This window comes from Rhizobium sp. K33, from assembly GCF_056501445.1.
In genome coordinates, this window is the sequence record NZ_CP096478.1 from 784047 (window position 1) to 1234694 (window position 450648).

Consider the following 450648-nt stretch of genomic DNA (forward strand, 5'->3'; position numbering starts at 1 on the left):
ATGCGGCCGTCGTCGCCAAGGGGTCGGAGGCCTCCGGCGCCATCTTCGTGCGCCAGCGATTCCGTGACGGCCTGGAGACGCTCTTCGGTCCGGCACCGCAGGCGATGATCGGGGAGGGGGAGCGCGATGACAGGATCTTTGAAGCGCGCCTCACACGCGCCGAGCCGGAGGCCGTTGAAGCCTTAATCGCGCGCGAGCAGAAATTCGACAGCGATCTCTGGCTGGTCGAGATCGAGGTCGACGATCTCGGCACCTATCTCAGCCTGACAGATCAGAAGGGTTGACGGCAGGATAAGTCATAGCTGCCACTCTCCCCTTGAGGGGGGAGGGTCGGCGCAAAGCGCCGTGGTGGGGTGACCACCGCGCCGACAGCGGCCAAGGTCGACCACCATCGCTCAAATGCCCAAAGCCTAAGCCTTACCGCTTGCGTGCCCGCAGCACCTGCCGCCCGTGCTCGTCGCCGACCGGCTGGCGTTTCGCCGATCCCTGGTTCGCGGCCTTGAGGCTTGTCGCTCCCGTGGCAGGGACCTCGCGCGGTTCGGTTTCGCGGGCCACCACCGGCAAATCCTCCCCGGCGAAGGTGTAGCGATCGGCGCGGATCCAGCTGTCGATGCGCGCTTCCGCCTGGTCCGGATCCATGCCGAAGAGCAGGGTCTCTGCCCGGCTCGCGCCGTTCTCGCGCCGCGCGAGATGCGGGTAGATGTGCTCGAGGATGAAGACCGCGTCACGATCTTCCATCGCAACGCCTGCCAGCGTCGTGGCCAGCTGCCGGCCGGAAATGTCGAGCAGGATGCGCTCGGCAAGCCACCGGCTGGAGGACAGCATGTCGGCCAGGGTCGTTGCGAAGAAGCCGCCGTCATGGGCACGTGCGAACCGCACCAGAAGCGCCGTCTGCACCGGCGTTGCCTGCCGGCGACCGAGCCGATCCTCGCGGGGCGGCCGCTGCTGATAGGCCATGCGCTTGATGGTCTGGCGCAGCGCCTCTTCCCGCGCCACAGGCTCTGGCACGATCTTTTGCGGTGCAACCGCGCCAGACAGATCGCTCATCTCGAGATCCGCCATCACCTTGTCGAAGCTCGACGGGGCGGTCTTTTGCGGTGGCTCGACCTTGGTTTCTTCCACCTTCGCCTTATCGGGGCGCGGCGGCAGCGCGTGGCGCAGGGAAACCAGCGCGTCGATCACGGTGGGCGACAGCCGCTCGCGCTTGACGATGGCGCGGGCATGGTCGGCCCCTTGGGTGCGGGCAATCATGATCAGCATGTCGTCGGAAAGGGCCGGGGACGACGCGAGGAAGGGTGCCGCAATCGAGATCGGCTGGCTGGCAATGAAGGCCGCGACCGACAGGGGCAGGTTCGGGCTTCTTGACAAGGCCGCCACCGCCTCGCGGCGGGCTTCCATGGATGACCCTGCAAACAGCGGCTGGAACAGTTCGGCAAATTGTCGGAGTTCGGATTTGCCGGGGAAGGAGAGCGCCTGGAAACTCGTGACCGTGGCCATCAGAACGACATCCTTGTTCCGCGCGCCGGCCGGCTTCTCAAGCTCCCTGAACTGTTCGCTCACCACAAACCACTCCAACGCAATACAGATGTGATCGAGATTAGAACAAATTTGTTAGCAAGCTGTTAACTAAGCTATGGCTTCCTGTGGACAGGTGGATGGTCAAGGCAGGCGATTCACCGCATGTTTCCGATATTAGGCATATGCGTACCCCGTTTCGTGGGGTGAACCGCGACACAGGGGAACGCGTCGGAGAAAGGCGCAGATGACCCCGGTGCGTGTAAGACATTCCGCAACATGAACCGGATTGTGCCGGCCCTCGTAATGGGAGGGCAGGGCGAGATGACCCTCTCGACCCTCTCGATCTTTCTTCTCGAAAGGAGACGAGCATGGCGGACATCATCAGGATTTCGGATCGGCTGAACCCTTCGCGCCGCTCTCCCCGCACGGGTGAGCATAAGGCAGAGATCCTTTTCTTCACCGGCATTCGCTACGAGCGGCTGGACCCCAATGCCATATGGCCGCGGGTGGAACTGCCGACCTTGCCGGCCTTGCCCGCGCCTCAAGGCCCTGCCTTCGGCCCCGGACGCCGCCCCTACTGATCTGTCTCTGAGCCGATGCACGCGCTAACGCTTGCCTTGCGCGGCATAATCCAGCGTCGTCACGACCGGCAGCACCGCGTTGAGGGAAGGACGTGTGCCGCTCCGCGATCACAACTTCGTGCAACCCGTCGACAACTGTGACGCGCGTTACTGGTTTCATTACTTTTACAATATAATATAAAATTAGAAATCGCGGTATATTGCTGCAATGCCTGCAGGTGTGACGTCCTCGCCTGCAAAAAGCGGAGACCTGGTGCCAATTCATGCTGGTGAAGATTGCCAAGGACCGTATCCGCAAAGGCATGTTCGTCGAAAGCGTTGCCTGCCCCAGTCGGGAATTCGCCCGACGCCGTTTCCTGGTCAAGAGCGATGCCGAACTGGCCGCCATCCGCGCAACATCGGCCCAGGAAGTCTCCATCAACATCCAGCTCGGCCTTGATGCCGAGGGTCGCGCGCCGCAGGCAGACAAGGGCCGGCAAGCCCTCGACCGCGCGCAGATCGCTGCAGTGCGCAGTGACGTCTCGCAGTCGGCCAAGGCCCTACGCACCAGCCTGAACGGCCTCGTCGAAGGCGGCGCGCTGGATATGGACAATCTCTCCCAGGCGGCCGATGAAAACGCCTCTCGCTGGTCCGACAGCACGGTCGTCGCGCTGGAAGTGACCCGGTTGAAGAGCAAGGACGAGACGACCTACGTGCATTCTCTTGCCGTGAGCGGCATGATGACGCTTCTCGCCCGCTCGCTTGAGATGGAAGAGGATACAGTGCGCATCCTCGGCGTCGCCGGCATGCTGCACGACATCGGCAAGCTGCTCATACCCAACGAAATCCTGACCAAGCCCGGCAAGCTCACGGATGAGGAGCGCCATGTCATCCGCAACCATCCCGAGGGTGGTTACCGCCTGCTGCAGACCTATCCGGAATTGCCGCAGGTCGTGCTCGATATCTGCCGCCTGCATCACGAAGCGCTGGATGGCTCCGGCTATCCGCTGGGCCTGAAGCAGAAGGAGCTGAGCCTGCCGGTGCGGCTTAGCACCGTCTGTGACGTCTTCGAAGCATTGACCTCCGTCCGGCCCTACAAGCGCCCCTGGACCTCGACCCAGGCACTCGACTGGATGTTTGCAAGGCCGCAATTCTTCGATCGCAAGCTGGTCATCCGGCTCGGCAGCGTGCTGGCCGACGCGCCGCAGCCCTGATCGGATCTCAGCGCCCGGTAAACGGCAGGCATTCGGCGTTGGCAAGGAAGGCCCGGGCCTCCGGTTCATAACTTGCCTGCGGGGCAAGCACGCGCAACACCACATAGCCTTCGGTGCCCGGATGTTCGACGAGGATCGTCTCGGCGAGTGCTGCGATCGGCGTCTTTCTGAGCTGCGCCACCTGCACCGGCGTTGCCACCAGCACATCGAGATCGCCGGCCACCGAAGTGCGGTCATTCATCGAAAAGACTTCGTTTGCGTCGCGGTCGTAGAGCGCGACCGACCAAAAATCCACGCCTTCCCCCAAAGCAACGAGCGAGAGCGGCTGGCGCTCGATGTCGAAATGGCAGACCGCGACCCTGAGATAAGGATCAAGGCTCGCGAGCCCCACAGCATCGGGCCGTGCCGAAAGCGGGTGGAAGACGAAGGGCGCCCCTTCCGAGGTCACGCGCGTATAGGCGTCGCGACCCGTGAAATGCGGCACGCCCAGGATGATGATGATGTGCAGGAGAGCGGCACCGATGATACCGGTGATGATGGCGTAGAGAAACTTGCTCATTGGCCGCATCCGATCTGCTCGATGACCGGCATGGAGAGACCCGATAGGCCGGTGGAGGCGGCCGCCGGTGTGTCGAGCAGCGTCAGCACCAGCTGAAATGCGCCCGTATCGGGAATGGCGAGCCAGTTGCCGGATTTCGCCGTACGCGAAATAACAATGTCGAAGGACCCGTCGCGGCGCCTGAGCACGGTTTGGGAATTCTTCGCCGTCGGGCGCTCCGCGCCGGCATCCAGCGGATTGCCGTCGGCATCGGCGGCATAAAGCGTCCAGAGCCGCGTCGTCGGCGTGCGTCCGCTCATCCGGTAGGAGCAGGTTCCGGTCAGCGTCAGCCCATCCTTGTCGCGCGCGGCGGTAAACTGCAGCCCCTCCGCCGACCCGTAGAGCAAGCGCCCGCCCTTGGCCCGATGCGCCTTGGCATAGGGATCGGCAGAGGCCGTCTGCGCCGTCGGAAAGGCCCGCCATCCGGCCACCTCGATCGCCCCGAAACCGACGGAGGCATTCAGCATCGAAAGCGCCGACAGGATCCCGCCGGCAAAGGCGATGATCAGCGCAGTGGCGACAATGAAGGGAACACGAAACACGGGCGGGTTGAGACCTCGAGGCAACGGCGGCAAGGCCGCTCTGGCAGTGCCCGAGGCGTATCACTGATTCGGGGGTGAGGGAAGTTTGGGAAGAGGAGGATGCTCGCAAGGCTCTCGCCGACTACCCGGCTTTGCGTGGCCGACCGCCTTTGGCACCGTTCGCGCGCGCAGCCGCAGCTTTAGCCTCCGACTTTGCCTGCCCGGCTAGGCGAGCAAACTCCCGCGTCATCCAGGCCTTTGTCCCGAACACCCCAGCAATCAGAGCCGGCACGAACAAATCGACATCCAGCTCAGGCCAATGAAGGTTGAAGCCGAGCCCGTCGATTTCAACAGCGGCCAGGGCTTCGGGCGAGGCCGACTGCAGATCCTGAACCAGGGCCGTGGGAAACGCATAGACGCATCCGTTGGCCAAATCGATCACAAGGCGGCCGGTCTTTTTGTCGTATCGCGCGGCAACGGCGCGGGGCTCTGTGTTAAACATCGCGCGGCCTTGCGCTTCTGCAGCGTCAAGTTGCTTTTCGTCCAGATCAGCCATGAATCCGCTCCCATTCTTTCAACAACCGACCCTGCACGGCGGCAACTTCGGTCATGATACGTCTAAGGTCCGCGCGCGTGATACCGATGCTATAAATCAGTTCCGGCTTGCCATTTTCGCCACGAAGATTGATTTTTGCCTGTCCTGGCCCGGTGACGTGAATATGTGCGGGTTCGTGATCCTGCGTGTAGATCACGAAGCGAAAACCGAACGCGCGATGGACGACGACCATACCCTAGAATAACCCATCCGTTGGGTTCGTCAAGAATGGTGGAGGCTACCGTAAGACCCCCGCCGCCAAGGCCCGCTGAATGCCGCGCACATCCGTGCCCTTCTTCAAGGTCTTCGTCACCGGCTCATGGGCACCCGACACCCAGATCTTCAGCTCGCTGTCGAGATCGAAGGTGCCGGCCGTCTCGACCGAGAAGTGGGTAATCGCCCGGTACGGCACGGACATGTAGTCGACCTTCGAGCCGGTAATCCCCTGCACGTCGATCAGGATCAGCCGCTTGTCGGTGAAGACGAAGACATCGCGGATGACCTTGAAGGCTAGCGAGACCTGCTCGCCGTCGATCAGCACGCCGTCCAGGCGCTTGGCAAGATCTGAGGGGTCGACGCTCGATCCGTGGCCCAGCAATCCGTCGAACAGTCCCATGGTGATCCTCCTGCGATGTTAAAAAGGGAGATGGGGAGGGGGCGCGAAGCCGTCAAGACCGGTTCGGCCCCATGACCATCACAGCTTTTCGCAAAAGGCGATGCGGTTGCTGAACGGATCGGTCACCGTCATCTGCAGGCCCCAGGGCGCATTCTCCAGGCCCGGCTTCAGATAGCGGTAGTCTTTCGTGGTCAGTTCGGCGTGAAAGGTCTTGATGCCGCGCATCCAGGAGAAGGCCTTGGCGCCGGGCGAGGCGTCGCCGGCATGTTCGGAGAGATGCAAGACGCAAGTCCCGCGCGACACCTGGCAGTATAGCGGAAAATTCTCGCCGAAGCGGTGCTCGAAATCGACGGAGAAGCCCAGGAAGTCACGGTAGAACTCCATCGCCTTGTCGACATCGAAGATGCGGAAGATCGGAATCGGGGCTTCGATTGCGATATCGGCTTGCGGGTGCTCATTGGCCGCGATTCGGGCCGCGAGAATGTTCCAATGCTCGAAGCCCATTTGCCTGGCCACCAGTTCCAGTGCCCGGGAATGAGTAATCTCAAGATTGGCTTTGGCCAGTTCCGCCTTCAGCGTCCTTGCCATCAGTTTGGCATCGCGAAAATCGCGCATGGTCTTTCCTTCCTCGGTGGCAACAGGTCACATCAGTGTCCGCGTTTGCTGATCCGTCGCCATCTTCCGGAGAGGGAAAGGATGAGGAGGTGTTCTTTGATGCATTCACCATCGCGTTCCAAGGAACGCCGCGGAGCGGCAGGCTGCATCGGCCTGCCAGAGAGGCTAGCAGACCCCTTCGCCAAGGCAAGATGGGTAAGGCGCCTTTCTGCGTTCCTGTCGCTTCCGACGGCCCCGTCTCACCCCACCTTTTCGTAAAACGCCTCGATCGTCGCCACTTCCAGGCCGAGCTTGGTGAGCGATGCATGCACGCTCATGTGCCGCTCGTCATGCAGGATGAACCAGTCGTCGAAGCCGAAACGCGTCTTCGAGCCGTCGGCATCCGGCACGTCGCGGGAATACTGCCAGCGGAAGGAGCAGCCGGCCTGTTCGCCGTCCGCCGTGCCATCGATCAGCGTTTCCCGGCCCTCGTAGCGGTTTTCGCCGCGCTTCAGGATCGTCCAGGACAGCGTGTCGGAATGGCCGTCGTCGAAGAAATAGTCTTCCGTCAGCGAGAGCACGTTGGCCGAGGCGTCGAAGCGTCCGCGGGCATCGATCGTGAACCGGTTCTGGAAGCCGCCGAGCCGACCGATCGTCATGCCGTAGCCACGCAGGGTGCCGGAGAAGAATTCCTCCAGGATGAACTTTGGCTCTCTGTCTGCAAAATCCTGAAGCTTCACGGCGTCTCTCCTGGGTTGCCGGTGGGACCGGAGAAACACGGGGAGGGCGGCCCGGGTTCCCTGAGCCGTCAACGGGCCTTTGCCCCCTTACTCTTTTGCCGATGCCGCGCTATCTGGTGATCCGACAACCCAATCCCAAGAGGAGGATCACCATGGGCAAGAGGATCGTGTTTACCGGCGGCAGCGGCAAGGCGGGGCGCCATGTCGTGCCCTATCTTCTGGACCAGGGCCACAAGGTGCTGAATGTCGACCGCGCCGTGCTCGATCATCCCGGCGTGCACACCCTTCTGACGGATGTCACCAATGCCGGTGAGGTCTTCAACGCGCTGTCCTGCCATTTCGGCTATGACGGTTACGAAGAAGAGGGCGGCCCGAAGCCGGTCGATGCGGTCGTGCATTTCGCAGCCGTGCCCCGCATCCTGATGCATCCCGACAACAAGACCTTCGCGGAAAACACCGTCTCGACCTACAACATCCTCGAATCCGCCGCCAAGCTCGGCATCAAGAAGGTCATCATCGCCTCTTCAGAAACCACCTATGGCGTCTGCTTTGCCGAGGGCGACAAGGACTACAAGGAGTTCCCCCTGACGGAGGACTATGACACCGACCCGATGGACAGCTACGGCCTGTCCAAGGTGGTCAACGAAAAGACCGCCCGCGCCTTTGCCATGCGCTTCGGCATCGATGTCTATGCGCTGCGCATCGGCAATGTAATCTCGCCCGAAGACTACGCTGCCTTCCCGGGCTATCTGGCCGATCCGCCGGTGCGCAAGCGCAATGCCTGGTCCTATATCGATGCCCGCGATCTCGGCCAGATCGTCGATCTCTGCGTGAAGAAGGACGGTCTCGGCTTCCAGGTCTTCAATGCCGTCAACGACACGATCACGGCGACCATCCCGACGCGGGAATTCCTCGCCAAATATGCGCCGAATACGCCGATCACCCGCGAGATCGAGGGCTTCGAAGCGCCGCTGTCCAACCGCAAGATCCGCGAAGTTTTAGGCTTCAAGGAAGCGCATGACTGGCGCAAATATGTGAAGGTCTGAGCGGACTTTCCGAAGTCGATCCACCCGCCCGGACAGTGTTTCGGGCGGCGTGACCGGCTAACAACCTGCGCTTTAGCGGGCGAAGCACCAATCCCTGCAATTTTGCTGGGCATAATCCCAAAAAGACACACCAAACCCGGCTCTCCTCGTATATGAGAAAAGTAGAAACCCCTACAATGGCGGGGTCGGGAAGGTGGAGCCTTGACCGAAAAGCGCATCGCGATTGCCAACCTCGCGCAAAGCGAGATCAAGGGACGCAATTTCGTCACCTTCGACGTGGCGATGAACGGCCATGTCATCGCGACCGTGGACGCACCGCTGATGTCGGGCCGCATCCTGTGGACCCATGCGGCCTTTCACGGCTTCAGCGATTTCAATTCCGGCGAAAAGGTCCTGCTCGAAGCCGAGGTCGACCGGGCGCTTTCGCCACCCGCAACCGAGGGGCAGACGTCCTCCTGGCGTCATCATTGATCGTGGCGCCGTCAGCCGTTCCAGCGCGGCAACTGCGTCGCGAGCACAAAGGCGATGGAAAGCGATAGGATCATCGCGAGCACGAAGGCGAGCAGGAAGAGCCCGAAGGCTTTGACGAGCCCGAGCCCCAGATCCTGCATGAACCAGCGGATCTGCGCCTGCCCGTACCACAGGAGGGCGGCGGCGAAGATCAGCATGGCCGCCATGATCCCGCCTCTGCCCGGCACCGCGATGAAGTCCACCGAAAGTCCGATCAGCATGACGAAGGGCGCGGCCACATAGCACTGGCTGAAGAAGGGCGGCCGAAGGGTCGAGCGGGTGAGCGCCATACGCTTGAGCTTGATGAGGGTGACGGCCATGGCCATCGGAAAGATCCCGAAAATCACGCCGCGCGCGATCAAGAGGTTGGAGGTCGATCGGGTCAGAGCCTCGATGTCGGCAGCACTCGCCCCGAGTGGCGTCGGAAAGGCGGCGGACAGTGCCTGTGACAGAAGAAGTGTGATCAGGAGAAAGAGCGGCGGGCTCACCGTATCGTCATACTGGTCCTCGGGCCGATCGCTGAGCTCGATATCGGCATATTCCATCATGCTGAGCGGCCGCGTCAGCGCCCGCCAGAAGGTGAGGGGATAAAAGACCAGCCAGGATACCAGCTCGTAAAGCAGCTCCTCCAGCGACTTCAGCAACCTCATGAAATCCATGGCCAACTCCACCCGACCGAATGCGGCCCAACCCTCTTCGCCGGCCACACCCGACGATGCCAGTAGGGAGGAGAGGGCGCAAGGGAGGCATGACAAAGCCGCCGCGGCTCCACCCACCTCCCCCTTGAGGGGGGAGGTCGCCGCGAAGCGGCGGGTGGGGGTGTGACCACATCTGCGGTATGCTCAAAGTTCACCCCACCCCGGAGCTCCGCTCCGACCCTCCCCCTCAAGGGGAGGGTGGATGCCCGCCGCCGCCAGTCAGCCCTTGTCCCGAGGCACAGGTCATCCCAACCCACCTCCCCCTTGAGGGGGGAGGTCGCCGCGAAGCGGCGGGTGGGGGTGACCACATCTGCGGCAGGCTCAAGGTTCACCCCACCCCGGAGCTCCGCTCCGACCCTCCCCTCAAGGGGAGGGTGGATGCCCGCCGCCGCCAGTCAGCCCTTGTCCCGAGGCACAGGTCATCCCAACCCACCTCCCCCTTGAGGGGGGAGGTCGCCGCGAAGCGGCGGGTGGGGGTGACCACGTCTCCGGCAGCCTCAAGGTTCACCCCACTCCGGAGCCTCTCGCCAGCCCTTCTCCTCAGGGGACGGGCCGATAGCCCTTGAGAATCGCCCCACCCCCTGCCAGTGTCGCGGCCATTGTCAGCACCGGAGATGGAATGCTCGTACTCTTCCGCAAGACGCCGATCCTCGGCGCGCTTCTGGCCCAGGTCGTGGCCCTGCCGGTGGTGGCGGCCGTCACGGCGCCGCTTGCCAGCTCGGTCGAGCGGCTGCCGCTGATTGCGATCGCACTCCTTCTTCAAGGGGCGCTTGCGGCGCTGATCTGCGGCCTTCTCAAGCTGCCGCGCTGGTGGCTGCTGATTGCCTTTCTCTTCCCGCTTGCCATGGGCTCGGCGCTGCTGGTCGGCAATCTGCCCGCCTGGCCCTTCGGGCTGGCCTTCCTCGTGCTGGCGCTCGTCTTTTCGAACACCACCCGCGGCCGCGTGCCGCTTTATCTCACCAATGCCGAGACCGCCTCGGTGCTCAAGGATCTGATGCGCGATCGAAGCGCCACGCGGGTGCTTGATCTCGGCTGCGGGCTTGGCGGCGTCGTGCGCGCCCTCGATGGCGAAGGCCGGAAGGCAAGCGGCGTGGAAAACGCCCCCGCCGTCTATCTCGCCGCCCGGTTCCTGTCGGCCGTCACCGGCCGAGGCGAAATCCGCCGCGGCGATCTCTGGAAGACGGATGTATCCCAGGAAGACGTGGTCTACGCCTTCCTCTCACCCGCCCCGATGGCCGCGCTCTGGCAAAAACTCTCCACCGAAATGAAACCCGGCAGCCTCTTCGTCTCCAACAGTTTTGCCGTGCCGGATGTCGACCCCGACGAGATCTGGGAGCTGTCGGACAGCCGCAAGACGCGGTTGTTTTTGTATCCGATCGGGAAGGCGGAGTGAGGCGTTATCTTCTCCCACGCGTGCGGCAAAACGGTGCACAACGGCCGATGGCCCGCAAGGACCGTCGCGTGCCACAACCGCACGGGCAAGCGGTGCGACGGTGTGGGATCCATCTCCAGGCTACTTTCGGGGCCGCAGGTGGCGACAGCTTTGCGCCATGAGCGGACATTCGCTTCGATCAAGGCACGGTTAGCCCAAGGTCACGAGGCTGACGCTGAAATGAGTGAGCAGACATTGAGCGCCACACTGCGGCTGCCCGACACTAGGAAATCCCCCTGCTTTGGGACCTCCAAGAATAGTAAAAATTTCTGATACGCAATATTACGCTGAGAAGGAATACGGATGCCAGTACAAGGCCTATAAAGTCCTTTGCGAACACATAATTGTAAGAAACAAGCCAGATAGAGTTTGAGCACTTCCGATCAGAGCAAGCAAAGCCCCGGTCGCCTATCAATGCTACACTCATCGTCACGAGAAAACTGATCACGATAAGTGCAAATAGAATTTTCAGGCCATCCGCTTTGGGTAGGGGAAAAGGCTCCGAGTGCGAGCCGCTAAACAAAATGACTGGCAAACTGGCAAGAACGAAGCTGGCCACCGTACTTATCCCCACCGACGCTGCGCCAGATGAATAAGTTGCCCAAGTATCATGATTGAGCCACTGCAGAATCGTAGCTACAAAATAAGAGGGAATAACCGTTGAAGTAAACCAAATGGTCTCGGAAAATGGACGGCCGTCCCTCAATTGCTTGGCGTACAAGGCCAACCCGACTAGAAACGCAAACAGAGCTAAAAACACAGTAAATCCCTAATGAATCCAGTATTCTAAGCAGATAGGTGTGCGCCGAGAGCATCCATGACGTATCCTTTTGTTTAGCATTGCTGGCTTTGCGTGCGTGGTCAATGTCGGTGGGATGGGGAGTACTGGCAATGAAATGTCCGCTTCGGGCCGAATCCGGACAAGCGCTCGAAGCGGCAGGCTTCACCTCGCTCCCACACCCTCACGCCACGCCGCGCTCGGTCTCTTCGTTGAGGCTGACCCGCCAGCTGTTGCGGCCGTCGGCCTTCGCGGCGTAGAGCGCGCGGTCGGCGAGGTCGAGCAGGCGGTCGAAATCGCCTTCGTGCTGGATCGTGCCGCAGGCGGCGCCGACGCTGATTGTCACATGCTGGTTGCGGTCGCCGGTATGGGCATGCGCGATGCCGAGCTGGCGCACGGCGCGCCGCAGGCTTTCGGCAAGCGCTGCTGCCATGTCCTGATCCGCATCCGCCAGGATCGCGACGAATTCCTCGCCGCCATGGCGGGCGAGATGCGCCTCGATCGGCAGCGCCCGGCGCATGGCACGCGCCACGCGTTTCAGGCAGTCGTCGCCGGCACCATGGCCATAGGCATCGTTATAGGCCTTGAAGTGATCGACATCGGCGACAAGAAGCACGACGCGCGAGGCCGCATCCGGGCTTTCGCCCGTCAGCCTTGAAAGCTCCATCTCCGTGCCCCGGCGATTGGAGAGGCGGGTGAGCGGATCGGTGACGGAGAGACGGGCGAGATCCTTGTTCTGACGCGACAATTCCCGCTTCAGCGCCTCGTTTTCCTCCATCTGCAGATGGCTGGTGAGCGCCTCGACCTCGAGCTGGTAGGAGACGAGCAAGGTCATGATCACGGTCGGCATGTAGACCGCCAGATGCTGGATCACATAAGACGGCGTGACGCCTTCCAGGAACCAGATCGCCGAATAGTTCAGACAGAAGGTGAAGATGCTGGCGCGCAGCGCCGGGCGGAAGGGGGAGGCGGCCGCAATAGTGATCGCCATCTGGAAGCTGGTCGCCGCATAGAAATAGGTCAGAACCCCCGGGCTCGAACTCGACACCAGGATGATGCACCAGCAGACATTGGCGAGAAGCGCCACGAGGATCGCGGCGATCTCCTTCTTTTCGATCGGGTGGTTGCCGGCGATATAGGCGAAGAGGCCGATGGTGATCGGCACGATCACGGCAAAGCGCAAAACGGCGGAAAGCACCGTGACATCGCCCAGCAACCAGAGATCGAAGAGAAAGCAGCTGAGATAGAAGGTGAGGACGCAGAACACGGCGGCTCGGAGCATGCGGCTGCGGAGAGGAGCCCGGTATTCCAGAAAGGCCGCATATTGCTCCGCTGAAAGCCGCGGTCGTGCGGGAAGTCCGAGCCATCTCATCATGGATGTCCAATCACCGATTGAAAAACTGGTCCTTAGAAAACGAGAGGAAGCTAGGGCAGGCCCCCTTAATTTGGGGTGAAGCTTGTGTCCCAATACGAGAAATCAGGGATGAACAAAGAGGCTATGGTAAAGGAAGAGTCAATGCGATTAAGGCAGATTGGTGCTCCATGCACAACCCTGTTTCAATTCAGGATGGTATCGGCCGGCAGGTCGTGGGATCGATCGTAGACAGACTGCAGTTTGGCCGAATCAGGCCGGCGGATGTCGCGCGGGAAAGACGGCATCGTAACCGCGCCGTAAACCTGCAATTGTCTTAACGTGTGGTTGCGCCGGTCGTTTCCGGCTCGATGGCCGCCTGGGCCGTGCCGGTGGCGGGCGTTGCAAGCGCCTGCGCGGCCTTCAGGCGCGCGGCGAGATCGCGGATCAACCGAGTCGACTGCGCCGAGAGCGAGCGCGGGCGTAACATCGGCGGTAGTGCATCCGGATTGGCGGCATCCGCGACCTGAGGCTTTTCTTCCCGCTCCGGCATGGGCTGGTCGATGCCGAAGATCGGCTTCAGGTCGATGCCCTGGTGGGCATAATCCATCAGCTTCTTGAAGGTCATCGCCGGCAGCGAGCCGCCGGTCATGTTGTTGGTCGAGGTATAGTCGTCATTGCCGAACCAGACGGCGGCCGTGTAGTTGCCGGTGTAACCAACGAACCAGGCGTCGCGATAGGCCTGGGTCGTGCCGGTCTTGCCGCCGGTCAAGACCCCGTCGACGGCGGCGCGCCGCGCCGTGCCGATATAGGGGATCTTGGTCATCATCTCGTTCATGTAGATCGCGGCCTGCTCGGTCAGGATCTGGGCCGGTGCCGGGGCATCGCGCTCGAAATCATAGAGCACGTCGCCGGCATAATTGCTGATCTGGGCAATGCCATGCCGGCGCGAGGCCTTGCCGCCGGCCGGCAAGACGGCATAGGCGGTCGCCTGGTCCATGACGGTCACTTCGGCGGTACCCAGCGGGATGGTCACATCCTTTTTGATCGGCGTCTCCACACCCATGGCCTTGGTGGTCTGGATGATCGCGTCGATGCCGAACTTTTCCTTGGCAAGACGCACGGGAACCGTGTTGATCGATTTCGCCAGCGCCGTTTCCATGGTCACCCGGCCGGCATAGCTGCGGCCGTAATTCTGCGGGCTCCAATTGCCCCAGGAGACGGGACCGTCGGTCACCACGGTCTGCGGCGTGTAGCCGTTTTCCATGGCGAGCGCATAGGTGTACATCTTGAAGGACGAACCCGGCTGACGCAGCGCCCGCGTTGCGCGGTTGAACTGGCTTTCGCCATAGTCGCGCCCGCCGACCATGGCGCGCACGGCGCCGCCATTCTCGATCATGACAAGCGCGCCCTGGCGCACATTGTAGCTCTCGCCATATTCGCGCAGCGACGAGGCGACCGCTTCCTCCGCCGCCTGCTGCAGGCCGAGATCGATGGTCGTGCGCACGACGAGCGTGTGATCCTTGAACTTGGCGGCGATCCTCTGCACTTCCTCGAATGCCCAGTCGAGGAAGAAGTCGGGTGCATCCTTCTCGTCGCGATCGATGACGGAAGCCGGGTTGCGCCGTGCCGCCACGACCTGACCCTCGGTCATCAACCCGCTCTGCACCATGTTGGTCAAGACGTCATTGGCGCGCGCACGCGCCGCCGGCAGGTTCACATGCGGGGCATATTTCGCCGGCGCCTTGAAGAGGCCGGCCAGCATCGCCGCTTCCGCCAGCGTCACCTCGGTGATGTTCTTGCCGAAATAAAATTGCGAAGCCGCTGCCGCCCCGAAGGTGCCGCCGCCCATATAGGCGCGGTCGAGATAGAGCGAGAGGATCTCTTTCTTCGAGAGGTTCGCCTCGAGCCAGAGGGCCAGATAGGCTTCCTTGATCTTGCGCTCGATCGAGCGTTCATTGGTGAGGAAGAGGTTTTTCGCCAGCTGCTGCGTCAGCGTCGAGCCGCCCTGCACCACGGTGCCGGCCTTGGCGTTTTCGGTCATGGCGCGGGCGAGGCCCATGAAGTCGATGCCGAAATGCTCGAAGAAGCGCCGGTCTTCGGTCGCCAGCACCGCCTTCACCAGATGGTCGGGCAGCTCGTCCACCGGTACGGAATTCTCGTGAATGATGCCGCGATGACCGATCGTGTTGCCGTAACGGTCGAGGAAGGTGACGGCGAAATTGTCGTGGTTGCGCCAGTCTTTCTTCGTTTCCTCGAAGGCCGGTTGGGCAAGCGCCAGAAGCACCACGGAACCGGCGGTGCCAAGCGTCATCGCCTCGCCGGCAAGCTCGAAGCCGAGCTTCTTCAATCGGCGCACCCGAAAGCGGCGGAAGAAGATGGTGATCTCTTCCCAGGCCTCGGTGAGTTCGTAGCCGGCATTCCACAGGGTGGAATCGAGCCAGCTGTCGATCTTCAGAAAGATGTGGCGCTTCAGTCGTGGCGGTTTCCCGGGCCTGCCTTCGGTCGGGCCGGAGGCCAGTCGATCGTCCGCACCGGCAGCGTCCACACGCTCCATCGGCTCCAGATCGTCAGGCTTGTCCTTGTCGGCCACCGTGGCTTTTCCCGAAAACTTGTTGTCTGCGCCCTTGACGCGCCCGCCGATAAGGATCAGGACCCGGAGGAACCGTAAAGCAGGCCGTCGTCCTCGAAGTGATGGGCGATTTGCCGACAAAGGACAAGCGCTTTCGCTGACCATGGTGAACCCGGCCGCGGCGGATGCGTGCTTTTGCCGATGAGCGTTGCACCCCTGCACCGGACGAGGCTGTCGACCATCAGCCAGGCGCCGATGACCGCGATGCCTTGCACAGCAAGAGCCAGTTGAACGAGACCATGACCGACCAACCCTTCTGGAAAACCAAGACGCTCGCCGAGATGAGCAATGCGGAGTGGGAAAGCCTCTGCGATGGCTGCGGCCTCTGTTGTCTCAACAAGCTCGAGGACTGGGACACCGGCGAGGTGGTCTTCACCTCGGTCGCCTGCAAGCTGCTCGACGGCGACAGCTGTCGCTGCTCCGACTACGAGAACCGCCAGCAGACCGTGCCCGACTGCATCCAGCTGACGCTTCAGGGCCTGCGCGAAATCAAATGGCTGCCGCCGACCTGCGGCTATCGCCTGATCGACGAGGGACACGACCTCTACTGGTGGCACCATCTGGTCTCCGGCGACCCCGAAACCGTCCACGAAGCCGGCGTCTCGGCCCGCGGCCGCACGATCTCGGAAGAGGGGTTGGATGTCGAAGACCTTGAGGACTACGTCGTCGACTGGCCGCTGAAGGTGGGCGCGGAACGGGGGTAGGGGCTCGCGAGGGGGCTGCGTTGATGCTATTCTGCGGTTCAAGGAGATTGTCGCGATGCTCGCCATTTCGCTGCCCCAAGACCTGGAAGACCGTTTGGATGCCCTTGCGCGTACGACCGGCCAGAGCAAGGCCGCGCTTGTTGAAGAGGCGATTGCAGCGCAGATCGAAGATCTGGAGCATGCCGCGCGAGATAGGATGTCGCTCGAGGACTGGCTGAAGACCGCTGGCGTTGAAGCCTATGATCGCCTCAAGGCTGATCCGGACAGAGCGCTGAGCTTGCAGGAGGTGCAGGCACGGCTGAGCGAGCGGCGCGCGGAGCGTTCCCCGCGTTGAGCCACGATCCGCGCTTCACCCCCGAAGCCCTGGATCAACTGCAAGCGCTTGAAGAATACATTGCCGAGGCATCATCCGCTCGCCGCGCAACTGACTATGTCGAAGCGATTCTCGATTTCTGTGGGCGGCTCCGGACCTATCCTTTGCGTGGAACAATCCGAGACGATTTGCGAGCGGGACTGCGGACCATCGGTTTCCGCCGACGTGTGACAATCCTCTTCGATGTCACCGATAACATCGTCACCATCATCGGGATTTACTACGGTGGTCGGCAAGTCGAGCTCCCATCGCAGAATGAAGATCAAGGCGGCGATCTGTGATGCGGATTGCCGCCGCCCATATGGTCACCCCACCCCGGAGCTGCGCTCCGACCCTCCCCCTCGAGGGGAGGGCGTTTTGCGAGTGATTGTTGTCGTCATTCAACTGAAGTACAGTGGCGTCAGGAGACCGCCATGACCAACGCCCTTGTCCAGACACGTATCGATCCCGAAATCCGCGACCGAGCGGCCGCCGTGCTGGAGGGCATGGGGCTGACCGTGTCGGATGCCGTGCGCATTTTGCTGACCCGCACCGCCAATGAAGGCGCTTTGCCGATCGAGCTCCTGTCGGACCCTGCCGTTCACGATGCCTGGTTTCGCGCCAAGGTGCGAGAGGCGCTGGAGGATGCGCGCGACGATGTCGAGGATAATGCTGTGGCGGAGATCTTTGCGCAACGCAGAGCGGCAGCCGTCGCCAAGGAGACGGGGCGGTGAGGCTTACCTGGTCAGCACTGGCAACTGCTGACCGTTTGGCGATCTTCGACTTCATCGAGCAAGAAAATCCGGCCGCTGCCGTTCGCATCGACACGAAAATTGAGCTGGGTATCCGTCAACTTTTCCAGTTTCCCGAGAGCGGACGCACTGGGCGGGTAACGGGGACGCGGGAACTGGTGATCACCGGAACGCCCTACATTGCCGCCTATGCCGTCCTTCCAGATCGCATTCGCGTTCTGCGTATCCTGCACGGGGCGCAGGTCTGGCCGGACGCGCTTTAGTCGCGTCCTTCCAAGAAATCCTCACGCCACCCCTTGACCCTCCCATGATGGGAAGGTCCATGTATCATGGCGGAGGTGACCGCTATGAACATGCAGTCCAGGCCTGATGGGGCCAAGAAGACATTGGAACCGATCCTTCTGCCCGTCGAGGGCATGACCTGCGCCTCCTGTGTGCGCCGGGTCGAAAAGGCCGTGGCCGCCGTGCCGGGCGTGGAAGAGAGTGCTGTGAATTTCGCGACCGAGACGCTGTCGGTGACGCCGGGTGCGGGCTTCTCCGCCGAGGCCTTGCTCGAAGCGATCGACAAGGCCGGTTATGAGGCGAGGGCCGAGACGCTGGTGCTCGAGGTCGAGGACATGACCTGCGCCTCCTGTGTTTCGCGGGTCGAAAAGGCGCTGAAGACGGTGCCGGCGGTCGAGACGGCCAGCGTCAATCTGGCGACCGGCGAGGCGGTGGTGAAGGTGCTGGGCGGGGTCTCGGCCCTGCCGGCACTTGCCGCAGCCGTGGCCAAGGCGGGTTATGCCGTCAGGCTGTCCGGTGGTGACGGCGGTGCGCAGGCGAGCGGGCAGGGGGGCGGTGGCCATGCCGGAGCCGATGACGTGACGTCTACGCATTCGACGTCCTCCGCAGGCCAGGCTGTCGATGGTCGCGAGATCCGGCGCGAGAAAGAGATCTCGGCTCTGAAGCGGGATTTCCTCGTCGCGCTGGTGCTGACCCTGCCGCTCTTCGTGATGGAAATGGGCGGGCATCTCTATCCGCCGCTGCATCATCAACTGATGCAGGTTTTCCCTGGCAACACGCTGTATTATCTGCAGTTTGCACTGGCGACTGCGGTGCTGGCTGGTCCCGGAAGGCGCTTCTATCTGAAGGGCATCCCGGCACTCGTGCGGCTCGCGCCCGACATGAACGCGCTGGTCGCGATCGGCACCGGTGCCGCCTATCTCTATTCCGTCGTGACGACCTTTGCACCCGGTCTGCTGCCGGAGACCGCGCGCCATGTCTATTACGAAGCTGCGACCGTCATCGTCTCGCTGATCCTGCTCGGACGGCTGCTCGAAGCCCGGGCCAAGGGCCGGACGGGAGCGGCGATCCGCAAGCTTGCGGGCCTGCAGGCGAAGACCGCGCGCGTCGAGCGCGACGGGCAGACGCGCGACGTGCCGCTCTCCGAGGTAAAGCTCGGCGATGTCGTCGTGGTGCGTCCGGGCGAGCGCATTCCGGTCGATGGCCGGGTGATCGATGGGGCGAGTGCCGTCGACGAGGCGATGATCTCGGGCGAGCCGATCCCGGTTGAAAAGGGCGTTGGCGCCACCGTCATCGGCGGCACGGTCAACGGCTCCGGCTCCTTCCGCTTCGAGGCGACCGGTGTTGGGTCAGACATGATGCTCTCACGCATCATTCGCATGGTGCAGGAGGCACAAGGGGCGAAGCTGCCGATCCAGAAGCTCGTGGATGAGGTGACCGCCTGGTTTGTGCCCGCGGTCATCGGCGTCGCCGTCTTCACCTTCCTGGTCTGGCTGATCTTCGGGCCGGAGCCGGCCTATACCCATGGCCTGGTGGCGGCGGTCGCCGTTTTGATCATCGCCTGCCCCTGCGCCATGGGGCTGGCCACGCCGACCTCGATCATGGTCGGCACGGGAAGGGCGGCCGAACTCGGCGTGCTCTTCCGCAAGGGCGAGGCCCTGCAGAGCCTGAGCCAGATCGACTGGGTGGTGATGGACAAGACCGGCACGATCACCGCCGGCCGTCCGGACGTGACGGAGATCGTGACCGCTAAAGGTTTCGACGAGGCGGAGGTGCTGCGTCTGACCGCAAGCCTCGAGGCGCGCTCGGAGCATCCGCTGGCGGATGCGATCGTGCGGGCGGCCGAGGCGCGGGGCATCACGTTGGCGTCGGTGGATCAGGTCGAGGCGGTGGCAGGCTTTGGCGTGACCGGCATGGTGGATGGCAGGCGGGTGGCCGCTGGTGCGGATCGGTTCATGGTAAAACTTGGCGTCATGCAAGAACCCCTCCCCAACCCCTCCCCACTGGGGGGAGGGGCTTTCTCCGCCGACGCTCGGCCACACGGTCTCTCCCCCCTTGTGGGGGAGATGCCCGGCAGGGCAGAGGGGGACTTGTCTTTCTCCAACCTCACCGCTGCCGTGACCCGTCTTGCCGATGAAGGGGCAAGCCCGCTTTACGTGGCCATTGATGGCAAACTGGCAGCCGCGATTGCGGTGGCGGATCCGATCAAGGAGACGAGTGCGGCGGCCATCGCGGCGCTCAAAACCCGCGGGCTGAAGCTGATGATGGTGACCGGCGACAACAGGCGCACGGCCGAGGCTGTGGCGAAGAATGCCGGCATCGATGCCGTGGTGGCGGAAGTGCTGCCCGAGGGAAAGGTGAGCGCGATCAAGGCGCTGCAGGCGAAAGGTGAGACGGTTGCCTTTGTCGGCGACGGCATCAATGATGCGCCGGCGCTGGCCACGGCAGACGCCGGGATCGCGATCGGCACCGGCACGGATGTGGCGATCGAGAGCGCCGATGTGGTGCTGGTCGGCGGCGACCTGATGGGCGCACTGCATGCCATCGAACTCTCGGACCGTGTCATCGGCAATATCCGCCAGAACCTCTTCTGGGCCTTCGGCTACAATGTCGCGCTGATCCCGGTGGCGGCGGGGCTGCTCTATCCGTTCTTTGGGCTGACCTTCTCGCCGATGCTGGGGGCGGCTGCGATGGGGCTGTCGAGCGTGTTTGTGTTGACCAATGCGCTCAGGCTGCGGACGGCGAAGGTGACGGGTTAATGACCTCCCCTTGTGGGGGAGGTCGCGCGGAACGCGCGGGTGGGGTTATGTTGGTCTGCGCCGCCTGTTCACCCCACCCCGGAGCTTCGCTCCGACCCTCCCCCTCAAGGGGTGGGTGGAGTGCGCGGAGCCCGGTGTTTCCGCCTCTCCCCTTGTGGGAGAGGATACAAAATCGAAGCTTTAGGCGAGCGCAAGCCGCCTAAACTTCAGATTTTGTTGGTGAGGGGACAGGTGTTGCGGGCATGCCGGAACGCACACCCTCACTCGATTTTGCTTTCGCCCCCAAGGCGGAGACTGTCTCGCAACAGAGGGGTAAGGTGCGGACATATCCGATCCCCTCACCAACAAAATCTGAGGTTTAGCCCTGATCGGGCTAAGCCCTCGATTTTGTAACCTCTCCCACAAGGGGAGAGGCGACGATAGGAGAAACGACATGACGATGAACATCGGGGAAGCCTCGTCCGCCTCGGGCGTGTCGGCGAAGATGATCCGCTATTACGAGGAGATCGGGCTGATTGCGCCGGCGGGGCGCACGGCTTCGAATTATCGGTTTTATGATGCCGACAGCGTCAACCGGCTGCGCTTCGTGCGGCGGGCGCGAAGCCTCGGCTTCTCGCTCGAGGAAACCGAGCGGCTTTTGAAACTCTGGGACGACAAGGCACGGGCGAGCGCCGAGGTGAAGGCGCTGGCGTTGTCCCATGTCGAGGAGCTCGACCGCAAGATCGCCGAGATGCAGGCGATGCGCGACACGCTCTCCCATCTTGCCGAGCGCTGCCACGGCGACGACAGGCCGAACTGCCCGATCCTGGCCGATCTCGAAGGCCGGCCGCTGCGGCAAAAGACCGCCGCGAAAGAGGCCGGTGGAGGCTGTTGCGGGGATTGACCTTGCCCCCGTGGGAAGGTGCAGAAAGGAAGCCGAAGCTGCGGCTGACGGCCGCCGGCAATACGGAAGGATAACACCATGATCGGACAGACGGTTTTCAAGATCGAGGACATGACCTGCGGCCATTGCGAAAAGACCGTGGTCAAGGCGCTTGCCGAGGTTCTGCCGGGCAAGGCGGTCACCATCGATCTCGCCGCCCGCAAGGCCTTCGTCGAGGGCGATGCGGCTCTCGCCGAACAGGCGATCCGCGAGGCGGGGTACACGCCGGTGCGGGAAGTGTGAGGGAGTAGGCAGTAGCCAATAGCCAATAGCCAGTAGGGAGTAGGGTTGGTCCGCAGCAGAATCCAAGCACTGCGCGGGGTTGCCACGTGCCTCCGGAACCATTCCAATCTCTCTGCCTACTGCCTACTGCCTACTGCCTACTGCCTACTGCCTACTGCCTACTGCCTACGGCCTACTGCCTCTGCCAGCCTTGCAATCCCCGCGAGCCTCAATATATATGAAGTATCGTATATATTTTTTGGAGGCAGAGCCGTGAGCAAGGACTACATCGCCATCACCAAGGAAATCTCAAGCGGAATCAAGATCCTGCGCAAGGACATTCCGGACGTGATGCAGGGTTTCTCCGCCATGGCGGGGGCGGCGACCAAGGACGGCGCGTTGTCGAAGAAGGTGAAGGAACTGGTGGCGCTCGGCATTGCCATCTCCACCCGCTGCGACGGCTGCATCGGGTTTCACACCGAAGCCCTGATCAAGCTCGGAACCACCAAGGCGGAATTCGAGGAGACGCTCGGGCTTGCCGTCTATATGGGCGGTGGCCCCTCGTTGATGTATGCCGGCCATGCCATGGCAGCCTGGGAGCAGTTCGGCGGGCCGGACGCCTGACAAGGACATAGAGCGGTGCTGCCCTGACGCCCGCCCCCGGGGCCTCCGGTCGGCGCCGCCGGCCCTGCGATTTGCCCCTTAAAATGTGCTGACTATGCGCATTTGCGCGACCTAAATTAGCGAAATATTTGTAAGCCTGACCGATGATTGTTCCCTAAAGCTGCTGTGGGGGCGGCCGGACAGGGAATGACAGGAATTGAGTAACGCGGATGTGGGCGCCGGACCCTCGGGGGCAAGGGGCCGGATGAACTGGCTGTTGCGCATGCCGCCCGAGGTGGAGCGCGCCGAGGAGCGGGATTTCGGCGCCGAGCGCGTCCGGCATTTGCGCCATGCCATCATCGTCGGCCTGATCGTCTACAATATCTACAATCTGACCAGCCTGCACCTGATGGCGGATATCCAGCCCTTCACGGTGGCGATGCGCCTGCTCGTGCTGGTACCGGGCTCGCTGGCGATCTTCTATCTCGTGCCGCGCGTGCCGCCGGCCTTGCGCGAACTGCTTTTGCTCGGCGGCATGTTCGTCGCAAGTCTGCTGCCGCTCTACCTCCTCTACATCTCGCAATCGGCCTATGCGAGCTATACGCTGGGCGAGCTGCCGCTCGTGCTTCTCTTCGGCAACATGTTGCTTGTATTGCGTTTTCGCCTTGCGCTGATCTTCACCAGCGTCACCTCTCTCGCCGCCCTCTGGGTGATCCACTACAAGCCGGATTTCGACCCGAACCTCGTCTTTCCCCTGACCGTGCAGGTGGTGACCGGCCTCTTCTTCACGCTCTACGGCAACTGGCATGTCGAGAGACAGCGCTGTCTCACCTATCTCGCCCGTTATGATGCGCAAAACCGCGCCGACCGGGCCGAACGCCGGGGCGACGCGCTGCGCGACCTGACGCTGACCGACATGCTGACCGGCATCCCCAACCGCCGGCATCTCGATGAGACGCTGCATGCCTGGCTGGAGAGGGACGGCGAGGTTCTGCTGATGATGGTCGATGTCGACCACTTCAAGGCCTTCAACGACCGTTTCGGCCATGTTGCGGGCGACGATTGCCTGCGCCGGATCGCCGAAGCCCTCTCGACCTTCGCCGCCCGCCATGACGGCTTTGCCGCCCGCTACGGCGGCGAGGAATTCACGCTTCTGTTCGGAAGCGAAGCCGCCGCCGGCGGCCCCTTCATCGCCGACCGGCTGGTGCGCAGCATCCGCGATCTCGCCATCCCCCATCCCGCCCGTAACGACGGCCTGACCCATGTCACCGTCTCCGCCGGCTACGCCGCCACGGGCGAGGGCGGCGTGCGGGAGGCGCGCGATCTGGTGACCCGGGCGGATCTCGCGCTGTATGAGGCGAAGAGTGCTGGGCGGAACAGGTCGAAGGCGGGGTGAGGTCTTTGGGTGGCCTCGCAAATACCTCTTTACGTACTTTTCAATAATCGGCGAAACTGTGTCAGTGATGTCGGGTACATTCCAAGGGCAAAGCGTCTGGATTTTGAAGGGACGAGTGGTTCAAATTGACACAAGTTGATGTGCGCCCAGTGCCCGAGGAGATTATGCCGCATTTGTTCTCGTGCGTAGGTATGATTATCGTAAGTTGGACGTTCCTCGAAAACACCATCGATGCGATAGTCGCCATTGCGTTCCACGATCATGGTGGCGACGCTGTCTCAACAAAACTGCCCAAGCAGTTTTCGACAAAAACTGCATTCTTGAAAAGATGCTGCGAGGAGCTGCAAAGCCTATCAGAGTTCAAACCTGAGATACTCTATTTGGTTGAAAAGGCTGAGGAACTAGCACGAACTAGACATTACGTTGCACATGGCGTTCTCACCGAATTCGACCCTGCCGATGCTTCATTCGTTTTCCTTAAAATCGACACTACCGCGGACAAAAGGCAACACTTCATCGGCCATATGCGCATATTGGGGACTGCGCTGGTTAAGGCTGGAACAGATGTCAAAGACCTTGCAAAGCAAGGGCAAAGCCTCACTCAACGTTTGCTCGGCGAAAAGGCATAGCAACGAAATTCTCTAGTTGAAGAATTAAGATAGGAAAATAATCCTTGACACCGCGACGGTCATTCGCTAGGGTTTTGACATGATCGGAAAGCTGTGGCCGCAAGGGCTGAGGTGCTTCCGGTGAAGGTTTGGAGAGGGTCCGCTGTGCGGGCCCTTCTTTCGTTTCGGAGGGCGGCATGCTGGGCGAGGATCGACAGGGGGATCTGGACGAGGCGCTGCCTGATGTGATCGAGGTGAAGGCGGCCGGTGCTGGCGATCTGGAGCGGTTGCTGCAGGAATTCACCGCCGAGATGCGCGCCCAGTTCGACCTGTTTCGCCGCTTGCGGGCCGGTGCCGAGAGCCTGATCGACGGGGCCGACGAGGGGCTGGCGAAACTGGCACGCGCTGACATCAAGGCGGCAACCGATGCGATTGCGCTGATCGTGCGCACGCTGGAAAAGATCGATGCACTCTTGCGCCAGCTGGAGCGCGACCGCCTGGACGCCGAAGAGCGGCTGATGGAGACGCGCGATCCGGAGGTCTTGCGCGGCGAGGTCGAGGCCCTGATTGCGGCGCGGGTCGAGGCGGAACTGGCCGGACGGCTGGAGGCGGCGGTGGCCGTGCGCCTGGCGGAGGTTTCCGGATTGGCCGAGGGAAGGGGGCCGCCACCATCCCCTTGAGGGGGAGGGTCGGAGCGCAGCTCCGGGGTGGGGTGTTGGGGGCAGATTTGCCCCTGTTTGAGGGGAAGGACTCGCAGCCCGGGTCACCCCCACCCGCCGCTTCGCGGCGACCTCCCCCCTCAAGGGGGAGGTGGAATCCGCGGTTAGGGCATCGTCCCCTGCATCGTCCCCTGTCCCCTTTGTGGCATGGGCTTCCGGGGATAGATGCGATGAGGGGGAATCTGAGTTGATCGTTTCTCGCTAGATTTTGTTGATGGATTGCCAACTGAACGGATCCCCTCACTTGCGAAATCTGAAGTTTAGGCGGCTTGCGCTCGCCTAAGCCTTCGATTTCGCTTTCTCCCCCACAATGGGGGGAGAGGGAGCGCGGGGCTGGCGGCATCGTCCCCTCTCCCCTTGTGGGAGAGGTTACAAAATCGAGGGCTTAGCCCGATCAGGGCTAAACCTCAGATTTTGTTGGTGAGGGGATCGGTTACACAGGCACCGGACCAAACGGATGCTTACAGGCCCGTTCGCGCTGGCACCTCAGCATGAGGGCGGAGTGAGACCTTACGTTGTTTTGCATGACCGCCCAAGGAGACTGCCGATGACGCCGAAATCCCTGGGCGGCGGATGAGGGATCGGGTGGCCGAGACGGAACGGGCTGCGGCCGTGGTGATCGGCGAGACGGCGGTGGAAGCCGAGGCGCTGGCCGGGAATGGCAGGAGGACTACGGCCGCTTTCGAGACTGTTTCCACGACGATCGCGCCCGAAACCTGGGCGGCGGCGGGGCTTGATGCTCCGGATGCTGAGAGACGGCATCGGGCGCGGGATATGAGGATGGCGGCAGGGGCGGTTGGGGATGGGGCAGGGGTCGCCGTCCGCCCAGATGGACCGCTCGACCTCGCAACGCTCACCCCCGCCGATCTCGCCTTTCTCGCCCGCGACTGGAAGCTTCTGGCGCGGCCCGAGCAATGGCCGCCGGAGGGAGACTGGCGAAGCTGGCTGATCCTCGGCGGGCGCGGATCGGGCAAGACGCGGGCCGGTGCGGAATGGGTGCAGGCGCAGGTGCTGGCGGCGGGCAAAAGGACGGATCTGCGCATTGCGCTGGTGGCGGAGACGCTCGGCGATGCGCGCGAGGTGATGATCGACGGGGCCTCGGGGCTTTCGCGGATTGCACGGCGCATGCGGCCGGAAGTGGAGATTTCGCGGCGGCGGCTGGTCTGGCCGAACGGGGCGATCGCGCAGATCTTTTCGTCCGAGGATCCGGAAAGCCTGCGCGGGCCGCAGTTTCATCTCGCCTGGTGCGACGAGCTGGCGAAATGGAAGCACGCCGAGGAGACCTTCGACATGCTGCAGTTTGCACTGCGTCTGGGCGAGGATCCGCGCCAGGTGGTGACGACGACGCCAAGGCCGGTGCCGCTGTTGAAGCGGCTGATGGCGGATGAGGCGACGCGGCTGACGCGGATGGCAACGGCGGCCAACGCGGCGCATCTGGCGCCGGGGTTTCTGGACGCGCTCGCCGCCCGCTATGGCGGGACAAGGCTCGGGCGGCAGGAGCTCGACGGCGAGCTGATCGAGGACCGGCCGGGCGCTTTGTGGAAGCGCGCGCGGCTCGATGAGATCGTGGTGAAGCTGGCCGAACCCTTGCGGCGCATCGTCGTGGCGGTCGATCCGCCGGCGGGTGGGGTGAGCGCCTGCTGCGGCATCGTCGTTGCCGGGCTGAAGGAGAATGGCCAGGCGGTGGTTCTGGCGGATTGTTCGGTTGAGGGAATGGCCCCGGCCGGCTGGGCCCGGGCGGTGGTTTCCGCCTACAGGCGGTTCGAGGCCGACCGGGTGGTGGCCGAGGTCAATCAGGGCGGCGACATGGTGCGCGCGGTGCTGGAAGGCATCGAGGCGCGGCTGCCGGTGACGACGGTCCGGGCGACACGCGGCAAGTTTTTACGCGCCGAGCCGGTCGCGGCCTTGTACGAGCAGGGGCGCGTTCTGCATGCGGGGCGGTTTGTCGAGCTGGAGGACCAGATGTGTGATTTCGGGCCGGAGGGGCTCACGAACGGGCGCTCGCCGGACCGGCTCGATGCGCTGGTCTGGGCGCTGACGGCGCTGATGCTGGAGGGCGGCGGCGAGCCAAGGATCCGGGGGGTGTGAGACCCCTCATGCTGAGGTGTTCGCACGCAGTGCGGACCTCGAAGCATCCGGCCCGCGTGAGGTTGGCCTCGACCCTTCGAGTCCCTCGCAGAGCGAGGGCTCCTCAGGGTGAGGGGCGAAAGAGCATGCGGCCTTCGCCCCTCATCCCCCTGCCGGGACCTTCTCCCCGTGAACGGGGAGAAGGCGGATCCGGCCGCCGGCTGCGCCTCCTTCTCCCCGCTTGCGGGGAGAAGGTGCCCGAAGGGCGGATGAGGGGCATTGGCCAGCAAACAAAAACCGGCGCCCTCTCAGGCGCCGGTTGATCATGCGATGCGGTGGATCGGTTTACTTGACCGACGGGGTCGGCTGGGATGGCTGGCGGACCTGGCGCCATTCGTTTTCGAGGCGCTGCAGGACATGGGCCGGGATCGTGGCCGGGGCGGCGGTCTTGGGCGAAGTGGTGGTCGTCGTCTGCATGTCTTCCCTCCTCATGCTGGAAGTGTCGGCTTCCAGAACGTCTGCGTGGGCGGAAAGTTCCACACTGTTAAAGCTTTGTAAATGTGAACGGAACGCGCTCTAAACGATTGAAATTTCTTCAATCGTTTTAGTTTTCAACTTTTTTTCCTGGAAGCTCTCCAGTGCCTGGCGGCCAAGGGCGGCCACCGTCTCCAAACGAGGATCTGATCATGCGGATCGACCGGCGAATCGTCTTCGCGGGGCTGCGCCATGCCGTCTTCGGCGGGCGGTTGACCCAGGGGCAGGTGGAGGGGATCGAGGCGGTGCTGACGCGCTTTTGCGCCCGCGGCTGGGCCGATCCGCGCTGGCTGGCCTATATGCTGGCAACCGCACATCACGAGACGGCCGGCACCATGCAGGCGGTGCGCGAGACGCTGGCTGCGACCGACGAGGAGGCCGTGAACCGGCTGGAGCGGGCCTGGCGCGGTGGCAAGCTGCCGACGGTGAAGACACCCTATTGGCGGCGGGATGCCAAGGGGCAGAGCTATTATGGGCGCGGCCTGGTGCAGATCACCCATCGCGAGAATTACGCCAAGATGAGCCGGGTGACCGGGCTCGACCTCGTGGCCGAGCCGGATCTGGCGCTGAGGTTGGACGTCTCCGCAACCATTCTGGTGGTCGGCATGACCGAGGGGCTGTTTTCGGGCGCAAAGCTCTCCGATTACTTTTCGGGCATAAAAGCCGATTGGACAGGCGCGCGAAAAATCGTCAACGGCACCGATCGGGCAAAGAAGATCGCTGTCACGGCGAGGAGCTTCGACGCGGCCATCCGCGCCGGGCTGGTGGTGTGAGCGGGCGCATTGAGCGGTGGCGCCGGCGGTGCTATCGGCTGGTGCGCTGCAACAGCTCTTGAAGGTGCCCCATGATCCGCCACATCGTCTTCTTCACCGTGAAGCCGGAGAATCTCGAGGCTGTCCGGGCGGGGCTGTCGATCCTGACGGAGATCCCGAGTGCTGCGCGGCTGGAGATTGGCACCAATGTGAAGACCGACGGCTTTCACCGCAGCATCGACCTCGTGGTTTACGGCGAATTCGAGGATGAGAGAGCCCTTGCCGCCTACAAGGCGCATCCGCTCTATGAGGAGAGCATCCGCCGGGTGAAGCCGCTGCGCGAGGAGCGGTTTGCGGCGGATTATGTGGTGGAGGATGCGGTGCGAGGGCGGGTGTGAGGCCTCAGCGGCTCTGGCGTCGACGCAGCAGCAGGTAAAGTCCGGCGAGGATCGAGACGCCGAGCAGGAACAGGCCGGCCTGGTTGAAGAAACCGTTGGTGGCGGTGATGTCCATCATGACGCTTCCTCAAGATCCGCGAGAAATGTTCATGCCGGTAAGTGCGCGGCGCAGTTTTGCACGGGAACCGTCTGCTGACAAACGGTCCCGCTGCGGCACGCGAGATGAACCGCAGCGGGACCACCACTCTTAAGCTTGCTTCAGCGCGACCTCACCGAGATCCGAAGCATGGGCCTCAAGGGCCGCCATTGCTTCCGGCCAGCTGGCCGCGTCGATGGCAAGCGCGGTTCTCAGCCAGGCAAGGGTCATGCGTTGGGTGACGGCCAGGCGTTCGGGATCTTCGTCGTCGGTTTCCCTGGCGTCGTAACCGGCGATGCCGCCGAGGCCGTGTTTGCCTCTGAAGAGGGTCAGCAGCGCTTCGGCGCCCGGGGCGTGGCGATAGGGATCGACATGCCAGTCAGCGCCGCGGGGTGTCAGATGCGGATTGTCGTCGGCATCACCGGCAACAACCAGGGTGCGGGTCGTGAGCGTCGAGAAATCCGGGTTGAGCGTGGTGTAGTTCTGGCGGGCGTGATCGCTGAGGCTGTCGCCGCCGAGGCCGGGGGCGGCGAGAAGCACGCCGGCCTTGATGCGCGGTTCCGGGCGGCGAACACGGGTCACGGCCGGGTCGGCGGTGTCGGTTAGGCCGGCGCCGAGCAGCATGCCGACGGTCTGGCCGCCGAGGGAATGGCCGATCGCCGCGATGCGGTCATGATCGAGCCGGCCAGCGAGGATGGGCGATACTTCTTCGATGGCGGCTAAACTGTCGAGGATCAACCTCATGTCGTCGAGCCGCGACTGCCAGAAGAAGGGGTAGCCGGGCGCAGTCTGGCCAAGGCCCGCGACCTTGGAATTGGCATGGGTCGGCTGGATGACGACGAAGCCATGAGCGGCGTAGAAATCGACGAGCGGGCCATAGCCATCCTTCGAAGGGATATAGAGCGAGGGGCCGTGTCCATGCGAGAGCAGGATGATCGGGAGATCGTTTCCGCTCATGGGGGCGGTGACGCGCAGCTCCAGGGGGCGGCCGCGGTCTGGCGCGGGCAGGGTGATCGGGTTGATGGTGAGGGTGGTTTGCGGCGCGGGCGTGGAAATGGCGCGGGCCTTGGCGACGAGATCGTTCATGGGAAGCCTCCGGGGCTGGATTTAAGCGTGCGATCGGGCTAGGGATTAATCGGAACGACGTTCCGAATGCTGGATGGATATACGGAACAGCGTTCCGTTTAGCAAGGGCTGCGCGAATTTTTGGCGTGCGGCAGGAGAATGCGCATGAGTGATGAGGCCGAAAACCACGAGGAAGGCGAACAGCAGGCGGTTCTGCCGCGGGTGCGCGCCGATGCGCGGCGCAACGAGGATGCGCTGCTGGAGGCGGCCAAGGCGATCTTTTCGGAAAGCGGCGTCGATGCTCCGGCGCGCGAGATTGCAAGCCGCGCCGGCGTCGGCGTCGGCACGCTCTATCGCCGCTTCCCGAGCCGCGCGGATCTGGTGATCGCGGTGTTCAAGCGCGAGGTCGACACTTGCACGGCGGAGGCGGCCGCGCTGGCCGAAAACCACCCAGCCGGCGAGGCGCTCACCCTGTGGCTGCGCCGCTATACGAAGTTCATTGCGACGAAGCGCGGGCTGGCCCAGGCTCTGCATTCCGGCGATCCGGCCTTTCAGGGTCTGCCCGACTATTTCCGTCAGAATTTCGAGCCGGCACTGACACGGCTTCTGGACGCCGCCGTTGAGGCGGGTGTGGTTCGGCCCGGAATCGAGCCGTATGAACTGCTGCGCGCCATCGGCAACCTGGCCTCGATCAAGACTGCGGCCCCGGACGGGGAGACGCCCGTGATGGTCGAGCTTCTGATCGACGGTTTACGGTCTGGCGCTGGCAAGGACATGGCTGGCTGAAGCAGCCAGATGAAACTGAGAATGTGCGCAGACGAGGCCCGGGCCGACCTCTGAAGGTCGTCTGATCCGTTTCTTTTCCTGTCGAGGACATCCCCATGAAACTTCCCTTCCGTCTGCCCTGGGCTGAAGCCCGGGATCGAACCGCCATGCCTGAGGAGAAGGCGCTCACTCCCCGCCCCGGGACGGCGCTGGCGCTGATTGCGGGGGAGGGCGAGGCGCGGTGGACGGGCAGATCCTATGCGGCGCTGGCGCGCGAGGGCTTCATGAAGAACCCGGTGGCGCATCGCTGCGTGCGGCTGGTGTCGGAGGCGGCCGCGAGTATCGCCTTCCTTGCTTATCAGCGGGAGACGGAGCGGCCGGAGCATCCGGCGCTGACGCTTCTCGCCAGGCCGAACGGAGCGATGACGGGGGCGGATTTTCTGGAAACGCTCTACGGGCAGCTGCTGCTTTCGGGCAATGCCTATGTGGAGGCAGTGGCGGCCGGTGGGCGCGGTTCGGAGCGGGCGGCGGAGCTGCATCTGCTGCGGCCGGATCGGGTGAGCGTGGTGACAGGCGCCGATGGCTGGCCGTCGGCCTATGACTATCGCGCCGGCACCAGGGCCAGGCGGATTGCGCTCGACAGGCTCTTGCATCTCAAACTCTTTCACCCGCTCGACGACCACGAGGGGTTCGCGCCGCTCGCGGCAGCGCAAGTGGCGCTCGATCTGCACAATGCGGCAGGGCGCTGGAACAAGGCGCTCTTGGACAATTCGGCAAGACCTTCCGGCGCGCTGGTCTATCAGCCGAAGGAGGGCGGCAATCTCTCCGCCGACCAGTATCAGCGGCTGAAGACCGAGCTCGACGAGGGCTATTCCGGCCCGATGCGGGCGGGGCGGCCGCTTTTGCTCGAGGGCGGGCTCGACTGGAAGTCGATGGGGCTGTCGCCCAAGGACATGGATTTCGTCGAGGCTAAGAATGGGGCAGCGCGCGACATTGCGCTCGCCTTCGGCGTGCCGCCCATGCTGCTCGGCATTCCCGGCGACAACACCTATGCCAATTACCAGGAGGCGAACCGCGCCTTCTATCGGCTGACCGTGCTGCCGCTGGTGACGCGCACCGGGGCGTCGCTTTCGGTGTTCCTGGGCGATCTGACCGGCGAGGCGCTGCGCCTGGTGCCGGATCTTGATACGGTGGCGGGGTTGGCGACGGAGCGGGATGCGCTCTGGACGCGGGTCGGGGCGGCGGCGTTCTTGACGGACGAGGAAAAGCGGGAGGCGGTTGGGTATTGAGGGGCTCTTTACCTCTCCCCCCCTGTGGGAGAGGTTACAAAATCGAGGGCTTGAGAGCGATCAGGGCTAAACTTCAGATTTTGTTGGTGAGGGGACCGGTGAAGATGGCACCTGGGTTGGGGCGCGCGCGCCACTCTGCTGGACGGAAGGGTGGGGTGTCACGGGCGCAGTGGCAACTGAACGGATCCCCTCACCAACAAAATCTGAAGTTTAGGCGGCTTGCGCTCGCCTAAGCCTTCGATTTCGCTTTCTCCCCCACCATGGGGGGAGAGGGAGCGGGCCGCACAGCACTGCGCCTATTGCTGCTTAACGAGTTTAGATCCTTCAGCCCTTGTCGTTTTCGCCCGTTGACGGCGCCGGCGAGAGCAACAGTGGCGCGACAGAAAGCCGGCGGCTGATCATAGCGATCACGGTACGACGCAGGGCATGCAGGCGGTGGCCGAGCGCGGTCATCTCGGCTTCGAGCTTGATGTCGCAGGCTTGAGCACCCTTGCGGCCGTAGAAGACATAGGCGAGCGCGATGGACAGCATGGCCATGAGGCCGGCGGCGATCAGCACGTCGGAGAGGAAATGCGCGCCGAAAGCAATGCGGTTGAGGGCGGTCAAGGCGGCGAACAGGCTGAGCAGCACGAAGACGCAGCGGCGCCAAACAACAGGCACAAAGAAGGCGAGCGGGATGAGGCAGACGACGACGGCGGCCTCGCCGGAGACGAAGGAACGGTCGTCGAAGAAATCGCCGCCGAAGGCCCAGGCATGCACGAAGAGATCGTCACCGCCGAATTCAGTGGTGCTGCGCGGGCGCGGACGGTCGAAGATCGGCTTGAAGATGCCGTTTACCAGAAGCGCGGGGCCAAGCAGGAAGAGGCTGGCGAAATAGAGCGTGAAGCGTGGCGGGAAAAGCGACGGCCGCGAGGGATAGATGAGTTTCAGCACCAGGCCGAAGACGAGCACGATGGTGAGCGTCAGCGGGAAATACTGGCCGAAGGCGCGGAAGGTGTTGAGCGCGGTCGTCTTGCTCGCCGGAAAGCCACGGCCTTCGACATAGAACAACCGGCTGACAGCGATGTCGATCTGCGGGAAGGTGACGAAGATTGCCGACAAGGTCAGCGTGACGAGCAGCGCGATGAGAAGCGGTTTTTCCTGGAAGGTGCCGCGCGGCGCGCGCACATCCTGCGTGACATAGACCATGACCATCCCCCGATGTCCTTGAACCCATGCCTTTGATCGCCCGGCAGGATGAAAGCCGTATGACGATTGCATTGTGGTTTTGTGGCAAAGGGCGGGACGACCGGCCACTTCCAGTTCTGCTTGAAGGGGCTGAATCGGTCTGTGAAGGCCCGGCGCCAAGCGATTCAAGCGACTCGACAATCGGGTGACGCGGGCAGGGCCTCGCAGACGACGGACGATGGGAAAAGAGACGCCGGCCGCAGCCTTTTCGGGCGGGATCGTACCGGCCGGCGCCGATCCAGAAGCTAACCGCGAAAGATGAACAAATGACTGATCTCGGCCATGACGGCGGAGTGACTTCCGCACGTCTGATCGGTGCTGTCGCGGGCTCCGCGATTTCGCTGGTCTACCTGCTTCCCAAGCATCGCCGCGAGGCGGCGGTGCGCTTCCTGACCGGGGTCGCCTGCGGGCTGATCTTTGGCGGCCCGACGGGTGTCTGGGGCGCGACGCGGCTTGGTCTGGAGGGTCGGCTGTCGCCTTCGGAGGTGATGCTGGCAGGCGCCACGCTTGCCTCCTTCACCGCCTGGTGGGGGCTGGGTCTTCTGGTGCGGCTGACCGGCCGGGCGGGGGAGAAGGTGCGATGACATGGGCGGCTTCCGTATGGAGAACAGCCCCTCATCCGGCTGCCGCCACCTTCTCCCCGCAGGCGGGGAGAAGGGCATCGGGGCCGGCGTCTTGCCTCCTTCTCCCCGTTCACGGGGAGAAGGTCCCGGCAGGGGGATGAGGGGCAATCCCAGGGGCATCTTTCTTCCAAACGGGATCACCCCCACCCGCCGCGTTGCGGCGACCTCCCCCCTCAAGGGGGAGGTGGGTGCCAGCACAATCAACATCACGAGGAGACGGGCCCATGCAGGCTTTGGAAACGGAGGGTAGGCCGCGGTTTTGTTATGCCGGGCTGACGCTGAAGGGCGTGGCAGGCGACGGGCGGTTTTCGGGCTATGCGAGCCTGTTCGGCGAGGTGGATCTCGGCCGTGATGCGATCGAGCCGGGCGCCTTTGCAGCCTCGCTTGCAAAGCGCGGGGCAGGCGGCGTGCGCATGCTCTACCAGCATGATCCGGCCGAGGTGATCGGCCGCTGGACTGATATCCGCGAGGATGAGCGGGGGCTTTATGTCGAGGGCAAGCTTGCCACCGATGTGGCCCGGGCCCGCGAGGTGCATGCGCTGATGAAGGCGGGTGCGCTCGATGGTCTCTCGATCGGCTTTCGGGCGGTCAAGACGAGGAGCGACCGCAAGACCGGGGTGCGGCGCATCCTGGAGGCCGATCTTTGGGAGATCTCGGTGGTGACCTTTCCCATGCTGCCGACGGCGAGGGTCTCCAACGTCAAGCACAGGCGGTTTTACCGCGACAGGGAAACCGAGCTCGTTCGGCTGATGCGCCGGGCGGCTCGCGCGATGGCAAAAAATCACTTCACGAAAGGATGAGCGACATGGAAGAGGCGATGACGGCAGGCGAAGGCATGATGGGAGCGGCGGGCAAAGACGCCGCCGCTGCGGGCGGGGCAGGCGGCAGGCGCGGCAAAGGCGGACCGGCCAGCCTGGCACCGGAGGTCAAGGCGGCGCCCGATACGGTGACGGCGGCCTTTGCCGAATTCATGACGGCCTTCGAGGCGTTCAAGGAGGCCAATGACGAGCGGCTGGGCGAGATCGAGGAGAAGCTGTCGAGCGATGTCGTGACCCGCGACAAGGTCGACCGCATCAACAAGGCGATCGATGAACAAAGCCGGCTGCTCGACGAACTGGTGCTGAAGAAACGCCGTCCGGCGCTGGAGCGGCCCGGCCGCGACGAGGCGGGGCTTGCCGAACACAAGGCGGCCTTCGAGACCTATGTGCGGCGTGGCGACGACCAGGCGCTGCGCGATCTCGACCAGAAGGCGCTGTCGGCAGGGGTTTCCGGCGATGGCGGCTATCTGGTGCCGCCGCAGGTGGACGAGGAGATTGGCCGGAGGCTGAGGGTGATCTCGCCGATCAGGTCGCTCGCGACCGTGCGGCAGGTCTCGGGTTCCGTGCTGAAGAAGCCGTTTGCGGCAAGCGGCTTTGCGAGCGGCTGGGTGGCCGAGACGGCGGCGCGCACGCAGACCGGCACGCCGGAACTCTCCGAGCTCGCCTTCCCGACCATGGAGCTCTATGCCATGCCGGCGGCAACGCAGGCGCTGCTCGACGATGCCGCCGTCGACATCGAGGCCTGGATTGCCGCCGAAGTCGACATTGCCTTTGCCGAACAGGAGGGCGAGGCCTTCGTCTCGGGCGACGGTGTGCTGAAGCCGAAGGGGTTCCTCGCCTATGACCAGGTCGACGACGCCGCCTGGGAATGGGGCAAGATCGGCACGGTTGCGACCGGCGCGGCCGGGGCCTTTGCGGCAAGCGGAGCCTCCGACGTTTTGATCAACGTGGTCTATGCGCTGAAGGCGGGGCATCGTCAGAACGGCAGCTTCGTGATGAGCCGCAGGACGCAAGGGGCGGTGCGCAAGCTGAAGGATGCCGATGGCAACTATCTCTGGGCACCGCCGGCGCGCGCCGGTGACCCCGCCTCGCTGATGGGCTTCCCGGTGGCGGAATCCGAGGACATGCCTGATATCGCGGCCAATGCGACGGCAATCGCCTTCGGTGATTTCCGGGCGGGGTATCTCGTGGTGGATCGGGTGGGGGTGCGGGTGTTGCGCGATCCCTATTCGGCCAAGCCCTATGTGCTTTTCTACACGACAAAACGTGTCGGTGGCGGCGTGCAGAACTTCGAGGCGATCAAGCTGGTGAAGTTTGGGCTGTGAGCGTTTGACCCTCCCCTCGAGGGGGAGGGTCGGAGCGTAGCTCCGGGGTGGGGTGAAACCGCGCCGGACTGGGGCCCGGTCACCCCCACCCGCCGCTTTGCGGCGACCTCCCCCCTCAAGGGGGAGGTGAGGTGGTGGCCGCCCTTGCTTTGCCATGTCGCCCCTCATCCGCCTGCCGGCACCTTCTCCCCGCAGGCGGGGAGAAGAGCGAATGCGGCTGGCGGCGGCGCCTCCTTCTCCCCGTTCACGGGGAGAAGGTGCCCGAAGGGCGGATGAGGGGCAGTCACCTAGGACATCAGCGCATTCTCAAACTGTAGGACACCCTCATGACCATCATCGAACTCACCCCTCCGACTGCCGAGCCGCTGACGCTTGTCGAGATCAGGGCGCATCTGAGGCTCGAGACGGAGGAGGAGGACGCGCTGCTTGCAGCACTCGCCATCGTCGCGCGCGAGCATATGGAGCGCGAGACCGGGCTGGTTCTGGCGGCGCGGGATTTCAGGCTGTGTCTCGACGACTGGCCGGCGGACGGGATCGTGACGATCCCGCGTGGGCCGGTGCGGACGGTCGCTTCGGTGACGGTTTACGATGGCGACGGTGAGCCGCAGGCGGTGGATCTCGACGGGCATCTGCTCGATGGCGAGGCCCGTCCGGCAAGGCTTTGGCTGCGCGCGGTGCCGGAGCCGGGACGGGCGATGAACGGGATCGAGATCGAGTTTTCCGCCGGCTTCGGCGAGAGCGGGGCGGATGTGCCGGAGACGCTGAAGCGGGCGATGTTGCTGCATGTCGCGGCGATGTTTGCGACCCGCGGCGTGGTTGCGGCCGAGGCCCAGCCGGCGGTGGTGCCGCCGGGCTATGACCGGCTGATTGCGCCCTTCTGCCGAAGGAGACTCTGACCATGGCGCTTCTGGATATCGATGCCGGCCGGCTGACGGCGCGGCTGGTGCTGGAACGGCCGGAGGCGGTCGAGGACGGCCAGGGCGGGGCGGTGGCGGGGTTCGTTGAAGTCGCTCGCGTTTGGGCGCTCGTCGAGCCGAAGGTCTTTGGCGAGGCGGAGAAGGGGCCGGGGCTCGTGTCGGAGGTGACGCATCATGTGACGATCAGGGCACGGAGCGATCTCGTCGCCGGCCAGCGGTTCCGCAAGGGCGCGCGTCTGTTCGACATCCTGGCCATGCGCGATCCGGATGAGACGGGGCGGTTTCAGGTCGCGCTCTGCCGCGAGGTGACCGGATGACCGGGGCGCGGGAGAGGACGGCGCTGGAGGAGACGGGGATGCGGCTCGGCGACTTGCTGCGACGCGCGCTGCGGAAGCGGCTGGCGCGACGGCCGGAGCAGGGTGGGGCCGCGGAAAACCGTCTACCGTCTGTTGAACGGGACCCCACAGGGCGCGGTGATGCAGAGAGCGGACAAGTTGTTTCGGATCGCTGAGCGACGGTGCAGGCAACGGGGCTTTGTCACTCTGTGCGGCCCCTGAAGCGCGGGCAGTAGAACGCCATTCAAGACGGGAAGTGTGAAACATGACCAATGCAGTCAATGCCTTGCTGGCGGCGCTTCAACAGGCGGTGAAGGCGGATGCGGCGCTGATGGCGGCGCTGGGACCGCAGGGGATCAGTGACCGCACGGTTCGGCCGCAGCGCTTTCCGGCCGTCATTGTCGGCTTGGTCGAGGCGCGGGATTTTTCCACCGGCGAGGCGGACGGGGCGGAGATCCTGCTGACGCTCGAGGCCTGGAGCGCGGTGTCGCGCCGCGAGGCCGAAGCGCTGGTTGCTGACGTCAGGCGGGTGGCGCACGGTTTGCCGGAGACGATGGACGGGTTCCGGCTGGTCACCTTTCGCCACCGGCGCACGGTCAGTCGACGCGAGGTGAAGGCCGGACTGTTCGTCGCGGAGGCAAGCTTTCGGGCGGTGGTGGAGTGAGGGCTCCACGCGTCGACACCTCATCCTGAGGTGCCCGCGCAGCGCGCGGGCCTCGAAGGATCCTGTCGTGGTTTCTCAGTGGCCTTGATCCTTCGAGGCCGGACTACGCCCGGCACCTCAGGATGAGGGACCGATGATGGTCGAGCCGGCGCCTTCCACCCGCCCCCTTTTTGCAATCACCGCCAGCGCCAGGATCGCCGCGAAACCCGTGGCGGCAAGCAGAGTGGCGAGGACGAGGCCGGCATGGATGCCGGCGCGGTCGATGACGGCGGTCATCAGCACGGGGGCGGTGGCGTTGGCGAGGTTTTGCGGAAGGGAGAGGCGGGCCGACTGGCGGGCGAAGCGGCTGGCCGAGAAGAAGGCGAGCGGCATCGTGGCCCGTGCCAGCGCGCTGACGCCGGAGCCGAATCCGTAGAGCGCGGTGAAGATCAAAAGGCTCGACGGCGTGCCGGAAAAGAAGATCAGCAGGAGCGTCGAGGCGGTCAGCATGGCGCCGCCGGCAAGCCCGGTGGTGACGGGCGAAGAGCGCTTGCCGAGCACCAGATCGAAGGCGCGGGCGGAAATGCCGAAGACGGCGCGCAGCGACCCCAGCTGGAGCGCGAGCGCCGGCGTGGCGCCGGAGAGTTCGAGGATATGCAGGAGCTGTGGCGAGAGCCCGAAGGTCATCAGGCTGGAGAGCGAGCTCGACAGGGCGATCAGCAGGAAGGCGGCAAGCGCCATGCGGTGGCTCAGGGCGAGCGGCTCGATCGCATCGGCGGCGCGGTCTTCCTCCGAGCGGGTGATGGCGATGCGTCCGACGGCGAGATGCACGGGCAATGCGATGAAGACCTGCGCGGCGGCGGCGGCGAGAAGTGCACCGCGCCAGCCGAAAGCTTCGCCCGCGAGCGTCAGCAGCGGCCAGCAGACGGCCGAGGAAAGGCCGGTGAAGATCATTAGGATGCCGATCGCGCGGCGGGCCCCGTGACCTTCGCGTTCGACGACGGCGGCGAAGGCCGGCACGGTGAGCGCGAAGGAGCCGCCGGCCCCGAGGATGAGCCAGGCGATGGCATAGGTGACGAGGCCAGTGGAGAGCGAAAGGGCGATGAGGCCCGCGGCCATCAGGACGGACCCCATGGCGAGCACGCGGGACGCCCCGTGGCGGCCGATCATCCGGCCGGTCCAGGGCCCGAGAAAGGCCATGGTCAGCATCATCACGGTGAGCCCGGCAAAGGCCATCTCATTGGCGAGCCCGAGCTCGGCGGCCATGGCACGCCCGAAGACCGCCGGCATTTCATAGGTCGTGCCCCAGCCGAGGATCTGCGAGACCGCGAGCGCGGCGACAAGGAGAGTACGGGAGAGGTTCATGCGGAGACTCGAGACGGGGAGAGGCGAAGCGGCGGGTGGCTTCTTCTAGGCCGGTTGCCGGGTGGGCGATAGGGCGAAATCTTGTGGGGGCAGCACCTCTGCCTGGACCTCATGCTGAGGTGCCCGCGTGAAGCGCGGGCCTCGAAGCATCCATCTGTTTTAATGCACTGGTGGCCTCGACCCTTCGAGGCCCGCTTCTGCGGGCACCTCAGGGTGAGGGGATATGCAGGCAATTGCCTCGACCCTTCCCCTCAAGGGGGAGGTGGGTGGCGGCCCCGAGCGTCTCGTCCCAGCAGCAGTCAACATTCACATCATCAAGGAGAGACGCCATGGGCGCGCAGAAGGGCAAGGATCTCTTGCTGAAGGTCGAGGATGGGGCAGGCTTCGTGACGGTGGCGGGATTGCGGGCGAGGCGGCTCGCGTTCAATGCGCAATCCGTCGATGTGACCGACAGCGAAAGTGTCGGGCGCTGGCGGGAGCTGTTGGAAGGAGCCGGTGTCCGGCGGGCGGGGCTGACCGGGTCCGGTCTGTTCAAGGACGAGGCGTCCGATGCGCTTATCCGGGCGGCCTTCTTTGGCGGGTCGATCCTGACCTACCAGGTGTTGATCCCGGATTTTGGCACGGTGACGGCGCCGTTCCAGGTGACCGCGCTCGACTATGCCGGCAATCACGACGGCGAGGTGACCTTCGAGATCGCGCTGGAATCGGCCGGTGCCGTTTCCTTCGCGGCGCTGTGAGGCGGTCATGCGGGGATATGGCGCAGAGGAACGGGCGGAGCCGATGACGGTGAGCCGCGCCAACCGCCATCGCGGCGAGGTCGAGGCGGTAATCGATGGCGAGCGGCGGATCCTGTGCCTGACGCTCGGCGCACTGGCCGAGCTGGAAACGGCCTTCGGGGCGGAGAGCCTGACCGATCTTGCCGCACGCTTTGCCGGCGGCAGGCTAAGAAGCGCGGATCTCACGCGCATTCTGGCCTGCGGCTTGCGTGGCGGCGGAAACCGGCTGTCGGATGCCGATGTGGCCGAGATGGCGGTCGAGGGCGGGGTGGCGGGTGCGGCCAAGGTGGTCGGCGAGTTGCTCGCGGTCACCTTCGGCGCGCCGTTGGTCGAGGCCGGCCTGGACACGTCGAGACCGGGCGAGGGCCGCACCTCCCCTTGAGGGCCGCAGGCGGGCAAGAGATCAGGCACGACGTGCGGCCCTTCCCTTGGGACATGGCCATGACGCTCGGGCTCTCCCGCCTGCGGCTTTCACCCGAAGTGTTCTGGCGCCTGAGCCTGCCCGAATTGGCGGCGATGGCGGGGGCGTTTGCTGACCAGAGCGGGTTGACGCGGCGCGAGGTCGAGACGTTGATGCGGAGGTTTCCGGATTGAACGTGGGCGTGGGTAACGTCAGGAATGAACCTTGGCGCCCCTGTTGGACCGGCGGCTCACGGCGATGGTTCAACCCACCCGCGCGTTTCGCGCGACCTCCCCCTCAAGGGGGAGGTGGGTGGCACGAGCACCGGGGTCGCCTCGGGGTTAGGAGGACTGAGCGGCGAGCAGATCGTGCAATGCAGTCAGTCGTTGAACGAAGGCCGGATAGGCACGCTGGAGCCGCTGCACGTTGTCGACGACCTTCTCGGGCTTGAGGTCGAAGCCGTATTTGTGACGGACGAGGTGACGAAAGCCCTTGAGCTCGGTCAGATCGATATGCAGATCTGGCGGCAACAGCGCTGGCCTGCGGCCTGAAATCTCCGAGGCCATCTGGTCGAGGACATCCTGGTGAACTGTCGGCCCTGAGGGGGCAGATCCGTCGAGATCACGGGCAAGGCTCATGAGGATGTCCTCGATCCCGTTATAGACATTGTGCACGCCGAGCGAAGCCGCCGAGACGGCACCCCAATCCCCATCATCAACATCCTGGCGGTGGCGATCGAAGAAGTCTGCGAGCTGACCGAGTTCGCGTTCGCATCGCTCGAGCCTCGGCGACAGCCTGGAGAATTCAGCCAGCGTGAACGGCGTCATGCAGGAGCTCTTCTACCCGGGCAGGGTCAAGATCGGTTTCGAAGATGAGGTCATAGTCGATGTCGGCTCCCCGCAAATGGGATGCGACGAGCTGTTCGGCGCGCAGACGGCGCACAGGGTCGAGCCTTCCACGCACCAAGAGGTCCACATCCGAATGGAGCCGGAATTCGCCGCGCGCGAGGGACCCGACGGGGGTGATCTCGAAGTCTTGCCTAGCTGCGTCGAGCACAATCTCGTTGACCAGACGCTGCGCAAGCGCGCGTCGAGGTTCGAGCCTTTCGGCAATCAGCCTTTGCATGCGGTTCATCGGTCGTTCTCCTAGCATCACCCTAGCGCAAGCAAGACCGTGCCGGAAGTCGCCTTCGTTTCTCCAGTCTCCTCGATGCTGGAGAGCCGCCTTCCACCTTCATGAAAGGAAGATCCCATGACCGATGACGACACGCTCGACCTGTCTGTCGATCTCGATGCGGGCGCGGCGCTGGCCGTGCTGGAGGACCTCGAAAGCCGGTCCGCGAGTTTTGGCCGGACGCTGACGTCCGCCTTGCGCGGGGCGACCACGGGCGGCAAGGGGCTGGAGGAGGTCTTGCGCCGCGTCGGCATGCGGCTGACCGATATTGCCCTCTCGGCGGGTTTGAAGCCGCTGGAAGGGCTGTTGGGTGACGCCGCCGAAAGCGTGATCGGTAGCCTGAGTGCCGGTTTCGACCGGATGTCGGGCGCCGGCGTGACGGCCTATGCGGCGGGCGGCGTGCCGGGGCGGGTCATGGCTTTTGCCGCTGGCGGCGTGGTTGCGGCGCCGACCTATTTTCCGATGTCGGGCGGAATGGGCCTGATGGGCGAGGCAGGCGCCGAGGCGATCCTGCCTCTGAAGCGGGGTGCCGACGGGGCACTCGGCGTGGCGGCGGAAGGCGGCAGTGGGACCACGGTTATCCATTTCCAGGTGATGGCGAGCGATGCCGCGAGTTTTGCGAGAAGCGAAGGCCAGATTACCGCCATGCTGGCGCGCTCGGTCGGGCGCGGGCGGCGGGGACTTTGAGGTTGGCGGTAGGTGGTAGGCAGTAGGCTGTAGGGAGTAGGGAAGGGGCAGCTAATCCTCCGAGGCCCGCGCGGGGCGCGGGCGCCTCAGGATGAGGGCAGTTACGGCGGATGGGTGGTCACAGGTGTTCGGTCCTGGACCCGGCAAGGTAACCAGCCAACTTATGAGACGACCTGTCTCAGGCGACGACCTCCAGATCCGTCTGACAAAACTCGTCGGCTGTGGCGAGGATCGGGACACCGTGAAATTTGGCGCAGGCATAATGCAGGCAGTCGCCGAGGTTCAGGCCATGCCGGCCGCTGCGGTAGCGATCGGCGGCCAGCAGAGCGAGCCTCGTCGTCTCGGCGGCGGGTGGCAGATCACGGACGTCGATGCCGCGTGCATCGAGAAACTCGCGCACCAGATTTTCAACGGTCGGGATCGGCAGGTTGAACTTGTCAGGGCGGGCGAGGCCGAGCACGGTTTCAAGAACGGCCACCGGTGAGGTGAAGGGATCACTGGCTCCGGCCAGCGCCTGTGATACGCGGTCGGCTTCCGGCTCGTTCGACAGAAGCCCAATGATGGCGCATGCATCGACGAACATCAGCCATTATCCCACAGGGTATTGAAGGCCTGGCGGGGAAGCGGCTTCTGTGCTTGCTCGTCGAGCACCACCTGATGCTTGGCGCGGAGGCGGGCAGCCGTCTCGAGCGGCGTTTCGGCAAGGCTGCGCCGCTCGATCGCTTCGCGCATGGCGATGACGATGGCGTCGGTGATGCCGACGCCGGCCATCTGCGCGAACTGCCGTGTCAGCGCATCGGCCTCCGGATTGTTGACGTTGATGGCCATTTTGAGCTCCATGTAGATTTTCTCGTCTCACAATGTAGATCAGGCTGGCCGTTTTTCCAAGGTTGTCCCGCCGGACGCTCGCGGGTTCCGGCGCCTATGCAGGCGGTTCTCCGACAAAATCCATCAAATGGAGGAAGGCATGGCCTTTCATGAACAGCGTTTTCCGCTGCGCCTGTCGCTGACATCGAGCGGCGGGCCGGGGCGGCAGACGGATATTGTGTCGCTGTCGAACGGGCGCGAGGCGCGCAATCGGCGCTGGCGGTTTTCGAGGCGTCGCTACGATGTCGGGACGGCGGTGCGGTCGGTGGCCGATCTCTATGCTGTCTTGGAATTCTTCGAGGCGCGCGGCGGGCAGCTGCATGGCTTTCGGTTCCGCGATCCCGTGGACGGTTCCTCCGCGCGGCCGGGCGAGGCGGTGACGGCGCTCGACCAGTGGATCGGCACGGGCGACGGCGAGACCTCGGTCTTTCAGCTGGTGAAGGCCTATGGCGATGGCGCGGCGGTGGAGCGGCGGCCGGTGGTGAAGCCGGTGGCGGGATCGGTGCGGATCGCGCTCGATGGCGTTGAACTGACCGAGGGGTTCACCTGCGATGCGGCGACCGGGATCCTGACATTCGCGGCCGGGCATGTGCCGGCGGTGGGCACGGAGATCCGGGCGGGCTTCGACTATGACGTGCCGGTGCGGTTCGATACCGACCGGATCGAGATCGATCTCGAGGCCTTTCGGGCCGGGCGCATTCCCTCCATTCCGCTGATCGAGGTGATCCCATGAAGCGACTTCCGCAAGCGCTGGCCGCGCATGTGGCGACGGGCGAAACGACGCTGTGTCGTGCCTGGAGGGTGACCTGCCGCGATGGCTTCAGGCTGGGCTTGACCGAGCACGACCAGCGGCTTGTCTTTGACGGCACGGTGTTCGAGCCGGGCACGGGGTTTGCCGCGACCGAGGCAAGCAGCGCCAGCGGGCTCGCCGCTCCCGGCGCCGAGGTGCGCGGCGGGTTTTCGAGCGAGTCGATCACGGAAGCCGATCTGGCGGCCGGACGTTATGACGGGGCGCGGGTCGAGCTTTTTCTCGTCAACTGGCAGGCGCCGGAGGACCAGCATGTGCTGGTTACGGTGCAGGAGATCGGCGAGGTGAGCCGGGCGGGGCCGGGCTTTTCGGCGGAGCTCCGGAGTTATGCCCATCGCCTGCAGCAGCCGGAGGGGCGGATCTACAACCGGCGTTGTGACGCCGATCTCGGCGATAGCAGATGCCGGGTGAACATGGCGGTCGCGAACCGCCGCGTTTCGTCTGTGGTTGCGCAAGTGCTCGCGGCAGACCACGTGGCGGTGTCGGGGCTGCCGGATCTGGTCGAGGGGCATTTCCGGCTGGGCCATCTCCGCTTCGATGCCGGCCTGCTTGCCGGGCGGCGGGTGGCGATCGAGGAGAGCGGGGCGGCGGAAGGCGGGCTGGTGTTGCTGAGGTTGTGGCTGCCACTGGAGGCGCGACCGGCAGCCGGCGATGCCGTGACGCTGACCGTTGGCTGCGACAAGAGTTTTGCAACCTGTCGAGAGAAGTTCGGCAACCAGCTGAATTTTCGCGGGTTTCCGCATATGCCCGGCAGCGACTTTGCCTATTCCTATGTCGGCGGCGACAGCACCCATGATGGCGGTGTGCTTTATCGGTGACTGCCTAAAAACCCTCCCCTTGAGGGGGAGGGTCGGACCGGAGGTCCGGGGTGGGGTGAGCCTGGCTTGCTCCTCTTCGGGTAACCCCCACCCGCTGCTTTGCGTCGACCTCCCCCCTCAAGGGGGAGATACGGGCGCTGGCGCCCGGCCCATCTTCCCCCAGCATGAAAGGACTGCATCATGAAGATCATCTGCCCCGACGGAGACGGTTACGCCTACTATGTCCAGGCGGTCGACGAGACCCGGTATGCGCGGGTGAACGGCGTCGAGACGTTTCTGGTGAAGGCCGGCGACTACTGGAACGGGCCTGACGGCAGCGACGCGCAGAACTATCGCGAGCGCTGCGAGGCACGGGTGACGACGGAGGATGCGGTCGGCTCCACTTGGCGCTATGCCTTTCACCTGAAGATCCCGGAGGACTATCCGGAATTCAGCCCGAAGCAGACGCTCGGGCAATGGCATAACGGCTCCTATGACAGCGTCTTCAACCGTTACGAGGAAGGTGTCTTCACCATCTGCCTCAACAACAAGGAGACGGGCGTGTTCGACGAGACCGAGGTCACCGTCACCAAGGGTGTCTGGAACACCTTCAGCTATACCTTCACCTGGCACTCGACGGCCGGTGCCGTGGCAGCGTCGGTCAACGGGCGTACCGTGTTGCGGCGAAGCGGGTTTGCGCTTCTGCCGGCGGCGACGACCTCGGTCTATTTCAAGTATGGCATCTATCGCAACATGACCGCGGGGCTCACTGGGCCGGATCAGCAGGTGAGTTATCGCCGGGTAAGCCGGGCGGCGGTGTGAGGGGGTAGTGACTTGGTAACACCCTCCCCTCGAGGGGGAGGGTCGGACCGGAGGTCCGGGGTGGGGTGACGACCGCCTGCTCCTCAAGTTCACCCCCACCCGCCGCTTCGCGGCGACCTCCCCCCTCAAGGGGGAGGTGGGTGGCTGCAGGCGGTCCGCCCTCATCCTGAGCTGCCCCGCGCGAGCAGGGGCCTCGAAGGACCCTGTTATGGGCCTCGACCCTTCGAGGCCCTCGCGCAGCGAGGGCACCTCAGGGTGAGGGGAAATCTTGGCGAGTGTCGGGGCAATGCCGCGCTTCGCCTCAATCTTATGGATCTGCGTCCATCGGCAGATCCGGAGGCCGCATGCGGCCGTGGCGGATCGTCACGAGGATGATCCGGTCTGCCTCGATCCTGTAGTCGATCAGATAGTCGCCGGTCACCAAGGTGCGGGCACCTGGGACGGGGAGGCTGCGGGCAACCGGGCCGGCCTCGGGATGGGCCGTGAGAAGAAGCTTCGCATCAGAGATCCGCGTGGCGAAAGCTTTCGCTGCCGCTGGATTGCGTTGCTGCAGATAGTGCATTTCCGTCCGAAGCCAGCGCGCCGCCGATTTCGAAAGGATGACGCGCATCAGGCGACCTTATCGGATGCGATGCGCTTCAGGTCCTTGAGGACCTCGTCCAAATCTTCCACGTCGCCTGCTGCGACCTCGGCGAGGCCCTGTTGATAGGCAAGAATATCTGCGCCTTCCTGTTGAAGATAGGCTTTCAGTGCCCGGACCATGACCCAGCTGCGTGAGCGTTCGGTCGCCCGTGCGATTGTCTCGATATCGGCGAGCACGTCCGCGGGTATGCGGAGCGTAATCGGATCAGACAGTGTGGGCTTGGTCATCGGAGCCTCCATGGCGATGGTAATACATTGTAATACGGCGCTCTGGAGAGGTGAAGCGCTATCAGGAGGGAATTGAACTCTGCTTCTCCTGCACCATCGCCAGCTTCCGGAGATGCTTCTCAATCTCAATGAGAATCGCCAGGAAGCCGCAGATGATGGCTGCTAGGACTGTACCGCCGATCAGGCCAAGCACCGCCATGGGGACATTCTCGCCGCGCCCCATCGGCGACAGAAAGCCGGCCAAGGTACAGCCGATGATGATGATGAAGGCCAGCAGATTGTTGATGGTATCGAGTGCGCCAATCAAAGTTCTGTTCATGTCTTACCCCTCTTTTTTGCGTAAACTCAATCAGAAGTAGGCATTTTTGTCTGCTGCGCTCTTGTTTTGGTCTCGGCCAAAATTGGGCGGTACATCGCTTCAGTGACGTACTTGCCCCTATTATACTTCCAAAACTCCGGAGCCTCCCATGTCCATCAATGCACAAGTCCTGGCGGTGGCCGGGACGTGGATCGGCACGCCCTATCGGCATCAGGGGGCGGTGAAGGGGGTGGGGTGTGATTGTCTGGGGCTTATTCGCGGGATCTGGCGGGAGCTTTATGGGCAAGAGCCGGAAGCGGTGCCGGCCTATGCGCCCGACTGGGCAGAGCGGGGCGGCGAGGAGCGGCTGATGGCGGCGGCGGCGCGGCATTTTTTGAGCGTGCCGTCCTTTGCGGAGAGCCGGCCGGGAGATCTGGTGCTGTTTCGCTTTCGACCCCATCTGGCGGCGAAACATGCGGGGATTTTGGCGCGGCTGCCAGACGAGTGTAGCGGCACGGACGGCGCTGCCTGCCTTGAGAGAGCCGGCGCCGTGCCCATCCTCGATGCCTTCATCCACGCTTACGAGCAATCGGCGGTGACGCTGTCGGCGCTGGTGCCGGGGTGGCGGCGCAAGATTGCCGGCATCTATCGCTTTCCTGAGAGGATCTGACGATGGCGACCATTCTTCTGCAGGCGGCGGGGGCGGCCCTTGGTTCGGTTTTCGGCCCTGTCGGTGCGATCATCGGGCGGGCGGCGGGGGCGCTGGCGGGCAGCGTGATCGATCGCAGCCTGCTGGGCGGAACGCGGGAGGTGAATGGCGCGCGGCTCTCGTCGGCAAGGCTCGCCGGCGCGAGCGAGGGAACGGCGATCCCGCGGCTCTATGGCACGGCAAGGCTTGGCGGCACGCTGATCTGGGCGACGCGCTTCGAGGAGGAGACGGTGACCGAGCGGACCGGCGGCAAGTCCTCCGGAGGCACGCGCACGACGACCTATCGCTACTATGCCAATCTGGCGCTCGGGCTTTGTGAGGGACCGATCGCCGGCGTGCGGCGGGTCTGGGCAGACGGGGGCGAACTCGATACGACCGAGATCGAGATGCGGGTCTATCGCGGCACGGAAAGCCAGCCGGCCGATCCGCTGATTGCGGCCAAGCAGGGCAGCGGCCGGGCGCCAGCCTATCGCGGGCTGGCATACGTTGTCTTCGAGCGGCTGCCGCTGGATGATTTCGGCAATCGCATTCCGCTTCTTCAGTTCGAGGTGATCCGGCCCGTGGGGACGCTGGAGGAGAAGATCAAGGCAGTCACGATCATTCCCGGTGCGACCGAGCATGGTTATGCGACCTCACGGGTTTCGGATGCGCCGCGCGAGGGCGAGAAACGCTGGCTGAACCGCAACACGCTGGTTGCGTCGACCGACTGGCAGGCCTCGCTGGATGAGTTGCAGGCGCTTTGCCCCAGTCTCGAAAGTGTGGCCTTGGTGGTCGCCTGGTTCGGCACGGATCTGCGCGCCGGGAACTGCCGGGTGCTGCCGGGTGTCGAGGTCGGCTATCGCCGCGAGGAGAGCCGGGCCTGGAGCGTGGCGGGTTTGTCGCGCGATGAGGCTTACGTGGTGTCGCGCCATGCCGGTGGCCCCGCCTATGGCGGCTCGCCGAGCGATGAGAGCCTCATCGAAGCAATCCGTGACCTGAAGGCGCGCGGCTTGAAGGTGACGCTCTATCCATTTGTTTTGATGGACATTCCCGCAGGAAACGGTCTGCCCGATCCCTATGGCGGAACCGAGCAGGCGGCCTATCCCTGGCGGGGGCGGATCACGGCCTATCCGGCGAGCGCCGACAAGACGGCGGCGGCGCGGGCACAGGTTTCGACATTCGTGACACGCAGCGAGGGCTACCGGCGGTTCGTGCGGCACTATGCGACGCTCGCGGCCTCGGCCGGCGGGGTGGATGGGTTTCTGCTGGGCTCGGAACTGAAGGGGCTGACGACGCTGCGCGATGAGGCAAATGCCTTTCCGTTTGTCGAGGCGTTGGTGTCGCTGGCCGGCGAGGTGCGCGGCATTCTGGGTGGGGCGACAGCGATTTCCTATGGGGCGGACTGGAGCGAATATTTCGGTCATCAGCCGGCGGACGGGTCGGGCGACGTCTTCTTCCATCTCGATCCGCTCTGGGCGAGCCCCGATGTGTCGGCTGTCGGCATCGACAACTACATGCCGGTGGCCGACTGGCGCGATGACGATCTGGAAGAGGCGAGCCCGGACGGTTTTGCGGGCGCTGAGGATGCGGAGGCTTTCGCCCGCATGCTGACGGCCGGCGAGGGCTATGACTGGTTCTATGCCAGCGCGGCGGACCGGCAGGCGCGGGTGAGGACGCCGATCAGTGATGGTGCCTATGGCAAGCCGTGGGTGTTCAGGTTCAAGGATCTCGAAAGCTGGTGGGGCAACCGCCATCATAACCGGATCGGCGGGGTGGAGCAGGCAAGCCCAACGGCGTGGATGCCTGAGATGAAACCCTTCTGGTTCACCGAACTCGGCTGCGGCGCGGTGGACAAGGGGGCGAACCAGCCGAATGTCTTTGTCGACGCGAAATCGGTGGAGAGCGGCAGGCCGTATTTCTCCGCAGGTCAGCGCAGCGACAGCCAGCAGCGGCGGTTTCTGGAGGCCCATCTCGACCACTGGCAAGGCAGCGTCGCGCCGGAGGGTCTGGTCGATCCCGAGGGCATCTATGTCTGGACCTGGGATGCACGGCCTTTTCCCGCCTTTCCGCAGAATAGCGGGCTTTGGGCCGACGGGTTGAACTGGCGCACTGGGCATTGGCTAAACGGGCGGTTGGGCACGGCGACGCTTGCCGACACCATTGCTGCGATTCTCAGGGATCACGGCTTTGATGATTTCGACGTGTCGGAAGTGGCGGGCGATCTCGGTGGTTACGTGAAGGGGGATCTCACTTCGGCGCGCGATCTGATCGAGCCGTTGATCGAGCTCTTCCAGATCGACGTGATCGAAGAGGGCGGGCGCTTGAAGTTTCGCACGCGGCCGACGGCGAGCCTGCCAGCGCGGGAGATCACCGTGCTGGCCGACCTTGCCGACCAGCCACTCTGGAGCGAGACGCGCGGTCATGACAGCGACTTTGCCTCGGAAGCGCTGGTGACCTTCTACGATCCGGCGGCCGATTATGCTGAGGCGAGCATGCGCTCGCGCAAGGTGGAGGCGGCGACCGAGCGACAGCTTGTCCGCGACCTGCCGGCGGCGATCCCCGAAGAAACGGCGCTCGCCGCTGCCGAAGGCTGGCTGCGCGACAACCGGCTGGCGCGGCGGACGCTGCAACTGACGCTGGGGCCGGGGGAGGTGGCGGTCGAGCCGGGGGATGTGCTGCGCTTGCCCGACGGCCCCGAGGGACGTTTCCTAGTTCAGACGATCGAGGACGGTTTCGAACGGCGGCTGACGCTGAGGGCCTTTGCGGGAAAGGTGTCTGCACCGGTTGCCGTTGTGGATCCTGATCGTTTGCCGGATGGTGGCGGTGCGCTGGGTTTTGCGCCGGTGGTGGCATTCCTCGATCTGCCGAGGCTGGAGAGCGCAAGCCATGCCGGCGATGCCAGCGTCGCGGCTTTCGCGCGCCCCTGGCGACGGCTTGCTGTGTCGAGTTCGCCAGAGGCGGAGGCATACCGGCTGAGGCTGACGCTGGATCGTCCGGCAACGATCGGGCGGTTGGTCGAGGCGTTGGGGCCGGGGCCCGTCGGACGCTTCGACCCGGGAAATGCAGTCCTTGTCGATCTCGTCAGCGGGGCCTTTGCCTCGGCGAGCCGCTTGGCTGTGCTTTCGGGCGCGAACCGGCTGGCGGTCCGCGCGGCACCTGGTGGCCGGGAGGTCTTGGGCTTTGCCGAGGCCGAGGAGGTGGCGACGGGTCGCTTCCGGTTGACGGGTTTGCTGCGCGGGCTGGGCGGCACGGAGGATGCGACCGCTGCCGGGGCGGGGGTCGGAGCCGAGGTCGTGCTGCTCGACGAGGCGGTGCGATCGCTGGGGCTTGTGAATGCCGAACGCGGCGCGGCGCAGAACTGGATCCTGGAGCCGATGGGGCTGGTGACGGAGCTGTCGGGACCCTTTGTCTTCGACGGCGGCCTGCGGGCCGAGACGCCACTGTCGCCGGTGCATGCGCGGGTGGTGCGGCTGGTGTCGGGCGATCTGCATGTCTCCTGGATCCGTCGCAGCCGCATTGAGGCCGATGCCTGGGCTGAAGGGGAGGTGCCGCTCGACGAGGCGGAGGAGCGCTACCGGCTGGACATCATAAATGGCAGCGCCGTGGTCCGCACTGTGGAGGTCGGCGAGTCGGAGTTCAGCTATGCGGCTGCCGATGAGCTGGCCGATTTCGGAATGCCGCAGACGGTGCTTGGCTTGCGCCTGCGCCAGCTGGGGCGGCTTTCCGCCGGTCTGCCGCTGGAGGCGGTGGTCGCAGTTCGATGATGATCAACGAAGAGGAGAAGGACATGCTGGAGATGAAACCCTGGTATCAGTCGAAGACCGTCTGGGGCGCCTTGATCGCGATGGCGGCGCCATTGTTCGGTCGCGCCGGGCTCGAGGTGGGCGGCGCCGAGCAGGCGGAAATCGCCGACGCGCTGACCACACTCGCCGGCACGCTTGGTGGGCTTCTGGCGCTTTACGGGCGGCTGACAGCGACGAAGGGCGTGGGCGGTTGAGTTGGATTCTGCCCGCTTCACCCACAAGATTACGAGGCATTCATTTGCCATTCAGACGCCTTGCGGTACATAATTTGCCGAAGTGGACGTCATCCAAGAAGTAGCAGCAATGGCATCTTTCATGAAATACACGGGCCTGGCACTGGCCTTGACCGTGGCGGCTTTGCCGGCGGGCGGGAGCGATGCCGTGGCGGCGGACTGCAGGGCGGCGGCGGCGCGCGTCGTGGCAGAAGTGGGCGGACAGTTGCTTTCCGTGCGCGAATCGGGCGGTGAATGCGTGATTGTCGTGCTCGTTCCGGGCAGTGGCAGCGAGCGGCCGCGTAAGGTCACCATGCGTGTCGCACAGTGACCGTGGCCGCGTGACTGTGCCGAAAGCCTGACTCTCCGCCGATCAAGGGGTGAACCGCATGCGCATTCTCGTCGTCGAAGACGATGTCAACCTGAACCGCCAGCTCGTCGAAGCCCTGCAGGAAGCAGGCTATGTGGTCGACAAGGCATTCGATGGCGAGGAAGGTCATTTCCTCGGCGACACAGAACCCTATGACGCCGTTATCCTCGATATTGGCCTGCCGGAAATGGACGGCATTACCGTTCTGGAGAAGTGGCGTGCGGCAAGCCGGGTCATGCCGGTCCTGATCCTGACGGCGCGTGACCGCTGGTCGGACAAGGTGGCCGGCATCGACGCCGGGGCCGACGACTATGTGACCAAGCCCTTCCATGTCGAGGAAGTGCTCGCCCGCATCCGGGCGCTGATCCGCCGCGCGGCGGGACATGCCTCCTCGGAAATCGTCTGCGGCCCCGTCCGGCTCGACACCAAGAGCTCCAAGGCGAGCGTCGAGGGCGTGACGCTGAAGCTCACCTCGCATGAATATCGCCTGCTCTCCTATCTCATGCATCACATGGGCGAGGTCGTCTCGCGCACCGAACTGGTCGAGCATCTCTACGACCAGGATTTTGACCGGGATTCCAATACGATCGAGGTCTTTGTCGGCCGTCTGCGCAAGAAGCTCGGCGTCGACATGATCGAGACCGTCCGCGGCCTGGGCTACCGCATCCAAGCGCCGGCGAAATGAAGATCCGCTCGCTCACCGCGCGCGTCCTGCTGCTTGCCACCCTCTGGTCGGCACTCGGTCTGGTGACGATCGCGGTGGCGATATCGGCCCTTTATCGCCAGGGCGTCGAACGCGGCTTCAACAATCTGCTGCGCGCCCAGCTCTACAATGTCGTCAATTCCGTTTCGATCGGGGACGGCGAGAGCCTGACCGGCTCTCCGGCGCTGGGCGATCTTCGCTTTTCCCAGCCTGCCACGGGGTGGTATTGGCTCGTCGAGCCGCTCGGCAATTATGCGACGGCGCCGCTCGCCTCTGCCTCGCTTGGGGTTGCCAATCTGGCGGTGCCCGATGTGGAGGTGACGCCCTTCGACCAGAATTACGAGCGCTTCTACGAAATGACCGACGAAGCCGGAAACGCGATCCGCGTCGCCGAGACCGAGGTCGTGCTCGATGACCAGGGACGGGCGGCGCGCTTCCGCGTCTCCGGCAATCTGCAGGTCATCGAGGACGAGATCGCCTTCTTCACCAGCAGGCTTTATGCCGCGCTTGCCGTCGTCGGCATCGGCGGCTTGATCGTCAATGGTCTCGCCATTCTCTACGGCCTGAAGCCGCTCGACCGGGCCCGTCGGGCGCTGGAGCGCATCCGCCGGGGCGAGGCCGAGAGGATCGAAGGGGACTTCCCGAGCGAAGTCCAGCCACTCGCCAACGAGATCAACGCGCTGATCGACAGCAACCGGCGCATCGTCGAGCGCGCCCGCATGCAGGTCGGCAATCTTGCGCATTCGCTGAAGACGCCGATTGCCGTTCTCGTCAACGAGGCCCGAACCCTCGAAAGGCAGCAGGCCGAGGTGATCTCCACCCAGGCCGAAGCCATGCAGGCGCAGGTGACGACCTATCTGAACCGCGCCCGCATCGCCGCCCAGCGCGACAGCGTTCTGGCGCGAACGGAAGCCCAGCCCGTGCTGGAGCGGCTTGTTAGGGTGATGCGCAAGCTGAACACGGAGGTTTCCTTCGAGCTCGACATGGCGCCGGATCTGACCTTCGCCATGGAGCAGCAGGATGTGGAGGAAGTGGTCGGCAATCTCCTGGAGAACGCCTCGCGCTTCGCCCGCTCCAGGGTGGTCACGCGCATGACGGTGACGACCCGCGATGACGACGTGACCGATGGCCGGCGGGGATGGATCGAAGTGCTGGTCGAGGACGACGGTCCCGGACTCGCGCCGGAGCAGATCGGCGAAGCGCTGAAACGCGGCCGCAGGCTCGACGAGAGCAAGCCGGGCACCGGCCTTGGCCTCTCCATCGTCAAGGAGATTTCCGGGGAATATCAAGGCGCCTTCGGACTTTCGCGGGCCGCGATCGGCGGTCTTCGCGCACAGTTGATCCTACCGGCTGTGACAAAGGACACTGCGTGATTGATTTTCCTGTGAAATTACATAGGTGTATAGGACCGGTTCCGGCGGGCTGACCTTCGTCTCCTCCGAATACGGGACATTCGCCTTCGGGCAGCAACGATCGACGGGATTTGGAACGGCCTGATGGGTGTGAAGCGCTTCGGAATTCTGACAGCCACCGTTCTGGTGTCTCTCGCGCTTGCGGGCTGCACGACCTCGGGCGGCGGACGCACTGTCGCTGCCAATTCCGCAGTCTATATCGCAGCCCTTCAGGGCGGCATCGTTGCCAGCACCGGCGTGAAGCTCTCTCGCAGCGAAACCCAGCGGGCGCTCGAAGCCGAATATCGCGCACTGGAAGCCGCCCCCGGCGGCCAGCCCGTCACCTGGGCCGGCGGCGATGTGCGCGGCGAGGTCGTCGCGGCCGCACCCTATCAGGTCGGTCAGCAGAATTGCCGCCAGTTCACCCACAAGGTGGTCAGCGGCGGTCGCGAACTGCAGGCGCGCGGCGCGGCCTGCCGCAACCCGAACGGCACCTGGACGCCGCTGAGCTGAGGCTAAGGCCCGATTTTTTTCGATAAAGCTGACATGTTGAGCTGTCACGCCCACTTGACTTAGGTCAAGGCTGGGCGGGTTATGACAGCTTAACGAATTCTTGCGGCCAAACGCCTCAACTTTGCGTCAAGGGAGGTTTGGCTGTTGGAATGCACCCGTCCTTGCCGTAATTGAGTTTCATGTTGTTCTGGATCATCTCCGCCCTGCTGACGGTCGTTGTTGCCGTCCTTTTGTTGTCCCCGCTGATGCGGGCTTCGGCCCGCGCGACGCGTTATGACGAAGGGGAGGCGGCCGTCTATCGCGATCAGCTGCGGGAGCTGGAACGGGACAAGGCCGAAGGTCTGATTTCGGCCGAGGATGCCGATTATGCCCGCGCCGAAATCGGCCGGCGCCTGCTTGCCATCGCGGGTCGCGAGAAGGCCGGTGAGGAGGGGGCCGAGGTCGCTGCCGAAGCGCCCGCGCCACGCCGCCGCTATACGCTGTCCCAGGCCTTCATCCTGCTCTGTCTTCCTGTCATCGGGCTCGCGGGCTATCTCGAAATCGGGAGCCCGGGAACGCCGGATGCGCCGCTTGAGGCGCGCATCGAAAATCCCGGCGAAGATGTCGATCTGCTCGTTGCCAAGGTCGAGCGGCATCTGGCGACCAGCCCGGACGACGGTACCGGCTGGAATGTGCTGGCGCCCGTCTATTTCCGCATCGGGCGCTATGCCGATGCCGAGCTCGCTTATAGAAACGCGATCCGTATTCTCGGACCTGATGCCGAGCGCATGAACGGACTGGGCGAGACACTTGTGCTGCGCAATGACGGGATCGTCACCGACGATGCCCAGATGGCCTTCCAGGCGGCGCTGAAGCTTGAGCCGAACAATCCGCGCGCCGATTTCTATCTGGCGCTGGCCCTCGAACAGTCCGGCCGCCGCGCCGAGGCGCTCGCCGCCTTCCAGGATATCGCCAAGGCCTCACCCCCGACAGCGCCCTGGATGCCGCTGGTCAACCAGCACATCGCAGCCAATAGCGCGGGGATGCCGCTCGCGAACCCGCCGGCTGAGACGGCCGCCGCCGGCACCACGCCGGCCAATCCCGCAGCACCCGGCAATCCCTCGGCAGAAGACATTGCCAATGCTCAAGCCATGTCGGAGGCCGATCGCGGCGAGATGATCCGTGGCATGGTGGCAAGCCTTGATGCGCGGCTGAAGGAAGATCCCAACAATTTCGAAGGCTGGATGCGGCTTGTCCGCTCCTATGCCATGCTGAAAGACAAGGAAAAGGCGGAAGCCGCGCTGCAGGATGGCCTGAAGGCCTTCCCGGCCGCAGGCGCCGAGGGCCAGCAATTGCTCGCGATGGCGAGGGAGCTTGGCCTTGATGTCGAGGAGGTGAGCCAGTGACTCGCAAACAGAAACGTCTGGCCGTGATTGCAGGCGGCATGGGCTTCATCCTGACCGCCGTGCTCCTGGTGATGTTCGCCTTCGGCCAGTCGATCGCCTATTTCTACGTGCCCAATGATCTCGCGCAATCCGATGTCCAGCCAGGCACCCGGATCCGCCTCGGCGGACTGGTCGAGGCAGGCTCCGTGGTGCGCGGCGAAGGCTCGACCGTGACCTTCACCGTGACCGACACGCTGAGCCAGCTGCCGGTGACCTATACCGGCATCCTGCCGGATCTCTTCCGCGAGGGGCAGGGCGTTGTGGCCGAGGGCCGTTTCGAGGGCATGGACAAGGTCTTCGTGGCCGATACCGTGCTCGCCAAGCATGACGAGACTTACATGCCAAAGGACGTGGCCGACCGTCTGAAGGCGCAAGGGGTGGAACTCAGCGGCAAGGAAGAGATCCAATGATCATCGAGCTTGGCCATTATGCCCTGGTGCTGGCGCTTGCGACCAGTCTGATCATCTCCGTCCTGCCGGTGATCGGCGCAAGGCGGGGCGACGCCGCGATGATGGCGGTGGGGACGACCGGCACCTATGCGCTCTTCCTGCTCGTCGCCTTTTCCTTCGCCGTGCTCACCTATGGCTATGTCGTCTCCGACTTCTCGGTCCAGAACGTCTACCAGAACTCCCACTCCTTGAAGCCGATGATCTACAAGATCTCCGGCGTCTGGGGGAACCATGAGGGTTCTATGCTGCTCTGGGTGCTGATCCTTGCCTTCTTCAGCGCCATGGTCGCCTTTTTCGGCACCAACCTGCCGGACCGGTTGCGGGCGAATGTTCTGGCCGTTCAGGCCTGGATCACGACGGCCTTCACGCTCTTCATTCTCCTGACCTCGAACCCCTTCATCCGTCTCTCGCCGATCCCGGCGGAGGGCCAGGATCTCAATCCGGTCCTTCAGGACATCGGTCTCGCGATCCATCCGCCGCTGCTCTATCTCGGCTATGTCGGCTTTTCCGTGTGCTTCTCCTTTGCGATTGCCGCCCTGATGGACGGCCGCATCGATGCGGCCTGGGCCCGCTGGGTGCGGCCCTGGACGCTGGCCGCCTGGGTGTTCCTCACCGCCGGCATCTCCATGGGCTCCTACTGGGCCTATTACGAGCTCGGCTGGGGTGGCTGGTGGTTCTGGGACCCGGTCGAAAACGCCTCCTTCATGCCCTGGCTTGCCGGCACGGCGCTGCTGCATTCGGCGCTTGTCATGGAAAAGCGCGATGCCCTCAAGATCTGGACCGTGCTGCTCGCGATCATCGCCTTTTCGCTGTCGCTGCTCGGCACCTTCCTGGTCCGCTCGGGCGTGCTGACCTCCGTACATGCCTTCGCGACCGACCCGACGCGCGGTGTCTTCATTCTCGGCATTCTCGTCATCTTCATCGGCGGGGCCTTCACACTCTTTGCGCTGCGCGCGCCGATGCTGAAGGCCGGTGGTCTTTTCCAGCCGATTTCGCGCGAGGGTGCGCTTGTCCTCAACAATCTGGTCCTCACCGTCTCGACCGCCTCTGTCCTGATCGGCACGCTCTACCCGCTGCTCCTGGAAACGCTGACGGGTGAGAAGATCTCGGTCGGTCCGCCCTTCTTCAACATCACCTTCGGATTGCTGATGATCCCCCTGCTGGTGGCGGTGCCTTTCGGGCCGTTCCTCGCCTGGAAGCGTGGCGATCTGCTGGGCGCGCTGCAGCGGCTTTATGTGGCAGCCGCACTCTCGCTCGTGCTGGGCCTTGGCCTCTGGTATGTACAAAATGGCGGTCCTGTCATGGCCGTTGCCGGCCTGGCGCTCGCCTTCTTCGTCATGGGCGGGGCGATTGCCGATCTCTGGTATCGCGCCGGTTTTGGCAAACATCCGCTCTCGACCGCCTGGAGCCGCTTCAACGGCCTGCCGCGCTCGGCCTTCGGCACGGCGCTGGCGCATTTCGGCCTCGGCGTGACCGTGCTCGGCGTCGTCGCCGTCACCACCTTCGAGACGGAAACCGTCGTGGAGATGAAGCCGGGAATGACGGCGGAGGCCGGAGGCTATGTCGTGACCTTCGACGGCATCCGCGCCGCGACCGGTCCGAACTACACCGAGGACCAGGGGCACTTCACCATCCGCGAAAGTGGCGTTGAAGTGGCAGACGTCTGGTCGTCGAAGCGGCTCTATACGGCGCGGCAGATGCCGACTACGGAAGCCGGCATTGTGACCTTCGGTTTGAGCCAGCTCTATGTGTCGCTGGGAGATCCGATGGCCGATGGCGGCATTGTCGTGCGCATCTGGTGGAAGCCGTGGATCCTCTGCATCTGGTACGGCACGCTTGTCATGATGGCGGGCGGGATCGTCTCGCTGTCGGATCGCCGACTGCGCGTCGGCGCGCCGAAGCGGGCCAGGGTGGCGGCAAAGCCGACCCTGGAGGCTGCGGAGTGAATAAGATGAAGAACCCCTCCCCAACCCCTCCCCACAAGGGGGAGGGGCTTTGGCGCCGCGTGCTGCCTTTGGCGGCGAAACCAGCGGCGTCCGCACCTATTCTCCCCCCTTGTGGGGGAGATGGCCGGCAGGCCAGAGGGGGAATTCGGGCCGCGTTTCTGATGCTGGTCCTTCTTTTCACCCCCATTCATGCCTTCGCCGTGAACCCCGACGAGGTGCTTGCCGATCCCGCGCTCGAACAGCGGGCGCGGGCGCTGTCGGCGGAATTGCGCTGCATGGTCTGCCAGAACCAGTCGATCGACGATTCGAACGCCGAGCTGGCCCGCGATCTTCGCATCGTGGTGCGCGAGCGGCTGGTGGATGGCGATACCGACGAGCAGGTGCTCGACTATGTCGTGTCGCGCTATGGGGAATTCGTGCTCTTGAAGCCGCGGCTCAGCGTCCGCACGATCGCGCTCTGGGGCGCGCCGGCAGCGCTCGCGATCATCGGGCTGATCGTGGCTGTGGTCTATACCCGCAGGCGCGCCGTGCAGCCTGTGGCAAAGCTTTCGCCGGAGGAAGAGGCGCGGTTGCGAAGAGTGCTGGACGCGGAGTGATGGCGCTAGTCTTGAGCGCTCATAGAGCCACGATGAAGCGATCCAGGTGCGTCAGGAAGGCGGCTTCCGTAGTCTCTCGCCTGATGATTCTTGTCATCTCCTCCCCGATGAGTTGGTTCGCCTCGATGGACGGAAGCACTATGTCGTAGCCATTGATGTTCAGGAACATCACGCCTGAAAGCCATGCGGTGCGCTTGTTTCCCTGTATTAAAGCGTGGGCGCGGCTAAGGGCTACGATAAGCCTGCAGGCGAGAACACTGACGTCGTCTTCGCTCTCGTACCTGAAAAAAGGTTTCGCGGGCTCATGACAGCGCTTTCGAGCGCGCCCGGATTAATCAGCAAGTGCTGCTCTCGGGTGATGATGACGGCGCCCTTGTTCAAGGCAATGACCTCGGACAGTTCGATCCATCCGGGTTCAGTCATCACTTGGCGAGCAGATCCATCAGGTGTTTGTGGCGTTCATGTTCAAGCCTGACGACGTCGTCACTTTTCGGTCTCGGCTTGCCGACGTGAGCGGGCTTCCGCGCAGGACGCTTCACCGGCGAAGATGTTGTGGCTTCCGACAGAGTTGTTTCTGTGCTTGGTTTGTCCATCACGTCACATCAACAGCAATATAGCCTCGGAAGAGTGTCTATTCCAGAGACGCTTCCAAGTCTCTGGAGAGGCTTGTATTTTCGGCAGAAATTCGCATTTGCAGTGAGTCCAGATATCCCCTTCAGGGCGTCTTGCAGACGGCGACCATCAAAGATTACGAAGAATTCATCTGCCGTACAGTTCGTCGTAACGTGACCCTCTCTATATCTCACCTCATCCACCGCTTCCCAACCGCCGGGTTGTCCGGCGGCTCCAGTCAGAAGAACAGATGAAGGTAGATTCCATGTCTGAACATAACGATCGCTCCCTCAAGACGATCCTGAAGACCTCCACCGCTGCCGGCCTTGCTGCCGTCATGCTGGTGACGGCCGCTCCCTTCGCCGCAGTTCCGGCGCTTGCTGCCCCCGTCGAAGTCGATGCACCGCAGGTTCCGAGCTTCGGCGACGTCGTCGAGGCCGTCCTCCCGGCCGTTGTATCCGTTCGCGTCCAGTCGAACGTCCAGCCGGCGTCCAGCGACGAAAGCAACTTCTCCTTCAATTTCGGTGGCCGCAGCTTCGAAGACCTGCCGGATGACCACCCGCTGAAGCGCTTCTTCCGCGAATTCGGTGGCCCGGGCATGGAAGGCCCGCGTGACCGTGGTCCGCGTGCGGAGCGTGGCCCCGGCCGCCTGCGTCCGACCGCCCAGGGCTCCGGCTTCTTCATCTCCGAAGACGGCTATATCGTCACCAACAACCACGTCATCGATGACGGCCAGGCCTTCACCATCGTGATGAACGACGGCAAGGAATATGACGCCAAGCTCGTCGGCAAGGACAGCCGCACCGACCTCGCGCTGCTGAAGGTCGACTCGCCCAATACCAAGTTCACCTATGTGAAGTTCGCCGACGACGAGAAGGTTCGCGTCGGTGACTGGGTCGTGGCCGTCGGCAACCCCTTCGGTCTCGGCGGTACGGTGACGGCCGGGATCATCTCGGCCCGCGGCCGCAACATCGGCTCCGGCCCTTACGACGACTACCTGCAGATCGATGCCGCTGTGAACCGCGGTAACTCCGGTGGCCCCGGCTTCAACCTGAACGGCGAAGTCGTCGGCATCAACACCGCGATCTTCTCGCCTTCGGGCGGCAACGTGGGTATCGCGTTTGCCATCCCGGCCTCGGTTGCGACCGACGTCATCGCCAAGCTCAAGGAAACCGGCACGGTTTCGCGCGGCTGGCTCGGCGTCCAGATCCAGCCGGTGACGGAAGACATCGCCGACAGCCTTGGTCTCGCAGAAGACTCTGGTGCGCTCGTCGTGGCACCGCAGGCAGGCTCTCCGGGTGAAGAGGCCGGCATCCGTCAGGGTGACGTCGTGACCGCCGTCAATGGCGATCCGGTCAAGGATCCGCGGGACCTCGCCCGCCGTATCGCAGCCTTTGCGCCGGACACCACGGTCGATGTGACCCTGTGGCGTGATGGCAAGGCGACTGAAGTGAAGGTCAAGCTCGGCGAACTGCCGGCCGACCAGGCTGCAAGCGCCGAAACCGAGAACAATGCCGCCCCGGCTCCGGAAGCCGAGCAGGAACTCTCGGGCCTTGGTCTCTCGGTTCGCCCCGCGGATGGTGGCAAGGGTCTCGCGATCGTCGACGTCGATCCCGAAAGCGAAGCCGCCGACAAGGGGCTGAAGTCCGGCGAGACGATCACCTCGGTGAACAACCAGGAAGTCTCGTCCACATCCGACGTCCAGAAGGTTCTGGACCAGGCGAAGAAGGACGGCCGCACCCGGGCGCTCTTCCAGGTCGAATCGGAAAACGGCAGCCGCTTCGTGGCTCTCCCGATCAGCCAGGGCTGATTGTGATCTGACAAGGGGCGCCGGCGGTCTTGGACCGGCGGCGCCCTTTGTCGTTTCTGGCGGTCGGTGACCGTCACAAGTCAGGAAAGGACGAAGCATGGGGATCGCGGAACACGGACAGCCGAAGTCCGGCGAAACCGGCTATACGGTGGCGGAAGCCGACGCTAATGTCGCCCGTATGAAGATACTTGTCATCGAAGACGACCTGGAAGCCGCAGCTTACATGACCAAGGCCTTCCGTGAGGCCGGAATTGTCGCCGATCACGCAAGCGATGGTGAAAGCGGCCTCTTCATGGGCACCGAAAACACCTATGACGTCATGGTGGTCGACCGCATGCTGCCGCGCCGGGATGGCATCTCCGTCATCAGCGAGCTGCGCAAGCGCGGTATCGACACGCCCGTCCTGATCCTCTCGGCACTCGGCCAGGTGGACGACCGCGTGACCGGCCTGCGCGCCGGCGGCGACGACTATCTGCCGAAGCCCTACGCCTTTTCCGAATTGCTCGCCCGCGTCGAGGTGCTTGGCCGCCGCAAGGGCAAGCCCGAACAGGACATGGTCTATCGTGTCGGCGATCTCGAGCTCGACCGGCTCTCCCACGAGGTGAAGCGCGCGGGCAAGGAAATCCTGCTGCAACCGCGTGAGTTCCGTCTGCTCGAATATCTGATGAAGAATGCCGGCCAGGTTGTGACGCGCACCATGCTGCTCGAAAACGTCTGGGATTATCACTTCGACCCGCAGACCAATGTCATCGACGTGCATGTCTCGCGGCTGCGGTCGAAGATCGAGAAGGATTTCGACCGGCCGCTTCTGAAGACCGTGCGTGGCGCAGGCTACATGATCAAGGACGAAGGCTGACATGCGGCTGAAGTCCCGTCTCGGGGTGCTGGCCAAGTCCACGGCCGTCCGGCTCTCCGCTCTCTACATCCTGCTATTCGCGCTGTGCGCGGCCTTCCTCGTATTCTACGTCACCGGTCTCGCCGAGCGTATCCTGAGCAACCAGACGCGCGAGTCGCTGAAGCAGGAGGTGACCGAGATCCAGGGCGCCTTCGAGCGCGGCGGGATCAACCAGCTGCTGCGCACCATGGAGCGCCGTGCCCGCCAGCCGGGGGCCAACCTCTATGTGATCGCAAGCCCGAATGGTGAGATCCTCGCAGGCAATGTCGCCTCCCTGCAGCCCGGCGTCTTCGATGAGGAGGGCTGGACCAATTTCCCCTTCCGCTACCAGCGTTATACCGACAGCGGCGGCGTCAAGCGTCACCTGGCCACTGGCCATGTCTTCGTTCTGGAGAACGGGATCCGCGTGCTTGTCGGCCGTGACCTCGGTGAGCCAGGCAAACTGCGACAACTGGTGCGCCAGGCCCTGATGGTGGCGCTGCTGATCATGGGTGTCGGCGCCGTGGTCATCTGGTTTGCCATCGGCCGCAATGCCTTGAAGCGCATCGACCGCGTCTCGGCCGCCAGCCAGAAGATCATTTCCGGCGACCTTTCGCAGCGACTGCCGGTCTCCGGCTCGGGTGACGAATTCGATCGCCTCTCGTCTTCACTGAACGGCATGCTGGGGCGGATCGAGCAGTTGAACGAGGGCCTGAAACAGGTCTCCGACAACATCGCCCACGACCTCAAGACGCCGCTGACGCGTCTGCGCAACAAGGCCGCCGATGCGCTGAACGAAGACGATGCGCTGGCGAAGAGGGCAGCGCTCGAGACCATCATCGCCGAATCCGACCAGCTGATCCGCACCTTCAACGCGCTTCTGATGATCTCCCGCGTCGAAGCCGGTTCGATTGCCGCCGAACTCTCGGAGATCGATGTTTCCGCGATCGCCGCCGACAGCGCCGAACTCTACGAGCCGGTGGCGGAAGAGGCAGGGCAGGTGATGATCTGCGAGATTGCGCCGGGCCTCTCGGTCCGCGGCAATCGCGAACTGGTGGGACAGGCGATCTCCAACCTGATCGACAACGCCATCAAATATGGCAGCCAGGGCGAGACCGGCTCCGAGATCCGGGTGCGAGTATCCAGCGGCCCGCAAGGCGTCGAGATCGCGGTCTCCGACCAGGGCCCTGGCGTGCCGGAGGACAAGCGCGCCGAGGTGGTGAAGCGCTTCGTTCGTCTCGACAAGAGCCGCTCGAAGCCTGGTACGGGCCTCGGCCTGTCACTGGTCGAAGCGATCATGGCGCTGCATGGCGGACGGTTGGTTCTGTCCGATACGCGATCGGATCCGGACAACCCCGGTCTGACGGTGACCATGGTGTTCCCAGGCATGAAGCCTTGAGCGGAACCACGCTCATTCGGCGGCATGCGTTCTCATCGCAGATCTTTGGTGTAACCTGACCCGGTTTGAGATTCGCAAGAAATCTCGACCGGGAGAGGAGACACTGATGGGGAACGGCAGGACGAGCAGATTGTCCGAGGTGGCCGACGGCGTGATCCGTCCGCTGAACCAGACGGAGCTGAAGGCGGCAACCGCGCTCCTCAAGGACCTCGTCAAGCAGGAGCCGGGCCTTGCGGACCATCTGGCTGCCGATGGGCCGCTGCGCAGCTTCATTCTATCAGCGTTCACGCTCTCACCCTATCTGCGCGACATTGCCAATCTGAAGCCCTCACTTCTGCTGGACGCCGTGGCCTTGCCGCTGGAGCCGCAGATCCTCGATGCGGTCGAAGATGCCCGCCGGGCCTGGATGCCGGATGAAGCCGGTGCCGTGCCCGGGGAGGCCGAGGTGATGACCCGGCTGAGACACGCCAAGCGCAAGGTGGCCTTTCTGACGGCACTTGCCGATCTCGCCCGCGTCTTCATGGCGCGCGACACGACGGCCTGGCTGACGGCGGTTGCCGACGCGGCGGTGGCGGCCGCAATCGATCATCTGCTGCTCGCCGGCCACGAGAGCGGCAAGCTGACGCTGAAGAACCGCGAGAACCCGGCAGAAGGCAGCGGACTCGTCGTCCTCGGCATGGGCAAACACGGCGCCCGCGAGCTCAATTACTCCTCCGATATCGACCTCGTCATCTTCTACGACCCCGACACCGGCATCCTGAAGGAGCCGGACGATGCCATGGAAACCTATGGCCGCATGATGCGCCGTCTGGTGCGCATCCTGCAGGAGCGGACGGCCGATGGCTATGTCTTCCGCACCGACCTGCGTCTCAGACCCGATCCAGGCTCGACGCCGCTCGCGGTACCAGTCGAGGCGGCACTGATCTATTATGAGGGTAGAGGGCAGAACTGGGAGCGCGCCGCCTTCATCAAGGCGCGGCCGGTGGCCGGCGACCTGAAGGCAGGCGAGGGCTTTCTGCGCGAACTCGTGCCCTTCGTCTTCCGCAAATATCTCGACTATGCGGCGATTGCCGACATCCATTCGATCAAGCGCCAGATCCATGCGCACAAGGGCCATGGCGCCATTGCGGTGAAGGGCCATAACGTGAAGCTCGGCCGCGGCGGCATCCGCGAGATCGAGTTCTTCGCCCAGACGCAGCAGCTGATCGCCGGTGGCCGCATGCCGGACCTGCGCTGCCGTCCGACGGAGGAGGCGCTGAAGGCGCTGGCCGCGGCGCGGTGGATCGACGAGCAGACGGCCGATGAGCTGATCGATTGCTACTGGTTCCTGCGCGATATCGAGCACCGTATCCAGATGGTGCATGACGAGCAGACCCATGTGTTGCCTGAAACAGAGGCAGAGCTGAAGCGCATCGCCTTCATGCTGGGCTTCATCGACACGACGGCCTTCTCCCGTGCGCTTGAGACAACGCTGCGAACGGTGGAGAGACGATATGCCCGCCTCTTCGAGAAGGAAGAGGGCCTGTCGAGCGCCACGGGCAATCTCGTCTTCACCGGTCAGCAGGACGATCCGGATACGCTAAAGACGCTGAAGGCTCTCGGCTTCGAGCGGCCCGAAGCGATCTCTGGCGTGATCCGCACCTGGCATTATGGCCGCTACCGCGCCACCCAATCCGTCGAGGCGCGCGAGCGGCTGACGGCGATGACGCCGGATCTCTTGAAGGCCTTCGGCGAGAGCCGGCGGGCCGACGACGCGCTGCTGCGCTTCGACAACTTTCTCTCAGGACTGCCGGCGGGCATCCAGCTCTTTTCGCTGCTCGGCAACAATCCCGCCCTTCTCGACCTGATGGTCAACATCATGGCGGCCGCCCCACGGCTTGCCGAGATCATCGCCGAACGTCCGCATGTCTTCGACGGCATGCTGGACCCGAGCCTGCTGGTCGAGCTTCCCACGCGTGACTATCTCGGCAAGCGGCTGAAAAGTTTCCTGTCCAGCGCAAGACATTACGAGGAAATCCTCGACCGTCTGCGCATCTTTGCCGCCGAACAGCGCTTCCTGATCGGCATTCGCCTACTGACCGGTTCGATCGGCGGCGCCCAGGCGGGACATGCCTTCACCGATCTCGCCGGCCTCGTCATCGACGAGGCGCTGAAAGCGGTGATCGCCGAAATGGAAGCGGCCCATGGCAGGATCCCCGGCGGCCGCGTGGCGCTGGCCGGCATGGGCAAGCTCGGCTCCTACGAGCTGACGGCAGGGTCGGATGTCGACCTCATCCTGCTTTACGAGCATGACGACGACGCGTCGGAATCCGATGGCACAAAGCCGCTCGATCCCGTGCGCTATTTCACCCGGCTTACCCAGCGACTGATGGCGGCCCTTTCGGCGCCGACGGCCGAAGGCGTGCTCTACGAAGTCGACATGCGGCTTCGCCCCTCCGGCAACAAGGGACCGGTGGCCACCCGGCTGCGCTCGTTTGCCCGCTATCAGCGTGAGGAGGCCTGGACCTGGGAGCATATGGCGCTCTCAAGAGCGCGCATGATTTCAGGTGATCAAAGCCTGATCGAAGAGGCCGAGCGCATCATCGAAGAGGTGCTGGCTGCCCCGCGGGATCAGGCGAAGACTGTCAAGGACGTGGCCGAGATGCGCGCGCTGATCGAAAAGGAGAAGCCGCCGAAGGACATCTGGGACCTGAAGCTCATCCCCGGCGGCCTGATCGACATTGAATTCATCGCGCAGTATCTCGCCCTTATCGCCCCCGGCAAGGGGCATCGGGTCCGCACGAACGAGCTCTCCACCGCCGATGCGCTGAAGGCACTGGGCGCGCTCATCGATCCGAACGACCTCGACACCTGCCTGATAGCGCTGAAGCTTTACACCGATCTCTCGCAGGTCATCCGCCTTTGCATCGACGGTCCCTTCGAGCCGGGCAATGTCCCGGCAGGTCTGACCGACCGGGTGGCGCGCGCCGCCGAAAGCCCTGATTTGAAAACCGCTGAGGCCGAGGTGAAGCGGCTGTCGAAGGCGGTGCGCAAGGTGTTTTCAAGGGTGATGGCGCGGTCTTGAGGGACGCAGCTGCCGGCAAGGTCAGGCCGGGCGGTTGGCGATCAATCTCAAGGGCTTCATCGCAAAACCGACCAGCAGGTTGAAGGTCGGGCGGTCGAGGAGGAAGACCAGGAGCGCCACGATCGGCCAGACGGCGCAGGCGAGGATGAAGGCGGTGAGCCAGTCGTCGACGGTCAGATGCGCCAAGGTTGCCGCGGCAAGCAGCGCGAAGGGCAGGGCAAGCGGTCCGGCGACGCGTCGCAGGATGCCGCTCAGCGTCAGGTGACCGCCGAAATCGAAGAGCGAGCGCAGGGCTGCCGCGCAGGCCGCGCCGACAATGCCGAACTGCATGGTGAGCAGCACGAGCACGCCGGCGAAGGGCAAGAGCAGCCCCAGATGCAGCTTGGCGATGAGGTCAGGCCGGTGCTGGCTGTGGATCAGCCAATAGGGCGCAAAGATCAGCGAATTGAGCCAGATCGAGGTGACGAGGATCGTCGCGGGCAGACGCGCCCGCTCGGCAAAGGCCTCGCCGAGCCAGAGCGTCAAGAGCGGATCCATCAGCAGGATCGTCGAGGCGCAGATGCCGCCATAGAGCAGGGCGGTGACGATCAGCACGCGCGCGGTCAGGGCCTTCGCCTCTTCCGATTCCGAACTCGCAAGCCGCGGGAAGATGGCCCGGGAAATGGCACCGGGAATGATCTGGCTGCGCGAGATGAGGTTCAGCGGCACTGCATAATAGGTCACGGCGGCCACACCGAAGAAGCGGCCGATCATCAACTGGTCGAGCGAGCCGAGGATCGGCGTGAGCACCGAGGAAATCGTGACCCAGCCGCCATAGGAGAGAAGCCGGCGGGCCCGGTCCCGGTCGAAATCGCGGAAACGCAGCGGCCCTTCGATGTGGTTGATGGCGATGAAGATCGCGAGCATCAAGAGCACGCGGGCGAGCACGGCACCTGGAATGACCGTGCCCAGATCCGGAGAGACGAAGACGGCAAAGGCGAGCGGCAGGATCTGGGCGAAGATCGCGCCGGAGACCTGCAGCACATTGGCGAGCGCGAAATTCTCCCGCGCCTCGATCGCGTCGATCCCGGCGCCGTTCAGGATGACGAGCGGCAGAAGGAGTGCGATCCACGGCATGGCCGCCTTGACCTCGCCTTCGATCTCGGCAGGCACCTGCACCACGCCGCCGACGATATAGGAGCCTAGCAGATAAAGCAGGAATGCGCCGAAACAGGTCATCGACGCGTTGATGGTGAAGGAGGTGACGATGACCCGCGCGCGTTCTCGCTGATCGGAACGGTCGAGGCGGGCGAGCGCATTGATCGTGGCGGGCGCCAGACCAAGCTCGAGAAAGCCGAGATAGGCGATCATCACCCAGATCAGCGAAATCACGCCGTAGCGGGCATCGCCGACATAATCGATGTAGACGGGAACCGTCAGGATCATCACCGGAATCGGCAAGAGGGCGCCGATCAGGTTGATGATGAAATTGACGTAAAGCCGATTGCGCGGCTTGCCTTCGCTGGCCATTGCGGTCCCTGTCTGTCCCTCCGGTTTCCACCGGATTGTCCCGACCCTGTCATGGACCGGGGACCCTTACGGATGGGTAAGTCCTGCCGCGCAATCGGCAGGAAGGGTTAAGGGCGGGTAAATGGGGAAAAAGTCACGCGCTGCGCTTCAGGCCCTGGGCGACGACGACATCCGGGATGCGCAGCGATACGACGGTGCCCTGGCCTTCGCGGGAGCGGATCTTCAGCGAGCCGCCATGAAGGGCGACGAGGGAGCGGGAGATGGCGAGGCCCAGGCCGGAGCCGCCCTTGGACTTGGCATACTGGCTCTGTACCTGTTCGAAGGGATTGCCGATCTTGCCGAGCGCGCTCTTCGGGATGCCGATGCCGGTATCGACGATGGACACGAGGACGGCGCCTTCGACCTTGCGGGCGCGGAGCGCAATCCGTCCGCCCTCATCGGTGAACTTCACCGCATTCGAGAGAATGTTGAGCAGGATCTGCTTGATCGCGCGGCGGTCGGCGACGAGCGAGAGGCCGCAATCGACGCGTTGCTCGACGGTGATGTTCTTTTCTTCGGCCGGGATCGCGGTGAGACGCATGCTCTCCTCGATCAGCGGGCAGAGGTCGATGGTCTCGCAGCGGATCTTCATCTGGCCAGCCTCGATCTTCGACATGTCCAGGATGTCGTTGATGACATTCAGCAGATGTTTGCCGCTCTCGTGGATGTCCTTGGCATATTCCTCGTATTTCGGTGAACCGACAGGGCCGAACATGCGGGCCAGCAGGATCTCCGAGAAGCCGAGAATGGCGTTGAGCGGGGTCCGGAGCTCGTGGCTCATATTGGCGAGGAATTCCGATTTGGCCTTGTTGGCAGCTTCGGCGCGCTGCTTCTCGGCCAAGTACTTTTCATTGGCGTCGGAGAGTTCGGTCTTCTGGCGCTCGAGGATCTTCTGCGAGGCGGAGAGATCGCCGATGGTGGCCATCAGGCGGCGTTCCTGCTCACGCAGCCGCTCCTGGTGGCGCTTCAGAAGCGTGATGTCGGTGCCGACCGAGACGAGACCGCCGTCACGGGTGCGGCGCTCGTTAATCTGCAGCCAGCGCTCATCCGCAAGCTGCACTTCCGAGGTGCGGGAATTGGTGCCGTCATCGGCATCGGCGATGCGGCGCTGGATGATCGGCTTGCCGGCGGCCGCGAGCACCAGGGAGCGTTCCTTGCCGGGCACGAGCACGTCGTCAGGCAGGCCATAGACTTTCTGGAAGTGGCCGTTCCAGGCGACGAGCTTGTCGTTCTTGTCCCAGAGCACGAAGGCTTCCGAGGTGCATTCGATGGCGTCGGCGAGACGCTGGTCGGCTTCGGCATAGCGCTGGGCGAGGCGATGCTGCTCGGTCACGTCCATGGCAATGCCGATGACATGCAGGTCGCCGTTGCTGGAGGAAATGATCTGGGCGCGGGCGCGCATCCAGACATAGTGGCCCTGGGCATGGCGCATGCGGAAGATCTGGTCGATATGGCGGGAGCTGCCACGACCGACGGAGCGGGCGAGCGCGTAGAGATTGCCGTCGTCGGGATGCATCAGGCGGGCGGCATCAGCGAAGGCGAGCGGCTCGGTCGAGGGGGCAAGGCCCAGCATCTCGTACATCGAGCGCGACCAGACGAGCTTGCGGCTTTCGAGATCGAAGTCCCAGAGACCGCAGCGGCCGCGCGCCAGAGCGGTTTCGACACGCAGATTGGATTCGAGGAAGGTGTCATCCGCTTCGCGGGCCCGCTTCACTTGGTAGAAATAGGCGTAGAGGATGACGAAGAGAATGACGGTGATGCAGGTGAAGAGGGTGACATTGAGCGACAATTCGCGACGCCAGAAATCTTCCACCGCCTGCAGCGAATGAGCCGCGACGATCATCGCGCCGTCGGTGCCAACCGGGGTGAAGATCGCGTGATGCGGGATGCCGTTGAGATCCGTTTCGATCGCGCCGGTCCGGTTGCCGGATTTGCGTATGGTCATCACTTCCGGCAGGAGGCTCGACAGCATCAGGCCGACCTGGGCGGCGGCCTCGGGCGAGGAGCCGAAGACGCGGCCGGCCGGATCGACCAGCAGAACGAAGGCGCCATTGGCGAAGTGCTCGCGGTCGAGGAAGGTCGAAAGCCGCTTCTCGGCTTCGGCGCGGTTGCGGGTTTCGAAGAGAGCCTGGTGCTCGCCAAGGGCCGCATTGACGGTGGCGGCGATCAGCGCCGTCGACTGGCGAACCGCACTTTCCATGCGCTGATGTTCGCTCATGATCCCGATCGTGCGGGCAAGCGCCACGACGGCGAGAAATGCGAGAATGAGGATCGGGATGGCGCGCCGCAAGGCCGTCTCGATGCGCCTTGAGCGGGCCGTGGCCTGGCTCTGTCCCGAATGAGACGCTCCGAACAGGGACCGTCCCAGCCTTGCGAAGAATTCACCCATGTCCGAAAATTTGATGCGCAGCCGCTCATCGGCTGCGGTGACCCGCCGCGCGTCCAACATCGTCCCTGCCTCTGTCCCTCGTGTGATTCGCAGCGCCGCTTGCCCGAATCTGACGCCAAGGAATCATGACCGATTCGCCTTGTCCAGACCGGGTGCGTAAAGAAAATATTAACCCATTGCTCCGACTCCGCTTTTTTATTGGCGTATCGGCAAGAGGCTGAATCTGATGGAGAATCCGGGCGTGGTCAGAGGCTGATACTGGTCCGCAGAACGAAAGAAGGCGCCGATTTGACCGGCGCCTTTTCGTCTGATTTGCGGCTTCGTCAGCCCTTGAGAATGCGCTCGACGATGTCGCGGACGTCGGTCGACAGCGAGGCCGAAGCTTCGATGGTTGCAAGGGCAGCACGGGCCTTGTCGGCGCGCCCGGATTCGAGCAGGCGCCAGGAGCGCATCGCGGTCAGAAGTCGGGCGGCAAGCTGCGGATTGCGCGGGTCGATCGCGAGGATCTGTTCGGCAAAGAACTGGTAGGCCGCACCATCCGCACGGTTGAAGCCGGTCGCATTGCCGAAGGCGAAGGTGCCGACGAGCGAGCGGACGCGGTTCGGATTGGTCGGCTGGAAATGCGGGCTCGTCATCAGCGCCTTGACTCGTTCGAGGCTGGCAGCCCCCGGGATCGTGGCCTGGATGGTGAACCACTTGTCGAGCACCAGCGCATTGGAGGCGAAGCGGGCTTCGAAGGCGGCGAGTGCCTCCTTCGTTTCCGCCGCATCCGGGAAGCGGTGGGCGAGAATGGTGAGCGCCTGCGACAGATCCGTCATGTTGTCGGCGCGGCCGAAGGCGTCAGCGGCCAGTGCCGGCGCGTTTTCGGCGATGGACAGGAAGGAGAGGGCGATGTTCTTCAGCGCCCGCTTGCCGGCACCTGCGGCATCCGGGGAGAAGGGGCCGGAGGCCGAGTGGGCGGCGTGCAGCTTGCGGAAGACCTCCGCACCCGCCGTCGCGATCGCCGAGAGCACGGCCTGCCGGCCGGCATGGATGGCATCCGGATCGTTGTTGCCGCCGAGTTCGCGTGCGATGTCGGCTTCGCTTGGAAGTGTCAGTGCCTGGGCGCGGAAGGCCGGTTCCAGTGCCTCATCGGCAGCGACCGCGAGCAGGACGTCGACGAAGGCGGAGTTTGCGGCGACGGAACCGCCGTCACGCGTGGTCTTGGCCGCGTCCGTCAGGACCGGCAGCGCGAGATCGGTGATCGCCTGCCAGCGCGCGAAGAGATCGCTGTCGTGCCGGGCGATGTGGCCGAGATCCTCGGCGCTCTGGGCGAAATGCAGGGTGACCGGGGCCGAGAAGCCGCGGTTGAGCGACACGACCGGGCGGCTGCCGATACCGGAGAAGGAGAAGGTCTGGGCGCGCTGAGTGAGATGCAGCACGTCGCCGGTGACATCACCGCCCGCAATGGCGGAAGCCGAGGCTTCCGAGCCGTTTTCGGAAATGAGCGCGAAGCGCAGCGGAATGTGCATCGGCTCCTTGCTGCTCTGGCCGGGGGTGGCCGGGATCATCTGCTCCAGTGACAGCGTCAGCGTCTTGGCGCTCGCGTCATAGGTGGACGAGACGGTGATCTGCGGCGTACCGGCCTGATGGTACCAGAGCGAGAACTGGGTCAGATCCTTACCGCTTGCGTCTTCGAAGCACTTGACGAAGTCTTCGACGGTCGCGGCATCGCCATCATGGCGCTCGAAATAGAGATCCATGCCCTTCTTGAAATCGTCGCGGCCGAGAATGGTCGCGATCATCCGGGTGACTTCCGAGCCCTTCTCGTAGACGGTCGTGGTGTAGAAGTTGTTGATCTCGCGATACTTGGTCGGGCGCACCGGATGGGCGAGGGGGCCCGCATCTTCCGGGAACTGCTCCGAGCGCAGATGGCGGACTTCCGCGATGCGCTTCACCGAGCGCGAGCGCATATCGGCCGAGAATTCGTGGTCGCGATAAACGGTGAGGCCTTCTTTCAGGCAGAGCTGGAACCAGTCGCGGCAGGTGATGCGGTTGCCGGTCCAGTTGTGGAAGTATTCATGCGCGATGATCGCTTCGATATTCGCATAGTCCTGATCGGTCGCGGTCTCGGGATCGGCCAGGACATACTTGTCGTTGAAGATGTTGAGGCCCTTGTTCTCCATGGCGCCCATGTTGAAGTCGGAAACGGCGACGATCATGAAGATGTCGAGATCATATTCCCGGCCAAAGACCTCTTCGTCCCATTTCATCGAGCGCTTCAGCGCGTCCATCGCATAGGCCGCGCGCGGCTCCTTGCCGTGCTCGACATAGATCTTCAGTGCGACTTCGCGGCCGGACATGGTGGTGAAGGTGTCTTCGACCACGCCAAGGTCGCCCGCGACGAGCGCGAAGAGATAGGACGGCTTCGGATGCGGGTCGAACCAGGCAGCGAAATGCTTGTCCGGGCCGAAGCCGGCGCCACCGAGGAAGTTGCCGTTGGAGAGCAGGAGCGGGTTGGCAGCTTTGTCGGCGATGATGTTGATCGTGTAGACGGCGAGCACATCCGGACGATCGGGGAAATAGGTGATGCGGCGGAAGCCTTCCGCCTCGCACTGGGTGCAGTAGATGCCGTTCGAACGGTAGAGGCCCATCAGCTGGGTGTTGGCCTCAGGGTTGATCATCGTCACGACCGTGATCTCGAAGGGCGTGGATTCCGGCAGATCGCGGATCGTGAGGCTCTCGGGCGTCGCGGTGTAGCGCGCCGGATCCATCTCGATCTGGTCGAAGAGCAGGCTCGTCATGGTGAGGTCGTCACCATCGAGCACTAGCGGCGCAGTCGCATCGACACCTTCGCGGCGATGGAAGATCAGGCGAGCTTCCACCTTGGTCTCGGTCGGATCCAGTTCGAAGGTCAGATCAACCCGTTCCAGAACGAAGTCGGTGGGGCGGTAGTCTGCCAGATGAACGATCCGGCCCGTATCTGTGCGCATAATATGTCCTGGTCGCTGCGGGGTTGGCCACCACGGCGCAGGCTTGAAGATGCCTGTAGCCGAATGGGGTCAAGTTGCGGGCGATGATTGCAGCAATTTCTGAACGATTGTTAAAACACGAGTTATTTTTACGATGCTCTGGTCGCAAGAAGCGGATTTCATCGCTCGAACTGCGTCAATCGCGCGCGAAGTCCAAGAATAGTCGGACAATTGATCTTGCGAAATCTCTTGCGCGGCTGTGACGCGGCTCACTTCAGCCGCAGCTGCTGTCGCAACTCGTCGTCGCTGTCCATGCCCTGGATGATCACGCCCGACCAGCCGAGGCCGTCGTAATCCTCATATCCGAGCGTCTTGGCGAAGGCGACGATGGCGCCGCTCTGATCATAATAGCTGCCCTTGGCAAGCTGCTGCGGATTGTTGAGCGCGAAATGGGTGTAGATCCGCTCCGGACGCGATGAAGCAATCACCATGTTGCTGCCGTCGAGCAGCAGAACCTCTGTCTTCTCTGCAACTTGTGGCGGCAGGTTGGCTTCCTTCTCGACGATTGCCTGACCCTGAGCCTGCCAGTCGAAATAGACGCCGAGCGTGCCGAGAAGCGCGCCATCGCTGCGGCCGCCCGCGCGAATGCCGGTGGCATAGACGAGGACGTAGCGATTGTCGTGCAGTGGGCTGCGCTTGACGGTGTCGACGATGTAGTCGTCGCCGCTCTGGCAGCCGCGCGCAGCTTGGAACCAGGCGTCGCTCGAGAGGTCCCGGTCCTTCAGGCTGCGGTGGTAGCGGGGATTGGCGGAAGCGATGACCTTGCCCTTCGTGTCCGTCATCACGAGATCCAGATAGACGGTGTAGAAGCGGTTGATCACGCCGAGGCGGGCGGCGGCATGCTGGGCGCGGTCGGCGGACGGCTGTTCAAGAGCTTCCCACAGCGCGCTGTCGGTCGCCCACCAGCGCACATCGGCCGTGCGCTCGAAAAGATTGCGCACGATGAACTGGACGAGCGTCTGCGCGAGATCGATGAGCCGGACGCCCTCCATCTGCTCGACGAGATCGTCTGCCATGCTGCGGCTCTGCCGGATGCGCCCAAGCACGTTCTGCTGGAACCGTACTGCCGTCTCGTTGGCACCCTGCGCGAGGCGCTGGACCTCGTTGGCGACCACAGCGAAACCCTTGCCGGCCTCACCGGCGCGCGCGGCCTCGATCAGGGCGTTGATGGCCAGGAGCCGGATCTGCCGGACGATATGGGCGTTGTCGGCGCTGAAGACTTCGAGGTCGGATCCGATGCTCTCCGTGACGAGGCGCATGGACCGGGGCGTGGCAAGAATCTCTGAAATCGGATTGGTCTGATAATCGGCCTGCGGCATGGCGCCAAACCCCGGTTTGAAAAAGACGAACCTGAAAAGTCGGCAGCACGCTGCCGGATAAATATGACTTATTAAGAGGAAATATATTTTCCCGCATTGAACGAGCCGTTAACGCTTCATGGCGGGAATCCCGGGGTTTTCAGGCCATTTCTGGGGCCAATACCGCGAAAATCCGCACTTGCACCCACCGGGCACCCATGCAACCTAGGTCCGGTCGATTCAGATGCTTCGACCTCATCCCGAGGCGCTTGTCCGCGCCGGCCCGCATTCAAGACAGTCGTGACCATGGCCTTTGCCGATCCCAATCCCTTGCGCGGCATCGTGCTGAAAGTCTGTTCGGTCACGGTCTTCGTTGCCATGCAGACCTGCATCAAGCTTGCCGGCAACGGTATCCCGCCGGGCCAGATCAGCTTTCACCGGTCCGCTTTCGCGATCCTGCCGATCGTTGCCTATCTCGCCTGGCGTGGGGAGCTCAGGGTCGCTATGCAGACCGACAACCCGTTCGGGCACGTGAAGCGCGGCCTGCTTGGGGTCTGCGCCATGGGGGCGGGCTTCTACGGTCTTGTGCACCTGCCGCTGCCGGACGCGATCGCCATCGGCTATGCCATGCCGCTGATTGCCGTCGTTTTCGCCGCGATCTTCCTGAAGGAGACGGTGCGGCTCTATCGCTGGACGGCCGTTGTCATCGGGCTCGTCGGTGTATTGATCATCTCGCTGCCGAAGCTGACCCTGTTCGGGGAAGACGGCATGGGCTCGGAAGCTGCCATCGGGGCGGTCGCAGTGCTGATCTCGGCAACGCTTGGGGCGGGCGCCATGCTGCAGGTCCGCCAGCTCGTGCGGGAGGAAAAGACCGCGACCATCGTCCTGTTCTTTTCCCTGACGGCAGCCTTGCTGTCCGCGCTGAGCTGGTTCTTCGGCTGGGCGGATCTGTCCTGGCAGGCGCTGGGCCTTCTGGCACTCGCCGGCTTCTTCGGCGGGCTCGGGCAGATCTTCCTGACGGAAAGCTATCGCTTCGCCGACGTCTCGACGATTGCGCCCTTCGAATACTGTTCGATCATCCTGGGCTCGATTGCCGCCTATGCGCTGTTTTCAGAAGTGCCCACCGCAACGACCCTGATCGGCGCGGCCATTGTCGTTTCTGCCGGCATCTTCATCATCTACCGCGAACACCAGCTCGGCCTCGAACGGCGGGCGGCCCGCAAGGCGTCGACGCCGCAGGGCTGACGCTCAGCGACCGGGCTCGATTCCAAGCTCCAGCTGCTCTTCCGGATCGGGCTCAGGCTCGGGGAGGGGGGAGGCGTTGTCCGCACCCTGCATCGGCAGGATGGTGGCCTGGAAGTCGGCCTTTTCCTCCGGCGTGACAGCGTCGGGACGCCGCGTGATGCGATAGGCCGCATAGCCGGCGTAAAGGGCGAAGGCCAGTCCGAGGAAACCGATCAGCGCATTCGGCCCAAGCCACTCCATCAGCGTGCCGGCCATGATCGGGCCCGTCACCGTGCCCATGCCGTAGAGGATCATGATGGCACTAGAGAGGGTGACATATTCATGAGGCTCGGCCAGATCGTTCGCATGGGCGACGTTCAGCGAATAGACCGGGTAAAGCACCGTGCCGACGAAGAAGCCGGCGACATAGAGCGCTGTCGGTTCTTCGGCGCCAAAGCCGATCATCAAGCCGCAGGCGCCGACGCCGAAAAGGCCGGAGGCGATCATCACGAGGCGGCGGTCCATGCGGTCGGAGATGCGTCCGATCGGCACCTGGGAAAGTGCGCCGCCGGCAAGGAAGGCGGCAAGCAGAGTGGCACCCTGCGCGGTGGTCATGCCGATCGTCTGCGAATAGACGCCGCCGAGGCTGCCCCAGGTGCCGGAGAGCGCACCCGACAGAAGCGAGCCGAAGAAGGCGATCGGCGAGCGGCGATAGAGACGCTTCAGATCGAAGCGCGCTTCGGCGATCGGGCTGGGGGATTGGGCGGTGGACAGTGCCACCGGGAATAGAGCGAGCGAGAAGATCAGCGCGCAGATCATGAAGAGTTCCGGCCCGTTCACATCGCCCAGCGGCACGATGTATTGCCCGCCGATCGAGCCCACCAGGCAGGTGACCATATAGACGGAGAAGAGCGCGCCGCGATTGTCGTTGGTGACGCGCTCGTTGAGCCAGCTTTCGATCAACAGATAGGCGCCGGCAATCGCAAAGCCGGACAGGCCGCGGAAGATCATCCAGGCCCACCACTCGACGACCAGCGCGCAGAGCAGGATCGAGACGGTGAGGATCGTGATGAGGGCGCCGAAGACGCGCACATGCCCCACCCGACGCACGAGGATGGGCGTGACGACGCAGGAGACCGTAAAGCCGAAGGTGTAGCCCGTGGCGATGACCGAGATGATGAAGGTCGACCAGCCCTCGTTCAGCGACCGGATCGGCAGCATGTAGCCCATTAGGCCGAAGCCGGCCATCATCATCAGGGTCGACAGCATCAGGGTGGCGATCGAGGCGAGACTGGACAGCATTGGGCCTCCCGGAAGCAGTCTGGACAAGAATAGTGCCAGCATCGCCAGCCGTTTGAAATGTCGAATACGACGCGACGGGGCGCAATGCGAATGCAATCTGCGACTTGAGCAGGGGTAGCGTAATAAATTATTGAAACATCGCGAGGAATTCGTTTACCTTGACAACTGTCACAAGATGAGAGGCCTCGGACGAAGGGACGGGGTCCGCCAAAGGGATCGAATGGAGCCGACACGGGCGACGACACGGCAGACCGCTTGCAGGCCAGAGCGCCTGCGCGTGCCGTTTGTTTCCGCCGTCGCAGATAGCGCAATCAAGTCCGGGAGCGTGTCATGACGCTGTCTGTCTCGGAGATCGTCGGCCATCCCCAATTCGTTCCGGCCCTGCGCGCCTATGCGGCCAAGCTGCGCGGCCAGTTCGACCAGAGCCCGCGCCTGTCGCGCATGCTGGCTTCGCATCAACGTTGGCTTCTGAGCCAGGCGGCCTTTGCCTTGCAGCTCGAATACGACCCCTCGCAGCCGGGAAGCGGGCTCACCACCACCAATCTCCGCGAGATCATCACCTCCAACAATGCGGCCAGCCGCAACACGGTGCTGAACTTTCTCGATCAGCTGCTGAGCTACAAATTCGTGCGCATCGTGGGCGATCCCAATCGGCGTCCAAAGCGCTACGAGGCGACGGAGCTGCCGACCCAGGCCATGTATCAGTGGCTGATGACCAATTTCGAGCTTCTCGATCACCTCGATGGCGGCGACCGGGCCGCCACGCTTGCCGCGCAGCCGGAGCTGTTCAAGCTGATCCAGCCGCATGTTGCCCGGCGCGCCTGCCTCAATCCAAGCTGGCTGGAACCGCCGCCGCGGGTCGCGCTGTTTCTCTGGACGGAAGCCGGCGGTCTTGTCATGGACGAACTGGTGCGCCGGGCCATGGAGCTCTCTCCGGATGGCGAGGGCTACAATATCGGCCGCATCGATGCGCGCGTGATGGCCGAGCATTTCATGATCTCGCGCACCCATCTGCAGCGTCTCTTCCGCCGTGCGGTGGAAACGGGCTGTCTGCATTGGCCGGACGGCGACCGCAATCACTGCATCCTGCGGCGGGATTTCCTCGACGAATATTGCAAGTGGCAGGCGATCAAGTTCTCGATCATCGATTTTGCCCATGAGAAGATCTGCGGGCCTGTCCGCCTGGGAAAGCATGATCCGCGCCTCGGCGTGGCACGGGAAGCCTGAACCTCGAAGAGGGGCGAGGTAGGCGAGCTTCCGTTGTCTTCCAGCGCCATCAAAAAAAACGAAAAGGCCCGCAGCGATGCGGGCCTTTTCGTATCTGACAGGTGTCGGGGGGATCAGAAGCCGAGCGGCTGCAAAGCCCGCTGCTCGCCGCGATCCTGCGCCTGCTGGCGCTTGCGGGCTGCCTGGGAGAGTTCGGCCGATGCGTTGACCGCTTCGCCGATGTGATGCACGGCCTGACGCAGGCTGCGGACGGGATGAAATGAAATCATGGTCGTGTCCTCTGCTTTTGACGCATGGCAAATTCGATGACCGTATTAGTTCATCAATGAACCGATGTTGCAATGCACAATGCGGAAGGGCTGCTATGCAGGCGAAGCAGAACGGCGCGCAGATTGCTCCGCGCAGGCCGGATCAGAGGCGGCCTTCGGTAAAGCTGGCGGCCGGGCGGGCGATGCGGCCGGCATGACCTGCGAATCGGGCGCTGAGCTGCTCGACAGCAACGGAGGGGCTGGAGCGATTATAGGGCGTGCCGGTACGGCCATGATCGCCAGCGAGACGCAGGGTCTCGAACTTGCAGTGGATGGGGCGGGTCCGAAGGCTCACGACGGTATTCCTTGTAAAGTGTACCTCCCACTTTGCCCCTCGAATATCGCAGTGCAGCATAGATTCGGCAAGCAGCCCGACTGCGGGCCTGCCATGCGTCAATCGCATGGCAGATTTCATAATTCGTTTACATTGCCTGAAATTTAGCCGTTGGGCGGTGTCTGGAGCCGCTCGGAGAAGGCGAGCAGGTCCATCCAGGCGAGCGCCTTGCTGGCCGGTGCGGCGAGCAGTTCCTGGGGGTGCAGGGTCGCGAGTGCCGGAACCGTATGGCCGCCCGCGCCGATGTCGCGCCATTTGCCACGCAAGGCGTGAATGGTGCCTGTCTCTCCGAAGAAGAAGCGGGCGGCGAAATTGCCGAGCACGAGCACGAGGCGTGGCTCCACCAGTGCAATCTGCCGCTCGATGAAGGGTCGGCAGATGGCGGTCTCCGGCCCTGATGGCATGCGGTCGCCCGGCGGACGCCAGGGGATGACGGTGGAGATCACCACGCTCTCACGCGTTTGGCCGATCGCCGACAGCATGCGATCGAGCAGCAGACCGGCGCGTCCGGAAAAGGCCATGCCTTCGCGGTCGTCGTCTGCGTTCGGCATGGGGCCGATCACCATGATGCCGGACGTGCCTGCGCCCTGGGCGGTGATCGTGGACCGGGCCGACGTCTTCAGGTTACAGCTCGTGAAGCCTTCGATGGCGGTCTTGAGTTCGGCGAGCGATCGCGCGCTTTCGGCCGCGAACCGCGCCTCGGCAATCGCGTTCTCGTCCGGGATGGCCGGCAGGGCGGAGCCTTGTGCGGGCTGGGCACGCGCCGGCTGGCGTTCGCTCTGCGGCGCGCCGCGTGCGGCAAGCGTGCGGGCCGGGAGATTGCCCGAGGACGCGTCGGCCGCCGGCCGTGCCACCTGGCGGGCAGCCTTTTCCGCCGCAAAGGCTGCAATGCGATCGACCGGATCGTCCTCCACGAGCCAATCGACACCCGCTTCCGCATGAAATGCGAGAAGCGCGGCGAGCTCTGCTGGCGTCATGTCGCGGGCCTGGATCATGAGGCTGTTCTAGTGTGTTTGGCCCGGTCAAGGCAAATGGAAAGCGGGGAGGTGCACTGCCGTTTAGCCCCTCGTGTTCACGCGACGCTGGCCGCCCCTCATCCGCCCTTCGGGCACCTTCTCCCCGCGAGCGGGGAGAAGGCCATGACGGCCACCGCTGGCGCTCCCTCTCCGCGCTTGCGGGGAGAGGGCAGGGTGAGGGGCCGTGGCAGGACCGACGGGGCGGTGATCATCTACGGCGCCCTCAACAAGGCGAGTTCACGCCACCCACTGCTCGATGTCGTCGCGCTCGCCGATCAGGGACAGGCCGTGGGCGATCGAGACCAGTTCGCCGCCGGTTTCGATGCGGCTTGAGTCGAAGCGGCGGTGGAAGATGTCGCGCACGGCCGGCACGAAGGAGGTGCCGCCGGTAAGGAAGACCTTGTCGATGCTGTCGGCTTGGGTGTTGCTCGTCGTCAATACCTCGTCCAGCGCCTGTTCCATGCGCGTGAGATCGTCCGCGATCCAGCTTTCGAAATCGCGCCGTGTCACCCGCTTTTCGCCGGCCTTGCCGAGCGGGGAAAAGCGGAACTCGGCCTCCTCTGCGGAGGAGAGCGCCATCTTGGTCGCGGAGACGGCCTGATACAGCGGATAGCCTTCGTCATGGTCGATGAGGTCGATGAAGAGCTCGAGCTTTTCCGGCTCTTCCGCCTGACGCACCAGGGACTTGAGATCGGTGAATTCCTTCATCGTCTTGAACACCGACAACTGGTTCCAGCGCGAGAAGGCGAGATAGTAGTTGCTCGGCACGTCGAGGAGCTTGCCGAAGCTCTTGAACTGGCTGCCCTTGCCGATCTCGGGCGCCACCAGCTGGTCGATGATGCGGGCATCGAACTGGTCGCCGGCGATGCCGACACCGGAATGGCCGATTGGGGTGGCGCTGAGCTTGCCGCCTTCGGTGGAAAAGCGGATCAGCGAGAAGTCGGTCGTGCCGCCGCCGAAGTCGGCAACCAGAACGGTCGCATCGCGCTTCAGCGTGCGGGCAAAATAGAAGGCCGCCGCGACCGGCTCATAGACATAGTGGATTTCCGGAAAGCCGAGACGGGTCAGCGCCTCGTTGTAGCGCGTGACGGCGAGTTGAGGATCGGGGCTTGCGCCGGCAAAATGCACCGGCCGACCGACCACCAGCCGTTTCGTCTCGTCAGGCCAGCCATCGCCGGCATAGGCCTGCAGGCGCTTCAGGAAGACTTCCATCAGATCCTCGAACTGGAAGCGCCGCGCATGCACCAGCGTGCCCTGGAACAGGGCCGAGGCCGCAAAGGTCTTGATCGACTGCAGGAAGCGGCAATCGCCGGGATTGTCGATGAAGGCACGAATGGCGGCCTGGCCCGCCTCGACCTTCAGGGCACCGGCGCCAAGCTGCGGATCCTTGAGGAAGGAGAGCGCCGTGCGCATGCTGTCGGTGGTGCCGGCGGGAGAGGTGAAGGAGACGGACCGGGTGTCGTCTCCGCTTTCCGCGACGGCGATCACGGTATTGGTCGTGCCGAAATCGAGCCCCAGCGCCTGAGCCATGGCCATCGCTCCTTTGATCTGAATGATTGTCTGTGGGAACCGGGATGCCGGCTGTCGTCGGCGTAGCCGAGAACGAAAGAGGGCGCCTGATGCCACAGGGACCGGGCAAGGGCAAGCGACCATTTTGTGACATATGCGGAGGATGGCGCTCCGCTGCGTTCTGTCATCCCGCGCGGCCGCACCCTCTGCCCGGCTTGATGCGGGCACCATCAGGCGGTAGGGGGATGGTGCAAAGCGATCACCGGAGCCGGAAAGATGTCACGCACCGACTATCAGACGGCAGTAGGCCAGCTCGGCATCATTGAAACCCTTGCGGCCTATGATCCGCACATTGCCGGTACCCCGCCGCTCGGCATCCACACCGAAACGAGCGACATCGATATTCTCTGCCATGCGCCGGACCAGGCGACGTTCGTAGCAGACATCTGGCGCGCCTATGCACAGATGCCAGGCTTCCGCCTCTGGCAGTGGAGGGCAAAAGACCGGCCGGTCATCGCGACATTCCATGCCTTCGACTGGGAGTTCGAGCTCTTCGCGAGCCCCAGGCCCGTGGCCCGGCAATCCGGATGGCGCCACTTCACGGTCGAAAGACGGCTGCTGTCCCTCGGTGGCGATGGCTTCAAGCGCGCCATCCAGCTTTTGCGGCAGCAAGGCCTGAAGACCGAGCCGGCATTCTGGTCAGCGCTGAAGCAAGAGGGCGATGGCTATCTTGGACTGCTGTCTATCGAGCAAGCGACAGACGCGGAACTCTGCGTTCTCCTGGACGCTGCGGGGTTCGGCCAAAGCCGGTCCGGGTGAGCTGCTGCGTGTAGGCGAGCATCAGACGTCGAGATAGGGCCGAGCCGCGAGGATCGGCGTATCGGGCGTATCGAACTCGTCGTCATAGGATTCGAGCTTGGTCAGGAAGTGATCGATGATCCGACCATAGCTTGCGTGGCGAGAGCGCGGAACACGCACGCGCTCTTCGACGATGGTCTGTTCGGTTTCGGTCGCGAAAGCGGCAGGGTCGAGCGCCTGCAGCATCCGGTCTTCATGTCCGGCATCGGTCATCACGGGAACTCTCATCTCCCAGGTTTCTCGCTTTGGAGTAAACGCAAGAGATTTCCAAGCCGTTCAGCCGATTACTCTCATTTTAGGCAATGCGAATTTGAGGGCGGATCTCAGCCCCCTCAGATCGATTTTGCCGCCCCGCCATCGACCCTCAGCATCGTGCCGGTGATGTAGCTCGCAGGCTCCGAGCAGAGAAAGGCCGCGGCGGCTGCGAATTCCTCGACGCGTCCGAGCCGCTGCGCGGGGATCGACTTGACCGACGCCGCGCGCACCTCGTCGATTGATTTGCCCTGCTTCTTGGCATTGGCGCCGTCGAGTTCGTCGATGCGGTCGGTATGGATGCGGCCCGGCAGGATCATGTTGGCCGTGACGCCATAGGAGGCAAGCTCGGCCGACAGCGTCTTGTTCCAGCCGACCAGCGCGCCACGCAAGGTGTTGGAAAGCGCGAGATTGGGGATCGGCTCGAAGACGCCCGAGGAGGCGACGGTCAGGATACGGCCGAACCCTTGGGTCTTCATCAGCGGCGCGAGCGCATTGGTGAGCGTGATGACGCGCACCACCATCGACTGGAAGAAGGTGTAGAGCTTCTCCGCATCCATCTCCTCGGCCGTCCCCGGCGTCGGGCCGCCGGTGTTGTTGACGAGAATGTCGATGCCGCCGAGCTTGTCATGCACGGCATGCAGCATCTGATCGACGAAATGCGCATCCGCGAGGTCGGCCACCACGTAATCGGCCTTGCCGCCCGCTGCCTGAATCGCTTCGACATTGGCCTTCAGCTTTTCCTCGGTGCGGCCGCAGATCAGCACGTGAACACCTTCTGCGGCAAGCGCCTTAGCGATGCCGAGGCCGAGGCCGCGAGAGGCGGCGAGCACGAGCGCGCGTTTGCCGGAAATGCCGAGATCCATGGGATGTCCTTTCGTGATGCGATATGAGCGCGTCAACCTATCAATGCATCCCGGCAAGGGGAAGCTTGGAAGATCGAAGGTCGTCGGTGTGGAGTTCAGCGAGAGCGCAAGATGCGCTCGGGCAGGCGGCCACTTTTCAGAGGCGCGGCCTTTCCATGCAGCCAGCCTTGGAAACGCTGCGCGCCGGCAATCCTGGCGCATTCCTGCTGCGTCTGCGTTTCAACGCCTTCCGCGACCATCACGATATCGAGCGATTTCGCAATCTCACCCACAGCGGAGACGAAGACCTGAGCAATCCTGTCGTTCTCCAAACGCTGGATGAAGCTCTTGTCGATCTTGACGATGTCGATCGGCAAATCGCGCAGGAGGGTGAAGGAGCTGTTACCGGTGCCGAAATCATCGAGTGCGATCCTAAAGCCGAGTGCCCGCAGATCGCCCAACAGGCGGAAGACCTTCTGGTCGGCGTTGATCAGAACCGTTTCGGTCAATTCAAGAATGAAGCTGGAGGCGCTGCGGTTGGTTTCCCGCAGTACCCGAACGAGCATGGGAAGCAGACCGTCGTGACGGAGCTGAGCGCCTGAGATGTTCACCGAGATCAGATCAACGTCGAGGAGGTCGAGATCCTCGCAGGCCTTGCGGAAGACCCATTCGCCGAGGCGGTCGATGAGCTCCGATCTCTCTGCAACCTGGATGAAGGTATCAGGCGGTATCGAACGGCCTGTCTGGTCGGTCCACCGCAACAGTGCCTCCACTGCCACTCCACGTCTGTCGACGTCGACGATCGGCTGATAGTGAAGGTCAAGTTGGTTGAGGATGATCGCAGCATGCAAGTCGCGGGAGATCTGGCGATCCGCGGCTTGCTTCCGCTGCATGTCGCCATGATAAAATGTGACTTGTCCGCGCCCGGAGCGCTTGCCGACATAAAGTGCCATGTCGGCCTTCTTCAGCAGGTCTGACCCTTGATCCGCGTCGGCGGGTGCCGAGGCGACCCCGATCGAGATGCCGTGAAAAGCGCGCGTCTCGCTGTTGGCGTGCAACTCCTCCCCGAGACGCTCGAGGAAACGCCGCGCGTCATGGGCGATCGCCCGGTGGTCGTTTCCGGGGACGATGACTGCGAATTCATCGCCTCCGAGTCGCCCGACGACCCAGTCGGCTTCCTGTTGGGCGCGCCGACCGAGCGTTTCTAGCACGGCGTCGCCGGCGTGATGACCAAAGCCGTCGTTCAACAGCTTGAAATGGTCGACATCCAGCAGCATCAGGGTGAAGTCGTCATAGGGCAGGCCGTTAATCTGCCGACGGCGTATTTCCGCCAGCCTGCCATTGAGCACCTCCAGAAATCGGCGCCGCGTCAGGCAGCCGGTCAGGTCGTCGCGGGAGTAGTCCTCGCTGACCCGTTCTGTTGTAAGTGCACCGGCTTCGACAGCCGTGCGCATCCGCGGGCGGCTTGCCATAAGGGTGAAGGCGATAAGGCTGCAGCCGACTGCGACCGTGGAGAAAAGAGAGGGCAACGGGGCGGTGCCGGGGAATGTGGCTGCCGCGAAGGCGCTCCCGGACGCGACACAACAGACCGCAAGGCACATCGCCTCCGATTGAGCGAGATCTCTCAATCTCTTCAAGGGGCCGACCTTCATCACAAATTCGTCGCTCTAGGAGAGATGATGCGCCGCATGACGACAGGTTTCCCGCTCGATCAAGATTGCACCCAGTTTTGGCACATAGCGATTGAAGGTCGGTTAATTCTGATCAGAACGGCACCTTACCGGGGTTGAAAATCCTCTCAGGGTCGAGCAGGTTCTTGATCTCTCGGGCGAGTGCCTGCTTCACCGGGTCGACATGGGAGAGATAGGCCGAGCGCTTGTCGAGGCCGACGCCGTGTTCGGCGGAGAAGCTTCCACCGGATGCCAGGATGCCGGCATAGACGGCGTCTTCAACCTGTGCCTTCAGATCCGGGGGCAGGGTGCCGGGGGCGGCAAGCGCGATATGCAGGTTCCCGTCGGCGATATGGCCGTAGACATAGGCCTCGTAGCCGTCGCCGATGGCCGATAGGCGCTCGGTCAGATCTGCGACATAGCGATCGAGCAGGGAAGGCGGCATGGAGACATCGAAGGAGGGCGCGTCGGGAAAGGCTGTGAAATAGAAGCCGGAATCCTCGCGCAGATCCCAAAAGCGGCGCGCCTGGTCCGACGACTGCGCAACGAGCCCGCCCTTCAGATCGGCCTCTTCCCAGATGTCCGCGAGCGCTTCCTCGAGATGCGTGACGGCCGCTTCGGCGCTCTGACCGGAGACCTCGACCAGCAGCATCGCGCTCTCGCCTTCGAGCCAGGAGAGGTCGAAGCCCTTGAGCACTGCATGATCGCGCACGTAGCGCGGCCACATCATCTCGGCGGCTTCGAGCATGAGGGCAGGATGGCGACGCAGCCGCGCGGCAACGAGAAGCGCCCGGGCGGCATCCGCGACGCCGAGGAGGGCAACGGCGCGGTGCTGCCGGATCGACTCGAGTTTCATCACCACACGCGTGACGAAGCCGAAGGCGCCTTCACCGCCGATCAGAAGCTGCTTTAGGTCCGGCCCGGCGGAGACCTTTACCACCCGGGTCATGTCAGAGAATATTTCGCCCGAAGGCAGCACGGCTTCAAGCCCGAGGATCTGGTGGCGCATCACCCCATTGCGGAAGGCGAGGATGCCGCCGGCATTGGTCGAGACCATCCCGCCAATGGTCGCCGAGCCGCGCGAACCGAGATCGATGCCGGTGGTGAGACCATGCGGTGCAAGTGCCGACTGCAGTGCCTCGAGCGTGACGCCCGCTTCGACCTCGACGGTTTCTTCGTCGGCATGGATGGCCAGAATGCGATTGAGCCGGTTGCTGGACAACAGGACCTGGCCTGCAAGGCTCGTGCCGCCGCCGACAAGACCGCTCAAGCCACCCTGCGGCACAATGGCGACATGGTTTGCCCGGCACCAGGAGATCAGCGCCGCGGCCGCCTCCGTCGAAGCAGGCTGCACCATGACACCAGCGTTGAGGTTCGCTGGGTCTTCACCGGGATGCCGGCCGGCAAGGGCCTCCGGGCCGAGGATGCGGAGCTCCGGATGCAGCCCTTCGAGCGCACGGGCAAGGTCATGGGGCGAAAAGGTCGGGTGCGAAGACATGGGGGCGCCTGATCTGTTTGCCGCTTCTTCGCCGGAAACGCCGGTCGCTGCAAGCCGCCCGGCAGCCTTTCCCGCCCTGTCGGCTCGCCTCAAAGTTCGGCGGGGAAGCCGGGCGCTCTGAGATCCGTGCCGACAGCGTCTTCCAGCAGCTTCACCACCTGCGACGACCAGGCGTCGCCGCCATAGGCCGACCGGGCGCGAATGAAGGTCTGCATTGCATGGGAGGCCAGGTCGAGCGGTACGCCGAATTCGCGACCGAAACCGAGCGCAAAGCCGAGATCCTTCACCGCGAGATCCATGGTGAAGTTGATGTTGTAGCTGCCGTTCAGGATCACCTGGCCCTCGGTCTCGTGCACGAAGCTGTTGCCCGAGGAGGCCTTGATGATGTTGAAGGCGTCGGTGAGGTCGATGCCGCCCTTCTTTGCCAGCATCAGCGCCTCGCCGGTGGCGATCAGGTGGATGAAGGCGAGCATGTTGGTGATGACCTTGATCACAGCCGCCTTGCCGAGCGGCCCGGCGCGGAAGATCTGCTTGCCCATGGCCTGGAAGGCCGGAAGGTGCAGGTCGTAGAGATCGCTGTCGCCGCCGATGATCACGGTGATCTCGCCGGAGGCGGCCAGATGCACGCCGCCGGTCACAGGCGATTCCAGCATGCGGATGCCGGCAGCGGCTGCGATCTTGCCGAGCCGCAGGACTTCCTGCTCGTCGAGCGTGCTCATCTCGATCCAGGTGCTCCCCGGTTTCAGCCCCTTGAGGATGCCGCGTTCGCCGGTCAGAACCCGTTCACTGACCTTGGGCGAGGGCAGGCAGGTGATGACGGCATCGGCGGCTTCGGCCACGGCCTGCGGATCGGCGGCGAATGTGGCGCCGGCGGCAATAAGGTCTTCCGCATTGTTCGGATCGAGGTCGTTGACGACGACGGTAAAGCCTGCCCTGACCAGACTGCCGGCGAGGTGGCGGCCAAGATGACCGAGCCCGATGAAACCATATGTGAGTGCCATGTCGCGTTCCCCTGCTGGCGTTTTGGCAGAGACTGCGACAAAGCGGGAAAGGGTTCAAAGACAGATTTTGGCCTGCGACGGGTTTTGGCGCAGGCGGAACAGGACGCGGCGATTTTCGTTGCGGGTGAGGATGCGCGGCCCTCGAGAGAAGCCATTGCAACAGCGAATTCGTCGCATTGACCCTTACGTTCACGTAAGATATTCTCGCGCTTCACACCGCCCTGCCGGAATTTGCGCCTCTGCGCGTCGCGCTTCGGCTCGACAATCCGGTTGGGTTTTGTCAAGGAGGATGGCGGAAAGCACCGCCTGGCGAGGAATGATTGATGAGCACCGAGATGGAACTGCCTGAACGCGAAAGCATGGAATTCGACGTCGTGATCGTGGGCGCTGGTCCCGCAGGTCTCTCGGCGGCGATCCGGCTGAAACAGGTCAATCCCGATCTCACCGTCGTCGTGCTCGAAAAGGGTGCGGAAGTCGGCGCGCATATTCTGTCCGGTGCCGTGGTCGATCCGATCGGCATTGACCGGCTGATCCCGGGCTGGCGCGAAGAGGCCGATCATCCCTTCAAGACCCCCGTCACCGACGACCAGTTCCTCTTCCTCGGCCCTGCCGGCTCGGTTCGCCTGCCGAACGCCCTGATGCCGCCGCTGATGAACAATCACGGCAACTACATCGTCTCGCTCGGCAATGTCTGTCGCTGGCTGGGCGCCCATGCCGAAGCGCTCGGCGTCGAGATCTATCCGGGCTTTGCCGCTTCCGAAGTGCTCTACAATGACGAGGGTGCTGTCGTCGGCGTGGCGACCGGCGACATGGGCATCGAGAAGAACGGCGAGCCCGGCCCGAACTACACCCGCGGCATGGCGCTGCTCGGCAAATATGTGCTGATCTCGGAAGGTGTTCGTGGCTCGCTCGCCAAGCAGCTGATCGCCAAGTTCGATCTCTCCCGCGAAAGCGATGTGCAGAAATACGGCATCGGCCTCAAGGAACTCTGGCAGGTCAAGCCCGAGCATCACAAGCCGGGCCTGGTGCAGCACTCCTTCGGCTGGCCGCTCGGCATGAAGACCGGTGGCGGCTCCTTCCTCTACCATCTCGAAGACAACATGGTCGCCGTCGGCTTCGTCGTGCACCTGAACTACAAGAACCCCTATCTCTATCCCTTCGAGGAGTTCCAGCGCTTCAAGACCCATCCGGCGATCGCCCAGACCTTCGAAGGCGGCAAGCGTTTGTCCTACGGTGCCCGCGCCATCACCGAAGGTGGCTACCAGTCGGTACCGAAGCTCTCCTTCCCCGGCGGCGCGCTGATCGGCTGTTCCGCCGGTCTCGTCAACGTTCCCCGTATCAAGGGCTCTCACAACGCCGTGCTCTCCGGCATGCTGGCGGCCGAGAAGATTGCCGACGCGATCGCGGCCGGCCGCGCCAATGACGAGCCGATCGAGATCGAGAACGAATGGCGCAAGACCGATATCGGCAAGGATCTGAAGCGCGTGCGCAACGTCAAGCCGCTCTGGTCCAAGCTCGGCACGGCGCTCGGTGTTGGCCTCGGCGGCATCGACATGTGGATGAACCAGCTGCTCGGCTTCTCCTTCTTCGGCACGCTGAAGCACGGCAAGACGGATGCAGAATCCCTGGAGCCGGCGGCACAGCACAAGCCGATCGCCTATCCGAAGCCCGATGGCGTCCTGACCTTCGACCGTCTCTCCTCGGTGTTTCTCTCGAACACCAACCACGAGGAAGACCAGCCGGTCCATCTCAAGGTCAAGGATATGGACCTGCAAAAACGCTCCGAACTCGGCGTCTATGCCGGTCCGTCGACCCGCTACTGTCCGGCCGGTGTCTATGAATGGGTGGAAAAGGACGGCGAGGAAACCTTCGTCATCAACGCCCAGAACTGCGTGCACTGCAAGACCTGCGACATCAAGGACCCGAACCAGAACATCACCTGGGTGCCGCCGCAGGGCGGCGAGGGGCCGGTCTATCCGAACATGTAAATGTATGGGAGGCAGGCCCGCACGGACCGCCGTCGGGAACTTGGCGGCGAGGGGCCAGTCTATCCGACATGGGATTTTCTTGAAGGGCGGCCGCAAGGCCGCTCTTTTTGCATCTGATGCCTGGAGCGAGCATGGCTGCCGGCTGCCCCATCTTCGCCATCTCTCTTAACGCGCACCCTGAGATTTAACCCGCCATTAACCATAAATTCCTAGGCTCCTGGGCAACGAATCGTATCCCAAGGACCTCTGAATCATGACCATTTCCCGCCGCGGTCTCCTGTTCGGTCTGCCGCTTTTCCTGGCCGGCTGCCAGTCCGTTCCCAATCAGCAGGCGATGTATGGCGACGTGCCGGACGAGCCGCATCCGCTGAAGAAGGTGCCGCTGGAAAAGATCAAGCCGGAACTGCGCCGTCAGGAAGTGGCCTATGAAACGAAGCATCCGGCCGGCACCATCGTGGTCGATACGCCCGAGCGCCGGCTCTATTACGTCATGGGCGGCGGACGCGCTATGCGCTACGGCATCGGCGTCGGCCGTGCCGGTCTTGCGCTTTCCGGCAATGCCTATGTCGGCCGCAAGGCGGAATGGCCGACCTGGACGCCGACACCGAACATGATCCGCCGTGATCCGGAAAAGAACCTGAAATATGCCGGCGGTCTCCCGGGCGGCCCGAACAACCCGCTCGGCGCCCGCGCCATGTATCTCTACCGTGGCGGCAATGACACCATGTTCCGCATCCACGGCACCAACCAGCCCTGGTCGATCGGTCAGGCCATGTCGTCCGGCTGCGTGCGCATGATGAACCATGACGTGATCGATCTCTATGCCCGCGTTGATGTCGGCAGCAAGGTCGTGGTCATCCAGGCCTAGAGGTCTCCTTCTCCTGGATATTAAGGGCGCTGGTCTGTCGACCGGCGCTTTTGCGTTTGGTCGTGCCTGTGGGCAGACAGTCACGCGCGGTCACGACTGCGAAATCGGTCTTTCCGCCTCGCGACTTCGCCCCAATCTTCAACCAGTGAAACTTTACGCCGTGCTTCGGCGTCCTATGACCTGTTGACGATGTGTCGACCAATGCCGACCGCTTTGAGCCTTTCCGCTCAAGCCGGTCAGGACTAAGTGGGAACGGATTTCCGGCCTTCGGGCCGCATCGATGATTCGAGAAGGGAGATTGAATGACACAGGACACCAAGGCGGCAATGTCGGATCTCGGCGGTTGCCAGATCGAGGCGACCCTTCAGCTTCTCGACGGCAAATGGAAGGGCGTCATCCTCCATCACCTTCTGAAGGACGAGGTTCTCCGCTTCAACGAGATCGTCAAGCGGCTGCCGTCGATCACGCACCGCATGTTGTCGAAGCAATTGAGAGAGATGGAAGTGGCCGGCCTTGTCGCGCGCACCGTCTATCCCGTCGTCCCGCCGCGGGTCGACTATTCGCTGACGCCACTCGGACGCAGCCTTGAGCCGGTGATCCAGGCCCTGGGCCGCTGGGGACAGGAAAACCTCGTGGCCGTGGAAGGTGCTGCCCTGAAGCCGAGCGAGAGCCCGACCGGCAGCGCCGCCATCATGCGCTCCGCGGCGTAGTCCAAGGTATTTCAGGAAACGACCTGCCGGCGGGAGAGCAGTCCCGTCGACAAAAGCACGCCGAGCCCCGTGACGAGAGCCGCAGCAAGCGTCGAGACACCCAGAGGCTCTGCGAGCAAGACAGCGCCACCGATGGCCGCGGCCACAGGCGTGATCGCCGTATAGGCGGCAGCCTGGGTTCCGCCGAGAGCCCGAACCGCCGTTCCGTAGAGCAATGTGGCAACGAGGCCGGACAGAAGCCCCTGCGTGACGGATTGCAACGCGATCTCTCGCCATGGTGCCGTCGGGAACTGTGTGCCGACGAACGGCAGGGCGCCGATATTGAGGATCGTCGACCAGACGCAGATCAGCGCGGCACCTTCGAAGGCATCGAGGCCGCTGCGGCGGAAGGCATGGGTGTAGACTGCCCAGAGCGTGGCGCCGATCGGCAGGATGGTGAAGCTGATCCAGCTCAAGCCCTCGTCTCCCAGATTGCCGAACAGCAGCACCGCGCCACCTGCCAGGATCGCCAGCATCCCGAGCTTGCGCCACCTGTCGGGCCGCTCCCCGAGAAAAACCATGCCGATGACGGCGACGGCGAGCGGCATCAGACCCGGAAGCAGGACACCGGCTGCCGAGGCCGGCGTGTGGCGCATGCCGAAGGCCACTATCTGGAAGAAGGGCGCGCCGGAGCCGAGAACCATCATCGCGAGCGGGCCCATGGCACCCTTGGGAAAAAGGCCGGTTCGCCACCAGACGGGTGCGAGCACGAGCGCGGGGATCCCGTAGCGCAGAAGGCTGAGGTCGAGCGGCCCGAGCCCGGCGCCGACGCTTTGGCGAGTGGAGACCAGCCACGAGGCCCAGATCAGCACGACCGACAGGGCCGACAAGGCGCCGAGAGCCGATCGGCCGGAGCCGGGAAGGGGGGTGGTGCCGATGGCGGACATGGGAGCTCCGGGATAATCTGTTCGGGCGCTATCTTAAGGCCACCGCTCCGATGTGTCCTTGCGAAGTTTGCGTCGCAAGACTACGAATTTGGCAGAATCTGCCAATTCGAGCCATCTGAGTGAGACATGCTGCCAAAACTCGACAAGTTCGATCACGCGATCCTGAAGATCCTCCAGGATGATGCTCGCACCACCAATGTCGAGATCGCCGACAAGGTCGGCCTGTCGCAATCGCCCTGCCTCAGGCGTATTCGCCTGATGGAGGAGAGCGGCGTCATCCGTGGTTACCGTGCCGATCTCGATCGACGCATGCTGGGGCTGGAGCTCACCGTCTTCGTTGCTTTCAAGGTTGCGCGCCACACGCGCGAGAATGCCGATGCGCTGCACGAAGCCCTTCTCGACATTCCCGAGGTGGTTGCCTGCTACATGATTTCGGGTGAGTCCGATTTCCTCGCCGAGGTCGTGGTCGAAAACCTCTCCGCCTATGAGACGCTGCTGACGGAGAAGCTGCTGGTCCTGCCGAACGTCACCGACATCCGGTCGAATTTCGCGATCAGGAGCGTCAAGACCGGCGCGCCGCTGAAGCTTCCGGTCAGACTCTGACGGATGACGTTTCGGCCGCTGCGAGGCAGCGGCCGACGGTCAACGGCCAGCACTCACCGGCTCAGCCCGGAAAGCCTTCCAGCACGATCTTGCCACGCGCCCGGTTGCTCTCGATGATCCGATGAGCTTCCCGCAGGTTCGTCGCCGTGATCGGGCCGAGCACGGTGTCGAGCGTCGTGCGGATCTTGCCGGCGTCGATGAGTTCGGCGACATGCGTCAAGAGCTTGTGCTGCTCGATCAGGTCGGGCGTCTGGAAGAGGGGTCGCGAGAACATGAACTCCCAGTGCAGCGACACCACCTTCTGCTTGAAGGCGAGGATGTCGAAGCCTTCCGGGAAGTCGTCGATCAGGCAGATCCGCCCCATCGGCGCGATGATCTCGGCCATGGCGAGACGATGCTGGCTGCTATGCGTCACCGAGAAGATGAAGCCGGGAGCGCCAATGCCGAGCGCAGCGTATTCTTCGGCAAGCGGCTTGCTGTGGTCGATCACGTAGTCGGCGCCAAGCGATTTTGCCCACTCGGCCGTCTCCGGGCGGGAGGCGGTCGCGATGACGGTGAGATCGGTGAGCTGCTTCGCGAGCTGGATGGCAATGGAGCCCACGCCGCCGGCACCGCCGGTGATCAGGATCGCATTCTCTGCGCCGAGCACGGCGTCCTTCACCTTCAGCCGGTCGAAGAGTGCTTCGTAAGCGGTGATCGCCGTCAGCGGCAGGGCGGCAGCCTCTGCAAACGAGAGGGTCGCTGGCTTGCGGCCGACGATGCGCTCGTCGACGAGATGATATTCGGCATTGGTACCCGGCCGGTTGATGGCGCCGGCATAATAGACCTCGTCTCCCGGCTGGAAGAGGGTTACCTCAGGGCCGACGGCCTTGACCACGCCGGCCGCGTCGTAGCCGAGGATGCGCGCCTCGCCGGCGGCCGGCGTGAAGTTGCGGCGGACCTTGGTGTCGACGGGATTGACCGAGATCGCCTTGATCTCGACCAGCAGGTCGTGGCCTTCCGCCGTCGGCGTGGGCAGATCGAGATCGACCAGCGCCGTCTCCGAGGTGATGGGCTGGGGGTGATGGAAACCGATGGCTCGCATGGAAAAACTCCTGTCTTGCGTTTGCACGCCGCCCATTAAGAACATAGATTGCCCGGGCGCAAGAATGCACATTTTGTGTTTGTAGGCACAAAATCAGACCTCGGTACACAAAAGGATACTGTCGATGTCGCGACCCCGCGCCAAGATGACCAACAACTTCCCCGGCTGCCCGGTGGAGACCACCTTGAGCTTTCTCGACGGCAAGTGGAAAGGGGTCATCCTCTATCACCTGCTCGTCGACGGCACACTGCGCTTCAGCGAACTGCGCAGACGCCTGCAGGCGGTGACGCAACGCATGCTGACGAAACAGCTGCGCGAACTGGAAGAGCAGGGGCTGGTCGTGCGAACCGTTTATCCGGTTGTACCGCCGCGCGTCGATTACGCGCTGACCCCGCTTGGCCAGAGCCTGCGGCCGGTCATCATGGTCCTCGAGCAATGGGGCAGCCGTCACGTCCGCTGTGAGGATGGCCAGCGGCTCCTCGTCACGCCGGACGCGATCGAAAACGAGGCCTCAGCCGCGTGACGGCTTCTTTTCGAGCGCGATGGAGATGAGGAAGATCACGAGGCCGAGCGCCGAGAGGACGGAGCCGACATAGCCGGTGGCGCCGTAGCCATAGCCGGCCGCGATCACGAGGCCGCCAAGCCAGGCGCCGATGGCATTGGCAATGTTGAAGGCGGAGTGGTTGGTCGCAGCCGCAAGCGTCTGGGCATCGGCGGCGACATCCATGAGCCGGGTCTGCACGGCCGGGCAGGCGGCAAAGCCACAGCCGGTCAGGAAGACGCAGATGCAGAGCATGACCGGGTTATGCGCGGTCAGCGAGAACACGGCCATCAGCGCGATGTTGAAGGCGAGCATGCCGCCGATCGTGCCCTTCAGCGAATAATCGGCCATCCGGCTGCCGACGATATTGCCGACATTCATGCCGATGCCGAAAAGCGCCAGCACGACCGCGACCATGCTGGCCGGCAGTGTCCGTCACCGTCTTGGCGATATAGCTGAAGATGGCGAACATGCCGCCGAAGCCGACGGCTGCGACACCGAAGGAAAGCCAGACCTGCAGCCGTGTGAAGGCCGACAGTTCGCGGCGGATGCTCGCACCTTCCGCCACTTCATCTTTCGGCAGGTAGAGCGCGATGAGCGCAACCGTGATCGCCCCGATCGCGGCCACCATCAGGAAGGCAGCGCGCCAGCTCATCAACTGACCGAGGAAGGTGGCGATCGGCGTACCAACCAGGGTTGCTATGGTGAGGCCCAGCATCACACGCCCGACCGCGCGCACGCGCCGGTTCGGCGGCGCCATGGAGGCGGCGACCAGGGCCGCAACGCCGAAATAGGCGCCATGCGGCAGACCGGTGACGAAGCGAAGGGCCGTGAATGCGGAAAACTGGGTGGCAAGGGCGCTGGCGAAATTGCCAAGTGCAAACAGGCCCATGAGCAGCAGAAGCAGCGTCTTGCGCGGAAGTTTTGCGGCAAGCGCCGCAATGATCGGTGCGCCGATGACGACGCCCAGTGCATAGGCACTGATGACATGGCCCGCCTGGGGCACGGTCACGCCATAGGTCTGCGCGACTTCCGGCAAAAGACCCATGATCACGAACTCGCCGGTGCCGATGCCGAAGCCGCCGGCCGCGAGTGCCACCTCGATGAGACGGATGGTGCTGGGCGTGAGGGACGGTACGTCCCGGACGTCGGCATCAAGCGAGGGCGTGAGGCTCGGGCAATCGGTCATGAAATCACCATGGGCCCGCACGAGGCTGTGGGGCGCAAATACGCTTCCGGGGAAGCCGGGATGAGAAAGAAAAGCCCTCAGGCCGCTTGGAAAGGAGAATTGTTGTTTATCATATCCGTGTGCACTGCGGCAAAGGCTTTTGCTCGCCATCTTGAAATTTGCCCGCGCACTCTCGATCTGCAGGCGCGTGTCGAAACTTTTGAAGCATCAGCACGTTGTGCGGTTTGGCCTTCCCAAGGCCGCAAGAGGGCGAAATGAAAATCAAGGCTGTACTCAATCGTGACGGTGGCACCTTCAAGACCACCGACATGCAGACCTACTGCGAAAGCGCGACCCGTGCCTTTGCCGCAAAGGGACACGAGCTTGTCTGCGATGTGGTGCCCGGCGCAGAGATTGTCGAGGCGCTGGAATCCGCAAGCGGTGAGGCCGGTCTCGACGCGCTTCTGGCGGGCGGCGGTGACGGCACGATCTCCACGGCCGCCGGCATCGCCTGGAAGGCAGGCCTGCCCCTCGGCGTCATTCCCGCCGGTACGATGAACCTCTTTGCCCGTTCGCTGAAGCTGCCGCTCGACATCTGGAAGGTGCTCGATCTGCTCGCAGGCGCCAAGGTGGCGAACGTGGACATCGCGACTGCCAACGGACGCCCCTTCGTCCACCAGTTTTCCGCAGGCCTCCATGCGCGCATGGTGCGCATGCGCAACCAGATGGACTTCGCCTCGCGCATCGGCAAGATCCGGGCGAGCACCAGCGCCGCCTTCGGCGTCATGCTCGATCCGCCGCGCTTCGAGGTCGTCTTCGACATCGACGGCGATGGCCGCAGCGACGAGCGACCGATCTCGGCGATTTCAGTGTCGAACAATCCGCTGGGCAACAATTCGCTGTTCTTCGCCGACCGGGTCGACACCGGCAAGCTCGGCGTCTATCTCGCCGAACCCCTCGAGCCGACGGGTGTCGGCAAGCTCGCCTTCGATATTTTGCGCGGCAAGTTCAAGGAAAACGAGGCTGTCACGGCCTCCACGGCCGAGCGGGTGCACCTGCATTTCCCGAAATACCGCAAGGGGGCGGCCTGTGTGCTCGACGGCGAGCTCTTGCGCATGCCGCCCGATGTCGAGATCAAGATCCATGCCGGCGAGCTCAAGGTGCTCGTGGCGCCCGAACAGCCGACAGCCTGACAAGGAAACGCCCGGCTGAAGACCGGGCGTTTTGGATTTTAGTGGCTGAAGGCCGCCGCGATCAGGTCGCGGGTATAGGCCTCCTGCGGATGGTCGAAGATCGCCTCCGTCTCGCCCTGCTCGACGATCTTGCCGTTCTTCATCACCACCACATGGTCTGACATGGCGCGGATGACCGAGAGGTCATGGCTGATGAAGACATAAGACAGGCCGTGTTTGTCCTGCAGATCTCTCAAAAGCTCGATGACCTGACGCTGGACGGAACGGTCGAGCGCGGACGTCGGCTCGTCAAGGATGACCACCTTCGGCTTCAGGATCATCGAGCGGGCAATCGCAATACGCTGGCGCTGGCCGCCCGAGAACTCGTGCGGATAACGGTTGCGCGCGGCCGGGTCGAGGCCGACCTCCTTGAGTGCCGCAATCGCCCGGGCGTCCCGCTCGGCCCGGCTGAGCTGCGGCTCGTGCACGTAGAGGCCTTCCGTGATGATCTCGCCGACCGTCTGGCGCGGCGAGAGCGATCCATAGGGATCCTGGAAGACAAGCTGCAGCTGGCGGCGGAAGGGCCGCATGCCGGCCCGGTCGAGGCTCGAAATGTCCGCCGTCTCGAAGCGGAAGGCACCATCCGCCTGCAGGAGCTTCAGAAGCGCCCGGCCGAGGGTGGACTTGCCCGAGCCGGACTCGCCAACGACGCCGATCGTCTGACCCTGCTTCAGCCGGATGGAGACCTGGTCCACCGCCCGGAAGGTACGGTTCGGACGCAGGAAACCACCGCTGCCGATGTCGAAATCGACGGTGACATTGCGGCCTTCCAGAACGACAGGCGCATCGTCTGCCGGTGGCGGCTTGGTGCCCGTCGGTTCGGCGGCGAGCAGCATCTTCGTGTAGTCGTGCTGAGCATTGCCGAAGATCGCGTCGCGGCTGCCCGTTTCGACGATCTCGCCCTTGCGCATGACCGCGACGCGGTCGGCGACATGTTTGACGACGCCGAGGTCATGGGTGATCAACACGATCGCCATGCCGAAGCGCTTCTGCAGATCCGCAAGAAGCGTCAGGATCTGCGCCTGGATGGTGACGTCCAGCGCGGTGGTCGGCTCGTCGGCGATCAGCACGTCAGGCTCGTTGGCCAAGGCCATCGCGATCATCACGCGCTGGCGCTGGCCGCCGGACATTTCGTGCGGATAGCTGTCGATACGCCGCTCGGGGTCGGGGATGCCGACCAGCTTCAAGAGTTCCAGCACGCGGGCGCGTGCCGCACTCTTGCTCAGGCCTCGGTGGTGAATGAGTGGTTCGGCAATCTGCTTGCCGATCCTGTAAAGCGGGTCGAGCGAGGTCATCGGCTCCTGGAAGATCATGGTGATCTTTGCGCCGCGCACCTTGTTCAATTCGCCGACCGGCAGGCCGACGATGTTTCGTCCGCCATAGACGGCCTCGCCGGTGACATCGCCGTTCTTCGCCAGCAGGCCCATGATGCCCATCATGGTCTGGCTCTTACCCGAGCCGCTTTCGCCGACGATGGCCAGCGTTTCGCCTTTTTTCACCGAGAAGCTGATGCCCTTCACCGCTTCCACTGGGCCGTCGGGTGTTGCGAAGGTCACCTTCAGGTTGGAAACGTCGAGCACGGTTTCGTTGTGTGTCTTGTCGTCCATGCTCATCGGTCCTTCGGATCCAGTGCATCCCGCAGGCCGTCGCCCACGAAATTCAGCGAAAACAGGGTCGTCACGAAGAAGATCGCCGGGAAGATCAGAAGCCATGGGGCATTCTGCATGCTGGCCGCACCTTCCGAGATCAGCGTTCCCCAGCTGGCAAGCGGCGCCTGGACGCCAAGGCCGAGGAAGGAAAGGAAGCTCTCGAGCAGGATGACCTTCGGCACGATGACGGTGACGAAGACGATGACCGGGCCGATCGTGTTCGGGATGATGTGACGGCGGATGATCTGCCAGTCGGTCAGGCCCAGCGCTTCTGCGGCTCCGACGAATTCGCGGCGCTTGAGCGACAGCGTCTGGCCGCGCACGATACGGGCCATTTCCAGCCACTCCACCGCACCGATGACCAGGAAGATCAGCACCACTGATCGCCCGAAGAAGACGACGAGCACGACGACGAGGAAGACGAAGGGCAGCGAATAGAGGATCTCGACGAGACGCATCATGACGTTGTCGACGCGGCCACCGAGATAGCCCGATGTGGCGCCATAGACGACGCCGATGCCGAGCGAGACCAGGCTGGCCGCCAGGCCGACCGCAAGTGAGATCTGCCCGCCGAGCATGACGCGGACGAGCAGGTCACGGCCGTTCGAATCCGTGCCGAAGGGGAAGGTGACCTGATCCACGGTTCCGGACACGGTAAGGCTCCGACCGTCCGCGGCCTGTTCCACGACTTCCGAATTCTTGAATTCGTTGTTGCGGTCGAAATAGCGGATCGTCCGGGGATCGATTTCCTCATCCGAGCTGACCACGGCCGTAAAGCGGCCACTCTCGACCGTGAAGCTGTCGAGGGTCACTCTTGCCCGCTGGGCGACACTTTCGGCGACTTCCTGGAGTGTCTCAGGATCAGGCCGTGGCGAGAGGCTCGGCGGCACGCTGACATAGGAGGAGAAGACCTGGTCGTAGCTGTGGGCCACGAAGAAGGGACCCGCAAAGGAAAACAGCGTGATGAAGACGAGGAGCACGCAGCCGGTAATCGCGGCCTTGTTGCGCCGGAAGCGCATCATGGCGAGCTGTGCCAGGCTGCGTCCGGCGATCTCGGGCTGAGGGAGAAGGGTGGTATCAGTCATTGCGAACCCTCGGATCGAGCAGGCCATAGGCGATGTCGACCAACAGGTTGAAGACGATCACGAACACGGCGACGAGGATGACAGTGCCCATGACGAGGGGATAGTCGCGGTTGAGCGCGCCGAGCACGAAGTAGCGACCGACACCGGGGATGGTGAAGATCGTCTCCACCACGGCAGAGCCGGTCAGCAGGGCGGCAGCGCAAGGTGCGAGATAGGAGACGATCGGCAGCATCGCGCCGCGCATCGCATGCGTGACGACGACCACGCGCGATGGCAGGCCGTAGGCGCGTGCCGTGCGAATATGGTCGGTATGCAGGGCCTCGATCATCGCGCCGCGGGTGAGACGGGCGAATACGGCAAGTTGAGGCAGGGCAAGTGCCGTCACCGGCAGGATCAGGTAACGCAGCGATCCATCACCCCAGCTGCCCGCGGGCAGCCAGTTGAGGATCACGGCAAACAGGAGCGTGAGCACTGGACCCACGACGAAATTGGGGATCGTCACGCCGATTGTCGCAAAGGACATGACGGCGAAATCGATCGTGCTGTTTTGCCTGAGTGCTGCGACCGTGCCGAGCAGGACGCCGCCGATAAGCGCGACAAGGATCGCAATCCCGCCAAGCTGGATCGAATAGGGCAGGGCCTTGCCGATCAGTTCGGAGACGGTGTTGTCCTTGTAGATGAAGCTCGGACCGAGATCGCCGGTGACGGCATTGCCGATATAGCTCAGATACTGGCTGATCAGCGGCTGGTCGAGTTTGTAGGTGGCCATGATGTTGGCCATCGTCTGAGGCGGAAGCGGGCGCTCGAGATTGAAGGGGCCGCCCGGCGCAAACCGCATCAGAAAGAATGAGATGGTGACGACAATGAAGATCGTCGGGACGGCGCTCATCAGCCGCCGCAGCACGAAGGATGTCATGTCCTGCTCCTGAGTGGACGACGCGCGGCTTGAACCGTGCGTCGTCCGGTCACGTGACGAGATTATTCAGCGACGCGAAGGAAGCGGCTGAGATGCTCGTTGGCAGCATTGTCCTGCCAGCCGCTGACGCGGTCGGAGACCAGCCACAGGTTCGCCGTGCTCATCAGCGGAGCGATCGGCTGATCACGCATCAGGATGACTTCGGCATCATGCAGAATCTTCTTGCGGGCGTCGGCATCGCCTTCGGTGTAGGACTTTGCCATCAGCGCGTCGAACTCCGGATTGTTGTACCTGCCGTAGTTGAACGAGGTGTTGGTCGAAACGTTCAGCGCCAGGAAGTTTTCCGCATCGGCGTAGTCGGCAACCCAGCCGGCACGTGCGACGTTGAAGGCGCCGCCTTCCTGCAGGTAGGCATAGTGCGAGGCCACGTCGAGGTTGGTCATGGTAACATTCGCGCCGAAGGTGTTCTTCCACATGTCGGCAACAGCCGTCGCCACGCGCTCGTGGTTCGGGTTGGTGTTGTAGCGGATCTCGATGTTGAGCGGCTTGCCGCCTTCACCGTACCCGGCTTCCTTCATCAGTTCGATTGCCTTGTCTTCGCGGTCGAGCTGCGACATCTCGGCGAAGTCGGCCTTGGCTGCAGCATAGCCACCGAGACCATCTGGAACGAGGGAGTAGGTCGGCAGCTGTGCACCGGAGTAGATCTCCTCGGCCAGGAAGTCGCGATCGACGGCCATAGACAGGGCCTGGCGGACGCGCACGTCGCTATAGGGCTCCTGACGGGTGTCGAAGACGTAGTAATAGGTCGAAGCCGACGGCGAAACGCGGACCTGTTCGCCATAGCTTTCCTTCAGGCGGTCGATCTGGTCGGCCGAGAAGTTGTAGACGAGGTCCATTTCCTTGGCTTCGAAACGACGGACCGAAGCGGCCTGATCGTCGATCGGGTAGAAGACGACCTTGTCGATCTGGGTGTTGGCGGCATCCCAGTGGTTCTCGTTCTTCACGACGACGAGGTTGTCGTTCGGTACATGGCTTTCGAGTTTGTAGGCGCCGTTCGAGACCATCACGCCGGGCTTCACGAAGTCCTTGCCGTTCTTTTCGACGCTTGTCTTGGAGACGGGAAGGGCGGTCTGGTGGGCCAGCAGTTCGAGGAAGAAGGGGGTCGGGCGCTCAAGCGTGATCTCGAGCGTCTTGGCGTCAACGGCTTTCGCGCCGATTTCTTCCAGCTTCGCTTCACCCTTGTTGGCCTTTTCGGCGTTCTTGATCGGGTAAAGGATGTTGGCGTATTTGGCAGCGGTTTCCGGGTTCTGGACGCGCTGGATCGAGTAGACGAAGTCTTCAGCCGTTACCGGCGAGCCGTCTGACCACTTGGCGTTTTCGCGGATCTTGAAGGTGTAGACCGTGCCGTCGTCAGAAATGGTCCAGCTTTCGGCCGCACCCGGGACAATCTCGCCCTTGGCATCATAGATGGTCAGACCCTCGTAGAGATCCTTCAGAATGAAGGCCTCGATATCAATCGAGGTATTGGCCTGATCGAGCGTCTGCGGCTCGCCGGAATTGCCGCGATGAAGCACGACTTCAGCCAGCGCCTGGCTCGCGCCAAACATCAAGGAGGTGAGGAGAAGAGAGGTGCCGAGCAGCCGGCGCGTCTGGATAGACATTCGTTTGGAACTCCCAGTTCACGTTAACGGAAGGGACAGAAGAGTATTCCTGATGGCGTGACAACCCGCATTTTTTACGGCTACCCCATTTTTGAGGTGGAAATTTGGGGGCTGGCCTGTGACTTGGCACGAAGATTTCGCATGACCGTTTTATGACGAAATAAAATTATCGCGCCCAATTCTGTGCAAAATGCGACAGGGACGGCTGAAGCGCCGTCCCTGCAGGGGCTCTCGTCATAACGGGGTCCAGAAGCGGCGTCAGATCCGCGGCAGATAGGTCTGGTAATCGAAGCTCGACACGGTACGCAGATAGGCCATGGCCTCCTTGCGCTTGGTGTCCCCATAGATCCGCTGATACTCAGCCCCGAAGATGTCCTTGATGAAAGCCGAGGCGCGGAAGCGCTCGACGGCGGTCAGGAAGTCGTAGGTCAGCATGTCAGGGTTTTCAGGCGCGCTGTCCGGCGTCGTCACCGGACCTGGATCGAGATCCTCGTCGAGGCCAAGCAGGATGCCCCCGAGGATGGCGGCGAGCAGCAGATGCGGATTGGCGTCCGCACCGGCCACACGGTGTTCGATACGGGCGGCGGGGCCGTCCTTGTCGGGGATACGGACAGCCGTACCACGATTGCCGAAACCCCAATCGATCTTGTCGGGCGCAAAGGAGCCCGGCTGGAAACGGCGATAGGAATTGGCAAAGGGCGCGAAGATCAGCTGCGCATCCTGCATGCTCTTCAGCATGCCGGCAGTGATCGACTTCAGCTTTACCGGATCGCCGCCCTTGGCGTCGAGGATGTTCTTCCCGTCCTTGTCGATGATCGAGGCATGCACATGAAGCCCGGAACCGGCGTGGTCGCCATAGGGCTTGGCCATGCAGGTCGCCTTGAAGCCGTGGCGGCGGGCAGCGAAATCAACGACGCGCTTCAGATAGATGCAGTCGTCGGCAGCGGCCATCGCATCCGGCTTGTGCAGCAGGTTGACCTCGAACTGGCCGGGGCCGAATTCGGCGGTCGTCGCATCCGCCGGCAGACCCATGTGGTCGCAGTATTCGCGGACGGTCGCGAGGAAGTCTTCCATCGCAGCCGTCGCGCGCATGTCGTAGAGCTGGTAGCCCTCGACCTCGCCGTTCATGACCAGCGCCTTCGGCGGCATCGGCACGCCGGTGTCGCGGAAATCCGGCTCCATCACGTAGAATTCGAGCTCGGTCGCCACGACAGGCGTCAGGCCCTTTTCTTCGAAGCGCTTCATCACACGGGCGAGGATGGCCCGCGGGCAGACGTAATGCGGCTCTCCATCAAGCGTATGCATGGTGGCAAGCACCTGCTTGGAGCCGGCAGGTCCCCAAGGAAGCGTCGTCAGCGAATTCTTGTCCGGCGTGCAGATGCCATCGGGATCGCCCAGCGTCAGCGAGATCTTCGTGATGTCGTCATTGTCATCGCCCCAGATGTCGAGAGACTGGGTCGAGGCCGGCAGACGCACCGTGTTCTTCCAGACCTTGTCCTCGGCTTTCAGCGGGATCATCTTCCCGCGCAGGTCGCCATTCATGCCGACAAGCAGCACCTCGATGCGTGCGGAAGGGTCGGCTGCGGTCTGATCGGCGGCCTCGGTCGATGCTGTCATGGAGAAACTCTCGTTGGCTTTCAGGGCGGATTTGGCCGGAGGAACGCGGCAATCGGTGCCTTGCCAAACGCGTTTTGGACGGTCATGTTCGTAGCCGATAATGTTCCGCCTTTCAATGCGGGGCAAGACCGTCACACGGACCATGTTTGGCCGTGAAACCAACGGCTTCCGCCCCGATCGAGGATCCGACCCATGAACAAGCCAGTAACCGCCGTCTCCAACCTCGGTGCCATCGACGCTGCCCATCATCTTCACCCCTTCTCGGACATGAAGAAGCTGAACGCGGCCGGCACCAAGATCATCACCCGGGCGGAAGGCGTGCATATCTGGGATGCGACGGGCAAGCAGTATCTCGATGCTTTTGCGGGACTCTGGTGCGTCAATGTCGGCTATGGCCGTAAATCGATTGCCGATGTCGTGCATGCCCAGATGCTGGAACTGCCCTATTACAACACCTTCTTCGGCACCACGACGCCGCCGACCACGCTGCTTGCCCAGAAGATCGCCGAAAAGACCGGGCCGAAGCTCAACCGCGTCTTCTTCTCCAATTCCGGCTCGGAAGCCTCAGACACCTGGTTCCGCATGGCGCGCGTCTATTGGAAGGCGCTGGGTCACGAGACCAAGACGCAGGTGATCGCCCGCAAGAACGCCTATCATGGCTCCACCGTCGCCGGCGCCTCGCTCGGTGGCATGAAATGGATGCATGAGCAGGGCAACCTGCCGATCGAAGGCATTCACCACATCAACCAGCCCTACTGGTATGCCGAGGGCGGCGATCTCTCGCCGGAGGATTTCGGCATCAAGGTCGCTCGAGAACTCGAGGAGAAGATCCTCGAACTCGGCGAGGAAAATGTCGCAGCCTTCGTCGCGGAGCCGATCCAGGGGGCAGGCGGCGTGATCGTGCCGCCGTCCACCTACTGGCCGGAAATCAAGCGCATCTGCGCCAAGTACCAGATCCTGCTCGTTGCCGACGAGGTGATTTCCGGCTTCGGCCGTCTCGGCTCGTGGTTCGGCCATCAGCACTACGATTTCGAGCCGGATCTCGCGCCGATCGCCAAGGGGCTGTCGTCCGGCTACCTGCCGATCGGCGGCGTGCTGGTGTCTGACCGGGTGGCCGAGGTCATGGTCAACGAGCTCGGCGACTTCTACCACGGCTACACCTATTCCGGTCACCCGGTGGCAGCCGCCGCTGCACTCGAGAACATCCGCATCATCGAGGAAGAAGGCCTGGTCGAGCGCGTCCGCGATGACACCGGTCCCTATCTCGCCCAGGCACTGGCCTCGCTCAGCGATCATGAGCTTGTCGGCGAAGCCGTCAGCGTCGGTCTGATGGGCGCCGTCCAGATCACCGCCGACAAGGCGACCCGCCGCCGCTTCAAGAAGCCTGACGATACCGGCACTGCCGTGCGCAACCAGTGTGTCAACGCCGGCGTGGTGCTGCGCGCCACCGGCGACCGTATGCTCTTCTCCCCGCCGCTGATCATCGAACGGTCGCAGATCGACCAGGCGGTGGATACACTGCGCAATGGCCTGGACTGGCTGAAGGACAATCGCGGCGAGGGTTGAGGGCATGTCTGGTGCCCTCCACCGTATGGTGATATATACGCGTGATATCACTCGGAGGATGGCATGCGCACATTGGTGAACATCCCAGATGCTGACATTGAAGCCTTGGACAGGATCGCTGCCGAAAAGCAGGTATCGCGTGCTTCATTAATCAGGGAAGCCGTGGGTGACCTGCTGGACCGACACAAGGACGATGTTGTCCTGAACGGTTTCGGACTGTGGGCTGGATCTGAGGCCAAAGACGGCTTGGTCATTCAGCGTAAACTTCGTGCCGAATGGTGAAGGTGCTTTTCGACACGAATATCGTGATCGACATGCTGAAGGGCGTTCCAGCCGCACGGGACGTGCTGAGCAATTATCCACAGCGGGCAGTCAGCATCATCACCTGGATGGAAGTCATGGTCGGCACGCCCGCCGCCCTCACTAACGCTACCCAAGATTTTCTGAAAGGATTTGAACTCATCGGCCTTGACGAAAACGTTGCCGAGCAGGCCGTTGTCATACGGAAGGCCCATAGACTCAAATTACCTGACGCGGTGGTCTGGGCTACCGCTAAGGTGAACGGCCTTAGCTTGCTGACGCGCGACACCAAAGGCTTTCCGCGTCAGCATCCCGATATCATCGTACCTTATGTACTTTGATACGCCGCCGGCCCAAAGCCCTCACGGCATGAACTGCCCACCATTCACGTCGATCGTCTGGCCGGTGATGTAGCCCGACAGCATGGGCGAGGCGAGGAAAAGGTATGCGCCGACGCAATCGGCTGGCGTGCCTGTACGCTTCAGCGGCACGCTGCCGGCAACCTGATCGAGCTGGCCGGGGAGCGCATATTTGTCCTGGAACGGCGTGGTGATGACGCCGGGCGCCACCGCATTGACGCGGATGTTGTGCTTGCCGAATTCCAGCGCCATGCCCTTGGTCACCGCGCCGACAAAGGCCTTCGATGAGCCATAGACGCCCGAACCCGCCGTGCCGCCCGTCCGGGCGGCAACGGACGTCGTGTTGATGATGAAGCCGCCTTGCGCTTTCAGATGCGCGACTGCCGCCTGGCTGGTGGCAAGCACGGAGCGGGCGTTCACATCCATCACCTTGTCATAATGGGCATCGGTCATCTCTTCGTAGAGGACGCGCGCGATCATGCTGCCGGCATTGTTGATGACGCCATCGAGGCGCCCGAAGGTCTTGGCCATATGGTTGACCGCCTCGGCCATCGCCTCTGACGATGTGGCATCGGCCTTGACCAGAACAACGCTGCCGCCCGCCGCCTCGATATCGCGGGCGATCGCGTGAGCGGCTTCGGCGTTGGAATTGTAGTGCAGACCGACAAGCGCACCCTGGGCTGCGAAGGCCCGGGCGAGTGCCTCGCCAATGCCGCTTGATGCGCCGGTGATCAGCACGGCCTTTCCGGCAAGATCGGGGATGGTGAGTGTTGTCATGGCCTGGTCCTCCTGTTGTCAGACAAGCTTAGAGCGGCCTTAGCGGCATTTGGCAAGGCCGCTCCTGGCCTGTGAGATCTAACTGGGGCCGATCAGGCCGATTTCCAGTCGAAGGGAAGCGGGGCCTCGCGGAAGGCAAAGCGGTCGAGATGGCTCGAAACCACGCCCTTCATCCGCTCCAGCACCTCGTCTGACTGAGCCTCGATTTCGACGGTGAGGGCATGGCCCTCCGAGGTCATCACGGCCGTCGCCTCGGCGAATTTCACGACGCCCTTCTGGTCGGTGAGTTCCACCTCAAGCTTGTGCGCCCAATGCTTGCAGAGCTGCTGCAGATATTTCCAGCCGCTGTCGGTCGGGACGACCGCGATTGTTTTTGCCATGGTCAGAGCCTTTCGATCTTGCCGACCGCTTCGTCGAGGATGCGGGCGACTTCCAGTTGGGTCTCGCGGGTGGCACCCTCGCGGGACAGACAGTCGTGCAGTGCCTGCTTCAGGTTGCCCATGGCGCGGCGGACCGGCGCTGCGTCCGTGCGTTCGCTGACCTTGGCAAGAGCCGTCAGGCGGCCGACCGCGATGGCGACCTCGTCGGCGCGCTCGGCCAGATGCTGGCGCCCGGCTTCGGTGATCGACATCAGCTTGCGCGGACCTGCGCTATCGACCTCTTCCGCGAGCCCCATGTCGAGCAGCAGCGTCATGGTCGGATAGACCACACCGGGCGAGGGGGCATAGGCCCCACCCGAAAGGCTCTCGATCTCGCGGATGAGGTCATAGCCGTGCCGCGGCTGGTCCTCGATGAGCTTCAGCAGCACGAGCCGCAGCTCGCCGCCTTCGAACATGCGCCGGCGCTCGCCGCGGCGTCCGCGCGGGCCGCCCTGCATCGGCCCGCCAAAGGCGCCGCGGTGGCGCATGGCATGCATGGCTTCACGAAAGGCGAAGAAGGGATTGCCGCGCTCGCCGCGGCTCTGATGGCAGTGTCTCATGGAAATGATCTCCGTTGGAATTGCATCTAAGATATATCGTAGAATTATCATCGCAAGAGCCGGATCGGAAAAATTCGCAGGTCGACGCGCTTTGCGCCTTCGTGTCGGCCACCTATGATAATGGCGGATTCGTCAGGATGAGGGGCAGCGCCGATGGGCGAGAAGCGGCATGAATACCGGGTGACCGTCACATGGCAGGGAAATGCCGGAACAGGGACCTCTGGCTACCGCGATTACGGCCGCGACCACATCATATCGGCCGACGGCAAGCCGGACATTCTCGCGTCTTCCGATCCGGCCTTTCGCGGCGACCCGGCGCGCTGGAACCCGGAAGACCTCTTCCTTGCGTCCCTCTCGGCCTGTCACAAGCTCTGGTACCTGCATTTCTGTGCCGTCTCCGGCGTCATCGTGACGGCCTACGAGGATCACGCGGAGGGCGTCATGGAGATGGACGCAGACGGCACGGGCCGCTTCATCGACGTGCTGCTGAAGCCCCGTGTCACGATCAAGCGCGGAACCTTCCCGGAGCTCGCTCTCGAACTGCATGGCGACGCGCATGAAAAATGCTTCATCGCCAATTCCGTGAATTTCCCAGTGCGCTGCCAGGCGGAGATTGTCGAGGCCTGATCCTCAGGTCATCGCTTGATCAGGATGTAGTGGAAGGGCGGTGCCTGCTTGTCCGGGTGTCCCAGAAAAGGCAGCGTAATCTCTTTCGTCGGCGCAGTGGAGACGTCAGCGCCGACAGTAGATCTCGCCCAATCCACCAGAACCTGGGGCGGCGACCCTGATTGGCCGCGCCAGATCAGCGCCACTGGATTTGCCGCGGATAGATCGTTCGAGCTTTGCAGATTGAGAAACTGGGTGGAAATCACGACGGCATCCGGCCAACGCATCTTCAGATTTCCGGCTGCAGTCCAATCCGGCGTGGCGATCACGGCAGGCGCGACTTGCTCTCGCTCGAGGAAGGCATCGTGGAAGGCGCCGTATGGCTGCTGGTAATGGGAGGTCGATCGCGACCCGGCGATGAACGTTGCGATAGGCAAAAGAACGATGATGCCAAGTGCCACCGGCATCAACCGCCGGAGCGCGGCATCTGGGTCAAGTCCTTGGGCTTCGAGCTTGAGGACGAGATAGAGCGGGAGCAACTGCAGCAGCGGCAGCATCCAGCGATCGCGGATGGTGGTGAAGGTGACTGCCACGATTAGAAGGATGAGTATCCCCAGGACTGCCAGCAGAAAGCTGCCGATGAACCGGCTTTCGACGGTGCCAGTCTTCCACGACCGTGGGGCAGTCCTGCCGAAGGCTAGACCCAGAGCCGCGACCGCCGGCAGGGCGATGACGACTGTGATGGCTGCAAGATTGCCAAGACCGATGAGGATCTCGCCGACCCGGCTGGTGCTGCCTGCTTCCTCGCCCATGCGTGCAATGGTGACGGAAGACGCGACCTTGAGGTTATCGATGAACCAGAGGGCATGCGGCAGGATGATCATTGCAGCTACGACCGCGGCCGCGAGAAGACGCCAGTCGAATATGCGGGCGCGCCCCTCCGGATGAAGCAGTACAGCGACGCCAAGAGCGGGGAGAAAGAGCGCGAAATTGTACTTGGTCAACATCCCGAGACCAATGGCCGCCCCGAGCAGCAGGTAGTTTCGCAAGCTGGGCGACTTCAAGACGAGGATGGCCGCAATCATCATCAGGTTTAGCACCAGCATGGTCGCGGTCGTATGCGTCAGGTCACGCTGCGCCTGCCAGAACATTTGTGGAATGAGAAACAAGCCCAGCGTCGCGAGAGCCGCGGAGGATTCCTTCTTCGCCAGCAACCGGCCAAGAAAGTAATAGGTTGTGAGGATCGCGAACAGCACAACGGACTTCAATACGGCAAGTCCGACCAGATAATTTCCGACCAATAAGAAAGTCAGTTGCTGGATCCAATTGTAGAGGGGTGGCTGCGCGTCATAGCCCGCCGCCAGCCATTGCGACAGGAAGACCTGCTGGGCTTCGTCGATACGCAGGCCATCCGGCAGGACGAGCCGGACGATGAACTGGGCAATGTAATAAATGGCGAAGATCCCGAGGATGGAAGATCCCAGCCGCAGTCCGCGCTCAATCCAACCCGTCAGCATTACACTGCTTTCCGAAACACCGTCCGCACGATGTAGTTGGGCTGGGCATCATCGCGGTAATAGGTCCGAGCGATCATCTCGGCGAGGATGCCGGTGGTGATCAGCTGGACGGACGACAGGAAGAGCATGAAGCCGAGGATCAGCAGCGGTCGGCCGCCGATGTCCTCGCCGAAGATGACCTTTTCGATGAAGAGCCAGGCGAGGATCAGCGCGCTCAAGAAGCCGGTGCCGAGGCCGAGAGAGCCGAAGAAGTGCCCCGGCCGCGCCTTGTAGCGCATGAAGAACATGACCGAGAGCAGATCGAGGATCACGCGGAATGTGCGGGAGATGCCATATTTCGATGTCCCGTGCTGGCGGGCATGATGGGTCACTTCCATCTCGCCGATGCGTGAGCTTGGCACGACGCTCGCGACCCAGGCGGGGATGAAGCGGTGCATCTCGCCCATCAGCTTGACCTGCTTGATGACCGAGGCGCGGTAGATCTTCAGGCTGCAGCCATAGTCGTGCAGTTTGACGCCCGTGATGCGGCCGATCAGATAGTTGGCACACCAGGACGGGACCTTGCGCAGGACGAGACCGTCCTTGCGGTTCTTGCGCCAGCCGACGAGCAGGTCGAGCTCGCGCTCTTCCAGCGCCTGGACCATTGTCGGGATGTCCTTCGGGTCGTTCTGCAGATCGCCGTCGAGTGTGGCGATCAAGCGGCCGCGAGCCGTGTCGATGCCCGCCTGCATGGCAGCCGTCTGGCCGAAATTCCGCTGCAGTTCGACGATCTTGAGATCGAGGCCCGGGCGGCTGAGATAGCCGCGAGCGGTCAGAAGGGTCCGGTCGGCGCTACCGTCATCCACCAGTACCAGTTCCCAGGCGCCAGGATAGGCCGCCATGGCGTCCATGACCCGCTCGATCAGCGGGCCGACGCTTTCTTCTTCATTGAAGATCGGCACCACGAGGGAGAGCTCTGGAGCTTCTATCCCTGGGACGGTTTCCAGGCCCGTTTCGATCACAGCACTCACGCATAAACTCCATGTCGACCCGATGGTCCCGCCTTGGCAATTCGTGCTAAGGCGGCCGGGACCAAGTGTGGGTGCACGACTATATGAAATCGAATCAGGATGCCAGCCAGGAGCGGTGGTTCCACCGCAATCGCATGTGGCTCGTGACCGCCGCGACACTGATCGCCTATGTGGCCTTTCTTCAGATCGCCTTCGGCATGCGCGCCCTGGCCTCCGAGCTGTCTGCGATCGGGATCGCGCCGCTCTTGACTGCCCTGATCCTGCTGGTCGCGACCTATGTCGTTCGCTGCTGGCGCGTCGCGGATTATTTTCCGCGCGAAACTGAAGGCCAGTTCCGTCGCCTGCTGAGGCTGACGCTCGTTCACAACCTTCTCAACATCATGCTGCCGCTGCGCTCGGGCGAGGCCAGCTTTCCGCTTCTGATGCGCTCGGAATTCGGCATGCCGCTTGCGCGCGCAACGGCGGCCCTGCTGGTCATGCGCCTACTGGACCTGCATGCGCTGCTGGCCGCCGCCGGCATCGGTCTCGTCATCGGCAAAGACTGGGCCCTCCCAGCGCTCCTTCTCTGGCTCGCCTTCCTGCTGGCGCCGATCCCGCTTTTCGCGCTGAAAACTCCGATCCTGAAGCTCTCGAGCCGCCTGCCAAAACGTCTGCAGACCATGGTCGATGAAATCGAAAACGGACTGCCGGCAAGCCCTGTCGCCTTCCTGCGTGCCTGGGGCGCGACGCTTCTCAACTGGGGTGTGAAAGTCGTGGTGCTGGCCTGGGTGCTGCGCCTGATGGACGTGGCGCCGATCGCCGCAAGCTTCGGTGGGGCGCTCGGCGGCGAACTCTCTTCCGTGCTGCCGGTGCATGCGCCGGGCGGCGTGGGCACCTATCCCGCCGGCATTGTCGCCGGGGCCCTGTCCTTCGGCGCCGATGCTTCTTCTGCGACCCTGGCTCAGATCGGCAAGGCGGCCGTCAACGCCCACCTTCTGATCCTGATATCGGCCTTCGTGGGGACCGGGCTCGCGGTCCTGATTGCGCCGTCGAAAAAGTTATGACCGTGAATTCCAAGTTGTAACCTCGCATTCGAGTACGCTTCGTGTTCTCGATCACTCTCGCAATGCCGATATCAGCGCGCGCAGCGCCGGCGGAGATTGGCGTCGGCTGGGGTGGTAAAGATGGAGACCTGGAAAGGGCACGCACCATCGATCCAGCACCTGGATCAGGCGACCATCGGCGATCTCCTCAACGACTTCCTCTTCCATCATATAGCCGAGTGCCGCACCGGCGCGGACGGCCGCGGCCATCAGAGAACCGTCATTGGCGACGAACTGGACGGTCGGTCGGATCTGAAATTCGCGGCCGGCTTCCTCCAGATCCCAGGGCATAATGGCGCCGGATTTCAACCGAAAACCAACGCAGACATGATCATGCAGATCTGACGGCACGCGCGGCTGCGGGTACCGGTCGAAATAACTCGGCGTGCCCACGATGACAGCTCTCAAGGCGGGGCCGACGGGGATGGCGATCATGTCCTTATCGACTGACATGTGAAATCTGATGCCCGCATCGAAGCCCGCCGCCACGATGTCGGTGAGACCGTCTTCGACATTTATCTCGACATGCACATCCGGATGAGCCAGCAGGAATGCCGGAAGCTTGCGGAGTAGGATCGTCTGCGCCGCATAGGTGGAGGCGGTGATCTTCACCTTTCCGGAGACACGTTCGCGCCAATGCGCGAGAGCCGCCAGGCCCTCATCGATCTGGGCGATCGCAGGAGAGACCGTATCCAGTAATCGCGCACCGGCTTCGGTGGGCGCGACGCTGCGCGTGGTCCGGGCCAGCAGTCGCACATCGAGGCGCGCCTCGAGATTGCGCATGGCGTGGCTGAGCGCGGAGGCCGAAATGCCGAGCTTCGCAGCGGCGCGCGTGAAGCTGCGTTCCTGGGCCACCGTGGCGAAGGCGAGCAGATCGTTGAGGTCGTTGCGTTCCATTCCTGAACTTTGCTCACAAGCCCGTACGGTCGGCAAGCGGTAATCCTCACGGGGATGCCGGTTTATCTCTTGGTGAACGCAAACCATGGAGCTTCAACATGAACCTTAGAGATTATCGCACGCTGGGTCGTTCGGGCCTGATCGTTAGTCCGCTGGCACTGGGGACCATGACCTTCGGCGCCGAGCGTTGGGGTGCAGGGGAGAAGGTATCGAGAGAGCTGTTCGATACCTATGTCGCGGCCGGAGGTAATTTTCTCGATACAGCCGACATCTATTCCGGAGGGCAGAGCGAAGAAATGCTGGGTCGGTTCGTTGCCGACAGCGGTCTGCGCGACCGTCTGGTCATTGCAACCAAATCCGGGTTTCCCCGTGGCCAGGGCACGCCGCTCTGGGGCGGCAACGGAGCCAAAAATATCCGGCTGGGCATCGAGGGCTCGTTGTCACGGCTCCAGACCGATTACATCGACATGTACTGGATGCATGTCTGGGATCAGGTGACGCCGGCGGAAGACGTTCTGGAAACGCTCACCCGGGCCGTGCGCGCCGGCAAGATCCTGCATTATGGCTTCTCCAACACGCCGGCCTGGTATGTCGCGAAGGTGGCGACGCTCGCGGCCGCCCATGGACTACCGGTCCCGATCGGTCTGCAATACGGCCATTCGCTGATCGAGCGCGGCGTCGACTTGGAAATCTTGCCGGCGGCAGCCGAATTCGGCATGGGCCTCGTGCCTTGGAGCCCCCTGGCTTTCGGTCTGCTTACCGGCAAATACGACCGCCGTATGCTGGAGCACGCAAACCGGCCAACAGAACTGCCCGACAGCGGTGCGAAGAGCGCCGAGAGCGAAAGTGACGGCCGGCTGAACGGGGATAATCCCTATGGCGGCATGCTGTTCACCGAGCGCAATTTCGCGATCGTTGATGTCGTGAAGGAGGTGGCCGCTGAACTCGGCCGGTCTCCGGCAGAAGTCGCGCTTGCCTGGGTCACCGGACGCAAGGGGGTCTCATCGGTACTTGTGGGTGCCAGCCGCGTCGAGCAATTGACCCAGAACATGGCCGCGCTCGACATCACCTTCAACGAGGATCAACTGCGCAGGCTCGATGAGGTGAGCGCGCTGCCGCTGCTCAATCCCTACTTCATCTTCAAGATGCCCTCCGAAGCTCGCTTCGGTGGTACAAGCGTGTCGGCCTGGCAAAGAGCCTGAACGAAAGCGGGCGGCTTGTGAGCCGCCCGCTTGATCTTGTCACTGAAACGCCGTCTCGAAGAAGCTTCGAAGCTTGCGCGAATGCAGCGCCTCGGTCGGCATGGCGCCGAGCTTTTCCAGCGCCCGGATGCCGATCTGCAGATGCTGGCTGACCTGGGTTTTGTAGAAGGCCGTCGCCATGCCGGGCAGCTTCAATTCGCCATGCAGCGGCTTGTCGGAGACGCAGAGCAGAGTTCCGTAGGGCACACGGAAGCGGAAGCCGTTGGCGGCGATCGTGGCCGATTCCATGTCGAGTGCGATGGCGCGGGCCTGGGAAAGCCGCTTCACCGGGCCGCGCTGGTCGCGCAGTTCCCAGTTGCGGTTGTCGATGGTCGCGACCGTGCCGGTGCGCATAATGCGCTTGAGCTCGAAGCCCTCGTAACCGGTGATTTCCTCGACCGCGTCTTCAAGCGCCAGCTGCACTTCCGAGAGCGCCGGGATCGGCACCCAGACGGGCAGGTCGTCATCGAGAACATGGTCTTCGCGCATATAGGCGTGTGCGAGCACGTAATCGCCGAGTCGCTGGCTGTTTCGCAGCCCGGCGCAATGGCCGAGCATCAGCCAGGCATGCGGGCGCAGCACCGCGATGTGGTCGGTAATTGTCTTGGCATTTGACGGTCCGACGCCGATATTGACCATGGTGATGCCGCCATGGCCCTTCTTCTTCAGATGATAGGCCGGCATTTGCGGCAGGCGCCCGAGCGCCACGCCTTCGGTCGGTTCCGAATGGCCCGACGGTGTCAGGATATTGCCGGGCTCGACGAAGGCCGTGTAGTCGCTGCCGCCTTCGGCCATCAGCTTGCGGGCATAGGCGCAGAACTCGTCGACGTAGAACTGGTAGTTCGTGAACAGCACGAAGTTCTGGAAATGATTGGCGCCCGTTGCCGTGTAGTGCGACAGGCGCGCCAGCGAATAGTCGATGCGCTGCGCCGTGAACGGGGCGAGCGGATGCGGTTCGCCGGGCAGGGGCTCGTATTCGCCATTGGCAATCTCGTCATCCGTGACCGTGAGGTCAGGCGTATCGAAGATGTCGCGCAGCTGCATGTCGACGAGGCCGCCGGCCGAGGCTTCCACATGGGCGCCTTCCCCGAAGGCGAAATGCAGCGGGATCGGGGTCGAGGATTCGGAAACCGTGATCGGCACCTGGTGATTGCGCATCAGAAGCGCGAGCTGTTCCTTCAGATAATGGCGGAAGAGCTGCGGCCGGGTGATCGTCGTGGTGTAGATGCCGGGCGAGGTGACGTGGCCGTAGGAGAGGCGGCTGTCGACGTGACCGAAGCTCGTCGTTTCGATGCTCACCTGCGGATAGAAGGCGCGGTACCGCCCTTCGATCGCACCGCCCTTGGCGAGCGCCGAAAAGGCGTCGATCAGGAAAGTGGTGTTGCGATCATAAAGCTCGGTCAGAGCGTCAACCGCGGCTGTGGCGTCGGTAAACACCTGAGGCTGGAAAGGCTCGGGGCTGATGGAGTTCTGCGGTGCTGGGGACAAGATTCGTGTGTTCATGACGCATTATAGGAAACGAAACTTGACAAGCAAACGACGTCGGCGGTCGAGCGACAAGATTTCTCGAGGGGTCCTATAGGCTGCCCTGCGTCAGCGGAAACTCAGAAGGTCGGACGGCAGCTGTTGAGGCCGGTTGGCGCGCAGCTCGCAACGAGGCCCGAAGAGAGGTGCCGGACGGTTGGCTGGTTGTTGACGACGAGTTGGGCAAACATGAAGGCAAAGAGCGCCATGCTCAGGGAGATGATGGTGAAACGCCGTGCCAGCTTGGCCATGTCCTTGCTCCTTTCCAGTCCGATGAAAGGGTTTTAGCGCGGCGGCGCTGAACGTGATCTGAGACCTCAGTTCATCTGGCATTCAGAAGGGTTAACCGCTGCGAGCCAAACCCACGCCTCTCCTTGTTTCTTCGAGCGGGGTCGGGATAAGATCTCCTTGGCGGGCACCGTCTCGCCAGTCTTTCCCGCCGGGCTTATTCGCGACTGCTGCACCGTCAGCGTCGGAAGGGCAGTGCCGGCGACTGGTGTTTTCCCATGACTGATACAAATGAAGTTCGGCTCCGGTTTGGCGCGTATCGCGGCGACCTTGCCGGTGAAGGATATCGAACGCGCCAAGGCGTTCTACGTGGATCTGCTCGGTTTCAAACCGGTGTTCGAAAACGGCGATCCCGTCGGCTTCGTCATTCTGGAGCGCGACTCGGCCGAACTTCACCTGACGCTTCAAAAGAACCACAAGGCGGCCGACTTCAACATCGCCCACATGATGGTCGAGGGCATCGACCAGCTTCATGCGCTCGTGCAACAGCGCGGCCTAAAGGTCGTCAAGCGCTTGCAGGACAAGGACTACGGTCTGCGCGCCTTCGTGTTCGAGGATTCGGACGGCAATCGCATCGACGTCGGTCAGCGTCTTTGATCGCAGCTTCGAAACAAAAAGGGGGCGCCGGTGTCAGCCGGCGCCCCTTCCTGTCTTGATGTCTCGCGGTCTTAGAGGCGCGTCCAGGTCTGGCTCTTGCAGAGCACGGCCATGACGCAGCCCTTCATCTTCAGCGAATTGCCGGAAACGGAGCCGGAGCCGGCATAGGTCTTGTCAGTTTCCGGATCGGTGATCTCGCCCTTGTAGCTGTCGCCCGAGCCGGACATCTTGCCGATCTGCTTGCCATTGTGCTTGCCGCTCTTCAGCGTCACGCAGAAGGCGCCGCCGCAGGGAGCGATCTGGGCCGTGGCGCCGGACGCGGTCTTCCAGTTGCCTTCGATGGGCTCGGCGGCCTGGGCCGTCATGGCCGAAAGTGCAAGCGCTGCCGCAATGATGATGGAACGCATGGTCTGATCTCTCCTCCCGAGATGATGGTTCGCTCCCGTGGCCGGAGACGGTCCTCTCCGCAGCCGGTCCAACGGTTAAGAATTATCTTACGCACACGTAAAGGTAAAAAGCAATGCGCCCCGAAAACGGAGGCGTGGAAAGCTGCCATTCGCTGGAAATCCAGCACTTTTCCAAAATCGCTTCGGAAAACGTGGTGAGGATTCCGTTAATTTGCCAGCGTGAAGCTTTCGTAAATTTTGAGCGGAATGCCTTGGGTTGCAGGGGATGTGATACTTAACGGAATCCGAAGTTTACGAAGCTTTTGTACTTTGTTTTCAGCAAATTAAGGATGCATTTTAAGCGACTTTCAAAAGCCCTTTGGCATAGTGGACCCATCAAACGAGCAGGGAAAAACCCCGCCAAACCCGACCCAAGCGAGAATGACCGGACAAAGAGCCGGCGCCGCTTCGGAAGGGCCCGCAAGGGAAAACAGGGACGACCGAGAAACTAGGCAAACAGGGACAAAACCAATGGCACGCTTTGAAATGCACAATTCCGAAAATGCCACGATGGGTGGCGAAACCCGGGCTGACGTCTTCCGCGACATGGGCCTGATGTATGCAACCGGCCGCGGTTGCCCGGTCGATCTCGTCTCGGCCCACAAATGGCTGAACATCGCTGCGATCAAGGGCTGTGACCGCGCTGCCGAACTGCGCGCCGATCTCGCCCAGACCATGAGCAAGGTGCAACTCGCCGAGGCGCTTCGTGCCGCCCGCGAATGGATGACCATGCACTAATCAATTCCGGCCGCGACCGCGGCAGGAGCCTTCAACAAGAATAACCCGAGTGGGGAACGTGGCGGGGACCTTTGGACGGGGCCAGGGCCAACACTTCATCAAGACCGCGACCGGCAGGAACAAGGCCGGCGCGGTCTTTTTCATTGTGCCACGGTCAGCCGATCGCCTTCAGCACCTTCGGCAGCGCCTCTTCGAAGAGGTCGAGATCCGCGGGCAGACCGGTGGAGACGCGGATGCAACGGTTGAGCGGAGCGACGCCCGGCATGCGGATGAAGACGCCATGCTCCATCAGACCGTCGACGATCGCACGGGCATAGACGCCGTCTCGCCCGGCATCGATGGCGACGAAATTGGTGGCCGAGGGCAGGGGTGTGAGCCCGTTTGCCTTGGCGATGCCCGCAATCCGCTCGCGCGCAGCCTTGATCCGCCCGACGACCTCCACGAGGTAGGCCTGATCGGCAAGCGCAGCCAATGCCGCTTCGGTGGACAGGCGGGGCATGCCGAAATGGTTGCGGATCTTGTCGAAGGCCGAAACGGTCCCGGGCGTGCCGATTCCATAGCCGACACGCGCACCGGCCAGGCCATAGGCCTTGGAAAAGGTCCGGGTGCGGATCACGTTCGGCAGATCGATCAACGCATCGGCAGCGGGGATCGAACCTTTAGGTGCCGTTTCGCTATAGGCTTCGTCAAGGACGAGAAGCGTGGTCGGGGGCAGGGCGCGGGCGAAGGCGATGACGTCTTGCGCATCCCACCAGCTGCCCATCGGATTGTCGGGATTGGCGAAATAGACGAGTGGCGCGTCCTCCTGCTTTACGAGCTTGAGAAGCGCATCCAGATCCTCCCGGTCGTCCCGATACGGTGCCGTGACGAGGCGTCCACCGAAACCGTTCACATGGAAGTTGAAGGTCGGATAGGCGCCCAGCGAGGTGACGACCGGCATGCCCGGCTCGATGACGAGGCGGACGATCAGGCCGAGCAGATCGTCGATGCCTTCGCCGATGACAAAGTTCGAAGGCTGCAGCCCGAGATGCGCGGCAAGCGCCACCTTCAGGGCATGATTTTCGGGATCATTGTATTTCCAGATCTCACCGGCCTTTTCGGCGATCGCAACGAGCACGGCGGGCGAGGGTCCGAAGCCGCTCTCATTGGCGCCGATGCGGGCGCTGACGGCAAGAGCGCGCTGCCTTTCAATGGCTTCTGGCCCTACGAAGGGGACGGTGGCGGGCAGGGAGGCGGCAAGCGGCGTGAAACGGGAAAAAGCGGTCATTGCGAGGCGGCATCCGACATATCGATCAAGATCCGCTCACAATAGGTGGCCTTGGCTCCGGCGCAAGGCCGGATCCGCCGCGAACAGATCGGTGATGATCGATTGTCTCAGCGGCCGAGCCGGGCCCCGTTACCGTTCTGGAAGGGCCTGATCGGTGCCTTGATCTCATCGCCCAGGAGGAAGTCGGCGCGAACGATCCTGTGCAGCATGTGTTCGGAGATCGGCGCGATGAATTTCACACCGACGCGATTGCCGTTGCGATAGGCCTCCGCACAGCCGATCCTGTCGGCCAGACCGACGATCTGCAGATAATAATGGGAGGAAAGGCCGATTGCGGTCGTCAATTCGAGCGCCGCACCGCCTTGCGAGATGTCGACCACTTCGCAGCTGCGTATCGTGATGCCCGTCAGGCCGGGCCTGACCGACATGACCTTGGCCGGCCGGCGGACATAGAAGCGTTCCCACTTCCGTTCGTACATCTCCGAACGAACCCCGGCCAGATGCGTCGCATTTTCCATCGCCATGTCCGTCACCCCCACTTCCTGTTAGTCGCACTGTGGAGGTGATTATTTGCATTAGCATCAAGAACTTCGATCAAGTTTTAACGATGCCGAATATTACGTTTCAATCTGATGGCTGTGCGGGGGAAGGGCTGACGCGCACGCGGCTGCGACGGAAAGAGTGGTCCAAGGCCGGCGCTCTCGGTCGGCGCGATGCCCTCAGTGGCTGGTCTCGAAGGACAGCCGGACGACATGATGGAGAAACTCGGGGTCGATCAGCATGTTGAAGCCGATCGTGAGCTTCTCGGCTTCGCGCCGGATGAGGGTGCAGCCGATGTGATCGCGGATCCCGAGGATTTCCAGGAAGAAATTTGCGGGAACGATGACATGCGGCGAGACTTCGAGTTCGGCGCCATAAAGCGAGATGGTGCGGATCAGGCAGCGCTGGGTTTTCGCCATGCTGAGATGATGGCCGACAAAGACGATCTTGCCGGGGCGATCGATCTTGAATTTCTCGAACATCTGATCCCGAGGGATGTCCGATCTTGCGTCCGGTATTCTTTGCAAGGGCATGTCACCCTCCCACCGTGTCACATTGTAAGAAGAGGTTACGGCAAGGTCGTTACCGGATGGTGCAGAAAGTGGCTCGATTGCAAGCGATGTGAAATTTTCCCCATGGAGACAAACGCTTCCCGACTTTGCCGCTGTCTCATTTCGACAAGTGATGAGGAGCCTGGGCGGGAAAGCAGGCTGAGTGCCGCGGGTCCTGAAGGCGCGTCTGTTCCACTTTGTCCCAGCGGGCCAAACTTGACCGAAAATCGCCACAAGGCTAGGCCTTCCTGCATGGCATCGCCGCCGGTCCGGCCGACGCGATTCTAAATGGTGGCATTCGGGAGTGCGGCGCGTGACGGGACGACTGGTGATTGTCGGGGCAGGGCAGGCAGGTTTTGCGCTTGCTGCAAAGCTGAGAGCTCTGAAAGACGACAGACCGATCACCATCCTCGGCAGCGAGCCGGTGCTGCCCTATCAACGCCCGCCGCTATCGAAAAAGTATCTGCTCGGCGAAATGAGCTTCGACCGGCTGCTGTTTCGGCCGGAAGCCTGGTACGGCGAGAACGACGTCGAAATCCGCCTCTCCACACCTGTCGAGGCGATCGACCGTCCTAACCATCTGGTGCGTCTCTTCGATGGCAGCGAAATTGCCTATGAGACGCTCGTGATCGCAACCGGCGCAACCCCGCGAAAACTGCCGGCAGCGATCGGCGGTGCGCTCGATGGCGTCTTCACCGTGCGGGACAAGGCCGATGCCGATCGGCTGGCGACCGAGATGAAGCCCGGGCACCGGCTGCTCATTGTCGGCGGCGGTTATATCGGGCTTGAGGCTGCCGCGGTGGCGCGCAAGCTGGGACTTGAGGTCACGCTGATCGAAATGGCAGACCGGATCCTCGCCCGCGTTGCCGCCCATGAAACCGCCGATGCGATCCGGAAAATTCATGAAGGCGAGGGTGTCGTGATCCTCGAGGGGACAGGGCTCACCCGTCTGATTGGCGACGAGGGCCGGGTGAAGGCCGCAGAACTTTCTAACGGTCGTGTGATCGACGCGGACATGGTGATTGTCGGGATCGGCGTCACGCCGAACGACCAGCTCGCCGCCGATGCCGGGCTTGAGGTTCAAAACGGCATCGTCGTGGATGGTTTCGGCCGCACAACTGATCCACAGATCTATGCTGCCGGCGATTGTGTCGTGCAGGATTGGAAGGGCCAGTCCGTCAGGCTTGAATCCGTGCAGAATGCCGTGGATCAGGCAGAGGCGATTGCGGCCGTATTGGCCGGCGGGTCCGCACCCTATGATCCGAAACCCTGGTTCTGGTCGGATCAGTATGACGTGAAGCTCCAGATCGCGGGCTTCAATCTGGGTTACGACCGGACCGTCGTTCGCCCGGGCGCCCGCGAGGGAAGCCTCTCCATCTGGTATTTTAAGGGAAGCGACTTCATCGCGGTCGACGCGATCAACGATGCCAAGGCCTATGTGACCGGCAAGAAGCTGCTGGAGCTCGGCAAGCCCGTCGATCCCGATCTGATTTCCGATCCGGAACTGGATCTGAAAAGCCTTCTGGCCTGACAGAGCCCATTTGCCGATCTCGCGGCGGGGCAGGGGAGCATTCGCGGAAAAGGAAAGGGCCGGTCAAAGCCGGCCCTTGAGACTGAAAACTGGTGCGTCACTCAAACGGTGGCAGCGCGCTCCAGGATGGGAACGCACATGTCGAGATCATGTGACGCCAGATGCGCATAGCGCATGGTCATGGTCAGGGTCTGGTGACCGAGCCACATCTGCACGCGACGGATATCGATCCCGCCCTGCACGAGACGCGATGCGCAGGTGTGGCGCAGCACGTGAGGCACCACATCCTTGTCATCGGCAAAGCCGACGGCATCCTTGGCATTGTGCCAGGCAATGCGGAAACGCTGTTGGTCGATTTCCGCGAACGGGCCGGAGTAACGCCTATCCGAGGCTTCGATGGCCGCGAAGGCTCGCTGCGTGAGCGGAACCGAACGCGACCGGCCCGATTTCGTCACCCAGAAGGTCACGCGATCCTTGTGTATGTCGCCCCAACGCAGGTTCAGACCTTCGCTGAGACGCGCGCCGCTATCCACCAGGAAGAGGCAGAACCGGTAGTAAAGTTCAGAATGCGCCCGGATTTCGGAAAACAGGAGGTCTTCCTCATCCCTGTCGAGAAAGCGGATTCGCCCTGCCTTCTCTTTCTGACGCTTGAATTCCGGCAGACTGTGAACGTCTCCCATCTTGTACGCCTTTCGCAGCAGTTTGCTTAAGGCCGCCATCTTTCGATTGATGGTGGCGTTGCTGTTACCGCGTTTGCGCAATTTGCCGATCAATTGGTCGAGCATCTCCTGGGAAAAAGTCGAGAAACTCGGAAAATCAAGGAGATCGTGAAGCTCTCCGATAAAATTGGTTACGTTATATTTGTGGCTGCCATTCATCCACAACAGGTCGCCATATTTGCCGAACAGTTCGCGTAAATTGGTATCGCGCACCTCGTGCAGGATCGTTCCCTGACTGTACTGATAATGAACCGAATAATCGGGCACGCCTTTAAAGACGTCAAAACCCTTCACGGCCGGCATTTCCACCTGCATGTATCCCCCAAATTTCCCTTTGGCGAGCACGCGGACGAGCTCACCGCCCGTCCCCACGGGCGTACATATCGTTATATCTTATAAAAAGTATAGTGCAGAACGGCACAAACTTTTTCGGAGTGGCTCGCTTCGAGCCGTCTGAATGCTGTCGATTAATGTCCTTTCGTTCAGATCTTGCGGGCAGACGCCCGGCTCAAGCCATTGAATTTCCGACAGAAGACGAATTGATCTCCGGATGGCCGAAAGGGGTCCGGCCTTTGACAAGCCGAACCCCACACTTTTTCGTTAATCCGCTGTGGATTAGAACGAACGGGTCAGGCGAACGAAGCCATCCCAGTTGCTGTCGCCGTCTTCGAGGTCGCGATAACGAACATCGGCCGAAGCAGTCAGGCCAGCAGCCATCTTGTATTCGACGAAGAGGTCAGCGCCCCAGGCATCAGAACCGGTGAAGTCATAGTCACCCCAGTAAACAACCTGCGGCGTGATGAAGAACTTCTCGGTAGCCTGGAAGGTGTAAGCAGCGCCAACCGTCCACTCGGACGTGAAGTCGTAGCCAACCGACTGACCAGAAGCCCAAGCAGCGGCAAGAGCGAACGTGCCCGGACCGACGTCAGCAGCGAGAACGCCAGCGATTGCGCCCTCTTCGGAACCGAAGTCATAAACGCCGTTGACCGTTACAGTTGCCATGCCGAGCGAAGCCGAAACAACGCCTTCCAGACCAACTTCATTGTCGGCGAACTCGTCCGACAGATCGTCTACGCCGAGACCGACCGTGAAGGCGTCAGAAGAGTAGGTGTAGGTAGCAGTGTTGAACTTGGCATTGCCGAAGAACGAGTCAGACTCGCCGGCGAGACCCCAGTCATCAGCCCAGGTCAGAGAACGACCGACCTTGAAACCACCAACAGTGATGTAGGCCTGATCAAGCGTAACGCCGACGTCTGTCGTAGAAGCGCCCTGGCTGTCAGCCTGAATGCGGATATAGGAGCCGATCGTGCCGATTTCGGAGTCGTTCTTGGCTTCGAAGGCGAGACGAGCGCGAACTGCGCTGTCGAAGTCGTCATTTGCAGGCGTGCCGAACGGCGCGTTGTTCTCGTTAGCCGAGAGGGTCACGCGAACTTCGCCGCCGATCTTGAGGCAGGTTTCGGTGCCGGGGATGTAGAAGTAGCCGGTGCCAAAGGCGTCGCAAACGCGAACGTATTCCATGGGCTCGGGCTCAGCAGCGACGATTGCGTCAGCAGCCTGAGCGCCGGAAACTACTGCGAGAGCAGCAGCGGAGCCGAGAAGAAGGCTCTTGATGTTCATTATTGACCTCCAGTCAAGTTTCGTATGGGTCTGGGTTATTTGGCTGAAGGACAGCATTCCCTGCCCCATCCCCGTCGGTTTCAGAAGACGGACGATCCACCGCCTCGCTTCCGAGGTTGAAAATACAAAACCCCGTCGGTCATGCAATCACCAAAGAGTGGAATGGTGGAAAAGCTGCCACCCTTCCGGCTGCGCTGTTGCTCAAACGCCACAAAGTCACCCACGCACCCCTCCATTCATTTAGGTTTCGTTAAGAAAAGCCAGCCAAAACCGGCGCTTATCGAGGGTTTTCGACGGCCGTTCGTAGTGGCGGCCCTACGCTCGCTTTCCCGTTTTGAGACAGAATTCGGCGAAAAGTTGCACTTAAAACCATCATCGCTCGCGCCAGGGTCGCAGCCGCGATCGCTCCTTTATAACGTGATGACACACAAAATCGGCTGAAGCAGGTCTGCGCGGCGGCAGAATCATGTCGCGAGTCACGGACGATTCGTCTTGCCGAGCAAAAACGCGCGGTCGCATCGCCTTCGCTAAAATGTTGAGAGCGGAGAAAAGGCCTTGCAATCGCTGATTCAAGCAAATAATCAGGCGGCACCGGAGAGGTGGCCGAGTGGTCGAAGGCGCTCCCCTGCTAAGGGAGTATACGTCAAAAGCGTATCGAGGGTTCGAATCCCTTCCTCTCCGCCATCAGATCTTTTCCCTCACAAAATCTCCCTGAGCCTCGCACGCGGCTGCCGCGTGCCTTGTTCCGGCAGCTTGCCTGAGCGCCAGGAGCTGCGCTGACGGGCGTTTAATCAGCACCAGTTCTGTACCCAACGGCCGGCTCGCTGCGAGCGGTGCCTCGCTGGAAACAACCAAGCCATTGAAAAAAAGGTGATTATTCCTTCAGGGCGGCGCCTTCGCCGCTATAATTGACTGGAGGTCAATAATGAACATCAAGAGCCTTCTTCTCGGCTCCGCTGCTGCTCTCGCAGTAGTTTCCGGCGCTCAGGCTGCTGACGCAATCGTCGCTGCTGAGCCCGAGCCCATGGAATACGTTCGCGTTTGCGACGCCTTCGGCACCGGCTACTTCTACATCCCCGGCACCGAAACCTGCCTCAAGATCTCTGGCGAAGTTCGCGTCGGCGTAAGCTTCAGCGATAACCAGAACGACGAAGGCGACGACTGGGAATCTGGCGTCCGTGCACGCGTTGCATTCGAAGCCAAGAACGACTCGGAAATCGGCACCATCGGTTCCTACATCCGCTTCGAAGGCTACGGCGAAGACGACTCGGACAACACCGCAGGTAACGCAGCTCTCGACTCTGCCTACATCACCGTTGGCGGCTTCAAGGTCGGTTACTTCTACACCTATCTTGATGACGTAGGCCTTGCTGGCGAAACCGATGGCTTCATTTCGAACGCCAAGTTCAATGCTGCCAGCTACACCTACTCGTCCGACGCGTTCACCGTCGGCCTCGGTATCGATGACCTCAGCTCGGCTGACGTCAACGAAGCGGTCACAGGCGTAGCGCGTGCCGGCGTTGGCATTCAGGGTTACGCTTCTGCCACGCTCGGCGTAGCAACCCTCTCGATGTGGGCTGCCTACGATTTCGAAGCTGAAGAAGGACTCGTCGTCGGCGAAGTCTCGGCCGACATCGGTCCGGGCACCTTCGAGCTGTATGCCGGTTACGCTTCTGATGCTTCGACCTACGCTGCTGTTGCTGAATGGACCGTTGGCGCTGCTTACGGCTTCAACGCAACCGACAAGCTGAAGATTACTCCTTCGGTTTCCTACTGGAGCGACGTTGACTTCGTCGATGGCAACGAAGCTTGGGGTGCTGGCCTGCTTGCTGAATACAAGCTTGCAAGCGGTCTCACTGCATCTGCCACGGTTGACTATTACGACGAAGACGCAGCTGCTGACGGCGAATGGTCTGGCTTCGTTCGCCTGACCCGTTCGTTCTAATTCGATCTCCAGATCGGATAAGGGAAGCCCGGCGCTGTGCCGGGCTTTTCTTTTTCAATAAGCGACAGCACTTCCAGACGCTCCTATCCGCTCGGCTGCCGCGCCTCACCGCGCCAGAAACGCTGCGATCATCTCCGCCAGTCCATCCAGATGCAACATCGGCGCATGGCCCTGGCCTCCGGCCTCGACGGCGACGAGCCCTGGGTGGCGGCGCCGCATTTCCTCCACTGTCTCGCGCGACAGCAGCCGCGAGAACGCGCCCCGAACCACCATCACGCGCTTGTCGACAAGCAAGCCGAATTGCGGCCAGAGGTCCGGCAGCCCCTGGGCGAGATCGGCGGCGCGGAACTGCTCGGCAATCGGGGGGTCGAAATCTGCCACCAATTTGCCCTCGATCTCTCGATAGAGCGCTCGCGCCATGCCGGCCCAGTCTTCGGCGCCGAGCGCTGGAAACTCCGCGCCATGCGTCGCTTGCAAGATCTCCGCGGCCTCGCTGAAGGTAGTCGGAGCCCGCCGGCTGCCGAGATAGCCCTGGATCTGCTTTAAACCCTCTACCTCCAGCACCGGACCGATATCGTTCAGCACGATGCGCTCGATCCGCTCGAGATGTGCCATCGCCAGCACATGCAGGATGAGGCCGCCGCGGGAGGTGCCGATAAAGTCTGCCGTTTCAATGCCCAACTGGTCGAGCACGCTGATCACATCGCCGGCCTCGACCGGGATCGTATAGTGCTCCGGCTGCGGGTCCCGGTCCGACAAGCCGCGGCCGCGGGATGCGATAGCGATCACCCTGCGATGATAGGGCGCTGCCGCCAGAATTCGGGCGAGATCCTCGAAATCGAGCACATTGCGGGTTAGGCCCGGCAGGCAGGCGACCGGTATGCCGCCATTGCCCTCGCCATGGATGCGCACATGCAGCCTGAGGCCGTCGGGAACGGTTACGAAGTGGTCGATGCTCTCGCTCATGGGCTCTCCCCGCATAAAGAAACTGACGGGAGCCTAGCGGAGGTAATGCCTCCGGTCATCCACCAATCAGGGGAGGCGGGGGCGCTATCGCCCGAAGCGCAGGTCGTGCACGATGTCGGTCTTCTGGCCGAGCCGGCTCTTGTATACCTGGTAATTCTCCATGACCCGCATGACGTAGTTGCGCGTCTCCGGGAAGGGGATGCGCTCGATCCAGTCGACGACCTCGTCGATCGACTTGCCGCGCGGATCGCCATAGCGGTCGATCCATTCCGGCACTTTGCGCGGACCGGCATTATAGGCGATGAAGGTCAGGATATAGGAGCCGCCGAAGGCGTCGATCTGCTCGCCGAGATAATGCGCGCCAAGCGTGGCGTTGAAGCCGGCATCCCGCGTCAGCTTTTCCGGGGCATAGGCAATGCCATGCCGCGCCGCCACCCCCTTGGCCGTCGAGGGCAGAAGCTGCAACAGTCCGCGCGCATCGGCCGGGGAGACGGCGGCCGGGTTGAAGGCGCTTTCCTGGCGGGCGATGGCGTAAGCCAGCGCCTTGCCGGAACCTGCAATATTGGCCGACGACGGGATGACGCCGACGGGGAAGGCGAGGGCCGGCACATTGATCCCCCGTGCATAGGCCGTCTTGCCGATCTGCAGCGACAATTGATGCCCACCCTCGGATTTCTCGGCGCGTGCGCTCAAGAGGGCCAGTTCTCCGGGGCTGTCCAGCTGATCGGCGAGCGCCCGGTAGAGGCTCTGCGCCCGCCAGCCATGGCCGGCGGCCTCGTAGCGGGCGATGGCCTGGATCGCTTCGCGGCCCTCGAAGCGGGCGCGGTCGGCGCTGCTCGGGCGCGGATAGGGGATCTCAATTCCACCGCGATCGATGCGGGCGGCGGCGAGCTGACCGTAAAACGTGCTGGAATGCTGTGCGGCGCGGGCGAAATAGTCGCGCGCCTTGCCGTCCTTGGCAACTTCCGACGCGCGGCCCAGCCAATACCAGGCGCGGCTTGCCGAAAGCGGCCGGTTGGAGACCTCGAGGATGCGGCCGAAATGCCGGCTTGCGGTCTTCGGATCGTTCAGCGCCCGCAGCGCATACCAGCCGGCGTGGAATTCGGCGTCCGCCACGTCAGTCGCCTCGGTCGCCACGTGGCGTGAGACGATCCGGTAGGCCTCGCGATATTGGCCGAGATCGGCAAGCCCGCGGGCGACGATGCGCTGCTCGTCCCACCAGGCGCCGCCATTGATCAGCACCTTGGGGTCGCGCGGCATCTGCTCGATCAGCTTGGCGGCGGCTTCGAATTCCTGTTTGCGCCGCAGGTTTTCAAGCCGGATGAAGAGATAGGCCGGGTCCTTCGCCCAGGACTTGTCGACCGCGGAGATCAGTGCATCGACATTGCGGGCGCGTGCAATCAGCCCGGCCCAGGCCTTGTAGAGCGACTGCGCCTCGCCGAGCGTCGAGAACCGTTTCGCCTGGCTCGCCCGCTCGCGATACATCAGATAATCCATGCGCGCGCGGTGGTCTGCGGTCGTCAGCAGACCGGAAAACTCGGCCATGATCTTGTCTTCCGCCGCTTCATCCAGCGCTTCCGTGCGCCAGAGATTGCGGATCAGGCTTAGGGCCTTGGCCTTGTCACCCTCTGCGAGGTGGGCGCGGGCAAGCAGTATCGTGCCTTCGGTCGTCTCGGGCGCCGTGTCTCCAAACGCGGCCAGAACGGCGGAAGGTGCTGGGTTTTCGCGGAAGAGGGCCTTTTCGGAATTGGCGCGGAAGGCTTTCAAGCCCGGCCAGCCGGTAAGCTGCCGCTGGGCGGCGGCGATTTCCACCGCCGGCACGTCGCGCAGGCCAGACATCGCGATCGACCAGGTCAGCATCTGCCGGTCGAGGCTGTTGGGCATGCGGTTGCGAATGGCGATCGCCTCTGCGCCGTCGCGGTCGGAAAGCGCGTCAAGACCGGCTTTCAGCTGCGGATTGACGGCGGCAAGCCGCTCTCCGCGCGGAATGGCGCCTGTGGTCTCGAAGGAAGGGGGTGTCGCCCTGGTCGGTGCAAAGCCGAGCGGCTTGACAGCGGGCACGGGCACGGAAGCGGGTTGCTGGCCATGCGCCGGCAGCGACGACACGGCAAGGCCGAGGCCGAGAACGGAAGCTCTGAGAAAGGTCGTTTTCATCCACACACCGCAATCATAGCACCACGCGGGAAGTAGGCCGAGAACGGGGTTAACAAAGCCTTGACGTGATCGATCACATTCTCTCGAACGAAGCCCCGGAAAACCGTCACAAATCTCCCTTGCATGCGCTTGTCGCACCCGAAGGTGCGAAGTAATGTGCCCCCGATTTAGTTTCAGAATGCGGCCGAAGCGTGAATCTCGGCCCCGGGGAGTTCATTGCATGTATCAGGGATCCATTCCCGCACTCGTCACGCCCTTCACGAGCGAGGGCGCGGTCGACGAGCAAGCCTTTGCCGCCCATGTGGAATGGCAGATTTCCGAGGGATCCTCCGGTCTCGTGCCGGTCGGCACCACGGGGGAATCGCCGACGCTCTCCCATGACGAGCACAAGCGGGTGGTCGAGCTCTGCGTGGAAGTCGCCGCCAAGCGCGTGCCGGTCATTGCCGGCGCCGGCTCCAACAACACGGTGGAAGCGATCGAGCTTGCCCAGCATGCCGAAGCCGTCGGCGCCGATGCGCTGCTGGTCGTCACCCCCTATTACAACAAGCCGACCCAGAAGGGCCTGATCGCCCATTACAAGGCGATCGCCGAAGCCGTCTCGCTGCCGATCATCATCTACAACATTCCCGGCCGCTCGGTCATCGACATGTCGCCGGAGACGATGGGGGCGCTCGCCAAGGCGCACAAGAACATCGTCGGCGTAAAGGATGCGACCGGCAAGATCGAGCGCGTCTCCGAACAGCGCATCACCTGTGGCCCGGATTTCGTCCAGCTCTCGGGCGAGGACGCCACGGCCCTCGGCTTCAACGCCCATGGCGGCGTCGGCTGCATTTCCGTCACCGCCAATGTAGCCCCGCGCCTCTGTGCCGAATTCCAGGCAGCAACGCTGGCTGGCGATTATGCCAAGGCACTCACCTATCAGGACCGCCTGATGCCGCTGCACAAGGCGATCTTCCTCGAGCCCGGCCTCTGCGGCGCGAAATATGCGCTGAACCGCACCCGCGGCATGAACCGCACCGTCCGCCTGCCGCTGATGGCAACGCTGGAGGCCTCGACGGAAGGGGCGATCGATGCGGCACTGAAGCATGCAGGGCTGATGAACTGAGCAAATGACCTCAAGGCCGGCGGAGACGCCGGCCTTTTAGTTTCAAGGGCCTGCCGTCGTCGCGATCCCCGGCCGAGGCGCCCTCTTGATTTTCACGAAGCGCTTGGGCGAGCCGCGCTTCCGATCCAGCACAAACGGGCCGTCCGCCAGAAAACATGTTCCCTGATGGGAACGACACGGCCCCCGCAGGCGTATAGCCGGGCGGGCTTTGCGCCGTGGCGGGTTTTTTTCCGCCGTCGCGAAGCCCAGCGGACGAGACATCGAAGAGGAGTGCCAGATGACTGTCGTGCTTGCCACCGTGTGCAAAGATGGCGTGGTGCTGGGATCGGATTCCCAGATCACCGACAAGGGGCGGGGCATGACCTATCCGGCCGAAAAGCTGCATCCGCTCGGCAAGGATGCCGCCTGGGGCGGCAGCGGCGCGCGCTCGGTGCTGACCGATGTCGCCCGGCTCTTCACCGAAAACAGCGCCGCGATCCTGGAAGCCCCCGATATCGGCCGCGCCCTGCAGGCTCAGGTCCTGCCGATTCTGCGCCACCACTACGAGACCTTCATTCCCGATGTGCCGGGCGAGGAGGGCGACGGCACGCCCTCGGCCTATGTCATGGCCGCCGGCTGGCGGGATGGCGAGCCCTGGATCATCGAGATCACGCCGTCGGGCATGATCGGCCACTATGCCGATATCGGTTTCCACGCGATCGGCAGCGGCGCGCCCATGGCCCAGCAGGCAGGCGCGCTTCTCTCCCACTTCCATCTGACGGAACGCTCCACCCGCTTCGGCTGCGCCGCCGTCCTGCGCGTGCTGCAGGCGCTCGACCTCACCTCGGCCAGCGTCGGCAAACCCTTCAGCCTCTGCCGCATCGACGCCGACGGCGCCCATCATCTGAGCGACAAGGAGATCGAGGAGGTCGCGACCCTCGTGCGCAAATGGGAAAAGGCCGAGCAGAAGGTGATCGGGGATGTGTTTGATTGAGGGGGGGGCGGATAATGTGCCGCTGGTCTGCCGCTGATGGCGACGCTGGAGGCCGAGCCGGAGCGTGCAGGGCTGATGAACTGACTGAATTACTCAAGGCAGGCGGAGACGCCGGCATTTGATTGAGGGGCAAGTTCTACGGCTGACAATGCGTTAAGGTGCAGTCTGTGCCGTTACAACTTCAAGATTCAAAGCGAGTAATCGCATCACGGTCAGTCAAAGTAGCTATTGCTTTGAGCACGTAACTCTCGCGCGCAAGCTTACCGTGGCGGAGCACTCGCTTTACGGCCAGTCGAGCCGTTGCTTCAACTCCGACAAGTTCCCTATTCCATGTGACTAGGTCAGTCGCTGTCCAATTCGGGTCGATTTTTCCCTTTAGAGGGTCTCCGCCTTCAGTGCGGAACTCGAACTGATGCGCACTTGGAAGGACGCCGGCTAGCTGCCCCTGTACGTATTTCTCGTCTTCCTCGATCAATGTTCCACTCGCGCGCTCAAACCCACGTGCGACCGCCTCGGACCCGAACTGGAATTCGTTTTCTCCTGCTACCATTCGAAGTGTAGCCCCGTGCTGACGCATCAGATCGAAGAAGTCGCGCGCTGTTCCAAGGATTCGCTGATCTACTTCAACAACAGTGGTCTGAAAACGCTCTTCGTCGGCTGCGCCGAAGACATCCAGTAGTTTCGTAGCCTCTTCGACTGCATTCTTGAGGCTGGTGTCAATCAACTGGGCCTGGTCTTGAACTTCCTCCAAAAGAAATCCGAACGAACCCCGCACAATGTTGGTGATATGCATGGAGGCGGCAGACTTGTTGGCGATCGGCCCCTTTATTCCCAATCCGGAAGTGTTTTTAGCTAGGACCTTAGATACGAGGTCTTGGAAGGTCGCGACGGCGCCTGTTCCGAATTCTGCTTCGATACCGCGAGAACCAATTACAGGACGACCGCCAAAAAAGAGCGCTGCGGATGCGTTCGTTTCCTCGGGCTCAAGATCTTGCGCCTCAATTTGAGTGTTGAGCTCCGCAAGCCTAGCTTCAAGACCAAGTCGCGTTAACGGATCAGAGTCCCTCATGCGATTAAGCAAACCCAATACGGCCGCCCGATCCGCCTTTGCATAATCCCGTTCAAGCTTCCTAATTGAGCTCATGGTGTCACAGCTCCTCCAACTGACGGGGCGGCTCCCAGAATCGCCAATGCCTCTGCGTCATCCTGTGCATTCTCTAACCGAACGTTTAACATGCCCTTCCACAGATCGTCGCCTCTGCGGTGAGAGAACAATCCCATGTAATATCTAGTCACGTCCACGATGGTCTCGGGGTGACCATGTAGATCGATGAACAGATTATCCAGGCGAAATTGTTGCCTTAGCGACCCTCGATCGAAAAGAGAAAAGTTTCCGTGGATGAAGGCATTCCAATCCTCTAATTGGACGGCGATCGCTGGGCGATAAATGAAAGACACTGTGTCCAGATCATTCGGCTCCTTTTGCTCTAAGAAGCTACCGTCAAGCCATTGAAAGCCTTCTGTAATGCCCGCATCGCGCAGCTGACTTCGGTAGTTGAGCCATTTTCGGAGAATATCACGACGGTTCTCGGTGTTTCCAAGCGTGATGACAACTTCGACCGCTGAAACTTCGTATGGACTGAGATCCTCAAATGAGCCGCCCGGCCCATTTGGGCCAACATAAGGCGGCAGCACCCCGTCGATTGTAAACGAAGGTATCGGCATCGTTCCCCCCCCCCCCCATGAAGCTAGACCTTTATGACTTCATGCACATTGCTCATGATGTCGGACGCAAAAAAAGGTCCCAGTTGCTTCCATCGTGCAATTTATCCGGTTTAGAGATGTGGCCTTCAACTTTAAGAAAATATTCCGACAGTTCAACTGCACGCTGGGGCTAAATGCGGGGCTTCCATTCGCGAGCCCCACTCCCCACCTTTATTTCCCCCCCATCCTCCATTACATACCTGTCATACCCGCCACGCCCCGCCCGGGCGCTAGGCGGCACACGACAAAATCACGGGCGAAACGGAAGATCAGGCCATGGCCCCCAAAGGCTCACAGCGCGTCGTCAACAAGATCGTTGCGGAAAACCGCAAGGCGCGCTTCAATTATGAGATCGTCGACACCTACGAGGCCGGTCTGGTTCTGACCGGCACGGAGGTCAAGTCGCTGCGCGAGGGCAAGGCCAATATTGCCGAATCCTATGCCTCCGACGAGGGCGAGGAGATCTGGCTGATCAATTCCCATCTGCCGGAATATCTGCAGGCGAACCGCTTCAATCACGAGCCGCGTCGTCGTCGCAAACTGCTGCTCTCCAAGCGCGAGATCAACCGCCTGCGCGCCTCGATCAATCGCGAGGGCATGACGCTGGTGCCGCTCAAGATCTATTTCAACGAAAAGGGCAGGGCGAAGCTGGAGCTCGCGCTCGCCAAGGGCAAGAAGCTGCACGACAAGCGCGAGACCGAGAAGGAACGCGACTGGAACCGCCAGAAATCCCGCCTGTTGAAGACGGGCTGATCATGGCGCTCTCGCATCTGAAGGTCACCGTCGGCCCCTTCGTCTTCGAGGCGAGGCTCGAGCGCGAGAAGGCGCCCGAGACCTGCCGCATCTTCGAAAGCTTCCTGCCGTTCCGCAACCAGGCGATCCATTCCCGCTGGTCAGGCGAGGCGGTCTGGGTGCCGCTCGGTGATTTCCAGTTCGGTGCCGGTTTCGAAAACCACACGGCCCACCCCTCCCGCGGCGACATCCTGCTTTATCCCGGCGGTTTCAGCGAAACCGAACTGCTCTTCGCCTATGGCTCCTCGCAGTTTGCGAGCAAGATGGGCGTGCTGGCGGGCAATCATTTCCTGACGGTGACGAAGGGTCAGGAGCAGCTGGAGGCCATGGGCAGACAAGTGCTCTGGCAGGGCGCGCAGGATATTGCCTTCGAGGCGATGTGAGTTTTTCTCGAGAGGTTTGAAGAAAGTCCCCTCCCAAACTCTCCCCACAAGGGGGAGGGCTTAACCTGGTCGCGCGCTCCCCACCTCCCCTCGAGGGGGAGGTCGCCGCAAAGCGGCGGGTGGGGTGATCCCTGCTTCGAGTTCGGCGTTTTCACGATCTCTGTAAACTTTGGGCCGTCACCCCACCCCGGAGCTTCGCTCCGACCCTCCCCCTCAAGGGGAGGGTGTGGCCGCATCGCAGCCACGCCCCACTCTCCCCCCTTGTGGGGGAGATGTCACGAAGTGACAGAGGGGGGTAACGTGCGGCTAAGCAATAATCGTGGGGCAGGGTGCCCCAAAATCCCTCAGTGCTCGTCTTCGCTCGCCGTGGCCGGCTCCGGTGCCCGGGGCATGCCGCGTTCGGAGGGATCGCGGCCGATTTCGGCTTTCAGCGTCATCAGGTCGATGAAGTGGTCCGACTGGCGGCGGAGATCGTCGGCGATCATTGGCGGTTGCGTCGCCATGGTGGAGACGACCGAGACCTTGCGACCCTTGCGCTGCAACGCTTCGACCAGCGTGGTGAAGTCGCCGTCGCCGGAGAAAAGCACGAGATGGTCGACGGTTTCCGACTGTTCCATCGCGTCGATGGCTAGCTCGATATCCATGTTGCCCTTGACCTTGCGGCGGCCCATGGAGTCGGTGAATTCCTTTGCCGGCTTGGTCACGACCTTGTAGCCGTTATAATCCAGCCAGTCGATCAGCGGGCGGATCGAGGAATATTCCTGGTCCTCGATGAGGGCGGTGTAGTAGTAGGCGCGCAGCAGATAGCCGCGCTTCTGAAAAGCCTTCAGAAGCTTGCGATAATCGATATCGAAGCCGAGGCTCTTGGAGGCAGCATAGAGATTGGCGCCGTCGATAAAGAGTGCAATTTTCTCGCGGGGGTCGAACATCTCGATATCCTTACGTCAAAAAATGATCAGTCTCGGCAATTGGCAATCAAAACAATACCTTGCCCCTCCACATATGACCACAGCTTTACATTATGAAATGATCATATAAAAATCTATCTAGGGCATCGCATGGCGCAATCCAAGCAGCTTGCGGTTGAAATGTGGTGTAAAGAGGGTCTTTTCCGGCCTTCATTTTTGGGCTTGGCGGGGCGACGGCACGAAAAACTTGAATTTGCCGTCCATTGCCTGTATCGCACCGGTCAATCCCACGCATTCAAGATCGCAAAGGACAGGCAATGGCCCGTGTCACCGTTGAAGATTGCATCGACAAAGTCGAAAACCGCTTCGAGCTCGTTCTGCTCGCGAGCCACCGCGCCCGCCAGATCTCCCAGGGCGCGCCGATCACCATCGATCGCGACAAGGACAAGAACCCGGTTGTGGCGCTGCGCGAAATCGCCGACGAGACGCTTTCGCCCGACGACCTGAAGGAAGATCTGATTCATTCGCTGCAGAAGCACGTCGAAGTCGACGAGCCGGAGCAGGAGCCGAGCTCGATGCTCGCCAACACCGGCACCGCCGGCAAGGGCGAGGAAGAGGACGAGCTGCCGGAAACGCTCACCTTCGACCAGATGTCGGAAGAAGAGCTGCTTGCCGGTATCGAAGGTCTGGTTCCGCCGGAAAAGAGCGACGATTACTAATCGTCAACCTGTCGGAAATTAGTCTGCTTCGGACTGTAGGATAAGCGTGCGCCAGTCGTCTCGACTGGCGCGCTTTTTCGTTTCTAGGAGACGCGTGGAATGATGCGGCAATACGAGCTCGTGGAGCGGGTGCAGAAATACAAGCCCGATGCCAACGAAGCTCTGCTCAACAAGGCCTATGTCTATGCCATGCAGAAGCACGGCAAGCAGACACGCGCCAGCGGGGACCCCTATATCTCTCACCCGCTCGAAGTTGCCGCCATCCTAACCGACATGCATCTCGACGAATCGACGATTGCAGTCGCGCTCCTGCACGACACCATCGAGGACACGTCCGCCACCCGCGCAGAGATCGATGAACTCTTCGGTGAGGATATCGGCCGCCTCGTCGAGGGCCTGACCAAGATCAAGAAGCTCGACCTCGTTACCAAGAAGGCCAAGCAGGCTGAAAACCTGCGCAAGCTCCTGCTCGCCATTTCCGACGATGTGCGCGTGCTGCTCGTCAAGCTCGCCGACCGCCTGCACAACATGCGCACGCTCGAGCACATGCGCGACGACAAGCGCGCCCGCATTTCCGAAGAGACGATGGAAATCTATGCGCCGCTCGCCGGCCGCATGGGTATGCAGGACATGCGCGACGAGCTGGAGGACTTGTCCTTCCGCTACATGAACCCGGAAGCCTATGAGACGGTCACCAACCGTCTCGCCGAACTCTCGACCCGCAACGAGGGCCTGATCACCAAGATCGAGGACGAGCTGCGCGAGCTTCTGGTGGCAAACGGCCTGTTGAACACGTCCGTCAAAGGCCGCCAGAAGAAGCCTTACTCCGTCTTCCGCAAGATGCAGTCGAAGTCGCTCTCCTTCGAGCAGCTTTCCGACGTCTATGGCTTCCGCATCCTGGTCGACGACATTCCCGGCTGCTACCGCGCGCTCGGCATCGTGCACACCCGCTGGCGTGTCGTGCCCGGCCGCTTCAAGGACTATATCTCGACGCCCAAGCAGAACGATTACCGCTCGATCCACACCACCATCGTCGGCCCGTCGCGCCAGCGTATCGAGCTGCAGATCCGCACGCGGCGCATGCATGACATCGCCGAATTCGGCATCGCGGCCCACAGCCTCTACAAGGATGGCGAAAACGGCGATGCGAGCGAGCCGCTGCAGCGCGAAAGCAATGCCTATTCCTGGCTGCGCCACACGATCGAGGCTTTGGCCGAAGGCGACAATCCGGAAGAGTTCCTGGAGCATACCAAGCTCGAACTCTTCCAGGACCAGGTCTTCTGCTTCACGCCGAAGGGCAAGCTGATCGCGCTGCCGCGGGGTGCCACCCCGATCGACTTTGCCTACGCCGTCCACACCAATGTCGGCGATACCTGTGTCGGCGCCAAGATCAACGGCTCGATCATGCCGCTCGTCACGCGCCTGTCGAATGGCGATGAAGTCGAGATCATCCGCTCCGGCGTCCAGGTGCCGCCGGCGGCCTGGGAAGAAATCGTCGTCACCGGCAAGGCGCGCGCTGCCATCCGCCGTGCAACCCGTATGGCCATCCGCAAGCAATATGCGGGTCTCGGCCAGCGCATCCTCGAGCGCACCTTCGAGCGCGCCGGCAAGGTCTTTTCCAAGGACACCCTGCGTCCGGCGCTGCATCGTCTCGGCCAGCGCGACGTGGAAGACGCGATCGCCTCCGTCGGCCGCGGCGAGACCTCCTCGCTCGACGTGCTTCGCGCCGTCTTCCCGGACTATCAGGACGAACGCGTCACCGTAAAACCATCCTCCGACGAGGGCTGGTTCGCGATGAACAGCGCCAATGGCATGGTCTTCAAGATCCCGGGTCCGGCCCATCCCAAGGGCGATGTGCCGACAGCCGGCGATGGCCCGGATCCGCTGCCGATTCGCGGTCTGTCGGGCAATGCCGAGGTGCATTTCTCGCCTGCCGGAGCCGTTCCCGGCGACCGCATTGTCGGCATTATGGAAGACGACAAGGGCATCACGATCTACCCGATCCAGGCATCCGCCCTGCAGCGTTTCGAAAACGAACCGGAGCGCTGGATCGATGTGCGCTGGGATCTCGATGAGGCCAACAAGTCGCGCTTTGTTGCCCGCATCCTGATCAATGCTCTGAACGAGCCGGGGACCTTGGCAACAGTCGCGCAATGCGTCGCGCGCCTCGACGTCAACATCCGGGTGCTCAACATGATCCGCATCGCCACCGACTTTACCGAGATGGCGATCGATCTCGAGGTCTGGGATCTGCGCCAGCTGAGCCAGCTGCTCGGCGAGCTGAAGGAGCTCGACTGCATCTCGACCGTCAAGCGGGTCTACGACTGACGCGAGAGCACGCGGCTTACAGAAGGGGCGGGTGGTGATCACCCGCCGCTCGCCTGCTTATCAGCCGTTTGCCTCCGATTTCATCACAATCCTGCCCAATTGGTAAACCTCAAAGGCTCCGCCATGCATCTGGTGCATGGCTGTCTTCAATTCTTGTCTCTGGTGCTTTGTGCGCCGCAACATTATCTTCGGGACAACAAATGAAGAGAACGAACCGAGGATAAAACGATGTTTACTCCGATCCGCAAAATCGCCCGCGCCCTTCGCGTCCCGACTGCTGCTGAGCGCGAAATGAACTACCTGAACGGCGCCCGTGACCTGGTCGACCTGGAATACCGCCAGCGCGAAATCGACCGTGGCATGTTCCGCCGCGGCTGATTGCCTTCGGCCTGACACAAAGCCGATCTAAGCCTTGCTGTGACGCCGGTTTCCGCCGGCGTCTTTTGCTTTTTGGTCACGGTGTCAGCCGCTTTTCCTTGCCGAGACCGTCGAGGATCAACTACATATCCCGCATGCTGTTTCGACGCCGGCAACCGATCTCAAGACTGACAAAGCTGCGTGAGCTTTTCTGGCCGCGTCGAGGCTTCATCCGGTCGTTTCACTATCTCACCAAGCGCGTCTTGCGCCTGTCGGCCACGCCGCATGCCATCGCCGCCGGCGTGGTAGCGGGGGTTGCATCCTCCTGGACGCCGTTCATCGGCCTGCATTTCGTGCTCGCCTTTGCCATCGCCTACCTGATTGCAGGCAACATGGTCGCCGCCGCGATCGGCACGGCCTTCGGCAACCCCCTGACTTTTCCCTTCATCTGGGCGGCAACCTGGGAGGTCGGGCACCGGCTGATCGGCAAGGGCAATCCGGCTGCGCAAAGTGTCGATCTGGAAAAGCGCTTCTCCCTGTCCGCGATCGAGAGCATGTGGCAGCCGATCCTGAAGCCGATGTTGATCGGGGCGATCCCCCTTGCGATCGTCAGCGGCATCATCATCTATTGCATCATCTATTTCACCGTGGCGAAGTTCCAGGCGCGGCGCCGGGAGCGGCTTGCCGAACGGGCGCGCGCCCGCCTTGCGGAAGCCCTCCAGGGATCGAGCATCTGACATGATCATCGGCATTGGCAGCGACCTCGTTGATATCAGGAGGATCGAGAAGTCGATCACCCGCTTCGGCGAAAAATTCACCGCCCGCTGCTTCACCGAGGAAGAGCAGGCGCGTGCCAACGGCCGCAAGGACAGTGCCGCATCCTATGCCAAGCGCTTTGCCGCCAAGGAGGCCATGGCCAAGGCCCTGGGCACGGGCATTGCCGAAGGTGTCTTCTGGAAAGAGATGGGCGTCGTCAATCTTCCGAACGGCAAGCCCGGTCTCGAACTGACCGGCGGTGCGGCCAGATGCCTCGAACGTCTTCTGCCGCCGGGCCATGTCGCCCAGATCCACCTGACCATCACCGACGAATTTCCCTATGCCCAGGCATTCGTCATCGTTGAAGCCCTGCCGGAAAGTCGCTGAGTTATCTGGTCGCGCTGATCGACAGGGCTTCGCGGTTGCCGCGCTCGCCCGAACCGACTAGAGAGAGCAGGATTTTCGCAAGAAGGAACCGACCCGCGTGAGCGAAGAAAAGAAGCAAAGTGCCCTCTGGGAAAACGTCAAGGTCATCATCCAGGCCTTGCTCCTGGCCATGGTGATCCGGACCGTGTTCTTTCAGCCCTTCACGATCCCGTCCGGCTCGATGATGCCGACGCTGCTCGTCGGCGACTACATCTTCGTCAACAAGTTCTCCTACGGCTATTCGAAATACTCGCTGCCCTTCTCGCCCGACCTCTTCGAAGGCCGCATCTTTGCGAGCGAACCGGAGCGCGGCGATATCGCCGTCTTCCGTTTCCCGCCGAACCCGAGCATCGACTACATCAAGCGCGTCGTCGGCCTGCCGGGCGACCGGATCCAGGTCATCGGTGGTGTTCTGAACGTCAACGGCACGCCGGTTCCCAAGGTTGAAGATGGCGTCTTTACCTCCGACTACCGCCTCGATCCCGGCACCGACGTGCCGGTCTTCCGCGAAACGCTTGATAACGGCGTGAGCTATGACACGCTCGACCAGGCCCAGGGCACCCGTGGTGACGACACCCGCGAATTCATCGTGCCGGAAGGCCATTACTTCATGATGGGCGACAACCGCGACAACTCGCTGGACAGCCGCTTTGACGTCGGCTTCGTGCCGGCCGAGAACCTGATCGGCAAGGCGTCGCTGATCTTCTTCTCGCTCGGCAACGACACCTCGTTCCGCGAAGTCTGGAAGTGGCCGGCCAACATGCGTTGGGATCGCCTGTTCAAGGTGGTCGAATGACGGACAAGAAAGTGGTCGGCGAAAAGGATTGGGAGCAGCTTCAAGCTGCGATCGGCCACAAGTTCGCCGACCGCCACCGCCTGATGCGGGCGCTGACGCATGCCAGCGCTCAGGTCTCGCGGGGGAAGAAGGGCGACTACGAGCGGCTGGAATTTCTCGGCGACCGTGTTCTCGGCCTGTGTGTCGCCGAATTGCTTTTCAAGACCTTCAGGGAAGCCACCGAAGGCGAGCTTTCGGTGCGCTTCAACCAGTTGGTCAGCGCCGAAGCCTGCGCCTCGGTTGCAGACGAGATGGAGCTGCACCGCTTCATCCGCACCGGCTCCGACGTGAAGAAGATCACGGCGAAGAACATGCTGAATGTCCGCGCCGACGTGGTGGAAAGCCTGATTGCGGCCATCTACCTTGAGGCAGGATTGGAGGCCGCCCGCGGCTTCATCCTGAAATACTGGACCAGTCGTGCTGCCCGCGCCGATGGCGCCCGCCGCGACGCCAAGACCGAATTGCAGGAATGGACGCATGCCAAGTTTGGCAAGCCGCCCATCTACAAGGTTGCCGATCGCTCCGGACCGGATCATGATCCCCGCTTCACGGTGATCGTCGAAATCCCGGGCCTGAAGTCCGAGGTCGGCATCGAACGATCCAAGCGCGCCGCCGAGCAGGTGGCCGCAACGAAGATTCTCGAACGCGAAGGCGTCTGGGCGAAGGCCTCCGACGCGAACTGATTGGAAGATATGAGCGAGACCGAACCCCATGACGGTGGCGAAGCCACCGGCAACACCCCGACCCGATCCGGCTTCGTCGCCCTGATCGGCCCCACCAATGCCGGCAAGTCGACGCTGGTCAACCGCTTCGTCGGCGCCAAGGTGTCGATCGTCAGCCACAAGGTGCAGACGACGCGCGCCGTGATGCGCGGCATCGCGATCCACAAGAACGCGCAGATCGTCTTCATGGACACGCCCGGCATCTTCAAGCCGCGGCGCAAGCTCGACCGCGCCATGGTGACCTCGGCCTGGGGCGGCGCCAAGGATGCCGACCTGATCCTGCTGCTGATCGACAGCGAGCGCGGCCTCCGTGGCGACGCCGAGGCAATCCTCGAGGCGCTGAAGGATGTGCCGCAGCCGAAGATCCTCGTCTTGAACAAGATCGACCGCGTTCGCCACGAAGATCTCTTCAAGCTTGCCGAGACTGCCAACGAGGCCGTCAAGTTCGACCGCACCTTCATGATCTCGGCCACGACCGGCTCCGGCTGCGACGATGTCATGGACTACCTCGCGGAAACCTTCCCGGAAGGCCCGTGGTATTACCCCGAGGACCAGATCTCCGATCTGCCGATGCGCCAGCTCGCCGCCGAGATCACCCGCGAAAAGCTCTTCCTGCGCCTGCATCAGGAGCTTCCCTATTCCTCGCATGTCGAGACGGAAAAGTGGGAAGAGCGCAAGGATGGCTCGGTTCGCATCGAGCAGGTGATCTATGTCGAGCGCGACAGCCAGAAGAAGATCGTGCTCGGCAAGAACGGCGACGCCATCAAGTCGATCTCGACCGCATCCCGCAAGGAACTCTCCGAGATCCTCGAGCAGCCGGTGCACCTCTTCCTGTTCGTCAAGGTGCGCGAAAACTGGGGCAACGATCCCGAGCGCTTCCGCGAAATGGGCCTGGAATTCCCGCGTGACTAGTTGAGACGAAGCGAAGGGCTGTCAGCCCTTCGCCACCCGCCTGGCGACAAAGTCCGAGATTGGCGGTCCGATCAGGATGATCAGGATCAGCCGCATAGTCTGCAGCGCCATGATGAAGGACATGTCGACCGGCGTGGTCGCGGCGATGATCGCAATCGAATCGAGCCCGCCGGGGCTCGTCGCGAGATAGGCGGTCAGCGGGTCGATGTCATGCAGCGACCAGAGCAGGAAGGCCATTCCGCCGCAAAAGGCCATCAAGACCAGGATGGATCCGACGATCTGGGGCAGGGCGCCTGCGGCGTGCCGCAATATGCGGCGCGTGAAGGACAAGCCGATTCGCCAGCCGATCACGCCATATCCGAGGGCGAGCAACCATTCCGGCAGCTGCAGCGTGATGTAGCCCATCACATGCAGGGTCGTGGTGACGATGAGCGGCAGAAGCATCGTGCCGGCCGGGATGCGGAAACGGGCGGCGACGGACGCGGCCGCAAGCGCTGCCGCCAGTGTCAAAGCGAGATCCCGCCAGTCTGTTTCGGGAAACCAGATGACGGCCTTGGTCGCACCGCCTTCGGCGTTGAAGACGAAAGCGGCGACCAGCGATGCCCCGGTCGCAACGAAGGCGACGCGCAGATACTGCATGAATGCGACCAGCCGCGGATCACCCCCATGCGCCTCCGCCATCAGCACCATGGCAGAGGCCGCCCCGGCAGAGGTTCCCCAGATGGCGGTCGTGCCGGGCAGCACATCGGCTTTGGCCATCAGATAACCGAACAGGCTGCTTGCCCCGATGATCGACAGCACGATCGCCAGGAAGATCACCCAGTCGTCTGCGACCGTCGCAAGCGTGCCGAGATCGATCGAGCGGGCGATGATGCAGCCGATCAGCGAATGGGCGAAGATGTAAGGGTAGCGATGCACCGAAAGCCGCGCGCCATTGGTGGCAACCAGGATTGCCGCGACCATGGGCCCGAGCAGCAGGGCGCCTGGGATATGGGCGAAGAACAGACCGCCCGCGATGGTAAAGGACAAGATGAAGAGGATGACCCAGCGCAGGAAGACCGGAAGCGGCGTGAGCAGGCCGGGTGCTGGCAGTGCGCTCGCGCCGGCTTCGGAAACCGTTGCGGCGTCCGCGCCCTTCGCCTCGGGCTGCGGTCGATCCTCGTTGTTGCTGTCCGAAGGCATGGCCATCTCCGTCCTTCGTCTGAGGCCTCATCCCGGGAAAGGGCTGGACGAAAGCGCAATTTCATAAAATAAATGAGGCGTACCTCACAAACGAGTTTTATGAGAATGACCTCGCAAAAGTCAAGTTCGGCGACGACAGAGGCCGCACAGCAGGCGCCCTCTATGCCGACGGCGAAGGAGCCCAAGCGTAAGCGGGGGATCGCACGTGTCGCGAAACTCCTGGACGCCGGTGCCGCCGTCTTCGCCGAGCAGGGCTACAAGGCCGCCACCATGACGGAGATTGCCGCCCGTGCCGGCGCGCCGATCGGGTCACTTTATCAGTTCTTTCCCAACAAGGATGTGCTCGCCGACGCTCTGGTCGCGCGCTATGCCGAGCATGTCGAGGCGGCGCTCGACCGGATCAGGGCGCAGGTCGCCGATCTCGACGGCACCCAGCTCGCCGATCGGCTGCTCGATGTTCTCGTGGCCCATGCCGCGGAACGGAGCCTGGCGCTCAGCCTGCTCGATGCCCGCTGGGAGCAACCCGGCGTGCGACCCGGTGTCTTGCGGGAAAGCTTGCGCCGGCGGATCGCGGAGATCCTCACGCTCTGGCGTCCCGAGCTCGCCGAGGATCAGGCGCAGGCCATGTCGGTGGTCCTCTTCCAAGCCATGAAGTCACTCGTGCAACTGCATGAAGAGAAACGCTATCCCGGCAAGTCCGAAGCGATCGCGCATTGGCGCGGCTGGGTCCAGCGCTACCTCGCTGAAATCTGAACACGCCGTCGAAAAGCCTCGCTCCGGATGCCGCTCTGCGGTAAAACCCGATCATGCAATGGACAGATGAGGCGATCCTTCTCGGGGTGCGGCGGCATGGCGAAACGAGCGTCATTGCCGAGATGATGACGCGCAGCCGCGGTCGGCATCTGGGCATGGTGCGTTCCGGTCGTTCGCGGGCCATGCAGCCCGTGCTTCAGCCGGGCAATCGTCTGGAAGTGACCTGGCGGGCCCGCCTGGACGAACATCTCGGCGAATACCGCATCGAGCCGCTGGTCCTGCGGGCCGGGCGGCTGATGGAGAGCGCAACAGCGGTTTATGGTGTCCAGGCTTTGGCGGCCTTGCTCAGGCTCCTGCCGGAGCGCGATCCGCATCCGCATCTCTTCGAGGCGCTCGATGTCATTCTCGATCATCTGGAGGAGCCGGCAACGGCGGGCGAACTCTTCGTCCGCTTTGAGCTTGCGCTGCTCAATGATCTCGGTTTTGGCCTGGATCTCGAAGAATGTGCGGCGACCGGCGCCCGTTTCGACCTCGCCTATGTCTCGCCGAAGTCGGGCAGGGCGGTCAGTCGCGAAGCGGGTGCGCCCTGGGCCGACAAGATGCTGACACTACCGGATTTCCTGACACCCGGCACAAACCGGGCGGCAGATCCCGACAGTCTGGCAGCAGCCTTTCGGCTCACGTCCTATTTTCTGGATCGACACGTCTACGTGCCGCGCGGGTTGGAGCCGGGCGCGGCACGCGAGGGTTTCTGTCAGGCCGCGTTGAAGACCTTGCGCTCGCTCGATGCCACGGGCGCATTGGCCGCGCCCAAGAACACGGCCTGATCTTCCGGCGCGGATTTGGCCATGTGCTCGTGAATGGCGGCCTGCAATTCGCTGATATTGCGATAGCTACCGCCGTCGAGGTCGATGACCGGATATTTGACGGCGATGAACTTGACCCTATCGCCGTCGGGAATGGTGATGCCAACCGGGATCCCGGCATATTCGATGACTTGCTTCTTCATAACGAAATTCCCCGCTCGTGCACTGAAGGCACGGCGCTGTTTCAATAGTCGTTTGTGGATGTCAGGCTTAGGTCTGCGTCACATTCGACAGGAGCAGGCGTGATGACGTTCCACCATCACGAGGCACGGGGTCGTCTGCCAGGATCGGATGGCACCATGAAACACAACTTGCATTTCGCTGACCTCCTTACTTTGGCTGCGGCCTCCAATGCGGAGGCCAAGCATGGTTCGTCGTCAGTGTCCGAACCAGCAGGCACAAGGTAGGTGCTGGCTCGGAATCCGTCAACGGCAGGCCCGCAAAAAATAAAATAATTTTCTGTGACAGTCGCTGTCAGCTGAAAACACAGGAATTTTGATCCGGCATGCAGGAAATGCCGAAAAATGATCTCACTTTGGGCGAAATTATGCCATGCCAAGCGCGGGCCGCTCGACAGCCTTTTCGCGGATCGGCCAATGCACCACAGCCGCGAAGATGCCGAGGCCCACACCCAACCACCAGACCTGGTCATAAGTTCCGAAGTGGTCGTAAAGATAACCGCCCATCCAAACGCCGAGGAACGAGCCGATCTGGTGGGACAGGAAGACCAGGCCACCGAGCAGGCCCAGATGACGCGTGCCGAACATGATGGCGACCAGGCCATTGGTCGGCGGCACGGTGGAAAGCCAGAGAAGCCCCATGACGGCGGCGAAGATCACCACCGAGAGCGGCGTCTGCGGCAGAAGCAGGAAGAGCGTCACCGTGATCGACCGGCCGATATAGATGAAGGCGAGGAAATACGGCTTCGAATAACGCTGCCCGATCCAGCCGGCGGCGAGCGACCCGATGATGTTGAAGAAGCCGATAAGCGCCATGGCGATGACCGCATAGCTGGCCTCGATGCCGATATCGCCGAGATAGGCCGGAAAATGCGCGGTGATGAAGGCCACCTGGAAGCCGCAGACGAAGAAGCCGGTGGTCAGCAGCAGATAGCTCTTATGCGCAAAGGCCTCCTTCAGCGCTTCGGCGATCGTCTGTTGATACTGGTTGCCGGATTGCGTGCCCGATTGCGCATTGCCGCGGAGTGGGAAGGCGAGGAGCGGCACGACCAGCATCATGACGGCGATGATGACGAGACTGTCCGACCAGCCGAAGGCCGAGATGAAGCCCTGGCTCAGCGGCGCAAACAGGAACATGCCGGCAGACCCCGCTGCCGTGCCGATGCCAAACGCCATCGACCGCTGCTCAGGCGTCACGTTGCGGGCAAAGGCCGAAAGGATGACGCTGAAGGAGCCAGCGCCGATCGCAAGCCCGATCAGCACGCCGCCGCCGATATGCAGCCAGATGGGTGCTGTGGCATTGGCCATCATCACGAGGCCTGCGGCATAGAGCACGCCGGAGGAAATCAGCACGCGGCCGGTGCCGTATTTGTCGGCAAGCGCCCCGAAGAAGGGCTGGCTGATGCCCCAGAACAGGTTCTGGAAGGCCATGGCAAGGCCGAAGGTGGAGCGGTCCCAGCCCCGATCGGCGAGCATCGGCAACTGGAAGAACCCCATGGCCGATCGCGGCCCGAAGGTCATCACCGCGATCAGCGATCCGGCGAGAATGATGAGCCAGGGCATGGCGGGTCGGCTTGCAGTGTTCATGCGGATACTCCTCTGTCGATCACACATTAGTGCAGTCGATTGATGAGCAGAAACGCCTTTTGATGAACTGGCCATCAGGGGATTTGATGGATGTCAGGTGGGCGAGGGCGATGCGTACCACCTCTCCCCTTGTGGGAGAGGTTGCAAAAATCGAAGGCTTAGGCCAGCGCAAGCGGCCTAAACTTCAGATTTTGCTGGTGAGGGGATTGGTTATGTGGGCGCAGACTGACGGACCCCCTCACTTGCGATTTCAGATGTTTAGCCGTGGCTTGCGCCACGACTAACTCATCGAAATCGCTTTCTCCCCCACCAAGGGGGAGATGGGCGCCGCACGCTCTGCTGACGCCGTAACCTCACCGCTGCTTGATCGCCCAAGCCTCACGGCTGCCGAGCACAGTCACCGCATCGCCAACCCGCACCACTCCCTCGCCGCGTGGTACGGCGTTCCAGCCGAACAGGACCCCGGGCACGCGGCGGTCGGCGGACATGCGGATGCGGCCCATGGCGGGCATCGGGTTGGCGCCGTTGCGTGAGCCGGTCGCCTGGTCCTGGGTGGTCATGATGCAGCGCGGGCAGGGTTTGACGAAATCGAAGCGGAGGCCGCCGATCTCGATCCCAGTCCATGTGTCCTCGGCCCAGGGCTCATCGCAGTCGACCACGATGTTCGGGCGGAAGCGGTCCATGTCGACCGAGCCTTCGCCATGGCGCGCCATGTCTTCATTGAGTGCCCTGAGCGAACCCGTTGTGGTGACGAGGATCTGGTAGCCATCGGCAAAGCCCATCGGCGAGCCTTCGCCCGCCCATTCCGGACTGGCGTCGCGGCGGCTATCGCCATCGATGAAGACCAGTTTCACTGGCCGGCCGAACAGGTCGGAGAGCTTGTCGTTGACGCTGTCATGGGCGACGGCGGCGCTGACGATCGAGCGCCAGATCGCCACATCCATGCGATTGTCCGGCTGCGGCGGGGCGACCATCATCTCGGGCCCGTCATCGAAGCGAAGAGTGAGATAGGCCGCGCCGGGAAGGGCCGAAAGCCGCGCCAGCTCCGGCAGTTCACGCTGGGTGATGAAATGCCCCGAAGGATCGACCAGCATCATCCGCCGGTCGCCGGCAAGGCCCATAGCCTCGATCCGCGCCTGAGGCAGCGCAATGCCGCGAGCACTCTTGAAGGGATAGATGAAAAGCCCGGAGATCTGCATAGTGCTGTTGCCTTAGATTTCGTCGCGGAAGAGGGTGAGGAAAAGCGTCAGCCGCTCATGCCGCTCCTTGGCGAGCTTGGCGCCCGTCGCGGTCTGGAAGCCCTCGGAGAGTTTCAGGAGCTTTGCCGGGAAATGATCGATCGCATAGGAACGGTCGTCGAGCGGGCGATGCTCGGCTCCGGGGTCGGCGGGATGGTAGAGACCGGACCCCATGCGTCCGGCAATATAGAAGCAGCGCGCGACGCCGACCATGCCGATCGCATCCAGCCGGTCGGCATCCTGCAGCATCTTGGCTTCGAGCGTTTCCGGCGGGATATTGGCGGAAAAGCTGTGGGTCAGGATCGCATGCGCGACCGCTGCGATCTTGGCTTCAGACCAGCCGAACCCTGCCAGAATGCCGCTCGCCTTTTCCGCCGCCAGGCGCGAGGCCTGCGAGCGGAGCGGCGAGCTCTTCTCGACGGCCACGCAATCATGCAGCAGCACGGCGGCCGCGAGAATGTCCGCATCGCCACCTTCGCCGACCTGGATCTTCATCGCATTCTTGAAGACGCGGTGGATATGGGCAAGATCATGCGAACCATCGTCGCCCTCTGTCGCATGGGCGAGGAGCTGGGCGGCGAGGGCCTCGTGCGGATGAAAATCGGCGGCGGTGAGAAGGGCGGTCAAGCGATGGGTTCCCGTTTCAGCTGGCCGCATCTAGCCTTGCGGACGCTCCGTGTTCAACCGCCCATGATCAGATCCCTGTCGGTGCCTCGTCCTCGTCCATCGCGGCCGGCCGGGCGGTCTTGCCGGTCAGGATCTTCTGATAGAAGAGCCCGATGCCGATCAGGACGAAGCCGAGACCGATGAAGGACAAGGCGCGAAGCACGCCCTCGAGGTTCGCCATGTCGATCAGGAAGACCTTGGCGACGGTCAGGATGACGATGACGGCCGAGGCGATGCGCAGGCTTCTGGCATCGAAGCGCGAGCCGAGCGCCAGGAGCCCGACACCGATCGCCAGCCAGGCGACGGAATAGGTGTAGGTCTCCGCCTGCTCGAACCCTTTCCAGTAGGGAATGAACTCGCCCTGCCAAAAGCGGCGGACGGAGAGCGTCACCCAGGCAAAGCCGAGCACGGCGCCCGAGAGCGCCAGCAGGATGACATAGGGCAGGGGCCGCTTGTCACGGGCGTAATAGGCAAGGCCCGCATAGCCGAGGCCCGGCAGAAGGTAGCCGATCAGAAGCAGGTTGATCAGCGGCCAGCTGCCGGTGCTCTCGCCGGTGAAATAGGGATTGAGCGCGCCAAGATGCAGGCTCACCGTCTGGAAAATGGCAATGCCGCCGGCCAGCATGGAGCCGTAACGGAAGACGGGACTCGGCGATTTCAGATCGAGCGTCATGAGGATGCCCGAAAGGCCAACGACCAGCAGCGTGTAGATCGATTGCTCGCCAAGCGTCGGCACGCTGGAATCCAGGACACCGCCATTCATGGCATGGCGCACCAGAATGGCGATGGTGAGCAGGCCGAGAAGGCTCGCAAGCCCCTGAAGGGCATTGCGAACCCTTGCGCCCGGCCAGTTGCGCAGTTCATAGGCCGAGAGCAGGGCCAGCAGCGCCGGGATGCCATAACCCGGTAGCAACTGGTTGAGGAAGGGAGTCCGCGACAGCGCCTCAGCCCCAACGAGCGTCGGGTCCCAGGCGATGCGGACCAGCACGCAGGCGAGGGCTGCGACCATCACCCAGGGCAGACCGCTCCAGCGCCGCTTGCAGGTCGCCATCAGATAGGCAAAGCCGAGAAGCGCGAGCAGGATGGTGGTGATGATGCCATCGGTCAGAGCATGAAGCGCCAGCGCAAAGGCGGCGAAACTGCCGACCAGCAGCAGATCTATCCCGCGGCGGAAGACGGGCAAGGCTCCCTGACGAGAGAGGAGTTCTGCGCCGGCGATCAGCACCGCGCCGAGGGCAATGGCGAAGAGGGCATGGCTCCAGTCCCGCGCGTAGACGCCGTAGAACACGAAGCTGATGGTCGCGAGCAGGACCGGCAGGATCGCCACGATCACTGCCCAGACGGTTGAGAACAAGGGATCCTGGGCAAAGCGGCGGCGGATCTGGGCCAGTCCGAGCAGGACGAAGATGGCGGCAAGCCCGAGCAGGATGAGCATGACCGGTCCGCCAAGGGCCGTGACGGCGGTCTCGTCCCATCCGAAGCCGAAGAGCAGAATCTGGGCCTGCAGGATGAGGCCTGACTTCACGACTGCGCCCAGCAGGGCGCCGACGGACGCAAGGATCGTCGGCCAGAAAGCGCCATGCCGGGCGCTGCCGGCCGCGGCCAGTGCTGCGATAAGCGCGGCAAAGCCGAAGAGCGGCAGCGAAACGGTCGGTCCGCGGTCGAGCATGACAAGGGCGGGCAGCAGCACGGCGAGCGACAGCGTGATGTCGAGCCCGAGCGGGCCGGAGGCCATGCGGCGCCCGAGAGCGTCCAGAGAGAGTGGCGAAGCCGCAACCGCCGGGTCATCCTTCGTGGCGCCAGGCCAAATCAGCAACCAGGCGGCAATCATGGCGATCAGGGACAGGGGGATCGGCGTGATGTCGGTCATGTCGATGAGCGCGACCAAAGCCCAGAGGCCGAGCAGCGCCTGCGCGATGGCCGGCACGACAAGCCAGCCCTTGAGCCGTGCGGCAAACGACGTCGCAACCTGCGCAACCGTCAGGTAGATGAAAAGCGTCCAGAGGTTCGGCGCCGTCGTGGAGATCAGGAGCGGCGTCAGCATGGAGCCTGCAAGACCCAAGCCGGCAAGTGCCTGACCATGCAGCAAGGAGAGGCCGAGCACGCCGAAAGCGGTCAGCGCCAACAGGATGAAGGCGAGCGTCGGGCCGATGAATTCGTAGATCCCATGGGCGGCGTAAATGGCGCCGAACAGGGAGACGGCACCGGCTGCCGTCAGGATGCCGGGCACCATGGCATTGGCATAAAGCGCGTCTGCCTTGGGCAGCGCCTTGCGGCGGACCAGCTCGCCCGCAGCGATCAGGACGAGGCCGAACAGGGCGGCAAGCGTCAACCGCACGCTGGGGCCGAGCAGCCCGCTCTCGATGGAGTAGCGGACGAGGAAGACGCCACCGAGAGCCAGGGCAAGGCCGCCGGCCCAGACCGCCCAACGGGCGCCAAGCAGGTTTTCGAGGCTGTCAGCCGGAGCGGCCGGCGCAGGCGGGGTGCGTGCTGCGACGGGCATGGTGTCGTCATCCGTCAGCGATGCGGGCTCGCTCTGTTGGGGTGCAGGGGCTGGGGCCGGGGATGGCTCTTCCGCCTCGGGTGCCGTCGCGACGTGCTCGGAAATCTCTGTCCGCTCTTCTCCCTCGGGCTGAGCGATAACTGTTTCCGCGTCCGCGCTGCCCGTCGTGTTCAGTCGAAGCAGCCGTTCGCGGACATCGCCCAGTTCCTTTTCCAGCCGGTCGATCCGTTTGGTCGCGCCCCGGTTGATGACAAAGAGAACGCCGATCAGGATCAGCGGCAGCAGTTCGAACATTTGGCCTCGCAGCACTTGCGGTCTGAGGCCTCAAACTAATCCATTTCCCGGGAAGGGAAAGCGTAGTGTGTCACGTGGCGATCCCGAGGTTCGCGGCATGACTGTCCTTCGATGTGCAGCCCTTGCAATCCCGCCCGAAACTTTCTAAATCGGCACTACCGGCGATCGCCGGTTTTCTTTGGTGTCAATTATGCTCAAGATGAGCATAAATAATGCAGGAGATGGTCATGGAAGCGAGAAACCTGTCGCACGCCAACCGCACGCCCCGCACGGCCGCAGAACGTTTCGGCGTCTGGGAGCGTCCGGACCTGACCTATTCGCCTGCTGTCGCCAAGGAAACGGAGCATCTCTACGAGCGCGTGCGCGATTTCATCCCCGCGATCGAATGGCCGGTCTTTGCGCCCTATATCCATGCCATCAACCGGCTGAAGAAGGAGCGCGGCGCCGTCATCCTGGCGCACAATTACCAGACGCCGGAGATCTTCCACTGCGTCGCCGACATCAAGGGCGATTCGCTGCAGCTCGCCCGCGATGCCGTCAGCGTCGATGCCGAAATCATCGTCCAATGCGGCGTGCATTTCATGGCCGAGACCTCGAAGCTGCTCAATCCGGAAAAGACGGTGCTGATCCCCGATGGTCGCGCCGGCTGCTCGCTGTCGGAATCGATCACCGGCGCCGATGTCCGCCTGCTGCGCGAGCGCTATCCCGGCGTGCCCGTCGTCACCTATGTCAACACGTCTGCCGACGTGAAGGCCGAGACCGACATCTGCTGCACCTCGGCGAACGCCGTCGACGTGGTCAACAGCTTCGACAGTGACACCGTGCTCTGCATCCCGGACGAATATCTGGCGATGAATGTGGCCAACCAGACGACAAAGAAGATCCTCACCTGGAAGGGCCATTGCGAAGTGCATGAGCGCTTCACGGCGGACGAACTCCTGGAATACAAGAAGGCCGATCCGCGCATCGAGATCGTCGCCCATCCGGAATGCCATCCGAGCGTGCTCGCGGTCTCCGATTTTGCCGGCTCGACCAAGGGCATGATCGACTACGTCAAGAACAAGCGCCCCGCCCGCGTGCTGCTCGTCACCGAATGCTCGATGGCCTCCAATATCCAGGCCGAGGTCCGCGATGTCGATTTCGTCAAGCCGTGCAATCTCTGTCCGCACATGAAGCGCATCACCCTGCCGAAGATCCTCGACAGCCTGCTCTTCATGACGGAGGAAGTGACGGTCGATCCGACTATCGCGGGGCGCGCCAAGCTTGCCGTCGAGCGGATGATCAATCTGAAGAACTGACATACCGGCCGGCCGGGGAGGGCTGAATGCCAACCAATCTAGACTCCATGCGGCCACAATCCTGGCAGGGCATCGACGATATCGTCATCGTCGGTGGCGGCCTGGCCGGGCTCTTCTGTGCGCTGAAGCTCGCACCACGTCCCGTCACGATCCTGGCCGCCGCCCCGATCGGGCAGGGCGCGTCTTCGGCTTGGGCACAAGGCGGCATTGCCGCCGCCATGAGCCCCGGCGACAGTTTCGACAAGCATCTGGCCGACACGGTTGTGGCCGGTGCCGGGCTGGTCGAGGAGAAGATGGCGCGGCTGATGATCTCCGAAGGGCCGGACCGCGTGGATGACCTGCTCGCCTATGGCGTGCCCTTCGACCGCGATCTCGAGGGCCATCTCCTGCTGTCGCGCGAGGCCGCCCATTCCGAACGCCGCATTGTGCGTGTCGCTGGCGACCGTGCCGGTGGTGCGATCATGGAGGCGCTGATCTCGGCTGTGCGCCGCACCCCCTCGATCCGAGTGATGGAAGGCTATGTCGTCGAGGAACTGATCGCCGAGGGCCGCTTCGTCTCCGGCGTCGTGGCAAGGCCCGATGCCGGCCAGTCGAAGAAACGCGTCGCCTTTCCGGCCCGCGCTGTCGTGCTCTGCTCCGGCGGCGTCGGCCATCTCTATCAGGTGACCACCAACCCGACGGAAGCGCGCGGGACCGGTGTCGGCATGGCCGCCAAGGCCGGTGCCATGATTGCCGACCCGGAATTCGTCCAGTTTCATCCGACGGCGATCGACATCGGCCAGGATCCGGCGCCGCTTGCGACCGAGGCCCTGCGTGGCGATGGTGCCGTGCTCGTCAACCGCGCCGGCCACCGCTTCATGACCGACCTGCATGTCGATGCGGAACTGGCCCCGCGCGATATCGTCGCCCGCGGCGTCTTCGCCGAAGTGGCCGCAGGCCGCGGCGCCTTCCTTGATTGCACGAGCGCGATCGGCAAGGATTTCGCCAAGCGCTTCCCGACGGTCCACGCCTCCTGCATTGCAGCCGGCATCGATCCCGTCACGCAAGCCATCCCGGTCGTGCCGGCGGTGCATTACCACATGGGCGGCGTGCTCGTGGATGCCGATGGCCGGACCTCGCTCGACGGTCTCTGGGCTGCCGGCGAGGTGACCTCCAGTGGCGTGCACGGCGCAAACCGTCTGGCCTCCAACTCGCTGCTCGAAGCCGTCGTCTTTGCCGGGCGTATTGCCGATTCGATCAAGGGTATGCTGCCGGAATCGGCCCTTTACGAATGGCCGCAGACCGCCGGGGAAAACGATGACCTCGTGACCGTGGAGGATAGCCCCGAACTGAAGGATCTCCGCGCCCTGATGAGCCGCCATGCCGGCGTGATCCGCGAGGAGGCGGGCCTGAAAATGCTGATCCGCGAATTGGTGGAATTGGAGCGCAAGCGCCCCCGCGTCCGCTTCTCCAATATCGTTTCCACCGCCAAGCTGATTGCTGTCGGCGCCTATCTGCGCACGGAAAGCCGCGGCGCCCATATGCGCGCGGATCACCCCGGACCGCAGGAGGCGCTGCGCCAGCGTACCTATCTGACGCTCAAGGATGCAAACCGCATCGCCGCTGAACTGGCTGGATGAGGAGAACACGCCAATGACCCCGAGCCTGCGCCCGCAGCTTTCGCCTCTGATGATCGAGGATCTTGTCCGCAATGCTCTGCTGGAGGATCTGGGCCGAGCCGGCGATATCACCACCTATGCTACGATCGGTCCGGAAAAGACCGCGACGGCGGGCCTCAACAGTCGGGAGGCAGGTGTCGTCGCGGGGTTGCCATTGGCGGAGAGCGCCTTTCGCCTGATCGATCCCTCGGTTCGCTTCGAGGCGCTGGTCGCGGATGGAGATCGGGTCACGCCAGGTCAGCCGATCGCCCGCGTCTCAGGCCCGGCGCGGTCGGTCCTGTCGGCCGAGCGGGTGGCCCTGAACTTCCTGATGCATCTTTCGGGCGTCGCCAGCTACACCGCCCGTTTCGCCGCCGAGATCGCCCATACATCGGCGCGCGTCACCTGCACCCGCAAGACGCTGCCGGGCTTGAGAGCTGTCGGGAAATACGCCGTGCGCCTCGGTGGCGGCTCCAACCACCGATTCGGCCTCGACGATGCGATCCTCATCAAGGACAACCACATCGCGGTGGCGGGCGGCGTGGCATCGGCCATCACCGCTGCTCGCGCCTATGCCGGCCATCTGGTCAAGATCGAAGTGGAGGTCGATGGGCTCGACCAGATGCGGGAGGCGCTGACGGCGCGGCCTGATGTGATCCTGCTCGACAACATGGGGCCGGATCTCTTGCGTCAGGCAGTCGCGATCAACCGCGAGCATCATGGTCTGAGCGCCGAGGCCTATGCCGCCGACGTCCGCCGCGTTGTCCTGGAGGCATCCGGCAACGTCAACATCGACACGATCCGGGCCATCGGCGAAACCGGCGTCGACTACATCTCGACATCCAAGATCACCATGGCGGCGCCGACCCTTGATATCGGGCTGGACATCGTCCTCACCTGAATTCACGACAAAGTTTGCGTGCAATTTTGCGATGCGGCAGACGCATCTCACCAATCCATTCGGAAAAAGCGATAAGCTTCAACGCCTTGCTGATATATCAGCAAATGCTTCGCTAGTTCTCACCCGTGATTCCTGGTTTTTGACCCCCGAAATAGAATCTCCTAGCCCTCAAGCATGCATGCAAATTGTATTGCGGGCTGGGATACAGACGGAGTTACCTCTGTAACGTGTGGGGCAAAGTATGACGACGACTATCGTGAGGCCTGATAGCGCTACCGCAGGCACAGTGATCCGAAACAATGCTTCGGACATGGCGTCTTCTACTGCAATTGAGCTGCTGGTCGGTCAAGCAGAGCAACGGCTGGCCGAGCCGCTGTCCAGCGCGCATGCTTCGGGAAGCGTGCTTCCAGAGGCAAACACCGGAATGACCGAAGACGATACTGTCAGCGTTCTTGAAGTCCTGGCCGAGATGCAGCGCATCATCGACAGACATATCGAGAAAACGGAAAAGCAGCAGGGCGATCGCTGATCTCCCTGCTACTCTTTAAGCTTTGCGATCCTGAGCCTCGGCCGTGGCGGCGGTTGTCGCTCAGGCTTCCTTCGACCGGGCGTCGACGAAGCGCTCTGGCAGTGCGACCACTTGCGGCGAGCCGTGATAGGTCACCTGCGGGAACGGGATGGAAATTCCGTTCTCGTCGAAGGACTTCTTCACTTTCTTGATCATCTCACGCGACGTCGGCCAGAAGTCCGAGGCAGCCGTCCAATACCAGAGCGTAATGACAACGGCGCTGTCGCCCAACTGATCGACATGGGTCGAAATGGCAGGATCCTTCAGCACGCGTGAGTCCGCCTCGGCATGTTCCCGCATGATCTTTTCGGCGAGATCGATATCGTCGTTGTAGTCGATCCCGACCTTCAGCTCGAAACGGCGCGTCGGCAGGCGGCTGAAATTGGTGATCGGCACGTTCCACAGCGTCGAGTTCGGCGCCAGCCGGTACAGGCCATCCGGCGTCTTCAACTCCGTTGCGAAGAGACCGATCTCGACGATGATGCCGGAAATGGATCCGGTGTCGATATATTCACCGACCCGGAAGGGGCGCAGCACCAGAAGCATGATGCCGGCCGCGATGTTCTGCAACGTGCCCTGCAAGGCAAGACCGATGGCAAGACCGGCGGCACCGAGAGCCGCGATGATTGAGGCGGTCTGCACGCCGAACTGGCCGAGCACGGTGACGAAGACGAGGATGAGGGCGCCATAGCGCACGACATTGGCAAAGAAGCGGGCGAGCGTCTCGTCGATGCCTCGCACCTGCAAAAGGCCCGCATGGGTCCAGCGGCTGAGCAGCGATGACAGCCACCAGCCGATGAAAAGCAGAAGCAGGGCCCCGACGATCGAGAAGGAATACTCGACAGCCAGCCGGCTCGCCTGAGCCAATGCCGCCTGTGTCGCGAGAAGTGCTTCGTTGGCCTGTGTTTCCATGCGGTCATGCTCCCTGGCTGTTGCTGTCCAAGGGGCTAGATGGTGCAGGGGATAGCGAGGTCAACCATTTGCTCGGGAACCGAGTTTCAGCCCAGGTGCCGGCCGCTCCTCCAGAACCTGGCGACGGAAGCGGAAAAGGGCAGCCGGCCGGCCACCCGTGGCGGCTTCGGTGGAGCCCGTCGGCTCGACCAGTTCGGCGCCTTCCACGAGGCGGCGGAAGTTCTGCTTGTGCACATGATGCCCGGCAATCGCCTCGACCGTGCCCTGCAGATCGGTGAGCGTGAATTCCGGCGGCATCAGTTCGAAGATGACAGGCCGGTACTTGATCTTGCTCCTGAGCCTCGCAAGCGCCGTGGCCGCAATCCGCCGGTGATCGTGCCGCATGGCTCGTCCAAGCGAAGTGCCGACCCGACGCTGCTCGATCCGCCCGTCCTGTACGGCCTCTTCCATGAGCCCGGCCTCGTAGAGCAGTTCATAGCGCTCGAGCACGCGCTCTTCATCGAAGGGGAAATCATCAAGGCCGAAGGCAAGCTTCAGCCGGGATCGTCTCGACGACGGAGCCGCTTCTTCCGCCCAGGCTGTGAGGGCTGGCAGGATGACGCTGTCGAGCACGACCGGCCGTCCCTGCCGCCAATCTTCCCAAGGCAGATAGCCATACCAGTCCCGCCATTGAGCGCCGGAAAGTTCAAGGCGTGCGTCCCGGTCGATGTCGAGCCGGGTCAAGGCGAGATAGCCGACGGACACGACATGCGGACCCTGATCGCCGGGCATCTTGTGACGGCCGCGATCCCCGAAGGTGTAGAGTTGCTCGATATAGCCGAGCTCCAGCGCCGTCTGCGCCTCGACGGTATGCCGCAGCGACATTTCCATCGTCCGGTGCCGGTTGGGATCGAAGGGACCGAAGGGCAGGGAATCGAGCCTCTCGCCGTCCTCTCCGACCACCAGCAGGCGAGGGGTGCGAGCGCTGATCGCGACGATCGCGGCGTTGAGGCCGATCTCGATCTCCGCCGGTGCCGTCATGGGAGAGCAGGCTCGCGGAACGGCAAGGGCAGGGTGAAGGGCGTGTTGCCGTCGGCATCCGCACCGCGTCCGATGGCCTTCACTGCCTTGACGAACCGTCCACCGCGCCCCAGCAGGGCATCGCCGATCTCGACCAAACGCATGTTCGGCGTGGCAAAGGGCGAGGCTTCGCGCAGCCGCCGCGCCAGGGCATCTTCATCGTCATCCGGTGCGACCGCAAGGCTTGCGATCATCGCAGCTGCGGGCGAGCGCGAAACCCCCATCCAGCAATGCACCACCAGCGGCGAGGCCTGGTCCCATGCCCGGGCGAAGGTGATGATCTCGGCCACATGCATTTCCTGCGGCGCGATCAGGTCGCCGGTCCCGGCGAAGCTGATGTCGTTCATCGAAAGCTTCAGATGTCGCGCGGCCTGGATGACCGCCGGTCTGTGAAAATCCTGGTTGGCGGCGAGCAGGCTGATCATCTCGCGCGCCTTGTGGCGGACGGCCATTTCCGCGATGCGTGAAAGCGGGGAAACGACGATCAGGCTCATGCTCTGGCCCAGGTGGTCGATTGCCGGTCGGCCTCGATTTCCTCGAAACGCTCGAGAAACTTCGCCTGCGCCTGATAGGCGGGCAGGGGATCGATCAGGATCGTATCGCGGGTGAAGCCCTTGGGCTGGCCGAAGAACTTGCGTGCCTCGGCCTCGGCAAAACCGGCAAGAACCGTCGCCTCGAAGAAGGCGGAGATCATGTCGGCCTTCTTGATCAGGTCCTTGAGTGCGGCCTTGGGATGGGCGGGCAAGCCGAAGCGGAGATGGATCGCGGCCTCGAGCCGTTTCTCCACCACCTTGTAACCGCCCCCGACGACGGCCTTGAACGGCGAGATCATGTCTCCGATCACGTATTCAGGCGCATCATGCAGCAGCGCGACCATCAGATCGTCGGCCGTCGCCTTCGGATTCGAGCGACGAAAGATGTCTTCGACGATGAGACTGTGCTGCGCCACAGAGAAGGCGTGGTCGCCGGAGGTCTGACCGTTCCATCGCGCCACGCGTGCGAGGCCATGGGCGATGTCGGTAATCTCGACGTCGAGCGGCGAGGGGTCCAGCAGGTCGAGCCGACGCCCGGAGAGCATGCGCTGCCAGGCGCGGCTGGAGGGGAGAGGAACGGCCGAGCCCATGTCAGATCTCCTCCGCAGCAGACGGGAAGGTGAGCCCGCTCCAGCCCGGAAGGGTAACGGTGACGGGTACGTCGCCTGCAAGGATAGGCTCCCTGGCCGCCATGGCCTCACCGGCCTTGTCGATGCGGATGATGGCAAGCGCCCGTTCGCCAGCGACGGTGCCGAGCGTGCCGATCGTCTTGCCGCCGATGGTCAGATCGGTCCCCGCAACAGGAAGGGACGCGTCCGCCGAGACGATGACCGCGCGTCGTCGCGCCGTCGAGCGGTGCTGCATGCGCGACACCACCTCCTGTCCGACATAGCAGCCCTTGCGGAAGGAGACGCCTCCGGATTTGTCGAACAGGACGTCATGCGGAAAGGCATCCTGCAGCGCGTAGTCGGCACCCGATTCGGGAACGCCATGCAGGATGCGCAGCGCATCATAGCCATCGCGTCCAACGGCTTCGCCATGCTGACCAGGCTTGCGGCGAACCTCGGTGCCGGCCAGTGCGAACCGATGGTCCGCCACGCCGTCACCGGCTTCACCCCAGGTCACCGTTGCACCCGTCTCCGGCAGCGTCTCGATCGTCACGGCTGCCCTGAGCTTGTACATGGTCATGCGCTTGACGAAGGCTTCCAGCTGGTCTGCTCTGATGTCGATCCGGAAGCCGTCACCGTCCCGCGAGATGAGGAAGTCGAACAGGATCTTGCCCTGCGGTGTCAGCAGCGCGCCGGGCCGTGCTTCCTCTGCCCCGAACCCACCGAGATCGGTGGTGATGAGGTTCTGCAGGAAGTGTTCCGCATCCGCCCCCGTGATTCGGACAAAGGCGCGATCGGGCAGGAAGGCTGAAGGCATGGAGATCACCGGACTGTTGCTTTGCCATTGAGTTAGGCGCTGCCAGTCTAGACGACAAGAAGCCCGGATCACAGCCCACAGATAGGATGGCGATCAGTCGCCGACGTTCAGGAATTTCCAGCGGCCGTCCGGCGTAATGCCAACGCGGAAGAAATTGTAGTTGCCGTATTCCTGCATCTCCGCGACGTCGCCTGCGGTGACTATGCGCAGCAGTTCGACCTTCTCCTGTGGTGTCAGCAGCGCGAGCGACTTTCCGGCGAAATAGGGCCAGACATAGGCCTCGTCGGCCGTTCCCTTGTCGAGCTGGACGAACCCCGTCGAAAAGATATCGAGAAGAATTGCCAAAACCTCGATCCCGTCGCTGTCACCGGAGATCGCCTTCAGTGCCTCGATGGGATCCTGATCGGGCGTCTGCAGCGGCACCACGGTCTGGTCGGGACCCGGGTTCATCAGCGGTCGGAGCTTCGAGATGTCGCCGGTCGTGGCGGCACCGATGATCAGCTGCCGCATACGGCGAACCGGTTCTGGTGCCTTCTCGACGTCGTAAATGACTTTCGCCGCCGGTTCGGGCGGCTCGACGGTCTCCACCGCCTCCGGTTCGTCCCGCTTGATGAGCGGATCCGGATCCGGAATGACGGGGATCGAATCTTCGATGACGTCCTCTTCGTCGCTCGCCAGAGGCTGGGCCTCGTCAGATGACGTGTCAGCTGCAGGCGGCGTGATGTCCTTGATGTCGGACAGGGCAAGGGCCGGCAGCGTCGGTGCCGTAGAAGCAAGCATGAGCGTCAGCGCGCTCGTCAAGCGAAACAGCCTGACCCGCGACGAGATCATCGTTCTGTTCCTCGATTTGTAACTTACTGGAGCTGGCGCTCGGGCGAGAATTCGCCGGCGAGCAGCCGGGTCTTCAGTGCGTCGAGGATCGCCTCGGCACCGTGTTCGCCATGAATGCGGATGGTCTCGCGCATGGCAAGCGCGAAGGCAGCATCCGCGATGATCTCGGGCTCGATGCCGTCTGCCATGCCGTCGGCCCAGGCTTCGTTCTGGTATTCCAGCGCAGCCTGCATCTTTTCATGAACGATCATGTCGTCGATTTCGTTGCGGCGCGGTTCCATGGGCATTCCTCGAAGCACTTACTCAGTCCTTAACGACCCTATCAGCCTTTTGCCAAAACGACACGGGGGCAGACCAAAAGAGGTGAATTAATCGTTAATTTCCGAAACGTGCGGTAATTTCTGTGGCGAGTGTTGCGCCTTCGTTACGGTAATTCTGCTCTGCACGAACTGCGGCCGCTGTGCAAGAGGTATAGACTGAGGCGAAGGACCGATAGCCCCGGTTGTAGGCGGCTGTCAGGCGCGCGCGGCGCTTCGGCTCCGTCCTCGTTTCCGCATCCAGCAGCGCCTGCAGCGACTGGCGCCATTCCGGTTCGCCATCGGCGCTGCAGAGATTGCGCAGATAATGCACGGCGCCGATGATCTCCGAGAGACGCGCGAGGCGGTCGTCGTAAGGCGTTGCCTTCTCCGTCTCCACCGGCGGCGGGAGCGTGATCACGTTGCTCTCCTGTGCGCGGGCCGGCTGATGGAGCATGGAAACGGCAAGCAGTGCGGCCGCGCCGCTGATCATCCTGATCCCGGTCATGCGGCACCTCCTGCGCAAAGGCCGGGCGTGAGGCGCATCACGCAGGCCAGGACGCTTTCAGGCGTCGGAAGATGGAGAATTTCTTCGGGCAGGAACCACCCGGCCTCCAATGCATCGCTCTGGGCGATGGCCGGTGCCGTCTCATCCGCATCCACCTGAAAAACGGAAAGCATGAAATGGCTGCCGCTGACGCCCGCCTCTGGCAGAAGCTCCACCGTTTCGAACAGGCGCGGATTGCGCCCGACCAGCCCCGTCTCCTCGAAGAGCTCCCGCAGCGCCGTTTCTTCCGGCGTTTCACCCGGTTCGGAGCGGCCGCCGGGAAAGGCATAGAGATCGGCAGCCGGCGGATTGCCACGGCGAACGAGGAGAAAGCGCCCGGCCCGTTCAACGATGGCGGAAGAGGCGAGGCGGGGCATGCTCATGGAAAGAAGAACTCCGGTCGAAGACGGCCCCGCTTCGGCGAAGCAGCGCATCGGGATTATCGCGGGCTTTGCGCGAGCCTGCAAGCAGCCCGTCACCTTGACCGGTGACAGGCGGACTGCCATCTGTGGGGGATGTGTGGACGTTTTGCCCTGACTGCCAGCCCGGAAGAGGTTGCCGAGCTCCTGAACGTGATGGAGCTCGAAGGCTTTCCGCCGCGCTACAACATCGCGCCGACGCAGCCGATTCTGGTGGCCGTCGCGTCACCACCCGCCGATCCCGGCTCCAACCGGCCGGACCGCATGGCCGTGCTCGTCCGCTGGGGCCTCATTCCCTCCTGGGTCAAGGATCCAAAGGAATTCACCCTCCTGATCAATGCCCGCTCCGAGACGGCGATCGAGAAAGCGTCGTTTCGCGCAGCCATGCGCCACAGGCGCATTCTCGTGCCCGCATCCGGTTTCTACGAATGGCACCGGCCGCCGAAAGAAAGTGGCGAGAAGCTTCAAGCTTACTGGATCCGCCCGAAGAAGGGCGGCATCGTCTGCTTCGGCGGCCTGATGGAAACCTACATGTCGAAGGATGGCTCCGAGCTCGATACCGGCTGCATCCTGACCGTCGGTGCCAACAACACGATCGGCAAGATCCATGACCGGATGCCGGTCGTGATCGAGCCGCAGGATTTCAGCCGCTGGCTGGACTGCCGCCAGGGCGAGCCCCGCGATATCGTCGACCTGATGCGGCAGGCCGATGAAGATTACTTCGAGGCGATCCCGGTTTCCGATCTTGTCAACAAGGTCGCCAATGTCGGCCCTGAGTTGCAGGTCCCCGTGACCCCGCAGCCCAGAAAGCAAAAACCCGCCGCAGACAAGGCTGACGACGGGCAGATGAATCTCTTCTAGATCGGGGCTCTCAGGCCACCTTGGCAGCCGGCTTCGGCTTCAGCATCAGGGCTGCGGCCAGCACGGCCTTGAGGCCGAGCGGGCGGTACTTGGAATCCAGGTTCTCGTTTGCCGGCTTCTGCTGCTCGGCTTCAGTCTGCGTCGTCATCGTCATGTTCCTCGGGAGTGTTTCCTGACCGGTGTTTTTGTTCGCGGCTCTCTCTGCGGAGATCATGACAAAAGCGTGACCGAGGCTGTGACTCAAATCAAATTTGAAGAAAAAGAGTAGAAATGGAGAGCCCCGCGCAGGCTTTCGGGTCTGGCGGGGCTCAAAACTGCGAAATCTTGGAGATAAATCGGCTCAAACGCCGCGATCCATCTCCGAAAGTCCCTTTTCGGCTGATTCTTCGCCGATGGTCAGCGTCCCGTAGCGGCGATGCCAGTTGCGTGCGCCGAAGGGCAGGGAGCAGAGATAAAGCAGCACGGTCACGACAAGCACTTCCCAGGTGAAGCTCATCAGCAGTGCGACGTAAAGCACGACGCCGAGAATCATCGGCAGCACCAGATCCCGGCGCACATGGCTCGTCTCCGACTTGCCGGACCAGACCGGCAGGCGGCTGACGAGCAGGTAGGCGATGACAATCGTATAGGCGGTGCTCGCATAGGCGAAGATGCCGACAGGCGCCACGCCGAGGAAACCGAGATAGACAGGCAGCAGGACGAGTGCAGCACCCGCGGGTGCAGGAACGCCAACAAAGAATTCCGACTGCCAGGGTGCCTTGGTCTCGCGTTCGTCCATGACGTTGAAGCGCGCAAGCCTGAGACCGGCGGCGATCGCGTAGATCAAGGCCGCAATCCAGCCCAGCGAACGGGCCTGGTCGAGCACGAAGACATAAAGGACGAGGGCAGGGGCGACGCCGAAATTGATGATGTCGGCAAGCGAATCCATCTGTGCGCCGAACTTCGAGGTCGCCTTCATCATCCGCGCGATGCGACCATCGATGCCGTCGAGGAAGGCGGCCGCGAGCACCATGGCAACGGCCAGCTCATAACGGTTCTCGAAGGCGAGACGAATGCCCGTCAGGCCTGCGCAGATCGCGAGCACGGTGATCAGGTTCGGAATGATCAGCCGCAGCGGTATTTCCCGCAGCCGGGGCCCGCGAGCCCCGCCATCTGCGGCGCCTGCGGTTCGCACGTCGTTCGAAGGCGTCTGATCGTCCATCGGAAACCTCCTCAGCTGCGGCGGCTGATCACCGGACCCTTGGCCGAGCCGAACTCGGCAATCACGGTCTCGCCGGCAATGGCGGTCTGGCCAAGCGAGACGCGCGGTTCGGCACCCGCCGGCAGGAAGACGTCGAGGCGCGAACCGAAGCGGATGAGGCCGAAGCGTTCACCGGCATCGAGCGGCTCGTTGGGATTGGTCCAGCAGATGATGCGGCGGGCAACGAGGCCCGCGATCTGAACCACGCCCACCTGGCCATGCTTGCTTTCGATCACAAGGCCATTGCGTTCGTTGTCGGTCGAGGCCTTGTCGAGCTCGGCATTGAGGAACTGGCCTTCCTTGTAGGCGATCGTCGTCACCCGGCCGCGTACCGGTGCACGGTTCACATGGCAGTTGAAGACATTCATGAAGATGGTGATGCGCAGCATCGGCTCGTGACCGAGATTGAGTTCTTCCGGGGGAACGGACATCTGCACCGACGAGACGCGGCCATCGGCCGGGCTGATCACCAGATCATCGTCCTGCGGCGTCACGCGCTCGGGATCACGGAAGAAATAGGCGCACCACAGGGTGAGGATGAGGCCGATCCAGAACAGCGGATCCCAGATCCAGCCGAGCACCAGCGACGCAACGAAGAAGGCCGCGACAAAGGGATAACCTTCCTTGTGCACGGGAACGATCGTCTTGCGGATGGTTTCGAACAGGTCCATTGGGTCCTCGGTCTTTTGAATTGTGTCGCCCGTGACTACTCTGAAAGCCGCAGATGGGCAATGCCGACGGTCAAATCAAGGCAGCTTAAAGAACCTGTGACAAACCATCGCTAGCCCAAAAAAGGATCGACTTGTTGAGACCTCGGCGAGATTTCGTAAATAACTGCACCCTAAAAAAGGGGTAGTGAAAATCATAAGAGATCCGGGCCGGCACTGCCAGAATGCCAGCTCGGGCAAGGACTGACTGTTGCAGCTCGCCAGGAAAATCGAACAGTTTCCGGATAAGTCACCGCTTGTGACCCTCTCCTGGTATTCGCCGACCGGCGCGCCTCCACCAGCCGGCATCGGATCGCTGAAACCGGCCCGCATCACCGATTATCGGGACCTGCATTATACCTCCGTATGCTTCCTGGATTGCGCCGACAGAGGGGCGAGCAGGGAGGTTACCCGTCTCCGGCAGGCCTATGGTCCGGCCCTTTACCTGGTGGCGGCGACGGAAGGTGCAGGCGCAGCGTTCCAGTCCGAACTCTTCGATACAGGCGTGGATGACATCCTGCTGCAGGACGGGCCGGAGCATCTGCTTCGTTGCCTCCTGCGCGCCAAGCGTCACCTGACGCTGCTGCAACAGCAGGAACGGCGGCTGGACGATCTGCAGGAACAGCTCGATCGCTGGCAGGACGGGCTCGACCACCTGCCGACGCCGATCTACCTGAAGGACGTCGACGGACGCTATCTCGGCTGCAACACCGCGTTCAGCCAGTTCGTCGGCACGACCCGCAGTGGCGTGATCGGCCAGACGCTCGCGGATTTCCTGCCGCAGGAGGTCGCGGATGCCCATCGGGAATCCGATCTTGAAGTGATGCGCAAGGGTGGCGTGCTCCGGGTCGAGACGGATGTCTGCGTGCCGGAGACGGGCATGCGCCACGTCATGCTGCACAAGGCGTCGATCGAGTCGGCGGACGGACATTTGCGCGGCATTGCCGGCGTCATGATCGACATCACCGAGCGCAAGGAGCTGGAAGCGCGCCTGACCGCAGCGGCCGAGCGCGATCCGCTGACCAACGCGTATAACCGGCGCAAGTTCTTCGAGGTCGCCGCCTCGGCGATCGAACACCGTCCGGACGGCGGTTCAGCCTTCGCCGTTGCCGTCATCGACATCGACCACTTCAAGTCGATCAATGATGAGCTGGGCCACGGGGAGGGGGACCTCACCCTCTGCTCGATCGTCGATACCCTACGGAGCCATGAAGACCAGGGTGTCGTGGTCGCACGCGCGGGCGGCGAAGAGTTCTTTGCCTTCTTCGCCGGCGAAAATGCCGAACGCGCCGCGGAGATCCTCGAGCAGATGCGCGGTGACGTTGCCCGATACTGCCAAGTGACGACCGTTGCCGGTGCTGCTGGCACGATCAGTATCGGTCTCGCCGCGTTCGATCCAGAACAGGAGACGGTGGATCAGGCGCTGCGCCGCGCCGATCTTGCGCTCTACCGTGCGAAGCGTGACGGCAGAAACCGCCTCTGCCTCGCACCGTGACCGGCAGAGCGCCGGTCACTCTCAATAGATCTGAGGATCAGTTGGCCGGCGGACGGCGAACGACCACGCCCAGTTCGTCGCTTTCGCGCACCTGCCGCAGCATCTCTTCGGCCTGCGTGGCCTCCCGCTGGCGGTTCCACATTGAGGCATAGAGCCCGTTCTGCGCCAAGAGTTCGGTATGGCTGCCTCGCTCGGCGATCTCGCCGCCCTTCAAGACGATGATCTCGTCGGCACTGACGACCGTCGAGAGACGGTGGGCAATGACGAGCGTCGTGCGGTTCTTGGAGACAATATCGAGGGCAGACTGGATTTCGTGTTCAGTCGTCGTGTCCAGCGCCGAGGTCGCCTCGTCCAAGATCAAGATCGGCGGTGCCTTGAGCACGGTCCGGGCAATCGCGACGCGCTGCTTTTCACCGCCGGAGAGCTTCAATCCGCGTTCGCCGACCTTGGTGTCAAAGCCTTCCGGCAGATCCTTGATGAAATGCGAGATCTGCGCGACCTCGGCCGCCTGCTGGATTTCGGCATCGGAAGCGCCGGGTCGGCCATAACGGATGTTGTAGGCGATGGTGTCGTTGAACAGCACGGTGTCCTGCGGCACCATGCCGATCGCAGCGCGCAGGGACTTCTGCGTGACGTCCCGGACATCCTGACCGTCAATGGTGATGGAGCCCTGCTGCACGTCGTAGAAGCGGTAGAGCAGGCGGGAAATCGTCGACTTGCCCGCCCCCGACGGACCGACCACGGCGACCGTCTTGCCGGCCGGAACTTCGAAAGACACGCCCTTCAGGATCGGGCGATCCGGATCGTAGTGGAAATGGACGTCCTTGAACGCGATTGCGCCCTGCGCAATGGCAAGCGGCTTCGCGCCGGGACAGTCGACAACCTCGGCCTGCACCTCGAGCAGATCGAACATCTGTTCGATATCGGTCAGGCCCTGGCGGATTTCGCGGTAAACGAAGCCGATGAAGTTGAGCGGGATCGACAGCTGCATTAGCATGGCATTGACGAAGACGAAGTCGCCGATCGTCTGTTCGCCGCGCTGAACGGCAAGCGCCGACATCACCATGATGATCGCGGTGCCGATGCCGAAGATCAGGCCCTGGCCGAAGTTCAGCCAGCCGAGCGATGTCCAGACCTGCGTCGCCGACTTTTCGTAACGTGCCATGGAGGCGTCGAAGCGCTTGGCCTCCATCTCCTCGTTGCCGAAATATTTGACGGTCTCGAAGTTGAGGAGCGAGTCGATCGCCTTGGTATTGGCATCCGTGTCGCTGTCGTTCATCGCGCGACGGATGCCGATGCGCCAGTCGGAGGCGCGGATCGTGAACCAGATATAGGCCCAGACCGTGAAGGCGGTAACGCCGAGATAGGAGAAGCCGTAGGTCCACCAGAAGATTGCGGCCGTCAGCAGGAATTCGATCAGGGTCGGCACGGAGTTGAGGATCGTGAAGCGCACGATCGTTTCGATGCCCTTTGTCCCGCGCTCGATGATGCGCGACAGACCACCGGTCTTGCGCTCCAGGTGGAAGCGCAGCGACAGCTGGTGCATGTGCACGAATGTCTTGTAGGCAAGCTGGCGCACCGCGTGCTGGCCGACGCTCGCAAACAGCGCGTCGCGCAGCTGGTTCAGGCCAACCTGGGCAATTCGGGTGACGTTGTAGAAGATCACGAGTGCGACGGCACCGAGAAGGAAGGTCGGCAGCAGGCCTGCCATATCCAGGCGGCCGTCGAGCGCATCTGTGGCCCATTTGAAGAAATAGGGCACGAGGATCAGGACGAATTTCGAGATGATCAGGAAGATCGTCGCCCAGACGACCCGCATCTTGAGGTCGAAGCGATCCGCCGGCCACATATAGGGCCAGAGGTTTACCAGGGTCTGCATCGGATTGCCGTCGTCGGCCGATACCGTCTTCTTCTGTGCCTCAGCCATCCCCGACCCTCTCTCGTGTATGCAGATCAAAAAGCGGCGATCCCTTGGGAGGATCGCCGCCGTCATTCAATTAGGTTCTCGCTTGCGCGAATACAATAACGGATCTGTGAAAGCTCAGTTCACCGCCTCGCCGCGCAGACGCTTGCGGTGGATTTCCTCCGCATTCGGCAGGGCATCGCGCGGAACCGTAAAGATCTGGCCGGGCTCGATTCGGTCCGGATTGTTGATCTGGTTCTCGTTGGCGAGATAGATCGTGGTGTAGCGCACACCCTGGCCGTAGACGCGGCGCGAGATCTGCCAGAGCGTGTCGCCACGGCGGATGATCACGCTGCTGTCACTCTGGGCAAGCGGCGCCTGCTGGATCGTCTTCGGCTCGGCGGAAGCCGTTTCAGCCGGCGCGGCCGGAGCTGCCGCATCCTGGGTCGTTGTGGCCGCAATTGCTGCCGGCGTCGGCTCGTTCAGGAGATCACGGATCAATGCCACAAGCTTCGGCAGCGTAGCGCCGAGGGCGTCGACATTGCCGTTCGGAACCGACTGCAGCAGCGCCAGCGCTTCCTTCGCCTTGGCGGCATGGGATTCGATGGCCGATGCAAAGGCCGGATCGCCGTTTGCCCCCGGACGGAAACCTGCGATCGACTGCAGGCCGATCTCGGTCGCCGAACGGGCGGCGGCCGCCTGCTCAAGTGCCGGCTTCTGGCCATTGGCATAGAGGTTTTCGAGGATCGTCATCGCCTTGGTGAGGGCGATCCGCAGCCGTTCGAAATCAGCCTCTTCCGGGCTTGCAGCCGCAGCAGATGCCGGCGCCGTCTGAGCGACGACGGAGACCTGCTCGCCGGCCGGGCGCTCGAACGGAACGGAGGCACGCACGACGACCTTGCCGGTCGCGTCGAGCAGTTCGACCTCGATGATGTGATTGCCTACCTCGAGCTTCATCTCGCCTTCGATGACGAAATTGCCGCTCGGATCGCTCTTGGCTTCACCGATCGCTGCCTTGTCGGCAAAGCCGCGCACGGTTGCGCCGGCGGGCGCCTTGCCCGCGACGAAAATGCGGTCACCCTCGATTTCGACGGCAGTCACCTGCACCTCGGTGGCGCCGGGAAGCGATGCCGGGGCGTCGCTCGACGATGCGCCGGCGGGTACGGCCGCCGTCTCGGCGCTGCCCGGCATGATCGGTGCCGAATTGGCGATTTCGTTCGAGGCAGCCGGCAGATCCGGCATCACCGCACCGCCGGCGGCTGCCGGCTCCGACGTTTGCGCTGTCGCCGCATCCGCATTCGCAGTTCCTGCAGCCTGCGAGGCGCCGGCGTCGGCGTCGGCGGTACCTGGAAGGGTGATCATGCGGCTGGCTTCGCCGGGCTTGGAGACCATCGCGAGAAGCTCGCCCTTGCCGCTTTCCGGAACGGAGATCGTTGCGACTTCTTCCGAGGTCACGACCTTGCCATCCGGCGCAGTGGCGCGGATCTGGAGCGAATGATCGCCCGGCGCAAGCGGTTCGTCGAGCACGGCGGCGAAATCCCCGGTGCCGTCGACAGTCTGCGAGGAAATGACGTCGCCGCCATTGAGGATCTCGACCTTGGCACCCGGAACGGCGTTGCCGGCAATCACGGTCGACCCGTCGGGCTCGACGCGGAGAATGTCGAAGCGTGGCGCGACATCCGTCGGGGCTTCCGCGACCGGTGCCGGGGCGACCGGATTGCCGAGCAGCGCGTCCTTGATGGCGGCGATCATGCTGGCGGCCTTGGCCGGATCGGAGGGCAGGTCCTGCACCATGGCGAGTGCCCGGGCCGCATCGGCCTGAACCGCCTTGATGCGATCCATGACCGTGGCTTCCAGGCCTTCGGGGATTTCGATTGTGGAGAGAGCCTGCAGCGCGCCCTGGGCAAGCGTCTTTGCCGCCGTATAGGCTTCGATGCTCGGCGTGCGGCCATCGGCGAACAGCGCGGAAATCCCGTCCACGGCCTTCACGGCTTCACCCTTGAGGCGATCCATCTTCTCGGCCGCTGCGGCTGCAACATCGGCAACGGCTTCCTCGGCCGTGGCCTTGGCCTCATCGGCTGCAGACTTTGCGGCGTCCGCCGCGGCGTTCACGGTCGGCAGATCGCCCGTCGGCGGATTGAGCCGCGGCATGATGACAAAGACCATCAGCAGGCTGACGATGGCAAGGACGATCAGGACCACCCACAGGGCACGGTTCTTCATTTCACAAGTCTCCCGGCGGAAAAGCCGCCATTCCCTTGGAATTGCTAGCGTCAACCCGATGAATCGACAAGCGGCGATGGATCAATCCACCCTGCTGCAGAAGGGTTTTCAGCCAATTTTGTTGACCTTAGTGAGCACAGACTGTTTTTTGCCTCGCATGAGCGAACAGAAAACCCCGATTCGATCCGTCTGCGTCTATTGCGGCTCCCAGCCCGGACGCGATCCCGCCTTCATGGAAGCGGGCCGTGCCTTCGGCCGTGCGCTGGCCGAAAACAACCTCCGCCTGGTCTATGGCGGCGGCACCAAAGGCATCATGGGGGCGGTTGCCTCAGGCGTTCTGTCTGCCGGCGGTCACGTCACGGGCATCATACCCGAATTCCTGGTCGACATGGAAGCGACGCGCCATTCGCTCGGCCAGTTGAACGAACTGATCATCACCAAGGACATGCATGAGCGCAAGCATGCGATGTTCGAGCGCTCGGATGCCTTCGTCACCTTACCCGGCGGCATCGGCACGCTGGAAGAGATCGTCGAGATCATGACCTGGGGCCAGCTCGGCCGTCATGCCAAGCCGATGGTCTTTGCCAATGTAAACGACTTCTGGAAGCCGATGCTGGAACTCGTCGACCACATGTCGGCCTCCGGCTTCATCCACACGGCGCATCTCGTGCGCCCGCTGGTCATCGACCGGATCGAGGACATCGTGCCGGCCATCCAGGCGCGTTGGGCCGAGACCGGAGCGCCCGAAGGTGACCCGGCGACCATTTCCAAGCTTTGAGCGTAATCAGCGCTGCCGAAGCATCGGCAGCGTGTAGATGACGAGCGCTGCCCAGATCAGCGGAAATGCGATGGCCTTGGCCGTGCTGAAGGGCTCGTGAAAGACGAAGACGGCGGTGATGAAGATCATCGACGGCGCGATATACTGCATGATGCCGATCGTCGACAGCCGGAGCAGCTTGGCGCCGTTGGCATAGAGGATCAGTGGCACCGCGGTCACAAGGCCGGCGGATGCAAGCAGGATCGTATCGGTCGTGTTGCCCATCAGGAAATGACCGCCGCCCTGCAGGTTGAGATAAACAAGATAGGCGAAGGCGAAGGGGGTCAGCAGTAGGACCTCCAGGAGAAAGCCCTGGTTCGGCCCGATCGGCAGCGTCTTGCGGAAGAAGGCGTAGAAGCCCCAGGAGAAGGTCAGTGCAAGCGCCACCACGGGCAGGCGCCCGGCCTCGACGGTAAGGATGACCACCGCGACGACGACGAGCGCAAGTGCTGCGATCTGCGTCCGCTTCAGCTTCTCCTTGAGGAGCACCGCACCGAGCAGGATCGAGAACAGCGGATTGATGAAATAGCCGAGTGCCGTGTCGAGCGCATGGCCCGCACCAATGGCCCAGACATAGATACCCCAGTTGACGCTGATCAGAGTCGCGGTGACGGCTGCCATGCCGAGCATGCGCGGATTGCGCATGGCCTTCTTCAATTCGTCGGTGCGCTTAAGGATGATCAGCAGCAGGCCCGCGACCGGCACCGACCAGAGAATGCGATGCGCGATCACCTCGGCCGGCGAGATATGCGCCAGCGCCTTCATGTAGAGCGGCAGGAAGCCCCACAGGAGATAGGCAGAGAGCGCGAAGAGGAAGCCGTTCAGGCTGTCCCGGTTCTCCGCGGGAGCGGTGACGTCGGCCATGGTGTTTCCTGACTTTTGTTATGCTTGGAAACGGAATTACGCCTCAAGGGTTGCAGGCGCCAATTCATTTCTGTGAAGCATCGTTCAGGCAGACCGATCATTGGCGCGTCGTTCTCACTCCGCCGCGATCTTGCCTGCCAGCTGCCGGTTCTTCATCAGCTTGTAGACGATACTGTCCATCAGGGCCTGGAAGGACGCGTCGATAATGTTTTCGGAAACGCCGACCGTCCACCAGCGCGCGCCCGATGCGTCCGTGGATTCGATCAGGACGCGGGTGATGGCTTCCGTACCGCCATTGAGGATACGGACCTTATAATCGGCCAGTTCGAGATCGAGGATCTCCGACTGGTACTTGCCGAGGTCCTTGCGCAGCGCGATGTCGAGCGCGTTGACCGGTCCATCGCCTTCCGCCACCGACATCACCATCTCGCCATCGACGAGCACCTTTACGACCGCTTCCGAGACAGTCTTCAGTTTGCCATGGCTGTCGAAGCGGCGCTCGACCATCACGCGGAAACTTTCCACCGCGAAGAAGTCCGGCACGGTGCCGAGCGTCTTCAGCGCGAGCAGTTCGAAGCTCGCATCCGCGCCTTCATAGGCATAGCCCGAGGCTTCGCGCTCCTTGACGACCGAGATCAGCGTGTCGAGCTTCGGATCGTCCTTGGCGACCGTGATGCCGCGGCGCTTCAACTCGTTCAAAAAATTCGCCTTGCCGCCCTGGTCGGAAACCATGACCTTGCGGAAATTGCCCACACTTTCCGGCTCGACATGCTCGTAGGTCTTCGGATCTTTCAGAAGCGCCGAGGCATGGATGCCGGCCTTGGTGGCAAAGGCCGAGCCGCCGACATAAGGCGACTGGTGGTTTGGAGATCGGTTGAGCAACTCATCGAAAGCGCGCGACAGGCGGGTGAGGCCGACGAGCTTTTCCCGGTCGATCGAGGTCTCGAAGCGGGACGAATACGTCTCCTTCAGACAGAGCGTCGGGATGATCGTGACGAGATCGGCATTGCCACAGCGTTCGCCGATCCCGTTCAGCGTCCCCTGGATCTGCCGCACGCCGGCTTCGACGGCGGCGAGCGAATTGGCGACCGCCTGGCCGGTATCGTTATGGGCGTGGATGCCGAGCGAGGAGCCGGGGATACCAGAGGCGATGACGGCCGAGACGATCTCGCGGATCTCCGGCGGCTGTGTGCCGCCATTGGTGTCGCAGAGCACCACCCAGCGCGCGCCGGCGTCGTAGGCTTGCCTGGCGCAGGCGATGGCATAGTCCGGGTTGGCCTTGTAGCCGTCGAAGAAGTGCTCGCAATCGACCATGGACAGCTTGCCGGCAGCCACCACGGCCTTGACGCTGTCGCGGATGCTTTCGAGGTTTTCCTCGTTGGTGCAGCCGAGCGCCACCTTCACGTGATAATCCCAGCTTTTGGCCACCAGGCAGATCGCATCCGCCTTGGCCTGCAGAAGCTGGGTCAGCCCCGGATCGTTGGAGGCGGAGACTCCCGCGCGCTTGGTCATGCCGAAGGCGACGAAACCGGCCTGTTTCGTCCGCTTCCTAGAAAAGAACGTTGTGTCCGTCGGGTTCGCCCCGGGATAGCCGCCTTCGATGAAGTCGATGCCGAATTCGTCCAGCATGGCCGCAATGGCGATCTTGTCCTCGACCGAAAAATCAATCCCCGGCGTCTGCTGGCCGTCGCGGAGCGTCGTATCGAACAGGGTGATCTTGTCGCGTGTCATGCTGTTGTCCTCAGGCAACTCGGTGATGTCAGCCCCTCATCCGCCCTTCGGGCACCTTCTCCCCGCAAGCGGGGAGAAGGCCTCGCCGCCTGCCAAGCGTTCCTCCCTCTCCCCGCCTGCGGGGAGAGGGTAGGGTGAGGGGCAATTCTCATATTCAACTCTTCCCCGCAAACCGATCCGTGGCGCGGATCAGCTGGTCGAGAATGCCAGGCTCGAGATAGGCGTGGCCCGCCCCCTCGATCAGATGGAAATCTGCCTTCGGCCAGGCCTTGTGCAAAGCCCAAGCATACTTCGCCGGGCAGGGCATGTCGTAGCGGCCATGGATGATCACGCCCGGGATATCCTTCAGCTTGTAGGCATCGCGCAACAGCTGACCTTCCTCGAGCCAGCCGGCATGGACGAAGAAGTGGTTTTCGATGCGGGCAAAGGCGAGCGCGAATTCCGGATCATAGAAGTGGTCGGAATAGTCAGGGTTCGGCAGGAGCGTGATGGTCTCGCCTTCCCAGGAACTCCAGGCCACCGCACAGCGCAGCTGCTCCTCGCGGTCGGTGCCGGTCAGACGGCGGCGATAGGCCGCCATCATTTCGTGGCGTTCGTTTTCCGGGATCGGTGCGCAAAAGCGCTCCCACTTGTCCGGGAACATCTCGGAGACGCCGAACTGGTAATACCAGTCGAGTTCGGCCTTGGTCAGCGTGTAGATGCCGCGCAGCACGAGTTCGGACACCCGCTCGGGATGCGTCTCGGCATAGGCGAGCGCCAGCGTCGAGCCCCAGGAGCCGCCGAAGACGAGCCATGTCTCGACGCCCATCAGTTCTCGCAGCCGCTCGATATCAGCGACCAGATGCCAGGTGGTGTTGGCCTCGATCGAGGCGTGCGGCGTGGATTTGCCACAACCGCGCTGGTCGAACAGGATCACGTCATAAAGTGCCGGATCGAAGAGGCGGCGATGCGACGGGCTGGTGGCACCGCCCGGGCCGCCATGCAGGAAGACGGCGGGCTTGGCGCCTTTGGCGCCGAAGCGCTCCCAATAGATCTCGTGCCCGTCGCCGACATCGAGCATGCCCGTCTCGAAGGGTTCGATTTCGGGGTAGAAGCCGCGCAATTCAGTCGTCATGTCATGTCCTTTTCGGTGGCCAGGCCACCGTATCGTGATCGGGATGCTGCCGCGAGGTAGCGGCTATCCCGGCATTTCCCTCGGGGAGGTCCGACCGGTCCGTCGGGTTTTGGGGAAGAGAAAAGAGCTTGTCGAAATAGCTGACGCGGCTTTCCACGCCGTCCTGCGAGACGGGTTCGGCGAGCTCCGGCTTGTCGAGGCTGCCGATCGTCACGCTGATATAGGGCGAACCCTTGGTGCGGAAGAAGAGCGGCGTGCCGCAGTCCTTGCAGAAGCCGCGCCCGCACGGGTCCGACGACTGAAACCAGCCCGGCTCGCCGCGCATAAGGAGAAAATCCTCCTGACGGGAGCCTGCGAGCGCTATGAAGAAGTTGCCGCTCGCCTTCTGGCACATGCGGCAGTGACAGATATGCGGATAGCCGAGCTCGCCCGCGATCTTGTAGCGGATCGCGCCGCACTGGCAGCCGCCCGAATGCACCTGACGGGTCATTGATCATCCTCCGGCGGCCACTGGGCCGTGTCGTGGTCCGGGTGCTGGAAGCTCTCGACCGAAGCGAAGAATTCTTCCATGGCCGGAGTGGTAAAGGCGGGCTTCTCGAACAGCTGATCGATCCAGGGCAGGCGCTGGTGATGGTTGACCTGGATTTGCGGCTCGAAATGCTCCGGATGGTCGAAGGCGCCGATGGCGAGTTCCACGCCGTTCGGATGCTGATAGGTCAGCGGCGTACCGCACTTGCCGCAGAAGCCGCGCTTCACCTTGGCCGAGGAGCGGAAGAGCATCGGCTGCCCGCGCGTCCAGGTCAGATGCGCCTGGTCGGCGGTGACGAAGGCGCCGAAGAAGGAACCGAACTGCTTCTGGCACATCCGGCAATGGCAGATCGATGGGCGCCCAAGCTTCGACGCCTGGAACCGGACCGCGCCACACTGGCAGCCACCGCTATGGATCTCGCTCATCTCTTATTCCTCATCGTATCGTCATGAAAATCGTCACGCCGATGATGACAACGGCAATCAGCAAGCCCTTGGCGATCAGCCCGTAAAGCAGCCATTTCGGCATCTTGGTATTGGGGTTCGGCTGCGTCACGACTTCGCCTCCGGCCACTGCTCCGTGTCCCGGTCCGGATGCTGGTAGGACACGACCTCGGTGAGGAAAGGCGCATCCTCAAGATCATCAAGCGTCGCGCGCTCTGGCAGAGTTGGGATGGCGTCGACAAAGGCGAATTTGCATTCCACCCCGAACTGGATGGTCGGCGGCAGCTGGGACGGATCATCGAAGGCGCCCGCAGCGAGCGACAGCCCGTCCGGTGCTTCATAGCTGAGCGGCGTGCCGCAATCGCCGCAGAAGCCGCGTTTCACGAAGTTCGACGAGGCAAAACGCTTCGGCGCCCCGCGTGTCCAGCTGACCGCGGCATCGCCGACGGCAACGAGCGGCGCATAGTAAGCCCCGAAGGCCTTCTGGCACATCCGGCAATGGCAGACGGAAACGTCTTTCGGCTGGCCTTCCATGCGGAACCGCACGGCGCCGCACTGGCAGCCGCCGGTGTGGGTGAGGGCGGAGGTCATGGGGTTGGCCTCCTTGGATGGTGGGTGCGGCTACCCCCCTCTGCCCTGCCGGGCATCTCCCCCACAGGGGGGGAGAGTGGGACCCCGCTGGCGTTGCCCATGACGTCAAACATCTGAGAGTTTGATTGCCGCAGCGCGTGCGTCCCCACTCTCCCCCCTTGTGGGGGAGATGTCACGAAGTGACAGAGGGGGGTAAACCGCACCGCAGCCGATACTGCCATCATCACGCCCCCTTGCCCGCAACGATCACGATATGCTGGCAGACATTGTCGATATCCCGCAGCACATCGTCGTTCCAGAAGCGCAGCACGGTCCAGCCGTCTTGCTCCAGCCGCCGCGTGCGGGCCGCATCATATGAAATGTCATCATCGTTCCCGTGCTGAGAACCATCCACTACGACAACAAGTTTATGATCGGGGCACGCAAAGTCGACAATAAAGCCGGCGATTGGCACCTGTCTTCTAAAACCAAGTCCCATCAGGCGATGGGCGCGCAGGCATCCCCAAAGCTTCCGCTCCGCATCCGTCATCTCCTGGCGCATGCGCTTCGCATGGGCGCGCCGTTGCGGTGGAACGGGTGCATGCGGCATGACGGCTTCCATCACCGGTTTTGACTGGTGGGAAGACTGCGGCTGGTTGCGTGATCTGGCAAGAGGTGTGTTTGGGGTTGCGCGTGTGTTACCCCCCTCTGCCCTGCCGGGCATCTCCCCCACAAGGGGGGAGAACGGGGCCCCGCCGGCGTTGCCCATGACGTCAAGCATCTGAGAGTTTGATTGCCGCAGTGCATGCGTACCCACTCTCCCCCCGCGTGGGGGAGATGTCACGAAGTGACAGAGGGGGGTAAACCGCACCGCAGCCGAAACCATGTTACCGCTTGACCTCCCAGGTCGTCACCCGCTCGCCCGTCTCCTTGTCCTTGCCGTCCTTGAGCTGGATGCCCTTGGCAGCGAGATCGTCGCGGATCTTGTCGGCTTCTGCGAAGTTTTTCGCCTTCAGCATCTCGAGCCGCATGTCGACGAGCGCCTGGACGGCGGCGGAGAGGTCGTCGCTCACCTCCGCCTTCTGTACCGCCACCCCAAGGAATTCCAACGAGCCCTTCAGCAAAGCAACGGCCTGTTCCATGGTCGGATTATCAGATGCTGTCTCGCCACCCCGCTCGTAGGCAATTGTTCCCTTTGCGTAATTGGCTAGCACCGACAGCCTCATCAACGCTTCGGGCGAGTTCAAATCATCAGCAAGTCGACCGAGAAATTTCTCATCGATCTGAGCCTGGATATCTCCCGCCGCATCGATAATTCTGAGCCAGCCAGCCAATCGCGCTTCTGCCTCCTCCAAGCGCTTCACCGAAAAGTCGATCGGCTCGCGGTAATGCGTCATCAGCATCGCCAGCCGCAGAACTTCGCCCGGCCACGTCCGCCTGCCGAATTTCTCCGTCGCAAGCAGCTCGTTGATCGTGACGAAATTGCCCTCCGACTTCGACATCTTGCGACCTTCGACCTGCAGGAAGCCGTTGTGCATCCAGACGGTGGCCATCAGGTCGTTGTCGAAGGCGCAGCAGGACTGGGCGATCTCGTTTTCGTGGTGCGGGAAGATCAGGTCCAGCCCGCCGCCATGGATATCGAACTGATGCGGTTTTGCCTTGGCCGCCGGGGAGAGGCGATCCTTGATCTCTTCCCAGAGATAACGGTCGGACATGGCGGAGCATTCGATATGCCAGCCGGGGCGGCCGAAGATCGCATGCGCCTTGCCCTCGAAGGTGAAATGCGCCGGCCATCCCGGCTCGGTGTCGGCGGACTGCTTCCACAGCACGAAATCGGCCGGGTTCATCTTGTGGCTTTCGACCGCCACGCGCGCACCTGCCTGCTGGTCCTCAAGCTTGCGCTTCGACAGCATGCCATAATCGGCCATCGAGGCGGTCGAAAACAGCACTTCATGCCCTTCGGAGCCGGTGGCGACATAGGCATGACCCATGTCGAGCAGCCGCTGGATGATCACGATCATCTGCGGAATGTTGTCGGTCGCGCGCGGCTCGACGGTCGGCTTGAGGCAGCCGAGGGATGCCACATCCTCGTGGAACTGGCTCTCCGTCTTGCCGGTCACGGCGCGTATGGCGTCGTTGAGGCTCATCGAGCCATCGGCGATCTGGCTGCCGAAGTCGCGCAAGGCGCGTGCGTTGATCTTGTCATCGACGTCGGTGATGTTGCGCACATAGGTCACCTTGTCGGCGCCGTAGGTGTGACGCAGCAGCCGGTAGAGCACGTCGAAGACGATGACGGGGCGCGCATTGCCGATATGGGCGAAGTCATAGACGGTCGGGCCGCAGACATACAGGCGCACATTGTCGGGGTCGATCGGCTCGAAGTCGACCTTCTCGCGTGTGAGCGTGTTGTAAAGCTTGAGGCCGCCGGCCATGTGAAACTCCCAGAATGATGTACCCGGCTGGACCGGGTCGTTTGTCATCTGGGGCTATGCAGGAGACGAAAACGGCCAGGCCAGCGCATGCGCTAGCGAATAATGATCCCGCAAATGATGCAGAGGCTCGTTTTCATGGCCGCTGTTATGGCGCGCGTCGCTGTTTTGGTCAAGGGCGCTTGCGGTGTCTTGAAGCAGGTCATCTCCGTGCCGTAGGCTGTGGATAGTCGCCCTTCGGCTTAAGTCTTTTTCAAGATAACTACCCCAAATCTAGTGTGGCTTTCCCCCGCCTACGGAGATGATCTTCGGCATGGACCAAACCCTGCATCTGCCTACCATCATGATCGTCCATGCCCTGATCACCCTGATCTCGACGATCGTGACGATTTACATGTGGCTGAGAAACCGGGACAGCCGGATCCTGCCGCTGCTGGTTGCCGCCGGACTGGCAGCCTGCGCGGCCATGCTCCTGCATTCGGCCCGCAGCACGCTGCCGCTTGTCCTGTCGTCAGGTTTGGGGCTTGGGCTGGGCGTTCTTGCGGTCGGCATCTATTGGCAGGCGGTTGTCGCCTTCGAAGGCGGAAAAGTCTCCCTCACCAAAGCTTCGCTTGGGATCGTGCTATGGGCTGCCCTCTGGCTGACGCCCGTCTTTCATCAATCCATGGCAGCGCGCACCACCATTCTCGGGCTGCTGGTTGCCGGCTATTGCTTCCTGACAGCGCGCGAGATCATGCGGCGCGCCAGGATTGAACCCTTGCCCTCCCGGTCGATCGCAGCACTCGCCAACGTCATCCGCGGCGCAATCTGGCTGGCACCGATGCCGCTGTCGATCTTCGTCGCCCCGGCCTATGCCGCAGACGGGACCACGGCACCCTGGTTTGCCTTCGTCGTTCTTGCCAATTCCATGATGATCGTGCTGTCCTTGGTCGCCCTGCTGATGCTGGGCAAGGAGCGCGACGAGCTCAGATATCGCCTTGCGTCCGAGCGCGACCCGCTGACCAATCTCGCCAACCGCCGTACCTTTGTGGCGGCTGCGAACAAGGTGCTGACGTCAGAGGAGGGCGGCGCAAGCCTGCTTCTGCTCGACATCGATAACTTCAAGGTCGTCAACGATACCCATGGCCACGCGGCCGGAGACCAGGTCCTGCTCGCCTTCTCGCGGGCCATCGAGCAGCGCATGCCGAGCGGCTGGCTGTTTGCCCGAATCGGCGGTGAAGAATTCGCCTGTCTGATGCCCCGCATGAGCGCGCAGAAGGCGGTGGCGGTAGCCGAGAACCTGCGTCTCGCCGTGGCCGACATGCTGATACCGGCGCCGTCTTTCCTGCGGGTCACCGTCAGCATCGGCGTCAGCGAAGTGAAGGGGCGGGGTGGAGACCTCGATGGACTTCTCGCCACGGCGGATGCCGCCCTCTATCGCGCCAAGGCCGATGGTCGAAACTGTGTCAGGCTGTATGAACCGGCGGTCCTGCTCGCCGAGACCGGCAATGCGCTGGCCCTTGCCGTCGAAGAGCCGCGCCGCCGGTTGACGCGCATGCGGCGCCGCGCGGGCTGATCACGCCGCCGGGCGCGGCAGCCTGAGGATCCCCAGCACCAGAGCGCATCCGAGAACAATGACGGCTCCGCCGCAAAGCTGCAGCGCCGTCAGTGGTTCGTCGAGCACGAAGGCACCGACCAGCACGGCAACCACCGTGACCACGAATTCGACGCTGATCGCAGCCGTCGCGCCGATGCTTTTGACCAGCCCGAAATAGAGGACATAGGTCAAGGCGCTCATCAAGGCGGCGAGGGCGATGAGATAGACATAATCGATGGTGGCCGGCGTTCCCGGAACGGGCACGAACCAAAGGAGCGGCAGTGTCAGGATGCCGCCCGCGATGAACGATCCGATCGTGACTTCCCACGGGCCGGTGCCGCTCAGATGTCGGCTTGCATAATTGCTGCCGAAGGCGGCGGAGAAGGTCGAGCCCACCATGGCAAGGCAGCCGAGCAGGAAGGCGCTGGTTACGGGGACGGCGGGAAAACCCACCAGCATGATGATGCCGATCGTGCCAAGCGCGAGGCCGAGCACGCGCGCCGGCGTGATCCGCTCCAGTCCCCAGAGCTGGGCGATGACCATCGAAAACAGCGGGATAGAGGCAACGAAGATGGCGGCCATGGCCGTGCCGATCAGCGGCGTGGCGTAGGAAAGGCCGATAAGCTGCCCGGCGACCGTCGTTGCGCCGACGGCCGCGAACGGCAGCCATCCGGCACTGAAATCAAGCCTGCGCCGCATGATCCGCGCGATGGCAAAGAGGAGCGCGCCTGCGATGAAGCAGCGAAAGGTCACCGCCCCGATCCAGCCGAAGGCATCGACCACATGCAGGAGCAGCAGAAAGGAAAGTCCCCACGCCAGCGACAGATAGGCATAGGCGGCAAAATCTCTGGGGGACATGAAATGGTCCTGAAAATCGCCGGTCGGCAGCTCCCTGAAGAGACGGGCGAAACTGCTATTCCGGCATCCGATAATCGACGATCTTGCCTTCGCGCAGCTGGTAGAGCTTGCCGGTTTCCGTCTGGTCCGGGCCGACCAGCGCCATCAGCTTGGCCGCCACTTCGGACGGATGCGGCACCGTCTGCGGATCTTCACCCGGCATGGCCTGGGCGCGCATGGCCGTGCGCGTCGGGCCCGGGTCGACGGACAGGACCCTCAAGGGCAGGCGTTGCGTCTCGGCAGCCCAGGTGCGGGCGAGCGCTTCTACGGCGGCCTTGGAGGCGGAATAGGGGCCCCAGAAGGGCTTGCACTTGTGAGCGGCACTCGACGACAGGATCAGCGCGCGGCCCTGATCCGACTTGACCAGCAACGGCTCCAGCGAGCGGATCAGGCGCCACGTCGCCGTCACATTGATCGTCATGACCTTGTCGAAGACCTTGGCTTCGACATGGCCGATCGGCGAGATGACCCCGAGAACGCCGGCATTCAGCACCGCGATATCGAGCTTGCCCCAGCGTTCGAAGATGTGGCCGCCGAGCTGGTCGATCGCTGCCATGTCGGAAAGGTCGAAGGGCACCAGCGTCGCCGTGCCGCCGACCGCCTTGATCGCGTCGTCGAGCTCTTCCAGCCCGCCGACGGTTCGAGCACAGGCGATGACATGCGCGCCGGCCTTTGCCAGTTCGATCGCGGTGAAATAGCCGATGCCACGCGAGGCGCCGGTGACGAGCGCGAGACGGCCCTTGAGGTCGATGGTCATGGTCTGTCCTATGTCCCTAGAGCATGTCCGGCCTAAGCTGATCACATGCTCTATCTCCTTGTTTTGACGCAGTCCGGACGCAAAACCGCTGGCGCACTTTTGCTGGACTTGCTCTGGAGCTCAGCCGTTGGCGGCGAGCATGCTTTCCTTGCGGCCCGGCTTTTCGCTCTCCTTGTCGAGGAGGCGGGTCGGGTAGTCGCCGGTGAAGTAGTGATCGGTGAACTCCGGATTGTTCGGATCGCGCGGCTTGCCGCCGACGGCCATATAGAGCCCGTCGATCGACAGGAAGGCGAGGGAGTCGGCGCCGATATATTTCGCCATATCCGCCTCATGGGCATACTGGTTCGCAAGCAGCTTGTCCCGGTCCGGCGTGTCGATGCCGTAGAAATCGGGATGGAAGATCATCGGCGATGCGACGCGGATATGCACTTCCTTGGCCCCGGCATCGCGGATCATCTGCACGATCTTCAGCGAGGTCGTGCCACGCACGATGGAATCGTCGACCAGCACGACGCGCTTGCCCTCGATCATCGCCCTGTTGGCGGAATGCTTGAGCTTGACGCCGAAGGCACGGATCTGTTGGGTCGGCTCGATGAAGGTACGCCCGACATAGTGGTTGCGGATGATGCCGTATTCGAACGGGATGCCGCTCTGCTGGGCATAGCCGAGCGCTGCCGGTGTGCCGCCATCCGGCACGGGGACGACGACATCGGCTTCAACAGGCGCTTCCTTGGCCAGATTGATCCCGGCATTCTTGCGGGTCGTGTAAACGTTACGGCCGGCGACGACGGAGTCGGGACGGGCGAAATAGACATATTCGAACATGCAGACGCGTTCCGGCTGCGGCCGGGCCGGCATGCGGGATTCGATCGTCACCGAACCATCCGCCTGGGTTTCGCAGATCACCACTTCGCCATTCTTCACGTCACGGACGAACTTGGCGCCGATGATGTCAAGCGCGCAGGTTTCCGAACAGAAGATCGGCTTGCCGTCGAGTTCGCCCATGACCAGAGGCCGGATGCCGATCGGGTCGCGCGCGGCAATCAGCTTGGTGCGGGTGAGCGCGATCATCGCATAGCCGCCTTCCATCTGGCGGATGGCGTCGATGAAGCGGTCGGTCGTCGAGGCATGACGCGAGCGGGCAATCAGATGCAGCACCACTTCGGTGTCCGAGGTCGACTGGCAGATGGCACCGGTCGCGATGATCTGGCGGCGCAGCGTCAGTCCGTTGGTGAAGTTGCCGTTATGGGCAATCGCGATGCCGCCTTCTTCGAGTTCGGCGAAGAGTGGCTGCACGTTGCGCAGCGCCACTTCGCCCGTCGTCGAGTAGCGCGTGTGGCCGATCGCCTGCGGGCCCGGCAGCTTCGCCAGCGTCGCCGGATTGGTGTAGTGGTCGCCAACGAGGCCCATATGCTTTTCGGTGTAGAACTGCCGGCCGTCGAAGGAGACGATGCCGGCCGCTTCCTGGCCGCGATGCTGAAGCGCGTGCAGGCCGAGCGCGGTCAGCGTCGCTGCATCCGGATGCCCGAGAATGCCGAAAACGCCGCATTCTTCGTGAAACTTGTCGTCATGGCTGCCGTAGACGACATGGGAGGGGCTGGACTGCTTCATGGCGAGGGCCTTTGCTCCGGGAACAGATGCGAGTGCAACGCTTTGAACAGGGAAGCCGCCGGTCTGTCCCGATCCGGCGGCGTCTGTCTTGTCTCAAGTCGCGCGGCTTTCGAGCCGCGAGAGGATCAGTTGTTCTGGGCCGGAGCCTGGTCGGCAGGGGCCTGTTCGGCCGGTGCCTGATCGGCAGGGGCCTGCTCGCCGGCTTCGGTCTCTTCGCGGCCGAGGATCCGTTCGCGGATCTGCGGTTCGATATCTTGCGGCAGAACGGCTTCGAGCTTCAGCACCAGCGAATCGAGGAAAGGCTTCGACTTGGATTCGTTGACCCAGTCCGGGCGCTGGCGAACGTCGATCAGCCAGTTCCAGAAGGCGACGGCGACGACGAGAAGCAAAAGGCCGCGAGCCGCACCGAAGAGGAAGCCCAGGGTACGATCGAGCGCTCCGATGCGGCTGTCGATGATGAAATCGGCAATGCGCGAGGTGATGAAGGAAATCACGATCAGCGCGATCAGGAATATGATGCCGGCAGAACCGGCCATCGCGATCCTGGGATCGTCGGTATAGCTCATCAGATAGGGCACGAGCAGGGGATAGAGATAGTAGGCGGCGGCGACAGAGCCCGCCCAGCTCGCGATGGACAGCACTTCGCGCGAAAACCCGCGCACCATCGCCAGCACCGCTGAAAACAGAACGACGCCGATGACGATACCGTCGAAAATTGTGATGGGCATAAATTCCAACTCCAGGGCCACCGGCAAGACCGGCATTGATGTCACCGCGATACCGCCGGAACGCGTGAAATCACGCGTCGGACCGGATCAACCGTCCTCCTGATCCCTTGGGGCCTTCAGCCGGGAACCGGCGATGCGCGCCACGAGATCGGGAAGGCTGTCCACTTCCCTCCATTTGCCCTTCGAACCCTTCGGCAGGTCCGGCGAGGCAGCCGGCAAGACCGCGGCGGAGAAACCAAGCTTTTCCGCCTCTTTCAGCCTCTGGGCAGTGTGGGCTACGGGCCTCACCGCCCCCGACAGGCTGACTTCGCCGAAATAGACGCAATCGGCCGGAAGGGCAAGACCGGCCAGCGACGAAACCAAAGCCGAAGCGATTGCCATATCGGCTGCCGGTTCGCTGATCCGGTAACCGCCGGCAACGTTCAGATAGACGTCGTGCTGACCGAGCCGCACACCGCAATGCGCTTCCAATACCGCCAAAATCATGGCGAGGCGTGAGGAATCCCATCCCACGACGGCGCGGCGTGGTGTTCCAAGCGATGTTGCCGCCACCAGCGCCTGCACTTCGACCAGCACCGGGCGCGTGCCCTCCATGCCGGCGAAGACGGCCGCACCCGGGGCTTTCTCGTTGCGTTCGCCGAGGAAAAGCTCGGAGGGGTTGGCCACTTCGCGCAGGCCCTTGTCGGACATTTCGAAGACGCCGATCTCGTCGGTCGGTCCGAAGCGGTTCTTGACCGTGCGCAGGATGCGGTAGTGATGGCCCCGGTCACCTTCGAAGTAGAGGACGGCATCCACCATATGCTCGACCACGCGCGGGCCGGCGATCTGGCCTTCCTTCGTGACATGCCCGACCAGAACCATGGTGGCCCCGGTCTGCTTGGCAAAGCGGATCATCGCCTGCACACCGGTCCTGACCTGCGTGACTGTGCCCGGTGCGCTGTCGGCGGTGTCGCTCCACAGCGTCTGGATCGAATCGATGATGACGAGGTCCGGCCGCTTGCCTTCGGAAATCGTCGCCAGAATGTCCTCGACATTGGTTTCGGCTGCGAGCAGCACATCCGTGTCGGCCGCGCCCAGACGCTGCGCACGCAGCCTGACCTGCGCGACGGCTTCTTCGCCCGAGACATAGATGATGCGATGGCCCCGCCGCGACAGGGCCGCTGCCGCCTGCATCAGGAGCGTCGACTTGCCGATGCCTGGATCGCCGCCGATCAAGACCGCCGAACCACGCACGAAGCCGCCGCCCGTTGCGCGATCGAGTTCACCCATGCCGGTCGGAATGCGCGGCGCCTCCTCGATCTCGCCGGACAGTGAGGTGAGCGTGACGGGGCGGCCCTTCTTTGGCACCTTGCCTGGTCCGGAGCCGATCCCGCCCATCGGGTCTTCTTCAACAATGGTGTTCCATTCGCCGCAGCCATCGCATTTCCCCGCCCAGCGGGAATGCACCGTGCCGCAGTTCTGGCAGACGAATTGAGTTCTGGCTTTGGCCATGAATTAAAGGTCGCTTTCGGGGAAGTCGTCGGTGGAGATGTTCTGGCGGCCGTGCACGACGCGCAGCACTGTGACCGCCTCATCAGAGATCGTGAAATAGATGCATCGGCTCTTGAAGGGAAAGGCTCTTAGTCCGGGGATGAATGAGCGAGGAGCACCAGTTATGCCCAGCTCGGCTATCCACTCCATCTTTCTGTTGATTTCGTGCAGGAGACGTTTTGCGGCGACGGGGTCGAATTCGAAGATGTAGTCATAATGCGCGCGAAGATCGCGAAGTGCCCTTCTGGTTAGCACCAGACGACGTGGTTCCATCCTCCCGTTCCTCCGCCATCCCCATGATGTAGGCTGTCAGTTCCTCTGCGCTATCGAAGCTCATGACGCGCCCTGCCTCAACGTCATCGATCCCTTCCTGAATAAGCTTGCGGAGGGTGGCGTCGTCCTGCTCACGTAGCAAAGCAAGGCTAGCCGTGATGACAGCGTCCGCGCTTTCGTAAAGCCCGGAATTGACCTGCTCCGCGACAAATTCGGCATCTTGCTTGCTCAACTGAATGTTCCGCACGATGAACTCCCATTCGGTGAGAAGAATTTGAACTTTCTGGAACAATAGCAGAACAAAGCCGCTGGCGCCAGACCTCAGTCGTCCCCTTCGAGATACATCCGCTCGCAGCGCAGTCCGAGGCCCGTCAGCATCTCGTAGCCGATCGTGCCGGCAGCGCGCGCGACCTCGTCGAGCGGCATGTAGGGGCCGAGGAGCTCGATATAGTCGCCGGCGCGCACAGCATTGTCGGGCAGATCGGTGACGTCGAAGATGGTCAGGTCCATGGTGACCCGGCCGACGACCGGCACGCGCTTGCCACCGATGACGCCCTCTGCGCCTGGAAGTCCGGTGTCGCGCAGCGGGATGCCCGAGCCGGAGAGATTGCGCAGATAGCCATCAGCGTAACCGACACTTGCCACGGCAAGCCGGCTGTCGCGTGTGAGCACCTGGGTCGCGCCATAGCTTACGCTCTCGCCGGCCTTGGCATTGCGAACCTGCAGGATACGCGCCTCGGCCTTGATCACCGGCTGCATCGGGTTTTTTGCGCCGCTGACCGCCTCGCCCCCGTAAAGCGCGATGCCGGGACGGGTGAGGTCGAAGTGATAATCGGCGCCGAGGAAGATGCCGGCTGAGGCGGAGAGACTGGAATCAACACCTTCGAAAGCGGTGCTAACCCTCTGGAATTTCTCGAGTTGCTGGCGGTTCATCGGTGACGAAGGATCATCGCCGCAGGCGAGGTGGCTCATGACCAGCACCGGATCGAGGCTTGCCGGCCGCGAGACATCGTCGACCAGCGCGATCGCCTCGTCCATGGGCAGGCCGAGCCGATTGAAGCCGGTATCGACATGCAGCGCGCAAGGATAGGGGCCGCGTTCTGTCAACACCGCCATCCAGAAGGCGAGTTGCTCTTCCGAGGCAATAACCGGGACGAGATCGTTCTCGAAGAAGATCTCCTCCTGGCCGTGCCAGATGCCCGAGAGCACGAAGATCCGGGCTTCCGGCGCGTAGGGACGGAGCGTCGCCCCCTCCGCCGGCACGGCAACGAAGAAGTCTCGGGCGCCGGCGCGGTAGAGCGTCTGTCCGACGTCCTCGATCCCCAGACCATAGGCATCCGCCTTGACGACCGCGGCGGCCCGAGCCTTGCCGGATCTGCGCGCCATTTCTCGCCAGTTATCGGCAATCGCCGAGAGATCCACGGTCAGGCGCAGCGGTGCCGACTGAAATTCTTCCGGCGCATCGATGAGGGTAAAACGGTCTGTCATGAAGGCTTCGGGTCTATTGATCGGTTCGGGGACCCTAGCACTTTTCTTCAAGACGAAAATGCGGCGGCCGGATATTATGCTGCTATGCACAGTGTTTCGCAGCAAGAGGCAGCCGAAGCCAATCCGGTGTCGCGGCAGGAGCAGACCCGCTTCTGGCGGGATGGGCGCTTCCGCGACATGGAATGCCTGTCCGCCTCCTTCATCACCCATGAATTCTCGCCGCATTCGCACGACACCTTTTCGATCGGCGCGATCGAAGTCGGCTGCCAGGTCGCAAGCATCCGCGGCATGCGCGAACACACCGGCCCTGGCACGCTCTATCTCATCAATCCCGGCGAAATCCACGACGGCCAGCCCGGTACGCCGGGAGGCTATCGCTACCGGATGATCTACCCGGAAGTAGCGCTTCTGACCGATATCATCGAGGATGTGACCGGCCGCGCCTTCAACGGCACGCCGAGCTTCGGCCAGCAACTGCTGACGGATCCGGATCTCGCCCGCGCCTTCAATCTCGCCCATCGCCGGATCGAAAGCGGGGAGGTGGCGGGACTCGAGGGCGAGGAGAGCATGTATTGCGTGCTCGCCACCATGTTTGCCCGCCACGGCAGCGACATCATCCGCGCTCCCGATCACCGGGAGCCCCTCGCCATGCGCCGCGTGCGTGATTACATCACCACCCATTTCGATGAAGAGATCGGGCTGGAGGCGCTGGCAAAGGTGGCGGGCCTCAGCCGCGCCCATATGATCCGCGCCTTCCGCAAGCAGTATTTCATCACGCCCCATGCCTTCCAGACGGACATGCGGATCCGCCATGCCCGTCATATGCTGAGATCCGGTGCCACGCCCTCCGACACGGCCTTGGCCTGTGGCTTTGCCGATCAGGCCCACATGACCCGGCAGTTCAAGGCCCGGACGGGCCTGACGCCCGCGGTCTTCCGGGCCGGCTGATCACTTTCGTTCAAGACCTCGGAGAAAAGCAGGCCTATCCCGGCCCGGTAACGCGCAAGGGAATACGCATGCCATCCAACACGACCCTCGAAATCCGACAGGGTTTCAGATCCATTCTTCCGTTGACCGTGGCCGTGGTGCCCATCGGTCTCGTCTTCGGCGCTGTTGCCGCCACGAAAGGTCTCTCGGCGCTTGATGCCGCGCTGATGAGCGCCCTGGTCTTTGCCGGCGGCTCGCAGTTCGTCGCCATGGATCTGTGGAGCCATCCCGCCAGCATCGCAGCGCTCGGCATGGCGGCCTTGCTGATCAATGTCAGGCATGTGCTGATGGGCGCCTCAATCTCGCGCCACATGGCCGCCTTCTCGAGCCGGCAGAAGATCCTATCGATGTTCTTCCTGGCAGACGAGATCTGGGCCGTTGCCGAGTTTCGCGCCCGCGATCACCGCCTCACGCCGGCCTGGTTCTTCGGTGCCGCCTTGCCCTTCTACGCGGCTTGGGTTCTCTCCGGCCTTACCGGGGCCTTGCTCGGCAGCCTCGTCGGCGATCCCTCGGTGATCGCCATGGATTTCGTCTTTCCGGCGGTCTTCGTCATCCTTATCGCCGGCTTCTGGCGCGGTGCGCGCACCGGGCTGATCCTTGTCGGAAGCGGGGCCTGCGCGCTGCTTGTCCATCACCTGGTACCGGGCGTCTGGTATATTCTCGCCGGAGCCTTGGGTGGTGTCTCGGTCGCCGCCGCACTCTCGATGCGTAAGCGGGAGGCCGGCGCATGACGATCGACCTCAACACCATGCTGGCGATCCTCGCCATGGCAGTCGCAACGATCGCTACCCGCCAGGCCGGTCTGCTGGTCGGTCGTCTGCTCCGACTGTCGCCGCAGGCTGAGGACATTCTGGCAGCCATCCCGCCGTCCGTGCTGATGGCTGTCGTTGCGCCAACGGCTTTTGCCACCGGCTGGGCCGAGACGGCGGGCTGTGCGGTTGTTGCGCTGGCAGCGACAAGGCTGCCGCTTCTCCCGGCTGCTGCAGCCGGCGTGCTCACGGTCGCGCTGCTGAGGGCTTACGGGCTCTGAGCTGCAAAAGGGAAGGGCGCCTCTCGGGCGCCCTTCGATCTCAGGGTTCTTCGTACTGGATGAAGCTCGGCTCGGCCAGATCCGCAAAGCGGGTGAATTCCGACTGGAAGGCGAGCTTGACGGTGCCGGTCGGTCCGTGACGCTGCTTGGCGATGATGACGTCGGCCGTGCCCTTGACCTTCTCCATATGCGCTTCCCATTCCGGATACTTCGGATCGGCGGGATCACGCGGCTCCAGGTTCTTCACGTAGTATTCCTCACGGAACACGAAGAGCACGACGTCGGCGTCCTGTTCGATCGAGCCCGATTCACGAAGGTCGGAAAGCTGAGGGCGCTTGTCGTCGCGGTTTTCCACCTGACGCGAGAGCTGCGACAGCGCCACGATCGGCACGTTCAGCTCCTTGCCGAGCGACTTCAGGCCCGTGGTGATCTGGGTGATTTCCTGCACGCGGTTTTCGCCCGATTTGCCGGAGCCGGTCATCAGCTGGATATAGTCGATGACCAGGAAGTCGAGGCCGCGCTGGCGCTTCAGACGGCGGGCACGGGCCGCGAGCTGCGCAATCGAGATGCCACCGGTCTGGTCGATGAACAGCGGCACCTTCTGCATGGTCTGGGAAAAGCCGACAAGCTTTTCGAATTCATGCTCGGTGATGTCACCGCGGCGGATCTTCGAGGACGAGACTTCCGTCTGCTCGGACATGATACGGGTCGCGAGCTGTTCGGCCGACATTTCGAGCGAGTAGAAGCCAACGACGCCGCCATTCTTCGCCTTGAAGGAGCCGTCCGGCAGAACTTCCGGCTCGTAGGCTGCTGCAATGTTCCAGGCGATGTTGGTGGCAAGCGAGGTCTTACCCATACCCGGACGACCGGCGAGCACGATCAAGTCGGAGCGCTGCAAGCCACCCATCTTGGCGTCGAGCGACATGATGCCGGTGGAGATACCCGACAGATTGCCGTCGCGTTCGAAGGCAGCCCCCGCCATGTCGACGGCCTGGGCAACGGCATCGGAGAAGGACTGGAAACCGCCGTCGTAGCGGCCGTTTTCGGCCAGCGCGAAGAGGCGGCGCTCGGTGTCTTCGATCTGCGCCTGGGGCGGCATGTCGAGCGGCGCGTCGTAGGCGATGTTGACGACGTCCTCGCCGATCTGGATCAGCGAGCGGCGCAGCGCGAGGTCATAGATAGCGCGACCGTAGTCCTCCGCATTGATGATGGTGACGGCTTCGGAAGCCAGACGCGCGAGATACTGCGCGACCGTCAGATCGCCGACCTTCTGGTCCGCCGGGAGGAAGGTCTTGATCGTGACGGGGTTTGCCGTCTTGCCCATGCGGATGATCTCGGAGGCGACCTCGAAGATCTTCCGGTGCAGCGGCTCATAGAGATGCTCGGGCTTCAAGAAGTCCGACACGCGATAGAAGGCGTCGTTGTTGACCAGGATCGCGCCGAGCAGCGCCTGTTCGGCTTCGATGTTGTTTGGAGCTTCCCGGTAAAGGGGCTCGGCCGGCTGGACCGGGCTCAATTTGCGCGCAGCATCATTCATTCGTTCGAATCCGTTCAGTGTGTCGGCGGTGGCTGCACCATAGCGAGAACGTGGGGCAGCGAAATGGCTCGCTCGCCAACCCACATTGATTCACAGGCGCCTCTTTGCGACTTCAGAAAAAGCCGAGGATTCCGATCTTTTCGGTTGACTGTGACATTCAACGAATCGGCCTCAGAAGCCTCAAGTCTAGCAGAGGCGAGGCGCGGATGGCGTCGAAAAAGCGATGCAGCATCCATGAGTCAGAACATCCCGCCCATGCCGACCGCGCATGGCTGCCATCGCAGGATCACGCTTGATTTGTGCCGTCCAACAATTAATTAGGAGCAATATAGATAGCAACCTAATTAATAGGAGGCGCGCCAGTGTCCCGACAAACGCAGAACGAACAGCTCTTCGACGAGATGTCGGCTTTCAACCGGAAGCTTCGCGCCTTCTTCGACGCCGCCGTGCGTGAGGAGGGGCTGACGCTGGCGCGTGCCCGGGCCCTTTTCGCGATCTCGCGCCGCGGACCGCTCACCCAGAAGGAACTGGCCGAAGAGCTGGAAATCGAGACGCCGACGCTGGTGCGCGTGCTGGACGGCATGGCGCGCCAGAACCTGATCGTCAGGACCGAGGACGAGAATGATCGCCGTGCCAAGCGCATCGCGATGACCGAAGCGGGCAGGGCCGCCTATGACAGGATGCATGTGCTTGCCACGGACCTGCGCGCACAGATCGCGGCGGAAATTTCGTCCGATGATATCGAAATCGCGCTGTCGGTCGTCCGGCGCCTCACCCGCAACCTCCAGAGCCTCGACCAGCCAAAGGTGCGGTCATGAGCGCCGTCAGCGAAACAGCAGCAACGGCTGTGTCAGATCCTGCCAAGGTGACGACGCCAGCACAGGATGGGCCGCCCGCCGCACCTGTTGCGCCGCCGGCAAAGCCCCTCTGGCTGGCTGCGATCTATGTCGTGTCCGGCCTGATGCTGTTCATCACCCAGGGCCTGGGCATGAACATCGTCAATGCCAACCTTTACCAGCTGCAGGGTGAGTTTTCGGCAACTGTGGTCGAGGCGGCCTGGCTGTCGGCGGCCTATATGGCCCCCTATGCGACGCTCTCGATCGCGCTCTTCAAGATCCGCACGCAATACGGCCTGCGCCCCTTTGCGCAGTGGAGCATCCTGATCTTCGTGCTCGCGTCCTCGCTGAACCTCCTGGTCGACGATCTGCACTCCGCGCTCGTCGTCCGCTTCATCAGCGGTTGTGCGGCGGCCCCCATTTCGTCGCTGGGCTTTCTCTATGTGCTCGAGGCCTTCCCCCTGCAGCGCAAGCTGAACCAGGGCCTGAACGTCGCGCTGCTCGGCACGCTGCTCGCAGCCCCCATCGCCCGCATGATCTCTCCGTCCCTCCTGCAGATCGACGGCTGGCACGCGCTCTACACGCTGGAAGTCGGCCTGGCCCTCATCTCGATGGTCGTCATCTTTGCGCTTCCCGTGACACCGCCGCCGCGCGCCAAGGTGATCGAGCGGCTGGATATCCTGTCCTATCTGCTGATGGCGATCGGCATCGGCTGCCTCGCCGTGTTCCTCACGCTCGGACGTCTCTACTGGTGGTTCGAGACCTGGTGGCTCGGTGCGTTGCTTGCTGCGGCAATCGCCTTCATCGCCATGACCGCGCTGATCGAATCCCATCGGCAAAATCCGATGCTCGACTTCCGCTGGATCTTTTCCCGCAGCAATCTGCACATGGCAGCCGTGCTCCTGGTCTTCCGTGCGGTGTCATCCGAACAGTCGTCGACCGCCGTCAGCTTCTTCCAGCAGATCGGCCTCCTGAACGACCAGCAATTCACCCTCTGGGCACTGGTTCTCGTCGCCTCCGTCGGTGGCGCCCTCTTGTGCATGGCCCTGATGTCCTCGCGCTATGTCGAGACGGCGCATGTGATCGCGCTCGCGCTGATTGCTGTCGGCGCCTATCTCGACAGCCAGGCAAGCAACCTGACGCGCCCCGAACAGATGTATCTGAGCCAGGGCATGATCGCCATCGGTGCCGCGATGTTCCTGCCGCCTGTTATGGCGAAGGGGTTCGCAGGCGCCCTGCAGAAGGGGCCGGCCTATATCGTCAACTTCATCGTGATCTTCCTCTTCACGCAGATCACAGGTGCCCTTTTGACGACCGCCTTCCTCGGAAGCTTCGTCACCATCCGGGAGAAGTTTCATTCGAGCATTCTGGTCGAGAACATTCTCTTGACCCGTCCTGAAGTCGCTCAGCGTGTCGGCCAGCTCTCTGCCGCCTATCGCAAGGTCATCACCGATCCGAGCATTCTCAATGCGGAAGGCCTGACGCTGCTCGCACAGCAGGTCACGCGTGAGGCCTATGTGCTCGCCTACAACGACACCTTCCTGCTGATCTCCGCCGTCGCGACCATCGCGCTCGCCACACTCCTCCTGCATCTCGCCTGGAACTGGCTCCGGACCCTCCGAGCCGCACCGGTCGATGAAGCCACCCAATCCTGATGTTTTGAAAAAGAGTCCGCCGCCATGTTGAAGAAACTGTTCACCCCCGTCACCATCCTGATCATCCTCGGTGCCCTGATCGGCACGTCGCTGGTCCTCTACGCCTGGCGCCTGCCACCATTCACCAGCTCGGTCGAGATGACCGACAATGCCTATGTCCGGGGCTATGTCACCACACTCAGCCCCCAGGTCAGCGGCTATGTGGTCGAGGTCCCGGTTCAGGATTACCAGTCCGTTGAAAAGGGCAAGCTCCTCGCCCGCATTGACGACCGCATCTATCGCCAGAAGCTCGCCCAGGCCGAGGCAGCGCTTGCCACGCAGAAGGCGGCACTCGACAATTCGCACCAGCAGGAGGTGGCCGCCCAGGCGCGGATCGCATCCAGCGAAGCCGCCGTCGATTCGGCAGCAGCCGATCTGCAGCAGGCCGAGAGCCAGTCGGAGCGGCAGAACAGCCTGACGCGCAGCGGTGTCGTCGCCACGAGCGCGCAGGAGCAGGCCCAGGCAGCGCTCGACCGTGCGCGTGCCGGCATGGCCCAGGCCAAGGCGGCCGTCGAAGTATCCCGCCAGGACCTGCAGACCATCATCGTCAACCGGGGATCGCTCGAGGCCGCCGTCGCCAATGCCGAGGCCCAGGTGGAGCTCGCCAAGATCGATTTGTCCAACACCGAGATCCGCGCCCCGCGCGACGGCAAGCTCGGCGAAGTGGGTGCCCGTGTCGGCCAGTATGTGGCCGCAGGCACGCAGCTGATGGCCGTGGTGCCGGACGATGTCTGGATCATCGCCAACTTCAAGGAAACGCAGCTTGCCGGCATGGAAGTCGGTCAGCCGGTCGAAATCACGGTCGACGCTCTGAACCGGAGCGTTCTGAAAGGAAAAGTCGAGCGCTTCTCGCCCGCGACCGGCTCGGAATTCTCGGTGATCAGGGCCGACAATGCGAGCGGCAACTTCGTCAAGATCGCCCAGCGTATGGGTGTGCGGATTGCACTCGACCAGACGCAAGGTGCAGCCTCGCTATTGACGCCCGGCATGTCGGTCGTGGTCCGCATCGACAAGAGCGCCGATCCGTCCTGACCGGCGCTACCATCGGACATGAAAAAGCCCGACCTTGCGTATGCAGGGCCGGGCTTTTTTGTAACGCTACACCCGAAGGTGCGAGCGATTAGCGGTCTTCGTCACCGTCCATGTCGGCGTCCGGATCGAAGAAGTCTTCCGGACGAAGCGCGTCTTCGTCAACGCCGTAGATGGCGTCGGCCGAGGTGAGGCTTTCGCCCTTGGCCTGACGCTCGGCTTCTTCAGCCGAACGGGCAACGTTGAGCTCAACGGTCAGTTCGACTTCCGAATGCAGGTGCAGGGTGACCTGGTGGATGCCGATAGCCTTGATCGGGGTATTCAGCTCGACCTGGTTACGGCCGATGTTGAAGCCTTCGGCAGCCAGGATTTCAACGACGTCACGAGCAGCGACAGAACCGTAGAGCTGGCCGGTTTCGCCAGCCGAGCGGACGACGATGAAGGACTTGCCACCGAGAGCGTCGGCAACCTTCTGGGCTTCGGACTTGCGCTCGAGGTTACGAGCTTCGAGCGTGGCGCGCTCGGCTTCGAAACGCTTCTTGTTGGCTTCGTTGGCGCGCAGCGCCTTGCCCTGCGGCAGCAGGAAGTTACGGGCGAAGCCGTCGCGAACCTTTACGGTTTCGCCCATCTGGCCGAGCTTGGCGATGCGTTCGAGGAGAATGACCTGCATTGTCGTGTTCCTTTCAGTGTCAATCAGTTTCGGGTGTGTCGGTGTCGGCCTTGCGGGCCGGGGTCAGGGCAACGGTCCGTCTGGTATCCGACAGGCCGATGATCAGCGGGATCATGAGCGGGAGCAGCATGATCGTGGAGAGATAGGCAAGAACGAGCGCCGGAAGGCGCCAGTCCCGGCCACGGGTCTTGAGATGCAGCCAGGCAAAGCCCGACATCAGGAAGCCGGCGCCGAAGGTGCCGCAGACGGTGGCGCCGATCATGGCCGGCACGCCGCCGATGAAGCAGGCAATGATGCCCGCAAGGAAGATGAAGACCGTGTTGCGGTTCATCCGAAGCGCCGACGGAAAGTCTTCGCGCGGACGCTTGTTGCGGCCAGACGCGGTGACGATCCGGATGGCGATGTAATACATCATGGTCAGGAGGAGCACCCAGGTGCCGCCCTGGATGATCGGCAAAAGCACGACCATGCTGCTCTTTAGCTGTTCGAGCGCGAGCGCATCGGGCGCCATGGCCGGATCCTGCGCATTCATCGCCTGGACCATGGCGTCCACCAGCTGTCCGGTGAATTCTGGGCCAAATCCGATGATGACGCCGAGCACGACGACGGCGATCGTGACGAAGCTGCAAAGCTGAAGAAGAATGTCGGACAGCGGATACCAGGCCATCAGATGGTCGGGACCACCAATCTCGGAAGCGGGACGCGCAAGGCTCGACAGATGCGCCAGCCAGCCGGCCGGTGCGAGCGTGAAGATTGCCATGCCGAAGGCAAACATCGGCGATACGCTGACTGTGCCGAGGAGAGCTGCGGTCACAATCGCCGTGATTGCGGCGGCATTGCCCCAGCCGAGACCGACGATGAGAACGGGAAGCGCGGAAGCCGCGTAGAGAATGGAGGCGAGCGTTGGCTGCGCCGCAGCACCCAGCACCAGCAGGGCGGCGGTAATGCCGGCAACAAAGCCGGTCGTCAGCGATTTCGCATCCAGGTTCTTCACTGTCGCTGTCCTGCTGTCTAGCAGTTAGGGGAGGGGCCAGAGCGATCTCGCAAGAGGCATCCCCAACATGGGATTTCCAAATGTCGCGGCAACGCGCCATCGGGTGGTGGTTCCGATCCGCGCCCAACGCGGAAGGGATGAAGCCCGCCGATCGATGATCGGCAGGCTCCGTATCAGATTACGCTACGACGTAGGGCAGCAGGCCGAGGAAACGGGCGCGCTTGATGGCCTGGGCCAGTTCGCGCTGCTTCTTCTGGGAAACTGCGGTGATACGCGAAGGAACGATCTTGCCGCGCTCGGAAATATAGCGCTGCAGGAGGCGAACGTCCTTGTAGTCGATGCGCGGAGCGTTTGCGCCCGAGAAGGGGCAGGTCTTGCGACGACGATGGAACGGGCGGCGTGCCGGAGCAGAGGATGCATCAGCCATTGTGTTTTCTCCTTGTGCTCGAAATTACGCGCGGTCTTCGCGCGGACGACGCTCGAAACCGCCTTCGCGGGGAGCGCGCGGACCACGGTCGCCGAAGTCACGGCGCGGGCCACGGTCGTCGCCGTCACGACGCGGACGGTCGTCACGGTCGCGCTTCTGCATCATGGCAGACGGGCCTTCTTCGTGGGCTTCCACAGCGATGGTCATGTAACGAAGAACGTCTTCGTTGATGCGCATCTGGCGCTCCATTTCATGGACGGCAGCTGCCGGAGCATCGATGTCCATGAGGGCGTAGTGAGCCTTGCGGTTCTTCTTGATGCGGTAGGTGAGGGACTTGAGGCCCCAGTTTTCTACGCGCCCGACCTTGCCGCCGTGAGCTTCGAGGACACCCTTGTACTGTTCGACGAGGGCATCAACCTGCTGAGCGGACATATCCTGCCGGGCAAGGAATACGTGTTCGTAAAGAGCCATGTAAGCTTTGCCTTTTCTTGCGGTTGTCGTCACCCGGATCCGGCGCTAAGCCTCACAGACTGCTCCTGAGCGGCAAATTCCGCGGCAAGAAAAGTAGTGTGTTCGAGACGGTCGAGAGCGGAGACACGGGAGGCCGGAAACCCTTAATGGTTCCTGCTGCAAGCATGATCGCCTGCCAGCCCTCCGTTCAGCCACCAGCCAGAGGACCGGGTGTTGTGAACGGCGCGCTTATACGCGGATTGGCCACAAAAGCAAGGGCCGCACGGCATTTTCTGCCGGCGGCCCGTATCTCGTGTTGATAAGAGCGGGTGGCTCAGACCTGAACCAATGCCAGGGTGTAGCCGACATAGGCGACGAGCATTGCGCCCGCCGTCAGGCGGCGAACGCCGAGATGCGCGAGAAGCAGGAAGGAGAAGCCGAGCGTAATGGCGAGCATCACGGGCACGTCGAAGCTACCGAATCGTGGATCGACCGAGATCGGCTGAAGGACGGAAGTCACGCCCAGGATGAACAGAATGTTGAAGATGTTCGATCCGACGATATTGCCGATCATGATGTCGGAATGCTTGCGCAGCGCCGACATGATGCCGGTGGCGAGTTCCGGCAGCGAGGTGCCGACGGCAACGACAGTGAGGCCGATCACGGCTTCCGAGACACCGAAATCGCGGGCGAGGTTGGTGGCACCCCGAACGAGCAATTCTGCGCCGACAAACAGCGTGGCAAGGCCGCCTGCGATGAGCAGCGCCATGAAACCCGTCCCAAGCGTCTCGTGCTTGACCTCTTCATCGGCGAGCTCTTCCATCGATTCCTTGCCCTGGACATAGGCGTAGACGATGTAGGCGATTAGGCCGACGACCATGAGGAGGCCCGCGATTCGCCCAATGGCCTCAAATTGGACGAGGCCCAGCAGCAGAACGGCTGCGGCGATCATCACATAGGTGTCGCGTTTCACGCCCTTGTCCCAATGGGTGATCGGGAAGATGAGCGCGCAGGCGCCGACAATCAGAAGAATGTTCGCGGTGTTCGAGCCGACCACATTGCCGAGCGCAATGTCGGAGGAGCCGGTGAGGGCTGCACGGACAGAGACCAGGAGTTCCGGCATTGAGGTGCCGAAGCCGACGATGACGAGTGACACGATGAGCGTCGGAATGGCGAGTTTCTGGGCAACGGCGATCGCGCCGCGCAAAAGCCATTCGGCTCCGAAGTAAAGTCCGACAAGGCCGGCGGCCACGAACAGATAATCCAAGTCAATCCCCCATGGATGAAGGGCCGAAAGCCCGTGTTTGATCGTCGCCGGAAGTGGTGATGCACTGCAGCGATGTGTAGGTCACGGCCGTTCACGTTTTTGTTGGGTGAGCGGCCGCAGTTGATGTCGGGCGTCAGATCGGCATCGGATATTGACGATGGATCTTGGCGATCTCCTGCAGCACCTCGTCGGAAAGCTTGAGATCGGCCGCGCCGATATTCACTTTCAGCTGGTCCATGGTGGTGGCGCCAATGATGACCGAGGCCATGAAGGGTCGCGTCAGGCAGAAGGCGAGCGCCATAGCCGAGGGGTCGAGGCCGTTGCCTTTTGCGAGTTCGACATAGGCGCGGGTGGCAGCCTCCTGCTGGGGCACCAGGCGGCCGCCGATGTCGCCATTGATCGAGCCGCGTGAACCGGCCGGCTTCTTCCCGTCGAGATACTTGCCCGAGAGAATGCCGCCCGCGAGCGGTGAATAGGCGAGCAGCCCGACATCCTCGTGATGCGAGAGTTCGGCGAGGTCGAGGTCATAATGCCGGTAGAGAAGATTGTATTCGTTCTGGATGGTCGCGACGCGCGGCAGCCCCTTGGCCTCTGCGAGCGTCAGATACTTCTGCGTACCCCAGGTGGTCTCGTTGGAAAGACCGATCGCTTTCAGCTTGCCGGCCTTCACGCAATCGCCGAGCGCCTCCAGGATCTCCGCGATGTCGGCAGATGCTTTCGACCGATCCTGCTTGAAAGGATTGTAGCTCCACGCACCGCGGAAGTGGAAATGGCCACGGTTCGGCCAATGGATCTGGTAGAGATCGATGTAGTCGGTCTTCAACCGCTTGAGGCTCGCATCGACGGCCTCCCTGACCACGGCGCCCGCGATCGGCTTGCCCTCGCGGATATAGGGACGGCCCGGGCCCGCAACCTTCGTTGCCAGAACCACCTTGTCGCGCTTGCCGGTCTTCTCGAACCAGTCGCCGATCAGGCGTTCGGTATCCGCATAGGTTTCCGCAGAGAGCGGCGTCGTCGGATAGAGTTCGGCCGTGTCGAAGAAGTTCACGCCATGGTCGAGCGCGTAATCCATCTGCTCATACGCTTCCTCGCGCGTGTTCTGCGAGCCCCAGGTCATGGTGCCAAGGCAGATTTCGGAAACAAGGATATCGGTTCGGCCGAGCCGGTTCATCTTCATGGGGAAGCCTCATTTGTGGAGAAGTTTGCCTTGGGAGGCGGAGGGCGGTCCGCGACAATTTAGGCAGAAATTGATGTACCGCAAGATGCCGATAGCTGTGGAACAGCCCTGTCGAAGTGGTGGTTCGAGGGGGCGGCGGGAGGGTGCAAGGCTTGACTTATAAGGCCCATCTGTGAATTGACAGGAAAAAACCAAGGGAGAAACGCCCATGTCAGTCGCATTCACCTTCCCGGGCCAGGGCAGCCAGGCCGTCGGAATGGGCAAGGACCTTGCCGACAATTTTGCCGAAGCCCGCGCGGTCTTCGAAGAAGTCGACGAAGCGCTCGGCCAGAAGCTGTCCGACATCATATGGAACGGTCCGGAAGAGACTCTGACCCTGACCGCCAACGCCCAGCCGGCGCTGATGGCCGTGTCGATGGCCGTCATCCGCGTGCTGGAAGCCAAGGGCCTGGATCTGAAGTCGAAGGTCTCCTACGTCGCCGGCCATTCGCTCGGCGAATATTCCGCACTCTGCGCAGCCGGCACATTCTCGATCGCCGACACCGCGCGTCTCCTGCGCATCCGCGGCAATGCCATGCAGGCGGCCGTCCCGGTGGGCGAGGGCGCCATGGCCGCCATCATCGGCCTTGAGCACGGCGACGTGCAGGCGATCTGCGCGGAAGCCTCCGCTGTCGGTCCCTGCCAGATCGCCAATGACAATGGCGGTGGCCAGCTCGTCATCTCCGGCGCCAAGGGCGCGGTCGAGAAGGCCGCAGCGCTCGCCTCCGAAAAGGGCGCCAAGCGCGCCATCATGTTGCCGGTTTCAGCACCCTTCCATTCAGCTCTGATGGGGCCGGCGGCCGACGCCATGCGCGAGGCCCTGTCCAAGGTCGAGAAGAAAGACCCCATCGTGCCGCTGATCGCCAATGTGCGCGCCGCTCCTGTCACGTCGGCAGCCGAGATCGCCGATCTGCTCGTCGAGCAGGTCACCGGCCAGGTCCGCTGGCGCGAGACGGTGGAGTGGTTCGGTGCCAATGGCGTCACCACACTTTATGAAGTGGGCGCCGGCAAGGTCCTGACGGGTCTTGCCCGCCGCATCGACAAGAACATCAACGGCGTGGCTGTCAATGGCCCGGCCGATATCGACGCAGTGATCGCCGCCCTCAACGGCTAAGATGAACGGCTGATCGCCTTAACGAACAACAAGGAACCCGACCATGTTCGATCTGACCGGCCGCAAGGCCCTCGTGACTGGCGCCACCGGTGGCATCGGCGAAGAAATTGCACGCCAGCTGCATGCCCAGGGCGCGATTGTCGGCCTGCACGGCACGCGCGTTGAAAAGCTGGAAGCGCTGGCCGCCGAACTCGGTGACCGCGTCAAGATCTTCCCGGCCAACCTCTCCGATCGCGACGAGGTCAAGGCGCTTGGCGAAAAGGCCGAAGCCGAACTCGAAGGCGTCGACATCCTCGTCAACAATGCCGGCATCACCAAGGACGGCCTGTTCGTGCGCATGTCGGATGCCGACTGGGATGCGGTTCTCGAGGTCAACCTGACCGCCGTCTTCCGTCTGACCCGTGAGCTGACCCATCCGATGATGCGCCGCCGTTTCGGCCGCATCATCAACATCACCTCCGTCGTCGGCGTCACCGGCAATCCGGGCCAGGCCAATTACTGCGCCTCCAAGGCCGGCATGATCGGCTTCACCAAGTCGCTCGGCCAGGAAATCGCGACCCGCAACGTGACGGTGAACTGCGTTGCTCCGGGCTTCATCGAAAGCGCCATGACCGGCAAGTTGAACGACAAGCAGAAGGAAGCGATCATGGGTGCCATTCCCATGAAGCGCATGGGCACCGGTGCCGAAGTCGCCTCTGCCGTCGTCTACCTCGCTTCCAACGAGGCGGCCTACATGACCGGGCAGACGCTGCACGTGAATGGCGGGATGGCGATGATCTGATCGAATTGCCGGAAATTGCCCCTTTGCAATAGGATGTTGACCAAGGCAAAGGGGCGAATTTCTGGCTTTGCGGCGCGCTTAAACCGTGTTAAGCGCTCCATGACTGTGAGCAGTCGCTCCGTCTCATGAGCCGAAGTTTATGCTTTTGTTTGCATAAACCGCTCTGGGTCAGGGCCGAAGGGTTTGCTGGTGGGGACGAAAGCGATCACCGGCTGAATGCAGGGTAGGGACGCCATTATGGCTCCCTCTGAATTTTAGAAGGTCGAGGATACCGACATGAGCGATATCGCAGAACGCGTGAAGAAAATTGTAGTTGATCATCTCGGCGTAGACGCTGACAAGGTCGTCGAAGGCGCGAGCTTCATCGACGATCTGGGCGCTGACTCGCTCGACACCGTCGAACTCGTCATGGCCTTCGAAGAAGAATTCGGCGTCGAGATCCCGGACGACGCAGCTGACTCGATCCTCACGGTCGGTGACGCCGTGAAGTTCATCGAGAAGGCCCAGGCCTGATCGATAAGACTGCTGCGGAAGGCGGGCGCGAGCCCGTCCTGTCCGCTTGGGCCCGCGATGAGCGGGCCTTGTTGTATCTGGACCTTTGTTTACAGTGACTTCGGTCAACGAATTTAGGGTGGGCTTCGCACGATGAGACGTGTCGTCATCACCGGTACCGGCATGGTATCGCCTCTGGGAGTGGGTACGGAACTGACCTGGCAGCGGCTTCTTGCCGGCCAGAGCGGCGCGCGTCTGGTGACGGAGTTCGAGGTCGAAGATCTCCCCGCAAAGATCGCCTGCCGTATTCCGACCGAAGGCGAGGGTGCCTGGAATCCTGATGACTGGATGGAGCCCAAGGAACAGCGCAAGGTCGACCACTTCATCATCTACGCCGTTGCTGCCGCCGACATGGCGTTGAAGGACGCCGGCTGGGAGCCGCAGACCGATGACGACCAATGCGCCACCGGCGTGCTGATCGGCTCCGGTATCGGTGGCATCGAAGGTATCGTTGAGGCAGGCCATATCCTGCGTGACAAGGGGCCGCGCCGTCTGTCGCCCTTCTTTATTCCCGGCCGTCTGATCAACCTCGCTTCCGGCCAGGTCTCGATCCGCCACAAGCTGCGCGGCCCGAACCACTCCGTAGTCACCGCCTGCTCGACCGGCGCGCATGCGATCGGTGACGCGGCCCGTCTCGTGGCACTGGGCGATGCCGATGTCATGGTGGCCGGCGGTACGGAATCTCCGATCAGCCGCATCTCGCTCGCCGGCTTTGCCGCCTGCAAGGCGCTGTCCACCGCCCGCAACGACGATCCGACTGCCGCTTCGCGCCCCTATGACAAGGATCGTGACGGCTTCGTCATGGGCGAGGGTGCCGGCATCGTGGTTCTCGAAGAGCTGGAACATGCCAAGGCCCGCGGCGCCAAGATCTATGCCGAAGTCGTCGGCTACGGTCTGTCGGGTGACGCCTTCCACATCACGGCCCCTTCGGAAGACGGTGACGGTGCCTTCCGCTGCATGACCATGGCGCTGAAGCGTGCCGGTCTGAAGCCGTCGGACATCGACTACATCAACGCCCACGGCACCTCGACCATGGCCGATACGATCGAACTCGGTGCCGTCGAACGCCTGCTCGGCGATCACGCGGCCAATGTCTCGATGTCCTCGACCAAGTCTGCGATCGGCCACCTGCTGGGTGCGGCCGGTGCGGTCGAAGCGATCTTCTCGACGCTTGCCATCCGTGACAACGTCGCACCGCCGACGCTGAACCTCGATAACCCGGATGTCGAGACCAAGATCGACCTCGTGCCGCACAAGGCTAGGCAGCGCGAGATCAATGTCGCCCTGTCGAATTCCTTCGGCTTTGGCGGCACGAATGCCTCGCTGGTGCTGAAGCGCTACGAGGCCTGATCGAGCGACGGCCGGCGGATGTCGATCAACCGGCCGTGATAGCTCTGGATGACGGCGGCGCGCTCTTGCCCGCCGCCACTTTCTGCGGATAGAAATCATCCCAACGCCCGGCGCAGCTGCGCCGGACGACGACCCGGATTTTGCCGCATTGCTGGAAGAAACAGCCGCGAGTGCGAAACAAAGAAGGATTGCCGGTGACCGACAACAGCCAGAACGGCGGTAGCCAGAACAACGGTGTCTCCTTCGGCCGCGATGCCGAGCCCCAGCAGGGCAAGGGACCCTTCATTCCGAAGTCGCCGAACGAGGCGCTGCGCCCCGAACGCGTGCCGCAGCCGCCGCGCCGGTCGCGCAAGGCCCGCAGCCAGCTTGTCATCTTCCTGAATTTCCTGATGACCATGGTGGTCTTCGTCAGCGTGGTCGCCGTGGCCGGCTTCTTCTACGTGATGGACGCCTACCAGAAGCCCGGTCCGCTCTCGGCAAACACCAATTTCGTCGTGCGCAGCGGCGCTGGCCTCGCCGAGATCGCCAACAATCTCGAGCGCAATGGCATCGTCTCTGACGCTCGCATCTACCGCTATGTCACGACCACCTATCTCCAGGACGGTCAGACCCTGAAGGCCGGCGAATATGAGATCAAGGCGGGCTCCTCGATGAAGGAGGTCACCGCACTGCTCGAATCCGGCAAGTCGATCCTCTACTCGGTGTCTCTGCCGGAAGGCCTGACGGTCAAGCAGATGTTCCAGCGGCTTGCCGCCGATCCGGTGCTCGAAGGCGATCTGCCGACCGAACTGCCGCCGGAGGGCAGCCTGCGCCCTGATACCTACAAGTTCACCCGCGGCACCAACCGCGCCGAGATCGTCACCCAGATGCGCACCGCTCAGGAGCGCCTGATCGACCAGATCTGGGAGAAGCGCGATCCGGATCTGCCGATCGAGACCAAGGAAGAGTTCGTCACGCTGGCCTCCATCGTCGAGAAGGAAACCGGCAAGGACGACGAGCGCGCGCATGTCGCCTCCGTCTTCATCAACCGCCTGAACAAGGGCATGCGCCTGCAGTCCGACCCGACGATCATCTACGGTCTCTTCGGCGGCGATGGCAAACCGGCGGATCGTCCGATTTTCCAGTCCGACATCCGCAAGGAAACGCCCTACAACACCTATGTGATCAAGGGGCTGCCGCCAGGCCCGATCGCCAACCCCGGCCGCGCCGCTCTGGAAGCCGTCGCGCATCCTTGGAAGACGGAAGACCTCTACTTCGTCGCAGACGGCTCGGGTGGCCATGCCTTTGCCGCGACGCTGGAAGAGCACAATGCCAATGTGCGCCGCTGGCGCAAGATCGAGGCCGAACGCGCCCAGACGCCGCCGGCAACGCTGGATGTCGAGCCGGAAGCGGATCCGACGGCGAACAACTGACACCGGGCTTGAGGGGCGGGGACATGACACTGCAATCCATGACGGGCTTCGCCCGGGTCGAAGGCTCGTCCGGTCGCTACCGGTGGGCCTGGGAACTGCGCTCGGTCAACGGCAAGGGGCTGGATCTTCGCACGCGTCTGCCCCAGGGGCACGAAGGTTTGGAAGCCGATATCCGCCGTCTGGCCGGCGAGCGCCTGACCCGCGGCAACATCCAGATCGGCCTCTCCGTCACTGTCAGTGAAAACAAGGTGGAAGCGGTGCTGAACCGCGACGCGCTGGCCGCGGTGCTGGCGCTGCGCGACGAACTGGGGCCGGAGGTTCTCGATCCGGCACCTTTGAAGCTCGACACGCTCCTGTCGATCCGCGGCCTCGTCGACATGCGGGAAGCCACCGATGATGCCGATGCGATCGCGGCGCGGGATGCCGATATCCTTGGCGGTCTCGAGCGTGCGATCGCGGCGCTCGCCGACATGCGCACGACGGAAGGTGCGGCACTGCGCCGGATCCTCGAAGACCACATCCTGCGCATCGAGGATCTCGCCCTGCAGATCGAGGCCGATCCCTCGCGCTCTCCGGAAGAAATCGCCCGCCGGCTGGAGGCGCAGCTTGCTGGCCTGATGGACACAACGTCAGGCCTCGACCGCGACCGCCTGCATCAGGAAATCGCGCTGATTGCCACCAAGGCCGATCTGCGTGAGGAAATCGACCGGTTGAAGGCGCATGTGACGGCGGCACGCGAACTCCTCGCAACCGGCGGTCCCGTCGGCCGCAAGCTCGATTTCCTGGCGCAGGAATTTAACAGAGAATCAAATACTATCTGTTCCAAATCCAATGCCGTCGCGGTCACCGCCGCCGGCATCGAATTGAAGGTCGTCATCGACCAGTTCCGCGAACAGGTTCAGAATCTGGAGTAGTCCATGGCCGCTGCCGCCTCAACACCCGTCAAGATCGCAAGGCGCGGCCTGATGCTGGTCATTTCTTCGCCCTCGGGTGCCGGGAAGTCCACGATCGCCAGAACCCTGATGGACCGTGACCAGCAGATCAGCCTGTCGGTGAGCGTGACCACACGCCAGCGCCGCCAGAGCGAGATCGAGGGTGTGCACTACCACTTCGTCTCCCAGCGTGAATTTGAACGCCTGCGCGACAGCGACAGCCTTCTGGAATGGGCGCAGGTTCACGGCAACTACTACGGCACGCCGCGTGAGGCCGTCGAGACCGCGATGGGAGAAGGCCGCGACATGCTTTTCGACATCGACTGGCAGGGCGCCCAGCAGCTGCAGGAAAAGATGTCGGCCGATGTCGTGTCGATCTTCATCCTGCCGCCGACCATGGCCGAGCTGCAGTCGCGCCTGCATCGCCGCGCGGAAGACACGGAAGAGGTGATCCAGACCCGTCTGAACAACTCGCGCGCCGAGATTAAGCATTGGCGGGAATATGACTATGTCATCGTCAATGACGACCTGAACTCGGCCTTTGATGCCGTCCAATCGATCGTCAAGGCAGAGCGCCTGCGCCGCGACCGCCGCCATGGGCTCTTCGACTTTGTCGAGGGCTTGATCGCCTGAGGCATCAGGACTTTGAATTGAAAAGGGCGGCGCGAATATCTCGGCCGCCCTTTTTGTTTGTCTATTCGCCGCGCGGGAAGCGCTGGCTTTCCTCGAGGATGTTCAGATCCATGTGGTTGCGCATGTAGCGCTCCGAGGCCTTCTGCAGCGGCTGGTAATCCCAGGGAAAATAGGCACCGTTGCGGAGCGCCGTATAGACGATATGCCGACGCGCCTGGCTTTCCCGAACCGCCGCATCGAAGCGGGAGAGATCCCAGCGACGGGATGCCTCTTCGCTGAGTGCAGCGAAGATGTCGGCCGCGCCGGGGTCGTCTGCGAGATTGGTGAGCTCGTAAGGATCCGCTTCGAGATCGGTCAGAAGCGGCGGATCGGCCTCGCAGAGCGTCAGCTTGTAGCGTGCGTTGCGCAGCCCCACCATCGGGCTGACGGTGCCTTCCGCGGCATATTCCATCGGCACGATGCTGCGTCCGCCGGTGCCTGTCGCGAGCGGCATCAGGTCCTCGCCGTCCGTCCAGTCGGCGATCGTCGAGATGTCGATGCCCGCGAGACCGGCAAGCGTCGGGGTGACGTCCAATGTCGAGACCGGGGTCGTGACCAGCCGTCCCTCGACACCGGGCACCGTCAGCATCATCGGAACGCGCGCAGAGCCCTCGAAGAAGTTCATCTTGAACCAGAGGCCCCGTTCGCCGAGCATGTCGCCATGGTCGGAAACGAAGAGGATCACGGTATTCTCCGCCATCCTGGTCCGCTCCAGCACATCGAGGATTTCGCCGATCTTGTCGTCCACATAGGAGATGTTGGCAAAATAGCCCTGCCGGGCCCGCGCCACGTTCTCGTCGGTGATGTCGAAGGCCTGATGGTCGCAGGCGTCCATCAGGCGTTTCGAATGCGGATCCTGCTCGTCATAGGGGATCGCCGGAACGCTGGGCTGCAGGGCATCGCAACCCTCATAAAGGTCCCAGTACTTGCGGCGCGCCACATAGGGGTCATGCGGATGCGTGAAGCTGACGGTCAGGCACCAGGGCCGCTCATCGTGGCCGCGCGAGAGATCATAGAGCCGGCGGGTGGCGTTGTAGGCCACCTCGTCATCATATTCCATCTGGTTGGTGATCTCGGCCACGCCAGCACCCGTGACGGATCCGAGATTGTGATACCACCAATCGATCCGCTCACCCGGCTTGCGATAATCGGGCGTCCAGCCAAAATCGGCGGGATAGATGTCGGTCGTCAACCGCTCTTCAAAGCCATGCAGCTGGTCAGGCCCGACGAAATGCATCTTGCCGGAGAGGCTCGTCTGGTAACCGGCCGCGCGCAGGTGATGGGCGAATGTCGGGATGTCGGAAGCGAACTCCGCGGCATTGTCGTAGACCCGCGTCCGGCTCGGCAACTGCCCCGACATGAAGGAGGCGCGTGCCGGCGCGCAGAGCGGGCTTGCGGTATAGGTGTTGGCGAAGCGCACGGAGCGCTTCGCCAGGGCTTTCAGATGTGGAGCATGCAGGAAGTCTGCGGGACCATCCGGAAAGAAGGTCCCGTTGAACTGATCCACCATCAGGATCAGGATGTTCGGACGTGAATGCACGGATTTCAAACCTCAAAGACCGAGGGCCGACTTGACCGCCGCGTCACCCGGCTGGCCATCCAGAGTCGTAACACCCTTCAGCCAGGTGTCGAGCACGGCCGGATTGGCCTTCAGCCACTCGGTTGCCGCCTCCTTGGACTCCTTGCCACCAAGGATCTCGCCCATCAGCACGTTTTCCATCGAGACGTCGAAGGTCATCTGTTTGAAGAGCATCGCGGCATTCGGGCAGCTTTCGCTCCAGCCGGTGCGTCCAAGCGTGTAGACTTCCGCACCGCCGTAGTTCGGGCCGAAATAGGCATCGCCTCCGGAAAGATAGGTGATGTCGAAGCGCTCGTTCATCGGATGCGGCGCCCAGGCGAGGAAGACGACGCCCTTGCCTTCCTTCGTAGCCCGCTCGACCTGCGCCAGCATGGCCTGCTCGCCGGATTCGACCAGTTCCCAGCCCTTGAGGCCGAATTCACCGGCATCGATCATCTTCTGGATATTGCCGTTGGCCGGCGCGCCCGGTTCGATGCCGTAGATCTTGCTTTCGAACTCGCCGGGGTTCTTGCCGAGATCGGCGAAGTCCTTGATGCCCTTTTCTGCTGTTGCCGTCGGCACCGCCAGCGTGAACTTTGCCCCTTCGAGGTTCTTCGCCAGAACCTCGATCGCCTTGGCGCTGTTGAGGTCATCGATGAAGGCCTGCTGCGCGGGCATCCAGTTGCCGAGGAAAACGTCGATCTCGCCGTTCTTCATCGACTGATAGCCGATCGGAACGGACAGGGTCTTGACGTCGGGTTCATAGCCGAGGGCGTCGAGAACGACGGAAGCAACGCCGTTGGTCGCGGTGATGTCGGTCCAGCCCGGATCCGACAGGCGAACCACCTTGCAGCTCTCCGAATCTGCGGCGGAGGCTGTCGAGGTGAGGAGCATCAGTGCAAGCGCGGCCAAACCGCCGAGCCCCGTGCGATTGTCGAGTGTCATGCGCATAGTGGTTCCCTCTTTTTGTGATATTGTATGGGCTTATTGAACGGGCGAGAGCCGCGCCTGTGAAGCGGGAGATTTTTGATGTTTCACATAAGTGAGATTTATGTCTGATCCGGTAATCGATCTGGCCTGGATGCGGCTTCTCGTCGAGGTCGGACGGAAGGGCTCTCTCTCGGCCGCTGCAGACGCGCTGGGCTTGTCGCAGCCGGCGGTCAGTTACCAGATCCGCTTGCTCGAGCAGCGCTTCGGGCTGCCTATCCTGCAAAGGCTGCACCGCGGGGTCCGCTTCACCGAGGAGGGGCAGCGCCTTCTGGCGATTGCCGAGCGCACCGTGACGGAGGTGGACGCACTCCAGCGGAGCCTACGTGCGGCCCGCCGTCGCCCGACGGTGCGGCTGGCCACGGACTACGCATTCTCAAGCCTCTGGCTAATCCCGCGCATGCATGCCTTCCGCCAAAGTCACCCGGAGATAGATCTGCAGATCGTCGCAACCCAGCGCCTCGGCCAGCACTGGCGGGAAGATGCCGATCTTGCCGTGGCATTTGGGGCACGAAGCGAGTTCGGCCCTGGCGCTACATTGTTGATGCCGGAGCGGGTTGTGCCTGTCTGCACACCTGCCTTCTCTCACCGGCTTACCGCCGCCGCTGCATCGCCCATCGAGCAGGGCCCCTTGATCCACCTGGAAGCCGAAAGTGTCTCCCCCTGGCTCGATTGGCCGACCTATCTGTCTTCGCGACAACTGTCCGGTAGCCCTCAAGGGAGCCCCGGAGACCTGCGCTTCAACACCTATGCCCTGGTCGTGCAGGCGGCCATGGCAGGACAGGGGATCGCCCTGGGTTGGCTGGGGATTATCGATCACCTGCTGGATGCCAATCTGCTCGTCATGACAGGTGAACTCGTGACGGTTGCCGAGCGCGGCTATTGGCTCGTGCCAGGAAGTACGAGCGAGGCGGTCCAACTGCTCGCGGGTTGGTTGGTCGAGGAGACTTCGACTTCAACTCTGGAGCGAATCCCAGGCTGAGCGGCGAAAGATATCGCCGGGTCGTTCAATTTGCCAAATTCAAGTATGACTAATGTTTAACCATTGTATTGCATTCTGCTCCTGACGCTATGGTTGCGGAATCTTTGGTTCCGCTAATGGACTGCTGGGGACAACTATGCGATTGACGGATGTTTCAGTGACTTGGCGACTTGCCGTGGCTCTTGCCATTCCGCTCGTTGCCATGGCCGGACTGGCCTATATGGAAGTGAACACCACCTTCACCGCTTATCAGCACGCGCGCCACCTTGGCGTGGTCAGCACCGACCTCGGAGTGATCGGCGACCTCGTGCACGCGCTGCAGGGCGAACGGGCCGAGGCGGTCGGGCTTCTCGCATCGAAAGGCAAAGAGCACCGCAACGAACTTGATGGCATGCGGGCAAAGGCAGCACCGGCTCTGAGCCAGATGGATCACGTGCTTGAAGACATGAAGGCGGAAGGCGATCCCACGCTGATGCGCCACGAAGAGGAATTGGCTGTCGTTCTGGCCAAGCTTCCGGAGATACGGGCAGCGACTGACCAGCTTTCGATCGCGCCAACCGAGGCGTTCGTCTACTACACGGATCTTGTCCACCGTCTCATGAACGTGTCGCGCGAGTTCTCGCTTGTAGCAGGTGCCAGGGGCGTCGTCGGCAAGATGATGGCTTACAGTCTGCTGATGAACGCCAAAGAAGTGGCGGGCCAGGAGCAAAACCTCGGACATACCTTCATCTCGCAGGGCAAGTTCGACGAAAATCACTATCTGGACTTCATCGGCATGTTCGGCTCGCAGACCTCTCTGATCGGTCAATATCTCGAACTCCTGCCGGATGAAGAGCGGGAGCATTATCGCCAGTCTCTGCACACGCCGGATGCGGACGCCGTCGAGGCCATTCGTGCGCAGATGATGCTGGGTGGGCTTTCCGCCGATCTGAGCGCCATCGACAGCGCCGAATGGCTTGAGCGCTCGGCTCACCGCATCGAGCGTCTGAAAGAGCTGGAGAACGAGACACTCGCGACCATCGTGGTCCAGGCGCAGGCGATGGCTGACGATGAATACCAGCACCTTTTGCGCGTGGCCGGCACCACCGGAACGGTGCTGACCTTTGCCTGCTTCTTCGCGATTTCGCTGTCCATGACCGTGGTGCGCCCGCTTCGTCGTCTGACGCGGACGATGAACGATCTCGCCAAGGGGCAGGTCGAAGGTGACGTCATCCAGTCGGACAGCAAGGACGAGATCGGTCAGATGGGCCGCGCCGTGACCGAATATGTCGAACTCGCCAAGGCGCGCATGCTGCGGGAGCGCGAAGAGCAGGAAGAGGCCGAACGCATCAAGCGGGCAGCCGAGCTGGAAGCGGAGCGTGAACGTGCCGAGCGCGCTGCAGAGATCGCCTTCGCCGTCGAGCAGCTGGCAAGCGGTCTTGATGCCTTGTCCTCAGGCGAGATCGGCTTCCGGCTGTCCGATCCCTTTGCTCCGTCGCTCGATCCGCTGCGGACGAGTTTCAACGGATCGATGGAGCGGTTGTGCGGCGTGATGTCGACCATCCGCCTCAGCACGGGCCAGCTGCATGGCGGTTCGCAGGAACTGCAGCTTGCCGCGGATGATCTTGCACGCCGCACCGAACGCCAGGCTGCCGCGCTCGAGGAAGCATCCGCATCCATCAGCCAGATCACCACGGCGATGGCCAGCTCCACCCAGCAGGCCCAGGAAGCCGGACATCTCGTCCGCGAGGCGACGGTGACGGCCCAGAAATCCGGCACGGTGGTCGCCGATACGGTCAGGGCCATGCAGCACATCGAGCAGTCGTCCGGCCAGATCAGCCAGATCATCAGCGTCATCGACGAGATCGCCTTCCAGACCAACCTTCTGGCGCTGAATGCAGGTGTCGAGGCAGCACGTGCAGGCGAGGCCGGCAAGGGCTTCGCCGTCGTGGCCCAGGAGGTTCGTGAACTTGCCCAGCGCTCTGCCAATGCCGCACGCGAAATCAAGTCCCTGATCAATCGCTCGGCCCAGGAGGTCGAAGCAGGTGTGCGTCTGGTCAACGAGACGGGCGAAACGCTGAAGGGAATCGAAGAGCACGTGATGAAGATCAACGAGCGCGTTGCAGCCATCGTCTCGGCGGCACAGGAGCAGTCCGGCGCGCTGAACGAGATCAGCCAGGCCGTGAGCCAGATGGATCAGGTGACCCAGCAGAATGCAGCGATGGTCGAGGAGGCAAGTGCTGCAACATCGAGTGTGGCGGCAGAAGCGGATCGGCTCAACGCGCAGATCGCCCTCTTCAAGCTGCCCGGCAACCAGAACCGTCAGCGCGGCCGCGAGGCCGCCTGACGCTGTTGAAAGGGATCAGAGCAGGTTGGCGATCCGGCAAAGCTCCTCTACGCTGAGCGTTTCCGCCCGGCGTTGAGGGTCGATATCTGCGCGCGCGAGAAGCGCTTCCCCGCCGATCGGCTTCAGGCTCTGTCGCAGCATCTTGCGCCGCTGCCCAAAGGCCGCATGTGTCACTTTCTCCAGCCTGTCCGGTTCGCAGGGCAGGGGCATTTCGATCGGCTCGAGATGCACGACGGTGGAGGTCACCTTGGGTGGCGGCGTGAAGGCCTGGGGCGGAATGTCGAAGGCCATATGGGCCTGGGTGCGCCAGCCGCAGAGCACGCCGAGACGCCCATAGTGATTGTCGTCCTCGCGCGCCACGATCCGCTGCCCCACTTCCTTCTGGAACATCAGTGTGAGCGACTGCCAGAACGGCGGCCAGGCGCGTGGCAGTAGCCAGTTGACCAGAAGCTGCGTTCCAACATTGTAAGGCAGGTTCGCGATGATCTTGACGGGCTCGCCTTGGGCAAGGCTCTCGAAGTCTGTCTTCAGCGCGTCACCCTCGATCACCTCCAGGCGACCGGGATAGTGATCGGCGATTTCCTGAAGCGCCGGCAGGCAACGCGGATCGCGCTCAATGGCGATGACCTTCTTGGCGCCAAGCGCGAGAATGGCGCGGGTCAGGCCACCCGGTCCGGGACCGACCTCGATCACGGTAACGCCTTCCAATGAGCCTGCGGTCCGCGCCACCTTCTGGGTGAGGTTCAGATCGAGCAGGAAGTTCTGCCCAAGCGCCTTCTTGGCATCGAGCCCGTGACGCGCAATGACATCGCGCAGCGGCGGCAATCCATCGAGCGCAGCCATCAGCGAGCCATCTCCGTCGTGGTGCTCATGCGATCGGCCATCTGCAGCGCTGCCACGAGGCTCGTCTCCTTGGCAAAACCGGAACCCGCCAGACCGAAGGCGGTGCCATGGTCGGGCGAGGTGCGAATGAAGGGCAGGCCGAGCGTGACATTGACGCTGTCGTCGAAGCCGAGCGCCTTGGCCGGTATCAGGGCCTGATCGTGATACATGCAGATTGCCACAGCATAGCGGGAGCGAGCGTCGTCGTGGAACATGGTGTCCGCCGGAAGCGGGCCAAAGGCATCGATACCCTCATCGCGCAAATGCCGGATCGCCGGATGAATGATGTCGTCATCCTCCTGTCCGATGGCACCGTTCTCGCCCGCATGCGGGTTGAGCCCGGCAACAGCCAGACGAGGGGAGGCGAGCCCGAAGCGGGCGGTGAGATCCCGCGCGACGATGCGGCAGGTGTCAACGATCAAGGCCTCGGTGAGGGCACCCGGCACGTCTTTCAGGGGAATATGGATCGTAACGGGCACAGCCTTCAGCTTGGGGCCGGCCAGCATCATGACCGGCATCACGCTGTTGCCGGTTGCCTTTGCTGCAAGATCGGCAAGGAATTCCGTGTGGCCGGGGAAACCGAAACCCGCCTCGTAGAGGACCGATTTTGCAATCGGATTGGTGACGACAGCTCTGACATCACCGGCAAGACACATCGAAACCGCAGTCTCGATGGCTCCGATCGTGGCACGCGCATTGGCGACATGTGGTTTGCCGGCGAGCACATCGGTGCCTGTCGGGATCGAGAGCACCGGAAGGGCACTGTCAAACAGCTCGGACGCCTGCTTGGCGTCCGTCTCGATGATGGCGACATCCAGCCCGAGAAGGCGTGCACGCACTTGCAGTACGGCCGGGTCCCCGAGGTAGAGGAAAGGCGGCAGACCGTATTCGCGGCGTTTGAGCCAGGCCTGCAGGGCGATATCAGGGCCTATGCCGGCCGGATCACCCTGGGTGAGCGCGAGCGGAAGCACGCCATCGGTCATGGATCGGCCTTTCGCCGCTTACTGCATTACGATCTGAGCCTTGGAGCGCAGTTCCTCGAGATACTTCTCGGAATTCGGGTTCTCGCCCTGCTGTTCCTTGCCGATATCCTCGGCGCGGAACACCACCTCAGCCGCAACGTCGTCGGAAACCTCACGCTGGTTGCAGATCGCGAGGTATTCGACGCCACGCTCCGTGACGCGCGTCCCCGTGGTGCCGCCCTTGGCCTTCTCGACCAGCGGCTTCCATTCCGGCGGCATTTCCGGTTCCAGGACGCGGCCGAGATTGCGGATCGAGACGTCGAGATAGTTCTTGGCGAATTCCATCGCCTGATCGCAGCCCGGGAAGGACGCACGCGACTTCTCGGCCTCCGCCTTCCGCTTGCCAACGATGCCCTTCTTCGACGCCGGGACGACGAAGATGACCTGCTTCAGGAAGTATTCGGTCGTCACCGGCTTCTGCTTGTTTTCCAGAAGACGCGTGACCAGGTCCTGATTGGACAAACGGCCGCGCGAGCCGGCGCCATAGCGCGCGTTGACGAGGCGAGGCCAGCTCATCGATACGGCGATGAAGGCCTTGAAATGGGCCGCGCCCACACCGGCCTGATCAAGCACGGAATTCAGCTGCGCGAGCGTCATCTTGTTGGACGAAGCGAAGCGGGCGAAAGAGGCATCGACATCCGCCGTGCTGACCGACATGCCGACGCGCGCGATTTCCTCGCGCTTCAGCGCTTCCTCGACCAGTTCCTCCTTGGCGATCTTCTGAAGATTGCCGCTGCGACGCTGCAGTCTGAGGAAAGCGGCGCGGCGAGCCACGTCGCCGCTGGTGATCGCAGTCTTGTTGACAACGGCCACCACGGAGGTCGCAGCCTGCACCGGCGCAACCATCGGAGTTGGGCTCACGCTCAGGGACAGCGCGATGACGCCGGCAAGCAGCAGACTGGTGCCCTTTTTCCCATTAGCCATCTGTCATCCTTTCTCCGGAAGATAGGTGATCGTCCAGATCTATCTCTATTTGAGGGATTTTAGAACTGCCGCACGGATTGCACAATCCGTGCGGCGAAACAATGACCTCCGCCGAAGCGGAGCGGAAATCGCTCAGAACGAGTTGTCGCTGAGATTGATCTCGCCAAGGGTGCGGAACACCAATTTGCCGCCAATCGTCCAGTCGTTCGCCGTCTCATCATTCGGGTCATACTTGTCCGAATAGGCGATCGAGAAGACCGTGCATTCGTCGGCATAGGAAATCCCGACGCTACGGCGATTGAAGGTATTCGCATCGATGTCGTAGTTGACCGAGCCGAACACCGACCAGTTCTGGTTGACCTTCACGGTCGACGAGCTCGTCAACGTCTGATTGTCGTTGGTGAACGAGTATTCCGGACGGGCATCGACCTGAGTGAAGGTCAGGCTCGTTTCGAAACGATCCTGCGCATAGGTGGCGTTGAGGTCGGTCCGGCGCACGTCGAGCGTCTTCTCGTCGAGGCGGACGCCAGCGCTCAGCGACAGACCGATCGGCAGCTCGAAGCCGGCAGAGGCGACGAAGTCCGAGACATCTGTTTCGAGACCGGAATCGGTGCCTACCGCCAGCAGGTCATCCGTTGCATAGGAGTTCAGGCCCGCCAGATGGTAGGACTGACCGACCACCGCACGCACGCCGATGCCGTTGTCGAAGCTGCCGGTATAGCGCATGCCGACATTCGCACGCGTTCCACCCTCAACGCGGTCGAAGCCCGAGAACTTGTTGCGCGAGAAGAGGTTGCTGGCGTCGAAGACCAGGCTCTGCGAATCTTCGTTCGGCAACTGCCCTGCGAAATCCTCGTCGTTGCGCGCGTAGATCTGCGCGATCGGCTCGATGATGTGGGAGCTGTTTGCCGTCGTGATCAGCCAGGGATAGCGCAGTTCGACACCGGCGGTGAACAGAGCGCGGGCTGGCGCATCATTGGACGTGTAGCCGCCGGTATAATCCGCCGGATTGTCCATCGCGAGACCAAAGACGTCACCGCGTGCGGCGAGCAGTGGGGTGATCTGGAGACCGCCCGGACCGTCGAAGGTTCGCTCCCATTCGAGTTCGCCCGACAGACGGTTCATATTGCCCTTAAGGCCACGATAGAGGTCGTCGCGCCCATCGCCGTTCGTGTCCGCCGCCTCGCTGGAGAAGCGCGACAGCGAGGTGAAGTTCAGCGTGCCCGACAGCTGGCCGCCAGCGACCAGTTCCGGCGCATAGTAGCTGTAGTCGATGACCGGCAGGACGGTCGCCTGCTTCTTCTCGGCGGTGTCGTCCAGATCTGCGTCCTGAACGTCGAAATAATAGCCGCGCATGTCGAAGAAATTACGCTCACCGACACCCGTCAGGTAGACCGTGTTGGTGTTCGTCGAACTGTTCAGTCCCTCGACGCCGTAGGTACGGGCAAAGTTGTTGTCGGTCTGGAACATGACGTCCCAGCCGAAGGACCAGCGAGGATTGATCTTGAAGTCGCCCTTCGAGGCGACGAGACCACGGAAGTCACGTTCGGCGTCGCTCGTGCCGGCCGCGAACTCGTCGGTATTCATCTGGCTGATGCCGGCCAGCCGAAGGTTCGCCTGCCCCTTCTCGAACCGCTGCCGCAGCTCTGCTTCCAGAAGCACGCCCTGGGTGCTGAAACCTGTCGTCGTGATCGTCGCATCACGATCCGGCGCGATGGCGATGTAGTAGGGGACCGAAATGCCGAAGCCGACATTTTCGCCCGAACGGAATTCGGGGAACAGGAAGCCCGTCTTTCGCTTCACGGTGTTATCAGGCACCACGATGAAGGGCAGGGTGGCGATCGAGTGACCGAAGAGCTCGAACCGGGCCTTCTCGAGGCGCACGGTCTGCTTCTTGCCATCCTGAACGACGCGCTCTGCCTTCACCTGCCAGATCGGCGGGCGACCGGGATTTTCGGCGCAGGGCAAACAGGCGGTGTAGACGCCCTTGTGCAGGATCATCTGGTTGCCGCCGACGCGCTCCGCACTTTCGGCGACCAGGCGCGTGTTGTCGGTGGTCTCGACGCGCAGCGCTCTCAGGAAGCCGTCGGAGAAATTGTCGGTAACGTCGAGCGAGTCCGCATAGATGCGGTTACCGGTCGGCTCGACCAGCTCGATATTGCCGGCCGCGGTGACGCGGCCTGTCTTCTGATCATAGACGACCTGCCGAGCGACCATCTGGTAGCCGGCATAATTGATCTGCACCGCACCGTTGGCGACAACGCGCTCTGCATCACGGTCATAAACGAGTTCATTGGCTGCAAGGAGCAGCTTCGCGTCATCAGGGAGTTCACTCGCCGCCGACGGTGAGTCGGTCAGGCTCTGCGCATGCACGAGAGGCGCGGTGAGCGGCAAAGCGCACACAGCGACACTGGTCAGCAGGGCTACTGAAAGCCTCCTGATATTCCCGCGGTCTTTTACCGCCACTAACCATCCTCCTTGTGAAGCAGAATCGTTGCCCCCAGTGCCATCGCTACGACAACTGGGACCCAGGCCGCAACATATGGCGGCATGACGCCGCTGCTTCCGAATGCTCTGACGAGCACTGTGACAACATAAAGCACGAAGCCTGACAATATTCCACCGAGAATCACCGTGCGCGATTGGTTGATACGGCTGAATTTCAGCGAAACGGTTGCCGCGATCAACGTCATGGCGATCATCAGGAATGGCAGCGACAGAAGCGAATGAAGTTGCGTCTCCAGCGCATGCGGCGCGATCCCGAATGAGCGGGCAACTTCAATTTTCTGAAAAAGATCATAAAAAGCAACGCTCTCCGGGTTTGCCAGCCTTTGCTGTACAAACTCCTCGTTGAGGTTCGTCGCAACACGCGCCTCCGCAAGACGGGTCTGGATCTCCCCGGGACGTGTCTCCAGCACGTCGGTAAGCATCCAGTAACCATCTTTCAATTTCGCTGTGCGTGCATCCTGACGCAGGATGATGCGGCCGTCGGAATCGAAATGCAGCAGAACGGCATCGACGAGTAGCGTTCCGTCCTCAAGGACCGCGCGCGCGCCAAGCGCCACATCATTCTCCCCGCTTGATTGACGGAGCCACGGGATCGGCGCGGGTTTGGCGCTGCCTGCAGCTTCGCGCCATTGTGTCTCGATTTCCGTACCCTGTCGCTTGCCCCAGGCTGCGAGCGGATTGATGACCAATGTGGTTGTAAGCCCGATCAGCACGGCACCGATCAGGAAGGGTGCCATGAACTGCCAAACGGAAATGCCGGCGGCACGCGCAACCACCAGTTCCGACTTGCGATTCAGGGCGATCAGCGTCGCCATTCCTACAAATAGCCCGATGAAGGGGACGGTCTGCTGAAGGATCAACGGCAATCTCAGCGCTGTGAGATAGAGGACCCCTGGTACCGAATAGCCAGGAAGACTGTCATATCGTCCCGACGTTTCGGTAAAGTCGATGAGATAGGTGATCGAGACGACACCGAGGAAGAACCAGAGTGTCGTCATCATGTAGCGGCGGAAGAAATAGAGGCCCAGCGTCCAGATCATGAGGCGCCCCCGGTTCCATTGCCGAGACGCTTCTCAGTCGCCGACATAGCCCTCTGCACTAGTGCTGAAAAGGCACGCGGCAGCTTCGGGCGTCGGTTGGTTGCAAGGAAGAATATGGCAGCCGCCCCGCTGCCGAGCGGGATCAGGTACTGTAAAGGAATGTAGGCGCCGGACGTCTCCGCCAGCGAAGTGACGTAATTCGAGGCCCAGAAAATCGCCAGGGACAGGAGAAGCGCCGATGCCATGGGGTGAAGATGCGCTTCACGGTGCGATCTCGCGTCGCCGCACATCATGAGGCTCACGAAAGCGAAGACCAGTGGAAAAAAGGATGCACTAACTCGGCGGTGTAACTCTGCACGATAATCGTTCGGATCCTTAAGATACCGCTCATCCAGCGGATCCGGGTCCATCAGGTAGAAGAGGTCGCGGTCCTTCGCACCGAAGCGGGCCTGGCCGCGCTCCTCCGACAGATCGGACAGGTCAAAGGCATAGCGGTCGAAGCGGATAACCGTCACATCGCCATTCGGTGCCTTTCGCTGCACTTCACCGTCCTGCATGACCAGCGACTTGCCGCTCTCGTCGACCGCGCCTTCGCGAGCGTAGTAGATGAGCTCCGAAGACGGATCACGGGAATCGGCAACCAGCAGGCCCTTCATGGCGCGGCCGGACTGGCGTTCCGAAATCTGGACGAAAAGCCCCGGCTCGATCTGCCGGAAAGTCTTCTCCTCGATCACGGAGGACAAGAGATCCGCATAGGCCGTGGCGATCATGGTCCGGACATTGACGCGCATGGCAGGCTCGATGAAGCCCATCATCACGAAGGAGAACAGGCTGAGCCCTGCTGCAAGCAAGATGAGCGGACGCTGAATGATCCCTCTCGGCGCTCCGGCCGCATCGATGACGGCGAGTTCCGAATCGTTGTTCATCGTCGTCAGCGTATGGGTGATGCCGATGACCAGCGCAAACGGCAGAACCGTCGCCACGATGGTGGGCAGGATCATGGTGGCGAGCACCATGAAGGAGCCGACCGATTGTCCGCTGTCCGTGACGAGGTTGATACGCTGCAACACCTGCGTGGTCCAGATGATCGCCAGCACCGGAAGCAGTGCTGTCGTAAACATCAGGACGACCCGCCGCAGAATGTATTGTTCGAGTATCTTCATAGGGTTCCCTTGCAGGCGCGACACGCAGACGTCGCGCCGAGGATGGGCTTTCTCTACGACGCTTGCGGCGATTTGGCGACCGCCCGAAGGTATTTTCCCCGGCTTGATGAGGCTGTTTTTTGTCCCACCGCGATAAATCGGACACGCTCCGAGGTGGCGCTCGCAATCGGGGGATTGAGACAGGAATATCCGGTCAAACTCTTGCCATCGTTTGCGAAAAGACCATGATCCAGCACGAACTCCCCGAAATGCCAACAAGGTGCCCTTCATGTCGTTGAAACTCGCTGTCTCCTTCGCTCCGACCCATTCTGCAACGGGAGGTCTCGCTATCCTGTTGACGACGTCGGGCGCAGAGATGCCGGCTGGAGCGTCCGAAGCAGATCCGGCAGGCGTTTATGCGCGCGCTGCCAAGGCTGCGAAATTCACCGGAAAGGCGCTTGCCACCCTCGACATCGTCGCGCCACATGGTTCGCCGCTCGATCGCATGGTCGTCATCGGTCTCGGCAAGGGCGATGCCTTGACCGGCCATGATTGGCTGAAGGCCGGCGGTGTTGCGACGGCGGCCCTGAAGGGCGCCGAGAAGGTTGCCATCTACATGGACGTCCCCGGCGTGGAGGTCTCGCCCAAGGCTGCCGCCGATTTCGCCCTCGGCATGCTGCTGCGCGCCTACAAGTTCGACACCTACAAGACCAAGAAGAAGGCGGAGGACGACGAGGAGAAGGGTGACAAGACGGTCAAGGTGACGATCGTCACTGCCCAGGCCGCGGCCGCCAAGAAAGCCTTCGCGGAAACCCAAGCCATTGCAGATGGCGTGACCCTTGCGCGTGATCTCGTCAATGAACCGGCCAATGTTCTCGGTCCGCTCGAATTCGCCGCCAAGGCCAAGGAACTGGAAAAGCTCGGGGTCGAGGTGGAGATCCTGACCGAGAAGGAAATGAAGAAGCTCGGAATGGGCGCGCTGCTCGGCGTGGCACAGGGATCCGTGCGTCCCCCGCGCCTTGTCGTCATGCAGTGGAAAGGCGGAAAGTCGAAGGACAAGCCGATCGCCTTTGTCGGCAAGGGCGTAGTCTTCGATACCGGCGGCATTTCCATCAAGCCTGCTGGTGGCATGGAGGACATGAAGGGTGACATGGGCGGTGCCGCCGCAGTGACCGGTCTCATGCATGTGCTTGCCGCCCGAAAGGCCAAGGTGAACGCGATCGGCATCCTCGGTCTGGTCGAGAACATGCCCGACGGCAACGCCCAGCGTCCGGGGGACATCGTCACCTCCATGTCGGGCCAGACGATCGAAGTGATCAACACCGATGCGGAAGGCCGCCTCGTTCTGTGCGATGCCCTCTGGTATTGCAACGACCGCTTCGAGCCGGCTTTCATGATCAATCTGGCGACGCTGACCGGCGCCATCACGGTCGCGCTTGGCAGCCTGCATGCCGGGCTTTTCTCCAACGACGACGATCTCTCGGAGAAGCTGCTCGCGGCCGGCCTAACAACCAATGAGCGTCTGTGGCGCATGCCGCTCGGCAAGGACTACGACAAGCTGATCGACTCGAAATTCGCCGATATGAAGAACACCGGCGGGCGTCAGGCGGGCTCGATCACAGCTGCCCAGTTCCTGAAGCGCTTCGTCAAGGACACCCCTTGGGCGCATCTAGACATCGCCGGCACCGCCATGGGTTCGCCAAATGACGAGATCAACCAGTCCTGGGGTTCGGGCTATGGTGTGCGACTTCTGGATGAACTGGTACGGGCGAACTACGAATCGTAAGTCTGGAGACGGCGCGCCCGATGGCCGAAGTCCTGTTCTACCATTTGACGGAATCGAAGCTTGAGGACGCGCTCCCGCCGCTCCTGGAAAAGAGCGTCGAACGAGGCTGGAAGGTCGCGGTGCAAACCCGCGACGCGGAGCGGCGTGACGCGCTCGACGCGCATCTGTGGACCTATCGCGAGGAGAGCTTTCTGCCGCACGGGACAGACGAGGGAGCCTCGCCAGACCGGCAGCCGGTCCTGCTCACCGTCGAGCAGGACAATCAGAACAGCGCCAGCGTGCGTTTCCTCGTCGATGGTGCCGAGCCGCCTGCGGATCTCGCTTACGACCGGATCGTCTTCGTCTTCGATGGCTATGACACCGAGCAGGTCGAGGGCGCACGCGCGCAGTGGAAGCGCCTCAAGGGCGAGGGGCACAGCCTGACCTATTGGCAGCAGACACCCGAAGGCCGGTGGGAAAAGAAAGCCTGATCCACGACGCCTACTACTGCGCTCGGGATAAAAGCGTCAGGGCGTAATGATCGTCTTGCGCAAAAAACTGTAGCCCATGGCCGTGCGCCGTGCCATCTCGGCTGAGTTGCCGGCGCCGCCATGTCCGCCCGATCCGTGTTCGTGAAACAGGGGTGTATGCCCTGCTTCTTCCAGCCGGAGCGCGAAGCGTCTGGCATGGGAGGGATGAACCCGGTCGTCATTGCTCGAGCTTTCGATGTAGATCGGCGGGTAGGCTTGCTCCGACGCCGGCTTGACTTGGTGGAGTGGCGAGTAGCTGAGCAGATAGGCGCGGTCTGCCTCATCGTCCGGATTGCCGTATTCGTCCATCCACGCTCGTCCTGCCGGAAACTTATGGAACCGCGTCATGTCGAGCACGGGCACGCGGCACCAGACGGCGCCGAAGTCGTCTGGGTAACGCGTCAGCATGACGCCGGTCAGCAAGCCGCCATTGCTGCCGCCCGTGCAGGCGATCCGCGTGGGTTTCGAATAGCCGCGTTTCACGAGGTCGCGGGCGATGGCGACGAAGTCCTCGTAGGCCTTGTGACGACCGTGTCGCTTCACCGGTGTATGCCATTGCGGCCCGAGCTCAGAGCCACCGCGGATATAGGCCTGAACATAAGCGCCACCCTGTTCGAGGAAGCGACCCGTGGTGCCGGAATAGTGCGGAGCAAGCGAGGCGGCAAAACCGCCGTACCCGTAGATCAGCACGGGCAATTCGCCCTCCGTCCAGGTTTTCGGCAGCACGAGATGGTAGGGCACCTTGGTGCCGTCTTCTGATGTGGCTTCCAGCAGAAGGCTCGTCATCCCCTCTGCATCGAAAAAGGCAGGTGAAGTGTCTTCTGCCACAAGAACGGGCGGCGTAGACACGGGCCGCCGCGCCTCGTCGGACAGCGAGAGGGTGTAGCGCGTCGGGGGCTTGAGAAAACCGGAGCCGATGACGGAGAGCGTATCGTCGCCCAGATGCAGGTCGGCATAGAGCGGCGTGAAGTAGAGTGCTTCAATCCCGTCCGGCAGGGAAATCCGCTGCGGCTCAGCGTCGGCCTTGGTCAGATCGAGCACGTAAAGCGATGGCGAAAGGCGGTCGTCCACCGAGTAGACCGCAAAATTCCGCAGGAGCGAGAAATGATGCACGGCTCGCCCCGGTGCCGGCTCCACGAGAATGCGCCGCTCGGTCCCCAGCGGTTGATCGCCGAAAGGTGTCAGCGCCTGAAGCACAAGGCTGCCGGACGGAACCTGTTCGTCTGTCTTGGCAAGCCAGAGAATATGGCTGTGATTGATGTCGAAGCCGATTTCCCGCGGCAAAGGCAGGCGGCGCGGAATGCCATCCCCATTCTCGATGTTGAGGCTGAGCTTGCCGATCTCGTGGTTCTCCATGAAGACACGGAACTGCTGCGTCTCCGGGCCCTCGTGGCCGCCGAGCGCCGGATCGATGACGAAGCCGTAGCCGGTGACATCGGTCGAGGCTGCTTCGAACAAGATGTCCGCTTTTGCCGGCTCCTCGCCGCGCCGCAGTCGCCGTCCGACCCTTGGCCAACCAGACTGGGTGGCTGAAAAGGTGTCGATGGAGCCAAAGTAGAGGATCTCGTCACGGCTGAGCCAGGACGCCTGTGCTCGCACCGCCGGCGTATCGAAGCCGCCATCGACCACCTGTTTTGCTTCCAGATCGAATTCGAGAAAGCGGGTGAGGTCGGATCCGCCGTCAGACAGGCGCAGCAGGACCCGCGTCGGCTCGAAGGGGCAGGTGACGGAGCCGCCGAAGATCCAGCGTTTTCCGTCTCGCGCACAGAAGGCGTCGAGATCGAAGACCGTCTCCCAGGGAGCATCGGGACGTGGGGTATGTGTTGCGGGCAGCCGGCGCAGAACCCCGAGCGGGTTCTCGCGCGAACGGTTGAAGTCGAACAGCCAGTTTCCGCGACGTGTCGGCACGATCAGCCTGTCCTGGCGCTCCATCATGGCCTGCAGCGCTTCGGCATCGGCCTGCATTTCGGGCGTCGCGAGGCTCTCTTCGGAAAGGCGGTTTCGCTCTGAGACAAAGGCCAGGGTGCGCGGATCGTCATCCTTTTCGAGAAAGAGATCCATGCTGCTACTCCTGTTGTGTCTTACAATTGCGATCAGGCGAGGTCGGTGCGGCTGAAATCGGTGCCCACATAGAGAAGGGCCGCCCCGGATGCCTTGGCCCCTGCATAGGAAAAGCAGTCGCCGAAATTGAGGCGAGCGGGGTGACGAACCTTGCCATAACGCGAGAAGGCATCGAGCGCGGCCAATGCGGTGTCGCGGGTGGCCGGGATGACCTCGGCGTTGAGTTCGGTGAGGAACTCCATGATGAGGCTCGTCGCCTCATCCACAGCAATCTGACGCCTGCCAGCCAATACGGTGGTCGCTTCAAAGATCACAGTCGGCGAAACGAAGAATTGTGTACCCGAATTGGACAGGCAGGCAGCGATCCGTTCGTATTCCGGTCCTTCGAGAAAATATTCGATGATAGCCGAGGCATCGAGGAACATCAGGTATCGCCCCACATCTCGTCGAGAAACGCCTCTTGATCGAAGTCGGGATCGTCGCTCCCCATGGCTTGGTAGCGCTGTTTGATCTTCTCCAGGCGCTCGGCGAGCGGGGGGCGCTGCTCGTCCGCTTCCACGACGCGCTCGAGCGCCTGGCGGATCGCATCCGTCTTGGTCGGGGCTTTCAAGATCTTCTGCGCCTGTTCGGCGAGTTGGTTCACTCGTTCATCACGCACATATGGTGGCATGGCGTCACCTCGTGAATATACGCTGTCAAGATAGTGTATATCCAGAGGTTCAACAAGGAAGGCCGGCTTCAGCCGGCCATGCCCTCTTCATATTCGGCGGAAAGCTCCAGCCACTGCTCTTCCGCAGCCGAAAGCTTGGCCGCCGCTTCGCCGCGCTGCTTGGCCTTTTCCGCCGCCTTGGCCGGCGCCTTCTCGTAGAGCGCAGGGTCGGCGAGCTCCTTATCCAGAGCCTGAATCAAAGTCTCCAGCTTCTTCGTCAAGGCCTCGACTTCATTGATCTTTTTCTTCAGCGGCGCAAGGCTCGCCCGCTTGTCGGCAGCCGCCTTGCGCTGTTCGGCCTTGTTGACGGTATCGGAGCCGCCATCGCCCTTGTCCTTCTCCGCCGGCTTCTTGCCAGAGGCAATGATGAGCGAGCGGTACTCTTCCATGTCGCCGTCAAAGCTGGTCACGGTGCCGTTGTTGACGAGCCACAGGCGGTCGACAGTCGCCTCTATCAGGTGGCGATCGTGGGAAATCAGGATGACTGCGCCTTCGTAGTCGTTCAGCGCCTCGATCAGTGCCTTGCGGCTGTCGATGTCGAGATGGTTGGTCGGCTCGTCGAGAATCAGAAGGTTCGGCGCATGGAAGGCGGCAAGCCCCATGAGCAGGCGCGCCTTCTCGCCGCCGGAGAGATCCTTCGCGGCCGTCTCCATCTTCTCCGTCGCCAGTCCCATCTGCGCGACCCGGGCGCGCACCTTGGCTTCCGGCTCCAGCGGCATCAGCCGGCGCACATGGGCGACCGGGCTCTCATTGGGGACCAGGTCATCGAGCTGGTGCTGGGCGAAAAAGCCGATCTTCAGGCTCGGCGCGGTCTTCAGCTGTCCGCCCTGCGCCTCCAGACGCCCCGAAATGAACTTGGCGAAGGTGGACTTGCCGTTGCCGTTCGAACCAAGCAGCGCGATCCGATCGTCGTTGTCGATGCGCAGGTTGAGGTTCTTCAGGATCGGCTTGCCCGGCTCATAGCCGACCACGCCACCGGAAATCGCAACGATGGGGGAGGCGGGCTGCTTCTCCGGTTTGGGGAAGGTGATCGGATGGACATGGTCCTCGATGACGGCAGCAACCGTTCCCATGCGCTCGAGCGCCTTGATGCGGCTTTGCGCCTGCTTGGCCTTGGTCGCCTTGGCGCGGAAGCGGTCGATGAAGCTCTGCAGATGTTTGCGTGCGGCGTCGTTCTTCGCCTTCGCCTTCATCTGCAATTCGTCGTTTTCGGCCTTCTGACGCTCGAAACTGTCATAGCCGCCGCGATAGAAGGTCAGCTTCTTCTGGTCGAGGTGGATGATCGAGTTGACCGCAGTGTTCAGGAGGTCGCGGTCATGGCTGATGATGATGACCGTGTGCGGATAGCGGCGCACATAGTCTTCCAGCCACAGCGTGCCTTCGAGGTCGAGATAGTTGGTCGGTTCGTCGAGCAGCAGCAGGTCCGGCTCGGCAAACAGCACCGAAGCCAGCGCCACGCGCATGCGCCAGCCGCCGGAAAAGGACGAGGCAGGGCGCAGCTGCGCCTCGTGGTCGAAACCGAGACCAGACAGGATCGTCGCCGCGCGCGCTTCCGCCGAATGCGCTCCGATGTCGGCAAGCCGCGTCTGGATTTCAGCGATGCGATGGGGATCGGTCGCCGTCTCTGCTTCCGCAAGCAGGGCTGCCCGCTCCTTGTCGGCGGCAAGCACGATCGAGATCAGCGAGTCTTCCGTTCCCGGCGCCTCCTGTGCGACCTGGCCGATGCGCGCATTCTTCGGGATCGAGACCGAGCCGCTTTCGGATCCGAGATCGCCGGTGATGATGCGAAACAGGGTGGACTTGCCCGCCCCGTTCTTGCCGACGAGGCCGGCCTTGGTGCCGGCCGGCAGCGAGACGCTGGCATGGTCGATGAGCAGGCGTCCGGCGACGCGGGCGGAGATGTCGGTGATCGTGATCATGGCACTGGCTTTTGGCCGATGTCACGACCAAAGGCAAGCGGCCGGCCGGAGGGGAAGCGCTTAGGCGACCTGTCGCGGTCCGGGCTTGTAGCCGATGATCGGCTGGCGCGGATTCTGTCGGGCGAGCATGGTTGCCGTCTTGGCGATCGCGAGCCATGCGGTGGGATCTGCCGCCTCATGCGCCATGGCATGACCGATGGCGAGCGGCAGGCCGCCGACCTCATGGGATGTCTCTGAAGCAAAGACGAGATTGTTTTCTGCCGTCGTGAACAGCCGTTCGGCGATGATATGCGCTTCGTCGGCATTGATGCCTTCGAAGACGAAGGCGAAGGTATCCGCCTCGATCCGGGCGATGACATCATTCTTCTTGATTGCCTTGCGGAAGATCCCGGCGAGCCCTTTCACGAGCTTGCTGACGGCTTCGTCACCATACTGGTGCTGCAGACCGGGCAGATCGATGATCTCGATCAGGACGAGGGCTGCCGGATGCGCGGGCGACGCTTCGGCATGCAGGTCGTCGAGCGTCTGGAAGAGACTGATGCGGTTGGGGAGCCCGGTCAGCCGATCCTTAGTCATCATCGCCTGGGCGGCACGAAGGGCGCGGTCCGCGCGTTCGAGATCCTCCAGGCCCTCCTTCACGCTTGTGGTGAGTTCGGTCTCCGAGCGCACCATGGCGCTGCCGATCGAGGCGAGCATTTCGAGCTCACCCAGCAGCTGGTCGACGCCGATGGTCATGTCGTCGCGGATGGAGCGGATGACGGCTTCGACGGAATTGGTGAAAGCACGCTTCTGGCTGAGCCCGAGGGAAAGCTGATCACTGACCCGCGACAGCGTCTTGACCGTCTCCGCCTGGAGATGCGTCGCCGTCATCCCGCAATGACCGGGGAGGCGATACCTGAGTCCGAGCTGGTCGAGTGCGGACTGTGAGGGGCGCGCACCAAGTGCAGAAAGGTCCCGGGCGAGATCCGGACTGCCGCCGGTCATGGCCTCGTACACCAGCTCGAAGTTTCGCGGCAGACCCGCGATCTGATGCTTCAGCATGAAGACCGAGATCTTCTGAAGGTCGTCACCCGCTCCCGTCTGATGTGTGTTTTGCATGCCCGATCCCGTCCCCATGGCGTTTGGCCGGCAGTCTTGCGGAGACGGTTGCAAATTTCGTTAAACTCGCCCCGAACTCCGGACGCGTGGTTAGCCGGTGGTGAACGGGCAGAGCGTTTCCGTCATAGCCATTGCTTCCCTTCGCTGCGCACGAAGTAAATCAGATCCAGGCTGAGGCTCGATTTGCCCATGCCGGTCAGCCCCGCATGAATTTGTCCGCGGTGATGGGTCTGGTGGTTGAAGAAATGGGTGAGGGCAGGCCAGAGTTTGTGGGAAACGAGCTCCGGTGACGTCACCGGTGTGTAGCTGAAGCTCGCCTCGAGCTGATCGGGCGTGAGGCTGTCGATAAAGTCGATGATCCGCGCATCTTCCTGAACGCGCGCGGCATGCAGCTCCGGCAACGTCGCGTAAGGCTTCTCGTCGAGCGTCTTCGGCTTGGGTCCTTCGCCAGTGAAGCGGTTTAGCCAGACGCGGTCGGCAACCAGGATATGGCTGAGGGTGGCGAAGACCGAGCCGAAGAAGGCGCCGGTATCGCGGTGCAACTCGTCTTCGGAGAGCTCGGTGACGGCGGCATAAAGCAGTCTGTTGGCCCAGGCATTGTAGGCGGCGAGCATCTGGTAGTTCTGCATGGCGAAGCTCCTGATGGTGGTTCCCGGCCACTCTAGCGGCCTTTGACCCCAATGTGGGTTATCGGTTCCATGAAAAATGCTGATTTGCATCTTGCGCAAGGATCGGTTTGTCTGTCGCGAACCAGGAGAAACCGATGACGATTACGCTTTATTCGCTGTGCGGCGCCGATGCGGCCCGTCCCTTTTCGCCACACTGCTGGAAAGTGGTGATGGCGCTGCATCACAAGGGGCTGGCTTTTGAAGAGCGTCCGCTGGCCTTCACGGCCATTCCAACCACCGAGAACGGCTTCTCGAAGACGGTGCCCTTCATCCGGGACGGACAGGAACTCATCTCGGACAGCTTCCGCATCGCGCAGTATCTGGACGAGCACTATCCGGACGAACCGAGCCTGTTTGGCGGGCAGGGCGGTGTTGCCGCCGCGCGTTTCGTCGAGGGCTATTCGCAGCAGGTCGTCCACGGCGTGGTATCGCGGATCGCGCTCTCCGATATCCATGCCATGCTCGCCCCGACCGATCAGGACTATTTCCGCAAGAGCCGAGAAGAAAGGCTCGGGCGCACCCTGGAGGAAGTCGCTGCCGGCCGCGATGCAGCCATCGCCGCTCTGCCTGCCGCCCTCCAGCCATTGCGCCACATGCTGGGCCACCAGCCCTTCATCGGCGGAGCCACACCGCTTTTTGCCGACTACATCGTCTTCGGCGCGCTGCAGTGGCTGAAGATCACCACAGGCTCGATCCATCTTCCGGCGGATGACCCCGTCACCCGCTGGTTCGATCGCTGCCTCGATCTCTACGAAGGCGTGGGGCGAGCAGTCGCCTGAGCCCTCGAATTCGGTCGATTGTGACGTCGTCGTGAAATTGTCGAACCCCTCTTGTCTTCGTGATTCGGGGCGGGTAGATACCGCCCACTTTCCCTGACAGACAAAAGGATGAGACTGATGGCGATTGAACGCACCTTCTCGATGATCAAGCCCGATGCCACCAAGCGCAACCTGACCGGCGCCATCACCAAGGTCTTCGAAGACAACGGCCTGCGTGTCGTCGCTTCCAAGCGCGTATGGATGTCGAAGCGCGAAGCCGAAGGCTTCTACGCCGTTCACAAGGAACGCCCCTTCTTCGGCGAACTGGTTGAAGGCATGACCTCGGGCCCGACCGTCGTTCAGGTTCTCGAAGGCGAAAACGCCATCCTCAAGAACCGCGAGATCATGGGCGCCACCAACCCGGCCAATGCCGATGAAGGCACCATCCGCAAGATGTTCGCTCTCTCGATCGGCGAAAACTCGGTTCACGGTTCGGATGCTCCGGAAACCGCTGCCCAGGAAATCAAGTACTGGTTCGCCGACACCGAGATCGTCGGCTGAATCAAGTCCTGAGGCTTCTGCCTCAAGGCGTTGAATGAGTTGAAGAACCGGAGCTGAAAGGCTCCGGTTTTTTCTTGCGATCTGCTCCGTCTGCCCGTCCGGATCAGACGCCGGGGCAGGTCTTGTCCTTCGCGTAATCCACCGCGCTATCGGTACGATAGACCTCCGGGTTCGGGGTGTAGACTGGGCCGACGACAAGCGCTTTGCCGGGCATGATCGTCTGGTCGAGGCTCGAGGTCAGCGTCGTCTCGATGGTCTGCAGGACCTTGTCGCGGCCATCGAGGATCCGGATCGAGATCGCATAAGGTCGGCCCTTCACCACGCAGTGCACCGGCGGGCTTTCGAGCGAGACCTTGTCCCAGAAGGAAAAGATCTTGCTTCGGGTCACCAGCGGCGGCCCACCGGCAGGGTTTTCGAATGTCGTCTCGACGAAGCTCGGTTCGGGCAGAGGTCCATTGCGGGCAAGCGTCACGACATAGGTCGCCTCCGCCACGCGGTAGTTGAAGATGAAGACCTTGCCCGAAAGCTTGAGCGGCTCGTCGAGATCCTCCCTTTGGCAGCCGGTCATGCCGAAAAGCCCGATAACAAGGGCAGCACCGATCGAGATCGCCTTCATGGCGAGGCCTCCTTCTTCCTGCGATGATAGTGACGGTTCGCCTTGACCCGGTTGCCGCAGACGGCCATGTCGCACCACGTACGACTGCGGTTCTTGCTGCGATCCATGAAGAGCCAGCCGCAATTGCCGCAGATCTTCATGCGCTCGGGCTGCGGTTCGCAGATCAGGCCCAGGGCGGACTTGGCCGTAGCAGCCTCCAAGCTGTCGTCGTCGGGGGCGGCTCGGAGTGCCATGGCGGTCGCCTCCAGAAGGTCCGCCAACTGTGTGCGGCTTTCTTGGCCAAGCACCCGATCTCGGAAATAGCCGTCGATCGCCTCCCGCAGATGCAGGAAGAGCGCCTCATTGCCGCGGCCAACCGGCCTCAGTGCGCCAAACCGTGTCCGCTCCGCAGACAACCGGCTCGCGGCCTCGGGAAAGGCGGCGAGTTGCTCCGGCACGGCGAACCGGTCGCGCCGCCCGTCCGGCGAGTGCCGCAGGATCACGCTGTTGGCCACATCAAGGGCCAGGGCGCCACCGGCGAAGCGGTGAGGGGTCCATGTAAAGGTCATGGCTCAATATAACTGGTAAAAAGCATTTTGACAGTTATAAATACGGTCGGAGGACGCCATGGCCTACCTGCTGCAACAGCTTCTGAACGCCCTGCCCATGGCGAGCCTCTATGCCTGCCTTGCCTTCGGCTATTCGCTGGCTTTCGGGGTGACGAAGCGCCCGGATATCACCTTCGGGGCACTGGTCGCCTTTGCCGGTCAAATCTGCCTGCTGTTCACCGATTTCGGCTGGAATGGTCTGTACCTGGTCCTGCCGGCGGCTGTCGGTCTCGGTCTCGCGGCAGGCTTCGCCTATGCCTTACTGGCGGGCTACTGGAATGCCCGAACAATCATGCTGCCCTTGCACAGGAGGTCACCGAATGCGGTGATCGTCGCCTCGCTCGGCGTTGTGCTGCTGCTTTCAGAGGGCGCGCGTCTCGCGCTCGACACGCGGAGCCTGTGGTTGCCGCCCCTGGGGCAACACTTCGTGACGATCTTGAGGATCGAAGACACAGCACTCGGCCTCACACGGCTTCAGATGCTGCATAGCGTGCTCATGCTAGCCGTTGTCGTCGTCGGCTACCTGCTTCTGACGTTCAGCCGGGCAGGGCGCTTGTGGCAGGCGGTCTGTCAGGATCCACTTGCCGCCCGCCTTGTCGGGATCAATGCCGACAAGGTCTTCGTAATCTCCCTGACCGCCGCCGCCTCGGTGGCGGCTTCTGGCGGACTGTCGGCCACGGTGCTCTACGGCACCATGGATTTCGGCGCGGGTCTGATGTTCGGATTGAAAGTGGTTCTGATCGCAGCGGTCGGCGGTTACTCGCGCCCACTTCACTCATCTCTTGGCGCCGCGGCCATCGCGTTTGCCGAGCAGCTCTGGGCTGCCTATGGCCCGATGATATGGCGTGACGCTGTGATCATCTCGGTGCTGGTCTGGCTCCTTGTCGTGAGCCGCCGCGAACGCATCATTCCGTGAGCCAGCGATCCCGCGCGCTGTCGTCGGCGTCCTTGGCCGCGACCCAGTCTCCGGTTTCTCCATCCTGCCCATGCTCCTTCTTCCAGAAGGGGGCTGATGTTTTCAGGAAGTCCATGACGAAATTGGCACCGTCGAAGGCGGCCTGGCGGTGTGGTGCGGCGGCAATGACGAGCACGATCTGTTCGCCGGCCTCGATGCGCCCGAAGCGGTGGATGGCGGTCAGGCCGAGCAGGGAAAAACGGTTGATCGCGAGATCGCAGATCCGCTGCATCTCGGTCTCGGCCATGCCGGGATAGTGCTCGAGCTCAAGTGCCGAAAGCGTTCCGGCTTCGTCACGGCAGAGGCCGACGAAGGAAACAAGCGCGCCGATATCCTTGCGCCCTTCGGTCAGGCGACGGGCTTCTGAGGCCGCATCGAAATCCTCGCGCTGGACGCGGATGATGGCAGATGGCGTTTCCGTCACGGTTTCAACTCCGGCGGGAGGCACTCAGCCTCCGGTCATCGGCGGAAAGATGCCGATCTCGCGGGCACCTGCGATCGATTCGTGGTGCTCGACATGCTCCTGATTGACGGCAACGCGGATCGCCTTGGGAAAGCGCAGGGCCTCCTCATAGCCGTCTCCAAGCGTCGCGAGCCAGGTCACCAGTTCGCCGGCTGTCTGGACGCCAGCTGGGATCTCGAGCTCTTCTTCACCCTTGCCGATGCGCTCGCGCACCCAGGCAAAATAGACCAGCTTCACCATCTCAATCCACCATATGCTTTGCGCCGGCGCGGAAGTAGTCGTAACCGGTATAGATGGTCAGGATCGCCGCGATCCAGAGCAGGGTGATGCCGGCTTCGGTCGTGTAGGGCAGAACCTTGTCGCCGGCAGGGCCGGCCAGCAGGAAGGCCAGCGCAAACATCTGCGCCGTCGTCTTCCATTTGGCGATCCGCGTAACCGGCACCGAAACCTTGAGCGCCGCGAGATATTCGCGCAGGCCGGAGACAAGGATCTCGCGGCAGAGAATGGTAATCGCCGCCCAGAGCGACCAGCCGGCAATGGTGCCGTCCGCTGCCATCAGAAGCAGCACCGAGGCGATTAGGAGCTTGTCGGCGATCGGGTCGAGCATTTTTCCGATATTGGAGGTCTGGTTCCAGATCCGCGCCAGATAGCCGTCGAGATAGTCGGTGATCGAGGCGGCGATGAACAGCGCCAGAGCCGACCAGCGTGCGAAATCGGAACTCTGCAGACGACCTTCGAGGAAGAAGCACAGGACGATGAGCGGCACGGCGAGGATGCGGGCGTAGGTCAGGAGATTGGGGATATTGTATGCGCGCGAAGCCATGATGCCCTGTCTTTGAATACTGCTAGGTGATGTGATGTGATGGTTTTCGGTCGGGGCCGTCAACACAAGAATTCTGAATGGTCCTTATCGTCCTCTTGTCCCCGGATGCGTCGTTTCCGTGTCAATCACCGCTGTTTTCGTGAAAATGGTTGTAGATCAGCCGCGCCACGGCCTCCGAAATGCCCTCGACCGCCATCAGATCGCTGACGGCAGCGCGTGACACGGCTTTGGCCGTGCCGAAATGCTGCAACAGCGCCCGCTTGCGGGTCGGGCCGATGCCGGAGATCTCGTCGAGCGGGTTCTTGACCATCTCCTTCTTGCGGCGGGCCCGGTGTGAGCCGATCGCGAAACGGTGCGCTTCGTCGCGCATGCGCTGGATGAAGTAGAGCACCGGATCGCGAGGCGGGAGCGTGAAGTCCGGCTTGCCCTGGACGAAGAAGCGTTCGCGGCCGGCATCGCGGTCGACACCCTTGGCGACCCCGATCGCGATTACGCTGTCGGTGATGTCGAGTTCGTCGAGAATCTTGCGCACTGCCGTCATCTGGCCCTGACCGCCATCGATCAGGATGACATCGGGCCAGGCGGGGAAAGCCGCATCGCCGCTGTCATCGGGCGCGGCACTGCGATCCGGCTTGCCTTCTTCCTTGAGCAGCCGCGAGAAGCGCCGGGTCATCACCTCGCGCATCATGCCGAAGTCGTCGCCGGGCGTGATCTCGGTCGATTTGATGTTGAACTTGCGATACTGGCCCTTCACGAAGCCTTCCGGCCCCGCGACCACCATGCCGCCGACGGCATTGGTGCCCATGATGTGCGAGTTGTCGTAGATCTCGATGCGCCGCGGCACGTAGGGCAGCTGGAAAGTCTCGGCGAGACCAGCCAAGAGCCGCGACTGCGACGCGGTTTCGGCAAGCTTGCGGCCGTGGGCCTCGCGGGCATTGGCGCTCACATGGCCAACGAGATCCTTCTTTTCACCCCGCTGCGGCACGCTGATCGAAACCTTGTGGCCCGCCTTTTCGGAAAGTGCTGTCGCCAGGAGGTCCTGCTCCTCGACCTCTTCGGAAAGAAGGATCAGCCGCGGCACAGGCTTGTCGTCATAGAACTGCGCGAGGAAGGAATTGAGGACCTCGGCTGCGCTGAGCTGAGGATCCGCCTTCGGGAAATAGGCCTGATTTCCCCAGTTCTGGCTGGCACGGAAGAAGAAGACCTGGAGGCAGGACAGCCCCCCCTCGTGGTGGATGGCGAAGACGTCAGCCTCTTCTACCCCGGCCGGGTTAATGCCCTGATGGCTCTGGACATGGGACAGGCCGGCTAGACGATCGCGGAACACGGCGGCACGCTCGAAGTCGAGGTCTTCCGCTGCCTCGTTCATGGCGCGCGCCATGGCTTCCTTGACGTTCTGGCTCTTGCCCGAGAGGAAGTCCTTCGCTTCGCGCACGAGACCGGCATAATCCGGATCGCTGATCTCGTGGGTACAGGGACCCGAACAGCGCTTGATTTGATAGAGCAGGCAAGGCCGGGTGCGGCTTTCGAAGACGCTGTCGGTGCAGGTGCGCAGGAGAAAGGCGCGCTGCAGGGAATTGATCGTGCGGCCGACGGCGCTGGCGGAGGCAAACGGGCCGAAATAGTCACCCTTGCGGGCGCGCGCACCACGATGCTTGTAGATGGCGGGCGAACGGCTGTCGCCGGTGATCAGGATATAGGGAAAGCTCTTGTCGTCGCGCAGCAGGACATTATAGCGCGGCCGCAGGCGCTTGATCAGGTTTGCTTCGAGGAGCAGCGCCTCGACCTCGGTGCGGGTCGTGACAAATTCCATGTGTACGGTCTCGCGCACCATGCGCGACAGGCGGTTCGAATGGACCCGGCCTTGGGCATAATTGCTGACGCGCTTCTTCAGGCTCTTCGCCTTGCCGACATACATGACGTCGCCGTCCTTGTTCAGCATGCGGTAGACGCCGGGCGCATTAGGAAGCCGCTTGACGAATTCGCCGATCAGATCGGCACCGGTCAGGCCGGTCTCGTCCAGCCCGTCGACATGCCAGTCGATCTCGATGCCGGCGCGCGTCGTCTCGGGCTCGACCACGACGTCATCGTCATCTTCTTCCGTGCCATCATAGAGAACGCCGCCATCGGGCAGCTTTCCTCCATTCATTCATTGATCTCCGTGCCGTGCCAAATCAGATGCTGGCCCCCATCCAAGGCGATCATTTGGCCGGTGATCGACGGCGTGTCAAAAAGAAAGCGGATTGTTTGTCCGAATTCCGTGAGCGACGGGCCGCGCTTGAGCGGCAGACTGTCGACCTGCGCCTGAAAATCCTCGGGCCGCTGCCGCTCTGAAATCAGGGTGGGACCCGGGCCGATCGCGTTCACCCGCACCCGGGGGGCGAAGGCCTGGGCCATGGTGCGGGTCGCCGTCCACAGGGTGGACTTGGAAAGCGTGTAGGAAAAGAAGGTCGGCTTCAGGGCCAGCACCCGCTGGTCGATGATGTTGACGATCAGGCCGGAGCAATCCTCCGGCAGCGCCTTGACCATGGCACCGCTTAAGATCGACGGCGCGCGGACATGCAGATTGAAATGCCGGTCGAACGTCTCCGGATCGAAATCGGCAGCGGTATCGTCTTCGAAGATCGAGGCATTGTTGACGAGAAGGCCGACCGGCCCGAATTCGGCTTGCGTGCGCGCAATGAGGGACGAGGTCGCGGAAATGTTACCGAGATCGGCTTGAAGCGCGATCGCTTGTTTGCCGCTCTCCCTGAGCGCCGCGGCGACTGCCTCGGCTTCCGCCAGCGAGCCGTTTGCATGCAAAGCCACGGCAAACCCGTTCTGTGCCAAGTCTTCCGCAATGGCCCGGCCAAGTCTTTTGGCCGAGCCTGTGACCAATGCCACCTTCGAGATGCCGTTTTGCATCGCTTTTACCTTGTTCTGGATCTTTGGTTGCGCTGCATATATGGCGCCAACGCGATATTTAAACAGCCGCAAACCGATTTCATCCGGCAATTGATCTTCGGACGCCGTCAGTACAATTGCAGTATATATTTATGTAAATCGCCGACTGCGGCGTAAACTATTTGTTATGGTTAACGAATCGTTTGTGTCTTTTAAGCAACGTCCCGATTTGGTCACTGCTGTGCCACAATGAATTCACATTTCGGCTCTTTCAATTCCTCAATTGCCATCCATTTCTACAGTCGGAACGGGCAGGGAATACCCATTAACGTTCAGGCCGCCGTTGGTTCTTAGTGAAGTGCGGCTCGGAACTGAAAGGAGACTAACATGCGTACCCTCAAGATCATGCTTCTGGCTTCGGCCACCACCGTCGTCGCTTTCGCCGCCCAGGCAGCTGACGCCATCTATCAGGCTCCGGAAGCTCCGGCCGCAACCGAATCCTACTCCGAGCCGGCCGGCAACTGGTCGGGCGCTTATGTCGGTGGTGGCATCACCTATGACATGGGCAAGTTCACCGGCTCGAACGACGGTCGTGATGCTGATGGCATCGGCGGCACCGTCTACGGCGGTTACAACATGCAGAGCGGCTCGATCGTCTACGGTGCAGAAGCTGACCTCAGCTACGCCGGTGAAGATGGTTCGGCTGGCACGGATGCTGGCGTGCCCGGCAACCTCAAGGGCACCCAGGGCGTCAACGGCTCGGTTCGTGGCCGCGTCGGTTACGACCTCAACCCCTTCCTCGTTTATGGTACGGCTGGTGTGGCTGTTGCCAACCACGAGCTTGAAGGCGGTGGCAACAACGACGAGAAGCTGGCAGCCGGTTACACGGTCGGTGCCGGTGTTGAAACCTTCGTCACCGACAACATCACCGCTCGCGTCGAATATCGCTACAGCGACTACCAGAAGCGCGACTTCGATCTCGGTGGCACCACCGTATCGCGCGGCTTCGACGACCACTCGGTCAAGGTCGGCATGGGCGTGAAGTTCTGATCCACGCGATCCGCGAACACAGAAAAAGCCGGGCATCGTCCCGGCTTTTTTGTTGCGCAATCGGATGTCAGGAGCTCAGGCCTTCGGGCGAAGCGCAGGATAAGGCTCGAAATGCTTGGCGAATTTCGACGGCCATTCCGTCAGGGCGGCGCGGCCATTCTCCCACTCGCCGGGAAAGCGCAGCATGAGATAGCCGAGCGTCGCCGCCAGCGCGAAGTGGCCCCCATGCAGCTTCTTCGCCGTCTTCGGCAGATGCTTGTCGAGATAGTCCAGGCTGCGATTGATCTTGGCCCACTGGCGGTCGATCGCGTCCTGGCTGACCAGTTCGGGTGACCGGTAGCGCTTCTCGTAGACGATGGCGAGCAGGCAGTCGCTGATGCCGTCGGCCAGCGCTTCCAGCACCTCGGCCTCGGTCCGCTTCTCGTCCTTCTTCGGATAGAGCCGCTTGTCGCCGATCCGGTGCAGGTAGTGCATGATGGCGCGGCTGTCGAAGATCGCCGTGCCGTCGTCGGTGATCAGCGTCGGGATCTTTCCGAGCGGATTGGTGTCGACGAGTTCAGGCGGGTTTTCCGCCGTGTTCACGCGCTCTTCCTCAAGCTCTATGCCGAGATGACGGGCGGCCATGCGGACCTTGGAGGAGTAGGGCGAGGCGGGCGCGAAGAGCAGCTTCATGACGGGTTCCTGTGGCTCTCGTGGCGGGTTCAGCGCAGGGGCGGAATGGTGATGTCGGATCGGCGGCAGGATCGGCTGTCGACCTCCGGGCATGCACGGAAGCCAAGCGACCGGTCGAGGCAGATCCTGACTTCGTCGACTCTCTCCCTATCACAGGTGACGGCCACTGCCGAGCGGCCGAGCCCCGGATTGCTGCGGATGAAGGCAGCCTCGATCGCCTCGGGCGAGGTGCGGCTCTGGCGGTCGACCTCGGCAAGCTCGTCGGGAATGCGAATTCTATCATGGGCTTGGCGCACGAGCTTGAAGTAGTCGCTCATCGAGAGACCGGAGCAGGAGCCATGCTTGCGCCACTGGTGGCCGATCAGGCCCATGCTCGGCATGATGTCCATCACTGTCCGGCCGATGCGGTCCGGGACACGGCTTCCCTTCGGTGTCGGGCAGTTCTCCGGCCAGCCTTGCTCGTTCTGCGGCCAGAGACCGTGGACGACCCAGCCGAAATTCTTGTCTGCGCCGCATTGCTCACGATTGCGGCCTGCCGCCTCGCTGTCGCAGAAGGTCGGAGACCAGGACAGGGCCAGCACATAGAAATCGAAGCCACTTCCTTCCGGGAGGTCGGCAGCCGGCGTGGTCGCAGATCGTGCCGGGTCTGCCGACTGCTGTGCGTTGGGCGGAGGGGAGGCTGTCGAGGTGGTGCGATCACCAGCCGTTTCAACAGGCAGAAAGCTGTAGACGGCCGCAGCCGCAAGCATCAGGCCGAAGGCGATGAAGCCTGTATAGCGTCCCATCGCGCCCTCCGCTCACTCTTCCCCGCGCAGCCAGAAGCAGCGATGCGAGGCATAGCGATCCTGTGCCATAAGTCGCTTCAGCTCGGGAAGTGCCAGATGCATCTCGTCCTTCAGCGTGTAAGGCGGATTGACGATGACGAGGCCGGTGCCGGAGAGACCCGTCTGGTCGCGATCGCTCTTCACATGCAGTTCGGCGCAGAGCATCTTCGGAATTTCCAGCGCCTGCAGCGCTTCATGGAATTCCTTGATCGGTGCACCCTTCTTGATCGGATACCAGAGGCAGTAGACGCCGTTGGCGAAGCGGCGATGGGCCTTGGCAAGCCCGTCCACCAGCCGCTCGTATTCGCCTTCCTTCTCGAAGGGCGGATCGACCAGGACGATACCGCGCTTTTCCTTCGGCGGCAGATGCGCATTCAAGGTAAGCCAGCCGTCGAGTTCGGTCACCCGCACCTGAAAGTCGCCTTCGAACAGACGCGAGAGGGCGCGCGAATCCTCGGGATGCAATTCCATCGCCGAGAGGCGGTCCTGCGGGCGGAAGAGGTCGCGCGCGAGCTTCGGCGATCCGGGATATCTGGCAAGCGGGCCTCCGGCCTCGCGGCCCGGGTTGAGCGCTTTCACCGCATCGAGATAGGGCGCCATGATCTCGGCCACCTTTTCCGGCAGCTCGGCATCGATCACCTTGCCGATGCCTTCGAGCCATTCGCCCGTCTTCTGCGCTTCCTCCGACGAGAGGTCGTAGAGCCCGATCCCGGCATGGGTATCCAGCACGCGGAATGCCTTGTCCTTCTGCTGCAGGTAGACGATCAGCCGCGACAGAACGAGGTGCTTCAGGACATCGGCAAAATTGCCCGCGTGATAGATGTGGCGATAATTCATTGATGGTTCCGATGGCACTGATGATTTGTTCGAATGGGGCTTTTGAGCGTATGGGCCTTGGCCTATAACCGGCCCATGAACATCCAGAGCCCCATTCGAAACCGGTCGGTCGGTCATACGGCCTGTCCGCATGACTGTCCATCCACATGCGCCCTCGACGTCGATCTGACCGAGGACGGCCGCATCGGTCGTATGCGCGGGGCAACCGAGAACAGCTATACGGCGGGTGTCATCTGCGCCAAGGTCGCGCGTTACGCCGAGCGGCTCTACCATCCCGACCGGTTGATGAAACCGGTCCGCCGGGCCGGCGCCAAGGGTGCCGGCCAGTGGCAGGACGTCACCTGGGAAGCCGCTCTCGACGAGATCGCCGACGCCTTCGTCAAGGCCGAGCAGCGCCACGGCTCAGAAGCGGTCTGGCCTTATTTCTACGCCGGCACCATGGGCCTCGTGCAGCGCGACTCGATCGAGCGCCTGCGCCATGCGAAGAAATATTCCGGCTTCTTCGGCACGATCTGCACCAACATGGCCTGGACGGGTTATGTCATGGGCACCGGCACGCTGCGCGGCCCGGACCCGCGCGAGATGGCCGTTTCCGATTGCGTCGTCATCTGGGGCACCAATGCGGTCGCCACCCAGGTCAATGTGATGACCCATGCGGTCAAGGCCCGCAAGGATCGGGGCGCCAAGATCGTCGTCATCGACATCTACGACAATCCGACGATGAAACAGGCCGATATGGCCCTGATCCTGAAGCCCGGCACGGATGCGGCGCTCGCTTGCGCTGCCATGCATGTCGCCTTCCGCGACGGCTATGCCGATCGGGACTACATGGCGAACTTCGCCGATGATCCGGCAGGGCTCGAAGCGCACCTCAAGGACAAGACGCCGGAATGGGCAGCTGAAATCACTGGTCTCTCGGTCGAGGAGATCGAAGCCTTTGCCCGTCTCGTTGGCCAGACGAAGAAGAGCTACTTCCGCCTCGGCTACGGCTTCACCCGCAGCCGCAACGGCGCGGTCTCCATGCATGCGGCCCTGTCGCTCGCGACCGTGCTCGGGTCCTGGCAATACGAGGGCGGTGGTGCTTTCCATTCGAACAGCGACATCTTCCAGCTGAACAAGGCGGAACTGATGGGCACCGCCATGGTCGACCCCGACATCCGCATGCTCGACCAGTCGCAGATCGGCCGCGTGCTGACCGGCGACGCCGAGGCCTTGCGCCATGGCGGCCCGGTCACCGCCATGATCATCCAGAACACCAATCCGGTGAATGTCGCGCCCGAACAGCGCCTGGTGAAACAGGGTTTCCTGCGTGACGATCTCTTCGTTGCCGTGCACGAGCAGTTCATGACGGAAACGGCGGACCTCGCCGATATCGTTCTGCCCGCCACCATGTTCGTCGAACACGACGACATCTATCGCGGCGGTGGCCAAAGCCATATCTTGCTCGGGCCGAAGCTTGTCGATGCGCCGCCCTTAGTGCGCACCAATCTCTTCGTCATCGAGGAACTCGCCAAGCGTCTCGGCGTTGCGAACCGTCCGGGTTTCGGCAAGACCGAGCGCGAGCATATCGAGCGCATGCTGTATGTCAGTGGCAAGCCGGATTTCGACACGCTGATCGAGGACAAGTGGCTCGACTGCCAGCCGGCCTTCGACGACGCCCATTATCTGAACGGCTTTGCCCATCCGGACGGCAAGTTCCGTTTCAAACCGGACTGGGAGAACACCCCTGCACCAAACAAGCCGCCGGCAAAGCTCGGTTCGCTCGGCCCGGTCAAATCCCTGCCTGTTTATCCTGATCAGGTCGATCTCATCGAAATAGCCGATGCGGAGCACCCCTTCCGCCTTGCGACCTCGCCAGCCCGCAATTTCCTCAACTCCACCTTCGCCGAGACCAAGACCTCGCGTGACAAGGAAGGTCGCCCGGAGGTCATGGTGAACCCCGCCGATGCCTTGAGCCTCGGCCTCGCCGAAGGCGATGTCGTCCAACTCGGCAATGTCAGGGGCGAGCTCCGCATCCACGCCAAGATCACTGATGCGGTGAAGGCAGGCGTTCTGGTGGCCGAGGGCCTCTGGCCGAACAAGTCCCATCTCGACGGCGAGGGCATCAATGTCCTGACCGGTGCGGATCCGGCAGCCCCTCATGGCGGCGCCGCCTTCCACGACAACAAGGTCTGGATGAGAAAAGCCCTGGCATGAGCATTTTCGACAAGGCCCGGATCGCGATCCTGGAAGACAAGACGCTGTGGAAGGGCTGGAGCCACCTGCGCGGCATCACCTTCGATTTCTTCCGCGAAGGCAGGGCGCCGCACAGGCTCACCTGGGAAGTGTTCGACCGCCGCAATGCCGCAGCGATCCTGTTGCACAACACCGAACGCGACACCGTCACGCTGGTGCGCCAGCTGCGCATCGCGGCCCATCTGAGCGGCGAATATCCGTACCTGCTCGAAACGCCAGCCGGCTTCATCGATGACGGCGAGACCGCGCTGCAGGCGGCGCTTCGCGAAGCACGCGAAGAGACGGGTTACAAGATTGCCCGGGCCACCCCCGCCTTCGCCGCCTTCATGTCCCCCGGCTCTGTGACCGAAAAGCTCCACGGTTTCTATGCGGCCGTGACCGATGCCGACCGTGTCGCCGAGGGCGGCGGGCTGGACGACGAGCACGAGGACCTCGAGGTCGTCAAACTCGGCTTTTCAGAGGCGCTGGAGATGGTCGAGGCCGGCGAGATCATCGACGCCAAGACGATCATGCTCCTGCAATGGGCGGCACTTCGGCGGGATCAGCCCGCCGAGATCTAGTCGTCGAGGGCTGCGATATAGCCGCCTGTCTGTCGTGCCCAGAGACGGCTGTAGAGACCCCCGGATGTCAGCAGGTCGTCCGGCCGCCCCTCTTCGACAATTCGTCCCCGGTCGAGAACGATGATCCGGTCCATCCGGGCAATCGTCGAGAGCCGGTGGGCGATGGCGATCACCGTCTTGCCCTGCATCAGCAGGTCGAGCTTTTCCTGAATGGTCGCCTCGGCCTCGCTATCCAGCGCCGATGTCGCCTCGTCCAGAACGAGGATCGGGGCATCTTTCAACAGCACGCGAGCGATGGCGACGCGCTGGCGCTGGCCGCCGGACAAACGAACGCCGCGATCGCCGACAAAAGCCTCGCGGCCGGTCCGGCCTTCGCCATCCTTCAGATCTGCAATGAACGCATCGGCGCTGGCGTCGTGAATGGCCGCGGTAAGCTCGGCGTCGCTGGCATCCGGCCGTCCATAGAGAATGTTGTCGCCGATCGACCGGTGCAGGAGTGAGACATCCTGGGTGATATAGCCGATCTTCTGTCTGAGACTGGCCTGGGTGACGCCTGAGATGTCCTGGCGATCGATCAGGATCCGCCCGCTCTTCACATCGAAGAGCCTGAGGAGAAGGCTGACCAGCGTTGTCTTGCCGGCACCGGAGAGCCCCACCAGCCCGACCTTCTCTCCGGATCGGATATGGAGAGACAGTTGCTGGAGCACCGGCGTTTCATCGCGGTAGCCGAAGTCGACACCTTCGAATCGGATGTCGCCCTCTGTCACGACCAGTGGGCCGGCCTGAGGAGCGTCCACCACTTTCGGCGCGTTCGTCATGACAGGCATGGCGTCTCGGATCGTCCCGACCGCCTCGAAGATCTGCTGGCCCATGCTGAGGAAGCCACGGGAATTGGCCGAGAGGCGCTGTGTGAGCGTGATCGCCGCGACGAATTCGCCGATTGAAACGAATCCCTGGACCATGCCCCAGACACTGACGCCGAAGATCGAGAGAAAGAGCAGGACATTCAGTGTGATGACTGCGGCATCGGAGAGGATGCCCACGCGGCGCTCCTGATACTGTGCGCCCATTGTCCGGGAAATCGCATTGCGCAGCGCTCCGGCCTCGCTGTCTTCGGCGGCAAAGAGCTTCACGGTCTGGATATTGCTGTAGAGATCGGTCATCGAGCCGACCAGCCGGCTGCGGGCCTTGGCGGACTTGCGCGCAGTTTCTGAGAACTTCGGGATCGCCCGCCGTGCGATAAGAACATTGCCACCGATCCACAGCGCGACCGGGATCGCGAGAGGCCAGGAGAGGGTGATCATCAGTGCGAACGTACCGATGAGTTGCACGAGGAAGTGAGGGAAGGTCCAAATACCGACGGCAAGCTGCTGCTTCACGGAGGAGGCGACCTGCGCGATGCGCGTCGCCACCTGACCGGCGAAGAGATCATGGAAGAAGGCGAGATCCTGTCGCTCGACCGCCTTGTGCCCGTGCCACTGGATGAGTGCGGGGAGCGCGACACTCACAACATGCGAACCGAGCGTGTTGCAAAGGAAGCTCATGACCGGTGTGATTGGAAAGAACAGGATGAGGAACAGCACGAGCGCCGTCTGGTGCTCACGCAGATAGGGAATTGCGCCGCCAGCCGAAATGCCGTCGACGAGGTGCGAGACGCCCCAGATGACCGTCAGGTTCGACACTTCGATCGCCGCACTGAGGGTCAGGATGGCCAGCATCGGCCCCGGGGCAAAGCGGGCGAAATGGTAGAGCAGCCTAATGGGCCCGGCATCTGGCAAGGGCTGGAAGGGAATGTCGAGCGGCCGGAGCAAGCCCTCGAACGGGCGGAAAAGACGATCGGAAAAGGACATCTGAAACACTGCGCTGGCAAAGTGAAAGACCAAGAGCGGAGGCAATCACTGGCAGTAGATCATGAGTCTGTGGCATCAGGAAGTTGTTGTCCCCGCGGCCGTGATGCTGGCGCGGGGAGATTTCGTGATCCCGTTAGAAGGTCCCCTTCACGCCCGCGGTGACCATGATCGACTGGAACTCGGACGCGGCGCCGTCTTCAAAGCTGGCGCTGGCGCCGGTGACCGTATCGCGGACATGCGCATCGCCGCGGGTCTTGAAGATCTTCTGGAAATCGCCGCCGACATAGATGGAAGCCGATTGCAGAACCTGGTAGTCGGCCGTCACCGTTGCTCCAAGCATCGGAGCGGGCTCCATGGTGTCGGTGAAGCGGAGGTCTCTCAGCCAATGGTCGTCGACGCCCTTGTAGCTGATCGCCGCGCCGCCACGAAGAACGCCGGAGAGCGTCAGCGCACCGATCCGCTGCTGGGCATTGGCGCTGAGAAAGACGGTCGGAATGCGCTGCTCGTAGCTGATCCCCTTCACCCCATCCGCGAAATTGCCGACCGTGTCGTGCAGCGTGGTGTTGGTGTAGATGTAGCTGCCGCCGCGCGCCGTCCATTTGACGTCGGTATAGCCGAAACCGCCGCCGATCCCGAGGCGGGTTGCGCCGGTGTCGACGAGCGCCCGTTCGGCTTCCAGGAGAACATTGATGTAGCGGTCGAGTTCGGTGTCCGGATGCAGCGACTGATCCGTCCAACCGGAATAGGACGTGTCCAGCCAGTCGCGGTCTTCCATGAAGCCGTCGCCGCCAAGGCCGACATCGACGCGGCCCTTCAGCGTCCAGGCATAGCCGATATCGACTTCCCCGCCGATCGTGCCGGTCTTCACGCCCTTGCTCTCCCAGTCGAGCTGGCTGACCTTGTAGTCGCCGCTATAGACGTATTCGCCGGCCTTGATGTTCGCCATGCCGATGCCGGCAAAGTAGCGCACCGTCCCGGCTGACGAACTCGAATAGGCGTCCTGGCCGAAAGCTGGAGCGGTGAAGAGCAGGGTGCCGCCAAGAGCGAGAGCTGAAATAACCTGGAGATTGAACATGTCGTGACCGTGTCGATGAGATAATCGTTACGGTTGCATGTTTATGGTTAAGAGAATGCTATCAAACGGCGATCGCGCGTGCAGTCTGTCGATTTGCGTCAGCCGCTGATCAGCCGTGCGTCTGCGTCTGTCTCCGACGCCCGTCGCTCGACGCTGCCATCGGCGCGCATGGTGACGCTGCCTGATGCCACGAGCTTCAAGGCGAGCGCATAGGTCTGATGCTCGACGGTCAGCACCCGTGCTGCCAGCGTCTCTGCCGTATCGTCGATCAGCACCGGCACGACCGACTGCGCGATCACCGGCCCTTCATCCATGCCTTCGGTGACGAAATGCACGGTGCAGCCTGCGACCTTCATGCCGGCATCGAGCGCACGTTGATGCGTGTGCAGGCCGGGAAAGAGCGGCAGTAGGGACGGGTGGATGTTGAGGATCCGCCCCTCATGTGGCCGGATGAAGTCACCCGAGAGCAGGCGCATGTAACCCGCAAGGCAGATGAGGTCGGGGCCGATCTCGGCGAGTGCCGCAAGAATTGCCGCCTCGTGCTCGGCCTTGGAACCATAGCTTTTCCGCTCGAAAACGTGTGTCGGGATGCCGAGTGCTTTCGCCTTGGCAAGACCCGCGGCCTCCGGCTTGTCGGAGAATACAGCGACGATTTCCGCCGGATAGTCAGCCGCTTCGCAGGCTCTGGCCAGCGCCAGCATGTTCGACCCGCCGCCAGAGATGAAGGCGACGACGCGTTTGCGGCCGCTGCTCATAGGGCGAGCGTACCCTTGTAGGTCACGCCATGCGCCCCCTCTTCGCGGGCAATCATGCGGCCGAGACGGGCAACGGTCTCACCTTCGGCTTCCAGCACCTTGGTCACCTCGTCGACCTTGTCGGCGGGAACGACGACGATCATGCCGATGCCGCAGTTGAAGGTGCGCAGCATCTCGTTCTGGGCAACACCGCCGGTCTTGGCGAGCCAGGAGAAGACGGCGGGAACCTGGAACGAGGATAGATCGATCTCGGCAGCGAGATGCTTCGGCAGCACGCGCGGAATATTCTCCGGGAAGCCGCCGCCGGTGATGTGGGCGAGCGCTTTCAGCGCCTTGGTTTCCTTGATCGCCTTCAGGAGCGGCTTCACATAGATGCGGGTCGGCGTCAGCAGGGCAGCGCCCAGCGACTGTCCCTCGGCAAAGGGCGCCGGCGCATCCCAGGCAAGGCCCGAGACTTCGACGATCTTGCGGACCAGCGAGAAGCCGTTGGAATGCACGCCCGAGGACGAGAGGCCGAGGATCACATCGCCTTCAGCGATGTCGCCAGCCGGCAGCAGTTCGCCGCGCTCGGCAGCACCCACGGCAAAGCCCGCGAGGTCATAATCGCCCTTGGAATACATGCCCGGCATTTCGGCTGTCTCGCCGCCGATCAGCGCGCAGCCTGCCTCGCGGCAGCCGGCAGCTATGCCCTGAACGATCGCGGCACCCTGATCCGGGTCCAGCTTGCCGGTGGCGAAATAATCGAGGAAGAGCAGCGGCTCTGCGCCCTGAACCACGAGATCGTTGACGCACATGGCGACGAGGTCGATACCGACGGTGTCGTGGATATTGGCGTCGATCGCGATCTTCAGCTTGGTGCCGACGCCGTCATTGGCGGCCACCAGGATCGGGTCCTTGAAGCCGGCGGCCTTGAGGTCGAACAAGCCGCCGAAGCCGCCGATCTCGCCATCCGCCCCCGGACGGCGTGTCGACTTCACGGCCGGCTTGATCTTCTCGACCATCAGGTTGCCGGCATCGATGTCGACGCCCGCATCGCTATAGGTCAACCCGTTCTTGCCAGCCTGGCTCATGCCTGCCTCCGATCCTGCGAGAATTTCGGCTGGCCATGGCATGAAGAGGCTTCGGATGCAAGCAGCGAGCAGGGGAAGTGCACGATTTCCCGGCCATTCTAGGCCGAGATCGTATGTTGTCGCCATCTGCGAGGTGCCAGTTCTTGACCAAGGCTTTGCCGGTAACCTATCTCCTACTGCGGCACCGCAGCATGCGGAAAACGCCCGCGCCGCCCAAAGCGGACGACAAGGTTCTGAACGGAGACGGATATGGCTCGCAACATCAGTGCTATCGGCCTTCGCCGCCAGGTCTTCTTCTGGCTGGTGACGCTGGCGTTCTTCGTCGCGTTCCTGATGCTCTTCTCGTCGATCCTGCTGCCCTTCATTGCCGGCATGGCGCTCGCCTATTTTCTCGACCCGGTCGCCGACCGGCTGGAGCGCATCGGCCTCAGCCGATTGATGGCGACGGTGGTGATCCTCATCTCCTTCGTCGTCGTCTTCGTGCTGTCCCTGATGATCATCATCCCGGTCCTGGCCAGCCAGCTCAACGAATTCATTCAGCGCGTGCCCGGCTATGTCACGCAGCTGCAGACCTTCATCGCGACCTCGAATGCCTCCTGGCTGCCGGATTGGGTCGACAGCCAGATGGGCACGATCCGGGAGAACTTCTCCCGCTATCTCAGCGAAGGCGTCGGCTTCCTCGGCACTCTCGTCGAGCAGATCTGGAACTCCGGCAAGGCACTCCTCGACATCGCCTCGCTGCTCGTCGTGACGCCGGTCGTGGCCTTCTACCTGCTGCTCGACTGGGACCGCATGATCGAGAAGGTCGACAGCTGGGTGCCGCGTGCCCAGGTCGCAACGGTGCGTCAGCTGGCGACCGAACTCGACAACACGATTGCCGGCTTCGTGCGCGGGCAGGGCTCTCTCTGCCTGATCCTCGGCATCTTCTACGCCGTTGCGCTCTCGGCCGCCGGCCTCAATTTCGGCCTGCTGATCGGCTTCTTCACCGGCATGATCAGTTTCATCCCCTATGTCGGCTCCACCGTCGGCCTGCTGCTGTCGCTCGGCGTGGCGCTGGTACAGTTCTGGCCCGACTTCATCTGGATCGGCGTCATCGCCGGCATCTTCTTCCTCGGCCAGTTCATCGAGGGCAACATCCTGCAGCCCAAGCTGGTGGGCAAAAGCGTCGGCCTGCATCCGGTCTGGCTGATGTTTGCGCTCTTTGCTTTCGGCGCGCTGTTCGGCTTCGTCGGCGTCCTTGTGGCCGTGCCCGCGGCCGCAGCGGTCGGCGTCCTTGTTCGTTTCGCCATCTCGCGGTATCTTGAGAGCGATCTCTACTACGGAACCTCGGTCGTCATTGCGCCGCCTCACCAGCCCGTCGGCGAGATCGCACCCCCAAGCTCCAAAGACGTGCCCGAGGCATGAATGACTGACGCCAAGATGGCTGCCGAAAAACGCGGCGCCGCCGAACAATTGCCACTTGCCTTCGAACACGGCGCTGCGACCGGTCGCGACGACCTCTTGGTCTCCGAACGCATGGCCGCCGCCGTGTCGATCGTCGACGCCTGGCCGGACTGGCCATCCCCCGTGGTGATCCTGACAGGGCCGGAGGGCTCGGGAAAATCCCATCTCGCGCAGATCTTCAGGGACACCAGCGGCGCGAGCGATATTGTGCTTCAGCCGGGCAATGGCGCATCGCAGGCGGCCGCAGCCGGTCCGGTTCTCTTCGAGGATGCCGACCGCAACGGTTTCGATGAGGTCGAACTCTTTCACGTCATCAATGCCGTGCGCCAACACGGCACGACGCTCCTCATCACGTCGCGCAGCTTCCCACCGTCCTGGAACGTGGCACTGCCGGATCTCAACTCCCGCCTGAAGGCTGCAACCGTGGTGGAGATCGGCGCGCCTGACGAAGAGCTTCTCGGTCACCTGATCACCAAGCTCTTCGCCGACCGCCAGCTTTACATCGATGACAAGATCGTCGGCTATATCGTCAGCCGCATGGAGCGTTCATTCTCGGCCGCCCAGGTGGTGGTCGATCGCATGGACAAGCTGGCGCTGGCACGCCGCGCCAAGATCAGCCGAAGCCTGGCTGCAGAGGTTCTCGAAATGCTGGAGGCGGCAGACATCAGCGAGTAGTCGTCACAGATCTGTCGTTAAACTGTTATAATCGGCACCAACGATAACCAAGGGGCGAATCATGGACAGCGCAGTACAAGGCACGGACAGCGACAGCGGCGCGGAGGCAGCACCCGCCGAAGACCTGCTGACCAGCCCGCTGCGCTTCATCAACCGCGAATTTTCCTGGCTGCAGTTCAATCGCCGCGTCCTTGAGGAAACCCTCAACACCGCCCACCCGCTGCTGGAGCGCGTGCGCTTCCTGTCGATCTCTGCCGCGAACCTGGACGAATTCTTCATGGTGCGCGTGGCTGGTCTCGAAGGCCAGGTGCGCCAGGGCATCGCGATCAAGAGCCCCGACGGTAAGACGCCGGGCGAGCAGCTCGACGACATCCTGAAGGAAATCGACAATCTGCAGATGGAGCAGCAGGCGTCGCTCGCCGTCCTGCAACAGTATCTGGCCCAGGAAGAAATCCTCATCGTCCGCCCGGCCGCCCTTTCGGACGAGGACCGGACCTGGCTCGAAACCGCGTTCCAGGAATCGATCTTCCCTGTCCTCACGCCGCTCTCGATCGACCCGGCTCACCCGTTCCCCTTCATCCCGAACCTCGGCTTTTCCATGGGCCTGCAGCTCTGCTCGAGCCGCAACGGCGAGCCGATGACGGCGCTCTTGCGCCTGCCGCCGACGCTCGATCGCTTCATCCGCCTGCCGGACGAAGGCGTGACGATCCGCTACATCACGCTGGAAGACGTGGTCGGCCTGTTCATCAACCGGCTTTATCCGGGATATGAGGTCAAGGGCTACGGCACGTTCCGCATCATCCGCGACAGCGATATCGAAGTCGAAGAAGAGGCCGAAGACCTCGTGCGCTTCTTCGAGACCGCCCTGAAGCGCCGTCGCCGCGGCTCGGTGATCCGCATCGAGGTGGACAGCGAGATGCCGGTCGGCCTGCGCCAGTTCGTGGTGCATGAACTCGGCGTGCCGGATAACCGCGTCGCGGTCTTGCCGGGGCTGCTTGCGCTCAACACCATTTCTGAAATCACCAAGGCCCCGCGCGACGATCTGCGCTTCGAGCCCTACAATGCCCGTTTCCCTGAGCGCGTGCGCGAGCATGCCGGCGACTGCCTGGCCGCCATCCGCGAAAAGGACATGGTGGTTCACCACCCCTATGAGAGCTTCGACGTCGTGGTGCAGTTCCTGCTGCAGGCAGCGCGCGATCCAGACGTTCTCGCCATCAAGCAGACGCTTTACCGCACCTCGAACGACAGCCCGATCGTCCGCGCCCTGATCGACGCTGCGGAAATGGGCAAGTCGGTGACGGCGCTTGTCGAACTCAAGGCGCGCTTCGACGAAGAGGCGAACATTCGCTGGGCCCGCGACCTCGAACGTGCCGGTGTGCAGGTCGTCTTCGGCTTCATCGAGCTCAAGACCCACGCCAAGATGTCGATGGTCGTGCGCCGCGAAGACGGCAAGCTCAGGACCTACTGCCATCTCGGCACCGGCAACTACCATCCGGTCACGGCGAAGATCTATACGGACCTGTCCTTCTTCACCTGCAATCCGAAGATCGCCCATGACATGGCGAATGTCTTCAACTTCATCACCGGCTATGGCGAGCCGGAAGAGGGTATGAAGCTTGCCGTTTCGCCCTACACGCTGCGCCCGCGCATCCTGAAGCACGTCCGCGAAGAGATTGAACACGCCAAGGCCGGCCGCCCGGCCGCGATCTGGATGAAGATGAATTCGCTGGTCGATCCCGAGATCATCGATGCGCTTTACGAGGCGAGTGGTGCGGGCGTCGAGGTGGATCTCGTCATTCGCGGCATCTGCTGCCTGCGTCCGCAAGTGCCGGGTCTGTCGGACAACATCCGCGTCAAGTCGATCGTCGGCCGCTTCCTAGAGCACAGCCGCATCTTCTGCTTCGGCAATGGCCATGGACTGCCGTCGGAAAAGGCGCTCGTCTACATCGGCTCGGCCGACATGATGCCGCGCAATCTCGACCGGCGCGTCGAGACATTGGTGCCGCTGATCAACCCGACGGTGCATGAGCAGGTCCTGTCCCAGATCATGCTGGGCAACCTGATTGACAACCAGCAGAGCTACGAGATATTGCCCGACGGCACGTCTCGCCGCATTGAAGTGCGGCAGGGTGAGGAACCTTTCAACGCGCAGCAGTATTTCATGACCAATCCGAGCCTGTCGGGTCGCGGAGAAGCATTGAAATCGAGCGCACCGAAACTGATCGCCGGCCTCATTTCCGGCAGGAAAAGATAACACTGGTACCTCATGACAAGATCTGAAGCGCAGGGGCGCCTTCCCGGTATCGCCCCTGTCTCCGTTGTCGACATCGGCTCCAACTCGATCCGTCTGGTGATCTATGAGGGCCTGTCCCGCGCACCGACGGTTCTCTTCAACGAGAAGGTTCTCTGCGGCCTCGGCAGGGGCGTTGCGACGACCGGCCGTATGGACGAGGATGGCGTCGAGCGCGCTCTGGCCGCCTTGCGCCGCTTTCGCGCGCTGTCCAACCAGGCCAAGGCCACGCGAATGTACGTGCTCGCGACCGCTGCGGCGCGTGAAGCGTCGAACGGGCCAGACTTCATCGCGCGGGCTGAAGAGATCCTCGGCCATGAGATTCTTGTCCTGACGGGTGAGGAAGAAGCGAAGTTCTCGGCACTCGGCGTGGTCAGCGGCTTCCACGACGCCGACGGCATCGCGGGCGACCTCGGCGGCGGCTCGCTTGAACTCATCGACATCAAGGGCAAGAGCTTCGGCAAGGGCATCACGCTGCCGCTCGGTGGCCTGCGCCTCTCCGAGACGGTCGAGGGATCGCTCCCTAAGGGCCGCGCGCTGGCGAAGAAGCTCATCGGCGATGCGGAACTGCTCAAGAAGGGGCAGGGGCGCACCTTCTATGCCGTCGGCGGCACCTGGCGCAACATCGCCAAGCTGCACATGGAAATCCGCAAATACCCGCTGCACATGATGCAGGGTTATGAGCTGCCCTATGACGAGATCGCCTTCTTCCTGGAAGAGATCATCTCCGGCGCCAATGCCCGCGACCCGGCCTGGTCGACGATCTCCAAGAGCCGCCGCAACCTCATTCCCTTCGGCGCCGTTGCCATGCGCGAGGTGATCGAGGTCATGCAGCCGAAGAGCGTCTGTTTCTCTGCCCAGGGCGTTCGTGAAGGCTATCTCTATTCGCAGCTTCTGGACGAAGAACAGGCACTCGATCCGCTGATCGAGGCTGCTGATGAGCTGGCAATCCTGCGTGCGCGTTCGCCCGAACATGCGCGCGAGCTCGCCGACTGGACCGGCCGGATGATGCCGTTCTTCGATATCGAAGAAACGGAAGAGGAAAGCCGCTATCGCCAGGCGGCCTGCCTGCTCGCCGATATCAGCTGGCGCGCCCATCCGGATTATCGCGGCCTGCAGGCGCTGAACGTGATTGCCCACTCTTCCTTCGTCGGCATCACCCATCCGGGCCGCGCCTTCATCGCACTCACCAACTATTACCGCTTCGAAGGCCTGCACGACGACGGCCAGACCGGGCCGTTGGCGGCCATTGCCACCGAGCGTCTGCTCGACCGCGCCAAGCTCGTCGGCGGCATGCTGCGCGTCGTCTACCTCTTCTCGGCCTCCATGCCCGGCGTGGTGAACAACCTGACCTTCCGGCGCTCGGACAATCCCGAACTCGACCTCGAATTCGTGGTCCCCAAAGCCTATGAGGATTTCTCCGGGGAACGGCTTGACGGCCGCCTGACCCAGCTGTCGAAGCTGACCGGCAAGCGGCTTGCCTTCCTCTACGAATAACCGGGGATTGCCCGCAGCCAGGATATCGATAATCCTTTGATCGGAACCGCGCCTTGGGCGCGGCCCTGACGGCTTACGCCGTGCTGTGGTCCAACTCCGGAGTGGTGGCGATATGGTGTTCGGCTGGCTTGGTAGAGGTCGCAATCGTCTGGCGCACGAGGTGGTCTCCGTGACCGCCGTGGCAGTGCCCGTATTCTTGGCCACGGCAGCTTTGGTGCCGGCCGAGGATGCCGGCAAGTGGATGGGCGACAGCCAGGAGAACATTGCCACGCTGATCTATGGTGTGCCGCAGAGCGACGACGCGCCGATTGCCTTCCGATGCGAGCTGCCGGCCCGCGACTTCTTCGTCACTCTGGCCATGGACCCGAACTTCGAGCCGAAGGCAGGGACGGTTCCACTGACGCTAACCGCGCCACCATCGACGGAGCAGCTGGCGCTCGAGGCGGACATCCTGTTCATCGAGGACATGGAGGTCACATTCCTGGAGGCCAAGCCAGCTTTCGATGTGCCGATTGCGCGCATGTTGAAGCAGGGCAGTGAGCTGCGCTTCACGCTCGGAGAAAAGACCTTCGTTTATCCCCTGGCGGGGGCTGCGGACGCCATGAGCCCGGTCGAAGCCGCCTGCGCCAAGCCCACCTAACACCGGGTTGCTCGGCCTACCAAAATGAGCAAGGCGCAGGACCACTGGCCCCGCGCCTTGACGTGATGCGACCGGATCGGGCGACGCCTGCCGCCCGACCCATGCACGAATGACTGCCGCTTACTTCGCGGCGAGGAAGTCGCCGACTTCGAGCAGAACGAACTCGTTGTCATCGGCCTTGTCCAGCGCACGGCCGGCCGAGAAGGGCAGGTTGTTGTCGTTGCCGACGATGATGTGGGTCGGATCGACCACATCGACATTCTCGATGGTCACGAAAGGCATGTCATAGAAGCCTTCGCCGCCGCCCTGGCGCTTCTTGTTGTCGGGGTCTTCGATCTTCATCAGGTCGATATAGCCGATCTTCCGAACGGCCTTGCCGGCATTCTCGTCCGTCATCTCGATCTTGTAGATGCGCTTGTGCTTGGCCGGAACGGCGAAGCAGTCGGCAGCGGGTGCCTTCGGATCGGCGCAAGCCTTGTCGGCAACGCCAGCACCATTGTCGCGCTCGATGACGAGGGCCGTCGTCTCGTCGATCATGTTGAAGTCGCCGATCGCTTCGCCGCCTTCCGACAGCGGATAGAGCCAGGTCTTGCCGGTCCAGGCCTTGGAGGCGGCATCGAGCTCGATGATGCGCAGCGCGGTTAGGCCATCAGCCTTCTCGACCGAGCCGTCTTCAAGATAGAGCGGACCTTCAAGCAGGCCGTAGAGCTTCGTGCCGTCCTTCGACATGGCGAGGCCCTCATAGCCGCCGGAGCGCTTGAGGTTGAAGACGGGCATCTTGGCGGCCGGATTGGCCGGAACGACGAGCGTCGGATTGTCGGGCGACTTCACCTCGATCTCGCCAGCCTTGGTGGCGATGACGTCGGTCAGCACGCCCTCGGACGAGAACCTCAGCATGTAGGGGCCGAGCTCTTCGCCGACCCAGAAGCCGTCAGCCACCGGCTGGATGGATTCAACGTCGAAATCGGCGCCGGTGAGGTAGCGCTTGTCAGAGCCTTCCATGGCAATCGGAAAGGGGGCTTTCTTGTCCGGATCCGAGAGGAAGAGCGTCTTTTCGACATTCACGGTGCCGGCATCCCAGTCGAAGGTCAGGTGATGCAGCATCAGCATGGCGTCGGTCGAGTTGCTCTTCGAGCCAAAACCGTTGTCGGAGAGGCTCCAGAAGCTGCCGTCTTCCATGGCCTTGATGCCGGAGAAGCCCTGCAGCGGCTGACCATCGAAGGGGAGCGAGAGGCCGGTCAGACGTACGCCATCCTTGCCGGGCACGGTGCCGAGTTCGTCGGCGCGCTTGCGATCCGCCGTCGTGAACTTGCCGGATGTCTTGAGATAGGCGGGTGCATCCGCAGGGGCGGCGATGATGGTGTTGGCCGGCAGGATCGCGTGACTGACGAGCTTGGCCGGGAAGACCTTCTCCTCGGCCGAGGCCTGGGAGACGAAGAGAACGAAGAGGGCGGCGGAAGTCAAAAGGGCTTTGGTCATAGCGTCACCTTGTTGGAAGGGAGGAAACGCCGCAGTCCATAAGCAGGCTTCATGTCGCACCGATTGCGATCAGGTGAAGTTTCGGTGACGTCAGCGGTTACCCACAGCCGGCGCGAGCCAGGCCGGCAAGGAGCCGCGATCCTTGCCGGTGACGGCGGCGTCCACACAGGCGGCAAGACCGCCGAAACGCATGGTCCGCCCGGTGAGGCCGGGACCGTAATGGGCGTATTTGCCGGAATTGGTCATGATGATCTCTGCATCGATGGGAATGATCGGCTCGGTCACCATGCACCAGCAGGTGTCGTTGACGAGCGTGACGCCGAAAGCTGCGAGAACCTCAAGGTCGCCTGCGGCCTCGGCTTTGGCCATTTCCGCCCGGCCGCAAGTGACGACGAGCGGCACGCTCGCATGCCGCCTCTTGCCGTGACAGAGATCGGCAAGTGCTGCGAGTTCGGTCGCGGAGAAATGCGGATTGCCCAGCGACACCAGCTGTACATGGCCGGGGTCTGCACCGTTCAATTCGTGCCAGGCCCGCTGAAGGTCGTCGTGGGTGAGTGCAATGGTCGGCAGATCCAGTGCGGCGAAGGCATCCGGGCTCTGCGCTTCCGGAGTGACATCAGCGATATGAAACATCGGTGCCGCCGAGGTGGTGGCGAAGGCTGCCCCGAAGGCCTTTAGCGCGTCAGTGTCAGGGCGGTGCGCGGACACCCCTTCGACAAGCGGAATGGCATCGGGCGAAACTGTTCCGATCAGATAGCCGATGAGCGGCCAGAGACTGTCATCCACGCTCTCAAGCGGTGGCACGGTGACCCGGACTTGCGGCGCGCGCTCCTCGGGCAGATGACAGCCTGCTTTGGGTGCCCGTCCCGTCAGCGCGATCGCGATGTCGAGATAGTCAGGATATTTCATCGTCCGGGCGCCAAGCACGCTGTTGGCATAGACGACGGCATTCGATTCCGCCCAGACGATCTGCTCGTCGCGCGCGGGCCGGTCGTCGAGCAGATAGGGTGCGCAGGTAAAGGTCGGTTGCGCCCCCATCGCCACATAGGCATCGGCCACAGCAGCTGCCGGACGCCCAAGCGCTTCCGCAACACCCTGTGCCTGCCAGCGGCGATGATCGACCGAAATCGCGTTCAGCGTCGTCGGCACCACGACGCGGCCGCCGAGATCCCTAAGCTTTTCGGCAAAGGCGAGGCCGCCGGGACCGGTATAGATGCAGCCGTCGATATGGGCGCGGGTGATGTCGATGAGTTCTGTCGCGCCTTCGAGCGCCGCCATCCGCAGCACGATCCGCATGGCAACGGCAGCCGCTTCGCCCTGCTCGCCTGCGAGAATGGCCTGGTCCGCATCCGTGAGCGCGATGTCAGAGCCAATCTCGGCGATTGCATCGCTGATCCGGATGCGTTTCGCGGTCCGCAGCCCTGCAAATGCCTCTTTCCCGACCGCGACGACCGGGATCGACCGCCCGAACACTTCTTCCGCGACGATGACGCCGAGCGTGATGATTGCCTCGGGATGTTCGAGCACGATCGCGGCCGGACCTTGTCCGTTGAGGATCAGTTCAAGGATGACGCCGCTGCCGGTGCAGGAGCCGCGGCTGGTAGGCAGGACGAGCACGCGGCCTGTCAGTCGTTCGCCGCTCAACGGGTGATGCCGGTCGATGATCTCGCCGGTTACGGCGTCCGCACCGCCCCAGAAGCTGAGCGCCGTATCGGTGAACAACACTTCGCCTTCGGCGGAACCTGAGACGAGCACGCGGCCCTTGATGTCGAGGGTGTCATGGAGGCTGCTCATCATTCCGTCTCCGTAAGCGCCAGGACCGCAAAACTCGCCAGCCAGTGTTCACCCATATAGTCACCAGCCACATGCGCGATCCCGGCTTGGAGATGTCCATGCGCGGCCTCGATCATCACAGGTCGGCGCGGGTCCGTGTCGGGCAAGGTGCCCGCAAGAGAGGCCCAGCACCAGGCGCGGCTGAGGCTCAGGCCATCGAGATGGGCAATCTTGCCATCCGAGCGGTCGGAGACGGAGGCGGGCGCAAACAGCGTGCGCGGCTCACCGGCTGCGATGTCAGGCAGGAAAGCGTCGAACCAGCGGGCGAATTCGGCAGCGGGCAGGAGCCGGCGCATGCATTCCGCCTCGATCAGCGCTGGCGACAGGAAGTCGTCGCCTGATGGTTCGCCCCAGGCGGGGCAGGCGGTATCGGCGTCATACCAGCGCAGAGCCGTGGCCCGCAGCAGAGCGAGTAGGGCCTCGTCTTCAACGGTGTCGGCATAGTCGGCGGCGAGCCTCAGCGCAAAGGCGGTGTTGTAATGCGTGCCCACCCGCACCGGATAGGTGGCAAGCGGCAGAAAGTCCCGGAACCGCTGGGCGATCCGCAGGGTCAGCGGCGACAACGCCTTGGCCCAGGCTGCATTCTCGTGGCCGTGCAACTCGGCGGCAAGCTTCAGCAACCAGCCCCAGCCATAGGGTCGCTCGTAACCGCGCGCCATGGGCCGGTCGAAATAGCCGCATTCGCCGGCGATTTTGTCGGGCACCAGCATCGTGGCGAAGAGATCGCGGATCGCCTGCGCTTCCGGCATCTCGGGATGGAGGCGCGAGAGACGCGCCAGCATCCAGTAGCCATGCACGCAGGAATGCCAGTCGTAGCTGCCGTAGAAGACCGGATGCAGTTCGGATGGCGTCTTCGCATCCTCAGGCCCTTCGAGCCCATGCAGGATGTGATTGGGATATTCGCGGGTGACATGGCCGAGCGCGATCGCCGCAAAGCGTGAGGCAAGCTCGGATGTCAGGCGCGTCGTCATCCCTTGTCCCCCAAGTCCAGCCGGTCGCCCCAGTCGGCCCGGCGGATCTCCTTGAAGGCGTCGCCGTCGCGTTTGCTGAGCATCAGTTCGGCAGCCGTGCCGCCGGTGCGACAGAGCTTGACCCGCCCGACACCGCCATTGACGCGGGGCGGAGCAAGCACCCGGTCGCCGCTGATCGTGACAGGCTCGCGCGAAGCGGCGATGAAGATGTATTTCTCGTCTTCCCACGGCACCTCAGCGCCCTTGGCCATCCGGTGCACCCGCGAACGCGCCACGCGGCGGGAGAAGTGGCACCAGTCGGGTGCCACGATCGGACAGTTTTCCGCATGCATGCAGGGCGCCACCAGATGCGCCCCGAGGGATCGCAGTCTGTCACGGACGGCGAGAATGCGCTGCCATCCGGCCGGTGTGCCCGGCTCGATGATGACGAGCATGCCCTTTGTCAGATCCCAGAGCTTCTCCGTAACGGCTGCGAGGGTCGTCGGCGGCAACTCGTCCAGAACATAAGCGAGCGTTACGAGGTCAGCCGCAGCGAGCGCCGGGAACTTCCCCGTCACGTCACCCGCCTGCCAGTGGCTTTTCACGCTACCGGAGGCGGCGAGCATTTCGCCGACGCTCCGGATCGCGCCGCTCGCTTCCACCATCTCGGCGGATGTCAGGCTGTTCCACGTATCCGCCGCTGCCCAGAGTGCTGTGCCGGGGCCGCAGCCGAGATCGATCAGCGTCTCCGGCTGAAAGTCCGGTGTCGCATCCTCGACCATGGCCAGTGCCGCGCGAACGGCGGCAAAGGTGGCGGGAAGGCGGGTCGCGAGATAGGCCTTGGCGGCCAGCGCATCATCGATATGAAACCGTCCGTCGCGCACTTCGCGGCGGTAGCGATCGGACAGGATCGCGCTTGCCTTGGCGAGCTTTTCGAGCGGTTCGCCCTGAAGCATCTGGTCGACGGCGGAGCGAAGAGGGGCGGGGAGTTCCATCCTGTCCCTCAGCCGCGCCGTGCCGCCCATTCGGGGCGGAGGATGGACATGAGAAAGAAATCCGAACGGCTGCCATCCGGCATCAGCGCTGCCTCGCGCAGCACACCCTCCTGAATGAAGCCGACCTTGTGATAGACGGTCTGCGCTCTCAAATTGCCGCTGACCACGTCGAGCCAGAGGCGATGGGCATTGGTTTCGAGAAAAGCGAAATCAACGGCACCGGTGAGCAGCGGCGTGCCCACGCCCTTTTCCGGGCTGGCGACGGCGATGCGCTTGACGCAGGCATTGCCGTCGCGTCGGTTGAGATCCATCAGAATGACGAAGCCAAGCGGGGTGCCTTCGGCATCCTCGCCGATCAGATAGGCGAAAGCCGGATTGGCGAGCTGCGCCAGATGCTCCTCGACGCCATAGCGACCAATAAACTGGTCATAGCCCGGCTTGCGCTCGGTTTCCATGATGAACGGGATATCGGCCTCCGTTGCACGGCGCAGGACAAGCGCCGGCACGGATCAGAACTCCACCGCTTCGACGCGCTTGTCGACGAAGCGCAGGCCGACGCCGCCGGAGATGAGCTTCAGGGCCAGATCGCCGAACAGCTCCTTGCGCCAGCCCTGCAGCGCTGCCACTTCGGCCTTCTCGCCTTCGGCCGCAATCTTCTCCAGATCGTCGCTGTTGGCGATCACCTTGGAGGCAACGCCGTGCTTTTCGGAGGTGAGACGCAGCAGCACCTTCAGGAGCTCGACGGCAGACTGCGTGCCCTCGGGCGCATGTGTGTGGCGCTGCAGATGCGGCATTTCCGACTTCGGCAGCGCGAGCGCGGCATTCACCTGCTCGAGGATCGCCGCACCCGAGCTCGACCGTTCCCAGCCCTTGGGGATGGTGCGCAGACGACCAAGCGCCTCGGTATCCTTCGGCTGCTGCTGGGCGATCTCGTAAATGGCATCGTCCTTCAGCACGCGCGAACGCGGCACGTTGCGCGAGCGGGCTTCGCGCTCCCGCCAGGCGGCGACATATTGCATGACGGCAAGTTCCGTCGGCTTGCGCAGCCGCATCTTCAGCCGCTGCCAAGCCTGTTCGGGCGGCAGGTCATAGGTCTCGCGGGATTCGAGGATGGCCATCTCTTCGGTCAGCCACTCCGCCCGCCCCTCGGCCTCCAGCTGGCCCTTGAGCTTCAGATAGACGTCGCGCAGATGGGTGACATCGGCCAACGCATAATCGAGCTGCTTTTCGGACAAGGGACGGCGGCTCCAGTCGGTGAAGCGCGAGGTCTTGTCGATATGGACGTTCTTTACCTTCTGCACGAGCTGGTCGTAGGAGACCGAGTCGCCGAAGCCGCAGACCATGGCCGCGACCTGGGTGTCGAAGATCGGATGCGGGATCAGATCGCCGAGGTGAAAGATGATTTCGATGTCCTGGCGGGCTGCATGGAAGACCTTGGTGACGGCCGAATTGGCCATCAGCTCGAAGAAGGGCTTCAGGTCCAGGCCCTTGGCCATGGGATCGACGATATACTCATGCTCCGGGCTCGCCATCTGGATGAGGCAGAGTTCCGGCCAGAAGGTCGTTTCGCGGAGAAATTCCGTGTCGATCGTGATGAAATCGGATTGGGCGAGGAGGCGGCAGGCCTCTTCGAGCGCGGCAGTGGTATCGATCATTTCGGCTCGGTCATGGAAACTACAGGATCAACCTTAGTTTCCCTTCTGGCCTTCCTTGTCAATATGAACGGCCCGGAAAGCCGGCAAGAGCGGGCCTTGCGGGCCCGATCTCCCCTTATTCGTCTGTCGGCGCGCCCTTGAGCACGGCGATATTCTGTTTATGGACCGCCTCGTAGGGCGCGAAATAGCTGAGCGTTGCCACGGCAAGTTCGGGGGCAATGAAGCTTTGCAGGCTTTCTTCCGCAAGAGCCGGATCGTCGAGACGGTCAAGCAGTCGGCTAAGGTAGTCGCGTGTCGCCGTCACCAGCGACGGTGGATAGCCGCCTGATGCGATGACCTGCTCGTCGCCGTGATTGGGCAGGATGCGGGCAAACTCGAGCGCCGCCAGCCGATCGAGTTCGGCGATGTGCCGTGCGGTGTGTTCGGGCTCGGAGATATAGGTGACGCTGTCCTCCAATGTATCGCCGGCCAGCAGCACGCCGAGATGCGGCAGCAGCAGAACGGTGCCATCAGCGCTGTGGATGTCGAACTGCATCAGCGTCACCTGGATGTCGCCGACCTCCAGCACCGTCTCGCCCTCGAAGGTCTCGGTTGGCATGACGACCGGGTTGATCGGCGGATCCTTTTCGGCAAGCACCTTGCGCTTCTCGATCAGCGTGTTTCGCGTCAACTTGTTCGACAGGATGGGGCAGTCGATGAAGCCGGCATTGCCGGCGATATGATCAGTGTGCCAGTGGCTGAGCACGACCCGGATGCGGGTGACGCCGAGGCCGGCAAGATGGCTGCGGATCGCGCGGGCATGGTCGAAGGAGATATGCGTGTCGTAAACCAGCGCCTCCGGGCCGGAGACAATCGCATAGCTCGCAACACCGAGACTGTAGGCGCCATCGTCGAGCCAGTTCGGCCTAGCCGAGTGCAAGCGCTTTCCTTCGATCCGCCCGTCATAATAGGCAAAGACGCCTGGATAGGGCTCGTGGATGCGCATCGTCCCGGCAAGGCTCATGTCATGTCACTCGGAAATAGCCGGTCATGCCGGTCTTCTGATGTTCGATGATGTGGCAATGGAAGACCCAGTCGCCCGGATTGTCGGCCACAAGCGCAAGCTGGACCTTTTCATCCGGCAGCACAAGGTAGGTATCCGAGACGAGCGGTTGGACCTCTCGCTTGTTCGAAGAGATGGCCTTGAAGTTCATGCCATGCAGATGGATCGGATGCGCATGCGGCGTGACATTTTCCACGTTGAGCAGATAGGTCCGGCCGAGCTTCAACTCCGCGATCGGTGCCGTCGGATCCGGCGTGTCGCCCGGATAAGGCACTTTGTTGATCGCCCAGAAGGAATAGCCGAGCGACCCGCAGATGGAATCGCGCGCCGCCGTTTCGGCGGTGGCGCTGAGCAGCAGCGGGATTTCGGTCGCGTCGGAGAGATCCGCGTCGACGCCGGCATTTTCCGCAAGCGACCCGAGATCGCCGAGATCGCGTTTCAGCGACGTGCCGACGGCCCTGAACCGCGCCACCACCTTCGGCGTCGAGGGCCTCACATCTTCGAGCACCATCTCCACGCCCTCGCTGTCGGTGACGCGTACGGCAAGGTCCAGCCGCTGGCCGGGTGAGACGACCGCCATGTCGAGCGCGAAGCGCTCCGGCACCGGATGCCCGTCGATGGCGATGATCTGCGCCTCCGCCCCATTGAAGCGCAGATTGTAGATGCGGGTGACATCCGCCGCGAGGATGCGGACCCGCACGAGACCGCCGGCCGGCACATCATAACGTGGTTCAGGCTGCCAGTTGGCGGTTCTGAGCGTGCCGAAGGTCCCCGTCTTGGCGGCATCGCGCGGCTTGAACTGCTCGATGAACTGGCTGTTGCCGCCCAGCCGGAAATCGCGCAGATTGAGCACCACCTCGCCATCGAAGGCGGGATCGCGCTCGTCTTCCACCACCAGCACGCCGGCAAGTCCGCGACCCATCTGCGTCAGCGTGTTGCAATGCGGGTGATACCAGAAGGTCCCGGCATCCGGCGGCGAGAAGGCATAATCGAAGCGGTCGCCGGTATAGACGTAAGGCTGGGTGACGAAGGGCACGCCGTCCTGATCGTTCGGCAAGCGGATACCGTGCCAGTGGATGGTGGTCGGCTCGTCCAGCCGGTTGGTGAGGCGCGCCTTGAAACCCTCTCCGCGTCTGGCGCGCAGGATCGGCGGGGAGGGATCGCCAGACGTCTGGCCGTTGAGCGCATAGCGCATCACGCCGCGCGTTGCCTGTTTTCCATCAAGCACCACGTCGCCGGTGAGCGCCTCGATTTCCAGCGGGTCAGAGGCTGCAAGCGCCTGGCTGATCCGCGGCATCACGGCAAGACCCGCGCCATAGGCGCCGAGCACGGCGGCGGATTTGAGGAGGGTGCGTCTGGAGATTTGGGGCACGGTCGAAACTCTCGCTGATCCGCCCGTTTTTTAAAGTTGAGATGGCCGATCAGCAATAGCATCATCGGGCCATGCTGTCGCAGGCCTGACGATGATCATCTCAGCCGCCATCCTTCTCGTTGGGCGGCGTGGCGAGCTTGCTGAAGAAGGTCGAGGTGCGCAGCAGGCTGCGGAACCGCATGCGCCGCTTTTCGGTCGGCACCGCGTCGCGGGCCCGGATGCGGGCAAGCGTATAGGCGGCAAAGAAGGTGAGCACGACGATCACATAGGCAAACAGCGCATGCGGCCCGAAGGCATCCATCAGGAAGGACGCAAAGAGGGGCCCGACAACCGCGCCGATCGACCAGAAAAACAGCGTGCCGGCCGAGACCAGCGCATGTTGACCCGGTGCCGCATGGTCGTTGGCATGGGCCGAGCACAGCGAATAGAGCGGCAGGGCAAAGGCGCCGAAGACGAAGATGCCGATGAAATTGGCCAGTTCCCCGTCACCGGCCAGGAAGGCGAGGTAAAGCGCGGCGAGCAAGGCGCCGATCGTCGAGATGAGGATGATGACGCGGCGGTCCAGCTTGTCCGAGTAATGGCCGAGCGGATATTGCAGCACGATGCCGGCGAAGATGCCGATGCTCATGAAGGTGGCGATCGCGGTGACCGACATGCCGATGCCATCCGCATAGATCGGGCCGAGCGAGCGGAAGCTGGAATTGGTGAGCCCGATCACGATGCAGCCGACGGTCGCGAGCGGCGAAACGGACCACAGAACCTTGATGTCGAACTTCACGTCCTTCGGTGGCGCCGGGCTCGACTTGTCGGCAAAGGAGATCGGCACGAGCGACAGCGAAAGCGCCATGGCGATGATGGCGAAGAGATCGAAGCCGGAGACGCCGAAGAGCGGGATCATGTATTGTGCCGCCGTCACCGATCCGAGATCGACGAACCGATAGACGGAAAGCGTGCGCGCCCGGGTGGCATTGGTGACGCGGGCGTTGAGCCAACTCTCGACCACGGCGAAAAGCCCGGCAAAACAGATGCCCTGCACAAGGCGCATCAGGAACCAGGAGATCGGGTCGATCACCAGCACCATCATGATCGAGGCGGCGGAGGCGATGGCCGCGAGCGCCGAGAAGGTCCGGATATGCCCGATCGCCCGCATGATCTTTGTGACATAGACGCAGCCGATCACGAAGCCGATGAAATAGCCGGTGCCGACCATGCCGATGACGGAGGTACTGAAGCCTTCTTCGATGCCGCGCAGCGAAATGAACGTCCCCTGCAATCCGTTGCCGCCGATCAGGATGCCGGCGGTGATGAGCAGGGGAATGAGAGGGCGGATATCATGCATGATGGGCCTGCAGGCCACGGCGAGGGGTCGGTGAGTCGGTGCCGTGTCGGGTCAGAATTCCTAGACCTGTTTGGCCAATGGCGACAGGCCAAAATCGCGGGCCCTCGCGATCCGCCCGGATTTGCCCGTCAGAGGAAGGGCTGCCCCTGGACAGCCTGCACGAAGGTGGCGATCACGACGGCAATTGAGAGCACGGCGCCGAACGCGATGCCGGACCTGGCGAAGCGGGGTGCTACGCGGTCGAAGGCAAGGCCGAGGAGGGGCAGCGCCTGCATGATATGGGTGGCGAAGAAATGCGGCACGCGCAGATCGCCGCCCGTGCGCGACCAGCCGACGAGCGGCAAGCCGCCGAGATCCGTTCTGGCGCCGCCGACCCAGTGGCCGGGGCCGCCGATCTCGCCGCTGCCGAGGGCAAAGGCCGTGATGAGGGTCGCCACGCTGCCGAGCACGAGACCCCAGCCGCCTCCGAGCCTTATGCCCGTGGGCGCAACTGGACTTGGGCGCCGCAGGATATAGAGCCCGATCACCAGGCTTGAGAGAACAAGCAAAGCCGCGCCTGCACCCATCACGCTATAGGCCATGGCCTCGAAGGGGGTCGAGTCGTTGAAATGCGAGGCACGACCGCGCGCCGCCTGCAGCGTGATGTAGAGGATTTCGCCGCTCGCCGTGATGACGGCGACGAGGCTCGCCAGCCAGACACCGCGCCCGGCCCGCGTCCGCTGCTCGATGAGCGGCAGCAGCAGAAGCAGCGTCACCAGCATCAGGGTAAGCGAAGCCTGGAATTTCAGCGGTTTCACCCAGACGCTGATGTCGTTGAGCACGCGCTCGTCGATCAAGAGGGCGATCAGGCTGGGAAGGGCGAGCGCCAGCTGCAATCCGATGCCGACGATCAGCAGGAGGCGGATCCTCTCTTCGGTGACGGCGAAATCCCGCGCCGGTGCCAGTGAAACGCTGTCGTTGAAAAGCATGGTCATGGGTCAGACCTTTCGGGCGGTGAGTGACGCGTCCGTGGCGCGGGTGATGTAGAAAAGCAGTAGGCCAACAGGGCCGAACATGAAGGTGGCGACGAGGATCGGCACCTGCAGCAGCCGGTTCCAGCCGCGCTTGTCGGCCTCGACGGCAATCCAGGTGCCGATGAAGAGATCGAAGGCGAGGTAATGCACCCAGCCCGCCACCAGCACCGGATCGCTCATGAAGAGCGCGCGTACCTCGGCAATCGAGCCGAAGCCACCGCCCTCGACGCGGAAGAAGTAGACGAAGACCAGAACGGCATAGGTCAGCGACAGCGCCCCGATGACGGCAAAGCGGATGAAGGCGATGAGTGCGCCCCAGCGCGGCGCGAGGATCAGCAGCAGCCAGCCGGCCATGGCAGTGCTGCTGGCGAGTGAAAACACGGTAGCGGCGGTCATGCTGATCTCCATCTTGGCGCTGACAAGATCAGGATGAGGTAAAACTTGTCAATGTCAAGATTGATTTTGACGGCAGGTTTTCGAGCGGTTATGAAAGGGGCATGGCAAGACAGAAATCCTACCACCACGGCGACCTGCGCCAGGCCCTGATCGAGAACGGTCTGGCCATGCTCGAGGAGCAGGGGCTGGAGGGCCTGACGCTGCGCAAACTCGCCGCCCGCGTCGGCGTCTCCCATGCGGCCCCCGAACATCATTTCCCGACCATGCGACACCTGATGACCGCCTTCGCGGTTGAGGGTTTCGGTCTCTTCGCCGCCTCCATGCGCTCAGCGATGGCGCAAGCTGCGGACGACCCGGCAGAACAGCTGCGCGCCGCCGCCCGCGGCTATCTCGCCTTTGCCAGGTCCCGCCCGCATCTCTTCCGCCTGATGTTCACGGCCAACCGCCTCGACTGGGACAATCCGGCGCTCGGCCCCCCGGCAAACGCGGCCCACGCCGTGCTCGAGGAAATCTCGTTGCCGGTGGCGAAACGCCTGAACCGCGACACGCCGGAGGGCAGGGCGGCCGTCGAGCAACTCGTCTGGTCCCAGATCCACGGCCATGCCCATCTGATGATCGACGGCAAGCTGCAGCAGGAGGACGGAACTGGCGACGGGCCGTTCGCGGCGCCGCTGGATCTGGCGAGTGTGTTGTTGCCGGGGTGAGGCGCGCGCATCATGCCTTCGTGTCGGTCGTAAGGCGTAAACTTAGCGGTCCCGCAGAAACCGACCGACCTTCAAGTCGGGGCGAGGGGTATCGGCCGTTACAATTCAATACTCGGCCGCGTAGAAGATCGCTGGCTTTACAGCTTTCTGATGGTAAGCTGATCGTCATGATAACTGAAAGTTACTACTGGAAAAAACCGCTGCTGGTTGGAGCCAAGTTCATCAAAAAAAACTTGGTAGCAACAGATATCAGCGAAGCTCAATTCGCGCGGATCGAGCGCGAGATATTCATAGGCTTCTATGCAATCCGCAAGCTATTGGAGGCTGCTGGAAAGGTCAGTGCAGAAACGCGCACCATGAAAGTAGGGCTGACTCGATACGAGAAGCGTGAAGGCCAGCCTATTGTTGATTGGTACAGCCGCAGCGAGTTTTGGGAGTTTTATAACCTAGACAAGCCAGTGCAGGAGTCTCGTGACCTGCTCTACGTGGCGCACCGAATGGTGCACAGTTTCATTTTCATGCTTTCGGGTGAGGATGACAGTTATGGTGCATTTTTCACCAGCGACAGGGACAGAGATATCCGTCTAAACTTTATATCCAAGGACGAGATCGTTCGGGTGTTTGAAACGGTCGGGCAGGACTACCCTGCCGACTTTCATGCATCGCGCGACGAGGTGACCGGTGAAATGACGTGGAGCGTTCCGGCCAAGGAGCCTGCACGCTAATGGGAACGGAAATCAATCTGACGGTCGGCGGTATCTCGCTGTCCTACTCCAAAAATCATATGGGCATCGACTTTGGACATCTGTTTCAAGAGGGCGATCGCACGCGCCGCAAAATGGAGGAGATAGACTACGACTACTATGATGAGAATCCCGACGAGATTGCTGATCTTGAACTGCGGGAGATGGTATTCGCGCGTAGGCTTGACCGAATGGTGCCGCGTCTTGAGCTTTTTAATCATTCGCTCGCCGCAGCGCGTGCGGAGTATGAAGGCGTTGTGGCTGATGCGCTCGAAATGACGTCGTTCAGGAGCCCCCCAGAGGAGCCTTCGCTTCTGTCCTTTGAAGAGTTTTGCGCCCTTGCCTGTCGATATCCGCTTGGCGACTTGAAGGATGCGTATGTCGAGTATGAAACCCCTGATCGTGATGAGGTGGCAAAAGGTCGCTTTGCGGATGATGCAGGCGAGTTCGCCCGGCTGCCCGGCTATTGTTACAACGAACAGTACTATTCGGAAAAGAGCTATCTGTCGGCGAGCCTCTGTGTATTGAGTGCTGAGTCCATGCTGCAGGTGTTTGCTCTGAATCCCGCTAACGCTGATGTCGAGGTTGTTTGGGAATTTGGGCCACTCGCGAGCAATGGCTGGGCAAGCATGGGCGATTTCCAGCCGGGCGCTAGGCGCGTTCAAAAGGTGTTGATCGCGACGGAGGGAGCATCAGACGCGCGAATAATCAAACGCGCGTTGGAGGTCCTGCGACCTGACGTGGCTGACTTCTTTAACTTCATCGACGTTGACGAGCGCCATCATTTTTGGGGTGCCGGCAATCTTGTGAGGTTCGCAGAGGGGCTCTTACGTATCGACATACAAAACAAGGTGCTTTTCGTTTTTGACAATGATGCTGAGGGAGTGGATGCTTACCGCAAGCTAGCTGCACTCAATCTGCCTGCGAACATGCGCTCGATGCTTCTGCCTGATCTTGAAGCTTTCGCCAGCTTTCCTGCGCGTGGACCAGAAGGCGTCAACTTGGCTGACATCAACGGACGCGCAGCTGCGATCGAGTGTTATCTCGATCTTGATCTGCCTGCTTTTGGCCCAGCGCAAGTGCTTTGGAGCAACTATAAAAAGGAGGTCAATGCGTGGCACGGCGCGTTGGAGTTTAAGGAGTCTTACCAGCGGCATTTCTACGATCAGCGCGATGAAGCGCTTCGCAACGGCCCATACCAATCTTCCAAGCTTTTAAGACTGCTAGACAACTTGATTGTGGAAGCGAGTTTGGTTTCATCCGCTACGTAGTGTTGGGGCTACCTAATTGTGTAGACGCTGCCTATCGAGTTCGGCTGGCGCCGACGGCAGCTACGGTATGGTGGTTACCTGAAGGAGCCGTTCCCCCGCGCGGCACAACCAACCTCACGCTTGGCCCACCACGTCCCGCCAAATCCACACTACCCAACGCCCCACACCACCCAGCCTTGACAAATCAGCCACACCATGCGCTTTTCCGCCCGATTTTTCTATCGGTCGCGCGCCTCCTCTGACGGTGCCTTTTCGACCGTCACATTCGGGATACCTGATCATGCATCGTTACCGCAGCCACACCTGTGCCGCTCTTCGCAAGTCCGACGTCGGATCGACCGTTCGCCTGTCGGGCTGGGTCCATCGCGTTCGTGACCATGGCGGCGTGCTCTTCATCGACCTGCGCGATCATTATGGCATCACCCAGGTCGTGGCCGATCCGGATAGCCCGGCCTTCAAGCTGGCCGAGACCGTGCGCGGCGAATGGGTCATCCGCATCGACGGCCTGGTCAAGGCTCGCACGGAAGACACCGTCAACAAGAACATGCCGACCGGCGAGATCGAGCTTTACGCTCAGGAAATCGAGGTTCTCTCGGCTGCCAAGGAACTGCCGCTGCCGGTCTTCGGCGAGCCGGATTATCCGGAAGACGTACGCCTGAAGTACCGCTTCCTCGATCTGCGCCGCGACACGCTGCACAAGAACATCGTCAAGCGCACCCAGATCATCTCCGCCATGCGCACCGGCATGGCCGAAGCCGGCTTTGCCGAATACACGACCCCGATCCTGACGGCCTCGTCGCCGGAAGGCGCGCGTGACTTCCTCGTGCCGAGCCGCATCCATGAAGGCAAGTTCTTTGCGCTGCCCCAGGCGCCGCAGCAGTACAAGCAGCTGTTGATGGTGGCCGGTTTCGACCGCTACTTCCAGATCGCCCCCTGCTTCCGCGATGAAGATCCGCGCGCGGACCGTCTGCCGGGCGAATTCTACCAGCTCGACGTCGAAATGAGCTTCGTCACCCAGGAAGACATTTGGGCGACGATGGAGCCGATGATGACTGATGTCTTCGAGCAGTTCGCCGAAGGCAAGCCGGTTACCAAGGAGTGGCCGCGCATCCCCTATGACGTCGCGATCCGCAAGTATGGTTCCGACAAGCCCGATCTGCGCAACCCGATCGTCATGGAAGGCGTCACCGACCACTTCCGTGATTCAGGCTTCAAGGTCTTCGCCAACATGATCGCCTCGAACCCGAAGGTCGAAGTCTGGGCCATTCCGGCCAAGACCGGTGGCTCGCGCGCCTTCTGCGACCGCATGAACGCCTGGGCGCAGTCGACCGGCCAGCCGGGCCTCGGCTACATCTTCTGGAAGGAAGAGGACGGCAAGATCGCCGGCTCCGGCCCGCTTGCCAAAAACATTGGCGAAGAGCGCACCGAAGCGATCCGCACCCAGCTCGGTCTGGAAGCGGGCGATGCCTGCTTCTTCGTCGCTGGCGACCCGGCCAAGTTCTACAAGTTTGCCGGTGAAGCCCGCACCCGCGCCGGCGAGGAGCTGAACCTCGTCGATCGCGACCGTTTCGAAATGTGCTGGATCGTCGACTTCCCGTTCTACGAATACAACGAGGACGAAAAGAAGATCGACTTCGCCCACAATCCCTTCTCGATGCCGCAGGGCGGCCTGGAGGCCCTCGAAACGCAGGATCCGCTGTCGCTCAAGGCCTATCAGTATGACGCGGTCTGCAACGGCTTCGAAATCGCCTCGGGCTCGATCCGTAACCAGTCGCCGGAACTGATGGTCAAGGCGTTCGAGCTGGTCGGCCTGTCGAAGGACGACGTCGAAGAGCGCTTCGGCGGCATGTACCGCGCCTTCCAGTACGGCGCGCCCCCGCATGGCGGCTGCGCCTTCGGCATCGACCGCGTGGTCATGCTGCTCGTCGGTGCGAAGAACCTGCGCGAGATCTCGCTCTTCCCGATGAACCAGCAGGCCCAGGACTTGCTGATGAACGCGCCGTCGCCGGCCACCCCGACGCAGCTGCGCGAACTGGCGCTCCGCGTCGTGCCGCAGCCGAAGAAGGACTGATACCGGTCTCCAAGCGCGAGATTGGAATAGGCGCCGCTTCCCAGCGGCGCCTTTTTTCATGCCTTGTTCGAACTGTGCCTGAAAGTCACCCCCAAGGTTGGGGAGAGGCGCTTCATTTCGTCAAACTGTCATCCTCGGTTCAGGTCTTGTTAAGGGCCGCGCGGCATCAACGATGCAAAGATGCAAACCCACCGGATGTGTTATGAAGTTTATCCTGCGTTTCGGCATTACACACCGCGTCTTCGTACTGGGGCTTTTGGCCCTTGTCGGCGTGACTGTGATGGCAATTCTTTCCTATGCACAGATCCAGGCAGACAAGGCTTTCAGGGCTGACGAAGCGCAGTACCAGGATTTTCGCCGCTCCGTCGATATCATCGATACCCAGATACAGCGCGCCGCAATCTCCGCTGAACGCTTTCTGGCGCAACCGTCTGCAGAGGCAGCAGGTCCGTTTCGACAAGCCGTTTTGGAAGCGTCCGAGGCTCTTGGGTCCCTTGGGCAATCTCTTGCCGACAGGGGACTGTCTGGAAATGACGAGCTCAAAGATCGGATGAACTCTTACGCCGATGCGTTCGAGGTGCTCTTCGCGGCCACCGAGCAGCTTGGCTTCACCCCGGTTACGGGGCTGAGAGGCGCAATGCAGTCAGCCGTCGACAAGGTCGAGAAGCTCACACTCGATGTCGAAAATGCCGAACTCAGAGCGAGCATGCTGACCCTGAGAAAGCACGAGAAGGATTTCATGCTCTGGCAGCAGGCAGCGACGCTCGACGCGTTTCAAAGCGAACTGCCAAACTTCAAGGCGCATCTGAAGAAGACCTATCCTCCGGGACCGCAGAGGATGAAGGTAACCGAGGCGCTCGATATGTATGTGATCGCTTTCCGCCTTTTCGCCGAGGGAAGCCTGAAGGTGGTGGAGGCGCGCCAGTCTCTGACGATCGCCGGTGCCGATGTCGAGCAAGGATTGCAGTCGCTGGTCGCGTCGATAAATGACGCCCTCACCAAAGCACAGGTGGAGAGCGAAACGGTTCGGGCCGCAAACCAGGAGGTTGCCATCATCACCGTGGCAGGTGTGGCCACATTGATCCTGTTCACAGTCTGGCTGGTTGGGCGCTCGATCAGCCGCCCGGTAAAGTCGATCACGGACGCCATGCGTAAACTCGCAGAGGGCAACACCGCCCATTCGGTCGCCCATCTCGACCAGCCAAACGAGATCGGTGCCATGGTGCGTGCCATCGAGGTGTTTCGCCGTTCGGCAATCGAGCGCTTGCAACTGGAGCGGGAGGCTGAGCAGGCGCGTACAGAAGCGGCAGCCGAGCGCATCCGCTTGCAAGAGGAAGCGGAGATCCACGCCAGAGAGCGCCTCGAACAAGCCACTGCCGGACTGGCTGAAGGGCTGCGCCGCCTGGCTGCTGGCGATCTGACAGTTCAGCTTGACGAGGTGTTCTCCGCCGAGTTCGAGGGCTTGAGGTCCGACCTTAATCGCACCGTTGCAGGTCTGCGCGAATTGATGGGCGGGATTGATTCCGTCAGCCAGGCTATCGATACCGGCAGCCGGGCGATCAATGTGGAGGCGATGCAGCTCGCAGAGCGCAGCATGAGGCAGGCGGCCACGCTCGAAGAGACTTCAGCGGCGCTCGACCAGATTGCTCAGAACGTCCAGCAATCTGCCCGACTGAGCAATGATGCACGAGACGCGGTGCGAACAGTCAGCGCAAGCATGGACAAAACGGGCAGTCTGGTGATCGATGCCGTCGAAGCGATGGCCCGGATCGAAGAATCATCCCGGAGCATTGGTAGCATCATCGGGGTGATCGATGAGATTGCGTTCCAGACCAACCTGCTGGCATTGAATGCCGGCGTTGAGGCTGCCCGAGCGGGAGAAGCAGGCAAGGGGTTTGCGGTCGTGGCGCATGAAGTTCGCGAATTGGCGCAGCGCTCGGCCAACGCGGCGAAGGAGATCAAAAGCCTCGTTGACCGATCCGGCAAGGAAGTTGCTGGTGGAGCGCATTTTGTGCGCGAAACCGGCTCGGCTCTTGTCGAGATTGAGCGGGAGGTTCAAGCGATCCAGCGGTACATGGAAAGCATCGCGTCGTCCGCAAGTGACCAGAGTGCCGGGATCAGCAACGTGAATCATGCCGTGGCAGGCATGGACCAGACGACCCAGCAGAACTCCGCTCTTGTGGAGCGCAACCAGATGGCTGTTGCCGGTCTTGAAGATCAGGCATCCCGCTTGCGTGCTCTCCTCGGCAGATTCCGGTTGTCCACTTCTAGAGAGGCTGTCCGGCCCCACCTTGGGACTGAAGAGCACCGCGCTGCTTGAGTTTCGGCTTTTTGCAAAGAGCAAGACCGCCTAAAGAGCGGTCTTGCTCATTTAGGCTTAGTCGTTCGCCGTCACCTTCAAGCCGATCAGGCCCGGAATGGTTTCCGGGGCGCCCATGGCAGCGCCCATGATCATCGGGAAGGCGACTGGATTGGCCGGTGCGGCCGCGATCGTCAGCGCCTTCGGGTCGTCGATATAGGTGTTCACGGCGGCAGAGATCTCGTTCTGGATCGCGCCGAGCTTGGCCTGTGCGAGCAGGATCGGAACCATGCCCTTGACCATCTGAGCCATCTGGGCGCCGTCCGCTCCATTGCTCTTGCCGGCAAAGTCGAGGCCGCGCTTGGTGATGCCGGCATCTTCGAAGCGGATCTGGGCGTCGACCAGCGAAAGCTGCTGCACGAGGCCGAGCATGGCAAGGCCGGCGGCCTGCTGCGCCTGCTCGTTCTGCGGCTGTGCCTGCATCATGCGGGCCTGTTCCTGCATCTGCTTGACGAGGTCGAGCGTGTAGCCGGACATCGAGAAGGCAAGCGACAGCTTGCCGACATTGGCGAAATCGATCGAATAGTCTTCGATGTCGATCGTGCCGCTTTCGACTTCCCAGCTGCCGGACATGTTCATGTTGCCGTCGAGCGTGGTAAGGCCGAGTGCTTCGATCTGTTCCTTGGCCTTCGGATCCTCGACGGTGCTGAGATCCGCCTTCACGCCGGTGACGGAGCCCTCGAAGGTGATCGTGGTCTCGTCTTCGGAGAGGCCCATGGTGCCGACGGCTTCCGCCATCGAGAAGACCTGCTTGCCGTCGACGGTCACGTTGACGTGGCCGCTATGGGCCTCTTCGTAGAACATCAGCGAATCGATGCCTTCGGCATTCGCATCGCCCGGGACATAGACGCCGGAGAGATAGAGATCCTCGACCTTGAAGGTCGACTTGTCCTCGGTGACGTTGACCTCGGGGAAGTCGACGCGTTCGATGTAATAGGCGCCGCCCTCTTCCTCGGTCACGCCTTCCAGCGTCAGTTCTTCGAGCGCGAGCGGCTTTTCGGCTGCATCGCCGTCCACGCCAAGCTTCAGGCCCCTCAAGATGACGTTAGAGCCATCCACTTCGACATTGTCGGCCGTGATGCTGGTGCCACCCGTTGCGAAAGCCGCATTGATCTTCTTCAACAAATCCTGTCCGTCCAGCGCGAGCGCCGGGCCGGAGAATGCGCAAAGCGCCGCGCCCGCGAGCAGAATTCGGGTGGAACGGTACAAGGTCATGATGAGGTCCTCTGTTGCTGTTGGCCGCCTGCAGCGTGCCCAAAAGGTCGGCAATATTTATAAGTGGGATTGGAAAAACGTCCACCGGTTTTCGCCATAGACTGGTGCAGCGCGAACGTGGCGTGATGACGGTCACAGGCTCTTAATCCACAGGCAGAACGCCCGGATTCCTTGCCGTTCCGGACCATCTCCGCTAGGCAGGGACCCATGGGGACAAATCAGCTTCCGCCCGAAGAGGGTGGCGACAACATTCTTCCGGTCGACCTGAAGGCGGCGCTCGAAGAGCGCTACCTCGCCTATGCCTTGTCGACGATCATGCATCGCGCATTGCCGGACGTCCGCGACGGGCTGAAGCCGGTGCATCGCCGCATCATCCATGCGATGAGCGAAATGGGCATCCGGCCGAACTCGGCCTTCAAGAAATGCGCCCGTATCGTCGGTGACGTCATCGGTAAGTTCCACCCGCATGGCGACCAGTCGGTCTATGATGCGCTGGTGCGTCTCGCGCAGGACTTCTCGCAGCGTTACCCGGTCGTGGACGGGCAGGGGAACTTCGGCAATATCGACGGCGACAGTGCGGCCGCCTATCGTTACACCGAAGCCCGCATGACCGATGTGGCAGCCCTGCTGCTCGAAGGTATCGATCAGGACGCCGTCGACTTCCGTCCGACCTATAACGAAGAAGACGACGAGCCGACAGTCCTGCCGGGCGCCTTCCCGAACCTGCTCGCCAACGGCGCCTCCGGCATCGCGGTCGGCATGGCGACCTCCATCCCGCCGCACAATGCCCATGAGCTCTGCGATGCGGCCCTCTATCTGATCAAGAACCCCGGCGCGCCCGTCGAGGAACTGCTGGCAGATCCCGCCCATCCGGAACGCGGCGGCATTGAGGGACCGGACTTCCCGACCGGCGGCGTGATCGTCGAAAGCCGCGCCTCGATGCTCGAGACCTACCGCACCGGTCGCGGTGGTTTCCGTGTGCGTGCCAAGTGGGAGACCGAGGATCTCGGCCGCGGCGGATATCAGATCATCGTCACCCAGATCCCCTTCCAGGTGCAGAAGTCGCGCCTGATCGAGAAGATCGCCGAACTCCTGGTCGCGCGTCGCCTGCCATTGCTCGAAGATATCAGGGACGAAAGCGCCGAAGACGTGCGCATCGTGCTGGTACCGAAGAGCCGCACGGTCGACGCGACCCTGTTGATGGAATCGCTCTTCAAGCTCACCGAGCTCGAAAGCCGTGTTCCGCTGAACATGAACGTGCTCTCGCAGGGCAAGGTGCCGAAGGTCATGGCCCTCAACGAGGTGCTAACCGAGTGGCTGGAGCACCGCAAGGACGTGCTCGTCCGTCGTTCGAAGTTCAGGCTCGCCGCGATCGACCGGCGCCTCGAAATCCTCGGCGGCCTGCTGATCGCCTATCTCAACCTCGACGAGGTGATCCGCATCATCCGCGAGGAGGACGAGCCGAAGCCGGTGATGATCGCCAAATGGGATCTGACCGACATCCAGGCGGAAGCCATTCTCAACATGCGCCTGCGCAATCTGCGCAAGCTCGAGGAATTCGAGATCCGCAAGGAGCATGAGGAACTGTCCGCCGAAAAGGCCGAGATCGAATCCCTGCTCGCCTCGCCGGAAAAGCAGTGGCAGACCGTCGCCTGGGAAATCGGCGAGGTGAAGAAGAAATACGCCAAGGCGACAGAACTTGGCCGCCGCCGCACCGTCTTCGCCGATGCGCCTGACGCCGATGTCGAGGCAATCCAGCAGGCGATGATCGAGAAGGAACCGATCACCGTCGTCATCTCCGAAAAGGGCTGGATCCGCGCGCTGAAGGGGCATATCTCCGACACCTCGTCGCTGACCTTCAAGGAAGGCGATGCGCTGAAGGTCGCTTTCCCGGCCCAGACGACCGACAAGATCCTGCTCGTGACGACGGGTGGCAAGGTCTACACACTCGGCGGTGATAAGCTGCCCGGTGGTCGTGGCCATGGCGAACCGCTGCGCATCATGGTCGACATGGAAAACGACCAGGACGTGCTGACCGCCTTCGTCCATGACGCAAGCCGCAAGCTGATCTTCGTCTCGACCGCCGGCAATGGCTTCATCGTGCCGGAGGGCGAGGTTGTCGCCAACACCCGCAAGGGCAAGCAGGTGATGAATGTCGGCATGCCGGACGAAGCCAAGCTCGTTGTGCCCGTGAGCGGCGACCATGTCGCTGTGGTCGGCGAGAACCGCAAGCTGCTCGTCTTCCCGCTCGCCCAGATCCCGGAAATGACCCGCGGCAAGGGCGTGCGCCTGCAGCGCTATAAGGATGGCGGCATCTCGGACGTGAAGTTCTTCACGCTGGCAGACGGCCTGACCTGGGCCGACAGCGCCGGCCGCACCTTCACGAAGACCAAGGAAGAACTGGTCGAATGGCAGGGTGATCGCGCCTCGGCGGGCCGCCTGGTGCCGAAGGGCTTCCCACGCAGCGGCAAATTCTCGGGCTGATCCCGAGACCCCCCAAAGAACGAAGCCGGTCGGATCGCGGCCGGCTTTTTTTCTCGTCAGCCGCGTTCCCAGATCGACCAGACGCCCATGAGCGTCGCCGCATTGCCGAGGATGAAGTGCGAAACGATCGGCCCGGCAAGGTTCCGATACTTCAGATGCAGCCAGCCCCAGACGATGCCGGAGACGAGTGCCACGACCGCAAGCGACTGGGAATAGTGGAGATGGAGCGTCGAGAAGATCAGTGACGTGATCACGATCGCCGACATCGGGCGCGTCTTGCCCGGCATCAGATCGGCAATCGCCGTCAGGAGCACGCCACGACAGATCCATTCCTGCAGGGGCGCGACGAGGATGTAGGTGTAGACCGTGATCGTCACCAGCTTCGGATCGATGATCGGCGTGCCAACAAGTTCCGGATAGAGGATCGTGCGGAAATAGGCCATCGCGGCGAGCGCGACGACGCTGATGCCGAGCCCCATACCGATCGACTGCCAGAGGTTTCCCATCCGGATACCCATGTCCTGCCGGGTGAGGCCGCAGCGCACGGTCAATCCCCAGATGACGAATGCGCCCCAGATCTCCATGACCCGCGACGTCCAGAACATCACCTGTTCTTGGTGCGAGACTTTCAGATGCGTCAGGATGATGCTGTTCACCAGGGCATAGATGTTGATCATCAGCACCATGGTGACGAAGAGGAAAGCGAGCGCATGATAGCGGCGATCGGCGTCTTCGAGTGCGACGAACTGCTGGCGGAGCTTGCCGTAGCTCGCAGAGAGTTGCGCATAGATCTTGCGGAAGAAGAGGGTGGCAAGCTCCGGGCGGTCGCTCAGGAATTCGCGATAGTCCGACCGGTCGATCTTCCAGCCGCGAACCGGTGTGAGGGCCCGTGCCGAGGCACTGCGCGGATCGCCGCTGATCATGCCGAGTTCGCCGATCAGGCTCCCTTCACCGGAAACGGCAAGCACAGTGCCGCTGCCTTCGTCATAGACCTCAACCTCGCCACTCGCGATAAGGATCGCAAAGTCGCTCTCATCGCTCTTGCGGAAGATGACCTCGTTTTCCGCATAATGCACGGCCTCGACATGGCTGCGGAAGGCATCGAGGTAATCATCGCTGACGCGGATGCTGGTGTGCTTGAGAAGTGTTCTGGAAAAATCCTGGCCTTGAGCCAGGTCCACCGCTTCGACAGTGCTCATATGCGGATCCGCCCTTGATGATTTGGCCGGATACTACTGTTTTCGCTGCAAAATCGCAGAGGAGGGGATCGGCCAAATCTGGGGCCGATCGGAGCATTTTGCCGTCAGAGCCCGGCGACGGTTGCAAGCCGCGGGAAGGCCTTGATGCGGACCTCGTCGATCGGGACCGGCCGGCCGAGATAGTAACCCTGACCGAGCTCGATGCCGAGTTCGTGCATCAGTTCGACGTGGTCGGCCGTCTCCAGACCTTCGATCAGGATCTTCAGGCCGCGATTGCGGATGAGCCGGATGATGTCTTCTAGCATGGCGCGTCCGGCTGGGCGGCGGGCATCCTGCAGGAAGGACCGGTCGATCTTGACGGTGTCGAAGGGGAAGAGCCGGAGCCAGGAGAGGCCGGCAAAGCCGGTGCCGAAGTCGTCGAGCCAGATGCGGATGCCGAGCGCCTGCAGGTCGGTGATGCAGCGAATGACATCCGACTGGCCTTCCATGTCGATGCCTTCGGTGATCTCGAAGGCGAGCTGAGATCCGGACACGCCGGTTTCCTCGAGGATCGTCGAGACGGCAAGCGCAAAGCCACGCGATTTGAGCTGGATGGCGGAGACGTTGACGCTCGCCATCGGCGCGATGCCGGTTGCCAGCACCTCCGTGCAGGCGCGGCGGATCGCCCAGAGACCGAGATCGAGGATTGCGCCGGTGCGTTCGGCGACGGGGATGAACTGAGCCGGCGAGAGCGGCGTGCCGTCGATCATCTTCAGCCGCATCAGCGATTCGACCGCCTCGACCCGGCCGGTGCGCAGGTTCTGGATCGGCTGATAGACGAGATGCACGAGATCGTTCTTGATCGCCATGCGCAGGGTCGCGGCGATGTTCTCGTTGTCGTCGCTGGTCAGCGGATCGTTCGGGTTGAACAGCCGGATGCAGTTGCGTCCATTGGCCTTGGCCGAATAGAGCGCCCGGTCGGCCTCGTTGATGATGCGCTCGAGCTTCGGTCCGCTCTGCGGACGTGTATAGGAGGCGCCAACGCTGACCGTTACCACAGCCTGGCCATCGCGCCGCTGGTCGTGCACCAGATGCAAGCCCTCCACCGCGCTGCGGATGATTTCGCAGAGCGCCATGACCTGATCGCGGCCCGTGACGCGCGACAGCACGATGAACTCCTCGCCACCATAACGGCCGACGGAAGCATTGAGCGGCTTCAGCGTGTCATTGAGCACGCTCGCGACCAGGATCAGGCAGCGATCCCCAGCCTGATGGCCATAGAAATCGTTGTATTTCTTGAAGAAGTCGACATCGACCAGAATGGCCGCGAAGGCTTTCCCCTCACTTTGCCAGTCCGTCCAGTAATCGCGGAGACGCTTGTCGACCGCGCGACGGTTTTCGACCCCGGTCAGGTAGTCGGTGTTCGAGAGCCGCTCAAGCGCGACACCCCGTTTTTCCGCTTCACGATGCTGATGTGCAGCCTCCAGCGCATTGAGAAAAACGTTGTAGCGCTCGCCGTTCAGTTTCCAGTTCACATAAGAGGTGAAGATGAAGCAGGAAACATAGAACAGACCGAAATTGATCATGTAAACCGGGTCACTCGGGAACATGGCGACCATGCTTGCGAGAAGGACGCCCAGTACGACGATCGATGTCACGACCGAGAGAACAAACGGAAAAATGAAGAACAGGTTGGCTCCCATCATGAAGATGGTGCCGAAGATCATATAGAGCCTGATACTCTCGACGGCTGTCGTCTCAAGGGCGGGGATGAGCCAGAACAGATAGCCTGCGACGATCGAGATTGCCGAGATGCTCTCAATCCCGCGCGGACCAACCTTGGCCCAGCAGCACACTTCAATGACGACCAGTGAAAGCAAGGCAACGATGAAACGCGCCAGTATGGTCGTTGCTGCGACGTCAGGAATGAGGATCACGTCGCTCGCGGCGAACAGAAGGTAGACCAGAACAGCCACCCAGAGACCTTGCCTGGCTGCCCTTACGCGTGCAGGCCCGGTATGCGTCTCGTAGATTTGGCGCAGCGTCGCGGGAGGAGCCTGCGTTGGGCAGGACTTCCCCGTCGCCTCGAGATCGTTGAGCGCAGCGTGCGACATGATCGGTTCCATCGGTCTCCACAGCTTCGCGATCGAGTTCGGGTTCGACAGGTCCATCTGTCCGTCTGCCCCTAAACCCTCACTGCGTGCTTTCTCAAACCGCCGGGAGCGCTCTCGCAACTGCGAAAGACCCGACAGACATTGTCGCGTCCAAAGTCAAAAGCTTCAGAACCGATCCCCAAGCCCTGACAGAGTACGGGCATCGGCGCCGTTAACCAAACTCCTCAAAAGTTACCAAATCGAGTCGCGCATTCTCACAACTGCACATATGGTAACTGAAGTATTAACGAGTTTTGCGTTTTTCACGGCGGTGCGGCGTATGAGACATATTGATTTTTCCCTCGATGGCGAGAGCCTGATTACTCCAGAAGCAATTGCAGCCCATGTTGTGGCACCAGGCACAACTTGGGGCGAGCAAGAGTTTCAAACGGCACGGATGGCGCTTGGCCTTGCCCTCGGCATTGCACTGCAGCAATTCGAGCAGGGAGCGGAACCCAGGCAAATCATTCACCGGATCGCAGGCTCTCTGCATGAGCTGCGCATGCGGTACCCGGCCAGCATCTGGCAGCAACTGATCCCGATCGCTCAACAGCACCCGGTATCACGCTATTTTCTGGAAGACCCATTTACTCGCTGGTCCTTCGAAAAGCCTCGTGGCTATTCGGGCGATGCGCAGCTCCTTGACTTTATCTACGGCCATTCAAGCGTAGCGGAATGGGTCGAAAACGCATCTCCGCTGGGGAAGGCGCTTTACGACTACACGAAAGACGCATCGTCTTCGGTGGCCGTGCGCGAGCGTCGTGATCTTCTCACGCAACATGTTGATGCAATTGCTTCTTCTCGTGGCGGAGACGCAGAGGTGCTCACGATCGCCGCCGGTCATCTGCGGGAGGCAAATCGGTCTGTCGCCCTCAAGGAAGGCCGCCTCAAACGCTGGGTGGCCCTCGATCAGGATCCACTGAGCGTCGGCTCCATCAGCCGTGATTTCTCTGGGACCTGCATCGAGGCGGTTGACGGTTCTGTGCGCGGGATCCTCGGCGGTCGCCATGATTTCGGCAAGTTCGATTTCGTGTATGCGGCAGGCCTTTACGACTATCTGAATGACAAGGTGTCGATTAAGCTCACGCAGCGTTGCCTGAACATGCTGAAGCCGAACGGCGTCTTCCTTTTCGCCAACTTCGCGACCGACATCATGGTCGACGGGTACATGGAAACCTTTATGAACTGGGCGTTGTTGCTGCGGTCCGAAACGGACATGTGGCGCATCATCAATGGCAGCGTTGGTGACCTGCCAATCGAAGGCACCGTTCGTTTCGGCGAGAATCGGAACGTCGTCTACGGGATCATTCGCAAGCTGTCCTGAAATGAAACAGCCCGCTGCCCTGTTAACGGGTGGCGGGCTTTATGTACGAAAACGAGACTGGCCATAAACCAAGTTTTGCGAGTTTACCCCTCAGCATCTACTGTAAACCGCGCCCAGCCCTGGCTCATCAGATGCTCTTGCGGCTGGAAGCGGGTCTTGTAGCCCATCTTCTTCGAACCATTGACCCAGTAGCCGAGATAGACATGCGGCAGGCCGAGGGCCTTTGCGCGGCGGATATGGTCGAGCACCATCATCGTGCCGAGTGACCGCTTCTCCATTTCCGGATTGTAAAACGAGTAGACCATCGATAGCCCGTCGCTCATCAGATCGGACAGGGCAACGGCGATGAGGTCACCGCGCGGTTGGGCCGATATGCCGTCGCCGGGCGTGCGCAGCCGATATTCGATCACCCGGGTCTGCACGTGACTGTCCTCGACCATGATCGCATAATCGAGCGCTGACATGTCGGACATGCCGCCGTTCTGATGGCGGTGATCGAGATAGTGGCGGAAAAGGGAAAACTGTTCGGTCGATGGCTGGGCCGGAAAGACGGTCGAGACCACGTCGCGATTGGTGGCTTCGATGCGCTTGAAGCTGCGGCTCATCTCGAATTCGTTGACCAGAACCCGGACAGAGACGCAGGCGCGGCAGGATTCGCAGGCCGGGCGATAGGCAATGTTCTGCGACCGGCGAAATCCGCCTTGCGTCAGGAGATCGTTCATTTCGGTGGCGCGCGGCCCCACCAGATGAGTGAAGACCTTCCGCTCCATCTCTCCCGCCAGATAGGGGCACGGCGCCGGCGCCGTGAGGTAGAATTGCGGGGAGGGGGAGGTCTGCGTGTTCATCTGCCGCCGAGAGAATCCTCTAGCCTGTCCTGTTCGAAGTAGGATGGCGCAAGAATGAAAAAGGTCAACACTCCGGCTGAAAAGCCGGAGTGTGACATCTGTAGAGCGAATGTGAGGCTTAGTAGGTGCGGACAGCGGCCGTGCCGAGCAGAAGGTCATGCACCAGGCGCGACCGCTCGATGAACAGACCGGCCAGCAGGACCAGCGGCGTGAGCACCGAGTTCAGGATCCAGAACAGTGCCAGATGCGCAATCGCCGTGATGAAGTCGATCTTGCGGCCGTCGAGACGCACCATGGCGATGCCCATCATCCGCATGCCGGGCGTCGCCTGCGAAGGACCTGCCATCGACATGCCGAAATAAAGGCCGGCAACCACAAAGAAGAGGATCGGGTAGAGCAGCCAGCCGAGGCCGAGCGTCAGGACACCGAGAAAGAAGACGACCACGGCTGCCGGGATCCAGAGGAGACCGATGAACAGGTAGTCCACGAGAAAGGCGAAGACGCGCCGCGAGAGCACGCCGCTATAGGCGCGCCAATCTTCAGGTGCGGCATAGGACGGGTTGCTGTCGAGGCTCATGGCGGGCTCCTTTGAGGTTGTGCCTCAGATATGGGGAGCCCGACGCCGAATACAATAATCCGTGAACGTCAGCCCTGCTTGGCAAGCAGCCGCGCCACCTCCGGCGCGAAATAGGTGAGAATGCCATCGCAGCCGGCGCGCTTGAAACAGAGCAGCGTTTCGAGCATCGCCCGCTCTCCGTCGATCCAGCCATTGGCGGCTGCCGCCTTGATCTGGCTGTATTCGCCGGAGACCTGATAGGCAAAGACCGGCAGCCCGAAGGCCTCCTTCAGGCGCCAGCAGATGTCGAGATAGGGAAGCCCCGGCTTCACCATCAGCATGTCAGCGCCTTCTTCCACGTCGAGGGCCGCATCACGCATGGCTTCCGTGCCGTTGGCCGGGTCGATGTAATAGGTCTTTTTGTCGCCTTTCAGCAGACCGCTAGTCGAGATCGCCTCGCGATACGGCCCGTAATAGCAGGAGGCGAACTTCGTGGCATAGGACATGATGCCGACGCTCTGGTGACCGGCGGCATCGAGCCCATGGCGGATTGCGCCGATGCGGCCATCCATCATATCGGAGGGCGCGATGATGTCGGACCCGGCGTCGGCCTGGGCAACGGCAGCGCGCACCAGCTGGTCGACCGTCTCGTCATTGACGATTTCGCCGTCCCGCAAGATCCCGTCATGGCCATGGCTGGTGAAGGGATCGAGCGCCACATCGGTGATCACCCCGATGTTCGGAACCGCCTTCTTGATTGCGGCCGTCACCTGATTGAGCAGGTTGTTGCTCTTCAGGACCTCAGAGCCGGTCTGGTCGCGCAACGCCATTTCCACATTGGGAAAGGTCGCAAGCGCGGGGATCCCGAGATCGGCCGCCTCTTTGGCCGCCTCGACGGCCTTGTCGATGCTCATGCGGTGAACACCGGGCATGGCCGCGATCGGCTCCATGATGCCGGTGCCGGGCACCACGAAGATCGGCCAGATCAGGTCGTCGACAGTCAGACGGTTCTCCTGAACCATGCGGCGCTGCCAGTCGGCCTTGCGCAGGCGGCGCATGCGCCTGTGGCCGGTGACTGCGTCTACCAGATGTGTCTTGTCCGTCATGAGCGTGATCCTCGTCTGTGTCAGGCTGCTGATTAGCACGATGCCCTGAGCTTGCAAAACCTCAGCCGGCACATGGGGCCGCCTGCGTCGCCAAACCGCACCGAGCCAACCCGCGCTTCGACAAGGCGCGCTTTAACATCAGCGGGGGAGGGCGGAGCCACCAAGCTGGCGAAGATCTTGTCGCAGGCCTATCCTCGCGCCCATGGAAGCTGATTCGACCAACACGCCCATCCGGAGCCTGACTGAAACCATCTTCGTGCTGTTCCTGCGCGTCGTGGCGTTGTCCTGCCTCTGGTTCGGTCTGCAATATTGGGCGCTGCTCGTTGGCTACAGCCATGATGGCATGGGCCGCTTCGATCTCTTGTCCACACCCTGGCGCGTTGCGGCCACGGCGCTCGCCGTCGTCTTCCCCGTTGCTGCGCTCGGGCTCTGGGTCGCCGGCTCCTGGGGCCCCGTCATGTGGCTGCTGGCAGCTGGCGGGCAGATGCTGATGTTCACCGTCTGGCCGGAGATCTTCGGCCGCAACACGCTCGCGGTTGCCATGCATTCGGTGGTCTTCGTCGTCTATGCCGTTTTCCGCCTAGCGTTGTGGCTCGAAGGGAGACACAAGCAGGAGCGTATAACGGTTGATTTACCCTGATACGACAAGTGGCTTCGGTAAGCCTCTGTTAAGCCTGCGTTTTAAATAGAATTTTATGCGCATTGGATATGGTCCTCACCAAGGCGGGAGAAAAAACCAACACCGCCAAACAAAACAGTGAGGCAGACCGATATGAACACCAAGCTCAAGCCGCAGCCGGCCACTCTCGACCCGCAGGAAGAAGCGATCCGTTCGCTCTACCTCGAATCCCTCCACCTCGTCGAGCGTCTTCACCGCCGCCTTCTCGACGTCATCAAGGACGAGTTCGACCGCAAGGGTCGCTCCGACATCAACGCCGTCCAGGCGCTCCTGCTCTTCAACATCGGCAATTCGGAACTGACCGCCGGTGAACTGCGCTCGCGCGGTTACTATCTGGGCTCGAACGTCTCCTATAACGTCAAGAAGCTCGTCGACCTCGGCTTCATCAACCACCAGCGCTCGCGTGTCGACCGTCGCTCGGTCCGCATCAGCCTGACCGATGCCGGCCAGGAGATCGCCGAAACTGTCGCCAAGCTCTATGAGCGTCACATCGGCTCGATCCAGAAGGTCGGCGGCATCGGCACCGACGAATTCACCCAGATGAACAAGCTCCTGCAGCGCCTCGACCGCTTCTGGAACGACCAGATCCTCTATCGCCTCTGAGTTGCTCGAACGACGACCTCCTCAAGCGATCCACCGCTCGAAACCGGATGCTTCCTGGGAAGCGTCCGGTTTTCGCTTTTTGAAGCCTCACGACATCTGGAGAGCCCTACACAGTGTCGTGACGGAAGTCCCACCTGACACGAATTGGCCATATTGATATGGGACCGCCGGAACGAGTAGAGGGGGCCGTCTCGACAGCCTCTGGTCAACCCCGCAACGCATGTCTCAGCCAGTTTGGCGGCGCTTTGTTAACCATGGCGCGATATGCGTTTTGTTCAGGTTCAGGATGAAACGGTAGGGAATATGTCCAAGACGTCTGGAATTGTTGCTCTTTCGCGCCGCTCGCTGCTTCGCGGTGCCGCCGCTGCCGGTGCTGCGGCATTTGCCGGACAGGCCATGGCGCAGGACGCGATCAATGACCTGATCAACGCGCCCCGCCGCGGCAACTGGGACGACCAGTTCGACGCGCAGGCATCGCGCACGGCTCTGGACGTGGTCTCCAACAGCCCGATTCTGAGCGCCAACAACCTCGTCTACATGCAGCAGGCGATCTCGCAGTACCAGATGATCGTGTCGAATGGCGGCTGGCCAATGGTCAATGCACCGGCTGCGCTGCGCATCGGCGCCATGGACCCGTCCGTTCAGAGCCTGCGCCAGCGCCTGATGATCGCTGGCGACCTGCCGCGTGAAGCCGGCATCTCCAATTCCTACGATTCCTACGTCGAAGCAGCCGTCAAGCGCTTCCAGGCCCGTCACGGCCTGCCTGAAGATGGCGTTCTCGGCGAGTTCACCGTCAAGGCGCTGAATGTCGGCGCAGACGTCCGTCTGAACCAGCTCAACACCAACCTCATCCGTCTCCAGTCCATGTCGGGCGATCTCGGCCGTCGCTACGTGATGGTCAACGTTCCCGGCGCCTCGGTCGAGGCGGTCGAGAACGATCGCGTCGCGCTGCGCAACACCGCCGTCGTCGGCCGCATCGATCGCCCGACCCACATGATCAATTCGAAGATCTACGAGGTCATCCTCAATCCGTACTGGACCGCGCCGCGCTCGATCGTCGAGAAGGACATCGTGCCGCTGATGCGCAAGGATCCGACCTACCTGACCCGCAACAGCATCCGCCTGTTCGACGGCAACGGCAATGAAGTCGCGCCGGAGACGGTCGACTGGAACGCGGCCAAGGCGCCGAACCTGATGTTCCGTCAGGACCCTGGCAAGATCAACGCCATGGCCTCGACCAAGATCAACTTCCACAACCCGAACAACGAATACATGCACGACACGCCCCAGCAGGGCCTGTTCAACAAGCTGATGCGGTTTGAATCCTCGGGCTGCATCCGCGTGCAGAACGTGCGTGACCTCGTGACCTGGCTGCTGCGCGATACCCCCGGCTGGTCCCGCCAGGAAATCGAGCGCGTCATCACGACCCGCCAGAACAACCCGATCAAGCTCGCCGAGGAAGTGCCGGTATACATCGTCTACATCACGGCGTGGTCGACGAGTAACGGCATCGTCCAGTTCCGCGATGACATCTATCAGAAGGATGGCGACGCGCAGCTCGCGCTGCAGTCCAACATCGGTGTCGAACAGTTTGCCGGTTCCGTCGACGAGGATTTTGTGCCGCTGCAATAAGGCGACGCAGTTGCTCATACTCATAGAAAGCCGCGCCTCGTGCGCGGCTTTTTCATGAGAGGCTGCGGCCTTTCGCCCGAGCGCGTCAATTGATCTGCAAATGTCGCTCTTCGTATTGCTCTCAGGACTGCGGAAGTTTAAGACCCCACAGCATCAAACGCTTTTGAGGAGCCAGCGATCATGTCGAACAACGATGCCTTCTTTTCTCGTTCTCTCGCCGATACGGATCCGGAAATTTTCGGTGCGATCGAGAAGGAACTCGGTCGTCAACGTCATGAGATCGAACTGATCGCCTCCGAAAACATCGTCTCCCGCGCCGTGCTCGAAGCCCAGGGCTCGATCATGACGAACAAGTATGCGGAAGGCTATCCGGGCAAGCGCTACTATGGCGGCTGCCAGTTCGTCGATATCGCCGAAGAACTCGCAATCGAACGCGCGAAGAAGCTCTTCGGCGTGAACTTCGCCAACGTTCAGCCGAACTCGGGTTCGCAGATGAACCAGGCCGTCTTCCTCGCGCTCCTGCAGCCGGGCGACACCTTCATGGGCCTCGACCTGAACTCCGGCGGTCACCTGACCCATGGTTCGCCGGTCAACATGTCCGGCAAGTGGTTCAACGTCGTCTCCTACGGCGTTCGTGAAGACGATCACCAGCTCGACATGGATGACGTTGCCGAAAAGGCGCGCACCCACAAGCCGAAGCTGATCATTGCCGGCGGCACCGCTTACTCCCGCATCTGGGACTGGAAGCGCTTCCGCGAGATCGCTGACGAAGTGGGCGCTTACCTGATGGTCGACATGGCCCATATCGCCGGCCTCGTTGCCGGTGGCCAGCATCCGTCGCCGTTCCCGCACTGCCATGTCGCGACCTCCACGACCCACAAGTCCCTGCGTGGCCCGCGTGGCGGCATGATCCTCACCAACGACGAGGATCTGGCGAAGAAGTTCAACTCGGCCGTCTTCCCGGGCCTCCAGGGCGGTCCGCTGATGCATGTCATCGCCGCCAAGGCCGTTGCCTTCGGCGAAGCGCTGCAGCCGGAATTCAAGGACTATGCCGCGCAGGTCGTGAAGAACGCCAAGGCGCTGGCCGAGACCCTGATCAAGCAGAACCTCGACATCGTCTCCGGCGGCACCGACAACCACCTGATGCTGGTCGACCTGCGCAAGAAGAACGCCACCGGCAAGCGTGCGGAAGCCGGCCTCGGCCGCGCCTACATCACCTGCAACAAGAACGGCATCCCCTTTGACCCGGAGAAGCCCTTCGTCACCTCCGGCATCCGTCTCGGCACGCCGGCCGGTACGACCCGCGGTTTCAAGGAAGCGGAATTCACCGAAATCGGCAATCTGATCGTCGAGGTTCTCGATGGTCTAAAGGTCGCCAACTCGGATGAAGGCAATGCCGCCGTCGAAGCGGCCGTTCGGGACAAGGTCGTCGCCCTGACGGACCGTTTCCCGATGTACCCCTACATGTAAGGCTGGACGTGGATGCGCTGCCCCTTCTGCGGATCGGATGAAACCCAGGTCAAGGACTCGCGCCCGGCGGAGGATAACACCTCCATCCGCCGGCGTCGCATCTGTCCGGATTGCGGGGGGCGCTTCACCACCTTCGAACGGGTGCAGCTGCGCGAGTTGATGGTCTTGAAGAAGACCGGTCGCAAGGCGCCCTTTGATCGCGACAAGCTGGTGCGGTCCTTCCAGATCGCACTGCGCAAGCGTCCCGTCGATCCCGACCGCATCGAGCGGGCGGTCTCCGGCATCGTGCGTCGTCTGGAAAGTTCCGGCGAAACCGAGATCTCCTCGGAGGAAATCGGCCTGCAGGTGCTCGAGGCCCTGAAGACGCTCGATGACGTGGCCTTTGTTCGCTACGCCTCGGTATATCGTGACTTCAGCCACGCAGAAGACTTCGAGAATGTCATTTCCGAGATCAACGCCAAGATCTCCAGAGACAGCACGGCGGATTGACGACGTGTCGATTACGGCCCGCGACGAACGGTATATGCGGGAGGCAATCAAGCTTTCCGAAACCCATGTCGGTCGTACCGGCCCCAATCCCTCGGTCGGCTGCGTCATCGTCAAGGATGGCGAAATCGTCGGGCGCGGCGTCACCGCCTTCGGCGGTCGTCCCCATGCAGAGCCCCAGGCCATTGCCGAAGCCGGCGAGAAGGCGAGGGGAGCCACGGCCTATGTCACGCTCGAACCTTGCTCTCATCATGGAAAGACGCCGCCCTGCGCCAATGCGATCGTCACAGCGGGCATCGCCCGCGTCGTGGTTGCCGTCGCCGATCCCGATCCGCGTGTGTCGGGTCGAGGTCTGAAGATCCTGGCGGACGCCGATATCGAGGTCACGATCGGCATCCTGCAGAAGGAAGCCAGGCGCGCCATGGCCGGCTACCTGACACGGCAGACCAAGGGTCGGCCTCAGGTCACGCTGAAACTGGCCATATCCGCAGATGGAATGCTCGGAAGGCTGGGCGAAGGGCAGGTGGCCATCACCGGTCCAGAAGCTCGCACGGAAGTACATCGTCTTCGGGCGGAAAGTGATGCCATCCTCGTCGGTATCGGAACGGCTCTTGCGGATGATCCCGAGCTGACCGTGCGCTTGCCGGGGCTGGAAGACGCGTCTCCCATTCGCATCGTTCTCGATCGGCGGGCCGAACTGCCCCCGACATCGAAACTGGCGATAACCGCAAAGAGCGTACCAGTCATCGCCGCGGTCGCTGCTGGTTCGATCGGTCATCGATCGGCGCTTCAAGAACTGGGTGTGGAAGTCGTTGACGCCGGAGGAATAGAGGATCTGCTTGCGCTCCTCGCCAAACGCGGCGTTTCGTCTCTGATGGTCGAAGGCGGCGCACGCGTCGCCTCCGATCTCTTGGCTCGGGGACTGGTCGACCGGATCCACCTCTATGATTCATCCGTCACCATCGGACCCGGCGGCATCGCCTCGCCGATTACGGCTGACCACCTTCCCGCCGGTTTCGTCCGCGTGGATGAGCGGAAGGTGGGGGCGGATCGCCTGCAGATCTTCGAGCGACTGCCGGCCTCTGCCTGGGTTTAGCGCCAGAACAGCAGAATCAGGATGATGAGCGGGATCGGTACGCCGATCAGCCAGAGAAGAATGCCGCGACCCATGGGTGCCTCCAGAAGTGAGTGTTGCGAGGCGACCGCGTCGGGTGCCTATCGACTGCGAAAACACCCGTCTATGCCTAAAGGTTCCATGGCGTGAAAAAGCCCCCGTTCTGGGAGAAACGGGGGCAGAGTTGGGGACTGGGAGGAGGGGTAGGCGATATCAGCGGACGTAGAAGGTGACGCTTCCATCGGCGGCGCGCTCGGCGCCGACGATATTGGTCAGTTCGACGTTCTGCGCCTGCAGCTTCTGCGCCAGCGAATGGTTGGCGATGACCGAGGCCTGCAACTGGCGCGTTTCGGGAGAGCTCTGCGAAACGGCGGCAAAGCGTTCATGCGCGGCATCATGCGTTCTCAGCGAGTCGATCCGAACCACGTCGAAGTCGGAAGCCGGCAGCGTCTGGATGGTGCTTTCGATCTTGCTTTCGGGAGCGCCGCTGGCGGCTGGCATGGCGGCATAGCTTTCGGCGCCGAAGGCAATGGCGGAGAGTGCCGTGGCACTGAAGATGGCTGCAAAGCGATTCATGGTCCTGTTCCTTTCGAGGATGTTTGCGATGGCGGGGGATTCCGTCGCTCGCTTGAAAGACTGAAGCTGGGATTGGTTTGTGGCAAAATCCAGCCTCTAAGTGTCTGAATTCCATTAAACATTTGTCACGATATGTGCCCGATTTTCGCCTGCATTAGCGAGAGTGGAACAACAGTGTCAGGCCGGTAAACTGGGCTTTGGCAAAATGCGCGCCCGCGTCGCAGGTCTGTCCTGCCGCAAAAACACTTGCCTTCCGGGATATGGCGTGGTTTGACCGCGTTTCTGTTCGGCCAGCGGCCGCAATCACATTCAAGATCGGATCGGACCCATGGTAGATAAGTCGGCTTCGCCGCATTTGCTGATCGTCGAGGCACGCTTCTATGACGACATGTCGGACGCTCTTCTGGACGGCGCCAAGCACGCTTTGGACGAGGCTGGCGCGACATTCGACGTCATCACGGTGCCGGGTGCACTGGAAATCCCGCCGGCAATCGCCATGGCTCTGGACGCCATGGACGATGAAGGCACGCAGTATGACGGCTTCATCGCGCTCGGCATGGTCATCCGCGGCGAAACCTATCACTTCGACATCGTCGCCAACGAATCCTCCCGTGCGCTGATGGAACTTGCTGTCTCGGAATCGCTCGCGATCGGCAACGGCATCATGACCGTCGAGAACGATGAGCAGGCCTGGGCGCGCGTCAAGCGCAGCGAAAAGGACAAGGGCGGCTTTGCGGCCCGAGCGGCGCTCTCGATGATCGAACTGAAAAAGAAGCTGGGTGGCTGAGCGATGACGGGCGAAGGAAAGCATCCGGTGAAGCCGGCAAACCAGCGTGGCGCCGCGCGTCTCGCCGCCGTTCAGGCGCTGTACCAGATGGACATCGCCGGCTCCGGCGTCCTCGAGGTCGTCGCCGAATATGAAGCGCACCGTCTTGGCCAGGAAGTCGATGGCGACACCTATCTGAAGGCGGACGCCTCCTGGTTCCGCTCGATCGTGGCCGGCGTTGTCCGCGACCAGACAAAGATCGATCCGATGATCGCCAAGGCGCTGCAGGACGATTGGGCGCTTTCGCGCATCGACAGCACCGTGCGTGCTATTCTGCGTGCCGGCACCTTCGAATTGATCGAGCGCAAGGATGTGCCGATCGCCGTCATCGTAACTGAGTATGTCGAGATCGCGCAGGCCTTCTTCCCGGACGACGAGCCGAAGCTGGTCAACGCCGTTCTCGACCGTATCGCGAAACAGGTTCGCGCACCGGCGCAGAAATAGACGAGAAGCAGGATCAGGCAGATGAGCATCGCGACTGAGGCAGGGCTGGACGGACAACTCTCGACAGCCCGGCGCAACGTCGGATTGCTCGCTGTGGCTCAGGCAATCCTCGGCTCCGCCCCGCCGCTCGCTTTTGCCGTCGGCGGCCTTGCCGGCTTCCAGATGCTCGGGGCGGACAAATCGCTGGCGACGGCCCCGCTGACCGGCTTCAATGTCGGCGTTGCGGTGGGCGCGGTTGTCGTTGCCGCCGCGTCCCGCGTGCTTGGTCGCCGTGAGAGCTTCATGGTCGGCGCCCTGATGGGTGCGCTCGGCAGCGCACTTGCGGCCTTCTCGCTCATCCAGTCGAACTTCTGGCTCTTTGCCTTTTCGCTGATGCTGATGGGCATCTCCGGCGGCTTCACCCAGAAGATCCGTTTTGCTGCCGCCGACGCATCGCCGAGCTTCTACAAGGGCAAGGCGATCTCCTGGATCCTTGCCGCCGGGATCATTTCGGCAATCGCCGGTCCTCAGATCGCCATCTGGCTCAAGGACGCGCTCGCGCCCGTGACTTTCGCCGGGGCTTTCCTCGGTATGGTGCCGCTGCTCCTCTGCGCGATCGCCGTCCTCTTCTTTCTGAGGCTGCCCACCATTGCTGAGAAGAAGGCCGAGGCCGCCGGCCCGACGCGGCCGCTGAGCGAAATCGTCATGACGCAGCGGTTCCTGACCGGCATGATCTGCGGCATCAGTTCCTACGCACTGATGACCTTCATGATGACAGGTGCGCCGCTTGCCATGGTCATCGGCTGCGGCTTCTCCTCCGAACTAGCCACGCTTGGCATCCAGTGGCACGTCATCGCGATGTTCGCGCCGAGCTTCTTCACCGGCGTTCTGATCACGAAGTTCGGGGCAGAGAAGGTCGTCGCGGCGGGCCTTCTGATCCTCATGGCCTGCGCTGTCGTCGCCCATTGGGGCATCGAACTCTGGAACTTCTGGGGCGCGCTGGTCCTGCTTGGGATCGGCTGGAACTTCGGCTTCATCGGTGCGACGGCCATCGTCGCTTCGAGCTATCGTCCGGCAGAGGCCGACAAGGTCCAGGGCTTCCACGATATCATCCTGTTTTCGACCGTGGCGCTCTCGTCCTTCTCCTCCGGCAAGGTCTTCACCGCCTTCGGTTGGTCGGTGATGAACCTGATCATCTGGCCGGTGACAATCGCCTGCCTCATTCTCGTCCTTCTGCAGCTGCGCGCAGCCGCACGCAAACCGGCTTAAGTTCCCTCAGCACTGCGAAATATGCGTACTTGACGGCACGAAAAGCGCGACGCAATCTCGCCACGCGTTGACAAGGTCTCGGAGGAGGGGGCCTGAGTCTGCGAGTCACGGCCCGCGATGAGTGAGGCGCGGGCAATACGGGAGGGTATTGCGAATGACGGTTCTTCTAGGCGTAATTTTATGCGGACTTCTGTCCGTGGTCTACGCGGTCTGGGCGACACGCTCGGTGCTCGCGGCGGACCAGGGCAATGCCCGAATGCAGGAAATTGCAGGCTATATTCGCGAGGGTGCTCAGGCTTACCTCACTCGGCAATACCTGAACATCGCGATCGTCGGCGCTGTTGTTTTCGTCGCCACATGGTTTCTTCTCTCCGGCTCCGCAGCCATCGGCTTCCTGATCGGTGCCGTGCTGTCGGGGGCTGCCGGCTTTATCGGCATGCACGTCTCTGTCCGCGCCAATGTGCGCACGGCCCAGGCGGCATCGCACAGCCTCGCAGCCGGTCTCGACATCGCCTTCAAGTCGGGCGCCATCACTGGCATGCTCGTCGCAGGCCTCGCCCTGCTCGGCGTCTCCATCTACTTCTACATCCTGACTGCTATACTGGGGCACGAAAGCGGCTCGCGTGAAGTCATTGACGCGCTCGTGGCGCTGGGCTTCGGTGCTTCGCTGATCTCGATCTTCGCCCGTCTCGGCGGCGGTATCTTCACCAAGGGCGCCGACGTTGGTGGGGACCTCGTCGGCAAGGTGGAAGCTGGCATTCCGGAAGACGATCCGCGCAATCCGGCGACGATCGCCGACAACGTCGGCGACAATGTCGGTGACTGCGCAGGCATGGCCGCCGACCTTTTCGAGACCTATGCCGTCTCGGTGGTCGCCACCATGGTTCTGGCCGCAATCTTCTTTGCCGGCTCGGCCGCACTCGACATCGCGATGATCTACCCGCTCGCCATTTGCGGCGCCTGCATCATCACCTCGATCATCGGCACCTTCTTCGTCAAGCTCGGCACGAATGGCTCGATCATGGGCGCGCTCTACAAGGGTCTGATCGTCACCGGCCTTCTGTCCGTGGCCGGCCTGGCATTTGCCACCTCGCTCACCATTGGCTGGGGCACGATCGGCACGGTCGCCGGCATGGAGATCACGGGCGTCAACCTCTTCATCTGCGGTATTCTCGGTCTCGTCGTCACGGCTTTGATCGTCGTGATCACCGAATACTACACGGGCACCAACAAGCGCCCGGTCAATTCAATCGCCCAGGCATCGGTCACCGGCCACGGCACCAACGTAATCCAGGGTCTCGCGGTATCGCTGGAATCGACGGCGCTGCCGGCCATCGTCATCGTCGGTGGCATCATCGCAACCTTCCAGCTCGCCGGTCTCTTCGGCACGGCGATCGCCGTCACCACCATGCTCGGTCTCGCCGGCATGATCGTGGCCCTCGATGCCTTCGGCCCTGTGACCGACAATGCCGGCGGTATCGCCGAAATGTCGCATCTGCCGCCGGAAGTGCGCAAGTCCACCGACGCGCTCGACGCCGTCGGCAATACCACGAAGGCCGTGACCAAGGGCTACGCGATCGGTTCGGCCGGTCTCGGTGCACTGGTCCTTTTCGCGGCCTATGCCAACGACCTGCAGTATTTTGCCGCCAACAGCGACAAGTATCCCTACTTCGCCGGCATCGGCGACATCTCCTTCAGCCTGGCCAACCCTTACGTTGTGGCGGGCCTGATCTTCGGCGGCCTGATCCCCTACCTTTTCGGCGGTATCGCGATGACGGCGGTCGGCCGTGCAGCGGGTTCGATCGTCGAGGAGGTCCGTCGGCAGTTCCGCGAGAAGCCGGGCATCATGCAGGGCACCGACAAGCCGGACTATGGCCGCGCCGTCGACATCCTGACACGCGCCGCCATCAAGGAGATGGTTATTCCGTCCCTGTTGCCGGTGCTGGCCCCGCTCGTCGTCTATTTCGGCGTGCTTCTGATCTCCGGCTCCAAGGCCTCCGCCTTTGCCGCCCTCGGCGCCTCGCTGCTCGGCGTCATCGTCAACGGCCTCTTTGTCGCCATTTCCATGACCTCCGGCGGTGGTGCCTGGGACAATGCGAAGAAGAGCTTTGAAGACGGGTTCATCGACAAGGATGGCGTCAAGCACCTGAAGGGTTCGGATGCCCACAAGGCTTCCGTCACCGGCGACACGGTCGGTGACCCCTACAAGGATACGGCTGGCCCAGCCGTCAATCCGGCGATCAAGATCACCAATATCGTCGCGCTCCTGCTGCTCGCCGTTCTCGCAGGCTGAGCAGGCACGCAAAAGGAAAAGACCGCGGAAGGCGACTTCCGCGGTCTTTTCGTGTCTGCACTCGGGGAACCGGAAGGTCCCGCCTGTAAAAGTGGCGGCCTTACTGGCCGCCGAGGATGTTGCGGACGCTGTTGGCTGCACCGCCGCCGCCAGCCAGAAGCTGCTGCAGGAAGGTGAGGTCGCGACCACCGGTCGGGGTCGTGCGAGAAATCGTGTCGAACACCTTGCCGTCCTGCAGGGTGTAGTTGGCGCGCTGGGTCACGACGCCGTCCTTGTCGAAGTAGATCGCCAGGATCTGCTGGTCGACGAGGCGCTGCTTCATGAAGGCAACCGGACGGGTACGCTTCTGGGAGATGTAGTAGAACACCTCGCCGTCGAAGGTCGCCGTGGTCGACGGTGTGCCGAGCGACAGCAGCACCTGCTCGCGGCTCGAGCCGACCGGCACGAGATCAAGCGCCGCCTGGTCAACGACGTAGCCGTTGTGGAAGACTTCGGATGTCTGGCAGGCGGAGAGGCCAAGTATGACGGCAAGAGCAAGTGCGGTCGTGCTCAGGAGCTTCCTGTCCGACTTGAAAATCCTGATATCCACGCAAACGTCTCCCATGACTGTCGATGGCGCCTGCCAGCGCCGGAATGCTTCTGCGCATAGCATTGTGGCCTTTCCGGGGAAAGCTGCCGCAAAGCCCGCACTGCCGATTTGCCAAGCATTCTGCCGCAGGATGCGGCATCGCTGCCGGACATCGGCATTGCAATTCACGCCTGCTTCGGTAAACCAGCTTTCGCAATCATGCAACACGACCACGTCCGGGCTCACCACTTCGGTCGGCTCTTTTTGGTGGAATTGGATGGTATTCGGCTTCTTTCGACAGAAAAGAAACAATCAGGTGATCGTTGAGCGGCAATATGGCGCGCTGACGGCGGCTGCCCGCACGCCTGCCTTCTATCTCGACATGAACGTGCCCGACACGGTGATCGGTCGCTTCGAGATGCTGACGATCATGCTGATTCTCTATTTCCGCCGCACGGCAAAGTCCCCGCGCAGTGGCCAGGAGATCGCCCAGAACATCATCGACGCCTTTTTCGAAGACGTCGATCATTCGATCCGCGAGCTGGGCGTCGGCGATCCCGGCGTTCCCAAGCGCATGAAGAAGCTGGCCGGCATGTATTACGGGCGCCTGGAGTCTTATGCCGCCGCGCTCGACAAGAACGACCACCAGGAACTGGCCGCCGCCCTGAAGCGCAACATCCATCCGGAAGAAGGCGACGCTGCCCCGTCCATGCAGGCGCTGGCCGACTGGATGTTCGAGGCCGAGCGGGCGCTTTCGGCCCTGGACGAGAACGAAATCGAGACGGGCATGGCCCGCATTGCGGTTCCGGGAGCCTGAACGCCGACGGGCGCCGAAAAGGTGCCGGGGCGTGAACAGGGCCGGACGCAGCCGAAAGGAACGAAGATCATGACAAGCAGCAATATGAAGGACGGCAACGAGTTCAGCTATCTCGTGAAGGTCGGTCACGTCTCGGCCAATCCGGTTCAGGTGCATGTCGAGGCCGATGAGCGCGAACGGGCGGGGCTTGCCGAATTGTGGAAGGTCGAGGGCGTGAACCGCCTGGCCGCCGATTTGCAGATTGCCCGCTGGAAGAAAGACGGTGTCCGCATCAAGGGCCATGTCTCTGGCGAAGTGGTGCAGGCCTGTGTCGTGACGCTGGAGCCTGTCGTCACGACCATCGAGCAGGAAATCGACCAGATCTTCGTGCCGGAAGGCTCAAAGCTCGCCCGCATCGTGCTCGATGGTGCCGGCGAGATGGTGCTCGATCCTGACGGCCCTGATCTTCCCGAGCAGTTCACCGGCGATACCATCGATGCGGGCGCGCTCGTTGCAGAATTCGCTGCTCTGGACATCGATCCCTATCCCAAGAAGGCGGGTGTGACCTTCAAGGAGCACATCGAAAGCAGGGACGAAGCGGAAAAGAAGCCATCTCCCTTTGCGGTCCTGAAGGACTGGAAAAAGGATTGATCATCCCCCATCTGCACCTGCGGGTGGGTTGTGTGCCGAGTGAAAAGCGCTATTTTGGCCGAAAATATCGCTGACCAGCGATGAAGAAGGGTCAGGTCTAAGTGATCAGAATTTCTGTCGACGTGATGGGTGGAGACTTCGGTCCCGAGGTCGTCATCCCCGGTGCTGCCAAGGCACTCGAGCGCCATCCCGATGTCACCTTCCTTCTCTTCGGCCAGCAGGAACGCTGCATGCCTATCCTGGCGCAGTTCCCGAAGCTGAAGGAGAAGTCGACCTTTCATCACTGTGACGTCTCCGTCACCATGGATGAAAAGCCGAGCCAGGCCCTGCGCCGCGGCCGCTACGTGTCCAGCATGTGGCGTTCGATCGAGGCCGTGAAGACGGGCCAGGCCGATGTTGTCGTGTCCGCCGGCAACACCGGCGCGCTGATGGCCATGGCGAAGTTCTGCCTGCGCACGATGGCGACCATCGAGCGCCCGGCAATCGCGGCCATCTGGCCGACGCTGTCGGGCGAAAGCATCGTGCTCGACGTCGGTGCCGGCATTGGCGCCGATGCCCAGCAATTGCTCGATTTCGCCGTTATGGGTGGCGCCATGGCGCGCGCCCTGTTTGAAATCGAAAAGCCCATGGTCGGCCTGCTGAATGTCGGCGTGGAAGAGATCAAGGGCCAGGAAGAAGTCAAGGAAGCCGGTCGCCTGATCCGCGAAGCCGGTCTCGACACGATCGACTATTACGGCTTCGTCGAAGGCGACGACCTCGGCAAGGGCACGGTCGACGTGGTCGTCACCGAAGGCTTCACCGGGAATATCGCGCTGAAGACCGCCGAAGGCACGGCCAAGCAGATCGCAGAATATCTGCGCTCCGCCATGTCGCGCACCTGGATGGCCAAGCTCGGCTACATCCTCGCCAAGGGTGCCTTCGACCGGCTGCGCGAGAAGATGGACCCGCGCAAGGTCAATGGCGGCGTCTTCCTCGGCCTGAACGGCATCGTCATCAAGAGCCATGGCGGCACGGATGCCGAGGGCTTTGCGGCGGCTCTCGACGTGGGCTATGACATGGCCCGAAACGGTCTCACCCAGAAGATCGAAAACGACTTGAAAAAATATCACGCGCGGCACCCGTCTCCGGCCGGCCCCGAAGCGGCGTGAAAGGTAGGAAACTCCAATGATCCGTTCTGTAGTTCGCGGTTTCGGAGCAGCGCTCCCGAAACGGGTTGTGACCAATCGCGATCTCGAAAGCATGGTTGAAACCTCGGACGAGTGGATCGTCCAGCGAACCGGCATCAAGCAGCGTTACATCGCAGGCGAAGGCGAAACCACGGCCTCGCTGGGTGCCGCCGCAGCGCAGGAAGCGCTGGACCGCGCGGGCCTGACGGCTGCCGATATCGACCTCGTCATCTGTGCGACCTCGACGCCCGATAACACCTTCCCCGCAACTGCGGTCAACATCCAGAACCGTCTCGGCATGCATCACGGCTTCGGCTTCGACGTCCAGGCCGTCTGTTCCGGCTTCGTCTATGCCATGGCGACGGCGGATCTCTATATCCGTGGCGGCATGGCGAAGCGCGTCCTGGTCATCGGTGCGGAAACCTTCTCCCGCATCCTCGACTGGACAGATCGCACCACCTGCGTGCTCTTCGGTGACGGCGCAGGCGCCCTCGTGCTCGAAGCCGCCGAAGGCGAGGGCACGGTCGCCGATCGCGGTGTTCTGACCTCGAACCTGCGCTCGGACGGGGCTCATCGCGAAAAGCTCTATGTTGACGGCGGCCCGTCGACCACGGGCACGGTCGGGCATCTGCGCATGGAAGGCCGCGAAGTCTTCAAGCATGCCGTGGGCATGATCACCGACGTGATCGAGGGCGCGTTCAATGCAACGGGCACGACCGCCGACGACATCGACTGGCTGGTCCCGCATCAGGCGAACAAGCGCATCATCGACGGTTCGGCCAAGAAGCTCGGCATCCCCGACGAGAAGGTCGTGATCACCGTCGACAAGCACGGCAACACCTCGGCTGCCTCCATTCCGCTGGCGCTCGCCACGGCTGCCGGCGACGGCCGCATCAAGAAGGGCGACCTCGTCATGCTGGAAGCAATGGGCGGTGGCTTCACCTGGGGCGCAGTGCTGGTTCGCTGGTAGCATTTGAAACCCTAAAAATTGCGCATCGACAAGGACTTGACCGTTGCGGCCAAGGGCAATAGTCTCTGCCCAATTCAACAAGATCATTGATTTAGGCGGGCGAGAACAATGGCCGGAAAGACAGTGACGCGTGCGGATCTGGCAGAATCAGTCTTTCGCAAGGTCGGTCTTTCCAGAACGGAATCTGCCGAGCTGGTCGAGACCGTGATCGACGAGATCTGCAACGCCATCGTGCGCGGCGAATCCGTCAAGCTCTCCTCCTTCGCCACCTTCCAGGTTCGCAGCAAGAACGAGCGCATCGGCCGCAATCCGAAAACTGGCGAAGAAGTGCCGATCTCCCCGCGCCGCGTCATGACCTTCAAGGCGTCGAACGTCCTGAAGCAGCGCATTCTCCGTGCCCATATCGCGCGAAAGGCCAAGCAGAAGCCTGCCAACCCGGCGGCCTGATATCGGCCAAAACCGGTGGAGCATTTCTTCGCCGGTCACCAAGCGCTTGAAAAGCGATCCTCAACCCGTTGAAATGTGATCCGAGTCGTGCGGCCGTGCGACAGTCGAGGAGCGCCGTGATGCAGTTGGACAAGAGCCCGGATGCTTTCCGGACCATCAGTGAGGTGGCGGATGATCTTGATCTGCCCCAACATGTCCTGCGTTTCTGGGAAACGCGTTTCCCGCAGATCAAGCCGCTGAAGCGCGGCGGCGGACGCCGCTACTATCGCCCCGACGATGTGGAACTCCTGAAGGGCATCCGCCATCTGCTCTACGATCAGGGCTATACGATCAAGGGCGTGCAGAAGCTCCTGAAGACCAACGGCAACAAGTTCGTCATGGCCGTTGCCACGGGTGATGTCGCGACCATGGAAGCCCTCGTGGCCGCCAATGCGTCGAAGGCCGATGATCCCAAGGTCAATCTCGACGAGGATCAGGTTGTCGGCCGCCCGAAGGTCCGCACCAGCGGTCGCTTTTTCGGCTTCGGTGGCGGAGCGAACGACGACGCGCCGGAAATCTCCGTGGGCAAGGGGTCCGTCGGCAAGGAAGACCGCGCGCTGCTTCAGGAGGCCCTGTTCGACCTTCTGGAATGCAAGCGCCTGCTCGATCAGGTGCGCTAATCCTCAAGCCTTTCTACAAGATGGAACACCGCTCGCGCCTCGGGCGTTGAGGGACCGACACGCAACACGCGCGAGGCCCCATGAAACGCCATCTCTTGACTATCCCGCTTCTTTCCCTGCTTGCCGTCGCACCGGCGCATGCCCAGCAAAGCTCGACCGGCTCCGCAACCACCGAGGCGCGGCCGACCACCGTCGAAGATGCCTGCATCTTCGTGGCGAAGAGCATGCTGATGGTGAAGGACTTGAAGATCGGCGTGGTCCAGGCTTTCCCCGAGCTCGATCCGCCCGGCGCACGCCTGACCTACTCGACCCGGATGGATTCCGAGCCGCAGGACATCACCGACGAGATCGAATGCCAGTTCGAACGCGGTGCCGAGCCGCTCCAGGTCACACGCTTCTGCATGGATGTCACCTGCTATGCGGCCAACAGCGAGGAACCCGAAGAGCGTCGCCGCTTCGAGGAGGTCCGTGCCCTGATGCAGCGGCTGAAGTGATCATCCTCTCATTTTTTCGGTCGCCCTGGAGTTTCCCCTTGCGCGGAAATGACTGACTGTCTAAAGGGAACTGGCTGTCGAGCGGGTCAAATCGCACGACAAGCCGGTGACGGAATGTAGCGCAGCCCGGTAGCGCACTTGACTGGGGGTCAAGGGGTCGCGGGTTCGAATCCCGCCATTCCGACCATTTTCGTAGACACGTCAACCTTTTTGACGACGTCGAACGATTTCGAGGACCGGGTGTCGCAAGACATCCGGTCTTTGTTTTTGGTCCCGGCTCGACCGTTTCCTCGAATTCATCCTCGACGACCGCTTTTCTCAATCCATGTCCTATGATTGCTGCAATGCAGCATTATATTAGGAGAAGGTTCGAAGGGAGCCGGTTTTCCATGCGCTTCAAGTTCTCGATGTCACCGCTGTCTGCCTTTCTCAAGGGACAGAGACGCCTGCAGCGCCGGCTGGAAAAGGCGTTGCCGAAGATGCGCCATCCGGATCCGCCGAAGGCGGCAAAGCCGCGCAACCCGCGCTCGGGCCTCGTGCAGGTGCATGCCTTCGGCAGCAATCCCGGGCGCTTGCGCATGATGGAATATGCGCCGCCGACGCGGCGTGAGCCCCAGACACTGGTGGTCGTTCTCCACGGTTGTCTGCAGACGGCGGTGCAGTTCGACCGGGGCAGCGGCTGGAGCCGCATGGCGCGGGAAAAGGGTTTCGTGCTGCTCTATCCGGAGCAGACCAAGGCGAACAATCACAATCTCTGCTTCAACTGGTTCCGCCCCAGCATGGTGGCGCGCGACCGCGGAGAACTGATGTCGATCCGCCAGATGATCGAACATGCCATCGACCGGCATGGGATCGATCGGAGCCGGGTCTTCATCCAGGGACTGTCCGCCGGCGGCGCGATGGCGAACGCGCTGCTGGTGACCTATCCTGAGCTCTTCGCAGCAGGACAGGTCGTCGGGGCCTTGCCATATGGTGCAGCCCGCGACGCGATGACGGCCCTGCAGGTCATGAAGTCGGGAAGCCGCCGGAGCCGCAAGGATTGGGGTGATCTGGCGCGCGCTGCCGCCAGTGGGGAGGGGGGCGAAAAGCCTGCGGTCTCCATCTGGCAGGGAAGGGCTGACCGGGTGGTCGCGCCGGCCAATGGCGAAGCGCTTCTGGCGCAATGGCTTGATCTGCACGGACTGGACGAGAATGCCGGGGAACGGGAAAACCGGCTCGAGGGGCCGGTGGTCGTCTGGCGCGGTGGAGATGGCAAAGTGCTGGTCGAGTACCGTCTTCTCGAGACCCTCGAGCACGGCCTCCCGGTGATCGCCCGCCGTGCCGGTGCGGAGCGCCAGCCTTACATGCTTGAGGGCGCCATCGGCGCCCCCCAGCAATTCTATCAGGCCTTCATCAAGCGTCGCTGACGCGGCCGAGAAGCCTCAATGGCTCAGTTTTCCTCGATCGAGACGCCGTTCTCGCCGATCTTCAGCTCGACGCCGCTCGGCTCCTGCTCTTCCTGATAGACGTAGATGCCAAGCCCGATGACGGCAACGACGAGGGCGCCAATGATGAGGTAGAGGCCATTGTTTCGGCTCATGAAAATCTCCTGTCTGACTGTGTCGGACAGGAAAAGCCGCAGCCGCGACTATTGTTCCATCGCCATATTGGAAAAACTCAATCGTCGTTGGCGGCAGTCAGTTCTTCCGGTCGCAGCCCGTCGTCGCTGACCCTCGCAACAAGCCGAAGACCTTCACCCCCATTGCCGCCTTCGCCGGCATCCAGGAACGCCACGCCCATGCGTTCCAGCGTCAGCTTGAGCGCCGCATAATGTTGTGGGGTGGCATCATAACCATGTCCTGACTCGATCTGCAGGATCAGCAGGGCTGCAACCCCGCTTTCTTGCGACAGCTTGTCGATGGTGATGTCGAGCATCGCGCGTGCGGCGCGGATCTGAGCGGGTGTGATCATATGAAAAGTATGGGGCGCGGCGGCTGAAGATCAACCCCTTGAGATCAGCGCACGGCGAACGGGTGTTCGTCACCCCTGGCGACGGGCGCGCTGGTAGCGCCACTCGGCCGCGCCGCAACCCCAGACGATCCCGAGCACCAGATAGAAATGCCGCCAGTGATCGGTGTCGATGACGGCGCCGATCAGCATGTGCCCGACAAGCACGATCCAGGCAATCATCAGATAGGGCTGCCATGGTCTCTCCCGCAGCAGATAGCGGAAGCCCATCGACACGGTCCAGACGATCATCGCGAGGTAGGAGAGGAAGCCGATCCAGCCATAGCTCATCAGCGACTTGAGATAGATGTTGTGCTCGTCCTCGGGGAAGATCTTGCCGAACATCATCGGACCGATGCCGAGCGGCTTTTCCATGGCCATCTCGAAGCCGAGCTTGTGGCGGGCGAAGCGTCCGAGATGGCCGCCATCATATTCCTGCACGAGCTGCGTGCGGGTCTCGAACAGCCCGCGAACCTTCTCGAACTGCAACGCGACCAGAAGCGCCAGCACCATGGCAATGACGGCCGTCAGCGACAGGACGAGGATCTTGAGGCGAAAGGCGTTGGTGCGCTCCTTGAGCAGCATGACGAAGACCAGCGCGACCGCGCAGAAGAGAAAGAGCCCCCAGGCGGCGCGGGAGAATGACAGGAAGACCGCAAAGGAGAGGATCAGGATGCCGAGGATGCGCAGGGGCGATTCGAGCAGCCGGCCCTTCAGCAAACCGTGCAGCAGGTAGAGCATCGGCGCGACCAGGAAGGGACCGAACACGTTCGGATCCTGGAATGCGCCCATGGCGCGGTCGTAGCGCGTGAAGACCTCCGAGCCGGGAAAGGCGTGGAAATAGCCGAGAATGCCCAGCATGCCGGTGATGATGGCGGCTGCCACCCAGGCCTGGAAGATCAGTTTGAGCCGCTGCGGCCTGTCTTCGATGACTGCGGCATAGAAGACGGCGGTGAGCGCCAGAAAGAGCGAGACCGCGACATAAAGCACCTGCTCGGTCAGGATGATCGGCATCACCGTCAGCGCCAGAAGCCCGCCGACATTGAAGATAAGGAGCAAAGCGAGAAGCGGCGCGACCGCGCGCGAGATCTTCAGCCCGAACAGGAACCACAGGGCCACCTGGCCCACCATCAGCAGTTCATAAGGCGCAGGTTCTGAGATGACGAAACCGGACAGGAAGACGCCGAAGGCCATGATCCAGGAGACCATCAGCTGGACGGCGGCCGCCTGCGGATTGAACGGCCGGATCTGGGCGTCGACCGCGCTCAATAGGCGTTTTCCGTGTTAAGGAGCTTGATCGGCGTCAGGAACAGGATCTTCAGATCGAACCAGAGCGACCAGTTCTCGATGTAATAGAGGTCGTAGGCCGTGCGGAACTTGATCTTGTCGTCGGTGTCGATCTCGCCGCGCCAGCCATTGATCTGGGCCCAGCCGGTGACGCCGGGCTTCACGCGGTGGCGGGCGAAGTAGCCCTCGACGATCTCGCCGAAGGTCTTGTCGCGCGTCTGGCCGAGCACGGCATGCGGGCGCGGACCCACAAGCGAGAGGTCGCCACGCAGCACGTTGAAGATCTGCGGCAGTTCGTCGATCGACGTCTTGCGGATGAAGCGGCCGACCTTCGTCACGCGCGGGTCGTTCTTGGTAACCGCGTTCTTCGCCGTCGGATCGCTCATCTCCGTATACATCGAACGAAATTTCAGGACGTTGATGACCTCGTTGTTGAAGCCATGGCGCTTCTGAACGAAGAAAACCGGACCCTTGGACGTCGTCTTCACGGCGATCGCAGTGGCGATGAAGACGGGCCAGAGCAGGACGAGCGCAAGAACGCTGAAGAAGATGTCGAAGGCGCGTTTGGCCACCGAATCCCAGTCGCGGATCGGCTTGTCGAGAATGTCGAGGAGCGGCACGGCGCCGACATGCGAATAGGCACGCGGGCGGAAGCGCAGATTGTTGGAATGGGCGGCGAGACGGATGTCGACCGGCAGAACCCAGAGCATCTTGAGAAGCTGCATGATGCGCGCCTCGGCGCTCAAGGGCAGCGAGATGATCAGCATATCGATATGGGCAAGACGGGCGAACTCGACGAGTTCGGCAACATTGCCAAGCTTCGGGTATCCGGCAACGACATCCGGCGAGCGCGCGGCGCTGCGATCGTCGAAGATGCCGCAGATGCGGATATCGTTTTCCGGCTGCTGTTCAAGCGCGCGGATGAGATCCTTGGCAGGCTTGCCGCCCCCCACGATCACGGCGCGCCGCTCCATCACGCCATTGCGGCCCCAGCGGCGAATGCCGAAGCCGATCAGATTGCGCTCCACCAGGAGATAGAGCGCGCCGAATGCGAACCATGCGGCCAACACGCTCCGATATTGCGGATCGTGATCGACGAAGAGCAGGTTGACGAGCGCGACAAGCCCGACCGAGGCCATCCAGCTTCCGAGCACCCGTGCCATGGATCCCATGGGGGACCTGAGGATCGAGACGTGATAGCAGTCGCTCGCCTGCATGAAGAGCAGGGCCAGAACCGCCCCGGCAAAACCGCTGACGCCGGTATCCAGGAGGTGCTCGCCAGGGTTCTGGGCAATGAAATAGTTGGTCGCGAGCGCGATCCCGAGCAGGCTGAAGAATTCGAGGAAGCGCAGCTGGCCGATCACGATCGACGGCGAATAATTGGCCATGGCGTATTGGCCGGCAATCTGCCGCGCGAGCGCGCTGATCTCGGCCTTGCGCTCGCCGCCCACCTGTTCGGTTGAAGGGCCAGCCGTCTGACCGCGACGCAAGGCGTCAAGATCGAATGCCTCGGGTTTGTCGACCTTGTTCATGGCAAATCTCGCAGAAGAATGGGCGAAGACTAGTGCCAAGGTCCTAAGAAACGCTTTAGGAACCCCTCAGAAACAGGGTGCGACTGGCTCAATCCGGGACATTCCGCCTCAAATCCGTGCGAGTTGGGTCCGGTAGAGCGCTTCCGCCTCCCTTGCCATCACGACCGCCGAAAAACGCGAGCGGAAGGCGTCCGCCGTCGGCATGGTGCGCTTCGACCAGGATGGATCGGTCAGCGCCTGCGCCATGACCGCGCCGAAGAGATCGGCCCGTCCGGCTTCCACAAGCGCTTCGCTGTCGCTGCCCAGGATTTCGGGAATGCCGCCGACCCGCGATGCGATCACTGTCTTCTCGGCAGCCAGCGCTTCGAGCACGATGTAAGGCATGGCTTCGGCACGCGATGGCACGACGACGATGTCCGAGAGCGCAAAGGCCTGCGCGATCGGCATGGCCGGGCGAAAACCGATGCGGCGGCCCAGTCCCTTCTGCTCGACCATCCGCTGGTAACGCTCGAGATCGGGTCCGTCACCGATGATCAGGCCGCTCAAGGGGCGTCCGACGCGCCGTTCGGCTTCTGCAAAGGCGTTGATGAAGACGTCCGGGCCCTTCAGGTCGCGCAACATGCCGATATAGGCGAAGTCGACGCCGTCTTCCGTGACCGGAATGCGTCCGAAATCCCGCTCGCTGATACCATTGTAGATCCGCGTCGCCGCACAATGCGGTTTTCCTATCTTGGTCTCGTAGGTCGTGCGCTCGTAGTCGCAGACGAAGGAGATCGACTCCGTCATCCGCTCCAGAATGCGCTCGGCCATGAACACGCCCTGGCCGGACAGGGACCTGCGCGAAAAGTGCAGGCTGCCGCCATGCGGCGAATAAAGGCGGGCGACGCGATACCTTCGAACCCGCAGCAGTGAGCCGATCAACCGCGCGATCACGCCGCCCTTGGCGCCATGACCATGCAGGATATCCGGCTGCAATTCCTTGATGAGTTTGTAACTTTCGGCAAGTGCCGCCATGTCCTTCAGGCCGACGGATCGGCCGATCGGAAAGCGCGTCACGCCGAGCTTCAGAAACGGCATGATCTGGTCGAACAGCCGGTCCTCATGTGCGCCGCCCGTCGAACTGTCGCAGAGAATGCCCACTTCGTGACCGGCGGCGCTGTGCAGTTCGGCCAGATCGCGCACATGGCGGAATATTCCGCCGATGGGCGATCGGAAGCAATGCAAGATCCTCAGGGTTTGGGCGTCTGCCATCGATCAGAACAGCCGCTCGCGAACATAAACGGTGTCGCCGGCGAGAATCGGATCGGTAATCGGCACCCGGCCCGTGATGATCTGTCCGTTGATCTTGCGGGTCACGTCGACATCGCGCTGGTTGGCGCGGCCATTGAAGCCGCCGGAGACGGCGATGGCGTTGAGGATCGTCATGCCCGGCACATAGGCATACTGGCCTGGCTGGCCGACCTGACCCATGACAAAGATCGAGCGGTAGCGGTCGACTTCGATGGAGACATCCGGATCCCTGAGGAAGCCCTGCTTCAGTTTCTGGGCAAGCGCGCCTTCGAGCTGGGTGAGGGTGGCGCCGCGCGCGGCGACCTGGCCCACCAGCGGGAAGGCGATGTAGCCGGCCTGGTCGACGGTATAGGTGTTGGTCAGGCTCGGCTGCTCGAACACGGTGATGCGCAACCGGTCACCGCTGTCGAGCCGGTAAGGCTGGATCGTCGCCTCGTGAAAGACCTTCGGGGCAGGGCGGTAGCTTGCGCATCCGGAGAGCCCGAGCGACAGGACCGCACTCGCGACCAGAACCATCGCCTGTTTTCCGACCATCGACATGCGCCGCTGCGCTCCCAATAAATTCGTAATCCTTGCCCCTGTTATCGAATGGTTAGGGTTAATGCCGGGTAAACGACCGCTTGGCTCTTGGCTTTTGCTGCGGGCAAAACCGGGCGGATCAGGATTAACCCTTGAGTTACCATGATCCTTTACCTTCTCGGGCGAGATGTACCGGGAGTCTGTAATGTCGAGTGTGGACCGCGATCAACATGATGTCGATATCGACCTGGCCCAGCTCTTTCGCGCTGTCTGGCAGCGGAAGGGGAGGATCCTTGCGGCGACCGCGCTCGTTGGCGTCCTGGCTTTCGTTGGCGCCAATGCCATTTCCCCGAGCTACAAGAGCGACGCCAAACTGCTGATCGAGCCGCGCGAGCCCAATTTCTCGGCGTCCGGCACAGGTTCTGCGGCCGCTGAACCCTTGCCCGACGAGCTCAATATCGCGAGCCAGGTTCAGCTTCTCCAGTCCGTCGACCTCATCAAGCAGGTCGCCCGCGACCTGAAACTGCATGAGCGCACCGAATTCGACCCGGACTCCAGCCCCTCGGCCATAACGGATTTCCTGGTTCTCTTCGGCTTGAAGAGCAATCCGCTGGAACTGCCGCCGGAAGAGCGCGTCATCAATGCCTTCAAGGAAAAGCTCAGCGTCTATCAGGTCGACAAGTCGCGGGTGATTGGCATCGAGTTCACCTCGAAGGATCCGAAGCTTGCGGCAGCGGTGCCGAATGCGATGATGGACGTCTATCGCTCGCTCCAGAGCGGCGCCAAGCTGGACAGCAATTCCGATGCTGTGCGCTGGCTGGAGACGGAAATCGCAAACCTGCGCGAAAAGGTGCGGGATGCCGAGCAGAAGGTCGCCGAATATCGCTCATCTGCGGGGCTGATGTCGCTCGGTTCGGACCAGAGCTCCTTTTCCGGCAAGCAACTCTCCGACATCTCGACCGAACTCGCACGCGTCCGCGGCGAACGCGCCAACGCCGAAGCGACGGCGGAAAACCTGCGCGCCAGTATCAAGGCCGGCAAATCGACCGACACGCTCGACGCCATCGCACGATCGGAATCGATCCAGCGCCTGAAGGCGACGGAATCGCAGATCCGCGCGCAGATCTCCGACCTTTCGACGCGCCTGCTGGATGGTCACCCCCAGATGAAGGCGCTGCGCGCCCAGCTCGCCGGCATCCGCGAGCAGGTGCAGTCCGAATCGCTGCGGGTCGCCGCCAGCCTCGACAACCAGGCCGCCGTTGCGCGCGAGCGCGAAACACAGCTCCTGGCCCAGTTGAACACGCTGAAGGCCGACACGGCGCGGGCCGGAGAAGACGAAGTCGGGTTGAAGTCCCTGGAACGCGAGGCGACGGCGCAGCGCCAGCTGCTGGAAACCTATCTCGCCCGCTATCGCGAGGCGTCCTCCCGGCTCGACAAGGATGCAAGCCCTGCCGATGCACGTGTGATTTCGACGGCCATCGAGCCGCAGGAGCCGAGCTTCCCCAAGGTCGTGCCGATCACCATCGTTGCCACACTTGCGACGCTGATCCTGTCTGCCGTCGCGGTGATGCTGGCCGAACTCTTCAGCGGCCGCGCCCTGCGACCGACTGGTGCGGTGGCGCCGGTTGCAGCACGTCGGGAAGACGCTGAACCGGAAGATACAGTCACGACGATCGAGGCGTCGCGTGCGCGTCCCGCGCAGGATGTGCCGGCGAGCCTCCTCGACGTCGCACCCGATGCCGATCTGGTCGAGGAGATGGAGCAGGCCGTCGCCGAAGATGTGCCAGTCTCTGAGCCGGTCGAGGAGCCGGACGAATTCTCCGTCGCCTCCGTGGCCGATTACCTTGTCGAGCAGCAGACGCGAATTGCCTTTGCCATCTCGCCCTCGGGTGACGATGGCTCGGCCGGCACCGTCGCGCTGGCCCGTGAACTCGCCGATCGCGGTGCCCGAACGGTACTCGTCGACATGACCGGCTCCGCCTGCCCGACGAGGCTCATGGCATCCTGGCGCGATCTCCCGGGGATCACCGACCTGTTGACCGGCGAGGCAGCCTTTGCCGACTGCATCCATCCGGACCGCCTGTCCGCCGCCGATATCGTGCCGCAGGGCAATGCCGATATCCGTCAGGCCATGCGCGGTGCCGACCGTCTCTCGATGATCGTCGACGCGCTCTCCGACGTCTATGATCTGGTGCTGGTGGAATGCGGTCCGGCAAATGCTGAAGGCGTGGCGCGACTGAGCCGCAACGATCGCCACGAGATCATCCTCTCTGCTCCCGAGCCGGAAACAAAGGAACTGGCGGAAATCATGATCGCGTTCGAGGATGCAGGCTACAACGACCTGATCCTTCTCTCTATGAAGACACCGCCGGCGCGAAACACCCTGAACGCCGCCTGAGGCTCTCGAAAACGGTCCGGGCTAGGGTTCAGTCTTCCGGCTTCGCGGCTGCCGTCGCGCCCCCTTGGGCGCGCAGCCGCTGGATCAGCGCATAAAGATGCGGGTTGCCCTTGATCAGGGTCTTGGTCCGGGTAAGGCCCCGATGCGTCATCGCCGCGAGATGCCCCGCAGGCCGCAGCGGCAGAAGGATGTCGTGATGGGCGGTTTCGATCGTGCACCAGCGGCGCTTGTAGTCCTGATCCCCGATCCCGAAGTCGAAGAGCGTGGCACCGTTTAGCGCGCTGCGTTCGATCACCAGCCAGAACAAGAGCTCCCCGGGGCTCGCTTCGGCCATCAGGCTGTCGTCGATCGAGCCGAACTGGCAGATGACGTGATCGCCCTTGCGCGACAGGCCTGTGATGGCCGCGATCTTTCCTTCGTGCTCGCCCTTCAGCCGGATCGCATGCAGTTCCAAAGGAACGTCATCCGCGCCCCGGTCATGTTCGAGAAGCATGTGGAAGAAGGCCTGGGTCTCCGCCGCCTGGAAGACGTTGGGCAGGCCGCCGGCTGCGAACCGGGCGGCTTTCTGGCGGAAGAAACATTCGAGCAGTGCCTTCTGCTCGGAAAGAGAAACCGGTCGGATGTGCTCGAAGCCGCCGGCGGCTTCCAGCTTCCGGACTTGGGCGCGATATTTCTTGCGGCGGCTTTTTGCGTTGAGGGGTGCGATCGTCTCTTCCATGGTCGGGGCAAGCAGCAGCTGGAAGGAGGCGTTCTGGTTTCGGATGCTGGGCAGGCCGCCCAGCGGGTGACGCTCACCTCGCCAGTCGAAGGGAACGTTGGTCAGGCTGAGCAGATCGGCATGATCGCCCAAGGCCGTCGCCAAAAGCAGTTCAAACTCTCTGCCCGGGATGTCCGCTGCGATCTGACGGAAGGCGGCGCTGAAGAGGCCGCTGTTGAAATTGGTGAAGGCAGAGGCGATGAACTGGGCGCTCCGCACCAGGAAGTGACGCTCGATCTCCAGCGGAAGAAGGAAGGCGATCTCGCCATTTAGCCGGCCTTCGACGATGGCCAGGGGATTGCCGTGGGTTTCGACCCAGGCTCGGCACCACTCGTAACCTTGATGCAGCGAGTTCCACGGATCGGCTTCGAGCTTGCGCCAAGCCCGTTCGGCCGGCGCCATGCGCGTGTGCACGGTCAGGTCGAGCCGTCCGGCCGCAATATCGAGTGAGGCGCGACGGGTGCTGAGGTCGGCACCGCTATCTGGCAGCTTCTCGGCATATGCCATTGCATCATGGCGCAGATGGGTCCGCATTACCCTGTCCCGGCTGGTTTCAGACACGTGCGGAAGCTTAAACCGTCCCTTCCAACAAACGGTTATCGTTCAAATTTTCGCTTGTTCCGATCGATACCAGGGTAAAGGCGGAGTTAATCCGCGTCCTTCTTCTTCAACGGCCCGGCCATCCATTTTATGACCAGCATCGCGGGCACGACCCAGAGCAGGCCGGTCAGCAGGAAGTAGAGGAGGTGGGCCCACCAGGGAGCGGTGGCGAGCGTCGCCGTGGCGATCGTGGTCGCGAGCAGGGCATAGATCGATACGATCAGGATGATCAGGATCGTTCCGACAAAGGATCTCAGCTTCGGGCGCTTGGTCATGCCTTTTTCCTACTCGACGTCGCTGCATCCTGCGACGCGACCGCTTGCCGCAAACCGGCGGGCTTGTTTTGCACGGCTGACTGATGCAAATCAACGGGCGAATAGAGGATTGACTGATGACAGCTGTGTTGACCGGAACCGAGTTGCAGGTGCGCAAGGACATTGCCCGTGTGGATGCCGACCGAAAGGCGATCCGCATCTGGCTCGGCGTGGTGATCTTTGCGCTCTTCTGTCTCGTGCTGGTCGGAGGTGCCACGCGCCTGACCGATTCCGGTCTGTCGATCACCCAGTGGAAGCCGATCCACGGCGTGATCCCGCCGCTCACCACCGAAGAGTGGGAGCAGGAGCTCGAGCTTTATCGCCAGATCCCCGAATACCAGCAGATCAACAAGGGCATGAGCCTCGACGAGTTCAAGTTCATCTTCTGGTGGGAATGGGCCCACCGTCTGCTCGCCCGCATGATCGGCCTGATCTTCGCCCTGCCGCTCGCTTACTTCTGGATCCGTGGCAAGGTCGAACCCAGCCTGCGCGCGCCGCTGGTGGGACTACTGGCGCTGGGTGGTCTGCAGGGCTTCATCGGCTGGTGGATGGTCTCCTCGGGCCTCAGCGAACGTGTCGATGTCAGCCAGTACCGGCTGGCCGTGCATCTGATGATGGCCTGCTTCATCTTCGCAAGCTGCGTGTGGATCTTCCGCAGCCTTCATCCCCACACGGACGACGCCGCCCCAACGGACAAGAGCCGTCTGTTCGCGGGCATCCTGCTGGTCATGACCTTCGTGCAGATCTATCTCGGCGCCCTCGTCGCAGGCCTCGATGCTGGCTTCAGCTACAACACCTGGCCGTTGATGGATGGCGCGCTCGTGCCGCAGGGACTCTTCGTTCAGGCGCCCGCCTGGATCAATGTCTTTGAGAACCCGAAGACCGTGCAGTTCATCCACCGCATCGGCGCCTACATTCTGTTTGCCGCAGCCCTTGCCCACATGATCCAGTGTCTGCGGGCGGCCCCCCAGACCACCCATGCGCGCCGCAGCGTGGTGCTCTTTGGCCTGATCAGCCTTCAGGCTGTCACCGGTATCGTGACGCTGGTCACGCAGGTGCCGCTGCATGCCGGCGTCACCCATCAGGGCATGGCGCTGGTGGTGTTGGCCTTTGCCGTTGCCCATCTGCGCGGCTTCTACGGCGAGCGTCCCAAGCCGGTTCTGGTCGAAGTCAGGGACTGATCTAGCCGAAGCGATAGGAGGAATAGGGCTTTCCGAGGAACTCACCCCGGAAGACCTGCCGTCCGGCATCAGAGCCTGCCGCCCCCGACGCGACGAAAAGCGGCACGAGATGGTCATGGTCCGGCACATGGCAGGCCAGCGCATCCGGATTCTGGTCCCAGGTTGAAAGCACCTTGGCCCGCAGGTCGCTGTCCGGATCGGCGACCGCCTTGCTCAGCCAGTCGTCGAAGCGGACCGCCTGCTGCACATGGCTGGGCTCCGCCTGCCGGAACATCCGCATGTTGTGGTAGCTCATGCCAGACGCAATGATCAGCACGTCTTCGTCGCGCAGCGGCGCCAGCGCCTTGCCGATCTCGACATGGCTTGCGACATCGAGCGTATTCTTCAGCGAAATCATGGTGACCGGCACATCCGCCTGCGGATAGACCAGCATCAGCGGGATGAAGACGCCGTGGTCGAAGCCGCGTGTATCATCTTCGGCGCTCTCGATCCCGGCCTCCGCCAGCAGCGTCCGCGCGCGGGCCGCAAGGTCCGGAGAGCCCGGGGCAGGGTAGGAAAGCTCGTAGGTGTGCGGCGGGAAATTGTAGTAGTCGAAAAGCATGCCAGGCTTCGCAGCCGTGCTCACAGTCGGTACAGGCTCCTTTTCCCAATGGCCGGAAACCACCAATACGGCCTTCGGTCGACGTCCGATCTCGGCGTCGAGGCCTTCGAGGAAGGCGCGCAGATCGTCCCACGGCGCCTTGCCTTCGGCATCGCGCGGAAATTCCATGAACGGCCAGGGGCCGCCGCCATGCGGAATGAAGTAGACGGGGAAACGCTTGCTCATGGTGTGCCTCACTTTCGCGAAGCACCCTAGCACTACCGATCGTCATCCATAATCTGCCACATGATCGACATTTCGTTCGGCAATTGTGAACGACAGAGAGGCGAGGTCAGACACGCCGACCTCGCTTGGCATCATGGTGACTGCTTACGCCGACAACATAAGGTCCATGTTCTGCACGGCAGCGCCCGATGCGCCCTTGCCGAGATTGTCGAGCAGGGCCACCAGGTTCACATGCGCGCCACCGGGCGTGCCGAAGACGAAGAGCTTCATCGTGTCCTTGCCGACAAGTTCCTCGGCGTCGACGCGCGGCAGCTTCGCGCTTTCAGCAAGCGGAACCACGCTGACGATATCCTGGTCGGCGTAATGCGCAACGAGTGCCTCGTGGATGCTCTCGACCGTCGTGCCTTCAGCGAGATCGTCCAGGAACAGCGGTACCTGCACGATCATGCCCTGGGCGAAGCGGCCGACGGAAGGGGCAAAGAGCGGCGGGCGGTCGAGCAGGCCATGGGTCTGCATCTCCGGCACATGCTTGTGCTTGAGCGTCAGGCCGTAAAGGAAGTTGTTGGCGGCAAGATGCTCGGGATGATCAGCGTCTTCCATCTGCGCAATCAGCTGCTTGCCACCGCCGGTATAGCCTGAGACGGCGTTGACCGAGACCGGATAGCCGTCCGGCAGGATGCCGGCAGCGCGCAGCGGCCGGATGAGGCCGATCGCACCGGTCGGATAGCAGCCGGGATTGGAGACGTAGCGCGCGCTCTGGATCTTCGCCTTCTGCGCCTTGTCCATCTCGGCAAAGCCATAGGCCCAGTCCGGATGCACCCGGAATGCCGTGGAGGCATCGAGCAGGCGGACATTGTTGTTGGCAGCCGTCATCTCATAGGCCTGCTTCGATGCATCATCAGGCAGGCAGAGGATCGCGATATCGGCGCTGTTGAGCATATCCTCACGCATCTTCTCGTTCCGCCGCTCGGCTTCCGGGATCGAGAGCAGTTCGAGATCGCGGCGATCGGCCAGGCGCGTGCGGATCTGCAGACCCGTTGTGCCGTGTTCGCCGTCGATGAAGATCTTCGCTGCCATTTGTCTAATCCCGTCAGAGGTTTGGATGAGAATGCGGACTCTGTTTGTGAGTGTGTTGAATCAATGTGTCAGGCGCGTGTCGCAAGCTTCTCGGCGCGCAGGCCCAGCATATACATGGCAACCGTCGCACCGGCAATTGCGGTAATATCGGCATGGTCATAGGCCGGCGCCACTTCGACGATGTCGGAGCCGCGGATGTCGAGAGGCCCGAGTTTGCGCAGCACCGACAGCATCTTGGCGGAGGATGGGCCACCGGCGACCGGCGTGCCAGTGCCAGGCGCATAAGCCGGATCGAGGCAGTCGATGTCGAAGGTCAGGTAGGCCGGCGCCTGGCCGACATGGGCGAGGATGGCATTCGCGATCGCCTGCGCACCCATGTCCTCGACCTCGTAACCCGGGATGATCCTGATGCCGAAATCCTCCGGTGCCTCGGTGCGGATGCCGATCTGGATTGACTTCGTCGGGTCTATCACGCCTTCGCGCACTGCACGGCAGACGAAGGAACCGTGGTCGATCCGCTGGCCATCGTCATCCCAGGTATCCTGATGCGCATCGAAATGCACGAGCGCGAGCGGGCCATGCTTGGCCGCATGGGCCTTGAGGAGCGGCCAGGTCACGAAGTGATCGCCACCGAGGCCGAGCAGATAGGCGCCCGACGAGATGATCCTGGCTGCTTCCTGTTCGATCAGGGCAGGGGTCTTCTGATGATTGCCGTAGTCGAGCAGCACATCGCCGTAGTCGATGACGGCCATCTCCTCGAAAAGGTCTCTCGCGAACGGATATTGCGGGTCGTTGTCGAAGATGGCGGATGCGCGCCGGATCGCCTGAGGCCCGAAACGGGCGCCCGGCCGGTTCGAGACGGCAGCGTCGAAGGGAATGCCGAGTACGACCGCGTCAACGTCGGAGAGATCTTTCGAGTGTTTCCGACGCATGAAGGAGAGCACGCCGGCATAGGTCGGGTCCGTCGCCGCCCCGCGCACGGCCTTGGCGGTGAAGGCGTTGTCGATCGTCTTGCTGGCCATGATGCTCTCCGTTGAAATTTGATCAAATTATCGGCTGGGCTGCTGCGGTCAAGCTGCGGTGTGGAGCCGCGAAACGAAAAAAGGCGGAGCCGAAGCCCCGCCTTGCTTTCCGTTTCCGGTCGTCCAGCGATTAACGCTTGGAGAACTGGAACGAACGACGGGCCTTAGCCTTGCCGTACTTCTTACGCTCGACGACGCGGCTGTCGCGGGTCAGGAAGCCGCCCTTCTTCAGAACGGAGCGCAGGCCCGGTTCGAAGTAGGTGAGGGCCTTCGAGAGACCGTGACGAACTGCACCGGCCTGGCCGGAGAGGCCGCCGCCGTGGACGGTCGCGACGATGTCGAACTGGCCGTCACGGGCAGCTGCGACGATCGGCTGCTGCAGGATCATCTGCAGGACCGGACGGGCGAAGTAGGTGCGGAATTCGCGGCCGTTGATGGTGATCTTGCCGGTGCCCGGCTTGACCCACACGCGGGCAACAGCGTTCTTGCGCTTGCCGGTGGCGTAGGAGCGACCCAGAGAGTCGACCTTGCGGACGTGAGCCGGAGCTGCGTCCTGTGCCGGGGCAAGGTCCTTCAGGGAAGAAAGATCGGCCATACTTAGGCGCTCCTTGTGTTCTTGGCGTTCAGCTTGGCAACGTCGAGAGCGACGGGCTGCTGAGCTTCATGCGGGTGGTTCGTGCCGGCGTAAACGCGCAGGTTCTTCATCTGGCGACGACCGAGCGGGCCGCGCGGGATCATGCGCTCGACGGCCTTCTCGAGAACGCGCTCCGGGAAGCGGCCTTCGATGATCTGGCGAGCCGTACGCTCCTTGATGCCGCCCGGATAACCGGTGTGCCAGTAGTACTTCTTGTCGGCATACTTTTTGCCGGTGAAGACGACCTTTTCGGCATTGATGACGATGACGTTGTCGCCGTCGTCAACATGGGGTGTATAGGTGGCCTTGTGCTTGCCACGCAGGTGCATGGCGATGATGGTGGCGAGGCGGCCGACAACGAGCCCTTCGGCGTCGATGAGGATCCACTTCTTCTCCACCTCTGCAGGCTTCTGAACGAAGGTAGACATTGAGGTCTCTTTCCGTGTGATCCCGCAGTCCGCTGTTGCGATAACTGCAGGCGTTTCTTGTTGCTTGTTTCACGCCGTTTTCGACGCAAAAAAGAAAGCGGTCCCGAAGGGCCGCATTCCGGGGCCGGGTATAGATCTGGCGCCTCGAAAGGTCAATATGCCCGCGCCGTGTGCCTCTGTCGAAAACGTAAGTAAAAACAATGGCGTGGGAATGGGGTAATATTTTACCGCATTACTATTGTGTTGGTGGAGCCGGAATTATCGCCCCAGACCTGCAAGATGTGGCAAAGAATAGAAATATTCCAATGTTTCGTTGAAATGGAACGGGGGTGTTGTGGCTGCACATCTCAACCTATGAGATTGCTAATATTCGCATGAACATAATGAAAACATAAACCGAACGTAATCGGCGGACATCCTCACACGGAGATCGCCATGTCGCTTGAACGTCGTATTTCGCTTGTCACTCTCGGCGTTTCCGACGTCGCCCGCAGCACCGAATTCTACGCCAGGCTCGGCTGGTCGAAGTCCTCAGCTTCCAACGACAACGTCACCTTCATCCAGCTGAAAGGCATCGCGCTCGGTCTCTTCTCCCGAGCAAGCCTGGCCGAGGACGCCCATGTCGAGGACACGCCACCCGGCTTTTCCGGCGTGACGCTTGCCTACAATGTCTCGAGCGAGATTGGCGTCGATGCCGTCGTCAAATTCGCTGTCTCCTGTGGCGCAAAGCTCGTGAAGGCGCCGGAGAAAGTCTTCTGGGGCGGCTATTCCGGCTATGTCGCCGATCCCGACGGCCACCTCTGGGAAATCGCTTTCAATCCCTTCTTCCCCCTGGACGAACATGGGCACGTGGTCTTGCCGGACTGATGATCGGCATTTGAGCGATTTGGGTGCCGGGTCGTTAAGCGGACTTTGCTAGGCTCGGCTTGGGACATGTTGGACGGGTAGACCAGAGGCCCTTGCGGGCTGGGAGGAACGTCCATGAACCATGACACCTACCTGAACAGCTATCTCGCCGACATCCTTGCGGCCGCGAAGACCGTCGCGGTTCTGGGCGCATCGCCAGACGACAAGCGTCCGAGCCACTGGATTTCCGGCTTCCTTCTGGGGAAGGGCTATCACGTCTTTCCGGTCAACCCCTCACATCGCGGCGAACGCATTCTCGGCCAGCATGTCTACGGCTCGCTCGCCGAAATCCGCGAGCCTGTCGACCTTGTCGATGTCTTCCGTCGCCCGGAGCATCTGGACGCCATCGTCGACGAGGTGCTGGCGATGACACCGCGCCCGACCGCTATCTGGTGCCAACTCGGCATACGCAACGACGCGGCCGCCGCCAGGGCGGAAGCCGCAGGCCTCAAGGTCGTGATGAACCGCGCTTTGGTCTCCGAGTACCCACTGGTCTACGAGCGCCTGCACGCGCCGTCCGTCCAGGGGCACGCAGCCTGAGCCGGCCCGCGGAAATCAGAACCGGACGATCGGCTTGCCGAAGTTGAAGCGGCGCGATTCCGGATCGTACTCTTGGCAATTGAGGACCGGGCATCGCGCGGTGTCCTTGGTCGGGACATAGGCACGCTCGGCATATTCATGCGGATCGCAAAGAGCCGTACGGGTCACGTAGCGATCGTAGAGGGTCATGTTCTTCACGCGTGTCGACGGGTAGCGCAGGATGGCCGCCCCCTCGTTGATCACCCGCTTGCGAACCTGGTCGCAGGTGAGCTGGGTGGTGTTGTAGCGGGAAATGGCGAGCGCCGGCTGGGCGAGCAGGCTGGCGGATATTGTCATGATGGCAAGCGATGTCGGGCGCATCTCGGTCCTCCTTCTGGTGGTCGCTCAACGTGGAGCGGGGCAGGGCGGTTCCGCCTTGCAGCCGGCAGATGCTACACCATCTAAGTCTCATCATAGGATGGACAAGGAGACGCAGATGGCCGATCACGATCATTACAGTGCGGAGTATCTCAAGGATATCCTCGCTTCGGTAAAGACCATCGCGCTGGTCGGGGCCTCGCCGAAGCCGGATCGCCCGAGCTTTGGCGTCATGCGCTTTCTGCTTTCCAAGGGTTACAAGGTTCATCCGGTCAATCCCGGACAGGCTGGCAAGGAAATCCTCGGTCAGACAGTCTACGCCACCATGGCCGATATTTCCGAAGCAATCGACATGGTCGACGTTTTCCGGGCCCCGGAATATCTCGGCGAAGTGGTCGCCGAGTCGCTCGCGCTCAACGATCGCCCCAAGGTGATCTGGGGCCAGTTGTCCGTTCGGGACGACGAAGCGGTGAAGCCGGCCGAGGAGGCGGGCATCAAGGTAGTCATGGACCGCTGCCCGGCAATCGAAATCCCCAGGCTCGGCCTTTGAGACCTCACGCTTCGATCAGAACATCCGGATTGGCTCTCAGCGCATTCAGCGTGTCGGCATTGCCGCAGTAGTCCATGAAGGTCTGCTCGGCCTTGCCCTGGCGCAGGTGCTGCTTGCACGTGTCCTTCGACGAACATTGTGCGCAGGTGATCTGCATGTCGCGGAAGAGCCGGCGCATGCGATACTCCACCTCGGCCGGATCGATGTTGAGCGCGCGCATCATGGCCGGCATCTCGTCGGCGGCATGGGGGCCGGCCTTTACCAGCGCCAGCAACTGATGGGCGCTGATCCCGCAGTCCTCGGCAAGCGCCTCGACTTCTGTATCAGAAAGCGCTGCCAGCATGTCGCTTTCGGTGGTGTTTTCGAAACCCTGGGCGAACCAAGAGAGAATCTGCTGCACGGTGTGACGGACCGGATCGGCAATCCTGAGTGTCATGGGGGCTCTCCTTCGACTGGCGACAAGAATGCCACCGCGCCACCCGTGCGCATTGACCTCGATCAAGCAGGAATTTCCTCAATCGGCGCTTCTCTTGGAATAATCCGGGGCTGACATCGGGCAGCGAGCCTTTATGATCCGGCCCGACGTCATCAAGGGAGGACAACACAATGTCGGAAAACAATCCGGGTTTCGCCACGCTCGCCATTCACGCCGGTGCCCAGCCGGACCCCACCACAGGCGCGCGCATCACGCCGATCTACCAGACCACGGCCTATGTCTTCAACGACAGCGACCATGCCGCAAACCTCTTTGCGCTCAAGGAGTTCGGCAATATCTACACGCGCATCATGAACCCCACCCAGGGCGTTCTGGAAGAGCGTGTGGCAGCGCTGGAAGGCGGCACGGCAGCACTCGCCGTTGCCTCGGGTCATGCAGCCCAGCTCCTGATCTTCCACGCTCTGATGCAGCCGGGCGATAACTTCGTCGCGGCGAAGAAGCTCTATGGCGGCTCGATCAACCAATTCGGCCATGCCTTCAAGAATTTCGGCTGGCAGGTGCGTTGGGCCGATCCCGCCGATCCGGAGAGCTTTGCCGCCCAGATCGACGATAAGACCAAGGCCGTCTACATCGAAAGCCTCGCCAATCCCGGCGGCACCTTCGTCGATATCGCAGCCATTGCCGAGGTGGCCCATCGTCACGGCCTGCCGCTGATCGTCGACAACACCATGGCAAGCCCCTACCTCATCCGCCCGCTGGAACACGGTGCCGACATCATCGTGCATTCCGCCACCAAGTTCCTCGGCGGCCATGGCAATTCCATGGGTGGCATCATCGTCGACGGCGGCACCTTCGACTGGTCGGCCAAGCCGGGCAAATATCCGATGCTCTCGGAGCCACGCCCGGAATACAACGGCGTCGTTCTCCACCAGACCTTCGGCAACTTTGCCTTCGCCATTGCAGCCCGCGTTCTCGGCCTGCGCGACCTTGGTCCCGCCATCGCCCCGATGAACGCCTTCCTCCTTCTGACCGGCATCGAAACCCTGCCGCTCAGAATGCAGCGCCACTGCGATAACGCCATGAAGGTGGCGACCTGGCTGAAGAGCCATCCTAAGGTCGCCTGGGTGAACTATGCGGGCCTCGCCGACGATCCGAACAATGCGCTGCAGAAGCGTTACTCGCCGAAAGGCGCCGGATCTGTCTTCACCTTCGGCATCAAGGGCGGTCTCGAAGCCGGCAAGGCGCTGGTCGGTGGCTTGAAGCTCTTCTCGCATCTCGCCAATATCGGCGACACCCGTTCGCTCATCATCCACCCGGCGTCGACGACCCATGCGCAGCTATCCGAAGAGCAGCAGATCGCAGCCGGTGCGGGACCCGATGTTGTGCGTCTGTCCATCGGCATCGAAGACGCGGAAGACATCATCGCGGATCTCGAACAGGCGCTGTCACTCGCCTGATTACGCGTGACCTCTGTTAGCCCGGTCGTGGCTCCGCGGAACCGCGGCCGGGCTTTGCTGTTGGACTTCTCTCATCCCGAAGGAAGGAGATTTCCAATGAAGCTGAAGGCCATTGCCTTGAACGCCACGCTGAAGGGCAGCACCGCCGAGCCATCCTCCACCGACCGCATGTTGAGCCTGATCGCCGCTGCCATGGGCAAGGAGGAGGTGGAGACTGAAACCGTCCGGCTTGCCGATCACGACATTCGTCCAGGCGTGACGTCAGACGAGGGCCCCGGCGACGCATGGCCTGCCATCCGCGAAAAGATCCTCGCCGCCGACATTCTCGTCGTGGGTACGCCCATCTGGCTCGGCCAGCCGTCGAGCGTCTGCAAACGCGCGCTCGAGCGGATGGATGCCTTTCTGTCCGAGACCGACGATCAGGGGCGCATGGTCTCCTATGGCAAGGTCGCTGCTGTCGCGGTCGTTGGCAACGAAGATGGCGCGCACCATGTCTCGGCCGAACTCTACCAGGCCCTGAACGATGTCGGCTTTACCATTGCCTCGAATGCGGTCGCCTACTGGGTCGGAGAAGCGATGGGCAGCACCGACTTCAAGGATCTCGATCCGGTGCCGGAAAAGGTGACGACAACCGTCGGCATGGTGGCCCGCAACACGGTGCATCTGGCCCGCCTCCTGGTAGACAACCCCTATCCGCCGCAGAAATGAGACCGGCCGCGTGGATTTTGCGCGCGGCTTGAGGCAAGACTGACGGGCCGGCATCCGAGGATGCCCGGCCCGCTGCCGCATTAGTCTTCGCTCAGGAGCCCGCCATGTCTGCCGCCCTCGCTTTCGATCCGTCGACCGTCACCCCGGAAGAGGGCGCGCCCGCACCGGACCGCCTCATCTCAGGCGACCCGCGTTTCACCACCTGGAACCTGGAAGAGGCAGAAGGCGGCGTCTATGCCGGCATCTGGCAGTCGACGCCGGGCAAGTGGCGGATCGTCTACGACGAATGGGAGTATTTCCACATTCTCGAAGGCCACTCTGTCGTGACCGAAGATGGCGGTGACCCGATCCATCTGAAGGCCGGCGACCGCCTGATCCTCAGACCCGGCTTCAAGGGAACCTGGGAAGTCCTTGAAACGACTCGCAAGGATTACGTCATCCGGCTCTAGTCTGCGGCTATCCTCGGCCTCGCATGTGCGGCAGATCACTGACTGTCCAGCACAGATCAGGCTAGGACGCCGCCTCAAGATTACAGTGCCGGATTACCTGAATGACCATTTTTCGCTTTGCCCTCATCGTCATCGTCGGGCTTTTTGTTATCGTCGGTGGCCGCTGGTACGCCTATGTCAGCAATACCAGCAGCCCCTATGACGAAGTCGGGATCGAGATCAACAGCCGTCTTCCGCATGGTCTCCGCAAATGGGGATGCGATCGGCTGCAACAGTCTTTTCCGGAGAGTGTCCCGCCCTATGGCTGCGGCGCTCCGGATAGCCGGAGTTGGATTTGAGCGATTGCGCCGGACGAGGAAGTGATCAGCCCGTTTTCAAACGCGCCGCTGCCGCCTCATGCTCGGCGACCATCATCGCATCCTCGGCCGAGACTTTCTGGATGCTCGCGCGGCTGCCGATGCGGTCCATATAGGCCTGGAAAGCAGGGCGAGCCTCGACCAGCCCGAACATCGTCGTCCAGCGCAGGGCGATGCCCCACAGGAGGTCCGCGGCTGTGAAACGCTCGCCGAGCAGATAAGGGCCCGTCTTCAGCGTCTCCTCGAGCAGATCGATGAGCGCCTCATAGCTCGCATAGGGCGTCTCGTTCATCGAACCCGGCTCGCGCTTCAGATAGCGGTCCACAACGGCCGGCTCGAAGCAGCTGCCGTAGATGAACAGCCAGCGGACATAGGCGCCACGATCCGGGTCGGTCAGCGCCGGGGCAAGACCCGCTTCGGGAAAGAGATCCGCGAGATAAAGATAGATCGCGCCCTGTTCCGTGATCAGCGTTTCGCCGACACGCACGGCCGGCACCTTGCCGAGCGGATTGATCGCGAGATAGGCCGGCTGGCGCTGCTCGCCCGTCTTCATGTTCAGCACATGCAAATCATAGGGCACGTCAAGCTCCTCCAGCAGCACCCGTGCGCCGGTGGCACGGGTCTGGGGCGAGTAGAAGAGGGTGATCGGCAGGTCCTTGGTCATCGAAGTCTCCCTTTGAAATGAGTGGCGCCTCAAGGCGATGGGGAGAGAATGCGCCACCATACCTGTCAGATTGTGTCAGGTTGGTTTAGCATGATGCGGGAAAGAGGATTTTTTCTCCATGCGTGCGAGCCGGCTGATCAACATACTGACCACCCTTCAGGCCAAGGGCCTAGTAACGGCGGAGGCTCTTGCCGATGAAAACGACGTATCGGTCAGAACGATCTATCGCGACATCGATGCGCTTTCGCTGTCCGGCATCCCCGTCTATAGCGAGCGCGGATCCGATGGCGGCTACCGGCTCTTGGACGGCTATCGGGTTCGCCTGAATGGCCTCACGCCGGCTGAGGCCGAAGCCATGTTCCTGTCGGGCATCCCCGGTGCGGCTGCCGACCTCGGCCTCGGTTCCCTCATGGCCGGCGCGCAGAAGAAGCTGACCGCGGCTTTGCCCGAGGATCTGCGGGAAAGCGCCCGGCGCATGCAGTCGAAGTTTCATCTCGATGCGCCTGCCTGGCTCGCCGAGGGTGAGCAGCCGGTCTATCTGCAGGCCATTGCCGATGCTGTCTGGAATTCGAAGCGTATCCGCATGCGCTACCGGTCTTGGAAGGCGGAGAAGAACCGGCTCGCAGACCCGCTCGGCATCGTGATGAAGGGCGGGGCCTGGTATCTCGTCGCCCGGGTCGACGGCACGCCGCGTACCTATCGCATCTCGCGCGTCCTGGACCTGATCGTGACCGAAGAGCGCTTCGACTGGCCGCGCGACTTCGACCTTGCCGCCTACTGGAGCGAGAACACCCGCCGGCTCGAGCTGGAGCTTTATCCGAACCGGGCAATGATCCGCCTCTCTCCCTGGGGCCTCAAGGAGATCGAACATATGGCGCCGCCCTATGTGCGCGCCAATCTCGAACTGCTCGGTGAGCCTGATGCTCTCGGCTGGCGCACCGCAAGCCTTCCCGTAGCGCATGAGCGCATGGCGGTGTCCGAGTTCCTGAAGCTCGGCATCGAGGTCGAGGTTCTCGATCCGCCGGAACTGAGAGAAGCCATGCGCCGGGCCGCGCACGCTCTGACGGAGCGCTACGCCGGCCCGCCGGCAGTCACCATGTAAGGTCGAGCCGCTCCAGCCCGTGGAAGTGATAGACGTCCTTCACGCGGGGCGTCTCGGCGATCTTCAGCCCCGGCAACCGCTGGAAGAGCAGGGGCAGGACGATGTTGAGCTCGAGCCGGGCGAGCGGTGCCCCGATGCAGAAGTGAATGCCGGCGCCGAAGGAAAGATTGGCGCCCTCATCACGCGAAGGCTTGAATTCGAGCGGTTCGGGAAACTTCTGCGGATCGAGATTGGCGGCCGCGAGAATGAGGCTCACCTTGTCGCCGCGCTTGAAGCTGACGCCATCGATGTCGCAGGGCTCCAGGCACCAGCGCTGGAAGATATGCACCGGCGCGCAGATGCGAAGGGTCTCCTCGACCGTCCGCTCGGTCGTCTTCTCGTCGGTGAAGAGCGTCACCGGATCGATCCCGCTATCGAGGATGACCCGCACCGAATTGCCGATCTGATGCACGGTCGCCTCGTGCCCGGCATTGAGCAGCACGATGGTCGTCGAGATCAGCTCGTCCTCGGTGAGGAACTGGCCCTTGTGCTCGGTATGGATCATGTGGCTCAGGAGATCGTCGCGCGGCTCGGCCCGACGCTCGGCAATCACCTGCCGCACGTAGTCAGCAAACTCCTTGGCCGAGCGGTCGGCGGCCTCCTCATCGGCGCGGCTGCGCTTGAACATGTACATGCCGACATAGTCGTGGCTCCATTTCAGGAGCTGCGGGCCCATCTCTTCGGGAATGCCGATCATCCGGGCGATCATCGTCACCGGGATGATGTCAGCGAAGGTCGACAGGAGCTCCGTCTTGCCGTCTTTCTCGAAGTCGTCGATCAGCCGGTTGGCCAGTTCCGTGATCTCCGGCGTCATCTTCTCGACATGGCGGGAGACGAAGGCGCGGTTGACGAGGGTGCGAAGACGCGTGTGCTCCGGCGGCTCGATTTCGAGCAGCGAGTGCTCCTCGGCCTTGTCGAAGTGGCGGGTATGCGCCGCAGGCTCCGGCATGCCGAGCTCTTCGCGCGTCGCGATATGCAGGATCTGCCGGCCGAAGCGGCGATCGCGCAGAAGCGCATTCACATGGTCATAACCGGTGAAGAACCACTGCTTCTGCTCCTCCCAGTAGAAGGTTGGACAGCTCGCATGCAAGGCAGCATATGTCTTGTTCGGATCGGTGTAGAAGGCCGGGTCGCGGGCGTCGAGACAGACGCGGCGGGTGACGGGATCGATGGAGAGGAAAGATGTCTGTGTCATGCCCTCTGTTTATCCCCTCGACACCGTTCCGCAAGGGGAGGGGCCGCATCAGTCGTGGAGATTGTTCCCGACCGCTGCGATGCGCTTGAGGATCGCCACCTGCCGATCCGCCTGGGCATCGAGATTGTCGCTCCGAGCGGGCGGAACGGTCACGACCTTGCCGTTGGCATTCACGGATGTGCGGTTGCGGCCTCCCGCCTTGGCGGCATAGAGAGCCGTGTCCGCCTGCGCCATCATGCTCTCGAGATCGGCGTTGGCCAGTGGCGCGACCGCAATGCCGACGCTGGTCGTGACGTGGATGCGCTGGGTCTCTGCATCGATCGCTCGCTCGGCAAAGGCCATCCGGACCGTTTCCGCAAAAAGCGCTGCATCCTTCGGTTCATTGACCGCAAGCACGGCGGCGAATTCTTCGCCGCCCGTTCGACCGAAGGCGGCCCGTTGCGGCAGATGCGCCTTGCAGGTCGCCGAAAATTCGAGAAGCACCCGATCGCCGACCTGATGCCCGTGCCGATCGTTGATCTGCTTGAAGTGGTCGAGATCGAATATGATCATGGCGAGCCCGGCAGAAGGCGCGGAATCGACGAGCCCTTGAAACGCATCCGAGAAACCGCGCCGGTTGAGTGCGCCGGTCAGCGGATCAGCGCGCACCAGCGCCTGGAGCCGTTCCTCCGAGCGATCCATCATCATCTTGGCGATCAGCGTCATGGCCGTGATGAAGGCAATGAGCCCAACGATGCTGACGGCGACGGCGAGGGTCATCTCGGTAAAGCTCCGCGGCATGATACGCGTGGCTATATAGGCGAAGACGAGACAGGCGCCAGCCTGCAGAAACCAGACGGTCGCGAGCATCACGCGATACCGCCGGGTCGAGAAGGTGCCCGTCAGGACGATCACCCCGAGTGCCGCTAGCCCCGCCGCTGCCGCGACATTGTAGATCGCCATCCGGTAGCCGATCTCGGCAGTGAAGGCAGGCACAGCATTGCCCGCCACCCAGATGAGGGCAGGCAGGGCGACATAGGCAGGCGCCCGACGGTCGTCGAAGGCGCAAAGCGCCTGACCCCAGCAGATGAAGCCGAGAAGCGAGAGGATGTTGCCGGCATGAATGGAGAGGACGTCGGGGATCTGGTCCCTGAGGCCGACCATGCCCAGACCTATGGCCTGCAGGCCGAACCCGAGGCCGAACCAGAGGAAATGGCGCTGGTCGCGGGCATGCAGCCATATGGCAATCAGCAGAATCGCCAGCGTTCCGGCCTGGATAACCCAGAGCAGAAACGCAGTCTTCACGTCGATCACGATCCGCAGTCCTGAAATAATGTCTAAGAATATCCCCGGGACAATGGCTGAGAGTGGTTAACCAGTCCCTAGGATGGAAGGGCCACAAACGGCCATCCAGGCCACCCTGCAATCAGAGGCATCGCGGGCCGATTACCGAAATTTCACCATGTTAGCATCATCTTGTGTATGGATGGGTGCCGCGCGACGCCCCTTGCCGAGAAATGCCCGATCTCCCCGGCCTTGGCGCTGTCCGACCCGTGTTCCGACCATTAAGGATATCCCGTCCTCGTGTCTTGAATGTCGGGGTGCGGACACTCTATGTAGGGGTTGACAGATTTTGTGTGATTCCCGCCACGGACGTGCCGGGGAGAGGCTGAAAAGGACCGACATGACAAATCCCGTTGATACCGCTCTCGCTCTGGTGCCGATGGTCGTCGAACAGACCAATCGTGGCGAGCGCTCCTACGATATCTTCTCCCGACTGCTGAAGGAGCGGATCATCTTCCTGACGGGCCCGGTCGAGGATACGATGGCCTCGCTCGTCTGCGCGCAGTTGCTCTTCCTCGAGGCGGAAAACCCGAAGAAGGAAATTGCCATCTACATCAATTCGCCGGGCGGTGTCGTCACCTCCGGCATGGCGATCTACGACACCATGCAGTTCATTCGTCCGGCCGTCTCGACGCTGTGCATCGGTCAGGCAGCCTCGATGGGCTCGCTGCTGCTCGCCGCTGGCGAAAAGGGCATGCGCTTCGCCACCCCGAACTCCCGGATCATGGTGCACCAGCCATCCGGCGGCTTCCAGGGCCAGGCTTCCGACATCGAGCGCCACGCTCGTGACATTATTAAGATGAAGCGTCGCCTGAACGAGGTCTATGTCAAGCACACGGGCCGGACCTATGACGAAGTGGAAAACACGCTGGATCGTGACCACTTCATGGAATCGAGCGAGGCAAAGGAATGGGGTCTGATCGACCGTATCCTCACCTCGCGCGCCGAGATCGAAGGCGCTGCACCATCGGCTTGATCCGGGCCGAGTTGGCCGGCATCCCCAAGATGCCGGCAGACGTGATGGGCGCCGGGGTTTAAACTCGGCGCAAAAGCGCTAATACTAGGATTAAGGCTATGTTGAATCTTTGTGACATAGTCTGCCGAGAACGGGAGTTTTCGTTGCCGCCGCTCCGACAAGGTCGGGTCGGCTAGTAGCTCCGGATCGGAAAGAGGTTTTCACCAAAGGCGGCGGTGGAAGCTTATCAGTGTGAGTGACCGCCCTGCCGTGACTGCGGTGGCGCGGCGTGCTGGAAGGATAAAGACATGAGCAAGGTCAGCGGAAGCAACGGCGGTGACTCCAAGAATACCCTTTATTGTTCCTTCTGCGGCAAGAGCCAGCACGAGGTCCGCAAGCTGATTGCCGGACCGACGGTGTTCATCTGCGATGAATGCGTCGAACTCTGCATGGACATCATCCGCGAAGAGAACAAGTCTTCGATGGTCAAGTCGCGTGACGGCGTTCCCACGCCGCAGGACATCATTAAGATCCTCGACGAATACGTGATCGGCCAGAAGCAGGCGAAGAAGATCCTGTCGGTGGCCGTACACAACCACTACAAGCGCCTGTCGCACGCCTCCAAGGGCGGCGACGTCGAACTGGCGAAGTCGAACATCATGCTCGTCGGCCCGACCGGCTGCGGCAAGACCTATCTTGCCCAGACGCTCGCCCGCATCATCGACGTTCCCTTCACCATGGCGGATGCCACGACGCTGACCGAAGCCGGTTACGTTGGTGAAGACGTCGAAAACATCATCCTGAAGCTGCTCCAGGCGGCCGACTACAATGTCGAGCGCGCCCAGCGCGGCATCGTCTACATCGACGAAGTCGACAAGATCTCCCGCAAGTCGGACAATCCCTCGATCACCCGCGACGTATCGGGCGAGGGCGTCCAGCAGGCACTGCTGAAGATCATGGAAGGCACGGTTGCTTCCGTTCCGCCGCAGGGTGGCCGCAAGCATCCGCAGCAGGAATTCCTGCAGGTCGACACGACGAACATCCTGTTCATCTGCGGCGGCGCCTTTGCCGGCCTCGACAAGATCATCTCCGCGCGTGGCGAGAAGACCTCGATCGGCTTCGGTGCGACCGTCAAGGCAGAAGACGATCGCCGCGTTGGCGAAGTCCTGCGCGAACTCGAGCCGGAAGATCTGGTCAAGTTCGGCCTCATCCCGGAATTCATCGGTCGTCTGCCGGTTCTGGCAACGCTCGAAGACCTCGATGAGGATGCGCTGATCCAGATCCTGTCGGAGCCGAAGAACGCGCTCGTCAAGCAGTACCAGCGCCTGTTCGAGATGGAAGACGTCGAACTGACCTTCCACGAGGACGCTCTGCGCGAGATCGCCCGCAAGGCCATCACCCGCAAGACCGGTGCGCGTGGCCTGCGTTCGATCATGGAAAAGATCCTGCTCGACACGATGTTCGAACTGCCGGAGCTCGAAGGCGTTCGCGAAGTCGTCATCTCCGACGACGTCGTCAACGGCAGCTCGCGTCCGCTCTACATCTATGCGGATCGCCAGGAAGAAAAGGCCAACGCCTCGGCCTGATCCTGACCGCAGAAGAAGCATTGAGAGCCCGCCCGACAAAGGCGGGCTCTTTCTTTTTGGGCTGGCTGTGGTTTTCCCCGACCAAAGCACCAGATTTACCGTATGCTCTGTTGAAAGGCCTGCTGATTGGGCTAGAACAGAAGCGAGAGTGAACGCCTGTGTGCTGCGTTGCCGTCACCGCGTATCCGCGTCCCCGATCAGATCATGCATCAACATCCGCCGGCCGGGCGACGAAGTGACGCGCATGCTTCGCATCAGGTCCGCACCCTAGTGTGAAAGCTGAGAGTGTCTGTCATGCTGATGTCACAGATTCGGGTGCGGCGCGGGCGCGAGGCTTGAATTGGCGGGAACGCCACTCCACTTGTTGGAGGAACGTAAAATATGCCTGACGCCTCTTTTGGGTCGGCATGGAGTCCCGGTTTCCGCGGGACGTTTGAAAGGAAGTGAAATGACGAATACGTCAGCTGCAAACGAGGTGAACACCTATCCGGTGCTTCCTCTGCGCGACATCGTGGTGTTTCCGCACATGATCGTCCCGCTGTTCGTCGGCCGCGAGAAGTCCATTCGCGCTCTGGAAGAGGTGATGGGCTCGGACAAGCAGATCATGCTGGCCACGCAGATCAATGCGAGCGATGACGACCCGGCTCCGGATGCCATCTACGACGTCGGCACCGTGGCCAACGTCCTGCAGCTCCTGAAGCTGCCCGATGGTACCGTGAAGGTGCTTATCGAAGGCCGCGCCCGCGCGAAGGTCGAAAGCTATACCGGCCGCGAAGATTATTACGAAGCCAAGGCCCGCGTCCTCGTCGAACCCGCAGAAGACGCCGTCGAGATTGAGGCTTTGTCTCGCTCGGTGGTCTCGGAGTTCGAGAACTACGTCAAGCTGAACAAGAAGATCTCTCCCGAGGTCGTTGGCGCCGCAAGCCAGATCGAGGACTACTCGAAGCTCGCCGATACAGTTGCCTCGCACCTCTCCATAAAGATCACCGAAAAGCAGGAAATGCTGGAAACGGTGAGCGTCAAGACGCGCCTTGAAAAGGCGCTCGGCTTCATGGAAGGCGAGATCTCGGTTCTGCAGGTCGAGAAGCGCATCCGCTCGCGCGTCAAGCGCCAGATGGAGAAGACCCAGCGCGAGTACTACCTCAACGAACAGATGAAGGCGATCCAGAAGGAACTCGGTGACGGCGAAGACGGCCGTGACGAGATGGCCGAACTGGAAGAGCGCATCGCCAAGACCAAGCTTTCCAAGGAAGCCAAGGAAAAGGCCGATGCGGAGCTGAAGAAGCTGCGTCACATGAGCCCGATGTCGGCGGAAGCCACCGTCGTGCGCAACTATCTCGACTGGCTGCTCGGTCTGCCCTGGGGCAAGAAGTCCAAGGTCAAGATCGACCTCAACGCTGCCGAGAAGGTTCTGGACGAGGATCACTTCGGTCTCGATAAGGTCAAGGAGCGCATCGTCGAATATCTCGCCGTTCAGGCGCGTGCGACGAAGCTCAAAGGTCCGATCCTTTGCCTCGTCGGCCCTCCGGGCGTCGGCAAGACTTCGCTCGCCAAGTCGATCGCCAAGGCGACCGGCCGCGAATATGTGCGCATGGCGCTCGGTGGCGTCCGTGACGAAGCCGAGATCCGCGGTCACCGCCGCACCTATATCGGCTCGATGCCCGGCAAGATCGTGCAGTCGATGAAGAAGGCCAAGAAGTCCAACCCGCTCTTCCTGCTCGACGAGATCGACAAGATGGGCATGGACTTCCGCGGCGACCCGTCTTCGGCTCTGCTCGAGGTGCTCGATCCGGAACAGAACTCGACCTTCATGGACCACTATCTCGAAGTGGAATATGACCTGTCGAACGTCATGTTCGTGACGACCGCCAACACGCTGAACATCCCGGGTCCGCTGATGGACCGCATGGAGATCATCCGGATCGCCGGCTACACCGAGGATGAAAAGCTCGAGATCGCCAAGCGGCACCTGCTGCCCAAGGCCATCAAGGAACATGCCCTGCGTCCGGAGGAGTTCTCCGTATCCGACAAGGCGATCCTGGCGGTCATCCAGCAATACACCCGCGAAGCCGGTGTTCGCTCCTTCGAACGTGAGCTGATGAAGCTCGCCCGTAAGGCCGTCACCGAGATCATCAAGGGCAAGGTCAAGTCGGTCGAAGTCACGGAGAAGAACATCTCCGACTATCTCGGCATCCCGCGCTTCCGCCATGGCGAAGCCGAGGGCGAGGACCAGGTCGGCGTTGTCACGGGTCTGGCCTGGACGGAAGTCGGTGGCGAGCTCCTGACGATCGAAGGCGTCATGATGCCCGGCAAGGGCCGCATGACGGTCACCGGTAACCTGAAGGACGTCATGAAGGAATCGATTTCGGCAGCGGCATCTTATGTCCGCTCGCGCGCCGTCGATTTCGGGGTCGAGCCCCCGCGCTTTGATAAGTCGGACATCCACGTGCACGTGCCGGAAGGCGCAACGCCCAAGGATGGCCCGTCTGCAGGTATCGCCATGGCAACCGCCATCGTATCCATCATGACCGGTATCCCGGTCTCGAAGGACATCGCGATGACAGGCGAGGTGACGCTGCGCGGTCGGGTGCTTCCGATCGGCGGTCTGAAGGAAAAGCTGCTCGCAGCGCTCCGTGGTGGCATCAAGAAGGTTCTGATCCCGGAAGAGAATGCCAAGGATCTGGCGGACATTCCGGACAACGTGAAGAACAACATGGAGATCGTGCCCGTGTCCCGCATGGGCGAGGTCATCCGCCACGCTCTGGTCCGTGTTCCCGAGCCGATCGAGTGGGACGGAACCGTTGAAACGCCGGCCATCGGCGTTGTCGAAGGGGCCGACGAAAGCGGCGCAACGGTCGCTCACTGAGGCAATTCTGCCATAAGTGAGCCATAAAGGCGCAAAACAGACGAAAAGGCTGGCATTTTTGCCAGCCTTTTTTGTGAACAGCCGCTCAAAAGGCTTGTTTTCCGGGGCTTTCGGGTGCTTTTGAGTTGCGAAGGGCAGAAGCTTTCGTATTCTCCGCCCGACTTAATCATTTGAGTCGTTTCATACCAATCAGAAAGGGTGGAAACATGAACAAGAACGAACTCGTATCCGCGGTCGCCGAGAAGGCTGGCCTCACCAAGGCTGACGCCGCCTCTGCCGTTGATGCCGTTTTTGAAACGGTCCAGGCTGAACTGAAGAACGGCGGCGACATTCGTCTCGCTGGCTTTGGCGCCTTTACCGTCGCCCGTCGCGAAGCCTCCAAGGGCCGCAACCCGTCCACCGGCGCTGAAGTCGACATTCCGGCTCGCAACGTTCCGAAGTTCACGGCCGGCAAGGGCCTGAAGGACGCTGTCAACAGCTGATCCGTCGTGACCGTCGCCACCCTTCGGTGCCGATGGTCAGCTGACACCCTGGTGAGCCCGGTCTCTGTGCCGGGCTTTCTTTTTGCCCATCTTGCGCCGCAGCAACAGCTGTCATATTTCTGCTAAGCCGGATTGTCCGGCATTCGTTCTCAGGGCGGGGTGAAATTCCCCACCGGCGGTAGAGGAGGAAACTCCAAGCCCGCGAGCGCCTGATCTCCCGAAGGGGAGGGCAGGGTCAGCAGATCCGGTGCAATTCCGGAGCCGACGGTTAAAGTCCGGATGAAAGAGAATGAGGTCAGGCTGCGCTTCCGTCCGCATTCTGCGCGGATGAAGGATGCGTTGCTGCGCAGCGCCGTATCTGTCCGGATACGGCTTTTCGTCGTCCTCATCTGTCCTGATTTGTGTTGGTCCTTTGGAAAAGGAAATATGACATGAATCAGAGCTCCGTATCTGTTCTGCGCTCCCGGGCCGTCGTCGGTGCCGGTTTCATGGTTCTCGCGGGCATTGCCTTCGCGGCTCTCAACGTCGTCACCCAGTGGCTTGCCATGACGCTTGGCTTCCCGCCGGCCTCGACTGCCTTCTGGCAATATGGCTTTGCGCTTGTCCTCTCTCTGCCGCTGCTCTTTCGCCTTGGTCTGAAGGCGATGAAGACGGCCTATCCCGTCCGCCACATCCTGCGCGTCCTGCTCGCAGCCTTCGGCGTTCAAGCCTGGGTCACGGGATTGGCCACCGTCCCGATCTGGCAGGCCATCGCGCTGGTCATGACCTCGCCCTTCTTCATCATCATCGGCGCGCGCCTTTTCCTCGGCGAGACCGTCGGCCGCGACCGTTGGCTGGCGACGCTGACGGGCTTTGTCGGTGCGATGTTAATCCTCCAGCCCTGGTCTGACACGTTCACCCTGGCGGCCCTCCTGCCGGTGCTCTCGGCGCTCCTCTGGGGCGGCTCTTCGCTGATCATGAAGAACCTCACCCATTACGAGGCACCGGAAACCGTCACCGTCTGGCTTCTCGTGCTGCTGACGCCGATCAATGCAGGACTTGCCTTCGCCGGCGGCTTTGCCGTGCCGGAGGGGTTGGCTCTGTGGCTGCTTCTCGCGGCTGGCCTGCTGACGGCCCTTGGCCAGTATCTGCTGACGCTTGCCTACAATGCGGCCGATGCAGCCTACGTGCAGCCCTTCGATGACCTGAAGCTGCCCTTGAACGTCTTTGCCGGTTGGCTCGTCTTCGGATACGCGCCAAGCGGCTACCTCTGGCTGGGGGCGCTCCTGATCCTCGGCGCATCGCTTTTCCTGATGCTGCGCGAAGCCGGCAAGGAAGTGTCGCCGACATCGTGAAGCGGTGAAAACTGGGTTCAAGCCCGCATTGTCATCCGACTGTCATCGGACTGCCCCAGAACCCTCTTGTTCCATTTTCGGATACTGGAGGTTTCCCGATGACCAATGGTCTCTCCCGCGTCGCCCTGACGGCGGCGCTCTTTGCATCCGTGGCCCTGCCGGCCGCGGCAGAACAGGTTTTCAACCGCATCGCCACATTCCCGGTCGCCGCCAATCTGCCGGCCGACAAGGAGAAGCTCACCACGACCTCTGCCGAGATCGTGACCGCCTCGGAAGACGGCAATACGCTCATCTATTCCGACAGCCCGCTCGGCGGCATCGGCTTCATCGATATCACCGACGCCAAGGCCCCCAAGGCCGCTGGCGCGGTGATGATGGATGGCGAGCCCACGTCGGTTGCCGTTGCCGGCGGCAACGTGCTGGTCGGCGTCAACACGTCCGAGAGCTTCACCGCGCCTTCGGGCAAGCTCGCCGTTGTCGATATCGCCTCCAAGGCCGTCGATTCGACCTGCGACATCGGTGGTCAGCCTGACTCGGTTGCTGTTGCCAAGGACGGCTCATTCGTTGCCATCGCGATCGAAAACGAGCGCGACGAAGACGTCAACGACGGCGCTCTGCCGCAGATGCCGGCCGGTGACCTCGTCATCGTCTCGCTGACGGACGGTGTGGCCGACTGCGGCACCATCAAGCGCGTGGCGCTGACAGGTCTCGCAGACGTCGCCCCGGAAGATCCGGAGCCCGAATTCGTGGCAATCAACAGCCTCGGTGAGATCGCCGTCACGCTGCAGGAGAACAACCACATTGCCATCGTCGACGGCAAGACGGGTGAAGTGAAGTCGCACTTCTCCGCAGGAACGGTTGACCTCGCCGGCATCGACACCAAGTCGGACGGCGCTCTGAAGTTCACCGGCACGAAGGACGGCGTTCCGCGCGAGCCGGACGCTGTAAAATGGCTGGACGACAATCGCATCGTGATCGCCAACGAAGGCGACTGGAACGGCGGTTCGCGCAGCTTCACGATCTTCGATAAGACCGGCAAGGTCGCCTACGAATCCGGCCCGTCGCTGGAGATGGCCATCGCCCAGATCGGTCACTTCCCCGACAAGCGCGCGCGCTCCAAGGGCATCGAGCCGGAAGGCCTGGAAGCCGCTGCTTTCGGTGACCAGAACTACTTCTTCGTTCTGTCCGAGCGTTCTTCGATTGTCGGCGTCTACAAGGACACTGGTGCCGAGCCTGAACTGGCCCAGCTTCTGCCGTCTGGCGTCTCGCCGGAAGGTGCCGTCGCGATCCCCTCGCGCAACCTGCTGGTCACCGCCAACGAAGTCGACCTCGGCGAAGACGGCGGTCCGCGTTCGCACGTCATGCTTTATGAGCTCGCTGAAGGCACACCGGCCTATCCGATGATCCAGTCGGCCATGGTCGATGGCGCACCGATCGGCTGGGGTGCTCTCTCCGGTCTCGTCGGCGACGCCGAGAAGGCAGGCACGCTCTACGCCGTCAATGACAGCTTCTATTCCATGCAGCCGTCGATCTTCACCATCGACGCGACGCAGAAGCCCGCTGTCATCACCTCGGCCCTGCCGATCATGCGTGGCGGTGCTGCTGCCCAGAAGCTCGATATCGAGGGCATCACGCTCGACGGCGAAGGCGGCTTCTGGCTCGCCTCGGAAGGCGATGCAGCCAAGCTCGTCGGCCACGGCCTCTACCACGTTGACGCCAAGGGCGAGATCAAGGCGGAAATCGGCTTCCCGACCGAGCTCCTCGCTGGCCAGAACCGCTTTGGTCTCGAAGGCATCACCTCCGTCGGTACCGGCGATGACATGACGCTCTGGATGGCCGTCCAGCGCGAATGGGGCGATGACGAGAAGGGTTCGGTGAAGCTCCTCTCCTACAACCCGAAGTCCAAGGAATGGGGCGCCGTGCGTTATCCGCTCGAAGCGGCTGGCGAAGGCTGGGTCGGTCTCTCCGAGATCACCGCCCATGGCGACCACGTCTACATCGTCGAGCGTGACAACCAGATCGGTGACAACGCCAAGCTCAAGAAGCTTTACCGCGTTGCCATTGCCGACCTGAAGCCCGCCAAGATCGGTGAAGAACTTCCCGTTGTCGCCAAAGAAGAAGTCCACGACTTCATCCCGGACCTGAAGGCTGCCACGAACGGCTATGTCGTCGACAAGCTCGAAGGCTTTGCCTTCGACGCCGCCGGCAAGGCCTTCGCCGTCACCGATAACGATGGCGTGGACGATAGCTCGGGTGAGACCCTGTTCTGGGAAGTGAACCTGCAGGGCACGAACTGATCGCAAGATCAGGATGCCTGAAACAAGAGAGGCCGGGTGATCGCTCACCCGGCCTCTTCATTTTGTCGATGTCGGCGCGGTTACCAGCGGTGATGAACATGCGGCGCGATCAGCCGCTCGTAGACCTCGCGGGATGCTGCCATCACGTCGGCCGAGAGCGCAGCCAAATCTGACGCCGCAGCGTTTGCCTTGGCCTGCTCGCCATTGCGGGCGCCCGGGATCACCACCGTGACGGCCGCGTGCATCAGGATCCAACGGAGCGCAAACTGCGCCATGGAGGCGCCTTCCGGCACAAGCTTGCGGACTTCCTCGACTGCTGCGAGGCCCGTTTCGAAGGGAACGCCCGCAAAGGTTTCGCCCACATCGAAGGCTTCGCCATTGCGGTTGAAATTGCGATGGTCTTCGGCGGCAAACTGTGTCGATGCCGTGATCTTGCCAGACAGCAGACCGCTTGCCAGCGGCACGCGGGCGATGACGGCGACGTTGCGGCGCTTGGCTTCCTGGAAGAATAGGCCGGCCGGGCGCTGGCGGAACATGTTGAAGATGATCTGCACCGACGTGACGCCCGGATATTCGATCGCCTTCAGCGCTTCCTCGACCTTCTCGACCGAGACACCGTAATGCTTGATCTTGCCGGCCTTGCGGATCTCTTCGAGCCCCTCGAACATCTCCTGGCGGTAATAGACGTCGGTCGGCGGGCAATGCAGCTGCACGAGATCGAGGCTGTCGACCTCGAGGTTTTTCAGGGAGCGGTCGATGAAGGCTTCGATGTTGGCCTTGGTGTAGCCGTCGGCCACATGCGGGTTGAGCCTCCGGCCGGCCTTCGAGGCCACCATCGGCCGCTTTCCGCCGCGGGCCTTCAGAACCTCCGCGATGATCTTCTCCGAGCGACCGTCGCCATAGACGTCTGCCGTGTCGATGAAGGTCATGCCAGCATCAAGTGCTGCGTTCAGCGCCGCCCGACCGTCGGCTTCCGATACTTCGCCCCAGGATCCACCGATCTGCCAGGCGCCGAAGCCGATATCGCTGACGGTGAATTCTGTCCGGCCGAAGGAATGTTCTCTCATGCTGATCTATCTCCCATGATTGCGGTTTCGAGCTAGCAAGTGGGGCAGGGGGTGGCAAGCTTCAACTGCTTGATGGATCTGCGGTGATCCGGGCGGGCCTCCGATGCGAATAGGCCACGAGAAGTGAGAGATCAAAATGCCGAAGATGATCCGCAAGGGCGATTTGCCCCAGAAGACATGTCCTGTCTGCCAAAAGCCCTTCGCCTGGCGCAAGAAGTGGGAGCGGGACTGGGAGAATGTCGTCTATTGCTCGGAGCGTTGCCGCCGGACGGGCAAAACCGCAAGCCCGGCGAAGCCGTAGAGGTCTCAGACACACCAGCGATCGGGATCCCATGACAGAGCAGGCTCCGGCGTCCACACGCCTTGCATTCTACGTACTTCCGGCGATCCCCATGGCCGCAATTGCGCTGCCCTTCTATATCGTGCTCCCCACTTTCTACGCCGATCATTTCGCCATTTCGCTGGCAACCATCGGCACCCTGCTGCTCGGCATCCGGCTGATCGATGCCGTCACCGATCCGCTGTTCGGCTGGCTTTCCGACCGTGTCCGGTCCCGCTATGGTCGGCGCCGCTTCTTCTTCGTCATCTCCACACCCTTGACCGCACTCGCAGCCTTCATGCTCTTTTGGCCGCCCGAGGATGCCGGGGTCGGTTATCTCGCCGTCTGGGGCGTGGCTCTCTCGATTGGGGCGACCTGGTCGCTTTTGCCCTACACGGCCTGGGGAGCGGAACTCGCGACTGGCTATCAGGCGCGGGTCAAGCTCTCCGCCTTTCGCGAGGGCGCGACACTTGTCGGCTCCCTGATCGCCATCACGCTGCCCTTCGTCGGCGGCCTTGATACGGCTGTTGGTTTTCACGGCCTTGCCTGGATCGCCGTCTTCATCGCCGTCATGCTGCCGGTCGCCGGCCTGCTTGCGGTCGCCATGGTGCCGGAGCCTGTCGACCTCTCGCAGCGGAAGCTCTCGTTGCGCGAAGGCTTTCAGCATCTGCGCGCCAATGGCCCCTTTCTGCGCCTTGTCTCCGCATTCCTGCTCAACAGCTTCGCCAATGCCATTCCGGCGTCGCTCTTCATCTATTTCGTCGGCCAGCGCCTCGCCGCACCGGCCATGCAGGGACCCTTGCTCTTCACCTATTTCCTCTGCGCCATCGCGGGCGTGCCGCTTGCCGTGGCCACCGCCAAACGTCTTGGCAAGCACCGTGCCTGGTGTCTGGCGATGATTCTTGCCTGTGCGGTTTTCTCGGTCGCGGGCTTCCTGGGTGAAGGCGACGTCATCGCATTCACCGTGGTCTGCGTCATCACCGGCCTGCTGCTTGGCTTCGATCTGACGCTCCCACCCGCCATCCAGGCCGATGTCATCGACAACGACACCGTGTCTTCGGGCGAGCAGCGCTCTGGCCTCTACTTTGCCGCCTGGAGTTTCATCACCAAGCTTGCCGTGGCGCTCTCCGCCGGTGTCGTCTTCCCGCTGCTCGACCTTGCGGGCTTCATCGGTGACCAGACCGCGACGCAAACACCGGAGGCGCTGACAGCGCTTGGCGCCCTCTATGCCTTCCTGCCCATTCTCCCGAAACTCGCGGCAATCGCGCTGATGTGGAATTTCTCCCTCGACGAGGCCGCCCATCGAAAGCTGCGCGAGAGCCTGGCTTCGAAAAGTTGAAGTAAGATCGCCCCTTTTTGACAGAGCCGTCATCGGCAGCTAGACCGGCACGGAACGGCTGGCTTCCTGGCACTTGGCGCTGACTTTATTCAGTTTCAGCGGCGAACAGGATGCGGGCTCACAGGTTTGTCATCTCGGCGTCATGTTTTATGTTCCAGAACCGGAACGGACGACGGCGTCGGATGCAATCATGATCAGGATAGGTGTTGAATGCGCATAGTGATGATCGGTTCGGGTTATGTCGGCCTTGTGTCGGGAGCCTGCCTCGCGGATTTCGGTCACGAGGTCATCTGTGTCGACAAGTCGACGGAGAAGGTCGAGGCCCTGGAGCGGGGCGAAGTGCCGATCTTCGAGCCGGGGCTTGAAGCCATCATCGCCCATAACCGCGCGGCCGGTCGCCTGAGCTTTTCGCTCGATCTGGCAAAGCCGGTCGCAGCCGCCGACGTCGTCTTCATCGCTGTCGGCACACCATCCCGTCGTGGTGACGGCCATGCCGACCTTTCTTACGTCTACGCTGCCGCGCGCGAGATTGCCGCGGCCGTGACCGGCTTCACCGTGGTCGTCACCAAGTCCACCGTACCCGTCGGCACCGGCGACGAAATCGAGCGCATCTTCCGCGAAGAATTCCCGGACAAGGACATTGCTGTCGTCTCCAATCCCGAATTCCTTCGCGAGGGTGCGGCCATCGCCGACTTCAAGCGCCCGGACCGCATCGTGATCGGCTCTGGCGACGAGCGCGCCACCGAATTGATGCGCGAAGTTTATCGCCCGCTCTATCTTAACGAAGCGCCGCTCTATTTCTGCGAACGCCGCACCTCCGAGCTGATTAAATACGCCGCCAACGCCTTCCTGGCGATGAAGATCACCTTCATCAACGAGATCGCCGACCTCTGCGAGCAGATCGGCGCCGACGTGCAGAAGGTTGCCAAGGGCATCGGCATGGACAAGCGCATCGGCGACAAGTTCCTGCATGCCGGCCCCGGCTATGGCGGCTCCTGCTTCCCAAAGGACACGCTGGCGCTGGTCAAGACCGCCCAGGACTTCGACAGCCCGTTGCGGCTCATCGAAACCACGGTCGCAATCAACGACAACCGCAAGCGCGCCATGGGCCGCAAGGTGATCGCTGCCTGTGAGGGCAATGTCCGCGGCAAGAAGATCGCCGTGCTCGGCCTGACCTTCAAACCGAACACCGATGACATGCGCGATGCGCCGGCCATCACCATCGTCCAGGCGCTGCTCGATGGCGGTGCCGATGTGCATGTCTTCGATCCCGAGGGCATGGACGCCGCCAAGGCCGTTCTCGGCCCCGTCACCTATGGCAAGAACCCTTACGAGATCGCAGCCGGTGCGGAGGCGATCGTCGTCGTCACTGAATGGGACGAATTCCGCGCGCTCGACTTCCGCCGTCTGAAGCAGGAGATGAAGGCGCCCGTGATCGTCGACCTGCGCAACATCTACAAGCCGGAGGAAATGGAGAAATACGGCTTCAGCCATTTCCCGATCGGCAAGCGCACGGCAAAGGCCTGAGCATGCATTACTTCATCACCGGCACCGCCGGCTTTATCGGCTTTCATCTCGCCCGCCGGCTGCTCGCCGACGGGCATCAGGTGACCGGCTTCGACGGCATGACGCCCTATTACAACGTCAAGCTCAAGCAGATGCGCCATGCGGCGCTCGCCCAGTATCCCGCCTTCAAGCCGGTCATCGCCATGCTGGAGGATCGCGCTGCGGTCGAAGACGCGATGGCCAAGGCCAAACCGGATGTGGTGATCCACCTCGCGGCCCAGGCGGGCGTGCGCTACAGCCTGGAAAACCCGCAATCCTACCTGACGTCCAACGTCACCGGCTCTTACAACATCATCGAGCTTGCCGAGCGTCACAAGGTCAGGCACCTGATGCTCGCCTCGACCTCCTCGATCTACGGTGCCAATCCGACGGTGCCGTTCCGTGAGACGGACCGCGCTGACGAGCCGCTGACCATCTATGCCGCGACGAAGAAGTCGATGGAGCTGATGGCCCATGCCCATGCCCATCTCTACAAGACGCCCACCACGGCCTTCCGCTTCTTCACCGTCTACGGCCCTTGGGGCCGGCCCGACATGGCACTCTTCAAGTTCGTCGACCTGATGCTGAACGGAGAGCCGATCGAGATCTATGGTGAAGGCCAGATGAGCCGCGACTTCACCTATATCGACGATCTCGTCGAGGCGATCGTCAGGATCTCGCATGTCATCCCGGACGAATCGAATCGCGTTGCCGACGAGAAGATCGAGACGCTCTCGCGGCAGGCACCGTTCCGCCTGGTCAATATCGGCGGCGGTCAGCCGGAAAACCTGATGGACTTCGTCGAACTGGTGGAGAAGGCGCTCGGTCAGCCGGCGATCCGCAAGATGTTGCCGATGCAGAAGGGCGACGTCCCGCGCACCTATGCCGCACCCGACCTCCTGCAGGCGCTGACCGGATATACCCCGAGCACCAGGCTCGAAGACGGCGTGAAGGCCTTCGTCGAATGGTATCTCGAGGCTCGCCGCGAGCTGCAGGGCTGAACCTCCCGACCGTTCATCAATGCCAGCCTTGACTTTCGAAGCCGTTCGCCGCTGTGCTGAACGGGAACGGACAGGATGAGAGAGCAGGCATGGACGACGTAAGCGACGCAGAGACCGAGACCGTAAAGGGCGAGGGGGCACGCACCCGCGGCTCCGGCACCGAATCGGTCTACAAGGCGCTGCGCCACGAGATCCTGACCATGGAGCGCGCGCCCGGCAGCCCGCTCGACGAAACGCGCCTGTCCGAACACTTCGGCATGTCGCGCACGCCGATCCGCGAAGCGCTGCTCCGGCTGACCTCCGAAGGTCTCGTCACCAGCCTGCCGAACCGCAACACCATCGTTGCCGTCATCGACTTCTCGAGCCTGCCCACCTATTTCGAGGCGCTCTGCCTGATGTATCGCGTGACGACCCGCGGGGCCGCCCAGCGCTCCGGCGATGCCTGGATGGCGGAGATCGTCCGCCATCAGGAGAGCTTCGCAAAAGCCGTGGAGGCGCAGGACGCCTTCGCCATGATCGAGGCCAACCGCGAATTTCATGTCGCGATCGCCGAGAGGGCCGGCAATCCCTACTACACCGCCTTCTTCGCCCGCCTCCTGGACGAGGGACGCCGGATCCTCAGGCTCTACTACCAGACCTTCGACGACCGTCTGCCTCGCCGTTATGTCGAGGAGCACGAGAAGATCATCGAGGCGATCCGATTAGGGGATGTGGAGGAGGCGGACAGGCTGTCGATCGCCCATGCCGATCAGATCGTCCGCCAGATCCAGGACTACGTGGCACGCAATATCGCCGCCGCGGCCGAACTCCCCAACCTCTGACCCTGCAAAGCACCCGTTTCAGCAATCTCTGAAACACGCCTCTTGCTTTTGTCGACAAACTGTATACGGTGAACTTACCTCATCAACAGGAGCTTCCCATGACCACCGGCTGGCACGGCGTTTTCCCCGCCGCAACGACTCAATTCCATGAAGATTTGTCCGTCGACATCGACGCCACGCAGCGCGTGCTCGATGCCCTCGTCAATGACGGCGTCAATGGTCTGATTGTCATGGGCACCTGCGGCGAGAACAATTCGCTCGATCCGGAAGAAAAGCGCACCATCCTGAAGGCCGCTGTCGAAGTGGTGAATGGCCGCGTGCCGGTCGTGACGGGCGTGTCGGAATTCGACACCCGCCGCGCGAGCGCCTATGCCCGCGATGCCGAGAAGATCGGCGCGGACGGGCTTATGGTCCTGCCGGCCATGGTCTATGTGCCGAAACCCCATGAATTGGTTGCTCATTTCAAGACGGTGGCCGAGGCGACCGGCCTGCCGATCATGCTCTACAACAACCCGCCGGCCTACCGCGTCAACATCGGCGCGGAAGTCCTGGAAGCGCTCGACGGCGTGAAGAACATCAAGGCCGTCAAGGAAAGCGCGCCCGATCCGCGCCGCTTCACCGACCTGATCAACGCCTTTGGTGATCGCTACGACATCTTCGCCGGCCTTGACGATGTGGCGCTCGAAGGCCTGATGCTCGGCGCCAAGGGCTGGGTCTCCGGCCTTACCAGCGCCTTCCCGGCCGAATCGGTGGCGCTCGTCGCTGCCGCCGACCGTGGCGACTGGATGGAAGCCCGCCGAATCTACCGCTGGTTCATGCCGCTTCTGCATCTCGATGCCGAACACGACCTGGTCCAGTCGATCAAGCTTGCCGAGCAGATCATGGGCCGCGGCTCCGAGCGCGTCCGCATGCCCCGCATGCCGCTGGAAGGCGCACGCCGCGCCGAGGTCACGGCAATGGTCGAGAAGGCCGCAGCGACAAGGCCAGTTGGCGGGAAGTAAGCTGCAGAGAAAGCGATGCGAAGAAAGCCCGTCGGAGCGATCCGGCGGGCTTTTTGCCTTGTTGTCCGGCCGAGCTCGGCTGCGAGGACATGAGCAATTGGCTGCGCATTGACTGTAATTGCTATGGCGAGCGCTCGAGGGAATCAGGAATCGGTTGAAACGGTTGACGCCATTGCAGCCTTGGGTAACGTTGGGACAACCAGAGGGGGATTCACATGAGCACACTAGAAGAAAGCCTCCGCGCGATATCGGAGCGCGTGAAATCACACTCAAGCACCATGGCCACAGAAGAAGCCGTCAAAACGGCGGTCGTTCTCCCATTTCTGCGGTCGCTCGGTTACGACGTTTTCGATCCTTCGGAGGTGGTCCCCGAGTTCACTGCAGACGCTGTCGGCAAGAAGGGTGAGAAGGTCGATTACGCGATCAAAATCGACGGTGAGATCCGCATCCTGATTGAATGCAAACCAATCTCCGTCAGCCTAGAGAAAAAGCACCTCGATCAGCTTTACCGCTACTTCAGCGTGACGAATGCAAAGTTTGCCATTCTCACCAACGGCAGGACTTTCAATTTCTACACAGACCTTGATGCGCCCAACAAACTGGATAGCCGTCCGTTCTTCGTATTCGATATCGCGGACTTCAACAGCGGCATACTTTCCGAGCTGAGGAAGTTCGAGAAGGCGGCTTTCGACGTCAACGCGATTTTGGCCACAGCGGAGCGGCTCAAATACACCTCCGGGGTGAAACAAGTCATATCTAAGCTCGTGGAAGAGCCCACCGAGGAGTTCGTCAGATTGGTGTCGGCGAGCGTTTATGAGGGCAGAATGACCGCGCAAGTGAGGGAAATGTTTACGGGCGTCGTGAGGGCAGCTTTCCGCGAAGTAATCATGGACACTGTCAAAAGCCGGCTTTCCAGTGCTCTCGCAGATACAGAGGAAGTCATCGAAAAGATCGATGTACCCGTTGAAGAAGAGCCAGATGTCGTAACCACTGACGAGGAGCGTGAGGGCTACATGATCGTGAAAGCCATAGTGCGGGATACGATCGCCCCCAAACGCGTGGTGATGCGCGACCAGAAATCGTATTGCGGCATCCTGGTGGACAACAATAACCGCAAGCCCCTCGCTCGACTTTGGTTCAATCGCTCCGTGAAATATATCGGTCTTTTCGATGGTGAGAACGAAGAACGAGTCATCGTGGACACTCTCGATCAGATTTATGATTTTGCCGATCGTCTGAGAGCTACCGCCAGAAGATACGCTGAATAAGTCGTCCCGCTCCGCTACCTCTCTTCATGGCCACGGACCATCCCGAATCGCGAGAGTTCGCTAGCCGCGGTATTCAGTGACGCATCAATTCGTCGGAGCTGTTGAAGCGTGTAGCGCTGCGCCGAGCGTATCGTGCTCGTGTAAAGCGCGGCAATCGGACCCCGGACGGATTACAAAGCCGCAGAGTGTTCACAAACAAACATAATCGCGCAATCACGACGCGCACGATTGAAAACTCATACGGGAAAACCGGCAAGAAAAATGGTGGGCGATGAGAGACTCGAACTCCCGACATCTTCGGTGTAAACGAAGCGCTCTACCAACTGAGCTAATCGCCCGTGCGCTGATCGGATCATGTCCGCCGCGTCGGTGGCCGTGATCTATGCGGATCGCGGAAAATCTGCAAGAGCGTTTGTGCAGATTTTTTGTTTTTTTGTCATTCGGCTCTCCGGCGCATGTGGAAAAGTGAGCAGAATCCTTGTTTTGCGCCTGCGGCGCGTTGTCGCGAACCTGATGCCCCAAGGTGGGTCGGGGGAGGGGTCCCGGCAAAAAATCGAGTGGTCACGGTTTTGTCTTGAAACCTGCTTGACACCTCCGGATGAACCCCGTAGAGAGCCGCTCATCGAACGGCAAGCCGCTCGACGGGGATCGCCTTGAACCCCGATTTGGAAATGCGCGGGTGTAGCTCAGTCGGTTAGAGTGCCGGCCTGTCACGCCGGAGGTCGCGGGTTCGAGCCCCGTCACTCGCGCCATTCCAAGCCTTTCAGGGCAGGCTGCTCAGGCAGTCGAGACGTAGGCCAGGCCTACTTTATGCGCGGGTGTAGCTCAGTCGGTTAGAGTGCCGGCCTGTCACGCCGGAGGTCGCGGGTTCGAGCCCCGTCACTCGCGCCACTTCTCTTGTCCACATCAACATCGCTGTGTCTTTTTGCACTGCACGCGCGATTGCGCGAGACACGCATTTTACCCGCTGGTAAGGTGGCTGCGGGTATCGAGTGAAAAGGCTTTGGTTGGACTTGCGCTGGGTGGCTGCCTGCGCTAACCACGGCGCGTTGCAACTCTCTTTACGGCTTGTCGCCTCCGCCCTAGATGCCTCATGGCATGCGAGACAAGCAGGGTGATATGATGACTGATCTGCTCAGTTCTTACCTTCCGATCGCCATCTTTATCGGCATATCCTTGATCATCGGTATTGCGCTCCTGGTGGCGCCGTTTGCCGTGGCCTACAAGGCGCCCGATTCGGAGAAGCTGTCGGCCTACGAGTGCGGCTTCAACGCGTTCGATGATGCACGCATGAAGTTCGACATCCGCTTCTATCTGGTGTCGATTCTCTTCATCATCTTCGACCTCGAAGTCGCCTTCCTGTTCCCCTGGGCAGTTTCTTTCGGTGAGATCGGCTGGTTCGGCTTCTGGTCGATGATGGTTTTCCTCGGTGTTCTCACCGTCGGCTTTATCTATGAATGGAAGAAGGGGGCGCTCGAATGGGAGTGATCCAGTCCAACACCACGCTGGTGGCGCCACAGGCCAAGGGCATCATCGATCCCAACACCGGCAAGCCGATCGGCAGCGATGACGCCTTCTTCGGCGAGATCAACAACGAGTTGGCCGACAAGGGCTTCCTCGTCACCTCGACCGACGAGCTCATCAACTGGGCCCGTACCGGCTCGCTGATGTGGATGACCTTCGGTCTCGCCTGCTGCGCCGTCGAAATGATGCAGCTGTCGATGCCGCGCTACGACGCGGAGCGCTTCGGCTTTGCGCCGCGCGCTAGCCCACGCCAGTCCGACGTCATGATCGTCGCCGGCACGCTGACCAACAAGATGGCGCCCGCCCTCCGCAAGGTCTACGACCAGATGCCGGAGCCGCGTTACGTGATCTCGATGGGCTCCTGCGCCAATGGCGGCGGCTACTACCATTATTCCTATTCCGTCGTGCGCGGCTGCGATCGCGTCGTGCCGGTCGATATCTACGTGCCGGGCTGTCCCCCCACGGCAGAAGCTCTGCTTTACGGCGTGATGCTCCTGCAGAAGAAGATCCGGCGCACGGGCACGATCGAGCGGTAAGGCGAAGGGACTGATATCATGAGTGAAGCCCTGAACGAGCTCGCTTCCTACCTCGCAGAGGTGCGCGGTGCGTTGATCGCGTCGAGCGAGATCCGCTTCGGCGAACTGACGCTGACGGCGAAGTCCGAAAACCTGATCCCGCTGTTGACCTTCCTGCGCGACGACGTCCAGTGCGGCTTCGTCAACCTGATCGACATCTGCGGCGTCGACTACCCGAAGCGCGAAGACCGCTTCGACGTGGTCTACCATCTGTTGTCGCCGCGCCAGAACCTGCGCATTCGTATCAAGGTGGCAACCGGTGAGTTCAAGCCCGTGCCGTCGGCCTGCCCGGTCTTCCCCGGCGCCGACTGGTTCGAGCGCGAAGCCTGGGACATGTACGGCATCCTGTTCACCGATCACCCGGACCTGCGCCGCATCCTCACCGATTACGGCTTCGAGGGTCATCCGCTGCGCAAGGACTTCCCGACGACCGGCTTCGTCGAGGTTCGCTACGACGATAGCGCCAAGCGCGTCGTCTACGAGCCCGTCGAGCTGAAGCAGGAATTCCGCAATTTCGACTTCCTCTCGCCCTGGGAAGGCACGGACTACGTGCTGCCTGGCGATGAAAAAGCGGCCAAGTGAGCGGAAGGGCAGGGACCATGACCGAGCATAATGTTCGCAACTTCAACATCAACTTCGGCCCGCAGCACCCTGCGGCGCACGGCGTTCTCCGCCTGGTGCTTGAACTGGACGGCGAAATCGTCGAACGCGTCGATCCGCATATCGGCCTGCTCCATCGCGGCACCGAGAAGCTGATCGAGACCAAGACCTATCTGCAGGCGCTGCCCTATTTCGATCGTCTCGACTATGTCGCGCCGATGAATCAGGAACATGCCTATTCGCTGGCCGTCGAGAAGCTCCTCGATATCCAGATCCCGATTCGTGGTCAGCTGATCCGCGTTCTCTACTCGGAAATCGGCCGTATCTTGTCGCACCTCCTGAACGTCACCACGCAGGCGATGGACGTCGGTGCGCTGACGCCGCCGCTCTGGGGCTTCGAAGAACGCGAAAAGCTGATGGTGTTCTACGAGCGCGCTTCTGGCGCCCGCATGCACGCCGCCTATTTCCGCCCCGGTGGTGTCCACCAGGATCTGCCGCATCAACTGGTCGAGGATATCGGCAAGTGGTGCGACCAGTTCCCGGAAAAGCTCGACGACATCGACGACCTCCTGACCGGCAACCGTATCTTCAAGCAGCGTAACGTCGATATCGGCGTCGTCAGCCTCGATGATTGCTGGGCCTGGGGCTTCTCGGGCGTCATGGTCCGCGGGTCGGGCGCTGCCTGGGATCTGCGGAAGTCACAGCCTTACGAATGCTATGCCGATCTCGACTTCGACATCATGGTCGGCAAGAACGGCGACTGCTATGACCGCTACCTGATCCGCATGTTCGAAATGCGCGAGTCGGTGAAGATCATGAAGCAGTGCGTCAACCGCCTGCTGGGCGACGCCAAGACCGGTCCGGTCTCGTCGCTCGACGGTAAGGTCGTTCCGCCGAAGCGTGGCGAGATGAAGCGATCGATGGAAGGCCTCATCCACCACTTCAAGCTCTACACCGAAGGCTACCACGTGCCGGCCGGTGAGGTTTATGCCGCTGTCGAAGCCCCCAAGGGCGAATTCGGCGTCTTCCTCGTCTCCGATGGCACGAACAAGCCCTATCGCTGCAAGATCCGCGCCCCGGGTTATGCGCATCTGCAGGCCATGGATTTCCTGTGCCGCGGCCACCAGCTGGCCGACGTCTCGGCGATCCTCGGCTCGCTCGACATCGTGTTCGGGGAAGTAGACCGCTGATGCTGAAGACCCTCGCAGCACTGTTGATCTGTCTCGGTGCCACCCAGGCGGTGGCCCAGGACAACAACGTTGTCTCGTCGAGGGATACAGTGTCGATGGCGAAGCTGATCCGCGATGGATACGAGATCAAGAGCTCCAGCTGGACCGGCTCGAAGCTCTTCGTATTCCTTCAGAAAGACAATTCGGCCTATGCCTGCGAATTCGCCAATGTGACGAATACGCGGTGTGGTTCCATAAACTGAGACAAGGCGTGAGGAAGTATGTCCGTTCGTCGACTAGCCGAAGAGCAATTCCAGCCGGCAGGCTTTTCCTTCAACCCGGAAAATGCCACCTGGGCTGAGGCCACCATCCGCAAGTATCCGGCGGGCCGCCAGCAATCGGCAGTCATTCCGCTTCTGATGCGTGCGCAGGAACAGGAAGGCTGGGTCACCAAGGCTGCGATCGAGTATGTCGCTGAAAAGCTCGACATGCCCTATATCCGCGTCCTCGAAGTCGCGACCTTCTACACCCAGTTCCAGCTGAAGCCGGTCGGCACCCGCGCCCATATCCAGGTGTGCGGCACGACGCCTTGCATGCTGCGCGGTGCGGAAGACCTGATCCACGTCTGCAAGTCGAAGATCCATCCGGAGCCCTTCGAGCGCAATGCCGAGGGCACGCTGTCCTGGGAAGAGGTCGAGTGTCAGGGCGCCTGCGTCAATGCGCCGATGGTCATGATCTTCAAGGACGCCTATGAAGACCTGACGCCGACCCAGCTCGAGCACATCATCGATCGCTTCGCAGCCGGCAAGGGCGCCGACATCAAGCCCGGTCCGCAGGTTGACCGCATCTTCTCCGCACCGGTCGGTGGCCCGACCACCCTGACCGGCGAGATCCAGCCGATCCGCTTCAACGATGCGGCGGCTCCGGAACCGGAAGAAGTGTCCGTACCGCCGGCCAATGCCGCAAAGCCGGTCACGGATGCACCGGAAACCGACACCAAGCTCAAGACGCCGGCAACGGCCAAGAAGGCAGCTGCCGAAAACGTCAAGCAGAAGGGCGACAGCGCCGATACGGCCCGCCCGGTCGAGAAGGAAGCCGCGCCGGCTCCTGCTGCGGTCATGGACGAGAAGAACCGTCCTGCCGGCATCGACCGTCCGGAAACGCCAGACGATCTGAAGATGATTTCGGGCGTCGGTCCGAAGATCGAAGCGACGCTGAACGGCCTTGGCATCTACAAGTTCGAGCAGATCGCCAAGTGGAAGAAGGCAGAGCGCGAGTGGGTGGATACCTATCTCAAGTTCTCCGGCCGCATCGAGCGAGACGACTGGGTCAAGCAGGCCAAGGCGCTCGCCAAGGGCGGCGAAGCGGAATACATCAAGGTCTTCGGCAAGAAGCCGCGCTGAGAGGTTAGGTTATGTTGAGAGATCAGGATCGCATCTTCACCAATATTTACGGCCTCAAGGACAAGTCCCTGAAGGGCGCCATGGCGCGCGGCCACTGGGACGGTACCAAGCAGATCCTCGAAAAGGGCCGTGACTGGATCATCAACGAGATGAAGGCCTCCGGCCTTCGCGGTCGCGGCGGCGCAGGCTTCCCGACCGGTCTCAAGTGGTCCTTCATGCCGAAGGAATCGGATGGTCGCCCGCATTACCTCGTCGTCAACGCGGATGAGTCGGAGCCCGGCACCTGCAAGGACCGCGAGATCATGCGCCATGATCCGCACACCCTGATCGAAGGCTGCGTCATCGCATCCTTCGCCATGGGCGCGCATCATGCCTTCATCTATGTCCGCGGCGAGTTCATGCGCGAGCGCGAAGCCCTTCAGGCTGCGATCGACGAGTGCTATGACTACGGTCTGCTCGGCAAGAACAACAAGCTTGGCTACGACATCGACATCGTGGTCCATCACGGCGCCGGCGCTTACATCTGCGGCGAAGAAACGGCCCTGCTCGAAAGCCTCGAAGGCAAGAAGGGCCAGCCGCGTCTGAAGCCGCCGTTCCCGGCCAACATGGGTCTTTATGGCTGCCCGACCACGGTCAACAACGTCGAATCGATTGCCGTTGCCCCGACCATCCTGCGTCGCGGTGCGGCCTGGTATTCGAGCTTCGGCCGTCCGAACAATGCCGGCACCAAGCTTTTCTCGATCTCCGGTCACGTCAACAAGCCGTGCACGGTGGAAGAATCCATGTCGATCACCTTCCAGGAGCTGATCGAGAAGCATTGCGGTGGCATCCGTGGCGGCTGGGACAATCTGCTCGCCGTCATCCCGGGCGGTTCCTCGGTACCTTGCGTGCCGGGCGCCCAGATGAAGGACGCCATTATGGACTATGACGGTCTGCGCGAGCTCGGCTCCGGCCTTGGCACCGCCGCTGTCATCGTCATGGACAAGTCGACCGACATCGTGAAGGCGATCTGGCGCCTCTCGGCCTTCTACAAGCACGAGAGCTGCGGCCAGTGCACGCCGTGCCGCGAAGGCACCGGCTGGATGATGCGCGTCATGGAACGCATGGTGAAGGGCAATGCCCAGAAGCGTGAAATCGACATGCTCTTCCAGGTGACGAAGCAGGTCGAAGGCCACACGATCTGTGCGCTTGGCGATGCGGCCGCGTGGCCGATCCAGGGCCTCATCAAGCATTTCCGTCCCGAGATGGAAAAGCGCATCGACCAGTACACCCGCAACGCGATCGCCCACGGGGTGGTCATGGAAGCGGCAGAGTAAGGGCGAAAGGTATGACGAGCTCTTCGGACAAGGGCGGGAAGAAGGGGCCGGACGAACCGGCTTCCGACGCTCGTGCCTCCGAAGGCCTCGATGACCTGATGACCAACCCGGCGGCTGTCATGGCCGCCGCCACCGCGTTCGGTTTCGGCGTGGCGGCGCAAATGAGCAAGCTCTTCCTTGGCTCCATCCAGGGCGCCATGGAAGTGACCGGCCAGATCGCGCGCCAGCTTGAGGACGAGCGCAAGGCGGCAGAGGCGGAAAAGCCAGCCGAGGCAAACGTCGAGGCACCGGTCCAGACGGCAGAGCCAGCGCCAGTTGCGGCGAAGGCCAAGCCTGAAAAGCCGGCGGCAGCTAAGGTGAAGGCCAAAGCAGCCGAACCTGCCAAGGCGGTCACGGTCAAGGCTGACAAGCCAGCGCCGGCGCCAAAGGCCAAGGCAGCACCAAAGGCGAAGTCGGCCGCAACGCCGGCGGAGCCGCCGCAGGTGAAGGCGGCAGCTAAGCCCAAGGCCGCGCCGAAGTCCAAGGCGGTGCCGAAGGCGAAGGAAGAGTTTGCAGCCCCGGCTGCGAAGCCGAAAAAGGCCTCCGGCAAGGCTGACGATCTGAAGCGGATCGACGGCGTGGGCCCGAAGGTCGAACAGGTTCTGAATGGCAGGGGGATCACCCGCTTCCAGGATCTGGCTGAAATGGATGAGAAGGCGCTCGTCGCGCTGGACAAGGAATTGGGTCTCGACGGCCGTGCGCTGCGAGACGACTGGGCAGGCCAGGCGCGCCGTTTGGCGGGCAGCAAGCTTCGGTCACGAAAGTGAGATTAAGGTCCGGCCGCGCAGGGGCGATGCGCCGGGCTTGAGGGATAAAACCGGCAGTTTTCATCCGGTGCGGACGAAGGCTGTCAGTCGCGGCAGGAATGCCACGGCAGGATGCGCGGAAGCGTGAGGCAGGAAGGCGAATATGGCTAAGCTGAAGATCGACGGCAAAGAGATCGAGGTTCCGGATCATTTCACGCTGTTGCAGGCGTGTGAGGAAGCTGGCGCCGAGGTCCCGCGGTTTTGTTTCCATGAACGGCTGTCGGTCGCCGGCAATTGCCGCATGTGCCTTGTCGAGGTGAAGGGTGGCCCGCCGAAGCCGGCCGCGTCCTGCGCCATGGGCGTGCGCGACATCCGTGGCGGCCCGAACGGCGAACTGCCGGAAGTCTACACCAACACGCCCATGGTCAAGAAGGCCCGCGAAGGCGTGATGGAATTCCTGCTGATCAACCATCCGCTGGATTGCCCGATCTGCGACCAGGGCGGCGAATGCGATCTGCAGGACCAGGCTATGGCCTTCGGCATCGACAGCTCGCGCTACACCGAAAACAAGCGCGCCGTGGAAGACAAGTATATCGGCCCGCTGGTCAAGACGGTGATGAACCGCTGCATCCACTGCACGCGCTGCGTCCGCTTCACCACGGAAGTCGCCGGCATTGCCGAACTCGGCCTGATCGGCCGTGGCGAAGACGCCGAGATCACCACCTATCTCGAGCAGGCAATGACGTCTGAGCTGCAGGGCAACGTCGTCGACCTCTGCCCGGTCGGTGCGCTGACGTCGAAGCCCTTCGCCTTCACCGCTCGTCCGTGGGAACTCGGCAAGACCGAATCGATCGACGTCATGGACGCACTCGGTTCGGCCATCCGCGTCGATACCCGTGGCCGCGAAGTCATGCGCATCATGCCGCGTGTCAACGAGCAGATCAACGAAGAGTGGATCTCCGACAAGAGCCGCTTCGTCTGGGATGGCCTGAAGACGCAGCGTCTGGACCGCCCCTACGTCAAGAAGGACGGCCGCCTGCAGCCCGCGACTTGGGGCGAAGCCTTCGCCGCGATCAAGTCTGCTGTCGCGTCCACCTCTGCCGACAAGATCGGCGCCGTCGCCGGCGATCTCGCTTCCGTCGAAGAAATCTTTGCGCTGAAGTCGCTGATCAACGCGCTGGGCTCGTCGAATACCGACTGTCGCCAGGATGGGACGGCACTTGATCCGTCGCTCGGTCGCTCGACCTATCTCTTCAACGCCGGCATCGAAGGCATTGAAGCCGCTGATGCAATCCTCATCGTTGGCGCCAACCCGCGCTACGAGGCTGCGGTTCTCAACGCCCGCATCCGCAAGCGCTGGCGCCGTGGTGGCCTGCCGATCGGTGTGATCGGTGAAGGCGGCGAGCTGCGCTACCCCTATGAATATCTCGGTGCTGGCACCGAGACGCTCTCCGAACTCGTTTCCGGCAAGAACAGCTTTGCCGAGACGCTGAAGGCCGCCAAGAACCCGCTGATCATCGTCGGTCAGGGCGCACTGACCGGTGCTGACGGCAAGGCGGTTCTGGCGAATGCGGCGAAGCTCGCGGCCGATGTCGGCGCTCTCTCGGACGAGTGGAACGGCTTCGCCGTCCTCCACACTGCAGCATCGCGCGTCGGCGCGCTCGACCTCGGCTTCGTACCGGGCGAAGGCGCTGTTGCCGCCGGTCAGATGCTCTCCTCGCTCGACGTCGTCTTCCTGCTCGGCGCCGATGAACTCGACTTCTCCGCCAAGACCGCCAAGTGCGTCGTCTATATCGGCAGCCACGGCGACAACGGCGCGCACCATGCCGACGTCATCCTGCCGGGTGCGACCTACACCGAAAAGTCGGGCACCTGGGTCAACACCGAAGGCCGCGTCCAGATGGGCAACCGCGCCGGCTTCGCGCCGGGTGAAGCCCGCGAAGACTGGGCAATCCTGCGCGCTCTTTCCGACGTGCTCGGCAAGAAGCTGCCCTTCGATTCGCTCTCGCAGCTGCGCATGAAGCTCTATGAAGGCTACCCGCATTTCGCCGAGATCGACGAGATCGCGCCGGGCTCCTCGGCCGATATTGCTGCACTGGCGAAAAAACCCGGGAAGATGGGCAAGTCTCTGTTTGCGTCGCCGGTCAAAGACTTCTATTTGACGAACCCGATCGCACGCGCTTCGGCCGTCATGGCTGAGTGCTCCGCATTGGCCCGCAACAACTTCAAGGCTGCGGCAGAGTAAGGGCAGGGGACCATGGATAATTTCGTTTCCACCTATGTGTGGCCGGCGGCCATCATGATCGGGCAGTCCCTGCTTCTGCTCGTCTGCCTGCTCGTCTTCATCGCCTACATCCTTCTGGCCGACCGCAAGATCTGGGCAGCCGTCCAGCTGCGTCGTGGTCCGAACGTTGTCGGCCCCTGGGGTCTCTTCCAGTCCTTTGCCGACCTTCTGAAGTTCGTCTTCAAGGAGCCGATCATCCCGGCAGGTGCCAACAAGGGCGTCTTCCTGCTCGCGCCGCTGGTCGCCGTGACGCTGGCACTCGCGACATGGGCCGTCATCCCGGTCAATGCCGGATGGGTGATCGCCAATATCAATGTCGGCATCCTCTTCGTCTTTGCGGTCTCGTCGCTGGAAGTCTACGGCATCATCATGGGTGGCTGGGCTTCGAACTCGAAGTACCCGTTCCTCGGCGCGCTTCGCTCGGCAGCACAGATGGTGTCCTACGAAGTCTCGATGGGCTTCGTCATCGTCACCGTCCTGCTCTGCGTCGGCTCGCTGAACCTGACCGACATCGTGGTTGCCCAGAACACCGGCCTCGGCACGATGATGGGTCTGCCGGCCTCCTTCCTCGACTGGCACTGGCTGGCGCTCTTCCCGATGTTCGTGATCTTCTTCATCTCGGCATTGGCAGAAACCAACCGTCCGCCCTTCGACCTTCCGGAAGCCGAATCCGAACTCGTCGCCGGCTTCATGGTCGAATATGGTTCGACCCCGTACATGATGTTCATGCTCGGCGAATATGCCGCCATCGTACTGATGTGCTCGCTGACCACGATCCTCTTCCTCGGGGGCTGGCTGCCGCCGGTTGATATCGCGATCCTGAACTGGGTCCCGGGCATCATCTGGTTCGTGCTGAAGGCAACCATGGTCTTCTTCATGTTCGCCATGGTGAAGGCCTTCGTTCCGCGCTACCGCTATGACCAGCTGATGCGTCTCGGCTGGAAGGTCTTCCTTCCGATCTCGCTCGCCATGGTCATCATCACTGCATTCGTGCTGAAGCTGATGGGTTGGGCGTAATGCCCGGCCGCAACCTCAGCTGCATTGGAGAATAAGATGGCAATTGCACAGGCTATCAATTCGGTCTTTCTGAAGGAGTTCGTCGGCGCTTTCTTCCTGTCGATGCGCTACTTCTTCAAGCAGAAGGCGACGATCAACTACCCGTTCGAAAAGGGCCCGGTTTCCCCGCGTTTCCGCGGTGAACATGCGCTGCGCCGCTATCCGAACGGCGAAGAGCGCTGCATCGCCTGCAAGCTCTGCGAGGCGATCTGTCCTGCCCAGGCCATCACCATCGAGGCCGGCCCGCGCCGCAACGACGGCACCCGCCGTACGGTGCGTTATGACATCGACATGGTGAAGTGCATTTACTGCGGTTTCTGCCAGGAAGCCTGCCCGGTCGACGCGATCGTCGAAGGTCCGAACTTCGAGTTCGCCACCGAGACCCGCGAAGAACTCTATTTCGACAAGGCACGCCTCCTCGACAACGGCGACCGCTGGGAACGTGAAATCGCGCGCAACATCGCGATGGACGCTCCCTACCGCTGATCCCCTCGGGATCGATCGCCTCAGGCGGAGCGCGGGGCTTCGCCGGGGCACATGATGAAATTTGTAACGGGCGTGCCGATGGGGATATCGGTCACGCCTAATCGGGCGGCGGGGCAGGGCCCTCGTCCGGGGGAAGATGAAAAGGCACCAACATGGGTCTTCAGGCTCTCTTTTTCTATCTCTTCGCCTTTGTCGCGGTGGCTTCGGCCTTCATGGTGATATCGGCTCGGAACCCGGTCCATTCGGTCCTGTTCCTCATTCTGACCTTCATCAACGCTTCGGGCCTTCTGCTCCTCACAGGAGCTGAATTCCTCGCGATGATCCTCTTGGTCGTCTATGTCGGCGCGGTTGCGGTTCTCTTCCTCTTCGTCGTCATGATGCTCGACATCGACTTCACGGAGTTGAGGGCAGGGGCTGCGAAATATGCGCCCATCGGCGCCCTGATCGGATTGATCGTCGCGGTCGAGCTGGTCGTCGTCATCGGCGGCAGCACCATCAGCCCGGAAGCGCTGAACGCGATCACCCAGCCGATCCCGGCCGTGGCTGAACGTCAGAACACGCAGGCGCTCGGTGACGTGCTCTACACGGACTACGTCTTCTTCTTCCAGATTGCGGGCCTCGTCCTCTTCGTCGCCATGATCGGCGCGATCGTGCTGACGCTCCGCCACCGCACCAATGTCAAGCGCCAGGACATCTCCGCCCAGGTCGCCCGCACGCCCGAGACTGCCGTCAAGGTGGTCAAGGTCAAGCCGGGCCAGGGCGTCTGAGCCGAGCACGAGGTCAAGGAACAGAAAAATGGAAATCGGTCTTTCCCACTACCTCACGGTCAGTGCCATCCTCTTCACCCTCGGCGTCTTCGGTATCTTCCTGAACCGCAAGAACGTCATCGTCATCCTGATGTCGGTCGAGCTGATCCTGCTCGCCGTCAACATCAACATGGTGGCCTTCTCGACCTTCCTCGGCGACCTCGTCGGCCAGGTCTTCGCGCTGTTTATCCTGACGGTCGCGGCCGCTGAAGCGGCCATCGGTCTCGCGATCCTGGTGGTCTTCTACCGTAATCGCGGCTCCATCGCCGTCGAAGACGTCAACATGATGAAGGGCTGATCGGGTCATGATCTACAAGGCTATCGTCTTTCTCCCCCTGATCGGCTTCCTGATCGCCGGCCTGTTCGGTCGACAGATCGGCGCCAAGGCTTCGGAATACGTCACCACCGGTCTGATGATCATCGTCGCGGTGCTCTCCTGGATCGTCTTCTTCAACGTGGCCATGAGCCATGAGGCTCACGAGGTCATCAAGGTTCCGGTCCTGCGCTGGATCCAGTCCGGCGGCATCGACGTCGAATGGGCCTTCCGCGTCGACACGCTGACCGCCGTCATGTTCGTCGTCGTCAACTCGGTGTCGTGCCTCGTGCACCTCTACTCGATCGGCTACATGCATCACGACCCGCATCGGCCGCGCTTCTTTGCCTATCTGTCGCTCTTCACCTTCGCGATGCTCATGCTCATCACGTCGGACAACCTGCTGCAGATGTTCTTCGGCTGGGAAGGCGTGGGCCTCGCGTCCTATCTGCTGATCGGTTTCTGGTTCAAGAAGCCCTCGGCGTCGGCTGCCGCCATGAAGGCCTTCATCGTCAACCGCGTCGGTGACTTCGGCTTCATTCTCGGCATCTCCGCGATCTTCGTGATGTTCGGCTCGATCAACTTCGAGACCATCTTCGCCTCGGCCCAGTCCTATCTGCCGGCTGATCCGAATGCGGCTCCGGAAGTCGTGCTGAACCTCTTCGGCCTCGAGCTCGACCGCAGCCACGCGCTGACCGGCGCCTGCCTGCTGCTCTTCATGGGCGCGATGGGTAAGTCGGCCCAGTTCCTGCTGCACACCTGGCTGCCGGACGCCATGGAAGGCCCGACCCCGGTCTCGGCTCTCATTCACGCCGCAACCATGGTCACCGCCGGCGTCTTCCTCGTCGCCCGCATGTCGCCGATCTTCGAACTTTCGCCGGATGCGCTTACCATTGTCACCATCGTCGGTGCGATCACGGCCTTCTTCGCCGCGACCGTCGGCCTCGTGCAGAACGACATCAAGCGCGTCATCGCCTATTCGACCTGCTCGCAGCTCGGCTACATGTTCGTGGCACTCGGCGTCGGCGCCTATGGTGCAGCCGTCTTCCACCTCTTCACGCACGCCTTCTTCAAGGCGCTCCTGTTCTTGGGTGCGGGTTCCGTCATCCACGCCGTCGATGGCGAGCAGGACATGCGTTACATGGGTGGCCTGCGCAAGCACATCCCCTATACCTTCTGGGCGATGACGATCGGTACGCTGGCACTGACCGGCGTCGGTATCCCCGGCACGATCATCGGCTTTGCCGGCTTCTTCTCGAAGGACGCGATCATCGAGTCTGCCTTCGCCTCGCATTCGGCTGTCGGCGGCTTCGCCTTCACCCTGCTCGTGATCGCAGCGCTCTTCACCAGCTTCTATTCGTGGCGTCTGGCCTTCATGACCTTCTTCGGCAAGCCGCGCGCTTCCGCTGATGTCATGCACCATGTCCATGAATCGCCGATGGTCATGCTGCTGCCGCTGCTTCTGCTCGGCATTGGCGCTGTCGTTGCTGGCGTGATCTTCCACGACTACTTCTTCGGCCACCACTATGCCGAATTCTGGAAGGGCGCACTCTTCACGCTGCCGACCAACACGATCCTCGAAGAGTATCATGAAGTGCCGAAGTGGGTGAAATGGAGCCCGTTCGTCGCCATGGCGCTCGGCTTCGTCACCGCCTGGTACATGTACATCAAGAACCCGTCGGCACCGAAGAAGCTCGCAGAACAGCAGTGGATGCTCTACCAGTTCCTGCTCAACAAGTGGTACTTCGACGAGCTCTACGACTTCCTCTTCGTTCGGTCCTCCAAGGCGCTCGGCCGCTTCCTCTGGAAGAAGGGTGACGTTGCCACCATCGACGCCTATGGCCCGAACGGTGTCGCCTCGGCCGTCGGCGGCCTGACCCAGAAGGTCGTCCGCCTGCAGTCCGGCTACCTCTACCACTATGCCTTCGCGATGCTCATCGGCATTGCGGCCCTCGTTACCTGGATGATGCTCGGGAGCTCCCTCTGATGACCGATTGGCCCATTCTCTCGACGGTCACCTTCCTTCCTCTGGTCGGCGTGGCTCTGCTCCTGCTGACCCGTGGTGACACCTCTCTCGGCCGCCGCAACATCCTGAACGTCTCGCTGCTGACGACGGTCTTCACCTTCGTCGTGTCGCTCTTCATCTGGATCAACTTCGACAATTCCAATGTCGGCTTCCAGATGGTTGAGAAGCATTCCTGGCTCGGAACGGGGATCTCCTATCACGTCGGCGTCGACGGCATCTCGATGCTCTTCGTCATCCTGACGACGCTGCTCATGCCCTTCTGCATTCTCGCGAGCTGGACCTCGGTCGAGAAGCGCCTGAAGGAATACATGATCGCCTTCCTGGTGCTCGAGACCCTGATGATCGGCGTCTTCGTGTCGCTCGACATCGTGCTCTTCTACGTCTTCTTCGAAGCCGGCCTCATCCCGATGTTCATCATCATCGGCGTCTGGGGTGGCAAGGATCGCGTCTACGCGTCTTACAAGTTCTTCCTCTACACGCTGCTCGGCTCGGTGCTGATGCTGCTCGCCATCATGGCCATGTACTGGGATGCCGGCACGACCGATATCGCAGCACTTCTGCAGCATGACTTCCCGCCGCAGATGCAGACTTGGCTATGGCTTGCCTTCTTCGCGTCCTTTGCAGTGAAGATGCCGATGTGGCCTGTTCATACCTGGCTGCCGGACGCTCACGTTCAGGCACCGACGGCCGGTTCCGTCATCCTGGCGGGCATCCTCCTGAAGCTTGGCGGCTACGGCTTCCTGCGCTTCTCGCTGCCGATGTTCCCGCTGGCCTCCGACATGTTCGCGCCCTTTGTCTTCGCGCTGTCGGTCATCGCCATCATCTACACCTCGCTGGTCGCGATGATGCAGGAAGACATCAAGAAGCTGATCGCCTATTCCTCCGTCGCCCATATGGGTTACGTGACCATGGGTATCTTCGCCGCCAACCAGCAGGGCGTGCAGGGTGCGATCTTCCAGATGATCAGCCACGGCTTCGTCTCCGGCGCGCTCTTCCTCTGCGTCGGCGTGATCTATGACCGTCTCCACACCCGCGAAATCGCGGCCTATGGTGGTCTGGTCAACAACATGCCGAAATACGCGCTGGCCTTCATGGTCTTCACCATGGCCAATGTTGGCCTGCCGGGCACCTCGGGCTTCATCGGCGAGTTCCTGACCCTGATCGGCGTCTTCCGCGTCAACACCTGGGTCGCGCTCTTTGCCGCGACCGGCGTCATCCTCTCGGCAGCCTACGCGCTCTGGCTCTATCGCCGGGTGGTCTTCGGTGCGCTGGAGAAGGAAAGCCTGAAGGCGATGCTCGACCTTTCCGCTCGCGAAAAGCTGGTTCTCTACCCGCTGATCGCACTCACCATCTTCTTCGGCGTCTATCCGGCTCCCATCCTCGATGCGACCGCCGCTTCCGTCGACAATCTGGTGAACAACTACTCCGCAGCCTTGCAAGCAGCCCAGTCCCTGGCGCTGATTGCGAACTGACGACAGGATCCTTTGGACATGACCGTTGAAACTCTCATTGCTAGCCTGCATCTGGTCACGCCGGAATTGATCCTGGCCGTGGGCGCCATGGTGCTGCTCATGATCGGCGTGTTTTCGGGCGATCGGTCGAACAGTGTCGTCACGGGCCTTGCGATCGCGCTTCTGATCTTCTCCGGTGCATGGCTGCTCTTCGCCGGCAACGAAGGCGAAGCCTTCAACGGCGCCTATCTCGCCGACGGCTATGCCAAGTTCATGAAGATCCTCGCCCTCATCGGTTCGGTGACGGCGATGATCATGGCGGTCGGCCACGCCCGCTACGACCATCTCGACAAGTTCGAGTTCCCGGTCCTGCTGGTGCTCGCGACGCTTGGCGTCATGCTGATGATCTCGGCCAACGACCTGATCACGCTCTACATGGCGCTCGAACTGCAGTCGCTCGCTCTCTATGTCGTCGCTGCGATCAACCGCGACAGCCTGCGTTCGACTGAAGCTGGTCTGAAGTACTTCGTCCTCGGCGCTCTGTCGTCGGGCATGCTGCTCTACGGCATGTCGCTGGTCTATGGCTTCACCGGCAACACCGGCTTCGATGAAATTGCTGCCGTGCTCTCGACCGGCGAACCGTCGCTCGGCCTGATCTTCGGCCTCGTCTTCGTGTTGGCTGGTCTGGCATTCAAGATCTCGGCCGTGCCGTTCCACATGTGGACGCCGGATGTCTACGAGGGCGCACCGACCCCGGTCACCGCCTTCCTGGCGGCTGCCCCGAAGATCGGCGCCATGGCGATCTTCGTCCGTATCGTCATCGATGCCTTCCTGCCGATCTTCGCGGAATGGCAGCAGATCGTCGTGTTCATCGCGATCGCCTCGATGGTGCTCGGCTCTGTCGCCGCCATCGGCCAGAAGAACATCAAGCGACTGATGGCCTATTCCTCCATCGGTCACATGGGTTATGCACTGGTCGGTCTCGCCGCCGGCAATGACACCGGCGTCGCTGGCGTCCTGCTCTACATGATGATCTATCTGGTGATGACGCTCGGCACATTCGCCTGCATCATGGCCATGCGCCAGAAGGAAGGCGGCAATGTCGAGAACATCGACGATCTCGCCGGCCTTTCGACCACGCGTCCCTTCATGGCCTTCGTGCTGACCGCGCTGATGTTCTCGCTCGCCGGCATTCCGCCGCTCGCAGGCTTCTTCGCCAAGTACTTCGTCTTCGTGGCCGCCATCGAAGCCAAGCTCTATGCGCTCGCCATCATCGGTGTTCTGGCATCGGTCATCGGCGCCTACTACTACCTGCGCATCATCAAGGTCATGTGGTTCGACGAAGCCAAGGGTGAGTTCGCCCGCACGGCCGTCGAACTGCGTCTCGTCTTCGGTCTCTCCGGCCTCTTCGTGGTTGGTTATGTCCTCTTCGGCGGCCCGCTCGGTACGGCCGCGGAAGCTGCTGCAAAGACGTTGTTTAATTGACCAGCCTTGGTAAACCGGGCCGGATCTCGCTCGACGATTTCCGGCACGAAGCCTTAGACGAAGTCTCGTCCACCAATACGGAAGCATTCGCCCGCGCTCGCGCGGGCGATTCCGGTTTTCTGTGGGTCACGGCAGAGCGCCAGACCGGCGGCCGCGGCCGCCGCGGTCGGCCATGGGTGTCGGAGCGCGGCAACCTTTATTCGACACTTCTGCTGATCGACCCGGCGCCGCCAGAGGACCTTGGGTCCTTGCCGCTCGCCGTAGCATTGGCCGTCCATGCCGCCGTGCAATCGGTTATGCCGGCAGGCGGCGAGGTCGTGGAGATAAAGTGGCCCAACGACGTGTTGATCGGCCGCAAGAAGACCTCTGGCATTCTGCTCGAGGCAGAGCGTCTCTCGGACGGCCGCATGGCGCTCGCGATCGGCATCGGCATCAACATCGCCCACCGCCCGGATGTCACGCTCTACCCGGTGACCTCGCTCGCCGACCAGGGTGCGTCAATCTCGCCGCCGGAGTTCTTTGCGCATCTCTTTGCCGAAATGGCAGAGGTGCTCTCCGTCTGGGATGGGGGCAGGGGGATCGCCGAGATTGTCCGCCGCTGGCGCCGTGTCGCCTGTGGCATTGGTGAGAAAATCACGGTGAACCTGCCGGACCGCTCGATTTCCGGTATCTTTTCCGGAATCGATGATAAGGGAATTTTGTTGCTCGACCGGGGCCCCGACGGAATGATGTCGGTCGCGGCCGGAGACGTGTTTTTCGGGTAGACTGGATCGGAAGTGAGAATGGCCAATAACGACGAACTGGTTTTCCTGCCGCTGGGCGGCGTGGGTGAAATCGGCATGAACCTCGCATTGTACGGCTATGGACCGCCGTCCAATCGCCAATGGATCATGGTCGACTGCGGCGTGACCTTCGCCGGTCCCGATCTGCCGGGCGTCGATCTCGTTCTGCCGGATATCGAGTTCATCAAGAAGCAGAAGAAGAACCTCAAGGGCATCATCATCACCCATGCCCATGAAGACCATTACGGCGCTCTGAACGACCTTTGGCCGGGCCTCAACGTGCCGGTCTATGCCTCGCGCTTTACGGCCGGCATGCTGGAAGCCAAGCGCGACTACGAAGGCTCGCGCGCCGAAATCCCGATCACGCCCTTCAAGCAGGGCGACCGCATCAATGTCGGTCCCTTCGAGATCGAGGCGATCGGCGTCAACCACTCGATCCCCGAACCGATGTCGCTCGTCATCCGCACGCCGCTCGGCAATGTCGTGCATACCGGTGACTGGAAGATCGACCATAACCCCTCGCTCGGGCCGCTGACCGATGAGGCCCGTTTCCGCGCCGTCGGCGACGAAGGCGTGCTGGCACTGCTCTGCGACTCGACGAATGCCGTGCGTGACGGCGTGTCGCCCTCCGAGGAGGAAGTCTCGGCAGGCCTGCAGAAGATCATCGAAGCGGCCGAGGGCCGCGTTGCGATCACCACCTTCTCCTCCAATGTCGGCCGCATCCGCTCGATCGCCCAGGCGGCCGAAGCTGCCGGTCGAGAAGTTCTGCTGCTCGGCAGCTCGCTGAAGCGGGTGACGAATGTAGCCCAGGACATCGGCATCATGCAGGGCATCAAGCCCTTCATCGCCGAGGATGAATACGGCTTCATCCCGCGTGACAAGATCGTCGTCATCCTGACCGGCAGCCAAGGCGAGCCGCGTGCGGCACTCGCCAAGCTCTCGCGCGACGAGATGCGCAATGTGGCCCTCACCTCGGGCGACACCGTGGTGTTCTCGTCCCGCGCAATCCCGGGCAACGAGAAGGCGATCCTGGAGATCAAGAACGGTCTGATCGAGCAGGGCGTGCACATCGTCACGGACAACGAGGCGCTGGTGCATGTCTCCGGACATCCCCGCCGCAACGAGCTCCTCAAGATGTACGAGTGGGTCCGCCCACAGATCCTCGTGCCGGTGCATGGCGAAGCTGCGCATCTGGTCGCCCAGAAGGAGCTCGCGCTGCAGGCCGGCATTCCGACCGTTCCGCGCGTGCGCAATGGCGATGTGCTGCGGCTTGCCCCCGGTCCGGCCGAAGTCATCGATCAGGCGCCTTTCGGCCGCGTCTACAAGGACGGCAAGCTCGTCGGCGACATCGAGGAAATGGGCATCGCCGACCGCAAGAAGCTGGCCTATGTCGGCCATGTAGCAGTGAGCGTCCTGCTCGACAGCCGCTTCGACTTCCTCGGCGATCCCGAGGTCGTACCCTTCGGTCTGCCGGAGTATGATGACGAGGGCGAGTCGATGGAAGACACGCTCTATGATGCAGTACTCGGTGCCGTTGAAAGCATCCCGCGCAGCCGCCGGAAGGATCTGGAGACCGTACGCGAGGCGGTTCGCCGGGCAGTCCGCTCCACCGCCAACGAGGCCTGGGGCAAGAAGCCCGTGGTCACCGTCTTCCTGACGAAAGTCTGAGGGACGGCGCGGGCAGGGATGACCTAATCTTTGCCCGCAATGTCAGGAGGAAACCATGCTCGGCCGCGTCAATCACATCGCCATTGCCGTCCCGGATCTCGCTGTGGCGACCGCGAGCTATCGCGAAACGCTGGGCGCCAAGGTCTCGCAGGCGCAGGCTTTGCCTGAGCATGGGGTGACCGTCGTCTTCGTCGAACTGGAGAACACCAAGGTGGAACTCCTGGAGCCGCTCGGCGAGGCCTCCCCGATCGCCGCCTTCCTCGAAAAGAACCCGGCAGGTGGCATGCACCACATCTGCTACGAGGTGAACGACATCCTGGCCGCCCGCGACCAGCTCTCCGCATCCGGCGCCCGGGTGCTCGGCAGCGGCGAGCCGAAGATCGGTGCCCATGGCAAACCGGTGCTCTTTCTCCATCCTAAAGACTTCTTCGGCACCTTGATCGAACTCGAACAGGTCTGAAGCGCAGTCACGCAGCGATGAAGTCTTCTTGATCGCCGACAAATCCGACCTGCGACTCTTTTGTCTTTGTGCCGGATGGCATCCGCGCTTATAGGAGGCGGACGGCGCAGGTAGGGACCTGCCGCTCAAGTCTGGAGCGAGACATCATGGCGATCCTGTCGGGACTGGCGGTTTATTTCGTGATCTGGTGGCTGACGCTGTTCGCCGTCCTGCCGATTGGACTGCGCACCCAGGACGAAGAGCAGGAGGTCGTGCCGGGGACGGTCGCGAGTGCGCCCGCGCGATTCCGGGCCCTGCGCATATTCCTGACGACCACGATCGTATCGGGCCTGATCTATGGCGCCTGGTATGTGGCCGGCGCCTATTTCGGCATCGGCTTCAATGACTTGCCCGTCATCATGCCGGGCCTTGAGCCCAAAGCCTGATCTCCCACGGCAACGACGCATCTGTCGATAAGGCAAAAAAAAACAAGGTCAAAAGACCTTGTTCGAAGCTTCGCGTGATCCTTCACCATTTAAGGGGCTGCGAACGTGCGCGCCTAGATCTGATCCTCCCAAGACTTGACCGCGAGTGTGGCAAAGATTTGAACTCCCTGCCTCTTTTATGGGCTGAACCTAGCCCAATCAGTGACCGTTGTCACCCCTGAATCTTGCAGATTTGTTACAGTCACCAAAAAAAATTTCTGCAGATGTTTTTGTCGCATGAAAGTCATGGAATGGCCGGATCTGCAGGGCTTGTCGGCACGATTTCTGTACCCAGGGTGGCTCTTGGCGCTGCGAAATCGGCCCAGCTGTGGGCAGGGACCGTGAACGGCGCTTGCGGGTTTTCTTCTGAAGACCAAAAGGCTATGAACGCTTCCTGATATCCATCCTTAATCGCTGATTCCGCGCGTTTGCGCGGCATCGACAACCATCTGGAATTCGTTATGCGTCTGTCGCGCTACTTCATGCCGATCCTCAAGGAAAATCCCAAGGAAGCGGAAATCGTTTCCCACCGCCTGATGCTGCGGACGGGCATGATCCGCCAGCAAAGCCAGGGCATCTATTCCTGGCTGCCGCTCGGCAAACGCGTGCTCGACAAGGTCAACGCCATCATTCGCGAAGAGCAGAACCGTGCTGGTGCCATCGAGCTGTCGATGCCGACCCTGCAGTCGGCCGAGCTCTGGCAGGAAAGCGGTCGTTACGAGGATTACGGCAAGGAAATGCTGCGCATCCGCGACCGGCAGGACCGCCCCATGCTCTACGGCCCGACCAACGAGGAGATGATCACCGACATCTTCCGCTCGTCGGTGAAGTCCTACAAGAGCCTGCCGCTCAACCTCTACCACATCCAGCTGAAGTTCCGTGACGAGATCCGTCCGCGCTTCGGCACCATGCGCTCGCGCGAATTCCTGATGAAGGACGCCTATTCCTTCGACCTGACCCAGGCCGACGCGATACATTCCTACAACAAGATGTTCGTCGCTTACCTGCGCACCTTCGATCGTCTCGGCCTGCGCGCCATCCCGATGCGCGCCGACACCGGCCCGATTGGCGGCAATCACAGCCACGAATTCATCATCCTGGCCGATACCGGTGAATCGGAAGTCTTCTGCCACAAGAGCTTCGTCGACTTCGATATTCCTTCTGTCGATACTGATTTCGACAGTGTCGACGGTCTGCAGTCGATCTTCGACAAGTGGACCTCGGTCTATGCCGCAACCTCGGAAATGCATGATGAGGCCGCCTTCGGTGCGATCCCGGACAGCGACCGCCTCTCGGCGCGCGGCATCGAGGTTGGTCACATCTTCTATTTCGGCACGAAATATTCCGAGCCGATGGGCGCCAAGGTGCAGGGTCCCGATGGCAAGGAACACCTTGTCCACATGGGCTCCTATGGCATCGGCCCGACACGCCTTGTTCCCGCCATCATCGAAGCCTCGCATGACGAGAACGGAATCATCTGGCCGGCGTCTGTCGCGCCCTTCGATGCCGTTGTGATCAACATGAAGCCGGGTGATGAGGGCTGCGACACGACCTGTGACCGCCTCTACACCGCCCTGCAGAATGCCGGCAAGGACGTGCTCTATGACGACACGGACGATCGCGCGGGCACCAAGTTCGCGACCGCCGACCTGATCGGCGTTCCCGTCCAGGTCATCGCCGGTCCGCGTGCCGTCGCCGCTGGCGAGGTGGAGCTCAAGGACCGCAAGACCGGCGCCCGCGAGACCCTCACGATCGAGGCCGCGATCAACAAGCTGACGGCCTGAGGCTTTTCGCCTCAAGCCGAACCGAGACTGGGTGTGCGAAACCGCAATCCCGAGGCAAGGAGAGACCATGGCGACGACGGCCGCTGGCAACGAGACGGCAGACAAGGGGAAGGCGGCATCAGCGCGCGCCTTTTCCGGCTTTGAGCGCATGGTGGCCTGGCGCTATCTGCGCGCCCGCCGCAAGGAAGCCTTCATCTCCGTGATCGCCGGCTTCTCCTTCATCGGGATCATGCTGGGTGTCGCAACCCTGATCATCGTCATGGCCGTGATGAACGGCTTCCGCACCGAGCTCGTCTCGCGCATCCTTGGCATCAACGGCCATATGATCGTCCAGGCCGTCGACCAGCCGCTGAGCGATTATGCCGGGCTTGCCGAACGTTTTGCGGCAGTCCCGGGCGTCACCATGGCGCTGCCGCTGGTCGAGGGCCAGACGCTGGCCTCGGGCCGTGAAGGGGCCGGCACCGGCGCGCTCGTGCGCGGCATCCGTCCGGATGATCTGACGAAGCTCACCGTCGTGTCGTCCAACATCCGCTCCGGCGACATGGTCGGCTTTGCCACGGGGCAGGGCGTCTTGATCGGATCGCGCATGGCCGCTCAGCTTGGTCTGGCCGCTGGAGACACCATCACCCTCGTCTCGCCGGAAGGCGATGTCACGCCGCTCGGTGTCAATCCGCGCGTCAAATCCTACCCGGTCTCCGGCATCTTCGAGATCGGCATGTCCGAATATGACGCCTCGATCATCTATATGCCGCTCGAGGAGGCCCAGCTCTATTTCAACGTCGAAGGCATCGTCCAGTCGATCGAGCTCTTCATCGCCGATCCCGACGCCGTCGACGAACTTCGCCCGCAGATCGAGGAGGCCGCCGGCCGGCAGATCTTCCTCACTGACTGGCGCCAGCGCAACCAGACCTTCTTCTCCGCACTGCAGGTCGAGCGCAATGTCATGTTCATGATCCTGACGCTGATCGTTCTGGTCGCGGCTCTAAACATCATCTCCGGCCTGATCATGCTGGTGAAGGACAAGGCAAGCGACATCGCCATCCTGCGCACCATGGGCGCGACCTCGGGCGCGATCATGCGGATCTTCTTCATGACGGGTGCCGCGATCGGCACGGTTGGCACGATCGCCGGCGTTTTTCTGGGCGTGATCGTCTGTCTCAACATCGAGAGCATCCGCCAGTTCTTCTCCTGGGTCTCCGGCACCGTGCTCTTCGATCCGGAACTCTATTTCCTGAGCCAGCTGCCGGCCGACATGAACATGAGCGAGACGCTCTCCGTCGTTATCATGGCGCTCAGCCTGTCCTTCATGGCGACCATCTTCCCGGCCTGGCGGGCTTCGCGCCTGGATCCGGTTCAGGCCCTGCGTTACGAATGAGGATGCCGAAATCAATGGCAAAAGACGTGGTTCTCACGCTCACCGGCATCGATCGCCATTATGGTCAGGGCGAGACTGTCCTCTCGATCCTCAAGGGGGCGGACTTCACGCTGCGCAGCGGTGAGACGGTTGCACTGGTCGCCCCGTCAGGAACCGGCAAGTCGACGCTTCTGCATGTGGCGGGACTGCTCGAACACCCCGACGGCGGCGAAGTCACCGTGGGCGGTGTCGCCTGCCAGGAGCTCGGCGATGAGGAACGCACCGCCATCCGCCGCAAGTCGATTGGCTTCGTCTATCAGTTTCACCATCTCCTGCCGGAATTCTCCGCGCTGGAAAATGTAATGATGCCGCAGCTGATTGCGGGACTGTCCAAGCCGGAAGCCGCAGAACGCGCCAAGCAGCTTCTTGACTATATGCGCGTCGGCCACCGTGCCGACCACCGGCCTGCCGAATTGTCCGGCGGTGAGCAGCAGCGTGTCGCCATTGCCCGTGCGGTTGCCAACGCGCCGCTTGTCTTGCTCGCAGACGAGCCGACCGGCAACCTTGATCCGGAGACGGCGAGCTACGTCTTCTCGGCGCTTGAAGCGCTCGTCCGCCAGTCCGGTCTTTCGGCCATGATCGCGACCCACAATCACGACATCGCGCGCCGCATGGATCGCTGTGTGACCCTCGTCGACGGCAAGGTCGTCGAACTCGAGGTCTAAGACCCAAATCCCAGTCTGAAGCAGGCCCGTGCCTCGGTAGAATCGCTCTACCGAGGTTCACGGTTTTTTTGGGTTGACTTTGGAACAAGATAAGAACAAAATAAAAACATAAAGGGACAAGGAGACAGAAATGACCGATATTCTTCGCGACGTTGCTGCATTTGCCTCGATGGCCGTATTCGTATCCAGCATGACCCTGCTGATGATGGCTCTCTGAAATCAAGGGCGGCAAAGCTGGTGAGGAAGGCTTTGCCGCCCGACTTCCTTCTGGACTTCGCGGACGCGAAGACCGAAAATCCCGACCGATTCATGAAGCAAGGAATGAAGCGGTATGGGCGAGGGCAGCGTCGCTAAGGAAGCGTCCGGTGGGCAGGGCAATGGCCCCGGTTTTGTGCATCTGAGGGTGCATTCCGCCTATTCGCTGCTCGAAGGCGCGCTGCCGCTTAAGAAGATCCTCGGCAAGGCTGTTGCCGACGAGCAGCCGGCGATCGCAATCACAGATACCAACAATCTCTTCGTCGCGCTGGAATTCTCCCAGAAGGCGCTCGGGGACGGCATTCAGCCGATCATCGGCTGCCAGCTGTCCATCGATATGGAGGATTCCACCGGCGAAAAACGCGGTGGCAACGGGCATCTCCCGGATCTGCCTTCCGTCGTTGTTCTGGCCTCCGATGCAGACGGGTATGAACGGCTCGTCGATCTGGTGAGCCGTGCCTATCTCGGCGGCGATGCCGGGCAGCCGACGCATGTGAAGCTCTCCTGGTTCGAAGAGAGTGGCACGGAAGGGCTGATCCTGCTCACCGGCGCTGGCGGTGGTCCTGTCGACAGGATGCTGAAAGACGGGCACAAGGCTCAGGCGGAAAGCCGGCTTCTTGCGCTGAAGCAACTGTTCGGCGATCGACTCTATGTCGAACTGCAGCGGCACGGGGAATACGATCGCACGCATGAGCGGCGCATGGTGCAGCTCGCCTACCAGCATGACATCCCTCTGGTCGCCACCAACGAGGCCTTCTTTCCGGCGCGGGATGATTATGATGCCCACGATGCCTTGATGGCGGTTGCCCACAACGCCATCGTCTCCAATGACGATCGCTTCCGTCTGACCCCGGACCATTATCTGAAGAGCCGGGCTGACATGATGAAGCTCTTCGCCGATCTGCCGGAAGCGCTCGAGAATTCCGTCGAGATCGCTCGACGCTGCTCCTTCATCCTCGATACCCGCAAGCCGATCCTGCCGCGCTTCACCGGCGGCAGTGATGACCCGGAAGAGGCCGAACGCGAGGAAGCGCTCGAGCTTCGCCGCCAGGCGGTCGAGGGGCTCGACCAGCGCCTCGCAGCGCTCGGCATGGCGCCGGGCTACGAGGAAAAGGACTATCGCGAGCGGCTGGAATTCGAGCTTTCGGTCATCGAGCGCATGAAGTTTCCTGGCTACTTCCTGATCGTTTCGGACTTCATCAAATGGGCCAAGCAGCATGACATCCCGGTCGGCCCAGGCCGTGGTTCCGGTGCGGGCTCGCTGGTTGCCTACGCGCTGACGATTACCGACGTCGATCCCTTGCGCTTCTCGCTGCTCTTCGAACGCTTCCTCAATCCGGAACGCGTCTCGATGCCCGACTTCGACATCGACTTCTGCCAGGAGCGCCGCGAAGAGGTCATTCGCTACGTTCAGCGAAAATACGGCCGCGAGCAGGTGGGTCAGATCATCACCTTCGGGTCGCTGCAGGCCCGTGCGGCTCTGCGCGACGTCGGCCGCGTGCTCGAAATGCCCTACGGCCAGGTCGACAAGATCTGTAAGCTCGTGCCGAACAATCCGGCCAATCCGACGCCGCTGTCGAAGGCGATCGAGGAGGAGCCGAAGCTGCGCGAGGCGGCCGACGAGGAACCTGTCGTCGCGCGCCTCCTGGAAATCGCCCAGAAGATCGAAGGCCTCTACCGTCACGCCTCGACCCACGCCGCCGGTATCGTCATCGGCGACCGCCCGCTGTCGAAGCTGGTGCCGATGTATCGCGATCCGCGTTCCGACATGCCGGTCACCCAGTTCAACATGAAATGGGTCGAACAGGCCGGCCTCGTGAAGTTCGACTTCCTCGGCCTGAAGACGCTGACCGTTTTGAAGACGGCGGTCGATTTCGTCGAGGAACAACGCGGCATCAAGGTCGATCTGGCGGCGATCCCGCTCGATGACGTCAAGACCTATGACATGCTGTCACGCGGCGAGACTGTCGGCGTCTTCCAGGTGGAAAGCGCCGGCATGCGCAAGGCCCTGATTGGCATGCGCCCGGACTGCATCGAGGACATCATCGCGCTCGTGGCACTTTATCGCCCGGGTCCGATGGAGAACATCCCTGTCTACAACGCCCGCAAGCATGGCGAGGAGGAGGTTGCCTCCGTCCATCCGAAGATCGACTACCTGTTGAAGGAAACCCAGGGCGTTATCGTCTACCAGGAGCAGGTCATGCAGATCGCTCAGGTCCTGTCGGGCTACTCGCTCGGCGAAGCGGACCTTCTGCGCCGCGCCATGGGTAAGAAGATCAAGGAGGAAATGGACAAGCAGTCCGCCCGTTTCGTCGACGGTGCGATGAAGAATGGCGTGTCCAAGCCGCAGGCAACGAACATCTTCGAACTGCTTGCCAAGTTCGCGAACTACGGCTTCAACAAGTCGCACGCGGCAGCCTACGCCATCGTCTCCTATCAGACGGCCTACATGAAGGCGCATTACCCGGTCGAGTTCCTCGCCGCCTCGATGACGCTCGACATGTCGAACACGGAAAAGCTGGTCGACTTCCGCCAGGATGCCGGCCGTCTCGGCATCGAAGTCGTGCCGCCCTCGGTCCAGACATCCTATCGCCATTTCCAGACCGGCCCGAACCGCATCTATTACGCGCTCGCCGCCATCAAGGGCGTGGGTGAGGGGGCCGTCGACCACATCGTCGAGGTGCGCGGCGACAAGCCCTTCGACAGCATCGAGGACTTCTGCCTCCGGATCGATCCCAAGCAGATCAACCGTCGCGTCTTCGAAAGCCTGATCGCCGCCGGCGCCTTCGATTGCTTTGGCCGCGACCGCGCCGAACTCGTCGGCAGCATCGATCGCATCATGGGTTATGCCCAGCGCGCCCAGGAAAACGCCGTCAGCGGCCAGTCCGACATGTTCGGTGCAGGCGGTGCCAGCGGCCCCGAGCGCATTGCCTTTGCGCCCTATACGCCGTGGCTCTCCTCGGAAAAGCTGATGCGTGAATTTCAGGTGCTCGGCTTCTATCTCTCCGCCCACCCGCTCGACGCCTATCGCGACTTGCTTGAAAAGCTGCGCGTTCAGAATTTTGCGGATTTCTCCGTCGCGGTGAAACAGGGCGCCACCGCCGGTCGTCTCGCCGGCACGGTGATTTCGAAGCAGGAGCGCAAGACGCGCACCGGCAACAAGATGGGCATCGTCACCTTCTCGGATGCCTCAGGCCAGTACGAAGCGGTGCTGTTCTCCGAAGGGCTGAACCAGTATCGCGATCTCCTCGAGGCTGGGAAATCTCTGGTGATCACGGTTCAGGCCGAAGAGCGCCCCGAAGGCATCGGCCTGCGCATCCAGACGGCCCAGTCGCTGGAAGAGCAGTCGATCCGCATGCAGAAGGCCATGCGCGTCTATGTCCGTGATTCCGGTCCCCTGCGCGCCGTGGCCGCCCATCTCAACGCAAGGGGTGACGGTCTCGTCTCCTTCATCGTCATCAAGGACGAGGGGCAGCGCGAGATCGAGGTGGAACTCACCGAGCGCTTCCGGATTTCGCCGGAGATCGCAGCGGCGATGCGCTCGACGCCCGGCGTTCTGGATGTGGAGCTCGTCTGAGTTCAGACCCTTGGCCTGGCCCGTGTCACGGTGATGAAATCCGTGCCGTTCCCAGTCTCCTGACCGAGGCCCGTGTCGGAAATGGTGATCGACGACCCTTCGCTCAGCATGGTCTCGATGCGGGCGCGCAGCTCATCGGGCATCACAATGCGCGAAAGTGCCGCTTCAGCCGTGAAGAGTGCAGGGTCGTCTGCCAGGATCGTGATCCCAAGCCGCTTCTGGGTGGAGGCGGGCAGGTGGTCGTCGAGCGTCACGCCGCGCCAGACTGCCTTGCGCTTGAAGCGGTCGACATCGGTCGCTTCGAGGAAATGGGTGCCGAGCGCCTTTTCAGGCTCCTTGAGATCGATGGGTGCCGAGAACAGCGGCTGGAACTTCTGCCGGATCATCAACTGGCCCATGGGCGGATGGTCTTCGCCGGCTTGCGCGTAGAGGGCAGCGAGGAACGGCTTCGACAGGATTTCCGGATCCCTTGCGATGGCATTCTTGTCCTTGAAAGCCTTGATCGCCGCAATCGTCCGCGAGCCAAGCAGACCGTCCGGAACGCCGGAATCGAAGCCCAGCTGGTTCAGCAGCCGCTGCACGTCCATCGCGACATCGCGCTGGGTGCGGCGTGTGATGAGGATCCTGAGCGGTGGCGGCTCCTCGATCGTGAGCTTGGTTTCCGCACCGCTGCGCGGTGTGACGGAATTCATCGCCACTTCCACAGGCTTCAGTCCCGCCTCAACTCGGCCGGGACGCAATTCCACATCCGACAAGAGCCCGCCATCGTCGACTGGCAGCCTCGGCGTGAACAGGTTGGCGTGGACGACAGGCTTCGGCACCACCGGATCGTCGGTGATGATCACATGCGCCCCGCGTTCGGTCATCTGGAAGAGCGTCTTGGCAAAGCCATTGGGTAGGCGCACGCAACCATGCGAGGCCGGATGGTTCGGGACCTTGCCCTCATGCAGGGCGATCCCCGACCATGTCAGCCGCTGCATGAAGGGCATCGGTGCGTTCGAATAGAGATTGGACTCGTGATATTTGCGCTTTTCCAGGATCGAAAAGATGCCGGAAGGCGTCGTGTGCCCGGGTTTGCCGGTCGAAACCTTGGACGTCGCCACAACCTTGTCGCCGTCATAGACGGTGAGCGACTGATCGGCCTTCGAGACGAAGATCTGCAACGGACCCTCCGCGGCCAGTGCCGTGCTGGCCGCAAGAGATAGGCTGAAGGCGAGGGCGAAACGCTGAAACATGGTCGACCACTTGAAACGCAAAACTGAATGCCAGCAGTCTATGAGGCGATGTTTAAGAAAAGTTTTGTGAAACGGTATAGCGCGGCCTTGTCACGTCGCTGTGATCAACTGTCCACAGGTGTCACATCAAGCTTCACGATCAGGGGCCGGCAGTCGGTCGTGGTCGAAGCTGAGGCGAAGCAACCGCCAGCAGCAGCGCGGCGATCGGCAGAGAGAATGCGTGGCCGAGATGCTTGAAGCCGAGCGCCCCGACAAGTCCGCCCAGGAAAAACATGCCGATGATCGGCAGCAGAATGGAAAGTTTCCGGCCGTCCGCCACGATCGGTGGGTGGTCGAGAGCACGCGCAATGCTGCGATAGGCGAGCTTGCCGAGCTCGATGCCCATATCGGTGATCATGCCGGTGAGGTGGGTGGTGCGAATGCGTGCGCCCGATATCTTGGTGATCGTCGCGTTCTGCAGCCCCATGACGAAGCAAAGGAGCACCGCGGTGACCGGGGCGGCGGCTTCAGGGGAAACCACGGCGCCGACCCCGGCAAAGGCAATGAGAAGCCCGGATTCGAGTGCCAGCGGATAGGCATATTGCTGCCGCCGCGCATGGCGCCGTGCCCAGTTGATCAAGATGGCCGAGCAGGCAGCTCCGAGGGTGAAACTGATGAGAAGCACGACGCCTGAGCCAACAAGGCCGAAGAGCCCGAGTGCCAGGTTGTCGGCGATTGCGGAGACGATGCCGGTCATATGCGAGGTATAGTGCCCGATCGCCAGAAAGCCGCCGGCGTTCATGGCGCCGGCGACAAAGGCGAGGATCGCGCCAAGCATCAGGTCGTTGCGCCCTGTCCGTCGATGGGCTGCCGCAATCCGAAACAGCCGCAGCCGCCCGGTCTGGCTGCCGGCTCGCCGAGGCTGATCTTTGTCGATGCCGATGGCTGCATGCGTCACGGGGTGGCCTATCGTTTGGATGGAAAGGTGTAACCCGTCTGCACGGTCCCCTTGCCGAACTTGTCGCGTAATTTGTCCATGGCCGCCTCTGCCGCCGCCCGCCGGGATGCCTGTGCATCCACGAGATCGGGCGGATCGGCCAGGGTCGGATCCTGCAGATCGCTGACGCCGATGCCGATCAGGCGAAACTTCGTGCCGTCGGTTTCCTTCTCCAGGAGCGACATGCCGATCCGGAAAATGCGGTCGGCAAGCTGCGTCGGATCGTCCAGACGCCGGTTGCGCGTGCGCAGCTTGAAGTCCGACGTCTTGAGCTTCAGAACGACCGTCTGACCGGCAATCGCATGCCGCTTCAGCCGCCAGGCCACTTTCTCCGAGAGTGCGCGCAGATGCACCACGAGATCATCGAGACGGTGGATGTCCTCGAAGAATGTCGTTTCCGCCGACACGCTCTTGGCCGGGTCATTGGGATGTACGGTGCGATCGTCGATACCGCGTGCCAGGCGCGCCAGACGCTGCCCCATCGTGCCGTAGCGCCGCATCAGGTCGGTTTCGTCCATCACCTGCAGCTGGCCGATCGTGCGGATCCCATCCGCCTGCAGCGTCGCGGCAAAGGCTTTTCCGACGCCCCAGATCATCGTCACCGGCTTGTCCGCGAGAAAGGACAGTGCCTCGGCTTCGCCGATGACCGAGAAGCCCCGCGGCTTCTGCAGGTCGGACGCCACCTTCGCCAGAAACTTGCAGTAGGACAGGCCGACGGAAACGGTGATGCCGATCTCCTGCTCGATGCGCCGGGCAAGCCGGGCGAGAACCCGCGCAGGCGGATCGTGATGCAGCAGTTCCGTACCCCTCAGATCAAGAAAGGCCTCGTCGATCGAGATCGGCTGCACCAGCGGCGTCAGCTCTTCCATCATCGCCCTGATCTCGCGGCCCACGCGCGCATACTTCTCCATGTCCGGTCTGATCACCACCGCCTGCGGGCAGGCCTCGAGCGCCTTGAACATCGGCATGGCGGAGCGCACGCCATGGATGCGGGCGACATAGCAGGCGGTCGACACCACGCCGCGCTTGCCGCCGCCGATGATCACGGGCTTGTCGATGAGCTCGGGATTGTCGCGCTTTTCCACGGACGCATAGAAAGCGTCACAGTCGATATGGGCGATCGACAGGTCGTAGAGCTCCGGGTGATAGATTAGCCGTGGGCTGCCGCAGGCGCGGCAACGGCGCACGCCTTCGGCCTGCCCGGTCAGACAGTCTCGACAGAAGCCGACATGGAGGACGGGTGCGCTAGTCATGGCAGGAACAAAGGTTGAACATCGCCACCATAAGCCGCGCGATGGCGGGAGACAAGTCCGAGCGGGCCCGGATGCGCAACTCTCTCAGGTCAGGAGGCGAAATGACTGCGGATGACCCTTGCCGCCTCCGACCAGTTGTCGACGCGCTGCACGGTTTCCGGCGGGTCCGGGGCAAATTGGAAGATCTCGAGCGGTGGCGGCAGGTAGATCAGCAGGCATTCCGGCACATGCGCGCCGACCGAATGGAGATTGTGGACCATGTCATCGATGAAGGCGAGGGGCAGGGGCCTTGTCGCATGAAGGGCTGCCACCATCGGTCCTTTCGCCTCTTCGGTGGCGATCATCGGAAAGTCGAGCGTCAGCTGGTCGAGCAGCCTGCGCCGCACCTCGGCATGGCGCGGCGGCATGGCGGTCAGGAAGACGAGATCGCTATCTGCGCCAAGCGCGTGAAGGCTCTCCACCGCATCGGCAAAAGGCGTCTGCCAGCGCTCCTGCTCGGTGAAGAAGTCGTCGATCAAGGCTTTCACGGCAGGCGCCTCGACGACGCTCTCGTCGCTTCCATTGACGATGTTTCCAGTCAGCTTGAAGGAGCGCGGCAGCAGCCGATGTCCCCGCGTCTGCAGGAAGGATTCGAACGGTGTCGCAAACTGCAACACCACGTCATCGACGTCGCAGACGATCAGCGGCCGGTCGCGGAGCCGGATGTGTTGAAGGTCGGTCAGCATCAGAAATCGGCGCTGTCGAAGCTCGGACCCGCATAGCGGTGATAGGCCTCGACCACCGATTCGGGTTTGGTCTCGGTTGCCGCGCAAAAGGCCATGAGCGTCGGCTCGTGCTGCATCAGGAATTCCAGCATGCCGGCAAGGAAGGCCGGGTCATTCACCGCCTGGCGCAACTGCCCCGGCTGCACACCGGACAGCGCCAGAAAACGCGACAGCATATCCGGTTCATTGGCCAGCCAACCTAGCACGGCAACCGCAGTCGCCTCGGCATCGGCCGGTATATCTCTGTTTTTCATAAAGTCTTTTCCTGTTGCTCTGGCAAATTACCGATTTCGAAACCAAATTGCACTAGCATGCTTGATGACGGAAGAAGCAACTCGCGCCGGGAATCCACGTCCCGGAGGCCCATCGGCGCGGGACAAGGGACCGGGTGAATGCCGAAAAAGGTTATGATTGTCGAAGACAACGAGCTGAATATGAAGCTCTTCCGCGATCTGATCGAGGCATCCGGCTATGAGACGGTGCAGACCCGCAACGGCATGGAAGCCATGGATCTCGCCCGGCGCCATCATCCCGATCTCATTCTGATGGATATTCAGTTGCCCGAGGTCTCAGGTCTCGAAGTGACCAAGTGGCTGAAGGACGATCCCGAACTGCACGTCATCCCGGTCATCGCCGTCACGGCCTTTGCCATGAAGGGTGATGAGGAGCGCATCCGCCAGGGGGGCTGCGAGGCCTATGTCTCCAAGCCGATCTCGGTGCCGAAGTTCATCGAGACGATCAAGACCTATCTCGGAGATGCGTGAGGACCGACAGCCATGACTGCCCGCATCCTGGTCGTTGACGATATTCCCGCCAATGTGAAGCTGCTCGAAGCGCGGCTGATGGCGGAGTATTTCGACGTCCTGACCGCAAGCAATGGCCGCGACGCCCTCGATATCTGCGACCGGACCCAGGTCGACGTCATCCTGCTAGACATCATGATGCCGGAAATGGACGGGTTCGAGGTTTGCGAGCGGCTGAAGTCCAATCCGCGCACCGCCCATATCCCCGTCGTCATGGTCACCGCGCTCGACCAGCCTTCCGATCGCGTCCGCGGCTTGAAAGCCGGTGCCGATGACTTTCTGACCAAGCCGGTCAACGATCTGCAGCTCATTTCCCGCGTGAAGAGCCTGGTGCGCCTCAAGACGCTCACGGATGAATTGCGCATTCGCCACGACTCGACCCGCCAGGCCGGTCTCGACGATATGCTGCGCCTGCAGGATGGCCGCCTGGAAGAACAGGCGCATGTTCTCCTCGTCGACAGCCGCGGCGCCTCACAGGAGCGCATCATCAAGGCGCTGAAGCCGATTGCCGAGGTGTCCGCCATGTCGGATCCGCAGGCGGCGGTCTTCGAGGCGGCGGAGAACAGTTTCGACCTCGTGATCGTCAATGGCAATCTGGAAGACTACGATCCCCTGCGGCTCTGCTCGCAGATCCGCTCGCTGGAGCGCACGCGTTTCATTCCGATCCTGTTGATCACCGAACAGGGCGACGAGCAGATGATCATCCGGGCGCTCGATCTGGGCGTCAACGACTACATCGTCCGTCCGCTCGACCCCAACGAACTGATTGCCCGCTCGCTGACCCAGGTGCGCCGCAAGCGCTATAACGACCGCTTGCGCAACAGCGTACGCCAGACGATCGAACTCGCCGTCACCGACGCTCTGACGGGCCTGCACAATCGTCGCTACCTCGATACCCATCTGCGCACGCTCTTTGCCCGCGCCAAGGTCCGCGGTCGTCCTCTGACGATCTGCATCACCGACATCGACCGCTTCAAGCAGGTCAATGATGTCTACGGTCATGATGCCGGGGACGAGGTGCTGAAGGAGTTTGCCGGGCGCATCCGCTCCACCGTGCGCGGCGCCGATCTTGCCTGCCGCTTCGGCGGTGAAGAGTTTGTCGTCGTCATGCCCGACACGCCGGCGGAAGCGGCAGCCGCCGTCGCTGAGCGTCTCCGTGGCATGATCGAGGCGCGGCCCTTCCAGCTGCGTTCGGGCGAGACGCCGCTGATGCTCACGGCCTCCATGGGGATCGCGACCCTGATGCCCGGGATCGATACACCCGAGCAGCTCCTGAAGCAGGCTGACCGCGCGCTTTACGAAGCCAAGAATTCCGGCCGCAACAGAGTCGTCGCCGCCGCTGCTTGAGCGCTTTGTGTCAGGAATTCCCTGCTCTGCTCGATTTTGATCCTAACCCGGCAAGATGTTCACAGCTTTATTGATGCTGGTCGCCTGTGCATGGGCACAAAATCCTGCTGCGTTTTTGAGCAGTTACAAAGGCACATATCTATTATTTCCGGAATAGTCCTGCACGAGCCTGAGGCTCATCGCGTCAACCAAAGCTGACATGTGCTTAGTGATCTTTGTATTTAATTGAATATTAGATTGCGCTTTGGCGGGTGAGACCTGCTCGCCTTTCGCGAGGGCATGCAGCGTGGAGAAACTAGACTTGGGACTTTGCCAAATGAACTGAGGGTATTCTAAAAGATTAATGTGTGTAGAACTGACTATCACCTTCCAAGCGCAAGATCATCCGCGGCTAATTTAACCATATTGGAGCGATGATCCGCGCCTCAGTTAATAAACTGTTGATTTTTTTCTCTACTTGAGAGAACTTGCACCCATCAGACAAGACCTCTGCGGAGGTTGTGAATACCCCATGATGCTCAGGTCCGCCGCATCTCCTGGGTCGTGGGGTCGGTCGGTTGGTATGTGACGTCAAAACGGTTCCTCGTGCCGTGTCCCATGCCGACCGACCCCCTAATCGAAAAACACCGGTTTCCGCAAGGAAGCCGGTGTTTTTCGTTTTGGACACCCGTGACGTCAGGCAGGACTGCAAAAGAAAAAGGCGCGCCGCAGAACGGCACGCCTTTTTGAGAAGCCTTCGATCAAGTCTTACTTGATCTTGGTTTCCTTGAACTCGACATGCTTCTTAGCAACCGGGTCGTACTTGGTCTTCGTCATCTTGTCCGTCATGGTACGGCTGTTCTTCGTGGTCACGTAAAAGAAACCCGTGTCAGCCGTCGACAGAAGCTTGATCTTGATGGTTGTAGCCTTGGCCATGGTCGTCCTGCCTCTAATAAACGAAGCCGTGGACGACCGAACGAGGCCCACGGCAAATCTGGCGCGAAACTACAAATCGCGCCTGAAAAGTCAAGTGCGTTTCGGCTTAAAAAGCAGGCGTCCCAGGGAAAGCACCACATAGAGGGCGAAGAAGCCGGCAATTGCCCATGCAAAGCCGTCATTGCCGGTGATGTCAATGGCGGCTCCGATCGCCTGCGGGCCGGCGACAGTGCCGACGGCATAGCAGAAGATGAAGGCTGCGTTTGCGGCAGCAAGATCGGCCCCGGTGAGTCGCGAGCCGAGATGGCTCAAGCCCACGGTGTAGAGACCGGACACGCAACCGCCCCAGAACAGAAGCACGATGGCCATCAGGTGCCAGTGGTCGGAAAGCCAGGGGAGGGCGAGCGATCCCGCAAGCCCGATGACGGCGAGTGCAGAGAGAAGCTTGCGGCGATCGCGCATTCGGTCGGAGAGGAGCCCCAGCGGGATCTGGAAGACCATGTTGCCGATGCCCATGACGGTGAGCAGGAGCGCTGCCTGTGTCTCGGTGAAGCCGCTGCGGGTGGCATAGATCGGAAAGAGCGACAACCCGCCCGCCTCGACCGCCCCGAAGACGAAGACCGCCACGGTCGCCGTCGGCACGAGGAAGATATAGCGGAAGAAATGCATCTCCGGCTTTTCGCCCAGCACAGGGCTTTCGTGGCGAGCGATATAGATCGGGATGGCAGCCGCCAGGATTGCCACGGCACCCACGGCAAAGGGTAGCAGTCCGTCACTGCCGATCACCGAGAAGAGCAGGGGACCGCAGGCAAAGCCGACCGCCAGCATCGTGGCATAGATGCCCATGACCAAACCGCGCTTGCGCGACGGTGCTGCGGCATTGATCCAGAACTCCGAGAGAATGAAGAGGGTGGTGGTCGCGCCATGGAAGACGATGCGCAGCGGAAACCACATCCAGAACTGCGTGGCGTAGTAGAAACCGACCGCACTGATCGCCGACAGCAGGACCGCCCAGAGCATGGTCGGCACGACGCCGAACTTGTGGGCGAGCTTGGTCGTCACCGGTGCCGCGGCCATCGCGGCAATGCCGGCCATGGCGGAGTTGAGGCCGATCAGCGTGGAGGAAATGCCGCGCTTTTCGAGAATGATGCTGAGCAGTGGCAAGCCGAGGCCGATGGCAATGCCGACAGCGGAGATCGAAGCAATCGCCGCCACGAGAGAGGGCCAGTGGATCTCTTCACGATGGCCGTTCAGGCCCTGTTTCGTCTCAGACATCGGACACCCGGTCGTTGATGTCAGGTCCCAGCCTGCGATCGAGGCGCAGGCAAGCGGGTGTCGAAATCTGTGATGGCATCGGCGCGTATTAGCTCCCGGGCGTCGTCGATCGGCGCGGCATGTTCAGACCGGAAATCGCGCACCTGTCAAGCGCTTCTGATCTCTCGCGGCGAATCAAGCCGGCGACTTTTTTGGACCTTTAACGATAAACCGCCACAGCCACGTGACGGTTGGGTGACTTAGTCGCGTCCCTCGACGAAGGCTTCCGGCTCGTCTTCCTTGCCGCCAAAGCCGTGCATGCGCAATGCCCATTGCAGGCCCACGACGCCACCCTTGATCGGCTGCAGGCACAGAAGCGAGGTCACCACGCCGATCGGAGCCCAGATCGCGAAATGCACCCAGGCCGGCAGCACGAAGACCAGATCGGTTGCCATGAACCCGCCGACCAGCACATGGCCGAGGATCAGGATCACCAGATAGGCCGGCAGGTCGTCTGCCCGATGATGATGATAGTCCTCTCCACAGGCGGCACAGTTGTCGACCACCTTGAGGTAGCTGCGGAACAGCTTGCCGGATCCGCAGGCGGGGCACTGGTTCAGCATGCCGCGCTTGATCGAGCGCCCGAGCGGGCGGTCGGTCTTGTCGCTGGCGCCATATTGCATGGTCACTGGGGTCTGATTGGCGGTCATGTCCTGCCTCCGGGGCAAAAGGGTCAACGTCGCGAGCGTGGCGGACGCGTCCCGGGCTGCTTGCGCCCGTTCCGCCGTCCGGCCTTGTGAAAGGAACGCGTCGCCACCGGCATCTTGCGTCCCTCGCTCAGCATCTCGAAGCGCAGCGCACCGGCGAGCGGCACAGCCTCCACCAGACGAACCTCGACGGTATCGCCGAGCTGATAACCGAGCCCGGACTTCTCACCCGTCAGGGCCTGATGCGCTTCGTCGTAGATATAGTAGTCGCGACCCAGTGTTGAAACCGGGATGAAGCCATCTGCGCCAAATTGCGGCAGGCTGATGAAGAGGCCGGACTTCGTCACACCACCGACCTGACCCTCGAATTCGTCGCCGATGCGACCGGCCAGGTGATGCGCGATCAATCGGTTGATCGTGTCACGCTCGGCCGCCATCGCCCGCCGCTCGAAGGTCGAGATCTCGGCCGCGATATCCTCGAGGCTTGCTTCCTCGTCCGGCGTGATGCCGCCTTCGCCGAGGCCGAGGGATCCGACCAGCGCCCGATGCACGATCAGGTCGGCGTAGCGCCGGATCGGCGAGGTGAAGTGCGCATACTTCATCAGATTAAGGCCGAAATGGCCGATATTGTCGGGGCTGTAGATGGCCTGGCTCTGGCTGCGCAGCACCATCTCGTTGACCATGGTCTGGTGCGGCGTGCCTTCAGCCTTGGCAAGGATGCCGTTGAACGAGTTGGACCGCATGTTGCCGCCCTTGACCAGCGACATGCCAAGCGTCGCCAGAAACTCGCGCAACACTTCCTGCTTGGCGAGCGTCGGCGCATCATGGATGCGGTAGATCAGCGGCTGGCGCTTCTTCTCCAGCGTCTCGGCAGCCGAGACGTTGGCCTGGATCATCATCTCCTCGATCAGCTTATGCGCATCGAGGCGCTCCGGCACATGCACGCGATCGACCGTGCCGTCTTCCTTAAGGATGATCTTGCGCTCGGGCATGTCGAGCTCGAGCGGCTGGCGACGGTCACGACCGCGCTTCATCACGCCATAGGCATGCCACAGGGGTTTCAGGATCGGCTCCAGCAGCGGCCCGGTCTTGTCGTCAGGATTGCCGTCGATCGCGGCTTGCGCCTGCTGATAGGAAAGCTTGGCCGCACTCTTCATCATGATGCGATGGAAGGTGTGGCTTGCCTTGCGGCCCTCATGCGAGAAGACCATGCGCACGGCGAGAGCCGGACGGTCGACACCCTCACGCAGCGAGCAGAGATCGTTGGAAATCCGCTCCGGCAGCATGGGAACGACGCGATCGGGGAAGTAGACGGAATTGCCGCGCTTCAGAGCCTCGCGGTCGAGCGCTGATTTCGGCCGGACATAATAGGAGACATCGGCGATGGCGACGGTGACGATGACGCCGCCCTCATTATCGGGCGAGGGGTCGAGTTCGGCATAGACGGCGTCGTCATGGTCCTTGGCGTCATGTGGATCGATGGTGATCAGCGGCAGGTCGCGCCAGTCCTCGCGATGCGACATCGACGCGGGCTTGGCCGCCTCGGCTTCCGAGATCACCGACTGCGGGAAGATATGCGGGATGCCATGCGCATGGATGGCGATCATCGAGATCGCTTTCTCGGATGCGACAGAGCCGACCACCGTCAGCACCTTGGCACGTGTCAGGCCCATGCGCGCTGCACGACCGACCTCCACCTCGACCAGATCGCCGTCCTTGGCCTCGCCCAGATCGCTCGCATCGATCTGCATTTCTTCACCGCGGCGGTCGATCGGCATCAGGCGTGCGCCGCCGTCCGGCATCATCCTGACGACGCCCATGATCGATCCCACATGCCGATCGAGGATCTTGATGACCCGCGCCGTATAGGCGGGGCCGGAGCGGTCCTTGTTGGTGAAGATCTTGGCGAGCACCCGGTCGCCGAGGCCGCCAACCGGTGTCTTGCCCTTGGACCGGTCCGAGCTCGACTGGCGGATCAGCACCGCCGGTGCGGCACCGGCCTCATCGGGCCACTCGGCCGGACGGCCGATCAGCTCGCCATCCTTGTCGCGCGTCGTGATGTCGAGAACGGTCACCGGGGGGAGGGCGCCCGGCCGCGTCAGAGACTTGCGGCTCTTCTGCACCAGTCCGTCATTTTCCAGATCCTTCAGGGCCTGCTTGAGCTCCACCCGCTGCTCGCCCTTGAGGCCAAAGGCCTTGGCGATCTCACGCTTGGAGGCGCGATCCGGGTTCTCGGTGATGAACTGCATGAGCACATCGCGCGGCGGAACCTCGCCGTGGATCAGGGCAGCCGGGTTGCCGGCCTTGGCCTTGGCCGCGCCTTCCGCACGCCGGCTCTTGCGGTTGCCGGAGCCGGGGATCTCGGAGGGGTCGCGGAATTTCTTGCTCAAGTCGCACTCTTCTTCGTTGTCTTCGCCTTCGCAGCCGTCTTGGCCGGTGCCTTCTTGGCAGCGGCCGCCTTCGGCTTTGCAGCGGCCTTCTTCGGCTTTTCGGCAGCGCCGTCGGCAGACTTTGCCTTGGCAGCCTTGGCCGGAGCCTTCTTCGCCTTGGCCTTGCCGCCGCCATCCTTGGCCGCGCGCTCGGCGATCAGCACTAGCGCTTCCTCAACGGTCACGCTCTGTGGATCCTTGCCCTTTGGCAGGGTCGCATTGACCTTGCCCCAGTTGACGTAGGGACCGTAGCGCCCGTCACGAACCGTAATCGCTCCGCCGTCGGGATGTTCCCCGAGTTCCTTGAGGGCTGCGGCCGCCGTCCGGCCACGGCCGCCCGGACCCTTGCTCTGCTTCTCGGCGAGCACGGTGACGGCGCGGTTGATGCCGATGGAGAGCACATCTTCGATGCCTTCCAGATTGGCATAGGTGCCGTCATGCAGCACGAAGGGTCCGTAGCGCCCGAGACCGGCCGTGATCATCTTGCCGGTTTCGGGATGCGGACCGACGTCGCGCGGCAGCGAAAGCAGCGAAAGCGCCTTCTCGAAATCGATGTCGGCCGGCGACCAGCCCTTGGGCAGCGACGAGCGTTTGGCTTCCTTGCCGTCGCCGCGCTGGACATAGGGTCCGAAGCGACCGGTGCGCAGCGTGATTTCCTCGTCGGTCACCGGATCCTTGCCCAGCGCCCGCGGCTCGTTGCTGCCATTGGCTTCGGCCTCGGCGCCGCCTTCGGAGGTCAGCTGGCGCGTGTAATTGCATTCCGGATAGTTGGAGCAGCCGACGAAGGCGCCGTACTTGCCGAGCTTCAGCGACAGGTTACCGGTGCCGCAGACCTGGCAGATGCGCGGATCCGATCCGTCTTCGCGCTTCGGGAAGACGAGCGGCGCCAGCGCCTCGTTCAGCGCGTCCAGCACGTTCGTGACGCGCAATTCCTTGGTGTCTTCGATCTGGGCGAAGAAGTCCTGCCAGAAGTTGCGCAGCACGTCCTTCCAGTTCAGTTCGCCGGCCGAAATCTTGTCGAGCTTCTCCTCGAGATCGGCGGTGAAATCGTATTCGACATACTTCGTGAAGAAGTTCTCGAGAAACGCCGTGACCAGCCGTCCCTTGGAATGCGGGATCAGCTTGCGCTTGTCCATGATGACATATTCACGGTCGCTCAGCGTCTTCAGCGTCGCGGCATAGGTCGACGGACGGCCGATGCCGAGCTCTTCCATCTTCTTGATCAGCGAGGCTTCCGAATAGCGCGGCGGCGGCTCGGTGAAGTGCTGGCTGGCATTCACCTTCTGCTTGGCCAGTGCCTCGCGGGCATTGATCTCGGGCAGGCGGCCATCCTCGTCGTCACCATCTTCCGGTGCTTCGCCTTCTTCGCGCTGGTCCGTATAGGCGGCAATGAAGCCGTCGAAACGGATGACCGAGCCCACGGCGCGGAGACCTGCCTTGTCACCCTTGTTGTCGGCGAGGATCTCGACCGTCGTGCGCTCGATTTCCGCCGAAGCCATCTGACTCGCGATGCCGCGCTTCCAGATCAGGTCGTAAAGGCGCATCTGGTCGGCATCGAGGAAGCGCCGCAGCTTGTCCGGCGAGCGATTGAAGTCAGTCGGACGAATGGCTTCGTGCGCTTCCTGGGCGTTCTTCGCCTTGGTCGAATAAAAGCGCGGCTTCTCCGGCACGTAGCGCGGACCGAACTGATCGAGCACGGCGGCACGGGCAGCGTCGATGGCTTCCGGGGCCATCTGCACACCATCGGTACGCATATAGGTAATGAGACCGACGGTCTCGCCGCCGATATCGATACCTTCATAAAGCTTCTGAGCGACCTGCATGGTGCGCGACGCCGAGAAGCCGAGCTTTGAAGAGGCGGCCTGCTGCAACGTCGAGGTCGTGAAGGGAGGGCCCGGATTGCGCTTTACGGGCTTCGCCTCGACGCTGTCGACGGCATAGGCCGCGCCATCGAGGAGCGCCTTGATCTGGTTGGCCTGGTCGCCATTGGTCACGGAGTTGCGCTGGATGCGCTTGCCGAGATGCGAAACGAGCTTCGCCTCGAATTCATCGCCGCGCGGCGTCTTTAGGAGCGCGGAGATGTTCCAGTATTCTTCGGCGACAAACCGCTCGATCTCCGTCTCGCGGTCACAGACGAGGCGCAGCGCCACGGACTGGACGCGGCCGGCCGAGCGGGCACCCGGCAGCTTGCGCCAGAGAACCGGCGAAAGATTGAAGCCGACGAGATAGTCAAGCGCGCGGCGGGCGAGATAGGCATCCACCAGCGGCGTGTCGATGTCGCGCGGATTGGCCATAGCATCGAGCACGGCCTTCTTGGTGATGGCGTTGAAGACGACGCGCTTGACCGGCTTGTCGCCGATGACGCGCTTCTTCTTCAGGAGATCGAGCACGTGCCAGGAAATGGCTTCGCCTTCGCGATCCGGGTCGGTTGCGAGGAACAGTCCGTCGGACGACTTCACCGCGTCGGCGATATCCTTCATGCGCTTCTGGGACGCGCCATCCACCTCCCAGAACATCTCGAAATCCTGGTCCGGCAGAACGGAGCCATCCTTGGCTGGCAGATCGCGCACATGGCCGAACGAGGCGAGCACCTTGTATCCGGAGCCCAGATACTTGTTGATCGTCTTGGCCTTGGCCGGGGATTCTACGACTACGACGTTCATTGGATAGCTGTACCTTCAACGCATCCGATCAGTGGCACCGCACCACAGTCTTCGGAACACGGTTTTCCGACATGGAGGGCGAAACGGCTGCGGTCAAGAGGCGCGGCCTATTTTCCGACCTATGGATATATACAACCGGAGGAAGATCATAGGTAGATTGCAATCTAGGATAAATGCTCTATTGTGGTCGTGCGAGATATGGCGAGGCCAGGTTGTGGCGGCCTCTGGTGGTGACGGGCGAGAGCGATGGCACGAGACACAGGCGAAACGAATGGTCGCGCAAACCGCACGATGGAAAACATCGCCTATATCAGACAGATGCTCGCCGAGCTGCGCATGGTGGCCGAGAACGAAGGCGCCGAAATGCTGTGCTACCTGATCGAGATGGCTTATGTGGAGGCTGGCGACGTCCAGTCCGGCCGCCGCTCGCTGTCAATCAATCATGCTCAGCGAGACAAAGCCACCCGCATGCCGTTCTAACCGGCCTGCAATGTCGAGTTCCAGCAAGACGAGATAGACCGAGGATGCGGCAAGCCCCGTATGGCGGATGATATCGTCGATCTCGACCGGCGTCGGCCCGAGTGCCTCCACGATCACGAGGCGCTCATCATCATTGGGCGGCGGTGCAAGGGCGTGCTCCCGGCCATCCTCGCTATCCGGCTCGTCTGCCTCGTTCTGTGAAAAGAGATCGAGTTGCGAGATCGGCGCCAGCGCCTGCAGCACGTCCTGCGGCTTGGTCGTGACCGTCGCCCCATCCTTCAGCAGCCCGTTGGTGCCTTCGCAGCGCGGATCGAGCGGCGATCCTGGAACGGCAAACACCAGTCGGCCGAACTCGCCGGCAAGCCGAGCCGTTATCAGCGAGCCCGATCTCGCCGCAGCCTCGATGACGACAACGCCCAGGGCCACGCCTGCAATCAGCCGGTTGCGCCGGGGAAAATCCCGTGCCCGCGGCTCCCAGCCGAAAGGCATTTCAGAGATCGCAAGACCCCGTCCACTGCAGATCTGGTCGAGCAGGTCGACATTCTCGGGAGGGTAGGGCTGGTCGAGCCCGCCGGCCATCGCCGCGATTGTACCGGTGTCGAGACTGGCACGATGCGCGGCGGCATCGATCCCGCGGGCGAGACCGGAAACGACGCAGTAGCCGGCTCGGCCGATCTCGCGGGCCATCATCGCCGCAAACTTCGCGCCACTGATCGAGGCATTGCGCGATCCGACGATCCCGACGGACGGAAGGTTGGCAATGCCGAGGTCGCCTTTGGCGGCAATCAGGGGAGGGGCCGCATCGATCTGTCGCAGTGCCGGGGGATAGTCGGGTTCGCCAATGCCGATGAAGCAGGCGCCGAGACGATGCGCGGTTTCGATCTCACGCTCGGCTTCGGCGACGGTGGCAACCCGGATGCTGCGGGTCGATCCGCCCCGCCGGGAAAGCTCTGGAAGTGCGTCCAGCGCAGCTTCGGCGGAACCGAAATGGTTGATGAGATCGCGAAACGTGGCCGGTCCGACATTGTCGCTACGAATGAGCCTGAGCCAGGCGATCCTCTGGCGGTCCGTCAGCGCAATCCCTTTTCGTCTTGCGCCGTCTGACCCCATGGCTCTCCTCTAGCCCTTTTTGCCGATCTTGCTTTCGGTGCCCGCGATCAGCCGCTCGATGTTCTGCTTGTGACGCCAATAGGTGATGACGGTCATGACTGCCGTCACGAGCGCCGCCTCTTCAACCCCAAGTATCCACAATGCAACCGGAATGACAAGTGTGGCGACGAGAGCGGACAACGAAGAGTAGCGGGTGATGAAGGCGACCGAGAGCCAGGCAACCGCAAAGACGAGAACCATCAGCGGCGCCACACCGAGCAGCGTGCCGATATAGGTCGCGACACCCTTGCCGCCCTTGAAGCCGAGCCAGACCGGGAAGAGGTGGCCGATGAAGGCGGCGAAGCCGCCGAAAAGACCGGCATTGTGGCCAAACACCGCATGCGCGATCAGCGCCGCTGCCGTGGCCTTCAAGGCGTCGAGCAGAAGCGTGGCAGCCGCAAGCTTCTTGTTGCCGGTCCGCAGGACATTCGTCGCGCCGATATTGCCCGAGCCGATCGAGCGCAGGTCGCCAAGCCCGGCCATCTTGGTCAGCACCAGGCCGAAGGGGATGGAGCCCAGCAGGTAGCCGAATACGAGAACGATGGCGAGATTGCCCCAGCCGAGGGCGGAAAAGTCGATCACGGGGATCCGTCTCCTCTTGGATTCCTTAGAGTGCGTGGACGCACTGGCCGCCGACATAGGTCGCAACGGCCCGGCCCGAAAAACGAGCATCTTCGAACGGCGTGTTCTTCGAGCGCGCAAGCAGGCTGTCGCGCGAGACGAGCCAGGGTTCATCGAGATCGATGAGCGCGATATCGCCGGGCGCTCCCGGCTTCAGCGTGCCGCCCGGAAGGCCGAAGATCTCGGCTGGCCGCGTCGACATGGCATCGATCAGCCGCATCAGCGGCACCTGGCCGGCATGGTGCAGGCGAAGGGCGGCCGACAGCATGGTCTCAAGCCCGATTGCACCATCCGCTGCCTCGCCGAAGGGCAGACGCTTGGTGTCCACGTCCTGCGGATCATGCGAGGAGACGATGATGTCGATCTGTCCCTTGGCCAGGGCGTCGACCATCGCCATGCGGTCGTCTTCCGAGCGCAGCGGCGGATAGAGCTTGAAGAAGGTCCGGTACTCGCCGATGTCGTTTTCGTTGAGGCTCAGATGGTTGATCGAGATGCCGCAGGTGACCTTGGCGCCGCGCTTGCGGGCCACCTCGATCGCCTCCACCGATTCCGGCACGGAGATTTGCGAGGCGTGATATTTCGCCCGCGTCAGCGCCGCGATCCGCAGATCACGTTCCAGCGGGATGACTTCTGTCTCCTTTGGAATGCCCGAGAGACCAAGCCAGCTCGCAAGCAGCCCTTCATTCATCACGCCATTGGCCGCGAGATATTTCTCGCGCGTCTCCAGTGCGATCACCGCGCCGAATTCGCGCGCATAGGTCATGGCCCGCCGCAGCACCTGCGTGTCGTTGAGCCCATAGCGGCCGTTGGTGAAGGCAACCGCTCCAGCTTGCTGGAGCATTCCCATTTCCGTCATTTCCGCGCTGCTCAGTCCATTGGTCAGGGCCGCTGCCGGATAGACATTGACGTCGGCCGTGTCGCGCGCCGTCTTCTTGACGAATTCCACGAGTGCGATGTCGTCGATGACGGGATCGGTTTCCGGCATCATGATGAAGGATGTGATGCCACCGGCCGCTGCCGCCTTGCTGGCCGAAGCAATGGTTTCGCGGTGTTCTGCACCGGGCTCGCCCACGAAGACGCGGGCATCCACGAGGCCCGGAATCGCCGTGAGGCCTTGGCAGTCGCGGATATCGGCACCCTCGGGTGCGCCCTGGTTTTGCGCATCGGCGCCAGAAGCGAGGATCTTGCCGTCAGCGCCGACAATGATAGTGCCAACTTCGTCCAGCTTGCGGGACGGATCGAGGATGCGGAGATTTTTGAGAACGAGAGGTTTTCTCATGCGCCCATTCCCTCCGAACGCGGTCCCTGGTTCTGCGAGACGAGCAGCGTCTCCATGACGGCCATGCGCACCGCGACCCCCATTTCCACCTGGCTCTCGATCACGCTCTGCGGGCCATCTGCCACTTCGGAGGCAATTTCGACGCCGCGGTTCATTGGACCCGGATGCATCACGAGCGCATCCTCCTTGGCGGCCTTCAGCTTTTCGGCATCGAGCCCGTAGAAGTGGAAATATTCGCGCACCGACGGCACGAAGGAGCCGGACATGCGCTCGCGCTGCAGGCGCAGCATCATCACGACGTCAGCATCCTTTAGGCCTTCCTTCATGTCGTGGAAGACCTCGCAGCCCATGTCGGCGATGCCGGCGGGCAGAAGCGTGGCAGGCGCCACGACGCGCACCCGGGCGCCCATCGCGTTGAGAAGCAGGATATTGGAGCGTGCAACGCGCGAATGCAGCACGTCGCCGCAGATCGCCACGATGATGCGCGACAGCTTGCCCTTGGCGCGGCGGATGGTGAGCGCATCGAGCAGCGCCTGGGTCGGATGTTCGTGCTGTCCGTCGCCGGCATTGACCACAGCGCAGGCAACCTTTTGCGAAAGAAGGGCTGCCGCACCCGCCGAGGAATGCCGCACCACCAGCACGTCCGGCCGCATGGCATTCAGCGTCATCGCTGTGTCGATCAGGGTTTCGCCCTTCTTCACGGAGGAATTGCCGACCGACATGTTCATCACGTCGGCGCCGAGACGTTTGCCCGCAAGCTCGAAGGAGGCTTGCGTCCGCGTCGAGGCTTCGAAGAAGAGATTGATCTGGGTAAGGCCTCTCAGCGTGGAAGTCTTCTTCTCCCGCTGGCGGCTGATTTTGACGGCTTCGTCCGCCTTGTCCAACAGGAACGTAATGTCCTGCTCGGTGAGGCCCTTGATGCCGATGAGATGGCGATGGGGAAAGAAGACCATGGACGTCCTCCTGAGATGTCACGCGGTCTATAAAGTGTGGGATCGGACCCGGCAAGCACATGCTAGGTGGATTGACGCGCGGTCCCCATGTAATAGGAGCGAAGAGAAGGTAGGGAACACCGGCGTTTTTTGCGCCCTGGATGCTCCGACCAACGGAAAAATGACGAAGGCGAGGCGTTGGCGGACCAATGCATGTCTTCTTTCGAGATCGGCAGGATTGATGAACCGGACTGAAGAAAAACTCGCAGCGCTGAACCAGCCCAAGCCCTGGTCCGGCGTCAATGCCTACCGCGCCGATCCGCTGCTCGTCGATCTGACATCCTCGCTGTCGCGCCCGCTGCGCGAGGAATATGATGTCATCGGCAAATATGTGACCTCGCCGGAAGCGCAGGAACTGGCGCGCATGGCGAATGCCAGCCCGCCGCAGCTTCGCACCCACGGCGTGCGCGGCGAAAGGCTCGACGTCGTTGAATTCCATCCGGCCTGGCACGCCCTGATGCGCCGCTCGATGGCCTCTGGCCTGCATTCCTCCGTCTGGGAAAATGCGCCGGAAGCGCGCGGTCACGAACACAAGGCCCGCGCCGTCCGCTTTTTCCTCACCGCTCAGCTCGAATCGGGTCATCTCTGCCCGCTCACTATGACCAGCGCCTCGGTGGCAGCCCTCGTGGCCTCGCCGGCTGTCCAGAAGGAATGGACGCCGCGCATCCTGTCGCGCAAATACGACAGCAGCAACAAGCCGCCGATGCAGAAGAGCGCCGTCACCATCGGCATGGGCATGACCGAAAAGCAGGGCGGCACGGATGTCCGCGCCAACACCACGAGCGGAGAGCGGGTAGGCGAGGGGATCTATCGCCTGTCCGGCCACAAGTGGTTCATGTCCGCCCCGATGAGTGATGCCTTCGTCATGCTCGCCCAGACCAAGGACGGCATGGGCTGCTTCCTCGTGCCCCGGCTTTTGGAAGACGGTTCCGCCAACGGTCTCGAATTCCAGCGCCTGAAGGACAAGCTCGGCAACCGCTCGAATGCCTCGTCCGAGGTCGAGTTCTCCGAAACCTTCGGCTTCCTGCTCGGAACGCCTGGTGACGGCGTGCGCACCATTCTCGACATGGTGACGCTGACGCGCCTCGATTGCGCGCTCGCCTCCGCCGGCATCATGCGCGCCTCCATGGCGGAAGCGGTCCACCATGTCCGCGGCCGCATGGTCTTCGGCAAGACGTTGATCGACCAGCCCTTGATGACCCGTGTGCTGGCCGACATGGCGCTCGATGTCGCCGCTGCCACGGCGCTGGCCTTCCGCCTCGCCGACAGCTTTGACAAGGCGCGCGAAAGCCCTGTTGATGCAGCCTATGCCCGTGTCATGACGCCGGTCGCCAAATACTGGATCTGCAAGATCGCGCCGTCGCTGATCTATGAAGCCATGGAATGCATCGGCGGCAGCGGTTACGTGGAGGAGCGCCCGATCGCCCGTCACTATCGCGAAGCCCCTGTTAACGCGATCTGGGAAGGCTCCGGCAATGTCATGGCGCTCGACGTTCTGCGTGTCCTAAGCCGCGGCAAGGATCTCTTCGAGACCCTCTTTGCCGGCCTCGAGCGGGATCTCGGCCCCTCCGGCAAGAAGACCGTCGAAGTCTTGCGCGCAGCGACAGCGCTCGCCGAACAGGATGAGGCCGCCGGACGTCTGCTGATTGAGCAACTGGCGCTCGCAGCCGGTGCCGCAGAACTCTATCGCTTAGGCGCGGGCAAGATCGCGGATGCCTTCCTCGAATCGCGTCTGGCCGGCGGCTGGCGCCATACCTACGGCGTTCTCGATGCGCGATTCGATTCCCGTTACGTCATCGATCTGCTCTATCCGCCGGCTACCTGACCGGCGAAGTAGAGCACGACCGGGATGGTGAAGAAGGCGGCGACCGTCTGCACGGTTGCCGCTGCCGCATAAAGATCGGCGTCGCCGCCCATCTGTTTGGCCAGCACATAGCCGTTCATCGCCGTCGGCACGGCAGCGCCGAGCGCAATCATTACCACGATTTCGCCGGAGAAACCGAAGGCGAGCGCCAGCGCGACCGCCACGGTCGGGAAGACCAGGAGCTTGAAGCCAAGCGTCAGCAACACGCTGGCCTGTGGTTTCAGCGCATCGGCGATCCTCAAGCCGGCGCCGACCGTCACCAGACCGAGGCCAAGGGAGGCACTCGCGATCAGGTCGATGGCCGTCATGACGGGCGCATAGACCGTAATACCGGCGAGATTGACACCGACGCCCAGTGCGGCACCGATGATGATCGGGTTGGTGATGATGCGGACCACGAAGGTCTTCAGCCCGCGGCTTTCGCCTGAGAACCAGACCAGCACGCCGACATTGATGAGGTTCAGGGGCACGATGATGGACGCCATAATGATGGCGATCACCGCCAGACCCGTCTCCCCGGTCAGTTTCTCGGCGATCGCCAGCGCCATGAAACCGTTCCAGCGCGTCGATGTCTGGAAAACAGAAGTGTAGGTCGGGCCCGCCATGCCCTGGCGACGCAGCAGTGGCCAGATGGCGAGCACAAGCGCCGTCATCACGCAGACCGCCATCAGCGACACCAGCCCGATGCCGCCACTGTTCATCGAGGAGAAGTTGGTCGTCGACAGTGTCTCGAAGAGAAGGGCCGGGAAGAGAACGAAATAGCCGAACTGCTCCAGTCCGCTCCAGAAGCTCTCGTTGATGAGCCTCGTGCGCTTCAGCACGACCCCGAGAATCACGAGGAGGAAGATCGGCAGGATGCTTTCGAAGATGATGAGCATGACAGGTCCAGAATGGCGGGCAGGCGAGGGGTAGACCCCGCAACCCCGCCTTTCAATCGAAAATCGTGTCCGGAAGACATTTTCGCCCATGTCTCTGAAACTGCTCATCCACAGTCGCCGTTAACCTTAACAAAGGGTTTACGTTGCGCCTTGGCGCCGAAAGGGTCACCTTTTGGGCGGGACAGACGTTAAAGGGCAGAGTGGTGACGGACGCGGTTTTCGCACGGCCGGTAGCGACCATCATGATGATGGTCTTCTTTTCGGGATTGGCGCTCGATATCGCCGTTCCGGCTGCCGTGCTGACCGTGATGGCGTCACTGAAATGGCTGGTGGAAAGCTGGCCCGCGGCAAATGACTTGCCGTTCGATCGAAAGGCGGAAACGGCATGAAGACACTTCTGCTCTTGTGGGCTCTGCCCATCACGCTCCTGGGCGCCTGGTACGGTCTGTCCTACTACGACATGAGTTTCGGCATCTTCATGCTGACGCGCGATGCCCATGATCTGGTGTTCCAGATCTACGGAAATGTGCTCGGCATTCCGCCGGAAACCATTCCGCCGCTGGTCTTGCGCGCGATCATCGTCGACAGCCTGATCCTGTTTGCCATCATCGGCTTCCGCCGCCGCAAGCAGATCAAGGCCTGGTGGGTGGCGCGTCAGGAAAAGTCGGCGGAATTGTCCGAGGCACGCGCAAGTGCCGAGAGCCTGTCCAGCGCGCCCTGAAGAATGAAGCTCGCAGCGGCGGAATCGATCCGTTCGCTGCGCTTGGCCCTGGAAACATCCATTTCCAGGAGCGCCCTTTCGGCAGCGACCGTCGAAAGCCGCTCATCCCAGAAAACGAAGGGGATCTCGGTCTTCTCGGACATCGAGCGCACGAAGGCGCGCGTGGCCTGGACCCTGGGACCGGATGAGCCGTCCATGTTGACGGGAAGCCCTATGACGAAGGCGACGACCTTTTCCTTGGCGGCAAAGGCCAGGAGAACCTCGGCATCCTGGGTGAACTTCACCCGCTTGATGACGGGGCGAGGGGTGGCGAAACGCCGTCCGAGATCCGATGCCGACAGCCCGATCGTCTTCGTGCCGAGATCGAGGCCCGCAATCGCCTCGCCGGGTTTCAACCGTTCTGCCAGTTCTTCGATCGTCAGCGTCGCCATGATGGTCCGTTTCCCGTCGCTCAGCGCTTGCGCACGAATTCCGTTCTCAGCACTAGGCCTTTGATCGCATCGTGCTTGCAGTCGATGTGCTCAGGATCGTCCGTCAGGCGGATCGAGCGGATGACGGTGCCCTGCTTCAAGGTCTGGCCGGCGCCCTTCACCTTCAGGTCCTTGATCAGCACCACCGAGTCGCCGTCGGCAAGTTCGGTTCCGGAGGCGTCGCGTGCAACCGGCTTGGCCGCTGCCGCTGCCGCCATCTCGGAGGCCGGACGCCATTCGCCGGTCGCTTCGTCATACACGTAGTCGTCATCGGCCATGGTCGTTCCTTTCTTGCGCTGAGAGCGCTACGGCTGTCATGCTGGTCGCTTAAACCAGCGGGAGGGGCGAGGCAACTGGTTGTGCCCGTTGCCGAAACAAACGATCGCCATATATTCCGACAGACATTTCAAGACCGGAGACTGACATCATGAAAATCACCTGGCTCGGCCACGCCGCATTTCGTCTCGACTCGGCGAAGGCCTCGATCCTGATCGACCCGTTCCTGACGCACAATCCGGGTTTTGCAGGCCTTGACCGCAAGGACATGACCAAGGGCGTGACGCATATCCTGCTCACCCACGGCCATGGCGACCATGTCGGCGACACGGTTCAGCTGGCCAAGGAAACCGGCGCAACGGTGCTTGCCAATGCCGATCTCGCCGCCTGGCTCGGAGCCAAGGGTGTCGACAAGCTGGAAATGGGCAATACCGGCGGCACCATCCATTTCGAGGGCTTCACGGTCACCTTCACCAATGCACTGCATTCCTCCGCCCAGATCACCGAGGATGGCGTTTCACATGCGCTTGGCAATGCCAACGGCCTGATGCTCCATTTCGACGACGAAGCCTCGGTTCTGCACATGGGCGACACCGACATCTTCTCGGACATGAAGCTGATCAACGAACTGCACCAGCCGGATGTCGGCCTCGTGCCGATCGGTGACCGCTTCACCATGGGCGGTGCCGTCGCCGCACTCGCCTGCCAGCGCTTCTTCGACTTCAAGACGGCGATCCCCTGCCACTACGGCTCCTTCCCGATCATCGACCAGACGCCGGAGAAATTCGTGGCCGGCATGGACGGAACCCGCACCCGGGTCGCCACGCCTGAGGCGGGATCGGCCATCGAGGTCTGAGAAACCCCGTTGCACCTGCGCTTGACGGCCATTATAGCGAAGAAAACAGCTTATCCGGAGAATGCCATGTCTGTTGACCTCGCCACCGTCAAGCGCGTCGCCCGCCTTGCCCGCATCGCTGTCAGCGAGGAGGATGCCGCACGCATGACCGGGGAATTGAATGGCATTCTCGGTTTTGTCGAGCAGCTGAACGAAGTTGATGTCACCGGCGTCGAGCCGATGACCTCGGTGACGCCGATGGCCATGAAGAAGCGCGAAGATGCCGTTACCGACGGCAACAAGGCCGACGACATCGTCGTTAATGCGCCCGCCACCGACCGCAACTTCTTCCAGGTGCCGAAGGTCGTCGAGTAAGACGCCTCGGAATACAGAGCGCCTCCCGTTTTTCTTGGGCCCGCCGGCCCGTCGACAGTTTGAAGTGAACCTGCCATGAGCGAATTGACCAGCCTCACCATCGCGGAAGCCCGCGCGAAACTCGCCGCCAAGGAGATCAAGGCCGTTGAACTGACGGATGCCTATCTCTCTGCTATCGAGGGTGCGAACGGCGCGCTGAACGCCTATGTCGCCGTGACCCCGGATGTTGCCCGTGACATGGCCAAGGCGTCCGACGCCCGCATCGCCCAAGGCAAGGCCGGCGTGCTCGAAGGCATTCCGCTCGGCGTGAAGGACCTCTTCGCCACCCGCGACGTCCACACCCAGGCCTGCAGCCACATCCTCGATGGCTTCAAGCCGAAATACGAGTCGACCGTGACCCAGAACCTCTGGGACGCCGGTGCCGTCATGCTCGGCAAGCTCAACATGGACGAATTCGCCATGGGGTCGTCGAACGAGAGCTCCTATTACGGCCCGGCGGTCAACCCGTGGAAGGCCAAAGGCTCCGACGAGAAGCTCGTGCCCGGTGGCTCCTCCGGTGGCTCGGCTGCAGCCGTTGCCGCCCATCTCTGCGCCGGTGCGACCGCCACCGACACCGGCGGCTCGATCCGCCAGCCGGCTGCCTTTACCGGTACTGTCGGCATCAAGCCGACCTATGGCCGCTGCTCGCGTTGGGGCATCGTCTCCTACGCTTCGTCGTTGGATCAGGCCGGCCCGCTCGCCCGCGACGTGCGCGATGCCGCAATCCTTTTGAAGTCCATGGCAAGCGTCGACCCGAAGGATACGACCTCGGTCGATCTCCCGGTTCCGGACTATGAAAAGGCGATCGGCGGCTCCGTGAAGGGCATGAAGATCGGCATTCCCAAGGAGTACCGCGTCGAGGGCATGTCGGAAGAAATCGACGCGCTCTGGCAACAAGGCATCGCCTGGCTGAAGGAAGCCGGTGCCGAGATCGTCGACATCTCCCTGCCGCACACGAAGTACGCCCTTCCGGCCTATTACATCGTCGCGCCTGCTGAAGCCTCGTCCAACCTCGCCCGTTATGACGGCGTCCGCTACGGCCTGCGCGTCGACGGCAAGGACATCGTCGACATGTACGAGAAGACCCGCGCCGCCGGCTTCGGCAAGGAAGTCCAGCGCCGCATCATGATCGGCACCTACGTACTCTCGGCTGGCTACTACGACGCGTACTACCTGAAGGCCCAGAAGGTTCGCACGCTGATCAAGCGCGACTTCGAACTCGCTTTCGAAGCCGGCGTCGACGCGATCCTCGCGCCGATCACGCCATCCTCTGCCTTCGCCATCGGCGACAAGGAACTGGCTGCCGATCCGGTCAAGATGTACCTGCAGGACGTCTTCACCATCACGCTCAACATGGCCGGCCTGCCGGGCATCTCGGTTCCCGCCGGCCTCGACAAGAAGGGCCTGCCGCTCGGACTTCAGGTGATCGGTAAGCCGTTCGAGGAAGAAACCCTCTTCAAGACCGCCCATGTCATCGAACAGGCTGCCGGCAAGTTCACGCCGGCCAAGTGGTGGTAAGGGACTTCGTCATCCGTGACATGACAGCGGCCGATGCGGAAAGCGTCGGCCGCGTCGGTTTCGACGCCTGGGCCGCCAATCCGGTGCTCAATGCCTTCGGCGTCGAGATGATGGTCAAGATCCGCCTGAGCTTTCGGCGCTTCGCCGAGGAGCATTTCAGCCTGATCACGGTCGGGCAACTCGGGGACGAGATTGCCGGATGGACCGCCCGCGACGGCGCTCGCGACTATATTTCCGATCTGTGGGTGAGCCCCGCCCACCAGGGGCTCGGGATCGGCTCGGCGCTGATTTCCAACACGCTGCGCGAGATGCGCGCCGAAGGCTTGAAGCGCGCCAGGATCGATACGCATGCCGCCAACGAGGGCGCGATCCGGCTCTACAAGGATCTGGGCTTTTCGATTGTCTGGCGCGGCATGCAGCATTCGCCGTCCATGGGAATGGCGGTCGACAAGGTGAAGATGCAGCAGGTGTTTTGACCTCACCCCTCGGTCGGCGGATACAGCATCCGCTGGTGGAGAATGGTCACGATATCGATTTGGGCGGTTGAGACGATCCGGTAGATGATCGTGTAGGGAAGCCCGTGCACCGGTAATTCGCGTGTGTCGGAGACTGCGCCCGTTCGCCCCAGCAAGGGATGATGCCTCAGCGTTTCCGTGGCCTGCCTAAGGCGCGACAGAATTCGGTCGGCAGCGAGTTTGTCCTGATCGGAGATGTAGGCATGAATGGCAAGGAGATCTGCATTGGCTTGTGGTGAGAACTCAACGTTCAAAGCCAAAGCGCTCCCACACGTCAGCCGCTGGGATCATGGCGTCACGATCCTCGCACTGTCTGAGTGCCTTGTTGATCTTCTCGACTTTCCAGGCCTCATACTCCGTCGGCGACACCGCCGACGACTTCGGAGCGAAGTGTATGTCTTCTGAAGCTTCTGATTTCGGTTCAGCCATAGAAAGAGAATAGCGCAACTTATGGCTAAGGCCAATTGCCTCCTGACGGCCGGCACCGCGTTTCCGCGGCAACGGCCTTCGGCGTCACCGGTTGTCCAGTTCCGCCCTCACGAGCCGCAGGCCCCGTTCGGTGATGCGATACGGTTTGCCCTCCTTCGAGCTGATCGCCCTCAGGCGTTTCAGCCTGCGGAAAAGCTCGAGGTCGAAGCCGGGATAGAGCCAGCCGTCGCGGGAAAAGCACAAGGCCTTCTCGATCTTGCGCCGCTCGTCGCGATGGATTTCGATCCAGCCGCCCTGGGCCATGAGGTGAAGGATACGCTGGTCTGAGCGTGAAATATCCATGGTTTGATGTCCGGAGAAGCGCGCTCCAACGCGCGCATGAAAACGGGTCCGGCGCTGTATGAGCGTCGGGGCTTCGTTTTCTGGCCCTGGCCGGTCGATCACTGTGGGATCGCGGGCAGGGCCTTTACCGGGTCTCGGACAAACCGAACATCAAAACTCCTGTAGACGAACGGCCAATAGCATAAGCCATTCGCCTGCGTCCATTGCGTCAGGGACACACACTCTGGTCAAGAATCATCACGGATGTTTAACTGGCTCAATTGAAGAGGTGAGGATGGTCACGATCCGCAAGGCTCACCAGGACGACGCAGAGCTCCTCACGGAGATCGGCATGCGCGCCTGGCGCAAGGCAATGGCGTCAGTGGGAGAGGCCGCCGAGATGGCGGCCAATGCCCGGGATGCCTTTGCCGCCTTCACTCAGGAAGGCTGGATCACCATCACCGTCATCGAAAAGTCCGGGAGTGTCGTCGGCTGGGCCGCGCGCGAGGACATGGACGAGACCATCACGGATTTCTGGATCGATCCCGACCACGAGGGCCAAGGCTTCGGCACAGCACTCCTCAACGCCGTCGAAGAGGGGCTGAAGTCGCAGGGCTTTTCGGTGGCGCGTCTGCAGACTCACGCGATGAACGGAGACGCGCTGAAATTCTTCGAGAAGAACGGCTATGCGGTCAACTGGCTGACCGTCACCTACAATCCGAAGCTCGATCGCGACGTGCAATCGGTCGGCCTCTCAAAGTCGCTCTCGGAAGCCGGCGGTGCCGGCTACGGTCAGGAATTCTGACCGGGTTCCGTCGGCTAGCCGATCGCGTGGGACAACACCTGCGGAAACAGCCCGAATACGACCAGAAGGACGAGATGCAGCGCCGCCATGAGCGGGAGCAGGACAGGGAAGGGCGGTTTCCGCGTCTTGTGGCGCAGCAGTCGCTGGCAAAGCATTGCTCCGGGTCCGCCGCCGGCGATGGCGAGAAGGATCAGCGTGTCCTCGCGCACGCGCCAGCCGCCCTGCTGGGCGGAGATTTTGTCGAAGGCATAGACGCCGAAGACAAGGCCGTTCCAGACGGCGAAGACTGCGAGCAGAGTGAGGAGGCTGTCGATGGTCATGTCCGGGATATAGTAGCCGAGCTTCGTGCCTTTTCCGTCAACGGAAGGTCATCCGGCTGGCTGCCCTCAAAGCCTTGCACCTTGGGCGCAATTGCTCTACCTCACGGATCAACACGTCCACGCATGACACGAGCATCCGATGACCCTGGTAGACACCCGCACGCCTGATCCGAAACGCCTCATTCCCGGTGCCACCGGTGACTGGGAAGTCATCATCGGCATGGAAGTCCATGCCCAGGTGCTGTCGAATTCCAAGCTCTTCTCGGGTGCCTCGACCGTCTTCGGCAATGCGCCGAACTCCAACGTCTCGCTCGTCGATGCCGCCATGCCTGGCATGCTGCCCGTCATCAACGAGGAATGCGTCAAGCAGGCCGTGCGCACCGGTCTTGGCCTGAAGGCGCAGATCAACAAGCGCTCGATCTTCGACCGCAAGAACTACTTCTATCCGGACCTGCCGCAGGGCTATCAGATCTCGCAGTTCAAGGATCCGATCGTCGGCGAAGGCAAGATCATCATCTCGCTCGGTCCCGACCGTCAGGGCAATTTCGAGGATATCGAGATCGGCATTGAGCGCCTGCATCTTGAACAGGATGCCGGCAAGTCGATGCACGACCAGCATCCGACCATGTCCTATGTCGACCTGAACCGCTCTGGCGTCGCGCTGATGGAAATTGTGTCGAAGCCCGACATGCGCTCCTCCGACGAAGCCAAGGCCTATATGACCAAGCTGCGCTCGATTGTCCGTTACCTCGGCACCTGCGACGGCAACATGGACGAAGGCTCGATGCGCGCCGACGTCAACGTTTCCGTGCGCAAGCCGGGCGGCGAATTCGGCACGCGCTGCGAGATCAAGAACGTCAACTCGATCCGCTTCATCGGCCAGGCCATCGAATACGAAGCCCGTCGTCAGATCGCGATCCTCGAGGACGGCGGCGTCATCGACCAGGAGACCCGTCTCTTTGATCCGAACAAGGGCGAGACGCGCTCCATGCGCTCCAAGGAAGACGCGCATGACTATCGCTATTTCCCCGATCCGGACCTGCTGCCCCTCGAGTTCGACGACGCCTTCGTCGAAGAACTGAAGAAGACGCTGCCGGAATTGCCCGACGACAAGAAGGCCCGCTTCGTCGCCGAACTTGGCCTCTCGGTCTACGACGCTTCCGTGCTCGTGTCGGAAAAGGCGATTGCCGATTATTTCGAAGCCGTGGCCGAGGGCCGCGATGGCAAGACGGCTGCCAACTGGGTCATCAACGACTTGCTGGGCGCCTTGAACAAAGCCGGCAAAGGCATTGAAGAGACTCCGGTTTCCCCCGCTCAGCTCGGCGGCATCATCGACCTGATCAAGGCTGAGACCATTTCCGGCAAGATCGCCAAGGACCTCTTCGAGATCGTCTGGAACGAGGGTGGCGACCCGGCGGAGATCGTCGAAGCGCGCGGCATGAAGCAGGTGACCGACACCGGCGCCATCGAGCGCGCCGTCGACGAGATCATCGCTGCCAACCCGGATCAGGTCGAGAAGGTGAAGGCCAAGCCGACGCTGGCCGGCTGGTTCGTCGGTCAGGTGATGAAGGCGACCGGCGGCAAGGCCAACCCGCAGGCCGTCCAGGCGCTGGTCAAGGCCAAGCTGGGCATCGAGGAGTAAGCGCTTGTTCTTCGTCCGCACGGCCAACGACCGGGATGTCGAACCGCTCCGCGCCCTGCTGACGCAGAGTTTTCACGCGACCTATGACCGGTTTTATGGACCGGCCAAGGTCGCCGAGTTGATTGCGGCCTGGCATTCGCCGGCCGAAATCAAGCGGCGCATTCACGTGAAGGGCGGCGAATATCTCGTAGCGGACGATGGCAAGCGGATCGGCGGCATGGCTTTCGCGGCCATGTCCGAAAAGCTGACCAAGACCGCCGTGCTGCACCAGCTTTATGTCCATCCCGACCACCAGCGTCAGGGCATCGGCCGCGATCTCTTCGCCGAGATCGAGACTTGTTTCCCGGATGCCGAGATCCTGAGGCTGGAAGTCGAGCCCCAGAACGACGGCGCCATCGCCTTCTACGAGGCGCATGACTTCGTCGAGGTCGACCGGACGAAGAATTGTGGCGGTCCCGACAGCGGGATCGAGGCTGTGATCATGGAAAAGCCGCTCAAGTGAGCGGCTTTCTGCTTTTCACGTACGTCCCGGATCACTCGAACGGTGGCGCGAGGATCGTGCCCTCTTCGTCCACCAGCTGAACGGCGCTGCATTCGATCAGGTTGTTCTCCTTGGCGTCGCTGCAGGCGAGTTCTGCCGCTTTCAGCGCCAGCTCCCTGGTCTGCCAGCCGCAGGAATACTGGTGCCAATGCGGCCCGCCATCCGCCATCATGAAGACGTCGACGCTCCAGTTGGCCGGATAGCAGGTGGCATTCACCTGACAATCCTCTGCGGTCGCTCCACTTTCCATGCATTGTTTCATGGCGCAGTCGATGGCGCCGTCCATGTCGCTCTCGACGCAAACGCCCGCGCCCATTTCCGGCGCCTGCACGAAGGCGATCGCCTTTCGTCCGCCTTCCTGCGCCTGCACGGCGGCCGCCGAAAGAGTTACGCACAAAATTGTCAGCAGTCGTTGCATGCCTGTCATCAAGAAGTCCCCCGGGGTCGTTATGGACCTGCAAACTAGCGCAACAGCGGGGGCAGCATGCAAGTGGAAACAGTCGTGATCCGGGAAGCAACCGAGAATGATCTGGTGTCGATCGTCGCGCTCTTCGCCGATGACCCTCTCGGCGGTCATGGCGACACCACAGAGCCCGAGGCGCTGCCGGACTATCGCGCAGCCTTCGCCCGCATTAACGCATCCCCGAACGAGACCCTCTACGTCGCCGAACTCGGCGGCGAGGTGGTCGGCACCTTCCAGACCATGGTCACCACCACGCTGACCGGCCGCGGCTCCTCCGCCATGATCATCGAGGCGGTGCAGACCCGCGCCGATATGCGGGGCAGGGGCATCGGCGCGGTCATGATCGAGTTTGCCATTGAACGCGCCCGCCAGGACGGCATGCGTCTCGTGCAGCTCACGTCCAACGCAGTGCGCAAGGATGCCCACCGCTTCTACGAACGGCTCGGCTTCACGCCGTCTCATATCGGTTTCAAGTTGAAGCTGAAATGAAGGGGGTGCGACGGGGAATCACTGGACAAGCGCAAGTCCAGGCGGCATAAGCGACAAAGGATCGACAAGGCCTTGCCACGGCCTGCGGTAATTGCCCAAGGATACACGATGAAGCAGCTTCTCTTGCAGATCTTCACCTGGTGGAACGGTCAGACCATGGGGACCCGCTTCTTCACCTGGCGTCACGGCAAGCGTGTCGGCGAAGACGAGTTCGGCAATGTCTATTACGAAGGCCCGATGACCAGCTGGGGTCAGCCGAAGCGTTGGGTCATCTATAACGGTTACGCCGAAGCCTCCAAGATTTCCGCCGGCTGGCACGGCTGGATGCACTATCGCACCGACACGCCGCCGTCGAAGGAAGACTACAAGCCGCGCGAGTGGGAAAAGGCACACCGTCCGAACCAGACGGGCACGCCTGCCGCCTATCGCCCCCAGGGTTCGATCGCCGCCACCGGCGAGCGTCCGCGCGTTACCGGCGACTACGACGCCTGGACGCCGGGCGGCTGATACCCGATTTGGCCATAATCCGGCATTAGGGCCTCTCTTGTGAGGCCCTTCTTGTATCTGGGCTTCAGAGGATCCACGAAAGCGAGCGGGATGATGAAATTGAGTGCATGGGCATGGGCCATTCCGGTTGTCGGGCTTGCTGCCACGGCAACGATCGGCCTTGCTGACAAAGCCGTTGCCGCCCGCCTCGAAAACCCCGTCGCCGAATTCGCCGGCATCGACAAGATCACCGGTCGCATCACCACCTTCGACGTCTATGTCAACGAGACCGTCCAGTTCGGCGCGCTCCAGGTGACGCCGAAGGTCTGCTACTCGCGCGATGAGTCGGAAGCTCAGAAGATCGACGCTTTCATCGAGGTCGACGAGATCACGCTCGACCGCAAGATCCGCCGCATCTTCTCCGGCTGGATGTTCGCCGACAGCCCAGCGCTCAACGCCGTCGAGCACCCGATCTATGACGTCTGGCTGACCGGCTGCAAGGTCGAGTCGGAAGTCCCGCCGCCGCCGGGTGTCGAGGCGGTTGCAAAGCCGGCGCCGGAACCCGACAAGCCCGCCGATGCCGCAACGCCGGCGCCCGCCGCAGCCTCGGCTAATCCGGGTGCCGTGATCACCGATCCGACGCAGGATCCGGCCCAGGATCCGGGTTTGAACGGTGATCCCAACCAGGCCGCGGTTCCGCCGCTCGAAGCGCCCGTCGAGGTGCCGAACGAGATCATCGGCGGCACGCTGCCGGAACAGGACGGGCTGCAGCAGGACGATCTCATTCCCGAAGGCCAGCCCCTGCCGCCACAGACGCAGGTGACACCGCCCCCGGGCGTCGGTCTGTTCTGATCGGCGCTTCTGCCGGGCGCTGTCCGCCCGGCTGTCAGCTGACCGCGCCCCGGCCGAAGGCCAAATTGCTCGCATCTCACTTTCCGTCTTGACCTCAACCGCTTGCAGACGTGCAATGCGGCGACAGACGCGTCTGGGAGGAGAGACAATGGCGATTGCAAAGAACACCATCTGCATCTGGTACGACCGCGACGCCGAAGAGGCGGCGGGCTTCTACGCCTCGATCTTCCCCGACAGCCAGGTGAAGGCCGTCCATCGCGCGCCCTCCGATTATCCCTCGGGCAAGGCGGGTGATGTGCTGACCGTCGACTTTACGGTCTGCGGGATCCCCTGCCTGGGACTGAACGGCGGACCGGCCTTCAAACATTCCGAAGCCTTCTCCTTCCAGATCGCCACCGACGATCAGGAGGAGACGGACCGCTACTGGAACGCCATGGTTGGCAATGGCGGCCAGGAGAGCGCCTGCGGCTGGTGCAAGGACAAATGGGGCATCAACTGGCAGATCACGCCGCGCACCCTCACCGAAGCCTTGGCCGCCGGCGGCGACGAAGCCAGGCGCGCTTTCGAGGCGATGATGGAGATGGGCAAGATCGACGTGGCGAAAATCGACGCGGCAAGGCGGGGCTGACCGTCCCCTCTAACAAAGCGTCAGCCACATCACGCCACCATAGGTGATGACGGTTGCGACCAGTGCTGCCGCCTGCAGCATGCCGCCGATTTTGATCAGCAGTCTGGCGTTTTCGCTCTGTGGTTCGCCGAGCGACCGTGCTGCGATGACATGCAGCCCGGCAATCAGCGAAACGGTGGCCACCAGCATCACCGCCAGCAGCAGGCGCAGCGCCGAGATCGGTCCGATCTCGACCTGGTGCCAGCCCAGGTGACAGCCGGTGGCCTGAGCACCGTAGAGAGCTAGGAAGGCGCCGGACCAGATCACGAAGCCAGTCAGAAGCAGGAGGAAGGGAGAAACCTTCATCTCAGCGCCCCCCGATCCCGGTCAGGCTTTGCAGCACGAAGGGGAAGGCGAGACCAATCAGGCCGGCGACGGCGGTGTAATCATGCCAGAGACGGCCGATCCGCAGATCGAGCACCCGTGACGGACCGATGAACCCGGTGTTCCAGCGCCACAGGCCGTAGATCGCAAGCACCGCACCGATGGCCGCATGGAAACCGACATAGACGGCCACGGCAAAGGCGGCGGCCGATGCGGCATGACCGGTCGGTGCTGGGATCGACATCAGGAGCACGGCGACAGCACCCACGCTTGCCAGATGGGCGACCAAGGCCACCACCAGTGCGGTGACCGTACGCCCAGGCTGGCCGTTGGCCATGCGTCCGGCAATCGCGGCCACCGTCAATCCGACCGCCGCAACGAGCGAGGGCAGGACGAAGGTGAAGTCGAGATCCGGCGGCGGCCAGTTGGGGGCCGAGAGCCAGAGGAAAAACGCGCCGAAGACCAATGACGTGTAGAGCGTTGCATTGGCGGCCAGCGCAAAGACCACGGCCCACCAGGAGGGAGGCTGTGCCACCTCCTGGTGATGCAGCGCACGCTCGCCGCGCCCGATCTCCAGCGGTCCGATCTCCTGCTTGAGCCCGGTCGATGGCGTCCACAGGAAGAAGAGGACAACGACAGCAATGAAAGCCAGAGGTGTCAGCCAGTAGAGCTTGGCGAGAAGGCTCGCGAAGAAGACGGCGGTTGCCATCGCCGTCCAGAGCGGCAGGAAGGTCGGGCGCGGCAGGATCACGACATGATCGAGCCGGCCGCTCACCATGTCGACGCTCAGCGTCTCCATCCAGCCATTGCGCATGAAGCCGAGATAGCCGCGACCGGCGGCGAGCTCCGGGCCGAGCTTGCGCGGTTCCAGCGCATCGCCGCGCGTGTCGAAATGCGGCAGGGAGCCGAAATTGTAGGAGGGCGGCGGGGTCGGCGTCGCCCATTCGAGCGTACCGGCTTCCCACGGGTCCCGACGGAAAGGCCTGCCATGGCGGATCAGCATGATGAGATCGAGCGCCACCAGCGCAAAGCCGATCGTCATCACGAAGCCGCCGACCGACGAGATGAAGTTCAACACCTCCCAACCGGCTTCTTGCGGATATTCGAACACGCGTCTGGGCATTCCGCGCAATCCCGTCAGATGCATGATGAAGAAGGTGACGTTGAAGCCGATGAAGACCAGCCAGAAGGCCGGCTTCGACAGATGCTGTACAGGCTGTCGCCCCGTGATGTGCGGCAGCCAGTAATAGGCCGCCGCCATCATCGGGAACACGAAGCCGCCGACCAGCACGTAATGCAGATGCGCCACGACGAAATGCGTGTCATGCGCCTGCCAGTCGAAGGGCACCATGGCCAGCATCACGCCGGTCAGGCCACCCGCCACGAAGACGAAGAAGAAGCCGAATACATGCAGCATCGGGATCGAAAGGCGCGGCTTTCCATGCGCCATGGTCGCAAGCCAGGCAAAGATCTGGATGCCCGTCGGGATCGCGACCAGCGCGCTCGCGGCGGAGAAGAAGGAGAGCGCCACATGCGGGATGCCCACCGTATACATGTGGTGGACCCAGAGCCCGAAGGACAAGAACGCCATGGCAACGATCGCCGCCACGATCAGGCCGTAGCCCTCGAGCCGCGTGCGGCAGAGAACTGGGATGATCGTCGAAAGCGCACCGGCTGCGGGCAGGAAGATGATGTAGACTTCCGGATGGCCGAACAGCCAGAAGAGATGCTGCCAGAGCAGCGGATCGCCGCCGCGCGTCGGATCGAAGAAGGGCAGGTCGAAGGCCCGCTCCACTTCGAGCAGGATCGAACCCAGGATCAGCGGCGGAAAGCCGATCAGCATCATCGCCGCGACCACCAGCATATACCAGGCGAAGATCGGCATGCGGGTGAGCGACATGCCGGGTGACCGGAGCTTGAGGATGGTGACCATGATCTCGATCGCCGCCGAGAGCGCCGAGATTTCCACGAAGGTGATCCCGAGCAGCCAGACATCAGCATTGATGCCGGGGGAATAGGGGCGCGACGAAAGCGGCGTATACATGAACCAGCCGCCATCGGGCGCAATGCCGAAGACCAGTGCCGCTACGAGGAAGGAGCCACCGAAGAGGTAGCACCAGTAGCCATAGGCCGACATGCGCGGGAAGGCGAGGTCGCGGGCACCCAGCATCTTCGGCAGGAGATAGATCGCCAGCCCCTCGAAGAAGGGAATGGCAAACAGGAACATCATGATGACGCCATGCATCGTGAAGACCTGGGCATATTGGGCGGCATCCAGGAAGGCGCTGTTGGTCGAGGCGAGCTGCGCCCGGATCAGCATGGCAAGCACACCGCCGATCGCGAAGAAGACGAGCGCCGTGACCATGAACCGCTTGCCGACCACGGTGTGGTTCACCGCCGACAGTCGTTCCAGCCCGCGGCCCGATCCCCAGACCGCCTCGAGCTCATGATGCAGCCGCACCGCCGTCTTTGGTGTCGTATACCCGGTTTCGGGTCTGGCGTCGGTCATGGGGCGGGCGCTCCTGCGGACAGTGCATTCAGTCTCTGGCGATAGGTTTCGGGCGCATGCGCCTCGACGGTGAAGCGCATGCCGGCATGGCCGACACCGCAATATTCGGCGCAAATGCCGCCATAGCGGCCCGGCACATCGGCCTTGATCCGCACCACCGTTTCATGTCCGGGCACCGCGTCGATCTTGCCGGCAAGCCGCGGGATCCAGAAGCTGTGCACGACGTCGTCGCTGGTGACCCGCACCTCGACCACGCCGCCTGCCGGGATATGCAGCGTTCCGTCGGTGGTGAGATCGCCCGGCAGATCAGGGTAGCGGAAGTCCCAGCGCCACATCGAGCTGCGCGCCTCGACCCGCGCCATGACGGGTTCGCGCTGCCAGGCCCCGATGAGGTATTCGCCCTGTGCCATGCCATAGGTCATCAGCGCGACCAGCACCGGAATGGGCAGGAAGAGACCGCCGGCAATCATCCAGCCCTTGGGCGAGAGGCGTCGGCCAAAACCGGGTTTGAAGAAGACCAGGGCCTGCAGAACCAGCACCAGCCCGAGAATGAGGCCGGAGCCGATGAGCATGATCCACCAGAGATCGGCGATCGCACCGGCATAGGGACCACCGGGCTCCAGCGTCGAAAGATCACCACTGCAGGACGTCAGCAGCAGCGCGCCGAAGCTGACCGCGGCAAGGCGATGGAACAATCGGCCGATGCCGGGCCTTTCCCCCGCAAACGGAGAACCCCCATGGCCGAAACATCTGAGACCGACACTGTTAACCCCGTCATCGAGCAGCTGGAAGAAAAGGACAAGACCTCCGCGATTGCGGTCGCCGGCCATCCGCTGCATGCCATGAGCGTGCATTTCCCGATCGCGCTGGTTTTCGGCACGCTGGCGGTCGACATCTTCTATTGGTTCAGCGCCGACCCGTTCTGGCTGCGCGTCGGGGTGTGGACCTCGGGCACGGCCTTCCTCGCAGGCGTTGCGGCCGGCATCGTCGGTACGGCCGAACTGCTGCTCGTGGCCGGCATCCGTGCCCGCGCGGCGAGCTGGGCCCATGCAATCGCGGCCATCACCCTGATCTCCGTTGCCGGCGCCAACTGGGGCCTGCGATTGATCGAACCGGATGTCGTCTTGCCCCATGGCATGCTGCTTTCGGTTCTGGCGGCCGTGTTGACGGGTGTTGCGGGCTGGCACGGTGGCAAGCTGATCTTCGATCACGGTATCGGCCTCATGGTGTCGCCCAAGGATTGAGTGGTTCAAGCAGGCGCCCAAGGCCGCCCGGCTCCGACATCACGGCCGGCAGCGAGATCTGCGGCGCCTCCTTGGCCAGCACCAGAACGAGGATCGCCAGCACCACGGCGCAGCAGCTGGCGGTCGCCACCACGAAGCGCCATGCGGGATAGACCTCTCCCTCCTTGAACAGGCGAATGACCACCAGGCCCGAAAAGACGTGGAAGATCGCAAGCAGCCCGACAAAGGCGAGCTTCCAGGAGAACCAGGGCGCAAAGACTTCCCGCGCAAAACTGAGAGCAATGCCGCTCGCGACCGCGATGAAGGCGGCCGGCGAGATCAAGACCACGAAGGCAAACCGCGTCATCCGCTGCATGCGGTAGAGGGCGTCATCGCTCTGAACGAAGGCCCGCTGGACATAAAGGCTCGGCAGGCTGATCAGACCGGCGGTCCAGATGGCGATGGCGGCGATATGCACGAACTTGAGCAAGGCGATCATCAGCGCGGCGCCTCGCTGTCGAAGCTGCGCCCGGCAAACAGGCTGCGCAGCTTCAAAAGAGCCGCGAAGAGATAGGGCAGGGCCGCCGGCACCCACATAAGAAGCCCCGAAAGCTGCTGGTCCGCCAGTGGCGACAGGCCGAAGGGATGCGTTGTGTCGAGATGCGCCGCAAAGAGTGGCTCCCGCGAGAAGGTGAGAAGCGCGCCGAGCATGCCCATTTGGATCGTCGTGCCGAGCAGCAGTGCGACCGAGGGGCCGACGGTGCGCCGCGGCGACAGGATATCGTACCACAGCCAGACCGCCGAACCGATCAGCGTCAGCTCCATCAGCCAATAGGCCGAGGGTGACGAAAGGGCGAAGAGATAGGGCCCTGGCGCATGCCAGGTCCACATCAGGATGGTGTGCACCAGGAAGGAAAGCTGCGCGGGGAGCGGCTGCCGCTCACGCGCCTTTGGCGGGATCGACAGAATGATGAGGGGCGCGAGGAAGGTAACGAGCAGGATGTGATGCAGGACGCGCGCGGAAAACAGGGCAGATGCCAGCGCGCAAAGCGGCGAGACGAAGGCGACCAGCAGGACGACGAGCGCGGCGAGCGCCGCCATCCGCTGCAGCCGAGTGCCGGCTGTGGTGATCAAAAGGACGAAGAATGCGCCGATTGCCGCCAGGAGCGGCGGATCGAAGTTCCAGTCACGCCACAGCATGTCCGGTGTCGGCGCCGGACCGCAGTAGATGTCGAGGTTCATGATGCCTATCCCCGTTCGGCGTTCAACATGTCGGCTGCCACGGCAAACCGGCCTTCCGGCTGCCGCCCTGCGAAGGCAACACCCGTGCTGGCATATTGTTCCATGCCGATTGTTCCATTGTTCCCGAAAGTTCGGAAACGGCTCAGCCGCCCCGTTCGATGCGCACCGGAACCGACTTGTAGGCCGGCGTTTTCGAGGCCCGATCGTGATGCGACAGCGGCACGAGCGGATTGAGTTCGGGATAGTAGCCACCGACGCAGCCATCCGGCAGATCGAACGGCATGACCTCCAGCCCGCCGACCCGACGGTCGATGCCGTCACCCGCATCCGACACCAGTGCGACACGCTCGCCGACCGTCAGCCCGTGGCGCTCGATCTCACGCGGGCTGATCAGGAGCACGTCGCGCTTGCCCTCGATGCCGCGCAGGCGGTCGCTATAGCCGTAGACGGTGGTGTTGAACTGGTCATTGCTGCGCATGGTGATCAGGCTCATCCGGCCCGGCGCATCCTCATAGCCCGTTGCCGACAGCGCTTCCGGCGTCACGAACTCGGCCTTGCCGCTCTCCGTCTTCCAATGCCGCTCACGCGCCGAATTGCCGCGATAGAAGCCGCCGGGGGTGAAGATGCGGGCGTTGAAATCGCGAAACTGCTCGGGATAGGTCTTCTCGATCAGATCGCGCACCATCGCCGTATCGCGCGCCCACTGCCCCCAGGGCATTTTCGGGTTTTGCGGCAGGACCGCCTCGGCGATCCGGCTGACGATTTCGATCTCCGACTTCAGGTGCTCGCTGGCCGGCGTGCGCTTGCCGACCGAACCATGTACGCAGCTCAGGCTGTCTTCCATCGTCACCACCTGCGGCTTGCCGGTCAGATGGTCCATTTCGCTGCGCCCGAGGCAGGGCAGGAGATAGGCAACCTCGCCGTTGAAGAGATGGCCGCGATTGAGCTTGGTCGCGATCTGCACCGTCATCCGCATGCCCGGCCAGGCGTCTTCCATCGCCTTCTGCTCCGGCACGGCGCGCAGGAAGTTGCCCCCAAGCCCGATGAAGGCGTCGATCTCGCCCTTCAGGATCCCCTCGCAGGCCTCGACCGTGTTCAGGCCCTTCTCGCGCGGCGGGGTGAAGTCGAACATCTCGGCGAGCCGGTCGAGCGGCACGAGCTCCGGCTTCTCTGCAATGCCGACGGTCCGCTGGCCCTGGACATTCGAGTGACCGCGCACCGGCGAAATACCGGCCCCCTGACGGCCGATATTGCCCTTCATCAGGAGCAGGTTCACATAGGTGGAGATATTCTCGAAGCCGTGCACATGCTGGGTGAGCCCCATGCCGTAGATGCCGATGGTCTTCTCCGCTTCGACATAAACGGCGCCTGCCGCCTCGATGGCGGCGCGGGTGAGGCCGGAGACCCTTTCGATCTCCGCCCACTCGACCGCACGCACCCGCGCTTCGAACTCTTCGAAGCCGACGGTGTGTTCGGCAATGAAGGCCCGGTCGATGACATGGCGGTCATCGGTCCGCGCCGCATCGTCAGCGGCCAGCACATGCTTGCAGAGCCCGAGCAGCACGGCGATGTCACCGCCCGGTTTGACCTGATGATACTGGCAGGAGAGTGCCGTCTCATGCCCGGTCACCATGGCCGTCGGCTCCTGCGGGTTGATCATGCTTTCCAGCCCCCGCTCGCGCACGGGGTTGAAGGTCACGATCCGACAGCCGCGCCTGACGGCCGCCTGCAGGACATGCAGGAAGCGCGGGCTGTTCGAGCCGGTGTTCTGGCCGAAGAAGAAGATCGCGTCGCAATGCTTGAAATCGTCCAGCACGACCGTGCCGACCGGAGAGCCGATGACCTTCTTCAGCGTCACCGACGTCGTCTCGTGACACATATTGGAGCTGTCGGGCAGATTGTTGTGGCCATAGGCGCGGGCAAAAAGCGCCCAGCAATAGGATGTTTCGAGGCTCGCCCGGCCGGAAGTGTAGAAGACAGTCTTTTTCGGATCCATCCCCTTCAGCTCGCGTCCGATCTCGGCAAAGGCTTCGTCCCAGGAACACGGCACGTAGTGATCGCTCGCCCGATCATAGCGCATCGGATGCGTGAGCCGCCCAAGCTGCTCCAGATCGTAATCGCTGAAGGTCTTGAGTTCGGTTACCGTATGACGGGCAAAGACATCCGGCGTGGCCTCCCGGCTCGTCAGCTCCCAGAGCGTCGCCTTGGCACCGTTCTCGCAGAACTCGACGGGATGGTGATCGGCAGGCTTGGTCCAGGCGCAGGAGACGCAGGCAAAGCCGCCCGGCTTGTTCTGCTCGAGAAGCGTCGCGAGTGCACCGGGGCTCACGCCCTCCTTGCCCGCAATACGGGCGATGCCGCGAAGCGATCCCCACCCACCGGCCGGCCCGTCATAGCTCACCGTTGCATCACCCTTTGCCATCGTCCGCTCCCTTGGAATGTGGTGGTCCGGAAGAAGGAACGACTGGGGGAGGGATTGGTTGCGTTAAAATCAGGTCCGAAAACCTACACGAGCCGGTGATCGTCCGGGGCGTGTTCAGGAAAGTTCCGCTCGCCGTTCGAAGACAACGCGGAATCACATTTTATTGCCCTCGACCATTGTCGACCGGGGGCGAGCCCCTATTCTGCAGACTCGACCTGAAGCCATCGTTGCGATAGCCGAGTATGGCGACCGAGAGTCTGGAGTAAATGATGGCGCCTTCCACGATCTTCTCGCCCACCGAGAACTGCTGGCGGATCGAGAAAGCCGACGAGTTCTCAATCCTCATCGATGCCGATGACTATTTCTCGTCGATCCGTGCCTCGATGATGGCGGCGAAGCGGGTGATCTTCTTCGTCGGCTGGGATTTCGATGCCTCCATCACGCTCGGCAATCCCGATGTCGATGATGGCGCCCCGCGGAAGGTCGGCGAATTTTTCCTGTGGCTTGCGCGTCGCAACCCGGATCTGCAGATCAAGATCCTGCTCTGGAGCCCGGCACCGCTTGCGAGCTGGGCAAGACCCTCGAACCTGCCTTATCTCCTGCGCTGGAAGTGGAACCGGCAGATCTCCGTCCATCTCGATGGCAAACACCCGCTCGGCAGCTCGCATCATCAGAAGATGCTCGTCATCGACGATACCGTCGCCTATTGCGGCGGCATCGACGTGACGCTCGACCGCTGGGACACGCGCGAGCACCTCGACGACAATCCGCAGCGCCGCCGCCCCAACGGCAAGCCCTATGGCCCCTGGCATGATATTTCGAGCCGCTTTACCGGACCGGCCGCACGCGCGCTCGGCGAACTCTGCCGCCACCGCTGGACCCGCGCCGGCGGCCACGACGTCGCGCCCGTCGAAGCCCTGCCGCCGCCCAAGGAGAAGGCTGACAACGTCTCCTTCGGCGCCGTCGATCTCGCAATCGCCCGCACCAGTCCGGCCTATCGGGAGGAAAAGGCGGTCACGGAGATCGAGCACCTCTATATCGACATGATCAATGCGGCTGAGCGCGTGGTCTATGCCGAAAGCCAGTATTTCGCCTCCCGCGCGGTGGCCCAGGTGATTGCCAGACGCCTTGCCGAACCCGATGGACCGGAATTCGTGCTGATCAATCCGGTCATCTCCGACAACTGGCTGGGCCAGGTTGCCATGGATACCGCCCGCGCGCGGCTCGCCGAATCCCTGCGCCGGCATGACGAGCATGACCGCTTCCGGATCTACCACCCCGTCACCGCCGGCGGGCAGGGGATCTATGTCCACGCCAAGCTGATGATCGTTGACGATCGCTATCTCCGCATCGGCTCGTCCAACTTCAACAACCGCTCCATGCGCTTCGACCAGGAATGCGACGTGGCCCTCGAAGCGGACGGGTCGGATCAGAGGGCGGAGAAGATCATAAGCCTCCGCAACGACCTCCTGGCCGAGCATCTGGGCACGACGCCTGAGATCGTCGAAGAGACGCTGCGCCAGACCGGCTCCCTGATTGCCGCCATCGAACGCCTGCGCGCCGAAAGCGAAAGGACGGGCAAGGCCAGGCTCAGACCCTACGAGACGCCTGACATCACCGATCTCGACCGCTGGCTCGCCGATCACGAGATCCTCGACCCGGAGGGCTCGGATGCGGTGTTCGAGCCGATCGAGAAGAGGGGGCTGTTTAGAGGAAGGTTGAAGCGGCCGAGGCGGCGGAGGAGGGCCGGGTAGACACGATCCTTACACTGTCCGTCGGAACAATATCCCATCAAATCTCCCGTCTGCAGCCAGCGAAAAACTCCACTCCTGGCGTCCTTTCTCGAAGTCCACGTCGTAGACGTCCCAGCCATCATCCGTCACGCCCTTGAACGTCATATCCTTTAGCGCTCCAAGCCGCTGTAACTCGCCCCGGATGATCTCAGCCTGTTCGCGCGCGATCGCGGCAAGCGGTGGCGTCATCTTGGCATAGTCTGGTTCCCCCTGCTGATGCTGGTGCACGAGCTCCTGTAAAAGAACGCGGCTGTTCTCAACGGGGCGCTTGTCCCTGATCCTTGCGGCCAGTGTCGCTTCCAAGGTTGCCGCCGCGCCTATATCGACCCGCTCGGCGGTCTCTTTGTGTCCGTTCTGATGCAGCGTCAGGGCCGTGACCATACCCGCTGCATTGCGGATAAAACTGATCTGCGCCGGCACAGCCTTGTAGAAGAAACGGTCGACCTCTTCGGCAAAAAGTTCGAGTTCGACCTGCCCGGTGACACGGGCAAAGAGCCTGTGACCCTCGTGGCGAATGGTGAAGACAACCGTATCGAGCCGGTAATGTCCCGCATAGTCGGCATAGAGCCTGGAGTCGATCGCCCGCTCCGTGCGCGGCCGCATCTGTTCATAGCGTCGCCAGGCGATGGTTTCGGAGGTTGTTTCAGTCATCGATTGATCCTTTGCGAGTGCGAGCAGGTCGTCCGTAGAGAGGATCTCCCCGATAGCGATCTTCGTTTGCATGTGATCGATGAGGCTGAGACTCTGCCGAACGCGCGCCATCTGCTCCCTAAGCGCGCTAGACTGGACGGACAGGACACGCTCAAGATCCGTTGCCTGCCCGGCCAGCAGCCGGCTGATCTGCTCGAGCGTCAGACCGAGCCGCTTCAGCGTCAGGATTTCGGTAAGCCGCGCCAGATCGTGCGCCCCATAGAGCCGCCAGTTCTTCTCTGTCCGCCGCGGAGCAAGAAGACCCGCCGCCTCGTAGATCCTGAGCGCCCGCACGGTCAGCCCGGCGCGCTTGGCACACTGCGCTGCCGTCAGCCATGTGTCCTTTGTTGTCTGGCCTGCCATATCGTCTCCGTCATCGAATGAGACGGTTGTAGGCTATGACGCTGGGTCCGGCTCAAGGGGAAAAAAGAGAAACGGCAACTGACGAAGCGTCCACCCCGCGCACTTTAACCGTCAGAGCGACGTCGTGATCTACTGCGCACGGGGATACGAGTTTTTAGCTAAGTTCTCGACGAGTTGCTGCGTGTGGAGCTGGCACGCGACTACGAAATCGCCTCGATCCCTTTGCGGCGAATGATGTTCAGAAGCGCCAGGGCCGGGCCGGTTGGGCGCTTTGCTCCACGCTCAAGCTGGGAAACATAGCCTGGAGTGAGGTTGAGATAGCGCGCAAATACCGCCTGGCTGAGATGGGCTTCTTCACGGAGCTTGCGGATGTCTTCCGGAGAAATCTCCTCATGCAATGGCTCACGATCCCGGCCAAGGTGCCGGATGGTGATCTTCTCGTGCGCTTCGGAACTCAAAATCCCACTCTTGTTCATATCCGCGGCCGTTTCGAGCAAAGCCTCGGTTAGGCGGCTCACCTGCTTACGTCCCGTCATTCACCGACCTCCTGAACAGTTCCATCACGCAGCGCCTTCGCCAACATCGCATCATCCGCCGCAAGCCATGCAGCCCCGATTTCCCGCAAGGTCAGCAACTCGTCCGGCTCAATATTCTCTTGCTCACTTTTGGCGAAACTGTAGAGAAACACTGCCCGATTGCCTTCCCGGTAGGCGACGATCATGCGGTAGCCGCCAGATCGTCCCTGACCGCTGCGTGCCACACGCTGCTTGATAAGACCGCCTCCGAGGTCGGCATCCACCAAGCCGCACTCGGCGCGCACGATCGCTTCACGCAGGCTGGAATCCGCAATCCGCTGCTTTCGGGCGTATCGCACCATCCATTTTGTCATAAGGATCCGCATGCAGGTATCCTAATCCAATGAATTATAGTACGTGGAGCGATAGTTTTCAATTCCAGGTCTGGTTCGCGAGAAGGGTGTGATCTTTTGCTAACCTACCACCCGTTCAAAACCGAAGCGTCTCGCTCTCCATCGCCCGATCCAGCAACACCCCATAGTCCGCCTTCGGAATATCCACCGCCCCGAACGTCTTCAGATGCTCGGTGGTGAACTGCGTGTCGAGCAGCGTGAAGCCGCGTTCGCGCAACCGCTCCACCAGATAGACGAGACAGATCTTCGACGCGTTCGTGCGCCGTGAAAACATGCTCTCGCCGAAATAGGCGGAGCCGAGGGTGACGCCGTAGAGGCCGCCGACCAGTTCGTCGCCTTCCCAGGCTTCGACGCTGTGCGCGTGGCCGAGGCGGTGCAGCGCGCCGTAGAGGTCCTTGATCTGCTGATTGATCCAGGTGCTCGGCCGGTCGTCGGCCGCTTCCGCGCATTTTTCCACCACCTGGTCGAAGGCGGTGTCGAAGCGGATGTCGAAGGGGGCTTTGCGGATCGCCTTTTGCAGGCTTTTCGAGACGTGGAAACCGTCGAGTGGGATGATCCCGCGAATATCGGGTTCGACCCAGAAGAGTTCGGGGTCGTCGGCCGATTCCGACATCGGGAACATCCCGATGGAATAGGCGCGCAGCAGGAGTTCCGGCGTAATGCTTCGGTCCCTGCTGCGTCGCCCAGCCATGGTCTTTACTTGGCCGAGGTTTCGGCCAGGTATTTTTCCAGCCAGTGGATGTCGTAGTCGCCGTTGGCGATGTCCTGATTGGCCACGAGATCCTGGAACAGCGGCAGCGTCGTCTTGATGCCGTCGACGACGAATTCGTCGAGCACGCGGCGCAGACGCATCATGCATTCGACGCGGGTGCGTCCATGCACGATCAGCTTGCCGATCAGGCTGTCATAGTAAGGCGGGATCTTGTAGCCGGCATAGGCGCCGGAATCGACGCGAACGCCAAGACCGCCCGGTGCATGGAAATGCGTGATCGTGCCGGGCGAGGGCACGAAGGTGCGCGGATCCTCGGCATTGATGCGGCATTCGATGGCATGGCCGGAAAAGACGATCTCGTCCTGCGTGACGGAGAGGCCGGCGCCGGAGGCAACACGGATCTGCTCATGCACGAGGTCGATGCCGGTGATGGCTTCGGTGATCGGATGCTCCACCTGCAGGCGGGTGTTCATTTCGATGAAATAGAACTCGCCGTTTTCGTAGAGGAATTCGATCGTGCCGGCGCCCCGGTACTTCATCTTCTTCATGGCGTCGGCGCAGATCTGGCCGATCTTCATGCGCTGCTCGACGTTGAGGGCAGGGGAGTTTGCCTCTTCCCAGACCTTCTGGTGGCGGCGCTGCAGCGAGCAGTCGCGTTCGCCGAGATGGATGGCGTTGCCCGCACCGTCACCGACAACCTGCACCTCGATATGGCGCGGCTTGCCGAGATATTTTTCCATGTAGACGGCGTCGTTGCCGAAGGCGGCAAGCGCTTCGGAACGGGCGGTCGATACGGCCTCTTCGAGCTCGGCCTCGGTCTTGGCGACCTTCATGCCGCGGCCACCGCCACCGGCGGTCGCCTTGATCAGAACCGGGAAGCCGATCTGCCGGGCGATTTCCATCGCGTTTTCCGGCTTCACTTCGCCGTCCGAGCCTGGAACGACGGGGATGCCGAGTTCGACCGCGGTCTTCTTCGCGGTGATCTTGTCGCCCATCAGACGGATATGCTCGGCCGTCGGTCCGATGAAGGTGATGCCATGGGCGTCGAGGATATCGGCGAACTTGGCGTTCTCAGACAGGAAGCCGTAGCCCGGATGCACGGCGTCCGCACCGGTGATCTCGCAGGCCGCGACGATCTGGTGGATGTTGAGATAGCTGTCACGCGACGGCGGGGGGCCGATGCACACGCTTTCGTCGGCCAGGCGCACATGCATGGCGTCGGCGTCGGCGGTGGAGTGAACCGCCACCGTCTGGATGCCGAGTTCCTTGCAGGCGCGCAGCACGCGCAGCGCGATTTCGCCTCGGTTGGCGATGAGGATCTTCGAGATACCGCTCATCGGCTTACTCGATGATGACCAGGGGCTCGCCGTATTCGACCGGGCTTGCATCGTCGATGATGATCTCGACGACCTTGCCGGACTTGGGCGAGGGGATCTGGTTCATGGTCTTCATGGCTTCGATGATGAGCAGCGTCTGGCCTTCCTTGACGGTCGAGCCGACTTCGATGAAGGGGCGCGCGCCAGGCGCCGGGGCCAGATAGACGGTGCCGACCATCGGCGCGGTCACGGCCTTGGAGAGGTCACGGCCGGCAGGGGCTGCGGGCGCGGCAGCTGCAGCAGGGGTAGCCGCCGGAGCCGGAGCGGCAGGCGCCTGATAGTTATAGGCCGGCATCTGCATGGCCACCGGGGTGCCGTTGCGCGAGACGCGGATGCGCAGGTCGTCCTGCTCCACTTCGATCTCGGTGAGATCCGTGTCGTTGAGGATGTTTGCGAGATCGCGGATCAGCGCCTGATCGATGCCCGATTTCTTGTCAGCCATGGGTGGATGTCCTGTATTCTTGTTATTGCGTGATGGTTTTCAGCGCCTGGAGCGCCAGGATGTAGCTATGAGGTCCGAAGCCGCAGATCACGCCCTTGCACGCGGGCGCTATCATCGATTTGTGGCGGAATTCCTCGCGCGCATGCACGTTGGAAATATGCACCTCGATCACCGGGATCGGAGAGATCGCCCGGATCGCATCATGAAGCGCCACCGATGTATGGGTATAGGCGCCGGCATTGATCGCCACGCCCACGGCCTTGTCGGCAGCCTCATGCAGCCAGCTCACGAGATCGCCCTCGTGATTGGACTGGCGGAAGTCGATGGTCAGGCCGAGCTCGGCACCGGCGGCCTTGCAGTCCGCCTCGATGTCGGCGAGCGTCTTGCCGCCATAGATCCCGGGCTCCCGCTTTCCCAGCATGTTGAGATTGGGGCCGTTCAGCACGAAAATGGTTTTGCTCATCTACGCTTCCGTCGACTTTCAACCGCCTCCTATAGACCGAGAGCCCCTGTAGGGAAAGCCCTTTGCCGTGATCACGCCCCGCCGTCCCCGGAAAACCGGGAAAGGGTTAAGATCGACAGTGGCGGGAGGAGGGGGCCTGTCTCAGCAGGTGGCCTTGCCGCAGGCGCGCACATTGCCGAGCTTGGCAACGATCGCTTCCTTGCCGACGGCGCCCGGAACGGTCTCGTCGCCGATGACATAGGACGGCGTGCCGGTGATCCCCAGGCTGGTCGCCAGCTGATAGGCTTCCTGCACCTGATCGGTGTTGGGGCTTTCTTCCATCTTGGCGCGGATTGCCTCTTCCTTGATGCCGAGCTCGCCGGCAATCGCAATCGCGCTCTCTTCCGAGGCGCGGCCATCCTGGGTCATCATAGCGCGGAAGAAGGCGCCATACTGTTCGGGCGCAAGCTTGCGCACGGCATCCGACACCTTGTGCGCCGCCTCGCTGTCGGGGCCGAGGATCGGGAATTCCTTCAGCACATAGCGGACATTCTTGTCTTCTTCGAGCACGGCTTCCATGTCGGCATGGGCGCGGCGGCAATAGCCGCAATTATAGTCGAAGAACTCGACCACGGTAACGTCGCCCTCAGGGTTGCCGATGGCGAGGTCATAGGCCGAGTTGAAGATCGCATCCTTGTTGCTCGAGAGCGCTTCCGCCGAGCGCTGCGAGCGGATCTCGTCCTGCTTCTTCTGCAGCGCGTCCTGCACTTCGAGCATCACTTCCGGGTTCTCGATCAGATATTCGCGGATGAATTCGCCGAATTCTTTTTTCTGCGCCTCGTCGAGGGCGCCAGCCGGCAGCGGCATCAGGGCGGGAAGAAGCGCAACACCGGCGCTGGCGATCATCTTGAAGTTCAGGGCCATGTCTTTCCTTGTCCTTGCCGTCTGCTGTGTCATCTCTCCGCGCCGCATCGGATGCAGGCCGGTCACGGCAGAGCCTAAAGGCTCATGCTTTCGAGCGGAATGGCCTTTTTGCACTGCCTTGTCCACCCTCTCCATTGTGATGCCACGCGCTTTGCGGCAAATGTCGGGCGTCTGATCGAGGAGCTTCCATTGATTTCCATTTCCAAGCGCAGTGCCGTCGAACCCTTCCACGCCATGGACATCCTGGCCGAAGCCACCCGCCGGCGGCAGGAAGGGCGCCCGGTCATCTCCATGGCCGTCGGCCAGCCCGGCCATCCGGCACCGCAGGCAGCGCTCGAGGCCGCCCGAAAGGCGCTCGAAGGTGGTCGCATCGGCTATACCGACGCGCTGGGCATGACCGCGCTCCGCCAGGGCCTCGCCGAGGAATATCGCCGCCGCCACAATGTCTCGGTCGACTGGAAGCGCATCGTCGTCACCACGGGCTCCTCCGCCGGCTTCAATCTGGCCTTCCTCTCGCTCTTCGACGTCGGCGATGCCGTCGCGATCGCGCGCCCCGGCTATCCTGCCTATCGCAGCATTCTGGCAGCGCTCGGTCTCAAGGTCATCGAAGTTGCCGTCGGCCCGGAAACCGGCTTTACGCTCACGCCGGAGAGCTTGGAGCGAGCCCAGGCCGAAGCAGGCGTTCGCCTCAAGGGCGTCCTGCTGGCAAGCCCGGCCAATCCGACTGGCACGGTCACGACCAAGGCCCAGCTGAAAGCCGTCTACGACTACTGTCAGGGGCAGGGGATCACGCTGATCTCCGACGAGATCTATCACGGCCTGACCTATGGCGCAGAAGAGGCGACCGCGCTTGAGATCGGCGACGAGGCCGTCATCATCAATTCCTTCTCCAAATACTATTGCATGACCGGCTGGCGCATCGGCTGGATGGTGCTGCCGGAAGAACTGGTCCGCCCGGTCGAATGCGTCGCCCAGAGCCTCTACATCTCCGCACCCGAACTCTCGCAGATTGCAGCGCTGGCGGCGTTGAGCGCAACCGACGAGCTGGAGCACTACAAGGCCGCCTGCCAGGCCAACCGCGACTTCCTGATGACGCGTCTGCCGGAACTCGGCCTGCCGCTGCTCTCGCCGATGGACGGCGCCTTCTACGCCTATGTCGATGCGAAAGGCTTCACCAATGACAGCATGGCCTTCGCGAGACGGATCCTTGCCGAAACCGATGTCGCCGTCACGCCGGGCCGCGATTTCGACCCGGTCGACGGTCACCTGGCACTCCGCTTGTCCTATGCCGGCACCATGACGGAGATGGTCGAGGCGACCGACCGCCTGGCCAAATGGCTGCCGAAGAGTGATTAGGCATTGAGCGAAATGGATTCGCGCTCAATGGCTTGCCGGGATTTCCGGATTCAATCTCGTAAGCCGTTGAATCAGATTGTGAAGGCTTGAATGGCGGCAGGGCGAGCACGATGACGGTGATGAAACCGGAACACAGGGTCCACCAGGCCCCGCAGATTGTCACGGCACGCACCCTCATGCGTGCCCATCGCTCTGACGATCTCGAGGCCATGGTTGCGCTCTGGGCCGACGAGCGGGTGACGCGTTTCATCTCCGGCCGGCCTTCGACCCGCTCCGAGACCTGGAGCCGGCTGTTGCGCTATGTCGGCCACTGGCAGGCTCTCGGTTTCGGGTATTGGGCCGTCGAGGACTGCGAGACCGGCCGCTACATCGGCGAGGTCGGCTTTGCCGATTTCAAGCGCGAGATCGAGCCTTCACTGGGGAGTGTTCCCGAGGCCGGCTGGGCGCTGACGCCGGAGGTCCACGGCAAGGGCATTGCGACCGAAGTCATGTCCGCAGCACTGGATTGGACGGACAGCCATTTCGTTGAGCCGCATACCGTCTGCATCATCGATCCCGAGCACAAGGCATCTATGCAGGTGGCAAAAAAGCTCGGCTATCAATTCAGCCATGTCGCCATGTTCATGGACCGCCCGACCCAGGTCATGTCCCGACGAGGTCGAGGCCCGTAAACGCATATCGGGCGCCGCCCGGCTTTCGCTTCGACCACCCCGGAATACAAAAAGGCCCCGCGCGAGCGGGGCCTTTGTCATTTCAGTGATCTCAAGGCCGTTCTCAGAAGAAACCGCGCTTCTGCCACCAGCCGCCCTTCTTGGGCTTGGCTTCCGTCGCGTCTTCCGAGGCCGTCACGGAGGTGACGACGGGTTCTGAGGAGGTCACGTTGGATTCGCGATTGGCGCGAACCGGCTTCGTCTCGTCGGCAACCGGGGCAGGGGCTGCTGCCGGCTCGGCGGCAACCTCTTCGGTGGCAACCGCTTCCGCAACGGTCGCGGCAGCGGTTTCGACGGGGGCCGCAGCAACCGGTGCCGGTTCCGCCGCAGCTTCGGGCTCGGCGCTGGCCTTGGCCTTGCGGGTGCGGCGCGGCTTCGGCTTGTCGGCCGCGGGCGTCTCTTCCGCCGTTTCCACGACGTCGGGCGAGCCGGCTTCTACGGTCTCGGCAGCAACGGCATCGACCGGCGCTTCGTCGGCATCGTCACCTTCGCCTTCGCCACCATTGTCGTCGGATGCTTCGATCGAGCCTTCTTCGCCCGGACGATTGCGGCGACCGCCACGCTTGCCACGGCGGCGGCGCTTGCGCTTCTGGCCGTCGTCATTGCCGTCAGCTTCGCCATCAGCAGAGCGGATTTCGCCGTTGGTGTCGACGGCATCGTCCTCGCCCTCGTCACCATCCTCGTCATCTGAATCGGCGCCATTGTCGCCGTTCTGCATCTCGGAATGCGGGCCGTTGCCATTCTGACCGTTCTTGCCACGACGGCGACGGCGGCGCTTGCGCTTGCGGTTGCCCTGCTCGTCGCCTTCGCCACGCGCCTGCTGCTGCGGCGCGCTCTCGGCCTTGGCGGCGACGACGACTTCTTCCTCGTCTTCTTCCTCAGGCTCCGGAACGTAGTCGTCCTCTTCTTCGATCTCGGGCAGAAGCGACATCAGGCTTTCGATCTTCACCGGATTGGCAACGGCTTCGCCGCGCTCGATGGTGAAGTGCTGCGAACCGCCATGCTGCGGCGGCATGCCACCGTCGATGACGATCGACACACCGAAGCGGCCTTCGTAGTCGACGATCGTGTCGCGCTTCTGGTTGAGGAGGTAGAGCGCCGTTTCCGGCGTGGTGTGCACGATGATGTCGTGCGCGGTGCTTTTCAGCAGGAATTCCTCGATGCCGCGCAGGACATGCAGGGCGACGGAAGACTGCGACCGGATGAGGCCGGTGCCTGCGCAATGCGGGCAGACCTGCGTGGTCGATTCCAGCACCGAGGCGCGGATGCGCTGGCGCGACATTTCCAGAAGGCCGAAATGCGAGATGCGGCCGACCTGGATGCGGGCGCGGTCGTTTTTCAGGCAATCCTTCAGCTTCTTCTCGACAGCGCGGTTGTTGCGCTTTTCTTCCATGTCGATGAAGTCGATGACGATGAGGCCGGCGAGGTCGCGCAGACGCAGCTGGCGCGCCACTTCTTCGGCCGCTTCCAGGTTCGTCTGGAGTGCCGTGTCCTCGATCGAATATTCGCGGGTCGAGCGGCCGGAGTTGACGTCGATCGAAACCAGCGCTTCCGTCTGATTGATGATGATGTAACCGCCGGACTTCAGCGTCACCTGCGGCTGCAGCATCTTGTCGAGCTGGGCTTCGATGCCCGAGCGCGCGAAGATCGGATGCAGGTCGCGATAGGGCTGAACCACCTTGGCATGGCTCGGCATCAGCATCTTCATGAAGTCTTTCGCTTCACGATAGCCTTCTTCGCCCGAGACGATGATCTCGGAAATGTCCTTGTTGTAGAGGTCGCGGATCGAGCGCTTGATCAGCGATCCCTCTTCATAGACGAGGCAAGGCGCCGTCGAAGCGAGCGTCAGCGTGCGGACATTCTCCCACAGGCGCATCAGATATTCGAAGTCGCGCTTGATCTCGACCTTGGTGCGGTTCGCACCGGCGGTGCGCAGGATCACGCCCATGCCCTGCGGCACTTCGAGACCGCGGGCGATTTCCTTCAGGCGCTTGCGGTCGGTCGGCTGGGTGATCTTGCGCGAAATGCCGCCGCCACGCGCCGTGTTCGGCATCAGGACCGAGTAACGACCGGCGAGCGACAGGTAGGTGGTCAGCGCCGCACCCTTGTTGCCGCGCTCTTCCTTGGCGACCTGCACGAGCAGGATCTGCCGGCGCTTGATCACTTCCTGAATGCGATACTGCTTGCGCGGCTTGCGCTGGGCGCGATCCGGAACCTCTTCCATGGCGTCTTCGGCGCCAACGGATTCGATCTCTTCCTTTTCCTCGACGTGATCGTCGTCGTCGTCATCATCGCTGTCGTCGTCGTCACGACGGCCGCGGCGACCGCCGGCTTCCTCGGAAATCTCGTCCATGTCGACCATGGCCGCGATCGTGCCGCCTTCGGCATCGTCAGAGCCTTCGCTGCCTTCCTCGGCAGCGGTCTCTTCTGCGGCGGCCTTCTTGGCGCGCGGCTTGCGAACCCGCTTCGGCTTGGCCTTGGCGGCGGGCTCCTCGGCGGCAGCCTCGGTCTCCCCTTCAACGGCAGCGGCCGCCGCAACGTCCGCATCGGCCTCGGCTGCCAGTTCGGCCGCAACGTCGTCAACGATGGCGGAAGCGACGGGGGAAGCGGCAGGGATGCCGATGTCAGGCTGATCCTGAAGAGCCGGATCATTGCTCAGGATCTCGTCGCCCTCGACGTCGTTTTCCTTGCGATGCTCTTCGGCTTCGGCACGAAGCAGCGCCTGGCGGTCGGCGAGCGGGATCTGGTAGTAGTCGGGGTGAATTTCGGCAAAGGCCAGAAAGCCGTGGCGGTTGCCGCCGTAATCGACGAAAGCGGCCTGCAGCGAGGGTTCGACCCTCGTTACTTTCGCCAGATAGATGTTGCCTCGGATTTGCTTCTTGTGTTGGGATTCGAAGTCGAATTCTTCAATACGGTTACCGCGAACGACGACAACGCGCGTCTCTTCCTCGTGAGACGCGTCGATAAGCATTTTGTCTGCCATTTAAGCTGTGCTCCTCGGCGCCCTCGGTCGGTGGTCCACCCGCGCGCTGAACTTTAAAGCGGCTGGAACCTAGCGGACTGTGCGCCGGATATAGATGTGGACGCACGGAAGACCGGGTTTGCAGCATACGGACGGACGCCGGGGCTCTTTCCGATCCCGGTCCGTTCCTGGTCATGTCAACCTGCTGCAAAGACATCAAATACCGTACGTCAACGACAATGATATGGACCCCTCGGGATCCGATGAATGCTCGGTAAGGAGCTGTTGGTGGAGAGCCACCGATGATTTGCCGACCGTGTCGGCGTGTTGAACCAGTTTCAGGAAAAAATGCGGAGACGGCAGATGAATGTCCGGTTGAACAGGCGCCAAATCCATTGTCTGAGGTTGGCAGCCGTAGGCGGAAACTCTATCCCGTTTGCACTTTTATCCCTCGTTTGCCTTGTATGTTTTCTACGTCACAATAGCAAGAGCAAACGGATTTATGCCATAATGGCAGTGAATTAGGGGAAGTGCATCATTCCGCGTGATTCCGAGTGGAAAACCGGTGGCGAACCGCAAATTTGCCAGCCATCGGGTCGTTGGAAAGAGGCATGCGGCGGACAAACGAAGAAAATGGCGCAGCGCGCGGCCTGTGATGCATGTCACAGTCTTGTCGCAGCCATCACGGGGGCAGGATTTGAGAAGACTTTCGGCGCTGCCGGCGGGGCGAAAACTCGCGCTTTGGAGCCGAATCGTTTTGACGTCGGTTGCGCTTGCGCTTCCGGTGCTCGCGACGGCTCATCATGCCCATGCGGTGACCGCCGAACTGCGCGAAGATCTCCTGGTCGCCTATGGCGCGCGCATCGCCGGTGATGAGGCCCGCACGCGCATCGTGCTCGATTTCGACCGTGCCCCGACCATTGAGGCCCGCTACATCGCCAATCCCGACCGCATCGTCGTGGATCTGCCGGCCACGGCCTTTGCCTTTGCCGAGGCGGACTTGCAGGCGACCGGCCTGTTCAAGGACATTCGCTACGGTTCGATGGACGCGACCTCGGCGCGGCTTGTGCTGACGGCGGCGCGACCCGCGCGGCTCGCCAAGGCCGAAGTGATGCCGAACGAGGGCGGCAGCGGCTATCGGCTCGTGCTGGATGCCGAGCTCGTGCCCGAGCAGGATTTCGCCGCACTCGTCTCAGGCCAGGCCTGGGCGCGGCCGGCAACGGATGTCGCGACCACGGCAACGGTTCCGGTCGCAGCGCCCGCGGCGGATGAATTCGTCATTGCGATCGACGCAGGCCATGGCGGCATCGACGCCGGCGCGACAGGCGCATCGACCAAGACGCCGGAAAAGGACATCACGCTCGCCTTCGCCAAGATCCTACACGACAAGTTGAAGGACCTTCCCGGCATCCGACCTGTGATGACCCGCGACACCGACAAGTTTCTGTCGCTCTCCGAGCGGGTGCTGATTTCCCGGCAGAAGGGCGCAGATCTTCTGATCTCGCTGCATGCCGACACGCTGCGCCAGGCCGATATCCGGGGCGCCACCGTCTACACCATCTCCGATAAGGCCTCCGACCATATGGCCGCGCAGCTCGCCGAGCGCGAAAACTTCTCCGATACGATCGGCGGCGTCGAGCTGCCGACCGAAACCGAGCCCGAGGTCGGCGATATCCTTCTCGACCTGACGCGCCGGGAGACCCAGGCCTTCTCGATCTCGATGGCGCAGGCCGTTGTCGGCTCGTTCGAGGGGCAGATCGCGCTGATCAACAATCCCCATCGCCACGCCGGTTTCCGCGTGCTCCAGGCGCCGGATGTGCCCTCCATCCTTCTCGAGCTCGGCTTCCTCTCCAACAAGGACGACGAGAAGCTGCTGCTCGATCCGGTCTGGCGCGAAAAGGTCGCCGATCTCCTGGTCGAGGCGATCAAGCGCTACCGCCAGCCCGAGCTCGCCAATGGCGGTTAGGTCACAGCGCCGGAGGAAGCTGTGAGCTAGCCGCGGTTACGCGGCTAACGGCCCTATTTTCCTCACATTGTGCCCGTTACTCCGGTATAGGTTGCGCGAGGGTCGGCGATATCGAATCGCGGTCCCTTTTGCGTAAGGTCCGCATGTCTTGCCATCCACCGCATGACGTGCAAAACGCCACAGGGTGTGCGAAGCTCTCATGCAGCGCGCGGAACCTGAAGCAGAGCCGGTAGCGGAAACATGATCAGACTCATTGGATATCTCTTCGGATTGGCGTCCGTGCTGGCGCTCGGCGTCGCAGCGGTCGTCGCCATCTATCTGAACGGGGTAACCAAGGACCTGCCCAATTACGAGGTGCTGGCGAGCTACTCGCCGCCGGTCACCACCCGCATCCATGCAGGCAACGGCGCGCTGATGGCGGAATATGCCCGCGAGCGGCGCCTCTTCCTGCCGATCCAGGCGATCCCGGACCGCGTCAAGGCAGCCTTCCTGTCGGCCGAAGACAAGAACTTCTACAATCACCCGGGCGTCGATATCTATGGCCTCGGTCGCGCCATCCTGGTGAACGTCCAGAACCTCGGCTCCGGCCGCCGTCCGGTCGGCGCTTCGACGATCACCCAGCAGGTGGCGAAGAACTTCCTTTTGTCGTCGGACCAGACCATGGACCGCAAGATCAAGGAAGCGATCCTCTCCTTCCGCATCGAGCAGACCTATTCCAAGGACAAGATCCTCGAACTCTATCTGAACGAAATCTTTTTCGGCCAGAATGCCTATGGCATCGCGGGTGCTGCACTCACCTATTTCGACAAGTCGGTCACCGAGCTGACGATTGCCGAGACGGCATATCTGGCAGCACTGCCGAAGGGCCCGAACAACTACCACCCCTTCCGCCGCACCGAAGCCGCGCTTGAGCGCCGCAACTGGGTCATCGACCGCATGGTCGAGAACGGTTTCGTCGCCCGCGAGGAGGGCGATGAAGCCAAGAAGCAGCCGCTCGGTGTGACGCTCCGCCGCTCCGGCTCTTCGCTCTTTGCCTCCGACTATTTCGCCGAGGAAGTCCGCCGCCAGATCATCGAGAAGTATGGCGACAAGTCGCTCTACGAGGGTGGCCTCTCGGTCCGCACCTCGCTTGACCCCGACATGCAGATCGCAGCCCGCAAGGCGCTCCAGTCGGCCCTCCTGACCTATGACCAGCGTCGCGGCTTCCGCGGGCCGATCAAGCAGATCCCGCTGGAAGGAGACTGGGGTGTGCCGCTTGCGGAGATCCCGCCGCTCGCCGATGTGCCGGAATGGAAGGTCGCCGTCGTGCTCGACGTCGCCGCCGATGGTGTCGATATCGGTCTGCAGCCGGCCAAGGAAGCGGGCGGCAAGGTCGTCGCCGAGCGCGTTCGCGGTCGCATCGCGCCTGACAATATGGAATGGGCCTTCCGTTCCGCGACCGGCGACCGCAAGTCGAGCAAGTCCCCGGTCGGCGTCCTGAACCCCGGTGATGTCGTCTATGTCGAGGCGCTCGAAGACGGCGGCAGTGCCTATCGCCTGCGCCAGTTGCCGAAGATCCAGGGCGGCCTGGTGGCCATGGACCCCCATACGGGCCGCGTTCTGGCGCTTGCCGGCGGCTTCTCCTATGCGCAGTCGGAATTCAACCGCGCCACCCAGGCCATGCGGCAGCCGGGTTCGTCGTTCAAACCCTTCGTCTACGCGGCAGCCCTCGACACCGGCTACACACCGGCCTCGGTCATCCTCGACGCCCCGGTCGAGTTCGTCTCGGGCGGTCAGGTCTGGCGCCCGCAGAACTATGGCGGCGGTTCCGCCGGTCCGCAGACGCTGCGTCTCGGCATCGAAAAGTCGCGAAACCTGATGACGGTGCGCCTCGCCAACGATATGGGCATGAACCTTGTCGCCGAATATGCCGAACGCTTCGGCGTCTACGACAAGATGAACCCGGTGCTTGCCATGTCGCTCGGCTCCGGTGAGACCACCGTGCTGCGCATGGTCTCCGCCTATGCCGTCTTCGCCAATGGCGGCAAGCAGATCAAGCCGACCCTCATCGACCGTATCCAGGACCGCCACGGCAAGACCATCTTCCGCCATGAGGACCGGATCTGCGAAGGCTGCAATGCCGAGCGCTATACCGGGCAGGAAGAGCCTGTTGTCGTCGACAATCGCGACCAGGTTCTCGACCCGATGACCGCCTATCAGATCACCTCCATGATGGAAGGCGTTGTCACCCGCGGCACCGCCGCTGGCAAGATCAAGCTCGACCGCCCGGTCGCCGGCAAGACCGGTACCTCGAACGACGAGAAGGACGCCTGGTTCATCGGCTACACGCCCGACCTCGTCGCAGGCGTCTATATCGGCTTCGACCAGCCGGCCCCGATGGGCCGCGGTTCGACCGGTGGTTCGCTGGCCGCGCCCGTCTTCAACGACTTCATGCAGATGGCAACGGCCAACCGGCCGGCGGGTCAGTTCTTCGTGCCGGCAGGCATGAGCTTCATCCCGGTCAACCGCACCACCGGCATGTTCGCGCTCGAAGGCGAACCGGATACCATCATCGAAGCCTTCAAGCCAGGCACCGGCCCGGCGGACTCCCTGTCGATCATCGGCATGGATGGCTATGCGCCGCCGGAAGAAATCCTGCGTGACTCTCCGCAGGCAAATCAGGCCGTGACCTCGGGTTCCGGCGGCCTGTTCTAACCCTCATCTGACCATCAGTCGCGACCCGGCCCTTTACATCAGGGCCGGGCGCAACTATGCGGAAGACCAGATTTTCACCAGTTTCAGAGGTTGAGAACCGAACGCATGCGCAATGAAATCGAGAATGTTGTCGACGAAATCAAGCAGGCCATAAGCCTGCTGAGGAGGCATCTTTGACTGGGACCAGGCGATAAGACGACTGGACTGGTTGAACAACAAGGCCGAGGATCCGAACCTCTGGAACGACGCCCAGGAAGCCCAGAAGCTGATGCGCGAGCGCCAGCAGCTGGATGACAGCATTGCTGGCGTAAAGCGTCTCGAGCAGGCGATGAACGATAACATCGAGCTGATCGAGATGGGCGAGGAAGAGGGCGACGAAAGCGTCGTCAAGGATGCCGAGGACCAGCTGAAGGCCCTGAAGACGGAAGCGGCCCGCCGCCAGGTGGAAGCCATGCTTTCGGGCGAGGCCGATGGCAACGACACCTATGTCGAAGTCCATTCCGGTGCCGGTGGTACCGAGAGCCAGGACTGGGCCAACATGCTTCTGCGCATGTATACCCGCTGGGCCGAACGCTCGGGCTTCAAGGTCGAAGTGCTGGAAGTGCATGACGGGGAAGAAGCCGGCATCAAGTCTGCGACCATCCTGGTCAAGGGCCACAATGCGTATGGCTGGATGAAGACCGAATCAGGCGTACATCGTCTGGTACGCATCTCGCCTTACGATTCGAACGCCCGCCGCCACACGTCCTTCTCATCGATCTGGGTCTATCCGGTGGTCGACGACTCGATCAACATCGAGGTCAACGAAAGCGACTGCCGCATCGACACCTATCGCTCGTCGGGCGCCGGTGGACAGCACGTCAACACGACCGACTCGGCTGTGCGCATCACGCACATCCCGACCGGCATCGTGGTCGCCTGCCAGCAGGAACGCTCGCAGCACAAGAACCGCGCCAAGGCCTGGGACATGCTGCGTGCCCGCCTGTATGAAGCCGAACTGAAGAAGCGCGAAGAAGCAGCCAATGCCGAAGCCGCCTCGAAGACGGATATCGGCTGGGGCCACCAGATCCGCTCCTATGTCCTGCAGCCCTACCAGCTGGTCAAGGATCTGCGCACTGGCGTCGAAAGCACCGATCCGGATAGCGTGTTGAACGGTGAGCTGAACGAGTTCATGGAAGCAGCCCTTGCCCACCGCATCAGCGGTAAGGCTTCCGAGGTCGCCGACATCGACTGATCCTCGTGATCGCTACAGAAACGAAGAAGGCGGAGCGCCCGGCGCTCCGCCTTTTCTTTTGGTGTTCTTATGCGGTGGCTCAGTTGCTCGCCCGCTCGACCCTGATGTCGCCGAGCTCGTCGATCAGCACGGTCCACTCCTCGATGCGATCGCTGGCGGGTGCGGTCCTCAGATAGACGGTAGCGAAGAAGCCGGGGGTGGCGGCAACGCCGCTGGTGCTTTCCGGGCGGATGCCGGTGACGTAGGGCTTGATGGCAGCGAACTCTTCCAGCTCGACACTTTCCACAAGCCGCAGCCCTGCTTCGCCGGAGGCAACCATCTGCAGATGGATCCGGGCTGTCCGGTCCGGCTGGCGGATGGCGATGAGCTTGTAATAGCCGCGCTCGCCGGCCTCCACGGCCGTTTCCACGCCGGGCACGCCTTCCGGTCCCGATTCCCAATAGCCGCCGCTGATCACGAAGGTGGCGGCGAGGGGGAGCTGGTCGATCTCCTCTGCCATCGAAGGCGAACTGACGAGCAGCGAAAGGGCGAATGCAGTGGCGGTGACGAGTTTCATCGAAGCCTCAATCGGAAAACTGTTCGGCGATGATCCGATCAGACCACGATCGGTCGGGATCGGAAAGAATGCGCGCCGTCGTTTCCTCCGATTGCGCAATCTCTACTCTCAGAACGGATTTGACCTCCGTATGATCCGCGACCGCATTGACGGGCCGTTTTCCCGGCTCCAGAACCTCGAGTACGACGGTGACCTTGTCCGGCAGCAAGGCTCCCCGCCAGCGGCGTGGACGGAAGGCACTGACGGGCGTGAGCGCAAGCAGCGGCGCTTCGAGCGGCAGGATCGGCCCATGCGCGGAGAGATTATAGGCGGTCGATCCTACGGGCGTGGCCACCATCAGCCCGTCGCAGATCAGTTCCTCGAGGCGCACCTTGCCGTCGATCACCACCCTGAGCTTTGCCGCCTGATAGGACTGGCGCAGCACCGAGACTTCGTTGATCGCCAGTGCGAAGGATGTCGAGCCGTCGGCATTGGTGGTCGTCATCTTCAGCGGGTGGAAGGCGTTCTCCACCGCCACCGAGATGCGCTCGGGCAGATTGTCGACCGAAAAATCATTCATCAGGAAGCCGACGGACCCGCGGTTCATCCCGTAGATCAGCTTGCCGCTGTTCATCGTGTCATGCAGCGTCTGCAGCATGAAGCCGTCACCGCCGAGCGCCACGATCACATCCGCATCGGTCGGATCGGTATGGCCATAGAGACGAATCAGTTCCTGGCGCGAAGCCTGGGCTTCGTCGGTGCTGGAAGCGATGAAGGCGAGCGACCGGAACGTACGAGACATGGCGAGCCCTGATGAAATGTCGCCAAGTGGTACATGATAAATACCTGTAACCACAAGCCGTTTCGCCCCAGAATCAGTTCGGCCCGCCGGTTGTTGAAGCGCGCGGGACAGGCGCCTGGATTCACCATTTACGCTAACCGTCCGGCCATTTTTTGCTTTACCGCAAATCGATTTGCGCCTACACAGCGGCCATTGCCCTTGTAGCTCAGTTGGTAGAGCACCTGATTTGTAATCAGGGGGTCGCGGGTTCGAACCCTGCCGGGGGCACCACTTCTCATCAGAATTGATCGCATTTGCCATTGTCCTTGAGGGCTGTTCTTTGGCATGGTCTCGGTCGAAAGCCGAGGAAGACCCGATGCGCGTACCGACACTGACCGGCCTGGCACTGGCCGCGACTGCAATCCTTGCTCTGCCAAATCAAGGGCAGGCCGCCGACATCAAATATGTCTGCGAAAACGGCAATTCCCTCATCGTCAGCTTCAGCCAGGACTTGGCCGAACTCACCCTTCAGGATGGCACAAAGCAGTCTCTCCCGCAGCAGCAGGCCGCCAGCGGCTTCTGGTATTCGAACGGCCGCTACGAGTTACGCGGCAAGGGCGACGAACTGCAGTTCGCGATCGGCCGGATGGCGCCGGTGACCTGCCGGGACGCGGGCGAGGTGACCGGCCAGTTCGACCGCGCCACCCGCGCTGAAGTCGAGCTTGCGGAAAAAGACACGGGCTTCGACGTGAAGGGCAAGCTCACCTGCCTGCGCTACCCGAATTTTGCCCTGAAGGAACTGGATCTCGGCGAGAAAGGCGCGGCTGGCCTCTACATCGCGCCATCGGAAGGTCCCTGTCAGCTCAATCCGACGCTCGATCGCAAGATCGAAGACGATACCGCCGGCTATCTCTGGGGAGCGGTCGGCCCTTACGCCTTTTTCCGCGGCGCCGATGGCTGGAATGGCGGCATGCCCTTCGTCGTCTACGATACCCGCAGTGGCACACGGCTGATGGATGACGTGGTGGCGGGTGAGTTCTCTGCCCTGACCCTGGTCGATGACGAACTGATGCTCCGCTACCGCAGGACCTATGCCGCCACCTGCTCGCTGCTGGCCCAGCCGGACAGCTGCGCAGCAAGCATCCGTAAGGAACTGGGCCTCGCCGGGGACCGACCGCTGCCGGATTGCCGGGCCGCCTATCAGCCGGCCATCGATGCCGATCCCAACGCCGCCAAGGATATCGAAGCCTGGCCGAGCGTCATCGACTATCCCATCGAGCGCAAGCTGACGGCCAATGGCACGTCCTTCGTCGCTGTCGAAGGCGAATTGACCTGCCGCCCGGCCATGTGACCGCCGGTCGGCAGTCTCCTATGACGATCAGTCCTCGGCGTCGAGCCGAACGGCTTCCTGAATATCCCGCAACAGGTCGGGAAGCGCACTCTGCACTCGGTTCCAGCTCGGCATGAAGGGCGTGGCGTTCGGATTGTCGAGATAGACCTGGCCCGCTTCGATCAGGTTGGCAGCGAAGAGTTCAACCGCCTGCTCTTCGCGATGGCGATCGGTCGTCAGGCCGTTCATCCGTGCGTCGTGGTAATAGGTCTCCACCAGATCCAGCGCCGTTCGGTAGTATGTCGCCTTCAACGTCCGGAAGGCATCCTGGCTGAACACGACACCGTCGGTCGCAAGCTTCCGGTAGAGCGCCTTGGTGATGTCGATCGACATGCGCGACAAGCCTTTCGCGGCATCCTCCGGCGAGAGCGGCTGGTGCTTGTGGTCATAGGCGTCGGCTATGTCGACCTGGCAGATCGACTGAGTGGAGTAGTTGCGCCACATCTCCGACAAGACGCCGATCTCCAGACCCCAGTCCGACGGGATGCGGATGTCGGAGAGGATCTGCGTCTGCATGGCAAATTCGCCGGCGAGCGGATAGCGGAAGGCCTTGAGGTAGTCGATATAGGGATGGTGTCCCATGACCTTTTCGAGGCTGAGCAGGATCGGCGTCACCAGAAGCCTCGTCACGCGACCGTTCAGCGAGCGGTCCGCGATCCGCGGGTAGTAGCCTTTGGAGAAGACGTAGGGAAAACGCGGATTGGCGACCGGGTAGACGAGGCGCGCCAGCATGTCCCGGGAATAGGTGACGATATCGCAGTCATGCAGGGCAACCACGCCAGCCTGACGGGCCGCCAGAACATAGCCCATGCAGAACCAGACATTGCGACCCTTGCCGGGCTGGTCGGGCGAGAGATCCTCGGCCTTCAGCTTCTCGTCGACGGCCCGCAGCCGGGGGCCGTCATGCCAGAGGATGGTATGCTTCTGCGGCAGGCGCGAGAAATAGCGCTTGGCGCTGCGAAACTGCTCTTCGCTCGCCTGATCGAGGCCTATGACGATTTCGGAAATGTAGGGAGCCTGGGAAAGCTCGGAGACGATGTGTTCGAGGGCGGGTGCCTCGAGTTCGGAATAGAGCGACGGCAGGATCAGCGTGATGGGGCGCGAAGCGGAAAAGACGGTCAGTTCCTTTTCCATCCGCTCCAGCGAGCGTTCCCTGAGATTGTGCAGGGTCGCGACCACGCCGTTCTGGTGAAAATCCGCCATGTCTAATCCTTTCGTGAGGAAGTCGGTTGCAGCCGACTCAGAGAAACCCCGTGGCAACGAGTTGATGGATCATGATGTTCCAGCCTTCCGGGCCGGATTGTTCCGAGCGGAGGATAGCACCTTCTCTTTCCCGTTCCGTGACGGGCAGCGCCTTGTGCGCAGGATTGGCAATGATGATGCCGCAATCGGCCGCCTCGAGCATGGCCAGATCGTTCGGTGCATCGCCGAGCGCGACCGTCCGGACAGGCTCGACCGAGCCGCGCTGGTAATGGGCAACGACTTGCGCCATGCGCTTGGCCTTGGATGTCTGTGGCATCAGGGTGAAGAAGCGCCCGCCCTGAACCGCCGTGAAGCCTTCCGCCTCGAGCAGGTCGATAAAGGCGCGCTTCTCGTCCTCCGTGCCGGCAAAGCGGCCCGGTTCTGAAAAGCGGCGTTTGCGGGCAAGTTCGGCGGATGCCGGGGGAAGCCCCGTCTCCTGCGCCACACGCGCAACATCCCAATCTCCAAAGCCCTCGAACTTGGAGCCGAGCTCCTTAGGTAATTCCCTAAGAAGCGCCCTCAATCGCTTGTAACGACTCGCGGTTTCGTCTTCCGAGGCAGCTACATTCCCGCTCTCGAGGCCGGCGACACCGGCACCATTTTCGACGATCATCGGATGGGATATGCCGATCGCCTCGGCGATCGGTCGCATCTCCGCTTCTGTCTTGCTGCTGGCGAGGATCACGGGGATGCCGCGTGCCGCCAGCAGTTCGAGCGCCGGCCGCGCCGCCTCGAAGGAATAGCTGTCGTGGTCGAGCAGCGTTCCGTCGAGATCGGTGAAGACCAGCTTCATCAGCCCTTGCCCACCAGATGCTGACGGGAGGCATAGAGCGCGATGGCCGCGGCATTGGAGACATTGAGCGACTTGATCGCGCCCGGCATGTCGAGGCGGGCGAGCGCCGAGACCGTCTCGCGTGTCTTCTGCCGCAATCCCTTGCCTTCGGAGCCGAGCACCAGTGCGATCCGATCGCCCTTCAGCGTCTGCTCCATCGGCGCCGGACCTTCCGAATCGAGACCGACGGAGAAGAAGCCGAGCTTGTGCAGCTCGCCCAGCGCATCCGCGAGATTGGTCACCTGGATATAGGGGATGAGCTCCAGCGCGCCGGAGGCCGATTTTGCAAGCACGCCTGATTCCGTCGGGCTGTGCCGCTGCGTGGTGATGACGGCGCCGGCATTGAAGGCCACGGCCGAGCGCATGATGGCGCCGACATTGTGCGGATCGGTCACCTGATCGAGCACCAGGATCAGCGGGCTGTCCTTCAGCGCTTCCAGCCGACGGACGGGCAGGGGGCGCGTCTCCAGCATGACGCCCTGGTGAATGGCCTCCGGGCCGAGCACCTTGTCGAGGTCCTGCGGTGTCACCGTCTCGAAGGGAATGCCGAGGTTTTCCACAGAGGGGATTTCAAGCCGGACCAGCGCATTCTGCGTCGCCGAGAGCTTGATCAGCTTGCGTTCGGGATTGTCGAGCGCTGCGCGCACGGTATGCAATCCATAGAGCAGGACCTGCTCGGGCGCGAGCTTCGGCGGCGTCCAGTCGGCATTGCTCTTGCGCGGCTTTTGCGGCCCGGGAGTGGGGATTTCGCCGCGCTCTCGCTTGGCATCGCGCACCTGTCGGCGCAGCGTCGCATAATGGGTGTCGCGGGCGGTTTTGTCGGTTTTGGGATCTTTGGCCATGCGCCCTTATAGCGGCGGGTGAAGGGCGGGCATAGACCCGGCCGGAAAATCCCCTGTGCGTCCGGGCCATGTGTCTGGCCTATGAAACTTTTCGGAATTTTTCGTCAAACTTCGTGTTGACATGAGCCGGTTGGGCCGTCATATACCCGCCGCAGATCAGGGGGCGACGCACTCTGGTCGGGACTACAAAGCTTGGTCGCCAGATCCGGACGAAAGAATGGAGAGATGCCCGAGTGGTTAAAGGGGACGGACTGTAAATCCGTTGGCTCAGCCTACGTTGGTTCAAATCCAACTCTCTCCACCATTCGTCCTCGGATCTGAAAATGCGGGTATAGCTCAATGGTAGAGCAGCAGCCTTCCAAGCTGAATACACGGGTTCGATTCCCGTTACCCGCTCCAGACCAAACGATCTCCTAAGTCTTCGATATCCAAAGATAAAATGAAGCAACATCTCGTTGCGACAGTCTCCTCACCCTGCGTCAGCTGAGGGGCATGGAATTCGCTCGTTTCGGGCGCTGGAAGGCCAATTATTTAACGCTTGCGCATTGCGCATGAAAGCCTTAAACGGCGGGACCAAACCGGTTCGCCGGGGCAACCCCGTTTCGTTCACAGGAAGCATTCAAATGGCAAAGAGTAAGTTTGAGCGCAACAAGCCGCACGTCAACATCGGCACGATCGGCCACGTCGACCACGGCAAGACGTCTCTGACGGCAGCGATCACCAAGTTCTTCGGTGAGTTCAAGGCCTACGACCAGATCGACGCAGCTCCGGAAGAAAAGGCACGCGGCATCACCATCTCGACGGCACACGTTGAGTATGAGACGGCCAACCGTCACTACGCCCACGTTGACTGCCCCGGCCACGCCGACTACGTCAAGAACATGATCACCGGTGCTGCCCAGATGGACGGCGCGATCCTGGTTTGCTCGGCCGCTGACGGCCCGATGCCGCAGACCCGCGAGCACATCCTGCTCGCCCGTCAGGTTGGCGTTCCGGCGATCGTTGTCTTCCTCAACAAGGTTGACCAGGTTGACGACGCCGAGCTGCTCGAGCTCGTTGAGCTTGAAGTTCGCGAACTTCTGTCGTCCTACGACTTCCCCGGCGACGACATCCCGGTCGTCAAGGGTTCGGCTCTGGCCGCTCTGGAAGACTCGAACAAGGAAATCGGCGAGAACGCCATCCGCAAGCTGATGGAAGAAGTCGACGCCTACATCCCAACGCCTGAGCGTCCGATCGACCAGCCCTTCCTGATGCCGATCGAAGACGTGTTCTCGATCTCTGGCCGTGGTACGGTTGTGACGGGTCGCGTTGAGCGCGGTATCGTCAAGGTCGGCGAAGAAATCGAAATCGTCGGCATCCGTCCGACGACGAAGACGACCTGCACGGGCGTTGAAATGTTCCGCAAGCTGCTCGACCAGGGCCAGGCCGGCGACAACATCGGTGCGCTGCTGCGCGGTGTGAACCGTGACGGCGTTGAGCGTGGCCAGATCCTGTGCAAGCCGGGTTCGGTCAAGCCGCACAAGAAGTTCAAGGCTGAAGCCTACATCCTGACGAAGGAAGAAGGCGGCCGTCATACGCCGTTCTTCACGAACTACCGTCCGCAGTTCTACTTCCGCACGACGGACGTGACGGGCATCGTGACGCTTCCGGAAGGCACGGAAATGGTTATGCCGGGCGACAACGTGACCGTTGACGTCGAGCTGATCGTTCCGATCGCGATGGAAGAAAAGCTGCGTTTCGCAATCCGCGAAGGTGGCCGCACCGTCGGCGCCGGCATCGTCGCTTCGATCGTCGAGTAATCGGCGATCTGATCGACAAGACCAAAGGGCCTCGCTGGAAACAGCGGGGCCTTTTCTCGTTGGAATAGGTGGCGCGTAGGCAGATTACGGCTCGCGCTGATCAAGCCCGCTCGAGGGATTGCTCTTCCGCCAGCCGCAGCAGATCGGTCACCAGATAGCCATTGATCGTCATGCCGCTGAGGTCGCATTCGGCAATCGAGGTGTCGGCGAGGCTTGCAAAGCGGATCGTGCTGCCATTGAAGTCGACATGGGTGACGCTGGCCCCATGCATGACGACATTCTCCATCACCACCGCATTCATGGCGACATTGCGCACGATCATTTGCTCGGCATTGGCGTCGGTCACGAGCGCGCGGCCGAGATCGACATTGCTGAACACGGCCTCTTTCAGAGAGACATCGCTGAAGCGGGATTCGGTCAGGTCGCTGTCGTCGAACTCGGAACCGGGCAGGGCGGCATTGCTGATACGGATCATGTCTGTCCTCCGCGTGGCGCCTTGAGAGTATCAGTCAAACTCGAAAAACAGGCAAGCTGGCTGCAAAGTCCGGATATGCCATGCGCCATGTCGGGAAATCCCTGACACGTGAGCTGCATGCCACCCATGCAAAGGCTTGCGTTCTAACGCCGCCGCTACGGGGTTACGGTTGAAACTATCCTGATTCGGTTGGCGCGGATATCCGCTGGAAAACATCGGACGAGCGATGATGTCTCTGAGCAGAACTGGCATCCGACGTGTGGCGCTGTCGGCATGGTTGCTCTCGCAGGCGACGGTCGTGTCGGCAGGCGAGGGGCCATTCCTCTGGGTCGCCAGCGGATCCCCCGATGATCTCGCGATTCGCACCGGCCTTGCGCTCGACCTGCCTGGTCGCCCGCGCTTCGGAACCGAATCGACGATCAAGGTGTCCACGCCATCTGCAGCCGGAACGGTGAGCCCGCCTCTGCGCATGTGGGGCGAATACGATCTCCTGAAGGGCGGAGGGGCTGCAACCACGCTGGCCCTGATCGCCAATCCGGCGACCGGCGCTGCCCGTGCCGCGCTGCGCCAGTCGGGAGCGCTTCTGGACAATGATATGGGAAGCGTGTCCGCGACACGGACGATCGAGGCAGGCCGCCGCACGGATGGGGAGCCCACCTATATCGCCCGCCAGGACCTGAGCATGGCCTTCCGTGCCTTCAACGCGACACTGGCGGGCGGCGTTGTCATGGACAACAAGGCTCCGTTGAGCGCCGAACTGCGGCTGGAGAAGCGTCTTCCGCTCGGCATCAGCCTGAAGGCCACGCTTTCCGATCTCGCCCAGGAGCCCAATGCCCGACTGGATGCCCGCATCGATCGCCGCTGGTGAACGATCCCTTTGGTCGCTTTGGTGAAAAGCAGAAAAAAGACACTTGCCATTCCGGTCCGCCCGTCTTAAAGGGAGCGCCATGCCTCGGACGGGAGCGTTTCTGTCGGAGGTGAGGCTTAGGGGTATAGCTCAGTTGGTAGAGCGGCGGTCTCCAAAACCGCAGGTCGGGGGTTCGAGCCCCTCTGCCCCTGCCATGTCCGCACGGCGCGCCTGATGGCTGCGACGAGCAAAAAGCACTGGCAAAGCCGAAAAGTTGCAGAAGAGCTTTTCCCTCTTGTGAAAAGGGGAAGGGGTCTTTATGTAGGGTTCAAACAGACACGCGGTGCGTGGGGCTGACCAAGGTCGGCTTTACGCGCCGTAAATGCGTGGGCAATAAATGGCATCCAAGGGTAATCCATTCGCGTTTCTGCAGCAGGTACGCTCCGAGACGTCCAAGGTGACGTGGCCCTCGCGTCGCGAGACCACGATTTCGACGCTCATGGTCCTGGCGATGGTGTTTTTCGCAGCGCTGTTCTTCTTCGGCGCGGACCAGCTGATCAGCTGGTTGCTCGGCCTCGTGCTGAGCGTTGGCAATTAATCGGGCGGAGACGAACATGGCGGCACGTTGGTACATCGTCCACGCGTATTCTAATTTCGAGAAGAAGGTCGCGGAAGACATCGAGCACAAGGCACGTCAGAAGGGCCTTGAGCACCTCTTCGAAAAGATCCTCGTTCCGACCGAAAAGGTCGTCGAGGTTCGTCGCGGTCGTAAGGTGGACAGCGAACGCAAGTTCTTCCCCGGCTACGTGCTGGTGCGGGCGAACCTGACGGACGAAGCCTACCACCTGATCAAGAATACCCCGAAGGTCACGGGTTTCCTCGGTTCCGACAACAAGCCGGTTCCGATCCCGGATTTCGAGGCGGAGCGCATCCTGGGCCAGGTCCAGGAAGGCGTCGAGCGTCCGAAGTCCTCCGTCTCCTTCGAAATCGGCGAACAGGTTCGCGTCTCCGACGGTCCGTTCGCCTCCTTCAACGGGATCGTCCAGGACGTGGACGAAGAGCGCTCGCGCCTCAAGGTCGAGGTCTCGATCTTCGGTCGCGCGACCCCCGTCGAACTCGAATACGGTCAGGTCGAAAAGGTCTGATCGGAGAAGGGGAGGCAACTCCCCGACCCGCGTGGGAGGATGGCGGTCTCTTAAGCCGGGCCGTTCAGACGTACCACGCAACCGCAGCCGCCAGCTTCAGGCTGGCATACTGGATCGGGCAACCGGTCTGAAATGAAAGGCAGAGAGTAATGGCTAAGAAAGTTGCAGGCCAGCTCAAGCTCCAGGTCAAGGCAGGATCGGCGAACCCGTCCCCGCCAATCGGCCCGGCCCTTGGTCAGCGTGGCATTAACATCATGGAATTCTGCAAGGCGTTCAATGCCGCCACGCAGGAAATGGAAAAGGGTATGCCGATCCCGGTCGTCATCACCTATTACCAGGACAAGTCCTTCACCTTCGCAATGAAGCAGCCGCCGGTCACCTACTGGCTGAAGAAGGAAGCAAAGATCACCTCTGGCTCGAAGACGCCGGGCAAGGGTGCGAAGGTCGGTACGATCACGAAGGCACAGGTCCGTGCAATTGCCGAAGGCAAGATGAAGGATCTGAACGCCGCCGACATCGAAGGCGCAATGCTGATGGTTGAGGGCTCTGCCCGCTCCATGGGCCTGGAAGTGGTAGGTTGATCATGGCCAAGGTAGCAAAGCGTATTCAGAAGATCCGCGAAGGCGTTGACCCGACCAAGCTGGTCGCCCTGTCCGACGCCATCTCGATGGTCAAGGAACGTGCCGTCGCCAAGTTCGACGAAACGATCGAAATCGCCATGAACCTCGGCGTCGACCCGCGTCACGCAGACCAGATGGTCCGCGGCGTGGTCAACCTGCCGAACGGCACGGGTCGTGACGTTCGCGTTGCCGTCTTCGCACGTGGCGCCAAGGCTGACGAAGCCAAGGCTGCTGGTGCAGACATCGTCGGCGCAGAAGACCTGCTGGAAATCGTCCAGGGCGGCAAGATCGACTTCGATCGCTGCATCGCCACCCCGGACATGATGCCGCTCGTCGGTCGCCTCGGTAAGGTTCTCGGCCCGCGTGGCATGATGCCGAACCCGAAGGTCGGTACGGTCACCATGGACGTCACGGGCGCCGTCAAGGCTTCCAAGGGCGGTGCCGTCGAGTTCCGCGTCGAAAAGGCTGGTATCATCCACGCCGGCATCGGCAAGGCCTCCTTCGACGCCAAGGCGCTCGAAGAAAACATCAAGGCTTTCGCTGACGCCGTCGTCAAGGCAAAGCCGGCTGGCGCCAAGGGCAACTACGTCAAGCGCGTAGCGATCTCCTCGACCATGGGCCCGGGCGTCAAGATCGACCCGGCCACCGTCACTGTCGCCTGATCATGAATTCGGCCGGAGCCTCGCGCTCCGGTCCATCAAGTTTCCGGCCTTTCGGGGCCGGAAATGTCTGGTTTTAAACCCAGACACTCCTGTCCGAGATTGTGGGTGGCCCCCGGGCCTTAATGTTCGCCCTCATGAGACGGGTAAGATCCGTATTTAAACGTCTGATGACGTCTTGAAGTTCGGTTCGAGCCTTATTCGCCTTGTGCCTGGAGCGTGCTCCAAGCAGAGGGGACAGGATCCTCAAGCGTCGCTCGGGGTCCGACATGTTTGGATCCCTTGAGGCAAAGGCAAACCCGGTGGGGCCTGCAGGATTGCGGTCCCATCAACTGGAGACAGACAGTGGAAAGAGCGGAAAAGCGCGAATTTGTCACGGAGCTGAACGAAGTCTTCAAGGCTTCCGGTTCGGTTGTCGTGGCCCACTATGCTGGTGTCACAGTCGCACAGATGAACGATTTTCGTTCGAAGATGCGCGCTGCTGGCGGCACCGTCAAAGTCGCGAAGAACCGTCTGGCCAAGATCGCTCTTCAGGGCACGGAGTCCGAAGGGATGAGCAATCTCTTCAAGGGTCAGACGCTGATCGCATACAGCGAAGACCCGATCGTGGCTCCCAAGGTCGTCATGGATTTCGCCAAGACCAACGACAAGATCGTTGTTCTCGGTGGTGCCATGGGCGCGACCACGCTGAACGCTGAAGCAGTCAAGTCGCTTGCGACCCTGCCTTCGCTGGACGAACTGCGTGCAAAGCTGCTGGGTATGATTCAGACCCCGGCAACCCGTATCGCAGGCGTTGTACAGGCCCCGGCTTCGCAGCTGGCGCGCGTTTTTGCGGCCTACGCAAAGAAGGACGAAGCCGCGTAAGGCGGTTTTTCGCTGTTCAATAATCAAACCAGTTCGAACCGAACTCTAAAGGACTAGTAAAATGGCTGATCTCGCTAAGATCGTAGAAGACCTCTCCTCGCTGACCGTTCTGGAAGCTGCTGAGCTTTCCAAGATGCTCGAAGAAAAGTGGGGCGTTTCGGCTGCTGCTCCCGTAGCTGTTGCTGCTGCTGGCGGCGCTGCTGGCGGTGCTGCTGCTGCTGCTGAAGAAGAAAAGACCGAATTCGACGTTATCCTCGTTGACGCTGGCGCCAACAAGATCAACGTCATCAAGGAAGTTCGTGGCATCACCGGCCTCGGTCTCAAGGAAGCCAAGGACCTCGTCGAAGGCGCTCCGAAGCCGGTCAAGGAAGCCGTTTCCAAGGGCGAAGCTGCTGACCTCAAGAAGAAGCTTGAAGAAGCCGGCGCTAAGGTCGAAGTCAAGTAATATCGGAATGTGGCGGGGGAAGTTCCTTCTCCCGCCCGTTTCCTCCGAACATATTACCCAGGAACCGTCTGAAAACGGTTCCTGGGTAATGGGTTCTCAAGAGGATGGTCTTGACCCGCGCGCCCGGCAAACCGGCCGGCCGTCCGGATCTCGAGACGAGATTGAGTGATCCATTTTTTGACGGAGCCGCCTGGCCAGCGGTCACCGTCTGTTGCAGGCCCGGGTGCAAACTGACAAGGAGCGACGATGGCTCAGACCCTTACCTTTAACGGTCGCAGGCGCGTACGCAAGTTTTTCGGAAAAATTCCAGAAGTCGCAGAAATGCCGAACCTCATCGAGGTTCAGAAGGCATCTTATGACCAGTTCCTCATGGTCGACGAGCCGCAGGGCGGCCGTCCCGACGAGGGGCTCAATGCTGTTTTCAAGTCCGTATTCCCGATCACCGATTTCTCCGGTGCATCGATGCTGGAATTCGTCTCCTACGAATTCGAGCCGCCGAAGTTCGACGTCGACGAATGCCGCCAGCGCGATCTGACCTATGCCGCCCCGCTCAAGGTCACTCTGCGTCTGATCGTGTTCGATATTGACGAGGATACAGGCGCACGTTCGATCAAGGACATCAAGGAACAGTCCGTCTACATGGGCGACATGCCGCTCATGACGAACAACGGTACCTTCATCGTCAACGGCACCGAGCGCGTCATCGTTTCCCAGATGCACCGTTCGCCGGGCGTGTTCTTCGACCACGACAAGGGCAAGTCCCATTCGTCGGGCAAGCTCCTGTTTGCTGCCCGCGTCATCCCCTATCGCGGTTCCTGGCTCGACATCGAGTTCGACGCCAAGGACATCGTGCATGCCCGTATCGACCGTCGCCGCAAGATCCCCGTGACCTCGCTCTTGATGGCGCTTGGCATGGACGGCGAAGAAATCCTGTCGACTTTCTACTCGAAGTCCGTCTACGAGCGTGACGGCAAGGGCTGGCGTTTCCCGTTCAACCCCGAAACGCTCAAGGGCGCCAAGGCGATCTCCGACCTCGTTGACGCCGACAGCGGCGAAGTCGTCGTCGAAGGTGGCAAGAAGCTCACCCCGCGTCTGCTGCGTCAGCTGACCGAAAAGGGCGTGAAGTTCCTCAAGGCTTCCGACGAAGACCTGTTCGGCAACTACCTCGCCGAAGATCTGGTCAACATGTCGACCGGTGAAATCTACATGGAAGCCGGTGCGGAAATCGACGAGAAGTCGCTGCCGCAGATCCTGGAAGCCGGCTTCGAGGAAATCCCGATCCTCGGCATCGACCACATCAATGTCGGCGCCTATATCCGCAACACGCTCTCGGCCGACAAGAACGAGAACCGTCAGGACGCTCTGTTCGACATCTACCGCGTCATGCGTCCGGGTGAGCCGCCGACCATGGAATCGGCTGAAGCCATGTTCCAGTCGCTGTTCTTCGACGCCGAGCGCTACGACCTGTCGGCCGTCGGTCGCGTCAAGATGAACATGCGTCTCGACCTCGACTGCCCGGATACCGTTCGCGTTCTACGCAAGGACGACATCCTGGCCGTGGTCAAGATGCTGGTCGAACTGCGCGACGGCAAGGGCGAGATCGACGACATCGACAACCTCGGCAACCGTCGTGTTCGCTCCGTCGGCGAGCTCATGGAAAACCAGTACCGTCTCGGCCTGCTCCGCATGGAGCGCGCGATCAAGGAACGCATGTCGTCGATCGAAATCGACACCGTCATGCCGCAGGACCTGATCAACGCCAAGCCGGCTGCTGCTGCCGTCCGCGAATTCTTCGGCTCCTCGCAGCTGTCGCAGTTCATGGACCAGGTGAACCCGCTTTCGGAAATCACCCACAAGCGCCGTCTGTCGGCTCTTGGACCGGGTGGTCTGACCCGCGAGCGCGCAGGCTTCGAAGTCCGCGACGTTCACCCGACCCACTACGGCCGTATCTGCCCGATCGAAACGCCGGAAGGCCCGAACATCGGTCTGATCAACTCGCTCGCAACCTTCGCCCGCGTCAACAAGTACGGCTTCATCGAAAGCCCGTACCGCAAGATCGTGGACGGCAAGGTCACGACCGAGGTCGTCTATCTCTCGGCAATGGAAGAAGCCAAGTACTACGTGGCGCAGGCCAACTCTGAACTGACGGCCGATGGCCAGTTCGTCGAAGAGTTCGTCGTCTGCCGTCACGCTGGCGAAGTCATGCTGTCCCCGCGCGACACCATCAATCTGATGGACGTTTCGCCGAAGCAGCTGGTTTCGGTCGCGGCCGCTCTCATCCCGTTCCTGGAAAACGACGACGCCAACCGCGCGCTCATGGGCTCGAACATGCAGCGTCAGGCCGTGCCGCTTCTGCGTGCCGAAGCGCCGTTCGTCGGTACCGGCATGGAGCCGATCGTTGCCCGTGACTCCGGTGCTGCCATCGGTGCCCGTCGCGGCGGCGTGGTCGACCAGGTCGATGCGACGCGTATCGTTATCCGCGCAACGGAAGATCTCGATCCGGGCAAGTCCGGCGTCGACATCTACCGCCTGCAGAAGTTCCAGCGTTCGAACCAGAACACCTGCGTCAACCAGCGCCCGCTGGTGACGGTTGGCGACATCGTCAACAAGGGTGACATCATCGCGGACGGTCCGTCGACCGACCTCGGCGATCTGGCGCTGGGCCGCAACGCGCTCGTCGCGTTCATGCCCTGGAACGGCTACAACTATGAGGACTCGATCCTCATGTCGGAGCGCATCGTCTCGGAAGACGTCTTCACCTCGATCCACATCGAGGAATTCGAAGTCATGGCCCGCGACACCAAGCTTGGTCCGGAAGAAATCACGCGCGACATTCCGAACGTTTCGGAAGAAGCGCTGAAGAACCTCGACGAAGCCGGTATCGTCTACATCGGTGCGGAAGTTCAGCCGGGCGACATCCTGGTCGGCAAGATCACCCCGAAGGGCGAAAGCCCGATGACGCCGGAAGAAAAGCTTCTGCGCGCCATCTTCGGTGAAAAGGCTTCCGACGTTCGCGACACCTCGATGCGCATGCCTCCGGGCACCTTCGGTACCGTCGTTGAAGTTCGCGTCTTCAACCGCCACGGCGTTGAGAAGGACGAGCGCGCGATGGCCATCGAGCGCGAGGAAATCGAACGCCTCGCCAAGGACCGCGACGACGAACAGGCGATCCTCGACCGTAACGTCTACGGCCGTCTGATCGACATGCTGCGTGGTCAGATCTCGATCGCCGGCCCGAAGGGGTTCAAGAAGGGCGTCGAGCTCACCAACGCCGTCGTCTCCGAATACCCCCGCTCGCAGTGGTGGATGTTCGCAGTCGAAGACGAAAAGGTGCAGGGCGAACTCGAAGCGCTCCGTGGCCAGTACGACGAATCCAAGTCGCGCCTTGAACAGCGCTTCATGGACAAGGTTGAGAAGGTCCAGCGCGGCGATGAAATGCCTCCGGGCGTCATGAAGATGGTCAAGGTCTTTGTCGCTGTGAAGCGCAAGATCCAGCCAGGCGACAAGATGGCCGGCCGTCACGGCAACAAGGGTGTTGTCTCGCGCATCGTTCCGGTCGAGGACATGCCGTTCCTCGAAGACGGCACGCATGTCGACATCGTCTTGAACCCGCTCGGCGTTCCCTCGCGCATGAACGTCGGTCAGATCCTTGAAACCCACCTTGCCTGGGCTTGCGCCGGCATGGGCAAGAAGATCGGCCAGATGCTCGAGGACTATCGCAAGCACCTCGACATCACCGATCTGCGCAAGGAACTGACGGAGATCTACGAGTCGGAAGCCCATGACGAAGTGAAGCACTTCGACGACGAAGCGCTGGTCAAGCTCGCCGAAGAAGCCAAGCGTGGCGTATCCATCGCCACCCCTGTCTTCGACGGTGCGCATGAAAGCGACGTCTCGGCGATGCTGAAGCGTGCGGGCCTCAACCCCTCGGGTCAGTCGACCTTGTACGACGGTCGTACCGGTGAAGCCTTCGACCGTCAGGTCACCGTCGGCTACATGTACATGATCAAGCTGAACCACCTGGTCGACGACAAGATCCACGCCCGTTCGATCGGCCCGTACTCGCTCGTCACCCAGCAGCCGCTCGGTGGTAAGGCGCAGTTCGGCGGTCAGCGCTTCGGGGAAATGGAAGTCTGGGCTCTGGAAGCTTACGGCGCCGCCTACACCCTGCAGGAAATGCTGACGGTGAAGTCGGACGACGTGGCCGGCCGTACCAAGGTCTACGAAGCGATCGTCCGTGGCGACGACACCTTCGAGGCCGGTATTCCGGAAAGCTTCAACGTTCTCGTCAAGGAAATGCGCTCTCTGGGCCTTTCCGTCGAGCTCGAGAACTCGAAGATCCTGCCGGAAGAGGGCCAGCTGCCCGACGCAGCCGAGTAAGTTTGACAAAGGCGTGCGTGGTTTTCACCGCGCACGCCATCCCCGGACTGTCCCGCGGCCAAAATCGGGACGGGAAGGGGAGTTTCGCCGCATTTCGCGGTTATTGTCATTTTGAAGGTCTGGGGCGGCATCCCGGGAATCCGCCGCCACCAAGACCTGATCGAGGGCTCCTAGCCCCAAAAGGAGACAGGCATGAACCAAGAGGTCATGAACCTTTTCAACCCGTCGGTGCCGGCTCAGCACTTCGACAGCATCCGGATCTCGATCGCGAGCCCGGAAAAGATCCTGTCGTGGTCCTATGGCGAGATCAAGAAGCCGGAAACCATCAACTACCGTACGTTCAAGCCCGAGCGTGACGGCCTCTTCTGCGCGCGTATCTTCGGACCGATCAAGGACTACGAGTGCCTGTGCGGCAAGTACAAGCGCATGAAGTACAAGGGCATCATCTGCGAAAAGTGCGGCGTCGAAGTCACGCTGTCGCGCGTTCGCCGCGAGCGCATGGGCCACATCGAGCTCGCAGCCCCGGTCGCCCACATCTGGTTCCTGAAGTCGCTTCCCTCGCGCATCTCCACGCTGCTGGACATGACGCTGAAGGATGTCGAGCGCGTTCTCTATTTCGAGAACTACATCGTGACCGAGCCGGGCCTGACCTCGCTCAAGGAAAACCAGCTGCTCTCTGAAGAAGAGTACATGATGGCCGTCGACGAGTTCGGCGAAGACCAGTTCACCGCCATGATCGGTGCTGAAGCCATCTATGAAATGCTGGCCTCGATGAACCTCGAAAAGATCGCTGGCGATCTGCGTTCCGAGCTTGCCGACACCACGTCGGACCTCAAGCAGAAGAAGCTGATGAAGCGCCTGAAGATCGTCGAGAACTTCATGGAGTCGGGCAACCGTCCGGAATGGATGATCATGAAGGTCGTTCCGGTCATCCCGCCGGACCTGCGCCCGCTGGTTCCGCTCGATGGCGGCCGCTTCGCGACCTCTGACCTGAACGACCTCTATCGTCGCGTCATCAACCGTAACAACCGTCTGAAACGCCTGATCGAACTGCGCGCTCCGGGCATCATCATCCGCAACGAAAAGCGCATGCTGCAGGAATCTGTAGACGCGCTCTTCGATAACGGCCGTCGTGGCCGCGTCATCACCGGCGCCAACAAGCGTCCGCTGAAGTCGCTCTCCGACATGCTCAAGGGCAAGCA

General features: G+C 62.3%; 439 protein-coding genes, 9 tRNA genes, 4 pseudogenes and 1 riboswitch (2 of these 453 running past the window's edge). Of the genes and pseudogenes, 235 read left to right on the forward strand and 217 right to left on the reverse strand.

All coding sequences use genetic code 11. The annotated features are described in order from the left end of the window. A protein-coding gene (locus M1E12_RS03850) for a DUF1491 family protein (protein WP_479563800.1) crosses the window boundary here: on the forward strand, positions 1-284 show its 3' portion. 64 nt of this gene lie to the left of the window's left edge; the window shows 284 of its 348 coding nt (coding positions 65-348); its start codon lies beyond the left edge, outside the window; the stop codon is at positions 282-284. A gap of 133 nt (positions 285-417) precedes the next feature. On the opposite strand, the gene M1E12_RS03855 is transcribed toward M1E12_RS03850, so the two are convergent. Then, positions 418-1560: a DUF2336 domain-containing protein gene (locus tag M1E12_RS03855; protein WP_479563801.1), complete on the reverse strand. Its 1143-nt coding sequence runs from the start codon at positions 1558-1560 to the stop codon at positions 418-420. Between the two features lie 326 nt (positions 1561-1886). On the opposite strand from M1E12_RS03855, the gene M1E12_RS03860 reads away from it, so the two are divergent. Then, positions 1887-2099, forward strand: a complete 213-nt coding sequence (locus M1E12_RS03860) for a hypothetical protein (protein WP_113461918.1) — start codon at positions 1887-1889, stop codon at positions 2097-2099. A 263-nt stretch (positions 2100-2362) separates the two neighbouring features. Next, entirely contained in the window at positions 2363-3292 is a 930-nt protein-coding gene (locus tag M1E12_RS03865) for an HD-GYP domain-containing protein (RefSeq protein ID WP_479563802.1), read from the forward strand. A gap of 7 nt (positions 3293-3299) precedes the next feature. Here the strand turns inward: M1E12_RS03865 and M1E12_RS03870 are convergent, their stop codons facing one another. From M1E12_RS03870 to M1E12_RS03900, 7 genes are all read right to left on the reverse strand, one after another. Beyond that, positions 3300-3851, reverse strand: coding sequence for a DUF1254 domain-containing protein (locus tag M1E12_RS03870; protein WP_136538561.1), 552 nt, complete (start codon positions 3849-3851; stop codon positions 3300-3302). Further along, positions 3848-4432, reverse strand: a complete 585-nt coding sequence (locus M1E12_RS03875; protein ID WP_310237222.1) for a DUF1214 domain-containing protein — start codon at positions 4430-4432, stop codon at positions 3848-3850. Before M1E12_RS03875 ends, M1E12_RS03870 begins: the two co-directional genes overlap by 4 nt. Before the next feature lie 121 nt (positions 4433-4553). Next, positions 4554-4967, reverse strand: coding sequence for a DUF2442 domain-containing protein (locus M1E12_RS03880; protein ID WP_136538563.1), 414 nt, complete (start codon positions 4965-4967; stop codon positions 4554-4556). Continuing rightward, positions 4960-5199 carry a DUF4160 domain-containing protein gene (locus M1E12_RS03885; RefSeq protein WP_136538564.1) on the reverse strand — a complete coding sequence of 80 codons (240 nt, stop codon included), beginning with the start codon at positions 5197-5199 and terminating at the stop codon, positions 4960-4962. The genes M1E12_RS03880 and M1E12_RS03885 overlap by 8 nt, the downstream gene beginning before the upstream one ends. A 45-nt stretch (positions 5200-5244) precedes the next feature. Then, entirely contained in the window at positions 5245-5622 is a 378-nt protein-coding gene (locus M1E12_RS03890; protein WP_479563803.1) for a PH domain-containing protein, read from the reverse strand. 78 nt (positions 5623-5700) lie between these two features. Then, entirely contained in the window at positions 5701-6237 is a 537-nt protein-coding gene (locus M1E12_RS03895; protein ID WP_479563804.1) for a glyoxalase superfamily protein, read from the reverse strand. A gap of 239 nt (positions 6238-6476) precedes the next feature. Further along, positions 6477-6956, reverse strand: coding sequence for a DUF3833 family protein (locus M1E12_RS03900; RefSeq protein WP_479563805.1), 480 nt, complete (start codon positions 6954-6956; stop codon positions 6477-6479). A 152-nt stretch (positions 6957-7108) separates the two neighbouring features. Between M1E12_RS03900 and M1E12_RS03905 the strand changes: the two genes are divergently transcribed. Beyond that, positions 7109-8002, forward strand: coding sequence for an NAD-dependent epimerase/dehydratase family protein (locus M1E12_RS03905; protein WP_479563806.1), 894 nt, complete (start codon positions 7109-7111; stop codon positions 8000-8002). Positions 8003-8203: 201 nt separating this feature from the next. After that, the gene (locus tag M1E12_RS03910; RefSeq protein WP_479563807.1) at positions 8204-8473 is read left to right on the forward strand and encodes a hypothetical protein; all 270 of its coding nucleotides are present in this window, start codon (positions 8204-8206) and stop codon (positions 8471-8473) included. An 11-nt stretch (positions 8474-8484) separates the two neighbouring features. Here M1E12_RS03910 and M1E12_RS03915 read toward each other — a convergent pair whose 3' ends face one another. After that, a complete protein-coding gene (locus M1E12_RS03915) occupies positions 8485-9171 on the reverse strand; it encodes a permease (RefSeq protein ID WP_479563808.1) in 687 nt (228 codons plus the stop codon). A gap of 658 nt (positions 9172-9829) precedes the next feature. Here M1E12_RS03915 and M1E12_RS03920 point away from each other — a divergent pair. Next, positions 9830-10603 carry a class I SAM-dependent methyltransferase gene (locus M1E12_RS03920; RefSeq protein WP_479563809.1) on the forward strand — a complete coding sequence of 258 codons (774 nt, stop codon included), beginning with the start codon at positions 9830-9832 and terminating at the stop codon, positions 10601-10603. Between the two features lie 1001 nt (positions 10604-11604). Here M1E12_RS03920 and M1E12_RS03925 read toward each other — a convergent pair. Further along, positions 11605-12795: a GGDEF domain-containing protein gene (locus tag M1E12_RS03925; protein ID WP_310237251.1), complete on the reverse strand. Its 1191-nt coding sequence runs from the start codon at positions 12793-12795 to the stop codon at positions 11605-11607. Positions 12796-13108: 313 nt separating this feature from the next. Then, entirely contained in the window at positions 13109-15328 is a 2220-nt protein-coding gene (locus tag M1E12_RS03930; protein WP_479564823.1) for a transglycosylase domain-containing protein, read from the reverse strand. A 314-nt stretch (positions 15329-15642) separates the two neighbouring features. Here M1E12_RS03930 and M1E12_RS03935 point away from each other — a divergent pair, with 314 nt between their 5' ends. From M1E12_RS03935 to M1E12_RS03995, 13 genes are all read left to right on the forward strand, one after another. Continuing rightward, complete coding sequence (locus M1E12_RS03935; RefSeq protein ID WP_113462164.1) at positions 15643-16107, forward strand: YcgN family cysteine cluster protein; 465 nt, start codon at positions 15643-15645, stop codon at positions 16105-16107. Between the two features lie 55 nt (positions 16108-16162). After that, entirely contained in the window at positions 16163-16441 is a 279-nt protein-coding gene (locus M1E12_RS03940) for a ribbon-helix-helix protein, CopG family (protein WP_310237257.1), read from the forward strand. Next, complete coding sequence (locus M1E12_RS03945) at positions 16438-16761, forward strand: type II toxin-antitoxin system RelE/ParE family toxin (RefSeq protein ID WP_479563810.1); 324 nt, start codon at positions 16438-16440, stop codon at positions 16759-16761. The genes M1E12_RS03940 and M1E12_RS03945 overlap by 4 nt, the downstream gene beginning before the upstream one ends. A 132-nt stretch (positions 16762-16893) precedes the next feature. Further along, positions 16894-17193 (forward strand): type II toxin-antitoxin system RelB/DinJ family antitoxin, encoded by a 300-nt coding sequence (locus tag M1E12_RS03950; protein WP_479563811.1) that lies wholly within the window; start codon positions 16894-16896, stop codon positions 17191-17193. Continuing rightward, positions 17190-17474, forward strand: coding sequence for a type II toxin-antitoxin system RelE/ParE family toxin (locus M1E12_RS03955; RefSeq protein WP_479563812.1), 285 nt, complete (start codon positions 17190-17192; stop codon positions 17472-17474). The genes M1E12_RS03950 and M1E12_RS03955 overlap by 4 nt, the downstream gene beginning before the upstream one ends. 84 nt (positions 17475-17558) lie before the next feature. Further along, complete coding sequence (locus M1E12_RS03960; RefSeq protein ID WP_479563813.1) at positions 17559-20252, forward strand: heavy metal translocating P-type ATPase; 2694 nt, start codon at positions 17559-17561, stop codon at positions 20250-20252. Positions 20253-20691: 439 nt separating this feature from the next. Then, complete coding sequence (cueR, locus tag M1E12_RS03965) at positions 20692-21135, forward strand: Cu(I)-responsive transcriptional regulator (protein WP_479564824.1); 444 nt, start codon at positions 20692-20694, stop codon at positions 21133-21135. A gap of 78 nt (positions 21136-21213) precedes the next feature. Next, on the forward strand, positions 21214-21417 hold the full coding sequence (locus M1E12_RS03970; RefSeq protein WP_210309806.1) for a heavy-metal-associated domain-containing protein: 204 nt from the start codon (positions 21214-21216) through the stop codon (positions 21415-21417). Between the two features lie 252 nt (positions 21418-21669). Further along, complete coding sequence (locus M1E12_RS03975) at positions 21670-22020, forward strand: carboxymuconolactone decarboxylase family protein (protein ID WP_136538578.1); 351 nt, start codon at positions 21670-21672, stop codon at positions 22018-22020. A 244-nt stretch (positions 22021-22264) separates the two neighbouring features. Further along, positions 22265-23395: a GGDEF domain-containing protein gene (locus M1E12_RS03980; protein ID WP_479563814.1), complete on the forward strand. Its 1131-nt coding sequence runs from the start codon at positions 22265-22267 to the stop codon at positions 23393-23395. 125 nt (positions 23396-23520) lie between these two features. Further along, positions 23521-24024 (forward strand): hypothetical protein, encoded by a 504-nt coding sequence (locus tag M1E12_RS03985; RefSeq protein WP_479563815.1) that lies wholly within the window; start codon positions 23521-23523, stop codon positions 24022-24024. Between the two features lie 176 nt (positions 24025-24200). After that, on the forward strand, positions 24201-24683 hold the full coding sequence (locus M1E12_RS03990) for a hypothetical protein (protein WP_479563816.1): 483 nt from the start codon (positions 24201-24203) through the stop codon (positions 24681-24683). Positions 24684-25496: 813 nt separating this feature from the next. Next, positions 25497-26810, forward strand: a complete 1314-nt coding sequence (locus M1E12_RS03995) for a DNA-packaging protein (protein ID WP_479564825.1) — start codon at positions 25497-25499, stop codon at positions 26808-26810. A gap of 324 nt (positions 26811-27134) precedes the next feature. Here the strand turns inward: M1E12_RS03995 and M1E12_RS04000 are convergent, their stop codons facing one another. After that, positions 27135-27266, reverse strand: coding sequence for a hypothetical protein (locus M1E12_RS04000; RefSeq protein WP_281281684.1), 132 nt, complete (start codon positions 27264-27266; stop codon positions 27135-27137). 209 nt (positions 27267-27475) lie between these two features. Between M1E12_RS04000 and M1E12_RS04005 the strand changes: the two genes are divergently transcribed. Together M1E12_RS04005 and M1E12_RS04010 are read left to right on the forward strand one after the other, a co-directional pair. After that, on the forward strand, positions 27476-28096 hold the full coding sequence (locus M1E12_RS04005; protein WP_479563817.1) for a glycoside hydrolase family 19 protein: 621 nt from the start codon (positions 27476-27478) through the stop codon (positions 28094-28096). A 71-nt stretch (positions 28097-28167) separates the two neighbouring features. After that, complete coding sequence (locus M1E12_RS04010; RefSeq protein ID WP_479563818.1) at positions 28168-28473, forward strand: Dabb family protein; 306 nt, start codon at positions 28168-28170, stop codon at positions 28471-28473. A 4-nt stretch (positions 28474-28477) separates the two neighbouring features. Here the strand turns inward: M1E12_RS04010 and M1E12_RS04015 are convergent, their stop codons facing one another. Both M1E12_RS04015 and M1E12_RS04020 read right to left on the reverse strand, forming a co-directional pair. After that, positions 28478-28591, reverse strand: coding sequence for an LPXTG cell wall anchor domain-containing protein (locus M1E12_RS04015; protein WP_479563819.1), 114 nt, complete (start codon positions 28589-28591; stop codon positions 28478-28480). A gap of 129 nt (positions 28592-28720) precedes the next feature. Further along, positions 28721-29695, reverse strand: coding sequence for an alpha/beta hydrolase family protein (locus M1E12_RS04020; RefSeq protein WP_479563820.1), 975 nt, complete (start codon positions 29693-29695; stop codon positions 28721-28723). Between the two features lie 144 nt (positions 29696-29839). Between M1E12_RS04020 and M1E12_RS04025 the strand changes: the two genes are divergently transcribed. Continuing rightward, entirely contained in the window at positions 29840-30460 is a 621-nt protein-coding gene (locus M1E12_RS04025) for a TetR/AcrR family transcriptional regulator (protein WP_479563821.1), read from the forward strand. A gap of 95 nt (positions 30461-30555) precedes the next feature. After that, positions 30556-31728 carry a phage portal protein gene (locus M1E12_RS04030; RefSeq protein WP_479563822.1) on the forward strand — a complete coding sequence of 391 codons (1173 nt, stop codon included), beginning with the start codon at positions 30556-30558 and terminating at the stop codon, positions 31726-31728. A 324-nt stretch (positions 31729-32052) separates the two neighbouring features. On the opposite strand, the gene M1E12_RS04035 is transcribed toward M1E12_RS04030, so the two are convergent. Further along, positions 32053-32922 carry a phosphatase PAP2 family protein gene (locus M1E12_RS04035; protein ID WP_479563823.1) on the reverse strand — a complete coding sequence of 290 codons (870 nt, stop codon included), beginning with the start codon at positions 32920-32922 and terminating at the stop codon, positions 32053-32055. Between the two features lie 299 nt (positions 32923-33221). Between M1E12_RS04035 and M1E12_RS04040 the strand changes: the two genes are divergently transcribed. From M1E12_RS04040 to M1E12_RS04065, 6 genes are all read left to right on the forward strand, one after another. After that, positions 33222-33539, forward strand: coding sequence for a DUF6107 family protein (locus tag M1E12_RS04040; protein WP_136538590.1), 318 nt, complete (start codon positions 33222-33224; stop codon positions 33537-33539). A 263-nt stretch (positions 33540-33802) separates the two neighbouring features. Further along, positions 33803-34378, forward strand: coding sequence for an HK97 family phage prohead protease (locus tag M1E12_RS04045; RefSeq protein ID WP_479563824.1), 576 nt, complete (start codon positions 33803-33805; stop codon positions 34376-34378). A 5-nt stretch (positions 34379-34383) separates the two neighbouring features. After that, positions 34384-35721 carry a phage major capsid protein gene (locus tag M1E12_RS04050; RefSeq protein WP_479563825.1) on the forward strand — a complete coding sequence of 446 codons (1338 nt, stop codon included), beginning with the start codon at positions 34384-34386 and terminating at the stop codon, positions 35719-35721. A 326-nt stretch (positions 35722-36047) separates the two neighbouring features. Further along, on the forward strand, positions 36048-36617 hold the full coding sequence (locus M1E12_RS04055) for a head-tail connector protein (protein WP_479563826.1): 570 nt from the start codon (positions 36048-36050) through the stop codon (positions 36615-36617). Positions 36618-36619: 2 nt separating this feature from the next. Further along, the gene (locus tag M1E12_RS04060) at positions 36620-36955 is read left to right on the forward strand and encodes a phage head closure protein (RefSeq protein ID WP_479563827.1); all 336 of its coding nucleotides are present in this window, start codon (positions 36620-36622) and stop codon (positions 36953-36955) included. A gap of 283 nt (positions 36956-37238) precedes the next feature. Beyond that, complete coding sequence (locus M1E12_RS04065; protein WP_479563828.1) at positions 37239-37637, forward strand: DUF3168 domain-containing protein; 399 nt, start codon at positions 37239-37241, stop codon at positions 37635-37637. A gap of 117 nt (positions 37638-37754) precedes the next feature. Here M1E12_RS04065 and M1E12_RS04070 read toward each other — a convergent pair whose 3' ends face one another. Beyond that, the gene (locus M1E12_RS04070) at positions 37755-38981 is read right to left on the reverse strand and encodes an MFS transporter (RefSeq protein WP_479563829.1); all 1227 of its coding nucleotides are present in this window, start codon (positions 38979-38981) and stop codon (positions 37755-37757) included. Positions 38982-39310: 329 nt separating this feature from the next. Between M1E12_RS04070 and M1E12_RS04075 the strand changes: the two genes are divergently transcribed. The 3 genes from M1E12_RS04075 to M1E12_RS04085 are packed head-to-tail and all read left to right on the forward strand — an operon-like array spanning position 39311 to position 40351. After that, positions 39311-39718 carry a phage major tail protein, TP901-1 family gene (locus M1E12_RS04075; protein ID WP_479563830.1) on the forward strand — a complete coding sequence of 136 codons (408 nt, stop codon included), beginning with the start codon at positions 39311-39313 and terminating at the stop codon, positions 39716-39718. Positions 39719-39761: 43 nt separating this feature from the next. Next, complete coding sequence (locus tag M1E12_RS04080; protein WP_479563831.1) at positions 39762-40139, forward strand: gene transfer agent family protein; 378 nt, start codon at positions 39762-39764, stop codon at positions 40137-40139. 59 nt (positions 40140-40198) lie between these two features. Beyond that, positions 40199-40351 (forward strand): phage tail assembly chaperone, encoded by a 153-nt coding sequence (locus tag M1E12_RS04085; RefSeq protein ID WP_136538601.1) that lies wholly within the window; start codon positions 40199-40201, stop codon positions 40349-40351. A 147-nt stretch (positions 40352-40498) separates the two neighbouring features. On the opposite strand, the gene M1E12_RS04090 is transcribed toward M1E12_RS04085, so the two are convergent. Together M1E12_RS04090 and M1E12_RS04095 are read right to left on the reverse strand one after the other, a co-directional pair. Continuing rightward, on the reverse strand, positions 40499-40984 hold the full coding sequence (locus M1E12_RS04090; protein ID WP_479563832.1) for a ribonuclease toxin HepT-like protein: 486 nt from the start codon (positions 40982-40984) through the stop codon (positions 40499-40501). After that, entirely contained in the window at positions 40962-41291 is a 330-nt protein-coding gene (locus M1E12_RS04095) for a nucleotidyltransferase domain-containing protein (protein ID WP_479563833.1), read from the reverse strand. Before M1E12_RS04095 ends, M1E12_RS04090 begins: the two co-directional genes overlap by 23 nt. A 117-nt stretch (positions 41292-41408) precedes the next feature. Between M1E12_RS04095 and M1E12_RS04100 the strand changes: the two genes are divergently transcribed. Next, entirely contained in the window at positions 41409-42017 is a 609-nt protein-coding gene (locus M1E12_RS04100; RefSeq protein WP_479563834.1) for a phage tail tape measure protein, read from the forward strand. 178 nt (positions 42018-42195) lie between these two features. Here the strand turns inward: M1E12_RS04100 and M1E12_RS04105 are convergent, their stop codons facing one another. Together M1E12_RS04105 and M1E12_RS04110 are read right to left on the reverse strand one after the other, a co-directional pair. After that, a complete protein-coding gene (locus M1E12_RS04105; RefSeq protein ID WP_479563835.1) occupies positions 42196-42600 on the reverse strand; it encodes a type II toxin-antitoxin system VapC family toxin in 405 nt (134 codons plus the stop codon). Then, a complete protein-coding gene (locus tag M1E12_RS04110) occupies positions 42600-42845 on the reverse strand; it encodes a type II toxin-antitoxin system VapB family antitoxin (protein ID WP_479564826.1) in 246 nt (81 codons plus the stop codon). The genes M1E12_RS04105 and M1E12_RS04110 overlap by 1 nt, the downstream gene beginning before the upstream one ends. A gap of 139 nt (positions 42846-42984) precedes the next feature. Between M1E12_RS04110 and M1E12_RS04115 the strand changes: the two genes are divergently transcribed. From M1E12_RS04115 to M1E12_RS04125, 3 genes are all read left to right on the forward strand, one after another. Next, positions 42985-43617: a phage distal tail protein, Rcc01695 family gene (locus tag M1E12_RS04115; protein WP_479563836.1), complete on the forward strand. Its 633-nt coding sequence runs from the start codon at positions 42985-42987 to the stop codon at positions 43615-43617. After that, on the forward strand, positions 43614-44510 hold the full coding sequence (locus M1E12_RS04120) for a DUF2163 domain-containing protein (protein ID WP_479563837.1): 897 nt from the start codon (positions 43614-43616) through the stop codon (positions 44508-44510). The genes M1E12_RS04115 and M1E12_RS04120 overlap by 4 nt, the downstream gene beginning before the upstream one ends. A gap of 180 nt (positions 44511-44690) precedes the next feature. Next, a complete protein-coding gene (locus M1E12_RS04125) occupies positions 44691-45311 on the forward strand; it encodes a heparin lyase I family protein (RefSeq protein ID WP_479563838.1) in 621 nt (206 codons plus the stop codon). 307 nt (positions 45312-45618) lie between these two features. Here M1E12_RS04125 and M1E12_RS04130 read toward each other — a convergent pair whose 3' ends face one another. The 3 genes from M1E12_RS04130 to M1E12_RS04140 all read right to left on the reverse strand — a co-directional run bounded on the left by M1E12_RS04130 (position 45619) and on the right by M1E12_RS04140 (position 46500). Further along, on the reverse strand, positions 45619-45921 hold the full coding sequence (locus M1E12_RS04130) for a type II toxin-antitoxin system RelE/ParE family toxin (RefSeq protein ID WP_479563839.1): 303 nt from the start codon (positions 45919-45921) through the stop codon (positions 45619-45621). Then, positions 45921-46181: a CopG family ribbon-helix-helix protein gene (locus M1E12_RS04135; protein WP_113462432.1), complete on the reverse strand. Its 261-nt coding sequence runs from the start codon at positions 46179-46181 to the stop codon at positions 45921-45923. The genes M1E12_RS04130 and M1E12_RS04135 overlap by 1 nt, the downstream gene beginning before the upstream one ends. A 61-nt stretch (positions 46182-46242) precedes the next feature. Beyond that, positions 46243-46500, reverse strand: a complete 258-nt coding sequence (locus M1E12_RS04140) for a hypothetical protein (RefSeq protein WP_479563840.1) — start codon at positions 46498-46500, stop codon at positions 46243-46245. Between the two features lie 148 nt (positions 46501-46648). Between M1E12_RS04140 and M1E12_RS04145 the strand changes: the two genes are divergently transcribed. The 11 genes from M1E12_RS04145 to M1E12_RS04195 all read left to right on the forward strand — a co-directional run bounded on the left by M1E12_RS04145 (position 46649) and on the right by M1E12_RS04195 (position 58574). Beyond that, positions 46649-47149: a C40 family peptidase gene (locus M1E12_RS04145; protein WP_479563841.1), complete on the forward strand. Its 501-nt coding sequence runs from the start codon at positions 46649-46651 to the stop codon at positions 47147-47149. 2 nt (positions 47150-47151) lie between these two features. Next, positions 47152-50931: a baseplate multidomain protein megatron gene (locus M1E12_RS04150; RefSeq protein ID WP_479563842.1), complete on the forward strand. Its 3780-nt coding sequence runs from the start codon at positions 47152-47154 to the stop codon at positions 50929-50931. Positions 50932-50954: 23 nt separating this feature from the next. Beyond that, positions 50955-51164: a hypothetical protein gene (locus M1E12_RS04155; RefSeq protein WP_479563843.1), complete on the forward strand. Its 210-nt coding sequence runs from the start codon at positions 50955-50957 to the stop codon at positions 51162-51164. 136 nt (positions 51165-51300) lie between these two features. Then, positions 51301-51513, forward strand: coding sequence for a hypothetical protein (locus tag M1E12_RS04160; protein WP_162760192.1), 213 nt, complete (start codon positions 51301-51303; stop codon positions 51511-51513). Positions 51514-51571: 58 nt separating this feature from the next. Beyond that, complete coding sequence (locus M1E12_RS04165) at positions 51572-52237, forward strand: response regulator transcription factor (protein ID WP_113465527.1); 666 nt, start codon at positions 51572-51574, stop codon at positions 52235-52237. Beyond that, on the forward strand, positions 52234-53628 hold the full coding sequence (locus M1E12_RS04170; RefSeq protein WP_479563844.1) for an ATP-binding protein: 1395 nt from the start codon (positions 52234-52236) through the stop codon (positions 53626-53628). Before M1E12_RS04165 ends, M1E12_RS04170 begins: the two co-directional genes overlap by 4 nt. A 123-nt stretch (positions 53629-53751) precedes the next feature. After that, positions 53752-54159, forward strand: a complete 408-nt coding sequence (locus tag M1E12_RS04175) for a hypothetical protein (protein WP_479563845.1) — start codon at positions 53752-53754, stop codon at positions 54157-54159. Between the two features lie 179 nt (positions 54160-54338). After that, positions 54339-55544, forward strand: a complete 1206-nt coding sequence (gene ccmI, locus M1E12_RS04180) for a c-type cytochrome biogenesis protein CcmI (protein ID WP_479563846.1) — start codon at positions 54339-54341, stop codon at positions 55542-55544. Further along, positions 55541-55993 carry a cytochrome c maturation protein CcmE gene (gene ccmE, locus M1E12_RS04185; RefSeq protein ID WP_136538617.1) on the forward strand — a complete coding sequence of 151 codons (453 nt, stop codon included), beginning with the start codon at positions 55541-55543 and terminating at the stop codon, positions 55991-55993. The genes ccmI and ccmE overlap by 4 nt, the downstream gene beginning before the upstream one ends. Beyond that, positions 55990-57978, forward strand: a complete 1989-nt coding sequence (locus tag M1E12_RS04190; RefSeq protein WP_479563847.1) for a heme lyase CcmF/NrfE family subunit — start codon at positions 55990-55992, stop codon at positions 57976-57978. The genes ccmE and M1E12_RS04190 overlap by 4 nt, the downstream gene beginning before the upstream one ends. 161 nt (positions 57979-58139) lie before the next feature. Then, positions 58140-58574, forward strand: coding sequence for a cytochrome c-type biogenesis protein (locus M1E12_RS04195; RefSeq protein WP_479563848.1), 435 nt, complete (start codon positions 58140-58142; stop codon positions 58572-58574). A 19-nt stretch (positions 58575-58593) separates the two neighbouring features. On the opposite strand, the pseudogene M1E12_RS04200 reads toward M1E12_RS04195, so the two are convergent. Beyond that, positions 58594-58839, reverse strand: a pseudogene (locus M1E12_RS04200) (hypothetical protein); the annotation flags it as partial. Positions 58840-59451: 612 nt separating this feature from the next. Here M1E12_RS04200 and M1E12_RS04205 point away from each other — a divergent pair. From M1E12_RS04205 to M1E12_RS04220, 4 genes are all read left to right on the forward strand, one after another. After that, the gene (locus M1E12_RS04205) at positions 59452-60996 is read left to right on the forward strand and encodes a Do family serine endopeptidase (RefSeq protein WP_479563849.1); all 1545 of its coding nucleotides are present in this window, start codon (positions 59452-59454) and stop codon (positions 60994-60996) included. A 97-nt stretch (positions 60997-61093) separates the two neighbouring features. Further along, positions 61094-61852: a response regulator transcription factor gene (locus tag M1E12_RS04210; RefSeq protein WP_310237394.1), complete on the forward strand. Its 759-nt coding sequence runs from the start codon at positions 61094-61096 to the stop codon at positions 61850-61852. 1 nt (position 61853) lies between these two features. Continuing rightward, positions 61854-63269 carry a sensor histidine kinase gene (locus M1E12_RS04215; RefSeq protein WP_479563850.1) on the forward strand — a complete coding sequence of 472 codons (1416 nt, stop codon included), beginning with the start codon at positions 61854-61856 and terminating at the stop codon, positions 63267-63269. A 106-nt stretch (positions 63270-63375) separates the two neighbouring features. Further along, positions 63376-66333: a bifunctional [glutamine synthetase] adenylyltransferase/[glutamine synthetase]-adenylyl-L-tyrosine phosphorylase gene (locus M1E12_RS04220; RefSeq protein ID WP_479563851.1), complete on the forward strand. Its 2958-nt coding sequence runs from the start codon at positions 63376-63378 to the stop codon at positions 66331-66333. Between the two features lie 21 nt (positions 66334-66354). Here the strand turns inward: M1E12_RS04220 and M1E12_RS04225 are convergent, their stop codons facing one another. The 4 genes from M1E12_RS04225 to M1E12_RS04240 form a co-directional block, all read right to left on the reverse strand. Next, entirely contained in the window at positions 66355-67842 is a 1488-nt protein-coding gene (locus tag M1E12_RS04225; protein WP_479563852.1) for an oligosaccharide flippase family protein, read from the reverse strand. A gap of 133 nt (positions 67843-67975) precedes the next feature. After that, positions 67976-70330 (reverse strand): PAS domain-containing sensor histidine kinase, encoded by a 2355-nt coding sequence (locus M1E12_RS04230; RefSeq protein ID WP_479563853.1) that lies wholly within the window; start codon positions 70328-70330, stop codon positions 67976-67978. Between the two features lie 263 nt (positions 70331-70593). Next, positions 70594-73242 carry an aminopeptidase N gene (pepN, locus tag M1E12_RS04235; protein ID WP_479563854.1) on the reverse strand — a complete coding sequence of 883 codons (2649 nt, stop codon included), beginning with the start codon at positions 73240-73242 and terminating at the stop codon, positions 70594-70596. A gap of 248 nt (positions 73243-73490) precedes the next feature. After that, positions 73491-74600, reverse strand: coding sequence for a methyl-accepting chemotaxis protein (locus tag M1E12_RS04240; protein ID WP_479563855.1), 1110 nt, complete (start codon positions 74598-74600; stop codon positions 73491-73493). Positions 74601-74885: 285 nt separating this feature from the next. On the opposite strand from M1E12_RS04240, the gene M1E12_RS04245 reads away from it, so the two are divergent. After that, entirely contained in the window at positions 74886-75824 is a 939-nt protein-coding gene (locus M1E12_RS04245; protein WP_479564827.1) for a DMT family transporter, read from the forward strand. Positions 75825-75827: 3 nt separating this feature from the next. On the opposite strand, the gene M1E12_RS04250 is transcribed toward M1E12_RS04245, so the two are convergent. Next, entirely contained in the window at positions 75828-77105 is a 1278-nt protein-coding gene (locus tag M1E12_RS04250) for an MFS transporter (RefSeq protein ID WP_479563856.1), read from the reverse strand. Positions 77106-77435: 330 nt separating this feature from the next. Between M1E12_RS04250 and M1E12_RS04255 the strand changes: the two genes are divergently transcribed. After that, complete coding sequence (locus M1E12_RS04255; RefSeq protein ID WP_479563857.1) at positions 77436-78332, forward strand: hypothetical protein; 897 nt, start codon at positions 77436-77438, stop codon at positions 78330-78332. Positions 78333-78445: 113 nt separating this feature from the next. Here the strand turns inward: M1E12_RS04255 and M1E12_RS04260 are convergent, their stop codons facing one another. The 4 genes from M1E12_RS04260 to M1E12_RS04275 all read right to left on the reverse strand — a co-directional run bounded on the left by M1E12_RS04260 (position 78446) and on the right by M1E12_RS04275 (position 81520). Continuing rightward, positions 78446-78601: a hypothetical protein gene (locus M1E12_RS04260; RefSeq protein WP_167494894.1), complete on the reverse strand. Its 156-nt coding sequence runs from the start codon at positions 78599-78601 to the stop codon at positions 78446-78448. Positions 78602-78743: 142 nt separating this feature from the next. Beyond that, positions 78744-78935, reverse strand: a complete 192-nt coding sequence (locus tag M1E12_RS04265; RefSeq protein WP_310237415.1) for a hypothetical protein — start codon at positions 78933-78935, stop codon at positions 78744-78746. Between the two features lie 143 nt (positions 78936-79078). Beyond that, positions 79079-79969 carry a uracil-DNA glycosylase gene (locus tag M1E12_RS04270; RefSeq protein ID WP_479563858.1) on the reverse strand — a complete coding sequence of 297 codons (891 nt, stop codon included), beginning with the start codon at positions 79967-79969 and terminating at the stop codon, positions 79079-79081. A gap of 258 nt (positions 79970-80227) precedes the next feature. Next, positions 80228-81520, reverse strand: a complete 1293-nt coding sequence (locus tag M1E12_RS04275) for an Hsp70 family protein (RefSeq protein WP_479563859.1) — start codon at positions 81518-81520, stop codon at positions 80228-80230. Between the two features lie 255 nt (positions 81521-81775). Here M1E12_RS04275 and M1E12_RS04280 point away from each other — a divergent pair, with 255 nt between their 5' ends. Further along, a complete protein-coding gene (locus M1E12_RS04280) occupies positions 81776-82318 on the forward strand; it encodes a DUF4269 domain-containing protein (RefSeq protein ID WP_479563860.1) in 543 nt (180 codons plus the stop codon). A 21-nt stretch (positions 82319-82339) separates the two neighbouring features. On the opposite strand, the gene M1E12_RS04285 is transcribed toward M1E12_RS04280, so the two are convergent. The 5 genes from M1E12_RS04285 to M1E12_RS04305 form a co-directional block, all read right to left on the reverse strand. Further along, positions 82340-82570: a hypothetical protein gene (locus tag M1E12_RS04285; RefSeq protein ID WP_113461578.1), complete on the reverse strand. Its 231-nt coding sequence runs from the start codon at positions 82568-82570 to the stop codon at positions 82340-82342. Between the two features lie 119 nt (positions 82571-82689). Beyond that, a complete protein-coding gene (locus tag M1E12_RS04290; RefSeq protein ID WP_479563861.1) occupies positions 82690-83475 on the reverse strand; it encodes an SDR family oxidoreductase in 786 nt (261 codons plus the stop codon). A gap of 95 nt (positions 83476-83570) precedes the next feature. Continuing rightward, positions 83571-85091: a putative bifunctional diguanylate cyclase/phosphodiesterase gene (locus tag M1E12_RS04295; protein ID WP_479563862.1), complete on the reverse strand. Its 1521-nt coding sequence runs from the start codon at positions 85089-85091 to the stop codon at positions 83571-83573. Between the two features lie 127 nt (positions 85092-85218). Then, positions 85219-86622: an FAD-binding oxidoreductase gene (locus M1E12_RS04300; protein ID WP_479563863.1), complete on the reverse strand. Its 1404-nt coding sequence runs from the start codon at positions 86620-86622 to the stop codon at positions 85219-85221. 89 nt (positions 86623-86711) lie between these two features. After that, complete coding sequence (locus M1E12_RS04305) at positions 86712-87623, reverse strand: NAD(P)-dependent oxidoreductase (RefSeq protein ID WP_479563864.1); 912 nt, start codon at positions 87621-87623, stop codon at positions 86712-86714. Positions 87624-87946: 323 nt separating this feature from the next. On the opposite strand from M1E12_RS04305, the gene M1E12_RS04310 reads away from it, so the two are divergent. The 3 genes from M1E12_RS04310 (at position 87947) to M1E12_RS04320 (ending at position 91189) form a co-directional block, all read left to right on the forward strand. Then, entirely contained in the window at positions 87947-89611 is a 1665-nt protein-coding gene (locus M1E12_RS04310) for an electron transfer flavoprotein-ubiquinone oxidoreductase (protein WP_479563865.1), read from the forward strand. A 253-nt stretch (positions 89612-89864) separates the two neighbouring features. Beyond that, entirely contained in the window at positions 89865-90479 is a 615-nt protein-coding gene (locus tag M1E12_RS04315) for a L,D-transpeptidase (RefSeq protein WP_479563866.1), read from the forward strand. A 302-nt stretch (positions 90480-90781) separates the two neighbouring features. Continuing rightward, a complete protein-coding gene (locus tag M1E12_RS04320) occupies positions 90782-91189 on the forward strand; it encodes a winged helix-turn-helix transcriptional regulator (protein WP_479563867.1) in 408 nt (135 codons plus the stop codon). Between the two features lie 11 nt (positions 91190-91200). Here M1E12_RS04320 and M1E12_RS04325 read toward each other — a convergent pair whose 3' ends face one another. After that, a complete protein-coding gene (locus tag M1E12_RS04325; protein ID WP_479563868.1) occupies positions 91201-92115 on the reverse strand; it encodes a DMT family transporter in 915 nt (304 codons plus the stop codon). A 129-nt stretch (positions 92116-92244) separates the two neighbouring features. Between M1E12_RS04325 and M1E12_RS04330 the strand changes: the two genes are divergently transcribed. Then, positions 92245-92718: an Lrp/AsnC family transcriptional regulator gene (locus M1E12_RS04330; protein ID WP_479564828.1), complete on the forward strand. Its 474-nt coding sequence runs from the start codon at positions 92245-92247 to the stop codon at positions 92716-92718. Positions 92719-92779: 61 nt separating this feature from the next. On the opposite strand, the gene M1E12_RS04335 is transcribed toward M1E12_RS04330, so the two are convergent. Next, positions 92780-93802: a zinc-binding alcohol dehydrogenase family protein gene (locus tag M1E12_RS04335; RefSeq protein WP_479563869.1), complete on the reverse strand. Its 1023-nt coding sequence runs from the start codon at positions 93800-93802 to the stop codon at positions 92780-92782. A 124-nt stretch (positions 93803-93926) separates the two neighbouring features. Here M1E12_RS04335 and M1E12_RS04340 point away from each other — a divergent pair, with 124 nt between their 5' ends. Next, complete coding sequence (locus M1E12_RS04340) at positions 93927-94325, forward strand: winged helix-turn-helix transcriptional regulator (RefSeq protein WP_136538642.1); 399 nt, start codon at positions 93927-93929, stop codon at positions 94323-94325. On the opposite strand, the pseudogene M1E12_RS04345 reads toward M1E12_RS04340, so the two are convergent. Then, positions 94314-95532: pseudogene (locus tag M1E12_RS04345) on the reverse strand (MFS transporter). The gene M1E12_RS04340 and the pseudogene M1E12_RS04345 sit on opposite strands and share 12 nt — an antisense overlap. 254 nt (positions 95533-95786) lie before the next feature. Between M1E12_RS04345 and M1E12_RS04350 the strand changes: the two are divergent. Further along, a complete protein-coding gene (locus M1E12_RS04350; RefSeq protein ID WP_479563870.1) occupies positions 95787-96704 on the forward strand; it encodes a diacylglycerol/lipid kinase family protein in 918 nt (305 codons plus the stop codon). A gap of 38 nt (positions 96705-96742) precedes the next feature. On the opposite strand, the gene M1E12_RS04355 is transcribed toward M1E12_RS04350, so the two are convergent. From M1E12_RS04355 to M1E12_RS04375, 5 genes are all read right to left on the reverse strand, one after another. Next, entirely contained in the window at positions 96743-98350 is a 1608-nt protein-coding gene (locus M1E12_RS04355) for an ABC transporter ATP-binding protein (RefSeq protein ID WP_479563871.1), read from the reverse strand. 2 nt (positions 98351-98352) lie between these two features. Further along, on the reverse strand, positions 98353-99477 hold the full coding sequence (locus M1E12_RS04360) for an ABC transporter permease (protein WP_479563872.1): 1125 nt from the start codon (positions 99475-99477) through the stop codon (positions 98353-98355). Beyond that, on the reverse strand, positions 99470-100393 hold the full coding sequence (gene oppB, locus M1E12_RS04365) for an oligopeptide ABC transporter permease OppB (RefSeq protein ID WP_310237465.1): 924 nt from the start codon (positions 100391-100393) through the stop codon (positions 99470-99472). The genes M1E12_RS04360 and oppB overlap by 8 nt, the downstream gene beginning before the upstream one ends. 62 nt (positions 100394-100455) lie before the next feature. Beyond that, positions 100456-102054 (reverse strand): peptide ABC transporter substrate-binding protein, encoded by a 1599-nt coding sequence (locus tag M1E12_RS04370; RefSeq protein ID WP_479563873.1) that lies wholly within the window; start codon positions 102052-102054, stop codon positions 100456-100458. 258 nt (positions 102055-102312) lie between these two features. Beyond that, the gene (locus tag M1E12_RS04375) at positions 102313-103671 is read right to left on the reverse strand and encodes a glutamine synthetase family protein (protein ID WP_479563874.1); all 1359 of its coding nucleotides are present in this window, start codon (positions 103669-103671) and stop codon (positions 102313-102315) included. A 192-nt stretch (positions 103672-103863) separates the two neighbouring features. Between M1E12_RS04375 and M1E12_RS04380 the strand changes: the two genes are divergently transcribed. From M1E12_RS04380 to M1E12_RS04390, 3 genes are all read left to right on the forward strand, one after another. Beyond that, positions 103864-105237 carry an aspartate aminotransferase family protein gene (locus tag M1E12_RS04380; RefSeq protein WP_479563875.1) on the forward strand — a complete coding sequence of 458 codons (1374 nt, stop codon included), beginning with the start codon at positions 103864-103866 and terminating at the stop codon, positions 105235-105237. 63 nt (positions 105238-105300) lie between these two features. Next, on the forward strand, positions 105301-105519 hold the full coding sequence (locus M1E12_RS04385; protein WP_479563876.1) for a ribbon-helix-helix domain-containing protein: 219 nt from the start codon (positions 105301-105303) through the stop codon (positions 105517-105519). Continuing rightward, positions 105513-105878 carry a type II toxin-antitoxin system VapC family toxin gene (locus tag M1E12_RS04390; protein WP_136538653.1) on the forward strand — a complete coding sequence of 122 codons (366 nt, stop codon included), beginning with the start codon at positions 105513-105515 and terminating at the stop codon, positions 105876-105878. The genes M1E12_RS04385 and M1E12_RS04390 overlap by 7 nt, the downstream gene beginning before the upstream one ends. Positions 105879-105899: 21 nt before the next feature. Here M1E12_RS04390 and M1E12_RS04395 read toward each other — a convergent pair whose 3' ends face one another. The 3 genes from M1E12_RS04395 to M1E12_RS04405 all read right to left on the reverse strand — a co-directional run bounded on the left by M1E12_RS04395 (position 105900) and on the right by M1E12_RS04405 (position 107652). After that, positions 105900-106673, reverse strand: coding sequence for an SDR family NAD(P)-dependent oxidoreductase (locus tag M1E12_RS04395; protein ID WP_310237477.1), 774 nt, complete (start codon positions 106671-106673; stop codon positions 105900-105902). A gap of 92 nt (positions 106674-106765) precedes the next feature. Further along, a complete protein-coding gene (locus M1E12_RS04400) occupies positions 106766-107053 on the reverse strand; it encodes a DUF2218 domain-containing protein (RefSeq protein ID WP_310237479.1) in 288 nt (95 codons plus the stop codon). Between the two features lie 2 nt (positions 107054-107055). Then, on the reverse strand, positions 107056-107652 hold the full coding sequence (locus M1E12_RS04405; protein ID WP_479563877.1) for a PadR family transcriptional regulator: 597 nt from the start codon (positions 107650-107652) through the stop codon (positions 107056-107058). Positions 107653-107805: 153 nt separating this feature from the next. Here M1E12_RS04405 and M1E12_RS04410 point away from each other — a divergent pair, with 153 nt between their 5' ends. Continuing rightward, positions 107806-108279 carry an OsmC family protein gene (locus M1E12_RS04410; RefSeq protein ID WP_479563878.1) on the forward strand — a complete coding sequence of 158 codons (474 nt, stop codon included), beginning with the start codon at positions 107806-107808 and terminating at the stop codon, positions 108277-108279. 8 nt (positions 108280-108287) lie between these two features. On the opposite strand, the gene M1E12_RS04415 is transcribed toward M1E12_RS04410, so the two are convergent. After that, positions 108288-109775 (reverse strand): glycosyltransferase family 39 protein, encoded by a 1488-nt coding sequence (locus M1E12_RS04415; protein ID WP_479563879.1) that lies wholly within the window; start codon positions 109773-109775, stop codon positions 108288-108290. Further along, entirely contained in the window at positions 109775-110785 is a 1011-nt protein-coding gene (locus M1E12_RS04420; RefSeq protein WP_479563880.1) for a glycosyltransferase family 2 protein, read from the reverse strand. Before M1E12_RS04420 ends, M1E12_RS04415 begins: the two co-directional genes overlap by 1 nt. 83 nt (positions 110786-110868) lie before the next feature. Between M1E12_RS04420 and M1E12_RS04425 the strand changes: the two genes are divergently transcribed. After that, positions 110869-111828, forward strand: coding sequence for a lysylphosphatidylglycerol synthase transmembrane domain-containing protein (locus M1E12_RS04425; RefSeq protein ID WP_479563881.1), 960 nt, complete (start codon positions 110869-110871; stop codon positions 111826-111828). Positions 111829-111879: 51 nt separating this feature from the next. Here M1E12_RS04425 and M1E12_RS04430 read toward each other — a convergent pair whose 3' ends face one another. Further along, positions 111880-112764 carry a LysR family transcriptional regulator gene (locus M1E12_RS04430; RefSeq protein ID WP_310237492.1) on the reverse strand — a complete coding sequence of 295 codons (885 nt, stop codon included), beginning with the start codon at positions 112762-112764 and terminating at the stop codon, positions 111880-111882. 98 nt (positions 112765-112862) lie between these two features. Between M1E12_RS04430 and M1E12_RS04435 the strand changes: the two genes are divergently transcribed. Then, a complete protein-coding gene (locus tag M1E12_RS04435) occupies positions 112863-113966 on the forward strand; it encodes an aldo/keto reductase (RefSeq protein ID WP_479563882.1) in 1104 nt (367 codons plus the stop codon). A gap of 39 nt (positions 113967-114005) precedes the next feature. On the opposite strand, the gene M1E12_RS04440 is transcribed toward M1E12_RS04435, so the two are convergent. Then, a complete protein-coding gene (locus M1E12_RS04440) occupies positions 114006-115508 on the reverse strand; it encodes an AMP nucleosidase (RefSeq protein WP_479563883.1) in 1503 nt (500 codons plus the stop codon). A 101-nt stretch (positions 115509-115609) separates the two neighbouring features. Next, positions 115610-115780, reverse strand: coding sequence for a hypothetical protein (locus M1E12_RS04445; RefSeq protein ID WP_479563884.1), 171 nt, complete (start codon positions 115778-115780; stop codon positions 115610-115612). Positions 115781-116048: 268 nt separating this feature from the next. Between M1E12_RS04445 and M1E12_RS04450 the strand changes: the two genes are divergently transcribed. Further along, positions 116049-116414, forward strand: a complete 366-nt coding sequence (locus tag M1E12_RS04450; RefSeq protein ID WP_479563885.1) for a glyoxalase superfamily protein — start codon at positions 116049-116051, stop codon at positions 116412-116414. Positions 116415-116485: 71 nt separating this feature from the next. On the opposite strand, the gene M1E12_RS04455 is transcribed toward M1E12_RS04450, so the two are convergent. Beyond that, complete coding sequence (locus tag M1E12_RS04455; RefSeq protein ID WP_479563886.1) at positions 116486-116821, reverse strand: DUF2147 domain-containing protein; 336 nt, start codon at positions 116819-116821, stop codon at positions 116486-116488. 510 nt (positions 116822-117331) lie between these two features. On the opposite strand from M1E12_RS04455, the gene M1E12_RS04460 reads away from it, so the two are divergent. Beyond that, positions 117332-117598, forward strand: a complete 267-nt coding sequence (locus tag M1E12_RS04460) for an SEL1-like repeat protein (RefSeq protein WP_113461547.1) — start codon at positions 117332-117334, stop codon at positions 117596-117598. 154 nt (positions 117599-117752) lie between these two features. On the opposite strand, the gene M1E12_RS04465 is transcribed toward M1E12_RS04460, so the two are convergent. The 3 genes from M1E12_RS04465 to M1E12_RS04475 all read right to left on the reverse strand — a co-directional run bounded on the left by M1E12_RS04465 (position 117753) and on the right by M1E12_RS04475 (position 119938). After that, entirely contained in the window at positions 117753-118865 is a 1113-nt protein-coding gene (locus M1E12_RS04465) for a pyridoxal phosphate-dependent aminotransferase (protein WP_479563887.1), read from the reverse strand. A gap of 107 nt (positions 118866-118972) precedes the next feature. Next, entirely contained in the window at positions 118973-119389 is a 417-nt protein-coding gene (locus tag M1E12_RS04470; RefSeq protein ID WP_113461545.1) for a PilZ domain-containing protein, read from the reverse strand. 195 nt (positions 119390-119584) lie between these two features. Further along, a complete protein-coding gene (locus tag M1E12_RS04475) occupies positions 119585-119938 on the reverse strand; it encodes a hypothetical protein (RefSeq protein ID WP_113461544.1) in 354 nt (117 codons plus the stop codon). 331 nt (positions 119939-120269) lie between these two features. Here M1E12_RS04475 and M1E12_RS04480 point away from each other — a divergent pair, with 331 nt between their 5' ends. After that, positions 120270-121487, forward strand: coding sequence for an NAD(P)/FAD-dependent oxidoreductase (locus M1E12_RS04480; RefSeq protein WP_479563888.1), 1218 nt, complete (start codon positions 120270-120272; stop codon positions 121485-121487). Positions 121488-121588: 101 nt separating this feature from the next. Here M1E12_RS04480 and M1E12_RS04485 read toward each other — a convergent pair whose 3' ends face one another. Continuing rightward, entirely contained in the window at positions 121589-122521 is a 933-nt protein-coding gene (locus M1E12_RS04485) for a tyrosine-type recombinase/integrase (RefSeq protein WP_479563889.1), read from the reverse strand. 300 nt (positions 122522-122821) lie between these two features. Beyond that, positions 122822-123823 carry a porin gene (locus M1E12_RS04490; RefSeq protein WP_479563890.1) on the reverse strand — a complete coding sequence of 334 codons (1002 nt, stop codon included), beginning with the start codon at positions 123821-123823 and terminating at the stop codon, positions 122822-122824. Between the two features lie 593 nt (positions 123824-124416). Here M1E12_RS04490 and M1E12_RS04495 point away from each other — a divergent pair. Together M1E12_RS04495 and M1E12_RS04500 are read left to right on the forward strand one after the other, a co-directional pair. Further along, positions 124417-124507 (forward strand) — tRNA-Ser (locus tag M1E12_RS04495). A 241-nt stretch (positions 124508-124748) separates the two neighbouring features. Beyond that, complete coding sequence (locus tag M1E12_RS04500; protein ID WP_479563891.1) at positions 124749-125768, forward strand: porin; 1020 nt, start codon at positions 124749-124751, stop codon at positions 125766-125768. A gap of 105 nt (positions 125769-125873) precedes the next feature. Here M1E12_RS04500 and M1E12_RS04505 read toward each other — a convergent pair whose 3' ends face one another. Next, complete coding sequence (locus M1E12_RS04505; protein ID WP_479563892.1) at positions 125874-126734, reverse strand: alpha/beta fold hydrolase; 861 nt, start codon at positions 126732-126734, stop codon at positions 125874-125876. Between the two features lie 84 nt (positions 126735-126818). Continuing rightward, positions 126819-128888, reverse strand: coding sequence for a lytic transglycosylase domain-containing protein (locus tag M1E12_RS04510; RefSeq protein WP_479563893.1), 2070 nt, complete (start codon positions 128886-128888; stop codon positions 126819-126821). Positions 128889-129108: 220 nt separating this feature from the next. On the opposite strand from M1E12_RS04510, the gene dapA reads away from it, so the two are divergent. Together dapA and M1E12_RS04520 are read left to right on the forward strand one after the other, a co-directional pair. Continuing rightward, positions 129109-129993, forward strand: coding sequence for a 4-hydroxy-tetrahydrodipicolinate synthase (dapA, locus tag M1E12_RS04515; RefSeq protein ID WP_479563894.1), 885 nt, complete (start codon positions 129109-129111; stop codon positions 129991-129993). A gap of 277 nt (positions 129994-130270) precedes the next feature. Then, positions 130271-130966: a proteasome protein gene (locus M1E12_RS04520; protein WP_479563895.1), complete on the forward strand. Its 696-nt coding sequence runs from the start codon at positions 130271-130273 to the stop codon at positions 130964-130966. Between the two features lie 181 nt (positions 130967-131147). Here the strand turns inward: M1E12_RS04520 and M1E12_RS04525 are convergent, their stop codons facing one another. Together M1E12_RS04525 and M1E12_RS04530 are read right to left on the reverse strand one after the other, a co-directional pair. Then, the gene (locus M1E12_RS04525) at positions 131148-132110 is read right to left on the reverse strand and encodes a hypothetical protein (protein WP_479563896.1); all 963 of its coding nucleotides are present in this window, start codon (positions 132108-132110) and stop codon (positions 131148-131150) included. Beyond that, on the reverse strand, positions 132107-132691 hold the full coding sequence (locus tag M1E12_RS04530; RefSeq protein ID WP_479563897.1) for a DUF6932 family protein: 585 nt from the start codon (positions 132689-132691) through the stop codon (positions 132107-132109). The genes M1E12_RS04525 and M1E12_RS04530 overlap by 4 nt, the downstream gene beginning before the upstream one ends. 315 nt (positions 132692-133006) lie before the next feature. On the opposite strand from M1E12_RS04530, the gene smpB reads away from it, so the two are divergent. Both smpB and M1E12_RS04540 read left to right on the forward strand, forming a co-directional pair. Continuing rightward, complete coding sequence (gene smpB, locus M1E12_RS04535; RefSeq protein ID WP_113378446.1) at positions 133007-133483, forward strand: SsrA-binding protein SmpB; 477 nt, start codon at positions 133007-133009, stop codon at positions 133481-133483. A gap of 2 nt (positions 133484-133485) precedes the next feature. Next, the gene (locus tag M1E12_RS04540) at positions 133486-133905 is read left to right on the forward strand and encodes a DUF3830 family protein (RefSeq protein WP_479563898.1); all 420 of its coding nucleotides are present in this window, start codon (positions 133486-133488) and stop codon (positions 133903-133905) included. Between the two features lie 344 nt (positions 133906-134249). On the opposite strand, the gene M1E12_RS04545 is transcribed toward M1E12_RS04540, so the two are convergent. After that, the gene (locus M1E12_RS04545; RefSeq protein ID WP_113459210.1) at positions 134250-134834 is read right to left on the reverse strand and encodes a LabA-like NYN domain-containing protein; all 585 of its coding nucleotides are present in this window, start codon (positions 134832-134834) and stop codon (positions 134250-134252) included. Positions 134835-135130: 296 nt separating this feature from the next. Here M1E12_RS04545 and rpoZ point away from each other — a divergent pair, with 296 nt between their 5' ends. From rpoZ to era, 8 genes are all read left to right on the forward strand, one after another. Next, a complete protein-coding gene (gene rpoZ / locus M1E12_RS04550; protein ID WP_006727366.1) occupies positions 135131-135532 on the forward strand; it encodes a DNA-directed RNA polymerase subunit omega in 402 nt (133 codons plus the stop codon). Between the two features lie 99 nt (positions 135533-135631). Next, positions 135632-137860 (forward strand): RelA/SpoT family protein, encoded by a 2229-nt coding sequence (locus M1E12_RS04555; RefSeq protein WP_136538702.1) that lies wholly within the window; start codon positions 135632-135634, stop codon positions 137858-137860. Positions 137861-138088: 228 nt separating this feature from the next. After that, a complete protein-coding gene (locus M1E12_RS04560; RefSeq protein ID WP_113459212.1) occupies positions 138089-138238 on the forward strand; it encodes a DUF3563 family protein in 150 nt (49 codons plus the stop codon). Between the two features lie 134 nt (positions 138239-138372). Further along, positions 138373-138954, forward strand: coding sequence for a DUF2062 domain-containing protein (locus M1E12_RS04565; RefSeq protein WP_479563899.1), 582 nt, complete (start codon positions 138373-138375; stop codon positions 138952-138954). Position 138955: 1 nt separating this feature from the next. After that, a complete protein-coding gene (acpS, locus tag M1E12_RS04570; RefSeq protein ID WP_113459214.1) occupies positions 138956-139360 on the forward strand; it encodes a holo-ACP synthase in 405 nt (134 codons plus the stop codon). 97 nt (positions 139361-139457) lie between these two features. Continuing rightward, on the forward strand, positions 139458-140195 hold the full coding sequence (gene lepB, locus M1E12_RS04575) for a signal peptidase I (RefSeq protein ID WP_136538706.1): 738 nt from the start codon (positions 139458-139460) through the stop codon (positions 140193-140195). After that, on the forward strand, positions 140192-140917 hold the full coding sequence (rnc, locus tag M1E12_RS04580) for a ribonuclease III (RefSeq protein WP_479563900.1): 726 nt from the start codon (positions 140192-140194) through the stop codon (positions 140915-140917). Before lepB ends, rnc begins: the two co-directional genes overlap by 4 nt. A 9-nt stretch (positions 140918-140926) precedes the next feature. Beyond that, positions 140927-141868: a GTPase Era gene (gene era, locus M1E12_RS04585; protein ID WP_310237551.1), complete on the forward strand. Its 942-nt coding sequence runs from the start codon at positions 140927-140929 to the stop codon at positions 141866-141868. Positions 141869-141889: 21 nt separating this feature from the next. Here the strand turns inward: era and M1E12_RS04590 are convergent, their stop codons facing one another. After that, positions 141890-143050 (reverse strand): AbrB family transcriptional regulator, encoded by a 1161-nt coding sequence (locus M1E12_RS04590; protein ID WP_479563901.1) that lies wholly within the window; start codon positions 143048-143050, stop codon positions 141890-141892. 105 nt (positions 143051-143155) lie between these two features. Between M1E12_RS04590 and M1E12_RS04595 the strand changes: the two genes are divergently transcribed. Then, the gene (locus M1E12_RS04595; RefSeq protein ID WP_479563902.1) at positions 143156-143803 is read left to right on the forward strand and encodes a TetR/AcrR family transcriptional regulator; all 648 of its coding nucleotides are present in this window, start codon (positions 143156-143158) and stop codon (positions 143801-143803) included. Positions 143804-143856: 53 nt separating this feature from the next. Further along, positions 143857-144630, forward strand: coding sequence for a DNA repair protein RecO (gene recO / locus M1E12_RS04600; protein ID WP_310237560.1), 774 nt, complete (start codon positions 143857-143859; stop codon positions 144628-144630). Positions 144631-144632: 2 nt separating this feature from the next. On the opposite strand, the pseudogene M1E12_RS04605 reads toward recO, so the two are convergent. From M1E12_RS04605 to M1E12_RS04625, 5 genes and pseudogenes are all read right to left on the reverse strand, one after another. Continuing rightward, a pseudogene (locus M1E12_RS04605) lies at positions 144633-144812 on the reverse strand (hypothetical protein); the annotation flags it as partial. A gap of 402 nt (positions 144813-145214) precedes the next feature. Next, positions 145215-146435: an MFS transporter gene (locus tag M1E12_RS04610; protein ID WP_310237563.1), complete on the reverse strand. Its 1221-nt coding sequence runs from the start codon at positions 146433-146435 to the stop codon at positions 145215-145217. A 353-nt stretch (positions 146436-146788) separates the two neighbouring features. After that, entirely contained in the window at positions 146789-147634 is an 846-nt protein-coding gene (locus M1E12_RS04615; RefSeq protein WP_479563903.1) for an MOSC domain-containing protein, read from the reverse strand. A gap of 12 nt (positions 147635-147646) precedes the next feature. Then, positions 147647-148300: an HD domain-containing protein gene (locus M1E12_RS04620; protein WP_479563904.1), complete on the reverse strand. Its 654-nt coding sequence runs from the start codon at positions 148298-148300 to the stop codon at positions 147647-147649. A 67-nt stretch (positions 148301-148367) separates the two neighbouring features. Beyond that, positions 148368-151136, reverse strand: coding sequence for a DUF2339 domain-containing protein (locus M1E12_RS04625; protein ID WP_479563905.1), 2769 nt, complete (start codon positions 151134-151136; stop codon positions 148368-148370). A gap of 227 nt (positions 151137-151363) precedes the next feature. Between M1E12_RS04625 and nadA the strand changes: the two genes are divergently transcribed. The 4 genes from nadA to M1E12_RS04645 all read left to right on the forward strand — a co-directional run bounded on the left by nadA (position 151364) and on the right by M1E12_RS04645 (position 155501). After that, positions 151364-152434, forward strand: coding sequence for a quinolinate synthase NadA (gene nadA / locus M1E12_RS04630; protein ID WP_479563906.1), 1071 nt, complete (start codon positions 151364-151366; stop codon positions 152432-152434). Positions 152435-152460: 26 nt separating this feature from the next. Beyond that, positions 152461-154053 carry an L-aspartate oxidase gene (locus tag M1E12_RS04635; protein WP_479563907.1) on the forward strand — a complete coding sequence of 531 codons (1593 nt, stop codon included), beginning with the start codon at positions 152461-152463 and terminating at the stop codon, positions 154051-154053. Between the two features lie 13 nt (positions 154054-154066). After that, a complete protein-coding gene (nadC, locus tag M1E12_RS04640; RefSeq protein ID WP_479563908.1) occupies positions 154067-154972 on the forward strand; it encodes a carboxylating nicotinate-nucleotide diphosphorylase in 906 nt (301 codons plus the stop codon). Positions 154973-155213: 241 nt separating this feature from the next. Continuing rightward, entirely contained in the window at positions 155214-155501 is a 288-nt protein-coding gene (locus M1E12_RS04645; protein WP_479563909.1) for a hypothetical protein, read from the forward strand. A 60-nt stretch (positions 155502-155561) separates the two neighbouring features. Here M1E12_RS04645 and M1E12_RS04650 read toward each other — a convergent pair whose 3' ends face one another. The 9 genes from M1E12_RS04650 to M1E12_RS04690 form a co-directional block, all read right to left on the reverse strand. Next, entirely contained in the window at positions 155562-156452 is an 891-nt protein-coding gene (locus tag M1E12_RS04650) for a mechanosensitive ion channel family protein (protein ID WP_136538728.1), read from the reverse strand. 60 nt (positions 156453-156512) lie between these two features. Next, entirely contained in the window at positions 156513-157472 is a 960-nt protein-coding gene (locus M1E12_RS04655) for an NUDIX hydrolase (protein WP_136538730.1), read from the reverse strand. Next, positions 157469-158005 (reverse strand): tyrosine phosphatase family protein, encoded by a 537-nt coding sequence (locus tag M1E12_RS04660; protein WP_136538732.1) that lies wholly within the window; start codon positions 158003-158005, stop codon positions 157469-157471. Before M1E12_RS04660 ends, M1E12_RS04655 begins: the two co-directional genes overlap by 4 nt. Then, a complete protein-coding gene (locus M1E12_RS04665) occupies positions 158002-158634 on the reverse strand; it encodes a YfbR-like 5'-deoxynucleotidase (protein ID WP_113459230.1) in 633 nt (210 codons plus the stop codon). The genes M1E12_RS04660 and M1E12_RS04665 overlap by 4 nt, the downstream gene beginning before the upstream one ends. A gap of 1 nt (position 158635) precedes the next feature. Further along, a complete protein-coding gene (ygfZ, locus tag M1E12_RS04670; protein ID WP_479563910.1) occupies positions 158636-159469 on the reverse strand; it encodes a CAF17-like 4Fe-4S cluster assembly/insertion protein YgfZ in 834 nt (277 codons plus the stop codon). A 93-nt stretch (positions 159470-159562) separates the two neighbouring features. Then, positions 159563-160300: a hypothetical protein gene (locus tag M1E12_RS04675; protein ID WP_479563911.1), complete on the reverse strand. Its 738-nt coding sequence runs from the start codon at positions 160298-160300 to the stop codon at positions 159563-159565. A 23-nt stretch (positions 160301-160323) separates the two neighbouring features. Further along, positions 160324-160581 (reverse strand): hypothetical protein, encoded by a 258-nt coding sequence (locus M1E12_RS04680; RefSeq protein WP_102021450.1) that lies wholly within the window; start codon positions 160579-160581, stop codon positions 160324-160326. 94 nt (positions 160582-160675) lie between these two features. After that, on the reverse strand, positions 160676-161104 hold the full coding sequence (locus tag M1E12_RS04685; protein WP_246035007.1) for a TIGR02301 family protein: 429 nt from the start codon (positions 161102-161104) through the stop codon (positions 160676-160678). Continuing rightward, on the reverse strand, positions 161101-161526 hold the full coding sequence (locus M1E12_RS04690; RefSeq protein WP_479563912.1) for an NUDIX hydrolase: 426 nt from the start codon (positions 161524-161526) through the stop codon (positions 161101-161103). Before M1E12_RS04690 ends, M1E12_RS04685 begins: the two co-directional genes overlap by 4 nt. 132 nt (positions 161527-161658) lie before the next feature. Here M1E12_RS04690 and M1E12_RS04695 point away from each other — a divergent pair, with 132 nt between their 5' ends. Next, a complete protein-coding gene (locus M1E12_RS04695) occupies positions 161659-162423 on the forward strand; it encodes an SOS response-associated peptidase (protein WP_479563913.1) in 765 nt (254 codons plus the stop codon). Between the two features lie 10 nt (positions 162424-162433). Here M1E12_RS04695 and M1E12_RS04700 read toward each other — a convergent pair whose 3' ends face one another. From M1E12_RS04700 to M1E12_RS04710, 3 genes are all read right to left on the reverse strand, one after another. Further along, a complete protein-coding gene (locus tag M1E12_RS04700; protein WP_167494900.1) occupies positions 162434-162571 on the reverse strand; it encodes a hypothetical protein in 138 nt (45 codons plus the stop codon). Between the two features lie 192 nt (positions 162572-162763). Beyond that, positions 162764-163624: a CDP-alcohol phosphatidyltransferase family protein gene (locus M1E12_RS04705; RefSeq protein ID WP_310237605.1), complete on the reverse strand. Its 861-nt coding sequence runs from the start codon at positions 163622-163624 to the stop codon at positions 162764-162766. Between the two features lie 11 nt (positions 163625-163635). Beyond that, positions 163636-164355, reverse strand: a complete 720-nt coding sequence (locus tag M1E12_RS04710) for a phosphatidylserine decarboxylase (RefSeq protein ID WP_281281702.1) — start codon at positions 164353-164355, stop codon at positions 163636-163638. A gap of 226 nt (positions 164356-164581) precedes the next feature. On the opposite strand from M1E12_RS04710, the gene M1E12_RS04715 reads away from it, so the two are divergent. Next, on the forward strand, positions 164582-165865 hold the full coding sequence (locus M1E12_RS04715) for a sensor domain-containing diguanylate cyclase (RefSeq protein WP_479563914.1): 1284 nt from the start codon (positions 164582-164584) through the stop codon (positions 165863-165865). Between the two features lie 37 nt (positions 165866-165902). On the opposite strand, the gene M1E12_RS04720 is transcribed toward M1E12_RS04715, so the two are convergent. Further along, complete coding sequence (locus tag M1E12_RS04720) at positions 165903-167792, reverse strand: ABCB family ABC transporter ATP-binding protein/permease (RefSeq protein ID WP_479563915.1); 1890 nt, start codon at positions 167790-167792, stop codon at positions 165903-165905. A gap of 114 nt (positions 167793-167906) precedes the next feature. Next, the gene (locus M1E12_RS04725) at positions 167907-169991 is read right to left on the reverse strand and encodes a LysM peptidoglycan-binding domain-containing protein (protein ID WP_479563916.1); all 2085 of its coding nucleotides are present in this window, start codon (positions 169989-169991) and stop codon (positions 167907-167909) included. A gap of 157 nt (positions 169992-170148) precedes the next feature. On the opposite strand from M1E12_RS04725, the gene M1E12_RS04730 reads away from it, so the two are divergent. Beyond that, entirely contained in the window at positions 170149-170769 is a 621-nt protein-coding gene (locus tag M1E12_RS04730) for an LOG family protein (protein ID WP_113459240.1), read from the forward strand. A 6-nt stretch (positions 170770-170775) separates the two neighbouring features. Here the strand turns inward: M1E12_RS04730 and rarD are convergent, their stop codons facing one another. The 8 genes from rarD to cysS form a co-directional block, all read right to left on the reverse strand. Continuing rightward, positions 170776-171672: an EamA family transporter RarD gene (gene rarD, locus M1E12_RS04735; RefSeq protein WP_113459241.1), complete on the reverse strand. Its 897-nt coding sequence runs from the start codon at positions 171670-171672 to the stop codon at positions 170776-170778. 114 nt (positions 171673-171786) lie between these two features. Beyond that, positions 171787-173403 (reverse strand): citramalate synthase, encoded by a 1617-nt coding sequence (cimA, locus tag M1E12_RS04740; protein WP_479563917.1) that lies wholly within the window; start codon positions 173401-173403, stop codon positions 171787-171789. A gap of 154 nt (positions 173404-173557) precedes the next feature. Then, positions 173558-174517, reverse strand: a complete 960-nt coding sequence (gene pip, locus M1E12_RS04745) for a prolyl aminopeptidase (RefSeq protein ID WP_479563918.1) — start codon at positions 174515-174517, stop codon at positions 173558-173560. A 1-nt stretch (position 174518) separates the two neighbouring features. Continuing rightward, positions 174519-175007, reverse strand: a complete 489-nt coding sequence (locus M1E12_RS04750; RefSeq protein WP_479563919.1) for a GFA family protein — start codon at positions 175005-175007, stop codon at positions 174519-174521. Further along, positions 175004-175471: a GFA family protein gene (locus M1E12_RS04755; RefSeq protein WP_479563920.1), complete on the reverse strand. Its 468-nt coding sequence runs from the start codon at positions 175469-175471 to the stop codon at positions 175004-175006. The genes M1E12_RS04750 and M1E12_RS04755 overlap by 4 nt, the downstream gene beginning before the upstream one ends. 126 nt (positions 175472-175597) lie before the next feature. Beyond that, positions 175598-176080, reverse strand: coding sequence for a GFA family protein (locus M1E12_RS04760; protein ID WP_479563921.1), 483 nt, complete (start codon positions 176078-176080; stop codon positions 175598-175600). 223 nt (positions 176081-176303) lie between these two features. Continuing rightward, complete coding sequence (locus M1E12_RS04765) at positions 176304-176669, reverse strand: endonuclease domain-containing protein (RefSeq protein ID WP_479563922.1); 366 nt, start codon at positions 176667-176669, stop codon at positions 176304-176306. Between the two features lie 277 nt (positions 176670-176946). Continuing rightward, positions 176947-178491: a cysteine--tRNA ligase gene (gene cysS / locus M1E12_RS04770; protein ID WP_479563923.1), complete on the reverse strand. Its 1545-nt coding sequence runs from the start codon at positions 178489-178491 to the stop codon at positions 176947-176949. Between the two features lie 310 nt (positions 178492-178801). On the opposite strand from cysS, the gene M1E12_RS04775 reads away from it, so the two are divergent. Further along, a complete protein-coding gene (locus M1E12_RS04775; RefSeq protein WP_479563924.1) occupies positions 178802-180043 on the forward strand; it encodes a GGDEF domain-containing protein in 1242 nt (413 codons plus the stop codon). Here M1E12_RS04775 and M1E12_RS04780 read toward each other — a convergent pair whose 3' ends face one another. The 8 genes from M1E12_RS04780 to alr form a co-directional block, all read right to left on the reverse strand. Then, a complete protein-coding gene (locus M1E12_RS04780) occupies positions 180044-180922 on the reverse strand; it encodes a DMT family transporter (protein WP_479563925.1) in 879 nt (292 codons plus the stop codon). Positions 180923-180977: 55 nt separating this feature from the next. Next, on the reverse strand, positions 180978-181718 hold the full coding sequence (locus tag M1E12_RS04785; RefSeq protein ID WP_479563926.1) for an SDR family NAD(P)-dependent oxidoreductase: 741 nt from the start codon (positions 181716-181718) through the stop codon (positions 180978-180980). Positions 181719-181838: 120 nt separating this feature from the next. After that, positions 181839-183329, reverse strand: a complete 1491-nt coding sequence (gene purF / locus M1E12_RS04790; RefSeq protein ID WP_136538769.1) for an amidophosphoribosyltransferase — start codon at positions 183327-183329, stop codon at positions 181839-181841. A 125-nt stretch (positions 183330-183454) separates the two neighbouring features. Beyond that, positions 183455-184057 carry a CvpA family protein gene (locus tag M1E12_RS04795; RefSeq protein WP_136538771.1) on the reverse strand — a complete coding sequence of 201 codons (603 nt, stop codon included), beginning with the start codon at positions 184055-184057 and terminating at the stop codon, positions 183455-183457. Positions 184058-184144: 87 nt separating this feature from the next. Then, positions 184145-185548 carry a DNA repair protein RadA gene (gene radA, locus M1E12_RS04800; protein WP_113459257.1) on the reverse strand — a complete coding sequence of 468 codons (1404 nt, stop codon included), beginning with the start codon at positions 185546-185548 and terminating at the stop codon, positions 184145-184147. Between the two features lie 3 nt (positions 185549-185551). Beyond that, positions 185552-185860 (reverse strand): type II toxin-antitoxin system RelE/ParE family toxin, encoded by a 309-nt coding sequence (locus M1E12_RS04805; RefSeq protein WP_479563927.1) that lies wholly within the window; start codon positions 185858-185860, stop codon positions 185552-185554. Further along, complete coding sequence (locus tag M1E12_RS04810; protein WP_479563928.1) at positions 185799-186092, reverse strand: type II toxin-antitoxin system ParD family antitoxin; 294 nt, start codon at positions 186090-186092, stop codon at positions 185799-185801. Before M1E12_RS04810 ends, M1E12_RS04805 begins: the two co-directional genes overlap by 62 nt. Before the next feature lie 89 nt (positions 186093-186181). After that, positions 186182-187348 (reverse strand): alanine racemase, encoded by a 1167-nt coding sequence (gene alr / locus M1E12_RS04815; protein WP_479563929.1) that lies wholly within the window; start codon positions 187346-187348, stop codon positions 186182-186184. Positions 187349-187432: 84 nt separating this feature from the next. Between alr and M1E12_RS04820 the strand changes: the two genes are divergently transcribed. The 3 genes from M1E12_RS04820 (at position 187433) to M1E12_RS04830 (ending at position 189365) form a co-directional block, all read left to right on the forward strand. Further along, a complete protein-coding gene (locus tag M1E12_RS04820; RefSeq protein ID WP_479563930.1) occupies positions 187433-188296 on the forward strand; it encodes an AraC family ligand binding domain-containing protein in 864 nt (287 codons plus the stop codon). Positions 188297-188364: 68 nt separating this feature from the next. Further along, positions 188365-189066 carry an AzlC family ABC transporter permease gene (locus M1E12_RS04825; RefSeq protein ID WP_479563931.1) on the forward strand — a complete coding sequence of 234 codons (702 nt, stop codon included), beginning with the start codon at positions 188365-188367 and terminating at the stop codon, positions 189064-189066. After that, positions 189063-189365 carry an AzlD family protein gene (locus M1E12_RS04830; RefSeq protein ID WP_113459262.1) on the forward strand — a complete coding sequence of 101 codons (303 nt, stop codon included), beginning with the start codon at positions 189063-189065 and terminating at the stop codon, positions 189363-189365. Before M1E12_RS04825 ends, M1E12_RS04830 begins: the two co-directional genes overlap by 4 nt. 40 nt (positions 189366-189405) lie before the next feature. On the opposite strand, the gene M1E12_RS04835 is transcribed toward M1E12_RS04830, so the two are convergent. Beyond that, entirely contained in the window at positions 189406-190902 is a 1497-nt protein-coding gene (locus M1E12_RS04835; RefSeq protein ID WP_113459263.1) for a replicative DNA helicase, read from the reverse strand. A 362-nt stretch (positions 190903-191264) separates the two neighbouring features. Between M1E12_RS04835 and M1E12_RS04840 the strand changes: the two genes are divergently transcribed. The 3 genes from M1E12_RS04840 to M1E12_RS04850 are packed head-to-tail and all read left to right on the forward strand — an operon-like array spanning position 191265 to position 194464. Further along, on the forward strand, positions 191265-191720 hold the full coding sequence (locus M1E12_RS04840; protein WP_113459264.1) for a MarR family winged helix-turn-helix transcriptional regulator: 456 nt from the start codon (positions 191265-191267) through the stop codon (positions 191718-191720). After that, positions 191717-193393: an MFS transporter gene (locus tag M1E12_RS04845; protein WP_479563932.1), complete on the forward strand. Its 1677-nt coding sequence runs from the start codon at positions 191717-191719 to the stop codon at positions 193391-193393. Before M1E12_RS04840 ends, M1E12_RS04845 begins: the two co-directional genes overlap by 4 nt. Positions 193394-193417: 24 nt before the next feature. After that, positions 193418-194464, forward strand: a complete 1047-nt coding sequence (locus M1E12_RS04850) for an HlyD family secretion protein (RefSeq protein WP_479563933.1) — start codon at positions 193418-193420, stop codon at positions 194462-194464. Positions 194465-194552: 88 nt separating this feature from the next. On the opposite strand, the gene rplI is transcribed toward M1E12_RS04850, so the two are convergent. From rplI to M1E12_RS04880, 6 genes are all read right to left on the reverse strand, one after another. After that, positions 194553-195131, reverse strand: coding sequence for a 50S ribosomal protein L9 (gene rplI / locus M1E12_RS04855; protein ID WP_113459267.1), 579 nt, complete (start codon positions 195129-195131; stop codon positions 194553-194555). 19 nt (positions 195132-195150) lie between these two features. After that, a complete protein-coding gene (locus tag M1E12_RS04860) occupies positions 195151-196125 on the reverse strand; it encodes a DUF2232 domain-containing protein (protein ID WP_479563934.1) in 975 nt (324 codons plus the stop codon). Positions 196126-196303: 178 nt separating this feature from the next. Further along, positions 196304-196552 carry a 30S ribosomal protein S18 gene (gene rpsR, locus M1E12_RS04865; RefSeq protein WP_113459269.1) on the reverse strand — a complete coding sequence of 83 codons (249 nt, stop codon included), beginning with the start codon at positions 196550-196552 and terminating at the stop codon, positions 196304-196306. Between the two features lie 24 nt (positions 196553-196576). Continuing rightward, the gene (gene rpsF, locus M1E12_RS04870) at positions 196577-197023 is read right to left on the reverse strand and encodes a 30S ribosomal protein S6 (protein ID WP_113459270.1); all 447 of its coding nucleotides are present in this window, start codon (positions 197021-197023) and stop codon (positions 196577-196579) included. A gap of 313 nt (positions 197024-197336) precedes the next feature. Continuing rightward, entirely contained in the window at positions 197337-198269 is a 933-nt protein-coding gene (locus M1E12_RS04875) for a calcium/sodium antiporter (protein WP_479563935.1), read from the reverse strand. Positions 198270-198402: 133 nt separating this feature from the next. Beyond that, a complete protein-coding gene (locus M1E12_RS04880; RefSeq protein WP_479563936.1) occupies positions 198403-199446 on the reverse strand; it encodes an aldo/keto reductase in 1044 nt (347 codons plus the stop codon). 208 nt (positions 199447-199654) lie between these two features. Here M1E12_RS04880 and fabD point away from each other — a divergent pair, with 208 nt between their 5' ends. The 7 genes from fabD (at position 199655) to gmk (ending at position 206259) form a co-directional block, all read left to right on the forward strand. Continuing rightward, on the forward strand, positions 199655-200599 hold the full coding sequence (fabD, locus tag M1E12_RS04885; RefSeq protein ID WP_479563937.1) for an ACP S-malonyltransferase: 945 nt from the start codon (positions 199655-199657) through the stop codon (positions 200597-200599). 43 nt (positions 200600-200642) lie between these two features. After that, on the forward strand, positions 200643-201380 hold the full coding sequence (gene fabG, locus M1E12_RS04890; RefSeq protein WP_113459274.1) for a 3-oxoacyl-[acyl-carrier-protein] reductase: 738 nt from the start codon (positions 200643-200645) through the stop codon (positions 201378-201380). 276 nt (positions 201381-201656) lie between these two features. Next, complete coding sequence (locus M1E12_RS04895; protein WP_027675866.1) at positions 201657-201893, forward strand: acyl carrier protein; 237 nt, start codon at positions 201657-201659, stop codon at positions 201891-201893. Between the two features lie 132 nt (positions 201894-202025). After that, a complete protein-coding gene (gene fabF / locus M1E12_RS04900; RefSeq protein ID WP_479563938.1) occupies positions 202026-203282 on the forward strand; it encodes a beta-ketoacyl-ACP synthase II in 1257 nt (418 codons plus the stop codon). A 194-nt stretch (positions 203283-203476) separates the two neighbouring features. After that, complete coding sequence (mltG, locus tag M1E12_RS04905) at positions 203477-204694, forward strand: endolytic transglycosylase MltG (protein ID WP_310237704.1); 1218 nt, start codon at positions 203477-203479, stop codon at positions 204692-204694. 23 nt (positions 204695-204717) lie between these two features. Then, positions 204718-205608, forward strand: coding sequence for a YicC/YloC family endoribonuclease (locus tag M1E12_RS04910; RefSeq protein ID WP_479563939.1), 891 nt, complete (start codon positions 204718-204720; stop codon positions 205606-205608). A 3-nt stretch (positions 205609-205611) separates the two neighbouring features. Beyond that, positions 205612-206259, forward strand: coding sequence for a guanylate kinase (gmk, locus tag M1E12_RS04915; protein WP_113459277.1), 648 nt, complete (start codon positions 205612-205614; stop codon positions 206257-206259). Between the two features lie 61 nt (positions 206260-206320). Here gmk and betC read toward each other — a convergent pair whose 3' ends face one another. Together betC and M1E12_RS04925 are read right to left on the reverse strand one after the other, a co-directional pair. Next, complete coding sequence (gene betC / locus M1E12_RS04920) at positions 206321-207838, reverse strand: choline-sulfatase (RefSeq protein WP_479563940.1); 1518 nt, start codon at positions 207836-207838, stop codon at positions 206321-206323. Positions 207839-207850: 12 nt separating this feature from the next. Then, complete coding sequence (locus M1E12_RS04925) at positions 207851-208750, reverse strand: choline ABC transporter substrate-binding protein (protein WP_479564829.1); 900 nt, start codon at positions 208748-208750, stop codon at positions 207851-207853. Between the two features lie 157 nt (positions 208751-208907). Here M1E12_RS04925 and M1E12_RS04930 point away from each other — a divergent pair, with 157 nt between their 5' ends. Together M1E12_RS04930 and M1E12_RS04935 are read left to right on the forward strand one after the other, a co-directional pair. Further along, complete coding sequence (locus M1E12_RS04930; protein WP_479563941.1) at positions 208908-209825, forward strand: LysR family transcriptional regulator; 918 nt, start codon at positions 208908-208910, stop codon at positions 209823-209825. A 157-nt stretch (positions 209826-209982) separates the two neighbouring features. Then, entirely contained in the window at positions 209983-212151 is a 2169-nt protein-coding gene (locus M1E12_RS04935) for a methyl-accepting chemotaxis protein (protein WP_479563942.1), read from the forward strand. 15 nt (positions 212152-212166) lie between these two features. Here the strand turns inward: M1E12_RS04935 and rsmA are convergent, their stop codons facing one another. The 6 genes from rsmA to M1E12_RS04965 all read right to left on the reverse strand — a co-directional run bounded on the left by rsmA (position 212167) and on the right by M1E12_RS04965 (position 219690). Beyond that, on the reverse strand, positions 212167-212994 hold the full coding sequence (gene rsmA, locus M1E12_RS04940) for a 16S rRNA (adenine(1518)-N(6)/adenine(1519)-N(6))-dimethyltransferase RsmA (RefSeq protein ID WP_479563943.1): 828 nt from the start codon (positions 212992-212994) through the stop codon (positions 212167-212169). Beyond that, on the reverse strand, positions 212994-214016 hold the full coding sequence (gene pdxA, locus M1E12_RS04945; protein WP_479563944.1) for a 4-hydroxythreonine-4-phosphate dehydrogenase PdxA: 1023 nt from the start codon (positions 214014-214016) through the stop codon (positions 212994-212996). Before pdxA ends, rsmA begins: the two co-directional genes overlap by 1 nt. 18 nt (positions 214017-214034) lie before the next feature. After that, positions 214035-214979, reverse strand: a complete 945-nt coding sequence (locus M1E12_RS04950) for a SurA N-terminal domain-containing protein (protein ID WP_479563945.1) — start codon at positions 214977-214979, stop codon at positions 214035-214037. Between the two features lie 132 nt (positions 214980-215111). Continuing rightward, entirely contained in the window at positions 215112-217445 is a 2334-nt protein-coding gene (locus M1E12_RS04955; protein ID WP_479563946.1) for an LPS-assembly protein LptD, read from the reverse strand. Further along, positions 217445-218527, reverse strand: a complete 1083-nt coding sequence (gene lptG, locus M1E12_RS04960) for an LPS export ABC transporter permease LptG (RefSeq protein ID WP_479563947.1) — start codon at positions 218525-218527, stop codon at positions 217445-217447. Before lptG ends, M1E12_RS04955 begins: the two co-directional genes overlap by 1 nt. Further along, positions 218524-219690 (reverse strand): LptF/LptG family permease, encoded by a 1167-nt coding sequence (locus M1E12_RS04965; RefSeq protein WP_479564830.1) that lies wholly within the window; start codon positions 219688-219690, stop codon positions 218524-218526. Before M1E12_RS04965 ends, lptG begins: the two co-directional genes overlap by 4 nt. A 268-nt stretch (positions 219691-219958) precedes the next feature. On the opposite strand from M1E12_RS04965, the gene M1E12_RS04970 reads away from it, so the two are divergent. Further along, positions 219959-221455 (forward strand): leucyl aminopeptidase, encoded by a 1497-nt coding sequence (locus tag M1E12_RS04970; protein ID WP_479563948.1) that lies wholly within the window; start codon positions 219959-219961, stop codon positions 221453-221455. A 20-nt stretch (positions 221456-221475) separates the two neighbouring features. After that, entirely contained in the window at positions 221476-221925 is a 450-nt protein-coding gene (locus tag M1E12_RS04975) for a DNA polymerase III subunit chi (RefSeq protein WP_136538819.1), read from the forward strand. 36 nt (positions 221926-221961) lie between these two features. Here the strand turns inward: M1E12_RS04975 and M1E12_RS04980 are convergent, their stop codons facing one another. The 6 genes from M1E12_RS04980 to M1E12_RS05005 form a co-directional block, all read right to left on the reverse strand. Further along, a complete protein-coding gene (locus M1E12_RS04980) occupies positions 221962-224025 on the reverse strand; it encodes a prolyl oligopeptidase family serine peptidase (RefSeq protein WP_479563949.1) in 2064 nt (687 codons plus the stop codon). Positions 224026-224057: 32 nt separating this feature from the next. Beyond that, positions 224058-224450, reverse strand: a complete 393-nt coding sequence (locus tag M1E12_RS04985; RefSeq protein WP_479563950.1) for a type II toxin-antitoxin system VapC family toxin — start codon at positions 224448-224450, stop codon at positions 224058-224060. After that, the gene (locus tag M1E12_RS04990; protein WP_479563951.1) at positions 224450-224695 is read right to left on the reverse strand and encodes a type II toxin-antitoxin system VapB family antitoxin; all 246 of its coding nucleotides are present in this window, start codon (positions 224693-224695) and stop codon (positions 224450-224452) included. The genes M1E12_RS04985 and M1E12_RS04990 overlap by 1 nt, the downstream gene beginning before the upstream one ends. Positions 224696-224763: 68 nt before the next feature. After that, positions 224764-226653, reverse strand: a complete 1890-nt coding sequence (locus M1E12_RS04995; protein ID WP_479563952.1) for an ABC-F family ATP-binding cassette domain-containing protein — start codon at positions 226651-226653, stop codon at positions 224764-224766. Positions 226654-226713: 60 nt separating this feature from the next. Beyond that, positions 226714-227751 carry a GGDEF domain-containing protein gene (locus tag M1E12_RS05000; RefSeq protein WP_479563953.1) on the reverse strand — a complete coding sequence of 346 codons (1038 nt, stop codon included), beginning with the start codon at positions 227749-227751 and terminating at the stop codon, positions 226714-226716. 122 nt (positions 227752-227873) lie between these two features. Beyond that, positions 227874-228380, reverse strand: coding sequence for a DinB family protein (locus M1E12_RS05005; protein ID WP_479563954.1), 507 nt, complete (start codon positions 228378-228380; stop codon positions 227874-227876). 134 nt (positions 228381-228514) lie between these two features. Here M1E12_RS05005 and M1E12_RS05010 point away from each other — a divergent pair, with 134 nt between their 5' ends. Beyond that, positions 228515-229198 carry a glutathione S-transferase family protein gene (locus M1E12_RS05010; protein ID WP_479563955.1) on the forward strand — a complete coding sequence of 228 codons (684 nt, stop codon included), beginning with the start codon at positions 228515-228517 and terminating at the stop codon, positions 229196-229198. 117 nt (positions 229199-229315) lie between these two features. Further along, positions 229316-229738 (forward strand): nucleoside-diphosphate kinase, encoded by a 423-nt coding sequence (ndk, locus tag M1E12_RS05015; RefSeq protein ID WP_113459297.1) that lies wholly within the window; start codon positions 229316-229318, stop codon positions 229736-229738. 103 nt (positions 229739-229841) lie between these two features. Here ndk and M1E12_RS05020 read toward each other — a convergent pair whose 3' ends face one another. Both M1E12_RS05020 and M1E12_RS05025 read right to left on the reverse strand, forming a co-directional pair. Beyond that, complete coding sequence (locus M1E12_RS05020; protein WP_479563956.1) at positions 229842-230354, reverse strand: hypothetical protein; 513 nt, start codon at positions 230352-230354, stop codon at positions 229842-229844. Beyond that, positions 230351-230902, reverse strand: coding sequence for a CGNR zinc finger domain-containing protein (locus tag M1E12_RS05025; RefSeq protein ID WP_479563957.1), 552 nt, complete (start codon positions 230900-230902; stop codon positions 230351-230353). Before M1E12_RS05025 ends, M1E12_RS05020 begins: the two co-directional genes overlap by 4 nt. A gap of 58 nt (positions 230903-230960) precedes the next feature. On the opposite strand from M1E12_RS05025, the gene M1E12_RS05030 reads away from it, so the two are divergent. Next, positions 230961-231857: a branched-chain amino acid ABC transporter permease gene (locus M1E12_RS05030; protein ID WP_479563958.1), complete on the forward strand. Its 897-nt coding sequence runs from the start codon at positions 230961-230963 to the stop codon at positions 231855-231857. Here the strand turns inward: M1E12_RS05030 and M1E12_RS05035 are convergent. The 5 genes from M1E12_RS05035 to M1E12_RS05055 form a co-directional block, all read right to left on the reverse strand. Continuing rightward, the gene (locus M1E12_RS05035) at positions 231847-232320 is read right to left on the reverse strand and encodes a molybdenum cofactor biosynthesis protein MoaE (protein WP_479563959.1); all 474 of its coding nucleotides are present in this window, start codon (positions 232318-232320) and stop codon (positions 231847-231849) included. The two genes, M1E12_RS05030 and M1E12_RS05035, sit on opposite strands and share 11 nt — an antisense overlap. A gap of 24 nt (positions 232321-232344) precedes the next feature. Further along, positions 232345-232599, reverse strand: a complete 255-nt coding sequence (moaD, locus tag M1E12_RS05040) for a molybdopterin converting factor subunit 1 (RefSeq protein WP_479563960.1) — start codon at positions 232597-232599, stop codon at positions 232345-232347. 1 nt (position 232600) lies between these two features. Beyond that, complete coding sequence (pgsA, locus tag M1E12_RS05045; RefSeq protein ID WP_113459303.1) at positions 232601-233182, reverse strand: CDP-diacylglycerol--glycerol-3-phosphate 3-phosphatidyltransferase; 582 nt, start codon at positions 233180-233182, stop codon at positions 232601-232603. 121 nt (positions 233183-233303) lie between these two features. Further along, the gene (uvrC, locus tag M1E12_RS05050) at positions 233304-235331 is read right to left on the reverse strand and encodes an excinuclease ABC subunit UvrC (RefSeq protein ID WP_479563961.1); all 2028 of its coding nucleotides are present in this window, start codon (positions 235329-235331) and stop codon (positions 233304-233306) included. Next, the gene (locus M1E12_RS05055; RefSeq protein WP_479563962.1) at positions 235328-236086 is read right to left on the reverse strand and encodes an SDR family oxidoreductase; all 759 of its coding nucleotides are present in this window, start codon (positions 236084-236086) and stop codon (positions 235328-235330) included. The genes uvrC and M1E12_RS05055 overlap by 4 nt, the downstream gene beginning before the upstream one ends. 366 nt (positions 236087-236452) lie before the next feature. On the opposite strand from M1E12_RS05055, the gene M1E12_RS05060 reads away from it, so the two are divergent. Then, positions 236453-237115 (forward strand): outer membrane protein, encoded by a 663-nt coding sequence (locus M1E12_RS05060; RefSeq protein ID WP_479563963.1) that lies wholly within the window; start codon positions 236453-236455, stop codon positions 237113-237115. A gap of 75 nt (positions 237116-237190) precedes the next feature. On the opposite strand, the gene M1E12_RS05065 is transcribed toward M1E12_RS05060, so the two are convergent. Genes M1E12_RS05065 through M1E12_RS05075 form a run of 3 tightly spaced genes read right to left on the reverse strand, consistent with a single transcriptional unit; the run spans position 237191 to position 239448 of the window. Continuing rightward, positions 237191-237787: a glutathione S-transferase family protein gene (locus M1E12_RS05065; protein ID WP_479563964.1), complete on the reverse strand. Its 597-nt coding sequence runs from the start codon at positions 237785-237787 to the stop codon at positions 237191-237193. A gap of 29 nt (positions 237788-237816) precedes the next feature. After that, positions 237817-238572 (reverse strand): ribonuclease T2 family protein, encoded by a 756-nt coding sequence (locus M1E12_RS05070; RefSeq protein WP_479563965.1) that lies wholly within the window; start codon positions 238570-238572, stop codon positions 237817-237819. Positions 238573-238584: 12 nt separating this feature from the next. Further along, complete coding sequence (locus M1E12_RS05075) at positions 238585-239448, reverse strand: 23S rRNA (adenine(2030)-N(6))-methyltransferase RlmJ (protein ID WP_479563966.1); 864 nt, start codon at positions 239446-239448, stop codon at positions 238585-238587. Between the two features lie 33 nt (positions 239449-239481). Between M1E12_RS05075 and M1E12_RS05080 the strand changes: the two genes are divergently transcribed. Continuing rightward, entirely contained in the window at positions 239482-241644 is a 2163-nt protein-coding gene (locus M1E12_RS05080; RefSeq protein WP_479563967.1) for a molybdopterin-containing oxidoreductase family protein, read from the forward strand. Continuing rightward, positions 241641-242243 (forward strand): NUDIX domain-containing protein, encoded by a 603-nt coding sequence (locus tag M1E12_RS05085; protein ID WP_479563968.1) that lies wholly within the window; start codon positions 241641-241643, stop codon positions 242241-242243. The genes M1E12_RS05080 and M1E12_RS05085 overlap by 4 nt, the downstream gene beginning before the upstream one ends. Here M1E12_RS05085 and M1E12_RS05090 read toward each other — a convergent pair. The 4 genes from M1E12_RS05090 to purM form a co-directional block, all read right to left on the reverse strand. Beyond that, entirely contained in the window at positions 242240-244093 is a 1854-nt protein-coding gene (locus M1E12_RS05090; RefSeq protein ID WP_479563969.1) for an ABC transporter ATP-binding protein, read from the reverse strand. The two genes, M1E12_RS05085 and M1E12_RS05090, sit on opposite strands and share 4 nt — an antisense overlap. A 133-nt stretch (positions 244094-244226) precedes the next feature. Beyond that, entirely contained in the window at positions 244227-245168 is a 942-nt protein-coding gene (locus tag M1E12_RS05095; RefSeq protein WP_479563970.1) for an omptin family outer membrane protease, read from the reverse strand. 98 nt (positions 245169-245266) lie between these two features. After that, complete coding sequence (gene purN / locus M1E12_RS05100; protein ID WP_479563971.1) at positions 245267-245923, reverse strand: phosphoribosylglycinamide formyltransferase; 657 nt, start codon at positions 245921-245923, stop codon at positions 245267-245269. Then, positions 245920-246993, reverse strand: a complete 1074-nt coding sequence (purM, locus tag M1E12_RS05105; RefSeq protein WP_479563972.1) for a phosphoribosylformylglycinamidine cyclo-ligase — start codon at positions 246991-246993, stop codon at positions 245920-245922. Before purM ends, purN begins: the two co-directional genes overlap by 4 nt. Positions 246994-247242: 249 nt before the next feature. Here purM and M1E12_RS05110 point away from each other — a divergent pair, with 249 nt between their 5' ends. The 5 genes from M1E12_RS05110 to M1E12_RS05130 all read left to right on the forward strand — a co-directional run bounded on the left by M1E12_RS05110 (position 247243) and on the right by M1E12_RS05130 (position 253538). Beyond that, positions 247243-248397, forward strand: a complete 1155-nt coding sequence (locus tag M1E12_RS05110; RefSeq protein ID WP_113459315.1) for an AI-2E family transporter — start codon at positions 247243-247245, stop codon at positions 248395-248397. Beyond that, positions 248398-249111, forward strand: a complete 714-nt coding sequence (hdaA, locus tag M1E12_RS05115) for a DnaA regulatory inactivator HdaA (protein ID WP_479563973.1) — start codon at positions 248398-248400, stop codon at positions 249109-249111. It abuts the gene before it with no gap. 61 nt (positions 249112-249172) lie between these two features. Next, positions 249173-251365 carry an RNA degradosome polyphosphate kinase gene (locus tag M1E12_RS05120; RefSeq protein WP_479563974.1) on the forward strand — a complete coding sequence of 731 codons (2193 nt, stop codon included), beginning with the start codon at positions 249173-249175 and terminating at the stop codon, positions 251363-251365. Positions 251366-251377: 12 nt separating this feature from the next. After that, positions 251378-252898 carry an exopolyphosphatase gene (gene ppx / locus M1E12_RS05125; RefSeq protein WP_479563975.1) on the forward strand — a complete coding sequence of 507 codons (1521 nt, stop codon included), beginning with the start codon at positions 251378-251380 and terminating at the stop codon, positions 252896-252898. A 169-nt stretch (positions 252899-253067) separates the two neighbouring features. Next, entirely contained in the window at positions 253068-253538 is a 471-nt protein-coding gene (locus M1E12_RS05130) for a hypothetical protein (RefSeq protein ID WP_479563976.1), read from the forward strand. A 120-nt stretch (positions 253539-253658) separates the two neighbouring features. On the opposite strand, the gene M1E12_RS05135 is transcribed toward M1E12_RS05130, so the two are convergent. From M1E12_RS05135 to M1E12_RS05185, 11 genes are all read right to left on the reverse strand, one after another. After that, positions 253659-255017 carry an esterase-like activity of phytase family protein gene (locus tag M1E12_RS05135; protein ID WP_479563977.1) on the reverse strand — a complete coding sequence of 453 codons (1359 nt, stop codon included), beginning with the start codon at positions 255015-255017 and terminating at the stop codon, positions 253659-253661. A 90-nt stretch (positions 255018-255107) separates the two neighbouring features. Continuing rightward, on the reverse strand, positions 255108-256811 hold the full coding sequence (lhpI, locus tag M1E12_RS05140; RefSeq protein WP_479564831.1) for a cis-3-hydroxy-L-proline dehydratase: 1704 nt from the start codon (positions 256809-256811) through the stop codon (positions 255108-255110). After that, entirely contained in the window at positions 256811-257821 is a 1011-nt protein-coding gene (locus tag M1E12_RS05145; protein WP_479563978.1) for a DUF2891 domain-containing protein, read from the reverse strand. The genes lhpI and M1E12_RS05145 overlap by 1 nt, the downstream gene beginning before the upstream one ends. Continuing rightward, positions 257818-258795: a small ribosomal subunit Rsm22 family protein gene (locus M1E12_RS05150; RefSeq protein WP_479563979.1), complete on the reverse strand. Its 978-nt coding sequence runs from the start codon at positions 258793-258795 to the stop codon at positions 257818-257820. The genes M1E12_RS05145 and M1E12_RS05150 overlap by 4 nt, the downstream gene beginning before the upstream one ends. Positions 258796-258803: 8 nt before the next feature. Then, entirely contained in the window at positions 258804-259301 is a 498-nt protein-coding gene (locus M1E12_RS05155; protein WP_479563980.1) for a GNAT family N-acetyltransferase, read from the reverse strand. Positions 259302-259304: 3 nt separating this feature from the next. Next, entirely contained in the window at positions 259305-260450 is a 1146-nt protein-coding gene (gene rnd / locus M1E12_RS05160; RefSeq protein WP_479563981.1) for a ribonuclease D, read from the reverse strand. 115 nt (positions 260451-260565) lie between these two features. Continuing rightward, on the reverse strand, positions 260566-261453 hold the full coding sequence (locus tag M1E12_RS05165; RefSeq protein WP_479563982.1) for an MBL fold metallo-hydrolase: 888 nt from the start codon (positions 261451-261453) through the stop codon (positions 260566-260568). Between the two features lies 1 nt (position 261454). Beyond that, positions 261455-262864, reverse strand: a complete 1410-nt coding sequence (locus M1E12_RS05170; RefSeq protein WP_479563983.1) for a multicopper oxidase family protein — start codon at positions 262862-262864, stop codon at positions 261455-261457. A gap of 100 nt (positions 262865-262964) precedes the next feature. Continuing rightward, positions 262965-264203 (reverse strand): MFS transporter, encoded by a 1239-nt coding sequence (locus M1E12_RS05175; RefSeq protein WP_136538888.1) that lies wholly within the window; start codon positions 264201-264203, stop codon positions 262965-262967. A 128-nt stretch (positions 264204-264331) separates the two neighbouring features. After that, positions 264332-265177 (reverse strand): hypothetical protein, encoded by an 846-nt coding sequence (locus tag M1E12_RS05180; protein ID WP_479563984.1) that lies wholly within the window; start codon positions 265175-265177, stop codon positions 264332-264334. Between the two features lie 3 nt (positions 265178-265180). Beyond that, positions 265181-265612 carry an ABA4-like family protein gene (locus M1E12_RS05185; RefSeq protein ID WP_479563985.1) on the reverse strand — a complete coding sequence of 144 codons (432 nt, stop codon included), beginning with the start codon at positions 265610-265612 and terminating at the stop codon, positions 265181-265183. A gap of 101 nt (positions 265613-265713) precedes the next feature. Here M1E12_RS05185 and M1E12_RS05190 point away from each other — a divergent pair, with 101 nt between their 5' ends. The 5 genes from M1E12_RS05190 (at position 265714) to M1E12_RS05210 (ending at position 272721) form a co-directional block, all read left to right on the forward strand. Beyond that, entirely contained in the window at positions 265714-266316 is a 603-nt protein-coding gene (locus M1E12_RS05190) for a TetR/AcrR family transcriptional regulator (RefSeq protein ID WP_479563986.1), read from the forward strand. Positions 266317-266483: 167 nt separating this feature from the next. Further along, positions 266484-267041 (forward strand): hypothetical protein, encoded by a 558-nt coding sequence (locus M1E12_RS05195; RefSeq protein ID WP_479563987.1) that lies wholly within the window; start codon positions 266484-266486, stop codon positions 267039-267041. Further along, on the forward strand, positions 267041-268330 hold the full coding sequence (locus M1E12_RS05200; RefSeq protein WP_479563988.1) for a HEPN/Toprim-associated domain-containing protein: 1290 nt from the start codon (positions 267041-267043) through the stop codon (positions 268328-268330). The genes M1E12_RS05195 and M1E12_RS05200 overlap by 1 nt, the downstream gene beginning before the upstream one ends. A 280-nt stretch (positions 268331-268610) precedes the next feature. Next, on the forward strand, positions 268611-270401 hold the full coding sequence (aspS, locus tag M1E12_RS05205) for an aspartate--tRNA ligase (RefSeq protein ID WP_479563989.1): 1791 nt from the start codon (positions 268611-268613) through the stop codon (positions 270399-270401). 202 nt (positions 270402-270603) lie between these two features. Next, positions 270604-272721 (forward strand): methyl-accepting chemotaxis protein, encoded by a 2118-nt coding sequence (locus tag M1E12_RS05210; RefSeq protein WP_479563990.1) that lies wholly within the window; start codon positions 270604-270606, stop codon positions 272719-272721. A gap of 57 nt (positions 272722-272778) precedes the next feature. Here M1E12_RS05210 and M1E12_RS05215 read toward each other — a convergent pair whose 3' ends face one another. Beyond that, a complete protein-coding gene (locus M1E12_RS05215; protein ID WP_479563991.1) occupies positions 272779-273975 on the reverse strand; it encodes a hypothetical protein in 1197 nt (398 codons plus the stop codon). A gap of 207 nt (positions 273976-274182) precedes the next feature. Here M1E12_RS05215 and parC point away from each other — a divergent pair, with 207 nt between their 5' ends. Then, positions 274183-276459, forward strand: coding sequence for a DNA topoisomerase IV subunit A (gene parC, locus M1E12_RS05220; protein WP_479563992.1), 2277 nt, complete (start codon positions 274183-274185; stop codon positions 276457-276459). A 56-nt stretch (positions 276460-276515) separates the two neighbouring features. Here parC and M1E12_RS05225 read toward each other — a convergent pair whose 3' ends face one another. Together M1E12_RS05225 and M1E12_RS05230 are read right to left on the reverse strand one after the other, a co-directional pair. Further along, entirely contained in the window at positions 276516-277658 is a 1143-nt protein-coding gene (locus tag M1E12_RS05225; protein ID WP_479563993.1) for a cyclic nucleotide-binding domain-containing protein, read from the reverse strand. 104 nt (positions 277659-277762) lie between these two features. Next, entirely contained in the window at positions 277763-279751 is a 1989-nt protein-coding gene (locus M1E12_RS05230) for a putative bifunctional diguanylate cyclase/phosphodiesterase (protein ID WP_479564832.1), read from the reverse strand. Positions 279752-280070: 319 nt separating this feature from the next. Between M1E12_RS05230 and M1E12_RS05235 the strand changes: the two genes are divergently transcribed. Beyond that, positions 280071-281114 (forward strand): class I SAM-dependent methyltransferase, encoded by a 1044-nt coding sequence (locus M1E12_RS05235; RefSeq protein WP_479564833.1) that lies wholly within the window; start codon positions 280071-280073, stop codon positions 281112-281114. An 83-nt stretch (positions 281115-281197) separates the two neighbouring features. On the opposite strand, the gene M1E12_RS05240 is transcribed toward M1E12_RS05235, so the two are convergent. From M1E12_RS05240 to hemB, 3 genes are all read right to left on the reverse strand, one after another. Next, positions 281198-281959, reverse strand: a complete 762-nt coding sequence (locus M1E12_RS05240; RefSeq protein WP_479563994.1) for an arginyltransferase — start codon at positions 281957-281959, stop codon at positions 281198-281200. A 118-nt stretch (positions 281960-282077) separates the two neighbouring features. Continuing rightward, positions 282078-282536 (reverse strand): RDD family protein, encoded by a 459-nt coding sequence (locus tag M1E12_RS05245; protein WP_113459339.1) that lies wholly within the window; start codon positions 282534-282536, stop codon positions 282078-282080. Positions 282537-282604: 68 nt separating this feature from the next. Beyond that, entirely contained in the window at positions 282605-283621 is a 1017-nt protein-coding gene (hemB, locus tag M1E12_RS05250) for a porphobilinogen synthase (RefSeq protein ID WP_479563995.1), read from the reverse strand. 202 nt (positions 283622-283823) lie between these two features. Between hemB and M1E12_RS05255 the strand changes: the two genes are divergently transcribed. The 6 genes from M1E12_RS05255 to ribD all read left to right on the forward strand — a co-directional run bounded on the left by M1E12_RS05255 (position 283824) and on the right by ribD (position 289587). Further along, positions 283824-284261: a DUF6163 family protein gene (locus tag M1E12_RS05255; RefSeq protein WP_479563996.1), complete on the forward strand. Its 438-nt coding sequence runs from the start codon at positions 283824-283826 to the stop codon at positions 284259-284261. A gap of 132 nt (positions 284262-284393) precedes the next feature. Next, on the forward strand, positions 284394-284903 hold the full coding sequence (gene ldtR / locus M1E12_RS05260) for a transcriptional regulator LdtR (RefSeq protein WP_102021346.1): 510 nt from the start codon (positions 284394-284396) through the stop codon (positions 284901-284903). Between the two features lie 303 nt (positions 284904-285206). Further along, positions 285207-286535 carry a L,D-transpeptidase family protein gene (locus M1E12_RS05265; protein ID WP_310237882.1) on the forward strand — a complete coding sequence of 443 codons (1329 nt, stop codon included), beginning with the start codon at positions 285207-285209 and terminating at the stop codon, positions 286533-286535. Positions 286536-286715: 180 nt separating this feature from the next. Continuing rightward, positions 286716-288005, forward strand: coding sequence for a serine hydroxymethyltransferase (gene glyA, locus M1E12_RS05270; protein WP_113459343.1), 1290 nt, complete (start codon positions 286716-286718; stop codon positions 288003-288005). A gap of 12 nt (positions 288006-288017) precedes the next feature. Further along, the gene (nrdR, locus tag M1E12_RS05275) at positions 288018-288494 is read left to right on the forward strand and encodes a transcriptional regulator NrdR (RefSeq protein WP_113459344.1); all 477 of its coding nucleotides are present in this window, start codon (positions 288018-288020) and stop codon (positions 288492-288494) included. A 4-nt stretch (positions 288495-288498) separates the two neighbouring features. After that, positions 288499-289587, forward strand: coding sequence for a bifunctional diaminohydroxyphosphoribosylaminopyrimidine deaminase/5-amino-6-(5-phosphoribosylamino)uracil reductase RibD (ribD, locus tag M1E12_RS05280; RefSeq protein WP_479563997.1), 1089 nt, complete (start codon positions 288499-288501; stop codon positions 289585-289587). Between the two features lie 231 nt (positions 289588-289818). Here ribD and M1E12_RS05285 read toward each other — a convergent pair whose 3' ends face one another. Beyond that, complete coding sequence (locus M1E12_RS05285) at positions 289819-290181, reverse strand: hypothetical protein (RefSeq protein WP_136538920.1); 363 nt, start codon at positions 290179-290181, stop codon at positions 289819-289821. A 328-nt stretch (positions 290182-290509) separates the two neighbouring features. On the opposite strand from M1E12_RS05285, the gene ribH reads away from it, so the two are divergent. From ribH to M1E12_RS05305, 4 genes are all read left to right on the forward strand, one after another. Beyond that, positions 290510-290968 (forward strand): 6,7-dimethyl-8-ribityllumazine synthase, encoded by a 459-nt coding sequence (gene ribH, locus M1E12_RS05290; RefSeq protein WP_479563998.1) that lies wholly within the window; start codon positions 290510-290512, stop codon positions 290966-290968. Between the two features lie 3 nt (positions 290969-290971). Further along, a complete protein-coding gene (nusB, locus tag M1E12_RS05295; RefSeq protein ID WP_136538922.1) occupies positions 290972-291451 on the forward strand; it encodes a transcription antitermination factor NusB in 480 nt (159 codons plus the stop codon). A gap of 21 nt (positions 291452-291472) precedes the next feature. Then, positions 291473-292699, forward strand: a complete 1227-nt coding sequence (locus tag M1E12_RS05300) for an MFS transporter (protein ID WP_310237899.1) — start codon at positions 291473-291475, stop codon at positions 292697-292699. Between the two features lie 154 nt (positions 292700-292853). Next, positions 292854-294992 (forward strand): sodium-translocating pyrophosphatase, encoded by a 2139-nt coding sequence (locus M1E12_RS05305; RefSeq protein ID WP_479563999.1) that lies wholly within the window; start codon positions 292854-292856, stop codon positions 294990-294992. A 100-nt stretch (positions 294993-295092) separates the two neighbouring features. On the opposite strand, the gene M1E12_RS05310 is transcribed toward M1E12_RS05305, so the two are convergent. After that, on the reverse strand, positions 295093-295581 hold the full coding sequence (locus M1E12_RS05310; protein WP_479564000.1) for an outer membrane protein assembly factor BamE: 489 nt from the start codon (positions 295579-295581) through the stop codon (positions 295093-295095). A gap of 256 nt (positions 295582-295837) precedes the next feature. Between M1E12_RS05310 and M1E12_RS05315 the strand changes: the two genes are divergently transcribed. The 9 genes from M1E12_RS05315 to M1E12_RS05355 all read left to right on the forward strand — a co-directional run bounded on the left by M1E12_RS05315 (position 295838) and on the right by M1E12_RS05355 (position 302149). After that, entirely contained in the window at positions 295838-296377 is a 540-nt protein-coding gene (locus M1E12_RS05315) for a ubiquinol-cytochrome C chaperone family protein (protein WP_136538926.1), read from the forward strand. Positions 296378-296446: 69 nt separating this feature from the next. Next, positions 296447-297007, forward strand: a complete 561-nt coding sequence (locus M1E12_RS05320; protein WP_310237910.1) for a YceD family protein — start codon at positions 296447-296449, stop codon at positions 297005-297007. A gap of 101 nt (positions 297008-297108) precedes the next feature. Further along, on the forward strand, positions 297109-298155 hold the full coding sequence (gene plsX, locus M1E12_RS05325) for a phosphate acyltransferase PlsX (protein WP_113459354.1): 1047 nt from the start codon (positions 297109-297111) through the stop codon (positions 298153-298155). A 16-nt stretch (positions 298156-298171) separates the two neighbouring features. Further along, positions 298172-299143, forward strand: coding sequence for a beta-ketoacyl-ACP synthase III (locus M1E12_RS05330; RefSeq protein WP_310237914.1), 972 nt, complete (start codon positions 298172-298174; stop codon positions 299141-299143). A gap of 108 nt (positions 299144-299251) precedes the next feature. Further along, the gene (locus M1E12_RS05335) at positions 299252-299590 is read left to right on the forward strand and encodes an integration host factor subunit alpha (protein ID WP_006727522.1); all 339 of its coding nucleotides are present in this window, start codon (positions 299252-299254) and stop codon (positions 299588-299590) included. A gap of 125 nt (positions 299591-299715) precedes the next feature. Further along, positions 299716-300249 carry a MerR family transcriptional regulator gene (locus M1E12_RS05340; RefSeq protein WP_479564834.1) on the forward strand — a complete coding sequence of 178 codons (534 nt, stop codon included), beginning with the start codon at positions 299716-299718 and terminating at the stop codon, positions 300247-300249. 80 nt (positions 300250-300329) lie between these two features. Further along, positions 300330-300743: a hypothetical protein gene (locus M1E12_RS05345; RefSeq protein WP_136538932.1), complete on the forward strand. Its 414-nt coding sequence runs from the start codon at positions 300330-300332 to the stop codon at positions 300741-300743. A 110-nt stretch (positions 300744-300853) separates the two neighbouring features. Beyond that, positions 300854-300930 (forward strand) — tRNA-Pro (locus M1E12_RS05350). Positions 300931-301132: 202 nt separating this feature from the next. Next, positions 301133-302149 (forward strand): extracellular catalytic domain type 1 short-chain-length polyhydroxyalkanoate depolymerase, encoded by a 1017-nt coding sequence (locus M1E12_RS05355; protein ID WP_479564001.1) that lies wholly within the window; start codon positions 301133-301135, stop codon positions 302147-302149. A gap of 23 nt (positions 302150-302172) precedes the next feature. Here the strand turns inward: M1E12_RS05355 and M1E12_RS05360 are convergent, their stop codons facing one another. The 6 genes from M1E12_RS05360 to M1E12_RS05385 form a co-directional block, all read right to left on the reverse strand. Next, positions 302173-302322 carry a hypothetical protein gene (locus M1E12_RS05360; protein ID WP_167495032.1) on the reverse strand — a complete coding sequence of 50 codons (150 nt, stop codon included), beginning with the start codon at positions 302320-302322 and terminating at the stop codon, positions 302173-302175. Positions 302323-302399: 77 nt separating this feature from the next. Then, entirely contained in the window at positions 302400-302657 is a 258-nt protein-coding gene (locus M1E12_RS05365) for a hypothetical protein (protein ID WP_310237928.1), read from the reverse strand. A 105-nt stretch (positions 302658-302762) separates the two neighbouring features. Continuing rightward, complete coding sequence (locus M1E12_RS05370) at positions 302763-303998, reverse strand: O-antigen ligase family protein (protein WP_479564002.1); 1236 nt, start codon at positions 303996-303998, stop codon at positions 302763-302765. After that, positions 303995-305548, reverse strand: coding sequence for an undecaprenyl-phosphate glucose phosphotransferase (locus M1E12_RS05375; protein WP_479564003.1), 1554 nt, complete (start codon positions 305546-305548; stop codon positions 303995-303997). The genes M1E12_RS05370 and M1E12_RS05375 overlap by 4 nt, the downstream gene beginning before the upstream one ends. Before the next feature lie 108 nt (positions 305549-305656). Beyond that, positions 305657-306799 carry a glycosyltransferase family 4 protein gene (locus tag M1E12_RS05380; RefSeq protein WP_479564004.1) on the reverse strand — a complete coding sequence of 381 codons (1143 nt, stop codon included), beginning with the start codon at positions 306797-306799 and terminating at the stop codon, positions 305657-305659. A gap of 3 nt (positions 306800-306802) precedes the next feature. Further along, positions 306803-307378 carry a polysaccharide biosynthesis/export family protein gene (locus M1E12_RS05385; protein WP_113459361.1) on the reverse strand — a complete coding sequence of 192 codons (576 nt, stop codon included), beginning with the start codon at positions 307376-307378 and terminating at the stop codon, positions 306803-306805. A gap of 184 nt (positions 307379-307562) precedes the next feature. On the opposite strand from M1E12_RS05385, the gene M1E12_RS05390 reads away from it, so the two are divergent. Further along, positions 307563-309755, forward strand: a complete 2193-nt coding sequence (locus M1E12_RS05390; protein WP_479564005.1) for a GumC family protein — start codon at positions 307563-307565, stop codon at positions 309753-309755. A gap of 28 nt (positions 309756-309783) precedes the next feature. On the opposite strand, the gene M1E12_RS05395 is transcribed toward M1E12_RS05390, so the two are convergent. Together M1E12_RS05395 and M1E12_RS05400 are read right to left on the reverse strand one after the other, a co-directional pair. Beyond that, a complete protein-coding gene (locus M1E12_RS05395; RefSeq protein ID WP_479564006.1) occupies positions 309784-311046 on the reverse strand; it encodes a GNAT family N-acetyltransferase in 1263 nt (420 codons plus the stop codon). 113 nt (positions 311047-311159) lie between these two features. Further along, complete coding sequence (locus M1E12_RS05400) at positions 311160-311387, reverse strand: DUF2842 domain-containing protein (RefSeq protein WP_113459364.1); 228 nt, start codon at positions 311385-311387, stop codon at positions 311160-311162. 116 nt (positions 311388-311503) lie between these two features. Here M1E12_RS05400 and M1E12_RS05405 point away from each other — a divergent pair, with 116 nt between their 5' ends. Further along, positions 311504-312607, forward strand: a complete 1104-nt coding sequence (locus M1E12_RS05405) for a COX15/CtaA family protein (protein ID WP_479564007.1) — start codon at positions 311504-311506, stop codon at positions 312605-312607. A 1-nt stretch (position 312608) separates the two neighbouring features. On the opposite strand, the gene M1E12_RS05410 is transcribed toward M1E12_RS05405, so the two are convergent. The 5 genes from M1E12_RS05410 to rplM form a co-directional block, all read right to left on the reverse strand. Further along, positions 312609-313433 carry a DODA-type extradiol aromatic ring-opening family dioxygenase gene (locus M1E12_RS05410; protein ID WP_479564008.1) on the reverse strand — a complete coding sequence of 275 codons (825 nt, stop codon included), beginning with the start codon at positions 313431-313433 and terminating at the stop codon, positions 312609-312611. A 144-nt stretch (positions 313434-313577) separates the two neighbouring features. Further along, positions 313578-314510, reverse strand: coding sequence for an N-acetyl-gamma-glutamyl-phosphate reductase (argC, locus tag M1E12_RS05415; protein WP_479564009.1), 933 nt, complete (start codon positions 314508-314510; stop codon positions 313578-313580). Between the two features lie 68 nt (positions 314511-314578). Next, positions 314579-315532 carry an agmatinase gene (gene speB / locus M1E12_RS05420; protein ID WP_479564010.1) on the reverse strand — a complete coding sequence of 318 codons (954 nt, stop codon included), beginning with the start codon at positions 315530-315532 and terminating at the stop codon, positions 314579-314581. A 130-nt stretch (positions 315533-315662) separates the two neighbouring features. After that, positions 315663-316127 (reverse strand): 30S ribosomal protein S9, encoded by a 465-nt coding sequence (gene rpsI, locus M1E12_RS05425; RefSeq protein WP_113378149.1) that lies wholly within the window; start codon positions 316125-316127, stop codon positions 315663-315665. Positions 316128-316129: 2 nt separating this feature from the next. Further along, on the reverse strand, positions 316130-316594 hold the full coding sequence (rplM, locus tag M1E12_RS05430; RefSeq protein ID WP_136542608.1) for a 50S ribosomal protein L13: 465 nt from the start codon (positions 316592-316594) through the stop codon (positions 316130-316132). 435 nt (positions 316595-317029) lie between these two features. Here rplM and M1E12_RS05435 point away from each other — a divergent pair, with 435 nt between their 5' ends. After that, positions 317030-317461, forward strand: coding sequence for a VOC family protein (locus M1E12_RS05435; protein WP_310237963.1), 432 nt, complete (start codon positions 317030-317032; stop codon positions 317459-317461). A gap of 114 nt (positions 317462-317575) precedes the next feature. Next, complete coding sequence (locus M1E12_RS05440; RefSeq protein ID WP_479564011.1) at positions 317576-318040, forward strand: CoA-binding protein; 465 nt, start codon at positions 317576-317578, stop codon at positions 318038-318040. A gap of 15 nt (positions 318041-318055) precedes the next feature. Here the strand turns inward: M1E12_RS05440 and M1E12_RS05445 are convergent, their stop codons facing one another. Further along, complete coding sequence (locus M1E12_RS05445; RefSeq protein WP_479564012.1) at positions 318056-318400, reverse strand: hypothetical protein; 345 nt, start codon at positions 318398-318400, stop codon at positions 318056-318058. Between the two features lie 115 nt (positions 318401-318515). Between M1E12_RS05445 and M1E12_RS05450 the strand changes: the two genes are divergently transcribed. Beyond that, complete coding sequence (locus M1E12_RS05450) at positions 318516-318947, forward strand: CoA-binding protein (RefSeq protein ID WP_479564013.1); 432 nt, start codon at positions 318516-318518, stop codon at positions 318945-318947. Between the two features lie 4 nt (positions 318948-318951). On the opposite strand, the gene M1E12_RS05455 is transcribed toward M1E12_RS05450, so the two are convergent. Continuing rightward, positions 318952-319383: a DUF6455 family protein gene (locus tag M1E12_RS05455; protein WP_310237971.1), complete on the reverse strand. Its 432-nt coding sequence runs from the start codon at positions 319381-319383 to the stop codon at positions 318952-318954. 170 nt (positions 319384-319553) lie between these two features. Between M1E12_RS05455 and M1E12_RS05460 the strand changes: the two genes are divergently transcribed. The 4 genes from M1E12_RS05460 (at position 319554) to M1E12_RS05475 (ending at position 322335) form a co-directional block, all read left to right on the forward strand. Further along, the gene (locus M1E12_RS05460) at positions 319554-320840 is read left to right on the forward strand and encodes an O-acetylhomoserine aminocarboxypropyltransferase (RefSeq protein ID WP_479564014.1); all 1287 of its coding nucleotides are present in this window, start codon (positions 319554-319556) and stop codon (positions 320838-320840) included. Between the two features lie 96 nt (positions 320841-320936). Then, positions 320937-321548: a flavodoxin family protein gene (locus M1E12_RS05465; RefSeq protein WP_479564015.1), complete on the forward strand. Its 612-nt coding sequence runs from the start codon at positions 320937-320939 to the stop codon at positions 321546-321548. A 104-nt stretch (positions 321549-321652) separates the two neighbouring features. Further along, positions 321653-321997 carry a cupin domain-containing protein gene (locus M1E12_RS05470; RefSeq protein ID WP_113459375.1) on the forward strand — a complete coding sequence of 115 codons (345 nt, stop codon included), beginning with the start codon at positions 321653-321655 and terminating at the stop codon, positions 321995-321997. A gap of 101 nt (positions 321998-322098) precedes the next feature. Continuing rightward, on the forward strand, positions 322099-322335 hold the full coding sequence (locus M1E12_RS05475; protein ID WP_479564016.1) for a hypothetical protein: 237 nt from the start codon (positions 322099-322101) through the stop codon (positions 322333-322335). A gap of 25 nt (positions 322336-322360) precedes the next feature. Here the strand turns inward: M1E12_RS05475 and M1E12_RS05480 are convergent, their stop codons facing one another. Further along, positions 322361-323017, reverse strand: a complete 657-nt coding sequence (locus M1E12_RS05480; protein ID WP_479564017.1) for a glutathione S-transferase family protein — start codon at positions 323015-323017, stop codon at positions 322361-322363. A 118-nt stretch (positions 323018-323135) separates the two neighbouring features. Here M1E12_RS05480 and M1E12_RS05485 point away from each other — a divergent pair, with 118 nt between their 5' ends. Further along, positions 323136-324119: a helix-turn-helix transcriptional regulator gene (locus M1E12_RS05485; RefSeq protein ID WP_136542599.1), complete on the forward strand. Its 984-nt coding sequence runs from the start codon at positions 323136-323138 to the stop codon at positions 324117-324119. Here the strand turns inward: M1E12_RS05485 and M1E12_RS05490 are convergent. After that, a complete protein-coding gene (locus tag M1E12_RS05490; RefSeq protein ID WP_479564018.1) occupies positions 324109-325353 on the reverse strand; it encodes a cytochrome P450 in 1245 nt (414 codons plus the stop codon). The two genes, M1E12_RS05485 and M1E12_RS05490, sit on opposite strands and share 11 nt — an antisense overlap. Before the next feature lie 48 nt (positions 325354-325401). Further along, complete coding sequence (locus M1E12_RS05495; RefSeq protein ID WP_479564019.1) at positions 325402-326646, reverse strand: GGDEF domain-containing protein; 1245 nt, start codon at positions 326644-326646, stop codon at positions 325402-325404. Positions 326647-327016: 370 nt separating this feature from the next. On the opposite strand from M1E12_RS05495, the gene M1E12_RS05500 reads away from it, so the two are divergent. From M1E12_RS05500 to M1E12_RS05525, 6 genes are all read left to right on the forward strand, one after another. Beyond that, positions 327017-327652, forward strand: coding sequence for an ATP-dependent Clp protease proteolytic subunit (locus M1E12_RS05500; protein WP_113459380.1), 636 nt, complete (start codon positions 327017-327019; stop codon positions 327650-327652). 287 nt (positions 327653-327939) lie between these two features. Further along, complete coding sequence (clpX, locus tag M1E12_RS05505) at positions 327940-329217, forward strand: ATP-dependent Clp protease ATP-binding subunit ClpX (RefSeq protein WP_113459381.1); 1278 nt, start codon at positions 327940-327942, stop codon at positions 329215-329217. 448 nt (positions 329218-329665) lie between these two features. Then, entirely contained in the window at positions 329666-332083 is a 2418-nt protein-coding gene (gene lon, locus M1E12_RS05510) for an endopeptidase La (protein WP_479564020.1), read from the forward strand. 206 nt (positions 332084-332289) lie between these two features. After that, the gene (gene hupB / locus M1E12_RS05515) at positions 332290-332565 is read left to right on the forward strand and encodes a DNA-binding protein HupB (RefSeq protein WP_006727558.1); all 276 of its coding nucleotides are present in this window, start codon (positions 332290-332292) and stop codon (positions 332563-332565) included. Between the two features lie 141 nt (positions 332566-332706). Then, positions 332707-332860: riboswitch (FMN riboswitch) on the forward strand. Between the two features lie 136 nt (positions 332861-332996). Then, entirely contained in the window at positions 332997-333899 is a 903-nt protein-coding gene (locus M1E12_RS05520) for a DMT family transporter (protein ID WP_479564021.1), read from the forward strand. Between the two features lie 98 nt (positions 333900-333997). Then, complete coding sequence (locus M1E12_RS05525; protein WP_479564022.1) at positions 333998-336196, forward strand: esterase-like activity of phytase family protein; 2199 nt, start codon at positions 333998-334000, stop codon at positions 336194-336196. An 80-nt stretch (positions 336197-336276) separates the two neighbouring features. On the opposite strand, the gene M1E12_RS05530 is transcribed toward M1E12_RS05525, so the two are convergent. After that, the gene (locus M1E12_RS05530; protein ID WP_479564023.1) at positions 336277-337263 is read right to left on the reverse strand and encodes an aldo/keto reductase; all 987 of its coding nucleotides are present in this window, start codon (positions 337261-337263) and stop codon (positions 336277-336279) included. A gap of 136 nt (positions 337264-337399) precedes the next feature. Between M1E12_RS05530 and M1E12_RS05535 the strand changes: the two genes are divergently transcribed. From M1E12_RS05535 to M1E12_RS05565, 7 genes are all read left to right on the forward strand, one after another. Beyond that, on the forward strand, positions 337400-337564 hold the full coding sequence (locus M1E12_RS05535) for a DUF2256 domain-containing protein (protein ID WP_136542593.1): 165 nt from the start codon (positions 337400-337402) through the stop codon (positions 337562-337564). 31 nt (positions 337565-337595) lie between these two features. Then, a complete protein-coding gene (locus M1E12_RS05540; RefSeq protein WP_479564024.1) occupies positions 337596-338921 on the forward strand; it encodes an MFS transporter in 1326 nt (441 codons plus the stop codon). A 210-nt stretch (positions 338922-339131) separates the two neighbouring features. Then, positions 339132-340448, forward strand: coding sequence for a UDP-glucose dehydrogenase family protein (locus tag M1E12_RS05545; RefSeq protein WP_479564025.1), 1317 nt, complete (start codon positions 339132-339134; stop codon positions 340446-340448). A 2-nt stretch (positions 340449-340450) separates the two neighbouring features. After that, a complete protein-coding gene (locus M1E12_RS05550; RefSeq protein ID WP_479564026.1) occupies positions 340451-341467 on the forward strand; it encodes an NAD-dependent epimerase/dehydratase family protein in 1017 nt (338 codons plus the stop codon). A gap of 89 nt (positions 341468-341556) precedes the next feature. Further along, entirely contained in the window at positions 341557-342288 is a 732-nt protein-coding gene (locus tag M1E12_RS05555; protein WP_479564027.1) for a GntR family transcriptional regulator, read from the forward strand. Between the two features lie 98 nt (positions 342289-342386). Further along, positions 342387-343289 (forward strand): dihydrodipicolinate synthase family protein, encoded by a 903-nt coding sequence (locus M1E12_RS05560; RefSeq protein WP_113459391.1) that lies wholly within the window; start codon positions 342387-342389, stop codon positions 343287-343289. A 215-nt stretch (positions 343290-343504) separates the two neighbouring features. Next, on the forward strand, positions 343505-344557 hold the full coding sequence (locus M1E12_RS05565) for a type I restriction endonuclease (RefSeq protein WP_479564028.1): 1053 nt from the start codon (positions 343505-343507) through the stop codon (positions 344555-344557). A 262-nt stretch (positions 344558-344819) separates the two neighbouring features. Here the strand turns inward: M1E12_RS05565 and M1E12_RS05570 are convergent. Continuing rightward, positions 344820-344895, reverse strand: a tRNA-Val gene (locus tag M1E12_RS05570). Between the two features lie 337 nt (positions 344896-345232). Here M1E12_RS05570 and M1E12_RS05575 point away from each other — a divergent pair. From M1E12_RS05575 to dnaE, 26 genes are all read left to right on the forward strand, one after another. Beyond that, a tRNA-Asp gene (locus M1E12_RS05575) sits at positions 345233-345309 on the forward strand. 62 nt (positions 345310-345371) lie between these two features. Then, a tRNA-Asp gene (locus tag M1E12_RS05580) sits at positions 345372-345448 on the forward strand. Positions 345449-345679: 231 nt separating this feature from the next. Beyond that, positions 345680-346045: an NADH-quinone oxidoreductase subunit A gene (locus tag M1E12_RS05585; RefSeq protein ID WP_069043838.1), complete on the forward strand. Its 366-nt coding sequence runs from the start codon at positions 345680-345682 to the stop codon at positions 346043-346045. Then, a complete protein-coding gene (locus tag M1E12_RS05590) occupies positions 346036-346617 on the forward strand; it encodes a NuoB/complex I 20 kDa subunit family protein (RefSeq protein ID WP_113459393.1) in 582 nt (193 codons plus the stop codon). The genes M1E12_RS05585 and M1E12_RS05590 overlap by 10 nt, the downstream gene beginning before the upstream one ends. An 18-nt stretch (positions 346618-346635) precedes the next feature. Beyond that, positions 346636-347238: an NADH-quinone oxidoreductase subunit C gene (locus M1E12_RS05595; RefSeq protein ID WP_479564029.1), complete on the forward strand. Its 603-nt coding sequence runs from the start codon at positions 346636-346638 to the stop codon at positions 347236-347238. Positions 347239-347255: 17 nt separating this feature from the next. Next, positions 347256-348446, forward strand: coding sequence for an NADH-quinone oxidoreductase subunit D (locus M1E12_RS05600; RefSeq protein WP_113459395.1), 1191 nt, complete (start codon positions 347256-347258; stop codon positions 348444-348446). Next, positions 348446-348688: a hypothetical protein gene (locus tag M1E12_RS05605; protein ID WP_113459396.1), complete on the forward strand. Its 243-nt coding sequence runs from the start codon at positions 348446-348448 to the stop codon at positions 348686-348688. Before M1E12_RS05600 ends, M1E12_RS05605 begins: the two co-directional genes overlap by 1 nt. An 18-nt stretch (positions 348689-348706) precedes the next feature. Then, positions 348707-349828, forward strand: a complete 1122-nt coding sequence (locus M1E12_RS05610; protein ID WP_310238043.1) for an NADH-quinone oxidoreductase subunit E — start codon at positions 348707-348709, stop codon at positions 349826-349828. Between the two features lie 11 nt (positions 349829-349839). Continuing rightward, positions 349840-351144 carry an NADH-quinone oxidoreductase subunit NuoF gene (nuoF, locus tag M1E12_RS05615; protein WP_113459398.1) on the forward strand — a complete coding sequence of 435 codons (1305 nt, stop codon included), beginning with the start codon at positions 349840-349842 and terminating at the stop codon, positions 351142-351144. Positions 351145-351155: 11 nt separating this feature from the next. After that, on the forward strand, positions 351156-351950 hold the full coding sequence (locus tag M1E12_RS05620; RefSeq protein WP_479564030.1) for a 5' DNA nuclease: 795 nt from the start codon (positions 351156-351158) through the stop codon (positions 351948-351950). A 142-nt stretch (positions 351951-352092) separates the two neighbouring features. Beyond that, on the forward strand, positions 352093-354174 hold the full coding sequence (gene nuoG / locus M1E12_RS05625) for an NADH-quinone oxidoreductase subunit NuoG (RefSeq protein ID WP_479564031.1): 2082 nt from the start codon (positions 352093-352095) through the stop codon (positions 354172-354174). Between the two features lie 12 nt (positions 354175-354186). Further along, positions 354187-355230 carry an NADH-quinone oxidoreductase subunit NuoH gene (gene nuoH, locus M1E12_RS05630; protein WP_113459401.1) on the forward strand — a complete coding sequence of 348 codons (1044 nt, stop codon included), beginning with the start codon at positions 354187-354189 and terminating at the stop codon, positions 355228-355230. A gap of 36 nt (positions 355231-355266) precedes the next feature. Next, the gene (nuoI, locus tag M1E12_RS05635) at positions 355267-355755 is read left to right on the forward strand and encodes an NADH-quinone oxidoreductase subunit NuoI (RefSeq protein ID WP_113459402.1); all 489 of its coding nucleotides are present in this window, start codon (positions 355267-355269) and stop codon (positions 355753-355755) included. Between the two features lie 152 nt (positions 355756-355907). After that, positions 355908-356522 (forward strand): NADH-quinone oxidoreductase subunit J, encoded by a 615-nt coding sequence (locus tag M1E12_RS05640; RefSeq protein ID WP_113459403.1) that lies wholly within the window; start codon positions 355908-355910, stop codon positions 356520-356522. 28 nt (positions 356523-356550) lie between these two features. Beyond that, on the forward strand, positions 356551-356859 hold the full coding sequence (gene nuoK / locus M1E12_RS05645; protein ID WP_006727580.1) for an NADH-quinone oxidoreductase subunit NuoK: 309 nt from the start codon (positions 356551-356553) through the stop codon (positions 356857-356859). Between the two features lie 7 nt (positions 356860-356866). Then, entirely contained in the window at positions 356867-358861 is a 1995-nt protein-coding gene (gene nuoL / locus M1E12_RS05650; RefSeq protein WP_479564032.1) for an NADH-quinone oxidoreductase subunit L, read from the forward strand. Next, positions 358861-360372, forward strand: a complete 1512-nt coding sequence (locus M1E12_RS05655) for an NADH-quinone oxidoreductase subunit M (protein WP_113459405.1) — start codon at positions 358861-358863, stop codon at positions 360370-360372. The genes nuoL and M1E12_RS05655 overlap by 1 nt, the downstream gene beginning before the upstream one ends. Positions 360373-360390: 18 nt before the next feature. Next, positions 360391-361836 carry an NADH-quinone oxidoreductase subunit NuoN gene (nuoN, locus tag M1E12_RS05660; protein WP_113459406.1) on the forward strand — a complete coding sequence of 482 codons (1446 nt, stop codon included), beginning with the start codon at positions 360391-360393 and terminating at the stop codon, positions 361834-361836. Beyond that, entirely contained in the window at positions 361833-362600 is a 768-nt protein-coding gene (locus tag M1E12_RS05665) for a biotin--[acetyl-CoA-carboxylase] ligase (RefSeq protein ID WP_479564033.1), read from the forward strand. The genes nuoN and M1E12_RS05665 overlap by 4 nt, the downstream gene beginning before the upstream one ends. An 18-nt stretch (positions 362601-362618) precedes the next feature. Beyond that, complete coding sequence (locus M1E12_RS05670; RefSeq protein ID WP_136542576.1) at positions 362619-364286, forward strand: ribonuclease J; 1668 nt, start codon at positions 362619-362621, stop codon at positions 364284-364286. A 55-nt stretch (positions 364287-364341) separates the two neighbouring features. Further along, positions 364342-364746, forward strand: a complete 405-nt coding sequence (gene mce, locus M1E12_RS05675; protein WP_479564034.1) for a methylmalonyl-CoA epimerase — start codon at positions 364342-364344, stop codon at positions 364744-364746. Positions 364747-364892: 146 nt separating this feature from the next. Beyond that, positions 364893-365171: a DUF1467 family protein gene (locus M1E12_RS05680; RefSeq protein ID WP_113459410.1), complete on the forward strand. Its 279-nt coding sequence runs from the start codon at positions 364893-364895 to the stop codon at positions 365169-365171. A gap of 500 nt (positions 365172-365671) precedes the next feature. Then, complete coding sequence (gene proS / locus M1E12_RS05685) at positions 365672-366994, forward strand: proline--tRNA ligase (RefSeq protein ID WP_479564035.1); 1323 nt, start codon at positions 365672-365674, stop codon at positions 366992-366994. A 67-nt stretch (positions 366995-367061) separates the two neighbouring features. Continuing rightward, entirely contained in the window at positions 367062-368369 is a 1308-nt protein-coding gene (locus M1E12_RS05690) for a lipoprotein-releasing ABC transporter permease subunit (protein ID WP_113459411.1), read from the forward strand. Between the two features lie 14 nt (positions 368370-368383). Beyond that, positions 368384-369073, forward strand: a complete 690-nt coding sequence (locus tag M1E12_RS05695; protein ID WP_136542572.1) for an ABC transporter ATP-binding protein — start codon at positions 368384-368386, stop codon at positions 369071-369073. Positions 369074-369404: 331 nt separating this feature from the next. Further along, entirely contained in the window at positions 369405-372905 is a 3501-nt protein-coding gene (gene dnaE, locus M1E12_RS05700; RefSeq protein ID WP_479564036.1) for a DNA polymerase III subunit alpha, read from the forward strand. 2 nt (positions 372906-372907) lie between these two features. On the opposite strand, the gene M1E12_RS05705 is transcribed toward dnaE, so the two are convergent. The 5 genes from M1E12_RS05705 to M1E12_RS05725 form a co-directional block, all read right to left on the reverse strand. After that, positions 372908-374140, reverse strand: a complete 1233-nt coding sequence (locus tag M1E12_RS05705) for a L,D-transpeptidase family protein (RefSeq protein ID WP_479564037.1) — start codon at positions 374138-374140, stop codon at positions 372908-372910. Positions 374141-374279: 139 nt separating this feature from the next. After that, the gene (locus M1E12_RS05710) at positions 374280-375077 is read right to left on the reverse strand and encodes a YoaK family protein (protein WP_479564038.1); all 798 of its coding nucleotides are present in this window, start codon (positions 375075-375077) and stop codon (positions 374280-374282) included. A gap of 8 nt (positions 375078-375085) precedes the next feature. Continuing rightward, positions 375086-376369, reverse strand: a complete 1284-nt coding sequence (locus M1E12_RS05715; RefSeq protein ID WP_479564039.1) for a DNA polymerase IV — start codon at positions 376367-376369, stop codon at positions 375086-375088. A gap of 89 nt (positions 376370-376458) precedes the next feature. Next, positions 376459-377094 carry a hypothetical protein gene (locus M1E12_RS05720; RefSeq protein WP_479564040.1) on the reverse strand — a complete coding sequence of 212 codons (636 nt, stop codon included), beginning with the start codon at positions 377092-377094 and terminating at the stop codon, positions 376459-376461. After that, positions 377094-377387 (reverse strand): DUF3572 domain-containing protein, encoded by a 294-nt coding sequence (locus M1E12_RS05725; protein WP_136542567.1) that lies wholly within the window; start codon positions 377385-377387, stop codon positions 377094-377096. Before M1E12_RS05725 ends, M1E12_RS05720 begins: the two co-directional genes overlap by 1 nt. A 138-nt stretch (positions 377388-377525) precedes the next feature. On the opposite strand from M1E12_RS05725, the gene M1E12_RS05730 reads away from it, so the two are divergent. After that, positions 377526-377897 (forward strand): response regulator, encoded by a 372-nt coding sequence (locus M1E12_RS05730; RefSeq protein WP_102019694.1) that lies wholly within the window; start codon positions 377526-377528, stop codon positions 377895-377897. A gap of 12 nt (positions 377898-377909) precedes the next feature. Then, positions 377910-379283 (forward strand): PleD family two-component system response regulator, encoded by a 1374-nt coding sequence (locus M1E12_RS05735; protein WP_136542566.1) that lies wholly within the window; start codon positions 377910-377912, stop codon positions 379281-379283. Positions 379284-380030: 747 nt separating this feature from the next. On the opposite strand, the gene rpmG is transcribed toward M1E12_RS05735, so the two are convergent. From rpmG to topA, 5 genes are all read right to left on the reverse strand, one after another. Beyond that, a complete protein-coding gene (gene rpmG / locus M1E12_RS05740) occupies positions 380031-380198 on the reverse strand; it encodes a 50S ribosomal protein L33 (protein ID WP_003547442.1) in 168 nt (55 codons plus the stop codon). 90 nt (positions 380199-380288) lie between these two features. After that, a complete protein-coding gene (locus M1E12_RS05745) occupies positions 380289-381473 on the reverse strand; it encodes an MFS transporter (protein ID WP_113459419.1) in 1185 nt (394 codons plus the stop codon). A 239-nt stretch (positions 381474-381712) separates the two neighbouring features. Then, on the reverse strand, positions 381713-382162 hold the full coding sequence (locus M1E12_RS05750) for a DUF983 domain-containing protein (protein WP_113459420.1): 450 nt from the start codon (positions 382160-382162) through the stop codon (positions 381713-381715). 23 nt (positions 382163-382185) lie between these two features. Continuing rightward, the gene (gene rnr / locus M1E12_RS05755) at positions 382186-384408 is read right to left on the reverse strand and encodes a ribonuclease R (protein ID WP_479564835.1); all 2223 of its coding nucleotides are present in this window, start codon (positions 384406-384408) and stop codon (positions 382186-382188) included. A 137-nt stretch (positions 384409-384545) separates the two neighbouring features. Further along, positions 384546-387251 carry a type I DNA topoisomerase gene (gene topA / locus M1E12_RS05760; RefSeq protein ID WP_479564041.1) on the reverse strand — a complete coding sequence of 902 codons (2706 nt, stop codon included), beginning with the start codon at positions 387249-387251 and terminating at the stop codon, positions 384546-384548. Between the two features lie 246 nt (positions 387252-387497). Between topA and M1E12_RS05765 the strand changes: the two genes are divergently transcribed. Beyond that, a complete protein-coding gene (locus M1E12_RS05765) occupies positions 387498-387731 on the forward strand; it encodes a hypothetical protein (protein ID WP_113459422.1) in 234 nt (77 codons plus the stop codon). Here the strand turns inward: M1E12_RS05765 and dprA are convergent. From dprA to M1E12_RS05785, 4 genes are read right to left on the reverse strand one after another with little or no spacing between them, the layout of a single operon-like run. Next, complete coding sequence (dprA, locus tag M1E12_RS05770; RefSeq protein ID WP_479564042.1) at positions 387684-388841, reverse strand: DNA-processing protein DprA; 1158 nt, start codon at positions 388839-388841, stop codon at positions 387684-387686. The genes M1E12_RS05765 and dprA overlap by 48 nt on opposite strands. Before the next feature lie 9 nt (positions 388842-388850). Next, the gene (plsY, locus tag M1E12_RS05775; protein ID WP_136542561.1) at positions 388851-389462 is read right to left on the reverse strand and encodes a glycerol-3-phosphate 1-O-acyltransferase PlsY; all 612 of its coding nucleotides are present in this window, start codon (positions 389460-389462) and stop codon (positions 388851-388853) included. Between the two features lie 25 nt (positions 389463-389487). Next, positions 389488-390780: a dihydroorotase gene (locus tag M1E12_RS05780; protein ID WP_479564043.1), complete on the reverse strand. Its 1293-nt coding sequence runs from the start codon at positions 390778-390780 to the stop codon at positions 389488-389490. Next, positions 390777-391733, reverse strand: a complete 957-nt coding sequence (locus M1E12_RS05785) for an aspartate carbamoyltransferase catalytic subunit (protein ID WP_310238106.1) — start codon at positions 391731-391733, stop codon at positions 390777-390779. Before M1E12_RS05785 ends, M1E12_RS05780 begins: the two co-directional genes overlap by 4 nt. A 220-nt stretch (positions 391734-391953) precedes the next feature. On the opposite strand from M1E12_RS05785, the gene M1E12_RS05790 reads away from it, so the two are divergent. Further along, complete coding sequence (locus M1E12_RS05790) at positions 391954-393597, forward strand: acyl-CoA dehydrogenase family protein (protein WP_136542558.1); 1644 nt, start codon at positions 391954-391956, stop codon at positions 393595-393597. Here M1E12_RS05790 and M1E12_RS05795 read toward each other — a convergent pair. After that, complete coding sequence (locus M1E12_RS05795; RefSeq protein ID WP_479564044.1) at positions 393579-394514, reverse strand: AEC family transporter; 936 nt, start codon at positions 394512-394514, stop codon at positions 393579-393581. The two genes, M1E12_RS05790 and M1E12_RS05795, sit on opposite strands and share 19 nt — an antisense overlap. A 203-nt stretch (positions 394515-394717) precedes the next feature. Between M1E12_RS05795 and M1E12_RS05800 the strand changes: the two genes are divergently transcribed. Both M1E12_RS05800 and M1E12_RS05805 read left to right on the forward strand, forming a co-directional pair. Further along, positions 394718-394903: a hypothetical protein gene (locus M1E12_RS05800; RefSeq protein ID WP_377343015.1), complete on the forward strand. Its 186-nt coding sequence runs from the start codon at positions 394718-394720 to the stop codon at positions 394901-394903. Continuing rightward, complete coding sequence (locus M1E12_RS05805) at positions 394900-395235, forward strand: DUF6105 family protein (protein WP_113459429.1); 336 nt, start codon at positions 394900-394902, stop codon at positions 395233-395235. The genes M1E12_RS05800 and M1E12_RS05805 overlap by 4 nt, the downstream gene beginning before the upstream one ends. Here M1E12_RS05805 and ruvX read toward each other — a convergent pair. Both ruvX and M1E12_RS05815 read right to left on the reverse strand, forming a co-directional pair. Next, positions 395169-395666, reverse strand: a complete 498-nt coding sequence (gene ruvX / locus M1E12_RS05810; protein ID WP_113459430.1) for a Holliday junction resolvase RuvX — start codon at positions 395664-395666, stop codon at positions 395169-395171. The two genes, M1E12_RS05805 and ruvX, sit on opposite strands and share 67 nt — an antisense overlap. A 20-nt stretch (positions 395667-395686) precedes the next feature. After that, positions 395687-395983 carry an alkylphosphonate utilization protein gene (locus tag M1E12_RS05815; protein WP_136542555.1) on the reverse strand — a complete coding sequence of 99 codons (297 nt, stop codon included), beginning with the start codon at positions 395981-395983 and terminating at the stop codon, positions 395687-395689. A gap of 149 nt (positions 395984-396132) precedes the next feature. Between M1E12_RS05815 and M1E12_RS05820 the strand changes: the two genes are divergently transcribed. The 4 genes from M1E12_RS05820 (at position 396133) to M1E12_RS05835 (ending at position 399224) form a co-directional block, all read left to right on the forward strand. Further along, a complete protein-coding gene (locus M1E12_RS05820) occupies positions 396133-396837 on the forward strand; it encodes a metal-dependent hydrolase (protein WP_136542554.1) in 705 nt (234 codons plus the stop codon). 66 nt (positions 396838-396903) lie between these two features. Next, entirely contained in the window at positions 396904-397191 is a 288-nt protein-coding gene (gatC, locus tag M1E12_RS05825; RefSeq protein WP_479564045.1) for an Asp-tRNA(Asn)/Glu-tRNA(Gln) amidotransferase subunit GatC, read from the forward strand. Positions 397192-397266: 75 nt separating this feature from the next. Beyond that, complete coding sequence (gatA, locus tag M1E12_RS05830) at positions 397267-398748, forward strand: Asp-tRNA(Asn)/Glu-tRNA(Gln) amidotransferase subunit GatA (protein WP_479564046.1); 1482 nt, start codon at positions 397267-397269, stop codon at positions 398746-398748. Between the two features lie 20 nt (positions 398749-398768). After that, positions 398769-399224: a GNAT family N-acetyltransferase gene (locus M1E12_RS05835; RefSeq protein ID WP_113459435.1), complete on the forward strand. Its 456-nt coding sequence runs from the start codon at positions 398769-398771 to the stop codon at positions 399222-399224. A gap of 2 nt (positions 399225-399226) precedes the next feature. Here M1E12_RS05835 and M1E12_RS05840 read toward each other — a convergent pair whose 3' ends face one another. Both M1E12_RS05840 and M1E12_RS05845 read right to left on the reverse strand, forming a co-directional pair. Beyond that, on the reverse strand, positions 399227-399517 hold the full coding sequence (locus M1E12_RS05840; RefSeq protein WP_479564047.1) for a type II toxin-antitoxin system RelE/ParE family toxin: 291 nt from the start codon (positions 399515-399517) through the stop codon (positions 399227-399229). A gap of 259 nt (positions 399518-399776) precedes the next feature. After that, a complete protein-coding gene (locus tag M1E12_RS05845) occupies positions 399777-400034 on the reverse strand; it encodes a YjhX family toxin (RefSeq protein ID WP_479564048.1) in 258 nt (85 codons plus the stop codon). Between the two features lie 274 nt (positions 400035-400308). Between M1E12_RS05845 and M1E12_RS05850 the strand changes: the two genes are divergently transcribed. Beyond that, complete coding sequence (locus M1E12_RS05850; protein ID WP_479564049.1) at positions 400309-400818, forward strand: N-acetyltransferase family protein; 510 nt, start codon at positions 400309-400311, stop codon at positions 400816-400818. Between the two features lie 14 nt (positions 400819-400832). Here the strand turns inward: M1E12_RS05850 and M1E12_RS05855 are convergent, their stop codons facing one another. Continuing rightward, entirely contained in the window at positions 400833-401138 is a 306-nt protein-coding gene (locus M1E12_RS05855) for a DUF1294 domain-containing protein (protein WP_479564050.1), read from the reverse strand. Positions 401139-401277: 139 nt separating this feature from the next. Between M1E12_RS05855 and gatB the strand changes: the two genes are divergently transcribed. Continuing rightward, complete coding sequence (gene gatB / locus M1E12_RS05860) at positions 401278-402780, forward strand: Asp-tRNA(Asn)/Glu-tRNA(Gln) amidotransferase subunit GatB (RefSeq protein WP_479564051.1); 1503 nt, start codon at positions 401278-401280, stop codon at positions 402778-402780. 4 nt (positions 402781-402784) lie between these two features. Next, positions 402785-403282 carry a GNAT family N-acetyltransferase gene (locus M1E12_RS05865; protein WP_136542546.1) on the forward strand — a complete coding sequence of 166 codons (498 nt, stop codon included), beginning with the start codon at positions 402785-402787 and terminating at the stop codon, positions 403280-403282. Between the two features lie 31 nt (positions 403283-403313). Here M1E12_RS05865 and M1E12_RS05870 read toward each other — a convergent pair whose 3' ends face one another. Beyond that, on the reverse strand, positions 403314-403748 hold the full coding sequence (locus tag M1E12_RS05870) for a hypothetical protein (RefSeq protein ID WP_479564052.1): 435 nt from the start codon (positions 403746-403748) through the stop codon (positions 403314-403316). A 57-nt stretch (positions 403749-403805) separates the two neighbouring features. Here M1E12_RS05870 and M1E12_RS05875 point away from each other — a divergent pair, with 57 nt between their 5' ends. The 4 genes and pseudogenes from M1E12_RS05875 (at position 403806) to M1E12_RS05890 (ending at position 406239) form a co-directional block, all read left to right on the forward strand. Beyond that, positions 403806-404273 (forward strand): N-acetyltransferase family protein, encoded by a 468-nt coding sequence (locus M1E12_RS05875; protein WP_479564053.1) that lies wholly within the window; start codon positions 403806-403808, stop codon positions 404271-404273. A gap of 108 nt (positions 404274-404381) precedes the next feature. Then, positions 404382-404780 (forward strand): NADH:ubiquinone oxidoreductase subunit NDUFA12, encoded by a 399-nt coding sequence (locus M1E12_RS05880; RefSeq protein ID WP_113459445.1) that lies wholly within the window; start codon positions 404382-404384, stop codon positions 404778-404780. Positions 404781-404873: 93 nt separating this feature from the next. Next, positions 404874-405308: pseudogene (locus M1E12_RS05885) on the forward strand (DUF2155 domain-containing protein); the annotation flags it as partial. Between the two features lie 457 nt (positions 405309-405765). Then, on the forward strand, positions 405766-406239 hold the full coding sequence (locus tag M1E12_RS05890; protein WP_136542622.1) for a VOC family protein: 474 nt from the start codon (positions 405766-405768) through the stop codon (positions 406237-406239). Between the two features lie 9 nt (positions 406240-406248). On the opposite strand, the gene M1E12_RS05895 is transcribed toward M1E12_RS05890, so the two are convergent. Genes M1E12_RS05895 through coxB form a run of 3 tightly spaced genes read right to left on the reverse strand, consistent with a single transcriptional unit; the run spans position 406249 to position 409806 of the window. Further along, a complete protein-coding gene (locus M1E12_RS05895; protein ID WP_310238148.1) occupies positions 406249-406584 on the reverse strand; it encodes a hypothetical protein in 336 nt (111 codons plus the stop codon). 1 nt (position 406585) lies between these two features. Beyond that, the gene (gene ctaD / locus M1E12_RS05900) at positions 406586-409111 is read right to left on the reverse strand and encodes a cytochrome c oxidase subunit I (RefSeq protein WP_479564054.1); all 2526 of its coding nucleotides are present in this window, start codon (positions 409109-409111) and stop codon (positions 406586-406588) included. Further along, positions 409108-409806 (reverse strand): cytochrome c oxidase subunit II, encoded by a 699-nt coding sequence (gene coxB, locus M1E12_RS05905; protein WP_479564055.1) that lies wholly within the window; start codon positions 409804-409806, stop codon positions 409108-409110. Before coxB ends, ctaD begins: the two co-directional genes overlap by 4 nt. A gap of 42 nt (positions 409807-409848) precedes the next feature. On the opposite strand from coxB, the gene M1E12_RS05910 reads away from it, so the two are divergent. Continuing rightward, positions 409849-410355 (forward strand): DUF2231 domain-containing protein, encoded by a 507-nt coding sequence (locus M1E12_RS05910; RefSeq protein WP_479564056.1) that lies wholly within the window; start codon positions 409849-409851, stop codon positions 410353-410355. Here M1E12_RS05910 and M1E12_RS05915 read toward each other — a convergent pair. From M1E12_RS05915 to M1E12_RS05925, 3 genes are all read right to left on the reverse strand, one after another. Then, positions 410333-410833: a CopD family protein gene (locus M1E12_RS05915; RefSeq protein ID WP_479564057.1), complete on the reverse strand. Its 501-nt coding sequence runs from the start codon at positions 410831-410833 to the stop codon at positions 410333-410335. The two genes, M1E12_RS05910 and M1E12_RS05915, sit on opposite strands and share 23 nt — an antisense overlap. After that, positions 410833-411576, reverse strand: a complete 744-nt coding sequence (locus tag M1E12_RS05920; RefSeq protein ID WP_479564058.1) for a cytochrome c oxidase assembly protein — start codon at positions 411574-411576, stop codon at positions 410833-410835. Before M1E12_RS05920 ends, M1E12_RS05915 begins: the two co-directional genes overlap by 1 nt. A 142-nt stretch (positions 411577-411718) precedes the next feature. Next, entirely contained in the window at positions 411719-413998 is a 2280-nt protein-coding gene (locus tag M1E12_RS05925) for an FdhF/YdeP family oxidoreductase (RefSeq protein WP_479564059.1), read from the reverse strand. 266 nt (positions 413999-414264) lie between these two features. Between M1E12_RS05925 and M1E12_RS05930 the strand changes: the two genes are divergently transcribed. Beyond that, complete coding sequence (locus tag M1E12_RS05930; protein ID WP_479564060.1) at positions 414265-415752, forward strand: phospholipase D-like domain-containing protein; 1488 nt, start codon at positions 414265-414267, stop codon at positions 415750-415752. A 9-nt stretch (positions 415753-415761) separates the two neighbouring features. Here the strand turns inward: M1E12_RS05930 and M1E12_RS05935 are convergent, their stop codons facing one another. The 8 genes from M1E12_RS05935 to M1E12_RS05970 all read right to left on the reverse strand — a co-directional run bounded on the left by M1E12_RS05935 (position 415762) and on the right by M1E12_RS05970 (position 421668). Beyond that, positions 415762-416844: a MerR family transcriptional regulator gene (locus M1E12_RS05935; RefSeq protein ID WP_479564061.1), complete on the reverse strand. Its 1083-nt coding sequence runs from the start codon at positions 416842-416844 to the stop codon at positions 415762-415764. Between the two features lie 200 nt (positions 416845-417044). Continuing rightward, entirely contained in the window at positions 417045-417380 is a 336-nt protein-coding gene (locus M1E12_RS05940; protein WP_136542533.1) for a helix-turn-helix domain-containing protein, read from the reverse strand. Next, a complete protein-coding gene (locus tag M1E12_RS05945; RefSeq protein WP_113459457.1) occupies positions 417377-417745 on the reverse strand; it encodes a type II toxin-antitoxin system RelE/ParE family toxin in 369 nt (122 codons plus the stop codon). The genes M1E12_RS05940 and M1E12_RS05945 overlap by 4 nt, the downstream gene beginning before the upstream one ends. 103 nt (positions 417746-417848) lie before the next feature. Next, a complete protein-coding gene (gene aat / locus M1E12_RS05950) occupies positions 417849-418463 on the reverse strand; it encodes a leucyl/phenylalanyl-tRNA--protein transferase (protein ID WP_479564062.1) in 615 nt (204 codons plus the stop codon). Positions 418464-418468: 5 nt separating this feature from the next. Further along, positions 418469-419821, reverse strand: coding sequence for an acetyl-CoA carboxylase biotin carboxylase subunit (gene accC, locus M1E12_RS05955; protein WP_113459459.1), 1353 nt, complete (start codon positions 419819-419821; stop codon positions 418469-418471). A 4-nt stretch (positions 419822-419825) separates the two neighbouring features. Further along, positions 419826-420302, reverse strand: a complete 477-nt coding sequence (accB, locus tag M1E12_RS05960; RefSeq protein WP_479564063.1) for an acetyl-CoA carboxylase biotin carboxyl carrier protein — start codon at positions 420300-420302, stop codon at positions 419826-419828. A gap of 22 nt (positions 420303-420324) precedes the next feature. Beyond that, the gene (gene aroQ, locus M1E12_RS05965) at positions 420325-420765 is read right to left on the reverse strand and encodes a type II 3-dehydroquinate dehydratase (protein WP_310238185.1); all 441 of its coding nucleotides are present in this window, start codon (positions 420763-420765) and stop codon (positions 420325-420327) included. A 141-nt stretch (positions 420766-420906) separates the two neighbouring features. After that, on the reverse strand, positions 420907-421668 hold the full coding sequence (locus M1E12_RS05970; protein ID WP_479564064.1) for a DsbA family protein: 762 nt from the start codon (positions 421666-421668) through the stop codon (positions 420907-420909). A 189-nt stretch (positions 421669-421857) separates the two neighbouring features. Here M1E12_RS05970 and M1E12_RS05975 point away from each other — a divergent pair, with 189 nt between their 5' ends. Then, positions 421858-423024: a pyridoxal phosphate-dependent aminotransferase gene (locus M1E12_RS05975; protein WP_479564065.1), complete on the forward strand. Its 1167-nt coding sequence runs from the start codon at positions 421858-421860 to the stop codon at positions 423022-423024. Positions 423025-423134: 110 nt separating this feature from the next. Further along, positions 423135-423695 carry a GNAT family N-acetyltransferase gene (locus M1E12_RS05980; protein WP_479564066.1) on the forward strand — a complete coding sequence of 187 codons (561 nt, stop codon included), beginning with the start codon at positions 423135-423137 and terminating at the stop codon, positions 423693-423695. 103 nt (positions 423696-423798) lie between these two features. On the opposite strand, the gene M1E12_RS05985 is transcribed toward M1E12_RS05980, so the two are convergent. Continuing rightward, positions 423799-426717 (reverse strand): Rne/Rng family ribonuclease, encoded by a 2919-nt coding sequence (locus M1E12_RS05985; RefSeq protein WP_479564067.1) that lies wholly within the window; start codon positions 426715-426717, stop codon positions 423799-423801. 676 nt (positions 426718-427393) lie between these two features. Between M1E12_RS05985 and M1E12_RS05990 the strand changes: the two genes are divergently transcribed. From M1E12_RS05990 to prfB, 3 genes are all read left to right on the forward strand, one after another. Continuing rightward, on the forward strand, positions 427394-428662 hold the full coding sequence (locus M1E12_RS05990) for an N-acetylmuramoyl-L-alanine amidase (RefSeq protein WP_479564068.1): 1269 nt from the start codon (positions 427394-427396) through the stop codon (positions 428660-428662). A gap of 240 nt (positions 428663-428902) precedes the next feature. Continuing rightward, positions 428903-431356 (forward strand): penicillin-binding protein 1A, encoded by a 2454-nt coding sequence (locus M1E12_RS05995; RefSeq protein ID WP_479564069.1) that lies wholly within the window; start codon positions 428903-428905, stop codon positions 431354-431356. Positions 431357-431461: 105 nt separating this feature from the next. Next, positions 431462-432590, forward strand: a protein-coding gene (gene prfB / locus M1E12_RS06000; protein ID WP_162759997.1) for a peptide chain release factor 2 whose coding sequence is annotated in 2 segments (ribosomal slippage) — positions 431462-431530 and positions 431532-432590 — 1128 coding nt in all. Because the reading frame shifts where the segments join, the coding sequence is not laid out codon by codon here. A 79-nt stretch (positions 432591-432669) separates the two neighbouring features. Here prfB and M1E12_RS06005 read toward each other — a convergent pair. Further along, positions 432670-433146, reverse strand: a complete 477-nt coding sequence (locus tag M1E12_RS06005) for a hypothetical protein (RefSeq protein ID WP_479564070.1) — start codon at positions 433144-433146, stop codon at positions 432670-432672. Positions 433147-433153: 7 nt separating this feature from the next. Beyond that, positions 433154-433927, reverse strand: coding sequence for an NAD kinase (locus tag M1E12_RS06010; RefSeq protein ID WP_136542523.1), 774 nt, complete (start codon positions 433925-433927; stop codon positions 433154-433156). A gap of 194 nt (positions 433928-434121) precedes the next feature. Here M1E12_RS06010 and M1E12_RS06015 point away from each other — a divergent pair. Both M1E12_RS06015 and M1E12_RS06020 read left to right on the forward strand, forming a co-directional pair. After that, positions 434122-434197: transfer RNA gene (locus M1E12_RS06015), tRNA-Thr, on the forward strand. Positions 434198-434282: 85 nt separating this feature from the next. Beyond that, a complete protein-coding gene (locus M1E12_RS06020) occupies positions 434283-435257 on the forward strand; it encodes an MliC family protein (protein WP_479564071.1) in 975 nt (324 codons plus the stop codon). A gap of 27 nt (positions 435258-435284) precedes the next feature. Here the strand turns inward: M1E12_RS06020 and M1E12_RS06025 are convergent, their stop codons facing one another. From M1E12_RS06025 to rlmB, 3 genes are read right to left on the reverse strand one after another with little or no spacing between them, the layout of a single operon-like run. After that, complete coding sequence (locus M1E12_RS06025) at positions 435285-436499, reverse strand: glycosyltransferase family protein (protein WP_479564072.1); 1215 nt, start codon at positions 436497-436499, stop codon at positions 435285-435287. A 37-nt stretch (positions 436500-436536) separates the two neighbouring features. Beyond that, positions 436537-437331, reverse strand: coding sequence for an HAD-IIB family hydrolase (locus M1E12_RS06030; protein ID WP_479564073.1), 795 nt, complete (start codon positions 437329-437331; stop codon positions 436537-436539). After that, positions 437331-438212 (reverse strand): 23S rRNA (guanosine(2251)-2'-O)-methyltransferase RlmB, encoded by an 882-nt coding sequence (gene rlmB, locus M1E12_RS06035; RefSeq protein ID WP_479564074.1) that lies wholly within the window; start codon positions 438210-438212, stop codon positions 437331-437333. Before rlmB ends, M1E12_RS06030 begins: the two co-directional genes overlap by 1 nt. A gap of 219 nt (positions 438213-438431) precedes the next feature. Between rlmB and M1E12_RS06040 the strand changes: the two genes are divergently transcribed. The 3 genes from M1E12_RS06040 to tuf all read left to right on the forward strand — a co-directional run bounded on the left by M1E12_RS06040 (position 438432) and on the right by tuf (position 440011). After that, a tRNA-Tyr gene (locus M1E12_RS06040) sits at positions 438432-438516 on the forward strand. A 21-nt stretch (positions 438517-438537) separates the two neighbouring features. After that, positions 438538-438611 (forward strand) — tRNA-Gly (locus M1E12_RS06045). Between the two features lie 224 nt (positions 438612-438835). Continuing rightward, positions 438836-440011 carry an elongation factor Tu gene (gene tuf, locus M1E12_RS06050; protein WP_113465461.1) on the forward strand — a complete coding sequence of 392 codons (1176 nt, stop codon included), beginning with the start codon at positions 438836-438838 and terminating at the stop codon, positions 440009-440011. A 100-nt stretch (positions 440012-440111) separates the two neighbouring features. On the opposite strand, the gene M1E12_RS06055 is transcribed toward tuf, so the two are convergent. Next, complete coding sequence (locus M1E12_RS06055) at positions 440112-440486, reverse strand: pentapeptide repeat-containing protein (RefSeq protein WP_113462461.1); 375 nt, start codon at positions 440484-440486, stop codon at positions 440112-440114. Positions 440487-440712: 226 nt separating this feature from the next. On the opposite strand from M1E12_RS06055, the gene M1E12_RS06060 reads away from it, so the two are divergent. The 10 genes from M1E12_RS06060 to rpoC all read left to right on the forward strand — a co-directional run. Further along, on the forward strand, positions 440713-441354 hold the full coding sequence (locus M1E12_RS06060; protein ID WP_479564075.1) for a hypothetical protein: 642 nt from the start codon (positions 440713-440715) through the stop codon (positions 441352-441354). Positions 441355-441472: 118 nt separating this feature from the next. Continuing rightward, positions 441473-441548 (forward strand) — tRNA-Trp (locus M1E12_RS06065). A gap of 182 nt (positions 441549-441730) precedes the next feature. Then, a complete protein-coding gene (gene secE / locus M1E12_RS06070) occupies positions 441731-441931 on the forward strand; it encodes a preprotein translocase subunit SecE (RefSeq protein ID WP_054149598.1) in 201 nt (66 codons plus the stop codon). 16 nt (positions 441932-441947) lie between these two features. Beyond that, entirely contained in the window at positions 441948-442478 is a 531-nt protein-coding gene (gene nusG / locus M1E12_RS06075; protein WP_113462463.1) for a transcription termination/antitermination protein NusG, read from the forward strand. Positions 442479-442627: 149 nt separating this feature from the next. Continuing rightward, on the forward strand, positions 442628-443059 hold the full coding sequence (rplK, locus tag M1E12_RS06080; RefSeq protein ID WP_006728786.1) for a 50S ribosomal protein L11: 432 nt from the start codon (positions 442628-442630) through the stop codon (positions 443057-443059). 2 nt (positions 443060-443061) lie between these two features. Then, positions 443062-443760 carry a 50S ribosomal protein L1 gene (rplA, locus tag M1E12_RS06085; protein ID WP_113462464.1) on the forward strand — a complete coding sequence of 233 codons (699 nt, stop codon included), beginning with the start codon at positions 443062-443064 and terminating at the stop codon, positions 443758-443760. 342 nt (positions 443761-444102) lie between these two features. Continuing rightward, the gene (gene rplJ / locus M1E12_RS06090; RefSeq protein WP_113462465.1) at positions 444103-444621 is read left to right on the forward strand and encodes a 50S ribosomal protein L10; all 519 of its coding nucleotides are present in this window, start codon (positions 444103-444105) and stop codon (positions 444619-444621) included. A 61-nt stretch (positions 444622-444682) separates the two neighbouring features. Continuing rightward, the gene (rplL, locus tag M1E12_RS06095; RefSeq protein WP_113462466.1) at positions 444683-445066 is read left to right on the forward strand and encodes a 50S ribosomal protein L7/L12; all 384 of its coding nucleotides are present in this window, start codon (positions 444683-444685) and stop codon (positions 445064-445066) included. 246 nt (positions 445067-445312) lie between these two features. After that, entirely contained in the window at positions 445313-449446 is a 4134-nt protein-coding gene (rpoB, locus tag M1E12_RS06100; protein ID WP_113462467.1) for a DNA-directed RNA polymerase subunit beta, read from the forward strand. Between the two features lie 192 nt (positions 449447-449638). Further along, positions 449639-450648 carry the beginning of a DNA-directed RNA polymerase subunit beta' gene (rpoC, locus tag M1E12_RS06105; RefSeq protein WP_113462468.1) on the forward strand. Its footprint extends 3202 nt past the window's final position, so 1010 of the gene's 4212 nt are visible here — the first part of the coding sequence; the start codon lies at positions 449639-449641; its stop codon lies off the right edge, out of view.

Bases quoted from the DNA above. Each gene is read 5' to 3' on its own strand.
- M1E12_RS04355 (WP_479563871.1), bottom strand. From the start codon at position 98,350: ATGGACGACAAGACACACAACGAAACCGTGCTCGACGTTTCCAACCTG.
- M1E12_RS04565 (WP_479563899.1), top strand. From the start codon at position 138,373: ATGCTGTTTCGACGCCGGCAACCGATCTCAAGACTGACAAAGCTGCGT.
- M1E12_RS04995 (WP_479563952.1), bottom strand. From the start codon at position 226,653: ATGATCACGATCACCGACATCTCCGCCCGCGTCGCCGGACGCCTGCTC.
- M1E12_RS04555 (WP_136538702.1), top strand. From the start codon at position 135,632: ATGATGCGGCAATACGAGCTCGTGGAGCGGGTGCAGAAATACAAGCCC.
- M1E12_RS04625 (WP_479563905.1), bottom strand. From the start codon at position 151,136: ATGTTCGAACTGCTGCCGCTGATCCTGATCGGCGTTCTCTTTGTCATC.
- M1E12_RS04115 (WP_479563836.1), top strand. From the start codon at position 42,985: ATGGCCTTTCATGAACAGCGTTTTCCGCTGCGCCTGTCGCTGACATCG.
- M1E12_RS04325 (WP_479563868.1), bottom strand. From the start codon at position 92,115: ATGTCCGCCATCGGCACCACCCCCCTTCCCGGCTCCGGCCGATCGGCT.
- M1E12_RS04450 (WP_479563885.1), top strand. From the start codon at position 116,049: ATGAAGTTCGGCTCCGGTTTGGCGCGTATCGCGGCGACCTTGCCGGTG.
- M1E12_RS05605 (WP_113459396.1), top strand. From the start codon at position 348,446: ATGCTGAAGACCCTCGCAGCACTGTTGATCTGTCTCGGTGCCACCCAG.
- M1E12_RS04005 (WP_479563817.1), top strand. From the start codon at position 27,476: ATGCGGATCGACCGGCGAATCGTCTTCGCGGGGCTGCGCCATGCCGTC.
- M1E12_RS05715 (WP_479564039.1), bottom strand. From the start codon at position 376,369: ATGACTAGCGCACCCGTCCTCCATGTCGGCTTCTGTCGAGACTGTCTG.
- M1E12_RS04445 (WP_479563884.1), bottom strand. From the start codon at position 115,780: ATGGCCAAGCTGGCACGGCGTTTCACCATCATCTCCCTGAGCATGGCG.
- M1E12_RS05320 (WP_310237910.1), top strand. From the start codon at position 296,447: ATGACAAGCAGCAATATGAAGGACGGCAACGAGTTCAGCTATCTCGTG.
- topA (WP_479564041.1), bottom strand. From the start codon at position 387,251: ATGAACGTCGTAGTCGTAGAATCCCCGGCCAAGGCCAAGACGATCAAC.
- M1E12_RS05680 (WP_113459410.1), top strand. From the start codon at position 364,893: ATGGCGATCCTGTCGGGACTGGCGGTTTATTTCGTGATCTGGTGGCTG.
- rpoZ (WP_006727366.1), top strand. From the start codon at position 135,131: ATGGCCCGTGTCACCGTTGAAGATTGCATCGACAAAGTCGAAAACCGC.
- M1E12_RS03905 (WP_479563806.1), top strand. From the start codon at position 7,109: ATGGGCAAGAGGATCGTGTTTACCGGCGGCAGCGGCAAGGCGGGGCGC.
- M1E12_RS04285 (WP_113461578.1), bottom strand. From the start codon at position 82,570: ATGACCGATGCCGGACATGAAGACCGGATGCTGCAGGCGCTCGACCCT.
- M1E12_RS05365 (WP_310237928.1), bottom strand. From the start codon at position 302,657: ATGCTCGACATCACCATCGACAAGCTGTCGCAAGAAAGCGGGGTTGCA.
- M1E12_RS03925 (WP_310237251.1), bottom strand. From the start codon at position 12,795: ATGATGAGATGGCTCGGACTTCCCGCACGACCGCGGCTTTCAGCGGAG.
- M1E12_RS03980 (WP_479563814.1), top strand. From the start codon at position 22,265: ATGAACTGGCTGTTGCGCATGCCGCCCGAGGTGGAGCGCGCCGAGGAG.
- M1E12_RS04725 (WP_479563916.1), bottom strand. From the start codon at position 169,991: ATGAAGAACCGTGCCCTGTGGGTGGTCCTGATCGTCCTTGCCATCGTC.
- M1E12_RS05190 (WP_479563986.1), top strand. From the start codon at position 265,714: ATGGCAAGACAGAAATCCTACCACCACGGCGACCTGCGCCAGGCCCTG.
- accB (WP_479564063.1), bottom strand. From the start codon at position 420,302: ATGGCTGACAAGAAATCGGGCATCGATCAGGCGCTGATCCGCGATCTC.
- M1E12_RS05880 (WP_113459445.1), top strand. From the start codon at position 404,382: ATGAAGCAGCTTCTCTTGCAGATCTTCACCTGGTGGAACGGTCAGACC.
- M1E12_RS04225 (WP_479563852.1), bottom strand. From the start codon at position 67,842: ATGGCCAGCGAAGGCAAGCCGCGCAATCGGCTTTACGTCAATTTCATC.
- M1E12_RS04060 (WP_479563827.1), top strand. From the start codon at position 36,620: ATGGCGCTTCTGGATATCGATGCCGGCCGGCTGACGGCGCGGCTGGTG.
- rlmB (WP_479564074.1), bottom strand. From the start codon at position 438,212: ATGGCCAAAGATCCCAAAACCGACAAAACCGCCCGCGACACCCATTAT.
- M1E12_RS05725 (WP_136542567.1), bottom strand. From the start codon at position 377,387: ATGAAAAACAGAGATATACCGGCCGATGCCGAGGCGACTGCGGTTGCC.
- ruvX (WP_113459430.1), bottom strand. From the start codon at position 395,666: ATGGCGACGCTGACGATCGAAGAACTGGCAGAACGGTTGAAACCCGGC.
- M1E12_RS04825 (WP_479563931.1), top strand. From the start codon at position 188,365: ATGCCATCCAACACGACCCTCGAAATCCGACAGGGTTTCAGATCCATT.
- rpsF (WP_113459270.1), bottom strand. From the start codon at position 197,023: ATGGCTCTTTACGAACACGTATTCCTTGCCCGGCAGGATATGTCCGCT.
- M1E12_RS05200 (WP_479563988.1), top strand. From the start codon at position 267,041: ATGGGAACGGAAATCAATCTGACGGTCGGCGGTATCTCGCTGTCCTAC.
- M1E12_RS04045 (WP_479563824.1), top strand. From the start codon at position 33,803: ATGCAGGCTTTGGAAACGGAGGGTAGGCCGCGGTTTTGTTATGCCGGG.
- M1E12_RS04395 (WP_310237477.1), bottom strand. From the start codon at position 106,673: ATGACAACACTCACCATCCCCGATCTTGCCGGAAAGGCCGTGCTGATC.
- M1E12_RS04090 (WP_479563832.1), bottom strand. From the start codon at position 40,984: ATGACGCCGTTCACGCTGGCTGAATTCTCCAGGCTGTCGCCGAGGCTC.
- ribH (WP_479563998.1), top strand. From the start codon at position 290,510: ATGGTAGATAAGTCGGCTTCGCCGCATTTGCTGATCGTCGAGGCACGC.
- M1E12_RS05970 (WP_479564064.1), bottom strand. From the start codon at position 421,668: ATGGCCCTGAACTTCAAGATGATCGCCAGCGCCGGTGTTGCGCTTCTT.
- M1E12_RS05795 (WP_479564044.1), bottom strand. From the start codon at position 394,514: ATGCTCATCATCTTCGAAAGCATCCTGCCGATCTTCCTCCTCGTGATT.
- M1E12_RS04350 (WP_479563870.1), top strand. From the start codon at position 95,787: ATGAAAATCAAGGCTGTACTCAATCGTGACGGTGGCACCTTCAAGACC.
- rplM (WP_136542608.1), bottom strand. From the start codon at position 316,594: ATGTCTACCTTCGTTCAGAAGCCTGCAGAGGTGGAGAAGAAGTGGATC.
- M1E12_RS04475 (WP_113461544.1), bottom strand. From the start codon at position 119,938: ATGCCCTTGCAAAGAATACCGGACGCAAGATCGGACATCCCTCGGGAT.
- M1E12_RS05240 (WP_479563994.1), bottom strand. From the start codon at position 281,959: ATGAACACGCAGACCTCCCCCTCCCCGCAATTCTACCTCACGGCGCCG.
- M1E12_RS05380 (WP_479564004.1), bottom strand. From the start codon at position 306,799: ATGGCAGACGCCCAAACCCTGAGGATCTTGCATTGCTTCCGATCGCCC.
- M1E12_RS05305 (WP_479563999.1), top strand. From the start codon at position 292,854: ATGACGGTTCTTCTAGGCGTAATTTTATGCGGACTTCTGTCCGTGGTC.
- M1E12_RS04055 (WP_479563826.1), top strand. From the start codon at position 36,048: ATGACCATCATCGAACTCACCCCTCCGACTGCCGAGCCGCTGACGCTT.
- tuf (WP_113465461.1), top strand. From the start codon at position 438,836: ATGGCAAAGAGTAAGTTTGAGCGCAACAAGCCGCACGTCAACATCGGC.
- M1E12_RS06055 (WP_113462461.1), bottom strand. From the start codon at position 440,486: ATGATCCGTATCAGCAATGCCGCCCTGCCCGGTTCCGAGTTCGACGAC.
- M1E12_RS04165 (WP_113465527.1), top strand. From the start codon at position 51,572: ATGCGCATTCTCGTCGTCGAAGACGATGTCAACCTGAACCGCCAGCTC.
- hemB (WP_479563995.1), bottom strand. From the start codon at position 283,621: ATGACGGACAAGACACATCTGGTAGACGCAGTCACCGGCCACAGGCGC.
- M1E12_RS05790 (WP_136542558.1), top strand. From the start codon at position 391,954: ATGAACCGGACTGAAGAAAAACTCGCAGCGCTGAACCAGCCCAAGCCC.
- M1E12_RS04520 (WP_479563895.1), top strand. From the start codon at position 130,271: ATGACTGTCGTGCTTGCCACCGTGTGCAAAGATGGCGTGGTGCTGGGA.
- M1E12_RS04705 (WP_310237605.1), bottom strand. From the start codon at position 163,624: ATGGACGATCAGACGCCTTCGAACGACGTGCGAACCGCAGGCGCCGCA.
- M1E12_RS05060 (WP_479563963.1), top strand. From the start codon at position 236,453: ATGCGTACCCTCAAGATCATGCTTCTGGCTTCGGCCACCACCGTCGTC.
- M1E12_RS06005 (WP_479564070.1), bottom strand. From the start codon at position 433,146: ATGAAACTCGTCACCGCCACTGCATTCGCCCTTTCGCTGCTCGTCAGT.
- nuoK (WP_006727580.1), top strand. From the start codon at position 356,551: ATGGAAATCGGTCTTTCCCACTACCTCACGGTCAGTGCCATCCTCTTC.
- M1E12_RS03970 (WP_210309806.1), top strand. From the start codon at position 21,214: ATGATCGGACAGACGGTTTTCAAGATCGAGGACATGACCTGCGGCCAT.
- M1E12_RS05410 (WP_479564008.1), bottom strand. From the start codon at position 313,433: ATGAGCAAGCGTTTCCCCGTCTACTTCATTCCGCATGGCGGCGGCCCC.
- M1E12_RS04505 (WP_479563892.1), bottom strand. From the start codon at position 126,734: ATGAGCGAGAGCATCGACCACTTCGTAACCGTTCCCGACGGCCTCAGG.
- M1E12_RS05435 (WP_310237963.1), top strand. From the start codon at position 317,030: ATGTCGCTTGAACGTCGTATTTCGCTTGTCACTCTCGGCGTTTCCGAC.
- M1E12_RS04065 (WP_479563828.1), top strand. From the start codon at position 37,239: ATGACCAATGCAGTCAATGCCTTGCTGGCGGCGCTTCAACAGGCGGTG.
- M1E12_RS05545 (WP_479564025.1), top strand. From the start codon at position 339,132: ATGCGCATAGTGATGATCGGTTCGGGTTATGTCGGCCTTGTGTCGGGA.
- speB (WP_479564010.1), bottom strand. From the start codon at position 315,532: ATGGCCAGCAAGACGATCGACAACGCCTTCACCGCCAAGGCCGTGCGC.
- nadA (WP_479563906.1), top strand. From the start codon at position 151,364: ATGGAAGCGAGAAACCTGTCGCACGCCAACCGCACGCCCCGCACGGCC.
- M1E12_RS05895 (WP_310238148.1), bottom strand. From the start codon at position 406,584: ATGAAGGTTTCTCCCTTCCTCCTGCTTCTGACTGGCTTCGTGATCTGG.
- M1E12_RS05375 (WP_479564003.1), bottom strand. From the start codon at position 305,548: ATGAACAAGGTCGACAAACCCGAGGCATTCGATCTTGACGCCTTGCGT.
- M1E12_RS04125 (WP_479563838.1), top strand. From the start codon at position 44,691: ATGAAGATCATCTGCCCCGACGGAGACGGTTACGCCTACTATGTCCAG.
- nrdR (WP_113459344.1), top strand. From the start codon at position 288,018: ATGCGCTGCCCCTTCTGCGGATCGGATGAAACCCAGGTCAAGGACTCG.
- M1E12_RS04150 (WP_479563842.1), top strand. From the start codon at position 47,152: ATGGCGACCATTCTTCTGCAGGCGGCGGGGGCGGCCCTTGGTTCGGTT.
- M1E12_RS04720 (WP_479563915.1), bottom strand. From the start codon at position 167,792: ATGGCTGAGGCACAGAAGAAGACGGTATCGGCCGACGACGGCAATCCG.
- M1E12_RS03935 (WP_113462164.1), top strand. From the start codon at position 15,643: ATGACCGACCAACCCTTCTGGAAAACCAAGACGCTCGCCGAGATGAGC.
- M1E12_RS04980 (WP_479563949.1), bottom strand. From the start codon at position 224,025: ATGGATCTCTTTCTCGAAAAGGATGACGATCCGCGCACCCTGGCCTTT.
- M1E12_RS04835 (WP_113459263.1), bottom strand. From the start codon at position 190,902: ATGAATGATGCTGCGCGCAAATTGAGCCCGGTCCAGCCGGCCGAGCCC.
- M1E12_RS06030 (WP_479564073.1), bottom strand. From the start codon at position 437,331: ATGAAGCTGGTCTTCACCGATCTCGACGGAACGCTGCTCGACCACGAC.
- ldtR (WP_102021346.1), top strand. From the start codon at position 284,394: ATGAACACCAAGCTCAAGCCGCAGCCGGCCACTCTCGACCCGCAGGAA.
- M1E12_RS05995 (WP_479564069.1), top strand. From the start codon at position 428,903: ATGATCAGACTCATTGGATATCTCTTCGGATTGGCGTCCGTGCTGGCG.
- M1E12_RS04175 (WP_479563845.1), top strand. From the start codon at position 53,752: ATGGGTGTGAAGCGCTTCGGAATTCTGACAGCCACCGTTCTGGTGTCT.
- aspS (WP_479563989.1), top strand. From the start codon at position 268,611: ATGCATCGTTACCGCAGCCACACCTGTGCCGCTCTTCGCAAGTCCGAC.
- nuoH (WP_113459401.1), top strand. From the start codon at position 354,187: ATGGATAATTTCGTTTCCACCTATGTGTGGCCGGCGGCCATCATGATC.
- ppx (WP_479563975.1), top strand. From the start codon at position 251,378: ATGACAAGATCTGAAGCGCAGGGGCGCCTTCCCGGTATCGCCCCTGTC.
- gatA (WP_479564046.1), top strand. From the start codon at position 397,267: ATGAGCGAATTGACCAGCCTCACCATCGCGGAAGCCCGCGCGAAACTC.
- M1E12_RS04190 (WP_479563847.1), top strand. From the start codon at position 55,990: ATGATCATCGAGCTTGGCCATTATGCCCTGGTGCTGGCGCTTGCGACC.
- M1E12_RS05720 (WP_479564040.1), bottom strand. From the start codon at position 377,094: ATGCTGACCGACCTTCAACACATCCGGCTCCGCGACCGGCCGCTGATC.
- M1E12_RS03895 (WP_479563804.1), bottom strand. From the start codon at position 6,237: ATGCGCGATTTTCGCGATGCCAAACTGATGGCAAGGACGCTGAAGGCG.
- M1E12_RS06060 (WP_479564075.1), top strand. From the start codon at position 440,713: ATGATGTCTCTGAGCAGAACTGGCATCCGACGTGTGGCGCTGTCGGCA.
- rpsI (WP_113378149.1), bottom strand. From the start codon at position 316,127: ATGGCCGATCTTTCTTCCCTGAAGGACCTTGCCCCGGCACAGGACGCA.
- M1E12_RS04850 (WP_479563933.1), top strand. From the start codon at position 193,418: ATGTTGAAGAAACTGTTCACCCCCGTCACCATCCTGATCATCCTCGGT.
- M1E12_RS05765 (WP_113459422.1), top strand. From the start codon at position 387,498: ATGGCACGAGACACAGGCGAAACGAATGGTCGCGCAAACCGCACGATG.
- rplI (WP_113459267.1), bottom strand. From the start codon at position 195,131: ATGCAGGTCATTCTCCTCGAACGCATCGCCAAGCTCGGCCAGATGGGC.
- M1E12_RS04755 (WP_479563920.1), bottom strand. From the start codon at position 175,471: ATGAGCGAGATCCATAGCGGTGGCTGCCAGTGTGGCGCGGTCCGGTTC.
- M1E12_RS04785 (WP_479563926.1), bottom strand. From the start codon at position 181,718: ATGACCATCGACCTCAAGGGCCGTCTCGCGCTCGTCACCGGCGCCTCG.
- M1E12_RS04990 (WP_479563951.1), bottom strand. From the start codon at position 224,695: ATGCCACCATATGTGCGTGATGAACGAGTGAACCAACTCGCCGAACAG.
- M1E12_RS05595 (WP_479564029.1), top strand. From the start codon at position 346,636: ATGAGTGAAGCCCTGAACGAGCTCGCTTCCTACCTCGCAGAGGTGCGC.
- M1E12_RS04025 (WP_479563821.1), top strand. From the start codon at position 29,840: ATGAGTGATGAGGCCGAAAACCACGAGGAAGGCGAACAGCAGGCGGTT.
- M1E12_RS05910 (WP_479564056.1), top strand. From the start codon at position 409,849: ATGGCCGAAACATCTGAGACCGACACTGTTAACCCCGTCATCGAGCAG.
- M1E12_RS04140 (WP_479563840.1), bottom strand. From the start codon at position 46,500: ATGAACAGAACTTTGATTGGCGCACTCGATACCATCAACAATCTGCTG.
- ctaD (WP_479564054.1), bottom strand. From the start codon at position 409,111: ATGACCGACGCCAGACCCGAAACCGGGTATACGACACCAAAGACGGCG.
- M1E12_RS04015 (WP_479563819.1), bottom strand. From the start codon at position 28,591: ATGATGGACATCACCGCCACCAACGGTTTCTTCAACCAGGCCGGCCTG.
- M1E12_RS04155 (WP_479563843.1), top strand. From the start codon at position 50,955: ATGCTGGAGATGAAACCCTGGTATCAGTCGAAGACCGTCTGGGGCGCC.
- M1E12_RS04080 (WP_479563831.1), top strand. From the start codon at position 39,762: ATGACGGTGAGCCGCGCCAACCGCCATCGCGGCGAGGTCGAGGCGGTA.
- M1E12_RS05600 (WP_113459395.1), top strand. From the start codon at position 347,256: ATGACCGAGCATAATGTTCGCAACTTCAACATCAACTTCGGCCCGCAG.
- M1E12_RS06025 (WP_479564072.1), bottom strand. From the start codon at position 436,499: ATGGCGGATTTTCACCAGAACGGCGTGGTCGCGACCCTGCACAATCTC.
- M1E12_RS05445 (WP_479564012.1), bottom strand. From the start codon at position 318,400: ATGCGCCCGACATCGCTTGCCATCATGACAATATCCGCCAGCCTGCTC.
- M1E12_RS05480 (WP_479564017.1), bottom strand. From the start codon at position 323,017: ATGACCAAGGACCTGCCGATCACCCTCTTCTACTCGCCCCAGACCCGT.
- nusG (WP_113462463.1), top strand. From the start codon at position 441,948: ATGGCGGCACGTTGGTACATCGTCCACGCGTATTCTAATTTCGAGAAG.
- M1E12_RS04370 (WP_479563873.1), bottom strand. From the start codon at position 102,054: ATGTCTATCCAGACGCGCCGGCTGCTCGGCACCTCTCTTCTCCTCACC.
- M1E12_RS04635 (WP_479563907.1), top strand. From the start codon at position 152,461: ATGCCAACCAATCTAGACTCCATGCGGCCACAATCCTGGCAGGGCATC.
- M1E12_RS04320 (WP_479563867.1), top strand. From the start codon at position 90,782: ATGACACAGGACACCAAGGCGGCAATGTCGGATCTCGGCGGTTGCCAG.
- M1E12_RS05235 (WP_479564833.1), top strand. From the start codon at position 280,071: ATGAGACATATTGATTTTTCCCTCGATGGCGAGAGCCTGATTACTCCA.
- M1E12_RS05745 (WP_113459419.1), bottom strand. From the start codon at position 381,473: ATGTCTGAGACGAAACAGGGCCTGAACGGCCATCGTGAAGAGATCCAC.
- aat (WP_479564062.1), bottom strand. From the start codon at position 418,463: ATGGCTGGGCGACGCAGCAGGGACCGAAGCATTACGCCGGAACTCCTG.
- M1E12_RS04020 (WP_479563820.1), bottom strand. From the start codon at position 29,695: ATGAACGATCTCGTCGCCAAGGCCCGCGCCATTTCCACGCCCGCGCCG.
- M1E12_RS04690 (WP_479563912.1), bottom strand. From the start codon at position 161,526: ATGAGCATGCCCCGCCTCGCCTCTTCCGCCATCGTTGAACGGGCCGGG.
- M1E12_RS04440 (WP_479563883.1), bottom strand. From the start codon at position 115,508: ATGAACACACGAATCTTGTCCCCAGCACCGCAGAACTCCATCAGCCCC.
- nuoL (WP_479564032.1), top strand. From the start codon at position 356,867: ATGATCTACAAGGCTATCGTCTTTCTCCCCCTGATCGGCTTCCTGATC.
- M1E12_RS04240 (WP_479563855.1), bottom strand. From the start codon at position 74,600: ATGCCGCAGGCCGATTATCAGACCAATCCGATTTCAGAGATTCTTGCC.
- M1E12_RS05395 (WP_479564006.1), bottom strand. From the start codon at position 311,046: ATGCGGACCCATCTGCGCCATGATGCAATGGCATATGCCGAGAAGCTG.
- M1E12_RS05475 (WP_479564016.1), top strand. From the start codon at position 322,099: ATGACCATTTTTCGCTTTGCCCTCATCGTCATCGTCGGGCTTTTTGTT.
- M1E12_RS05930 (WP_479564060.1), top strand. From the start codon at position 414,265: ATGATGGCGCCTTCCACGATCTTCTCGCCCACCGAGAACTGCTGGCGG.
- M1E12_RS04510 (WP_479563893.1), bottom strand. From the start codon at position 128,888: ATGAAAACGACCTTTCTCAGAGCTTCCGTTCTCGGCCTCGGCCTTGCC.
- M1E12_RS04300 (WP_479563863.1), bottom strand. From the start codon at position 86,622: ATGTCTTCGCACCCGACCTTTTCGCCCCATGACCTTGCCCGTGCGCTC.
- dapA (WP_479563894.1), top strand. From the start codon at position 129,109: ATGTATCAGGGATCCATTCCCGCACTCGTCACGCCCTTCACGAGCGAG.
- M1E12_RS04425 (WP_479563881.1), top strand. From the start codon at position 110,869: ATGAAATCGAATCAGGATGCCAGCCAGGAGCGGTGGTTCCACCGCAAT.
- M1E12_RS04435 (WP_479563882.1), top strand. From the start codon at position 112,863: ATGAACCTTAGAGATTATCGCACGCTGGGTCGTTCGGGCCTGATCGTT.
- M1E12_RS05980 (WP_479564066.1), top strand. From the start codon at position 423,135: ATGACGGTGATGAAACCGGAACACAGGGTCCACCAGGCCCCGCAGATT.
- M1E12_RS04040 (WP_136538590.1), top strand. From the start codon at position 33,222: ATGACTGATCTCGGCCATGACGGCGGAGTGACTTCCGCACGTCTGATC.
- M1E12_RS03920 (WP_479563809.1), top strand. From the start codon at position 9,830: ATGCTCGTACTCTTCCGCAAGACGCCGATCCTCGGCGCGCTTCTGGCC.
- M1E12_RS04375 (WP_479563874.1), bottom strand. From the start codon at position 103,671: ATGACAGCATCGACCGAGGCCGCCGATCAGACCGCAGCCGACCCTTCC.
- M1E12_RS04760 (WP_479563921.1), bottom strand. From the start codon at position 176,080: ATGACCTCCGCCCTCACCCACACCGGCGGCTGCCAGTGCGGCGCCGTG.
- M1E12_RS05230 (WP_479564832.1), bottom strand. From the start codon at position 279,751: ATGTCGCACGCTGCGCTCAACGATCTCGAGGCGACGGGGAAGTCCTGC.
- M1E12_RS04245 (WP_479564827.1), top strand. From the start codon at position 74,886: ATGGCCTTTGCCGATCCCAATCCCTTGCGCGGCATCGTGCTGAAAGTC.
- M1E12_RS05695 (WP_136542572.1), top strand. From the start codon at position 368,384: ATGGCAAAAGACGTGGTTCTCACGCTCACCGGCATCGATCGCCATTAT.
- M1E12_RS03860 (WP_113461918.1), top strand. From the start codon at position 1,887: ATGGCGGACATCATCAGGATTTCGGATCGGCTGAACCCTTCGCGCCGC.
- M1E12_RS04775 (WP_479563924.1), top strand. From the start codon at position 178,802: ATGGACCAAACCCTGCATCTGCCTACCATCATGATCGTCCATGCCCTG.
- lptG (WP_479563947.1), bottom strand. From the start codon at position 218,527: ATGATCTGGACGCTGGGCCTCTATTTCTTCCGCCGCTACATGATGACG.
- M1E12_RS05055 (WP_479563962.1), bottom strand. From the start codon at position 236,086: ATGCAAAACGGCATCTCGAAGGTGGCATTGGTCACAGGCTCGGCCAAA.
- M1E12_RS04390 (WP_136538653.1), top strand. From the start codon at position 105,513: ATGGTGAAGGTGCTTTTCGACACGAATATCGTGATCGACATGCTGAAG.
- rplK (WP_006728786.1), top strand. From the start codon at position 442,628: ATGGCTAAGAAAGTTGCAGGCCAGCTCAAGCTCCAGGTCAAGGCAGGA.
- M1E12_RS05255 (WP_479563996.1), top strand. From the start codon at position 283,824: ATGGAAGCTGATTCGACCAACACGCCCATCCGGAGCCTGACTGAAACC.
- M1E12_RS05400 (WP_113459364.1), bottom strand. From the start codon at position 311,387: ATGACCAAGCGCCCGAAGCTGAGATCCTTTGTCGGAACGATCCTGATC.
- M1E12_RS05025 (WP_479563957.1), bottom strand. From the start codon at position 230,902: ATGACCTTTACATGGACCCCTCACCGCTTCGCCGGTGGCGCCCTGGCC.
- M1E12_RS05500 (WP_113459380.1), top strand. From the start codon at position 327,017: ATGACAAATCCCGTTGATACCGCTCTCGCTCTGGTGCCGATGGTCGTC.
- gmk (WP_113459277.1), top strand. From the start codon at position 205,612: ATGGCCGCTGCCGCCTCAACACCCGTCAAGATCGCAAGGCGCGGCCTG.
- M1E12_RS04490 (WP_479563890.1), bottom strand. From the start codon at position 123,823: ATGAACATCAAGAGCCTTCTTCTCGGCTCCGCTGCTGCTCTCGCAGTA.
- M1E12_RS05815 (WP_136542555.1), bottom strand. From the start codon at position 395,983: ATGGCCGATGACGACTACGTGTATGACGAAGCGACCGGCGAATGGCGT.
- hupB (WP_006727558.1), top strand. From the start codon at position 332,290: ATGAACAAGAACGAACTCGTATCCGCGGTCGCCGAGAAGGCTGGCCTC.
- purN (WP_479563971.1), bottom strand. From the start codon at position 245,923: ATGAGCAGCGGCCGCAAACGCGTCGTCGCCTTCATCTCTGGCGGCGGG.
- M1E12_RS06010 (WP_136542523.1), bottom strand. From the start codon at position 433,927: ATGTCTCGTACGTTCCGGTCGCTCGCCTTCATCGCTTCCAGCACCGAC.
- M1E12_RS04455 (WP_479563886.1), bottom strand. From the start codon at position 116,821: ATGCGTTCCATCATCATTGCGGCAGCGCTTGCACTTTCGGCCATGACG.
- hdaA (WP_479563973.1), top strand. From the start codon at position 248,398: ATGACTGACGCCAAGATGGCTGCCGAAAAACGCGGCGCCGCCGAACAA.
- M1E12_RS05565 (WP_479564028.1), top strand. From the start codon at position 343,505: ATGAGCACACTAGAAGAAAGCCTCCGCGCGATATCGGAGCGCGTGAAA.
- M1E12_RS04315 (WP_479563866.1), top strand. From the start codon at position 89,865: ATGACCATTTCCCGCCGCGGTCTCCTGTTCGGTCTGCCGCTTTTCCTG.
- M1E12_RS05090 (WP_479563969.1), bottom strand. From the start codon at position 244,093: ATGTCCTTTTCCGATCGTCTTTTCCGCCCGTTCGAGGGCTTGCTCCGG.
- M1E12_RS04210 (WP_310237394.1), top strand. From the start codon at position 61,094: ATGGGGATCGCGGAACACGGACAGCCGAAGTCCGGCGAAACCGGCTAT.
- M1E12_RS05165 (WP_479563982.1), bottom strand. From the start codon at position 261,453: ATGAGCCTTGCCGGGACGATGCGCATCCACGAGCCCTATCCAGGCGTC.
- M1E12_RS04845 (WP_479563932.1), top strand. From the start codon at position 191,717: ATGAGCGCCGTCAGCGAAACAGCAGCAACGGCTGTGTCAGATCCTGCC.
- M1E12_RS04275 (WP_479563859.1), bottom strand. From the start codon at position 81,520: ATGGCTCAGGCGCTGGGGCTCGATTTCGGCACGACCAATACCGTGATC.
- M1E12_RS05805 (WP_113459429.1), top strand. From the start codon at position 394,900: ATGAAGACACTTCTGCTCTTGTGGGCTCTGCCCATCACGCTCCTGGGC.
- M1E12_RS05145 (WP_479563978.1), bottom strand. From the start codon at position 257,821: ATGACGACGCGCCTGACATCCGAGCTTGCCTCACGCTTTGCGGCGATC.
- M1E12_RS05835 (WP_113459435.1), top strand. From the start codon at position 398,769: ATGACAGCGGCCGATGCGGAAAGCGTCGGCCGCGTCGGTTTCGACGCC.
- M1E12_RS04560 (WP_113459212.1), top strand. From the start codon at position 138,089: ATGTTTACTCCGATCCGCAAAATCGCCCGCGCCCTTCGCGTCCCGACT.
- M1E12_RS05620 (WP_479564030.1), top strand. From the start codon at position 351,156: ATGACGAGCTCTTCGGACAAGGGCGGGAAGAAGGGGCCGGACGAACCG.
- M1E12_RS05920 (WP_479564058.1), bottom strand. From the start codon at position 411,576: ATGAACCTCGACATCTACTGCGGTCCGGCGCCGACACCGGACATGCTG.
- rnd (WP_479563981.1), bottom strand. From the start codon at position 260,450: ATGATCGATACCACTGCCGCGCTCGAAGAGGCCTGCCGCCTCCTCGCC.
- M1E12_RS05640 (WP_113459403.1), top strand. From the start codon at position 355,908: ATGGGTCTTCAGGCTCTCTTTTTCTATCTCTTCGCCTTTGTCGCGGTG.
- M1E12_RS05845 (WP_479564048.1), bottom strand. From the start codon at position 400,034: ATGGATATTTCACGCTCAGACCAGCGTATCCTTCACCTCATGGCCCAG.
- M1E12_RS04110 (WP_479564826.1), bottom strand. From the start codon at position 42,845: ATGGCCATCAACGTCAACAATCCGGAGGCCGATGCGCTGACACGGCAG.
- M1E12_RS05135 (WP_479563977.1), bottom strand. From the start codon at position 255,017: ATGACCAAAGCCCTTTTGACTTCCGCCGCCCTCTTCGTTCTCTTCGTC.
- M1E12_RS05195 (WP_479563987.1), top strand. From the start codon at position 266,484: ATGATAACTGAAAGTTACTACTGGAAAAAACCGCTGCTGGTTGGAGCC.
- nuoN (WP_113459406.1), top strand. From the start codon at position 360,391: ATGACCGTTGAAACTCTCATTGCTAGCCTGCATCTGGTCACGCCGGAA.
- M1E12_RS04525 (WP_479563896.1), bottom strand. From the start codon at position 132,110: ATGAGCTCAATTAGGAAGCTTGAACGGGATTATGCAAAGGCGGATCGG.
- M1E12_RS05610 (WP_310238043.1), top strand. From the start codon at position 348,707: ATGTCCGTTCGTCGACTAGCCGAAGAGCAATTCCAGCCGGCAGGCTTT.
- mce (WP_479564034.1), top strand. From the start codon at position 364,342: ATGCTCGGCCGCGTCAATCACATCGCCATTGCCGTCCCGGATCTCGCT.
- lhpI (WP_479564831.1), bottom strand. From the start codon at position 256,811: ATGAGCAGCCTCCATGACACCCTCGACATCAAGGGCCGCGTGCTCGTC.
- M1E12_RS04415 (WP_479563879.1), bottom strand. From the start codon at position 109,775: ATGCTGACGGGTTGGATTGAGCGCGGACTGCGGCTGGGATCTTCCATC.
- M1E12_RS05110 (WP_113459315.1), top strand. From the start codon at position 247,243: ATGGCTCGCAACATCAGTGCTATCGGCCTTCGCCGCCAGGTCTTCTTC.
- M1E12_RS04360 (WP_479563872.1), bottom strand. From the start codon at position 99,477: ATGACTGATACCACCCTTCTCCCTCAGCCCGAGATCGCCGGACGCAGC.
- M1E12_RS04645 (WP_479563909.1), top strand. From the start codon at position 155,214: ATGACGACGACTATCGTGAGGCCTGATAGCGCTACCGCAGGCACAGTG.
- M1E12_RS05460 (WP_479564014.1), top strand. From the start codon at position 319,554: ATGTCGGAAAACAATCCGGGTTTCGCCACGCTCGCCATTCACGCCGGT.
- nuoG (WP_479564031.1), top strand. From the start codon at position 352,093: ATGGCTAAGCTGAAGATCGACGGCAAAGAGATCGAGGTTCCGGATCAT.
- nusB (WP_136538922.1), top strand. From the start codon at position 290,972: ATGACGGGCGAAGGAAAGCATCCGGTGAAGCCGGCAAACCAGCGTGGC.
- M1E12_RS04030 (WP_479563822.1), top strand. From the start codon at position 30,556: ATGAAACTTCCCTTCCGTCTGCCCTGGGCTGAAGCCCGGGATCGAACC.
- M1E12_RS05020 (WP_479563956.1), bottom strand. From the start codon at position 230,354: ATGAAGGCGATCTCGATCGGTGCTGCCCTTGTTATCGGGCTTTTCGGC.
- M1E12_RS04270 (WP_479563858.1), bottom strand. From the start codon at position 79,969: ATGATCCAGGCCCGCGACATGACGCCAGCAGAGCTCGCCGCGCTTCTC.
- M1E12_RS05555 (WP_479564027.1), top strand. From the start codon at position 341,557: ATGGACGACGTAAGCGACGCAGAGACCGAGACCGTAAAGGGCGAGGGG.
- M1E12_RS04895 (WP_027675866.1), top strand. From the start codon at position 201,657: ATGAGCGATATCGCAGAACGCGTGAAGAAAATTGTAGTTGATCATCTC.
- M1E12_RS03990 (WP_479563816.1), top strand. From the start codon at position 24,201: ATGCTGGGCGAGGATCGACAGGGGGATCTGGACGAGGCGCTGCCTGAT.
- purM (WP_479563972.1), bottom strand. From the start codon at position 246,993: ATGAGCCAGGCTGGCAAGAACGGGTTGACCTATAGCGATGCGGGCGTC.
- oppB (WP_310237465.1), bottom strand. From the start codon at position 100,393: ATGACATCCTTCGTGCTGCGGCGGCTGATGAGCGCCGTCCCGACGATC.
- M1E12_RS05470 (WP_113459375.1), top strand. From the start codon at position 321,653: ATGTCTGCCGCCCTCGCTTTCGATCCGTCGACCGTCACCCCGGAAGAG.
- M1E12_RS05850 (WP_479564049.1), top strand. From the start codon at position 400,309: ATGGTCACGATCCGCAAGGCTCACCAGGACGACGCAGAGCTCCTCACG.
- aroQ (WP_310238185.1), bottom strand. From the start codon at position 420,765: ATGAGCAAAACCATTTTCGTGCTGAACGGCCCCAATCTCAACATGCTG.
- M1E12_RS04010 (WP_479563818.1), top strand. From the start codon at position 28,168: ATGATCCGCCACATCGTCTTCTTCACCGTGAAGCCGGAGAATCTCGAG.
- M1E12_RS04075 (WP_479563830.1), top strand. From the start codon at position 39,311: ATGGGCGCGCAGAAGGGCAAGGATCTCTTGCTGAAGGTCGAGGATGGG.
- M1E12_RS05560 (WP_113459391.1), top strand. From the start codon at position 342,387: ATGACCACCGGCTGGCACGGCGTTTTCCCCGCCGCAACGACTCAATTC.
- M1E12_RS05690 (WP_113459411.1), top strand. From the start codon at position 367,062: ATGGCGACGACGGCCGCTGGCAACGAGACGGCAGACAAGGGGAAGGCG.
- M1E12_RS04540 (WP_479563898.1), top strand. From the start codon at position 133,486: ATGGCGCTCTCGCATCTGAAGGTCACCGTCGGCCCCTTCGTCTTCGAG.
- M1E12_RS05070 (WP_479563965.1), bottom strand. From the start codon at position 238,572: ATGGGACGCTATACAGGCTTCATCGCCTTCGGCCTGATGCTTGCGGCT.
- M1E12_RS05355 (WP_479564001.1), top strand. From the start codon at position 301,133: ATGCGCTTCAAGTTCTCGATGTCACCGCTGTCTGCCTTTCTCAAGGGA.
- M1E12_RS05735 (WP_136542566.1), top strand. From the start codon at position 377,910: ATGACTGCCCGCATCCTGGTCGTTGACGATATTCCCGCCAATGTGAAG.
- uvrC (WP_479563961.1), bottom strand. From the start codon at position 235,331: ATGAATGGAGGAAAGCTGCCCGATGGCGGCGTTCTCTATGATGGCACG.
- M1E12_RS04070 (WP_479563829.1), bottom strand. From the start codon at position 38,981: ATGAACCTCTCCCGTACTCTCCTTGTCGCCGCGCTCGCGGTCTCGCAG.
- nuoI (WP_113459402.1), top strand. From the start codon at position 355,267: ATGGCAATTGCACAGGCTATCAATTCGGTCTTTCTGAAGGAGTTCGTC.
- M1E12_RS05585 (WP_069043838.1), top strand. From the start codon at position 345,680: ATGACTGATCTGCTCAGTTCTTACCTTCCGATCGCCATCTTTATCGGC.
- M1E12_RS05535 (WP_136542593.1), top strand. From the start codon at position 337,400: ATGCCGAAGATGATCCGCAAGGGCGATTTGCCCCAGAAGACATGTCCT.
- proS (WP_479564035.1), top strand. From the start codon at position 365,672: ATGCGTCTGTCGCGCTACTTCATGCCGATCCTCAAGGAAAATCCCAAG.
- rplA (WP_113462464.1), top strand. From the start codon at position 443,062: ATGGCCAAGGTAGCAAAGCGTATTCAGAAGATCCGCGAAGGCGTTGAC.
- cimA (WP_479563917.1), bottom strand. From the start codon at position 173,403: ATGACACGCGACAAGATCACCCTGTTCGATACGACGCTCCGCGACGGC.
- M1E12_RS04530 (WP_479563897.1), bottom strand. From the start codon at position 132,691: ATGCCGATACCTTCGTTTACAATCGACGGGGTGCTGCCGCCTTATGTT.
- M1E12_RS05540 (WP_479564024.1), top strand. From the start codon at position 337,596: ATGACAGAGCAGGCTCCGGCGTCCACACGCCTTGCATTCTACGTACTT.
- M1E12_RS04170 (WP_479563844.1), top strand. From the start codon at position 52,234: ATGAAGATCCGCTCGCTCACCGCGCGCGTCCTGCTGCTTGCCACCCTC.
- M1E12_RS03940 (WP_310237257.1), top strand. From the start codon at position 16,163: ATGCTCGCCATTTCGCTGCCCCAAGACCTGGAAGACCGTTTGGATGCC.
- M1E12_RS05530 (WP_479564023.1), bottom strand. From the start codon at position 337,263: ATGAGAGAACATTCCTTCGGCCGGACAGAATTCACCGTCAGCGATATC.
- M1E12_RS04120 (WP_479563837.1), top strand. From the start codon at position 43,614: ATGAAGCGACTTCCGCAAGCGCTGGCCGCGCATGTGGCGACGGGCGAA.
- M1E12_RS04485 (WP_479563889.1), bottom strand. From the start codon at position 122,521: ATGCAGGTGGAAATGCCGGCCGTGAAGGGTTTTGACGTCTTTAAAGGC.
- M1E12_RS04500 (WP_479563891.1), top strand. From the start codon at position 124,749: ATGAACATCAAGAGCCTTCTTCTCGGCTCCGCTGCTGCTCTCGCAGTA.
- M1E12_RS04880 (WP_479563936.1), bottom strand. From the start codon at position 199,446: ATGAAGATGAACCGGCTCGGCCGAACCGATATCCTTGTTTCCGAAATC.
- M1E12_RS03915 (WP_479563808.1), bottom strand. From the start codon at position 9,171: ATGGATTTCATGAGGTTGCTGAAGTCGCTGGAGGAGCTGCTTTACGAG.
- M1E12_RS04910 (WP_479563939.1), top strand. From the start codon at position 204,718: ATGACACTGCAATCCATGACGGGCTTCGCCCGGGTCGAAGGCTCGTCC.
- M1E12_RS04085 (WP_136538601.1), top strand. From the start codon at position 40,199: ATGACGCTCGGGCTCTCCCGCCTGCGGCTTTCACCCGAAGTGTTCTGG.
- M1E12_RS04660 (WP_136538732.1), bottom strand. From the start codon at position 158,005: ATGAGCCTGATCGTCGTTTCCCCGCTTTCACGCATCGCGGAAATGGCC.
- M1E12_RS05120 (WP_479563974.1), top strand. From the start codon at position 249,173: ATGGACAGCGCAGTACAAGGCACGGACAGCGACAGCGGCGCGGAGGCA.
- pepN (WP_479563854.1), bottom strand. From the start codon at position 73,242: ATGCGCACAGATACGGGCCGGATCGTTCATCTGGCAGACTACCGCCCC.
- M1E12_RS05010 (WP_479563955.1), top strand. From the start codon at position 228,515: ATGACGATTACGCTTTATTCGCTGTGCGGCGCCGATGCGGCCCGTCCC.
- M1E12_RS04460 (WP_113461547.1), top strand. From the start codon at position 117,332: ATGGCACGCTTTGAAATGCACAATTCCGAAAATGCCACGATGGGTGGC.
- M1E12_RS03880 (WP_136538563.1), bottom strand. From the start codon at position 4,967: ATGGCTGATCTGGACGAAAAGCAACTTGACGCTGCAGAAGCGCAAGGC.
- argC (WP_479564009.1), bottom strand. From the start codon at position 314,510: ATGGCAGCGAAGATCTTCATCGACGGCGAACACGGCACAACGGGTCTG.
- M1E12_RS04970 (WP_479563948.1), top strand. From the start codon at position 219,959: ATGTCGTTGAAACTCGCTGTCTCCTTCGCTCCGACCCATTCTGCAACG.
- M1E12_RS04965 (WP_479564830.1), bottom strand. From the start codon at position 219,690: ATGAAGATACTCGAACAATACATTCTGCGGCGGGTCGTCCTGATGTTT.
- ndk (WP_113459297.1), top strand. From the start codon at position 229,316: ATGGCGATTGAACGCACCTTCTCGATGATCAAGCCCGATGCCACCAAG.
- gatC (WP_479564045.1), top strand. From the start codon at position 396,904: ATGTCTGTTGACCTCGCCACCGTCAAGCGCGTCGCCCGCCTTGCCCGC.
- M1E12_RS05935 (WP_479564061.1), bottom strand. From the start codon at position 416,844: ATGGCAGGCCAGACAACAAAGGACACATGGCTGACGGCAGCGCAGTGT.
- M1E12_RS04135 (WP_113462432.1), bottom strand. From the start codon at position 46,181: ATGACCAAGCCCACACTGTCTGATCCGATTACGCTCCGCATACCCGCG.
- rsmA (WP_479563943.1), bottom strand. From the start codon at position 212,994: ATGGCTGCGCTCGATGGATTGCCGCCGCTGCGCGATGTCATTGCGCGT.
- dnaE (WP_479564036.1), top strand. From the start codon at position 369,405: ATGGGCGAGGGCAGCGTCGCTAAGGAAGCGTCCGGTGGGCAGGGCAAT.
- M1E12_RS04130 (WP_479563839.1), bottom strand. From the start codon at position 45,921: ATGCGCGTCATCCTTTCGAAATCGGCGGCGCGCTGGCTTCGGACGGAA.
- M1E12_RS04205 (WP_479563849.1), top strand. From the start codon at position 59,452: ATGTCTGAACATAACGATCGCTCCCTCAAGACGATCCTGAAGACCTCC.
- M1E12_RS05875 (WP_479564053.1), top strand. From the start codon at position 403,806: ATGCAAGTGGAAACAGTCGTGATCCGGGAAGCAACCGAGAATGATCTG.
- M1E12_RS04340 (WP_136538642.1), top strand. From the start codon at position 93,927: ATGTCGCGACCCCGCGCCAAGATGACCAACAACTTCCCCGGCTGCCCG.
- M1E12_RS05315 (WP_136538926.1), top strand. From the start codon at position 295,838: ATGGTATTCGGCTTCTTTCGACAGAAAAGAAACAATCAGGTGATCGTT.
- M1E12_RS05300 (WP_310237899.1), top strand. From the start codon at position 291,473: ATGAGCATCGCGACTGAGGCAGGGCTGGACGGACAACTCTCGACAGCC.
- ccmI (WP_479563846.1), top strand. From the start codon at position 54,339: ATGTTGTTCTGGATCATCTCCGCCCTGCTGACGGTCGTTGTTGCCGTC.
- fabF (WP_479563938.1), top strand. From the start codon at position 202,026: ATGAGACGTGTCGTCATCACCGGTACCGGCATGGTATCGCCTCTGGGA.
- M1E12_RS05405 (WP_479564007.1), top strand. From the start codon at position 311,504: ATGACAGCTGTGTTGACCGGAACCGAGTTGCAGGTGCGCAAGGACATT.
- M1E12_RS05285 (WP_136538920.1), bottom strand. From the start codon at position 290,181: ATGAATCGCTTTGCAGCCATCTTCAGTGCCACGGCACTCTCCGCCATT.
- M1E12_RS05820 (WP_136542554.1), top strand. From the start codon at position 396,133: ATGAAAATCACCTGGCTCGGCCACGCCGCATTTCGTCTCGACTCGGCG.
- M1E12_RS05465 (WP_479564015.1), top strand. From the start codon at position 320,937: ATGAAGCTGAAGGCCATTGCCTTGAACGCCACGCTGAAGGGCAGCACC.
- M1E12_RS04595 (WP_479563902.1), top strand. From the start codon at position 143,156: ATGACCTCGCAAAAGTCAAGTTCGGCGACGACAGAGGCCGCACAGCAG.
- M1E12_RS03930 (WP_479564823.1), bottom strand. From the start codon at position 15,328: ATGGAGCGTGTGGACGCTGCCGGTGCGGACGATCGACTGGCCTCCGGC.
- M1E12_RS05080 (WP_479563967.1), top strand. From the start codon at position 239,482: ATGGGGCTTTTGAGCGTATGGGCCTTGGCCTATAACCGGCCCATGAAC.
- M1E12_RS04430 (WP_310237492.1), bottom strand. From the start codon at position 112,764: ATGGAACGCAACGACCTCAACGATCTGCTCGCCTTCGCCACGGTGGCC.
- acpS (WP_113459214.1), top strand. From the start codon at position 138,956: ATGATCATCGGCATTGGCAGCGACCTCGTTGATATCAGGAGGATCGAG.
- rnr (WP_479564835.1), bottom strand. From the start codon at position 384,408: ATGCAGTTCATCACCGAGAACCCGGATCGCGCCTCCAAGCGTGAGATC.
- fabD (WP_479563937.1), top strand. From the start codon at position 199,655: ATGTCAGTCGCATTCACCTTCCCGGGCCAGGGCAGCCAGGCCGTCGGA.
- M1E12_RS04465 (WP_479563887.1), bottom strand. From the start codon at position 118,865: ATGACCGCTTTTTCCCGTTTCACGCCGCTTGCCGCCTCCCTGCCCGCC.
- M1E12_RS04545 (WP_113459210.1), bottom strand. From the start codon at position 134,834: ATGTTCGACCCCCGCGAGAAAATTGCACTCTTTATCGACGGCGCCAAT.
- M1E12_RS04590 (WP_479563901.1), bottom strand. From the start codon at position 143,050: ATGCCTTCGGACAGCAACAACGAGGATCGACCGCAGCCCGAGGCGAAG.
- M1E12_RS05210 (WP_479563990.1), top strand. From the start codon at position 270,604: ATGAAGTTTATCCTGCGTTTCGGCATTACACACCGCGTCTTCGTACTG.
- radA (WP_113459257.1), bottom strand. From the start codon at position 185,548: ATGGCCAAAGCCAGAACTCAATTCGTCTGCCAGAACTGCGGCACGGTG.
- M1E12_RS04410 (WP_479563878.1), top strand. From the start codon at position 107,806: ATGGGCGAGAAGCGGCATGAATACCGGGTGACCGTCACATGGCAGGGA.
- rpmG (WP_003547442.1), bottom strand. From the start codon at position 380,198: ATGGCCAAGGCTACAACCATCAAGATCAAGCTTCTGTCGACGGCTGAC.
- M1E12_RS04695 (WP_479563913.1), top strand. From the start codon at position 161,659: ATGTGTGGACGTTTTGCCCTGACTGCCAGCCCGGAAGAGGTTGCCGAG.
- M1E12_RS05525 (WP_479564022.1), top strand. From the start codon at position 333,998: ATGACCAATGGTCTCTCCCGCGTCGCCCTGACGGCGGCGCTCTTTGCA.
- M1E12_RS04975 (WP_136538819.1), top strand. From the start codon at position 221,476: ATGGCCGAAGTCCTGTTCTACCATTTGACGGAATCGAAGCTTGAGGAC.
- M1E12_RS04765 (WP_479563922.1), bottom strand. From the start codon at position 176,669: ATGCCGCATGCACCCGTTCCACCGCAACGGCGCGCCCATGCGAAGCGC.
- era (WP_310237551.1), top strand. From the start codon at position 140,927: ATGAGCGAGACCGAACCCCATGACGGTGGCGAAGCCACCGGCAACACC.
- M1E12_RS05180 (WP_479563984.1), bottom strand. From the start codon at position 265,177: ATGACCATGCTTTTCAACGACAGCGTTTCACTGGCACCGGCGCGGGAT.
- parC (WP_479563992.1), top strand. From the start codon at position 274,183: ATGGGGACAAATCAGCTTCCGCCCGAAGAGGGTGGCGACAACATTCTT.
- M1E12_RS03950 (WP_479563811.1), top strand. From the start codon at position 16,894: ATGACCAACGCCCTTGTCCAGACACGTATCGATCCCGAAATCCGCGAC.
- M1E12_RS04470 (WP_113461545.1), bottom strand. From the start codon at position 119,389: ATGGCGATGGAAAATGCGACGCATCTGGCCGGGGTTCGTTCGGAGATG.
- M1E12_RS05030 (WP_479563958.1), top strand. From the start codon at position 230,961: ATGGCCTACCTGCTGCAACAGCTTCTGAACGCCCTGCCCATGGCGAGC.
- gatB (WP_479564051.1), top strand. From the start codon at position 401,278: ATGACCCTGGTAGACACCCGCACGCCTGATCCGAAACGCCTCATTCCC.
- rnc (WP_479563900.1), top strand. From the start codon at position 140,192: ATGACGGACAAGAAAGTGGTCGGCGAAAAGGATTGGGAGCAGCTTCAA.
- recO (WP_310237560.1), top strand. From the start codon at position 143,857: ATGCAATGGACAGATGAGGCGATCCTTCTCGGGGTGCGGCGGCATGGC.
- M1E12_RS04310 (WP_479563865.1), top strand. From the start codon at position 87,947: ATGAGCACCGAGATGGAACTGCCTGAACGCGAAAGCATGGAATTCGAC.
- M1E12_RS04680 (WP_102021450.1), bottom strand. From the start codon at position 160,581: ATGGAACCGCGCCGCAACGAAATCGACGACATGATCGTTCATGAAAAG.
- secE (WP_054149598.1), top strand. From the start codon at position 441,731: ATGGCATCCAAGGGTAATCCATTCGCGTTTCTGCAGCAGGTACGCTCC.
- M1E12_RS03995 (WP_479564825.1), top strand. From the start codon at position 25,497: ATGAGGATGGCGGCAGGGGCGGTTGGGGATGGGGCAGGGGTCGCCGTC.
- M1E12_RS05590 (WP_113459393.1), top strand. From the start codon at position 346,036: ATGGGAGTGATCCAGTCCAACACCACGCTGGTGGCGCCACAGGCCAAG.
- M1E12_RS05005 (WP_479563954.1), bottom strand. From the start codon at position 228,380: ATGCAGAACTACCAGATGCTCGCCGCCTACAATGCCTGGGCCAACAGA.
- M1E12_RS04380 (WP_479563875.1), top strand. From the start codon at position 103,864: ATGAACAAGCCAGTAACCGCCGTCTCCAACCTCGGTGCCATCGACGCT.
- nuoF (WP_113459398.1), top strand. From the start codon at position 349,840: ATGTTGAGAGATCAGGATCGCATCTTCACCAATATTTACGGCCTCAAG.
- pip (WP_479563918.1), bottom strand. From the start codon at position 174,517: ATGACGACTGAATTGCGCGGCTTCTACCCCGAAATCGAACCCTTCGAG.
- M1E12_RS05520 (WP_479564021.1), top strand. From the start codon at position 332,997: ATGAATCAGAGCTCCGTATCTGTTCTGCGCTCCCGGGCCGTCGTCGGT.
- M1E12_RS04730 (WP_113459240.1), top strand. From the start codon at position 170,149: ATGAGCGAACAGAAAACCCCGATTCGATCCGTCTGCGTCTATTGCGGC.
- M1E12_RS05215 (WP_479563991.1), bottom strand. From the start codon at position 273,975: ATGACCTTGTACCGTTCCACCCGAATTCTGCTCGCGGGCGCGGCGCTT.
- M1E12_RS05780 (WP_479564043.1), bottom strand. From the start codon at position 390,780: ATGAGAAAACCTCTCGTTCTCAAAAATCTCCGCATCCTCGATCCGTCC.
- M1E12_RS05455 (WP_310237971.1), bottom strand. From the start codon at position 319,383: ATGACACTCAGGATTGCCGATCCGGTCCGTCACACCGTGCAGCAGATT.
- M1E12_RS05730 (WP_102019694.1), top strand. From the start codon at position 377,526: ATGCCGAAAAAGGTTATGATTGTCGAAGACAACGAGCTGAATATGAAG.
- M1E12_RS04050 (WP_479563825.1), top strand. From the start codon at position 34,384: ATGGAAGAGGCGATGACGGCAGGCGAAGGCATGATGGGAGCGGCGGGC.
- M1E12_RS05185 (WP_479563985.1), bottom strand. From the start codon at position 265,612: ATGACCGCCGCTACCGTGTTTTCACTCGCCAGCAGCACTGCCATGGCC.
- M1E12_RS04650 (WP_136538728.1), bottom strand. From the start codon at position 156,452: ATGGAAACACAGGCCAACGAAGCACTTCTCGCGACACAGGCGGCATTG.
- M1E12_RS04685 (WP_246035007.1), bottom strand. From the start codon at position 161,104: ATGACCGGGATCAGGATGATCAGCGGCGCGGCCGCACTGCTTGCCGTT.
- M1E12_RS04215 (WP_479563850.1), top strand. From the start codon at position 61,854: ATGCGGCTGAAGTCCCGTCTCGGGGTGCTGGCCAAGTCCACGGCCGTC.
- M1E12_RS05085 (WP_479563968.1), top strand. From the start codon at position 241,641: ATGAGCATTTTCGACAAGGCCCGGATCGCGATCCTGGAAGACAAGACG.
- glyA (WP_113459343.1), top strand. From the start codon at position 286,716: ATGTCGAACAACGATGCCTTCTTTTCTCGTTCTCTCGCCGATACGGAT.
- M1E12_RS05440 (WP_479564011.1), top strand. From the start codon at position 317,576: ATGAACCATGACACCTACCTGAACAGCTATCTCGCCGACATCCTTGCG.
- M1E12_RS05945 (WP_113459457.1), bottom strand. From the start codon at position 417,745: ATGCGGATCCTTATGACAAAATGGATGGTGCGATACGCCCGAAAGCAG.
- fabG (WP_113459274.1), top strand. From the start codon at position 200,643: ATGTTCGATCTGACCGGCCGCAAGGCCCTCGTGACTGGCGCCACCGGT.
- M1E12_RS03885 (WP_136538564.1), bottom strand. From the start codon at position 5,199: ATGGTCGTCGTCCATCGCGCGTTCGGTTTTCGCTTCGTGATCTACACG.
- M1E12_RS05670 (WP_136542576.1), top strand. From the start codon at position 362,619: ATGGCCAATAACGACGAACTGGTTTTCCTGCCGCTGGGCGGCGTGGGT.
- M1E12_RS05065 (WP_479563964.1), bottom strand. From the start codon at position 237,787: ATGAAGCTGCTCTTCGCGCCCGCCTCGCCCTACTCCTCCAAGGTCCGC.
- M1E12_RS04145 (WP_479563841.1), top strand. From the start codon at position 46,649: ATGTCCATCAATGCACAAGTCCTGGCGGTGGCCGGGACGTGGATCGGC.
- M1E12_RS05225 (WP_479563993.1), bottom strand. From the start codon at position 277,658: ATGAGCACTGTCGAAGCGGTGGACCTGGCTCAAGGCCAGGATTTTTCC.
- M1E12_RS04100 (WP_479563834.1), top strand. From the start codon at position 41,409: ATGACCGATGACGACACGCTCGACCTGTCTGTCGATCTCGATGCGGGC.
- M1E12_RS04250 (WP_479563856.1), bottom strand. From the start codon at position 77,105: ATGCTGTCCAGTCTCGCCTCGATCGCCACCCTGATGCTGTCGACCCTG.
- M1E12_RS05925 (WP_479564059.1), bottom strand. From the start codon at position 413,998: ATGGCAAAGGGTGATGCAACGGTGAGCTATGACGGGCCGGCCGGTGGG.
- M1E12_RS04385 (WP_479563876.1), top strand. From the start codon at position 105,301: ATGCGCACATTGGTGAACATCCCAGATGCTGACATTGAAGCCTTGGAC.
- dprA (WP_479564042.1), bottom strand. From the start codon at position 388,841: ATGGGGTCAGACGGCGCAAGACGAAAAGGGATTGCGCTGACGGACCGC.
- M1E12_RS05705 (WP_479564037.1), bottom strand. From the start codon at position 374,140: ATGTTTCAGCGTTTCGCCCTCGCCTTCAGCCTATCTCTTGCGGCCAGC.
- M1E12_RS04405 (WP_479563877.1), bottom strand. From the start codon at position 107,652: ATGAGACACTGCCATCAGAGCCGCGGCGAGCGCGGCAATCCCTTCTTC.
- M1E12_RS06020 (WP_479564071.1), top strand. From the start codon at position 434,283: ATGCGCGTACCGACACTGACCGGCCTGGCACTGGCCGCGACTGCAATC.
- M1E12_RS04400 (WP_310237479.1), bottom strand. From the start codon at position 107,053: ATGGCAAAAACAATCGCGGTCGTCCCGACCGACAGCGGCTGGAAATAT.
- M1E12_RS04035 (WP_479563823.1), bottom strand. From the start codon at position 32,922: ATGGTCATGGTCTATGTCACGCAGGATGTGCGCGCGCCGCGCGGCACC.
- M1E12_RS03960 (WP_479563813.1), top strand. From the start codon at position 17,559: ATGAACATGCAGTCCAGGCCTGATGGGGCCAAGAAGACATTGGAACCG.
- rplL (WP_113462466.1), top strand. From the start codon at position 444,683: ATGGCTGATCTCGCTAAGATCGTAGAAGACCTCTCCTCGCTGACCGTT.
- M1E12_RS04615 (WP_479563903.1), bottom strand. From the start codon at position 147,634: ATGCAGATCTCCGGGCTTTTCATCTATCCCTTCAAGAGTGCTCGCGGC.
- rpoB (WP_113462467.1), top strand. From the start codon at position 445,313: ATGGCTCAGACCCTTACCTTTAACGGTCGCAGGCGCGTACGCAAGTTT.
- M1E12_RS04795 (WP_136538771.1), bottom strand. From the start codon at position 184,057: ATGCCCATCACAATTTTCGACGGTATCGTCATCGGCGTCGTTCTGTTT.
- M1E12_RS05450 (WP_479564013.1), top strand. From the start codon at position 318,516: ATGGCCGATCACGATCATTACAGTGCGGAGTATCTCAAGGATATCCTC.
- M1E12_RS04335 (WP_479563869.1), bottom strand. From the start codon at position 93,802: ATGCGAGCCATCGGTTTCCATCACCCCCAGCCCATCACCTCGGAGACG.
- M1E12_RS03890 (WP_479563803.1), bottom strand. From the start codon at position 5,622: ATGGGACTGTTCGACGGATTGCTGGGCCACGGATCGAGCGTCGACCCC.
- M1E12_RS04675 (WP_479563911.1), bottom strand. From the start codon at position 160,300: ATGATCTCGTCGCGGGTCAGGCTGTTTCGCTTGACGAGCGCGCTGACG.
- lon (WP_479564020.1), top strand. From the start codon at position 329,666: ATGACGAATACGTCAGCTGCAAACGAGGTGAACACCTATCCGGTGCTT.
- M1E12_RS04230 (WP_479563853.1), bottom strand. From the start codon at position 70,330: ATGTTGGACGCGCGGCGGGTCACCGCAGCCGATGAGCGGCTGCGCATC.
- M1E12_RS05855 (WP_479564050.1), bottom strand. From the start codon at position 401,138: ATGACCATCGACAGCCTCCTCACTCTGCTCGCAGTCTTCGCCGTCTGG.
- M1E12_RS05360 (WP_167495032.1), bottom strand. From the start codon at position 302,322: ATGAGCCGAAACAATGGCCTCTACCTCATCATTGGCGCCCTCGTCGTT.
- M1E12_RS05345 (WP_136538932.1), top strand. From the start codon at position 300,330: ATGAAACGCCATCTCTTGACTATCCCGCTTCTTTCCCTGCTTGCCGTC.
- M1E12_RS04655 (WP_136538730.1), bottom strand. From the start codon at position 157,472: ATGACGGCACCGGCGGAGATCGAGATCGGCCTCAACGCCGCGATCGTC.
- clpX (WP_113459381.1), top strand. From the start codon at position 327,940: ATGAGCAAGGTCAGCGGAAGCAACGGCGGTGACTCCAAGAATACCCTT.
- ygfZ (WP_479563910.1), bottom strand. From the start codon at position 159,469: ATGCCTTCAGCCTTCCTGCCCGATCGCGCCTTTGTCCGAATCACGGGG.
- M1E12_RS04255 (WP_479563857.1), top strand. From the start codon at position 77,436: ATGACGCTGTCTGTCTCGGAGATCGTCGGCCATCCCCAATTCGTTCCG.
- moaD (WP_479563960.1), bottom strand. From the start codon at position 232,599: ATGGTGAAGCTGGTCTATTTTGCCTGGGTGCGCGAGCGCATCGGCAAG.
- M1E12_RS05245 (WP_113459339.1), bottom strand. From the start codon at position 282,536: ATGAGCCTCGACAGCAACCCGTCCTATGCCGCACCTGAAGATTGGCGC.
- M1E12_RS04830 (WP_113459262.1), top strand. From the start codon at position 189,063: ATGACGATCGACCTCAACACCATGCTGGCGATCCTCGCCATGGCAGTC.
- M1E12_RS04280 (WP_479563860.1), top strand. From the start codon at position 81,776: ATGTCACGCACCGACTATCAGACGGCAGTAGGCCAGCTCGGCATCATT.
- M1E12_RS04260 (WP_167494894.1), bottom strand. From the start codon at position 78,601: ATGATTTCATTTCATCCCGTCCGCAGCCTGCGTCAGGCCGTGCATCAC.
- rpsR (WP_113459269.1), bottom strand. From the start codon at position 196,552: ATGGCTGATGCATCCTCTGCTCCGGCACGCCGCCCGTTCCATCGTCGT.
- cysS (WP_479563923.1), bottom strand. From the start codon at position 178,491: ATGGCCGGCGGCCTCAAGCTTTACAACACGCTCACACGCGAGAAGGTC.
- M1E12_RS05550 (WP_479564026.1), top strand. From the start codon at position 340,451: ATGCATTACTTCATCACCGGCACCGCCGGCTTTATCGGCTTTCATCTC.
- M1E12_RS05785 (WP_310238106.1), bottom strand. From the start codon at position 391,733: ATGGTCTTCTTTCCCCATCGCCATCTCATCGGCATCAAGGGCCTCACC.
- pdxA (WP_479563944.1), bottom strand. From the start codon at position 214,016: ATGACCGATGGCGTGCTTCCGCTCGCGCTCACCCAGGGTGATCCGGCC.
- M1E12_RS05150 (WP_479563979.1), bottom strand. From the start codon at position 258,795: ATGGAACTCCCCGCCCCTCTTCGCTCCGCCGTCGACCAGATGCTTCAG.
- M1E12_RS04750 (WP_479563919.1), bottom strand. From the start codon at position 175,007: ATGACCCGTCAGGTGCATTCGGGCGGCTGCCAGTGCGGCGCGATCCGC.
- M1E12_RS04805 (WP_479563927.1), bottom strand. From the start codon at position 185,860: ATGGAACCACGTCGTCTGGTGCTAACCAGAAGGGCACTTCGCGATCTT.
- M1E12_RS04195 (WP_479563848.1), top strand. From the start codon at position 58,140: ATGCTGGTCCTTCTTTTCACCCCCATTCATGCCTTCGCCGTGAACCCC.
- M1E12_RS04950 (WP_479563945.1), bottom strand. From the start codon at position 214,979: ATGGCTAATGGGAAAAAGGGCACCAGTCTGCTGCTTGCCGGCGTCATC.
- M1E12_RS04780 (WP_479563925.1), bottom strand. From the start codon at position 180,922: ATGTCCCCCAGAGATTTTGCCGCCTATGCCTATCTGTCGCTGGCGTGG.
- purF (WP_136538769.1), bottom strand. From the start codon at position 183,329: ATGAAGCAGTCCAGCCCCTCCCATGTCGTCTACGGCAGCCATGACGAC.
- M1E12_RS03865 (WP_479563802.1), top strand. From the start codon at position 2,363: ATGCTGGTGAAGATTGCCAAGGACCGTATCCGCAAAGGCATGTTCGTC.
- M1E12_RS04985 (WP_479563950.1), bottom strand. From the start codon at position 224,450: ATGTTCCTCGATGCCTCGGCTATCATCGAATATTTTCTCGAAGGACCG.
- M1E12_RS05000 (WP_479563953.1), bottom strand. From the start codon at position 227,751: ATGCAAAACACACATCAGACGGGAGCGGGTGACGACCTTCAGAAGATC.
- M1E12_RS05265 (WP_310237882.1), top strand. From the start codon at position 285,207: ATGTCCAAGACGTCTGGAATTGTTGCTCTTTCGCGCCGCTCGCTGCTT.
- M1E12_RS04305 (WP_479563864.1), bottom strand. From the start codon at position 87,623: ATGGCACTCACATATGGTTTCATCGGGCTCGGTCATCTTGGCCGCCAC.
- M1E12_RS04095 (WP_479563833.1), bottom strand. From the start codon at position 41,291: ATGAACCGCATGCAAAGGCTGATTGCCGAAAGGCTCGAACCTCGACGC.
- smpB (WP_113378446.1), top strand. From the start codon at position 133,007: ATGGCCCCCAAAGGCTCACAGCGCGTCGTCAACAAGATCGTTGCGGAA.
- M1E12_RS04820 (WP_479563930.1), top strand. From the start codon at position 187,433: ATGCACAGTGTTTCGCAGCAAGAGGCAGCCGAAGCCAATCCGGTGTCG.
- M1E12_RS05385 (WP_113459361.1), bottom strand. From the start codon at position 307,378: ATGTCGATGGTCGGAAAACAGGCGATGGTTCTGGTCGCGAGTGCGGTC.
- M1E12_RS05750 (WP_113459420.1), bottom strand. From the start codon at position 382,162: ATGACCGCCAATCAGACCCCAGTGACCATGCAATATGGCGCCAGCGAC.
- M1E12_RS04930 (WP_479563941.1), top strand. From the start codon at position 208,908: ATGTCTGATCCGGTAATCGATCTGGCCTGGATGCGGCTTCTCGTCGAG.
- cueR (WP_479564824.1), top strand. From the start codon at position 20,692: ATGAACATCGGGGAAGCCTCGTCCGCCTCGGGCGTGTCGGCGAAGATG.
- M1E12_RS04000 (WP_281281684.1), bottom strand. From the start codon at position 27,266: ATGCAGACGACGACCACCACTTCGCCCAAGACCGCCGCCCCGGCCACG.
- accC (WP_113459459.1), bottom strand. From the start codon at position 419,821: ATGAGCGGTATCTCGAAGATCCTCATCGCCAACCGAGGCGAAATCGCG.
- M1E12_RS04665 (WP_113459230.1), bottom strand. From the start codon at position 158,634: ATGGGCTCGGCCGTTCCTCTCCCCTCCAGCCGCGCCTGGCAGCGCATG.
- M1E12_RS05915 (WP_479564057.1), bottom strand. From the start codon at position 410,833: ATGATCGCCTTGCTCAAGTTCGTGCATATCGCCGCCATCGCCATCTGG.
- rarD (WP_113459241.1), bottom strand. From the start codon at position 171,672: ATGGCCGACGTCACCGCTCCCGCGGAGAACCGGGACAGCCTGAACGGC.
- M1E12_RS05390 (WP_479564005.1), top strand. From the start codon at position 307,563: ATGTCGAGTGTGGACCGCGATCAACATGATGTCGATATCGACCTGGCC.
- M1E12_RS04290 (WP_479563861.1), bottom strand. From the start codon at position 83,475: ATGGATCTCGGCATTTCCGGCAAACGCGCGCTCGTGCTCGCCGCCTCT.
- M1E12_RS04700 (WP_167494900.1), bottom strand. From the start codon at position 162,571: ATGACGACGCAGACTGAAGCCGAGCAGCAGAAGCCGGCAAACGAGAAC.
- nadC (WP_479563908.1), top strand. From the start codon at position 154,067: ATGACCCCGAGCCTGCGCCCGCAGCTTTCGCCTCTGATGATCGAGGAT.
- M1E12_RS04220 (WP_479563851.1), top strand. From the start codon at position 63,376: ATGGGGAACGGCAGGACGAGCAGATTGTCCGAGGTGGCCGACGGCGTG.
- pgsA (WP_113459303.1), bottom strand. From the start codon at position 233,182: ATGGCTTCGCGCGCATACAATATCCCCAATCTCCTGACCTACGCCCGC.
- M1E12_RS05655 (WP_113459405.1), top strand. From the start codon at position 358,861: ATGACCGATTGGCCCATTCTCTCGACGGTCACCTTCCTTCCTCTGGTC.
- M1E12_RS05095 (WP_479563970.1), bottom strand. From the start codon at position 245,168: ATGTTCAATCTCCAGGTTATTTCAGCTCTCGCTCTTGGCGGCACCCTG.
- M1E12_RS04610 (WP_310237563.1), bottom strand. From the start codon at position 146,435: ATGAACACTGCAAGCCGACCCGCCATGCCCTGGCTCATCATTCTCGCC.
- M1E12_RS05485 (WP_136542599.1), top strand. From the start codon at position 323,136: ATGCGTGCGAGCCGGCTGATCAACATACTGACCACCCTTCAGGCCAAG.
- M1E12_RS05870 (WP_479564052.1), bottom strand. From the start codon at position 403,748: ATGACAGGCATGCAACGACTGCTGACAATTTTGTGCGTAACTCTTTCG.
- M1E12_RS05985 (WP_479564067.1), bottom strand. From the start codon at position 426,717: ATGGCAGACAAAATGCTTATCGACGCGTCTCACGAGGAAGAGACGCGC.
- M1E12_RS05075 (WP_479563966.1), bottom strand. From the start codon at position 239,448: ATGAATTATCGCCACATCTATCACGCGGGCAATTTTGCCGATGTCCTG.
- M1E12_RS05175 (WP_136538888.1), bottom strand. From the start codon at position 264,203: ATGCATGATATCCGCCCTCTCATTCCCCTGCTCATCACCGCCGGCATC.
- alr (WP_479563929.1), bottom strand. From the start codon at position 187,348: ATGACAGACCGTTTTACCCTCATCGATGCGCCGGAAGAATTTCAGTCG.
- M1E12_RS05490 (WP_479564018.1), bottom strand. From the start codon at position 325,353: ATGACACAGACATCTTTCCTCTCCATCGATCCCGTCACCCGCCGCGTC.
- M1E12_RS05330 (WP_310237914.1), top strand. From the start codon at position 298,172: ATGATCCGTTCTGTAGTTCGCGGTTTCGGAGCAGCGCTCCCGAAACGG.
- M1E12_RS04925 (WP_479564829.1), bottom strand. From the start codon at position 208,750: ATGCTCCTCACCTCGACAGCCTCCGCCGCAGATTCGGAGAGCTGCAAG.
- M1E12_RS05940 (WP_136542533.1), bottom strand. From the start codon at position 417,380: ATGACGGGACGTAAGCAGGTGAGCCGCCTAACCGAGGCTTTGCTCGAA.
- M1E12_RS04105 (WP_479563835.1), bottom strand. From the start codon at position 42,600: ATGTTCGTCGATGCATGCGCCATCATTGGGCTTCTGTCGAACGAGCCG.
- M1E12_RS05335 (WP_006727522.1), top strand. From the start codon at position 299,252: ATGGCCGGAAAGACAGTGACGCGTGCGGATCTGGCAGAATCAGTCTTT.
- M1E12_RS03870 (WP_136538561.1), bottom strand. From the start codon at position 3,851: ATGAGCAAGTTTCTCTACGCCATCATCACCGGTATCATCGGTGCCGCT.